308 protein-coding genes, 3 tRNA genes and 5 pseudogenes (1 of these 316 running past the window's edge) are annotated in these 385645 nt (G+C 61.0%); 184 read left to right on the top strand and 132 right to left on the bottom strand.

The window, feature by feature from the left end; translation table 11 throughout:
- The 5 genes from LCU97_RS06480 to mqo all read left to right on the top strand — a co-directional run.
- Positions 1-12388 (top strand): non-ribosomal peptide synthetase (locus LCU97_RS06480; RefSeq protein ID WP_232775919.1); only part of this gene is annotated, 12388 nt, incomplete at its 5' end.
- Between the two features lie 80 nt (positions 12389-12468).
- Entirely contained in the window at positions 12469-13620 is a 1152-nt protein-coding gene (gene macA, locus LCU97_RS06475) for a macrolide transporter subunit MacA (RefSeq protein WP_232775918.1), read from the top strand.
- 2 nt (positions 13621-13622) lie between these two features.
- Positions 13623-15584 carry a MacB family efflux pump subunit gene (locus tag LCU97_RS06470; protein WP_053156850.1) on the top strand — a complete coding sequence of 654 codons (1962 nt, stop codon included), beginning with the start codon at positions 13623-13625 and terminating at the stop codon, positions 15582-15584.
- Between the two features lie 140 nt (positions 15585-15724).
- On the top strand, positions 15725-16930 hold the full coding sequence (locus LCU97_RS06465; protein ID WP_232775917.1) for a DUF1624 domain-containing protein: 1206 nt from the start codon (positions 15725-15727) through the stop codon (positions 16928-16930).
- Between the two features lie 387 nt (positions 16931-17317).
- Positions 17318-18961 (top strand): malate dehydrogenase (quinone), encoded by a 1644-nt coding sequence (mqo, locus tag LCU97_RS06460; RefSeq protein ID WP_053156846.1) that lies wholly within the window; start codon positions 17318-17320, stop codon positions 18959-18961.
- 247 nt (positions 18962-19208) lie between these two features.
- On the opposite strand, the gene LCU97_RS06455 is transcribed toward mqo, so the two are convergent.
- Both LCU97_RS06455 and LCU97_RS06450 read right to left on the bottom strand, forming a co-directional pair.
- Positions 19209-19427: a hypothetical protein gene (locus LCU97_RS06455; RefSeq protein WP_156315976.1), complete on the bottom strand. Its 219-nt coding sequence runs from the start codon at positions 19425-19427 to the stop codon at positions 19209-19211.
- Between the two features lie 276 nt (positions 19428-19703).
- Positions 19704-20555 (bottom strand): CAP domain-containing protein, encoded by an 852-nt coding sequence (locus LCU97_RS06450; RefSeq protein WP_053156844.1) that lies wholly within the window; start codon positions 20553-20555, stop codon positions 19704-19706.
- A gap of 254 nt (positions 20556-20809) precedes the next feature.
- Here LCU97_RS06450 and LCU97_RS06445 point away from each other — a divergent pair, with 254 nt between their 5' ends.
- Both LCU97_RS06445 and LCU97_RS06440 read left to right on the top strand, forming a co-directional pair.
- On the top strand, positions 20810-22036 hold the full coding sequence (locus LCU97_RS06445) for an RtcB family protein (protein WP_053156840.1): 1227 nt from the start codon (positions 20810-20812) through the stop codon (positions 22034-22036).
- A gap of 11 nt (positions 22037-22047) precedes the next feature.
- Positions 22048-22677 carry a hypothetical protein gene (locus LCU97_RS06440; protein ID WP_053156837.1) on the top strand — a complete coding sequence of 210 codons (630 nt, stop codon included), beginning with the start codon at positions 22048-22050 and terminating at the stop codon, positions 22675-22677.
- Between the two features lie 22 nt (positions 22678-22699).
- Here LCU97_RS06440 and mhpT read toward each other — a convergent pair whose 3' ends face one another.
- A complete protein-coding gene (gene mhpT, locus LCU97_RS06435; protein WP_232775916.1) occupies positions 22700-23911 on the bottom strand; it encodes a 3-(3-hydroxy-phenyl)propionate transporter MhpT in 1212 nt (403 codons plus the stop codon).
- Positions 23912-24219: 308 nt separating this feature from the next.
- Here mhpT and LCU97_RS06430 point away from each other — a divergent pair, with 308 nt between their 5' ends.
- On the top strand, positions 24220-25527 hold the full coding sequence (locus LCU97_RS06430; protein WP_232775915.1) for an OprD family porin: 1308 nt from the start codon (positions 24220-24222) through the stop codon (positions 25525-25527).
- Between the two features lie 59 nt (positions 25528-25586).
- Here the strand turns inward: LCU97_RS06430 and LCU97_RS06425 are convergent, their stop codons facing one another.
- Complete coding sequence (locus LCU97_RS06425) at positions 25587-26075, bottom strand: MarR family winged helix-turn-helix transcriptional regulator (RefSeq protein WP_053156829.1); 489 nt, start codon at positions 26073-26075, stop codon at positions 25587-25589.
- Positions 26076-26288: 213 nt separating this feature from the next.
- Here LCU97_RS06425 and LCU97_RS06420 point away from each other — a divergent pair, with 213 nt between their 5' ends.
- The 4 genes from LCU97_RS06420 (at position 26289) to LCU97_RS06405 (ending at position 31689) form a co-directional block, all read left to right on the top strand.
- Positions 26289-27119, top strand: a complete 831-nt coding sequence (locus tag LCU97_RS06420) for a p-hydroxycinnamoyl CoA hydratase/lyase (protein ID WP_232775914.1) — start codon at positions 26289-26291, stop codon at positions 27117-27119.
- Between the two features lie 84 nt (positions 27120-27203).
- Complete coding sequence (locus tag LCU97_RS06415; protein ID WP_232775913.1) at positions 27204-28652, top strand: aldehyde dehydrogenase; 1449 nt, start codon at positions 27204-27206, stop codon at positions 28650-28652.
- 111 nt (positions 28653-28763) lie between these two features.
- Positions 28764-30641 carry a feruloyl-CoA synthase gene (locus LCU97_RS06410; RefSeq protein WP_232775912.1) on the top strand — a complete coding sequence of 626 codons (1878 nt, stop codon included), beginning with the start codon at positions 28764-28766 and terminating at the stop codon, positions 30639-30641.
- Positions 30642-30975: 334 nt separating this feature from the next.
- Positions 30976-31689, top strand: coding sequence for a GntR family transcriptional regulator (locus LCU97_RS06405; RefSeq protein WP_053156821.1), 714 nt, complete (start codon positions 30976-30978; stop codon positions 31687-31689).
- Between the two features lie 123 nt (positions 31690-31812).
- Here LCU97_RS06405 and LCU97_RS06400 read toward each other — a convergent pair whose 3' ends face one another.
- On the bottom strand, positions 31813-32763 hold the full coding sequence (locus tag LCU97_RS06400) for a PDR/VanB family oxidoreductase (protein WP_232775911.1): 951 nt from the start codon (positions 32761-32763) through the stop codon (positions 31813-31815).
- Entirely contained in the window at positions 32760-33845 is a 1086-nt protein-coding gene (locus tag LCU97_RS06395; protein WP_232775910.1) for an aromatic ring-hydroxylating dioxygenase subunit alpha, read from the bottom strand. The genes LCU97_RS06400 and LCU97_RS06395 overlap by 4 nt, the downstream gene beginning before the upstream one ends.
- 212 nt (positions 33846-34057) lie before the next feature.
- Here LCU97_RS06395 and LCU97_RS06390 point away from each other — a divergent pair, with 212 nt between their 5' ends.
- The 4 genes from LCU97_RS06390 to LCU97_RS06375 all read left to right on the top strand — a co-directional run bounded on the left by LCU97_RS06390 (position 34058) and on the right by LCU97_RS06375 (position 41351).
- Entirely contained in the window at positions 34058-34483 is a 426-nt protein-coding gene (locus LCU97_RS06390; RefSeq protein ID WP_053156813.1) for a GlcG/HbpS family heme-binding protein, read from the top strand.
- A gap of 111 nt (positions 34484-34594) precedes the next feature.
- Positions 34595-35431, top strand: coding sequence for an AraC family transcriptional regulator (locus LCU97_RS06385; protein ID WP_232775909.1), 837 nt, complete (start codon positions 34595-34597; stop codon positions 35429-35431).
- Positions 35432-35484: 53 nt separating this feature from the next.
- Entirely contained in the window at positions 35485-36087 is a 603-nt protein-coding gene (locus LCU97_RS06380) for a LysE family translocator (RefSeq protein ID WP_053156808.1), read from the top strand.
- A 137-nt stretch (positions 36088-36224) separates the two neighbouring features.
- Positions 36225-41351, top strand: a complete 5127-nt coding sequence (locus tag LCU97_RS06375; RefSeq protein ID WP_232775908.1) for a leucine-rich repeat domain-containing protein — start codon at positions 36225-36227, stop codon at positions 41349-41351.
- A gap of 29 nt (positions 41352-41380) precedes the next feature.
- On the opposite strand, the gene LCU97_RS06370 is transcribed toward LCU97_RS06375, so the two are convergent.
- Positions 41381-42319, bottom strand: coding sequence for a class I SAM-dependent methyltransferase (locus LCU97_RS06370; protein ID WP_232775907.1), 939 nt, complete (start codon positions 42317-42319; stop codon positions 41381-41383).
- 58 nt (positions 42320-42377) lie between these two features.
- Positions 42378-43058 carry a murein L,D-transpeptidase catalytic domain family protein gene (locus tag LCU97_RS06365; RefSeq protein ID WP_053158805.1) on the bottom strand — a complete coding sequence of 227 codons (681 nt, stop codon included), beginning with the start codon at positions 43056-43058 and terminating at the stop codon, positions 42378-42380.
- Positions 43059-43223: 165 nt separating this feature from the next.
- On the opposite strand from LCU97_RS06365, the gene LCU97_RS06360 reads away from it, so the two are divergent.
- Positions 43224-44795 carry a L,D-transpeptidase family protein gene (locus LCU97_RS06360; RefSeq protein ID WP_232775906.1) on the top strand — a complete coding sequence of 524 codons (1572 nt, stop codon included), beginning with the start codon at positions 43224-43226 and terminating at the stop codon, positions 44793-44795.
- On the opposite strand, the gene LCU97_RS06355 is transcribed toward LCU97_RS06360, so the two are convergent.
- Entirely contained in the window at positions 44792-45433 is a 642-nt protein-coding gene (locus LCU97_RS06355; RefSeq protein WP_232775905.1) for an NAD(P)H-dependent oxidoreductase, read from the bottom strand. The two genes, LCU97_RS06360 and LCU97_RS06355, sit on opposite strands and share 4 nt — an antisense overlap.
- Before the next feature lie 99 nt (positions 45434-45532).
- On the opposite strand from LCU97_RS06355, the gene LCU97_RS06350 reads away from it, so the two are divergent.
- The 3 genes from LCU97_RS06350 (at position 45533) to LCU97_RS06340 (ending at position 49520) form a co-directional block, all read left to right on the top strand.
- Positions 45533-46159, top strand: a complete 627-nt coding sequence (locus tag LCU97_RS06350; RefSeq protein ID WP_053156795.1) for a TetR/AcrR family transcriptional regulator — start codon at positions 45533-45535, stop codon at positions 46157-46159.
- Positions 46160-46345: 186 nt separating this feature from the next.
- Positions 46346-47869, top strand: coding sequence for an alpha-amylase family glycosyl hydrolase (locus LCU97_RS06345; protein WP_232775904.1), 1524 nt, complete (start codon positions 46346-46348; stop codon positions 47867-47869).
- A 10-nt stretch (positions 47870-47879) separates the two neighbouring features.
- Positions 47880-49520: an alpha-amylase family protein gene (locus LCU97_RS06340; protein ID WP_232775903.1), complete on the top strand. Its 1641-nt coding sequence runs from the start codon at positions 47880-47882 to the stop codon at positions 49518-49520.
- Here LCU97_RS06340 and LCU97_RS06335 read toward each other — a convergent pair.
- Complete coding sequence (locus LCU97_RS06335) at positions 49473-50456, bottom strand: SDR family oxidoreductase (protein WP_053156785.1); 984 nt, start codon at positions 50454-50456, stop codon at positions 49473-49475. The genes LCU97_RS06340 and LCU97_RS06335 overlap by 48 nt on opposite strands.
- A gap of 50 nt (positions 50457-50506) precedes the next feature.
- Positions 50507-50920 carry a CBS domain-containing protein gene (locus LCU97_RS06330; RefSeq protein ID WP_053156782.1) on the bottom strand — a complete coding sequence of 138 codons (414 nt, stop codon included), beginning with the start codon at positions 50918-50920 and terminating at the stop codon, positions 50507-50509.
- A 544-nt stretch (positions 50921-51464) separates the two neighbouring features.
- On the opposite strand from LCU97_RS06330, the gene nirB reads away from it, so the two are divergent.
- From nirB to LCU97_RS06315, 3 genes are read left to right on the top strand one after another with little or no spacing between them, the layout of a single operon-like run.
- On the top strand, positions 51465-54026 hold the full coding sequence (gene nirB / locus LCU97_RS06325; RefSeq protein WP_232775902.1) for a nitrite reductase large subunit NirB: 2562 nt from the start codon (positions 51465-51467) through the stop codon (positions 54024-54026).
- On the top strand, positions 54026-54403 hold the full coding sequence (gene nirD / locus LCU97_RS06320) for a nitrite reductase small subunit NirD (protein WP_232775901.1): 378 nt from the start codon (positions 54026-54028) through the stop codon (positions 54401-54403). Before nirB ends, nirD begins: the two co-directional genes overlap by 1 nt.
- A gap of 39 nt (positions 54404-54442) precedes the next feature.
- Positions 54443-54883, top strand: a complete 441-nt coding sequence (locus tag LCU97_RS06315) for a CBS domain-containing protein (protein ID WP_232775900.1) — start codon at positions 54443-54445, stop codon at positions 54881-54883.
- A gap of 51 nt (positions 54884-54934) precedes the next feature.
- Here LCU97_RS06315 and LCU97_RS06310 read toward each other — a convergent pair whose 3' ends face one another.
- The 4 genes from LCU97_RS06310 to LCU97_RS06295 are packed head-to-tail and all read right to left on the bottom strand — an operon-like array spanning position 54935 to position 59542.
- Entirely contained in the window at positions 54935-55387 is a 453-nt protein-coding gene (locus LCU97_RS06310; protein WP_232775899.1) for a response regulator, read from the bottom strand.
- Positions 55384-57696: an ATP-binding protein gene (locus tag LCU97_RS06305; protein WP_053158801.1), complete on the bottom strand. Its 2313-nt coding sequence runs from the start codon at positions 57694-57696 to the stop codon at positions 55384-55386. The genes LCU97_RS06310 and LCU97_RS06305 overlap by 4 nt, the downstream gene beginning before the upstream one ends.
- Positions 57693-58361: a response regulator gene (locus LCU97_RS06300; protein ID WP_232775898.1), complete on the bottom strand. Its 669-nt coding sequence runs from the start codon at positions 58359-58361 to the stop codon at positions 57693-57695. The genes LCU97_RS06305 and LCU97_RS06300 overlap by 4 nt, the downstream gene beginning before the upstream one ends.
- Positions 58358-59542, bottom strand: a complete 1185-nt coding sequence (locus tag LCU97_RS06295; protein WP_232775897.1) for a GAF domain-containing sensor histidine kinase — start codon at positions 59540-59542, stop codon at positions 58358-58360. Before LCU97_RS06295 ends, LCU97_RS06300 begins: the two co-directional genes overlap by 4 nt.
- Before the next feature lie 215 nt (positions 59543-59757).
- On the opposite strand from LCU97_RS06295, the gene LCU97_RS06290 reads away from it, so the two are divergent.
- From LCU97_RS06290 to LCU97_RS06275, 4 genes are all read left to right on the top strand, one after another.
- Entirely contained in the window at positions 59758-60279 is a 522-nt protein-coding gene (locus LCU97_RS06290) for an SgcJ/EcaC family oxidoreductase (protein WP_053156762.1), read from the top strand.
- A gap of 168 nt (positions 60280-60447) precedes the next feature.
- On the top strand, positions 60448-60957 hold the full coding sequence (locus LCU97_RS06285) for a sigma-70 family RNA polymerase sigma factor (protein ID WP_232775896.1): 510 nt from the start codon (positions 60448-60450) through the stop codon (positions 60955-60957).
- Positions 60957-61901, top strand: coding sequence for a FecR domain-containing protein (locus tag LCU97_RS06280; RefSeq protein ID WP_232775895.1), 945 nt, complete (start codon positions 60957-60959; stop codon positions 61899-61901). Before LCU97_RS06285 ends, LCU97_RS06280 begins: the two co-directional genes overlap by 1 nt.
- Before the next feature lie 67 nt (positions 61902-61968).
- Positions 61969-64392, top strand: coding sequence for a TonB-dependent receptor (locus LCU97_RS06275; RefSeq protein WP_232775894.1), 2424 nt, complete (start codon positions 61969-61971; stop codon positions 64390-64392).
- Between the two features lie 178 nt (positions 64393-64570).
- Here the strand turns inward: LCU97_RS06275 and LCU97_RS06270 are convergent, their stop codons facing one another.
- Entirely contained in the window at positions 64571-64972 is a 402-nt protein-coding gene (locus LCU97_RS06270) for a hypothetical protein (RefSeq protein WP_232775893.1), read from the bottom strand.
- 259 nt (positions 64973-65231) lie between these two features.
- Between LCU97_RS06270 and LCU97_RS06265 the strand changes: the two genes are divergently transcribed.
- Complete coding sequence (locus tag LCU97_RS06265; RefSeq protein WP_232775892.1) at positions 65232-66293, top strand: zinc-binding metallopeptidase family protein; 1062 nt, start codon at positions 65232-65234, stop codon at positions 66291-66293.
- Between the two features lie 138 nt (positions 66294-66431).
- Here LCU97_RS06265 and LCU97_RS06260 read toward each other — a convergent pair whose 3' ends face one another.
- The gene (locus tag LCU97_RS06260) at positions 66432-66911 is read right to left on the bottom strand and encodes a nuclear transport factor 2 family protein (RefSeq protein WP_232775891.1); all 480 of its coding nucleotides are present in this window, start codon (positions 66909-66911) and stop codon (positions 66432-66434) included.
- Between the two features lie 41 nt (positions 66912-66952).
- Entirely contained in the window at positions 66953-67540 is a 588-nt protein-coding gene (locus LCU97_RS06255) for a TetR/AcrR family transcriptional regulator (RefSeq protein WP_232775890.1), read from the bottom strand.
- A 137-nt stretch (positions 67541-67677) separates the two neighbouring features.
- Here LCU97_RS06255 and pssA point away from each other — a divergent pair, with 137 nt between their 5' ends.
- From pssA to LCU97_RS06200, 11 genes are all read left to right on the top strand, one after another.
- Positions 67678-69021 carry a CDP-diacylglycerol--serine O-phosphatidyltransferase gene (gene pssA, locus LCU97_RS06250; RefSeq protein WP_053156744.1) on the top strand — a complete coding sequence of 448 codons (1344 nt, stop codon included), beginning with the start codon at positions 67678-67680 and terminating at the stop codon, positions 69019-69021.
- Positions 69022-69032: 11 nt separating this feature from the next.
- Positions 69033-70049, top strand: a complete 1017-nt coding sequence (locus tag LCU97_RS06245) for an AraC family transcriptional regulator (protein WP_053156741.1) — start codon at positions 69033-69035, stop codon at positions 70047-70049.
- A 211-nt stretch (positions 70050-70260) separates the two neighbouring features.
- Entirely contained in the window at positions 70261-71232 is a 972-nt protein-coding gene (locus LCU97_RS06240) for an NAD-dependent epimerase/dehydratase family protein (protein WP_053156738.1), read from the top strand.
- Between the two features lie 23 nt (positions 71233-71255).
- On the top strand, positions 71256-71999 hold the full coding sequence (locus tag LCU97_RS06235; RefSeq protein ID WP_053156736.1) for a glycosyltransferase family 2 protein: 744 nt from the start codon (positions 71256-71258) through the stop codon (positions 71997-71999).
- A gap of 1 nt (position 72000) precedes the next feature.
- Positions 72001-72294: a lipid-A-disaccharide synthase N-terminal domain-containing protein gene (locus LCU97_RS06230; RefSeq protein ID WP_232775889.1), complete on the top strand. Its 294-nt coding sequence runs from the start codon at positions 72001-72003 to the stop codon at positions 72292-72294.
- A gap of 67 nt (positions 72295-72361) precedes the next feature.
- Positions 72362-73822 (top strand): ArnT family glycosyltransferase, encoded by a 1461-nt coding sequence (locus LCU97_RS06225; protein WP_232775936.1) that lies wholly within the window; start codon positions 72362-72364, stop codon positions 73820-73822.
- 263 nt (positions 73823-74085) lie between these two features.
- Positions 74086-75750, top strand: coding sequence for an AMP-binding protein (locus LCU97_RS06220; protein WP_232775888.1), 1665 nt, complete (start codon positions 74086-74088; stop codon positions 75748-75750).
- A gap of 16 nt (positions 75751-75766) precedes the next feature.
- Positions 75767-76528, top strand: a complete 762-nt coding sequence (locus LCU97_RS06215) for an SDR family NAD(P)-dependent oxidoreductase (RefSeq protein ID WP_232775935.1) — start codon at positions 75767-75769, stop codon at positions 76526-76528.
- A 14-nt stretch (positions 76529-76542) separates the two neighbouring features.
- On the top strand, positions 76543-77730 hold the full coding sequence (locus tag LCU97_RS06210; RefSeq protein ID WP_232775887.1) for an acetyl-CoA C-acyltransferase: 1188 nt from the start codon (positions 76543-76545) through the stop codon (positions 77728-77730).
- A gap of 9 nt (positions 77731-77739) precedes the next feature.
- Positions 77740-78867: an acyl-CoA dehydrogenase gene (locus LCU97_RS06205; protein WP_232775886.1), complete on the top strand. Its 1128-nt coding sequence runs from the start codon at positions 77740-77742 to the stop codon at positions 78865-78867.
- A 13-nt stretch (positions 78868-78880) separates the two neighbouring features.
- Positions 78881-79654, top strand: coding sequence for an enoyl-CoA hydratase (locus tag LCU97_RS06200; protein WP_232775885.1), 774 nt, complete (start codon positions 78881-78883; stop codon positions 79652-79654).
- Positions 79655-79779: 125 nt separating this feature from the next.
- Here LCU97_RS06200 and LCU97_RS06195 read toward each other — a convergent pair whose 3' ends face one another.
- From LCU97_RS06195 to LCU97_RS06165, 7 genes are all read right to left on the bottom strand, one after another.
- Positions 79780-80931, bottom strand: a complete 1152-nt coding sequence (locus LCU97_RS06195; protein WP_232775884.1) for an acyl-CoA dehydrogenase family protein — start codon at positions 80929-80931, stop codon at positions 79780-79782.
- Positions 80932-80935: 4 nt separating this feature from the next.
- Positions 80936-82042 (bottom strand): enoyl-CoA hydratase/isomerase family protein, encoded by a 1107-nt coding sequence (locus LCU97_RS06190; protein WP_232775883.1) that lies wholly within the window; start codon positions 82040-82042, stop codon positions 80936-80938.
- A 135-nt stretch (positions 82043-82177) separates the two neighbouring features.
- On the bottom strand, positions 82178-82885 hold the full coding sequence (locus LCU97_RS06185) for an HPP family protein (protein ID WP_232775882.1): 708 nt from the start codon (positions 82883-82885) through the stop codon (positions 82178-82180).
- Between the two features lie 176 nt (positions 82886-83061).
- The gene (locus LCU97_RS06180; RefSeq protein ID WP_053156705.1) at positions 83062-84441 is read right to left on the bottom strand and encodes a UDP-glucose dehydrogenase family protein; all 1380 of its coding nucleotides are present in this window, start codon (positions 84439-84441) and stop codon (positions 83062-83064) included.
- Positions 84442-84600: 159 nt separating this feature from the next.
- Positions 84601-85521 carry a LysR family transcriptional regulator gene (locus tag LCU97_RS06175; protein ID WP_232775881.1) on the bottom strand — a complete coding sequence of 307 codons (921 nt, stop codon included), beginning with the start codon at positions 85519-85521 and terminating at the stop codon, positions 84601-84603.
- A 38-nt stretch (positions 85522-85559) separates the two neighbouring features.
- Positions 85560-86099: a hypothetical protein gene (locus tag LCU97_RS06170; RefSeq protein ID WP_232775880.1), complete on the bottom strand. Its 540-nt coding sequence runs from the start codon at positions 86097-86099 to the stop codon at positions 85560-85562.
- 30 nt (positions 86100-86129) lie between these two features.
- Positions 86130-86933: a putative hydro-lyase gene (locus tag LCU97_RS06165; RefSeq protein ID WP_232775879.1), complete on the bottom strand. Its 804-nt coding sequence runs from the start codon at positions 86931-86933 to the stop codon at positions 86130-86132.
- A 336-nt stretch (positions 86934-87269) separates the two neighbouring features.
- On the opposite strand from LCU97_RS06165, the gene LCU97_RS06160 reads away from it, so the two are divergent.
- Positions 87270-88511 (top strand): OprD family porin, encoded by a 1242-nt coding sequence (locus LCU97_RS06160; protein ID WP_232775878.1) that lies wholly within the window; start codon positions 87270-87272, stop codon positions 88509-88511.
- Positions 88512-88699: 188 nt separating this feature from the next.
- Positions 88700-90754 (top strand): FAD-binding oxidoreductase, encoded by a 2055-nt coding sequence (locus LCU97_RS06155; RefSeq protein WP_232775877.1) that lies wholly within the window; start codon positions 88700-88702, stop codon positions 90752-90754.
- Positions 90755-90778: 24 nt separating this feature from the next.
- On the opposite strand, the gene LCU97_RS06150 is transcribed toward LCU97_RS06155, so the two are convergent.
- A complete protein-coding gene (locus tag LCU97_RS06150) occupies positions 90779-91684 on the bottom strand; it encodes an AraC family transcriptional regulator (protein ID WP_232775876.1) in 906 nt (301 codons plus the stop codon).
- A gap of 109 nt (positions 91685-91793) precedes the next feature.
- On the opposite strand from LCU97_RS06150, the gene LCU97_RS06145 reads away from it, so the two are divergent.
- From LCU97_RS06145 to LCU97_RS06135, 3 genes are all read left to right on the top strand, one after another.
- Positions 91794-92135, top strand: a complete 342-nt coding sequence (locus LCU97_RS06145; protein WP_232775875.1) for a carboxymuconolactone decarboxylase family protein — start codon at positions 91794-91796, stop codon at positions 92133-92135.
- A gap of 141 nt (positions 92136-92276) precedes the next feature.
- The gene (locus tag LCU97_RS06140; protein WP_232775874.1) at positions 92277-93155 is read left to right on the top strand and encodes a hypothetical protein; all 879 of its coding nucleotides are present in this window, start codon (positions 92277-92279) and stop codon (positions 93153-93155) included.
- A gap of 73 nt (positions 93156-93228) precedes the next feature.
- The gene (locus tag LCU97_RS06135; protein ID WP_232775873.1) at positions 93229-93393 is read left to right on the top strand and encodes a DUF2986 domain-containing protein; all 165 of its coding nucleotides are present in this window, start codon (positions 93229-93231) and stop codon (positions 93391-93393) included.
- Here the strand turns inward: LCU97_RS06135 and LCU97_RS06130 are convergent.
- From LCU97_RS06130 to LCU97_RS06120, 3 genes are read right to left on the bottom strand one after another with little or no spacing between them, the layout of a single operon-like run.
- Complete coding sequence (locus tag LCU97_RS06130) at positions 93354-93728, bottom strand: hypothetical protein (protein ID WP_232775872.1); 375 nt, start codon at positions 93726-93728, stop codon at positions 93354-93356. The two genes, LCU97_RS06135 and LCU97_RS06130, sit on opposite strands and share 40 nt — an antisense overlap.
- Entirely contained in the window at positions 93728-94282 is a 555-nt protein-coding gene (locus LCU97_RS06125; protein ID WP_232775871.1) for a tetratricopeptide repeat protein, read from the bottom strand. Before LCU97_RS06125 ends, LCU97_RS06130 begins: the two co-directional genes overlap by 1 nt.
- Before the next feature lie 10 nt (positions 94283-94292).
- Positions 94293-95477, bottom strand: coding sequence for a tetratricopeptide repeat protein (locus LCU97_RS06120; RefSeq protein ID WP_232775870.1), 1185 nt, complete (start codon positions 95475-95477; stop codon positions 94293-94295).
- 247 nt (positions 95478-95724) lie between these two features.
- Between LCU97_RS06120 and LCU97_RS06115 the strand changes: the two genes are divergently transcribed.
- The 30 genes from LCU97_RS06115 to LCU97_RS05975 all read left to right on the top strand — a co-directional run bounded on the left by LCU97_RS06115 (position 95725) and on the right by LCU97_RS05975 (position 129021).
- On the top strand, positions 95725-107973 hold the full coding sequence (locus LCU97_RS06115) for a scabin-related ADP-ribosyltransferase (RefSeq protein ID WP_232775869.1): 12249 nt from the start codon (positions 95725-95727) through the stop codon (positions 107971-107973).
- A complete protein-coding gene (locus LCU97_RS06110) occupies positions 107970-108380 on the top strand; it encodes a hypothetical protein (protein ID WP_232775868.1) in 411 nt (136 codons plus the stop codon). The genes LCU97_RS06115 and LCU97_RS06110 overlap by 4 nt, the downstream gene beginning before the upstream one ends.
- Positions 108373-108591: a hypothetical protein gene (locus LCU97_RS06105; protein ID WP_232775867.1), complete on the top strand. Its 219-nt coding sequence runs from the start codon at positions 108373-108375 to the stop codon at positions 108589-108591. The genes LCU97_RS06110 and LCU97_RS06105 overlap by 8 nt, the downstream gene beginning before the upstream one ends.
- Positions 108592-108634: 43 nt before the next feature.
- Positions 108635-109222, top strand: a complete 588-nt coding sequence (locus tag LCU97_RS26755; RefSeq protein ID WP_408636350.1) for a transposase — start codon at positions 108635-108637, stop codon at positions 109220-109222.
- Positions 109223-109735: 513 nt separating this feature from the next.
- On the top strand, positions 109736-110041 hold the full coding sequence (locus LCU97_RS06100) for a hypothetical protein (protein WP_232775866.1): 306 nt from the start codon (positions 109736-109738) through the stop codon (positions 110039-110041).
- Between the two features lie 237 nt (positions 110042-110278).
- Positions 110279-110569, top strand: a complete 291-nt coding sequence (locus tag LCU97_RS06095) for a flagellar biosynthetic protein FliQ (protein ID WP_408636349.1) — start codon at positions 110279-110281, stop codon at positions 110567-110569.
- Positions 110570-110588: 19 nt separating this feature from the next.
- Complete coding sequence (locus tag LCU97_RS06090; RefSeq protein WP_232775865.1) at positions 110589-111332, top strand: flagellar biosynthetic protein FliR; 744 nt, start codon at positions 110589-110591, stop codon at positions 111330-111332.
- Complete coding sequence (locus LCU97_RS06085) at positions 111329-112402, top strand: EscU/YscU/HrcU family type III secretion system export apparatus switch protein (RefSeq protein ID WP_232775864.1); 1074 nt, start codon at positions 111329-111331, stop codon at positions 112400-112402. The genes LCU97_RS06090 and LCU97_RS06085 overlap by 4 nt, the downstream gene beginning before the upstream one ends.
- The gene (locus LCU97_RS06080) at positions 112399-114486 is read left to right on the top strand and encodes a flagellar biosynthesis protein FlhA (RefSeq protein WP_232775863.1); all 2088 of its coding nucleotides are present in this window, start codon (positions 112399-112401) and stop codon (positions 114484-114486) included. The genes LCU97_RS06085 and LCU97_RS06080 overlap by 4 nt, the downstream gene beginning before the upstream one ends.
- Positions 114483-115208, top strand: a complete 726-nt coding sequence (locus LCU97_RS06075; protein ID WP_232775862.1) for a flagellar hook-basal body protein — start codon at positions 114483-114485, stop codon at positions 115206-115208. The genes LCU97_RS06080 and LCU97_RS06075 overlap by 4 nt, the downstream gene beginning before the upstream one ends.
- A 15-nt stretch (positions 115209-115223) precedes the next feature.
- Positions 115224-115997 carry a flagellar hook-basal body protein gene (locus LCU97_RS06070; RefSeq protein ID WP_232775861.1) on the top strand — a complete coding sequence of 258 codons (774 nt, stop codon included), beginning with the start codon at positions 115224-115226 and terminating at the stop codon, positions 115995-115997.
- A 2-nt stretch (positions 115998-115999) separates the two neighbouring features.
- A complete protein-coding gene (gene flgA / locus LCU97_RS06065) occupies positions 116000-116692 on the top strand; it encodes a flagellar basal body P-ring formation chaperone FlgA (RefSeq protein WP_232775860.1) in 693 nt (230 codons plus the stop codon).
- Positions 116679-117257 (top strand): flagellar basal body L-ring protein FlgH, encoded by a 579-nt coding sequence (locus LCU97_RS06060; protein WP_232775859.1) that lies wholly within the window; start codon positions 116679-116681, stop codon positions 117255-117257. Before flgA ends, LCU97_RS06060 begins: the two co-directional genes overlap by 14 nt.
- Before the next feature lie 2 nt (positions 117258-117259).
- Positions 117260-118363, top strand: a complete 1104-nt coding sequence (locus LCU97_RS06055) for a flagellar basal body P-ring protein FlgI (protein WP_232775858.1) — start codon at positions 117260-117262, stop codon at positions 118361-118363.
- Positions 118364-118384: 21 nt separating this feature from the next.
- A complete protein-coding gene (locus LCU97_RS06050) occupies positions 118385-118750 on the top strand; it encodes a hypothetical protein (RefSeq protein WP_232775857.1) in 366 nt (121 codons plus the stop codon).
- Positions 118751-118752: 2 nt separating this feature from the next.
- On the top strand, positions 118753-119148 hold the full coding sequence (locus tag LCU97_RS06045; protein ID WP_232775856.1) for a flagellar basal body rod protein FlgC: 396 nt from the start codon (positions 118753-118755) through the stop codon (positions 119146-119148).
- A gap of 1 nt (position 119149) precedes the next feature.
- Positions 119150-119455 (top strand): flagellar hook-basal body complex protein FliE, encoded by a 306-nt coding sequence (gene fliE, locus LCU97_RS06040; RefSeq protein ID WP_232775855.1) that lies wholly within the window; start codon positions 119150-119152, stop codon positions 119453-119455.
- Positions 119456-119521: 66 nt separating this feature from the next.
- Positions 119522-120835, top strand: coding sequence for a flagellar basal-body MS-ring/collar protein FliF (gene fliF, locus LCU97_RS06035; RefSeq protein ID WP_232775854.1), 1314 nt, complete (start codon positions 119522-119524; stop codon positions 120833-120835).
- Between the two features lie 4 nt (positions 120836-120839).
- A complete protein-coding gene (locus tag LCU97_RS06030; protein ID WP_232775853.1) occupies positions 120840-121295 on the top strand; it encodes a hypothetical protein in 456 nt (151 codons plus the stop codon).
- Positions 121279-122022 carry a FliH/SctL family protein gene (locus tag LCU97_RS06025; RefSeq protein WP_232775852.1) on the top strand — a complete coding sequence of 248 codons (744 nt, stop codon included), beginning with the start codon at positions 121279-121281 and terminating at the stop codon, positions 122020-122022. The genes LCU97_RS06030 and LCU97_RS06025 overlap by 17 nt, the downstream gene beginning before the upstream one ends.
- Positions 122006-123352, top strand: a complete 1347-nt coding sequence (locus LCU97_RS06020; RefSeq protein WP_332875337.1) for a FliI/YscN family ATPase — start codon at positions 122006-122008, stop codon at positions 123350-123352. Before LCU97_RS06025 ends, LCU97_RS06020 begins: the two co-directional genes overlap by 17 nt.
- Positions 123342-123803 (top strand): hypothetical protein, encoded by a 462-nt coding sequence (locus tag LCU97_RS06015; RefSeq protein ID WP_232775851.1) that lies wholly within the window; start codon positions 123342-123344, stop codon positions 123801-123803. Before LCU97_RS06020 ends, LCU97_RS06015 begins: the two co-directional genes overlap by 11 nt.
- Positions 123793-124566: a hypothetical protein gene (locus tag LCU97_RS06010; RefSeq protein WP_232775850.1), complete on the top strand. Its 774-nt coding sequence runs from the start codon at positions 123793-123795 to the stop codon at positions 124564-124566. Before LCU97_RS06015 ends, LCU97_RS06010 begins: the two co-directional genes overlap by 11 nt.
- A complete protein-coding gene (locus LCU97_RS06005; protein WP_232775849.1) occupies positions 124556-124969 on the top strand; it encodes a flagellar hook assembly protein FlgD in 414 nt (137 codons plus the stop codon). Before LCU97_RS06010 ends, LCU97_RS06005 begins: the two co-directional genes overlap by 11 nt.
- A 9-nt stretch (positions 124970-124978) precedes the next feature.
- Entirely contained in the window at positions 124979-126157 is a 1179-nt protein-coding gene (gene flgF, locus LCU97_RS06000) for a flagellar basal-body rod protein FlgF (protein WP_232775848.1), read from the top strand.
- Positions 126158-126160: 3 nt separating this feature from the next.
- On the top strand, positions 126161-126916 hold the full coding sequence (locus tag LCU97_RS05995) for a FliM/FliN family flagellar motor switch protein (RefSeq protein WP_232775847.1): 756 nt from the start codon (positions 126161-126163) through the stop codon (positions 126914-126916).
- Positions 126913-127218, top strand: a complete 306-nt coding sequence (locus LCU97_RS05990; protein ID WP_232775846.1) for a FliM/FliN family flagellar motor switch protein — start codon at positions 126913-126915, stop codon at positions 127216-127218. Before LCU97_RS05995 ends, LCU97_RS05990 begins: the two co-directional genes overlap by 4 nt.
- Positions 127215-127562 carry a hypothetical protein gene (locus tag LCU97_RS05985; protein ID WP_232775845.1) on the top strand — a complete coding sequence of 116 codons (348 nt, stop codon included), beginning with the start codon at positions 127215-127217 and terminating at the stop codon, positions 127560-127562. Before LCU97_RS05990 ends, LCU97_RS05985 begins: the two co-directional genes overlap by 4 nt.
- A gap of 8 nt (positions 127563-127570) precedes the next feature.
- Positions 127571-128293: a flagellar type III secretion system pore protein FliP gene (gene fliP / locus LCU97_RS05980; protein ID WP_232775844.1), complete on the top strand. Its 723-nt coding sequence runs from the start codon at positions 127571-127573 to the stop codon at positions 128291-128293.
- A 17-nt stretch (positions 128294-128310) separates the two neighbouring features.
- A complete protein-coding gene (locus tag LCU97_RS05975; protein WP_232775843.1) occupies positions 128311-129021 on the top strand; it encodes a sigma-70 family RNA polymerase sigma factor in 711 nt (236 codons plus the stop codon).
- A gap of 48 nt (positions 129022-129069) precedes the next feature.
- On the opposite strand, the gene LCU97_RS05970 is transcribed toward LCU97_RS05975, so the two are convergent.
- Together LCU97_RS05970 and LCU97_RS05965 are read right to left on the bottom strand one after the other, a co-directional pair.
- On the bottom strand, positions 129070-129525 hold the full coding sequence (locus tag LCU97_RS05970) for a type VI secretion system amidase immunity protein Tai4 (RefSeq protein ID WP_232775842.1): 456 nt from the start codon (positions 129523-129525) through the stop codon (positions 129070-129072).
- Positions 129525-130025, bottom strand: coding sequence for a type VI secretion system amidase effector protein Tae4 (locus LCU97_RS05965; RefSeq protein WP_053156667.1), 501 nt, complete (start codon positions 130023-130025; stop codon positions 129525-129527). The genes LCU97_RS05970 and LCU97_RS05965 overlap by 1 nt, the downstream gene beginning before the upstream one ends.
- A 481-nt stretch (positions 130026-130506) precedes the next feature.
- Between LCU97_RS05965 and LCU97_RS05960 the strand changes: the two genes are divergently transcribed.
- The 8 genes from LCU97_RS05960 to LCU97_RS05925 all read left to right on the top strand — a co-directional run bounded on the left by LCU97_RS05960 (position 130507) and on the right by LCU97_RS05925 (position 142079).
- Positions 130507-131553, top strand: coding sequence for a class I SAM-dependent methyltransferase (locus LCU97_RS05960; RefSeq protein WP_053156664.1), 1047 nt, complete (start codon positions 130507-130509; stop codon positions 131551-131553).
- A 133-nt stretch (positions 131554-131686) separates the two neighbouring features.
- Entirely contained in the window at positions 131687-133093 is a 1407-nt protein-coding gene (potE, locus tag LCU97_RS05955) for a putrescine-ornithine antiporter (protein WP_053156661.1), read from the top strand.
- Positions 133090-135375: an Orn/Lys/Arg family decarboxylase gene (locus LCU97_RS05950; RefSeq protein WP_232775840.1), complete on the top strand. Its 2286-nt coding sequence runs from the start codon at positions 133090-133092 to the stop codon at positions 135373-135375. Before potE ends, LCU97_RS05950 begins: the two co-directional genes overlap by 4 nt.
- A gap of 320 nt (positions 135376-135695) precedes the next feature.
- Complete coding sequence (locus LCU97_RS05945; RefSeq protein WP_371259628.1) at positions 135696-137234, top strand: ABC transporter substrate-binding protein; 1539 nt, start codon at positions 135696-135698, stop codon at positions 137232-137234.
- A 14-nt stretch (positions 137235-137248) separates the two neighbouring features.
- Complete coding sequence (locus tag LCU97_RS05940; RefSeq protein WP_053156656.1) at positions 137249-138190, top strand: ABC transporter permease; 942 nt, start codon at positions 137249-137251, stop codon at positions 138188-138190.
- On the top strand, positions 138187-139053 hold the full coding sequence (locus tag LCU97_RS05935) for an ABC transporter permease (protein ID WP_053156654.1): 867 nt from the start codon (positions 138187-138189) through the stop codon (positions 139051-139053). Before LCU97_RS05940 ends, LCU97_RS05935 begins: the two co-directional genes overlap by 4 nt.
- Positions 139054-139055: 2 nt before the next feature.
- A complete protein-coding gene (locus tag LCU97_RS05930) occupies positions 139056-140684 on the top strand; it encodes an ABC transporter ATP-binding protein (RefSeq protein ID WP_232775839.1) in 1629 nt (542 codons plus the stop codon).
- Between the two features lie 111 nt (positions 140685-140795).
- Positions 140796-142079, top strand: a complete 1284-nt coding sequence (locus LCU97_RS05925) for an OprD family porin (protein ID WP_232775838.1) — start codon at positions 140796-140798, stop codon at positions 142077-142079.
- An 89-nt stretch (positions 142080-142168) separates the two neighbouring features.
- Here LCU97_RS05925 and LCU97_RS05920 read toward each other — a convergent pair whose 3' ends face one another.
- On the bottom strand, positions 142169-143047 hold the full coding sequence (locus LCU97_RS05920; RefSeq protein WP_053156645.1) for a GntR family transcriptional regulator: 879 nt from the start codon (positions 143045-143047) through the stop codon (positions 142169-142171).
- A 139-nt stretch (positions 143048-143186) separates the two neighbouring features.
- Here LCU97_RS05920 and LCU97_RS05915 point away from each other — a divergent pair, with 139 nt between their 5' ends.
- From LCU97_RS05915 to LCU97_RS05905, 3 genes are read left to right on the top strand one after another with little or no spacing between them, the layout of a single operon-like run.
- Positions 143187-144710, top strand: coding sequence for a serine hydrolase domain-containing protein (locus tag LCU97_RS05915; protein ID WP_232775837.1), 1524 nt, complete (start codon positions 143187-143189; stop codon positions 144708-144710).
- Positions 144707-146002 carry an aminotransferase class III-fold pyridoxal phosphate-dependent enzyme gene (locus LCU97_RS05910; RefSeq protein WP_053156638.1) on the top strand — a complete coding sequence of 432 codons (1296 nt, stop codon included), beginning with the start codon at positions 144707-144709 and terminating at the stop codon, positions 146000-146002. The genes LCU97_RS05915 and LCU97_RS05910 overlap by 4 nt, the downstream gene beginning before the upstream one ends.
- On the top strand, positions 145999-147462 hold the full coding sequence (locus LCU97_RS05905) for an aldehyde dehydrogenase family protein (RefSeq protein ID WP_232775836.1): 1464 nt from the start codon (positions 145999-146001) through the stop codon (positions 147460-147462). The genes LCU97_RS05910 and LCU97_RS05905 overlap by 4 nt, the downstream gene beginning before the upstream one ends.
- 34 nt (positions 147463-147496) lie before the next feature.
- Here LCU97_RS05905 and LCU97_RS05900 read toward each other — a convergent pair whose 3' ends face one another.
- Positions 147497-148429, bottom strand: a complete 933-nt coding sequence (locus LCU97_RS05900; protein ID WP_053158790.1) for a LysR family transcriptional regulator — start codon at positions 148427-148429, stop codon at positions 147497-147499.
- A gap of 210 nt (positions 148430-148639) precedes the next feature.
- Here LCU97_RS05900 and LCU97_RS05895 point away from each other — a divergent pair, with 210 nt between their 5' ends.
- Positions 148640-149389, top strand: coding sequence for a creatininase family protein (locus tag LCU97_RS05895; protein ID WP_232775835.1), 750 nt, complete (start codon positions 148640-148642; stop codon positions 149387-149389).
- A 95-nt stretch (positions 149390-149484) separates the two neighbouring features.
- Positions 149485-150921, top strand: coding sequence for an aldehyde dehydrogenase family protein (locus LCU97_RS05890; protein ID WP_232775834.1), 1437 nt, complete (start codon positions 149485-149487; stop codon positions 150919-150921).
- Between the two features lie 75 nt (positions 150922-150996).
- Here the strand turns inward: LCU97_RS05890 and LCU97_RS05885 are convergent, their stop codons facing one another.
- Positions 150997-151887 carry a LysR family transcriptional regulator gene (locus LCU97_RS05885; protein ID WP_024777250.1) on the bottom strand — a complete coding sequence of 297 codons (891 nt, stop codon included), beginning with the start codon at positions 151885-151887 and terminating at the stop codon, positions 150997-150999.
- A 167-nt stretch (positions 151888-152054) separates the two neighbouring features.
- Between LCU97_RS05885 and LCU97_RS05880 the strand changes: the two genes are divergently transcribed.
- The 5 genes from LCU97_RS05880 to LCU97_RS05860 all read left to right on the top strand — a co-directional run bounded on the left by LCU97_RS05880 (position 152055) and on the right by LCU97_RS05860 (position 157835).
- Positions 152055-153137, top strand: coding sequence for a 4-oxalomesaconate tautomerase (locus tag LCU97_RS05880; protein ID WP_053156625.1), 1083 nt, complete (start codon positions 152055-152057; stop codon positions 153135-153137).
- A gap of 143 nt (positions 153138-153280) precedes the next feature.
- The gene (locus LCU97_RS05875; protein WP_232775833.1) at positions 153281-154585 is read left to right on the top strand and encodes a CitMHS family transporter; all 1305 of its coding nucleotides are present in this window, start codon (positions 153281-153283) and stop codon (positions 154583-154585) included.
- Between the two features lie 92 nt (positions 154586-154677).
- On the top strand, positions 154678-155931 hold the full coding sequence (locus tag LCU97_RS05870; protein ID WP_053156618.1) for an OprD family porin: 1254 nt from the start codon (positions 154678-154680) through the stop codon (positions 155929-155931).
- A 134-nt stretch (positions 155932-156065) separates the two neighbouring features.
- Positions 156066-156758, top strand: a complete 693-nt coding sequence (locus LCU97_RS05865) for a type 1 glutamine amidotransferase domain-containing protein (protein WP_232775832.1) — start codon at positions 156066-156068, stop codon at positions 156756-156758.
- Positions 156759-156836: 78 nt separating this feature from the next.
- A complete protein-coding gene (locus tag LCU97_RS05860; protein ID WP_232775831.1) occupies positions 156837-157835 on the top strand; it encodes a Rossmann-fold NAD(P)-binding domain-containing protein in 999 nt (332 codons plus the stop codon).
- Between the two features lie 73 nt (positions 157836-157908).
- Here LCU97_RS05860 and LCU97_RS05855 read toward each other — a convergent pair whose 3' ends face one another.
- The 7 genes from LCU97_RS05855 to argH all read right to left on the bottom strand — a co-directional run bounded on the left by LCU97_RS05855 (position 157909) and on the right by argH (position 165030).
- Positions 157909-159096: an MFS transporter gene (locus LCU97_RS05855; RefSeq protein ID WP_053156611.1), complete on the bottom strand. Its 1188-nt coding sequence runs from the start codon at positions 159094-159096 to the stop codon at positions 157909-157911.
- 61 nt (positions 159097-159157) lie between these two features.
- Positions 159158-160045 (bottom strand): polysaccharide deacetylase family protein, encoded by an 888-nt coding sequence (locus LCU97_RS05850; protein ID WP_232775830.1) that lies wholly within the window; start codon positions 160043-160045, stop codon positions 159158-159160.
- Positions 160038-160877, bottom strand: a complete 840-nt coding sequence (locus LCU97_RS05845) for a polysaccharide deacetylase family protein (RefSeq protein WP_232775829.1) — start codon at positions 160875-160877, stop codon at positions 160038-160040. Before LCU97_RS05845 ends, LCU97_RS05850 begins: the two co-directional genes overlap by 8 nt.
- 150 nt (positions 160878-161027) lie before the next feature.
- Positions 161028-161852 carry an ABC transporter substrate-binding protein gene (locus LCU97_RS05840; RefSeq protein WP_053156605.1) on the bottom strand — a complete coding sequence of 275 codons (825 nt, stop codon included), beginning with the start codon at positions 161850-161852 and terminating at the stop codon, positions 161028-161030.
- Positions 161853-161890: 38 nt separating this feature from the next.
- Positions 161891-162655 (bottom strand): amino acid ABC transporter ATP-binding protein, encoded by a 765-nt coding sequence (locus LCU97_RS05835; protein WP_053156602.1) that lies wholly within the window; start codon positions 162653-162655, stop codon positions 161891-161893.
- Positions 162656-162665: 10 nt separating this feature from the next.
- Complete coding sequence (locus LCU97_RS05830) at positions 162666-163544, bottom strand: amino acid ABC transporter permease (RefSeq protein ID WP_232775828.1); 879 nt, start codon at positions 163542-163544, stop codon at positions 162666-162668.
- Positions 163545-163602: 58 nt separating this feature from the next.
- Positions 163603-165030: an argininosuccinate lyase gene (gene argH / locus LCU97_RS05825; protein ID WP_232775827.1), complete on the bottom strand. Its 1428-nt coding sequence runs from the start codon at positions 165028-165030 to the stop codon at positions 163603-163605.
- 316 nt (positions 165031-165346) lie between these two features.
- On the opposite strand from argH, the gene LCU97_RS05820 reads away from it, so the two are divergent.
- A complete protein-coding gene (locus LCU97_RS05820; RefSeq protein ID WP_232775826.1) occupies positions 165347-166312 on the top strand; it encodes a LysR family transcriptional regulator in 966 nt (321 codons plus the stop codon).
- 13 nt (positions 166313-166325) lie between these two features.
- On the opposite strand, the gene LCU97_RS05815 is transcribed toward LCU97_RS05820, so the two are convergent.
- Positions 166326-166733, bottom strand: coding sequence for a hypothetical protein (locus tag LCU97_RS05815; RefSeq protein WP_053156591.1), 408 nt, complete (start codon positions 166731-166733; stop codon positions 166326-166328).
- A gap of 112 nt (positions 166734-166845) precedes the next feature.
- On the opposite strand from LCU97_RS05815, the gene LCU97_RS05810 reads away from it, so the two are divergent.
- On the top strand, positions 166846-167274 hold the full coding sequence (locus LCU97_RS05810; protein ID WP_232775825.1) for a DUF1810 domain-containing protein: 429 nt from the start codon (positions 166846-166848) through the stop codon (positions 167272-167274).
- 38 nt (positions 167275-167312) lie between these two features.
- Here the strand turns inward: LCU97_RS05810 and LCU97_RS05805 are convergent, their stop codons facing one another.
- Together LCU97_RS05805 and LCU97_RS05800 are read right to left on the bottom strand one after the other, a co-directional pair.
- Positions 167313-167555, bottom strand: a complete 243-nt coding sequence (locus LCU97_RS05805) for a hypothetical protein (protein WP_053156588.1) — start codon at positions 167553-167555, stop codon at positions 167313-167315.
- Between the two features lie 329 nt (positions 167556-167884).
- Positions 167885-168586 carry a glutathione S-transferase gene (locus tag LCU97_RS05800; RefSeq protein WP_053156585.1) on the bottom strand — a complete coding sequence of 234 codons (702 nt, stop codon included), beginning with the start codon at positions 168584-168586 and terminating at the stop codon, positions 167885-167887.
- Positions 168587-168723: 137 nt separating this feature from the next.
- On the opposite strand from LCU97_RS05800, the gene LCU97_RS05795 reads away from it, so the two are divergent.
- Together LCU97_RS05795 and LCU97_RS05790 are read left to right on the top strand one after the other, a co-directional pair.
- Complete coding sequence (locus tag LCU97_RS05795) at positions 168724-169287, top strand: TetR/AcrR family transcriptional regulator (RefSeq protein ID WP_232775824.1); 564 nt, start codon at positions 168724-168726, stop codon at positions 169285-169287.
- 71 nt (positions 169288-169358) lie between these two features.
- Complete coding sequence (locus tag LCU97_RS05790) at positions 169359-169808, top strand: HIT family protein (RefSeq protein WP_232775823.1); 450 nt, start codon at positions 169359-169361, stop codon at positions 169806-169808.
- A 43-nt stretch (positions 169809-169851) separates the two neighbouring features.
- Here LCU97_RS05790 and LCU97_RS05785 read toward each other — a convergent pair whose 3' ends face one another.
- Positions 169852-172092 (bottom strand): xanthine dehydrogenase family protein molybdopterin-binding subunit, encoded by a 2241-nt coding sequence (locus tag LCU97_RS05785; protein ID WP_232775822.1) that lies wholly within the window; start codon positions 172090-172092, stop codon positions 169852-169854.
- Positions 172093-172103: 11 nt separating this feature from the next.
- Positions 172104-172577, bottom strand: a complete 474-nt coding sequence (locus tag LCU97_RS05780) for a (2Fe-2S)-binding protein (RefSeq protein WP_232775821.1) — start codon at positions 172575-172577, stop codon at positions 172104-172106.
- Between the two features lie 267 nt (positions 172578-172844).
- On the opposite strand from LCU97_RS05780, the gene LCU97_RS05775 reads away from it, so the two are divergent.
- From LCU97_RS05775 to LCU97_RS05760, 4 genes are all read left to right on the top strand, one after another.
- The gene (locus LCU97_RS05775; protein WP_232775820.1) at positions 172845-173987 is read left to right on the top strand and encodes a sensor histidine kinase; all 1143 of its coding nucleotides are present in this window, start codon (positions 172845-172847) and stop codon (positions 173985-173987) included.
- 67 nt (positions 173988-174054) lie between these two features.
- The gene (locus tag LCU97_RS05770) at positions 174055-175227 is read left to right on the top strand and encodes a hypothetical protein (RefSeq protein ID WP_232775819.1); all 1173 of its coding nucleotides are present in this window, start codon (positions 174055-174057) and stop codon (positions 175225-175227) included.
- 159 nt (positions 175228-175386) lie between these two features.
- Entirely contained in the window at positions 175387-176022 is a 636-nt protein-coding gene (locus LCU97_RS05765; RefSeq protein WP_053156554.1) for a hypothetical protein, read from the top strand.
- Between the two features lie 178 nt (positions 176023-176200).
- Complete coding sequence (locus LCU97_RS05760; RefSeq protein WP_232775818.1) at positions 176201-176626, top strand: VOC family protein; 426 nt, start codon at positions 176201-176203, stop codon at positions 176624-176626.
- Between the two features lie 74 nt (positions 176627-176700).
- Here the strand turns inward: LCU97_RS05760 and LCU97_RS05755 are convergent, their stop codons facing one another.
- The 3 genes from LCU97_RS05755 to LCU97_RS05745 form a co-directional block, all read right to left on the bottom strand.
- On the bottom strand, positions 176701-177246 hold the full coding sequence (locus LCU97_RS05755) for a hypothetical protein (protein WP_053156548.1): 546 nt from the start codon (positions 177244-177246) through the stop codon (positions 176701-176703).
- Between the two features lie 128 nt (positions 177247-177374).
- Positions 177375-178145, bottom strand: coding sequence for an alpha/beta fold hydrolase (locus LCU97_RS05750; RefSeq protein ID WP_232775817.1), 771 nt, complete (start codon positions 178143-178145; stop codon positions 177375-177377).
- Between the two features lie 64 nt (positions 178146-178209).
- The gene (locus LCU97_RS05745) at positions 178210-178629 is read right to left on the bottom strand and encodes an organic hydroperoxide resistance protein (protein WP_232775816.1); all 420 of its coding nucleotides are present in this window, start codon (positions 178627-178629) and stop codon (positions 178210-178212) included.
- Positions 178630-179092: 463 nt separating this feature from the next.
- Here LCU97_RS05745 and LCU97_RS05740 point away from each other — a divergent pair, with 463 nt between their 5' ends.
- The 4 genes and pseudogenes from LCU97_RS05740 (at position 179093) to LCU97_RS26740 (ending at position 183962) form a co-directional block, all read left to right on the top strand.
- A complete protein-coding gene (locus LCU97_RS05740) occupies positions 179093-180205 on the top strand; it encodes an ABC transporter substrate-binding protein (RefSeq protein ID WP_232775815.1) in 1113 nt (370 codons plus the stop codon).
- Between the two features lie 16 nt (positions 180206-180221).
- A pseudogene (locus LCU97_RS26750) lies at positions 180222-182534 on the top strand (ATP-binding protein); the annotation flags it as partial.
- Positions 182535-182585: 51 nt separating this feature from the next.
- Positions 182586-183071 (top strand): annotated as a pseudogene (locus LCU97_RS26745) (response regulator transcription factor); the annotation flags it as partial.
- The gene (locus LCU97_RS26740; protein ID WP_408636355.1) at positions 183072-183962 is read left to right on the top strand and encodes a sensor histidine kinase; all 891 of its coding nucleotides are present in this window, start codon (positions 183072-183074) and stop codon (positions 183960-183962) included.
- A gap of 32 nt (positions 183963-183994) precedes the next feature.
- Here the strand turns inward: LCU97_RS26740 and dmeF are convergent, their stop codons facing one another.
- Genes dmeF through LCU97_RS05710 form a run of 5 tightly spaced genes read right to left on the bottom strand, consistent with a single transcriptional unit; the run spans position 183995 to position 189226 of the window.
- Complete coding sequence (dmeF, locus tag LCU97_RS05730) at positions 183995-184918, bottom strand: CDF family Co(II)/Ni(II) efflux transporter DmeF (RefSeq protein ID WP_232775813.1); 924 nt, start codon at positions 184916-184918, stop codon at positions 183995-183997.
- Positions 184919-184937: 19 nt separating this feature from the next.
- The gene (locus LCU97_RS05725) at positions 184938-185213 is read right to left on the bottom strand and encodes a metal/formaldehyde-sensitive transcriptional repressor (RefSeq protein ID WP_053156531.1); all 276 of its coding nucleotides are present in this window, start codon (positions 185211-185213) and stop codon (positions 184938-184940) included.
- Between the two features lie 50 nt (positions 185214-185263).
- Entirely contained in the window at positions 185264-186526 is a 1263-nt protein-coding gene (locus LCU97_RS05720; protein WP_232775812.1) for a TIGR02270 family protein, read from the bottom strand.
- A gap of 23 nt (positions 186527-186549) precedes the next feature.
- Positions 186550-187008 carry a DUF6484 domain-containing protein gene (locus LCU97_RS05715; RefSeq protein WP_232775811.1) on the bottom strand — a complete coding sequence of 153 codons (459 nt, stop codon included), beginning with the start codon at positions 187006-187008 and terminating at the stop codon, positions 186550-186552.
- Between the two features lie 16 nt (positions 187009-187024).
- A complete protein-coding gene (locus LCU97_RS05710; RefSeq protein WP_232775810.1) occupies positions 187025-189226 on the bottom strand; it encodes a type VI secretion system Vgr family protein in 2202 nt (733 codons plus the stop codon).
- Between the two features lie 324 nt (positions 189227-189550).
- Here LCU97_RS05710 and LCU97_RS05705 point away from each other — a divergent pair, with 324 nt between their 5' ends.
- From LCU97_RS05705 to LCU97_RS05690, 4 genes are read left to right on the top strand one after another with little or no spacing between them, the layout of a single operon-like run.
- The gene (locus tag LCU97_RS05705) at positions 189551-190645 is read left to right on the top strand and encodes a DUF2169 family type VI secretion system accessory protein (protein ID WP_232775809.1); all 1095 of its coding nucleotides are present in this window, start codon (positions 189551-189553) and stop codon (positions 190643-190645) included.
- Positions 190642-191673, top strand: coding sequence for a hypothetical protein (locus LCU97_RS05700; RefSeq protein ID WP_232775808.1), 1032 nt, complete (start codon positions 190642-190644; stop codon positions 191671-191673). The genes LCU97_RS05705 and LCU97_RS05700 overlap by 4 nt, the downstream gene beginning before the upstream one ends.
- 1 nt (position 191674) lies before the next feature.
- Entirely contained in the window at positions 191675-192664 is a 990-nt protein-coding gene (locus LCU97_RS05695; RefSeq protein ID WP_053156509.1) for a PAAR-like domain-containing protein, read from the top strand.
- Positions 192665-192696: 32 nt separating this feature from the next.
- The gene (locus LCU97_RS05690; protein ID WP_232775807.1) at positions 192697-193530 is read left to right on the top strand and encodes a hypothetical protein; all 834 of its coding nucleotides are present in this window, start codon (positions 192697-192699) and stop codon (positions 193528-193530) included.
- A gap of 11 nt (positions 193531-193541) precedes the next feature.
- On the opposite strand, the gene LCU97_RS05685 is transcribed toward LCU97_RS05690, so the two are convergent.
- A complete protein-coding gene (locus LCU97_RS05685) occupies positions 193542-193787 on the bottom strand; it encodes a hypothetical protein (RefSeq protein ID WP_053156502.1) in 246 nt (81 codons plus the stop codon).
- A gap of 143 nt (positions 193788-193930) precedes the next feature.
- On the bottom strand, positions 193931-195034 hold the full coding sequence (locus LCU97_RS05680; protein ID WP_232775806.1) for a polyamine ABC transporter substrate-binding protein: 1104 nt from the start codon (positions 195032-195034) through the stop codon (positions 193931-193933).
- A 136-nt stretch (positions 195035-195170) separates the two neighbouring features.
- Between LCU97_RS05680 and LCU97_RS05675 the strand changes: the two genes are divergently transcribed.
- Positions 195171-195962: a helix-turn-helix transcriptional regulator gene (locus LCU97_RS05675; RefSeq protein ID WP_053156495.1), complete on the top strand. Its 792-nt coding sequence runs from the start codon at positions 195171-195173 to the stop codon at positions 195960-195962.
- A gap of 54 nt (positions 195963-196016) precedes the next feature.
- Here the strand turns inward: LCU97_RS05675 and LCU97_RS05670 are convergent, their stop codons facing one another.
- The 5 genes and pseudogenes from LCU97_RS05670 to LCU97_RS05660 form a co-directional block, all read right to left on the bottom strand.
- Positions 196017-197360 (bottom strand): MFS transporter, encoded by a 1344-nt coding sequence (locus tag LCU97_RS05670; protein WP_232775805.1) that lies wholly within the window; start codon positions 197358-197360, stop codon positions 196017-196019.
- Positions 197361-197430: 70 nt separating this feature from the next.
- A pseudogene (locus tag LCU97_RS26735) lies at positions 197431-199038 on the bottom strand (thioesterase domain-containing protein); the annotation flags it as partial.
- Between the two features lie 96 nt (positions 199039-199134).
- Positions 199135-208617, bottom strand: a pseudogene (locus tag LCU97_RS26730) (amino acid adenylation domain-containing protein); the annotation flags it as partial.
- A gap of 63 nt (positions 208618-208680) precedes the next feature.
- A pseudogene (locus LCU97_RS26725) lies at positions 208681-215229 on the bottom strand (amino acid adenylation domain-containing protein); the annotation flags it as partial.
- Positions 215226-224780, bottom strand: coding sequence for a non-ribosomal peptide synthetase (locus tag LCU97_RS05660; protein ID WP_232775803.1), 9555 nt, complete (start codon positions 224778-224780; stop codon positions 215226-215228). The pseudogene LCU97_RS26725 and the gene LCU97_RS05660, both read right to left, overlap by 4 nt.
- 472 nt (positions 224781-225252) lie before the next feature.
- Here LCU97_RS05660 and LCU97_RS05655 point away from each other — a divergent pair, with 472 nt between their 5' ends.
- From LCU97_RS05655 to LCU97_RS05645, 3 genes are all read left to right on the top strand, one after another.
- Positions 225253-225618: a YfeK family protein gene (locus LCU97_RS05655; protein ID WP_053151245.1), complete on the top strand. Its 366-nt coding sequence runs from the start codon at positions 225253-225255 to the stop codon at positions 225616-225618.
- A gap of 457 nt (positions 225619-226075) precedes the next feature.
- The gene (locus LCU97_RS05650; protein WP_232775802.1) at positions 226076-227146 is read left to right on the top strand and encodes a DNA-binding protein; all 1071 of its coding nucleotides are present in this window, start codon (positions 226076-226078) and stop codon (positions 227144-227146) included.
- 3 nt (positions 227147-227149) lie between these two features.
- Positions 227150-227344: a hypothetical protein gene (locus LCU97_RS05645; RefSeq protein WP_232775801.1), complete on the top strand. Its 195-nt coding sequence runs from the start codon at positions 227150-227152 to the stop codon at positions 227342-227344.
- Here LCU97_RS05645 and LCU97_RS05640 read toward each other — a convergent pair.
- Positions 227341-228624, bottom strand: a complete 1284-nt coding sequence (locus LCU97_RS05640; protein WP_232775800.1) for an OprD family porin — start codon at positions 228622-228624, stop codon at positions 227341-227343. The two genes, LCU97_RS05645 and LCU97_RS05640, sit on opposite strands and share 4 nt — an antisense overlap.
- A gap of 277 nt (positions 228625-228901) precedes the next feature.
- On the opposite strand from LCU97_RS05640, the gene LCU97_RS05635 reads away from it, so the two are divergent.
- The 6 genes from LCU97_RS05635 (at position 228902) to LCU97_RS05610 (ending at position 231671) form a co-directional block, all read left to right on the top strand.
- Complete coding sequence (locus LCU97_RS05635) at positions 228902-229060, top strand: hypothetical protein (RefSeq protein WP_232775799.1); 159 nt, start codon at positions 228902-228904, stop codon at positions 229058-229060.
- Positions 229061-229077: 17 nt separating this feature from the next.
- Positions 229078-229302: a DUF2188 domain-containing protein gene (locus LCU97_RS05630; RefSeq protein ID WP_232775798.1), complete on the top strand. Its 225-nt coding sequence runs from the start codon at positions 229078-229080 to the stop codon at positions 229300-229302.
- Positions 229299-229727 (top strand): HhH-GDP family DNA glycosylase, encoded by a 429-nt coding sequence (locus tag LCU97_RS05625; RefSeq protein WP_232775797.1) that lies wholly within the window; start codon positions 229299-229301, stop codon positions 229725-229727. The genes LCU97_RS05630 and LCU97_RS05625 overlap by 4 nt, the downstream gene beginning before the upstream one ends.
- Positions 229728-230065: 338 nt before the next feature.
- Entirely contained in the window at positions 230066-230608 is a 543-nt protein-coding gene (locus LCU97_RS05620; protein WP_232775796.1) for a hypothetical protein, read from the top strand.
- Positions 230609-230738: 130 nt separating this feature from the next.
- A complete protein-coding gene (locus LCU97_RS05615; protein WP_053151306.1) occupies positions 230739-231029 on the top strand; it encodes a DUF3144 domain-containing protein in 291 nt (96 codons plus the stop codon).
- 123 nt (positions 231030-231152) lie between these two features.
- Positions 231153-231671, top strand: a complete 519-nt coding sequence (locus tag LCU97_RS05610; RefSeq protein WP_053151224.1) for a hypothetical protein — start codon at positions 231153-231155, stop codon at positions 231669-231671.
- An 80-nt stretch (positions 231672-231751) separates the two neighbouring features.
- Here the strand turns inward: LCU97_RS05610 and LCU97_RS05605 are convergent, their stop codons facing one another.
- Positions 231752-232960, bottom strand: coding sequence for a methionine gamma-lyase (locus LCU97_RS05605; protein ID WP_232775795.1), 1209 nt, complete (start codon positions 232958-232960; stop codon positions 231752-231754).
- Positions 232961-233084: 124 nt separating this feature from the next.
- Here LCU97_RS05605 and LCU97_RS05600 point away from each other — a divergent pair, with 124 nt between their 5' ends.
- Positions 233085-233555, top strand: coding sequence for an Lrp/AsnC family transcriptional regulator (locus LCU97_RS05600; RefSeq protein ID WP_232775794.1), 471 nt, complete (start codon positions 233085-233087; stop codon positions 233553-233555).
- Positions 233556-233831: 276 nt separating this feature from the next.
- Here LCU97_RS05600 and LCU97_RS05595 read toward each other — a convergent pair whose 3' ends face one another.
- On the bottom strand, positions 233832-234728 hold the full coding sequence (locus LCU97_RS05595; RefSeq protein WP_053151217.1) for a LysR family transcriptional regulator: 897 nt from the start codon (positions 234726-234728) through the stop codon (positions 233832-233834).
- A 197-nt stretch (positions 234729-234925) separates the two neighbouring features.
- Here LCU97_RS05595 and LCU97_RS05590 point away from each other — a divergent pair, with 197 nt between their 5' ends.
- The 3 genes from LCU97_RS05590 to LCU97_RS05580 all read left to right on the top strand — a co-directional run bounded on the left by LCU97_RS05590 (position 234926) and on the right by LCU97_RS05580 (position 237974).
- Positions 234926-236137 carry an MFS transporter gene (locus tag LCU97_RS05590; protein ID WP_232775793.1) on the top strand — a complete coding sequence of 404 codons (1212 nt, stop codon included), beginning with the start codon at positions 234926-234928 and terminating at the stop codon, positions 236135-236137.
- 25 nt (positions 236138-236162) lie between these two features.
- Positions 236163-236708: a cyclophilin-like fold protein gene (locus LCU97_RS05585; protein ID WP_269802828.1), complete on the top strand. Its 546-nt coding sequence runs from the start codon at positions 236163-236165 to the stop codon at positions 236706-236708.
- 246 nt (positions 236709-236954) lie between these two features.
- The gene (locus LCU97_RS05580) at positions 236955-237974 is read left to right on the top strand and encodes an alpha/beta hydrolase (protein WP_232775931.1); all 1020 of its coding nucleotides are present in this window, start codon (positions 236955-236957) and stop codon (positions 237972-237974) included.
- A 12-nt stretch (positions 237975-237986) separates the two neighbouring features.
- Here LCU97_RS05580 and LCU97_RS05575 read toward each other — a convergent pair whose 3' ends face one another.
- A complete protein-coding gene (locus LCU97_RS05575; protein ID WP_053151208.1) occupies positions 237987-238940 on the bottom strand; it encodes a LysR substrate-binding domain-containing protein in 954 nt (317 codons plus the stop codon).
- A gap of 433 nt (positions 238941-239373) precedes the next feature.
- Here LCU97_RS05575 and LCU97_RS05570 point away from each other — a divergent pair, with 433 nt between their 5' ends.
- The 3 genes from LCU97_RS05570 to LCU97_RS05560 all read left to right on the top strand — a co-directional run bounded on the left by LCU97_RS05570 (position 239374) and on the right by LCU97_RS05560 (position 242785).
- Positions 239374-240297 carry an MBL fold metallo-hydrolase gene (locus tag LCU97_RS05570; protein ID WP_232775792.1) on the top strand — a complete coding sequence of 308 codons (924 nt, stop codon included), beginning with the start codon at positions 239374-239376 and terminating at the stop codon, positions 240295-240297.
- Positions 240298-240467: 170 nt separating this feature from the next.
- A complete protein-coding gene (locus tag LCU97_RS05565) occupies positions 240468-242291 on the top strand; it encodes a PAS domain-containing sensor histidine kinase (protein WP_232775791.1) in 1824 nt (607 codons plus the stop codon).
- Positions 242292-242392: 101 nt separating this feature from the next.
- Complete coding sequence (locus LCU97_RS05560) at positions 242393-242785, top strand: response regulator transcription factor (RefSeq protein WP_232775790.1); 393 nt, start codon at positions 242393-242395, stop codon at positions 242783-242785.
- Here the strand turns inward: LCU97_RS05560 and LCU97_RS05555 are convergent.
- Entirely contained in the window at positions 242762-243541 is a 780-nt protein-coding gene (locus LCU97_RS05555; RefSeq protein WP_232775789.1) for an EAL domain-containing protein, read from the bottom strand. The genes LCU97_RS05560 and LCU97_RS05555 overlap by 24 nt on opposite strands.
- A gap of 184 nt (positions 243542-243725) precedes the next feature.
- Between LCU97_RS05555 and LCU97_RS05550 the strand changes: the two genes are divergently transcribed.
- Positions 243726-244172 carry a YqaA family protein gene (locus LCU97_RS05550; RefSeq protein WP_232775930.1) on the top strand — a complete coding sequence of 149 codons (447 nt, stop codon included), beginning with the start codon at positions 243726-243728 and terminating at the stop codon, positions 244170-244172.
- Between the two features lie 71 nt (positions 244173-244243).
- On the opposite strand, the gene LCU97_RS05545 is transcribed toward LCU97_RS05550, so the two are convergent.
- The 5 genes from LCU97_RS05545 to LCU97_RS05525 form a co-directional block, all read right to left on the bottom strand.
- Positions 244244-246679, bottom strand: a complete 2436-nt coding sequence (locus LCU97_RS05545; RefSeq protein ID WP_232775788.1) for an efflux RND transporter permease subunit — start codon at positions 246677-246679, stop codon at positions 244244-244246.
- 43 nt (positions 246680-246722) lie between these two features.
- Entirely contained in the window at positions 246723-247802 is a 1080-nt protein-coding gene (locus LCU97_RS05540; protein WP_408636348.1) for a WD40/YVTN/BNR-like repeat-containing protein, read from the bottom strand.
- A 74-nt stretch (positions 247803-247876) separates the two neighbouring features.
- On the bottom strand, positions 247877-249238 hold the full coding sequence (locus LCU97_RS05535) for a DUF1329 domain-containing protein (protein WP_232775787.1): 1362 nt from the start codon (positions 249236-249238) through the stop codon (positions 247877-247879).
- A gap of 18 nt (positions 249239-249256) precedes the next feature.
- Positions 249257-250903 carry a DUF1302 domain-containing protein gene (locus tag LCU97_RS05530; RefSeq protein ID WP_232775786.1) on the bottom strand — a complete coding sequence of 549 codons (1647 nt, stop codon included), beginning with the start codon at positions 250901-250903 and terminating at the stop codon, positions 249257-249259.
- Positions 250904-250996: 93 nt separating this feature from the next.
- The gene (locus tag LCU97_RS05525; protein WP_053151186.1) at positions 250997-251764 is read right to left on the bottom strand and encodes a coniferyl-alcohol dehydrogenase; all 768 of its coding nucleotides are present in this window, start codon (positions 251762-251764) and stop codon (positions 250997-250999) included.
- A gap of 273 nt (positions 251765-252037) precedes the next feature.
- Here LCU97_RS05525 and LCU97_RS05520 point away from each other — a divergent pair, with 273 nt between their 5' ends.
- Complete coding sequence (locus LCU97_RS05520) at positions 252038-253867, top strand: sigma-54-dependent Fis family transcriptional regulator (protein WP_232775785.1); 1830 nt, start codon at positions 252038-252040, stop codon at positions 253865-253867.
- A gap of 53 nt (positions 253868-253920) precedes the next feature.
- Here the strand turns inward: LCU97_RS05520 and LCU97_RS05515 are convergent, their stop codons facing one another.
- From LCU97_RS05515 to LCU97_RS05500, 4 genes are all read right to left on the bottom strand, one after another.
- Positions 253921-254586, bottom strand: a complete 666-nt coding sequence (locus tag LCU97_RS05515) for a TetR/AcrR family transcriptional regulator (RefSeq protein WP_053151180.1) — start codon at positions 254584-254586, stop codon at positions 253921-253923.
- Entirely contained in the window at positions 254579-255514 is a 936-nt protein-coding gene (locus tag LCU97_RS05510) for an alpha/beta hydrolase (protein WP_232775784.1), read from the bottom strand. Before LCU97_RS05510 ends, LCU97_RS05515 begins: the two co-directional genes overlap by 8 nt.
- Before the next feature lie 19 nt (positions 255515-255533).
- Entirely contained in the window at positions 255534-256976 is a 1443-nt protein-coding gene (locus LCU97_RS05505) for a coniferyl aldehyde dehydrogenase (protein ID WP_232775783.1), read from the bottom strand.
- A gap of 397 nt (positions 256977-257373) precedes the next feature.
- Positions 257374-257715, bottom strand: coding sequence for a hypothetical protein (locus LCU97_RS05500; RefSeq protein WP_232775782.1), 342 nt, complete (start codon positions 257713-257715; stop codon positions 257374-257376).
- A gap of 257 nt (positions 257716-257972) precedes the next feature.
- On the opposite strand from LCU97_RS05500, the gene yghU reads away from it, so the two are divergent.
- The 3 genes from yghU (at position 257973) to LCU97_RS05485 (ending at position 259794) form a co-directional block, all read left to right on the top strand.
- Positions 257973-258812 (top strand): glutathione-dependent disulfide-bond oxidoreductase, encoded by an 840-nt coding sequence (gene yghU, locus LCU97_RS05495; RefSeq protein ID WP_053151168.1) that lies wholly within the window; start codon positions 257973-257975, stop codon positions 258810-258812.
- A gap of 132 nt (positions 258813-258944) precedes the next feature.
- The gene (locus LCU97_RS05490) at positions 258945-259478 is read left to right on the top strand and encodes a cupin domain-containing protein (protein ID WP_053151165.1); all 534 of its coding nucleotides are present in this window, start codon (positions 258945-258947) and stop codon (positions 259476-259478) included.
- 22 nt (positions 259479-259500) lie between these two features.
- The gene (locus LCU97_RS05485; RefSeq protein WP_053151162.1) at positions 259501-259794 is read left to right on the top strand and encodes a putative quinol monooxygenase; all 294 of its coding nucleotides are present in this window, start codon (positions 259501-259503) and stop codon (positions 259792-259794) included.
- A 49-nt stretch (positions 259795-259843) separates the two neighbouring features.
- Here the strand turns inward: LCU97_RS05485 and LCU97_RS05480 are convergent, their stop codons facing one another.
- On the bottom strand, positions 259844-260761 hold the full coding sequence (locus tag LCU97_RS05480; RefSeq protein WP_232775781.1) for a LysR family transcriptional regulator: 918 nt from the start codon (positions 260759-260761) through the stop codon (positions 259844-259846).
- A 131-nt stretch (positions 260762-260892) separates the two neighbouring features.
- Here LCU97_RS05480 and LCU97_RS05475 point away from each other — a divergent pair, with 131 nt between their 5' ends.
- The gene (locus LCU97_RS05475; protein ID WP_232775780.1) at positions 260893-261681 is read left to right on the top strand and encodes an SDR family NAD(P)-dependent oxidoreductase; all 789 of its coding nucleotides are present in this window, start codon (positions 260893-260895) and stop codon (positions 261679-261681) included.
- Between the two features lie 66 nt (positions 261682-261747).
- On the opposite strand, the gene LCU97_RS05470 is transcribed toward LCU97_RS05475, so the two are convergent.
- Complete coding sequence (locus LCU97_RS05470) at positions 261748-262155, bottom strand: VOC family protein (RefSeq protein ID WP_053151154.1); 408 nt, start codon at positions 262153-262155, stop codon at positions 261748-261750.
- Positions 262156-262341: 186 nt separating this feature from the next.
- Complete coding sequence (locus LCU97_RS05465; RefSeq protein ID WP_232775779.1) at positions 262342-263268, bottom strand: Gfo/Idh/MocA family protein; 927 nt, start codon at positions 263266-263268, stop codon at positions 262342-262344.
- Positions 263269-263530: 262 nt separating this feature from the next.
- Between LCU97_RS05465 and LCU97_RS05460 the strand changes: the two genes are divergently transcribed.
- Positions 263531-263959 (top strand): DUF2628 domain-containing protein, encoded by a 429-nt coding sequence (locus LCU97_RS05460; RefSeq protein ID WP_053151147.1) that lies wholly within the window; start codon positions 263531-263533, stop codon positions 263957-263959.
- Positions 263960-264136: 177 nt separating this feature from the next.
- On the opposite strand, the gene LCU97_RS05455 is transcribed toward LCU97_RS05460, so the two are convergent.
- A complete protein-coding gene (locus tag LCU97_RS05455) occupies positions 264137-264919 on the bottom strand; it encodes a DeoR/GlpR family DNA-binding transcription regulator (RefSeq protein ID WP_053151146.1) in 783 nt (260 codons plus the stop codon).
- A gap of 209 nt (positions 264920-265128) precedes the next feature.
- Here LCU97_RS05455 and LCU97_RS05450 point away from each other — a divergent pair, with 209 nt between their 5' ends.
- A complete protein-coding gene (locus LCU97_RS05450; protein ID WP_053151143.1) occupies positions 265129-266142 on the top strand; it encodes a response regulator in 1014 nt (337 codons plus the stop codon).
- Positions 266143-266145: 3 nt separating this feature from the next.
- A complete protein-coding gene (locus tag LCU97_RS05445) occupies positions 266146-267099 on the top strand; it encodes a GGDEF domain-containing protein (RefSeq protein WP_053151139.1) in 954 nt (317 codons plus the stop codon).
- Positions 267100-267139: 40 nt separating this feature from the next.
- On the opposite strand, the gene LCU97_RS05440 is transcribed toward LCU97_RS05445, so the two are convergent.
- Positions 267140-268300, bottom strand: coding sequence for a hypothetical protein (locus LCU97_RS05440; RefSeq protein ID WP_053151135.1), 1161 nt, complete (start codon positions 268298-268300; stop codon positions 267140-267142).
- 160 nt (positions 268301-268460) lie between these two features.
- Between LCU97_RS05440 and LCU97_RS05435 the strand changes: the two genes are divergently transcribed.
- Complete coding sequence (locus tag LCU97_RS05435; protein ID WP_232775777.1) at positions 268461-269609, top strand: MalY/PatB family protein; 1149 nt, start codon at positions 268461-268463, stop codon at positions 269607-269609.
- 41 nt (positions 269610-269650) lie between these two features.
- On the opposite strand, the gene LCU97_RS05430 is transcribed toward LCU97_RS05435, so the two are convergent.
- Positions 269651-270055, bottom strand: a complete 405-nt coding sequence (locus tag LCU97_RS05430; RefSeq protein ID WP_053151295.1) for a VOC family protein — start codon at positions 270053-270055, stop codon at positions 269651-269653.
- Positions 270056-270245: 190 nt separating this feature from the next.
- Between LCU97_RS05430 and LCU97_RS05425 the strand changes: the two genes are divergently transcribed.
- On the top strand, positions 270246-271103 hold the full coding sequence (locus tag LCU97_RS05425) for an SDR family oxidoreductase (RefSeq protein WP_053151129.1): 858 nt from the start codon (positions 270246-270248) through the stop codon (positions 271101-271103).
- A 42-nt stretch (positions 271104-271145) separates the two neighbouring features.
- Here the strand turns inward: LCU97_RS05425 and LCU97_RS05420 are convergent, their stop codons facing one another.
- The 3 genes from LCU97_RS05420 to LCU97_RS05410 are packed head-to-tail and all read right to left on the bottom strand — an operon-like array spanning position 271146 to position 272638.
- On the bottom strand, positions 271146-271595 hold the full coding sequence (locus LCU97_RS05420) for a DUF421 domain-containing protein (RefSeq protein ID WP_053151126.1): 450 nt from the start codon (positions 271593-271595) through the stop codon (positions 271146-271148).
- Positions 271596-271602: 7 nt separating this feature from the next.
- Positions 271603-272121: a hypothetical protein gene (locus LCU97_RS05415; protein ID WP_232775776.1), complete on the bottom strand. Its 519-nt coding sequence runs from the start codon at positions 272119-272121 to the stop codon at positions 271603-271605.
- Positions 272122-272137: 16 nt separating this feature from the next.
- Complete coding sequence (locus LCU97_RS05410; RefSeq protein WP_232775775.1) at positions 272138-272638, bottom strand: CinA family protein; 501 nt, start codon at positions 272636-272638, stop codon at positions 272138-272140.
- 169 nt (positions 272639-272807) lie between these two features.
- Between LCU97_RS05410 and LCU97_RS05405 the strand changes: the two genes are divergently transcribed.
- The gene (locus LCU97_RS05405; protein WP_232775774.1) at positions 272808-273419 is read left to right on the top strand and encodes a Yip1 family protein; all 612 of its coding nucleotides are present in this window, start codon (positions 272808-272810) and stop codon (positions 273417-273419) included.
- Positions 273420-273422: 3 nt separating this feature from the next.
- Here the strand turns inward: LCU97_RS05405 and ligD are convergent, their stop codons facing one another.
- The 4 genes from ligD to LCU97_RS05385 are packed head-to-tail and all read right to left on the bottom strand — an operon-like array spanning position 273423 to position 279590.
- Positions 273423-276050, bottom strand: a complete 2628-nt coding sequence (gene ligD / locus LCU97_RS05400; protein ID WP_232775928.1) for a DNA ligase D — start codon at positions 276048-276050, stop codon at positions 273423-273425.
- The gene (locus LCU97_RS05395) at positions 276050-277210 is read right to left on the bottom strand and encodes a carboxylate-amine ligase (protein WP_053151114.1); all 1161 of its coding nucleotides are present in this window, start codon (positions 277208-277210) and stop codon (positions 276050-276052) included. The genes ligD and LCU97_RS05395 overlap by 1 nt, the downstream gene beginning before the upstream one ends.
- Positions 277182-278183 carry a methyltransferase gene (locus tag LCU97_RS05390; RefSeq protein WP_232775773.1) on the bottom strand — a complete coding sequence of 334 codons (1002 nt, stop codon included), beginning with the start codon at positions 278181-278183 and terminating at the stop codon, positions 277182-277184. Before LCU97_RS05390 ends, LCU97_RS05395 begins: the two co-directional genes overlap by 29 nt.
- A gap of 9 nt (positions 278184-278192) precedes the next feature.
- Positions 278193-279590: an iron-containing redox enzyme family protein gene (locus LCU97_RS05385; protein WP_232775772.1), complete on the bottom strand. Its 1398-nt coding sequence runs from the start codon at positions 279588-279590 to the stop codon at positions 278193-278195.
- A 185-nt stretch (positions 279591-279775) separates the two neighbouring features.
- On the opposite strand from LCU97_RS05385, the gene LCU97_RS05380 reads away from it, so the two are divergent.
- Positions 279776-281143, top strand: a complete 1368-nt coding sequence (locus LCU97_RS05380; RefSeq protein ID WP_232775771.1) for a cation:proton antiporter — start codon at positions 279776-279778, stop codon at positions 281141-281143.
- Here the strand turns inward: LCU97_RS05380 and LCU97_RS05375 are convergent.
- Positions 281115-281651 (bottom strand): hypothetical protein, encoded by a 537-nt coding sequence (locus LCU97_RS05375; protein WP_053151103.1) that lies wholly within the window; start codon positions 281649-281651, stop codon positions 281115-281117. The two genes, LCU97_RS05380 and LCU97_RS05375, sit on opposite strands and share 29 nt — an antisense overlap.
- A gap of 144 nt (positions 281652-281795) precedes the next feature.
- Here LCU97_RS05375 and LCU97_RS05370 point away from each other — a divergent pair, with 144 nt between their 5' ends.
- Positions 281796-282026 carry a hypothetical protein gene (locus tag LCU97_RS05370; RefSeq protein WP_053151292.1) on the top strand — a complete coding sequence of 77 codons (231 nt, stop codon included), beginning with the start codon at positions 281796-281798 and terminating at the stop codon, positions 282024-282026.
- A gap of 24 nt (positions 282027-282050) precedes the next feature.
- Here LCU97_RS05370 and LCU97_RS05365 read toward each other — a convergent pair whose 3' ends face one another.
- The 3 genes from LCU97_RS05365 to LCU97_RS05355 are packed head-to-tail and all read right to left on the bottom strand — an operon-like array spanning position 282051 to position 287625.
- Positions 282051-283595, bottom strand: coding sequence for a response regulator (locus LCU97_RS05365; protein ID WP_053151289.1), 1545 nt, complete (start codon positions 283593-283595; stop codon positions 282051-282053).
- A 53-nt stretch (positions 283596-283648) separates the two neighbouring features.
- Positions 283649-285976: an ATP-dependent DNA helicase gene (locus tag LCU97_RS05360; RefSeq protein WP_232775770.1), complete on the bottom strand. Its 2328-nt coding sequence runs from the start codon at positions 285974-285976 to the stop codon at positions 283649-283651.
- Positions 285973-287625: a VRR-NUC domain-containing protein gene (locus LCU97_RS05355; RefSeq protein WP_232775769.1), complete on the bottom strand. Its 1653-nt coding sequence runs from the start codon at positions 287623-287625 to the stop codon at positions 285973-285975. Before LCU97_RS05355 ends, LCU97_RS05360 begins: the two co-directional genes overlap by 4 nt.
- A gap of 213 nt (positions 287626-287838) precedes the next feature.
- On the opposite strand from LCU97_RS05355, the gene LCU97_RS05350 reads away from it, so the two are divergent.
- A complete protein-coding gene (locus tag LCU97_RS05350) occupies positions 287839-288063 on the top strand; it encodes a YgdI/YgdR family lipoprotein (RefSeq protein WP_053151286.1) in 225 nt (74 codons plus the stop codon).
- 39 nt (positions 288064-288102) lie between these two features.
- On the opposite strand, the gene LCU97_RS05345 is transcribed toward LCU97_RS05350, so the two are convergent.
- The 9 genes from LCU97_RS05345 to LCU97_RS05305 all read right to left on the bottom strand — a co-directional run bounded on the left by LCU97_RS05345 (position 288103) and on the right by LCU97_RS05305 (position 301670).
- Positions 288103-288489, bottom strand: a complete 387-nt coding sequence (locus LCU97_RS05345; RefSeq protein ID WP_232775768.1) for a hypothetical protein — start codon at positions 288487-288489, stop codon at positions 288103-288105.
- A 119-nt stretch (positions 288490-288608) separates the two neighbouring features.
- Positions 288609-290462, bottom strand: coding sequence for a polyurethane esterase (locus tag LCU97_RS05340; protein ID WP_232775767.1), 1854 nt, complete (start codon positions 290460-290462; stop codon positions 288609-288611).
- A gap of 81 nt (positions 290463-290543) precedes the next feature.
- Positions 290544-293606 (bottom strand): autotransporter serine protease, encoded by a 3063-nt coding sequence (locus LCU97_RS05335; protein ID WP_232775927.1) that lies wholly within the window; start codon positions 293604-293606, stop codon positions 290544-290546.
- A gap of 78 nt (positions 293607-293684) precedes the next feature.
- Positions 293685-295028 (bottom strand): TolC family outer membrane protein, encoded by a 1344-nt coding sequence (locus tag LCU97_RS05330; protein WP_232775766.1) that lies wholly within the window; start codon positions 295026-295028, stop codon positions 293685-293687.
- A gap of 14 nt (positions 295029-295042) precedes the next feature.
- Positions 295043-296371, bottom strand: coding sequence for an HlyD family type I secretion periplasmic adaptor subunit (locus LCU97_RS05325; RefSeq protein WP_232775765.1), 1329 nt, complete (start codon positions 296369-296371; stop codon positions 295043-295045).
- 14 nt (positions 296372-296385) lie between these two features.
- A complete protein-coding gene (locus tag LCU97_RS05320; protein WP_232775764.1) occupies positions 296386-298161 on the bottom strand; it encodes a type I secretion system permease/ATPase in 1776 nt (591 codons plus the stop codon).
- Positions 298162-298439: 278 nt separating this feature from the next.
- Positions 298440-298877 (bottom strand): AprI/Inh family metalloprotease inhibitor, encoded by a 438-nt coding sequence (locus tag LCU97_RS05315; RefSeq protein ID WP_172679611.1) that lies wholly within the window; start codon positions 298875-298877, stop codon positions 298440-298442.
- Positions 298878-298964: 87 nt separating this feature from the next.
- On the bottom strand, positions 298965-300422 hold the full coding sequence (locus LCU97_RS05310) for a serralysin family metalloprotease (RefSeq protein WP_053151078.1): 1458 nt from the start codon (positions 300420-300422) through the stop codon (positions 298965-298967).
- Positions 300423-300755: 333 nt separating this feature from the next.
- Positions 300756-301670 (bottom strand): LysR family transcriptional regulator, encoded by a 915-nt coding sequence (locus LCU97_RS05305; RefSeq protein WP_232775763.1) that lies wholly within the window; start codon positions 301668-301670, stop codon positions 300756-300758.
- Between the two features lie 131 nt (positions 301671-301801).
- Between LCU97_RS05305 and LCU97_RS05300 the strand changes: the two genes are divergently transcribed.
- On the top strand, positions 301802-303265 hold the full coding sequence (locus LCU97_RS05300) for an MFS transporter (protein ID WP_408636347.1): 1464 nt from the start codon (positions 301802-301804) through the stop codon (positions 303263-303265).
- A 192-nt stretch (positions 303266-303457) separates the two neighbouring features.
- The gene (locus tag LCU97_RS05295) at positions 303458-303736 is read left to right on the top strand and encodes a DUF1652 domain-containing protein (protein ID WP_053151069.1); all 279 of its coding nucleotides are present in this window, start codon (positions 303458-303460) and stop codon (positions 303734-303736) included.
- 58 nt (positions 303737-303794) lie between these two features.
- Here LCU97_RS05295 and LCU97_RS05290 read toward each other — a convergent pair whose 3' ends face one another.
- Complete coding sequence (locus LCU97_RS05290; protein WP_232775761.1) at positions 303795-306266, bottom strand: UvrD-helicase domain-containing protein; 2472 nt, start codon at positions 306264-306266, stop codon at positions 303795-303797.
- A gap of 270 nt (positions 306267-306536) precedes the next feature.
- Between LCU97_RS05290 and LCU97_RS05285 the strand changes: the two genes are divergently transcribed.
- From LCU97_RS05285 to LCU97_RS05195, 19 genes are all read left to right on the top strand, one after another.
- On the top strand, positions 306537-307553 hold the full coding sequence (locus LCU97_RS05285) for a GlxA family transcriptional regulator (RefSeq protein ID WP_053151275.1): 1017 nt from the start codon (positions 306537-306539) through the stop codon (positions 307551-307553).
- 223 nt (positions 307554-307776) lie between these two features.
- Positions 307777-309201 (top strand): sensor histidine kinase, encoded by a 1425-nt coding sequence (locus tag LCU97_RS05280; protein WP_408636354.1) that lies wholly within the window; start codon positions 307777-307779, stop codon positions 309199-309201.
- A gap of 22 nt (positions 309202-309223) precedes the next feature.
- Positions 309224-309874, top strand: coding sequence for a response regulator transcription factor (locus LCU97_RS05275; RefSeq protein ID WP_232775759.1), 651 nt, complete (start codon positions 309224-309226; stop codon positions 309872-309874).
- Positions 309875-309974: 100 nt separating this feature from the next.
- Complete coding sequence (locus tag LCU97_RS05270; protein WP_232775758.1) at positions 309975-310349, top strand: response regulator transcription factor; 375 nt, start codon at positions 309975-309977, stop codon at positions 310347-310349.
- Positions 310350-310734: 385 nt separating this feature from the next.
- Entirely contained in the window at positions 310735-311937 is a 1203-nt protein-coding gene (locus LCU97_RS05265) for an NAD(P)/FAD-dependent oxidoreductase (protein WP_053151054.1), read from the top strand.
- Positions 311938-312160: 223 nt separating this feature from the next.
- On the top strand, positions 312161-312607 hold the full coding sequence (locus LCU97_RS05260) for a DUF411 domain-containing protein (RefSeq protein ID WP_232775757.1): 447 nt from the start codon (positions 312161-312163) through the stop codon (positions 312605-312607).
- Between the two features lie 102 nt (positions 312608-312709).
- Entirely contained in the window at positions 312710-313741 is a 1032-nt protein-coding gene (locus LCU97_RS05255) for an alpha/beta fold hydrolase (protein WP_232775756.1), read from the top strand.
- 11 nt (positions 313742-313752) lie between these two features.
- A complete protein-coding gene (locus LCU97_RS05250) occupies positions 313753-314715 on the top strand; it encodes a D-2-hydroxyacid dehydrogenase family protein (RefSeq protein WP_053151046.1) in 963 nt (320 codons plus the stop codon).
- 613 nt (positions 314716-315328) lie between these two features.
- On the top strand, positions 315329-316900 hold the full coding sequence (glgA, locus tag LCU97_RS05245) for a glycogen synthase GlgA (protein ID WP_053151043.1): 1572 nt from the start codon (positions 315329-315331) through the stop codon (positions 316898-316900).
- An 8-nt stretch (positions 316901-316908) separates the two neighbouring features.
- Positions 316909-318711, top strand: coding sequence for a malto-oligosyltrehalose trehalohydrolase (gene treZ / locus LCU97_RS05240; RefSeq protein ID WP_053151040.1), 1803 nt, complete (start codon positions 316909-316911; stop codon positions 318709-318711).
- A complete protein-coding gene (gene malQ / locus LCU97_RS05235; protein ID WP_232775755.1) occupies positions 318708-320786 on the top strand; it encodes a 4-alpha-glucanotransferase in 2079 nt (692 codons plus the stop codon). The genes treZ and malQ overlap by 4 nt, the downstream gene beginning before the upstream one ends.
- On the top strand, positions 320783-323578 hold the full coding sequence (locus LCU97_RS05230; RefSeq protein WP_232775754.1) for a malto-oligosyltrehalose synthase: 2796 nt from the start codon (positions 320783-320785) through the stop codon (positions 323576-323578). The genes malQ and LCU97_RS05230 overlap by 4 nt, the downstream gene beginning before the upstream one ends.
- Complete coding sequence (locus LCU97_RS05225) at positions 323578-323925, top strand: DUF2934 domain-containing protein (protein WP_232775926.1); 348 nt, start codon at positions 323578-323580, stop codon at positions 323923-323925. The genes LCU97_RS05230 and LCU97_RS05225 overlap by 1 nt, the downstream gene beginning before the upstream one ends.
- 214 nt (positions 323926-324139) lie before the next feature.
- A complete protein-coding gene (glgX, locus tag LCU97_RS05220; protein WP_053151026.1) occupies positions 324140-326296 on the top strand; it encodes a glycogen debranching protein GlgX in 2157 nt (718 codons plus the stop codon).
- 260 nt (positions 326297-326556) lie between these two features.
- Positions 326557-327321, top strand: a complete 765-nt coding sequence (locus LCU97_RS05215; RefSeq protein WP_232775753.1) for a PIG-L deacetylase family protein — start codon at positions 326557-326559, stop codon at positions 327319-327321.
- Between the two features lie 76 nt (positions 327322-327397).
- Positions 327398-328198, top strand: coding sequence for an endonuclease/exonuclease/phosphatase family protein (locus LCU97_RS05210; RefSeq protein ID WP_053151020.1), 801 nt, complete (start codon positions 327398-327400; stop codon positions 328196-328198).
- 179 nt (positions 328199-328377) lie between these two features.
- Complete coding sequence (locus LCU97_RS05205) at positions 328378-330801, top strand: autotransporter family protein (protein ID WP_232775752.1); 2424 nt, start codon at positions 328378-328380, stop codon at positions 330799-330801.
- Positions 330802-331187: 386 nt separating this feature from the next.
- Complete coding sequence (locus tag LCU97_RS05200; protein WP_232775751.1) at positions 331188-332102, top strand: autotransporter domain-containing protein; 915 nt, start codon at positions 331188-331190, stop codon at positions 332100-332102.
- A 156-nt stretch (positions 332103-332258) separates the two neighbouring features.
- A complete protein-coding gene (locus LCU97_RS05195) occupies positions 332259-333884 on the top strand; it encodes an NADP-dependent glyceraldehyde-3-phosphate dehydrogenase (RefSeq protein WP_232775750.1) in 1626 nt (541 codons plus the stop codon).
- Here the strand turns inward: LCU97_RS05195 and LCU97_RS05190 are convergent.
- Positions 333872-334795 carry a DMT family transporter gene (locus LCU97_RS05190; RefSeq protein WP_232775749.1) on the bottom strand — a complete coding sequence of 308 codons (924 nt, stop codon included), beginning with the start codon at positions 334793-334795 and terminating at the stop codon, positions 333872-333874. The two genes, LCU97_RS05195 and LCU97_RS05190, sit on opposite strands and share 13 nt — an antisense overlap.
- Positions 334796-334929: 134 nt before the next feature.
- Here LCU97_RS05190 and LCU97_RS05185 point away from each other — a divergent pair, with 134 nt between their 5' ends.
- Positions 334930-335367: an Lrp/AsnC family transcriptional regulator gene (locus tag LCU97_RS05185; protein ID WP_232775748.1), complete on the top strand. Its 438-nt coding sequence runs from the start codon at positions 334930-334932 to the stop codon at positions 335365-335367.
- Between the two features lie 68 nt (positions 335368-335435).
- On the opposite strand, the gene LCU97_RS05180 is transcribed toward LCU97_RS05185, so the two are convergent.
- Positions 335436-336107, bottom strand: coding sequence for a Bax inhibitor-1/YccA family protein (locus LCU97_RS05180; protein WP_232775747.1), 672 nt, complete (start codon positions 336105-336107; stop codon positions 335436-335438).
- 124 nt (positions 336108-336231) lie between these two features.
- Here LCU97_RS05180 and LCU97_RS05175 point away from each other — a divergent pair.
- The 3 genes from LCU97_RS05175 (at position 336232) to LCU97_RS05165 (ending at position 339350) form a co-directional block, all read left to right on the top strand.
- Positions 336232-336319 (top strand) — tRNA-Ser (locus tag LCU97_RS05175).
- A 96-nt stretch (positions 336320-336415) separates the two neighbouring features.
- Entirely contained in the window at positions 336416-337282 is an 867-nt protein-coding gene (locus tag LCU97_RS05170) for an SPFH domain-containing protein (protein WP_082339728.1), read from the top strand.
- A 271-nt stretch (positions 337283-337553) separates the two neighbouring features.
- Positions 337554-339350 carry a DAHL domain-containing protein gene (locus LCU97_RS05165; RefSeq protein ID WP_232775746.1) on the top strand — a complete coding sequence of 599 codons (1797 nt, stop codon included), beginning with the start codon at positions 337554-337556 and terminating at the stop codon, positions 339348-339350.
- Between the two features lie 62 nt (positions 339351-339412).
- Here LCU97_RS05165 and LCU97_RS05160 read toward each other — a convergent pair whose 3' ends face one another.
- Both LCU97_RS05160 and LCU97_RS05155 read right to left on the bottom strand, forming a co-directional pair.
- Positions 339413-339604: a hypothetical protein gene (locus LCU97_RS05160; protein ID WP_053151000.1), complete on the bottom strand. Its 192-nt coding sequence runs from the start codon at positions 339602-339604 to the stop codon at positions 339413-339415.
- Positions 339605-339724: 120 nt separating this feature from the next.
- On the bottom strand, positions 339725-340624 hold the full coding sequence (locus LCU97_RS05155; RefSeq protein ID WP_232775745.1) for a polysaccharide deacetylase family protein: 900 nt from the start codon (positions 340622-340624) through the stop codon (positions 339725-339727).
- Positions 340625-340852: 228 nt separating this feature from the next.
- Between LCU97_RS05155 and LCU97_RS05150 the strand changes: the two genes are divergently transcribed.
- The 3 genes from LCU97_RS05150 (at position 340853) to LCU97_RS05140 (ending at position 342036) form a co-directional block, all read left to right on the top strand.
- Positions 340853-341107, top strand: coding sequence for a DUF6555 family protein (locus tag LCU97_RS05150; protein ID WP_041022040.1), 255 nt, complete (start codon positions 340853-340855; stop codon positions 341105-341107).
- A 151-nt stretch (positions 341108-341258) separates the two neighbouring features.
- Positions 341259-341489 carry a hypothetical protein gene (locus tag LCU97_RS05145; protein ID WP_053150995.1) on the top strand — a complete coding sequence of 77 codons (231 nt, stop codon included), beginning with the start codon at positions 341259-341261 and terminating at the stop codon, positions 341487-341489.
- Positions 341490-341607: 118 nt separating this feature from the next.
- On the top strand, positions 341608-342036 hold the full coding sequence (locus LCU97_RS05140) for a hypothetical protein (RefSeq protein WP_053150992.1): 429 nt from the start codon (positions 341608-341610) through the stop codon (positions 342034-342036).
- A gap of 10 nt (positions 342037-342046) precedes the next feature.
- Here the strand turns inward: LCU97_RS05140 and LCU97_RS05135 are convergent, their stop codons facing one another.
- The gene (locus tag LCU97_RS05135; protein WP_053150989.1) at positions 342047-342274 is read right to left on the bottom strand and encodes a PLD nuclease N-terminal domain-containing protein; all 228 of its coding nucleotides are present in this window, start codon (positions 342272-342274) and stop codon (positions 342047-342049) included.
- A gap of 84 nt (positions 342275-342358) precedes the next feature.
- Complete coding sequence (locus tag LCU97_RS05130; protein ID WP_053150987.1) at positions 342359-342547, bottom strand: hypothetical protein; 189 nt, start codon at positions 342545-342547, stop codon at positions 342359-342361.
- 284 nt (positions 342548-342831) lie between these two features.
- Here LCU97_RS05130 and LCU97_RS05125 point away from each other — a divergent pair, with 284 nt between their 5' ends.
- Entirely contained in the window at positions 342832-343194 is a 363-nt protein-coding gene (locus tag LCU97_RS05125; protein WP_053150983.1) for an NUDIX hydrolase, read from the top strand.
- Positions 343195-343261: 67 nt separating this feature from the next.
- Here the strand turns inward: LCU97_RS05125 and LCU97_RS05120 are convergent.
- Positions 343262-343348 (bottom strand) — tRNA-Leu (locus LCU97_RS05120).
- A 196-nt stretch (positions 343349-343544) separates the two neighbouring features.
- Positions 343545-343618, bottom strand: a tRNA-Cys gene (locus LCU97_RS05115).
- A gap of 351 nt (positions 343619-343969) precedes the next feature.
- Here LCU97_RS05115 and LCU97_RS05110 point away from each other — a divergent pair.
- The 10 genes from LCU97_RS05110 to LCU97_RS05065 all read left to right on the top strand — a co-directional run bounded on the left by LCU97_RS05110 (position 343970) and on the right by LCU97_RS05065 (position 355340).
- Positions 343970-344779 carry an SRPBCC family protein gene (locus LCU97_RS05110; protein ID WP_053150980.1) on the top strand — a complete coding sequence of 270 codons (810 nt, stop codon included), beginning with the start codon at positions 343970-343972 and terminating at the stop codon, positions 344777-344779.
- The gene (locus tag LCU97_RS05105; RefSeq protein WP_053150977.1) at positions 344779-345951 is read left to right on the top strand and encodes a zinc-dependent alcohol dehydrogenase; all 1173 of its coding nucleotides are present in this window, start codon (positions 344779-344781) and stop codon (positions 345949-345951) included. The genes LCU97_RS05110 and LCU97_RS05105 overlap by 1 nt, the downstream gene beginning before the upstream one ends.
- A gap of 153 nt (positions 345952-346104) precedes the next feature.
- Positions 346105-347340, top strand: coding sequence for an MFS transporter (locus LCU97_RS05100; RefSeq protein ID WP_232775744.1), 1236 nt, complete (start codon positions 346105-346107; stop codon positions 347338-347340).
- Positions 347341-347449: 109 nt separating this feature from the next.
- Entirely contained in the window at positions 347450-347965 is a 516-nt protein-coding gene (locus LCU97_RS05095; RefSeq protein ID WP_053150972.1) for a sigma-70 family RNA polymerase sigma factor, read from the top strand.
- On the top strand, positions 347966-348931 hold the full coding sequence (locus LCU97_RS05090; protein ID WP_232775743.1) for a FecR domain-containing protein: 966 nt from the start codon (positions 347966-347968) through the stop codon (positions 348929-348931).
- An 87-nt stretch (positions 348932-349018) separates the two neighbouring features.
- Complete coding sequence (locus LCU97_RS05085) at positions 349019-351448, top strand: TonB-dependent receptor (protein WP_232775742.1); 2430 nt, start codon at positions 349019-349021, stop codon at positions 351446-351448.
- A 30-nt stretch (positions 351449-351478) separates the two neighbouring features.
- Complete coding sequence (locus tag LCU97_RS05080) at positions 351479-352657, top strand: ABC transporter substrate-binding protein (protein ID WP_232775741.1); 1179 nt, start codon at positions 351479-351481, stop codon at positions 352655-352657.
- Positions 352654-353709 (top strand): FecCD family ABC transporter permease, encoded by a 1056-nt coding sequence (locus LCU97_RS05075; protein WP_053150964.1) that lies wholly within the window; start codon positions 352654-352656, stop codon positions 353707-353709. Before LCU97_RS05080 ends, LCU97_RS05075 begins: the two co-directional genes overlap by 4 nt.
- Positions 353703-354458, top strand: a complete 756-nt coding sequence (locus tag LCU97_RS05070) for an ABC transporter ATP-binding protein (RefSeq protein ID WP_232775740.1) — start codon at positions 353703-353705, stop codon at positions 354456-354458. The genes LCU97_RS05075 and LCU97_RS05070 overlap by 7 nt, the downstream gene beginning before the upstream one ends.
- Positions 354459-354560: 102 nt before the next feature.
- On the top strand, positions 354561-355340 hold the full coding sequence (locus tag LCU97_RS05065; RefSeq protein WP_232775739.1) for a TSUP family transporter: 780 nt from the start codon (positions 354561-354563) through the stop codon (positions 355338-355340).
- Here LCU97_RS05065 and nudC read toward each other — a convergent pair.
- From nudC to LCU97_RS05025, 8 genes are all read right to left on the bottom strand, one after another.
- On the bottom strand, positions 355308-356138 hold the full coding sequence (gene nudC / locus LCU97_RS05060) for an NAD(+) diphosphatase (protein WP_232775738.1): 831 nt from the start codon (positions 356136-356138) through the stop codon (positions 355308-355310). The two genes, LCU97_RS05065 and nudC, sit on opposite strands and share 33 nt — an antisense overlap.
- A 5-nt stretch (positions 356139-356143) precedes the next feature.
- Positions 356144-356956, bottom strand: a complete 813-nt coding sequence (locus LCU97_RS05055; protein ID WP_053150953.1) for a crotonase/enoyl-CoA hydratase family protein — start codon at positions 356954-356956, stop codon at positions 356144-356146.
- Between the two features lie 163 nt (positions 356957-357119).
- A complete protein-coding gene (locus LCU97_RS05050) occupies positions 357120-358601 on the bottom strand; it encodes an efflux transporter outer membrane subunit (protein WP_232775737.1) in 1482 nt (493 codons plus the stop codon).
- Positions 358598-361702: an efflux RND transporter permease subunit gene (locus LCU97_RS05045; protein ID WP_232775736.1), complete on the bottom strand. Its 3105-nt coding sequence runs from the start codon at positions 361700-361702 to the stop codon at positions 358598-358600. Before LCU97_RS05045 ends, LCU97_RS05050 begins: the two co-directional genes overlap by 4 nt.
- Positions 361703-361811: 109 nt before the next feature.
- Positions 361812-364907, bottom strand: a complete 3096-nt coding sequence (locus LCU97_RS05040) for an MdtB/MuxB family multidrug efflux RND transporter permease subunit (protein ID WP_232775735.1) — start codon at positions 364905-364907, stop codon at positions 361812-361814.
- A complete protein-coding gene (locus LCU97_RS05035) occupies positions 364904-366220 on the bottom strand; it encodes an MdtA/MuxA family multidrug efflux RND transporter periplasmic adaptor subunit (protein WP_232775734.1) in 1317 nt (438 codons plus the stop codon). Before LCU97_RS05035 ends, LCU97_RS05040 begins: the two co-directional genes overlap by 4 nt.
- Before the next feature lie 178 nt (positions 366221-366398).
- A complete protein-coding gene (gene tpx, locus LCU97_RS05030) occupies positions 366399-366899 on the bottom strand; it encodes a thiol peroxidase (protein WP_024779993.1) in 501 nt (166 codons plus the stop codon).
- A 137-nt stretch (positions 366900-367036) separates the two neighbouring features.
- Positions 367037-367708, bottom strand: a complete 672-nt coding sequence (locus LCU97_RS05025; RefSeq protein ID WP_053150940.1) for a DUF3313 domain-containing protein — start codon at positions 367706-367708, stop codon at positions 367037-367039.
- Positions 367709-367971: 263 nt separating this feature from the next.
- On the opposite strand from LCU97_RS05025, the gene LCU97_RS05020 reads away from it, so the two are divergent.
- From LCU97_RS05020 to LCU97_RS05005, 4 genes are all read left to right on the top strand, one after another.
- A complete protein-coding gene (locus tag LCU97_RS05020; protein WP_232775733.1) occupies positions 367972-369357 on the top strand; it encodes a hypothetical protein in 1386 nt (461 codons plus the stop codon).
- A gap of 72 nt (positions 369358-369429) precedes the next feature.
- Positions 369430-370353 (top strand): halovibrin HvnC, encoded by a 924-nt coding sequence (locus LCU97_RS05015; protein WP_156315929.1) that lies wholly within the window; start codon positions 369430-369432, stop codon positions 370351-370353.
- Positions 370354-370373: 20 nt separating this feature from the next.
- Complete coding sequence (locus LCU97_RS05010; protein ID WP_156315934.1) at positions 370374-371345, top strand: halovibrin HvnC; 972 nt, start codon at positions 370374-370376, stop codon at positions 371343-371345.
- A 180-nt stretch (positions 371346-371525) separates the two neighbouring features.
- Positions 371526-372218, top strand: a complete 693-nt coding sequence (locus LCU97_RS05005; protein ID WP_232775732.1) for an aspartate/glutamate racemase family protein — start codon at positions 371526-371528, stop codon at positions 372216-372218.
- Positions 372219-372700: 482 nt separating this feature from the next.
- Here the strand turns inward: LCU97_RS05005 and LCU97_RS05000 are convergent, their stop codons facing one another.
- From LCU97_RS05000 to LCU97_RS04955, 10 genes are all read right to left on the bottom strand, one after another.
- The gene (locus tag LCU97_RS05000) at positions 372701-373681 is read right to left on the bottom strand and encodes a LysR family transcriptional regulator (RefSeq protein WP_232775731.1); all 981 of its coding nucleotides are present in this window, start codon (positions 373679-373681) and stop codon (positions 372701-372703) included.
- Between the two features lie 86 nt (positions 373682-373767).
- Positions 373768-374712, bottom strand: a complete 945-nt coding sequence (locus tag LCU97_RS04995; RefSeq protein WP_232775730.1) for a peptidylprolyl isomerase — start codon at positions 374710-374712, stop codon at positions 373768-373770.
- Entirely contained in the window at positions 374709-375179 is a 471-nt protein-coding gene (locus tag LCU97_RS04990; protein WP_232775729.1) for a YbjN domain-containing protein, read from the bottom strand. Before LCU97_RS04990 ends, LCU97_RS04995 begins: the two co-directional genes overlap by 4 nt.
- Before the next feature lie 19 nt (positions 375180-375198).
- The gene (locus LCU97_RS04985; RefSeq protein WP_232775728.1) at positions 375199-375846 is read right to left on the bottom strand and encodes a DNA repair protein; all 648 of its coding nucleotides are present in this window, start codon (positions 375844-375846) and stop codon (positions 375199-375201) included.
- A gap of 15 nt (positions 375847-375861) precedes the next feature.
- Positions 375862-377553, bottom strand: a complete 1692-nt coding sequence (locus LCU97_RS04980) for a putative porin (protein ID WP_053150919.1) — start codon at positions 377551-377553, stop codon at positions 375862-375864.
- 39 nt (positions 377554-377592) lie between these two features.
- Entirely contained in the window at positions 377593-378297 is a 705-nt protein-coding gene (locus LCU97_RS04975; RefSeq protein WP_053150917.1) for a TonB C-terminal domain-containing protein, read from the bottom strand.
- Between the two features lie 2 nt (positions 378298-378299).
- Complete coding sequence (locus LCU97_RS04970; protein WP_053150914.1) at positions 378300-378725, bottom strand: ExbD/TolR family protein; 426 nt, start codon at positions 378723-378725, stop codon at positions 378300-378302.
- Between the two features lie 10 nt (positions 378726-378735).
- Positions 378736-380535, bottom strand: coding sequence for a DUF2341 domain-containing protein (locus LCU97_RS04965; protein ID WP_232775727.1), 1800 nt, complete (start codon positions 380533-380535; stop codon positions 378736-378738).
- A 16-nt stretch (positions 380536-380551) separates the two neighbouring features.
- Positions 380552-382150: a ShlB/FhaC/HecB family hemolysin secretion/activation protein gene (locus LCU97_RS04960; protein WP_232775925.1), complete on the bottom strand. Its 1599-nt coding sequence runs from the start codon at positions 382148-382150 to the stop codon at positions 380552-380554.
- A gap of 26 nt (positions 382151-382176) precedes the next feature.
- Positions 382177-382779: a transposase gene (locus tag LCU97_RS04955; protein WP_053151263.1), complete on the bottom strand. Its 603-nt coding sequence runs from the start codon at positions 382777-382779 to the stop codon at positions 382177-382179.
- A 229-nt stretch (positions 382780-383008) separates the two neighbouring features.
- Between LCU97_RS04955 and LCU97_RS04950 the strand changes: the two genes are divergently transcribed.
- Positions 383009-383686: a Crp/Fnr family transcriptional regulator gene (locus LCU97_RS04950; RefSeq protein WP_053150903.1), complete on the top strand. Its 678-nt coding sequence runs from the start codon at positions 383009-383011 to the stop codon at positions 383684-383686.
- A 34-nt stretch (positions 383687-383720) separates the two neighbouring features.
- Here the strand turns inward: LCU97_RS04950 and LCU97_RS04945 are convergent, their stop codons facing one another.
- The 4 genes in view from LCU97_RS04945 to ubiU are tightly spaced (at most 10 nt apart) and all read right to left on the bottom strand, a layout consistent with a single transcriptional unit that may run on beyond the window.
- On the bottom strand, positions 383721-384086 hold the full coding sequence (locus LCU97_RS04945; RefSeq protein ID WP_232775924.1) for a putative zinc-binding protein: 366 nt from the start codon (positions 384084-384086) through the stop codon (positions 383721-383723).
- Positions 384086-384556, bottom strand: coding sequence for a ubiquinone anaerobic biosynthesis accessory factor UbiT (ubiT, locus tag LCU97_RS04940; RefSeq protein WP_232775726.1), 471 nt, complete (start codon positions 384554-384556; stop codon positions 384086-384088). The genes LCU97_RS04945 and ubiT overlap by 1 nt, the downstream gene beginning before the upstream one ends.
- Positions 384550-385440 (bottom strand): U32 family peptidase, encoded by an 891-nt coding sequence (locus LCU97_RS04935; protein WP_053150887.1) that lies wholly within the window; start codon positions 385438-385440, stop codon positions 384550-384552. Before LCU97_RS04935 ends, ubiT begins: the two co-directional genes overlap by 7 nt.
- Positions 385441-385450: 10 nt before the next feature.
- Positions 385451-385645, bottom strand: the 3' end of a protein-coding gene (ubiU, locus tag LCU97_RS04930) for a ubiquinone anaerobic biosynthesis protein UbiU (RefSeq protein ID WP_232775725.1). It continues 801 nt past the right edge of the window; only the last 195 of its 996 coding nucleotides appear in the window; the start codon falls outside the window, past its right edge; its stop codon occupies positions 385451-385453.

The following is a 385645-nucleotide window of genomic DNA, read 5'->3' as shown; positions in this document are numbered from 1 at the left end:
CTCGGCGCTCAAGGCGTTGTTGGAGTCCGGTGGCTTGGGTGAGGGCGTGGATACCGTCAACGTGGCGGGTGAAGCGCTCAAGCGCAGTCTGGTTGAGGCGCTGTTCGAGCAGACTTCCGTCAAGCGCCTGTGCAACCTCTACGGTCCTTCGGAAACCACGACCTATTCGAGTTGGGTGTCGATGGCCCGCGAGGATGGGTTTGTTCCGCACATTGGCAAGCCGGTGGCGAACACCCAGTTCTACCTGTTGGATGAACACAAGCAACCGGTGCCCCTGGGTGTGCCGGGCGAAATCTATATCGGTGGCGCTGGGGTGGCTCGGGGTTATTTGAACCGCGACGATCTGACCGCCGAACGCTTCCTCAACGATCCGTTCAGCCATGTTCCGAACGCCCGGATGTACAAGACTGGCGACCTGGGGCGTTACCTGCCGGACGGCAATATCGAGTACCTGGGCCGAAACGACGATCAGGTGAAGATCCGCGGTTTCCGGATCGAACTGGGCGAGATCGAGGCGCGGTTGGCTCAACACAATGCCGTGAAGGAAGCCGTGGTGCTGGCCCGTGAAGATGTACCGGGCGACAAGCGTCTGGTCGCCTATTTCACCGAATCGGCAACGGCGGACATCGAAAGTCTGCGCAGCCATTTGCAAGCGCAACTGCCGGAATACATGGTGCCTTTGGCCTACGTGCGCCTGGATGCGCTGCCGCTGACCCCCAACGGCAAACTCGACCGCAAGGCGTTGCCGGCGCCGGATCAGGATTCGGTCATCAGCCGTGGATACGAAGCCCCTCAAGGCGAGATCGAAACCACCCTGGCGCAGATCTGGCAAGAGCTGCTGGGTCTGCCGCAGGTTGGTCGCCACGACCATTTCTTCGAACTGGGCGGCCATTCGCTGCTGGCGATGCAGTTGATTTCCCAGGTGCGCCTGCGCCTGGGCGTGGAGCTGGGGCTGGCGCAGCTGTTCGCTCATCCACCACTCAAGGAACTGGCGCAGGCGGTGGCCCAGGCCGGGCGCAGCACCTTGCCGGAGATCGTCCGGGTAGCCCGTCATGAAGCGCTGCCCCTGTCGTTCGCCCAGCAGCGTTTGTGGTTCCTCGCGCAGATGGAAGGCGCCAGTTCGGCCTATCACATGCCCGCCGGGTTGCGTTTGCGTGGCGTCCTGGACGGTGTCGCCTTGCAACGGGCGCTGGATTGCATCGTCGCCCGTCACGAGGCGTTGCGTACCACTTTCGTGCGCGACCAGGGCGAAGAAGCCTTGCAACGTATTGCAGCGGCCGACACAGGATTTGCTCTGTTACGGCAGGATCTTTGTGCTCATACCGATGCTGAAGCCGAGCTGCACGCCGTGGCGGCGCGGGAGGCCAGCGACGCTTTCGATCTCGAGAACGGCCCGCTGATCCGGGGACGATTGATCCGCCTGGGTGACGAAGACCATGTATTGCTGGTGACCATGCATCACATCGTTTCGGACGCCTGGTCCATCGGTGTCCTGATCAAGGAGCTGGCGGGGCTCTACGAAGCGTACCGCCATGGCCTGGACGATCCGCTGCCGGCCCTGACGGTGCAGTACGCCGACTACGCGGCGTGGCAACGCCGCTGGCTGAGCGGCGAGGTGTTGCAGGCCCAGTGCAATTACTGGCAGCAAACCCTGGCCGATGCGCCGGCGCTGCTGATGCTGCCGACGGATCGACCACGCCCGGCGCAGCAGGACTACGCTGGCGCGGCGCTGCCGGTGGCATTCGACGCGAACCTGACCGCAGAGCTCAAAGCCTTGAGCCAACGCCACGGCGTTACTCTGTACATGACGTTGATGGCCGCCTGGGCGGCGCTGTTGAGCCGCCTTTCAGGGCAGGACGACGTGGTGATCGGTTCGCCGGCGGCCAACCGCACGCGTTCGGAAATCGAAGGGCTGATCGGCTTCTTCGTCAATACACTGGCCGTGCGCGTCGACGTGTCCGGCGCGCCGACCGTCGAAACCCTGCTGGCTAGGGTCAAGGCCCAGGCGCTTGGGGCTCAGGCGCACCAGGACCTGCCGTTCGAACAGGTGGTGGAGCTGCTCAAGCCGGTGCGTAGCCTGTCCCACAGTCCGCTGTTCCAGGTCATGCTGTCGTGGCAGACCCTGGACAGCACCGAGCTGGTATTGGGGGACTTGAAGCTCGAAGGGCTGGGCGTGGCGAATACGGTCGCCAAGTTCGACTTGTCGTTGGAGCTGGGCGAGCTACAGGGACAAGTCTTCGGCACCCTTGAATACGCCACGGCGTTGTTCGACGCGAGCACGGTGCAGCGATACATCGGCTACTTCGAGCGTCTGCTGCGGGCCATGGTGGCGAACGAACAGATGCCGGTCGACCGGATCGAGCTGCTGGACGATGCCGAGCGCGAGCATCTGCTGGTGGGACTGAACGCCAACCAGGCGCCATATCCTCACACACAGACGATCCATCAGTTGTTCGAAGCCCAGGTCGCGGCCCGGCCGGAGGCTATCGCGGTGGTCTTCGAGGGCGAGCGCCTGAGCTACGCCGAACTGAATCGCCAGGCCAACCAGTTGGCTCATCACCTGATCGGCCTGGGCATCCGTCCGGACGATCGGGTGGCGATCTGCGTCGAGCGTAGCGCCGAAATGCTGGTGGGCCTGCTGGCGATCCTCAAGGCCGGTGGCGGCTACGTGCCGCTTGACCCGGCGTATCCGGCCGAACGGCTGGCCTACATGCTGGCCGACAGCGCCCCGGTGGCCGTGCTGACCCAACGCGGGCTGCAGGACCGCCTACCGCCGCTGTCGGCGCCGGTGGTGTTGCTCGATCATGCCGAACGCAGGCAACAGGGCATTACCGCCGGCCGTGATGACAACCCGGTCGTTGCATCACTGGGCGTGCGTCACCTGGCCTACGTGATCTATACCTCGGGTTCGACCGGCGCCCCGAAAGGGGTGATGATCGAGCACCGAGGCCTGGTCAACTATTGCGTCGACGCGGTCAGGCTGTTCGGCCTGACACCGGCCGATACCGTGCTGCAACAGAACACGTTGAACTTCGACCTGTCGGTGGAGGAGATTTTCCCGGCGCTGGTCGCCGGGGCCACCCTGGCGCCGACCCGCACGCTGTTTGGCAGCGCCGAACTGCAGCAGGACAGTGACGTCCGGCCGACCTTCCTGCACCTGACCGCGGCGCACTGGCATACCCTGGCGGCCGAATGGCACAACACGCCGGCCCAGGCCCGGGATCATTTGCGCGATGTGCGGCTGGTCAACGTCACCGGCGATGCCCTGTCCGTGCAGAAACTGCAGATGTGGGACGCGGTACGTCCGGCTCATACGCAATTGATCAACACTTATGGACCGACCGAGGCCACGGTATCCTGCACCGCGGCCTACATGCAGTATGACGCCAGCGCCATGACCGCAAACGCCACCATCGGTACGCCGATGGCCAATACCCGCATCTACCTGCTCGACGGGCACCGCCAACCGGTGCCGTTCGGGGTGGCGGGGGAGATCTTCATTGGCGGCGAGGGTGTGGCACGGGGCTATTTGAACCTCGACACCATCAATGCCGAGCGTTTCCTGGTCGATCCATTCAGCGACCAGCCCGACGCCCGGATGTACAAGACCGGCGACCTGGCTCGTTACCGTCCTGACGGACGTATCGAGTACCTGGGCCGCAACGATTTCCAGGTCAAGGTGCGGGGGTTCCGGATCGAGCTGGGCGAGATCGAAACCCGGCTGGGCGAATGTGCCGGGGTCAAGGAAGCCGCGGTGATCGTGCGCGAAGACCTGCCGGGCGACAAGCGCCTGGTGGCCTACGTCGTGCCCCAGGCCGGCGTGACCTTGAGTGCCGCTGTCCTGCGTGCCGAACTGTCGGCGCGGCTGGCCGACTATATGATGCCGGGGGCGTTCGTCAGCCTGCCCGCGCTGCCGCTCACACCGAACCGTAAGCTCGACCGCCAGGCGTTGCCGGCCCCGCATGCCGAGGCCTATGCCAACCGGACCCATGAAACGCCTCAAGGCGCCACGGAAGTCGCGTTGGCGCAGATCTGGCAGGACTTGCTCAACGTCGAGGCGGTGGGGCGTCACGATCATTTCTTCGAACTGGGCGGTCATTCGTTGCTGGTGATGCGTCTGATCGCCAAGGTGCGTGAACAACTGGGTGTCGAGCTGAACCTGAGTGACGTCTTTGCCCAACCGCAATTGAGCGCGCTGGCCCAGGTGTTGTCCGAGACTGCGCGCAGCACACGACCGGGCATCGTGCCGGTGCCCCGCGAGCAGGTTCTGCCGCTGTCCTTTGCCCAGCAGCGCCTGTGGTTCCTGGCCCAGCTGGATGCTGGCAGCGCGGCGTATCACATCCCCACCGGCCTGCGCCTGCGGGGCGCACTGGATGTTCACGCGCTGGTACGTGCCCTGAATCGCATCGTGGCCCGCCACGAAGCCTTGCGCACGACCTTCGTGCAGGCGCAGGGCCAGGAGGTTGAACAACGCATCGCTGCGGTCGACATTGGTTTTGCGCTGTCGCTACACGATCTGACGGAGTCTCCGGACGCCGAGGCCGCGTTGTCGAGCATGGCCGAGGAAGAGGCACGGGAGGCCTTCGACCTGGCGCAAGGCCCTCTGGCGCGCGGTCGATTGTTGCGCATGGCCGAGGAGGACCACGTGCTGCTGGTCACCCTGCACCATATCGTCTCCGACGGCTGGTCCGCTGACCTGCTGACCCGTGAGCTGGGCTTGCTGTATGCGGCGTTCAGTCAGGGCCACGACGACCCGCTGCCGGCCTTGCCGGTGCAATACGCCGACTACGCCGTCTGGCAACGGCGTTGGCTCACGGGCGAGGTCCTGGAGGCGCAGGAACACTACTGGCGGCAAACCCTGGCTGGCGCACCTGCGTTGCTGACGTTGCCCACCGACCGGCCACGGCCGGCACAGCAGGACCACGCCGGCCATGCGGTGGGCATCGCCTTCGACGAGGAGCTGACCGCCGGCCTCAAGGCGCTGAGCCAGCGACATGGCACCACGCTGTTCATGACGGTATTGGCCGCCTGGTCGGCGGTGCTGGGGCGTCTGTCCGGACAGGACGATGTCGTCATCGGTACGCCGACGGCCAACCGCATGCAGGCGGAGGTCCAGGACGTGATCGGCCTGTTCGTCAATACGCTGGCCGTGCGTATCGAGGTGTCGGCCAAGCTGACGGTCGACAGCTTGTTGCAACAGGTGAAGGCCCGGACCCTGGACGCCCAGGCCCATCAGGACCTGCCGTTCGAGCAAGTAGTAGAGGTGGTCCGGCCACTGCGCAGCCTGTCCCATAGCCCGGTGTTCCAGGCCATGCTGTCGTGGCAGAACAGCGAAACCAGCGGCTTGGAGCTGCACGACATGTCGCTGCAAGGGCTGGGCGTGACCAGCCGCACCGCCAAGTTCGATGTGCTGCTGGACATGGCACTGATCGACGGTCGCCTGTTCGGCTCGCTGGAGTACGCCACGGCGTTGTTCGACCAGGCCACGATGGAGCGTTACCTCGGCTATCTCGAGCGCATGTTGCGCGCCATGGTTGCCGACGAACGAGCTGTCGTAGCGCAGATCCCGTTGCTGGGTGAGCAGGAGCGTCAGCACCTGCTGGATACCTTCAACGCCACGCAAGTCGACTACCCGACAGGGCTGACCCTGCACGGTTTGTTCGAGACACAGGTGAAGGCGTCCCCGGATGCCGTCGCCGTGGTCTTCGACGAACAGACTCTGAGTTATGGGCAGTTGAACCAGCGCGCCAACCGCATCGCGCACCGCCTGCTCGCCCTGGGCCTGCGCCCCGACGATCGCGTGGCGATCTGCGCGGACCGCAGCCTGGACATGGTGGCCGGCCTGCTGGGCATCCTCAAGTCCGGTGCCGCGTATGTGCCGCTGGACCCGGACTATCCGCTCGACCGACTGGCCTACATGCTGGAAAACAGCGCGCCGACGGTGGTGCTGACCCAACGTGCGTTGCAGGCCAGCCTGCCTGCGACGCCCGCCACGGTATTGCTGCTGGACGACGAGGCATTCTCCACCTGGCCGACCGACAATCCGCCGTTGCCGGACCTGCGGGCCGACCATCTGGCCTACGTCATCTACACCTCCGGGTCCACGGGCCTGCCCAAGGGCGTGATGAACGAGCACGGCGCGGTCGTCAACCGGCTGTTGTGGATGCAGGAGGCCTATCGCCTGACGGCTGACGACGCGGTACTGCAAAAGACCCCGTTCAGCTTCGACGTTTCGGTGTGGGAATTCTTCTGGCCGCTGTTCACCGGTGCTCGACTGGTGATGGCACGGCCGGGTGGGCATCGTGATCCCGGTTACCTGCGCGAGGTGATCCAGGCCCAGGGCATCACCACGATGCACTTCGTGCCGTCGATGCTCGATGTGTTCCTGGCCCATGGCGATGCCCAGGGCTGCGCTGGATTGCGCCATGTCATGTGCAGCGGCGAGGCCTTGCCGGGGCACCTGGTGCGACGCTTCAAGGCGCAACTGCCGCACGTGGCGTTGCACAACCTGTACGGCCCGACCGAAGCGGCCGTGGACGTGACGGCCTGGGACTGCTCAGGCGCCGACACACCGGACAGCACGCCGATCGGCAAGCCGATTGCCAATACCCGCATCTATCTGCTCGATACTCATGGGCAACCGGTGCCCATGGGTGTGGCTGGCGAAATCCATATCGGCGGGGTGCAGGTGGCGCGCGGTTATCTGCACCGCCCGGAACTGACCGCCGAGCGCTTCCTCGACGACCCGTTCAGCGCCGTGCCGGGTGCGCGGATGTACAGGACCGGTGACTTGGGGCGTTACCTGGCGGACGGCAATATCGACTACCTGGGGCGCAACGACGATCAGGTGAAGATTCGTGGCTTCCGCATTGAATTGGGTGAGATCGAAGCCCGGTTGGCGCTGCATCGCGGCGTGAAGGAGACCGTGGTGCTGGCCCGTGAAGATGGGGCGGGAGCCAGGCAACTGGTTGCCTATTTCACCACCCATGATGGCGCTCAAGCGCCAGGGATCGAAGCACTGCGCACCGGGTTGCAGGCACAGTTGCCCGAATACATGGTCCCGGCGGCCTATGTCCGACTCGATGTCCTGCCGCTGACGCCCAACGGCAAGCTTGATCGCAAGGCGCTGCCGGCACCGGACCTGGCCGCGGTGATCAGCCGTGAATACGAAGCGCCCCGGGGGGCGGTGGAAACATTACTGGCGCAGCTTTGGGCCGATCTGCTCAAGGTCGAGCGAGTAGGGCGCCACGACCACTTCTTCGAACTGGGCGGCCACTCTCTGCTGGCCGTCACGCTGGTGGAGCGTATGCGCCAGGCCGGCCTGGCAGCGGATGTGCGGGTGTTGTTCGGCCAACCGACCCTGGCGGCGTTGGCGGCTGCCGTGGGCCGGACGACGGAATTGGCGGTACCGGCCAATGGCATCCTGCCGGGCTGTACCCGGATCACGCCGAACATGTTGCCGCTGGCCGACCTGACCCAGGCGCATATCGAGCAGATCGTCGCCGGGGTGCCGGGAGGCGCTGCCAACGTCCAGGATATCTACGCCCTGGCACCGTTGCAGGAAGGCATCCTTTATCACCACATGGCCTCGCAACAGGGCGACCTCTATCTGCAACAGGCCTTGTTCAATCTGGCCGACCGCAATCGGCTGGACGCCTTCGTCGACGCCTTGCAAGGTGTGATCGATCGCCACGATATCCTGCGCACGGCCGTGCTCTGGGAGGGCCTGGGTGAGCCCGTGCAAGTGGTCCTGCGCAACGCTTGTCTGGTGGTCGAGAAGTGTGTGGTCGAGCCTGGGCATGACGTCGCCGCACAGTTGCGCGAGCGTTTCGACCCGCGGCACTACCGACTGGACGTGCGCCAGGCGCCGCTGATGCGACTGGCCTGTGCCTATGACGACCAACAGCAGCGTTGGGTGGCGCTGCTGCTGTTCCATCACATTGCCCTCGACCACACCGCGCTGGAGGTGATCCAGCACGACATGCAAGCGTTCCTGCTGGGACAACACGCCCAACTGGGCGAGGCCATGCCGTACCGCAACTATGTGGCCCAGGCACGGCTGGGTGTCAGCCAAAGCGAGCATGAAGCGTTCTTCAGCGACATGCTCAAGGATGTGCAGGAACCGACCCTGCCGTTCGGCCTGCAGGACGTGCGCGGCGACAGCCATGACGTCGAGCAGGCACAGTGGCCCGTGGACGAGGCCTTGAGCCGACGTCTGCGGACCCAGGCCCGGCAGCTGGGGGTGAGCGCGGCGAGCCTGCATCACCTGGCCTGGGCGCGGGTGCTGGCGGGTGTTTGCGGCCGTGACGACGTGGTATTCGGTACGGTGTTGATGGGCCGGATGCAGGGGGGTGAAGGGGCTGACCGCGCACTGGGTTTGTTCATCAACACCTTGCCGCTGCGGGTTGATGTCGGCACCCTCGGTGCTCGCGCCGGGGTGCAGGCGACCCACGGGCGTCTTACCGCCCTGTTGGGACACGAGCATGCGTCGCTGGCACTGGCCCAGCGTTGCAGCGGTGTCGCCACGCCGGCACCGTTGTTCAGCGCCTTGCTGAACTACCGGCACAGTGCGACCCAGGTCAGCCAGGAATCTCAGTCGGCCTGGAACGGGATCGAAGGGCTCGGCGGCGAGGAATGGAGCAACTACCCGCTGTCACTCAACGTCGACGACCTGGGCGAAGCCTTCCTGCTGGGCGCCACGGTGTCGGCCCGAATCGGGGCAGAGCGCGTGTGCGGCTACATGCACACGGCACTCGAAAGCCTGGTCGATGCGCTGGAGCACGCCCCAGATACACCGCTGCGCGAGCTGGGGATCGTGCCGCAGGACGAGCGTCGACAATTGCTGGTGGCGTTCAATGCCACTGACACGGTCTATCCTCGCGAGCAGACGGTACAGGCCTTGTTCGAAGCCCAGGCCAATGTCCGGCCCGAGGCGATTGCCCTCCAGCATGGCGAGCAACAGTTGACCTACCGAGAGCTGGACGAACGCGCCAGTCGCCTGGCGCGCTACCTCTTGGAGCTCGGGGTGAAACCTCAGGCACGGGTTGCGATCTTGTTGGACCGCTCGTTCGACCTGGTTATCAGCGAACTGGCCATCCTCAAGTGCGCGGCGGTCTATGTGCCGCTGGACCATCATGCACCCGAGGAGCGTCAGCGCTTCATCCTGCAGGACAGTGCGGCGGTGCTGATGCTGACCACCAGCGACAGGACCGTGCCCCAGGCGTTGCCACGGGTGGACCTGGATACGTTGCACCTGGCCCGGGACGAGCGAGCTTGCCCATGTCCTGTCCAGGCGAGCGATACGCCGGCCTATATCATGTACACCTCGGGTTCCACCGGCCATCCCAAAGGGGTGATCGTTCCGCACCTGGCCATCGGTCGCCTGGCGATCAACAACGGTTATGCGGATTTCAGCCCCGGTGATCGGCTGGCCTTCGCCTCGAACCCGGCGTTCGACGCCAGCACCATGGAAGTCTGGGGGGCCTTGCTCAACGGCGGTCGTGTGGTGATCGTCGATCACGATACGTTGCTCGATCCGCCCCGGCTTGCCCAGGTACTGGCGAACGCGAGGGTCTCGGCGCTGTTCCTGACCACCGCCATGTTCAACCAATACGTAATGCTGATCCCGGATGCGCTGGCGCGCCTGCGGATCCTGATGTGCGGTGGCGAGCGGGCCGACCCGGCGTCCTTCCGGCGCCTGCTGGCCCTGGCGCCGTCGCTGCAGCTGTTGCATTGTTACGGTCCCACCGAGACCACCACATTCGCGACGACCCACACGGTCACCGACGTGCCCCAGGGTGCGACGAGCATTCCAATCGGCCGGCCTATCGCCAACACCCGGGTCTATATCCTGGATGCCGCGGGCCAGCCAGTGCCCATCGGCGTAGCGGGGGAGATCCATATTGGTGGCGCCGGTGTAGCGCTCGGCTATCTGAATCGCAAGGACCTGACCGACGAGCGCTTCATCGCCGATCCGTTCAGCGACCGGGCCGACGCGCGGCTGTACCGCAGCGGTGACCTGGGCTGCTGGCTGCCCGACGGGACGATCGAGTACCTGGATCGCAACGACGGACAGGTGAAGATCCGTGGTTTCCGCATCGAACTCGGTGAGATCGAGGCCCGTTTGCATGAGTATCAGGGAGTGCGCGAGGCGCTGGTGGTGGCCCGTGAGGACAACCCCGGCGACAAGCGCCTGATCGCCTACTACACCGAACAGACGGACGAAGCCGTGCTCGATGCGCAAGCGTTGCGCGAGCACCTGCGCGCCTGCCTGCCGGAGTTCATGGTTCCGGCGGCCTATGTGCGCCTGACGGCGCTACCGCTGACGCTGAACGGCAAGATCAATGTCGGCGCGTTGCCCGTGCCGGAGGCCCATGCTTACGGCGACCGGGGCTACGAGCCGCCACAGGGCGAGTTGGAAATGACGCTGGCCGGTCTGTGGGCCGAGGTGCTGAAGCTGGAGCAGGTCGGGCGTCGGGACAATTTCTTTGAGCTGGGCGGCCATTCACTGCTGGCGATCCGGCTGGTGGGGCTGTTGGCCCAGTCCGGCCTGACGGTCACGCTGGCCGAGTTGTTCCAGCACGACAGTGTCGCAGCGTTGGCGACGCTGCTTCAGTCCCGCACCGCGAACGTCCAAGTGCAGGAAACGGTCGTGCCGGTGCGCACCAGTGGCCTTCAGAACCCGTTGTTCCTGGTGCATGAGTTCAGCGGTCTGGATCTCTATTTCCCAGCGTTGGGCAAATACATCGACGAGGACATCCCGGTCTATGGCTTGCCCGCCGTGGAGTGGGGCGAGCCGCAGCTGCAGACGATGGAGTGCATGGCTTCGCGGCTGGTGGGCATCATCCGTTCGGTACAACCGCAGGGGCCTTACCGCCTGGCCGGTTGGTCCTTCGGCGGGGCCCTGGCCTACGAGACTGCCATCCAGCTCATTGGCCTGGACGAAGAGGTCGAGTTCGTCGGCCTGATCGATAGCTACCTGCCGCGACTGGTGGACCAGGGGCGCGAACGCTGGGCCCTGGATGAAGCCCACAAGCTCCATCTGCTGGACCGCTGCGACGTATTCTGGAAGGCCTCGTCTCCGGGCGAGGAAGTGCTTGAGTCGATCCTGGGCAAACTGGCCGACCTGCAAGGACAACTGGACGATTTCGAGTTCGAAGCCCTGGTGCAGCATTGCCGCGAGCAGGGTGTACTGCCGTCCGAGCTGGCCGTTTATAGCGCCGCCCAGCTCTGGCAGTACCTGGACCGCGAGGTCGCCCACGGTCACGCGCTGGCCCATTACATGGTGTACCCGATTTCGATACCGGTGCACCTGTTCGTGGCCGAGGAGCGCAAGGACGATGCGCCTGAACACACCGGCTACCTGGGTTGGGACGCTGTCCTGCCGAAAACGCAGATGCATTGCGCCAAGGTGCCCGGCAATCACCAGACGATGATGCAGGCGCCACACGTGCAGGCGCTGGGCCAGGCCATCAGCGATGCCCTTCACGCCGTGACGTCACGTCCCATTTCGTCGACGAAGCGTGCGTTCCAACCCTTGCTGACGATCCAGGGCGGGCGCGCCGACCGGGCTCCGATCTTCTGTGTACCGGGCGCGGGAGACAGCGTGACCGGTTTCATTGGTCTGACCGACGCCTTTGGCCCGGACTGGCCGATCCATGGGCTCCAGCACCGTGGGCTGGACGGCAGCACAGAGCCTTTCAGCCTGGTGGAGACCGCCGCCCAGGCGTACCTCGAAGCCATCGACAAGGTGCAACCGGAGGGGCCAGTGCATCTGCTGGGGCATTCCTTCGGTGGTTGGATTGTCTTCGAGATGGCGGCCCGTCTGCACGCTCGTGGTCGCAAGGTGGCCTCGTTGACGCTGATCGACAGCGAGTCGCCGGGCGGCAATGGCGTGGTGGGCAGGCCTTATACCGGGACGGGGGTGCTGAACCGACTGATCGAGGCGATGCAACTGGCCTCGGGCAAGTCGCTCGGTATCGATGCCACGGTGTTTGGTGCTCAGGACGATGCGGCACAGATGCGCCTGCTGCACGCCGGCATGGTCCGTGCCGGAATGTTGCACCAGCGTTCGGCGGTGGACGCGATGCGAGGGCCGGCGCGGGCCTTCGGTACGGCCCTGCGCACGGTCTATCAACCGCAACACCAGTACACCGGGCCGGTGCGGCTGGTGCTGGCGAACGATCCGACCCTGGATACGGCCGGCAACCAACGTGAACAACAACAAATGATCGAAGGATGGCGCAAGCATGTGCCCGACCTGGATGTCTGGTACGGGCCGGGCAACCATTTCACGATTCTCAAGGCGCCCCATGTCCACAACCTGGCTGCCTGGTGGCACGACAGCCTGCCCGTACCCGATGAGGAGGAGACCAGTGATCTTGTCTAGCCGTGCTCCCCAGGGGCACTTACCTGGAACCCGGTGCCGTACTGGCCGGGTCTGAACTCAACACGCACATAGAGTCATTTATGGAAAAGTCGAAGTTTCGAAAAATCGCTATCGTGCTTGTCCTGGTCGTGGTGACCGGCCTGGTTTTCTACAGCGCTCAGTCGCCGGGGAAACCGCCGGAGTACCTGACCGCCACGGTCGAGCGCACTGACATCGAGAATGCGGTGCTGGCCACCGGGACGCTGCAGGGCGTCAAGCAGGTGGATGTCGGTGCCCAGGTGTCGGGCCAGTTGAAGTCACTCAAGGTCAAACTGGGTGACAAGGTCAAGAAAGGCCAGTGGCTGGCGGAAATCGACCCGCTGATTGCGCAGAATGCGCTTCGCCAGGCCCAGGTCAATGAAGAGAACCTGATGGCGCGCCGGCAAGCCACCGCGGCCCAGCTCAAGGACGCCAAAGCCACTTACGAGCGCTATAAGGTGCTGCAACCGGACGACGCGATTTCCAAGCAGGAGTACGAGACCGCCGAGTCCAACTACCGGGTGGAAGCCGCCAACCTGCTGTCCCTCGATGCCCAGATAAAGGACGCCCGGATCCAGGTGGAAACGGCACGGGTCAACCTGGCCTATACCCATATCGTGGCCCCCATCGACGGTTATGTCGTAGGCATTGTGACCCAGGAAGGCCAGACCGTGATTGCCGAGCAACTGGCGCCGGTGCTGCTCAAGCTGGCCGACCTGGACACCATGACCGTCAAGGCCCAGGTCTCCGAAGCCGATGTGATCCATATCGTGCCCGGGCAGGAGGTGTACTTCACCATCCTCGGTGAAGCGGAGAAACGCTACTACGCCACCCTGCGAGGCACCGAGCCGGCGCCGCAGAATTTCCTCGAAACCCAGACCGCCGGCACGCCCAAGCAGAACACCGCGGTGTTCTACAACAGCCTGTTCGACGTACCGAACCCTGACCATCGCTTGCGCATCTCGATGACCGCCCAGGTCCGTATCGTCCTGGACAAGGCCAAATCGGTGCTGACGGTTCCGGTTGCGGCCCTGGGCGCGAAGAACCAGGACGGCAGCTACGTAGTTCGGGTGCTGGACGCCGAAGGCAAGGCGCAGCCACGTAACGTGCGAACCGGTATCAACAACAATGTCCGGGCCGAAATCAAGGACGGCCTGGCCGAGGGCGACAAAGTCGTCATTGGCGAGCCGGCCCCGGCCGTGGCGGGGGCCTGACCATGACGCGACCACTGTTGGAACTCAAGGGGATCACCCGCAGCTTTCTCGCAGGAGAAAAGGCGTTCATAGCGCTCAAGGACATCAACCTGACGATCAACGCCGGAGAAATCGTGGCGATCACCGGGGCCTCCGGTTCCGGTAAATCCACCCTGATGAATGTGCTCGGCTGCCTCGATCATCCGAGTTCCGGCAGTTACAAGGTGGATGGACGCGAGACCGGTTCGATGGATGACCATGAGCTGGCGGTCCTGCGCCGCGATCACTTCGGGTTCATCTTCCAGCGTTATCACCTGCTGCCTCACCTCAGTGCCTTGCACAATGTCGAGATGCCGGCCATCTACGCGGGCGCCGCCGAGTCGCAACGCCACAGCCGGGCCGGGGAACTGCTGGGCCGCCTGGGACTGGAGGGACACTTGGCCAATCGACCGAGCCAGCTTTCCGGCGGGCAGCAGCAGCGGGTGAGTATTGCCCGGGCGCTGATGAATGGCGGCGAGATCATCCTGGCCGACGAGCCCACCGGTGCACTGGATACCGCCAGCGGCCGGGAAGTGATGAAAATTCTGTTGGAGCTCAACGCGGCGGGGCACACGGTCATCATCGTAACCCACGACGAAAAGGTGGCCGCCCATGCCCAGCGCATCATCGAGATCCGCGACGGCGAGATTGTCAGTGACCGACCCAACCCCCAGCGTCCGCTGGAAGAACTGGCGCAACCGCAGGCACGTCCGGCCAGGGTCAAGCCGACGAACCGCCTGCTTGCCAGCTTCGGGCTGTTCAGCGAGGCGTTCAACATGGCGTGGGTGGCGCTGGTGTCTCATCGGATGCGCACCTTGTTGACCATGCTGGGGATCATCATCGGCATCACTTCGGTGGTTTCGATCGTGGCCATTGGTGAAGGGGTCAAGCAGTATGTTCTGAAGGACATCGAAGCGATCGGCAGCAATACGATCGAGATCATGCCCGGCGCCGACTGGGGAGACAGTCGCTCGACCGCTATCGAAACCCTGGTGCTGTCCGATGTCACGGCCCTGAGCGACCAGTACTACATCGACAGCGCGACCCCCAACCTGGGGCGCAACCTGTTGTTGCGCTATGAAAACATCGACGTCAATGCCACCGTCAATGGTGTGAGTTCGAGCTATTTCCAGGTGCGTGGAATCAAGATCGGCTCGGGGGTAAAGTTCAGCGAAGACGATGCCCGGCGCCAGTCGCAAGTGGTAGTGATCGACCATAACACCCGGCAGCGGCTGTTTGGCCCGAACACGGATCCGCTGGGCAAGGTGATCCTCATCGACAATCTGCCTTGCACGGTCATCGGTGTGACCGAAGATCGCAAGAGTGTCTTCAACACGAACAAGAATCTGAATGTCTGGATGCCCTATGAAACCGCGGCCGGGCGATTGCTGGGCCAGCGTTTCCTGGACAGCATTACCGTACGAATCAAGGACGGGCAGCCGAGCAAGGCCGTGGAGGATAACGTCGTCAAGCTCCTTGAACAGCGCCATGGCATCAAGGATTTCTTCACCTACAACCTCGACAGCGTGTTGCAGACGGTGCAGAAGACCAGCCAGTCCCTGGCATTGCTGCTCTCGCTGATCGCCGTCATTTCGCTGGTGGTGGGCGGTATCGGGGTGATGAACATCATGCTGGTCTCGGTGACCGAACGCACCCGTGAGATCGGCATCCGCATGGCCGTCGGGGCCCGTCAGTCCGATATACGCCAGCAGTTCCTGGTGGAGGCGGTGATGGTGTGCCTGCTGGGAGGGACGATCGGCATCGCCTTGTCGTTCGGCATCGGCTATGTGTTTTCGATTTTCGTCAAGGAATGGCAAATGGTGTTTTCGATGGGGTCGATCATCACTGCGGTCGTCTGTTCGACGGTCATCGGCATCGTGTTCGGCTTCGTGCCTGCGCGCAATGCGGCGCGCCTTGACCCGATCAATGCCCTGGCGCGGGATTGACAACGATCGGCGGGACACAGTTCAAGTGCAGGGGGAGTCTGCTCGCGACAGGTATTTCGTGTTATGTTATCCGCTTTCGTTTGGCAGGCATTCTCATTCCTGCCTTGCGCGGACCAACGACTTTCACCCCGAGTACTGCCATGAGCCTACCTTCAAGCGTGACGAGCCCGTCCGGCGTCCGTGCGCCTGCGCTTGCAACCCCCGCTGTAACGACCAATGTCCGCATGCTCGCCATCGACGCCCTGCGCGGTTTCGTCATGCTGCTGATGCTGGTGGATCACGTCCGCGAGACCTTCTTGCTGCACCGTCAGGTCACGGACCCCATCGATGCGCTGAGCGTTTCGCCGGACCTGTATTTCACGCGTCTGCTCAGCACGCTTTGCGCCCCCGTGTTCATTTTTCTGACCGGTTTGTCGGCCTGGCTCTACAGCCAGAAGCACACCGCCGGCGAGACCTCGCTGTTTCTGCTCAAACGTGGCCTGTTCCTGGTGTTCCTGGAAGTCACCTTCGTGTGTTTCGCCTGGAACGCCGAATTCCCGCCCAAGACACTGTGGTTGCAGGTGATCTGGTGCATTGGCATCTGCATGATCGTCCTGGCCGCCTTGCTGCATCTCAAGCGCAGCTGGTTGATCGTCCTCGGCGTGGCCATCGTCGCCGGCCACAACCTCCTCGATGGCGTGGTGCTGGGCCCGGATTCACCGTTCTTCGTCCCCTGGTCGATTCTTCACCAGCGCGCATTCATCGACATCACCGAGTTCACTCGGGCGCGTACCACGTATCCGGTATTGCCGTGGATCGGCGTAATCCTGCTGGGCTGGGCCATCGGGCCATGGTTCGGCAAAGAGGCGGCGCCGGCCGTGCGTTTGCGTCGCTTGCTACAGGTTGGCCTCGGACTGTTGCTGGCCTTCGTCTGCATCCGCTACCTGAACGTCTATGGCGACAAGCCCTGGGTCCAGACCGGCGATGCGCTGCGCACCGTCATGAGCTTCATGAGCGCGACGAAATATCCGCCCTCGCTGATGTTCCTGCTGCCGACCCTGGGCGTGGGCCTGATTCTGCTGGCGCTTTTCGAGAAAGCCCAGCAACGGGGCGTCATTGCGCTGTTGGCGATTTATGGCGGCGCGCCGATGTTTTTCTATCTGCTGCACCTTTACGTGCTCAAGGCGCTGTACCTGATGGCGGTCGCGATCTGGGGTACCAACCAGGGCGCCTACTACGGCTTCGACCATCTGCCGATGGTATGGCTGTGGAGCGTGCTGCTGGGTGTCGTGCTGTTTTTCCCGACGCGCTGGTTCGCAGAGCTCAAACAACGACGTCGTGATATCACGGTTCTGAAATACTTCTGAATGGCAAGATTCCCGTGGCTCCCGCGTCGAGGGGAGCCCATCGGGGCCATCAAATTGCCTCAATTTACCCAGTGCTTTTGTCAGGAATATGAAAAAGAGGCTTCGGTCTGCTTGTTTCATTATGTAAACTCCCCCCGCTGCGACAATCGGGCACGGCCAGGCCAGACCCGATCAAGACCGTTTTGCAGTGTCCCTCACCCAGCTGAAGCCAAGACCTACAAGAAGTCAGTGCCGGAGAGACATAAACCGAGGCCGCTGTAGCGCGGCCCTGTAGGTCCATCCTCCAGTCCATTCGAACCAGACACGCTGGCGTTGCCGGCCATGGGCGTGGTCTATCATTGAACAGGACCGGGGGGCGGAATGGCGTTCCATCCTAGGGATACACACATGTTGAAGAAAACACACACGGCGCTGCTGGGCCTGGCGATGGCGATGGGTCTTGCGACCACGCACGCCGCCGAGCCAAAAAAAGTAGATGTCCTGCTCATTGGTGGGGGCATCATGAGCTCGACACTCGGCGTTTGGCTCAATGAGCTGGAGCCGGGCTGGACCATGGAAATGGTCGAGCGCCTGGACGGTGTTGCGGAAGAAAGCTCCAACGGCTGGAACAACGCCGGTACGGGTCACTCCGCGCTTGCCGAGCTGAACTACACGCCGGAAGACAAGAACGGCAAGGTCGACATCTCCAAGGCCATCGAAATCAACGAAGCCTTCCAGATCTCCCGTCAGTTCTGGTCCTGGCAGGTCAAGCAGGGTGTGCTGAAGAACCCGCGCTCGTTCATCAATTCCACACCGCACATGAGCTTCCTGTGGGGCGACGAGAACATCGCCTTCCTGAAGAAACGCTATGAAGCGCTCCAGGCCAGCCCTTTGTTCGCCGGCATGCAGTACTCCGAAGACCCTGCGCAGATCAGCAAGTGGGTTCCACTGATGATGCAAGGGCGCGATCCGAGCCAGAAGGTGGCAGCCACCTGGAGTCCCCTGGGTACCGACGTGAACTTCGGCGAAATCACCCGTCAGTTCGCCGCTTACCTGCAAACCAAGCCGAACTTCTCGCTGAAACTGTCCAGCGAAGTGGAAGAGATCACCCGCAACGAAGACGGTACCTGGCGCGTTTCGTACAAGAACCTGAAAGACGGCACCGAAACCGAGACCGACGCCAAGTTCGTCTTCATCGGCGCTGGCGGCGGTGCCCTGCACCTGCTGCAGAAGTCCGACATTCCGGAAGCCCGTGAATACGCAGGTTTCCCAGTGGGCGGTTCGTTCCTGGTGACCGAAAACCCCACTGTCGCCCAGCTGCACCTGGCCAAGGCCTATGGCAAGGCTTCGGTTGGCGCGCCGCCGATGTCGGTTCCGCACCTCGATACCCGCGTGCTCGATGGCAAGCGTGTCATCCTGTTTGGCCCGTTCGCGACGTTCTCCACCAAGTTTCTCAAGAACGGCTCGTACTTCGACCTGCTGACCAGCACCACCACCCACAACGTGTGGCCAATGACCAAGGTCGGTATCGAACAGTACCCGCTGGTCGAGTACCTGGCCGGTCAACTGATGCTGTCGGACGAAGACCGTTTCAACGCCCTGAAGGAATACTTCCCCGAGGCCAAGCAGGAAGACTGGCGCCTGTGGCAAGCCGGCCAGCGTGTGCAGATCATCAAGCGTGACGAAGAGAAGGGCGGCGTCCTGAAACTCGGCACCGAAGTGGTCGCTTCCCAGGATGGCAGTATCGCCGGCCTGCTGGGTGCCTCGCCAGGCGCCTCGACTGCCGCGCCGATCATGCTGACCGTGCTCGAAAAGGTCTTCAAGGACAAGGTTGCCACCCCGGCCTGGCAGGAAAAACTGCGTCAGATCGTGCCGAGCTACGGCACCAAGCTCAACGACAGCCCCGAGCGTGTGGCTCAGGAATGGGCTTACACCAGCGAAGTCCTGCAACTGGACCCGCCGCCGGCCATCGGCAAGCCAGGCGCTGCCGTGGTTCCGGCCAAGCCCGCTGCTGCCCGCGAAAGCAACCCGGCGGCCGATATGGCGCTGTAAACCTCGCTCTGTGAGGTAAAGTAACAGCGCTCTATGTGCAATGCTGTTCACTTCAGGATTCATCAATCCTGAAGTTCCAAAAATCCGGAATCCATAAGGATTCCGGATTTTTACTGCTCAGTATTGAGTCAATGTTCTGAGCTATTTCAGAAGTTGGCTTCTATGCTTTTCTCCGTAATGTTCCATCGATGCGATATATGTGAAATCAAAAAGACCCATGCCCGATCCTCATTGAGGATGCTTTTTGTCACGCTCTTTCAACTACCTTTACAATTTGTGGCATCTCACCCTCTGCTACAAATTTAAGTAGGGTTAACGTAACCTTTACTTCCACTCCGTGGCTTTCCATATATTTATCTTTTACGGCCTGTACCGCCTCTTCTATAGAGTTTGCGGTAATGTGTCCATGGCCAGAGTTATGTGTGCCGCCCACTGCATGGGCTGTATAGCCATATTCCGTGCTCATTTTATTTTCCTCGGTTTGCGAGTTGACGCAGGAAAATAATGATTGAACTAAAGCGCTGTTCCTACTGTCAAGATTTACAGTTCTTGATATCTAATCGGAATATTATTTTTGAAGTATAAATATATATAGGAGCCAGCAGAACTGTGGCGCTTGGGTCGGTCGTGCTCTCCGATGGGTGTAGCCTTCTGTCCCCGGTGATTATTCGCATCTCCGCCTGTAACGTCCGGGCCGCAACGCGGCCCGACAAATCGATTCCTCTCGCTACAAATTTTTCGCCTACTGGGTACCAAACATCGCCGTCCAGTAAATCCCCGCATCACTTTTCGGGTCCATGGCATAACCGGCGCCCAGCTCGCGGTACTGCGGGTTCATCAGGTTGGCGCAGTGCCCTGGGCTTGCCAGCCAGCCGTCCACCACCTTGAGGGCGGTGTCCTGGCCGGCGGCGATGTTTTCGCCGATCAGTTGGCCAAGGTAGCCAGCCAGTTCGGCTCGGTCCCCGGGCGTGCGACCGTCGCGGTCCTTGTGGTCGAAGAAGTTGTTGTTGGCCATGGCGCGGGCATGGGTCACGCCAGCGAGGGCCAGAGTGGCGTTCCACGACAGCGGTGTCGTGGCCGCGAAGGCTTCGGTGCCGCAGCGGCGCGGTTGTGCGCGGGCGCTGTTGATCAACTTCAGCAGTTTCTGGCCCTCGGCCTGCCAATCACCTAAACGCGCCGACAACAGCGGGCGCGCCAGCACGATGCGCCATTCGCGGTCCATGCGACTGACCCCGATGTCGACGAACTGCGGGTCGAGCACTACCTGACAGAAACTCTCCTGCACGGCTTTCATCGCCGCTTGGGCATCCCGCGGCCCCGACAGGCTGATGGCCTGCACATTGACCATCGGATAGGCTGCCCGCGCCAGTGCTTGCTGCAGGTCGCCGATGCCGTTGGCCGACAGGATCAACCGCGAATCCATGGCCAAGGGTGGCAGCTCCAGCGAGGCCTGGCCGGCGCAGCTCTGGGACTGGCTGCGGTAGAGATTGATGGACTCGACCAGTTGCGTCTCTTCGGTGGCGGTGGCCCCGACGGCGAATGCCAGGCCGAGCGACAGCACGACCAGACGCATGGCGGATGGAATGGCACGCATGTAAATCTCCCTTGAGCGGACGGCGCCTATGATGCGCAATTTCTGCCCTCTTGGGGCAACGGTTTCACGCTCTATTGAAATCCCTGGAGTGACGCCGTCTGGCACCGCTCGGGACACTCCTCAAATCATGGGATCAATTTTGCGCCGAATAAGTCCGTTACCGTGGCTGCAATTTCATCTGGACAACAATTGCCCTGAATCTGCCTTCATGACCCGTGTCAAACTCGTGGAAGGCCAACGACAGAATCCGAATCATGCAAAAGAGCACCTACGAACTGCTGGAAGTCGCCAACGGCAAGCCCGTCAAGCTTTGGACCCAGGGGGTGCCAGTGGAAGCCGAAGCCCGCCAGCAACTCATGAACACAGCGAAGATGCCATTCATCTTCAAACACTTGGCGGTAATGCCCGATGTGCATCTGGGTAAAGGCTCGACCATTGGCAGTGTGATCCCCACCGTGGGCGCAATCATCCCCGCTGCCGTCGGGGTGGATATCGGCTGCGGCATGATCGCCGCCAGAACCTCGCTTACGGCTGCCGATCTCCCGGATAACCTCCACGGTTTGCGCAGCGCCATTGAAAAAGCCGTGCCCCATGGGCGTACCGTCAGTCAGGGTGGGCGGGACAAAGGTGCATGGAACAGCGTTCCACAACAGACCGACAGAGCGTGGGCCGCGCTGGCCGAGCGGTTCAAGGCGATCACCGACAAGTACCCGAAGCTGACCAAGACCAATCATCGTCAGCACCTTGGCACCCTGGGTTCCGGTAACCATTTCATCGAGGTCTGCCTGGATGAGGCCAACCGGGTCTGGTTCATGTTGCACAGCGGCTCGCGCGGCGTGGGTAATGCCATTGGCAACTTGTTCATTCAATTGGCCCAAGCCGATATGCGCCAGCACCTTGCCAATCTGCCGGACCGCGACCTGGCGTATTTCGAAGAGGGAAGCCGACATTTCGACGATTATGTCCAGGCGGTGGGGTGGGCCCAGGATTTCGCCCGTCAGAATCGCGCACTGATGATGGACGCGGTGATACACGCCACCCGCCAGGTCATCCGCAAGCCGTTCGACGTGGCGCTGGAAGCCGTCAATTGCCATCACAATTATGTGCAGAAGGAACGGCATTTCGGGCGCGACGTCCTGGTGACCCGCAAGGGCGCGGTGTCAGCGCACAAAGGCGAGCTGGGGATCATTCCCGGCTCGATGGGCGCCAAGAGTTTTATCGTTCGGGGCCTGGGCAACGAGGAGTCGTTCTGCTCCTGCAGCCATGGCGCAGGGCGGGTCATGAGTCGTACCCAGGCGAAAAAACGCTTCACCGTTGAAGATCAGGTTCGCGCCACCGCTCATGTAGAGTGCCGCAAGGACGAGGCCGTGATCGACGAAATACCCATGGCCTACAAGGATATCGACCAGGTCATGCATGCCCAGCGTGAGCTGGTCGAGGTGCTGCACACGTTGCGCCAGGTGGTCTGTGTCAAAGGTTAGCGGAGCCCGACATGTTGAACGTGGTTGAAAGACATGCCAGCGCAGTCTTGCGCCAGCGGATGGAGAAGGCCGGCTGCGCCTTCGATTTTCTCGTGCTCGCCCCCGAGGCCGGCGAGGCGATCACCCCGGTGCTTCATCGGCGGGCGGTGGATCAGTTGTTCCAGTCCATCAGGAGCCTGTGGCTGGAGCGGCATCGCGAGTTGGTGCGCGATCCCCGTTTTGCCGGCGCCGCGCCCCCCAATATGAGCTGGGATCTGGACAAGGCCATGCCCAGGCCTCTGGATTCGCAAGAAGTCGCCCAACTTCTGCACGCCGACAAGGACGATCACAATCGGCCACCTTTCGCCCTGTACCAGGCCTTTTGCGAGCCGCCTTACGGCACCCGTTTCGTCGATGACAGCCCACAAGCGCTGTTCAAGGACTGGCTCGATCTGCTCGGGCTCGAAGCCGGCGTCGAGGTGCAGACCTGGGTCGATAACTTCAACGTCGACTGGCTGGCCAGCGACGAACCCGATCCGGCGCGTGATCCATGGAGCAATTACTTCGAGGACGGGCTGGAGTGGTGGGGCGTGTGGTGCCTCAGCATCTGGAATGCCCGTCGCCGCGTGTTGAGCGTGCTGGCGGCCAGCACCACGGATTGAATCAGGAAAGGCCTGGCATCCGTCAGCGCACCGCATGCACCTCACCCGCCGGCACGGCGCGAGTCATCACGCTGATGGCCGCCAGGGCGGCGATCACCAATCCTGGCGACGTCGCCAACAGCACACCCGTCATGCCTGCCCCGGCCGCCAGGATCTGCCCGGCGGCCAAGGGACCTGCCACCGAACCCAGGCGTCCAATGGCAACCGCCGCACCGACGCCAGTCGCCCGTACGGCAGTGGGATAGGAGGGGGGCGCCAAGGCATAAAGCACTAGCTGCGCGGCCATGACGAACAGTCCGGCAGCGAAACCGGCCATGCTCATCGGCACGATACCGACCGAAAAACCCACTCCCGCCAGGGCGCTCAACAAACCGGCGTAGACGAACAGTACCACCTTGATGCCATTGCAACGGTCCAGCAACAGGCCTCCGATCAGCGAACCGAGGGCTCCACCCATATTGAACAGCATTTGTACCAGGCCAGCCTGGGGCTTGCTGAAGCCTTGTTCCACCAGCAACGTCGGCAGCCAGTTGAGTAGCATGTACATCACCGTCAGGGTGAAGAAGTAACTCATCCAGAGGGCAAGGGTGGTCCGGCTGCGGCCCTCGCCGAACAGCGCCTTGCCAGTAGAACCACGGGCTTCTGAGTCAGTCGCTCGCGCCTGGCGAAAAGCGCTGGACTCCGGCAGCCACAACAGCATCAACGGCACCGCCAGCAACGGCGCCAGGCCGCCAATGAAAAACGTCATCTGCCAGTGTTCGCCCGACAGCATGGCGACCACCGCCGCCAACGCTCCCCCTAGCGGAACCCCCGCGTACATCACGCTGATCGCCGTGCCACGTCGTTGTTCGCCCACGGCCTCGGCGCACAGAGCAATGAGGTTGGGCAGGGCGGCGCCAAGGCCCAGGCCGGTCATGAAGCGCACCAGTAGCAGGCTGGAAACGTCTTCTACGTGAGCGGTGCCGAGGGAAAAGATTCCGAACAGCAATACAGCACTGATCAGGATTTTCTTGCGACCGATGCGATCAGCGATCCAGCCGCCGAAGAAAGCGCCCGGTAGCAGACCGATAATGCCGGCACTGAATACCCAGCCCATCATCTTCGGGTCCAGGGCAAAGGTCTGTCGCAGACCGGCGGCAGCGGTGCCGGCCGATTGCAGGTCGAAACCCTCGATCAATGCGACGATAAAACACAAGGCAATGGTCAGCGTTGCGCGACGCGCCGAATGGTTCATGACAAGTCCTCTTATTGTTTTTGTCGGGCCGCCGGTTATCGATCCGGCTTGCAGCGAAATTTAGATTAACAAAGATAACTAAAGCTCGATGGATTTTTATCGGCGTCTTGTCGCTGAGAATTAATTGTTGAAAATCAAGCTCTTAATTTTGTAAACCAATAAGTCGTTAAAATAAGTTAATTATATTAATGTTCGATTATCGGTCATTTCTGGTTGACGGGAACCGCGACGGATTTCCATTCTTGCGTCGGTATCCCTGCCCGCCGGTAGGGTTTCGATCAAAAAAACAACAATAACGGACTTCGAACATGGCCAATCTTTCCCGGGGCGCTTGTGCATCGGCCCCAGTCACTCGCCTCGCTCCATTGCTGGCCAGCCTCGGGCTGAGCCTGTATTCGGTCACGGCCTCGGCTCAAGGATTTCTCGACGACAGCCACGGCACTCTGACGCTGCGTAATTACTACATGGACCGCGACTACAAGGACAATGGCGCCAAGACAGCCGCCCGGGAGTGGGCTCAGGGTGTGATCATGAACGTGGAGTCGGGTTATACGACCGGCACTGTCGGTTTCGGCCTGGATGCCCGCGGGTTGATGGGGATCAAGCTTGATTCTTCGCCGGATCGCAGCGGCACCGAACTGCTGCCGGTGTCCAGCCGCGACAGGCGTGCTCCGGATGAGTATTCGCGCCTGGCCCTGACGGGCAAGCTGCGCGTCGGCCAGACCACCGTGAAAACAGGCGACGTGTCTATCTTCCTGCCGTTTGCGTTCGCCAGTCCCTCACGACTGCTGCCACAGACCTTCCGCGGCACCACGCTCAGCTCAAAGGATTTCGACGGATTGACGTTCAATACCGGGTACATCGACCGCATCAACCGGCGCGATTCCACCGACTATCAACCGATGAGCATTGCGTCCCCCAACCGGCGTTTCAACGGTGCGGCCACTTCGTCCCACCTGGTTTATGCCGGCGGCGATTACCAGGTCGACAAGGCACTCAGCCTGCGGGCCTATCATGCCGAAGTGAAGGACTTGTACCGGCAGGACACCCTGGCGTTGTTGCATGACCTGCCGCTTGGAAGCGGGGTGCTGACCACTGATCTGCGCAGCTTTTTCAGTGCTGAAGACGGTGCTGCCAAGGCTGGAAAGGTGGACAACCGCAACGTCTCGGCCTTGTTCGGCTACCGCTGGGGCGGACATCGCGTCAGCCTTGGCTACATGCATGCCAGTGGCGACACCGCCACGCCTTATGTGTCCGGCACCGAGCTGATGGGCTTGAGCGAAATGACCATGAGCTCGGATTTTCTCAATGCACGGGAACGTACCTGGCAGGCGATTCATGACTACGACTTCGCCGCGGTGGGCGTACCGGGCCTGAGAACTCGATTGCGTTATGTGCGTGGCGATCACATCGAACTGGCGGCCTTCGAGGCCGAGGATCGCAAAGAGCGGGAGTTCCAGATGGAGCTGGGGTATGTGATCCAGAGTGGCCCGCTGAAAAACGTCGGGCTGCTGGCGCGTAAGTCGATCTACCGCAACGACTTTCCAGCGGCTGCGGCGTTTCGTGACGAGAACCAGACCCGGTTCCTGGTGACCTACAGCATGCCGATCTGGTAGGGCTCGATGCGACGGTGGCGAGGAGGTTTATACCCTCGCCACCGTGTGTATCGGGGCGTTTATGACTGATAGACCTTCTTCAGCAAACGCAGCAGTTCCTCCCGCTCCGCGCCCGAAAGGGCGGCCGTGGACTCCAGATCACTCTGGGAGGCGATCTGCTTGAGTTCCTTGAGCAGGGTCTCGCCGGTTTTGCTCAGGAATATCCCATAGGAGCGCTTGTCCGGCTTGCAGCGCACCCGTACGGCCAGTGCCCGGCTTTCCAGTTTGTTCAACAGCGGTACCACCTGTGGCGGTTCGATTGCCAGGGCCTTGGCCAGGTCGGCCTGCATCAGGCCGGGATTCTGGTCGATGATCGCCAGGGCCGAGAACTGGGCGGGTCGCAGGTCGTGGACGGCGAGCCGGCCGATCAGGTTCTGGAACAGTTTCAACTGAGCGCGGCGCAAGGCGTAACCGATCAGGTCGTCCAGTGCGGAGTCCAGTGGCGCCTGCGCGCTGGCGACATCAGCCATGGCCTCGGCGGCTTCGGCAAGTTTTGCAGACTTGGCCATTGAAAAAAGCATCCTCAAGGTGAGTGGTTAACAAGGCTATCCAGTTTGCCGGGGTTGTGGGGCGCTGGCTACGGTCGATTGAATATTTGTCTCTCCGACGTGCAACGATTCGGACGTCCTGATTCAGATAAATTGATTAATAGTTAATTGACATAACTAGTTTTGCGGTTTAGCTTCTGCTCATCTTCAGCCCAGAACAAGAGAGCATGCGTCATGAGCAATTACGAAGGTCGCTGGACAACCGTCAAGGTGGACATCGAGGAGGGCATTGCCTGGGTTACCCTCAATCGTCCGGAAAAACGCAACGCCATGAGCCCGACCCTCAACCGTGAAATGGTCGACGTGCTCGAAACCCTCGAACAGGATCCAGCCGCCGGCGTGCTCGTGCTCACCGGCGCGGGGGACTCCTGGACCGCTGGCATGGACCTCAAGGAGTACTTCCGCGAGGTGGATGCCGGGCCGGAAATCCTTCAGGAAAAGATCCGCCGCGACGCTTCGCAATGGCAATGGCGACTGCTGCGCATGTACGCCAAGCCCACCATTGCCATGGTCAATGGCTGGTGCTTCGGCGGCGGCTTCAGTCCACTGGTGGCGTGCGATCTGGCGATCTGCGCCGACGAGGCCACGTTCGGCCTTTCGGAAATCAACTGGGGCATCCCGCCCGGCAACCTCGTCAGCAAGGCCATGGCCGATACCGTCGGCCATCGCCAATCGCTGTACTACATCATGACCGGCAAGACGTTCGACGGGCGCAAGGCGGCCGAGATGGGTCTGGTCAATGAGAGCGTGCCCTTGGCGCAACTGCGCGAAGTCACCGTGGCGCTGGCGCGCAACCTGCTGGAGAAAAATCCGGTGGTGCTGCGGGCGGCCAAGCACGGGTTCAAGCGCTGCCGCGAGCTGACCTGGGAGCAGAACGAAGACTACCTGTACGCCAAGCTCGACCAGTCGCGCCTGCTGGACAAGGAGGGAGGCCGTGAGCAGGGCATGAAGCAGTTCCTGGACGACAAGAGCATCAAGCCGGGGCTGCAAGCCTATAAGCGCTGAGCTGCGTGGGCTGGCGACTGTTCGTCGAGGGCCCTCGACGCTACTGTGAACGTATTCCGATAAAGACAATAAAGAGGAATCATCATGCTGGACGTGCCCCTGTTGATCGGCGGCCAGTCGTGCCCCGCCCGTGACGGTCGGACTTTCGAACGTTGCAACCCGGTGACCGGCGAAGTCGTCTCGCGCGTGGCTGCGGCCACCCTGGAAGACGCCGACGCGGCAGTCGCTGCCGCGCAAGCCGCGTTTCCCGCCTGGTCCGCGCTGGCCCCCAATGAACGCCGTACCCGGCTGTTGCGAGCGGCCGAGCAGTTGCAGGCCCGCAGCGATGAATTCGTCGCCGCGGCTGGCGAGACCGGTGCGATGGCCAACTGGTACGGTTTCAATGTGCATCTGGCGGCGAATATGCTGCGTGAAGCCGCGTCCATGACGACCCGGATCAATGGCGAAATCATTCCCTCGGACGTCCCTGGGAGTTTCGCCATGGCCCTGCGGCAGCCCTGTGGCGTGGTGCTGGGCATTGCGCCATGGAACGCTCCGGTGATCCTCGCCACCCGTGCCATCGCCATGCCGCTGGCCTGCGGTAATACCGTGGTGCTCAAGGCTTCGGAAATCAGCCCGGCGGTGCACAGGCTCATCGGTCAGGTGTTGCAGGACGCCGGCCTGGGCGATGGCGTGGTCAATGTGATCTGCAACGCGCCAAAGGACGCTCCAGCGATTGTCGAACGCCTGATTGCCAATCCCGCGGTGCGCCGCGTCAATTTCACCGGCTCGACCCATGTCGGGCGCATTGTCGGTGAGCTGTCGGCCCGTCATCTCAAACCGGCCCTGTTGGAGCTGGGTGGCAAGGCGCCGTTTCTGGTATTGGCCGACGCCGACCTGGACGCTGCGGTGGACGCGGCGGCCTTCGGGGCGTATTTCAACCAAGGGCAGATCTGCATGTCCACCGAGCGGTTGATCGTTGACGCGAGCGTAGCCGATGCGTTTGTCGCCCGGTTGACGGCCAAGATCGCCACGTTACGCGCCGGCGATCCGGCAGCCAGCGATTCGGCGCTGGGGTCGCTGGTGGACGTGAGCGCCGGCCTTCGCATCAAAGGCCTGATCGACGATGCCCTGGACAAAGGTGCGACGCTGCTGGCAGGCGGTCAGTTGGACGGCAGCATCCTGCAGCCGACCTTGCTCGATGGCGTAACTCCGCAGATGCGGCTTTATCACGAAGAGTCCTTCGGCCCCGTGGCGGTGGTGTTGCGCGGTGAGGGGGATGAGGAACTGCTGCGCCTGGCGAATGACTCCGAGTTCGGTTTGTCGGCAGCCATCTTCAGCCGCGACACCGCTCGAGCACTGGCCCTGGCCCAACGGGTCGAGTCGGGCATTTGCCACATCAACGGTCCGACGGTGCACGACGAGGCGCAAATGCCCTTCGGCGGCGTCAAGTCCAGCGGTTACGGCAGTTTTGGCGGCACGGCGTCCATCGAGCATTTCACCCAGTTGCGTTGGGTGACGCTGCAGAACGGACCCCGGCATTACCCGATCTGAAATCCGCCGCATCGCCGGCCATCCATAATAACGACAAGATCGCAGCCAGACGCTGCCGCGCTCCGCTCGTGTGAAATACGACCCGAGCGCGCCTTGGTGGAGGAAATGTACGTGAGTTCCGAGTTCAGATCGTCCTCCCGACCCGGCCCGGGGCGTTATCGCCAGGTGTCGATTGGTCACCCCGCCGTTGAGGTCAGCGAGGAACAGGGTGTCCTCCACATGCGATCCCTGGAAACCCTGGCCCCGTTGCCGGCGCGTTTGCTCGATCGGCTGGTGCATTGGGCCCAGAGGCGCCCGCAACAGACCTTCATCGCTGCCCGCGTGGCCGGCGGTGATTGGCGCCGGGTCAGTTATGCCCAGATGCTCGACAGTGTCCGGGCGATTGCCCAACGTCTGCTGGGCTACGGCTTGTCCGCCGACAAGCCGCTGGTCCTGCTTTCAGGCAATGACATCGAACACCTGCAGATGGCCCTTGGCGCGATGTACGCCGGGATTCCTTATTGCCCGGTGTCGCCGGCCTATTCATTGTTGTCTCAGGATTTCGCCAAGCTGCGGCATGTCTGCGACCTGCTGCAACCGGGGCTGGTATTCGTCAGCCACGCTGCGCCTTTCGAGCGGGCGATCAACGCGGTGTTGCCGGCGAACATTCCGTTGATCACGGTAAACGGCGAGATACCCGGACGAGCCCGGACAAGCTTCGCCAGCCTGCTGGCGCAACCCGGCGGTGCCGAAGCCGAACAGGCCTTTGCCGCGACCGGCCCCGACAGCATCGCCAAGTTTCTCTTTACCTCGGGCTCCACCAAGTTGCCCAAGGCCGTGATCACCACCCAGCGCATGCTCTGCGCCAACCAGCAAATGTTGTTGCAGACCTTTCCGGTGTTCGGCGAAGCCCCGCCTGTGCTGGTGGACTGGTTGCCGTGGAATCACACGTTCGGCGGCAGTCACAACGTCGGTATCGTGCTGTACAACGGCGGCACCTTTTACCTGGACGACGGCAAACCCACCGCCCAGGGGTTCGCCGAGACCCTGCGCAATCTCAAGGAAATCTCCCCCACGGCTTACTTGACCGTGCCCAAAGGCTGGGAGGAGTTGGTCAGCGCCCTGGAGCAGGACGGCGAACTGCGCGAACGCTTTTTCGCGCGCATCAGTCTGTTCTTCTTCGCGGCGGCAGGGTTGTCCCAGAGCACCTGGGACCGGCTCGACAAAGTGGCCGAGCAGCACTGTGGCGAACGGATCCGCATGATGGCGGGGCTGGGCATGACCGAGGCGTCACCGTCCTGCACCTTCACCACCGGGCCGCTGTCCATGGCCGGCTACATCGGCCTGCCGGCGCCGGGTTGCGAGGTGCGCCTGGTGCCGGTGGACGGCAAGTTCGAGGGGCGCTTTCGCGGGCCGCACATCATGCCCGGCTATTGGCGCTCGCCTCAGCAGACCGCCGAGGTGTTCGACGCGGACGGCTTCTACTGTTCGGGCGATGCAATCAAGCTGGCCGATCCCGGCAATCCACAGTTGGGGCTGATGTTTGACGGGCGAATCGCCGAGGACTTCAAACTGTCTTCCGGGGTCTTCGTCAGCGTGGGACCGTTGCGCAATCGGGCAGTGCTGGAAGGCACGCCGTACGTGCTGGATCTGGTGGTGACCGCGCCGGATCGCGAGTGCCTGGGGGCGTTGGTGTTCCCGAGATTGCCCGAATGTAGACGTCTGTCGGGTCTGCCGCCGGACGCCAGCGACGCCCAGGTGCTCGCCAGCGAGCCGGTGCGCCAGTGGTTCGCCGATTGGCTGCAACGCCTGAACCGCGAAGCCAGCGGCAATGCCAGTCGTGTGGAGTGGATAGCACTGCTCGACGAACCGCCGTCCATCGACCGGGGGGAAATCACCGACAAGGGCTCGCTCAACCAGCGTGCGGTGTTGCAGTGGCGAGCGGCGAAAGTCGAGGCGCTGTATCGCGGAGAAGATGCCTCGATCCTCAGGGCAGGGCACAGCGGCTGAACATCAGGGGCTGACGCAGTAGGAGCAAGGCTTGCCCGCGATGGCGGTGGGTCAGCCTTATTGATGTTGGCTGATGTTCTGCTATCGCGAGCAGGCTCGCTCCCACAGGGGGGTGTGGCAAAGAAGATGTTTGAGTATCGACCGAAACGCTGTGGGAGCGAGCCTGCTCGCGATAGCGGCCTGCCGGACAAATCGATCTAGCTGACCCACCGCCATCGCGGGCAAGCCTTGCTCCCACAACAACTATTCCCTCCACCTGTATTGCACCCCCGCCGTGACACCCAGTCCCAGGCCTTCTACTATGGCGGCTGTCTTTCTCCCTGGAAGTCTGTGGATGAGTAAGCCCGGCCAAACGGTGCTGGTTGCATTGCGCAAAATGATCGCCTCCGGTGAGCTGGCGGCTGGTGAGCGGCTGATGGAGATTCCTACCGCGCAGTTGTTCGGTGTTTCGCGGATGCCGGTGCGCATGGCGTTCCGGACCCTGGAGCAGGAAGGGCTGCTGGTGCGCTTTGGCGGTCGGGGATTTCAGGTGCGTTCGGTCAGCGCCGAGGACATTGCCGGTGCCGTCGAGGTGCGCGGCGTGCTCGAAGGCCTGGCGGCCCGGCAGACGGCCGAGCGTGGCCTGTCCGAAGAAGCTCGTGCCACGCTCGAACGATGCCTGGTGCAGGGTGATGAGTTGTTCGCCAAGGGTTATGTGACCGAGGAAGACCTGGAGGTCTATCACGACCTCAACATGCGCTTTCACCAAGTGATCGTCGAAGGCAGCCACAACCCGGCGATTGCCGACGCGCTTGCCCGCAACGACCATCTGCCATTCGCTTCGGTGACCGCACTGGCGGTAGACCGGCAGAACATGGCCGCCGAGTATCGTCGCTTCAACTATGCCCACATGCAGCATCACTCGGTGTTCGACGCCTTGATCCATCGCCAGGGCGCCCGGGCCGAGGCGATCATGCGCGAGCATGCTAACGCGACTTTGCGCTACGCGCAGGTGTTCGGCTCGACCCTGGCCGATGAGCGGATGAAGGTGATTCTTCGTCCGCAGTGAACATGAGTGCCTTTGTGGGAGCGGGCTTGCTCGCGAATGCGGTGCATCAGTCGACTGCGATATGACTGATCGACCGCATTCGCGAGCAAGCCCGCTCCCACAAGATGGGAGGTGTTCGGAGTGTTATAGGTCCAACACCAGCACCGCTGTCTTCGACCGCGAACAGCAAGGCGTGAACTGATCGTTGCACGCCTGTTCGGCCTCGGTGAGGAACAGGTCGCGATGGTCCGGCACGCCTTCCAGCACCCGGGTCAGGCAAGTGCCGCAGACACCTTGTTCGCAGGAAATCGGAATGTCGATGCCGTGGCTTTCCAGCACCTGCACCACGCTGCGGTCCGCCGGGATCTCGAACACCTGACCACTGCTGGCAAGCTTCACCGAAAAGCGCCCATCGTCGCGTGTGTCGGTGGGGGTGGCGGCGAAGTATTCGCGGTGCAGGCAGGTGTCGTTCCATCCCTGGGCTCTGGCGGTGTCCAGTACATGTTGCATGAAGCCGCCGGGGCCGCACACATAGAGATGTACCTCGTTATCGGGTGCCGACAGTACTCGGGCGGCATCCAGCGCCGTTTCAGGCGCTTCGTCGAAATGCAGAAACACCCGGTCGGCATACGGCGACTGGCGCAGGCGCTCCAGGAAGGCTGCCCGCTCCCGGGATCGGGCGCAGTAATGCAACTCGAACGATGCGCCACTCTGGGCCAGATGCTCGGCCATGCACAGGATCGGCGTGATGCCGATGCCTCCGGCAAACAGCAGGTGGTGTCGGGCCTGGATTGCGAGGGGAAACAGGTTGCGCGGTTCGCTGATGTGCAATCGTGCGCCCGGCAGGATCTGTTCATGCAAGCTGCGGGAACCGCCTCGTGACGTCGGGTCCTTGAGTACGCCGATGAGGTAGCGATGCCGTTCCTCCGGGTGGTTGCACAGCGAGTACTGGCGAATCAGGCCGCCGGGCAGGTGCACATCGATATGGGCGCCGGCGGTGAACGTCGGCAGCGGCCTCCCATCGACAGGTGCCAGCTCATAGCTGCAGATGTCCAGGGCTTCGTCGCGCCGGGCAGTGACCTGGACCTCGATCATGGCCGCAGCTCCCCGAGTTGAGGTTGGCGGGTGTTGGCGATCAATCCGGCCTGGGTTTCCCGTTCACGAGCGATCCAGCGCTCCAGCACCCGCCGCGATTGCACGCCGCCGGCATCGATGTTGAGCTTGAGCAGGTTACGTTGCGGGTGATCCAGCAGATTGCGCTGTTGACGCTCCAGCATTTCCAGGTCCTCGCTGAAAATCTTGCCCTGACCTTCACGAATGGTGGCAGTGAGGGCTTCGTCCTGGGGCTGGAAATTCCGGGCCATGCCCCAGAAGTACCAGATGGACGTCTCGGTTTCCGGCGTAATGAAATCCACCACGATGCTCGACGCCTTGAACTGTGGCGCCGCGTGGTAGCCACCGTTACCGGCGTGGGCGACGCCGACTTCGATCATGACATGGCTGGGTGGGGTGAAGCGGCAGATCTGCCAGCGATCCACGGGCACGTCGTCGGCCAGGTTGTTGCCACGCAGGGCCATGCGCCAGAAGGGCGGGGCCATGATGTTTTCCATGTGCCGGGCAGTAATCACTTCGTCGCCTTCCACCGTGGTAATCGGTGGCGCTTCATCGATTTCCTTCTGGCCGATGCTCGACGCGTGCACGTAGGTTTCGTGGGTCAGGTCCATCAGGTTGTCGATCATCAGACGGTAATCGCAATTGATATGAAACAGCCCCCCGCCATAGGCCCATTCGTCGCTCTCCGCCCATTCCAGCGGATGGATCAGCGCCGGATCGGCCTGTGCCTGGTCACCGGGCCAGACCCAGATAAACCCATGACGCTCCTGCACCGCAAAGGTCTTGTTGCAAGGGAAACCACGTACGCGCTGTCCCGGCATCTCGACGGTCTTGCCGTCGCACCCCATCACCAGGCCGTGATAACCGCACACCAGATTGCCGTTCTCGACATACCCCAGGGACAGCGGGGCGCCACGGTGAGGGCAGAAGTCCTCCACGGCTGCGACCTTGCCTCCGTGTCCACGGTAGAACACCATTTTTTCACCGCAGATCTGCCGGCCCAGTGGTTTGCCGGCGATTTCATCGGGGGTGCACGCAACGTACCAGGCGTTCTTGGGATACATGAGGGATCTCCAGGGCGATTTGTTTTTGTGGATCCATTAAGTCTCTTAACTAGTTTTTCTGTCAATGTTTTCCTGATGAATTCGTCGATATTGAGTTTTAATGGATCCATTGGCTCCGTGGTGGTCTGGTTGAACCAATCCGCGCGGGGTTGGCTCGAAAGATTGCGAAGCCATACTTTCACGCACCCTTGCGTTGCACTGCGGAGTGATTGATGAAGAATCAAGCGGTACTGACAGAACAAGATGTCGCGCAATTGCTGGTGGCTGCCAAGGAGCTGGCGCACCAGCGTCAATGGGCGGTGTCGGTCTGTGTCGTGGACGAAGGAGGCCATCCGTTGGGGCTGTTGCGCTTGGATGATGCTTCACCGTTATCGACCTACATTGCCCTGGAAAAAGCCCGTACCGCTGCCATGGGCCGGCGTGACAGCAAGTTTTACGAAGACATGATCAATGGTGGTCGCCATGCTTTCCTCAGCGCACCGCATCTGCATGGGATGCTCGAAGGTGGCGTGGTCATCCGGCATGACGGACGGTGCATCGGCGCCATTGGGGTATCCGGGGTCAAGGCCGAACAGGACGCCGAACTGGCGCGGCTGGCGGTGGGAACCGTGCTGCCGATGCTTTCGCCCGATGCGTGATGAGCGTCGACTGACATCAATCTCCCACGGCGCGTTTGCACAAATGTTCCAGACGCCGTCCCCCGCAGCGGTTAATCTGCTGCGAGCCAATGACTCAAGACAGGGCGACTCATGACTTCGCGTAACTGGATCGATCTCAAGCAGGACGCCACGTCCGGTATCGAGACCGTGCGTGCGCATTTCGAAGGGCATGCGTACGACCCCCATTGGCACGATGCCTACCTGGTGGGCGTGACCGAGCAGGGCGTGCAGCAGTTCCATTGCCGTCGCCAGCAGCACAACAGCACGCCGGGCCAGGTGTTCCTGCTCGAGCCGGGCGAGATTCACGACGGCAATGCCCCTCACGCCAGCGGTTTTACTTACCGAACGTTGTATCTGCAGCCCCACTGGTTGGAGCGGGAGCTGCGCTCGCTGTTCGACGTGGCGCCGGATAACGCGCAGCTCGGCTTCGCTGCCACGCTCGCACAGGACGCGCAACTGGCCCACGCCACGGCCGTTGCGTTCCAGAGCCTGCACCAGCAGGAAATCCGCATCGTACGCCAGACCGCCCTCGACACCTTGCTGGCTGACCTGACCCGGCATCTGCACTGGCGGGCCCGGATCAATCCCGATCCACGGCTACCACTGGTAGCGCAGCAGGCGCGTGATTATTTGCACAGCCACCTGGGCGATGACATCGGCCTGGATGACCTGGCACAGGCCACCGGCGTGGATCGCTTTCGCCTGACCCGTGCCTTCAAGGCCGCGTTCGGACTGGCGCCCCATGCCTATCTGATCCAATTGCGACTGGCCCGCGCCAGGCGTTTGCTGGCACGGGGCGAGAGCGTCGTGACGGTGGCCGCCTTGCTCGGGTTTGCCGATCAGAGTCACTTGGGCCGCTGGTTCCAGCGGGCCTATCGCATGACTCCTGCGCACTACCGCAAGCGCTGCTCAAACGTTCCAGACTGAACGACGCCTCATCGGGATGATCGAGCCACGATCATTCACCGAGACGTTGTTCCATGGATCAGTTACTGCCGTTTGCCTTGTTCGCGTTTGTCGCCTCCATCACCCCGGGCCCCACCAATATCCTGGTCTTGAGCCACAGCTCGCGTTTCGGCCTGCCGACTACCTTGCCGATCATCCTGGGGGCCTGCGCGGCAGCGGCGTTGCTGGTGCTGTTGGTCGGCACCGGGCTGGGGGACGTGCTGGCGCGCCATGGGACGATCCAGACAGGGCTGTCCTGGGCCGGCATCGCCTGGTTGAGTTGGATGGCCTGGCAGATTTTCAGCGCACCGGCCCAGGCCATCGACCCTGAACATCCCGTCGAAGGCCCTCGACTCGGGCTGGCTGGGGCGGCGGCGTTGCAGTTGGTCAACCCGAAAACCTGGATGATGGCCCTGGCGGTGGTCAGCGTTTTTGCCGGCAGCGAGATCGATCGCACGGCGCGGGTGCTCTGGTTGTCCCTGGCGTTCTTTGCGATTTCGATTCCTTGCATGACCGTCTGGGCCTACCTGGGGCTCGGCGCGGCGCGATTCTGCCGTTCCGCCGAGGCGATGGGCCGGTTCAACCGGGTCATGGCGGTACTGTTGCTGTTGTCGGCGTGGCTGACGCTGGTGGTGTGAGGGGCAGGGTGGTCTGCAACCCCTTGCAACGGTTGTAAGGTTCCCAAGGACAGGCGTTTCCGAGAGCATCATCCGCGCCTCGGCTCAGGTGTGTGACCTGACCGATTTCCAATCGCCCCCAAGGATGGAGGTTCACTATGTCTACCCTCGATACCCATGTCGAGTTTATCCAGGCCAGGCTGCCCGCCTGGCTGAAAAAAGCCTCACGACCCCGGCAGGAACGCTTCAGGACGCTCACCCGGCAATTACAGCGCGACAGCGACGCGCTCAACGCCTTGTTGATCGGCCTGACACCCCCGGAAATTTTTGCCGCGAACCTGTTGCAGGCCCAGCCGGAGGTGCAGGCCTGGCGTCCGGTCAACGGCAGCCGGAGCGCGGCGGAGGCGGTCCGCCGGGCGCGGGTCAAGCGTGGTCCCTACGTCACCGATCCCTCGTTGTCGGTGATCCAGGCCGCCATGCGCAATTATCCGCCGGCCGATGCGCTCACCGGCGGCGATTTCGATAAAAACGGCAAACTCTATATCCAGGGCCGACGTGGCGAGTTCACCCGCTGGGGGGCCTCCTCCGATATCCCGACACTGCCGATCACCCCTGCCAGCTTTGCGGCGCTCTGCCGGCGCGTGGACGTGGGCGGCGCGTACCAGCGCCTTCTGGAAAACCACTTGCCACGTATCGGCACCGAGGTTCCCGCCGTTGCCAAGGCCTACATCACCTATGCGCGCAGCCTGCTGGCCTATGACGCTTATGAGGCGAAACTGGACGGTCGCCTGGACGAAACCGGAGAGCGCCTGCTGGCCCATGCCGGGGTCAGGCTGCACGATAACGTCGTCGCCCTCGGCTGTGAGATCAAGTCGCTTCAGGTGCTGACGGTGCCGCTCTTCGGTGCGCGCGTGTACTGGGGGCTGGAGGGGGACGCCAAGGGCAATCGCCCGGTGGTCCTGCACTTGCCCCATGATGTGGTGGCGCCCGTCAAGCAGTTCCACAGCATCCAGGCCATGGCGGCGCATTTGACCGAACGGCTGCGCAAGCGCAGCTACCGCGAGAGCTTGATGCGTTATTTCCCGGAGCGCCTGCGGGCGCGCATCGGCGCGACCCTGCACGATCAGGTGGAGTGGGAGATCAAGGATAACCCCAATCTCTTCCAGGAGATCCATGCCCGTATCGAAGGGTGGCGCGAGGGCGAGCCGGGGGAGGGGGGAGACAGTCGTCGCGTTCGCGTTCCAACTCCCCATGTAGCCTGGGATGTAGGCGATGTGCGCGGGGATCACTGGCACGACCGCTACCGTGAATGGCGCGCCCACACGCTGGCCAACGCTTCGGCGCTGATGGTGCCGACCCGTGACCAGGATTGGCAAGCCTGGATGGCCCGGCTCGAGTATTGGGAAAGCCTGGCCGAGCGCTCGCTGATGCTCGCCGCCAGCTTCATCCCGTTTTGTGCCCCGGTGGGGATGGCGGCGGCAGCGGTGGGCGGCGTCCGCCTGATCTATGAAGTATTCGAGGGGATCCAGGCTTTCAACGAGCGGCATGCTCAGGAAGGGATCGATCACATCTTCAACGTGTTGTTCGGTATCGCCCAAGGCGCTTACCTGGGGTTCGTCGGCGGCGCAGTGGAGCCCATGCCGATGCGTGACGGTAGCACGCGACTCTGGAATGGCGATCTCACCCCGTACCGGGCGCGACGCTTGCCGCCTGTGGAAGCCGAGCAGGATGCCTGGGGTGTCTGGCGTACCGAGGACGAAGCTTGGGTACAAATCGAGGGGCATTATTACGAAGTGCAGGGCAGGCGCGATGCAATGGCTCTGCGCCTGCCCGCCGACCATCGGGGCGTGACGCCGCTTCTGGAATGGAGCCGTGGCCGCGGCTGGCAGTGGGCGCACCGCAACCCGCTGCAGCGGAACAGTCTGGAGCTGCTACGAAATTTTTCCGAGACGCCCGACGAACTGAACGACGACAGGATTCTGATCGTGCAACGGCAGGCCGGTGCCAGCGAAGATCACCTGCGGTACTTGCAAATGAACGGGCAGCCGATGCCGGCGCTGCTCGCCGATGCCCTGGATGAAGCCCGTAACTGGCAGTGGGTGCAGCAGGCCATCGGGCATTTGCGCCGTGGCGAATCGCCTGGGGCCTTGCATTATCAGATAGCCCATACACTCGCGGACTTGCCCGGCTGGCCAGGAAAACTGGCGCTGCGCTACCGGGATGGCCTGGGGGTTCATCTCCGGGGGGAAGCAGCCGCTACGCGAATCTTGGACCTGAGCAGTATGGATCTGGAGCAGGGCGCCTGGGCGGATCATATCCTCGCCGGCTTGAGCGTGGATGAGCGGGACAGGTTACTGGGGCAAAGCACCATTGGCCCGCGCCCGGCCGAGCTCAGCGACCTGTTGGCGGGGCACTGGGCCGATCATCTGGAGCGCCACGCCGGGCAGTTGAGTTCGGCCATGGTCCGACCCGATGAACTCGATCCGCTGGCGGCCCCCGTGGCTCTGGCTTTCAAGAGCCTGTCGCGCTCCATGGCCAACGAACTTGCCCGGCAATCCCATGGCCAGGAGCGGTTGCGCCTGCGGGAGGGCCGGGTGACGGGAAGCCTGGGCAAACTGTGCGCGCAGGCTCAGGATGAACTGCGCCTGACCCGGGTCCTGCGTAACCTGGAGCGTGGCGAAAGCAGTGCCGATCGGGACCGGATCGTCATGGGGCTGTTGGGTGATCTACCGGAGTTGCGGGGCAAGCTGCACCTTCGCCTGTTCTCGCGGGAGCTGGAGCAGCCGCTGGAAATGGGCGCGGACGGGCCGTTGAAAGTCATTCGTCAGGACGGTGAAGAATACCTTTCTTTCGACCAGGAAGGCGTTGAGCTGGCTGCGGTTCGGAGCCTGGAGGAAGCCTTGCTCAGGGCGATGTCGGACGAGGCTCGCAATGCATTGGGCTTGAATATCTGGGACGCGGCCCGGTTCCGCAAGAAACTGCTCGACCTGGCCCTCGATGATCGGCAGGGCCTGCGGCCGTACCTGTCGCTCAAGCGCCTCGACGGCGGTGCATATTCCCCGCAATGGCTGAACGGGAGCCTGGGTTATCCGCTCAGTGGCCGCGGGCGGCTGCCATTGCTGCGTTGGCGTGCGAGCCTCGCGGCGCGTCTGGAACAGTTATTTCCCTACTACGCCGGTGATGCCCTGGAAAGGCTCCAGTGGAGCTTGACCGAGCAGGCCGAGCGCGAAGGTATCAGTCTGGATGATCTGGTCGCCCGGTTGGGCAATGAGTGGGCCACCCTGGATACCGCGTTGCAACAATGGGAGCTTTTCGAGGGCGTCCATCATCCCGTCGAGAATGAGTACGCACGTGCGGATGTGCTCTTCAGTCGCCAGAGCGTGGCGAAGGAAATCCGTCGTGCATGGCGGCGAGAACCCGAGCCGGGCAGGGACGACAGTGAACTGATACTGCGCCTGTCCGGATGGGATATCGGCCGGCTTCCTCCCGTCAGCGTACGTTTCGACCATATCGAGGAATTGACCCTGGCCCATATGAACCTGGACCAGGACCCCTCGGATTTCCTGAGGTTGTTCCCCAATCTCGATACGTTGCGCCTGCATGGCAATAAACTCACCGCGGTGCCCGTGGCGGTGGGAGAGTTTCCGTCGTTGATAGAGCTTGCGCTGGGGGCGAATCCGCTCAACATAGATGCCAATGTCTTTGCTCCGCTCCTGGGCGAAGATCGGGCAATCAACCTGCGGGAGCTGCACTTGTCGCAGATCAGCAGCGCAGGGGATGCAGTTGTCAGTGCCCGTATGGTCGCGGCCATCGGCCGTCTGGCCGAGCTGCCCGCGCTGCGTGAGCTGGTATGGTCGGACAACCTGAACTTCACCCTCGAGGAGCTGCAGGCCATCACCGCCTTGCCCGGACTACAGGGTTTGGATCTGGTGCGCTGCGGTCTGCGCCTGGATGAAGAGGGCAGCGCGTTCCTGCGTGCCGCCACGGACCTGCAGGATTTGCGCTTGAGTGGCAATAATTGCCGCGAACTGCCTGATCTGCCGGAACTCACATCCCTCACTGAGCTGGAGCTGGCCAACGCCGGGCTCGATCGGGTACCGCCCCTGGCGTTGAGAGTGCTCTCGAGGCCCTCGAGCGATCCGATTTTCGTTGACCTGAAAGGGAACCGCATCACCCACATCCAGGATGATCTGATCCCCGCCCTCGAGGCCATGCCAAGGGAGAATGTCCTCGGGTTGTGGTTGGAGGATAACCCGTTGCCCAGCGCTCAGATTCAGCTCCTTCGTGCCCTGGACGCCGAAGCTTTCCGTTATACCGTCGATGACTGGCTCAACATCTTTCCCGACCTTCAGCGAGCCCTGGAAGCCGCTCGCGACGACGCGGGGGGACGCCGTTTCATCGATTGGTTCAGCGGCGCCATCCGCGATGCCGATGCCGAAGCGCCCGGCGGACTGTCACTTGGCGAGCGCCAGAGGGCCGCGGCCATCCTGCAGTTCTATATCGGCTCTCCGGCGCTTTACCCGGAACTGGCCACACGGTTGGCGGATTTCGATCTGCAATTGGGCCAACTGCGTACGCGCCTGCAAGCGCGCGTCCTGGACAGGCAACCACCGGATATCGCCGAACTGGAGCTGCACTTTCTATCGTTCGAGTCGATCCAGCGCTCGCGCCTTGAACCCCAGAGCGTGCCTTTCGCGAGATTCCTGGGGGACCACTACAGCTATTGGAACCAGGTCCTGACGACCCGTTATCCCAATGCCGCGCAGCGTTACGCCGCGATTACCCGTGACGCGTACATCGACTGGCTAAGCGACGCCCAGGATACGTTCAACAGCAACGACCATGCGCCGCGGGTAGGGGAAATGACCTGGCGTCCGTACCTGGGATTGATGTCCCATGAGTGGCCCGAAGGACTGGCGATCTGGGACCGTGTTGAGGAGGACCTGGTGGATGCTTTCAGCGAGCCCGTGGACCCGTCCCGTTGGCCTCGGGTACTGCTGGATAATCTCGCCCGGCCGGAAGCAGGCCTGCCCAGTGCCCTGGAGGAAGTACCGCAAGCCAACGGAACGGTGTGGCGCCGCGTCGGCCTCGAAGGCGTGGCGGATGTGAACTGGGCCGCCGGGGAGCCGGTGATGCTCACCGAAGACCAGTTGCGGCGAACCATGGCGATCTATCGTTCGGTCAAGAGCCGGGAGATCGAAGCGTTGGTGCGTCGCCTGACGACCGAACTGGTGGATCCCTGGTGGCCATTGCGACCGGCATCGCCGGCAGCTCCAACCGCCTGATGAAGCTGCCTGCTACCGCCCAGCGGCCGTCAGGTAGCCTGGAACACCAGGGCTTTCAGGCCACAAGCGATATCGGCGTCGGGAAACTCCGGCGGATTGTCCAGGCGCCGCACGAAGGCCAGCCCCGGTGCTTCCCGGGTAACGCCTTCGATGAGGAAGTCCGGACCTGTGGCTGGATCGTTGCTGCAGGCCAGGACCGTACCCTGGGGCGCCAGCAGTTCCGGTAGCCGACGCAGCACGCGTTGGTAGTCCTTGGTCAGCAGGAAACTGCCTTTCTGGAACGTAGGCGGGTCGATAATGACCAGGTCGTAGGGGCCGTTGTTGATCACCTTACCCCAGGACTTGAACAGGTCATGCCCCAGGAAGCTGACCTGGTTCAGGTCATGGCCGTTCAGGCGATGGTTGTCGCGGCCACGACTCAGGGCCGCACGGGACATGTCCAGGTTCACCACATGCCGGGCGCCCCCTGCGATGGCCGCCACCGAGAAGCCGCAGGTGTAAGCGAACAGATTGAGCACCCGCTTGCCGTCAGCATTGGCCCTCACCCAGTCGCGACCGTAGCGCATGTCCAGGAACAGTCCATTGTTCTGCTTCTTGCCCAGGTCAATCCGATAGCGCAGGCCACCTTCGGTGAGGGTCCATTCGTCGATCGGCTCGCCCACAAGCCATTGGGTGAGGCTTTGAGGGAGGTAGCGGTGTTGCACGGCCAGGGTATGGGCGGTGCTGTGCTGCCAGGTGGGCGAGGCGGCGAGGCATCTCAGCATCGAGAGCAGGTCTTCCAACTGCGCTGGTTCGGGTTCCTTGAACAGCGAAACCAGCACAATCCCTTGCAGCCAGTCGACGGTAATCTGCTCCAGCCCAGACCAGCAACGACCACGACCATGGAACAGACGCCGGGTTTCTTCGGGTACGGACGCCAGAGCGGTCAGCAAATGCGATTGCAGGGTTTGAAGGGCTTGAGGGTTCATCAGGCAACACCAGCGATTCGAAAGGCCGGCATTTTAACCACCGGCCGTTCGGGTGCAATCACCCCCCGCTGGTGGCGAGGATACTGGCGACCTGCTGTGGTTGGCAGTTGAGATAGGCCGAGCGCTTGAGCCAGCCCGGATCCGGGTACCAGGAAAACATGAATTGCCCGCCCTTGAGCTTGTCGATGACCTGGCGCGCCACCTGGGGCCGCACGGCGGGGCAGCCCTGGCTGCGTCCGATGCGTCCCTGGCGCAGGCTCCACAGGGGATTCACGTAATCGGCGGCATGGATCACGATGGCCCGATCCCGGGCCTGGTCATTGAAGCCCGGTTCAAGGCCATCCATGCGCAGCGAATAGCCATGGGTGCCTTGATAGCTTTCCTGGGTGCGAAACAACCCGAGGCTGGACTGGTAACTGCCCAGGCGATTGGAAAATTGCGTGGCGAAGTTTTCCCCGGACTTCTGCCCATGGGCCACCAGGTCGCGCAGGACCAGCTTCTTCTGGCGCAGGTCAAAGATCCACAGACGCCGGGCCGTGGACGGTTGGGAGTAGTCGATCACCGCGAGGTGGCGAGCCTGGCGCGCACCGTTTGCAACCGCGCACTGCATCGCGCTCAAGGCACTTTTGAGCGCCTGGGGATTGAGTTCCGGCGCGGCGTGGGCGAGGCTGTTGTAAAGCGTTTGAGAATTTGCCTTGTCGGCCAGTGCCGGACTGCACAAGACACCGAGGCCTGTCACGACCAGGCAGAGTCGGCGAATGAAGGTCAGCGCGGATGAAAGGTTTCCAGGCAGAGAGAGAGTCGCGGCATCCCGTCCGTATTCGTTGGTTTGCATCATGATGGCGGGTCTTACCTGTCGCAAAGTTCACCGTCAACGAGACGGCCATGGATTGGAGTAAAGCAGTTGTTCAAAAAGTCCGTATGTTACTTGAGCCTTTTATGGCTCGCTTCGCCATTGGTCGCGACGGCCGGTGACGTTTCGTTTGGCGAACCGGTCCCGGTGAGCACTACTCTGGCGCAATTGTCGGTTAACTGTCCGACGCTGGCGGCGGGTGTCGACTTTCCGACGATGCTGAGTTTGCAGGCGTTCTATGAGCAAAACGCAGGCCAGGCCGTCTGGTCGGGCGACGAACGACTCGCGGCGCTGCGAACCCAGTTGGAGCAGCTGGCCGATGATGGGCTGGAACCGTCCCGCTACAGCTGGCCGGCCACAGACGCCTCCGGGAATGCGGCCTGTATGGACATCGCCATCAGCCAACGTTACCTGCAAGCCTTGCATGACCTGCGTTTCGGCTACTTGCCCCAGGACCGGCTGGAACCGGTGTGGAAAGCCAATCCACAGCCACAGGACCGTCAGGCCACGGTGCTGGCAATCGCCGGGGCAGGGCTGCAAGACCTGGCCGGCGCTTTCGAACAGGCCCGGCCGAGCTTGGCGTTGTATCGCAACTTGCGTCAGGTTTATGCCCGGCAACGGCAGCAGCCTATTGGCGATTGGCAGCCAGTACCCAGTGGCGCGCTGCTACAGCCGGACAAGCACGATGCTCGCGTCCCGGTCCTGGCCCAGCGGTTGTTCAACGAGGGTTATCTGAGTGAACTGCCGCCGGACCTTGACGAGCACTACGGCCCGACGCTGGTCGAAGCAATGAAAAGCTTTCAGCTCCAGCACTCGCTGCAAGCCGATGGGGTGGTCGGGCCATGGACCGTGACCGAGTTGAACATCAGCCCGGCCATGCGACGCGAACAGCTGCGCATCAACCTGGAGCGTATGCGTTGGATGGCCCAGGACCTGGAGCCGGACAGCGTCCTGGTCAACGTCGCTGCAGCCCAGTTGACGGTCTACCAGGGCGGGTTGCCGGTCTGGCAGACCCGTACCCAGGTCGGGCGAGCGGAGCGGGAAACGCCCTTGCTCAAATCCCGGGTCACGCGCCTGACGCTCAACCCCACCTGGACCATTCCCCCGACGATCCTGCGTGAAGACAAACTGCCCGAGATCCGCCGCGATCCGGAATTCCTCGGGCGGCAGAACCTGAGGATCATCGACAGGGACGGTCTGCCGCTGACGGCCGCCGATATCGACTGGGACCATCCCGGCGACCTCATGCTGCGCCAGGATCCCGGGCCGAAGAATCCGCTGGGCAAAATGGCAATCCGTTTTCCCAATCCGTTTTCGGTGTACCTGCATGACACCCCCAGCCAGGCGTTGTTCAACAAAGGGCCACGGGCGTTCAGTTCGGGCTGCGTGCGAATCGAACAAGTGATGCACCTGCGAGACCTGCTGCTCAGTCCCGCCGAACGCGCCCGCACCGACACGCTGTTGGCCAGCGAACAGACCCATGAGTTCAGGCTGGCCAGGCCCGTGTCGATCCTGATGAGCTATTGGACCGCGCAGGCCGACAGTCAGGGGCAGCCGGTGTATATCCCGGATATCTACAAGCGTGACGCTGCCCTGTCTGCTGCCGGGAGCCGTGCGCTTTAAACGGGCTGGACGCATTCGGCATCGGCGTGGGCCCATGCCGCTTCGCTCGAGCGAATAAACAACCGTTGGCCGAGGGCAAAGGCTGTTTCCAGGTGAATCGAGGGATCCAGCGTTTCCGATTCGAGCAAACGCTGAGAGCTCATCACTTGGGCACCGCAATAATCGAAGATGCCATGGTCGATCTGCGTGGTCATCGCCTCGTCATAGCCATGGCGTTGGAACGAATCGGCATCGGCACCACCGACGCCCACCAGGTGCACCCGCAAGCGTTGCAGTTGTTTGATGAACGGCTTGTCCAGACTGAAATCGAACGCCCAGCCGTTGGAGAAGACTCGGTCGATCCAGCCCTTGAGCAACGCGGGCATCGACCACCAATAAATCGGATACACCAGAACCAGCGCATCGGCACGGTCGATCCTGGCCTGTTCGGCCAGTACATCCGCGGGCGGCGAGGCTTCGCGGTGGTGTACCGCGTGGTCGGCGAACCCGAACCGTGGATCGAAGCCTTCGGCGGCCAGATCAGCGATTTCGAAGGTATCGGCGGGGTTGGCGTGGGCAATGCCCTCGGCGATTCTGGTAGCAATACTATGAGTCAGGGAGCGAGGGTTGTGATGGGCTACCACAATGAGTGCATGCATGGCGAAACTCCTGCTGTCACGCAAACCGCAAAGCGGTATGCTGGGGTTAAGTTACGTTTGGTAAGTTACTATTAGTAAGTTACGGTTGGTAAAGTAAGCATGTCAAGTCATGAGCAAAATCCATCTTCCGTTCCCCCTCGTCGTCGTCTCTCCAGGGAGGACCGGCAAAGGCAACTGCTGGACGTCGCCTGGCGATTGGTACGGGAGGAGGGCAGCGAAGCCTTGACCCTGGCGCGGCTCGCTGAACAGGCGGGGGTGACCAAGCCCATCGTGTATGACCATTTCCTTACCCGACCGGGGCTGCTGGCGGCGCTTTACCAGGATTACGATGCGCGCCAGACGGCGCTCATGGACGTCGCCCTGGAGGCGAGCGAAGCCACCCTGCAGGGGCGGGCCGCGGTCATTGCTTCGTCCTATGTCGATTGCGTGCAGCAACAGGGGCGGGAGATTCCGGGGGTCATCGCTGCGCTGGACAGTTCACCGGAGCTAGAGCGCATCAAGCGCGAATATGAGGCGATTTTCCTGGATAAATGCCGTGCCGTACTGGAGCCGTTCGCTGGCCCCAGGGGCATCGGCCAAGCGGGATTGCGGGCGATGCTCGGCGCCGCCGAAGCATTGTCCGACGCAGCAGCCAGTGGGGACATCAGCACGGACGAGGCCAAGGAAGAGCTGTTGCTGAATATTGTCGCGATGGTTGAACGAACCATCGACATTCCGGTCGCCTGACCCACCGCTATCGCGGGCAAGCCTTGCTCCCACAGGCTTGCTTCCGGATCCACCGCGCAAAGACTTGGGCGCGAGCCAGAAAAAACGAACCCCGAGCGCGTTTCCCGGTTCTTAATTATGTCCAACACGGGACACCTGGCGGGGCTGCGGTCTTGCCCATCCGACACCGCGACCAGAGGAGGCGACATGCCCAACTCCTTCCCTTCGCCCTGGTGGAAGAGCGCCGTGATCTATCAGGTATATCCCCGCTCGTTTGCCGATGCCAACGGCGATGGCATGGGAGACCTACCGGGCCTGACAGCGCGGCTGGACCATCTGCAACACCTGGGTGTGGACGCCTTGTGGCTGTCGCCGGTCTTTCGTTCGCCCATGTGCGATGCCGGCTATGACATCTGCGACTACACCGACGTCGACCCGCTGTTCGGTACTCTCGCGGATCTGGACGAGTTGATTGCCCAGGCTCACGAGCGCGGCCTGAAGGTGCTGCTCGATTTCGTGCCCAACCACACCTCCGACCAGCACCCATGGTTCATCGAGTCCCGGTCCAGCCGCGACAACCCCAAGCGCGACTGGTACATCTGGCGTGACCAGCCCAACAACTGGCGCGCCTCCATCGATGGTGGCAGTGCCTGGACCTGGGACGAAACCAGCCAGCAGTATTACCTGCATTTTTTCCTGCCCCAGCAACCCGATCTCAACTGGCATAACCCAGAGGTTGTGGCCGCCATGCACCAGGTGCTGCATTTCTGGTTGAAGCGCGGGGTGGACGGGTTTCGCATCGATGTGGTGCATTGCGTGGGCAAGGACCCGAGTTTCGCCGACGATCCGCGTTGCCTGGCGGGTGAATCCATGGTCAAGATCAACGACCAGCCCTACAGCCATGAAGTATTGCGCGGCCTGCGCCGGCTGGTGGATAGCTACCCTGGCGACCGGGTGCTGATCGGTGAGGTGAATATTCGTTCCACCGCCCAGGTAGCTGCCTATTACGGCGCCAGCGACGAATTGCACATGTCCTTCAATTTTCCGCCTTTGGACGCCCCCTGGGATCCGGTGGTGTTGCGCATGTGCATACGCGAGGTGGAAGCCGACCTCGGACCGTTGCAGGCTTGGCCGACCTGGGTGCTGTCCAATCACGACAACAGCCGTCATCGCAGCCGCTATGGCGGCTCCCTGCGCCGTGCCCGTGCGGCCGCCGTGATGTTGTTGACCTTGCGCGGCACGCCCTTCATCTACCAGGGCGAGGAACTGGGCCTGGAGGATACCGTCGTTACCGCCCGGACGCGCGTCGACCCTGGCGGGAGGGACGGCAGCCGGGCGCCATTGCCATGGACCGTCCAGGCACCCCATGGCTGGGGACCGACGCCTTGGCTGCCCTTTGCCGCGGATGCCGACGTGCTGTCAGTACAGGCCCAGGAGAGCGCCGCCGATTCCACCCTGGCGCTGTACCGACGGCTCCTGGCTTGTCGCAGGCGCAGCACGGCCTTGTGCCTGGGGGACTGGGAAGAGCTGCCGTCGCATCCACAGGTCCTGGCCTACCGGCGCCATCACGAGGCTGATGAAAGGTTGGTGTGCATCAATTTCGCCGACAGTGAACACGCCTTTCCCCTGGCCACCCCCTGGCGAGTGGAAATCGCCAGCGACGGGCAGGGCGAAGGCCAGCCGTTCAGCGGTCGATTGAACCCTGAGCAGGCGCTGATCCTGTGCCGTTGAGGAGTCTGCAATGAAAGCCAATTGGCACCGCAACACCTTGATCTACCAGATCGATCCTTCCTTGTTCTACGACAGCAATGGTGATGGCCGGGGCGACCTCAAGGGCATCATCCGCCAGCTCGATTATCTGCAGGCACTGGGGGTAGGCGCGCTCTGGCTGATGCCGCTGTACCGCTCGCCATTCAAGGATGCAGGCTACGATGTCAGCGACTTCCTGGCGCTGGACCCTCGTTTCGGCAGCGAAGAGGACTTGCGCCAGTTGATCGTCAAGGCCGGGGAGCGCGGCATACGGGTGATCCTCGAGTTGGTGGTGCAGCACACTTCCGACCAGCATCCCTGGTTCCAGCGCGCGCGGCGCGATAGAAACAGTGTCTATCGCGATTATTACCTGTGGTCCGATACCCCCGTGGACGATGGCAACCAGCCGATCTTTCCCTCGGTGGAGGACAGCATCTGGCAGTGGGACGAAGAGGCCGGACAGTATTATCGCCACCTGTTCTATCGGCATGAGCCGGACCTCAACCTTGCCAACCCGCGAGTTGTCGAGGCCATCGAACGGATCATGGTCCACTGGCTGGAGCTGGGGATCGCCGGTTTTCGCCTGGATGCCGCTTCGCACCTGGTGGAACAGGCCGGCGGCGGTGATGAGGAGCAGGGGGTCTGGCTGCTCGAAAGGCTTTACAGATGCATGACCCGTATCAACCCCGAAGGGATCTTGATGGGGGAGGTGGATGTCGAGCCAGAACGTTACAGCCACTACTTCGGAGCGGGGGATCGTCTGGGGCTGGTGCTGGATTTCTGGGTCAACAACCATATTTTCCTGGCGCTTGCCCGGGGCGAGGCGCAACCGTTGCAACGCGCCATTGCCCGCCGCCCCGCCCCGCCGGACGGCGCCCATTACGCGGTGTGGTTGCGCAATCACGACGAGCTGGACCTGGAGCGTCTGAGCGAAGAGGAGCGTGAGGAAGTGATGCAGGCCTTCGCGCCGGAGCCGGACATGCGCGTGTATGGGCGCGGGATTCGCCGGCGCCTGGCCCCCATGCTCGAAGGTGACGTGCGCCGCCAGGCACTGGCCCAGTCGCTATTGTTGTCGCTTCCCGGTACGCCAATCGTGCGCTATGGCGAGGAGATCGGCATGGGCGATGACTTGTCGCGCCCAGAGCGGCTTTCGGTGCGCACTCCCATGCAATGGAACGCCGAAGCCAACGCGGGATTTTCCTCGGCCCATCATTTGGCTGCTGCTTTGATCGAACACGGGCCGTTCGCCTATACGCACCTGAACGTCGCACGGCAGCAGGAGGACCCCGAGTCGCTGCTGGCTCGCACACGTCGCCTGCTATGGGCTCGCTCAGGGCTGTCGGAAGTGGGGAACGGCGAGGCGCAGTTGTTGACGGCAGACCATCGCGCCGTGTTCGCCATTGCCCATGTCGGCCAGGCCACTTCGGTGATGCTGGCCAATCTCGGCCCAGAGACTGTCGAGGTACGGTTGCAGACGGACCTGGAGGGCTTCGAGGAAATCGTTTCAGACAGCCCATATCCCGCGCCCGAGGGTGCCAGCATGAATCTTTATGGCTATGGTTATCGCTGGTTTCGCTACGCAGGTTCAGAACAGCAGCAGGGTGACCGCCAGGAGACCGACGACCGCCAGTAGCAATGCGGACACCTGGGTGGAGCTCAAGGCCAGTGCGTCTGCCCGTGATTGCCCGCTGAACCGGCCCTGGATCCGGTGCAGCGATTGCTGCGACTCGAACAGATTGTCCGGCCGTTGCCCGTCGTCGTCTTCCCGGGTCATCTGGCCGGACCAGGCGCTGCGGGCAAGCAGGCGGTCGAGCAGGCCGGGCATCAGGCAAGTGCCGACAATGGCCTTCACCGACGCCGCGCCCAACCACAGTTCCCTGGGCGTGCGTCGTACCACGCTGAGGATCGCCCGGGCGGCGACGTCGGGATCGTGGATGGGCGGAACCGGTTGCGGGCGCTTGTCGAGTTTATTGCGTGCCCAATCGAACTGCGGGGTATTGATGGCGGGTAGCTGGACCATGCAGACGCGGATACCGCTGCGGGCATGAAGCAGTTCGCAGCGCAGTGAGTCGGTAAACCCGCGGACGGCGAACTTGGCCCCGCAATAGGCCGCCTGCAACGGAATGGCGCGGTAGGCCAGTGCCGAGCCGACCTGGATGATCACCCCGCGATCACGCGGCTCCATGAGCGCCAGTGCCGCCATCGTACCGTGGACGGTGCCCAGGTAGGTCACCGACGTCACCCGCTGGATTTCCTCGGCGCTGAGTTGACGGACAGGGGAAAACACCGTGGTCATGGCGCAGTTGATCCAGACCTGCACCGGGCCCAGCTCGTGCTCGATGCGTCGCGCCGCTTCGAGCACGGCCGCGGCGTCGGCCACGTCGACGCCGATGCCCAGGGTCCGCGTGCCGCGCTGCTGCAGTTCATCTTCGGTGTCGGCCAGGGCTTGGGCGCCCCGGGCCAGCAGGCCGACCCGATAACCGGCGGCGGCGAACCGGTGGGCCGTCGCGCGACCGACACCGGCGCTGCCGCCGCAGATCACCACCACCGGCGGGTTTCGCTCATCCATTGCGTTTCTTCCAATTCAATGATCTCTACCCGATGGCCGGTGCGGTAGCATCAGTGAGGCCGCGCCACGCCCCGCAGCAGGTTGGCACTGAGCTTGTCGGCGTTGCAGCTGGCGACGTTGGCCAGCGACACCATGCCCACCAGCCGCTTGTCGCGGTTTACTACCGGCAGGCGACGTTTTTCCAGCTGGGCCATGTTCTTGGCGACATGGTCGACTTCTTCGTCTTCGAAGCAGTAGCGCACCTCGTCGCTCATGATCCGGCTGACCGGGGTGTTCAGGTCCATGCCGTCGGCCATGGCGCGAATCACCAGGTCGCGGTCGGTGATCATCCCGGCCATGCGGTCGTCCTGGTTGATGATCAGCGCGCCGATGTCGGCCTGGCGCATGATCAGCGCGATCTCGCGCAGCGGTGTATCAGGTGAAACCGTGCGAATTTCCCGACTCATGATTTCATTGACTTTCATCGTTGATCTCCTCTTTCGGGTTGGACAGTAACCTGGCCTGGCGGCTGCGCTGGGTCTGGGCAGTGCCGTGGCCGGCTCCTGTCTATTGTGAAAATCCGTGTTGGCGATGGTTCAGCATTTTTTGCCCAGGCAGGGATAGCTGCACTTTTATGAAGCCGCAGGTGAGGATTCGCACCATGGGAAGGCAGGCGTCGGCGGTGGCGGCGCAGGTCCTGGCCATGGCTCACCAAGGCGACAGGTACGCTGCAGGACCCGATTCCACAAGGGGCGGCTGGGCACTCTGGGCATGACCGAGGCGTTGCACGTAAGGTTTGGCACGCTCGCTGCAAGAGGGTGACCAGGCCCACCGCGAACGCAATCGAGTGGGCAGCCCCGTCGGTCAACGAAGATCGAATGCCAGCAGGTCGGGGAAATAACGGTAGGTCGAGGCGCAGTCGCCGGGCCGATACCGCACAGAACAGGCAAAGACGCCTGGAACCGCAAGGTTTCAGGCGTCTTTTTTTTGCTTCCAAAAACCGTGATGGGCTTTTGTCGGGTGCTTTATATGAATTCCAACGTCGCTTCCCTGAACAAGCTGCAAACGCTGATCGTGATCGGCAATGGCATGGTCGGCCATCACTGCGTCGAACAACTGATCGAACGCGGTGCCCTCAACCAGTACCGCTTGCATGTGTTCAGCGAAGAGCCGATGCGCGCCTATGACCGCGTGCACCTGTCCGAGTATTTCTCCGGCCGTGATGCGGAGTCCCTGGCCCTCGGCGAAGCTTCGTTGTATCAGACCCCCGGCGTTACGCTGCACCTGGGCGTACCGGTGCTGGAAATCGACCGCCAGGCACGCCAGGTGGTCACCGCCGGCGAGCGCATCGGTTACGACAAACTGGTGCTCGCCACCGGTTCCTATCCGTTCGTGCCACCGATCCAGGGCGCCGAAGGCGATGCTTGCCTGGTCTACCGCACCCTCGAAGACCTCGACGCCATCCGTGCCGCCGCCAGCAATGCCCGCCGTGGCGTGGTGGTCGGGGGTGGCCTGCTGGGCCTGGAAGCGGCCAACGCCCTCAAGACCCTGGGCCTGGAAGCCCATGTGGTGGAATTCGCGCCACGGCTGATGCCGGTGCAACTGGACGAGCAGGGCGGCCTGGCCCTCAAGGCCCGCATCGAGTCGCTGGGCGTCGGCGTGCACCTGTCCAAGGGCACGCAGTCCATCAGCCCCGGTGAGCAGTACCGCTACCGGATGAACTTCGGGGACGATGATTTCCTGGAAACCGACCTGATCGTGTTCTCTGCCGGTATCCGCGCCCAGGATGCCCTGGCTCGCCAGAGTGAATTGCAAATCGGTCCCCGGGGTGGCGTGGTGATCGATGACCATTGCCTGAGCAGTGACCAGGACATCTACGCCATCGGCGAATGCGCGGCGTGGAATGGCAGCATCTTCGGTCTGGTTGCGCCGGGTTACCAGATGGCCCGCAGTGTCGCCGCTCGGTTGTGTGGCGAAAACAGCGAGCCGTTCACCGGCGCCGACATGTCCACCAAACTCAAGCTGCTGGGCGTGGACGTCGGCTCGATCGGCGATGCCCACGGCAATACCCCCGGCTCGCGCAGCTTCCAGTTCATCGACGAAACCAGTGCCAGTTATCGGCGACTGGTGGTGGACGCCGATGGCAAGCGGGTGATCGGCGCGGTGTTGGTGGGCGACAACAGCTACTACGACACCTTGTTGCAATACATGCAGAACGGCATCGCCTTGCCCAAGGACGCCGCGAGCCTGATCCTGCCGTCGTCCGCAGGCGCACCGACACTGGGCCCGGCCGCGTTGCCCGAATCCGCCACTATCTGCTCGTGCCACAACGTCACCAAGGGTTCGATCTGTTCGGCCATCGACGGCGGCTGCACGGACCTTGGTCAATTGAAGTGCGACACCAAGGCCGGCACCGGTTGCGGGGGCTGCGCTGCCTTGGTCAAACAGGTCTTCGAACACGAACTGACCGCCCGGGGCGTCAGCGTCGACAAGAGCCTGTGCGAACACTTCGCCTACACCCGCCAGGAGCTGTACGCGCTGGTGCGGGTGGAGGGCATCATCAGTTTCGAAGAATTGCTGGCCAAGCACGGTCGCGGGCATACCGGTTGCGACCTGTGCAAGCCGGCAGTGGGCTCGATCCTGGCGTCGTGCTGGAACCAGCCCATCATGGATCCTTCGTTGGTGCCGTTGCAGGACACCAACGACACCTTCATGGCGAACATGCAGAAAAACGGCACCTATTCGGTGGTGCCGCGCATTGCCGGAGGGGAAATTACCGCCGACAAGCTGATCGCTATCGGCGTGGTTGCCAAGAAATACGACCTCTACACCAAGATCACCGGTGGCCAGCGCATCGACCTGTTCGGCGCCCAGTTGCACCAGCTGCCGGACATCTGGGCCGAGCTGATCGAGGCCGGTTTCGAAACCGGTCATGCCTACGGCAAATCCACTCGGACGGTGAAATCCTGCGTGGGCAGCACCTGGTGCCGCTACGGTGTGCAAGACAGTGTGCAGATGGCCCTGACGATCGAAGATCGCTACAAAGGCCTGCGTTCGCCTCACAAGCTCAAGTTCGCCGTATCCGGTTGCACCCGCGAGTGCGCCGAGGCCCAGAGCAAGGACGTCGGCGTGATCGCCACCGAGAAGGGCTGGAACCTTTACGTGGCCGGTAACGGCGGCATGCGTCCCCGCCACGCGGAGCTGTTCGCCACCGACCTGGATGACGCCACCCTGATCCGCTACATCGACCGTTTCCTGATGTTCTACATCCGCACCGCCGACAAGCTGCAACGTACATCGGTCTGGCGCGAAAGCCTGGAGGGCGGCCTGGACTACCTCAAGGACGTGATCATCCATGACAGCCTGGGCCTGGGCACCGAGCTCGAAGCCCAGATGCAACTGGTGGTCGACCGCTATGAATGCGAATGGGCCAACGCCCTCAAGGACCCGGAAAAACTCAAGCGTTTCCGCACCTTCGTCAACGACGGTCGCGGCGACCCGGATGTTCATTTCGTCAGGGAACGCGGCCAGCGCCGGCCGGCTCATGCTGGCGAACTTCACCTGATTCCCGTTACCGAGGAGGTGCTCTGATGAGCCAGTCAAACGTCGTTCGTATTCCCGTTGCCGAAGCCCAGGTGCAGTGGCGTGCCCTGTGCAGCCGCCAGGACCTGGTGCCCAACTCCGGCGTGGTCGCCTGGCACGACGGCAGCCAGGTCGCGCTGCTGTACCTGCCGGAACAGGCCGACAAGCCACTCTACGCGATCGATAACCGCGACCCCAAGTCCGGCGCGAACGTTATCGGCCGCGGCCTGTTGGGCAGCATCAAGGGTGAGCTGGTGATTGCGTCGCCGATGTACAAGCAGCATTTCCGCCTGGAAGACGGCCATTGCCTGGAGTATCCCGAGCAACGTTTGCGGGTGTGGCCGGTGCGGCTCAATGGTGATGTGGTGGAGATCGGCGAAGACTGATCTATGCCCGGAACATGTAACTGAAGTTGGGGATTAGCAATGAAAACCGCCGCTCAACTGGTGAAACTCAAAAGTGTGCAGAACCAGCAGGTCCACAGCATTGCGCCGGAGCAGACAGTGCTCGAAGCACTGCAGATCATGGCCGAGAAAAATGTCGGCGCGCTGCCGGTGATCGAAGACGGTCAGGTGATCGGGGTGTTCAGTGAGCGGGACTATGCGCGCAAGATGGTGTTGCAAGGGCGCTCCTCGGTGGGCACATCGGTACGCACCATCATGAGCGCGCCGGTGGTGACTGCCGACAGCCAGCAAAGCATCGACCGCTGCATGGAAGTCATGACCGACAGCCATCTGCGGCATCTGCCGGTGCTGGATAACGGGCAGTTGATTGGCCTGCTGTCGATTGGCGATCTGGTCAAGGAAGCAATTGTCGAGCAGGCGGATCTGATCCGGCAGTTGGAACACTACATTCGCGGGCATTGATCGCAATTTTCCCACACCAGGGGACAGCTGACTTGCCCGCGATGCTTTTCGTCATTTGCGGTGCTGTCGCAACAGTTCGATCTGCTGGGGGGGCACTCGTGCGCGCAACGCCTTGTAGAGTGCACGGGTTTCCAACAGGTTCCAGATGCGCAGCATGGTTTCCAGCGCATCCAGAGGCTTGCTGATGAAATCCCGGGCGCCCAGGGCCAGGGCTCGCAGGCGGGTGTCGCGGGTTGCGTCGGCGGTCAGGACCAGGATCGGCAGGTAGTCGTTGGCCGGAATGCGTCGGTTGAGTTGTTCCAGCACGGCGAAGCCGTCGAATGCCGGCATATGCAGATCGAGGATGACCAGGTCCGGCTCGAAGCTGTTGAACAGATCGAGGGTGCGCAGGGGCTCGGTGCTGCTCAGCACGTTATGCAACCCTTCACGGGCCAGCAGTTGCTCCATCAAGTCAAGGTTGGGGCGCTGGTCATCGATGATCAGAATGCGCAAGTCGCGGTTCATGCGGGCTCCGGCAAATAGCGTTCAAGGTGACCCAGGAAAGCCTGGATATGAATGGGTTTGGTCAGAATGGCCGTGGCACCGGCGTCCTGCAGGGTTCGATGGGTCAGGTCGCTGGCATCGGCGGTGATCATCAAGATCGGCGTCGCCGCGGTGGCGGGGGATTGCCGCAGGCGACGCAGTACTTCCAGGCCTTCGAGGTCCGGCAGGGTCACGTCCAGCAAAATCAGTTGCGGTGCGTGCTGGCGCGCCAGATCCAGGCCCATCTGGCCTTGCATGCTCGACAGCAACTGGATGCCCGGGCGGCGCTGCATCAGCGTTTCGATCAGGGCCAGGCTCGACAGGTTGTCTTCGATGCACAAGACCCGCCCGTGGTATTCGACGGGTGGGCGTGTCACCGTCAGCGTCGCGACGGGAACCGATGGTGTATTGGCTACCGTGGCACCCGGCAACTGCAAAGTAAAACAACTGCCTTGTCCCGGCACGCTGTGCACCTGGAGGCTGCCCTGCATCATTTCCAGCAGGCTCTTGCTCAGGGACAATCCAAGGCCCGTACCCTCGACCTGGGGATCGGCGTCCAGGCGCTCGAAGGGCTTGAACAGCCGGGCCAGTTGTTCCGGTGCGATGCCATGGCCCGTGTCGCTGACGGCGATGCTGATCCGTTGGAGCCGTGTCGTCACTTCGATGCGAACTTCACCGCCGGGCCGGTTGTACTTGATGGCGTTGGACAGCAGGTTGAGCAGCACCTGGACCAGGCGCTGTCGGTCGGCCAGCACACCGCTGCCGTCGGGCAGCGGCGACAGCTCGACCAGGCGGATACCGGCGTCGGCGGCCATGGGGGAAACCAGCGTCAGCGCTTCGTGGAGCACCGCCGACAGGGCGAGGGGCTCGATGTTCAGTGGCAGGCGACCGGCCTCGATCCGGGCGATATCCAGCACTTCGTTGATCAATGCGAGCAGATGCTGACCGGCACGCAGGATGTGGCTGACCTGGGGGCGTTGGCCGGCCGTGGAGTCCATGTCCAGCAATTGCGCGAAGCCGAGGATGGCGTTGAGTGGCGTACGCAATTCGTGGCTCATGCGTGAAAGAAACTCGCTCTTGGCCCGACTGGCACTTTCCGCCTCCTCGCGGGCGGTGCCCAGGGCGATCTCGGCGGCACGCCGGTCGGTGATGTCGCGAGTGATCTTGGAGAAACCACGCAGGGCGCCGGTGCTGTCGTATTGGGCGGTGATGACGACACTGGCCCAGAACCGACTGCCGTCCTTGCGACAGCGCCACGCTTCTTCCATGTAATGACCGTCGCGAGTGGCTTCGCGCAGGGCCATGTCCGGGTGCGCCGGGCATTCTTCGGGCAGGTAGAACAGCGAAAAATGCCGGCCGAGGATTTCCTGCTCGGTGTAGCCCTTGATCCGTTCGGCACCGGCGTTCCAGGTAATCACGTGGCCCTGGGCATCCAGCGCGAAGATTCCGTAGTCCTTCACACCGTCGATGATCAGCCGCAAGCGCTCCTCGTTGTCGCGCAAGGCTCGCTCGCGCTCGGCAAGCAATTGCCCGGCTTCCACCAGTCGCGTGCCCAACTGGCCGATTTCATCCTGTTCCGGCGGTTGCGGCAACAGGGGCTGCCCCAGGGCCAGGCGCTGGGCATTGCCTTGCACCTGTTGCACCCGGGCGACGATGCCCTTGGACAGGAACAGCACCGCGACAATCGCGCCGAACAGCCCGCACAAGGCTGCCAGCAACGTGGCAAACAACAGGCGCATGCGCGTGGCCGAGGCTGCGGCGCTGCGCTCGTCGAGCAGGGCGTCCTCGCGGATGCGCATGGCATTGATCTGCTCGCGCAGTACGTCCAGCACTTGCTTGTTTTCGATCAGAATCGCAGTGATGGCTTCGGTGTCGTCGCCCTTGCCGTTGCGCAATGCGATCAGGCCATGGAGTTTTTCGTCGATCAGCGGGGTGATGTTCTGCAGGTGTTCGCGCACCTTGGCGTCGCGGATGTTGTGGTCCAGGCGTTGCAACGCGGCCTGGATCAGGGGCGTGGCCTGTTCATAGCCGGGCAGGAAGTCTTCGCGGCGGGTCAGCAGATAGCCGCGTACACTCGCCGCGGCTTCGGCCAGCAGCGTATGGACCGCCTGGATATCGCCCTGGACCCGCAGCACCCGGCGTACGTCTTCCTCGGCCCGGGCGGTCTGGCGTTCGGTGATGTAGATCAGCACCAGCGATAGCAGCAGCACCACCAGCGGCAGGGAAATCACCACCAGCGCCTTGCCCCGCAAGGGCAGGTTGGCCCATCGACGGGCAGCGACGAACCTCATGGCCATTGCCCGGCGGGTTGCGCCACCAGGCCCAGGGCAACACCACGCACTGCAGCCTGAGTCCGGTCGGCGGCGCCCAGCTTGCCGATGACCCGCTCGACATGGGCTTTGGCGGTGCCAGGAGCGATGCCGAGTTTTTCACCGATTTCCCGATTGCTGAAACCACCGGCCACCAGTCCCAGCACCTGGCGCTCGCGTGCGGTCAGAGCCTGGAGCTGTGACGCGCCACTGGCGCCGCGCTCGGCCATGCGTCGCAACAGTCGTGCACTGACCGAACTGTTCAGTGCTTCTTCGCCACGGGCCACCCGTTCAAGGGCATCCAGTACTTCGTCACGGCTGGCATCCTTGAGCAGATAGCCGACCGCGCCGGCACCAATGGCGGCTTCCAGGTGATCGGGGCTGTCGTCCATGGTGAAGATCATCACTTTGATCCCGGGTTGGCGCTGCCTCAGGATGCGTGCCGCACCCAGCCCATTGAGCACGGGCATGCGGATATCGAGGATGGCAATGTCCGGTTGCAGCCGTTCGCACAGATCCAGGGCTTCCTGGCCATCGCGGGCCTGGCCGACGACCTCGAACCCCGGTATGCCGGCCAGCATGGTGATGAAGCCGGTGCGGGTGACTTCGTGATCGTCGGCCAACAGCAGGCGTAATGGAGCAATCATGGGTGTACTCCATGGGGCGGCAAAGGTACTTGGGTCAACAAGCGGGTTCCACCCTCCGGCTGGCTGACACAGGTCAACTGGCCGCCCAGAAGGCTGGCGCGTTCCTGCATGGCGGCCAACCCGAGATGGCAGCCGCCCTGGGTTTCGATCGGTTGTTCGAGGGCAAAGCCACGGCCGTCGTCCTCGACCCGCAGGGAGGCCTGATCGTCGCTTACGCAAAGCCCCAGGCAGACATGACTGGCCCGAGCATGCTTGAGGACGTTGTTGATCCCTTCCTGAGCAATGCGGAACAGGGCGATCTCCACCTGCCCGGGCAGGCGAGCCGTGCTGTGTTCGATCCAATTCACCGTCAGGCCTGCCTCCCGCAGGCGGTCGGCTTCCTTGTCGACCGCCTTGTACAGGCCAAAATCGTCCAGCACATGGGGGCGCAGCCCGCTGATCAATTGTCGACCTTCACCGACGCAGCCCTTGGCGAGGGCCAGGATGGTGTGCAGCTCGTTGGCAAGGTCCGACGGCAGGGCCGGGCAGCGACCGGCAAATCCCTGCAAGCGTTGATGCAGGCCGGCCAGATTCTGCGCCAGCCCGTCGTGCAAGTCGTAGGCCACGCGCTTGCGCTCGTCTTCCTGGGCGCTGAACAGACGATGGACCAGCTCGGACATGGTGCGCTCGCGGGCCTGGAGGGCTTCGAGCAGCCGATGGTTTTCCAGATGCGCCGCCAACAAGGTCGAGAGCAATTGCAGTGAGTCGATGTCTTCACTGTCCGGCGCACTGATGTTCACGCTATTGCCCAGCAGCAGAACGCCGAACACCGTCCCGTCGGACGCACGCAGCGGCACCCGCAGCACTTGGGGCAGGACGCTGCCGGGATATTCCAGCCATTGTGGGTCGGGCCAGGGTGCATGGCCCAGGCTGGCGAGCCAGGCAAGCCGTTCGCCGCTGCCGTGGCTGGCCAGGGTCTGCACGGGTTTGTCAGGCGTCCACGCCAGCAGCAGGCCATGGTCCATCGCCATGAACGCGCATGCCCGCAATACGACACGCTGGCGCATCTGGGCCAATGGCAGGCGGGTCAGCTCATGACCGGTTCCCAATAACAGACCCAGGCGTGCGGCTCGGCTTTGCGACTGGCGATATTGGGTACGGATGGCCAGGGCGCTGCCGGGCTCATGGGGTGGGCTTTGCATGAGGGGCTCCAGCGTGAAAGGGGACCGGAACGGTCGCGGTGCCGATATTAGAACGTGTCATCGATGCCGGGCGTATCTGCCGAACGGCATAGGCGATCGACACCGGATGGCCGATGGCGGCGGCACGGGCGGGCGGCAAAGTTGGGCCATCGAAACCCATGCGTTTTGAACCCCTGCATTTGAACCCCTGCATTTAAACTCAGAGAAACGCCACGATGAAAATGAAAACCCTCGCCCTGGCCACTTTTTTCGTACTGACCACACCCTTCGCCCACGCCGTCGATGCCACGCCTTACGTGTATCGCACCGTCGCCGAACAGCCGAAGAACGAGAAAGACCGTGAGATCGCCGGTCTGTTCGACAAGTGGAACGCTACCCTCAAGACCGGCAGCGCCAGCGCGATGACGAGCCTTTATGCGCCGGACGCCATGCTCCAGCCGACGCTGTCCAACAAAGTGCGCACCACGCCTGCCGAAATCCAGGATTATTTTGACCACTTCCTGATGGGCAAGCCGGTCGGCACGATCAATTTCCGGGAAATCCATCGCCTGGGCCCCGACGCGGCCATGGATAGCGGGGTGTACACCTTTACCTTGACCAATGCCGACGGCAGCAAGAAGGACGTCCAGGCGCGCTACACCTTCCTCTATGAACGCCTGGACGGGCAGTGGAAGATCATCAACCATCACTCTTCGGCCATGCCGGAAGTGCCGAAAGTGCTGCACGCCAGCCACTGATTGCCGCGTTGCACAAGCGCCCCTGACGTCAGGGGCGCTTGTCTATGCCGGAAAAAAACTCTGCAACGCGTACCTGCACCTTTGCCAGCACAAAGGACTTGGAATAGCACATGAATATTAATTAGAATCAGTCTCATTTAAGTCATTCCAAGTGCAGGGCTTCTTGACATGTCTGACGCAGTTACGCCGACGGAGCACTCCCTGCATGCGTTGTACCGTGATCACGGAAGCTGGCTGGAAGGCTGGTTGAGACGACGCATGGGCAACGCCTGGGATGCGGCGGACCTGCGCCAGGATACCTTTTTGCGCGTGATGGCCAGCGCTCAGCCCTTGGTTGACCTGCACGAACCGCGCGCTTACCTGCTGACGGTCGGCAAACGGTTACTGAGTAATTTCTACACCCGGCGCAACCTGGAGCAGGCTTATCTCGATGCCTTGGCGAGCCTGCCCGAAGAATGCGTACCGTCGCCCGAACAACGCTGGTTGCTCCTGGAAACCCTGCACGCCCTGGACGAATTGCTCGATGGCCTGCCGCCCCTGGTGCGGCGGGCCTTTTTGTGGAGCCAGCTCGAAGGTTTGGGTTACCGCGAGATCGCCGAGCGCATGCAAGTATCCGAGCGCACCATCAAGCGTTACATGGCCCAGGCTTACGAGCATTGCCTGTTGGTGGACTTCTGATGAAGCCGGCTCCTTCGCTCGAAGCCCGGGAAGTGGCCCGGGCGGCGGCTCGCTGGCTGGCCATGATGGAGTTTGGTGATGGCGAGTTCGATTCCGCCGGTCTGCAACGCTGGCGTGACAGCAGTGTTCAGCATGAGGCGGCGTGGCAAAAAGCCCTGCGATTGCGCCAGCGATTTGCCGGGGTGCCGCCCGCGTTGGGCATGGCGACCCTGGATCGTCCAGCCCTGCCTCGTCGCGACGTACTCAAGCGGGCCCTGGGCGTTGCTGCGTTGGTCCCGGCCGTCTGGATGCTGGGGCGAGAACTGCCGCTGGAAGCCTGGCGGGCCGATTTGCACACTGGCACCGGAGAACAGCGGCGCTGGTCGCTGGTGGACGGTAGCCTGTTGCGGTTGAATACCGACAGCGCTGTGGATCTGGATCTCAAGGCACGGCGACTGACGCTGGTGCAAGGTGAAATCGCCCTGACGGTCGCGGGCAATACGCCGCTGACCATCGAGGCACCCTATGGAGCGATCACGCTCAATCGTGGCGAAGTCTGCGTCCGGTTGAGCTCGCACGGCTGTCAGGTGTCGGTGCTCGGCGGTTCAGTGCAATTGCAGCCGCTACAGGGGCTTTCACTGACGTTGGAGAAGGGCCTGCAAGTCAGTTTGCAGACCGCCGGCGCGGGCCCGCTGAGTGCCTTCGATGTGGCTCAGTTGGGCTGGCGAGACGGTGTGCTGGTGGCGCAGAACCAGCCGCTGGGGGATTTTCTCCGTGAGCTGGATCGCTATCGTCCGGGCGTCTTGCGCTGGGACGAAACCCTGGAGTCGCTGAGGGTGACCGGCAGCTTCCGCCTGGAGAACACCGATCGAATCCTTGGGCTGCTCGCGGCCAGCCTGCCGTTGGAAGTTCGAATGCGCACCCGGTACTGGGTCACGCTGGTGCCTCGTAAAAATATTGCCTGAAGCCTGTCCCCTTTTTTTGTCTCGCTTGTCATTCAAGGCAAGTGAACAAAAACGAGAGCTCTCCCCCATGTCCGTAGCAGTACCTTTGCGCTTTCGCCCGGCCTTCGCCGGCTGGCGTCCGCTGTTGAGCCTGAGTCTCATGCTGAGCCTGAGTGCCAGTCCCCTCTTGATTTCCTCCAGCCAGGCTGAAGAAGCCGCCGGGCGCAGCTATCAGGTGCCGGCCGGCAGTCTCAGCGCCGCGCTGACCCGGTTCGCCGGCCTTGCGGGGGTCAATCTTTCGGTGGACCCGTCCCTGGTCGGTGGCCGCAACAGCCCTGGCCTTTCAGGGGAATATGGCGTGGAGGAGGGCTTCGCCCGGCTGTTACAGGGCTCCGGTCTGCAATTGCAGCCAGTGGGTGAGCAGGCCTATATCCTGATGCCCGCGCCGCAGGGCAGTAGCCTGCAACTGGCGCCCACCTCGATTGTCGGAGTCGGCGCTTCCTCGGGTGGCGACGTATACGCCGGCGGCCAGGTGGCGCGCCGTGGCTCACAAGGTTTGCTGGGATCGCGGGATTTCATGGAAACCCCCTTCAGCATGACCACTTACACCAGCGAAGCGGTCAAGAACCAGCAGGCGCGGACCCTGGGCGACCTGATCGCCAGCGACCCTTCGGTTCGTGCAACCAACCCGGCGGGCGGCCGCTATGAACAATTCACCATCCGCGGTTTCAGCCTGTTCAACAGTGATGTGGCCTATAACGGTCTCTACGGCGTCCTGCCGACTTACACCATCGACATGGAAATGGCCGACCGGGTGGACATCCTCAAGGGCCCGACCCAACTGATCAATGGGATATCGCCGCGGGGCAGCGTGGGCGGCGGCATCAACGTGGTGCCCAAGCGTGCGAGCGACAAGCCCATTACCTCGTTCACCGGCAGCTACGCGTCCAACAACCAGCTGGGCGGTGCCGTGGATGTTGGCCGGCGTTTTGGTGAAGACAACCAGTTCGGTATCCGCTTCAACGGCGTGAAACAGTCTGGCGACACCGAGTGGGATCACCAGAGCGTGGACCGCGAGATGGCTGTGCTGGGCCTGGATTACCGTGGCGAACGCCTGCGTCTGTCCACTGATATCGGGCACACCGAACGCGACACCGACGCGCCGCAGGAACGCGTGCAGGTTGCCGCCGCAGCACCGATCCCCCATGCCAGCGACGTACGCAGCAATTATGCGCAACCCTGGAGCAAGGCGCGCACCGAGGACACCTTCGGTACCGTAAATGCCGAATACGACGTCAGCGATTCCGTGATGCTGTATGGCGGTGTCGGCGCGCGCGAAAGTCGCCATGACTTCTTGCGGCACAATGTTCTGGTCACCAACGCCGCCGGCGATTTCACCGTGTCTCCCCGCGACTTCACCCGTGACGAGAGTGTCCAGACGGCTAACATCGGGGTACGCAACTGGTTCCATACGGGTCCGGTGAGTCACGAGGTCAACCTGGCCGCCAGCTATTTCTACATGGATTTCACCAATGGCGGCGCTCGCTATGCCAACGGTCGCAGCAACCTCTATGACCCGGTGGAAACACCGACCCCGAACGTCCCTACGCGTCCGGATCCAAAGGTCTACACCGAGAACCACTTCAGTGGCGTGGCATTGTCCGACACGCTGGGTTTCTTCGATGATCGGTTGCTGCTGACCCTCGGTGCCCGCTGGCAACGGGTCGAGGTCGACGACTGGTCGGATGGCGTCAAGGGGCCTACGGCTTACGATGAAGAAAAGGTTTCGCCATCGGGCGGTATTCTGTTCAAGGCCACCGACAAACTGTCGCTGTATGCCAATTACATGGAAGGCCTGAGCCAGGGCAAGATCGCGCCTTCGACGTCGGTCAACGAAGATCAGATCTTCCCGCCGTTCATCAGCCGTCAGGTCGAGGTCGGTGCCAAGTACGATGCTGGCCCGTTCGCGTTGACCGCCGCGTTGTTCCGAATCAAGCAGCCGGCCTACGCGACCGATGCAACGACACGTGTCTTCGGCCCGAACGGCAAGCGCGAAAACACGGGCGTGGAGCTGAGCGTCTTCGGTGAGCCACTCAAGGGCACCCGTTTGCTCGGCGGCGTGATGTACATCGACAGCGAACTGACCGATACCACCGGTGGAGCTTTCGACGGCAACCGCGCACCGGCCACGCCGAAATACAACGTCAACCTGGGCGCAGAGTGGGACGTGCCGACCCTGCAAGGCTTGACGCTGACCAGTCGCGGCATCTACTCCAGCTCGCAGTACCTGGATCAATCCAACGATAAGGAAATCGATTCCTGGTTCCGTTTCGATGTCGGCGCCCGCTACGGATTCAAGGTCGACGAAAAGAACATCACCCTGCGCGCCAACATCGAGAACGTCGCGGACAAACGCTATTGGAGTTCGGCCGGGGCCTCGGATGACAGTGAGCCGGGCTTGACCCTGTCGACACCGCGTACGTACCTGCTGTCAGCGACTATCGATTTCTAAGCGTCGTACGGCTCCAGGGATGGAGCACGCCTAGGCTCTGTACGAAAAGCCTTGATACTCGTTCATGCTGCGTTGAAAACAGCCTCGCAATGCTCATGTACTCCAGTACACTGCGCTTGCTCGGCTGTTTTCGCCTTGCCTGACCTTCGTCTCAAGACTTTTCATACAGAGCCTAGGGTCAGGCATCGCGGAACAGATCGTGGGCGTCCAGCAATCGCCAGGCGATTTCCGGGCGTTTTTCCAGGCCACGGCGAATGGCGGCCGGGATCGACTGGCGGATCTTGCGGCACAGGCCGGGTTGCGGCTGGAACTCGATGGCGATGCCGCGCATGGTCCGCACTTCGTTGTAGCCGGGTTCGATGGTCAGGCGCACCCCGAGATTCTCGTAAAGACGCTGTTGAAGCCGCTCCAGTTCGGCCAGGTCCTGGATGTTTTCCAGGCGTTCGAGCAGGCGTTTTTCTTCCTGGCGGTTCAAGCAAAGAATACGCAAATCGCCGCCGGGGGTATCCAGCAACGCATCGCGCCCGCAATCGCAGACGCCGGGCGGGCAGGGGGGGCGGATCGGGATCGACGCGGTCATGGGCTCCACAAGATCGACGACATAACGAAACCGCCCAAGCCATGGGCGGCCCAGGCAATGTGATGCCTGGCGCTACTGTGGTCAACCCCTCCCACGAGGCCACTTGTCCGCTAGCCGGCGTGGCCCGCTCGTCCGGTTTTCCTCGATCCGATCAAATTATTCAACCGCTGGAGGCCTCAAGAAGGACAGGCACGTTGCGGTTCGCTCCGGCATCGGCACGGCGACGGGCCTCGTGGCAAGCACAAGGAGATTCCCGTCGATGCAAACGAACCTGTCTACATTATCTTTGCTGGAAACGTTGTTGATGGCCCGCGGTCCGGGCGGGCAGGAACATGAAGTACGAGCCATTTGCCTGCAGGCACTCAAGCCCCATTGCGACAAGACCTGGGTCGATCCGGCCGGCAATGTGATCGGCTTGATCAACGGGACCGCCAAGGCAAGCGAAACCCGGACGCCCGTCAGAATCATGGCTCATCTGGATGAAATCGCCATGCTGGTCAAACGCATCGAACCGGATGGCACGTTGCGGGTGGTGGCGTTGGGGGGCGCCAATCCGGTCAACTTCGGCGTCTGCCCAGTGGACATCCTGGGCGACCGGGACTTCATTCCTGGCGTATTGTCGTTCGGCTCCATGCACAGCACGGGTGAAACTCACCAGGGCGCGGATGTCCTGTCCGGGAATGTGCATTGGGGGGATGTGCATGTCATCACCCGGTGTTCGCCCGAGCAATTGCGCGAGCATGGCGTGCGTCCCGGTACGCGGGTGGTGTTGAGCCAGCATTGGCGCCGGCCGTTTCGTGTGGGAGATGCCATTGCCGCGCACTTCCTCGATGACCGCGCACCCATGGCCGCCACGCTCCAGGCGGCTGCGTTGCTGGCGGGACGCCGTGAAGCGCTGGCCGGCGAAGTGTATTTTGTCTTTACCACCCAAGAGGAAGAGTCCAACGCCGGGGCTCTGTACGCCGCCAGTCATCTGCCGGGGGAAGTGACCGTGGCCGTGGAGGTCGGGCCGGTGGCGCAAGAGTACGGGACTCGACTGAGCGTCGATCCGATCATCAGCACGGGGGACCAGAACGGCTGCTACAGCCGTGAGATCGCCGACCGACTGTACCGTGCCGGCGAACGCTGCGGATTGAGCCCGCAATTTGCGTTATTGGTGGATTTTGCCAGTGACGCCAGTGCGGTCATGGGCGGCGGGATCTCGGCGCTGGGCGGTTGCATCGCGATTCCCACCGAGAATACCCATGGGTATGAACTGATCCTGGAGGGCAGCATCGAGGCTTGCGCGGCTACGCTGCTGGAGTTCCTGATCAGTCATTGAGGTTCGCGGCACATCTGACAGGAACATGGCGCCTGTGGGAACAAGGCTTGCCCGCGATAGCGGTCTTTCTATGCCGCCGATGTTGGACGGGCTGGCCTCATCGCGAGCAAGCAGAACTCCCACAGATTTGAATGGGGGCTACAGCCCAAGCTCGGACAATCCAGGATGATCATCCGGGCGGCGGCCCAGGGGCCAATGGAATTTGCGCTCGCTGGCCTGGATCGGCAGGTCGTTGATGCAGGCATAGCGGTTGCGCATCAGGCCGTTCTCGTCGAATTCCCAGTTCTCATTGCCGTAGGAGCGGAACCAGTTGCCCGAGTCGTCGTGCCATTCGTAGGCGTAGCGCACGGCGATGCGGTTGTCGGTGAAGGCCCAGAGTTCCTTGATCAGGCGATAGTCCAACTCCTTGGCCCATTTGCGCGTCAGGAACGCCTTGGCTTCCTCCCGGCCATGAACGAACTCGGCGCGGTTGCGCCATTGGGTGTCGAGGGTATAGGCCAGGGACACCCGCTGTGGATCGCGGGAGTTCCAGCCGTCTTCGGCCAGGCGGACTTTCTCGATGGCTGACTCACGGGTGAAAGGCGGCAACGGTGGGCGTACTTCGGCGGTGGACGACATGGCTAATCTCCAGTGGGTGTTGAATTGAGTTTTACAGCGGTTCAACGGGGTGCGTTTTCAGACTTCTTTTCGATCAACAACGTGTCTACCATGGCCCGGGCGTTATCGGCGGCACGGGGGTCACCCATCACCAGCGCGACAGTAATAGCGCCGTCGATCAAGATCAGTAATTGTCGGGCCAGGGCATCCGGATCTTCTGCGCCTTGTTCGACACAAAGTCGGGTGACATAGTCGAGTAACTTCTGTTTGTGCAACTTGGCCACTTGGCGTACCGGATCGCTCGGGTCGCCGGTCTCGCCGCTGGTGTTGATAAATGCGCAGCCACGAAAACCTTCACTGTCAAACCAGCCCCTGAGCACGGTGAACAGGTTCAACAGCCGTGCCCTCGGGTTCGGGGCCTTGTCGACTTCCGTGCTGAACCAGCGCATCCAACGCTCGTCCCGTCGCTTGAGGGCGGCCACGATCAGGTCGTCCTTGTTGGCGAAATAGCGATAGATGCTCTTCCTGGAGACGCCGGCGGTCTTGACCAGAAGGTCCATGCCAGTGGCGGCGATGCCACTTTTATAGATCAACTTTTCGGCGACATCGAGGATGATGTCTCGTGTTTCATTACTGATGATTTCGTTCATGGCGAAACAGTAGAACGATCGTTCTCCTTGGTCAAGTTTTATTTTTGTGGGCACTCTGTTTGCCGACGGTGGCTCCAAAACCCGCTCATCATGGTGTAAGCTCATCGGCTCTTCGGACCGACCTTTTGCGAGTCTTAATGCCGTCGCTCTTCAAACGCACCCTGCTGCCAAAATTGCGCAGCTTCGCACTGACCGCCGATGCCGTGACCATCCTCGATGGCGCCGCCGAGTTCCGCCGTTGCCTGCTGGAGAAAATCGCCCAGGCCACGCAGCGTATCTACATCGTCGCCCTGTACTTGCAACAGGACGAGGCGGGCCAGGAAATCCTCGATGCCTTGCATGCTGCCAAAGCCGCTCGACCGGAACTGGACGTGGTCGTGGTGGTGGACTGGTTGCGGGCCCAGCGTGGGCTGATTGGTGCCAAGAAACAGCCGGGCAACTCGGCGTGGTACCAGGAGCAGACGCGTCTGCACGCCAGCGAAGTGCCGATCTACGGCGTACCGGTGCAAACCCGCGAGCTGTTCGGCGTGTTGCATTTGAAAGGCTTCGTGATCGACGACTGTGTGCTCTATAGCGGCGCCAGCCTCAATAACGTCTATCTGCACAAGTTCGAGAAATACCGCTACGACCGCTATCACTTGCTGCAGAACGCTGCGTTGGCCGACTCCATGCATCATCTGGTGGAGCATGGCCTGGTGGCCTCCAAGGCTGTCCATCGCCTGGACCTGCCGAACCCGCCCAGCACCCGCAGCTTGCGCAAGGACATCGGCGACTTGCGCAGCCGCCTCAAGTACGCGGCCTATGACACCACGGCCGGTAGCCTCGACAAGAGTGGGTTATCGGTGAGCCCGCTGCTGGGCGTCGGCAAGAACAACCCGTTGAGCCGTGTCATCATTGAATTGATCGCCAGCAGTCGCCAGCAACTGACGATCTGCACCCCGTATTTCAACCTGCCGCTGGCCGTGACCCGCGAGCTCAACCGTGCCCTGGCGCGCGGGGTGAAAATCGACATCATCGTGGGCGACAAGACCGCCAACGACTTTTTCATCCCACCGAGCGAGCCGTTCAAGATCATCGCGGCGCTGCCATATCTCTACGAAATCAGCTTGCGGCGCTTCGCCAAGCGGCATCAGCGCTACATCGACAGCGGCCAGTTGAACCTGCACCTGTGGCGTGACGGCGACAACAGCTATCACCTCAAGGGCATGTGGGTCGACGAGCGCTACACCTTGCTGACCGGCAACAACCTCAACCCGCGTGCCTTTCGTCTCGACCTGGAAAACGCCTTGCTGCTGGACGATCCCAAGGGTGAGTTGCTGGCGCCACGCCGGGCCGAGCTTGAGCAGATCTACCGACACACCCATCGGATAGAACGCTACCTGGACCTGGAAACCCTGCCGGACTACCCGGCAGCTGTGGCCAAGTTCCTGAAACGGGTCAGCCGGGTACGGATAGAACGGCTGCTTTACCGGATCCTGTGAATACTGGCGCCATGTCCGAGAAAGACACCATCTCTGTCCAGTTGGTGCGCGAAGCGCTGCTGCAGAGCTGCGCCCCCGGTCCGGCGACGGATGAGGTCTTGAGCAAGGTCGGCATCGCTCCGGCGCTGCTCGCCGATCCCCAGGCGCGTGTCCCGGCCCATGCCTACGCACGGCTCTGGCGTTCGCTGGCCCGACGCACCGACGACGAGTTTTTTGGCATGGACCCGCGCAAGCTCAAGTCCGGAAGCCTGGCGTTTTTCTGCCAGTGCGCCATGGCCCAGCCGACGCTGGCGGCCGGATTGACGGTAGGGCTGGGTTTTCTGTCGTTGATGCTCGAACACTTGCCGGCGCAGTGGGTCCGCCAGCAGAGCCTGGCGGAAATCGTTCTGCTGGAAGACAACCGGGAACCCCGTCGGGCTTTCACGTATTTCACCTATTGGATGATCGTCCATGGGGTGGCCTGCTGGTTGGCCGGACGGCGCATTCCTATTCTGTCTATCGAGTTGCGCTGTAGCGAACCGGATTTTTGTGACGACTACCGGGTGATGTTTTCCCAGAACCTGCGCTTTGGCCGGCCCCGTACGCGAATGATCCTCGCGGCCGATTGCCTGGACCTTCCCATCCGGCGCAACGCCGATGAACTCAAGCGTTTCCTCGCCCAGGCCCCGGCCAATATCCTGGTCAAATACCGCAACCCGCAAAGCCTGGCCAGCCGCATCCGCCACGATCTGCGGCAACTGCCCGCCCAACAATGGCCGGAGACCGAGGCCCTGGCCCAGCAGCTGTGCGTTTCCGCTTCGACCCTGCGCCGACGCCTGGCGGACGAGGGGCAGACGTACCAGGGGCTCAAGGACAGTGTGCGCAAGGAACTGGCGATTGCCTGGCTGGCCGAGCCTGCCGTCAGTTTCGTCGAAATTGCCTCGCGACTCGGGTTCGCCGATGCAAGCTCGTTCTACAAGGCCTTTCGCAAGTGGTCGGGCTCCAATCCGGGACATTATCGGAGCCTGATTCTCAACGAACCTGATTGACCCGCTCGCCGCGCTTTTTTCATCCGTCCCCCTTGTCTCTTTTCCCTCATAAAACCGTCATTTTTGTTTGATATAAGCCTCTGCAGGCGCTGGAAAAGCCAGATCATCAGGCAGAGTAGTGTATGCGAGCGACCGTTTCAGGTAGCGGCGATGTCGGTTTGAAAACCGTTTCCAATCCTGCTGTTGGTCAAGGTCCACAAGGACCGGACCTATGAAAATACTGGTCACCGGCGTGGCAGGTTTCATTGGTTTCCATACGGCCAGGCGGCTGTGTCATGACGGTCATCAGGTCATCGGCCTCGATAACCTCAACGGCTACTACAGCGTTGAGTTGAAACAGGCCCGACTGTCGGAGTTGGCTGTCCATGACCATTTTCGTTTTCGATTACTGGATGTGGCCGACAAACAAGCGCTGCTGGATCTGTTTGCCGAAGACGCCTTCGACTGTGTCGTGCATCTGGCCGCCCAGGCCGGGGTGCGCCATTCCCTCGACAACCCCGATATTTATGCGCAAAGCAATCTGGTGGGGTTTCTCAATGTGCTGGAAGCCTGCCGCGCCCACAGGCCTGAGCATCTGATTTTCGCTTCGAGCAGCTCCGTGTACGGGTTGAATGAACGTATGCCGTATGCGACGACTGACTCCGTCGACCAACCGGTTTCCTTCTATGCCGCCACCAAGCGCGCCAATGAGCTGATGGCCCACGCTTATTCCCATCTTTATGGGATTCCCACCACCGGCCTGCGTTTTTTCACGGTGTATGGACCTTGGGGGCGGCCTGACATGGCCCCGTTCAAGTTCACAGAGGCGATTCTTGGTGGCCGTGCCATTGATCTCTATAACGAGGGCGCGATGTCTCGCGATTTCACCTACATCGATGACATCGTCGAGGGGCTGGTGCGCTTGATACCGCTGCCGCCCACCAATGGCGCCGGGGTACCGAACAAGGTCTACAACATCGGCTTCGGTTCTCCGGTGAAGCTTCTGCAATTTGTCGAATGCCTCGAAGAGGCGTTGGGCATGCGTGCGATTAAAAATTTCCTGCCGTTGCAATCGGGCGATGTGGTTGACACCTGGGCGGACACACGCGAACTGGAAGAGCGGGTGGGGTTTCGCCCGCAGGTCGCGGTGCCCGTCGGTGTGCAGTCATTTGTCGATTGGTACCGCAGTTATTACGGCGTCTAGCCTCCGATTCTTACTGGAATGTCATGCACGAAACCCCTTATGTGTCGGTCCTGATTCCGGCCAAAAACGAAGCAGGCAACCTTGTTCCACTGTTGGAGGAAGTTCGTACGGCGCTGGCCGACGAGGCCTTCGAAGTCATCGTGGTCGACGATGGCAGCACCGACGCCACCGCCGCTGAACTGCGCGCGCTGCAGGGCAATGGTTACCGCCAGTTGCGGGTGCTCAGTCATGCCCGCTCCCTGGGTCAAAGCACATCGGTTTTCCATGCCGCCGAAGTGGCGCGCGGACATTGGTTGGCGACCCTCGATGGCGACGGCCAGAACGATCCGGCGGATCTTCCGAAAATGCTCGAACGGGTGCGCGGTTCCGAGGGCAAGCCTGGTGGCGTCAAGCTGGTGGCGGGACATCGGGTCAACCGTCGTGACCCGGCGAGCAAACGTTGGGCCTCGCGATGGGCCAACAAACTGCGCGCCAGCCTGCTGAAAGACCAGACGCCTGACACCGGCTGCGGGATCAAACTGATCGAGCGCGAGGCGTTCCTGCGTCTGCCGTACTTCGATCACATGCATCGCTTCATTCCCGCGCTGATCCGTCGCCACAACGGGCGGATGCTGGTCCAACCGGTGAACCATCGTGAGCGCGGGGCAGGGGTATCCAAATATGGGAACCTCGACCGGGCGCTGGTGGGCATTCTCGATCTGTTCGGGGTGTGGTGGTTGATCAAACGCACCCGTCTTGACGTCAACGCACAGGAAACCGAGGTCTGACATGGGCAGAGAATCGTTATGGCTGGTGGTCGGCTTCGGCGGGCAATTGGCGTTCACCGGGCGTTTCGCCTTGCAGTGGCTGTACAGCGAATACAAGAAACGCAGCCTGATTCCCGTTGGGTTCTGGTACTTGAGCATCGTTGGCAGCGCACTGCTGCTGGCGTACGCGATTTACCGTCAGGACCCGGTATTCATTGTCGGCCAGTCTTTCGGTTTCATCGTCTACCTGCGCAACCTGCAATTGATTGCCAGGCATCAAGAGCGCGACAGCGGCGAACTGGGTAACAAGGGCTGACCGGGTGCGAATACGACTGTCTTCCTCGCGGCGGGAGCTGCTTGCGCTGGTGCTGTTGGCGTTGGTCATGGTGGGAGCCGGCCTGGGCTGGCGCCAGCCGATGAACGTCGATGAAGAGCGTTTCCTCGGCGTTGCCCTGGAAATGCTGCAGAACGGTTCATGGTTCATTCCCCATCGTGCCGGCGAAATCTATGCGGACAAGCCGCCGCTGTTCATGTGGGCCGTCGCGCTGTTCGTGCAACTGACCCACTGGCCGAAAGTGGCCCTGTACTTGCCGGCCTTGCTGGCCGGGGCCGTGACGACGGCCTGCCTGTATGACCTGAGCCGACGGTTATGGGGACGGCGGATCGGGGTGATCGCCGCGCTGCTGTTCCTGGCGACCTACCAGACCTACAGCATCCTGCGAACCGGGCAGATCGACGGGTTCCTGGCCCTTTGGACGGTACTCGGGATCTATGGCTTATGCCGCCATCTGTTGCTCGGTCCCGCCTGGCGTTGGTATTACCTGGCGTGCGCGGCGATGGGCTTCGGGATCATCAGCAAGGGGGTGGGCTTTCTGCCGGCGCTGATGTTGATTCCCTACGCCTATGCGGTACGCAAAGGCTGGAGGGGCGTGGTGCCGATGCCCGGCAAGGCAGTCGCCTGGTGGCTGGGACTGCTGGTGGCATTGGCCGCCATCGCGGTATGGCTCGGGCCGTTGCTGGTGGTCGTCTGGCAAGGCGGCACCGACAGCCTGGCCTACATCCAGGAAATCCTGTTCAAACAAACCGCCGGCCGTTATGCCAGCGCCTGGGAGCACCGCGAACCGTTCTGGTATTTCTTCGCCCAGGTGATCCCCAAGTACTGGTTACCGATCTTTTTGTGGCTGCCCTGGTTGGTACCGGCCTGGCGCAAGCAATTGCTCAAGCACGACGGGCGGGTACTGGTGCTGCTTGGCTGGGTGGTACTGGTGCTGCTGTTTTTCAGCCTCAGCAGTGGCAAGCGCAAGTTGTACATCTTTCCCGCAGTGCCGGCCTTGGTCCTGCTGGTGGCGCCGCTCATTCCCTGGTTGCTGCGCCGTTGGTTCAGCCAGCGCCCGAGGGGGCGAACGGTGGTCACTGTCCTGACGGCGCTGTGGCTGGGTGCCTGGTGCGCACGCGGCTTCATCGAGCCCCACAAAGAAGGCATCAACCCCCACGAAACGATCATGGGCGAGGTGGCGCGACTGACCGGCAATGCCGATCTGGTGCTGGTGAGCTGGCGCGAAGGACACTGGTTGTTCGCTCGGCAACCCATTGTGCATTTTGGCTTCCATAGCAATCAGTCCCTGGAACAATCGGCTCTGTGGCTGCGCAGCCATCCCCAGGCCCATGCTCTGGTACCGGCGCGGGAGCTGGCGCGTTGTTACGACCCGCAAAAGGCGCGCCGCGTCGGCGAAACCTCAAGGGCCGAGTGGTTCCTGGTCGGGGCCGATGCGGATAACCGGCAGTGCCAGCCTTCAGCACCGGACAAGGTCTATACCTTCGCCTGGCGGCAGCCTTTGCCGTAGCCGGCACCGGCACCTCGCTGTGGGAGCAAGGCTTGCCCGCGATAACTGCGGTACATTCGACATGAATGCAAGCCGGTCCACCGCTATCGCGAGCAAGCTCAGCTCCCACAAGCTGCCTCACTGACAACGCAACACTCCAACCATGGCCAAACCAGTCAAGCAACTTGATGGCTTTGACCATTGCCGCCCAAGCCCTTCGGCGCGAGTATTTCCCTGCTGTTTACGGTTCCCCCACCAATAAAAAGTACAGAGGGATTCTGGTCATGCGCGATTACTCGTCCGCCACGTCGCAGTTCGATTACCAGCACACTGTCAACGCCGCGCTGTACGGCTCGCTCGAGGCGATGAACGCCTGTGTCGAGTGTTGCGACCGGCACGCCCTGCCTGGCCGTATCGCCCTGTTCTGGGAGGGCCGCGATGGCAGCGATGCGACCTGGACCTACCGTGACTTGCAGGACAACGCGGCACGTTTCGCCAATTTTCTCCTGGCCCAGGGCGTAGGGAAGGGCGACAAGGTCGCCGGGCTGCTGCCGCGCACCGCTGAATTGCTGATCGTGGTGCTCGCCACCTGGCGTATCGGGGCGGTGTACCAGCCGCTGTTCACTGCCTTCGGCCCCAAGGCTATCGAGCATCGTCTTGGCAGCTCCGGGGCACGTATCGTCGTCACTGACGCGGTCAACCGCCCCAAGCTCGACGAAGTCGCCGGTTGCCCGACCATTGTCACGGTGGGCGGCGCCAAAGGGCAGGGGATCGTGCGAGGCGACTTCAGCTTCTGGGCGGAAGTGGCTAACCACCCCCGCCTCTGTGAACCGGTCATGCTCACCGGTGAAGACCCCTTCCTGCTGATGTTCACTTCCGGCACCACCGGGCCGGCCAAGGCGCTGTCGGTGCCGCTCAAGGCCATCGTCGCGTTCCAGAGCTACACCCGCGACGCCGTTGACCTGCGTCCGGAAGACGCCTTCTGGAACGTCGCCGACCCGGGCTGGGCCTATGGCATCTATTTCGGCGTGACCGGCCCCCTGGCCATGGGGCATCCGATTACCTTCTACGACGGCCCGTTCACCCTGGAAAGCACTTGCCGGGTGATCAATAAATACGGCATTACCAACCTGACGGGCTCACCCACGGCCTACCGCCTGTTGATTGCCGGAGGCGAACAATTCGCCCGGTCGATCAAAGGCAAGTTGCGCATCGTCAGCAGCGCCGGCGAGCCGTTGAACCCAGAGGTGATCCGCTGGTTCGCCGACAATCTCGACGTAGTGATTCACGACCATTACGGCCAGACCGAATTGGGCATGGTGCTGTGCAACCACCACGGGCTCGATCATCCGGTTCATCTCGGCGCGGCCGGTTTCGCCTCGCCGGGCCACAGGATCGTGGTGTTGGATGAAAACCAACGGGAATTGGGCGTGGGGCAACCGGGCATTCTCGCCATCGACCGCCGCCAGTCCCCCATGTGCTGGTTCGCCGGCTACGAGGGCGGCCCCACCAAGGCGTTCGTCGGTGATTACTATCTGAGCGGTGATACCGTCGAGCTCAACCCTGACGGCAGCATCAGCTTCGTCGGTCGAAGTGATGACGTGATCACCACTTCCGGCTATCGCGTCGGCCCGTTCGACGTGGAAAGCGCCCTGATCGAGCACCCGGCGGTGGTCGAAGCGGCGGTGGTCGGCAAGCCTGACCCGGAGCGTACCGAGCTGGTGAAAGCCTTTGTGGTGCTCAGCGCCCAATACCGCGCCGCGCCGGAACTGGCCGAAGAGCTGCGCCAGCATGTGCGCAAGCGCCTGGCAGCCCATGCCTATCCCCGTGAAATCGAATTTGTCAGCGACTTGCCCAAAACCCCCAGCGGCAAATTGCAGCGCTTTATCTTGCGCAACCAGGAAATCGCCAAGGCTCAAGAGGCCGCGGCGCAGAACGTTTCAGCGTGAACCCAAGGAATCCATGATGCAGATCGACAACAAGATTTTCCTCGTCAGCGGCGGCGCGTCCGGCCTGGGCGCGGCCACCGGCGAGATGCTGGTCAAGGCTGGCGCCAAGGTAATGCTGGTGGACCTCAACGCCGAAGCCGTGGCCGCCCAGGCGCAAAAACTGGGCTGCCGGAGCGTGGTGGCGGACATCAGTAACGAGGCGGCGGCCGAAGCGGCGGTCAAGGCCACCGTCGACGCCTTTGGCGGCTTGAACGGACTGGTGAACTGCGCGGGCATTGTGCGCGGCGAGAAGATCCTTGGCAAAAACGGTCCGCATGCCTTGGCAAGTTTCAGCCAAGTGATCAACGTCAACCTGATCGGCAGCTTCAACCTGATGCGCCTCGCGGCGGCGGCCATTGCCGAGACCGAAGCCAATGACGACGGTGAGCGTGGGGTGATTATCAACACCGCTTCGGTCGCCGCGTTCGATGGTCAGATCGGCCAGGCGGCCTATTCGGCCTCCAAGGGGGCCATTGCCAGCCTGACCTTGCCGGCGGCTCGGGAACTGGCCCGCTTCGGTATCCGTGTGATGACCATCGCCCCGGGAATTTTCGAAACCCCGATGATGGCCGGCATGACGCCCGAGGTGCGCGATTCCCTGGCCGCCGGCGTGCCGTTCCCGCCGCGTCTGGGCAAGCCTGCCGAGTATGCGGCGTTGGCCCGGCATATCATTGAAAACAGCATGCTCAACGGCGAGGTGATCCGTCTCGACGGTGCCTTGCGCATGGCCGCCAAATGAAGGAGGACTTAGCCATGTCCAACGATCCGATTGTCATCGTCAGCGCCGTCCGCACCCCCATGGGTGGCTTTCAGGGCGAACTCAAGAGTCTTACGGCCCCACAATTGGGGGCTGCCGCCATCAAGGCTGCGGTAGAGCGCGCCGGCATCGGCGCCGATGCCGTTGAAGAAGTCCTGTTCGGTTGCGTGCTCGCGGCCGGCCAGGGCCAGGCCCCGGCGCGTCAGGCTGCGCTGGGCGCCGGGCTCGACAAGTCGACCCGTTGCACCACGCTCAACAAGATGTGCGGCTCGGGCATGGAAGCGGCGATCCTGGCCCATGACATGCTCGTCGCCGGCAGCGCTGACGTGGTGGTGGCCGGCGGCATGGAGAGCATGTCCAACGCGCCGTACCTGCTCGATCGCGCCCGCAGCGGCCTGCGCATGGGCCACGGCAAGGTGCTCGATCATATGTTCCTCGATGGCCTGGAGGATGCCTATGACAAGGGGCGCCTGATGGGGACCTTCGCCGAGGACTGCGCCGAAGCCAACGGCTTCAGTCGCGAGGCCCAAGACGCGTTCGCCATCGCCTCCACCACCCGTGCCCAGCAAGCGATCAAGGACGGCAGCTTCGATGCCGAGATCGTGCCGTTGCAGGTCATGGTCGGCAAGGAACAGGTGACCATACGCCACGACGAACAGCCGCCCAAGGCGCGGATCGACAAGATCGCCACCCTCAAACCGGCATTTCGTGAGGGCGGTACGGTGACGGCGGCCAATGCCAGTTCCATTTCCGACGGCGCCGCCGCGCTGGTGCTGATGCGCCAGAGCCAGGCCGTACAACGCGGTTTGAAGCCCTTGGCGGTGATTCACGGCCATGCGGCATTTGCCGACACACCAAGCCTGTTTCCTACGGCGCCTGTCGGCGCAGTGAAAAAATTGATGCAGAAAACCGGTTGGTCGCTGGATCAGGTGGACCTGTTCGAAGTCAACGAAGCCTTTGCCGTGGTCGGATTGGTGACCATGGGCAAGCTTGAGATTCCCCACGACAAGGTCAACATCCACGGCGGCGCGTGCGCCTTGGGCCACCCGATTGGCGCATCCGGTGCACGGATCCTGGTGACGCTGCTCTCGGCCCTGCGCCAAAAAGGCCTCAAGCGTGGTGTCGCGGCGATTTGCATCGGCGGCGGCGAAGCCACGGCCATGGCTGTCGAATGCCTGTATTAAGGAATCACCATGCTCCCGACTGAAGAACAAACCCAAATCCGTGACATGGCCCGGGACTTTGCCCAGGAACGCCTGAAACCGTTCGCCGCTGAGTGGGATCGCGAGCATCGTTTCCCCAGGGAGGCCATTGCCGAAATGGGTGAGCTGGGCTTTTTCGGCATGCTCGTGCCGGAGCAGTGGGGCGGTTGCGACACCGGTTACCTGGCCTATGCCATGACCCTGGAAGAAATCGCCGCCGGCGATGGTGCGTGCTCGACCATCATGAGCGTGCACAACTCGGTGGGCTGCGTGCCGATCCTGAAGTTTGGCAACGATGAGCAAAAGGAACGGTTCCTCACCCCCCTGGCCAGTGGGGCGATGCTCGGTGCGTTCGCCCTCACTGAGCCCCAGGCCGGCTCGGACGCCAGCAGCCTCAAGACACGGGCGCGCCTGGAAGGTGATCATTACGTGCTCAACGGCAGCAAGCAGTTCATCACCTCGGGGCAGAATGCCGGGGTGGTGATCGTGTTCGCGGTGACCGATCCGAGCGCCGGCAAGCGCGGTATCAGCGCGTTCATCGTGCCTACCGATTCGCCGGGCTACAGCGTGGCGCGGGTCGAGGACAAACTTGGGCAGCACGCCTCCGATACGTGCCAGATCCTTTTCGAGGACGTGAAGGTGCCGGTGGCCAATCGGTTGGGCGAGGAGGGCGAAGGTTACCGGATCGCCCTGGCCAACCTGGAAGGAGGACGTGTCGGCATCGCGGCGCAATCGGTGGGCATGGCCCGTGCTGCGTTCGAGGCCGCTCGGGACTATGCCCGCGAACGGCAGAGTTTCGGCAAACCGATCATCGAACATCAGGCCGTGGCGTTCCGGTTGGCGGACATGGCGACCCAGATCGCCGTGGCGCGGCAGATGGTCCATCACGCCGCCATCCTGCGGGACAACGACCAACCGGCGCTGGTGGAGGCGTCCATGGCCAAGCTGTTCGCCTCGGAAATGGCCGAGAAAGTCTGCTCCATGGCGTTGCAAACCCTGGGCGGATACGGTTATCTCAACGACTTCCCGCTGGAACGCATCTACCGCGATGTGCGGGTCTGCCAGATCTATGAAGGCACCAGCGACATTCAGCGCATGGTCATTTCGCGCAATCTTTGAACAGGAGTGCTGCATGAATTACGAAACGATTTTGTTGGAGATCAAAGACCGTGTCGGCCTGATCACCCTCAACCGTCCCCAGGCACTGAATGCCTTGAACGCGCAGATCGTCAGCGAACTGAACCATGCGCTGGACAGCCTGGAAGCCGACCCGAAAATCGGCTGCATTGTATTGACGGGTTCGAAGAAAGCCTTCGCCGCCGGTGCGGATATCAAGGAAATGGCTGAGCTGACCTATCCGCAGATTTATCTGGATGACCTGTTCAGCGACAGCGATCGGGTGGCGAATCGCCGCAAGCCCATTATTGCGGCCGTGAACGGCTTCGCCCTGGGCGGCGGCTGCGAACTGGCGCTGATGTGCGACTTCATTCTGGCCGGTGACAACGCCAGGTTCGGTCAGCCGGAAGTCAACCTGGGCGTGCTGCCCGGCATGGGTGGTACCCAGCGGCTGACCCGTGCGGTGGGCAAGGCCAAGGCCATGGAAATGTGCCTGACCGGGCGTTTCATCGACGCGGTGGAGGCCGAACGTTGCGGCATCGTGGCGCGGATCGTACCGACGGATGAACTGCTGGACGACGCCTTGAAAACCGCCGCGCTGATCGCCTCCAAGTCGGTGCCGATCGGCATGATGGTCAAGGAAAGCGTCAACCGGGCGTTTGAAGTGAGCCTGTCCGAAGGTGTTCGTTTCGAACGTCGAGTATTCCACGCGGCGTTCGCCACGCAGGATCAGAAGGAAGGCATGGCAGCGTTCGTCGCCAAGCGTTCACCGGAGTTCCAGGACAAGTAACGCGTCGACCTGGCTGACGCTATCGCGAGCAAGCCCGCTCCCACACAGCCGGATGTCGTATGCAATGGTTGCGTACAACCCGGATCCCTGTGGGAGCGAGCCTGCTCGCGATGCTTTTCAAGCCCTCACACCAGGTAGTGTTTGAGTTCCCGGGCGATGACCATCCGCTGTATCTCGCTCGACCCTTCGTAGATCTGGGTGATCCGTGCATCGCGGTAGTAGCGCTCCACCGGGTAATCCTCCAGGTAGCCGTACCCGCCGTGAATCTGGATGGCGGAGGAGCAAACTTTCTCGGCCATTTCCGAGGCGAACAGCTTGGCCTGGGACGCTTCCGACAGGCAGGGCTTGCCGGCGCTGCGTAACCGGGCGGCGTGAAGGACCAGCAGGCGGGTCGCGTTCAGGCGGGTGTGCATGTCGGCCAGCAGATTGGCAATGCTCTGATGTTCGATGATGGCCTTGTCGAACTGCACCCGATCCCGCGCATAGCCCAGGGCCGCTTCGAACGCCGCTCGGGCGATACCCAGGGCCTGGGCTGCGATGCCGATGCGACCGCCTTCGAGGTTGGAGAGGGCGATTGCGAGGCCTTTGCCTCGGGCGCCCAGCAGATTGGCTTCAGGCACCGTGCAATTGTTCAGGGTCACCGCGCAGGTGTCCGAGGCCCGAATGCCCATCTTGTGCTCGGTGCGATCCACGATGAAGCCCGGCGTATCGGTTGGTACCAGGAACGCCGAGATGCCTTTTTTGCCCAGGTCAGGGTCTGTCACGGCAAACACGATCGCCAGTTTCGCCCGCTTGCCGTTGCTGACGAACTGCTTGGCGCCGTTGATGACCCATTGGCCGTCCCGCAGTTCGGCGCGGGTGCGCAAGTTGTGGGCCTCGGAGCCCGCCTGGGGCTCGGTCAGGCAGAAGCAGCCAATGGCCTGGCCGCTCGCCAGCTCGGCGAGCCAGGTCTGCTTCTGCTCATCGGTCCCGTAGTTGAGCACCGGTCCGCAACCCACCGAGTTATGGATGCTCATCAGTGCCCCAAGCGCGCCATCGCCCGCGGAAATTTCTTCCACCGCCAGCGCATAGGCTACGTAGTCCACGTAGGTGCCGCCCCATTCTTCGGGCACCACCATGCCCAGCAGGCCCAATTCGCCCATCTTCGTCACGACACCGTCGTCGATCCAGCCGGCCTTTTCCCACGCCTGTGCGTGGGGCGCGATTTCGCCGCAGGCAAAATCCCTGGCCATGTCGCGGATCATCACTTGTTCGTCAGTCAGTTCGAGATCGTGCATGGAGTCAGTTCCCAAGGTCGTCGAAACCGTCGAAGAAACTCGCTACGTGCCCAGCGTCCAGCGCTTCCAAGGTCGGCGGGTTCCAGCGCGGTTTTTTGTCTTTATCGATCAGCAGCGCGCGCACGCCCTCGATCAGGTCGCCACGCTCGAACCATTGGCGGTCCAGGTGCAACTCCAGAGCAAAGCAGTTTTCCAGGCTCAAATTCCGGCCGCGCCGCAACATCTCCAGGGTCACGGCCATGGCCAAGGGGGAGCGGGACTCCAGCAGGTCCGCGGTTTCCAGGGCCCATTCATGGCTGTCGGCGACTGTCACCTGACGCAGTTGCTCGACCATGCTCGGTACGTCGGGCAAGGCAAAAAAATGATCGATGGCCGGGCGCAGTGCGTCGAGGGGAGGGGCCGGCAGTTGCTGCACGGCAAGCTTGGCCAACAGGCTTTGCAGGTCCTTGAGCGGCGTATCGCTCCACTCCAGTCGGTCCAGGCGTTCATCGAGTTGCAGGCGCTTGTGGCTTTCCAGGTACCAGTCGGCCAGTCCACAGTACAACGCATCGGCAGCGCGTATCTGGACTCCGCAGACGCCCAGATAGGTGCCCAGCTCGCCGGGAATGCGCGGCAGGAAATAACTGCCGCCCACGTCCGGGAAATAGCCGATGCCGGTTTCCGGCATGCCCAGACGGCTGCGTTCGGTAACGATCCGCAAGTCTGCGCCCTGCACCAGCCCCATGCCGCCGCCCAGGACGAAACCGTCCATCAGAGCGACGATGGGTTTACGGTAGTGATGGATCGTCAGGTCGAGGGCGTATTCCTCGACGAAAAAGTCTTCATGCAGGGTCTCGCCCTGTTTGAAGCTGTCGTAGAGCGAACGTATATCGCCACCGGCGCAGAACGCCTTCTCGCCGGCGCCGCGCAAGACCACCGCATGGATGCGCGGATCGAGAGCCCAAGTGTCGAGCTGTCGCTGCAAGCAGCGCACCATGTCCAGGGTCAGGGCATTAAGGCCGGCGGGGCGGTTCAGGGTCAGATGGCCGATGTGGTTTCGAACCTCGACCAACACATCGCAGGTCGCGATCTGGACGCTTCCTACGGGTTGTGATGAAACCTGAGCAGTCATCGCTAACTCCCTGCTTTTATTCTTCTTTATGAATTGTGTTCGCGCGTACCCGGTCTGGATCGTAACAGTGCAAATTTGCATTGCACAACTGGCATACGTGCAGGTCCTTTCTGCATATTTATAGCAGTCACAGGATCATCTGCGACCTGACAGCACCTCTGCGATGCTGCGACGCTTGGCATGTCGTTCACTGGCATGGATCAATTGTTCGAGATCTTCGGGGGTTACGTCGAAAAATGCTTCCATTTCCTCAAGAGCGCGTTTCAAGTCTTCGGCGGTGATGGCCTGGCTGTCGACAGGAGGGTGATCGGCTGGAATGACGGCGACCGGCTCGGCGGCTCGCTTCGGATAGCGCACCCGCGTCAGATTGTTGTAGGCCAAGGCACTGGCGAGCAGGGCCGAACCGGCCAGCATGGCGGCTGCGACACCCTGCCAGTCCAAGGCAATGATGGACGGGTCGGCCAACACCATGGTCGCGGCCAAGGCGCCTGCTGGCGGATGTACGCAGCGCAACCAGCACATCAGCACCAGCGCCATACCCGCTGCCAGACAGGCACTGCCCAGCGTACGGCCCAGCACATGAGCGACCAAAAGCGCCACGACCGATGCGCAGAGGTAACCGCCAAAAATCGACCAGGGCTGGGCCAGGGCGCCCGAAGACACGGCAAACAACAGCACCGCCGAGGCACCCAGGGGGCCAATCAAATGTTGAGCCACTTCCAGACCGTAGACCTGGCTGCAGAGCCAGACACTGAACATCGTTCCGAGCGCCATGCCGATGGCGGCGCGGCTCCATTCGGTGGGACGGGTATTGATAGCAGCGGGGATCCAGCGAGCAAGCATTCAGCAAAATCCAAAAAACGAACAAAAAAAGGGGCTTACGGGAAGATCCCAGAAAGCCCTTTAAGTGTTCCAACAGTTGGGGGTGAGGAACGATGTACAGTCTGCCGTTCAGCCCCCTCACTTACAAATTCATATTAATGCTGTTCTAGTGCATTTATTTTGAGCTAAAGAGACGTTCATGCACTGCGAGGCATTTGAAAATGTACGGGGGGTGCGACAGGCAAGTCGCAGGATTGGCCGCGCCCCATTGGGAAGTAGGTAAAACCTTTGCTGTTCATACGCTCCGGGTCGTACAGGTTGCGACCATCAAAGATGACCGGGACTTTGAGCCGCTGGTGGATCAAATCAAAGTCCGGCGCCTTGAAGGGTTGCCACTCGGTGCAGATGATCAGCGCATCGGCGCCTGGCAAGACCGATTCCGGGGTACCCATCAGCATGAGTTTCGCCTCGTTGGGGTACAACTGCTGGGTCTGCTGCATCGCCTCGGGGTCAAAAGCGCGAACACTGGCGCCAGCCGCCCACAGCGCTTCAAGGAGTGCGCGGCTGGGCGCATCGCGCATATCGTCGGTATTGGGTTTGAAGGCCAGGCCCCACAGTGCGAAGGTCTTGCCGCGCAAATCGCCCTTGTAGTAAGCCTTGATGCGCTCGAACAGCTTGTGTTTCTGCCGCCCGTTGATGGCTTCCACAGCTTGCAGCAGGTCGCTGGCGCAGTGGGCTTGCTCGGCACTGTGGATCAGGGCGCGCATGTCCTTGGGAAAACACGAGCCGCCGTAACCGCAGCCGGGGTAGATGAAGTGGTAGCCAATGCGCGAATCGGCACCGATGCCCAGGCGTACGGACTCGATATCGGCGCCCAGGTGTTCGGCCAGCTCGGCGATCTGGTTGATGAAGCTGATCTTGGTCGCCAACATGGCGTTGGCGGCGTATTTGGTCAGTTCGGCGCTGCGCAGGTCCATGAACAGCACACGCTCGTGGTTACGGTTGAACGGTGCATACAGGTCACGCATGGTTTCCCGGACTTCCTCGCGCTCGCAGCCGATCACGATCCGGTCCGGGCGCCGGCAATCGGCGACGGCGGAGCCTTCCTTGAGAAACTCAGGGTTGGACACGATATCGAACTGCAACAAGCGCCCGGCCTTGATCAGGCATTTATTGATGTGTGCGTGCAAGGCGTCGCCGGTGCCCACTGGCACGGTGGATTTTTCCACCACGATGACCGGCTGCTCGCGGTAGCGTGCGACGGCTTCGCCGACTGACATGACCTGGGACAGGTCGGCCGAGCCATCCTCCCTGGAAGGCGTGCCGACCGCGATGAACAGCACTTGGCCGTGTTGTACGGCAAGCTTTTCGTCACTGGTGAAATGCAAGCGTCCGGCCTCGAGCCCCTCGCGCACAAGCGCCCCAAGGCCTGGCTCATAAATGCTGACCTGACCCTGGCGCAGGCTTTCGACCTTGCGCTCATCGATGTCCATGCAAATGACGTCGTGGCCCACTTCGGCCAATACGGCGGCCTGCACCAAGCCGACGTAACCACTTCCGAAGACACTGATTCTCATAGCGGACTCCCTGGCCATCCGAGCGGACGAAGATGCACAGCCAGCCGTCGGGCAGTGCGTTCTTCTCAGCGTATGTCCGGGATATTGCAATTCACTTACAGCGGGAAGTCGCTGTGCGGAACAGAGGGAAAAGGCAGGCGGGTGCCGTTGAGCAACAGGTCAGTTTGAATCCAATCGGTAGGCGACAGGCAATCGCGCAACGAACTCACCCACCACATCCCGGGTGAGGCTGACGATGTCTTCCACCCGTTCCATGCCCGCGCCGGTGCGCCAGCTGGCGACGATGTCCATCACCGAGGGCAGCGGCACGCCGTCGACCAGTTTCAGAGTGCCTTGGGCCAGTTCGCCCTGGACCAGCGCCGCGGGCATGGCGCCGATGCCGAATCCGTCGCGAACCAGGCGCGTGATGGCCGATGCCGAGTTCACGCAGTTGATGCGTGGCGAAACGATGTTCGCCGAATGCAACAGGTTGAGGATGTCCTGATGCGGCCGCGAATTGCGCGAGAAGGTGACGATGCGTTCCTGGGACAGCTCATCCAGCGATGCGTAAGGGCGATCATAGACAGAGCCGGTGCGCACCACCCAATGCATCGGGTATCGGGTCAGCAGGGCATTGCGCACGCTGTCCAGGCGCAGGATGTCGGTCTGGAAAATGATGTCCTGGTAGCCTTTCTCCAATTGTGAGCACAGGTTGCTCGCCGTGTCGGCCGACAATTCGATTTCCAGGGCCGGATAGCACTCCATCAGGCGTGTCACCAGGGGGCTGATCCAGGTATGGATCACCGTATCCATGGCGCCGATACGGATCCGGCCGCGGACCTGGCGCGGATCCTTGATCACGGCTTTCATGCTTTGCATGGTGTCCATGATGCGCTCGGCGTATTCCAGCACCCGCTGCCCTTCGGACGTCAGCGACACACCTTTGGAGTCGCGCACGAACAGGCGCACGCCCATTTCGTCTTCCAGGGCCGCGATGCGGCTGGAAATGGAGGCCTGGGTGGTGAACAGTTTTTCCGCCGTGAGCCGGAAACTTTTCAGGCGAGCGACCCAGACGAAGGTTTCCAGAAACTTGATGTTCATTGGGGACGCTCCCGAGGGACAGATGGGCCATGAGCCGGTTAAAGCATGCCGGCCCTCACATAGTGGATCACGGGTTGAAGCTCGGTGACATCCGGTACATTGCTCAGCGCCGCCTGAGGATCGCACCATGGATAGTCCAGCCCGGAAACCCAGGCCATTATCACAGGCAGATCGGCCGTTGGCAGGATTTCCATGTGCTCGATCGTGATCGTCAGGCCCTCGACCCGCTTCGATTCAGGTTCGAACTGCCAGTCGTACAGGCCACAACCGACACGGACCTCGCCGCTGTTTTTGTCCGACATCGCCACCAGCCATTTGCACTGGAACGCCTTGGCATCCGCGGGCGGCGGAGCTCCCAGGCAAAACGTATAGACGTTTTCGAAGGTCTGGCCAAAGCGCCTGACCAGGACCTCGCCGATGGCCTCGCGACCTTCCACATGCCCCGGAAACGAAATGGCGCCGGTGCGCACCACCATGTCCAGGGTAGCCTCGGTCGTGAAAGCCTGGTCGAGCAGGTGAGGGCGGTTGCCGTCCTTGGCGTCGATGTAGCGTTGGATCGATAGCCGGGCTGTGTTCATTGCCAGTCCACATCAGGTTGTTCGTCGTGCTTACAACGCACTGTTCCACAAGTCCGTCACCAGCATGCACCCCGGTGCATGGGTGATGCACAGCGGTGGACGAGACGCCTGGACCACCGATTGCGGTGTCACGCCACAGGCCCAGAATACCGGGATCTCGTCCGCTTCGACCGGCACGGCGTCGCCATAGTCCGGCCGGTCCAGAGATTCGATGCCGATCAGCGTCGGGTCGCCGATATGCACCGGGGCACCATGGACGTTGGGCATGCGACCAGTGATCTGGATGGCCTGGATGGCGGCAGCGGCCTTCATCGGACGCATGCTCACGACCATTTTGCCGGCCAGCCGGGCGGTGGGGCGCGTGTCGATGTTGGTGCGGAACATGGCGACATTGCGGCCCAGCTCGATATGCCGCAGATGAATGCCGGCTTCCAGCAACGGTTGTTCGAAGGAGAACGAGCAACCGAGGGCGAAGGCGACCATGTCGTCCTGCCACAAGTGTTCGATATCCAGGGGTTCCTCGCTCAGTTCACCGTGACGGAAGACCCGGTAGCGGGGCACGTCATGGCGGATATCGATGGCGCTGCCCAGGTTACGGAAATACGGGTCCCCGGGTTCGGTCACGTCCAATATCGGGCAGGCCTGGCGGTTGAGGGTGCAGTAGCGCAGGAATTCGTCGGCCCAATCGCCGGGCAGAATCACGATGTTGGCTTGCACCCGGCCCGGACCCAGTCCGCTGGTATGCCCCTGGTAATGGCCGGCGGCGATGCTCTGGCGAAGGGCTGGTGGTTCGTATTGCTGCAGTTGCTCGAAGGTGGGGGCTGGCTGAGTCATCGAAGTGGCTCCTGTTCTTGTTGGATTTTTACCCTAAAAGTCCGCGATGGTGGCGTCCAACAAGGAATGTTGGTGCGTGCGACAAGTAAAAGTTATCGCCACGGCGTGGTCGCCAGCGACTGCACTCCGGATCAGAGTCCACGGCGCATCAGATTTTCTTATGGCCGATCCGGTTTTTTTCCCGTTTGACGCTTCCGGATCGCGAAATCAAGAATTCGCACCACGACGTCGCTGATGGCGTCCGTGTCCCCACGACAACGTCTTCACACAACAATAAACGAGGCGCACGCAAAGCCCCCCCGAAAGGGTTCGCTCGCGTCGATAAAAGGAGCACGCATGCGATATTTCAACCCCATCCAACCGGTCTATACCCCACTTGGCGCGGCATTGGGCTTGAGCTTGATTGGATTACCCAGCGCCCATGCCGATTTCATCGCCGACAGCAAAGGCAGCCTGGAAGCACGCAACTTCTATTTCAATCGCGACTTTCGCCAGACGGGCGCGCGGGACAAGGCCGAAGAGTGGGCGCAGGGTTTCCTGTTGCGGATGGAGTCGGGATACACCGCCGGCACCATCGGCTTCGGCCTGGACGCCCTGGCCATGGCCGGCTTCAAGCTGGACTCCGGGGGCGGCACGTCGGGCACCAATCTGCTGCCGGCGGATTTGTCCGGGGGGGCTCAAGACCGCTACGGGGAGGTGGGTCTGACCGCCAAGATGCGCCTGTCCAACAGCACCCTCAAGCTGGGCACGCTGCAAATCAAGGACCCGGTGGTCAACTCCAACGACACCCGCCTGTTACCGGGAACGTTCAAGGGCGGCCAGGTGAACGTGCAGGAAATCGACCGGCTGAAACTGACCGGCGGGCAGCTCACCCAGATCAATTTCGTCGACTCCACCGATTACCAGGACATGACCGCCAACCGCATTGGCGGTACCAGCGACAAGTTCCAGTTCGCCGGAGCGGACTATCAATTCCTGCCGAATTTCACGGCGCAATACCGTTACGGGAAGCTGGAAGATATCTACCAGCAGAACTACCTCGGGTTCGTGCATACCCTGGACCTGGGCGACGGCCAGACCCTCAAGAGTGACGTGCGCTACTCGCGCAGCACAGAGGACGGCAATTTCCGCGACCTCGACAACCAGGCGTTCGGTGCCTTGTTCACCTACAGCCTCGGTGGACACGCCCTGGGCCTGGGCTATCAGCGCATGAGCGGTGACGATCCGTTCCCGTATATCAGCCGCAGTGACCCGTACCTGGTGAACTTTGTGCAGATCGGCGACTTCGCTAATGTCGATGAACGCTCCTGGCAAGCCCGTTATGACTACAACTTTGCTGCGCTCGGCATACCGGGACTGACGTTCATGACGCGCTACATTTCAGGCGACAACGTGCAACGTGCCGCGCCTGGCGAAGGCAAGGAATGGGAGCGCAACACGGACATTGCCTATGTCGTACAGGACGGCACGTTCAAGGGGCTGGGCCTGAAATGGCGCAACGCCTCGGTCCGCTCGAATTTTGGTAATGATCTGGATGAGAACCGCTTGATCGTCAGCTATACGATGTCGCTTTGGTAACCCTCGATGCCCTGATGGCGCTGCTGCGTGAGCGGCGCTATTGCATTTTATGAAAGGGTGGATTGCGGTTCATGGGTATTCCGGCTCGTCGGCAAACGACAGAAGATGAGCCCACGACAACGCACCCCTGTATCGGTGCGAACCCACTCACACCGTAGTGCCATCCCTGCGGGCAGGAGGACAGACCCATGGACAACGCCTCGACATCAACCGGCTCCCCCTGGCATGAAGGCGAACTGACCCTGCAACGCTCCGTCGGCGCGGTGGAGATGATGGTCGGTGTTGGTCAACGGCAGATGTCCCGGACATGGATGCCGGACCAGCATCGGGAGTTCTACGCCCAGCTGCCTTTCGTCGTGCTGGGGGCGGTGGATCCTCAAGGTGACGTGTGGGCCACGCTCCGCACGGGACAACCCGGTTTCATGAATTCGCCCGATCCACAGACACTGCACATCGATTTCGCGCCGCAGCCGGACGATCCGGCCCAGGCGGGCATGAACGAGGGTGACGCCATCGGCCTGCTGGGTATCGAATTGCACACCCGTCGGCGCAACCGTATGAACGGCACCATCGTCCGTCGCCTCGACCATGGGGTAGACATTACGGTCCGCCAGGCGTACGGCAATTGCCCGCGCTATATCAACCTGCGTCAGTACCGCTTTGTCGATGTGCAGAAGTCCGAAGCGCTTGAGCTGACAGCGGCGGATCCGCTCGTACATCGCCTGGTCACTGCGGCGGACTCGTTTCACGTCGCCACTTACGTAGAACGTAACGGCGAACGGCAGATCGATGCGTCCCACCGGGGTGGCAAGCCTGGATTCGTGCGCATGGACGAGACCGGGACGCTGACCATTCCGGATTTTTCCGGAAACCTGTTTTTCAACACCCTGGGCAACATCCTGCTCAATCCGCGTGCCGGGCTGCTTTTCATCGATTTCGCCACCGGCGATCTCGTGCAGATGACCGGCTCGGCAGAGGTCTTGCTGGACTCTCCGGAAATCGCCGCGTTCCAGGGTGCCGAACGGTTATGGCGTTTCACGCCGCAGCGCATTGTCTTGCGCCGGGCCGCGATCCCGTTGCGTTGGGACGACCAGGTCGAAGGCGATTCACCTAATTCGTCGATGACTGGCAGTTGGGAACAGGCGGCCGAGCGGTTGCAGGCCGAGGCCATGCGCACACGCTGGCGTGCGTTGCGGGTTGCTCGCATCGTGGACGAGAGCCCCAACATCCGTTCCTTCTATCTGGAGGCCACTGACGGTGTCGGTTTGCCCGGCTTCGACGCCGGGCAGCATTTGCCCGTACGGGTAGCGGTGCAGGGCCAGGCGGCCGCGGTGATTCGAACCTACAGCGTCTCCAGCGCCCCGTCGGATGATTTCCTGCGCATCAGCGTCAAGCGCGATGGCTCGGTATCCTCCCATTTGCATGACCGGGTGCAGGTAGGGGATGAAATCGAAGTGCGGGCACCCCAAGGGCATTTCATCGTGCAAGCCACTGAGCGACGCCCCCTGGTGCTGCTGGCGGCGGGCGTCGGTGTAACGCCGCTGTTGTCGATGCTGCGCGAGGTGGTTTACCAAGGGCTGCGTATCAACCGCATGCGTCCGGTCTGGGTGGTGCAAAGTGCCCGGACGGTGGCTGACCTGGCCTTTCGTGAGGAGATCGATGCGTTGGTTGCCCGCTCGGGCGGCAAGGTCCGGGTGTTGCGGATGGTCAGCCAGCCGCCCGTCGGGGCAGACGCCGGCAAAGGCTACGAGGCCGAAGGCCGGATCGACATCGACTTGCTCAAGCAACTGCTGCCCCTCAACGACTACGATTACTACCTGTGCGGGCCGGGCAGTTTCACCCAGGCTTTGTATGACGGCCTGCGCGCGTTGCGCATTCCGGACGACCGCATCCATGCCGAAACCTTCGGTCCCTCCACCCTGGTGCGGGACGTTGAAATCAGCCTGCCAGCGGCACAGCAAGTGCCTGCGGCGAGCGAACCGGTCAAGGTTCTGTTCGCCACTTCGGCCAAGGAAGGGCGTTGGGAGCCCGGCAACGGGACATTGCTGGAACTGGCTGAAGCCCGGGGATTGAACCCCGAGTTCAGCTGCCGTGGCGGTTCGTGCGGCACGTGTAAAACCCGCATGACCCGCGGCCAGGTGCATTACCTGAACACGCCGGCCATGCCGTTGGCGCAAGACGAGGTGCTGATTTGCTGTGCGGTGCCGGCCCAGGGCAGCGAGACGCTGGTGCTGGAGGTGTGAAGGGCGCCCCTGGATGCCTTCGGCTCAAATGGTCCGGCGAATTCGCCCAGGCGCTTCGCCGTAGATTTCCTTGAACTTCTTGCTGAATGCCGCCTGCGACTGATACCCCACCTGCTGCGCAATGTCGCTCAGGCCAAGGTGCGAGTGGCTCAAAAGGCTGAACGCCTGTTCCATCCGCACTTGCGTCAGTAACACCCACGGCGATACCCCGGCCACCCGTACGAATGCCCGCATGAAGGACGCCCGCGACATGTTCGCCAGGTCGGCCAGGCCCTGGATAGTCCATTCATGGGCGGGATCGGCCAGCATCGCCTGCCAGGTTTTTCCAAGACGTTTGTCGCCCAGCAGGGCCAGCGTGCCGCTGTCCTGCCCATGACAGGCCAGATGAGCCCGCAGGATCAAGGTGAACAGCGCCTGGGATAGTGCATCGAGCAGAAAACGGGCGCCGGTCCTGTTTTCATCCGCTTCCCCTCGAATAATTTCCACCAGTGCCGGTAGCGGTCCGTTGGCCGGCACTGCACCGCTGGGAATCACCAGGTATTCAGGCAAGGATGCAAACAACAGCGAAGCACGGTTGAAGTGAAAGGCACCGCACAGCATGTCCAGGTCGGGGCTGGCGCGACCGATGCGGTGGATTGGTAACACGCCACCCAGAATCTGTTCGGGAGAAGAGGGTGCAACGGTATTGCCGGGGCTGTGCATCACATGCCGGGCGCCACGGGGCAGCAGCAGGATGTCCCCGGCGCGCATGGGTACCCGCTGGCCGTCGGGAAACTCCACCCGGCACTCCCCCGCGAGCACGATGTGATAAGGCGCCTTGCCGAGCGCTTCCTGCCCATGATCGAGCGCCCAGTCGCCTTGAAATTGGCAACGCAGGTCCAGGCTGCCGCGAACGTTGGCCAGGCTGATCAGCTTGTCGAGTGCATTCATTTGAGCGTTTCGCGAAAAAAGCTGAGCGCATCGAACAAAACCGCCCAGCACAGGGGTGGAAAACTGAGCACGTCGAAACAGTACACCAACCTGCTCAGGAGTTAACACGATGTTCAATAACTGGTCCCAACTGTTGCCCACCCTCCAGAAATCCTTTGGCGCGCTGGGCAAAAGCAATCCCAAGATGGTCAAGGCCTACATGGCCCTGGGCGAAGCCTCCGCCGAGAATAACGTGCTCGACGCCAGGACGCGCGAGTTGATCTCGATTGCGGTAGCCGTCACCACCCGCTGCGACGGTTGCATTGCCGCGCACACGGACGCTGCGATCAAGGCCGGCGCAAGCCGGGAGGAAGTGGCCGCCGCACTCGCGACCGCGATTTCCCTGAATGCCGGTGCTGCGTATATCTACTCCTTGCATTCCCTTGAAGCCTATGACGCCTTGAAGCACTAGTTGCCACATGACCGTCAAAGCCCCGGATACCCCAAGGTACCGGGGCTTTTTTCATCGGGCAGGGGTTAGACAACGTCCAGAGGATGAGGCTACCGTTATGGCCCCTTCGAAGCGAACCAAACCCAGGACCGCCATCTCGATATGCCCGCCAATGACTACGACCTGTACGTGGACTTCCACTCGCCCGACGCCGACATCGCTGCCCGTGAAAGCGCGCCGATGCTGGATCAGGAAAGGGCCTGGGCGAGTTATCGAGCGAGTGCTCACACCAGCGGCTGGCTGCAATGGACAGTGATGCCGCTCGCTATCGGACCTGTATTGCCGGCATTGGTCCTGTTCCTGGGCATCTGGGTCTATGAGGGGCTGTTCGACCCTGACTTCGATATGGATCGCTACGGGGCACACACGCTGGGGTGGCTCGCGGCGGGTACGGGGCTGTTCGTTGCAGGCTGGGTAGCCTGGAACAGGCACCGCGCTCGACACGACCCAAGGCTGCGTTACTGGCGAGACATGCCCGAGGCCGGCGAGGTGGAACTGGAGCGGCACACCCTGATTCGTGGCGTCGGCCTGTGGTCGCTCGATTATGACCCTGACCGATGCCATATCCCGCAATGGCTCGACGAGCGCATCCAGGAGTTGCCCGACAGCGGCATCTCGCAATGGATCCTGGTGCAAACCGCCGAAGGGCAATGGTTGGTGCTGCGTCACTGCATTGCAGGCAGCTTCGCGGGTTACGGCAAGACCGTGCAGCCCCCAGCCAGCAAGCACCTGCAGGTCAATCGTGACCTGGCCATTGCCTTTGCCCCGCGCACCAACATTTCGCTGGGGCTGCGCTTCTCCGGGATGCCGGTTGGACTGGCCTGCACCGATTACTGGCTCAGCGCGCCCGAACTCGAACGCCTGGACGACGCGGCCCATCACTGGAAGTTTTTCGCGCCGGACCGCTATGGGGTGGTCAATCCGATAGAGGTCCCGTGGATCGAGGCATTGGTTGCGAAAGCCCAGGCAAAGGCCGCGTGACGCGGTGAAGCGGGCAAGGGGCCCAATGCGTTAAGCTGTCAGCATTCAAAAACGCACCGGCCGGGCAAAGAAGATGAATCGTCGCAAGAAAATCAAGCAGCTCCTGGAAGCCCACGCCAAGAAGGCCAGCGCCAAACTGGCCCCGCGAAACAAGCCCAAGTACATCAGCAAGGCCGATCGTTTGAAGCTGGAGCAAAATCAGCTGCCAGTCGAAATCATCCGATCAACGATGCTGTAAATGGCTTTTTCTAACTGCTGATTTTCCAGCATGGTCTGAGCCACCTTTTTTGAAACAAGGTCAAAGTCCGAATGCTCCAATATGCCGTCGCCAAATTCCCAGCGAAGGATTTCCTGGACTGTGATGATGGGCGCGGTCTCACGGAAATCCTCGGTGTTTTGTTTGAGGTCCCGGAGTCGGCTTTGCAAATGTGTCCGTAGCACCTCAAGGTCTTTGGCACCTTTCCTGGCTTTGGCGGCGCCCGAGCTGTTTGCTGTGCTCGATGTCACTCGCTCCTTGGGCTTGGCCAGCGCTGCCAGAACTTGGGACAGGCGAGTCGAATCGATCTTGCTCATCAGGAAGTCTCAAGGGTATCGCGGTAAGCGCCGAGGAACACGGAAGGTTCCGCCACAGGGGCGCTTTGCAGCGAAGGGGTTTCTGAAAGGCTTGTCAGTACCCGCTCCATGTCCGTTTTCAATGCCAGGTTAGGACAATCGGCCAGTCCTTGGGTCAGGCGGGTAATCGCGCTCTGTGTGTTTTCATTGAGCAGCTCCAGATAAGCCCCTGAAAATTCCCGTAGGCTCATGTCCGGCGATGCTCCGAGGGTTGAGAATGCATCGCGGGCCTCATCCGTTTTGGATAGCTGAAGGCTGAGCAAGCCAAATTGAAAGCGGGCGATGTCCATAGCGGGGTTTAGTTTCAATGCCGTAATCATCTCGCTATGCGCACGCTCCAAAAGGCCAAGCTCGGCATGTTCGGCAGCGCGAAAATAATGTACAGCTGCATTTTCGGGCTCAGACTCAAGGGCCGAATTCAAATAATTCAGGGCTGCGTGATGATCGCCGTTCTGACTGGCATTGATCGCCAAGTGCAAGTATTCCGATGCGTCCAGCATGTTGGGCTTTCCCATGTTCGATGACTCAGTGTTGGTCTGGATGACGGTCCGGGAGTTTGTTTTGGTGCGCTCTCAGCCAGTTCTCCATCAAGATACGGCCGGTATCGCTGCTGCCGGGACGGGTTCGGTCAAGAACCTGGTCAATGAGTTGGAGCGCTTTTTCCGGTTGGCCTGCGTCTTTAAGCAGGAGAGCTTCGGCGTACTGGGCTGACAAACCGTTGGGATTGAGTTTGAGGGCCCGACGGATACCCTGTCGGGCGCGCTCCTTCATCCCATCCATGATGTCGACAATCGCCAGTCCGCCATGGGTTTCGCCAAACGTGCGATCCAGAGCATATGAGCGGTCAAGGGCCTGGCGTGCTTGAGTGCTGTCGTTGCGAAGAATGTAGACCCAGGCCAGAAGGTGCCAAGTGCCGATATGATCCGGCATGAACTGGACTGCTGTGTTGAGGTGCTCTTCAGCTGCGTCGAATTCCAGCTCATTGAATTCCAGCCGAGCCAGCCCGGACCACGCGCGACCGCATTCTGGATGCACGGTGACGGTGTGGAGCCAGGCGTTGCGTGATGCAGTGATGTTGTTCTGTTCGAAGTGGACCGAAGCGCAGGCGATCAGCGCATCCAGTTGGTCCGGATCCTCGGCCAGCGTCTCATGGGCGGTGATCAATGCTGGAGAGAAGTTGTCGTTCTCGTACTGCAGCAGGGAGAGCAATCCTCGTATGTCGGCGTTTCCGGGTTCTTGCTGTTGCGCTCGGGCCACCAGTGTCTCGGCTTGTTCGGTTTCTTCCAACTGATGCAGTGCCCGGGCATGCATCATCAGCACAGAAACGGGGCTTTGCGGGTCGTTGTTGAGGCGTGACAGCAGCGTATGGACCGAAGCGTAATCGCCGCTGTAAAAATGTCCCTGGGCAGCATTGAAGATAACGGCCGGATGCAGAATCCCGCCCTCGATTGCCTTGTCGCCGAAGGCGCCGGCTTCCTCAAAGTGACCTGCCTGTAATGACAAGTGGGCCGCCAACGCATTCACCTTCGGTTCGTCGATTGCTTTCGCTTTCATGTGGTCAATCAATTGTTTGCCACAGGCGGTGTCGCCTAAATCGATAGCCAGGGACATGGCATCGGTCAGAAGCGCAAGGTTGGCGGGATCGTGTCCCAGGAAAGCGAGCAGACGCCCCAAGCGATGATGTTCAGCGGACGAGTTGTCATTGGCCATGGATGGGTTCTTTGTCGGCAATTGGAAAGGATCGAGGCGGTTCTGCCGAGGGATTATTGCCTTGGAGGGCGCCGCCTGTCATGCCTAAACCGCTGATTTCAATCCCTCAAAAAATATTTTTCATTCCCCCTAAACTTTTCCCGAAATCCAAGCATAAGCACTGACAGTAGTGCTGCTTGGACATTGATCGAGCAGCCGATTTTTTGAGCCGCTCGGTCGGCTCGACTTCGTCGGGGAGTTGAGGAATATGGTCGCCATCGTCGCCGGTAATGGATTAGGGCTGTTCAACACGTCGTTGAATTCGCTGGGGGGCGTGGGTGGCCAGGGCAACCTGGGGCAGGCCGGGGGGCAGGCGCTGGTCAATGTCAGCAATGGCAACCTGGTACTGCGTTTTACCGATGAGCAGTTGTCCGGCCTGGGGCAGGACCTACTGCACACCCGCACCTATAACACCCAAGGTGGTTTGAGCGACGGCGATGCCGATGGCTGGCGTTGGGATGGCGAGCGCAGCCTTGTCCTGACTGGCACCGTAAATACGGCGGGTAGCCAAATAACCCGCACCACAGGCGATGGCCACCAGACGATCTATCAGTGGAACGGTAGCCAGTATCAATCGACCGAAGGCGATGGGGCGCATGACTCTGTCAGCTGGGATGCCGGCGCGGCACAGATGGTCTGGACCGATGGCTCGCGCCGCGTCGTCGAGCGATATGACGGCAGTGGTCGGCTGCTATCAGTCACCGACGCCCACGGCACGCAAATCAGCTACGGTTACGACGCCGATGGGCGCCTGAGTAGCGTCAAGGACGGTTCCGGGCAGGAGTTGGTGCTCAACTACAATGCCGCCGGCAAACTGGAGCGTGTCGATACGCGCAGTGTGGCGGGTGGCGCGCTCACTCAACAGGTCTATTACGGCTATGACGCCCAGGGCCGACTGATCAATGTCAGCACCGACCTGAGCCCGGAGGACAACAGCATTGCCGATGGCAACGTCTACCGCACTGATTACACCTATGACGGGGCCAGTTTCCGTATCGCCAGTGTCGTGCAAAGCGACGGCACCTCGGCCAGCTTTACGTATCAATTGATCGATGGCGAGTACCGGGTCCAGACGGTGACCGATGGCTCCGGCACTACGACATTCAGCTACGACCTCGCCAACAACCGGACAGATGTTGTCAATGGTTTGGGTCAGCAGTGGAGCTATTTCTACGACGCCGACGACCGACTGATTGAAGTGCAAACCCCGGCGGTCGACGGCCAACGGTTGTCCACGCGCTACGTCTATGATGTGGACGGCAACCTGATCAGCGTCACGGATGGACGCGGTAACGCGATCACCTATCAGTACGATGCGAACGGCAATGCGGTGCTGGAGCGCGATGCGACGGGTGTCACCGTGGCGCGTACCTACAGTGCCGATAATCAGCTGCTCAACGAGATCCGCTACAGCACAACAGCAATTTTCAACAGCGCTACCGGACTCTGGACAGAACCGCCAGCCAGCAGCGCTCAAGTCACTCGATTGATCTATGACAGTAATAATCGGGTGCGCTTTATGGTCGACGGGCGCGGTCAGGTCACGGAGTACCGCTATAACGCCCAGGGACTAAAAGTCCAGGAAATCAGTTATGGGGACTCGCTGTACGCGGTGGCCGGGCTGACACCTCAGGCGGAACTGACAGAGGCGCAATTGGCATCATGGGTTGGCTCCAGGGACAAGACTCGCTCGACCCTGACCGAGCTGAGTTATGACTACCGGGGCAACCTGAGCCGTAAAACCACCTACGGCGTGGTCAATGCGGCCGGCGCGGGTTCGTTGGAGAGCAGCGCCAGCGTCACCGAATACATCTACAGCCAGTATGGTCAGCTGTTGCAGACGTTGGTAGCGCGTGGGGCGGATCGAAGCCAGAAAACCACCCTGAGCTCGACCGTCTACGATGGCCTGGGGCGTGTGATCAGCCAGACCGACTCTACCGGCACGCGGACGACAGCCTACAACGGGAACAACCGTACCGTGGCCGTCAGCAACACCGCTGGCATGACCGTGACACAAACCTACAACGATCACGGGCAGTTGATCGGCCTGACGCAAACCGCAGCAGGAGAAACATCGCGCTCCACTTCGTACCTTTATGACGCTGCTGGTCGGCAAGTCATGGTCCAGGACGCGACGGGCGCACGCCGCTATACGTTCTACGATGAAACCGGGCGAATCAGTGCGTTGGTTGACGGCGTTGGGGCGGTAACCGAATACAGCTACAACACCGCGGGACAGCGGATTCAGGAAAAACGCTACGCCACACTGGTCGACACATCGGCCTGGTACAACGGCTCAGCGGTGGTCAAAACGCCGCTGGATGAAATCCGTCCGGCGGGCAGTTCCGCTGATCGCCTGACGAGTCTGTCCTACGACAATGCCGGACGCGTGAGCACTCGCACCGATGCCAGCGGTACGGTGACAAGCTACATTTATGACGGCAAGGGCCAGCTGGTTCAGCAACAAACGGGTGACCGCACGACGCGATTTTTCTACGACGCCAGTGGACACCAGAGTGGCCAGCTGGACGCCGAAGGTTACCTGCGCGAAAACCGTTACGATGCCGCCGGCCGCCTGACCCAAAGTATCCGCTACGCCACCCAGACCCTGGCAGCCAATCGGGCCAGCGGCACCCTCGACCAGCTACGCCAAGCCTCGGCCAATGATCTGTCGAGCCGGTATTTCTACGACACGGCTGGCCGGCAGATCGGCAGCATTGATGAAAAGCAATTCGTCACCGAAACGGTGTACGACGAAGCGAGCAATACCCAGAAAACCTTGCGTTATGCCACCGCCTATACCGCCGTGATTTCAGATGCGACGGCGTTTGCATCGATCAAGGCTGCCGTGGCGGCTGGTACCGCTCAAACATCGACCATGGTGTTTGACGATCAAGGGCGCGTGGCTCGACGTATCGCCACTGATGGTACGGTTACGGCGTACGAATACGACGCGTCTGGTCGCCTGGTGCGTGAAACACAAGCCCAGGGAACCACCGAAGAGCGCAGCACCCGCACCCTTTACGATGCGTTTGGACAAACCATTGGCAAGTTGCTCGGTGAGGCATCGGCTCGTGTGACGGCGGGCATGAGCGATGCCGAGGTCGCTGCGATCTATGCGCAATACGGCCTGACTTATCAGTATGATGCCGCTGGCCGGGTAGCCAGTGCCAGCGACGCACTGGGTAACCGAACCTTATCCTACTACGATGCCGAAGGGCGTCTGACTCACGTGGTCAATGCGCTGGGCGAGGTCAGCGAGACGGTTTATAGCGCCTTTGGCGATGTACGCGAACGCACCGATTTCACCGGACGGTTGGCGACAGCGGACACTGCCGCGCTGTCCGGTGGCGTGTTGAACGCTCAACTGAAGACCCTGGTGCAGGCGATCCGCAACGCGACCAGTGATAACCGGCGCCTGTATGACTACGACAACCGTGGACTGCTGACGTCCTCGACTGATGCCCTGGGTTACGTGACCAGCTACGGTTACAACGCCTTTGGCAACCAGACCTCCATTACCCGTACCATCTCCGCCGGTAATACCGTGGTCAGCAGTGCCACTTACAACAAGCGGGGCGAGCAGATCGGTCGCATCGAGGACGTCGGCGGTTTGGCCCGCAGTAGCGCTACTGTCTACGATGCATTCGGTCGAGTGATCACCCAGACCGACGGTCTGGGCCTCAACACCACCACGACCTACGCCAGCAATGGCCGGGTGATCACGCTCAAGAACCCCCTAAGCCAAGGCGCCACCAGCGAATACGATGCCTTCGGTCGGCTGCTCAAGCAAACGGATGCACTGGGCAAGAGCACGACCTACGCCTACAACGACAGCGCGCGCAGCTTGACCGTAACAACGCCCGACGGGGTGAGCATGGTGACGGTCAAGAACCGCCACGGCCAGACCCTGACGGTTACCGACGGCACTGGTGCGGTGACGCGCTACAGCTATAACAAGGACGGCCAACTGCTCACCAGCCAGGATGGCTTGAATCGCGTCACCACTAACGCCTATGACGCAGCCGGACGACTGCTGACGGTGACCGATGCCCTGGGGCGGATTACACGCTACAGCTATGACGCCGACAATAGGGTACTGACCCGTACTGATGCCAATAACAGCGTGACCCACTACAGCTTTGACGGCCAGGGTCGACAAGTACGTGTTGTGGATGCCGAAGGCAAGGCCGAGCAGCGTGTCACAGACTATGCCTACGACCGCAACGGCCAGTTACTGAGGGTCACTCAGGATCCCGACGGCCTTAAGATCACTTCCAGCTACAGTTATGACGGCCTTGGCCGGCAAGTGCAGGTAATGCGCGGTACCGTGACCAGCCCCAGCCAGCAGGTGACCCTGTACGCTTTCGACAAGCTGGGCCGACGCATCAGTGAGCGCCAGGACCCGAGCGGGTTGAACCTGACGACCCAGTACCGCTACAACGACAACGACCAGGTCACGCGCAAGATCGATGCGGCAGGCAACAGCACCTGGTATGTCTACGACAAAGCCGGACGCGTGACCTCCACCGTCGATGCCCTGGGCTATGTCAGTGAGAACCGGTATGACGCCAATGGTCGGGTGATCGAGACGGTGCGTTATGCCAAACCCGTTCAGTTACCAACGAACGGCAGTAGCGACGGTCGGACGTTCCTGCTGGGCGGTAACAGTGGCAGGTTGAACGCCGTGGAAAAAATCCCCATCGATCCGACCAAAACTTATACCGTACGGGTGAGGCTGCGGCAGGTCACGGGTGAAGGGCTTGTGTATGCCGGTGTGTTGACCCATGACAGCGCTGGCAAATGGCTTTCGAACCCATACGGGGGCAGCTACGCCTATAGCGCGGTGGCTGGGGTGAAGCTCACGCCGGAGATGGGCTGGAGGACTTTCGAGGGCACCATCAGCGGCACGAACCCGATCAATGCGAGTGCCAGCCCTGACAAGTTCTTCGAGGGCAGTGTGGGCGCGCTGCCGTTGTTGCTGTACAACTACGACGCCGATAACACTGGCGATCCCAGTCGTCTCGTTGAAGTGGACTCGCTGGAACTGATCGACACCGCGACCGGCCAGGTACTCAATGTCAATGCAAATACCAGTGCCGGGCAGGCGAACTGGTACTCGGCCGGTCTTGTCGGTACCAACAGTGCAAGCGACAGCGTCAATGCTGAACGTTTGCAGACACTGCTGCGCCCGGACAGCGATGACCGGCACACCCAGTTCGTCTACGACGCAGTAGGCCGTCAGCGTTTTGTGATCGACGCCCAGGGCGCGGTCACCGAGAATAGATACGATGCCAATGGGCGGCTTACCCAGACCGTTCAATACGCCACCCGCATTCAACGACCCACGTATGGCAGCAGTGACGGTTCGACGCTTTCCCTTAGCGGTGACTCAGGTATTTTCAACGCGCTGGGAAAGATTGCCATCGACCCGGCCAAGACCTATACCGTGCGTGTCAAGCTACGCCAAGTCACGGGTGAAGGACTCGTCTATGCCGGTGTGGTGACGTATGACAGTGCTGGCAACAGGCTCGCCAACACGTCTGGAGGAACATATTCCTATAACGCAGCTTCGTCGGTGAAGTTGACGCCGGAAATGGGTTGGCAGACCTTCGAAGGCACCATCAGCGGCACCAGTCCGAATAGTGGGGGAGACAACCGCAACAAGTTCATCGAGGGCAGTGCCAGCGCGGTGCCTCTGTTGTTGTACAACTATGGTGCCGACAGCAGCGGTGATCCCAGTCGCCTGATTGAAGTCGATTCGCTGGAACTGATCGACACCGCGACCGGCCAAGTGCTGAACGTGAATGCCAATATCGCTGCCGGCCGGACGAATTGGTATGTGGCCGGTCTCAATGGTGTCCATAGCGCAAGCGATGCCTTGAGCGTCGAACAACTACAAATGTTGCTGCGCCCTGAAAGCACCAGTGACCGCACTACCACTTACACCTACGACGCCGCCGGTCAACAAAAAACCGTGACCGATGCCGCAGGCAAAGTCGAGTCCTATACCTACGATGCGGTGGGCAACCGCAAGACCCTGACCAATAAGAACGGTCACGTCTGGACCTACAACTACGACGCGCTCAACCGTCTGGTGGAAGAAATCACCCCAGCGGTCGCGGTCGCCAGTATCACCGAAGCTGGCGTGGTGTCGACTGTCAACCGTTACCTGGTGACCCGCAACACCTATGACGCCCTGGGCAATGTGACCAGCCGTACCGAGGGCCGTCTGCGGGCCAGTGTTGCCGCCGATCCGACCCTGGACGAACTGACCGAGGCGCGCACCACTGCCTACGCCTACGACGCCGTCGGTCGGCAGATCCGCATCACCAGCCCCGGCTGGTACAACAAGCTCAGCGGCCGCTATCAACAGACTTCGGACGGCACTGCCAATACCTTCCAGGTCAGCACCGAAGTCACCTACGACGCGCTTGGCAATGCTGTGCGCAACCGCGTGCGAGTCAACAACAGTGGTGCAGTCGCCACTGATTTCGTCGACAGTTACAAGGTCTACGACGTACTGGGGCGGGTCAGTTATGACATCGACGGGCTCAAGGGGGTAACCGCCTATTCGTATGACAGCATGGGCCAGACCATTCGCACCGTCCGTTACGCCAATGCCTTGACCCAGGCCGTGCCAGCCAGGGGTTATTACCTCGCGACCGACGTCACCGCCACCACCCTGGTTCCCGACGCCACCCAGGACCGTACGCTGATCACCAGCTATGACGCCCTTGGGCGCAAAACCTCGGTGCAGAAGAATATCGTCAGTCTGTTCACCTTCACCGGTAACGTGGCGACCTCAACCCTGACCAACCTGGCGCCTACGACGCTCTACAGCTACGACGCCTTCGGACAACTGGTACGTGAGACTCAGGTGGCGCGCAACGCCAGCGGCGCCACCGTGCAGACCGGTGCCAGCACCGTCTACTACTACGACATGGCCGGCAAGCGCATCGGCAGTGTGGATGCTCTTGGTTATTACACCCGCACGGAGTACGACGCTCTCGGTCAATTGACCCGGCAGACCGACTACGCCACCAAGCTTGCCAGCTGGAACGAGAATGCATTACCGGCGACCCCGACGGTGAGCGTTAACGATCGCCGTGTTCGCTTCAGCTACGACGCCATGGGCCGCCAGATCCAGACCACGGTGGAAGGCGCTCGCTTCTGGCAGCAGAGCATCAACGCCACCACGGGCGCGGTCAGCGCCACATTGGTGACCGCCGATCTGTTGCTCAGCCGTAGCACCTATGATGGCGTAGGTAACGTCAAGACGGTCACTGACGCTCAAGGCAACGTCGTCAGCACGGACTACAACGCCCTCGGTCAAGTGATCAAAGTCGTCGAGCCCGCACGGGCCACCGCCAAGAACGGCGCCGTGGATCCTTTTGCCAGTGCCGAGGTCATTGCATCACCGACCACTACGCTCCTGCTCAACGCTTTCGGGCAGCAGATCCGCGAGGTTCGGGCGGTAGGCACCGACAGCGCTGGCAACGTACAGGCCGGCCTGGGCCAGATCACCCGCACCCGTTACGACGCTGCCGGGTATGAGATTCAGGAGATTGATGCGGCGGGTTCGGCGCAGAACTATAAGGTTGATGTGGCTGGTCGGCGCATCGAGGAAAGTCGCGCAGTCAACGCCACGTTGAGTGCTTGGACTGTTAACGGTGTTGCAGTCAGCTACAACCAGACCTTGAAACGTACCTTCCAATACGATGCTCTTGGTCAGCAAACGGCGGCCATCGACTGGTACATCGCCGCCAACGGTACTGCGCAAAATACCAGCGATAGCGTGATCTTCAACCGCTTCGGTGAAGTGACCCGTAAGCTTCTGAATGGCAATACCATAGAAATTTTCAACTATGATCAGGCTGGACGGCTCGAGTCTCACGCCAGCACGACCGATCTCTCCGCGTTCCAGTACGATCTTTCCGAAAAGGTCAGCAAAAGCACGGCGCTGGGGGAATGGAGCACGACTGCCGATGATCGCATCAACTACATGCGTAACGATTTACTCGGCCGCACCTATGAGCAACACCTGCCGGCCTTCGAGGCCAACCTAAACGCCGACACTTTGAATAATGTCACCCTGACGCTAAGCACGCCGATCATCCGGCAGACCCTTGATCGCTGGGGCAATGTACTCAGTCGTACCGATGCCCGGGGCTACATCACCACTTACACCTACGATCACAACAACAAGCAGCTGACCGAAACCCTGCCGGTCACTGACATATTGCGCGAAAACGGTACCAGCTACCGCGCCAATCTAATCCATGAGAAGCGCTATGACGCTCTCGGCCAGTTGATACAAGAGGTCGACCTGGTCGGACCTTATACTGGTGTGGCCACCAACACATTGCTGCGCACGCGTCAGCACGTCTACAACCAAACTGGCCAGTTGATTCGCGACATTGATGCCTTGGGTTACTCGCGAGACTACCGCGTCGACGCCAATGGCAATCGCATCGGTACCCGCGACGCCCTTGGCATCGTGACGGTAGACGGTTACGACGTGATGGACCGGCATATCAACCACGGTATTATCCGCAGCGGCGCGAAGCTAACCCTGCTGACAAACCAATACGATCAGGCCGGGCGACTGTATGGCGAAATTAGTGGGGCAGGTGCCGTCGAGGAGACGCTTCAAAGCGTCGCCAACACCAGCAACTGGACCAGCACCACTACCGGTGTGGCGGGCAACACCAAGTACAGCTTGTTCGACGAGCGCGGCAATATCGTCAAGACCCGCAACGAGTCGAAAGTAGAAAGGACCCTCGAATACGACATCAATAACCGCAAAGTCAAGGAAACAGATGGGTTAAACGGAACATTGACTTGGACCTATGATATTGCGAGCTTTGGGCGCCTTAGCAGCCGCAAGGACTTGGCTGGAAGAGTATATAGCTTTACCTACAACGGTTTCGGGCAACTCATCAAGGAAACTTTGACTACCGCAAGCGGTGCCGGGCCGGACAAAACCTATAGTTATTACGCCAATGGTTTGGCCAGAGCCATTGTGGAGGGCTCCGACACCAAGGATGCAGCAGGTGCGGTGACGGCCGAAGATTCGCGCACTTCGGCCTATGCTTATGATCTGAGCGGAAATCGCATTAGAGAAATCAACAGTGGACGTTACTTGAGCGGCACGGTTTCCCAGGCGAGCAGCAACGAAGTTCGGAGCAAATTTGACGAGCAGGGACGTCTTAAAGAAGTCAAGGCGCCTGCGGGTAATCAGCTAATGGGGGGACTCGGTACCCAGTACGCCCTCGCTAATACCGCACGACTGGATTCGTTGAAATATGACTACGATGAAGTGGGTAATCGTCGCAGGGTGTATATGGATACGACGAATCAATCGGGAGGTCGAACAATAAAGGATGACTGGTACAAGTATGATTTAGAAGGGCGGGCGTTAATTGCAGAAGGCTTTATTAATGCCAAGGGGCAAATAGTTGCGGGGGCGCTAGGGCCGGGGCTCACCGTCGCTACTGCTAATGCCAAGGGGTACGCTCTAACATATAACGCTATTGGTCAGCGCGTTTCGTCAGAAAGCTGGAAGGAGTTTATATATCAGACGATTTACAACCCTCAAATTCCTTCAGGTCAGTTTGTTGTTCCTGCTGCTCATCGTTATGAGGTTGAAACCTATAGTTATAATAGTTTTGGTCAGTTGGAATCGGCAGTTGGGCGTGCTGTGGCGCGGCAGTACGCCAACGGTAAATCAGATGTCTCCGAAGCCGTTGTTGATCTGACAAAAGTAGCGTCGTTTCCCGCGGCGGAGCTTTTACAAACCAAGTACTCGAAAGTTTATGACGAAAAAGGGAATTTGGTGTCTCAAAAAACTCATAAGTTCAACTTGAATTGGGTGGCGATTACAAATCAATCTACAATAAATTATGCTTATCGTGGTGATGGTCAATTGATCTCCCAGTTCACTTATGACAGTGCGCAACGCCTTACGCAGGCAAACTACTTTAATGAAAGCGGTATGCTGGATGCCGCAGGCAATCAACGAGTCTATCGCTATGTTTCTTTTAATGCTAACGGCACTATAAACCACCGGGGGAACTTCAGTGCCGGGCAGGTTTTGTTCGATGGCTATAAGGAAAGCCAATCCACAGTCACCCGTACCAATGGGGGCTCGCCAGGCACCACCACGTACACTTACTCTGCTCGCGGTGAACTGCTACAGGCTGTGGGCACAGGTGGCAATGTCTTTACCCGTCGGCTCGCAACCAATGATGAGGGCCGGTTGATCACTCGCCAGGAGGCGTCCGGGAAGGCCCAGACGTACCTGTATTATCAAGGCGCCGCACTGGCAAACTTCGGCAATGCCTCCGCTCCGGAAATCAGCGACACCTTCACCCCGATCTCTACGGACTACCCTGAGCGCACCCCAAGCAACTACGTCGTCAACCAGGGCGACACCCTGGAAAGCGTCGCCCAGAGCGTCTGGGGCGATTCGAAGATGTGGTATCTGATCGCCGACGCCAACGGCCTCGACCCGAGCAAGGCCCTCAATCCCGGCGATAACTTGAAGATCCCCAACGTCGTCAGCAGCACGCATAACGACTCAGACACCTTCAAGCCCTATAACGCAACCGATGTCATCGGCAACACCACCCCTAGCCCGAAGGCACCACCGCCGCCCAAGCCTAAGAAAAAGAAGAGTGGTGGTCTGGCCAGTGTCGTCATGGTGGTGGTGGCTGTGGTAGCAACGGTGTTCACAGCAGGGGCCGCTGCACCTCTTGCCGGTATTGCTGCTGGGTCGGGCGGGATAATGGCGACAGGTGCCGCGGTGCTGACTGGAGCAATAACCGGTGCGGGATTGGGAACGCTAGGTGTGGCTGCCCTAGCGGGCGTAGTTGGTAGCGCCGCATCGCAATTGGTGGGTAAGGCGATGGGCGTCGTCGATGGTTTCTCCTGGGGGCAAGTTGCCGTGGGAGGGCTTACCGCAGGCGTTACTTCTGGTTTTGGAACGCTCGCCCAAACCGGTGCCATCGGTTCATGGGCAGGGACAACTGCTAAATTCATGAGCGACGGAGGAGGTTATGGAGCCGGCTATGCGGCGCTGGGTACGTTCAACTACGCCAATAGCCAGCTCGCCAGCCGAATCGTGGGGCTTGAAACGTCGTTCAGTTGGCGCAATGTCGCTGCATCGGCCGTAGGGGCAACCATTGCTGGGTACGCTGGAGGCGGCAGCAGTGGCTTGGTGAGCTCGACTATACGAGGTCAGGTGAGTGCCTACGCGTCAGCGACTATCAAGGACAAGTGGTTTGGAGGTGGGCGACCTGATTATGGTCAGGTTGCTGCGGATGCGTTTGGTAACACGCTGGGTAATTTTGCCGTAGATCGTTTTCGTCAGCCTTCGGCAGAGGCTCTTCAGCGTGCCATGGATCTGGCTGGCGTTAAGGATGAAGTAATTGTTCCAGCTGTCAGGCACCTGCTGACTAATGGTGCTACTCCTGAACAAGTGGGGAAAATCTTCAGCGATCCTATGGTCGGGCCGCAACTGCTCCATCCAACTACGGCTGGAGAAAATGGAGCTTACCTGAGGTATGAGAGCGATGGAGTATGGGTGGGTGTGCCACCTCCGCAGGAGCCGCTTACTTATTCTGTCGATAATCTCGAAGGTGTTGTTCAACTCAACGGTAATAGCACTTTGGTGGACTGGGCGAACACCATTACGCCCCCGATTCATGAGGGCCTGACCAGCATTGCTAGCTTCGCCGATGCGCACCCGAACGCAACGCTTCTGGTCGGCTATGCGGCCCAAGCGGTCAGCTACACTCTGATGGGACCAATGGCGGTCATGCGTGACATCGCGACCCAGGCAACTCTAGGGCCTGTGCTGGATCAGGCTCGTGATTACGCGATAGAGCGAGTTAGCGGCTACTACCAGACCAAGGGGGTTGTAGCTGATAATGCTGATGTGCTTGCGAGTGGCACGTTGTTTGGTGTAGAAGCTGCTGCAGGACGCGCTTCTTCGGCTGTGGTTGGAGCCCAACAGTATGTGATGCGGATGAATGCCAAAGGTGTTCCAGGCAGTGTGACTGGGGCTGCGGCAAGCGGTGCTGGCGTAGCAAGTGAAATTCCACAGTACACTTTCAGGGGGGACTCGCGGGGGCCTGATGTAATATTTAATGAGGGTTTTCAGCCTCGGGGGAATAGTAAAGATCTGATGTTGCACGCACTGGATAATAAATCTCCACCAAGTATGTATGTTCCGACATCCAGGTCGTTTGATGTTGCAAATGACTTTGATAGTAACGTGTATGTTGTAAGGCAGAGGGACGGAATAGATGTAAATGCGGTTCTTGGTTCGAAAAGTCCATTCCCTGAAGAGTTAGAGATAGCTATGCCGGGCGGCGTTCGCCCAAGTGATATTCGAGCCTTGACTCTTCCGGATCAAGGTGTTTCTATTCTTAATCCGAATTTCAGAAAATGAATGAAGTCAAGGAGCTATTGGTTCTTTTTAAAGATGGGTCGCTGCGGAAGTGTCTTGTAAAATTTACGGTGTCGGAACCATGGATGGTTTCGCTCACTCAATCGGATTTAGGGGAAATTTGCTATGAATCTGATGACTTGTTCAAAGCTTTGCTTCTCTTGAGGGCTGCGCTTGAGAAACAAGGGCACAGGTTGCTATGCAATGGCTCTCGTAAAAATGTAGTTGTATCAGGGATGTCGCGGCAAATGAGTGGTGGTCGTAAAGTTTATTTAGCAACGCTTGGTAAGCAGGCGCGGCGGGATGATCTGGTGGATATGTTTGATGGTATAGATTCCTCCTTGGTTGCAACTGTTGGGCAGCAGACCGAATTTTATAATGAATGGCTGAGGTCATTGTGTGATGAGTGATGTAAAAATACTGCCTGAGCCGCGCGAGGTTGAAGAGGCGATGCGCAATCCAAATGGCTGGGTATATCGAATATACGGTCACTATGGTGCAAACGATGCGGTACCTCCGGAAGCTGTAATCGGTGCTTGGAAAGTTAATGAGAAAGGTCTTATTGTAGGTGATTTTATTTTGAATCCAAAATTTTCTCTTGATGATAAAGGCCCTAAGTAAATAGGAAAATAAGGTCGGGATCTAAAAAGCCACATCTATTTTTTTGTATGGAGTTGCTCGCAGAGCAAGCTATAAAAAGTGGTGTGAAGTTTACGCGTGGTACTTGATTAGTAATCATGTTCATTTGTTGGTTGGCCCTCAAGAGCAAAGTAGTGCGGGCTCGCTTATGAAGGGGATAGGACAGAGATATGTTCAATTCGTGAATCGTACATATGGGCGCAGTGGAACTCTATGGGAGGGGCGCTTTCGTTCATACTTTGTCCAAAGTGAAATTTATGTTTTGGCCTGCTGCTATATAGAAATGAATCCTGTTTGGGCAAAAATAGTAGCGCATCCGGCGGAATATCGTTGGCCGAGTTATCGTGTTGACGCACAATCAGAATTTTCATATTTTATTACCTCGCACTCTCAGTATCTGTCGCTTGGAGGGCTAAATACATCGAACGCAGAAGCTTGCAGAGAGCTTTGTAGAGGCGAGTTGGGTGTGGGGATGGTTGACCAAATTCGGGCCGCCACCAATGGTAACTATGTGCTTGGTGGCTCGCGATTTGCTGCTGAAATTGAAGCGATGATCGGACGCCGAGCTCAACGTGGCCACCCGGGACGTCCGGGAAAACGATCACTGTCTTAGTTGGAAAACGTAGTCTGCCCCCCCCGTTACACTCCACAAGCATTGCGATTTTCGTTGGGGCAGCGAAAGACTGGGTCAGGCCACGATTATGGAATGGACCGATTATAGGTGAATTCAAATCGTGGTCTGTTTCCCGGTTTCCGACCCGAGGGAACCCAAAATCTTCTCCCAATGCCTGCGCCTCTTGGCGCACCTCCGCTCGCAACGCATGCTCAACTTTCGCCAGGGTTTTTCGAGAGGTTGCGCCACATCCGCTGCGTTAGTTCCAGACCTAGCCGCCACAGCGACAACACCATCGCCAATCTATGCATCTATTCCGTAACATTTTGTTGCGTGCCATAAACAAGTTTCGTTACCATAGTCTGGGTGATGGCGATCTGCTATGCAGTCTGGGCACACTGAGGGTGAGCTGTTGTAAAACGCAATGAGTAAGTAATGCTAGGTAGATTAAACATTCGAGAGCGTTTTATATATTTTGATCCTCTGGGTCATTGAAGGATGCGGAGTGCGTAGATGATCGCTGGTGATGTTGCTGTGGCAGATTTCGTGCAGTTGCTTGATGTCGCTATTTCCATTGCGGAAAATAATAAATTCGACACTAAAGATCCCTTTATTATTCAGGCTGCTGAAATGACGATAAAAAGCCTCAAGGGCTTTAGAAAGTTGGCGCTTTCTGGCGGCCTCCCAAGGCCATCCAAATGTGATTTTTCTCAGGCGATGGACCTCGGGTTGAATCGGGAAGTTGGCCAGTGGGCGGTGAGTGGTACTTTGTGTGAAGCAGTTTTTAAAGTTGAAGATTACTATAAAAATTCAATGTAAGTATGTTTGGGTAACTTGCGCCCGGTGCAGCATTGAGTCCTCTCGGGTGCTTCATCGTAGGGTGACGCACGGGGCGCCTGAGCTTTCCTGATTGGTACGGAGCCTCCGTTAAGCCAAGCAACCACCACCATTCGTCCTCATCGCGTAACATCCTGTTGCATCCCATGACACTATATCGCTACCATGGCAAAATCATGGCGATCTGCCATTTAGGCTGAGGCGCGCCCAGAGTGCACCTTGAATCAAGTTCAGTTGGGGTTATGGATGACGCAGGATTTCATGCTCTACGCGCTCAAAGAAGCGCTCCTGACCGCCGCAATGGTGGCTGCTCCCTTGCTGCTCGCCATCCTGATCGTCGGCCTTTTGATCAGCATTCTCCAAGTCGCGACCCAGATTCAGGAAATGACCCTGACCTTCATCCCCAAGCTGATCGTGACGGTAGTCATGCTGCTGGTTTTTGGCAGTTGGATGCTAACGGTCCTCAAACAATTCGCACTCAGTGCATTAACTCAGGCCGCTGGCTTCTAGCATTGTTTGTGTGTGATTTGTGCTGACTTCTTTTTTTCTCAATGCGCTTCTCGTGTCGGTCAGGTTGATTCCGCTCGTGGTGGTGTCGCCTGTGCTGTTCTTTTCGCGTATTCCGTTGACTGTGCGATTGCTTCTGGCACTCGCGTTGGCCGCCGTGTTGACCAGTAGCATGACAGTCACGACTACGCCCATCTTCACATTGCCCGTGTTGCTGGGGGAGTTGTCGCTGGGTGTGCTGATGGCGTTCGGTTTTCATGCGGCTCACGCCGGGGTTGATATGGCCGGTAAGTTGGTGGATACCCAGATTGGCCTGAATGCGGTGGGGGTCTTCGATCCGGGCACTTCCAATATGACTGGTTTGGTGGCTGAGTTGCTGGCGTGGTCATTAGGTGCTCTGTTTATCGTGCTCAACCTGCATCACGATCTGCTCAGGGTGTTTGCTCAGCTTCTGGTTGCGGTGCCGCCCGGCAGTGTTTCGCTTTCCACGCTGTCCCTGTCGTTGGCAACGATCATGACTCAGCAGTTTCTGTTGGCGTTCATGATCGTTGTGCCCGTCATACTTGGGTTATGGCTGATCGATATCGCGTTTGCGTTTCTGTCTCGCTCCATGCCCCAGGCCAATGTCTATTTTTTGTCCTTGCCCCTCAAGCTGGGCGTGGGCGTGTTCATTTTTATCCTGACCCTGCCGATGATCGTGCAGCGCCTGCCGCTACTGATCGAACACGCCTTGCAATTCGCCCTTGCGCCGGCAGGTGTTCAATGAGCGATCAGCAGGACAAGAGCGAAGAGGCCACGCCCTATAAGCTCGAAGAGGCACGCAAGAAAGGGCAAGTCCCTCGCAGCCCCGATCTTTTGTCCTTCGTCATGCTGTTGACATTCCTGATGGCTTTCTCGGCCATTGCCTATCCGTTGGCCAGCGTCATCGCCTCTCATACCCATTGGTGGCTGGGTAATGCCGGGCAGTTGGGGCAGGGCTTCGGTTTTCTGGGCGAGCAGGGTGGGTACAGCGTGCGGCAGGTGGTCTACGGTTTATTGCCGTTGATCGGTGCGCTGATTCTGGTGGCGATCCTGACCAACCTGCTCTTCAGCGGCCCGGTCTTTTCGATGACGGCGTTGAAGCCTGACTTCAAGCGACTCCACCCGATCCAGGGGCTGAAGAAGATTTTTTCTCGTCGCATGTTCGTCGAGCTGATCAAAGTGTTAGTCAAGGGTGGGTTGTTCGCGCTGGTCCTGTATTACCTGTTTCAGAGTCTGCTGCCGCAGCTGTTGGGCATGGCGACGATATCGCCGCTGGAGTTGCCTCAGGCCAGCAAGCAGCTGTTGATGCAGTTGGGTTTCACGGTATTGGCAGTGATGGCTGCGGCTGCGCTGTTCGACATCTGGTATTCGCGACGCGAATTCGGCCGACAGATGCGGATGAGTCGACGGGAAACGAAAGACGAGCATCGGCGGCGCGAGGGTGATCCCGAGGTTCGTTCCAAGCGCAGGAGTATCCAGCAGGCGCTTCTGAAGAAGGTTGCCGCACTCGGCCAGGTGAAGGACGCCGACGTCATCATCACCAACCCGACCCACTACGCCGTGGCGCTGCAGTACCGGCCCGCGAGTATGCTCGCGCCGAAGGTGTTGGCCATGGGGCGAGGGCTTCATGCACGACGCATTTGTCATATCGCCAGGAAGCACCGGATTCCTGTTTTGCGTCGCCCGCCCTTGGCGCGCACGCTGCATGCCTTGGCGCGGGTTGACTCAGCCATTCCGGACTCGACTCAGACCGACGTGGCGCGGGTTTACCGCTGGGTGATCGCATTGCCTGGCAACAAGGTGCTCGCGCCATGAAACCACTGATGTCGCGGATTTTTTCCGAAGGCAGCGATTTGCTGTTGGCGGTGGCAGTCATCGGAATCCTGCTGGTGCTGTTCACGCCCATTCCGACGTGGCTGCTGGATCTGTTGCTGCTGACCAACTTCGCCGTCGCACTGATGGTGCTGCTGGTGACCTTCGACATCGACAAGCCTTTGAGCTTCTCGACCTTTCCCTCGCTGCTGCTGATGACCACCCTGTTTCGCCTGGCACTGAATATTTCCGCGACGCGGTTGATCCTGACGGATGGGGATGCCGGACTGGTCATCGCAGCAGTAGGGACTCATGTCGTAGGCGGCAATTATGTGATCGGATTCGTGGTCTTCCTGATCCTGGTGGTCGTGCAATACGTGGTGGTCACCAGCGGTGCCCAGCGCGTGGCCGAGGTCGCCGCTCGGTTCACCCTGGACTCCTTGCCGGGTAAACAGATGAGCATCGATGCCGATTTGAACATGGGCATCATCGACCAGGACGAGGCCAAGCGCCGTCGTAGCCAGCTGGAACGTGAATCGAATTTCTACGGCGCCATGGATGGGGCGTCCAAGTTTGTCAAAGGCGACGCGATTGCCGGCATCGTGATCATCGCGATCAACATCATCGGCGGCTTGTCGGTCGGCATTCTGCAAAAAGGTCAGAGCTGGGGCGATGCCCTGCATCACTACACATTACTGACGGTAGGCGACGGCATCGTGACGCAGATCCCGTCGCTGATCATCGCGGTGGCTGCCGGGATCATCATCACCCGGGCTGCGACGGATGCACGCCTGGGTCCCGAGTTGGGACGACAGGTCTCGGCCTATCCGAAGACCCTGGTCGTCGTCGCGCTGGTGACTCTCTTCCTGGCGATGATGCCTGGGTTGCCTTTGATTCCGCTGATGATGCTGTTCATGGGGTTTGCTTCGGCAGCCTGGCTTTCCTACCGTCGATTGCGGCGCAAGGTCAATGAAGGCGACAGCCCGGACAGCAGCGAATCGTCACCAGGACAAGAAGGTGAATCAGGTGATGTCTATGCGCTGATGAACACCGATGCGTTCGAGCTACGCTTGAGCACTGATCTGGCTACCCATGTTCTGGCGGCTACCAGTACGTTGAGTTTGCGCATCGACAACCTGCGCAAGCAGTTCGCCAAGGATTACGGTTTTGCCTTGCCGCAGCTCAATGTGCATGCCGACAAGAAGCTCGCCAACGGCACCTATCAGGTCTGTGTGCAAGGGGCGACGATTGCGGCGGGTGAGCTGGAGTTCGATAAGTTGCTGGCGATCAATCCCGGTGGCGTGACGCTGGCGCTCGAAGGGCGGGAGACCAAGGAGCCTACCTATGGCCTCAAGGCCCTTTGGATCGATGTGGCGCAACGCACCCAGGCGCGCACTGCCGGGTATACCCTGGTTGAACCCGATACCGTCCTGTTAACGCATTTATCCGAACTGGCGCGTCGGTATGCGCCTGAGTTTCTCACTCGTGCGGAAACCGAGCGACTGATCGAAAAGAAACGTGCAGGCCTGGGCAGTCTGGTGGATGAACTGGTGCCCCAGGTGCTCAGTTATTCGGACATCCAACGCGTACTGCAATTGCTGCTGCGTGAGCAGGTGTCGATCCGTAACCTTGAAACCATTCTCGAGGTGTTGGTGGACGCCGGACGAAGCCTCAAGAATGCCGAGGATCTCGTCGAGCGGGTTCGCGAACGCCTGGGCGCGGCGCTGTATGAGCGTCTGGTCGACAAGAACGGGGAATTGAACGTATTCACGATCGCGCCGCAGTTGGAGGGTTACATGCTCGCCGCGGCGCGTCCTCGCGAGGGGCTGCAATCGGCGTTGCTGCCAGCCCAGGAGCTGGAACGGTTTGTCACCACCGTCGCACGCGAGGCAGAGCGGCAACTAAGCAGCAACAAACAACCGGTGCTGTTGTGCGCGGCGCCGTTACGGCGGGTCTTACGGGCTTTCATGTCGCGGGCTGTTCCGCACATGGCGGTGCTGTCGGTGAACGAAGTCGGACAGCACGCACGCGTCACCTCGGCGGGCATGATTGATCTGCCCGGCTTCCCCAGTCTGGAGTCCCCATGAGCGACTTGATCATGCAACTGGCTGGGGTCATCCAGCGTGATATCGACAATCTCAAAGCCGTGTCGCAGAACGTCGCCAACGCCAACACGTATGGCTACAAGGCTGAACGCACGTTCAATGTCACGGGGGCCAACGTCATGGGTGCCGATGCGGGCGTCATCGGCGTCAACGCGGGGCTCAATGACATTCAGGCGCAGACCTGGATCAGCACAGACGGAGGCGCACTGCAACATACAGGGCGCGTTACGGACCTGGCTTTGTCGGGGGAGGGCTGGTTTGCGCTGAAGACGCCTGGCGGCGTGTTGTTGAGTCGCGACGGGCGTTTTCAGGTCGACAACAACGGTTATCTGGTGAGCAAGGCGGGCTATCCCGTATTGGCAGACGAAGGCCCGCTGCAAGTCGCGGGTGGCGTATTGAAGGTCGATGCGGGCGGTCAGGTCAGTGTCGATGACCGACCAGTGGGCCGACTGAGTGTGGTGCGCGTTGAGAATCCCCAGCAGCTGCTCGCCGTTGGGGATGGATTGTATGCGACCAGTACGGCGGCCACCCCCGCGAAAAGTTTCGTTGTCCACCAGGGGCTGCTGGAACGCTCGAATGCGGCCATGGGCGCCGACATGGTGAAGATGATGGAAGTGTCACGGCATGTGGAAACGATGCAGCGTGCGCTGTCGGCTTACGACGGCATGCTCAACAGCGGTATCAACCAAATCGGCAAGAACTGATCAGGAAGTGGGATTGTGATTGATTCATTGAGTATTGCCAGCTCCGGGCTGACCGCTAACCAGGCATGGATCGACAGCATCTCGAACAACGTCGCGAACATGCAGACCATTGGGTACAAGCGCAGTCAGGTGGATTTCCACGACATGGTTCGTGAGGTGGGGACGCGTGACGACGGTGGCGGCATGACCGAAAGTTTGCTGACCGGCGCCGGTATCCAGGCTTCTCAGCCAAGCCAGGTATTCAGTCCGGGGACTGTCCGTGAAAGCGGCAATGCGTTGGACCTGGCAATCCAGGGCGATGGTTTCTTTGAAGTCGCGTTGCCTACCGGTGAGTTGGCCTACACACGTGCAGGCCGTTTTCACCTCGACGGCGAAGGTCAGCTGGCAATGCCGGACGGGCAAACGCTGACGGCCGATCTTCGTATTCCGCCGGATGCACGCAACCTGGTGATCAAACAGAATGGCGAGGTCCAGGCGACCATCACAGAGACGGGAGAAATCATTAACGTCGGGCAGGTGCAACTGGCCAATTTCGCCAGTGCCGAGGCCTTGACGAAACTCAGCGACGGTCTCTATCGACCGACGCAGGCCAGTGGAGAGGCCATCTATGCCGAGCCTGGTCGAGATGGCCAGGGCGTCCTGTTGCAAGGGTATGTCGAGATGTCGAACGTCAATCTGATCGATGAGATGAGCGGATTGGTACTGGCTCAGCGGGCGTACCAGATGAATGCGCGATTGCTGCAAGCCAGCGATCAGATTCTCGAAACCATCAATAACCTGCGCCGTTGATCATGCATAGCCATTGGATGGCCGGGATTGGCCTGTGGATCGTCGTCAGTGGCGGCCATGCCGTGGCAGCGACCGGCGTCGATTGCGATGCCGTAGGGCTGACCGGGGCGGTGCAAAGCGTCCAGACACAGCTGGCGACGCAAGAGGTCGAGTTTCAGCTCACGCCTATCGGTGAGCTCCCGTCCATGATCAGGCCGCAGATCAAGGTGTTGAGCCAGGGCATTCGCAGTCGTGTGCCGGTCGCTTTCAGTGGCACGGTGTGCGGCCATGATCGACCCAGTGTGATCACGGTGTGGTTCAAGGTCCACGCCTGGAAACAGGCTTGGGTCTATGGCCGCAACGGTCGGGCGGATCAAGCTGTGGGCGATGCCCAGCCGCGTCTTGAACGGGTCGACCTGGCGACGGCGCAACTGTCGCCCATCGATCTACCCAGCGACATCACCGGCCAGTGGCTGAACCAGTCGGTCAATGCCGGCATGCCAGTGCTCAAGCGTCATCTCAAGGCTGAGCCGCTGGTGTATCGCGATGCTCCGGTGACCGTGGTGGTTTATGGCCCCGGCCTGATGTTGCGCACCGAAGGCAAAGCGTTGCGTCCGGGTGTCTTGGGGGAGCGCGTACCGATCATGCTCGAAGGTGCGGAGTCGAGCCTGTTGGCGGTGGTGGCCGGCAAAGGAGAAGTCCATGTGGAGAGGTGAGGCCCGTATCGCATTGCTCGGCCTGCTGTTGCTGCCAGCACTGGCCTGTGCCCAGAGTCTGATCGATCCCGATGGCTATCGGTCCTTGACGGGCGACCGTCGTGGTTTCCATCTGGGCGACACCCTGACGGTTCTGGTAGTGGAGTCCACCACGGCCCAGAGCGCGGCCGGCACCGGTGCCGACAGCAACACCGATATTTCTGCGCGCACAGGCTTGGACAGCAATACCCATCAAGCGAGCCTGGGCTTGCGGGGCGACACCAATGGCGCTGGACAGACCAACCGCAGTGGACAGATTCGTACAAACGTCTCGGTGCGGATCATCGAGCAGTTGCCCGAGGGGTTGCTGCGCGTCAGTGGCGAGCAACGGGTGACGGTCAATGATGAGAAGCAGCAGGTAAGGATTACCGGCCTGGTTCGGCCGGACGACATCGCCTACAACAACACGGTGCTGTCCTATCGTCTGGCAGACGCACAGATCGACATCGTCGGTGACGGTGTCGTGACCGATGCACAGAAACAGAACATCGTCTTCCGAGTGCTCAAGTGGTTGCGGATCCTATGAAAATGCTTGCCCGAATGCTGCCAGGCGTGTTGCTCGCCCTTTGGCTGCAACCTGTGTCCGCCGATGTAAGGATCAAGGAACTGACGCGTATTCAAGGCGTACGGGACTACTCCATCATCGGCTACGGCCTGGTGGTGGGGCTGGCCGGAACGGGCGATACCGACCGCAACCGCGCCACGCGCCAGTCGCTGGTCAATACCCTGAAGAACTTCAACGTGAATGTTGCCGACGGCGACCTCAATACCCGCAACACGGCGGCGGTAATGGTGACCGGCAATTTGCGTTCCTTCAGTGAGTCGGGAGACAAGCTGGACGTCGAGGTTTCGTCCCTGGGCGATGCGCGCAGCCTGCTGGGGGGCACGCTGCTAATGACCCCGCTGTACGGCCCCGACGAAAGACTCTATGCCCTGGCACAAGGGCCGATGTCGGTCGGCGGCTACGTCTTTGAAGCCAATTCCAACTCCGTCCAGAAGAATCATCCGACGGTCGGGCGTATCCCGCGGGGTGCCAGCGTCGAGCGTTCGGCCTTCTCCGAAAGTGACGAGGTTTCGAGGCGTCTGGTGCTGATTCTGAATGAGCCCGATTACACCACTGCGCAACGTATCGCCGACGCCTTGAGTCGGGAACTGGGAATTCCCGGCGTGCGTGTCGTGCATGCTGCAAAAGTCGAAGTGCCCGTCACGCCTGGTATGACCGTTCCCCGATTGATATCGCGAGTTCAGGACGTTTCGGTGGCGCCGGATTATGCCGCCCGGGTCGTCGTCAATGAGCGAACCGGCACGGTCGTGGCAGGTGCCAATGTCCGTTTGGGCGAGGTGAGCATTTCCCAGGGGGCGTTGAGCGTCGTGATCAGTACAAAATTCCAGGTATCACAGCCTTCCTGGGTTGCACGGACCGGGCCGAGCGTTGGGACGGTGGTCGTGCCGGACACCGAGTTGACCGTGAACGAAGAAGAACATGGCCCGGTGAAACTGGCCGAGGGCGCGACGGTGGGAGATCTGGTCAAGGCCCTCAATCAGGTTCGATTGAGTACGCGGGAAGTGATCACTGTGCTGCAAGCCATCAAACAGGCGGGCGCTTTGCACGCCGAACTCATTGTGCAATAGGGGCGAATGATGTCAGCCGATATGAATCTTGCGATTGAGACTGTTCGCTTCTCCATGAGCCTGGAGCAATTGAGGGCTAAGGTCGCGGCACACAATATTGCCATGGCCAACGTTCCTGGAGGCAAGGCCATGCGCCTTAACGGCTTCGAGCCGATGGCGGCCCTGCGTGGCCTGTATAACGATCCCGAACTGTTCGGCCAGGCGTTGCGCTCGCTTCAGGACAGTGAGTTGACGCCCTATCTGCAAAGCTACACACCGGCGTCGCCTCTGGCACTGGATGGTGAAGTCGCGCAGATGTCCGCCGCCAGTGGTCGCTATCAGGCTCTGGCTGATGGCGTGTCACGCCAGTTCGCATTGATGCAACTGGCTGTGCGGGGAGGTCGCTGAGGATGCCTTTGGACAATATCAGCGAGGTCGTTCGCGGGAGCATGGCCTATGAACGTTCAAGGGCAGAGGTTGCCAGCTACAACCTGGCAATTGCCAATGTGGCGATAGGTCCCGGCGAGCGTTCGCCGCTGCTCAGTGTTTCGCCCCCAACCAGTTTTGCCGGGCAGCTGGGATTGAAGCAGCCGCTCGTCCATGCCCAGGCGCTTAGCGATTCGCGTTTGGTTCATGATCCGGCTCATCCCATGGCCGACCAGAACGGCATGGTGCATTACCCGAACATCGAAGCCGCCAGGGAGATGGCGACCCTGGTTTCGGCAACCCGTGCCTATGAAGCCAACATCCGCTCTTACAACAGCTTGCGCGAAATGACGCTCAAAGCCTTTGAAATTGGAAAGTGACATGACCGCCGCCATCGCGCCTATTGCATTAACCACCGACCTGTCAGCGCCTTCTGCCTTGGTGGACGGGCCGACGGGGGCCCAAGGTACCGATTTCGTCGGTCTGTTGAAATCGGGTGCCACTCAATTGAGCGCACAAACCGGACAGGCCAGCGAACTGCTGTCGGCTTATGCGTTGGGTGAAAATATTGCGCCTCACGACCTGGTCATGGCCATGGAACAGGCGAAGCTGTCGTTGCAATTGGCCGTAGAAGTGCGAAATCGCCTGGTGGATGCCTACCAGGAACTCACACGGCTGCAGATATAAACCATGGAGAATCGACCGGTGTCCTCGTTTCTTGCGGGCCGTACCCGCGTATTCCTGATAGGCGCCTTGCTGATCGTCTGCCTGTTGGCCGCATCGGTATGGTGGGTGATCCGCCCGCAATATGTTGCGCTGTACCGAAATGCCGACGAAGCATCTCAAGCGCAGATTCTCGCCACGCTGAGCCAGCGCCACGTGCCTTACCGGATCAACACGCAGCAGGGGGCGATCGAGGTCCTGGCTGATCATGCCGCATCCGCGCGTATGTACCTGGCCGAGGCGGGTATCCCGACACGCGGCGGTACGGGTTTTGAGCTGTTCGACAAAGCCGACTACGGCATGTCTGAGTTCAGTCAGAAAATCAACTACCAACGCGCCATGGAGGGGGAGCTGGCTCGCTCCATCATGAGCATTTCCGAGGTGGAATATGCTCGGGTGCATCTGACCTTCAAGAAAGCCAGCCTCTACCAACAGGCGGAAGAAGCCCCCAAGGCGTCTGTGATTGTTCGGCTGCGCGCTGCTGGGACATTGCTCCCGCAACGGGTCAGGGGCATTCAGCAACTGGTGTCGTCCGCGGTGGAAGGCATGACAATGGAACGCGTATCGGTGCTCAACGAGGACGGCCAGGTACTCAGCGCTTCCGATGGTGCAGCTGCCGCACCGGAACATTTGCAACTGACTGCGCAAGTGGAGCAGGCGTTGAAGCTCAAGGCTGAAGAGCTGTTGGCCCGTCCGCTCGGTCATCGGGGTGTCGACGTATCTGTACGCGTGTTGATGAATTTTGATCGGGTCAAGTCCATCAGCGAGCAACCACTCGTCAACAAAATGCGCCGAGAGAAACGCACGGAGTCCTCTGAGAACTCCAGCGGCGAGTCGACGAGCAGACGTTCCCAGAACAATCGAGAGATCGACTATGAGGTGGGTAAGGCCCGTGCCGAAACGGAGCATGCGACGGGCAAGATCGAACGCATCACAGTTGGCGTGGTGCTGAGTACACCGGTGTCCGATACGCAGATGAAAGACATCCAGGCCTTGCTTGAGGCGGCTTTGGGGCTTGATTCCAAGCGGGGAGATCGGTTGGTGATGGTGTATATCCCCGACATGCCGGTGCCACAAACCCCAGCGGCCGAGCAAACGCCTGCGGAGCCAGTGCCGGCGAGCCATGCCGACGGGCCTGCGACTATCAACGAAGATGCTTCACCAGCCTGGACCCGGTGGCTTGTGATCGGCTTGATGGTCTCCCTGGCGGCTATCTTGCTGGTGTTTTTGGCGAAAGGCCGTAGCAAGAGCGTTTCTGTTCCGGTAAAGGCGCCGCGACTGACTTCGGTCGAGCGCGAGCAACTGCTGGTCGACTTGCGCCGCTGGCTACTGGAGGGGCGTTAACCTCATGGAGTTCTCTGCGCTTCGTAAAGCGGCCATCCGTCTTGCCTGCTCTCACCCTGAAGACCGCGACTGGATTCTTGCACGGCTGGAGACCGACGAGCGTCGCCAGGTCGAGGTACTGCTGGAGGAAATCAATCTGCTGGGGTTGGCGAGCGATCCCTCCGTGGTTGCTGCCGTGATGAGCGAAGGCGCGGCAGTACCTTCGGCCAGCCGCGCTACACCTGAGAATGTGAGGGTCAAGTCCCTGCTGTCGAACGCATCGCATGCCTTTTGGGGGGCACTGGTACTTCAAATGGAAACGCCTGCGATCCGTCGCGAGGTGTTGGGCGGACTGGCCAACAGCACTGACATCCGTCGTTGGGACAACAGGCTTTCCAGGCAGGTCTTGCCGCCAGCGCTGATGCACTGTCTGAAAAACAGGATGGAAGCGCAGGAGGGTGGCGATGAGCAGCAGCCCTAAGTCACCAACCTCTTCCACGGTACTGCGCCAGCCTTCCCGGAACCAGGGTGCTCGACGGCTGCCTGGGCTCGATGCCAATGTCGGGACGAAGAGCTTGCCGGATGAAGGTCACTCTACAGATATCAAGGCGACCTTACGGGAAGCATTCGCGTTGGAGTTTGCGGAAATCGAGCGGGAGAGTCGAGATAAAGGCTTGGCGCAAGGCTTGTCTGAAGGCAGCAAGCAAGCCCGCGAGCAACTGGCTGAAGCCTTGTCCGAGCAGGAGCAACAGTGGCAAAAAAAGGAAGCCACCCTGCGTACCGCGCTCGAAACGGATCGCCTTCAGCTCACGCGACTGCTTGAAGCCCTGGAATCGCAACACCAGCAATTGATGCCGGCAATGGAACCCCTGGTGGGCCGAATCGCGCTGACGGTGGTGACGCGCATGCTGGGTCAGCATGTCGATACGCGTTCGCTGGTCCTCGACCTGGCGAGGCAGGCCATCGAAGAGTACCAGTTGACCGGTCCGCTACGTATTCGTGTTGCCCGGGCGGATTATGAGACGTTGCTTCGATTGGCTTCGGATGACCCCCTATCGGCCTCGTTCCAGATAGACCCGCAGGCCGTCGTTGGCAGTTGCCTGATCGATTTCGAGGGAGGTCAATTGGATGTGGGTGTGCAAACCCAATTGACCAACGTCTCACTGGTGTTGACGGGGCAGGGGGACAGCCGTGTGGCGGAGGCTTGAGACTCGGCTGCTGACGCGGCTCTCCCAGACCCGCCTTTGCCGGCGGGTGGGTCGTTTGAGCTCGATCCAAGGCATGGTGCTTCACGCGACCGGCCTGGATGTCCGGCTGGGTGAGTTGGTGGACATTCATCCGGCCCGAGGGGGGGATGTTATTGCGGCTGAAGTGGTCGGCTTGCGCAGCGAATTTACCCTGTTGATGCCTTACAGCACGGTAGACGGCTTGTGCCTGGCCAGTGAAGTTCATGCACGCGGAACCCCGTACACGGTTCCCGTGGGGGAGAGTCTGTTGGGGCGTGTCCTGGATGCGACATGTTTACCGTTGGATGACTTGCCTGCGCCCGAAGGGTTGAAGCGAATGCCGCGCTTCGTTGCGCCGATCAACCCGCTGCATCGTTCTCCGATTGACGCCACGCTGGTCACGGGCGTTAAAGCCGTGGATGTTTTCACGCCGCTTGGACGTGGCCAGCGAGTCGGTATCTTTGCCGGCAGTGGCGTGGGGAAAAGTACCTTGCTGGGGATGATGAGCAAGTACGCGCAAGCCGATGTCATCGTGATCGCCTTGATCGGTGAACGCGGTCGCGAAGTCGGGGATTTCATTCGCGACAGCTTGGGCGTGGACGGTTTGAAAAAAGCTGTGGTGATTGCCGCGGCCGCCGAGCAGCCGGCGGTGCTGAGGCGTCAGGCAGCGTACACCGCAACGACCATCGCCGAGTGGTTTCGTGCGCAAGGTAAACATGTGTTGTTGATCATGGACTCGATTACCCGTTTTGCCCTGGCCCAGCGGGAGATCGGGCTTTCAACGGGCGAACCTATGGGCAGCCGGGGCTATACGCCGTCGGTATTCGCCTTGTTGCCGCCTTTGATGGAGCGCGCCGGCGCGCTTAATAGGCAGGGCTCCATCACTGGAGTGTATACCGTACTGGTCGAGGGCGACGACATGAATGAGCCAGTGGCTGACCATATGCGTGCCATCCTCGACGGTCATATTGTCTTGAGTCGCACTGTCGCGGCGCGAGGGCATTGGCCGGCCATTGACGTGCTGCACAGCATCAGTCGATTGGCCGGAACCTTGTACACCCAGGAACAGAAGGACCAGGTCGCCCGTCTTCGCTCCGCGCTCGGCAGCTATCAGAACAGCGTGGACCTCATCGAGCTTGGCGCTTATGAGCGAGGCTCACAGCCACTGCTGGACACCATGATCGATTTGAAACCTGAGTTCGATGCATTGTTGCAGCAGGCGTCAAGAGAGCATTGCCCGGCATTGGATGCGTGGGGAATCGTTCTGCAACTGGTCCAGCGACTGGAGAAGGGAGTGAGCCATGCACGATGAATGGCGCAAGTCCCGCCAGTTGGACGCTGCGTCCCGCTTGCGCGCGATGCAGCGGGAAAAAGCAGAGGTTGCCTACAACCGGAGTCTAAGTCAGGCGGCGCAAGCTGAGCGTCTGTTAGGCGAGGAGCAGGTTCGTTATGACGGCATTCGGACTGGTTTCGAAGCGTTGGGGCGAATAGGCGCCACGCTTGATCCTTCCCAACATGAGCAGCGGTTACTGGCGCAGAACGCGGCTTTCCGGCGACTTGAAGCAGCGCATCAAGCGGCTGTCGAAGCACGACAGCTGTCGCACGCAGCCATGACACAACTGCTCAAGTGCAAGGTGAACGAGGATCTGATCGGTAAGGCGAAGGGACGCTTACAGGTCCTGCTTGATAAGGCAGTGCAGGAACAAGAGGCCATCGATATTTTTGATGCCCAGCAAAGCCAGGGAGCCAGACATGGCCGTTAAGGTAGGCGCATCGCTATGGGCCGTGGCGGCGGATCAGCACCGTGCTCCGGTTCGCGAAACACAGGCCAGGAATTTCGAGCAGAAAATCGGGTTGGGTGAGCATCCCAAGACAGCGAACGAAGGCACGGGATCGCAGCGAAACGATCATCTCGTTCCGGAATCTGGACGTCTCCACGTACAAGATTCCGAGCTTGAACCTGGGAGGGTAGTGCGACCGGGTTCAGGCGATGTCTCAAGCTCCGCGGCCGTTGGAACCCTTGAGCTTTACGCGCTGGGTGCGCATGCCGGACATCATCTGTCCTACCTTCCCGATATCTTCCTCATGGGGCAGGGTGCCCTGTGCGTTGCTCCAGTGCAGGTGGAGGAGCGTTATTCAGGGGTATCGACCCCGACGCTGATGACTTCGTCGGGTTCTCCCATACCGGGTGAAATCTTGAACATCTGCGGAAACGGGCAAATCGGCGAACCCGCTGGGCTCGAGTTACAGGAGGCAGAGAGTTCCGCCAGCCAACCACTGTTGAGCTACCTCACTTGGAAATGGCCGGATCGGCAGTTTCATTTCCTGCCACGGGGTAAAGGGCTCGAGTTGTTTGTCCGGGATTATCAATTGACCGCGCAAGAGCGCGATGAACTGATCGAAGAGTTATCCCGGCGGGCTTCATCGATGCCTGAACGTCCCCAGCAGATCTGGCTCAATGGTCAGGAAATCTGGCGGGCCTCGGCTGTTTCGAATGATTACGAAGGTGAACACAATGGCCGTTGAAGCGATTGGCAATGAGCTGAGCTCCACCACCTCGGAGTTGGCCCAAAGCCGCTTGGGGCAGGAAGATTTCATCAAGCTTTTCTTGACTGAGCTGACCTTTCAGGATCCGCTTGAACCCATTAACAACCGTGAATTCCTGGCGCAAATGGCGCAGTTCGCGAATCTGGAACAGACCCGCATTACCAACGAAAACACCAACAACCTGGTGTCCATGAACGCGACTTCGCAATCCCTGGGCCTGTTGGGTCGCCAGGTTGAGGTCAACGTCACCAGCGGTGGGACGGTGATTGGCTCGGTGTCGGCGATTGCATTCTCGTCGACAGGGCCGGTGCTGTCCGTTAAACAGTCCGACGGCTCGGTGCTGACGGATGTGCGCTTGTCACAAATCAAACTGGTCAGGTAGGGGGGCGAGATGCTGCAAGCTTTCTTTAATGGAATGAGTGGCCTGTTTTCCTTCGCCAAGGGGTTGGACAACGTCTCCAACAACGTGTCGAACATGAATACGCCGGGCTACAGGGGGAGCGATACGTTTTATCGTGCCGTCAACGGGCAGGATGGCCAGAGCTTCGGTTCTGGCATTGCCGGCACGGAGGTTCGTATCAAACCGGGTGAGAACCGCCAGACCGGAAACAACACTAACGTGGCGATCAACGGCGCCGGTTATTTCGTGCTCCGCGATGAGCAAGGGGCATTGTCCTATACCCGTGCGGGACAGTTTGAAGTCGATAAGGACGGGTTTCTAGTCGATACCGTCAGCCAGCGCCGGGTAGCAAGTATCGATTCTGCCGGAAACCTTCGAGATATAAACATCAAGGGACAGCGAACCCTTCCCCCAAAAGCAACCACCCGAATCGAGATGGTCGGCGCATTGGCACGTAGTGGCCCTACGGACTCTACCCATCAGATCAGTTCGATTCAGGTTTTCGACGCTTCCGGCGGCAGCCATACCTTGAGTATCAAGTTCGCACCGCAAGCAACGCCTATCAACAGTTGGAACGTCACTGTATCGGATCAGAGCGGTGCCCAGCTGAAAACCGGCACGATAACGTTCGGTGCGGACGGCACCCCCGTTACGGGTTTCAATACCTTGTCCGTTCCCCTGACTGCCAATGGCTCGGTCCAGGATATTTTGCTGGATTTCGGTACGCCCGGGAGCTTTAACCTGGCCTCGCAAGTCGCCAGCGGACCAAGCCATACATTGGGTGCACGGGTGGTCGACGGTAGTGCCATTACCGGCCTGAACAGTTTCTCCTTTGACGAGAAGGGCGTTCTCAAATTTGTCTACGCCAACGGTGAGAAACGTGATGGAAGTCAGTTGGCGCTGGCGGATTTTTCCGATGAAAGTGCGTTGATCGCCGGTGCCAACTCGCTTTATCACCCGCCAGCCTCCATGGACGCGCAGTTCGGGCGAGCAGGGGAGAAGCAGTTTGGTCGAGTTCAAGGGGGCTATCTGGAATTATCGAACGTCGATCTGGCGCAGGAGTTTGGCGACATTCTGATCATTCAGCGCGGATACCAGGCCAGTTCAAGGGTCATGACAGTGTCCAACGAGATGCTGGAGCAGTTGTACAACGGAACGAAAGGCGGCTGATCAATGAGAATGTTGGGATTTGTCGGCGCGATTCGTCTGCGCACAGCGTGTGACCGTTTGCCGCCGGTGGCGCTGCGTTGGTATGAGCGATGGTGTTTCAGTGACGGCCACCAAACGTGTAACGCAAGCTGTTCGGCGTTGAACGATAACAGTGAACTCGCCTCCACACGGGGCTGGTTGAGTGCTGATTCAGTCCATGGTTCGGTCAGCCTGACGGGTGATTGGCAGTCGCTGATATTTGGTTCTTTCTCCCATGACGTGCCGGATGACGAAGTTTCCAGGCACCTCTTGCAGGAAGCTCAGCTCGCATTGATCAACGATTTACTCGAGGCGCTTGGGCACAGTCATGTTTCCCTTTTGGCTGCGGCCCCTCAAAAACCTTACTCGAATGTACTCAGCGCCCAGGTACTGCTTCAACTGTGCGTAGGGCAACTGACGCTACACGTGCTACTGGATGCGGCGCTGCTTAATGCCGGGCTCAAGCCCTTCGTGGCGCGAAATTCTTTGGTCGAGCGCAAGCAGGCGTTAGGCAACGCTCGCGTGAAGTTGTCTGTGTGTTTGCCGATGGCCAGCCTTTCAATTGGCGAAATGCAGGATCTACACCCAGGAGACACTTTGCGCTCCAGTGCGCTGTTATTCGATCCGGTTTCTCTGCAACTGGCCGAGGGCACCGTCGTAGCGGACGGATACCTGGCCAGACAAGACGACCATTTGGCGGTTCAGTTAATTCCCAATACAACATCAGGAGCTCAAGCGTGACTGCAACAGTAGATGCAATTGAACTGGAAGAGGCCACAGCCGTGGCCAGTAGCGGATTGTCACCACTGATAAAGCGGGACATGAATTTGATCAAGCACGTGGTCGTGGAACTGGTGGTCCAGATCGGCAACGCATCCATGAGTGTGGATGAGCTGTTCGCGCTCAAGTCTGGCGACGTGGTCAAGTTACTGGAGCAAGTCCACGAGCCGGCGTCGTTGTGCCTGGATGGCAAGCCGGTTGCCCGAGGCAATCTGGTGGCAGTCGACGATAACTTCGGCATACAACTGACGGAAATACTGTGACGCCTGAAACCGTAACCCAGCCCCTGGCATTACCGCTGAGGCAGGACGATCCGCTGTCGTTCATCCTTGTGATCAAAATTATGCTGATCACGGTTTTATTATTGGCGATTGTCTATGTCGGACTGCGCTGGTACGCACGACGTCACGGGGAAATAGCAGGCACCTCGTCAAGCGCACCGGTCGGGTTGCAATGCCTACGTGCGTTGCGCCTGTCGACCAAGACCAAGGTTTATCTCGTCAAGACAGAAACATCGCAGGTGCTGGTCACGGAATCTTCTAATGGAGCCACAGTGACCGTCCTGTCCGGACACTCCTCATCTTCAGCATTGGATGCTCACTCTTGAAGTCTTCGATGACTTACCGTTTGTGGTTTCCAGTTTTGAGTGGCTTTGCACCGTTCGCGACGGCCGCAGATGACTTCTCGGAATGGGGAAGCTTGCACGTCAACCAGATCCAGTCGCCGATCAGTATCGTTGCCTTACTGACGACGCTGTCTTTCCTGCCGTTCCTGGTCATTGCCCTGACTACGTTCACTCGCAACATTGTAGTGTTGTCGTTGACCAGGCAAGCCCTGGGCTTGCAACAGACGCCACCGAATATTGTGTTGATCGTACTGTCGATGTTCCTGACTCTATTTGCCATGGCCCCCACACTGGAAAAGGCCTATGACGCCGGTATCAGGCCGTTTCTGGCAAACAAGGTGGGACTTGAGGGGGCCGCTGCGCAGGGATGGGGGCCGATTCGTGATTTCATGATCAGGCAGACCCATGAAGAGGATCTGCGACTGCTCTATGACTTGGCCAAGGATCCATTACCGCAAGGGCCGGAAGGATTATCACCGGTAAAACTGGTGCCGGCTTTCATGTTGAGTGAGTTGAAACTGGCCTTCCAGATTGGCTTCATGATCTTTCTTCCATTCTTGATCATCGATCTGGTGGTGGCGTCCATTCTGATGTCCCTAGGGATGATCATGGTACCGCCCATTACCATTTCCCTCCCGCTCAAGATCATGTTGTTCTTGTTGATCGATGGATGGGGGCTGATCGCCCAGACGCTGATGCGTAATCTGGGTTAGGTCAGGGTGAGCCTTACATGACGGCGAATGCCCCATTCAACGAGAGCGATGATGAGCACGCGTTGTGGCGCAACTGGCTGAGCAGCAAAACGGAGGCTGCCAGGAGTGCGTTGTTCTTTTTTTATGGGCAGTGGCTGCGAATGATCGTGGGGCTGTTATACGCTCGCTATCCGCATCCGTTGGCGGAGTGGGGCGATTACGTGAACCTGGCTTCGATTGGCCTGTTGCAAGCCATTGATAGGTTCAACCCCGAATTGGGCACTCGTTTTCAATCCTATGCCGAACCCTATGTAAAAGGTAACGTCCTCAAAGGACTATCCTGTTATGTGAGCGATCAGCGTCGTTATTACCAGGAGCGACTGGAGAGCATTACCGATCTTGAGGATAAGTGGGCGGAAATTGATCTTGAGCAGGTCGCGAATGTTGCGATTGGCCTGGCGTTCGGCTTGTTTCTGGAGTCTGGTATTGTCGACCAGGAGCCCAAAGACAGTAACCCGCTGACCCTTTACGAAGTCGAGCGTGAAAGCGACACGCTGAATGAGTGCGTAAAACTACTCTCGGCGAATGAGCGACAAGTGATCCAGGGCCATTATCACCAGCATTTGAGCTTTACAGAGATAAGTGAGCTTATGGGCGTCTCGAAATCCCGGGTTTCGCAGCTGCATGCCCAGGCACTTAAAAACATTCGAGCCAGCCATGAACGATTGATGGCAGGGGACAGTTGGTAGCCTCTCTGCGTGGTATTTTTTGCGTCTGTCCCCTCCTCCATGTGAAAGTCAGTCCTTGCTGACTCGCGGCGGGTTGTCCTGGCGATAGGTATGGTCGGGTTTGATCACCCATTGTCTGGCCTGCTCGTCCAATTCCTTGCTGTGATACAGATCCAGGCATTTGAGCAGGTCAAAGCGAACTCCTTTACGCTCCGACTCAACCAAAGGGCTGCTGTAATCGCGCGCCAGGAACCGCTCAACCAGAGGGCGACTGGCTTGCGGCGCCTGTTCGAGGTCGAAATAGGTCCAGTCCATCAGCGCGCTGGCGCTGCTGCCGGCGTCCGCGGCCGCTTTGGGTTCACTCTTGTAGGCGGTCGCGATGCAGTCTGCCAGTGCCATGTCTTTGTAGTTCTGTGCGTAGCTGCGCCCGGCGGCCTGTGGCGAGTGGCTCGGGTCGTCCTTGGACCAACTGCTGGAGGGTAGGGATGCCCAAGCCAGGATCAGGGCGGTGGTGAGATATTTCATCAAGGCAAACTCCAGAAATTTGCCCGGTCGGTTTGGTAGTTCACGCCTGGCTCATTGAAATAGCAATGGTCGTAGCACATTTTGCCATCAAACAAAGTGGCATGGCCCTGGGCGTCGTACCAGCCAGAGACCTCAAACAGGATCAGTCCTTTCTTGCCTGCCAGGGGGCCACCGTTCGAGGCCGGATACTTGACCGTCTCGGCGCTTCCCCATTGCTGTTCGAGGTAGTTGATCAGGTTCTTGACGCGAAAGAAGTACCAACGCTTGTCAGCGCCAGACACGGTTTCGCCGCGTATGTGCGGTATCAATGAACCGGAATAATTAAGGATGTAACTCATGCGCACTGCGCAAGTGTTGACCCACCTGAGGGCAGGGTCACGGCTGTTGATATTCGCTGCGACGTTGCCGCCAATGACCGTGGCAACTTTCTGGGAGGGATTGACGGTGTCGTAGATGCGTTGAGAAGCGGCCCATGCACTGGAAAATGACGGTCTGATCATGTGTCGTCCTTGATGTCGAGCTGTAAACGATATGGCGGGGTTTGATCCTTGATGCCGAGTCGATGATGTTTGCATGGGTTTATCGGTGCCGCAAGTGGGACCGACGTTATGTGTAGCCGTCGCGTATCGCATTCCAGAAGGGAGCTAGGCTTGAATGCTGGACAAATTTTCCAGCGCTTACAAACGTACAAACCGGACAGAGCCATAGGAATCGTCGCGAGAAGTAAAACGGCAACCATGGACAACGCCGGGCCCACCGGATGTCGCCTCATCCCACGCAGGTTCCGGCCAAGGCATAGACTGGATATTCCCGCGGTGCCACCAGCACCGCGGGTAGTCAGGCGCGTGTTTGGTTTATCGGGTGCTGTCGGACCCGATGAACGTGACGCCTGCCCGCGCCGTTATCCATCCGACCACCGCAAACAGTTTTCAGGTTCTTTACGCCCGTGTCGACGGTGGCCTTCTTGCAGGAGGGTACGTAATGGACGAGGCAAAACTGAACGAGTTCATGGGTAAGCTGGTGTCCGACATGGGCGCCTCGGCCATGCTCGCCAATGTGATACTGGGTGATGAACTCGGGCTGTACAAGGCCATGGCCGATAGCCAACCGGTGACTCCCGAGGCGCTTGCCTCCAGGACCGGTTGCAACCCGCGGTTGGTTCGGGAGTGGCTGAGCGCTCACGTGGCGTCCGGCTATATGGCGCATCGAGAAGGACAGTTCGTGCTGCCCGAGGAGCAGGCGATGGCATTGGCCATCGAGGACTCGCCGGTGTACGCGGCGGGCGGCGTTATGGTGGTTGCCTCCATGTTCCACGACAAGGACAAACTGGTGGCGGCCATGCGTGGCGATGGCGGGCTGGCCTGGGGCGATCATCACCCCTGTATGTTCAGCGGTACCGAGCGTTTTTTCCGGCCCGGTTACAAAACCTATCTGGTGTCGCAGTGGTTGCCGGCATTGGAAGGGGTCGTGGAAAAGCTCACGGCCGGTGCACGGGTCGCGGACGTTGGCTGTGGGCACGGGGCTTCGACCATCGTCATGGCGCAGGCCTTCCCGGCGTCGCGCTTCGTGGGTTTCGATTATCACGGTCCTTCCATCGTGACCGCCATGCAGCGGGCCAAGGAGGGCGGCGTCGATGAGCGCGTCAGTTTTGCCCAAAACACCGCCAAGGATTTTCCCGGAGAGGATTACGACCTGATCTGCTATTTCGATTGCCTGCACGACATGGGCGACCCGGTCGGTGCGGCGCAACATGCGTATCGGTCGCTGAAGGCAGACGGAACAGTGCTGCTGGTCGAACCCTATGCCAACGACACGCTCGACGAAAACATCAACCCTGTCGGACGACTGTTCTACGCCGCGTCCACCTTTATCTGCACGCCGAACTCGTTGTCCCAGGAGGTTGGGTTGGGGCTCGGTGCGCAGGCTGGGGAGGCGAGGTTGCGGGAAGTTTTCGAGGCGGCGGGTTTCAGACACCTGCGTCGTGCGGCAGAAACGCCTTTCAACTTGATTCTGGAGGCTCGTAAGTAATCGCGTTGGACTCCGCCGTGCATGGCTTTGAAGACCATGCACGGCCTGATCGGGTTTGTTCTGCAGCTTTGTTCCACTGCGCCTAAGCTTCCACACGGACGATCGTGAAGAAGGGACCCCCGTGGCGAAAAAAATGACTGTAGGACAGCTCACGATGTTGACGGCCGTCAACATGCTGGGCTCGGGTATTGTGCTGTTGCCCACCAAACTCGCCGAAGTCGGCGGTATTTCGATTCTTTCCTGGCTGATCACGGCCACGGGCTCGCTGGCGCTGGCCTATGCTTTTGCGCGATGCGGCATGCTCAGTCGCAAGACCGGAGGCATGGGTGGCTATGCCGAATACACCTTCGGCAAGTCCGGTAACTACATCACCAACTACACCTATGGCCTGTCCCTGCTGATCGCCAACGTGGCGATCAGCATCACGGCGGTCGGCTACATACAGACCCTCTTCGATATAAGGCTCGACGCGCTGCAAGTCTGCCTCGCTACCATCGCGCTGCTCTGGATCACCACATTCGCGAATTTCGGCGGCGCGAGCATCACCGGCAGGATCGGCTCGGTTACCGTGTGGGGCGTTATCGCGCCGGTGGTACTGGTGTCGACGATCGGCTGGTTCTGGTTCGATGGCAGCGTGTACGCCGCTGGTTGGAATCCTCACGATAAGACCTGGTACGACGCCGCGGGCGCGTCGGTGGCGATCACGTTGTGGGCATTCCTGGGGCTGGAGTCTGCCTGCGCCAACGGCGATGCGGTGGACAATCCCGAGAAGAACGTACCGATCGCCGTACTGGGGGGAACATTGGGCGCCGCGGTGATTTATATCGCGTCGACCAACGTCATCTCCGGCATCGTCGGCAACGCCGAACTCGTCAGTTCCACCGCGCCATTCGGCCTGGTTTTCGCCAGAATGTTCACGCCCATGATCGGCGATATCGTCATGGGCCTGATGGTGCTGGCCTGCATCGGCTCCTTGCTCGGTTGGCAGTTCACCGTGGCCCAGGTCTTCAAGAGTTCGGCCGATACGGGGTATTTCCTGCCGATTTTCGCCAAGGCCAACCAGCATGACGTTCCGATCATCGGCATGCTGATCCTGCTCGCGCTGCAAACCGCCATGGCGTTGCTCACCATCAGCCCTGACCTGGCCAAGCAGTTCGACACCCTGGTCAATCTGGCGGTGGTCACCAACCTGGTGCCGTACATCCTGTCGATGGCCACCTTGATGACGCTGCAAAACGTCTCGGGCGTCCCGGCCAGAAAGGCACTGATCACCAATATCGTCGCCGGCATCGCGGCGGCCTACAGCTACCTGGCGCTCTACAGCGCCGGGGCCCAGGCGCTGATGCTCGGCGGCGTGGCGACCATCGTCGGCTACACGCTCTTTGGTTTCGTCAACACCCGGTTGATTCGTCTCGAAGCGCTGAATAACAGCGCTCCGACCCAGACCGTCGCGGCGCAACACATCGTGGGTGAGGTTGTCCCAGTCAATGACCTGCCGGCAAAACGCCTGAAAACGACCAGAATGGAGCCTCAATCATGACGGAAAACAGACAGCTGCTTGGCATGCTCGCGTTGCTGGTCTGCAACCAGCCGGACAAGCGTACCGTCTTCGGCCGGGCGTTGATCCAACTGATCACGGACGTTGAGGAGCGCTCCATCAGCGTACTGACATCCGAAAGCCTGAGCGATGCGAAGTCGATCCTCAGCAGCGATCCGGCTATCCAGTGTGTATTGCTCAGTTGGGAAATGGACAGCAGCGACGACCATCAGGAGTGCATCGACCTGCTGGCGGCCTTGCGCGAGCGCAACACTCGCGTGCCGGTGTTCCTGATCAGTGACCGCAGCACCGCATCGAGCGTGCCGCTGATCGTGATGCAATACGCCGACGATTTCATCTGGTTGCCGGAGGACACCAGTCGCTTCCTCAGCGGCCGCATCATGGCCGCCATCGAGCGTTATCGCCAGGCTGTGTTGCCGCCCATGTTCGGCGCGTTGCTGAAGTTCGCCCGCGGCTACGAATACTCCTGGCACACTCCCGGCCACGCCGGCGGCACGGCTTTTCTGAAAAGCACCGCAGGCCGCGCATTCTATGAGTTCTTCGGCGAAAACCTGTTGCGCTCCGACTTGTCGATTTCGGTCGGCGAACTGGGCTCGCTGCTCGACCACAGCGGCCCCATCGGCCAGGGCGAGCGCTACGCGGCAAAGGTGTTCGGTGCCCACCGCACCTATTACGTGACCAACGGCTCGTCGATGTCCAATCGGGTGATCCTCATGGCCAGTGTCACACGCGATCAGATCGCCCTGTGCGACCGTAACTGTCATAAGTCCGCCGAACATGCGATGACGCTGTCCGGTGCGATTCCCACGTACCTGGTGCCCACGCGCAACCGCTACGGCATCATCGGCCCGATCCTGCCGCAGACCTTGAGCGCCGAGGGCGTGAAATCCGCCATCGCCAATAATCCATTGGTCCTGGACCACATTGATCCGACGCCGGTACACGCGATCATTACCAATTCCACCTACGATGGCCTGACCTACAATGTTCGGCGCGTCGAAGAGTTGCTCGGGCAGAGTGTCGATCGCCTGCATTTCGATGAAGCCTGGTACGGTTATGCGCGCTTCAACCCGTTGTACAAGGACCGCTTCGCGATGCACGGCAACCCCGACGATCACGACCCGTCCAAGCCTACCGTGTTCGCCACGCAATCGACACACAAGCTACTGGCGGCACTGTCCCAGGCGTCGATGATCCACGTGCGTAACGGCCGCAACCCGATTCCTCATGGACGGTTCAATGAGTCCTTCATGATGCACGCCTCGACCTCGCCCAATTACGCGATCATGGCCTCGTGCGACGTGAGCTCGGCAATGATGGAGGCCCCCAGCGGACAGATTCTGACCAATGAATCCATCGAGGAGGCTATTGCGTTCCGCCAGGTTATCTCGCGCATGCAGTGTGAGATGTCGACCCATGACGATTGGTTCTTCTCATGCTGGCAGCCGCCTTCGGTTCAAGTGGATGCGGTGCAGCTTCCTTTCCATGAAGTCGATCCTCTGCGGCTTAAGACCGATCCGAACTGCTGGGTGCTGCACCCACATGAGGTCTGGCATGGCTTCGGTGACATCGAGGACAGCTATTGCATGCTCGACCCGATCAAGGTGTCGATCCTGAGTCCGGGCATGGGCGATGACGGCAATCTGCTCGACTTTGGCATCCCTGCCTGTGTATTGAGCGCCTACCTGGGGCATCAAGGCATCGTGGTCGAGAAAACCACGGATTTCACGATTCTGTTTCTGTTCTCCATCGGTATCACCAAGGGCAAATGGGGCACGTTGGTTAACGCACTGCTGGACTTCAAGCGCGACTTCGACACTAACCTGGAACTTGAGCTGTGCCTGCCCGACTTGCTGAACGCGAACCAGCAGCGCTACGCCGGCATGGGGTTGAAGGACCTGGCGCAAGACATCTTCGCGGCGATGAAAAAGACCCGGATCACCGCCGCCATGTCCCGGGCCTTCGGCACCTTGCCCAAAGCCGAACTCAGCCCGGTGGAGACCTACGAGCACCTGGTCAAGGGCGAGGTCGAACAAGTCACGCTCGACGAAGCCGCCGGCCGCATCGCCGCCACGGGCATCGTGCCTTATCCGCCGGGCATTCCGCTGCTGATGCCGGGGGAGAATGCAGGGGCCTCTGACGGCCCGCTGCTGGCGTATCTCAAGGCACTCGAGAGCTTTGACCGATCGTTCCCTGGCTTCGCTCACGATACCCATGGGATTGAAAGTGAGGCGGGGGTCTATCGGATGCTGATGCTCAAGTGAGCTGAGTTTTTTACACGGCGGATACCTGTCGTCGAGCCACGAACCTGCGAGCGCAACGCTTGCTCGCGATCAGGTCAGGTTCCCACAGCTCAAATCATGTATGTATTTTAATTGTTAAAAAAACATTTACAGCCGTGATTTATGTTGTGATTATGTCGCTGCGAATTTAAAAAAACAAAAAAACGCGGCGCTGATTCCGATCAGGCCACTACAACAACGACTGACAAAGGCCTGAAACCGGCTCCCTGCCCAAGCCGGTCCTTCAGCGAAGGAGAACCTCTCCCGTGAAGCGCTTACTTACCAGAACGCTGTGCGTGACCCTGCACACCCTTAGCCTGGCCGCCCTCGGTACCGGCCTGGCGCAGGCGCAGACCACCTTGCGCGTTGGCTTGAACGCCGACATTCGCAGTACCGAACCGGGCGTCAACCGTGACGAAAACACCGACACGGTCATGCTGCACATCGTCGAAGGGCTGGTTGCCCACCGCGAGGACGCTTCGGTCGGCCCCTTGCTGGCCCGTCAGGTGCAGCTCTCCGATGACGGGATGTCCTATACCTTCAAGCTTCGCGAAGGCGTGCGTTTCCAGAACGGCGCGACACTGACCGCCAATGACGTAAAGTGGACGTGGGACCGTTATCTGAATCCGAAAACCCAATGGCGTTGTCTGGCAGAGTTCGATGGTCGTGGCGGGGCAAAGATCATCGGCATCGAGACGCCGGACCCGTTGACCGTGGTGTTCCGCCTGGACCAGCCGAACGGGTTGTTTCTTGCGTCCATGGCCCGTCCCGATTGCGGCGGCAGCGGCATTCTGCACCCGGACTCGCTGGCGGCGGACGGCAGTTGGAAGGCGCCTGTTGGAACGGGGCCGTTCAGTCTTGCCAAATGGACACCCGGACAATCGGTGCTGTTGTCGCGATTCAAGGACTACAGCCCGCGTGACGAAGCAGGTCCGGACGGTTTCACCGGCAAGAAGCAGGCCTTGGTGGACGACGTGAGCTTCATGGTGATCCCCGACCCGTCTTCGGCCAAGGCGGCCCTGATGTCCAGCAACGTCGACCTGCTGCCCAATGTCAGCGCCAGCGATGCCGAGGAGTTGAAAGCGACGCGGGGCGTGCAGATCTCTTTCAGTCCGATCATGGCGATCTGTGGCTTGTTGTTCCAGACCAACGACCCGTTGCTAAAGGACGTGCGTATCCGCCAGGCCATTGCCCATTCCCTTGACTATGGGCAGATGGTCACGGCATTGACCAACGGCACGTCCGAGCCCAACAACTCGGCGATTCCCCAAACCAGCCCCTTCTACAGTGCTACGGCCAGGCAGGGCTATCGCTACGATCCGCAAGAAGCCCAGCGATTGCTCAAAGAGGCCGGTTATCAAGGCCAGCCGATCAAAATGATCGTCAACAAGCGCTATACGCAAATGTTCGACATGGGGCTGCTGAGCCAGGCCATGGCCCAGGCCAGCGGTTTGAACATCCAGATGGAAACCCTGGAGTGGGGCACCCAGTTGGAGCGTTACCAGAGCGGTAATTACCAGATGATGGCGTTCTCGTACTCCTCACGTCTGGACCCGGCCCTGAGCTTCGATTCGCTGATGGGTGACAAGGCCAAGGAACCCCGCAAGGTCTGGGACAATCCCCAGGCGCAAGGCCTGCTACGGGAAGCGGTGCGTCAGAGCGACCCGGCCAGGCGCCAGGAACTCTTCGATCAACTGCATCGGATGATGATCCACGATACGCCGATGGTCATCATTTATAACGGCACGGTCGCCGCCGCGCTGCGTGACAGCGTCAAGGGCTTCCGCTCCTGGCCAGTCTCATCGCCACGGTTGTGGGGCGTCAGCCTCGCAGCCCAGTAAAGCGGAGTCTGAACATGTTGCGTCTTATCCTGCAAAAGCTCGGGATGGCGATACCGACGCTGTTACTGATTTCGGTGATGGTGTTCGCGCTGATCCGCCTCATCCCGGGCGATCCGGCATTGTTGATGCTTGGTGACATGGCCGACCCCCAGAGCCTGGCCGAAATGCGCCGTGCGCTGGGGCTGGATCACTCGCTGGTCCCGCAGTTCCTGATCTGGTTCAAGGCGGTGCTGAGTTTCGACCTGGGCACCTCCATCAGTACCAAGCAGGCGGTGCTGCCATTGATACTCGACCGCTTCGCCGTCAGCGCGACCATCGTACTGGTGGCGGTGCTACTGGCCACGGTGATTGCCGTGCCGGTTGGCCTGATCGCGGCGTGGAAGCAGAACAGCCCGATCGATCTGGGGCTGGTCACTGTGGCGACCTTGTTATTGTCGATTCCCAGTTTCTGGCTCGGTTTGCTGTTGCTGAACACTTTTGGCATCCAACTGGGCTGGTTGCCGGTGGTGGGCTACGTTAGCTTTTCCCAGGCGCCCTGGCAGGCCATGAGCTACATGGTGCTGCCGGTGGTGACCTTGACCCTGGTGGAAGTCGGCGCGATCACCCGTATGGCCCGGGCCAGTACCATCGAGGTGTTGCGCCTGGAGTATATCGCCCATGCACGGGCCAAGGGTTTGTCGGAGCGTGCGGTGTTGTGCAGGCATGCCTTGCCGAATGCGTTTGCCCCGACCTGGACCCTGGTCGGCCTGATCCTGGGCAATCTGCTGGGCGGTATCGCGGTGCTGGAAACCGTGTTCACGCTGCCAGGCATCGGCCGGTTGATGGTGGACGCGATTTTTGCCCGTGACTACCCGGTGCTCCAGGGCTGCCTGCTGCTGATCACCTTTATCTACGTGCTGGTCAATCTGTGCGTGGATCTGCTCTATCCGCTGTTCGATCCAAGGGTGAAATTATGAGTTCCGATATCCCGGCGGCACTGGTCGCTCCACCCCCGGCCAGGCGAGCACGCGCCTGGGCCCCGGCCAATGCGTTGATCGGCGGCGGATTGTTGCTGGCCTTGATCGTCCTGGCCCTGATGGGCTTGGTGTGGTCGCCGTTCGATCCGTTGAAGATCGATCTGCTGTCGCGCTTCCAGGCACCGTCGACGGCTCACTGGCTGGGGACCGACGAGTTCGGGCGCGATGTGTTCAGTCGTTTGTTGGTCGGTGCGCGTACCAGTCTGTGGATCAGCCTGCTGACTGTGAGCGTCGCGGTGCTGGCCGGCACGCTGATCGGTATGGTGGCCGGTTATCTGCGCGGCTGGACCGACCGCCTCCTGATGATGTTCAACGACGCCTTGCTGGCCTTCCCCGGCATCCTCATGGCCTTGGGCATCATGGCGATCATCGGTGCCAGCAAGTACGGCATCGTTCTGGCCCTGGGCATCGCCTACACGCCTTCGGTGGTGCGCGTGGTGCGCGGGACCGTGTTGTCACTGCGGGAGCTGGAGTACATCGAAGCCTCGCGGGTGATCGGTAACTCAGAGCTGTACACCATGCTGCGGCATATTGCGCCCAACTGCCTGGCACCGTTGTGCGTGCTCGCCACCAGCATGTTCGGCTGGGCATTGTTGTCGGAGAGCGCCTTGAGCTTTCTCGGCCTGGGTGTACCACCGCCTGCGGCGACCTGGGGAAACATGCTGGCGAGCAGCCGGCCCTACATTGCGTCGGCGCCCTGGCTGGGCGTGTTCCCCGGGCTGTTTATCTGCGTGACCCTGTTGGCGATCAACCTGTTTGGCGATGCGTTGCGTGATCGTCTCGACCCCCGGATGAGGAAGTGAGCATGTCCGCTGAACCTGTTCTGTTGAGTGTTGAAAGCCTCAAGATTCGCGTTGGCGACCATGGTCACCTGGCGGTTGACGATCTCAGTTTCAATATCGCGCCTGGCGAGATCGTTGCACTGGTGGGCGAGTCCGGCAGCGGAAAAACCATGGCTGCCCGGGCTGCCATCGGCTTATTGCCATTGCCGATGCAGGTATGCGGCGGCCGCCTGGATTTCATGGGGCGTGACCTGGCCAGCATCAGCGCCCAGGAGCTGCGGTCTATCCGGGGAGCGAGCATCGGCATGGTGTTCCAGGAACCCATGGTTTCGCTCAACCCGGCGCTCAGGATCGGCCAGCAAATGAGCGAAGCCCTCCAGCTGCACACCGACCTGGATGCTGCGCAGATCCGTGAGCGCTGCCTCACCATGTTGCAGCGCATCGGCATCAAGGATGCCGCGGGTTGCCTGGAGTCCTATCCGCACCAGTTCTCGGGAGGGATGCGGCAACGGATCATGCTCGCCTCGGTGATGCTGTTGCGTCCGGCCTTGTTGATCGCGGATGAGCCAACCACCGCGCTCGATTGCCTGGCACAACTGGACGTGATCGAACTGATGCTCGAGCTGACGCGGGAGCAGGGCACGGCCATTCTGTTCATCAGCCATGACCTATCGCTGGTGGCCCGTTATGCCCACAAGGTGGTGGTCATGCGGCATGGACAGGCGGTGGAGCAAGGCAGCATCGACGAGGTGCTGCTGGCGCCCAAGGCCGAGTACACCCGCCAACTGTTGGAGGCTTTGCCGCGCCGTGGCGTGTTGGCGCCGCTGCCAGCCAATGACGGGCCATTGGTGGAGGTCGAGCAGGTGAGTATCGAGCACCCCGGACTCGCCTCATTCTGGGGTAGACGCAAGCACAACCGCGTGGTGCACAGCGCCAGCCTGATGATCGCGCCGGGCGAAACCCTGGCCCTGGTCGGCGGAAGTGGGTCGGGCAAGACCACCCTCGGCCGCTCGCTGGTGGGCTTGATCAAACCATGCGCCGGTGCAATACGATTCAAGGGCGTGGATATCCTCAAGGCCGCCAACCGTACGCATCGCCTGCAATGCCAGATGATCTTCCAGGACCCTTATTCGTCCCTCAATCCACGGATGAAAATCGGTGAGATTCTCGCCGAACCCCTGCGCCACGAGCCCGGCCTGAACGCGGCGCAGCGCCGTGAGCGGGTGCGCCAGACCCTTGAAGACATCGGCCTGGGCGAACCATTCATCGAGCGCTTTCCCCACCAACTGTCCGGTGGCCAACGCCAGCGTGTGGCCATCGGCCGTGCACTGGTACGTCATCCGCAATTGGTCATTGCCGATGAGCCGATCTCTGCATTGGACATGACGATCCAGAAGCAGATTCTCGAGCTGTTCGAGCGTCTCCAGGCGCAGTACGGGTTCGCCTGCCTGTTCATTTCCCATGACCTGGCGGCAGTGGAGCGCATCGCCCATCGCGTGGCGGTGATGCATCAGGGCCATGTGGTGGAAATAGGGCCACGCGAGCAGATTTTCGATCATCCGCAACACCCGTATACCCGGCAACTGCTGGCTGCTGCCAGCCCGCTGGAGAAGCTTGAGAGCGGCGGCTACCGAATACGACCCGCCGTTTAACCCACCTCGGTTTCATCGAGCGCGCAGGTTTTAAAGCCGGCGCGAGGGGGAATGTCGTGCCCAGAAAAACAATAAGACCACTCATTACAACGACTGCCAGGAGCCGAAGAGATGTACCACAACAACCTTAACTTGATCTTGAAGAGCGTCGGCCTGATGGGCGGGGGGCTGTGCTGTGCCACGGCCCAGGCTGATTTCCTGAAGGACAGCAAGGCTGATCTGGAACTGAAGAATTACTACTTCAACCGCGATTACCGCGAGGATGCCGGGCAATCCAAACGCGAGGAATGGGCCCAGGGTTTCATCCTCAATCTGAAATCGGGCTTTACCGAGGGCACGGTGGGCTTCGGTGTCGACGCGGTGGGCATGCTGGGCCTGAAACTCGACTCCAGTCCTGATCGTTCGGGCACCGGCCTGTTGTCCCGGGACAACGATGCGACGCCGGGTAAGCCGAGCTATTCCAGGCGTGCCCATGACGAATACTCCAAGCTCGGCGTGACCGCGAAGATGCGCATGGCCAAGAGTGAACTGCGCAGTGGCTACCTGTTGCCGGACTTGCCAACGCTGCAGCCCAACACCAGCCGCCTGTTCCCACAGACGTTCCGTGGCACCCAGGTGACATCGGCGGACGTCGCCGGGTTGACCTTGATCGGTGGGCAGATCGACCAGACCCGGCAACGCGAGTCCACCGAATACCAAGACATGGGTTTGACCAGCCAGAACGGTGCCTACAAGAGCAGCGCCAAAAGTGATCAGTTTCGCTTTGCGGGAGGCGATTACAAACTCACGCCAAACATGACCGTGACGTATCACTTCGCTCAGTTGGAAGACATCTACCAGCAGCACTACGTGGGCCTGAAAAACAGCTTCGCGCTAGGGGGCGGTACGCTCAAGACCGACATCCGTTACTTCGACGCGGACAAGGCCGGCGCCGGTCTGGCGGGAAAGGTGGATAACCGGGCGTTGAGCACGCGGGCGGCGTACAGCTTCAAGGGGCACAGCATCGGTGGTGGCTATCAGGCGCAGTATGGAGAAACGCCGTTCACCTACGTCGATGGGACCAATACGTATCTGTTCTCCGAATACCAACTGAGCAACTTTTCTCAGACTAACGAGCGAGTCTGGCACGCACGGTATGACTTCGATTTTGCCACCCTGGGAGTTCCTGGCCTGACGTTCTCGACCCGCTGGGCCAAGGGCGACGACGCTGAGGTGAAAGGGTTTACGGGGGAGGGGCGTGAATGGGAGCGGGATATCGACCTGGGGTATGTGGTCCAGTCGGGCACGTTGAAAGGCGTTTCATTACGCTGGAGAAACGGGTTCAGCAAGGCGAACTACCTGCGTGACATGAATGAAAACCGACTGATCGTCGGTTACACCGTGGCGCTCTGGTAATGAACGTTTGCAAGTGGTGCTTGGCGGCAGTCGTCCCTCAAGGAGAGACGCTTTCACGGAGAAGGGCGTTGCGGCAGCGAAGTACTGCGCTACCCCTTGTTGCGCGCCACTCGCAACTTGCTGGCCACATCCAGGTGTCGATGCAGCAGCGTCGACGCCCATTCATTGTCGCCTTGTTCCAGGGCGTCGAGAATTGCCAGGTGTTCCCGACAGGAAACCCTGACCCGCTCCATGTTACTGACCGTATGGAACTCGGTCAGGCGCCGCAGGTGATTCTGTTGCTGGATCGCTTGCAGGATGTAGCCGTTGCCGGACGCCGCCGCCAGCAGTTCGTGAAACTCGGCGTTGTATTCGATGAAGCGTTGGCCGTCCACCTTGCCTTCCAGCAGTTCCATCTGCCGCTCGCGGCAACGACGGAACTGCTCTGGATTGATCTTGAATGTAGGTTCCAGCAGTCCCGCGGGTTCGAGCAGCATGCGAAAACGATAGCTTTCGAAGCGGGTCTGCGGACTGTTCAAGGTCGGCAGGAATTGCCAGCCATGGCCATGCTTGCGCTGCATCACACCTTCGTCGGACAGCCGCAACAGGCAGCGACGCAGCACGCTTTTACCAACACCGTAGCGGCGCAGCAGATCGCTCTCGGAAATGTGATCGGGCAGCGCCTGGTTCAAGCGGTCGTCAATCAGCCTCGTGTACAGCTGGTCCTCTTCGTTCTGCAACTTGCCGACCTGCTGCGCCAAGCCATCGTTGGCTTGCAGCGGTACGCGAAAGCCTTGCTGAGGCAATGGCTCGATGGCCTGTTGTTCGGCCAGGTACGACAACGCGCTGCGTATCGGCGAGCGCGACACCCCCAGGCGCTGAGCCAGCTCCACTTCCTTGAGGTGCATACCGGGCTGCAGGTCGCCGCTGGCGATAGCGGAAAGAATCTGGCCGGCGACTTTGGTCTGCAGCGAGGTCAGTGGGGGCATGGCGTGCGGTCGCTCCTTTGGCAGGGGAGGCAAGGATAACCGGAAACTGAATTATAGGGGGATCAAATACACCAGCGCCGAAGAAAACAAATCGTTATCTGCATTATTTGAAATACAAAAACATTATCGAGGATCCATCATGACGTACATTCCGCTGCCCAGAGCCTTGCCCCATGAGCGGGGCGTAGATCCGGCCGGGGTTATCGACTTCCTGCAAGCAGTCGCCGAAGCAGGTCTGGAGCTGCACAGCTTCATGCTCTATCGCCAGGGCGCGGTGGTGGTCGAGGCGTTCTGGAACCCTTATTCGGCGCGGCGCATGCATGTGCAACACTCAGCCACCAAGAGCTGGACGGCGACAGCCGTCGGCCTGTTGATCGATGATGGCCGCCTTGCGCTCGATGACAAGGTGGTCAGCTTTTTCCCCGAATCCTGTCCGCAGCCGATCAGTGCCAATCTTGCCGCCATGACCGTGGAGGACCTGCTGACCATGCGCACCGGCCACAAGCGCGGGATCTCTGGCGGCGACTGGCGCAACCTGCAAAGCAGCTGGGTCGAGGCCTTTCTCAACGAGCCCGTGGACGAGCCACCGGGCAATTCCTTCATCTACAGCAGTGCTTCCAGCTTCATGCTGTCGGCCATTGTCACTCAGGTCAGCGGGCAGACGGTGCATGCGCTTCTTCAGGAGCGCGTGCTGGACCACCTGGGGGTTGATCAGTTGACTTGGGACCTGGCACCGGGGGGCTTCAATTCAGGCGGCAATGGCTTGAGCTGCACCAGCGAGGATTCGTTGAAGTTCGGTGTGCTGCACTTGAACCAGGGGCAGTGGTACGGCCGGCAACTGCTGTCCGAACAATGGGTCGCCGAGGCCACGCGCAATCAGGTCGAGGACGTCTGGATGGGCGAGTTTGACGGCAAGCAGTACCTGCCACGGGACAAAAACAGCCCCAATAGCGCCCAGCGTGAAGGCTATGGATACCAATGGTGGATGACCGAGCGTGGTGGTTATTACGCTTCCGGGGTGTTCGGCCAGCAATGCATGGTCTTGCCGGACAAGGACACGGTGATTGTTTTTACGTGCGGTCTTCGCCTGGGAGAGAAGCGTCTGCACTCGGCCCTGTGGCAGCACCTGTATCCGGCGCTGGGACGCCATGCGGCCGATCCGCTGGCCGATCAGGCAAAACTTGACGCCCTCGTCGAAGGCCTGCATCTACCGACACTGCAAGACCTGAAAAGCCCCCCCCCCAACAGTGCCCTGCAAGGTCGTTTTGCCATGCAGCCAAACGAGGATGGCGTGCTGGAGATAGGGTTCGATTTTCAGAACGGGTACTGCGATTTCACCCTGGTGGATCACCGTGGCACGCATCACGTGCGCGCTGGCTTCGAGCGGCCGATCGAGACGCTCACCAGCGTAACGGGCAATTACTTGCACCACCAATATCAGCCAGAACAGGCCCCGGTGGTCGCCCAGGCTTGCTGGGGCCCCGAAGGCGAGCTGCTGATGGACTGGCGCTTCGTTGAAACCGCGTTCGGCGACCATGTCAGGTGCCAGGTGCACAACGGCAGCTTGTGCTTTGACCGGGGCGTGAACACCAACGCCGGCGCTTTGCATCGTCCAACCCTGTCTGGCGCGCGAATCCAGCCCTCCAAGGAGCACAACCAATGACATCGTCCTTCTGGGCACCCTTTACCGCGATGCGCCCATTCAACCGTCAGCCGATGCTGTTCGAGCGCGCCGCCGGCATGCATTACTTCACGACCGATGGCCGCGAGGTGCTCGATGCCATGGCTGGATTGTGGTGTGTCAACGCAGGCCACGGTCAGCCCCGGATCGTCGAAGCGATCCGCGAAGCGGCGGGGCGCCTGGACTTCGTCTCTTCGTTCAAGATGAGCCATCCGGCGGCGCTGACCCTGGCGGACCGCCTTGTCGGGATCGCTCCGTCCGGACTGGACAAGGTGTTCTTCACCAACTCTGGCTCCGAAGCCGTGGATACCGCGTTGAAGATCGCCCGAGCCTATCACCAGGCGCGTGGCGATTGTCGGCGCACCAAGCTGATCGGTCGAGCCAAGGGCTACCATGGCATGGGGTTCGGCGGGCTGTCGGTATCGGGCCTCGGTCGGCAGAAGCGCGATTTCGGCCCGTTGCTCGGTGATGTGGCTCACCTGCCGTTACCTTACGATGCGGGCTTGCGCTTCAGCCGCGGCCAGCCTGAGCAAGGCGCACATTACGCGGACGCTTTGTTGCAACTGCTGGAAGTCCATGACCCGGCCACGGTGGCAGCAGTGATCGTCGAGCCGGTAACCGGCTCCGGCGGCGTGTACGCGCCACCCCTGGGCTACCTGCAAAGGTTGCGGGAGATCTGTACCCGTCATGGTGTGCTGCTGATTTTCGACGAGGTTATCACCGGCTTTGGCCGTGTCGGCCAATCGTTCGCGGCGCAGACCTTTGGCGTGACACCGGACTTGATGACCCTGGCCAAGGGCCTGACCAACGGTGCAGTGCCCATGGGCGGTGTGCTCGTCAGTGGCGCAGTGTACGAAGCATTCATGCAAGGGCCGGAGCAGGCTATCGAGCTGATGCATGGTTATACCTATTCCGCCCACCCGCTGGCATGTGCCGCGGGCCTGGCAACACTGGATGTGCACGAAGATCAGGGCATCAATGCCCACGTCCAGCAGATCGCACCGGTCTGGCAGAGCGCGGCATTGGCTCTGCGTGACCACCCGCTGGTGCTGGATGTACGCGCTATCGGCCTGCTCTGCGCCGTGGAGCTCGATCCTCGTAGCGAGGCGTCTGGCGCACGAGCGGCGGAGGTGGCCCAGCGCTGTTTCGAGGCCGGTGTGCTGGTACGTGCTTCTGGAGAAAACATCGTGCTGTCGCCACCGCTCATCATTGACGAGGAGCAGATCAACCGGGTGTTCGACACCTTGTCCAAGGCGTTGGAGGCGACCCGATGAATCATCTGGATTTTTACATCGAGGGTGCTTGGGTCAGGCCCCAGGGTAACGACACCTTGCCGGTGATCGACCCGTCCACCGAGCGCACCATCGCCACCATCAGCCTCGGCACCGCGGCTGATCTTGACCGCGCCGTGGCGGCGGCTCGCCGCGCATTCGAGAGTTATGGGCAATGGTCTCGCGAACAGCGACTGGAACTGCTCAGGGCGATCATAGATGGGTATCGCCAGAACAGCGAAGCGTTGGCGCAGTGCGTGCATCAGGAGATGGGCGCGCCGCTGTCTCTGGCCCGAAGCGCCCACGTGCCGGCGGGCCTGGGCCACCTGCAGCTGGCTTATGAAGTTCTTGCGACCTATGAGTTCGACCGGTTCCATGGCAGCACCTTGATCACCCGTGAGCCCATCGGTGTATGCGGCTTGATCACGCCCTGGAACTGGCCGTTGAACCAGCTCACCTGCAAATTGGGGCCGGCGCTGGCAGCGGGGTGTTCCGTGGTTCTCAAGCCCAGTGAAAAGGCACCGCTGTCGGCCATGCTCCTGGCCGATATTCTTCATCGGGCCGGCGTGCCGAAGGGGGTATTTAACTTGGTCAACGGCGACGGACCGACCCTGGGGGATGGTATTGCGCGGCATGCTGGTATCGACATGGTTTCGTTCACCGGTTCCACCGGCGCAGGGATCGCCGTGGCGAAGGCTGCGGCAGATACCGTCAAGCGTGTGTGCCAGGAGCTGGGAGGCAAGTCGGCGAACCTGATTCTTGCCGATGCCGATATTGAAGCGGCAGTCCGTCATGGGGTCAGCAGTTGTTTTCGCAACAGTGGCCAGTCGTGCAATGCGCCGACGCGGATGCTCGTGCCTCGTACCATCCAGGCGCGGGCGATAGAGATTGCCCGGGAGGTGGCGGCCAACGTCTGCTTTGACGACAGCGATCCGACCACCGCCATGGGACCTCTGGCCAATCAGGCGCAGTTCGATCGGGTCCAAACGCTCCTGGCCGAGGTGCGAGGCCTACAGCCCGTGTGCGGTGGCCTGGGGCGCCCGGAGGGCATAACGACCGGGTTCTACGCCAGGCCGACGGTATTTGCGGACGTCCAACCCGACTTGCCCATCGCCAGGGAGGAAATATTCGGCCCTGTGTTGGTGATCATTCCTTACGACAGTGAAGAGCAAGCCCTCGCTATTGCCAATGACAGTCCCTACGGACTTTCGGGTTACGTGAGCGCCGGGACGCTGGAGCGTGCTCGCGCCGTGGCTCGACACCTGCGTACGGGCATGGTCCATCTCAACGGCAGCAAGGCTGACAATGGCGCACCGTTCGGCGGATACAAGCGGTCCGGTAATGGCCGGGAGTGGGGTGTGTGCGGGTTAGAAGAATACCTGGAGCACAAATCCATCTTTGGGCACCGAAACGGTGAAGCAGGCATGCAATTGGCGCAGGAGCGCCAGCCGGGTAAAGACTGACTGGTTTATGCCCTCGTCAAGATACAAGCGATGTTCAAGCGTCTGGCTGGCCTGTATCGCCGGCGAACATCGGCAAACGCTGCAACATCCAGTTCAGCAATTCCTGGGCAGGGGCCGCCAGCGGGCGTCCGGACTTGACCAGCAGCTTCGCTTCGACGCCTTGGAAAAGAGGGTGATCGACGGCCACGGCCGCGAGGCTGCCTTGGGCGATCTCCCGATAGGCCGCCACCTCGCCCAACAGCGAAGCAAACTGACCGCAAGCGACCAGGCGCTTGAGGGCGGCCAATGAATTGCTGACCAGCGCCGGACGGATCTGGATCTTCTCGGCATACTCGAGCATCTTCAACGCGTGACCGATACCGAAGGTCGTCGGCGTCAGCACCAGTTGGCAGTCGAGCAAGTCTGCGACGGTGGCCTTCGCTCCTGTCAATGCCAGCGGGTGGTCCGGGCGGACCAGCAGCATGACGGGCTGCCGGGATGTTGCCCGATCATCGATGTGAGCGTGAGCAGGAGGGTTGTAGGCCAAGCCGATATGCGCCCGATTTTCCGCGATCTCGTTGAGGACATCGTCCACGGGCAGTATGTCCAGCCGGATATCGAGCCTGGGGTACTGTTTGCAGAACGGTGCGAGTACATGGTCGACCAACGTGTCGACATAACCTTCGCTGATGACTACCCGCACGTGCCCCAGCTGCAGCCCCTTGATGGCCTGAAGCTGGTCTTCGAGCTTTTCCTGATGTGATCGATAGCCCCGCCAGAACTCCAGCAGGTGCGCGGCAGCCTCGGTGGGCTGGACGCCGCGGGCCTGACGTTCGAACAGGCGGGCGCCCAGTTCCTCTTCCAGCAATTTAATCTGACGGGTAATCACCGAAGGGGACGTGTTGATGCTGTCCGCCGCGCCACGGATCGATCCGTGGGTCAACACTTCATGAAAATACCGCAAGCGTTGCTGGTTGATTTCTCGCATCGGGCGTTTCTCCAGGGGCTTGGCGTTGCTCATAAAGCAACAGTACATGAACATAGTTGCTCTTGCTGCTGTTCATAGGATCGGCGCAACATCTTTGACAAAGCCGCTGGCTCGTTGCGAACCGGCCTTGAGTGCACCGAAGGTTGAACAGGTGCTTTGGTCTTCATACCCATCGTTCCGCAAGGAACCTTTTGCAGAGAGAGAACGCAGATGCTTCTACATCTATCGACCTGGGCTGAAATCGAAAAATTTCTCGAACGCAGCCGTACCGTCGTCATCCCGATCGGCTCCAACGAGCAACATGGGCCGACCGGGCTACTGGGTACGGACTGGATGTGTCCCGAGATCATCGCCCACCAGGCGCAGCAGACAGCGGACATCCTGGTGGCCCCGACTTTCAACACCGGCATGGCGCAGCATCACCTCGGTTTTGCGGGAACGATCTCGCTCAGGCCCTCGACCTTCATCGCTGCTATCGGTGACTGGACACGTTCCTTGGCTGCCCACGGGTTCGAGAAAATATTTTTTCTCAATGGCCATGGCGGCAACATTGCCTCGATTGAAGCGGCTTTCTCGGAGCTCTACGCCGAGGCGAGCTTCGCCCGTCGCCCGGCAGGTTTCGCCTTGAAACTGTGTAATTGGTGGGACCTGGAAGGCGTCAATGAGCTGGCCCGCGACCAGTTCCCGGAAGGTCATGGCATTCATGCAACGCCTTCGGAAATTGCCGTGACCCAGTGGGCCTATCCCCACGCCATCAAGTCGGCTGAGTACTCGCCAAAAATCGCCAATTGGGGCCCTATCCGCGAGGCTGCCGATTTCCGCGCTCGTCATCCGGACGGCCGAATGGGCTCGGATCCGGCGCAAGCGTCTGCGGAAAAAGGTCGGCAACTGGTGATGATGGCCGCACAAGGATTGGTGCAGGAGGTGCACGCTTTCAGCCGTGAGTCCATGCCGGGCTGAATCACGGCAAAGCCATCGAGCCGGGGCGACGCCTGGGCCTGCCAGGCGTTGGTGCTTCATTTCGGGGAATCCCGCAATCGGTCAGGTACGCCACGATGTGGAAGATCAATCACAGTTACATTGATGGAGCCTTCGTTCCCGTTCACGGGGATGAAACGGTGGAGTGCATCAACCCGGCGACCGAAGCGGTTATCGGTACGGTCACGCTGGCTGATCGTGATGACGCCAGACGTGCCATCGCGGCTGCCTCGCGTGCTCAAGCCTCGATGAGCCGCACCTCCAAAGCCGAGCGTATCGAGATGCTCAAACAGTTGCAGGCCGCCGTGCTGGCGAGCACGAATGAAATTCGCGATACCGCCATCGAGGAGTACGGCGCGCCGCTTGCCCGCGCCCAATGGGTCAGCCGTTACGCTTCGCAATCCTTTGCCAATACGGCGCAGGTGCTGGAGCATTACGAGCTCCTTCGCTCGGTCGGTGACGCGACCGTGGTAATGGAGCCAGTGGGGGTATCGGCGCTGTTTGCTCCCTGGAACAGCACCGCCGGCACTATATGCAGCAAGCTGGCCTCGGCCATCGCCGCCGGTTGTGCCTCGGTGATCAAACCGAGCGAGTTGAGTCCCTTGCAAACCGGGGTGCTCGCCCAGGCGTTGCACCGCGCAGGTTTGCCTGAAGGCGTTTTCAACATTCTGTTGGGACGCGGCAGCGATGTCGGTGACGAAATCAGCACCCATCCTCAGGTCACGAAGATTTCATTCACCGGCTCCACCGCCACCGGGAAACTGATTGCCCGCGCCGGTATCGAGACCATGAAGCGAGTGAGTCTGTCGCTGACGGGGAAGTCGGCGTCCATCGTGCTCGACGACGCCGATCTCGATACGGCTATTGCGCAGGCATTGAATGCGGCGTTCATGAACAACGGCCAGGCCTGCGTCGCCGGCACGCGGTTGCTGGTGCCGCGCACGCAGGCCAAGCACATCATCGACCGTGTGAAGAACCTGGTCGGGGCAATGGTCGTGGGCAATCCACGGAACCCGGCCACCGTCATCGGGCCGCTGGTCAACAAGGCCCAATTCGACCGTGTCCAACACTATATCCGCCGCGGACTGGCGCAAGGCGCCACGCTGATCGCCGGCGGGGAAGGCCGGCCGATAGGCCTGGACACGGGCTATTTCGTCAGGCCCACGGTCTTTGCCGACGTCAACAATGACATGGACATCGCGCAGGAGGAAATTTTTGGCCCGGTGCTATCGATCATCCCGTATGACTCGCAAGAACAGGCTATCGAAATCGCCAACGCCAGCCCCTATGGGCTGCAGGCCTACGTCTTTTCCCGACAACCGCAGCGCGCCCGGCACCTGGCGACGAGGCTGCAGGCCGGCTCGGTATTGATTAACAGAATCACGCCGGAGCTGCTTGCCCCATTTGGCGGGGTCAAGCAGTCCGGCGTCGGACGGGAGTTCGGGGTTCATGGCCTGGAGGCCTTTCTTGAGGCGAAGAGTATTGTGGTGGATCAGGACGAGCCGGGTGAATAACGTGAGCGCGCTTGGCCATATCTGGCCGGGTAGGTGCGTGGACTCGATCTGCACACGAAAGCCGCGACCGAGGCTTCATTGCGGCCACTGCTCCAGCAGAATCGAAACGAATTTCTCGGCGGCAGGAGACAAAGACGCGCCGCGTCGATAGACCAGCCCCAGTGATCGGTTTACCACCGGCTCGATCAGCGGCACGCTGACCAGCGTCGGATGGTCACCGGCGGGCATCGCCAGGCTGGGCATTGCCGAGACGCCGAGACCGGCCTCGACTAACCCCAGTGACGTAGACAGGTGTTGTACCTCGTAGAACCACTGGGGACGCCAGCTCAAGCCCGACAAGGCATGATCGAGCAGCATGCGGTTGCCGCTCAGGCGACCCACCCCGATCAGCCGATAATCGCTCAACTCCGACCAGGTAACGGCGCTGCGTCCAGCCAATTCATGGTCGCGTCGGCAGGCCAGGACAAAGGGTTCATTGACCAGCGGCACGAATTCAATGTCCGGATGCTGTCCGCTCATCATATTGATGCCGAAGTCGGCTTCGCCTCGCAGTACCGCTTCCAGTCCTTCGTTGGCGCTGAGGTCGAGCAGGCGTATGCGGATTTTCGGATAGCGCTCGTTGTAGAGGCGGATCACCGAAGGCAGGAAGTAGAAGGCGGCCGTGGGAATGCAAGCCAGTGTCACTCGACCGATCTGCCGCTCCGCCAACTCGCGGATGTTGAGAATCGAATCGTCGAAATCATCCAGCAAGCGCCGCGCCTTGGGCAGGAAATCGCGTCCGACGCTGGTCAAGCTGACCTTGCGAGTCGTGCGGTCGAGCAGTGCCGTGCCCAGACCCTCTTCGAGTTTTTTCATCCGCCGGCTCAACGCCGGCTGCGACAGGTGCAGTGCATCGGCGGCTTCGTGAAAACTGCCCAGTTCGGCGATTTTAACGAAAGACCGTATGTCTTGAAGCTCATATTCCATATTGAATTCCACAAGAAAGGCGATGTGTGGTGTGCGTCATCCTACGGAAATTCATTCGTCAAACGCAATAAACTCGCTGATTTTTGCATTGGAAACACTTTTGAAACCCTGCCACTCTTGCCTCCAGAACATCAATTATCCAGATTGATCAACAAGAGTTAGTGTTCATGCAACGAATTCCTTGTGTATTGATGCGCGGTGGCACCTCCAAAGGGCCGGTGTTTCTCGCTTGGGATCTGCCGACTTCCGTCGTCGCCCGTGATGAGTTGTTGCTCGATCTGATGGGGTCCGGCCATGAGCTGGAAATCGACGGTATCGGGGGTGGCAGCCCCCAAACCAGCAAGGTGGCGATCGTCAGCCCTTCACTGCACCCTGAGGCGGATGTGGATTACTTGTTCGTCCAGGTGATGGTTTCTCAACGTCGGGTCGATACGGCTCCCAACTGCGGGAATATGCTCTGCGCAGTAGGTCCATTCGCCATCGAGCAGGGCCTGGTCAAGGCTGGTGGCGACCTGACGCAGGTGCGTATTCGCAACCTCAATACCGGTACCTTTGTCATTTCCGAGGTGCAAACCCCCGGGGGCAAGGTCAGCTATGAAGGCGACACGGCCATCGATGGCGTGCCGGGCACTGCCGCGCCGGTGCAATTGACCTTCCTGGATGCCGCCGGCAGCAAGACGGGGAAACTGTTCCCTACCGGGCAAGCGCTGGACTTGATCGACGGTGTCGCAGTGACCTGCATCGATATGGCGATGCCCATGGTGATCGTCGAAGCCGGCCAGCTGGGCAAGCGCGGCGACGAAAGCCCCGCGGAACTGGATGCCGATCAAGCCTTTCTGCAGCGCCTGGAATCCCTGCGGCTCAAGGCCGGCCTGGCGATGGGCCTGGGGGACGTCAGCGACAAGGTGATTCCCAAGCCGGTGCTGGTAGCCCCGGCCAAATCGGGCGGCACGCTCCAGGTGCGCTATTTCATGCCCCACAACTGTCATCGCGCGTTGGCAATTACGGGCTCCATCGGAATCGCCACGGCCTGTGTGACTGAAGGCAGCGTGGCCGCTCAACTGCTCGGCGGAGTCCGCGAGCCACGCTTGCAGCGGGTTCGCATCGAGCACCCCAGCGGAGGGATCGATGTGGTTTTGTCCTACGTCGGCGACAAAGGAGAGACTATCCGTGCCTCGGTGGTGCGCACCGCACGTCGGCTCTTTTCAGGTTTCGTCTACGCCAAGGCTTCCCACCGACTGGCCGGCTAGCCGGGCAATTGGCAAAACTCGACATCACGACGTCACGACATCAATCATTCTGCCAGGCACATATGGATCGTGTTGCCTGGCGGGTTGGGAGTCGTACGCCTGGGTGTTGGCAACACTACTGATAACAACAAGAGATCCGACCTATGCTCGCTTTACTTGGCTTGTCCATGGTGGTGGCCTTTACCTTCCTGATCATGACTAAACGGCTGTCGCCGATCGTGGCCTTGACGCTCGTGCCCATCGTTTTTGCGGTCATCGGTGGGTTCGGCGGGACCACCGGCAAAATGATGCTGGACGGCTTGAAAATGGTAGCGCCCTCGGCCGCGTTGCTATTGTTCGCGATCTTGTTTTTCGGGCTGATGATCGATGCCGGGCTATTCGATCCGTTGATCCGCAAGATCCTCAAGCGAGTCAATGGCGACCCGATGAAAATCGCCGTAGGCACCGCCTTGTTGTCGCTGCTGGTGGCACTGGACGGTGACGGCACCACGACTTACATGATCACCTGCGCCGCCATGTTGCCGCTGTACAAGCGTATCGGCATGAACCCCATGATCCTGGCGACGGTCGCCATGCTGTCCCTGAGCATCATGAGCGGCATGACGCCCTGGGGCGGCCCGGCAACCCGCGCGATCGCCGCGCTGGGCCTGGATGCCGGCGAATATTTCGTGCCCTTGCTGCCCACCATGATCGGTGGAGCGATGTGGGTCGTTTTCACGGCGTTTCTGCTGGGCCGTGCCGAGCGCAAGCGCATTGGCAATGTTCAGCTGCAGAGCGGGGGTGGGGATTGCTATATCAAGGCAATTATCGAGGACACCCCGTACAAGCGCCCGAAATTGGCCTACGTCAATCTGCTGCTGGTGATCGCAGTCATGGTTGCGTTGGTCATGGGGGTCATGCACTCGGCCATTCTGTTCCTGATCGGTTTCGTCCTGGCGCTGATGATCAACTATCCCCAACTGGACCTTCAGAAGGAGCGCATTCTGGCCCATTCGGGCAACGCAATGACCGTCGTTCTGCTGGTCTTTGCGGCCGGTATTTTCGCTGGCATCTTCTCCGGAACGAAAATGGTCGATGCGCTGGCGCAGACCCTGGTGGACTGGATTCCGCCTTCATGGGGGCACCTGTTCCCGTTGGTGGTTGCCATTACCAGCATGCCGCTGACTTTCGTGCTGTCCAACGATGCCTACTACTTTGGCGTGGTGCCTATCCTGGCGAATGCCGCGGCGGCCTATGGGATTGATCCGGTGGAAATCGCACGGGCCTCGATTCTCGGCCAGCCCGTGCATCTGATGAGCCCGCTGGTGGCCTCGACCTTGTTGCTGGTGGGCATGGTCGATCGCGACCTTGGCGACTTCCAGAAGGCCACCGTCAAGTGGGCCGTGCTCACGTCCCTGGTGATTACCGCGCTGGCCTTGCTGACCGGAGCGTTGACGCTCTTTTCCTGAAAAATCAGTTGGTTGAATTTTCTGCCTGACACGCCTCGCAACCGAGGGGTGCGCCGGCCTGCGCGCCGAATAACAACAACGAGAATCTTGATATGAATACCGTCCTGACCCGTGGGGCTTTATTTCCAATGCTAGGCCTGTTGCCGCTGGCCATGGCCAATGCAGAAGGCTTCATCGACGACAGCAAGCTCAAGCTGCAACTGCGCAATGTCTACTTCAATGAAAACTTTCGCGACGAGCACGGAATGAGCGCACGAGCGGCAAGATCCGCAAAGAGCGAGCGCACCGAGTGGGCCCAAGGGTTCCTGTTGGATTACCAATCGGGCTTTACGCCAGGCACGGTTGGCTTTGGCGTCGATGCCCTGGGCCTGCTCGGTGTCAGGCTCGATTCCGGCCGCGGCCGCAGTGGCACAGGCCTGCTGCCGGTACATGACGATGGCCGGGCTGCCGATGAGTTTGCCAGCGCGGGCATGACCGCCAAGGCCAGGGTGGCCAAGACCACGGTCAAATATGGCACCTTGCTGCCCAAGAACCCGCTATTGATCTACAACGATGCGCGGCTGATGCCCCAGACCTATCAGGGCATGCAAGTCAGCAGCACCGATATCGACAATCTCGCGCTCACCGGTGGGCATCTAGAGCGGTTCAAACTCAGGGATTCCAGCGACAGCATGCCAATCGTGCCCGACGGTTACAGTGGCGATCAGTCCGGCAACTTCAGCTACGCCGGCGCCGATTACAAGCTGACGAAGAACATTCGCTTGAGCTATTTCTACGGTGAGCTTGAGAATTTCTATCGGCAGAATTTCGCTGGCATCCAGCACGAGCTGCCGCTGGGCGCCGGGCTGTTGACCAGTGACCTGCGCTATTTCAACAGTGTCGATTCAGGGTCGGCCTATGCCGGCAGGATCGATAACGACATGTTCAGCGGCCTGCTGTCCTACGCCGTTGTCGGCCATACGTTCAGCGCGGGTTATCAGAAGCTCAGCGGCGAGGCCGGCTTGCCGTATATCAGCGGCGCCACGGTCTATTCCTTCAGCAACGTGGGTATCGGCAAGTTTATCGAGGAAGACGAGAAGACCTGGATGCTCGGCTATGGTTACGATTTTTCGCGTCTCGGTGTGCCGGGCCTGACATTTTCCACCCGCTACCTCAGTGGTGACGATGGCAAGTCCCAGAGCACCGTGAAGGAATGGGAACGTGATGCCGAAGTCGCTTATGTCGTGCAGCAAGGTACGTTGAAGGGACTGGGCGTGAAGCTGCGTAACTATGTCTACCGCTCGGATTTTTCACGGGGACGTGACAGCAATCGCATCTACCTGACGTATGACGTTGCGCTTTGGTAGAACACCGATCCGGCCATGATGAGGCGCAATCCATCCGGCAAGGGTCACGACGCGGGAACGTCTACCTCGACACAGCCTCTGAGAGTAATGCAGGGCGAACCTCTCGCCCGTTCACGCTCGGAGGCTGGGTTCACATGAAAATCCTGATGGTCCTTACATCTCACGATCAGTTGGGCGACACCGGCAAGAAAACCGGTTTCTGGCTGGAAGAATTTGCCGCGCCTTACTATGTGTTCGTCGACGCCAACGCTGCGGTCACCATTGCCTCCCCCAAGGGCGGGCAACCGCCGCTGGACCCCAAGAGCAGCGAGGAGGACGCCCAGACCGATGCAACCCGTCGTTTTGTCGCGGACACTCGGGCCCAGGCAGCATTGGCCAACACAGTGCCGCTGGGGGAAATCGACCCCTATGACTTCGATGCGGTGTTCTATCCCGGCGGACACGGCCCGCTATGGGACCTGGCCGAGGACACCGACTCCAAGACCCTCATCGAAGCCTTCTATGCCGCGAACAAACCCATCGCGGCGGTCTGCCATGCGCCGGGGGTGTTCAAGAACGTCAACGCGCCGGATGGCCAGCCCGTGGTGAAGGGCAAGAAAGTGACCGGGTTCACTAACTCCGAGGAGGAGGCGGTGGGACTGACGCAGGTGGTGCCGTTCCTGGTGGAAGACATGCTCAAGGCCAAGGGAGGCGAGTATTCCAAGGCCGGGGACTGGGCGAGTTATGTGGTCGAGGATGGGCACCTGATCACCGGGCAGAATCCCGCATCGTCGCAAGCCGCCGCCGAAGCGTTGCTCAAGCGGCTGAGGCAGGAACAGAAGGCCTGAGTCATGAGCGTCCCGATTATCGTCGGGCTGGCGCTCCATGCCTCGGACGACTGAACCTGAATACAAGGAGAACACGTCATGTCACTTGATCCTGTCTTGTTCATGGGCGGTTCCGGCGCCATTGGTCACCAAACCGCCCGGGCATTGCGTGCCGCCTGTCCGGACGTACCTCTGTTGATTGGCGGCCGTGACCTGGCCAAGGCCCAGCAGGCCGCTGAGCGAATGGGTAAGGCGCAAGGCGTGGTGATTGATCCCCACGCAGACGACCTGGGTCTCGGCGCGCGCCCGGTCAGCGCCGTCGCGATTTTCTATATGGACCACGCCCTGGCCGGATTGCGTTATGCGCAAAAGCGCGGGGTACCGTACCTCAGCATTTCATCCGGCATCTTTGAGATCGCGCCGGAGATCGCGACGTACATGCATACGCCTGACGCCTCGCCCATTGTCCTGGGCTACGAATGGATGGCCGGCGCGACGACGGTGTCGACACTGAGCATTGCCGCAACATTCAGCCGGGTACACGCGATCAGCATCAACGCTCTGGTCGATGAACAGGACACCGGTGGGCCAACGGTTGCCGCCGATTTCGAACACTTGAACAAGATGCTGCCCGCTGCGCTGACACGACGCGACGGTGCGTATATCTGGCGCGAAGGCGAGGATTCGAAGGTCCGATTCAACGCAGTGGATGGCACGCAAATCCAGGCCTCCGGCTTCTCGTCCATCGATGTCGTCGGCCTGGCTGCGGCCACCGGCGCGCCCAACGTCCAGTTCAACATGGCCACCGGGGTGAGCTCGACTCGACGCCAGGGCAAACCCATGTCGACCGAGATCATCATCGAACTCGATGGTGAAGGCCTGAAGGGGGGACCGCTGCACACGCGCCATGCCATCATTCACCCGGCCGGCGCCGCGCCACTGACTGGCCTCAGCGTGGCAATGACTCTCGAACGCCTGCTCGGCTTGGATGGTCAGCCGCCGACGCCGCCGGGACTCTACTTCCCTTACCAGATACTGGACGCCACGGGGTTTTTGAAACGTCTGGAAGAAGAGGGCGGTGAGTTACGCAGGCTTTAGGTGTCAGCCTGAATTCGCGGGACTGTGGGATGGCTGAATGACCTGGCGATACGCCCGAGGGTCGGATGGCAGACTACCCGCTGTTATCAGCGCGGTTTGCAATCCGTCGACCCGCCATGAAACACAGCGTCCCGCCCAGCGCTGTCAGTAGGCTGAGGGCATAAAACATCGTTGGCGCCGGGGTGTGCAAGAGCAGGAAGCCGCAGATGACCGGGCTCAACGCACCGCCGAGGGCCGCGAGGTTCTGCGCGCCGTAGTAGCTGCCACGCAGGTCCTCCGGGGCCAGGGTGTCGACGAACAGGAATTCCGCCGGGTAGATGATCATTTCGCCCAGGGTGAAGATGAACATCGCCACGCACCAGCCCACCCAGCCATCGGCCAGGCTGAAACCGATCAGACCGAGGATGAACAGGCTGGTGCCACCGGCGATCCAGTAGCGCAGCTGTTCGCGCTTGAGGAAACGGCCGATCTGGTATTGCAGCAGGATCACGCTGACGGCGTTGCAGGCAAGCAGGGCGGCCATGGTTTGCAGGGCGCGCTGGGATTCATTCGTCACCAGCAGGTATTGCGACAGGTACAGGGTGAATCGACCGTGGACCACCGTGCTGAACAGGCAACCGCAGGTGAACATGATCAGGGTGCGGTCGTTCTTGAGGGTGCGGAGGGTTCTCATGAAACTCGGCGGTTGCCCGATGACGGGCACCGGGGCGGCGTCTTTCGGGATGGCGCTCATCAGGAAAATACTGAGGAACGCGATGCCTCCCGCGATCAGAAACGGGGCTGTGGGATAGACCCCGGCGATCACCACTCCGATCATCGGGCCGGTGGCGTAGCCGATGTTGGTCAACGTGTAGCGCAGGGAAAATGCCTTGGCCCGCTGGCCCACCGGCAGTTGCTCGCTGAGAATCGCCTTGGAGCCAATCAGGAACAGCGCCGAAGCGGTTTCGGTGACGACCAGGATTGCAGTGGTCAGGTAAAGGTTCTCGGCGAACGTCAGTAACACGAAACCGACGGCACTGGAGAGCATGGCCACGATCAGCAACTGGCGTTTTTCAAGGCGGTCGATGACGTAGCCGCCGTACAGCGCCAGCAGGGTGGCGATGAACACCGCAATACCCAACAGTAGCCCCACGTCCTGTTGGTTGAGGCCGAGTTTGGTGCTCAGAAACAGCGTGAGCAAGGGACTGGTGATAGCGCGGCTGACGACGATGGTCAGCGAGCAGATCATCAAGCGACGGATGACAAGGGAATAGCTGCGCACGTGGGTCAAATGTCCTTATTTCGATACTGTTGGGTTCGAGGGGGCACAGTCACCGTGGGGGTTACACGCCCCGGGTCCGATAATGGCGCTCGTACACGGCCGCCGGATGGTCGTCCGTCACCGCGGCCGCCGTGGTCGCCCACCATCGTGCAACGTCATCCGCCGTGGCGATCCACACATCGGGATGCTGCCGGATGCCATGAAGCAAATCACGCAGTACGCCGATGCGCCCCGGCGTGGCAATGATTTCCGGGTGCAGCCGCAGCACATAGCAGAGGCCGAATCGGCGGAACCCGGCGAAGTCCATCTGCAGGTTGCCCAGGGTATGACTGTATGAAGCGATCCGAGATTGTCCGGGCGGCACCGCGGGGCTGAGGTTGAAGGCGAAGTAGGGTTCGTCTTCGAGTTCGTAGTGCAAGGGCAACTCGATGACCTCGGGTGCGGTCGGATGCGCGAAGGGGAGGTCGTCGCCACGCCACGACGAAGACCAGCGGATACTCTGTCCGTGCAACGCCTGGACCAAACCCGGCGCGCCATTCCCCGCGGGAATCCTGAAACCTGTCGGGCGCGTGCCGGTCAGTCGGGTCAACGCTTCGCAGCCCTTGGCGATGTCGGCCACCTGCTCGGCAAGTGTCAGATTGTCGTAGTTTTGGTGGCGATAACCGGCGCAGGCAATCTCATGTCCACCGGCCTGGATCGCCTGGATGTGCCCGGGGTTTTCTTCGCCGACGATGCCGGGAATGCACCAGGTGCCGGGAACTCCCAGTTCGGCAAGCAGGCCGAGCAGACGTTCCACGCCTCGTTGACTGCCGTAGCGCCAGACCGACAGGGTCTTGTCCCGTCCGGCCACTTCCGGGGCTTGGGTGAGGATGCCGTGGATGTCGTTGTAATCGACGGTCACCACCACCGCGCAACGGTAGCCGTCGGGCCAGACACTGGAATCAGCCATGGTGATGTTCCTTGAGCCACCAATGGGCGACATCTCGGCAGGTGGCGAACCACACGTCATCGCGCTGACGCATGTGTTCGAAGAGTTTTTCCAGCAGCAGGATGCGTCCCGGTTTGCCGGTGATCTTGGGGTGGAAAAGGGTTGTCAGGCACAGGCCTTCGTCCATGGCACCGTCATACTCGCGACACCAGTTGTCCAGCGTCAGCTCGTAACTGGCGGTGCGGTCCAGCCCCGAAGGAAAGTCCGGGCCTCGGGTGTAAGCGAGGGAGGCGTAGTCGTCCATTTCCCAGCGGCCGGGGATTTCCACCAAGGGGACGTCAAGTCCCGGGACATCGACCAGATAGGGACGGTCATCGCCGCGCATGCTGCTGGAATAGATCACGCCGGCCTCGGCCAACATCGCCGGGGTTTCGGCGCGCCAGTCACCGGACGGTGTGCGAAAACCTTCCGCGCGGATGTTCAGGTACTTGTCAAACACCTCGCGGGATTTGTTCATCACCGCCTTCTGTTGGTCCAGTGTCAGGGCGTAGAAGGACTCGTGCCGGTAGCCGTGGTAAGCCACTTCATGCCCGCGCTCGATGATCGCCTGGCACTGCCTGGGCCAGTTTTCCACGACCCAGGCCGGGACAAAGAAAGTCGTCGGGATCTGGAAGTCGTCGAGCAGGTCGAGCAGCCGTGGCAGCGCACGATAAGGGCCGTAGCCACCGAAGCCGAAGTATTCGGGTTTGTGCCAGATAGAGCCGTTGAGCATCGCATCGCCGGTCGGGCCGTCGAGGTCGAAAGCCAGGGCGAGGCAGGCTTTGTGTTCATCGGGCCAAGTGGGGGAAGACATCTTTGTGCTCCAGCAATCAATAAGTCATCGCCACACGTTCCAATTGTGGGAGCGAGCCTGCTCGCGATAGCGGTGGGCTAGGCAATCCAGTAGCGACTGATCGGACGCCATCGCGAGCAGGCTGCTCCCACAGGGGGGGACGGACCCTGGTCATTTACCGGCGTTGATGGTCACGGTCTTGATCGCGCCCAATTCAAGGTCCCACTTCTTCAGGATCGCCTGGTAGCTGCCGTCATCGACCATCCCTTGCAGGGCGACCTTGACCGCCTCGCTCAGCTCGGGCTTTTTCTTGCTTACGCCCAGGCCGGTGAACTGTACGGAAATCGGCTGGCCGACGGTCTTGTACATGTCCTTTTCCTGGGTCTTGAGGTAGGACAGGGTCTCGCTGCCCTGCATCGCCGCGTCGATCCGGCTCTGGCGCAGTTGCGCACGGGCGTCAGCCGAGCCTTCGGTGCCGATCACGACGATGGCCGGTTTGCCGGCCGCTTCACAATTGGCCTTGCTGAACTCGGCGATTTCCGCCGGGAAGGTGGTTCGGCGACTGGTGCCGACTTTCTTGCCGCACAGGTCGGTGGCTTCATTGGTGTCCTTGTTTTTCTGCAAGGTGTAGAACTGCGGGCCGCTGGTGAAGTAGTCGACGAAGGTCACGCTGGCCTGACGCTCGGCGGTATCGGTCATGCCCGACAGCACCATGTCCACCCGGTCGGTGGTCAAGGCATTGATCATCTGTTCGAAGCCGGTTTCCTGCCATTTGACCTTGACCCCCAGACGTTCGCCCAGGGCATTGCCCAGGTCATAGTCAAAGCCGGTCAGGGTGTTGGTGGCCGGGTCCTTGAAATCCATCGGCGGGTAGTTCGGCATGATCGCCACGACGATCTCGCCCTTGTCCTTGATGCTTGCTGGTAAATCGGCGGCGAAGCTGACGCTGGAAGCCATCAGGCCGGCGAGTACTGCTGGGATAACGAAGTTCTTCATGGTCGTTCTCTTATGTGTGTTGTGACGCCAGATGGCGTTCAGGTTCGAACGGCAGATATGAAGCTTTGGGTGCGCGGGTTTTGTGGACTTATCAGTATTTCTTCGGGGCTTCCAGCCTCCACGATCTGCCCGCCGTCCATGAACACCATGCGGTTGGAAACTTCGCGAGCGAAGCCCAGTTCATGGGTGACGACGATCATGGTCATGCCGGTCTGCGCCAGATCGCGCATGACCGACAGCACCTCACCGACCAGTTCCGGGTCGAGTGCCGAAGTGGGTTCATCGAACAGCATCAGCTTGGGTCGCATGGCCAGGGCACGAGCGATGGCTACTCGTTGTTGCTGGCCGCCCGACAGTTCGATCGGGTAGCTGTTGCGTTTGTCGGCCAGACCAACGCGGGCCAGCAGTTCCAATGCTTCATCGTGCGCTTCCTTGGGCGAACGCTTGAGCACCTGGCAGGGGCCTTCGATGATGTTTTGCAGCACGGTCATGTGCGGGAACAGGTTGAAGCGCTGGAACACCATGCCGGTGGCCAGGCGTTGCCGGGCGATCTGCGTCTCGTTGAGCTCATGGAGTTTGTTGCCGACAATGCGGTAACCCACCAGTTCGCCGTCGACCCACAGGCCACCCTTGTCGATTTTTTCCAGTTGGTTGATGCAGCGCAGCAACGTGCTCTTGCCCGAGCCCGACGGACCGATGATGCACAGTACTTCGCCTTGTTCGACTTCTATGTTGATGTCGTTGAGGGCGTGGTACTGGTCATAGAATTTGTTCAGGCTCACGGCCTTGACGATGCTTCTCATGTCGCTTTCCTCACGAACGCTTGCCGGCGCCGCGAGCGAAGCGGCGCTCCAGGCGGCTTTGACCAAAGGACAGCACCGTGACCGCGGCCAGGTACCAGATACCCGCGACGATCAGCAACTCCATGACCCGGGCGTTGGCGTAGTAGATGTTCTGGGCGTTGTAGAGCAGTTCCGAATAATGGATGACGCTTGCCAGGGAGGTCATTTTCACCATGCCGATGAATTCGTTACCGACCGGTGGGATGATGATTCGCATGGCCTGGGGCAGGATGATCCGGCGCAGGGCCTGCAAGCGCGGCATGCCGATGGACTTGGCGGCTTCGTACTGGCCGGTGTCCACGGACAACAGGCCGGCGCGCACCACCTCGGCGGTGTAGGCGCCCTGGTTGATGCTCAGTCCGAGCAGCGCGGCCACGAACGGCGTCATCAGGTTCACGGTGTCCATTTCGAACACACCGGGGATGCCGATGGTGGGGAAGATCAACGCCAGGTTGAACCACAACAGCAATTGCAGGATCAGCGGCGTACCGCGGAACAGCCAGGTGTAGGTCAACGCCACGTAGCGCAGGATCGGGTTGGCCGACATGCGCATGATCGCCGTGATCACCCCGAACACAATCCCCAGCGCCATTGCCAGCACGGCCATGACGATGGTGTTGAACAAGCCCCACAGAATGGCCTGGGAGGTGAGGAACTGGCCGATGTACGACCATTCAATCTTGCCCTCGGCGAAGGCCCGCGCCAGGCCCAGCAGGGCTATGACGATGACTGTGGCAAAGAAAATCCGCCCGTAGTAGCGCCGTGGCACATGCTGGTACTGGGTGATGTCGAACTGGTTTTCCGCCAGTTTGCGCTCCGCCTGGAGTTGTTCTGCCTGGGTCTGGCCCATGTGGGTTCTCCGTACTCTTTATTTCGGGTCAAACACTTGGCCCGCAGGGGTGTTTGATTCAGAGGCGAAAACCCTGGTAGTCCTCGGTCCATGCCTGCTGTGCGACGAGGGCGGTTTTCAAGCGAGCGATCTGCTCGCGCACCCGCTGCGGCGCGGTGCCACCCGGGCCACTGCGAGCCGCAATGGCCGCTTCCAGAGTCAGGCTTTCGCGCACTTCCGGGGTCAGTCGCGGATCGATCTCGGCCAACAGTGTCGGGGACGCCTCCCACAATTCAATGTCATGTTTCTCACAGGCCTGGACCAGGGCACCGGTGATTTCGTGGGCCTGCTTGAAGGGCACGCCGCGCATGGCCAGCCAGTCGGCGACTTCGGTGGCCAATGTGAAGCCCAGCGGCGCCTGACGCCGTAGCTCGTCGACATTGACCTGCAGGGTGGCAACCATTCCGGCCATGGCGGGCAATACCAGCAACAGGGTGTCGACGCTGTCGAGCACACCGTTTTTGTCTTCGCTCAAGTCGCGGTTGTAAGACAGCGGCAGGGATTTGAGGGTGGACAGCAAACCCGTCAGGTTGCCGATCAAGCGACCTGCCTTGCCTCGGGCCAGTTCGGCAATGTCCGGATTCTTTTTCTGCGGCATGATCGAACTGCCGGTGGCGTAGGCATCGTCCAGCGTGACCCAGCGAAACTGCCGCGAGGACCACAGGCAAAACTCCTCAGCGAGGCGGGAAATGTTGATCCCGAGCATGCTGGCGATAAACAGGAATTCGGCGACATGGTCGCGGCTGGCTACGGCGTCGATGGAGTTTTCGCACACGCCGCTGTAGCCCATTTCCCTGGCCGAGTGCTCGGGCTGGCGAGCGATGGCGGAACCGGCCATGGCGGCGGCGCCCAGTGGCGAAAGCGAGGTGCGCGCATCCCAATCCATCAGGCGCTGCACGTCGCGCAGCATCGCTTGGGCGTGGGCCAGCAGGTGATGGGCGAATACGATTGGTTGCGCCTGCTGCAGGTGGGTGAAACCGGGGCAGATGCTCTCGACGTGCTGTTCGGCCTGGCTCACAAGAGCCTGTTGCAAAGCCAGTACTTCGGCAGCCAGGGTGCGGACGTGATCGCGCAGGAACAGGCGCAGGTCGTTGGCAGTCTGGTCGTTGCGCGAGCGTCCGGCACGCAGCTTGCCGCCCAAGGCGCCGAGACGCTCGGTCAGCAGGCGTTCGATGAAGGTATGGACGTCTTCGTCATCCAGGGTCGGAGCGATGCGGCCGGCGCGAAAGTCGGCGCCGATCCGGTCCAGGGCGTCGAGCATCGTCCGGGTTTCTTCTTCGCTCAGCAGACCGGCACGCTGCAGCTCTCCGGCGTGGGCCCTGGACCCGGCAAGGTCGTAAGGGGTCAGGCGGAAATAACGTTCTGGGCAACGGGACAGGGCCGCCAAGGCTTCGGACGGGCCGCTCTTGAAACGCGCTCCCCAGAGACGATCAGTGGTTTGGGACATCGGTTTTTCCTCATCGGTAAAGCGAACCTGAAGCGTTCTGCCAGGCCCCGAACATCCGCCGTGGACGGTGTAAATCCATCCGGCGTGGCTCGGCTTATTTGTTCATCGGGGGCAGGGGGACAAGCGCAGTTTCGAAGTGGAAAGGGCTGATCGAAGTGTCAGCTTTTAACAGCGGAAAATCAGCGAGTTGGCACTCGGGTGCGAAATGTCTTAGCGGTTGCCAAGCCTGGTTTTCTGTGATCATTATTATTAGCCAGCGTTGTTTTTGTTGTTGGACACAGAGTGTTGAATAGGGCGCCAGAGGTAAATAAGCATTATGGAAACCCCACTTTCCAATTCCGGAAACCCGCCGCCCAAACCGCCGCACCGAGCGCCGTTGGCGCTCAGCGGCCTGGACTTCAAACTGCTGAAAGTGTTCAAGGCGGTGGTCGAGGCAGGTGGTTTCAGCGCCGCCCAGAATGAGCTCAACGTGGGGCTGGCAGCGATCAGCAAACAGATATCGGACCTTGAGATTCGCATTGGCATGCGCCTGTGTACCCGCGGCCGCGAGGGCTTTCACCTGACCGAAGAGGGCAAGTTGGTCTATCAGGCGTCGATTGATCTTTTTGCTTCCGTCGACAACTTTCGAGATCGGCTTAGTTCAGCGAAAAATGAACTTGTCGGCGATCTTGGTGTGGGCGTGATTGACAATACAATTACCGATCAGAATTCGCCGTTAGTTGCAGCGCTTAAACGCATAAACGAGGAGTCACCGAAAGTAAGATTGCAACTTCAGGCGTCTCAGTTGGATGAAGTGGAACGTGGCGTTGTAGAAGGACGACTGGTCGCCGGAATCGTGCCGGTCTACCAACAACGCGAAGAGTTTGATTACTTTGCCTTGTACGAAGAGCGCTCGCTGATTTATTGCGCGCAGGGCCATCCGTTATTTGACGTGCCCGAGGCCCGAATCGATAGCCAGATGCTCAAGGAACATGAATGCGTCAACCACCGCTACGCCATTCACCGTGACAAGTTGAATTTCGCCCGCTATGACAGCTATTCCGCCTCGGCGACCCAGGTGGAGGCGGTTGCACTGTTGGTCAAGACCGGGCGCTTCGTGGGCTTCCTGCCTGAACATTATGCCGCCAGCCTGGTGGAACAAAGGTTGTTGCGCGCCCTACGCCCAGACCTGATCAGTATCGTCACGCCTTTCAATCTGATCTTGCGGCACAACACCGTGCGCAGTCCGTTGGTGAAGGCGTTTGCCCAGGCGCTGGGGGTGGATTTGAAAGTGGTACGGTGATGCTTGCCAGCCGTCAGGGCACGTCAAAGTTTTCATACGCCAGGGAGATCGAGTCGCTCTGCGGATAACTGACGTACACCATCTCTCCGTAGTTACTGGCGACCAATACGTAGGGCCACTTGCCGTTGGCCTTTCGTAATTGCTCGTACAACGGCAGGAAGAAGTCTTTGGTCTGACCCTGGGGATCGTAGGGCACTTCTCCCTGAAAAATCGGATAACGCCCACCATTACACAGCTGCACCCGCTCGAGTTTGATACCGTTCTTTTCCAGCACGGTACGGGTCGGATGTTTCCAGGTGGCGAGGTCGACGTCCTGGCAGTCAGTGGTTTTCTGAGTGTAGAGCTCAGTGTCCTGGAGGGCCGGGTAAGCCATGGCCTGTGTAGCCAGGACCGATAATGCCAAGGGAAGCAGACGCAGCATGATTGTGGTCCAGATAAAGGGGAGGAGATTGTAAGTACTTTTTTTGAGGATCCAAGGCCCCTGACGACGTCTGTCGCGTCACCCAATGTTCACTGTCCGAGGAAAACGGATCATGCACGACACATTCAATCTGTCTCGTTTCGTCGAGGCTCAAGGCCCTGTGTTCAGTCGCGTCATGAGCGAACTGCGCGAAGGCCGCAAGATGAGTCACTGGATGTGGTTCATCTTCCCGCAGTTGCAGGGGTTGGGGCGTTCCGAGATGGCCAGTCGCTTCGCTATTTCCGGTATTGCCGAAGCCCGCGCCTATCTGCGGCACGACTTGCTCGGCCCCCGGTTGGAAGAGTGCGTGAAAACTGTTTTGCAACACCGCGACATGAGTGCCGGGCAGATATTCGGCTCGCCCGACGACCTGAAGTTTCGCTCATGTCTCACGCTGTTCATGAACGCCGGGCCAGGATCCTTACTGTATGAACAAGCGCTCGAACAGTTTTATTCGGGTGAGCCGGATCGCAGGACGCTTCTGCTGCTGGGTCATCAGTAAACCCGAATTCAACGTCCTGAAAAACGTTCTGCGTCGAACTAAGGAAGTCCTTTGGCGCCGGTAGAAACCACACTGTCGAGGCTGTTGGCGGTTGGCGCCTTTACAGGGATCAACAATCGCTCACTGCGGCATTTGTATTTCACGCCTTTGCGCGGCGTGATATCCCTGGCCATCGCCATGCACATCTCCTTGGTGGCATAGGTAGGCTCCGTCTTGCGTACCTCCACACAGCCTTCGAAGCCACTGCAGATAGTCATTACCATTACGTAGACGGTCATCATCCTGGTGTTGCTCCCATCGAAGCGATGCGATTGATGCATGCTGCGTTTAACCCTGTCGGGCTTAAGCGAGTAGCAATGACAGGTGGATGATGTGCCCTTCTTCAAATGGCCAGCAATGGCCAATCAATGCCTTCTGTCGGAAAAACGTCACTATTTTAAAAGATATCGATTTTGTCAAAGTCGACGCCAATATGTTGGCGAATCCGGGGTTTTGAGCAGATGAAATCTATGAGCGGCGGCATGTTTTTCATAGAGACGGTGCCCATGGGAATGAGCCTTGCCGCGTAAGCGCATCCACCCTCGCTCCAGGAGGGCGGATGTACCCTGTCTCACTCCTGAGGGGCGCCTGCTTCAACCATCGCACGCCACGTCTGGACGCTGGGACGCGCTTGCATCCTGGCATGCCAGGCGTGCAACGATGCGCATGCTTCAGGTACAGGAAGCTCCACCAGCGCCGCGAAAATCATGCCGCCGAGCAGCGCAATGTCCGCCATCGAAAAGCGCTCCCCGGCGACGAAGGGTTGGTTACGCAAGACACTGTCGAAGTAGTGCATGCCTCTGATGGCCTTGTCGCGCATCCGGTTGCCCCATTCCGGGTTCTGATAAAGCTCGACCCGTGGTCCCAGGCCCGGCGTAGCGTGGTGGAAATACACGCTGACCGCATCGAGAAACTCGATCTCGGCGCGCTTGGTCATCATATGGATGCGACCTTGCTCGACAGGCGTCTGGCCGGTGAGCGTCGGGTTGCCATCGAGCGTGTCGAGGTACTGCGTGATGGCCGTGCATTCGGCGATCAGTGTGCCGTCGTTCAGCTCCAGTACGGGAAGGGTTCCTGAGTAGTTGATGGCGAGGAATTCCGGTTTCTTGTGCTCGCCTTTCCACAGGTTGACCGGCACGAACTCGGTTCGCGAAAGCAGCCCCTTTTCCGCCAGGGCGATGCGCACACGGGCAGGGTATGGGCCGTTGAACCAGTCATGGAGTTTCATCATCGGAAGCGTTGAAGCATCGGATTGCGATTGGAGCGGGGTCATGGAGGTCACCTGCCTGTCAATTGGTAGGTAAAGATTGAGCGCGTGCTTTCGGGCTGTCAAGCCCTACCTGTCAATTGGCAGGTAGCTGACGTTTGGTTAGAATCCTTCGGCAAGCAAAGCGGGTAAAGGGCCTGAAGATGAGCGCAAACGCACGTGAAGCCATCCTGGCGGCAGCGAAAGCGGCGGCACAAATGCACGGCTACAACGGCATCAATTTTCGTAGCATCGGTGAAGTGGTGGGGATCAAGAACGCAAGTATCTATTACCACTTCCCGAGCAAGGCTGATCTGGGCGCCGCTGTGGCGCAGCGGTATCGGCAGGACGTGGTTCGCGTGCTGGCGGATATCCGTGAGTCGAATCCGGATCCGAAACGCTGTCTTGAGGTCTATCCCTCGATCTTTCGTACCTCGTTGGAAAACGGCAACCGCCTCTGCATGTCCAGCTTCATGGCGGCCGAATACCAGGACTTGCCCGAAGTCGTACAGCAGGAGGTCAAGGCGTTCGCCGATGCCAATGTGACCTGGTTGACGCAGGTACTGGCTGACGCCGGCCTGGGCGATGCCGATCGCTGTGAGCGGCGGGCCCGAGCCATCTACACTGCCGTGGCCGGCGCGCAATTGATCGCACGTACACGACTCGATATCAGCCTGTTCGACGAGTTGGTGCTGAGTTATCAGGAAGCGGGACTGCTGGTGGCATGACGTTTATCCTTGTCAGGTCTATTTTGTAGCATCGAGAACACCCCGCACTCATACCCACAGAAGGAGCGAGCATGAGCCTCCATGGTCAATATGATCCACGAAACATCTTTGCATTGATCCTGAACGGCGATGCGCCGTGCTACAAAATCTACGAAGATGAACAGGTATTGGCTTTCCTGGACGTCTTCCCCCAATCGTATGGCCATGCCCTGGTCATCCCGAAATCATCCCAGGCCCGGAATATCCTCGAAGTCGAGCCCGCCGCACTGAGCGCGATGATGGCGGCAGTGCAACGCCTGACGCGAATCATCGTAGACGAGTTGCAGCCGGACGGCGTCCAGATCGCGCAGTTCAACGGCGCAGCGGCAGGACAGACGGTTTATCACATTCATATGCACATCGTTCCTCGCTGGGAAGGCAAGGAGGCTAGCGAACATGGCAGAGGCAAGGCCGAGGCCCAGGAGCTCCAGGCCTTGCAGGCGCGTCTGGTGGAGCGGATTTCGGCGCAGGGCGGGGTCTGAGCAAGACAACCGGAAAGGGACCCAGACCTCCGTTTCTTTCCTGTCACGCCAGCCTGAAAGGCAACTGCCGCAGCGGCTTGCCCGTGAGACTTGCAATGGCATTCGCGAAAGCGGGCGCCAGGGCTGGCAGGCCGGGCTCGCCCATTCCTGTCGGGGGTTCGGCGCTGGGCACGATATGGATGGAAAACTCCGGCATATCGGTAATGCGTGGCACGCTGAAATCCGCGAAATTGCTTTGCTGCACGACGCCGTCCTTCAAGGTGATGGCGCCGCCCGGCAGGCACATGGACAAGCCCATCAATGCCGCGCCCTGCACCTGGGCTTCCACGCTGCGCGGGTTGACGACCAGGTTACAGTGCACGCCTGCGGTGACGCGGTGCAACACCGGCCGACCATCCTGTACGGAAGCCTCCACGACGTAAGCCACGACTGAACTGAACGACTCGTGTACCGCCACGCCCCAAGCGCGGCCGTCCGCGAGCTGGCGCTTGCCATATTCGCTCTTGTCCACGGCCAGCTGCAGGGCTGCTCGATGGCGAGGGTTTTGGTCGCCAAACAATTTCATCCTGTAGGCCACAGGATCCTGCCGTGTGGTCCGGGCGATTTCGTCGATCAACGTTTCCATGACGAAGGCCGTGTGTGTGGAGCCCACGCTGCGCCACCAGAGCACCGGCACGTTGAGTTTGGGATGATGCACTGTCAGGCGCATCGGCAAGGGATACGGATTGCGCATGCCCTCAGTCGCGGTCGGGTCGATACCGTTCTTTACCCGCCCACCGAACAGGGTGCCGCTGAGGATCGATTGCCCGACGAGGGCGTGGTCCCAGGCCAGGACCTTGCCTTCGTCATCGAAACCTATTCGCGCGCGGTGCAAGTGCATGGGACGGTAATAGCCGCCCTTGATGTCATCTTCGCGACTCCAGAGCGTACGTATCGGGGCGTTCAGCCCACCCGTGCGAGCGGCCTTGGCCACCTCGCAAGCCAGCACGACGAAATCGCTGGTGGCGACGCCACGGCGGCCGAAGCCACCGCCGGCCGTCTGCACGTGGACCTGGACCTGCTCTGGCTTGAGGTTGAGGACTTTCGCGGCCGCGGCGCCATCGCCGCCTGGGAACTGCGTACCGACCCACAGGTGCGCGCCATCCTGGTCAAGCTGTACCGTGCAGTTCAACGGCTCCATGGGAGCATGGGCCAGGTAGGGAAAGACGAACTCGGCTTCCAGGCGATGAGGTGCGGTGGCAAGGGCCGTCATGTCGGCATCGAAATGCAGTGGGCCGGGCTGGTTAGCAAGCTCCCGGTACTGAATCAATTGTTTGTCGGTGTCCACCTTCTCCACGGCGGCCAGGTTCCACTCCAGTTTCAATGCATCTCGGGCGACCTTGGCCTGCCAGTAGCCATCCGCGACCACCGCCACGCCTTCGCCACCACCGTCCAGCGGCACACGCAACACCGCTTTCACGCCTTGGGTGGCACGCGCCGCGCTGTCATCCAGGGCGCTGATCCTGGCGCCAAATACCGGTGGCCGAGCGACGACCGCCGTGAGCTGCCCGGGCAGGTGCGTGTCGATACCAAAGTCCTGTTGGCCGCTGCTCTTGGCCTTGGCGTCAATGCGCGTGGTGGCCTGACCAATGATGCGAAAGTCCTTGGGGTCCTTGAGTGTGACGTTCTCGGGCACCGGCATCGCCATTGCAGACTCGGCCAGCTCGCCATAAGTGGCTCGCCGTCCCGCTGGGCCGAGCACCGTACCCGCCTGGGTGCTCAGGCTCGCCACGTCCACGTTCCAGCGCGCGGCAGCGGCGGCAAGCAGCATGGCGCGAGCGCGGGCGCCGAGTTCGCGGTATTGGGTGAAACTGTTCTTGATCGAATTGGAACCACCGGTGAGGTGAATGCCGAAAATAGGGTCCTGATAGGCCGCATCGTTGTTGCCGTGGCGACTGCGTACCAGACTCCAGTCGGCATCGAGTTCTTCGGCGAGGATCATCGGCAGGCTGGTCTGCACACCCTGGCCAAATTCCAGACGGTTGATCGTCACCGTGACTTCGCCGTTGGGGGCAATTTGCACGAATGCGGACGGTTGCTGGGCCGGTTTGAGCGGTGCGCCGGCAGCGTCGCTGGTCTGTTGCGCCGTAGCCAGGTGAGGAAACGCCCCCAGTGCCAGCCCGCCGATGCCGACGATTTTCAGGAAGCTGCGACGGGGCAGGGTAGCGGGCCCATCGGCAAGATCGCGCTCAAACAAGTGTTCCAGCGCACGCGGCGTCTCTGGATGAAAGAGGTCGTTCAACATGGCAGGCTCCGTCAGGCAAGGGCTTTGGCGGCATCCGCCACTGCGGCGCGGATACGGGCGTAAGTGCCGCAACGGCAGATATTGCCGGCCATGGCTGAGTCGATTTCCGCCATGGTGGGCTGCTTGCCCTTGGGTTGCGTCTTGAGGAAAGCGGTGGCGCTCATGATCTGGCCACTCTGGCAGTAGCCACATTGCGCCACGTCGTGCTTGACCCAGGCCTCATGGACGGCGGTGCCGACCGGGTCGCTGCCATTGGTGGCAGCCTCGATGGTGGTGATGTGCTTGCCCTCGGCGGCGGCAATGGGGGTCACGCAGGAACGGATGGCCTGGCCATCGAGGTGAACCGTGCAAGCGCCGCACAGCGCCGCGCCGCAGCCGAATTTGGTGCCGGTCAGGCCCAGCGTATCGCGCAGGGTCCAGAGGATGGGCGTTGCAGGGTCTACGTCGACCGTGTACTCACGGCCATTGATAGTGAGGGCACTCATAATGACTGGTTCTCCATACGGGTTAAGTCAGTCCTTGCAAACCACTATAGGACCCATTGCCCTGGCTGGATTGCACGATCCTCTCGAATCATTGCCTATTCTTGGCGTGATGCTGGTCGTCCGAGCGCAGGTTGCGCCAGGGCGCTCATCGCGTCACCGACTGGCGTTGCGACTCCCCTTGTCCGGTGCAATTTGAAATCCCTACATGCCCCCCTACAATTCACAGGCCGCCCGTCGTTGCATTCCACCCACGACCAGGATACTGACATGCGCTTGCCCGATTTTATCAGCGAGAACACCGAGTCTATCCTTCAAGCGTGGGAGGACTTCGCCGCGTCGATCGATGCGCCTGGTGCGCCTCTGGGCCGCAGCGCGTTGCGAGACCATGCCGAACAGATGTTGCAAGCAGTTGTTGCCGATCTTCGAAAAAAGCAGACCGTACGAGAACAGATCGCCAAGTCTCAGGGCCATGGTCCGGTGAACGAGCCTCAGACAGCTGCTGAAACTCATGCCGTGACGCGCTTGCTGGAGGGCTTCAGCATCAAACAGATGGTGTCGGAATACCGAGCGCTCAGAACCAGCGTGCTGTTCCAATGGATGAAAGCGATCAAGTCCAGCCTGTCGCCTGATGAAGTCGTCGATATGATCCGCTTCCATGAAGCCATCGATCAGGCGCTGACGGAGTCGATCGCCAGTTATTCGCATGCCCAGGAAGTTTCGCACAACCTGTTCATCGGCATCCTCGGCCATGACTTGCGGACCCCGTTAGGCGCAATTTTGCTTGGCTCGGACCGCCTGCGCCGCTCACCCGAGAGCAGCCAACAGGTTACGAAGCTGGCGACACAGATCCATGACAGCGTCGGCCGTGCCAGCAAAATCGTCGACGATCTTCTGGACCTGAGCCGTTGTCAGATGGGCCCGGGAATCCCTATCAAACCAGAGACTCTTGATTTACTGCCGCTTTGTAAACGAGTACTGGCGGAAGTCCGGACGGTCCATCCTGCGTCTACTTTGCACCTTGAAGCATGCGGATCCGTTGTTGGGGAGTTTGACGGAGCCAGGATGGAACAAGTCTTTTCCAATATTGTCAGCAACGCCGTTCTGCACGGTGATCCCACTATGCCAGTCACTGTCGAACTGGCTGTTTCAGGGAACCAAGCCAGCTTTTCCGTCCATAATCGCGGAGAGCCAATACCCAAAGAGGTGTTGCCTTTTATCTTCAATCCAATGGGACGTTTTTCTCAACGCTCAACTGCCGAGCATCCATCGATGGAAGGGTTGGGGCTCGGCCTCTTTATCGCGTCTGAAATTGTTGCATCCCATGGCGGATCGATAGAGGTTCAATCCGACGAAACCCGAGGTACGACGTTTTACGTGAAAGTGCCTTTGTCACGAGATAAGGCTGCTTGAAAGACATCCGGTTTTTTATGATTTTTCCAGTGGTGGCGGATGTCGCATTCCAGGGAAGGAAAATGAATTGAACAAACTGAACAGCTATGACCGAATGGATACGCTCAACACCAAGATACTGGAGAACTGTAACCCTATCGCGACGATAGAAGGCACGGAAATACTGCAGTTCGATTCACGCGGGGGAGATCAGATCGCCCTGTCTTCCCAAGCGTATCCTTATACAACCGTGGGTGCGATTTCCATCGTCAAGTCCAACGACCAAATCAATGATCAGGTCGTCAATCAGTACCAAAACAGATACGGAGCTAATATCGGCTCTACACATCTTGCAAGCCAACTGATCCTGCTGGATTCGACCGATGAAGAACTGATCAAACAGGCCATCAGAAGAGATGCCAGGCACACGGGGCCCAAAAATATCAATAAAGCGGCCTCGGCCGCTGTAGTGTTCGGTCTGAATGATCAACCTCTCGCCGAAAAAATCCAATGGTTCATGGAGAACAAAGAGGAAGCTCTCGCGGGTTTTGATGCGATGACTTGTCGCGTGAGCCCGCAACCTGAGTTTCTTCGACGGTTCAGCGAAATCGTCTCCCAGAACAGCACTAATTACGATTTGATGCGAAACGTCAAGTCTTGGCTTTATGGTTCATTTGGCGCGAGCCAGCCAGGGTGGGAAAGATTTGTTCACCACGACTTGTATTCAGCCAGACGGGTCAGGAGACACTTCAAGAACCTGGACAGTGCAGGTCAGGCAGAGGCACGCGGTGAATACGCTGCAGCCAAATACCTGCTGACCATTCAAGGTCAGAATTACCAGATGAAAATTGGCAAAGCTGCATCGGGAAGAACCAATGGCATAGACCAGATCTGGATACGCAGGAATATGCTGAGTGGGGCCGTCGAGGAATATCTGATCATCGAATCGAAAGGCAGCCTGGGCGCAAAACTGACCAATACCGAATATGGCCAGCAGATGTCTCCCAAGTGGGTATTTTTCTGCCTGGTTGGATTATTCAGCGACGATCACAGGCTCGCCAGCTCCGCCGCTTCTGATCGTTATGCGAAGAGGGGACTGGTCGAGAAGATTCTGGATGCGATGATCAACAATACGATTCCCGTGACAGGCTACATCTTTCAGGCAATGACAGGGCTGAAGGTCGGAGCTGAATCCCTTTCCATCATGAAACTGGGTAGATACAACCTGATTAACGCCTACCAGAAAGCGAAATCCACCTGAGGCCCCGGTAATTGGCCCATAGCAGGTGTGCCTCGGCAACGTTCCGAGTGATGCCGGAACAAGGTTGTTCGAGTGATGGCCTTTTGATTTCAGTCGCATCCGGCTAGAATTCGTGCCCCTGCTCAGTGAGCGGCACGAAAACTACGCAAGGAAGTTGATATGCAATGTGTAAAAGCCATCGGCCTCGCCTTGGCCTTGAGCCTCAGTGGATGCGCCAGTTTCACTAAAGATGAAGTCGCGCCCGTGAACCTGCCTTCGATGGCCAGTTACGCGAACAAGCCGAATGTCTATGTCGACTTTGATTTCTATCAGGGCGATCCCGACAATGCCAAGGCCACCGAGGTGCCGCAGGCTCGGGACATGCTCAAGCCCGAGCTGAAGCGAGCTTTCGATGAGTCAGGGCTCTTCGGGCGCGTGGTCTTCGACGAATTCCAGAAGCAACCTGGCGACTATAACCTTCGGTTGAAGGTCTACAACCACGCGCCAGGCGGTGGGCAACTGGTCCTGGCGTTCATCAGTGGGCTCACGCTGACGGTGATTCCTTCGTTGGCTACCGATCAGTACACCATGAGCCTGGAGACTCTGGACGAGCAGGGGCAACCGCTGGGCAAGAGCAGCAACCATGATGCGATCAACACGTGGATGGGCATCTGGTTCCTGCCGCTGGCAGGCAATACGCCCAAGGCTGCCGTCACCGACACTTTCAACCGGCAGGTCAATGCGCTGTTGAAGAATTGGGTCGACAACAACCGCACGAGATACTCCGCTGTCGAGACCCGTATTCCAAGGGGCTGAGACGGATAGAAAAGAGCCGCCATCGCGGCTCTTTTCAGTTGTGGGGTTGCATTCCCGCAACGCCAGGGGCACAAACGTTTTACGATACTTCAACGTCCCCCAGTCAGCCGATGCCGGTGCGATGCCTGGCCTGAAGCGTCGGGTGAAACCCAACGAAAATCCAACCATTGGAGTTCTGATGAGCCTTTCACCTTTCCATCTCGCAATCCCTGTTTATGACCTTGCTGCAGCACGTACCTTTTACGGTGAGGTGTTTGGTCTGGAGGAGGGACGCTCCAGTACTCAATGGGTCGACTTCAACTTTTATGGCCATCAACTCGTTATCCACGAACAACCAAAAACCGCGTCACAGGAAAATGCCCATCACAATCCGGTGGATGGTCACGACGTACCGGTTCCTCATTTCGGCATCGTCCTGGGCTGGGAAGAGTGGGAAGCGCTGGCCGAGCGATTGAAGTCCTTTGGCATTGAATTCGTGATCGAACCCTACATTCGTTTCAAAGGGCAGGTAGGCGAACAAGCCACCATGTTCTTGTTCGATCCGTGCGGTAATGCCCTGGAGTTCAAGGCATTCAAGGATATGAGCCAGCTTTTCGCCAAATGACCAACGCTATGGCAGGCCCTGGCGTGGGGCTTGGACCGATGGAAAAAGAGCCGCAATCGCGGCTCTTTTTTTGATCATTTCAACGCTTGAGTGAACTGCGGGTCGCTGTACAAGCTCTTGAGCAGGTCCAGCACCATCGGGTTGTAGTTGTTTGCAGCGGCCGGGATGGCAACCGGGCCAAAGAAACTGCTGTCCCATGCACGCTGCACGTCCTTGGTGGTTTCGTACAAAACCTGGTCACCTTTACGCAGGGTGAAGCGTGCAGCCAGCTCGCCATGACCTTCGCTCATGCCGGCGGTGAGTTGACTCTTGATCAATTGAACCTGCAATTGTCGGTCAGCGCGAGGGTCCAGCAGACCTGCCTGACGGAGCTCATCGTTGATCGCTGCCTGGATGTGCAGTGGCACGCTGCCAACAGGCGAAGAAATCGGATTCAGGCGAACCATCAGCGACCCTTGACCGGAATCGGCGTTCACCTGCGCTTCCCGCAGGGGCTGCAAGGGCGCGTTTTGCTTGAGCTGCTGGACGTTCTGATAATTGGGTTCGTAGCGGGTCATGGTCACACCACAGCCTTGTAGCAGCAGCGCGCAGAACGGCAGAGCCAGGTAGAGCTTCTTCACAGCAAATCCTTATGTGTTTTTTTGAGGGCGCGATTATCGACTGATAGCTTTGCGCCATCAAGCATGAAAGCGCTGGGGCCTACGGCAAAAAGGCCCGCGTGCGCGGGCCTCGGGTTGCCAAGTGGCATTTACTGCGCAGCTTTCTCGATCAGGTTGGCTACTACCTTCGGATTGGAAACCATCACCACATGGGAGGCGCCTTTCACGACGACGGTTTGCCTGGAGTGCGCACGCTCGGCCATGAACGCCATGGCTTGCGGCGGGATGTTCTTATCCTTGTCGCCGTACACGAACCAGGACGGAATGGTTTTCCAGGCCGGGTCGGTGGCGGCTTCGTTCAGAGCGGCGACGGTGATGGGGCGCTGACCGGCGGCCATCAGACGTGCTTCGGCCTCGGGAATATCGGCTGCGAACTGATCGTGGAACTTGTCCTGCTGGATGTAGAGGTCCTTGCCACCGTCAGCCAGTTCGACAGGGGCCGAAAGGGCCGAGGCGAGGGTGCCTCCCGGGAATCGCCCGGACAGTTCTGCCGCGGTTTCGCCCGCTTCCGGAGTGAACGCCGCCACATACACCAGACCCTTCACGTTCTGGTTGCCGTAGGCCGCTTCGCTGATCACCGAACCGCCATAGGAATGGCCGACCAGGACCACCGGCGTCTTGACGCTCTTGACGATACTCGCCACGGCTTGTGCATCGCTGCTCACGCCGCGCAGCGGGTTCGCCGCTGCAATGACCGGGTAGCCGTCCTTCTCCAGAATCTTCACCACGCCGTTCCAGCTCGACGAGTCGGCGAAAGCACCGTGCACCAGAATCACTGTGGGTTTGACGTCAGCAGCGTTTGCAAGACCGGCGACGGCGAAAGCGGTGGCGAAGGCCAAGCCAGACAGAATCTTTTTCATGGGTCACTACCTGTAATAGAAATGAAGAAGGCGGTTGCTATCGGGTTCTACACGGCCGCTGGCGTCAGACAGTGACGTGCAGGCGCACATCGACATTGCCGCGGGTGGCGTTGGAGTAAGGGCAAACCTGGTGGGCCGTGTCGACCAGCGCCTGGGCATCGACTTGATCCAGGCCAGGCAGACTGATGTTCAAATCAATGTCCAGACCGAAGCCACCGGGGATCTGGCCGATACCCACATGGGCGGTGATCGAGGTATTCGCCGGGATGCTGCGTTTGCTTTGGCTGGCGACGAATTTCAGCGCGCCGATAAAACAGGCCGAATAGCCGGCGGCGAACAGCTGCTCAGGGTTGGTCGCTTCGCCGCCGGCGCCGCCGAGTTCTTTTGGCGTGGTCAGCTTCACGTCCAGGATGTTGTCGTTCGAAACAGCGCGGCCATCGCGGCCACCGGTGGCGGTTGCTACTGCTGTGTAGAGTGCTTTCATGATGTTTCTCCTTGGGATCGATGAGACGGTGCGTGGTTGAATTGAAGCGCGCTCAATGTTTGCGCGCTAAGAAGTTGAGGTGAATTTAGCGAAGTAAAAGTTAGTGCGCAATATAAATTTTCAGAAAATTCCTGAATTTCTGTTAACCCATTGTTTTTGATGGGAATGTTTTTTACGGACGGCACCGTGGCGAGACGGCCAGCGAAGCGATGCTTGAACGTAGCAATCCTTCGAGCCGTGAACGGAGGGGCCAAGCTCAGCTTCCGACCACGCTGTGACGCAAAATCAATGGAGGATGGCCCCGGCATAAACAACGCGATCAAGCGCCGCGTATATGAAGCGACCCACGAAAGCCGGCAAGCTTTTCAGCCAGGTGAAATCGGAATTGAGACTATGCTCATCCCTACTGCAGCCAATGTGTTGGTTTCATTTCGATGGTCGACCGCTCTGGAAAGGAGTCCGTATGAATTCGGTTTTTCATGCCCGGTTCAATTGCAAAATCCTGTGGCGTTTCGCCGGTTGTCTGATCGGACTGGCGACGGTTGCCAGTCCTACAGTCCAGGCTGCGGACGACGCTATCGCCCGCGGTCCTACCGCCAGCTATAGCATTGCTTTTAGCAACTCTTACGCAGGCAGCGATTTTCGCAAGGTCATGGTGCGCAACTGGCAGGAAATTGCGGCCCAGGCGCAAAAGGATGGCTTGATCCGCGAGGCTCCGGTGGTCAGTGCCAATAACTCCGCGCCGGAACAAGCCGCCCATATCCAGGACATGATCGTCAAGGGCGTCAATGCCATCGTCATCCTGGCCGCGTCGGACACGGCCCTCAACGGCGTGATTCGGGATGCCTGCAATGCCGGTATCGTGGTGGTCGTCATGGCCAGTCTGGTCACCGAGCGCTGTGTCTATACCGTGGATTACGACTGGTCGGCCATGGGCCGGGTCGAGATCGATTACATCGCCAAGCGCCTCAAGGGCAAGGGAACGCTGCTGGAGATCCGCGGTATTGCCGGCGATGCCACCGATCAGAACATCAGTGACGGAATCCATAAGGCCGCCAGCGACTATCCGGGTCTGAAGTTCGCCAAGACCGTGTACGGGAACTGGACGGCGTCCGTCGCACGCAAGGAGGTGGCGCTGGCACTGCCATCGCTGCCCGGCATCGATGCCGTCGCGACTCAAGGCGGCGACGGTTATGGCGCGGCCATGGCATTCAAGGCGGCGGGGCGCCCTCTGCCGATCATTGTGATGGGTAACCGCCAGGACGAGCTTGCCCTATGGAAACAGGAACGCGATGCCAATGGTTATGAAACCGTCTCGGTCTCTGCCTCCCCGAGCGTTTCCCAAGTGGGCTTCTGGGTGGCACAGCAGATCCTGGCGGGTAAACAGGTGCCAAAGTTCGTCGAGGTGCCGCTGGTACGCATCGATGCGAAAGACCTGGACGCCTGGCTCGCTACTATGCCGGTGGGCGGGGCCGCCAATCCTTCCTACAACCAGGCATCCGTTGCGGCGATGATCGACGCGGCCATCAACAATACGGTGGCGCCAACACCTTTGCCGGAGATGACGAAACAGTAGCGGCGGGGGAGGCGCCATGTTGACATTCAAACCAGCCAAGGACCGGCCCATTGCCGTCAAGATCGGCCTGGCCGTTGCCGCGCTGGTGTTCCTGATGCTGACGGTATCGCTGGTGAACCTCTACGGCCTGCGAGGCATGGTCCGTGCCGTGGATTCCACCAGCCACTCCGCGGAAATCCTGGCCTCGGTCAACGGAGCCACCGGACGGGTGGAAAACTTCATCGCCACCCGCGATCAGCAAAGCCTGTCCCAGGCCGAAGGGATGGTGGCAACGGCCATCGCCGGTCTCTCCGCCATTCCGGCGGCAGAAGCGCAGTCGCTCAAGGGCAGCCTGGAGCGGCTCGCCTCGGCAATCTCGGCCTTGCGGGCGGCGAGCCTGACCATGGATGGCGAAACGGAGAACATGACGGCCCACTACGGCCGGATGCGAGAGGCGACTATTGTTGTCGAACAGGGCATTGCCGATGGGATGAAGGGACTTGAATCTCGCGCCGGAGACCACCGAGCGCGGGTGAACGCCCTCGAAAGCGCCCATCGAATCCTGGATACCCTGAGCAACGGCCAGCGGATCATCACCTCCAATGTGGCCAAGATGCTGGTGACCGGTGATCAGGCGACCGTCACCACGGCGCGGAACGCCTGCGCGGCGCTTGTTCCCGTTGTCGAGCAGTTGCGCGAGGTGATGACGGCCCCACCGGAAGTCGAGACGCTTGACCGGTTGGCGACGGCGCTCGCCGCTGCCAGCCTGGCGATCGCGCACCTCGGCGAGGCGCCCAAGCTCCGGGGAGCCGAGGCTCTGCGATCTCTTGCCATCACCGAGGATAGCGTCGAGCGCCTCGAGGCAATGACGGGGACAGCGCAAGAGCGCGTCGCCCATGATGCAGGCGACATCCAGGCGGCCACCGGTTTGCTGCAAAATGCAGCTGCGTTGTCCAAGCGTTTCGCCGAGCGTGTTGCCACTCTGGAAGCGCAGACCTTGTCGTTTCGCCTGACACCCTCGGCAGAAATTGCCGGCTCCGTCGGCGCCATCCTGGACGAGCTTTCGCGTCTGGCTCGCGTTCTTCCTTCGTCAGTGGCGTTGCAAGCCAAGGCCACCTCACTGACGGTCAGCGATCAGATTGCCGGCTACCGGGCGGCATTCGCCAGGTTTCAACAGGCGAGCAACGCCTTGAGCGATGCACGCGACCAGGTTCGAGACGAGGCACGAAGCGCCGGCCTGCTGGTCGCCAGTTTTGCGGGCCAGGCGCGCTCCGACGCCCTGATCCATAACGATCGCGGCATGCTGGCGACGTTGGTCGCGGGTACCATTGCCATTCTGCTGGCCGGCGCCATCGCCTGGAGCACGTCACGATTTGTTGCCCAGCCCATCGTGGCCCTGGCCTCGGCCATGCGCCGGCTTGCGGCCGGCGACCTGAACGCCGAGATCGCCAGTGTCAGTCGCGGCGACGAGATCGGAATCATGACCCGTGCTGTAAGGGTGTTCCAGGAGAATGCCCTGCGCATCCGGGTGCTGGAGACCGAGGCCGAAGCTGAACGACAACAAGTCCAGGCGTCATTGGAAAGAATGGTGGCCGAGCGAACCGAGACGTTGCACCAGCAAACCGCAATGCTGGAAGCACAGGCTGTCGAGCTCATCGAGGCGCGCAATCAGGCCGAGGCGGTCAACCAGGCCAAGAGCGATTTTGTTGCCACGGTCAGTCACGAACTGCGCACCCCCCTGACCCTGATCCTCGCACCTCTGGAGCAGCTTTCAGCGGCGACCACCCCGCCAGAGGACTGGCATGCGCAAATCGATCGCGCCCAACGCAACGCGTTGCGCTTGATGAACCGGGTGAATGACATTCTCGATTTTTCCAAGGCCGAAGCGGGCAAGTTCGACTTGTGCCCGGCGCCCATCGATTTGAACAAGGTGGTGGGCACACTGGCCGAGGATGCGGCGCTGGTGGCCAAGGGCAAAGGTTGCACCTTGACCTGCAGCATCGATCCGACGCTCGCCACGGTGTTTCTCGACCCCCGCCACTTCGAGAAGATTGTTCTTAACCTGGTGAGCAATGCCATCAAGTTCACGCCAGCCGGCGGCACTGTGCACCTGGCAGTCACAGCGCTTGGCGACGAGCGGTTTGAGTTCGCGGTACAAGACTCGGGCATCGGCATTGCGGCCGACAAGCTGCCACTGTTGTTCCAGCGTTTTTCCCAGATCGACAACTCCGCCACGCGCCACTACAGCGGTACAGGCATTGGGCTGGCCCTGGTCAAGGATCTGGTCGAACTGATGGGCGGCGAAGTGGGCGTCAACAGCGAGCCCGGACGAGGTTCGTGCTTCTTTGTCCGGCTGCCGCTCGGGGTCGAGCCGAACACCGTGTCGACCGAAGCCAGTGACATGCATGAGCGATCGTCACCGAGCACAACCGAACAGCGCCACTTGCGTTTCGATGATGGGCACCAAGGTGTTGGCAAAGGCCGTGCTTCGCCAGAAGGCATAGATGAGACGCACCCGGTCCGCGCCTCGCAATCCAGAGTGCTCGTGGTAGATGACAGCCCGGAGATGCTCAGCTACCTCAGCGAACTTCTGCACGATGACTACATCGTCGCCACCGCATCGGATGGCGAGCAGGCCTGGGCACTGTTGCAACGCCAGCCTATCGATGTCGTCGTCTCGGATGTGATGATGCCCAAGCTCGACGGCTTTGGGTTGACTGCCAGGATCAAAGCCAGCGCCAGCTTCGTCCATCTGCCCGTGATTCTGTTGACCGCTCGCGGCGGCAGCGAAGCTTGCGTCTCCGGGCTGGAGAGTGGCGCCGATGACTATATCGCCAAACCCTTCTCGCCGCTGGAGCTCAAGGCACGCGTACGAGCAGCGCTACGCATGAGCCAGGTGCAAGCCGAACTGCAAGCAAAAGCGCGTCAAGCAGGCATGGCCGAGATCGCCACGGCGGTTCTGCACAACGTCGGCAACGTGCTCAACAGTGTGAACGTATCGGCCGAAACAGTCAGCAGCCAAATGCGCACTTCCAAAGCCCAGGGACTGGGCAAGGTGGCTCAGTTGATCAACGAACACGTCGACAACCTGAGCGAATTTCTCACCAGCGACCATAAAGGGAAAATGCTGCCCGGCTACCTGCTCAAGCTGGCGGAGGTGGTAACGGCGGAGCAGCAGGGCATCATCGAAGAGCTCGGGCAACTCACCAAGGGCGTCGATCACATCAAGAACATTGTCGCGGCCCAACAGTCCTACGCGGTTGCCGTCAGTGTCGTCGAGACAGTACTGCTCCCGGAGCTGATCGACGACGCCCTGCGCTTGAGTGCCGGTTCACCGGCGCGCCAGGAGGTGACGGTGGTCAAGCACATCACCGACTTGCCCCTGTTGTCACTGGACCGGCACCGGGTGCTGCTGATTCTGGTGAACCTGATCCGTAATGCCAAGCAGGCGTTGCAAGGCGTGAGCGATCGCAGCCCGTGCATCACCTTCGGCGCCTCCCTCAGCGACGAGTCGGTATTGCGTATCACGGTGACCGACAACGGCAGTGGAATTGCACCAGAGCACTTGAAGCGAGTCTTTACCCACGGCTTCACCACCCGCAAGGAGGGTCACGGATTTGGCCTGCACAGCTGCGCGCTGGCCGCACAGGAAATGGGCGGCAGCTTGACCGTGCACAGCGATGGTGTTGGACAGGGGGCGACCTTTATTCTCGAAATACCGATTGGTGCTTCTCAGGCCAAGGTGAACACCGGATCGGCGCAGGCTACTGATCGATGACAAGCCTCTGACCCATCGATATTTTGCGAACATCACATCGATGCTCGAAACTCAACGGTAAGGTGACTGATCTCGTGAACGGGCTTGAGCCGTTCACGGATGCCGTCCGCGTCCGTCGTAGCGCTGCCCAGAACGCTGACAATGGCGGCATGCGCTTGCGGGCCGACGCGCCACACATGCAGGTCGATGATCCTGGCATCACCCGGTTGTTCAACCAACTCGCGAATTTCCTGTGCAACAGGATCATCGGTTTGATCGAGCAGAACACCCGCAGTATCACCCATCAGGCTCCAGGCCCATCGTGCGATGACCATCGCGCCAACGATACCCATGACCGGATCAAGCCAGATCCATCCGAGGTAGCGGCCGGCGAGGAGGGCGGCGATGGCGAGAACAGACGTCAGCGCATCGGCAACCACATGCAGGTAGGCAGACCGGAGGTTGTTATCGCCCCCGTGCGGGGGATGGTGATGATCGTGATCGTGATCGTGATGGCTGTGAGTGTGGCCGTGGCCGAGTAGCAGGGCGCTCACGATGTTGACGGCCAGGCCGACGACGGCAATCAGCGTTGCCGTCCCGAACTGGACGTCGGTGGGCTGGAACAGCCGGATGAGCGATTCGGCGACAATTGCCAGGGATACCAATCCCAGGATGAGCGCTGACGCGAAGCCACCCAGGTCGCCGACTTTGCCGGTGCCGAAACTGAAGCGGGTGCTGGATGCATGGCGCTTGGCATACCAATAAGCCGCCGCGGCGATCCCCAGTGCACCCGCATGAGTAGCCATGTGAAATCCATCGGCCAGCAGCGCCATGGAACCTGTGATGTACCCGGCGGCAATCTCGCCGACCATCATCACAAGGGTCAGGATCACCACCCAGAGGGTACGCTTTGCATTTTCATCATGTGCCGAGCCGAGATAGACGTGCTCGTGGGTGAAACGTGTGGTGCTGCTCATTGATTTCAGCCTGCGTTTATCACTTGGAGTAACGTCGAATGGCTTCGAGAAGCTCTTCTACGCCCTTGGCGCGTTGTTCATCGCTCAGTGCAGGGTTGGCCACATGCTCCCGGGCATGGTCTTTGATGATTTCCTCCATCAAGCCATTGATGGCTCCGCGGGTGGCGGCCACCAGATGGAGCGTCCGCGCACAGTCGTGATCTGACTCAAGGGCGCGTTCCACCGCCTGGATCTGGCCGGCAATGCGCTTCACGCGCTTTTGCAGGTTGTCTTTGTTGGATGCGAGATGACTCATAGGATACCCCCCTTACCTATGTGGGAGCGTCGCATATCTGTACCGCCGGATCAACGGCCGAATGACGCCGCCATGTCCAGCAACCGCTTTTGCCGCCGGGTCGGCGCACTGGTGGGAAAAAGCACGTCGTTCGGCCGAAAACGAGCAAGGCCGCAAGCGGCGGCGATGCGCTGGCGTTGCTGACCGCGTACCAGGACCCGCTCGAACGTGTGTTCATTGTGGGCCGATCCGAGCAGGTAGCGAGTGCCCATGTGCAACTGTCCACCGTTGGCGTGCCACCAGGCTTCGACTGATCGTGGATCGGGCCAGGGCAGGCTTTCATCGGGGTCCATGGCAACGTTCGGGTCGGCGGGATTGTCGTTCGGGCCTGCATCGAAATCCGGCAGGTCCTGCAATTCGAGGTCGAGGAGCGTCAGGTCAGCCCCCGTGATCAGGTTGAAGGCTTCGCCGGCGACGCGGGCGTAAGGCAAGTCGCTCATGTGCTGGATCAACCAGGGCACGCAGACCGGGTCTCCCAGTAAACCAAGGGCCTGGATGCCGATGCGTCGATGCCTGGGATCCTGTACCCATTGGCGTATCCAGGCGATGCTGGGCTCGCGCTCCTGCCACGCCAGTAACACGCCAAGGGCGCGGTATTGAAACTCGCCCGGCTGTTCGGCGAATTGGCGCAAGGGTTCCAAAGCCTGCTGGTCGCCCAACTGGGCCGAGGCCCAGTTGGCCCAGAAACGGGTGGCGGTATCCGTGTGCTGGCAGTGGCCGCGGATGTTCGGTAGCACGTCGTGCCGGCGCAACTCGCCGGCGGTACGGGCAGCACGGGCCAGCACGCTTGGGTCCGTGTCGCAAAGTCCACCGATCAGGGCAGGGCCGGGATCGTGCCGATGCATGCCGCAGGCGGCCAGGCCGAGGCGCCGAAACATCGGCTCAGGCGCGGCGAGCATCCGGTAGATCCAGGGCGACAGTCGTTCCCAGTCGAGCCATCCCAAGGCCATTCGATAACCGCGTTCAGTTTCTGCGGCGCTTCGCAGGTGTTCGCTCAGCCGGGACAACACTTTCCCATTGGCCGACTCGAAGGCCAGCACCGCACAGGCAAACATCTCGCCGACCCCATGGGGTCCTAGCTGGCTCAGGAGCGTTTCCAGGCCATCATCGGCGGCGATGCGCAACCCGTCGAGGTGAGCGTCAAGACGGTTGTCGAGTGCACTGAGGTGTTCGATATCGTAGTGCGGTGCGCGCAGGGCGTAGTCGCGCAGGTTGGCCAGGAAGCTGGCTTCTTCGGCGTGCTGCTCGATGATCGGGAACAGCGAGTTGTTCATGAGGCAGGCTTCTCGTACAGCGTCTAGTTGATCTGCACCGAACCGCCCTTGATGCGGTTGACCCCGCTGGAGCGGCTGGAAAGGTAGGCGCCTTGGATAATCACTTTACCCTCGCGGGTCAGGGTGATGCTGGCCTTGCCGCACCGCAGGATGATTTCCCGTTTGGCGCTGAACTCCAGGCGCTCGCCGTCCAGGTGGGCGAACGCAGGTGCCGTGGGTTCTTCCAGACGCTGGATGCGGCCGATCACCAGCGGCCGTGCCGGGTCGCCTGCCTCGAACATCAACGCGACCTGGACGCCGATGTCTTCGCGGGTCAGGGGGGTGGTGGTGCGTGCGGCGAGGCCCATTTCACCGGGGCAGCCGGGAAACGCCACCACTGGCGCGTCCACTTGTGGCACGTCCAGCAAGACACCAATCACAACGCCGTCCACGCGCACCGGCGCCGAGGTAGGGGTGGCGCAAAGATGATATTCAACGGTCATAGCGGCCACTCCATGGCTAGTTCTGCAGGATCTTCTGGCCTTTTACGACAACGTTCCTGTTGGCCTTGATGTTGATGGTCCCGGAGCCGTCGAGGGTGATGTTCTTGCCGCTGATCATGATGGTGCCGTCCTTCTTCATGGTGATGCTGGCAGCCCCCGTGGTCAGCGTGATCGAGTCGCCGGCGGTGAGGGAGAAATGCTTGCCGACGTCCAGGCTGTCGTTCTGCTTGATGTCGGTGCTGCGGTTCTGGGCAACGTCACGGGATTCGTTCTGGCCGATGCGGGTGCTGTGGTTAGCGTTGATATCGGTGCTCTGGTTGCCGCTGATCTCGATGCCTTCGTTGCCTTTGACCGTTTCATTGCGGTTACCGGAAATATCGATCGTCTCGTTTCCACCCACGTCCTCGCTGCGGTTACCGCCGATGCTGATGGTTTCGTTGGCAACGACCTTTTCCGTGCGGTCTGCACCGATGGTGATGGTCTCGTTGCTGCCGACCTTCTCGGTGCGATTGACGCCGATGGTGATTTTTTCGTTGTTGCCCACCTCCTCGGTACGGTTCACGCCGATGGTGATGGTTTCGTTGTTGTCCACGGTTTCCGTGCGGTCATGTTTGACATGGACCGTTTCGTCGTTGTCGATGGTCTTGCTGCGGTCATGGCCTACCCAGTGGGTTTCATCGTTCTCGACTTCGATGTCCTGATTCTTCTCGGCATGGATGAACAGTTGCTCCGCGCCTTTCTTGTCCTCCATGCGGATCTCGTTGAAGTTGGCCGGTGAACCACCCTTGCTTGAGCGGCTTTTCACGCCACTCTGGGTGGCATTGGCTGGCAGCCCGTAGGGCACGGTCTGCTCGGCGTTATAGACACGACCCGTGATGATCGGCCGGTCCGGATCGCCTTCCAGGAAACTCACGATCACTTCCTGGCCGATCCGTGGAATCTGCACCGAACCCCAGTTCTTGCCGGCCCAGGCTTGGGACACGCGAATCCAGCAGGAGCTGTTCTCGTTGGATTGGTCATGGCGATCCCAGTGGAAATGCACTTTGACCCGGCCATATTGGTCGGTCCAGATTTCTTCGCCACTGGGCCCCACCACCACGGCCGTCTGCGGCCCGCGGACGATGGGCATGGGCGTCAGCGGGAGAGGGCGGTAGACCTGATGAGCGTCCATGCAGTCCAACTCGCTGACGAACTGTTCGGCCAGGTCCGACTGCCCGCTCTCATAGGGATCCTGGCGGATCTGATAGCGGGCGATTACCACCAGGTATTCGCGATTCTGGTCTGCCCGCTCGTAACCCGTCAGCGCGAACAAGTGACCGGAGCCCAGCCCGCGAGCGAGACCGCGCAACTGAACCCGTTCAAATTGACTGTGGATGGCTTCGATGCGGGTACGGGCGTAATACTCGCCGTCATGGCTCTGCAGGTATTCACCGGGATAGTCATAGAGCGGATAGTCGCCGTTGCTGTGGCTGCGCATGACACTGGAGCGGACCTCGAGGCTGGCGCGAGGACGCTGGAAGTCATAGTCATTCAACGCCAGCGAACCGGGTTGTACTTCTCGTGCCAGTTGCCAGTCGTAGAAATGATCCCGTTCGCGCATTTGCCGGTCGGGCGGATAGAAGGGCACGCTGTCGTAGTCCGGCACCGTGGTATGTGCTCCATAGGCATCGGCCAGCACCAGTACATGGCGCTCCTTTTCATGTCGGAAGAAATAATAGATGCCTTCCTGTTCCATCAACCGGCTGACGAAATCGAAGCTGGTTTCGCGGTATTGCACGCAGTATTCCCACTCGCGATAACTGCTGCTCAGGCTGTCTTCGAAATCCGAGAAACCGAGGTCGCGGAATACTTGCTTGATGATGTCCGGCACCGTCTTGTTCTGGAAAATCCGGCAATCCGACGTACGCGTGAGCAACCACAGCCAGGGCCGTAGAACAACACGGTAACCGGCGAACTGACCGCGTCCGGTCAACTGGCGACAACTGCAGACAATCCCGTGGAAATAGCGTTTACCGCCCTCATACAGCTCCAGGGTCAAGCCCATGGGCTTGCCCAGCAACTGATCGAACGTGATCGCCCGGTCTTCGGAGGTCAGATCCAGTTCGTAGTGAAAACACCGGCCTAATTCTTCACTGCCTTCCATGGTTTGCAGCAACAAGACATCGCCACCGAGTGGGCTGTCGATCTGCACCAGGCGGTTGTTTTGCGTGATTGGCATCAACGGCGTCCTCTGGCTCGGGTTCGGACGTCAGTGGGCCGTCTTGACTGCATAGCGCTGTCTATCCATCACAGATTGATCTCCCTATCGGTCTATTCGGCGCTCTAGCCTCATTCAGCAAGCGTAGACGGGAATGGCGAGGTTGTTGCTGGCCTCATGTTCAAAGAGTCGAGCCAAGCGCCAAGCCAGCAGCATGCTATCGTTGCAATAAAACAACGCAGGTGTGCCAAGGACAGGGAGGTGCGGCTCGCAGCGCCACGGCAGGGTGTGCATGTCCCTCGGGATTGTTGCCAGGCTATGTGCACGAGTCGCCAGACACGCACTATGCAGATCACCAGCAATACCACCCCGTTTCTCGCCGAACGCTTTGTTTCAACAGATAAAAGCGGACAGAAGCACTGCGTTGTGGTTGTCAGGGCGACCTTTGATGTCGACGATCAGGGCGGCTGCGTGCCGGCGTCGGAGCAGGTCCCCTTTGTCTATTGCGACCAGCACCACGGCGATCCCGGTACGACATCGGTCCGTTTCGAGACGGACTTCGCGCCGGTGAAGCCACGCGTCGATGTGTTGGTTCACGCTTCGGCCGTTTCCCCGAAGGGTGAACCCGTGACCCGGCTACAGGTCGGCTTCGCGGGTGCGGGTATCCATAAGCATGCAGTGGTGAGTGGCGATCGCGTTTGGACGCTCGGTGTGACGGGTATCATCGCGTCGCCGCCGTCGCCTTTCACCTCGATACCGCTTTCCTGGGATCGTGCGTTTGGTGGCAGCGATCTCTCCCATGACGATGAGAAAAAACGTGGCAGCGATCTGCGTAATCCCACCGGTGTTGGTTTCCATCTGAATGACCGGGACGACAGCATCCTCAATACGCGGTTGCCAAACGTAGAGCGTCACGATGATCTGACGGGTGCCTGGACGGATAAGCCGCAACCCATTGGTTTTGCGCCCGTCGGCCGGGGCTGGCTGCCGCGTATCGGCTTCGCCGGGACGTACGACCGGCACTGGTTCGAGACACGACGCCCCTTTTTGCCGGAAAACTTCGACATTCGTTATTTCCAGGCGGCGCCGCTCGACCAGCAATTGGATCGTCTGGAGGCTGGCACACGCTTCACCTGTGCCAATATGAGTCCGGGCGGGGCATTCGTGGCTCAGACGCCGGCCTTCGATATCCCGATCACGTTCTTCTTCGAGAATCGCCAGGTACAGGCGGTCATCAACGCCGACACCGTTATCCTCGAACCTGGTTGTACCCGGCTTACGCTACTCGGCAGGACATCGGTAGCGCTGCCTCGCAAACTGGCGCAACTGCGAGAAATACAGGTCGGCAAGCGCCGTTATACAGACCTGCACGGTAAACCGCATTTCGCCAGTCTGTCAGACCTGGTCACCTCATTGGGACATGGGGAGGCGAAGACATGACGCAGCCCGTCTACGTGTCTTGCCTGGGATTGGTCTGCGCGGTTGGCCTGACACCCGCGGCGGCCGCTGCAGCAATGCGTGCGGGGATCAGCGGCTTCGATGAATTGCCGTGGGTCGAAGATGGCTTGGAACCGATCATTGGCGCGAGAGTGCCAACGGTGGCGGAGGATCTGCACGGGCGTGCACGGCTTGTCGAAATGCTGGTTCAGGTGTTGGGGCAAAGCCGTGCCGCATTGGCGGGCCGCGCGGATATGGGCGAACTGCCGCTGCTTCTGTGCACGTCCGAACCGCAAAGGCCTGGCTCGCGTATCGACGGCATCGTGACGCAAGTCGAGGCGCGATTGGGAAGGCTGCTGCAACGGAAAGGCGCGGCCCACGTGGCCCTTGGGCATGTCGCAAGCATCGAAGCGTTGAGTCTGGTGGGGCGGGCCATGGACCAGGCCGACCGTGACGCCTGCCTGATCGTGGCGGTCGACTCTCTCGCGGATCCTCGCTGCTTGCTCTGGTTGGAGCAGAGCGGTCGGCTCAAGACCACGCTACGCTCAGATGGCGTGATACCGGGTGAAGCCGCTGCGGTGCTACTCGTCAGTCGAAAGCCGATGAGCGCGGCGCCCTTGGTCGTTCTTGGCGTGGGTACCGGCAACGATACCGCCACGGTGCTCAATGACGATCCGCAACTGGGCCTGGGGATGACGACAGCTGTCGCCGCGGCTCTCGCACAAGCCGGCGTTGCCATGCACGACATCGCTTGGCGTTTGAGCGATGTGTCGGGCGAAGCCTATGGGTTCGAGGACCTGGCCCTGGCCCAGTCTCGCCTGATGCACCAAACCCGCCCGAGCCAGGATCTGTGGCACCCGGCGAGCTATGTTGGCGACTGCGGAGCAGCGCTGGGAGCGATCCAAATCGCTTGGCTTGAACAAGCGTTCGTGCGTGGCTATGCGCCTGGTCCGATTGCGCTGGTACACAGCTCATCAGCGAACGGTGCACGCGCAGCAGCCGTTATCAGTGGCACAGTGAGGGAGCGCTGACATGTCGCACGAGGTTTATGCCAACAGCAATGAGATCGCCGGAAAAGCCGGCATGGGCAAAGTGATCGCCTCGTTTCCCGATGTCTGCCTTTCGCCGCCAGGGCCACCTGCCGGGCCGATTCCGATTCCTTATCCGGACACCTCCTTCTCATCGACGCTCAAACAGGGCTCCAGGACGGTGATGCTGAAACGCAAGCCGGCAGCGTTGTCACAACAGTCCTATTACCAGCCTTCCATGCTCGGCGACGAAGCGGCAACCCGGGCGTGGGGAATGTCGGTGATCACGCACCAGATTACGGGCAAGACCTATTTCCAGGCCTGGTCGATGGACGTTCAGATTGAGGGCAAGTACGTCTGCCGACACTGCGACATCACCACCAGCAATCATGCCAGCGCGCCTGGCGTGGGGGCGCCTAATCCTAATCTTGAAGCGGTGGGGTGGGGCGAACTGGAAGATGAAAGGCCTTACACATGCGCGTGTTGCAACGGGCCTCGTCATTCAGCCGGCAAACCGATGACGATGGATGATTGGTACATGAAAGATTCTGCCGGCAATGTGGCCCCTCATGCGGCTACCTACACCGCCTTGATGAACGACGTGAACAATCGCAAGACGGCAACGCCTCCTTGCACCTGCAGCAGCCGGCTCGTTCCGTCTGCGCCTTGCAACGTCTTCAGGCGACCCGTGACACCAGCGGAGCGGCAGGCGAACAAAAGTGCCTGGAACAGCCTGCGTGACACGTACCAAGGGGTTTTCAATGTACCGAGCGAAGCGCAAGTGATTGCGAATCTGACGCCAAAACTGGGTCGCGCACCGGTGCAGGCCGAGATTCAGGACGAGCGGCAAGTCAATCACCTGGTTCCCAAGGCTGCGGCCGGCGGCTGCCCCGTCGGTGAAGGTAATCTTGAGAAAAACGGCGACTTGTGTCCTGTATGTCGAAGTCTGGACAAGCGTTTTGGTACGCTGCAGTCATTGGCCTCAAAAGCCTGAACCGGCGCAAGCGACGACTATGAGGAATGACAATGGACTGGAGTCGTTACGGAAATCCCGAAATGGTCGACTGGGAGGGGCGGGGGTATTTTGCTTACCCTGACGTCGTGACCATGCCTCCCGGAAGGGAAGTCGGGCGGTTGCCGCAGGAGGGTGACTACTTTCAGTGGCTGGAAGCCCTGAGGCGGGCAAAGCTTGGCGATTTCAGCCCACTGCCGGGGCTCGTCGAGTTGGGAAGCGGCGACACCCATCCGGTCAACCGACGCCTGTGCGCGGAGCTGCTGGGCGATGCCGGACCGACGTCTACCGTCGACACTCTCGCAACACGACTGGCATCCGAAGAAGTGGGGCTTGAGCTCACACTTGCCTGGGGCGCAGTGCTCACGCGGCGCGGAAAGCTGGCCGATATGCCCATTGTTCTCGCTGCATTCGAACGGGTCGCGACCATCAACGATGCCGAGATCCTGCCAGTGCATCTCTCGGAATGCCTGGAGACGGGGTACGAACTCTGCGACCATCAGGACTATGACTCACTGGAAAGCTATCGCAACGCGGTGCTCACCAGATGCGCCGAACTGGCCGGTCGATTCGGTACGGACCAGGTCTGTGTGGACGGCGGTGAACCGCTGAGTGTGATTGGCTTGGCCCAGCGGATTTTAAGGCGCTTGCGAGAACCTTGTTTTCCATTCGAACTGCGACGGCGCTTCGAGTGTACGACCGGCATCGACTGCTCTTCTTTTTATCATGATCGGGTGTTCAGACCGATGCAGGCGTCAGCCCTTCTGGAAGCGTTTCTCGAAGACCCCCATGCCAGTGGGTTTGAAAGTGGCGTCCGTTATTTCTTCGGGCATCGTATTCCGGATTAGGAAAATCCACACTAATTTGCCTGGTGATCTGCCTTTCCGACCGGGGCAAATTCTGGAAACTCCTCCAGCAATGCCTTGTTCCCGCCGATGATGAGTTTTTTCACTGCCTGGGAGATGTTCAATCGCACCACCCCGGTCGAGATGGAATACATCGCCCACGCTTGTTCGGGCGTGCAATGAATAATTTGTTCTTCAATCTCGTTGTAGGCTTTGCTTTCGTCCGAGTTCAGGCTGGCTTGATAATCGCCTTGGCACATGATTTTGTCCCTTCCTAAGACCTCTAGAACAGTCCTGTTTAGTGAGGACTGTCCTTCCCTATGCAGTTTTAATTACGTCAAAACAGCCCCCTCAGGCCGGGGGCGACTCGCCTGTCCAATTGAGCGCCAGGCAAGCCAGCGGTTTAAATGCCGCTCTTCACTTTGGTCCAGACGCGGGTGCGAATTCGTTCCAAGGCCAGGGGCAACGGCTCTAGAGGGACAAGTGAAGCAACTGTTTTCTTGTCTGGATAAATCCAGGGGTTGTCACGTAACTGCTGCTCGACAAACTCAGTGGCGTCTTTGTTGGCGTTGGGATACAGCGTGTGATTTGAAGTCTTTGCGATGATTTCAGGGCGCAGCATGTAATTGATAAACGTCATGCCTTCCTTAGGGTGGGGCGCGTCTTTCAATAACACCAGATTTTCCGACCAGACCAGTGCGCCCTCGCGAGGGAGGCTGTAGGCAATCTTGCGCCCGGTTTGGTTTTTCTCGTTGATGGCCTGCGCAGCCAGAGCACCATTGGCCCATCCCACTACCGCACAGATATTGCCGTCGGCGAGGTCAGCGTCAATTCGGGATGAGTCGAAATAGAGCACGTAAGGACGGATTTTCAACAGCAGCGCCTGGGCCTTCTTGTAGTCATCCGGATTCTTGCTGTTGCTTGGCAGCCCCAGATAATGCAAGGCAATGGAAATGATTTCGCTGGGTGAATCGAGCATCGCCACGCCGCAGGACTTCAGTTTACTGATGTTCTCTTCTTTGAATATCAGGTCCCAGCTGTCGACCGGAGCATCGTCGCCCAGTGCGGCTTTGACTTTATCGATGTCATAGCCGATGCCCGTGGTGCCCCAGAGATAGGGTACGGCGTAACGATTACCGGGATCGTTGACGGCAAGTTGGGACAAGATGTCCGGATCGACATGGGATAAATTGCTTAGCTGATTCCGATCCAGCGGCTGGAGCACCCCCGCCTGGATCAGACTTGGCAAGACATTGGATGTGGCGACAACCACGTCGTATCCCGTGCGGCCAGCCATCACCTTGCTCTGCATGATTTCGGCACTGTCGAATGCATCCATGTGGAAGCGGGTGCCGGTTTCCTGCTCGAACTCCTTCGGGGTCTGCGGGGCGATAAACCCAAACCAGTTGTACAGATGCATGCCGGGTTCCACAGCTCCCACCGAGCTGCTTATCCCGATACAAAGAAGCGAGGCTGAAAATATGCTGCGCAGGCGCGACTTGCTCATACAACTATCCTTGTCAAGACGAGGGCCCTCATGGTCCTCGTAACCCGGTAGCGAATATACCGGGCATTGACGGAGAGTAAATACCTACGAATACTTATCCGCGCCCGACGAATCCCTAACCCAAAAGGGGTAGAAAATGCCTCTCGACCTCCATAGCCTGGCTTGGCATCGATCGATTGGACAATTGATCATGCGATTGAACCGTCCAGAATTCTGGAGCTCACTTGTTCGTTTGTTGAATGAATACGTGCAGGTCGACAACTGGGTTGTACTGATCTTCAGCAATCATCAAGTGCAAGTTGTCAGCCTTCCTGAAGTAGCCGACACAGAAGAAGTCGATGCGTTTATCCATCGCTATGTGAAGGGACTTTACATGCTGGATCCGTTCTACATAGCTGATCGAGAGGACCCTCAAAGCGGCTTCTTTCATATGCTCGATGTCGCACCTGAGCACTTTCTCGAGACGGAGTATTACCATCAGTATTTTGAACAGTATATTTCGGTGGATGAGGCGCAATACAACGTCAGGCTCGATGCGGAAAGAACCTTGTGCGTTTCTTTTGGAAGTCATATCCGCTTCAGTCAGGAGCAGATAACCACGCTTGATCTTATCAAGCCCTGGGTGACGGCACTCATGCATCAGCGCATGAATTTCGAGGTTGACGTCGCGAAGGATTTTACCGCGCCAGCCCCATGGCCGGAGACAATGTCCTCACTCGGCACGCCGTTGACTACGCGGGAGAATGATGTGCTCAAATTATTGCTGAGTGGTTTTTCCAATAAGGAAGTCGCGGGTAAACTTTCCCTGTCAGCCGAAACGATAAAAGTGCACCGTCGCAATATCTACTCGAAATTGAACATCAAGTCACAGTCCGAGTTGTTTGCTCGTTTCTTTACGTCGAAGCAGGATGCGCTTACGTCGAGTTGAACCTGCGGACTGTTCCTGACCTTCGTCTCAAGACTTTTCAAACAGAGCCTGGATTCAACAAGGTTCCACGTCTGGCACAAACGGCGCAGGTGCTCCCGCCCATCCCGGTGCCAGCCGTCGTAGCGGCTTGATCAGCAGACCGAGACAAGCCAGCAGCACATACAAAAAACCAGCGATGGCAAACAGCAAGCTCAGACCGCCGATCTTGCCGCTACCCAGTACCGGGGCGAGTGTAGCTTTCCAGTCGCCAGGGGCACTCAACAGCGGGATCGCCCAAGTGTCCGCCAGGGTGCCGGCGCCCAATGCTCCGATTGGCATCGCCAAAAGGCAAACCATCTGCCGCGTCGACAGGACGCGTCCCAGCACTTCGGCAGGCAGGCTGCGCTGCCAGAAGCTCTGGTCGCTGCTGGTGCTCAGCGAGAAGCAGCCAAACGCAACGAAAGCCGCTGCGTACAGCAGCACTGGGGAGTCGCTGATGCCGATGCCTAGCACGCTGGCGCCCAGCAACAGATCCGCGAGCAATACGGTGCGGATCAGCCGGGCGGGTGGCCTGGCCACCACCCACAACGAGCCGGCGAGCATGCCCAGGCCGCCGCAGGTCATCACAGTGCCCAGCATCAGCACCGAATGGCGCTCCATCACCAACGGTGACAACAGCGCCGAGGCCAGGCCGAGCATCAGGTGTTCCAACGCCAGGTAGCCTAACAGTGCCCACAAAGCCGGACGGCCGCGCAGCACGGCCAGTGCGCTCGGCGGGCCAACGGTGGGCGCTGCGCGGCCGGTGCCACTGACGCGCAGCGCCGAAGCGACCACCGCCAGCCAAGTCAGGATGCCAGCGGAAAACAGTACCGCGCCCACATCCAGCAACAGCACCCCGGGAACGCCAATGCCATCCAGCAGCAGTGCCGCCAGGGTCGGCGCGAGCAGCTGCGGCAAGCCAACCATCAATTGCATCAGGCCATTGGCCCGTCCGATGGCGCGAGGGCTGTGCAGCAAGCGCGGGATCGCCGCCTGGCAGACCAGCATGCGCACCACCAGCGCACTGGAGTTGATCGCGGCAAAGGCATACACCTGGCCGCGATCCAATGCCCCTTGGTCGAACAACCACCACAGCACCAGCGCGGCGAGGCCACTGCAGCCTTCGACACCGAGCAGAATCGCCCGCGCCTCGCAACGGTCCACCAGCCAGCCGGTCAGCGGTGCCAGGAGCAGGCCGGGCAAAGCCGACAAGGCGATGACCCAGGCGTAGTCGGTGACACTGGCCTGTTGCTGCAACAACCAGATGCCCAGGCTGAAAGCCGCGAGGGCCGATCCCAGGGTCGAAGCGACCTGGCCGAGCCAGGCCCACAGCCAGAGCCGGATCGCCCGGGCCCCTTGTGGGAGCGAGCCTGACCGCAATAGCGGCTGAGTACCCGCTCCGTGAGCAAGGTCGCGCCCAGTTCGGGGAGCGGATGTGCGTGAGCCTGCGTCAATCTTCACGGGATAACGGCGCCTCCAGCGCGGGCCAGTGGTGGCGCAGGTGCGCGGCCAGGGTGGGTGCTGCTCGTGCCTTGAGGATCGACAAGTGGTCGCAGTCGGCGATCACGCATTGCTGGCAGTCCAGGGCGAAGGCATCCCAGTGCTGTTCGACCGAAGAGGGTGGTTCACGGCCGTGCTCGGCCTGCAGCAGTACCACGGGGCCCGGGTAGGCCGGCGTCGGCTGGTAGTCGGTCGCCAGGTTGGCCTGGAACACCCGCAGCGGGCCGAGCAGTGACGCGGGCCTGGCCTGTGTCGGCATCAGACCGACAACCTGCATGCGTTCCAGCAACGTGGCGCATTGTTCTTCCGGCTCCTGATTCGCCAGGGTGTCCAGGTCAAGCTCCAGGCTGCATCCGGCGTCGAGTTCCAGCAACGCCACGTAGCGCCCCAAGGCCTCGCGGGTGTCGCGGGTCATGCGCTTGCCCGGTACACGGCTGTCGATCAGCAGCACCGGTGCCACCTGCGCACCGCTCGCCTGCAACTGACGGGCGATTTCAAGGGCCAGCCAGCCACCGAACGAATGTCCCAGCAGGTAGTAGGGACCCTGTGGCACTTGGGCACGGATTTCCCGCACATAGGCGCGGGCCGCCGCCTGCACCGACCCATGGGGTTCGCTGCGGCCATCGAGGCCACGGGCTTGCAGCCCGATCACCGTCAACCGCCCATCCAACTGGCGCACCAAAGGCACGAAACTGCTCACGTTGGCGCCCGCGCCCGGCACCATGAACAGGCAGGGCGCAGTGGGCGAGCCGGTTTGTAACGTCAGGCTGGCACGGCTGGCGACAGGTTGAAGCGGATGCGCCTCGCTCTGTGCCAGTGCCCGCTCCAGGGCGGCCGCCAGCCCCTGCAGATGCGTCGGATCGCGCATGATCGACCAGTGATCGCCTGCGACCCGCTGTTCCACCACATCCGCCCCCGGCAGCGCTCGCCAGTCGGCGCCCAGATCCCGGGCACCGATCAACTCTGGACGCGCCGAAACCGCGCTGAACAGATACACAGGCAAGCCCAGTGGCGCCGGCCGGTAGCGGACCATCGCGTTGCGCAGAGTCAGGTTCAGGCGCGCCCGGCGGATCAGTGCCAAACGATCAAAGGCCGGCGGCAACCAACCTCGGGTGCGCGCCGTGGCGAGCACGGCGTCGAGGTCCAGGCCGCGGTGCCAGGTTGCCTCCCGGTCGTCATCGGCCTGTTGGGTGGCCAGGTAGCCAAGCAATTGCTGACGCAGATCGCTTTCGTCGAGACTGAAGGGCAACACCGGTGCCCGCAATGCCCCTGGCTGACTGCTGTCGATCAGCCCGAGGAACGCCACTTTTTCATCCTCGCCCAGCAGTTGGCGCGCCATTTCATAGGCCAGCACACCGCCGGCCGACCAGCCCGCCAGCCGATAAGGACCGTCGGGCTGAACAGTGCGCAACAGCGTGATGTAGCGTTTGGCGAGGGTTGGGTTGTCGATGTCGTCTTCCAACTCGGCCGCGGCCTGCACGGCGTAGACACCGAGTTCCGGATCCAGGTGGCGGGCTAACCGTTCATACGGTAGCGCCTCGCCTGTGCCCTCGTGGATGAAAAACAAGGGCGGCTGGCGACCGCTGCCCGGACGAATACACAGCAGGCCCTGAGAGTCAGCGGTATCCCGCGCCACCACCTGACGGGCCAGTGCAGCCAGGTCCTCGGCGTTGAACAGCGCACCCACGGTAACGTCCATGCCTTGCGCGCGCAGGCCGTCGAGCAGTTGCACCAGCAGCAACGAGTGTCCGCCGAGGGCAAAGAAGTTATCTTCACGGCCGACCTGCTCAACCCCCAGCAACTGCGACCACAGCTGCGCCAGACAGGTTTCCGTGGCACCGCGCGGCGGAGTGTAGGGGCGTTGCTGCAGAGCCTGGTGGTCCGGCGCCGGCAAGGCACGCCGATCCAGTTTGCCGTTGGCCGTCAGCGGCCATTCTTGCACCTGGACATAGGCGCCGGGCAGCATGTGCGCTGGCAGCTGTTCGGCCAGAGCAGCGCGCAGCGTCCCCGGTGCCAGATCGCCACCCGACTCGGCCAGCAGGTAAGCGACCAGGCGCGGATCCCCTGGCTCGTCCTGACGCGCCACTACCACGGCCGAGCGTATACCGTCCAGCGCCACGAGGCGCGCTTCGATTTCTCCCAGTTCTATGCGAAAGCCGCGCACTTTGACCTGCTGGTCGTTACGACCCAGGTACTGCAACCGGCCGTCGGCGGTCCAGCGGGCCAGGTCGCCGGTCTTGTAGAGCCGCTCGCCGCGACTCCCGGCAAACCGCGCAGGCCGGAAGCGTTCGGCATCCAGGGCCGGTCGGTTCAGGTAACCCCGGGCAAGGCCAGGCCCGGCAACATGGATCTCACCGACCACACCCTGGGGTACCAACTCGCCATGTTCATCGAGCAAGTAGATGCGCAGATCCGGGATCGGCCGGCCGATGGGCACCAGTCCGGCGTCGGAGGTGCAGTCGGCGGCTTCGATCGCTTGATAGGTGACGTGCACCGTGGTCTCGGTAATGCCGTACATGTTCACCAGTTGTGTACGGTGGCTGTCCGGCCGTGCGAACCAGGGCCGTAGTGCGGCGCCGTCGAGGGCTTCACCACCGAACACAATGCAGCGCAGGCGATGGGGGGCGGCGCGGGTCTGCTTCATCCAGGCATAGAAGGCGCTGGGGGTTTGGTTGAGGACTGTGACGCCGGTGTCTACCAGCAGGTCGTAGAAGTCTTGCGGGCTGCGTGAGGTCAAATACGGCACCACCACCAGCCGGCCGCCATGCAGCAGCGCGCCCCAGATTTCCCAGACCGAGAAGTCGAACGCGAAGGAATGAAACAGCGTCCAGACGTCCCGCTCGTTGAACCCGAACCAGCCTTCGGTAGCGCTGAACAGCCTTAGCACCGCGCGGTGTTCGACCATGACGCCCTTGGGCACGCCGGTGGAGCCGGAGGTGTAAATGATGTACGCCAGGTCGGTATCACTGGCCTGAGGATCGGCCGGCAGATCTGTCCCAGGCTGTTCGCTCCAGTTGCCGCGATGTGGGTCCAGGGACAGGATCGTGCAGGCGGCGGGCACCTGCAGCGCTGGCGGTAGTGTCCCGAGGGTCAGTACCACTCGGGGGCTACTGTCGCCGAGGATGAAGTTCAAGCGTTGCGCGGGATAGACCGGGTCCAGCGGCACATAGGCGCCGCCGGCCTTGAAGCTCGCCAGGATGCCCACGAGCATGTCCAAGCCGCGCTCGGCGTGGATCGCCACGCGGCTTTCCGGGCCGACACCCAGCTCCCGAAGACGATGAGCCAGGCGGTTGGCGCGTTGGTTGAGGGCCCGATAAGTGAGGGTCTGCGTGCCGTACTGGAGTGCAATGGCGTCGCCTCGGTGCGCAGCCTGGGCCTCGAAACGCTGGTGCAGGCGTTCGCCCGATGCCGGCGCCAGGGGGGCGACGGGGTTGAAACCGTCGAGCAACTGCTGGCGTTCAGCCGGGCTGAGCAAGTCGATGGTGGCCACGGTCTGCTGATCGTCGGCGACCATGGCCCGCAGCACCGACAGCAGAGCATGCCAATGACGCGCCACGGTGGCGGCATCGAATAGCGCGGTGGCGTAGTTGAAGCCGCCCTGGATCACGCCGCCGGCCTCATGGACGTCCAGCGCCAGGTCGAACTTGGCCGTGGTCACGGGCGCGCCAACGCTTTCCAACTGCAAGCCGTTGCCCAGGTCAAGCTCCCCACGGGGCGCGTTCTGCCAGGCCAGCATCAATTGGAAAACCGCGTTATGGGCCTGTGACCGCGGCGGGTTGAGTGCTTCGATGACCTGCTCGAAGGGCAAGTCCTGATGGTCCTGGGCGGCGAGGGCGAGCGCCCTGACCTGGGTCAGCAGCGCGTCGACCCGCGGCCCTTCGTCCAGGTCGATGCACAGGGCCTGGAAGTTGACGAAGAAGCCGATCAGCGGTTCCAGCTCGACCCGGGCGCGGTTGGCGATGGGGGAGCCAATGACCACCTGGGCTTGGCCCGAGAAACGACTGACCACCACGGACCAGGCGGCCAGCAAGGTCATGTACAAGGTCACTCCATGGCGCTGGCTCAAGGTCTTGAGACCCTGGGTCAGCTCTGCGTCGATGTGCACCGGCAAGCTGGCACCCGCGTAATCCAGGCGCGGTGGGCGTGGCCGGTCAGTGGGCAAGGTGACGCAGGTCGGTGCGGCGCCCAGGTGTGCGGTCCAGTAGGAACGCTGGCGCTGCAATTCATCGCCTTGCAGCCATTGGCGTTGCCACAGGGTGTAGTCGCCGTACTGGTGCGTCAGTGCCGGCAACGGATCGTCCCGGCCCTGGCTGAAGGCCCGGTAGAGCTGGGAGAACTCGTCGGTGAGCACCCCCATGGACCAGCCGTCCGAGACCAGGTGGTGCACGGTTACCAGCAGGATGTGGTCGTCGGCCTCCAGACGCAGCAGGCGGGCACGGACCGGCCATTGGACGGTGAGATCGAAGGGGCGACCGGCTTCTTCGGCGCAATGGGCTTGCCACTCCGTCGCGCCGCCTGTGCTCAGGTCCAGGCTGACCAGCGGCAACGCGGCGGGCGGGTCGATGACTTGTCGCGCTTGTCCGGACAGGCTGACAAAGCGCGTGCGCAGGCTTTCATGGCGCGCCACGATGCGGTCAAGGGCCCGGCGCAGGGCGTTTTCATCCAACTGACCGCGCAAGCGCAAACCGGCGGGCATGTTGAAGGCCGCTGTCGAATCCGGATTGAGCTGCTGGATCAGCCAAAGGTTCTGCTGGGCGAACGACAGTGGCAGCGGTTGACTGCGATCAGCCTCCGGCAACGGGGCCTGGCGGTTGTGGACGGAACTGCCAAGCAGTGTGGCCATGGCGTGCAGGCGCGGCTGGGCGAAGACCGCCGAGAGCGGCACCTCCAGGCCCAACCGATGGCGGACCTGGGCGAGCAAGCGCAACGCCAGCAGCGAATGCCCACCGAGGGCGAAAAAGTCATCCTCCCGGCCAATCGGCTCGACGCCAAGCAGTTCACTCCAGATCGCCGCCAGGCCGATTTCCAGTTCGCCCCGCGGCGCGCTGTAGGGCGTCTGGGCGAACGATTCAGGCGTTGGGGCCGGCAGGCGCAGGCGATCGACCTTGCCATTGGCGGTGAGCGGCAGGCTCGCCAGTTGCACGAAGGCGGCTGGCACCATGTATTCCGGCAGGCGTTCGCTCAACTGACTACGCAGCGCCAGTGGCGACAACGCATGGGCCGCGTTGAAGTAAGCCACCAGGCGGGGTTCCCCACGCTCGTCCCGCTGCACGACGACCACCGATTCGCGAATGCCGGGCACTTGATCGAGGCGACTCTCCACCTCGGCGAGCTCGACCCGATAACCGCGGATCTTGACCTGCGAGTCGTTGCGTCCCAGGTATTGCAAGGTGCCTTCAGCGGTCCAGCGCGCCAGGTCACCGGTTTTGTAGAGGCGGGCTCCGCAGCGTTGGTCGAGAGGGTGGTCAATGAAGCGTTCAGCGGTCAGGTCCGGTCGATTCAGGTAGCCTTGGGCCAGGGCCAGGCCCGCCACATGCAACTCACCCACCGCGCCCTGGGGCACCCATTGGCCATGCGGGTCCAGCAGGCACACCTGGGTATTGGCGATCGGCCGGCCGATCACCGGTACGTCGGCCCATTGCTCGGGGTCATCGCCCAGGGTATGGGCACAGACCACATGGGTTTCGGTCGGACCGTAGTGATTGTGCAGGCGGGCCTGGGGGTGCTGGCGGAAAAACGCGCGCAGTGCTGCGGTGATGCGCAGGGCTTCGCCGGCAACGATCACATCGCGTAGCGCCGGCAACGCCAGCGGTGCTTCGCTCCAGCGCTCGGCCAGTGCCGCCAGGGCAATGTACGGCAGGAACAATCGCTCGATGCGGTTATCGCAGAGCCACTGCGGCAGGGCGTCGAGGTCCAGGCGCCGGGCTTCGTCCAGCAGCACCAAAGTCCCGCCGCTGCCCAGGGTGGAGAACATCTCCTGGAAGGCCACGTCGAAGCCCAGCGCGGCGAATTGCAGGGTGCGCGCGGCGCCAGGCAGCGCGTGACCAGCCTGCCAGGTCAACAGGTTGCTCAGGGCCAGATGCCCCATGGCGACACCCTTGGGCAGGCCGGTAGAACCGGAGGTGTACATGACGTACGCCAGATCGTCCGGGCTCGGTTGCGCCAACGGTGGTGCGGCGGGGGCGGGTGTCGCGGTGGCCGAGAGGCGGACGGACAACGTGCGGCAGCCCTCGCCAGTCTGCAAGGCCTCGACGTGCTCGATATCCCACAGCAGCAGGCAGGGTTGGCAATCGTCGATGATGCCTTGCCGACGGGCAATCGGCTGGCTGGGGTCGAGCGGCACGTAGGCCGCCCCGGTCTTGAGCGTGGCGACCAGGGCCAGCACCATTTCCAGGCTACGGGGCAGGTGGATGGCCACTCGTTGGCCGGGCCCTGCGCCCTGGTCGATCATTGCCCAGGCCAAGTGGTTGGCCTGGCGGTCCAGTTCCCCATAGCTCAAGCCGCGCCCATGCAGTTCAACGGCAATGGCGTCAGGCCGCAGCAGCGCTTGACGCTCGAAGGGGCGGTGCACCCAGCTCGCCTCGGGAAATGGGGTCGGCGCCGGGTTGAGCTGGTGCAGCAGGCGCTGGCGTTCGTCGGCGTCGACCAGTGCCAGGTGCGTGACCGCCTGACGATCGTCGGCGATGAACTGACGCAGCACTTGGATCAGGTAAGACCAATGCCGGCTGACGCTGGCGCAGTCGTACAGGGCAGTGGCGTAGTTGAGCCCGCCGATGATCCGTCCCTCGGCTTCGTAGAGTTCCAGGGAAAGATCGAACGGCGCGGTGGTCTGCTCTCCGGACAGGGGCGTGAGGCTCAGACCATCGAGGTCCAGGCTGCTGCGGGGCGCGTTCTGCCAGGCGAACATCAGCTGGAACACCGGCGTATGGGCCAACGAACGCGGCGGGTTGAGCGCCTCGACCACGTGCTCGAACGGAACGTCCTGATGGGCTTGAGCCTGCAAGGCATGCTCACGAACCTGGGCCAGCAACTGGCCGACTTCCGGCGCGCCGCTCAGGTCCACACACAGTGCCTGGGTGTTGACGAAAAAGCCGATCAGCGGCTCCACTTCACTGCGGGTGCGATTGGCGACCGGGGTGCCGATGACCACCCGTGCCTGGCCGGACAGGCGCGCCACCACCACGGCCCAGGCGGCCAACAGCGTCATGTACAGCGACGTACCGTGGCGCCGGCCCAGTGCCTTGAGCGCCGAAGCGGTAGGCTCATCCAGGGCCACCTCCAACCGCGCGCCGGCGAAATCCTGGCGCGGCGGCCGCGGGCGGTCGGTGGGCAGATCGACCCGTTCCGGGGCCTCGCGCAGGTGCTCGAGCCAGTAGGCCAATTGCCTGGCACCACGCTCACCGGCCAACCAGTCACGTTGCCAGGCGGCGTAGTCGGCGTATTGAATGGCCAGGGGCGCGAGCGAGTCCGGTGCGTTGCCATGGAAAGCTTTGTACAGCACCGAGAGTTCGTCGATCAGCACGCCGATGGACCAGCCGTCGGCGATGATGTGGTGCAAGGTCACGTGCAGCACGTGGCGTTGCGCACCCAGGCGCGCCAACCACACCCGCAGCAGTGGGCCCTCGCTCAGATCGAAGGGACGGGCCGCTTCGTGGGCCATGGCGGGCTGCAAGTCGGCGGCTTCGGCCAGCTCCACCCGTTCGAAATCCCAGCGCGGGGTGGGGTCGATGACTTGCCGGACCTCGCCGTCCTGTTCGATGAATCGCGCGCGCAGCACCGCGTGGCGCTCGACGATACGTGCCAGGGCATTGCGCAGGGCGTTTTCGTCCAGCTCGCCGTCCAAGCGCAGGGCACCGCTGATGTGATAGGCGGCGCTGGCCTGGGCGTCCAGGCGTGCGATGAACCAGAGACGCTGTTGGGCGAATGACAAGGGCCGCGCCGCTGTCTGCGGCAATACGGGAATGCCCGTCAGGGTGCTGTGTGCCGCGTTGACCAGCAGCGGTGCCAGCCCGGCCACGCTCGGGTGCGCGTACAGGGTGGCCAGGGGCAGTTCAAGGCCCAGGCGTTGGCGCACCCGCGAAACCCATTGCACGGCCAGCAGCGAATGCCCGCCCAGCTCGAAGAAATCATCGTGCCGGCCAACCCGGGCCACGCCCAAGAGGTCGCACCAGATTTCGGCCATGAGGCATTCCTGTTCTCCGCGCGGTGCCTCGTAGGCCTGAGTGCTCCAAGCGTCTTCGCCGGGGCGCGGCAAGGCCGCGCGGTCGAGTTTGCCGTTGGGCGTCAACGGCAGGGTGTCCAGCGCAACGATCAGGGCCGGCACCATGTGACCCGGCAAAACCTCGGCCAGGGCATCACGAAGGGCCGTTGCGACCAGCGGTCCATGATCTTCGGCCGCCACAGCGTAGGCCACCAACGCCGGCTCGCGACCCTCGCGCGCAAGCGCCAGTACCGCGGCGGCGCTGACCTGGGGCAGGGCCAGCAAGGCCGCTTCGACTTCCCCCAATTCGATGCGGAAACCGCGGATCTTGACCTGGAAGTCGTTGCGTCCCAGGTAATGGAGCTGCCCCTCGGCATCCCAAAAGCCCAGGTCGCCCGTGCGGTACAGCCGCGCCGTCGGGTCGCTGCTGAACGGGTCGGCCAGGAAACGCTCCCGGGTCAGCTCCGGACGGCGATGGTAACCGCGCCCGACGCCGGCACCGCCGATGTACAGCTCGCCCGGCACGCCCACCGGCAATGGTTGCAGGGCCTCGTCGAGGACATGCACCTGAGTATTGTCGATGGGTCGGCCGATGTGCGGCTGGAACCCCCGGTCACGGTCCATCGACACCCAGGTCGAATAGACGGTGGTTTCGGTCGGGCCGTAGAGGTTGTTGACCTGGCGCACGGCGCTGTCGGCGAACAGTCGTTCCACCAATGCCCGGGGCAACGCCTCGCCGGCCAGGTTGACGCACTCCAGCGAAGCCGCCAGAGCATCGGCGCGCAGCAGCGCGTCGAGCGCCGACGGCACCGTGTTGAGCAGGCTCAGGTCCGGGCGTTGGTCGAGCAAGGCGAGGGCGTCGTCCACCAGTTCCAGGGTGCCGCCACAGGACAGCGGCGCAAAGCATTCGAACACCGACAGGTCGAAGTTGATCGAGGTGCTGAACAGGCTGCGCTCGAGGGTTTGTGCACTGAAGCTACGCAGCGCCCAGTCAAGGAAGTTGCGTGCGTTGCGGTGCTCGATCATCACGCCCTTGGGCTGCCCGGTGGAACCGGACGTGTAGATCATGTAGGCCAGGTGATGGGGCTCAAGCGCCGTGTCCAACGGCGCGTCACCCTGTGGTGCATCGCCGCCGCGCAACACCTCGTCGACGTTCAGGCGCTGGCAATCGCTGGCGAGGATCAGCGTCAGCGGCGCATCGCTCATCGCCAGGATTGCCAGCGGGGCGCTGTCCTCAAGCATGTAGGCCAAGCGCTGGGCCGGGTACGCCGGGTCCAGCGGAACATAGGCACCGCCGGCCTTGAGCACAGCGAACAGCGCGACGACCAGTTCGGGGCTGCGGCGCAAATGGATGCCGACTCGCTGGTCGGGGCCGACGCCGAGTGCCTGCAGGTGCCGGGCCAGGAGACGGGCTTGGCGGTCCAGTTGGGCATAGGTCAGCTCGCGGTTCTTGCAACGCACCGCTACCGCCCCTGGCGTAAGGCGCGCCTGGGCTTCGAAGCGCTCGTGCAGCAGGGCGCGCTCGGGTAGAGCGCGCTGGGTGGCGTTGAACCGCGCCAGTTGCTGGCGTTCTTGCACCGGCAGTACATCGAGGCTACGGGCAAGCCGCTGCGGATCGGTATTCAAGGCTTCGACAAGGCTCTCCAGTGCACAGTGCATGAAGCTCCAGGCCCGTTGCGCGCCCACTTTACCGGCAATCTGCGCAGTCAGGCTGAAGCCTTGGCCCAGGTCGTCCACCGAAAAGGTGAAGGGATAGTTGGTGCGCTCGGCGTTGCTCAGCACGCGCATGCCCTCCACCTGCTGGTGCGGGGTGTCTTCCAGGCTGTAACGGAAATTGAGCAAGGCGCAGAACAACGGCGTACCGGACGGCACGCTGCTGCAACGTTGGGCCAGGGCCAATGGCGTGTGCTCGTGTTCGAGCAGTGCCGACAACGCCTGATGGGTGTGTTGCAGGCTGTCGACCACCGAACGCTGTGCAAAACCGATGCGCAGCGGCAGGGTATTGATGAATACGCCCAATGCCTGGTCGGCACCTTGCACCCCTTGCAGCCGCCCCAGCAACACCGTGCCGAACACGACGTCGGCGCGGCCTGTGGCCTTGCCCAACACCAGCGCCATGGCCAAGTGAAAGAGGCTCGCCACACCCACCCGATGCTGACGCGCCGCCTGGCGCAGGGTTGTCGCCAGCGCCGGTTCGAGGGGCGCGCGTACTTCGTCAAGGACGCCGGTGTTCTGCACATCGAGCAGCCCGAACGGGGCCGTGGGTTCGCTGACGTCGGACAGCATCGATTGGAAAAATGCCTGCTGTCGGGCGCTGTCCTGGTTACGCCGGGCGTGGGCGACGAAGCGGCGGAACGGCACGGGCTCCCTCAGTGCACTGTTCCGGCCCTGTTGAATCAGGACGATTTCTTCGACCATGCGCTCCAGGGTGGTGTGGTCCAGTACCAGGTGATGGTGCAAGACCTGCAACAGCCAGCGCTGCTGCGCGGCGTCGAATGCCTTCACCACCCGCAGCAGCGGCGCCTGGCGGATGTCCAGGCGTAGCTGGCGGGGATCGGTGTGGGCTTGCAACTGCGCCAACGCATCGTCCTGGGTGATACGCAGGACCTCGACCGGCAGCGGCGCGGTGCGCCAGACCACCTGCACCGGTTGGTCCAGGTCTACCCAGGCCAGGGCGGTGCGCAGGATGTCGTGACGGTCGATGACCCGTTGCAAGGCTTCGCAGAATGCGTCCAGGCCGGTCTCCTGGTCAAACGCAAGGGTGGTGTGCAGCAGGTAGGTATCGCCCTGGTCCTGCAAGAGATAATGAAAAAACAGGCCTTCCTGCAACGGGGCCAAGGGGTAGATGTCCTGGACGTTGGTCGCGCCCCCTTCAACGCCGGCAACGATCCGATCGACCTGTGCCTGGGTCAGGTCCACCAGAGGCAGCAGGTCTGGGGTGATCCGGGTGCAGCCCGGCGGTAGGGGACCGCCTGCTGCATCAGGGGCGTCGGTCGACGTCTCGCCGGGTTTGGCCAGGATCGCCGCGAGTGCGCTGACCGTGGGGGCGCCGAACAGGGTGCGCACATCGATGGCCCAACCGTCTACCCGCAGTTGCTCGACCAACTGCACCGCCAGCAGCGAATGCCCGCCCAGGGCAAAGAAATTGTCCTGGCGTCCCACCCGCGGCACGCCGAGGGTGTGTGCCCAGAGCTCGGCGAGACGAGTTTCCACCGGTCCTTGCGGGGCTTCGTAGTGCTGCAAGGCGAAGTGCTCTTCACCGGGCTCGGGCAGGGCGCGACGGTCGAGTTTGCCGTTGGCGGTCAGGCTGAAAGCCTCAACTTGCACAAAGGCCGCCGGCAGCATGTAGTCGGGCAAAACCGCGGCCAAGCGGCCTCGCAGCTCATTGGGCTGTTGAGCCTGGGTCGCGCTGAAATAGGCGAGCAGGCGCTGCTGGGCGTCGACCCGCACCACCGCTTCGCTGATACCGGGCAGCGCCTTGAGTTGCGCTTCGATTTCCCCCAGTTCGATGCGAAAGCCGCGGACCTTGACCTGCAGGTCGTTGCGTCCGAGGAACATCAGCACGCCGTCCGCGCGCCAGCGCACCAGGTCACCGGTGCGGTATAAGCGCGTGCCGGGGCTGAAGGGGTTGGTGACGAAGCGTTCTTCGCTCAACTGCGCCTGGTTCAGGTAACCGAGGGCCAGCCCGTCGCCACCGATGTACAGCTCGCCAGCGACGCCGATGGGCAGGGCCTGGCGCTGCTCATCGAGGACGTAGACCTGGGTATTGCCGATGGGCCGGCCGATGGGAATGTCGCCCGCCAGCGCATCCTCGAGGGTGATGCGGTGGGTGGTGGCGAAGGTGGTGCTTTCGGTGGGGCCGTAGCCGTTGAGCAACTCGCCCGGAGGTGACCGCCGTAGCACCCGCTCGATGCATCGTGGGTCCAGCACATCGCCGCCGACCATCAGCAAACGCAGGGCGGCAAAGGCCGGGGCCAGGGCGTCGGCAAACCGATGGAACAACCCGGCGGTGAGCCACAGCACGCTGACTTCGTGGCGCAGCAGGTGTTCATTCAAGCGTCCGGCGTCGAGCACCGTCTGGCGCGGGCAGACCACCAGGCAGCCACCGTTGAGCAAGGCGCCCCAGATTTCCAGAGTACTGGCGTCGAAGGCTGGGTTGGCGGCCAGGGCGATGCGGTCCTGGGCGGTGAAGTCGGCAAAGCCATTGTTGATCACCAGCCGGGCGACCGCCCGATGCGGCACCTGCACGCCTTTGGGCACGCCGGTGGAGCCGGAGGTGTACATGATATAGGCAGGGGCATTCGCTGGCGCTGCGTTGACCAGGCGTCGGGGCGCGTCATCGTCCAGGAACAGGTCCGATTCCCACGGGACCAGCACCCGGCACGCCGTGGGCGCCTCGAGCGGCGCGGCCGGCCATTCGTCAACGAGTAACCAGGCGCTGGCGCAATCGTCGAGCAGAGCGCGCTGGCGCTGCGTCGGGGTGGCGGTGTCGATGGGCACGTAGGTCGCACCATTTTTCAGGATTGCCAGAATTGCCATGATCAGGCGCGGGCCACGCTCCAGGCACAGCGCCACCCGGGCGCCTTCGCCAATGCCCTGGGCCGCCAGCCAGTGAGCCAGCTGCTCGGCACGTTGGTCGAGCTGGCGGTAACTCATGGAGCCGGTGACGTCCTGGATCGCCGTGGCTTCGGGCCGGCGGCGGGCCTGGGCCTCGAAGAGGCTGTGCAAGGGTTCGTCGGCGGGGTAGTCGTGGGCCGTGTCATTGAAGCCGTGCAATACCTGGTGGCGTTCGTCGTCACCGAGGATCGACAGTCCGTCGAGCGTTTGTCGGTCATCGTCGATCATCGCTTGCAGGGTGGTGCACAACGCCTGCCAATGACGTTGCATGGTGGCAGCGTCGAACAGGGCGGTGGCGTAGGTCAGGCGTCCGGCGATCATGCCGTCGCGCTCGTGCAGGTTCAGGGTCAGGTCGAACTTGGCGCTGTCTTCGGTGGTGGTCAGCGGCGTGAGCTCCAGGGTGCCCAGTTCCAGGCTCGGCTGCGGCGCGTTCTGCCAGGCGAACATGACTTGGAAGATCGGGCTGTGGGCCAGCGAGCGCGGTGGATTCAGAGCTTCCACCACCTGCTCGAAGGCGACGTCCTGATGCGCCTGGGCCTCCAGGGCGGTGCGCCGCACCTGGGCCAGCAGTTGATCCACCCGCAGGGCATCGGCAAACCGCACCCGCAGGGCCTGGGTGTTGATGAAAAAGCCGATCAGCGGCTCGATTTCGACGCGGGTACGGTTGGCCAGTACCGAGCCGATCACCAGGTCGTCCTGCCCGGACAGGCGTGCCAGGACCACCGACCAGGCGGCCAGTACGGTCATGAACAGCGTGTTGCCATGGCGCTCGCTCAGTTGCCTGAGGGCCTGGACCAATGCCGCCTCCATGCTCACGTCGAGACTGGCCCCGGTGAAATCCTGCTGCGCCGGGCGCGGCCGGTCCAGCGTCAACTGCAGCAACGCCGGCGCGTCAGCGAGTTGCGCACGCCAGTAATCCAACTGTTCGTTGACCCGTTGGACCTGACGGGGAGAGCGTTGCCACATCGCATAATCGGCGTATTGGATGGCCAGTGGCGGCAGCGGATCGGCGCGGTCCTGGATGAACGCTCGATAGAGTTCACTCAGCTCGCGGGTGAGTACGCCCAGCGACCAGGCGTCGCCGACGATATGGTGCAAGGTCACCAGCAGCACATGCTCCTGGTCCGCCAGGCGCAACAGACAACCGCGGATCAGCGGGCCTCGTGTCAGATCGAAAGGTGCCTCGGCGGCTTCGACGCAATGAGCCTGGAACGCCGTGGCGGGCTGGCCCCGCAGGTCGACGCTGCGCAGAGAGAAATCCGCTGGCGGATCGATGACTTGGCAGGGTTCGCCGCCTTCGGCGACGAACCGTGTACGCAGGGCCTCATGCCGCTCGACGATGCGCGACAGCGCGGCGCGCAATGCCGGTTCGTGCAGTTCGCCGCGCAAGCGCAAACCGCCGGCCATGTGGTAGGCAGCACTGGCCTGAGCATCCAGGTGGGCGATGAACCACAGGCGTCGCTGGGCGAACGACAGCGGCAGCGGCGCCTGCCGGGCAGCGACCGGTATCGGCGCAGCGCCAAGCTGGCCGGCCGCGGCCAAGGCTTCGATGGCTCGCGCCTGCTGTTGCAGGATCGGGTGCTCGAACACGCGGGCCAGGGGCAGCTCGATCCGCAGCTGTTGACGCAGTTGGGAAACCAGTTGCACGGCCAGCAGCGAATGCCCCCCGGATTGGAAGAAATGCGCCTGGCGGCCGACCTGCGCCAATCCCAGCAGGCGGCCCCAGATCGTCGCCAGTTGGGTTTCCAACGGGCCTTGGGGTGCCTCGAAGGGGCCGTCGACAGCCTGATCCGGGACCGGCAAGGCGCTGCGGTCGAGTTTGCCATTGGGGGTCAGGGGCAGCGCCGGCAAGGCCACATAGGCACTGGGCTGCATGTATTCGGGCAGCGTCGCGGCCAGGGCATCGTGCAATTGTGCCTCGCTCACCGGAGCTTCGGGCTGCATCACCCAATACGCCACCAAGCGTGGGTCGCCCGGCACGTCCTGGCGGGCGACGACCACCGCGTGCTGCACGCCCGGCACCCGACTGATGGCACTTTCGATTTCGCCCAATTCGATGCGATAGCCGCGCACCTTGACCTGGAAATCGTTGCGGCCCTGGTACAACAACTGCCCATCGGACGTCCATCGACCGAGGTCGCCGGTGCGGTACATTCGCGCGCCGGCTTCGCTGGCGAACGGGTCCTGGACGAAACGCTCCTCGGTCAGCGCCGGCCGATTCAAGTAGCCCCGCGCCACCCCGGCGCCTCCGATGTAGATTTCGCCCGTGACCCCCAAGGGCACCAATTGGCGATGGACGTCGAGCAGGTACACCTGGGTATTGTCCAGCGGCCGGCCGATGCCCGGCACGAAACCCTGGTCACGGTCCATCGACACCCATGTCGAATAGGTGGTGGTTTCCGAAGGGCCATACAGGTTGCACAACCGCCGTACCGCGCTGTTGGCGAAAATTTGCTCCACCAGGCCCTGTTTGAGGGGTTCGCCCGCCAGGTTGAGCACCTGTGTCGACGTGGGAATCGCCTGGGCGCCAACCAGCGCATCGAGCGCCGAAGGCACGCTGTTGATCAGCGTCACTGGCACGGGGTGGTCGAGCAGCGCCAGGGCGTTGCTGGCCACGTGCAGGGTCGCGCCCGCGGCCAGCGGCACGAAGTATTCGAAGACCGCCAGGTCGAAGTTGATCGACGTGGCGAACAGACTGTCGCGCAGGCTGGCGGCATCGAAGGCATGCAACGCCCAGTGCAACAGGTTGCAGGCGTTACGGTGCTCGATCATCACGCCCTTGGGGGTACCGGTGGAGCCGGAGGTGTAGATCACATAAGCCAGGTGATGCGCGCCCAGGCCCAGCTGGACGGGGTCCGGGTTGTCGGCTGGTTGTTCGGCGAGGCGCGCCTGGGTCTGTGGATCGTCCAGGCACACCAGCATGCAGCCATCGCTGACGGCCACGTTCGATTGCAGTGCAGCGACCGTCAGCAACGCCCGCGGGGTGCTGTCGTCAAGCATGTGCATCAGGCGCTCGCGGGGGTAGGCCGGGTCCAGCGGGACGTAGGCCGCTCCGGCCTTGAGAATGCCCAGCAGGGCCACCAGCAGGTGCGGACCCCGCTCCAGACAAATCGCCACGCGACTGTCGGGGCGAACCCCGGTTTGCAACAACAGGTGGGCCAGGCGATTGGCCTGGCGATTGAGTTGCCCGTAGGTCAACGGCGCGGCACCGCCAGCGGCTTCAAAACGTGCGGCGATGGCCTCGGGTTGACGCGCGGCCTGCTGTTCCAGGGCTCTATGCAGCAAGTCCTCGGCGGGCCGTTCGCGGGCCGTTGCGTTGAAGGTCTGCAGCAGTCGCTCGCGTTCCGCCTCGGGCAATACCGAAAGGTGGCAGGCCAACATGTCGGGCTGCCGTTCGAGGGCGTCCAGCAGATTTTCCAGCGCACTTCCAAGCCAGCCGAACACCGGCGCGGCGCCGACCTGGGGGTCGATCTGCAGGCTTAACGAGAAACCCTCGCCGAGGTCGTCCACCGAGAGGTTGAACGGGTAATTCGTGCGTTCCTCGCCGCCGAGCACGCGCATGCCCGCGAGTGCAGGCGCCTGGTCGTTGCCTGCGCTGTGGCGGTAATTGAGCAGCGCCGAGAACAACGCGGTGCCATTGGGCAGGGCGCTGCAGCGTTGGGCCAGGGCCAGGGGCGCGTGTTCGTGGGCAATCAATCGGCTGAGCAGGGTGTGGGTCTGCTGCAGCGCCTGTTCCACGGGGACTGCCAGGCGCACCCGCAGCGGCAAGGTATTGATGAACAGGCCCATGGCCGTGGCGGCCTCGGCAGCGCCCGACAATCGCCCGAACATCACCGTGCCGAACACCACGTCGTCGCGACCGCTGGCTTTGCCCAGTACCATCGCCCAGGCCAGGTGGAACAGGCTTGCGCTGCTGACTTGCAGGCGCCGCGACAGCTCGCGGATGCGCCGACTCAACGTCACCGGCAGTGGCGCCTCCAACGTCTGCACCTGGCTACCATCGCCGCGTACATCGAGCAGGCCGCAAGGTGCGGTAGGCTCGTCGATATCACCCAGCAGTTCGCTGAAAAAAGCCGTGTGTTGCGCTTCGCTCAAGCCCTGGCGGGCGCGCATGACGAAATCGCGAAACGGCTGTGGTGGCTGCAATTGGTCCACACGACCTTGCTGGATCGCCGCGACTTCCCCCACCAGCCGCTCCAGGGAGGTGTGGTCCATGACCGCGTGATGATGCAGCAGTTGCAACAGCCACCGCCCGCCGGCCGGGTCCTCGGCGGCGACTGCGCGCATCAGTGGCGCCTGGCGCAGGTCCAGACGTTGCCGACGCGGATCGGTATGGGCTCGCAGCGCGACCTCGACATCGGCCTGGTCGGTGGTGAATCGTTCCATGATCAGCGGAGCCTGACGCCAGACCACCTGCACGGGTTCGTCGAGGCCTTCCCAGGCCAGCGCGGTACGCAGGATGTCGTGACGGGCGATGGCCTGGTTCAGGGCTTCCATGAAGCGTTGCAGGCAGGCCTCATCGTCGAAGGCCAGCAACACGTGGAGCAAATATGTGTCGCCATGCGCCTGCAGCAGATGGTGAAACAGAATGCCGGCCTGCAACGGCACCAGCGGATAGATATCCTGGATATTCGCCGCGCCACCGGGCACGCCGGCAACGATGCTTTCGATCTGCGCCTGATCGAGCTGGCACAGGTCGAACATCGCCGGGGTGATCTGGGTGGTCCCCACGGGCAGTCCGCTGGTCCGGGCCGCCGGGGTCGCGGGCTGGCGCAGTGCTTCGATCAGCGCCGGTTTGTGGCTGCGCAGCAGTGCGATCAGTGCCTGATCGGCCAGGACTTCGTCGTCGGCCACCACCGACAGTTGATCGCCGCGCAGGGACAGGGTGACGCCACGGTGTTTGAGCAAGGCCAGCAATTGATCCGCAGTCACAGGAGCAGTTCCTTCAATGGAGTGGTGACCGCCGCCAGACCGGCGAGGGTCGGCGCGGTGAACAGTTGGCTGATGTCGGCCCGCAGGTTGTGTTGGCGCAGGCGCTCGACCAACCCCATGGCAATCAGCGAATGGCCACCCAGGGCGAAGAAATTGTCGTGGCGGCTGACCCGCTCGACATTCAGCAGCTCGCACCAGAGGGCGGCCAGGACGACCTCGATTTCGCCCTGGGGCGCCTCATAGGGCGTCTGCACGAACGCCTGGGCATCCGGCTCGGGCAGCGCGTTGCGGTCGAGCTTGCCGTTGGCGGTCAGCGGCAGCCGGTCCAGGCGCACATAGGCACTGGGCAACATGTAATCGGGCAAATGTTCGCTCAGGGTGGTGCGGGCCTGACCTGGAGTCGGCGGTGTGTCGCCCTGCAAGTAAGCGATCAACCGGTCCACGCCGTGGCGATCGGGACGGCCTATCACCACGGCTTGGCGCACTCCGGGCAGTGCCAGCAGGTGGCTTTCGATTTCGCCCAGTTCGATGCGATGCCCGTGGATCTTCACCTGGAAGTCGGTGCGTCCCAGGTAACTGAGGCTGCCATCCGACTCCCAGCGGCCCAGGTCGCCGGTGCGATACAAGCGCGCATCAGATTCGCGGGAAAACGGGTCGACGAGGAAGCGCTCACCGGTGAGCGCCTCACGCCGCCAGTAGCCACGCGCCACGCCCTGGCCGCCGATATGAATCTCTCCGACTACCCCCAGCGGGACGCGCCGACCGTGGGCGTCGAGCACTTGCACCCGGGTATTGGGCAGCGGCTGTCCGAGGCTCGGCAGCGCATGCTGATCGAGCCAGGCGCTGGTGGTGTCGACGGTGCACTCGGTGGGTCCGTAGACATTCAGGACACGCAGGTGGGATTCATGGGCCAGTTGTGTCCACAGTTCAGCGGGCACCGCTTCGCCCCCCAGCAGGATGCGCGGCGGCAATGGCTGTGGCTGGGCTTGGGCCTGCCGGTGCTTGAGCAGGGCTTGCAACTGGCTCGGCGTGCAATCGAACAGTGTGACTTGCTGGTGGTGCAGGTAATCCAGCAGCGCCCCGGCATCCAGCCGTACGCGTTTGGGAATCAGCACCAGGCAGTGACCACTGAGCCATTGGCAAAGCTGCTGCACCGAGGCATCGAAGGCCATCGACGCATTGAGCGAGCAGCGGCTGTTGGGGGGCAGGTCGTCCAATCGCTGGCGCAAGCCAGCCCACAGATTGAGCACCGAGCGGTGCTCGACCATGACCCCTTTTGGCTGCCCGGTGGAGCCGGAGGTGTAGATCATGTATGCCAGGTCAGTCGGCTGCGGGCCTGGTACGGTTTCTGTCGTTGCCGGGACTTGCAAGCGGCCATGTTGTACAGGCGCGTCGAGGCTGATCAACGGTCCGCCCGTGAAGGCGGGCAGCCGGTCGCGCACCTGCTCCTGGGTGATCAGCGCCGCGGGGGCACTGTCATCCAGCAGATAGGCGAGGCGGCTGGCCGGGTAGTCGGGATCCATCGGCACGTAGGCACAGCCGGCTCTCCACACCGCCAGCAAGGCGACCGCCGCATGCGCCTGGCGCTCCAGGCAGACAGCGACGAACTGACCGCGCCGCACCCCTTGGCCCAGCAGGTGATGGGCCAGGCGGTCAGCTTGCCGGTCGAGCTCACGGAACGTCAGGGACTGATGCTCGTCGATCACCGCCAAGGCGTCCGGCGTAGCCGCGACCTGTTCGGCAAACCGCTGCGCCAGCGTGCCCTCGGGCGCAACCGTGGGCGGCGGGTTGAGGCGGTCCAGGTGCGCCTCTTCTTGCGGGGGTAGCACGCGCAATTGCTGCACCGGCATGTCGCCTGTCTGTGCCAGGGCCTCTACCAGCGAGTCGAGGGCTTGCAGCATGAACTCGACGAGCCGCTCGGGCGCGTGTTCGGGGTGGGTCTGGGCCGTGAGCTGGAAACCTTCGCCCAGGTCATCCATCGCCAGATTGAAGGGGTAGTGGGTGCGTTCTTCGCTGTGCAGCAAGGTCATTCCCGGCATTGCCCGGGGGATGTTCGCTTGCCCGGCATGGCTGTACCGGTAGTTGAACAGCGCACTGAACAGGGCCGTGCCCGCCGGTACCGCGCTGCATCGCTGGGCCAAAGCCAGCGGGGTCTGTTCGTGGCAGAGCAGACCGTTCAAGGCCTCCTGAACCCTCTGCAGCACGGCGTGGGTGCTGTCTTGCAGGCGCACGCGCAATGGCAGCGTATTGATGAACAAGCCCAGGGTCCGGTCCGCATGGGCGCCAGCCTGCAGGCGTCCGAACAGCACCGTGCCGAACACCACATCGTCGCGGCCGCTGAGGCGTCCCAGCACCAATGCCCACGCCAGATGGCAGATACCCGCCACACTCACGCCGTGGGCATGGGCCTGCTGGCGCAGCCGGCGCGCCAAGTCCGGGGATAACGCTTGCCGGTGCTCCAGGGCTTGCCAGCGCGGGTCGGCGTGCAAGTCGACGTCGAAAGGCAGGGTCGGCTCGTCCAGGTCGCCCAACTGCTCGCTGAAGAACTTGCACGCGGCGTCCACCACCTCCGGGCGCCGTGCCTGGGCCACCAGGCCACGGGGGCTGGTGGGCGCGGGCAGTTCTGCCCGACGACCGCCTTCGATCAGGGCAATTTCCTCCACCATCAACTCCAGGGAGGTGTGATCCACCACCACGTGGTGATGAAGCAACAACAGCAGCCAACGGTCATGGACCGCGTCAAAGGCTACGCGGGCTTCGATCAGCGGCGCCTGGCGCAGGTCGAGACGGAAATGGCGCGGGTCGGCGCTGGCGTGCAAGCGGGCGGCGATATCCTCGCCGTCGAGCACCAGGCGTCGGGGCGTGAACGCGACGTGCCGCAGGACCACCTGCAATGGCTCGTCCAGATCCTCCCAGAGCACCAGGGTACGCAGCGCGTCATGCCGGGCAATGACCTGTTCCAGCGCGGCGCAGAACCGTTGCAGGCAGGCCTCGTCGGTAAACGCCAGCAAACTGCGTAGCACGTAGCGATCACCGTCGCGCTGGGCCCGGTGGTGATAGAGCATGCCTTCCTGCAACGGGCCCAGCGGGTAGATGTCCTGGATGTTGGCGGCACCGCCGGGCACCTGTGCGGCGATCTGGTCGATACGCGTCTGGGACAGCATCACCAGGTCGAGCATCTCGGGGGTGATGCGCGAGCAGGAGGGCGCGATGGTGCTGACGCTGGCCACGGGCGCGGCGCTGCGGTCGAGTGCTTCCAGGCGCCGGGCCTGGGCGGCGAGGGTAGAGCGCTCGAAGACGCTGCGGATGTCCAGGTTCCAACCGTTGCGGCGCAGTTGTTCGAGCAGTTGCACCGCGAGCAGCGAATGCCCGCCAAGGCTGAAGAAGTCATCCTCGCGGTCGATGTCCGGTTGGCCAAGCACTTGTGCCCAAATCGCCGCCAGACGTTGTTCAGTGTCGCCGCGGGGCGGCTGCCTGATGCCGTCGGCGGTGGTAGTGCCGGGCATCGGCAGGGCCTGGCGGTCGATTTTGCCGTTGGGGGTCAGCGGCAGGCGCTCCAGGACGATGCAGGCGCTGGGCAGCATGTAGTCCGGCAAGCGCTGTTCCAGATAGGCGCGTACAGCCGCCGTGCCGAGGACTGGCGCGTGGGTATTCTCGGCCACCAGATAAGCGACGAGTCGCGGGTCGCCGGACGGGGCGGATTGCGCCACCACTACGGCTTCGCGTACGCCCGCCAGCCCCAGCAACTGAGCTTCGATTTCCCCCAGTTCGATGCGAAAACCGCGCACCTTGACCTGGAAGTCGTTGCGCCCCAGGTACTCCAGGTGACCGTCGGCCCGCCAGCGCCCCAGGTCGCCGGTGCGGTACATGCGCGCCGCGGGATCGTCGACGAATGGATCGGACAGGAAGCGTTCGGTGGTCAGCACGCTGCGGTTCAAATAGCCTCGCGCGACACCGGCGCCACCGATGTAGATCTCCCCGGGCACGCCCAGCGGCACTGGCTGGCGATGCGGGTCCAACACGTAAATCCGGGTGTTGTCCAGGGGGCGACCAATGCCGGCCAGGTAACCGTCTTCACGGCGCATTGACAGCCAGGTGGAGTAGGTGGTGGTTTCGGTCGGGCCGTAGAGGTTGCACACCCGGCGCACCGCGCTGCGGCTGAACAATTGCGCCACCAGCGGAGCCTTGAGGGGTTCGCCGGCCAGGTTGATAACGCGAACGGTGTCGGGGATGGCATCGATCCGCGCCAGTTGCTCCACCGCCGAGGGCACGCTGTTGACCAGCGTCACGGCCCGTGGCTGCGTCACCAGGGAGAGAGCGTTGTCCACCAGTTGCAGGGTTGCGCCGGCGGCCAGTGGCACGAAGCATTCGAACACCGCCAGGTCGAAGTTGATCGAGGTGGCGAACAGGCTCAGTTGCATCTCCTCGGTCTGGAAATTATCCAACGCCCAATGCAGCAGATTACAGGCGTTGCGGTGTTCGATCATCACGCCCTTGGGCAGGCCTGTGGAGCCAGAGGTGTAGATCACGTAGGCCAAGTGTGCCGGGGCCAGGTCCGGGATCTTCGGGTTGTCCAGCGACAGGGCGCCCACGCGGTCCGCCAAAGGTGGCGAATCCAACTGCCAATGAGCGGCGCCTGGCGAGGCCGGCAAACTCCCGTGCGCGGCCTGGCTGGTGAGCACCAGGCGCGGCGCACTGTCCTCAAGCATGTGCACCAGGCGCGCCGCCGGATAGGCCGGGTCCAGCGGCACGTAGGCTGCACCGGCCTTCAGGGTGGCGAGCATGGCCACCAGCAGGTGAGGGCCGCGTTCAAGGCAGATCGCTACCCGGTCATCGGGGCGCACGCCGGCGGCCAGCAAGGCATGGGCCAGTTGGTTCGCACGACCATTGAGTTGCGCATAGGTGAGCGATGTCTCACCGGCGCTGTCGATATGCGCCGCCACCCGGTCGGGATGCAGGGCTGCCTGCTGCTCGAAGGGTTCATGCAGCAGGGTGTCCCGTGGGTGCGCCCGGTGGGTGGCATTGAACCCGTTCAGCACTTGCTCACGCTGGGCGGCGGGCAATGTGCCCAAGGTGCAAGCTCGTATCGCCGGTGTCGACTCCAGGCTCTGTGCCAACACTTCAAGGGCCTGCACCATATGGGCTAACACGGCCTCGGCGTTCACCGAATGATGGATTTGCCCGGTGAGGGCGAAGCCGTCGCCGAGGTCGTCCACAGACAGACTGAACGGATAGTTGCTGCGCTCCTCGCTGCCCAGCCACTGCACACCCGGCAGCGCAAACGCCGGTTGTGCGCTGCGCTGAGCCTGACTGTGGCGAAAATTCAGCAGCGCCGAAAACAGCGGCGTCTGGCTGGGCAGGGCGCTGCACCGTTGCGCCAGTGCCAGAGGCGCATGTTCGTGGGCGAGCAATTCGATCAGCCGGCCGTGAGTCTGCCGCAGGGCTGCGTGCAGTGGTGCATCAAGGTCGATGCGCAGCGGTAAGGTATTGATGAACATGCCCAGCGCCCGCTCGGCTTGTTCGCCGGCGCTGAAACGACCGAACAGCACGGTGCCGAACACCACCTCGTCGCGGCCGCTGGCCTTGCCGATCAACAGGGCCCAGGCCAGGTGAAACAGGCTGGCGACACCGACCTCCCAGGTCTTGGCCAACTGTCGCAAGCGCAGGGCCAGGGCCGGTTCCAGCGCACGTTGGGCCTCGCGGTTATCGCGGCCCGAACCTTTTACGTCGTGCAGGCCGTAGGGCAGGGCCGGCTCGGTGAGGTCGCCGAGCAGTCGCTGGAAATAAGCTTCGGCGCTGGCCTGGCGATGGGGCTGGCGCGCCTGGGCGACGAACTGGCGAAACGGCACGCTCGGGGGCAGATGGCGATGGGGGTCGAGCATCAGTGCACGAACTTCGGCGAACAGTGACCCCAAGGTGGCGTGGTCGATGGCCAGGTGATGATGGACCAGTTGCAGTTGCCAGTGTTGTGTCGCGCTGTCGAAACGCACGAAGGCTCGCGCCAGAGGCGCGCGTCGGATGTCCAGCGGTTGGTCGCTGAACCGTTCAGCGTCGGCGAGCTCTTGCACTGGCAGGTTCGCGCTACGCCAGACCACTTGCACCGGCTCGTCCAGGCCTTCCCAGAGTACCGCGCTACGCAACACGTCGTGGCGGGCGATCACTTGGTCGAACGCCGCGACGAAGCCTTGCAGTCGCTCATGGCTGTCAAAGGCCAGGGTAGCGCGCAGCAAGTAGGCGTCGTCATCCGGTTGTAACAGGTGCTGGAACAGCAAGCCTTCCTGCAGAGGCGCCAGCGGGTAGATGTCCTGGATGTTGGCCGTGCCACCCCCGACAGCCGCGACGACCAAGTCGATCTGCGCTTGCGCAAGGCTGAGCAGGGGCAGCATGTCCGGGGTGATGCGCGGGCAGTCCGGGGCGATGCCCGAGGTAACGGTAGGCGCATGGGGGGCGGCTGGGCTCACCGGGTGTTCGAGTAGCAGGGCCAGATGGTGAAGGTTCGCCGCAGTGAACAAGGTCCCGATGTCAAGATGCCAACCTTCGGCCCGCAATTGCTCGACCAACTGCACCGCCAGCAGCGAGTGGCCGCCCAGGGCAAAGAAATTGTCCTGGCGTCCCACCCGCGGCACGCCGAGGGTGTGTGCCCAGAGCTCGGCGAGACGAGTTTCCACCGGTCCCTGCGGTGCTTCGTAGCGCTGCAAGGCGAAGTGCTCTTCACTGGGCTCGGGCAGGGCGCGGCGGTCGAGTTTGCCGTTGGCGGTCAGGCTGAAAGCCTCAACTTGCACGAAGGCCGCCGGCAGCATGTAGTCGGGCAAAACCGCGGCCAAGCGGCCTCGCAGCTCATTGGGCTGTTGAGCCTGGGTCGCGCTGAAATAGGCCAACAAGCGCTGCTGGGCGTCGACTTGCACTACCGCTTCGGTGATGCCGGGCAGCGCCTTGAGCTGCGCTTCGATTTCCCCCAGTTCGATGCGAAAGCCGCGGACCTTGACCTGCAGGTCGTTGCGTCCGAGAAACATCAGCACGCCGTCGGCGCGCCAGCGCACCAGGTCACCGGTGCGGTACAAGCGCGTGCCGGGGCTGAAGGGGTTGGTGACGAAGCGTTCTTCGTTCAACTGCGCCTGGTTCAGGTAACCGAGGGCCAGCCCGTCGCCACCGATGTACAGCTCGCCAGCGACGCCGATGGGCAGCGGCTGGCGCTGCTCGTCGAGGACGTAGACCTGGGTATTGCCGATGGGCCGGCCGATGGGAATGTCGCCCGCCAGCGCATCCTCAAGGGTAATGCGGTGGGTGGTGGCGAAGGTGGTGCTTTCGGTGGGACCGTAGCCGTTGAGCAACTCGCCCGGAGGTGACCGCCGTAGTACTCGCTCGATGCACCGCGGGTCCAGCACGTCGCCGCCGACCATCAGCAAACGCAGGGTGGTGAAGGCCGGGGCCAGGGCGTCGGCAAACCGATGGAACAACCCGGCGGTGAGCCACAGCACGCTGACTTCGTGGCGCAGCAGGTGTTCATTCAAGCGTCCGGCGTCGAGCACCGTCTGGCGCGGGCAGACCACCAGGCAGCCACCGTTGAGCAAGGCGCCCCAGATTTCCAGGGTACTGGCGTCGAAGGCCGGGTTGGCGGCCAGGGCGATGCGGTCCTGGGCGGTGAAGTCGGCAAAGCCGTTGTTGATCACCAGCCGGGCGACCGCCCGATGCGGCACCTGTACGCCTTTGGGCATACCGGTGGAACCGGAGGTGTACATGATGTAGGCGACAGCCCCGGCACGTTGCGGCGGCGGGTTAGGCGCGTCCTCGAATGATCCGGCAACATCGATCAGTTGCACGTCTTGCACCGCAGGCCCGTCGTTGCCTTCGACCAGCAGCCAGCCACTGCCACAATCGGCCAGTACCCGTGTCTGATGGGCCAAGGGGGCATCCCGATCGATGGGCACATAGGCGGCGCCGCGCTTGAGGATGGCCAGCACCGACACGATCAACGCCGTGCCGCGCGGCAAAGCCAGCGCCACTGAGTCACCGGCCTTGATACCACACGCCGCCAGATGCGCGGACAGGCGCTCGGCGCGGCGGTCGAGCTGACGGTAGCTCAACGACTGATCGCCATCGAGCAGTGCCGTAGCATCGGGCCGCCGCCGCACTTGCGCTTCGAACAGGCTGTGCAGGGACTCGTCGGCCGGGTAGTCACGCAGGCTGGTATTGAACCCATGGAGTACTTGCTGCTGTTCGGCGGCATCCAGCAGCGAGGCATCGCCCAGCGGCCGGTCAGGGTCAGCCAGCAGCTGTTCGGTCAGATGGTGAAGGCGCCGCAGATGCGCGGCCATGTCGTCGGCGCTGAACAGCTGCGGGTCGTAGTTGAACTCCAGGAGCGGCTCGGTTTTCTCCTCGTAATGACGCAGGTAGATGGCCAGCGGATAGCGCTCATGGCCGTTGTGCCAGGTGCGCAGCGCACATCGTGCCGGCCCCAGGTGCACGTCCCCCGGATATTGTTCGACTGACAGCATCACCTCGAACAAATGGCCGGGATGACCGGCGCGGGCGCGCAACTCGCGATGCAGGGTCTGCAGTGGGTAGCGTTGGTGCCGGTAGCTGCGCAGCGTCTGGCTGGCCACCTGCTGCACGGCGCGGGCAAAGTTCTGCGTCGGATCGACCTGCACCGTCAATGGCAAGACCGAGGAAAACATCCCGGCCGTACGTTTTTGCAGCGGGTTGCCGCGGTTGTGCACGGGCAGGCCGATGACCAGCTGTTCGCGTTGATCGGTCATTCGGCTGAAATAATAGGCCAACAGGGCGCTGAGGCCGTGGCTCAGCGTGGCGCCCTGGGTTTTCGCCCATTGGCTCAAGCGCTCAAGGCGCTCGCTGCCCAGCCTCCAGATCGCCTGGGCACTGGGCACCGGCTCGCCGACGTTGGCTCGGGGGGCCTGCTGGAACAACGGCGCCGGCAGCGCCGGAAATTGTTCGAGCCAGTAATCACGAGCCTTGGCGTAGCGCACCGAATCGAGGAACGTTTGGTCCCGGGCCAGGAAATCGCGATAGCCCTGGGCCAACTCGGCGTCGAGGATGGGCGGTTGGCCTTGCAGCAACTGGTTATAGGCCGCGCTCACAGCCTGGCCGATCAAGCCCACCGAGGTGCCGTCGCAGATCAGGTGGTGATAACGGCTGTTCCATAGCGCATGGGTGTCCGACAGCTGGAACCATTCCATGCTCCACAATAGCTGGTCGTAAAGGGCGAACGGGGTACGATTGAGCTGCGTGATGCGGGCCAGGGCAGCGTCGCGGGCCTGGGGTTCGGCGCGCCAGTCGTGGTAGGCCAGCGTGCCCTGCACGGTGTCGTCAACCCGTTGCGTCACATGTCCGGCGTGCTCGCTGAAGATCAACCGCAAGGCGTCATGCTGGGCCACCACGGCCCGCAGCGCGGCGGCGAACAAGGCGAGATCCACCGCACCGTGGATCTCCACGGTGACACCGATGTTGTAGGAAGGGGTATCGGGCGACAGCTGTTGATCGAGCCAGACGGACTGCTGGGTAGAACTCAATAAATAGCGTTGCGCTTCGACCATGACACTTCCCTGTGAATGGTTGCGATCCTGGTCGATACGCAGCGGTGGCGCCGACTTTCTCGAACCGGTTGTCCTTGAAAACGAACGGCGCATGGCCTTGTCGACGGGCCTGCCGCCCATAGAGGGGAGCGAGGCGAGCCGCTGGCGGCGCTCGGACGTTTATTCCGAGCGCGTAACATAGCAGCGCTTTCGAGGATGGGAAGCTAATTTTTACGAGTTGTACGATGTCATAACGCAATCAAATGATCGCCACTCCGCAACCTAGAGCGGTCGCGAAATAATTTGCCCGAGGGGCATTTGATTCCCTGCGGGAGGCGGGCTTATTTTCTATACCTTGCTGACGGGATCGCCAGGCGCTTCCCGGATCACTCGCTATACGTCATGCTCAAGGGAACCATTTCTACCAAAACCGGGCTTCTTGCCCTCTGCTGTCGAAGAGCGAATCGCAACAGCGTCAATACGAGGATCAAACATGCGAAAGTGGATGGGAGCGGCAGGCGTTTGTCTTATCGCAATCGTAACCAATGCGCAGGCTCAAGCCACACCTCAAACCACTCAAGAAATAAGGGGGCTGCTGGACTTTGTCGAGCACAGTAAATGCCAATTCGTGCGTAACGGAGAGGCGTTCCCAGGTCCCGAGGCTCGTGCGCATCTGGAGCAAAAGCTGAATTACCTGGAGGACAAGCACAAGGTGAACAGTGCAGAGGACTTCATCGATCTTGCTGCCACGAAAAGCAGCATGAGCGGCCGCGACTATGAGGTGCGATGTCCAGAAGGCGCACAGCCTGCGAGTGCCTGGCTCAAGCGGGAACTACAGAGACAGCGGCAGCTTCATTGATGTTGTCTCAAGACGAATAAAACTTGGGTGGCGTTGGGCTTTTTACTTCCCGCTTTTCACTGCCTGCTAAAGAGTGCCGGATAGGATTACCGGCATTCTTTTTGCCTTTTCGGCAAGCGCTTGTTGGGCGGCGCGCAAGGCAAATTCCGCCGAAGGACACGCTGGGATCTACACAGCGCAACGCCGATTTCATCTCCTCCCAGCCCACATCTCCCATCAATCCCTTGATGTCCCCCCCTTCGCAGACGCTCAGGTCGCAAGTCCGCGCCCCGTCGAGTGACGGCTGTACAACTCCAGGTGCTAGAGCAGCAGCGGGGCGGCCTGTCTGACTGTGTGCAGGGCGCACGACCCCTGATGCCTTGATCATTTGGCGGACTCAGTCAAACGGTGTAGGGTTGAATTAATTCATTATGTAGTTACATAATACGTAACACGGTATGAAATCGTAGGAGGCGCCATGGCCAGAAGCGGGATCAACAAAGCTGTAGTGCAAAAGGCACGTCAGGCACTGCTGGCCAGGGGAGCCAACCCCAGTATCGACGCCGTGCGCGTAGAGCTCGGGAATACGGGGTCCAAGACGACGATTTCCCGCTACCTGAAGGAGCTTGAACCGTCCAATTCAGAGCCTGTGAGTTCACGTGAGCGCATGGGCGAAACGCTCAACGGTATGGTGCAAACGTTGCTGGATCAGTTGATGGAGGAGGGGCAGGACGTCATCTCCCAGGCGACGGCGGCTTTTGAGCAGCAGCGGATCGTGCTGGAAAACCAGATCATCGAGCTCAGGTCGGAACTGGCCAGTGCTCAACGGCAATTGGCCACCCAACAGGCCGCGATAGAGATGCAGAGCGCTGAACTCGCAACCACCCAGTCCTCGCTCCAGGCTGAGTTGACGCGCAATGCACGCATCAGTCAGCGCTGTACCGACCTGGAATCCCTGGTCGCTGAAAAGGACAAACACCTCCAATCGCTGGAGGAAAAGCACGTTCAGGCTCTCGGAGCGCTAGAGCACTATCGAGAAGCGGTGAAGGAGCAACGCAATCAAGATCAACGCCGGCACGAGTCTCAACTGCATGAGATGCAGGTTGAGCAGCGCAAGTTGCGAGAAACCATCGTCGTAAAACAGGACGATCTGACGCGACTGAATCGCGACAATGAACGCCTCCTCGGTGAGACCAGGCAGCAAACCAAAGCCCTGCACACGCAGGAAGCCTTGGTTCAGTCGCTGAATACTCAAATTGAGGCGCTGCGCCAGGCTGAGGCGAAGACCGTTGGGGTGACTGAACACCTCATGAAGCAGATCTCGGCTCTGCATGAAGAGATAAAGGCGCTCCACAAGGCCGCCGCCGTAGCCGATCTGCGTGAGCAAGAAACACTGGCGCTGGTCGCGTCGCTTCAGAGAGAGAATGAACAACTTCGCCAGGCTGAGAAAGAAAAGTCAGTCTTGGAGGAGGGCGGCGATGCTGCCTCAGGGGCAGAGAAGAAACAACTCGCCGGGCACACCAAACCTTCGAAACGACCAAGGAGATAAAACATGGATCAGCTCATAGGAAATCCGCAGGGCCATGAAAGCTCATCAGCTTGGCAATTCGCTCATCAGCGTCTCTCCCAGATGCTGATGGACAGGGTTGAGCCATTTGGCTCTTTGGTTCCGATCATGAAGCTGGATGCCGCCGACAACAGGGAACACCGGTCGACATTCAACGTCACCGGGCGGCGAACCGGTTAAAAGCGTCCCAGCTTGAGGGGGTATTCGACCACGATGTAAACCCGGTCGATGTCATCGCCGCCCTGAGCGCTGTTGGCCCGATGGGTCACCTGGGACACCTGCACGGACAGATCCTTGGCCGGTCCCGATTGCACGGTGTAGTGCAGATCGATATCCCGCTCCCAATGACGTCCGCCGTTTCCCTGTTGCGGGACGAACTGACCGGTATCCGGGTCAAATGGGTTGTACGCCCCACCTTGAGGGGCATGGGTGCCGTCGATGCCGCGGCCGGTGACGTAGCGAGTCATGAATTTCAAGCCGGGGACGCCGAAAGCGCCCAGGTCGAGGTCGTAGCGGGCCTGCCAGGAGCGCTCGCCGGCGCCGTTGAAATCTGCGTACTTGATGGAGTTGGCCAGATAGATCGAGTCGCCGCCCACAAAGTCGAATGGCGTGTCGCCGTGGATTTTCTGATAGGCCAGCGTGAATCCCTGGGCGCCGAGGGTGTACTTGCCGGACAGGCTGTACGCCGTGTTATCAATCCCGCCGGCCACGGCGTTGCCGTAATCCTGGGTGTGGTAAACGTTGCTGTCCAGGAATAACCCGGATCGCTTCAGATGCAGGTTGGCGTAGTACTGACGCCAGGTGTCGGACAGCTCGGACGCGTACAGAGCACCGCCCAACGGCTGGTCTTCGAACAGTTGAGCTCCGAGAAAACTGATGTCGCCAGTGGCGGTGCTCACCCCATAGCCGCTGAAGTCCCCTTTGCTGGTCGAGGTATCTTGGTTCTTGAACGCAGTGAAGTGCCCGGCCTGCAAATGCACGTCGTCGAACTCCTGGCTGTCGAGCAGAAGGCCCGTGGCATATTCCGGTTGCAGCCGCTTGTCAGCGGTGTCGAACACCGGGGTTTCCACGGTCATCTCACCGTAGACCAAGGTGGTTCTGGACGTGCGCAGTTTCAGCGCGCCACCGGCGCTGGAGAAGTCGCTTTCACCGCGGCCATCCGCATCCAACGGCAGCAATCCAGTGCCGGAACGGCCCTTGCCGCCATCCAGTTTCAAACCGAAAAAACCATGGGCATCGACACCGAATCCGACATTGCCGGGGGTAAAGCCGGAGACAAATGTGGCGATGAAGCCTTGAGCCCATTCCTGCTTGTAGCTTTTGTTCGCCGGGGAGGGGGATCGGTAGTCATTCTGAAGGAAGAAATTGCGGCTCAGCACGTCAAGGGTTGAGCCGTCCATGAAGCCTAGCGCCGATGGCTCAGCAGCCTGGGCTGTGCTGCAGGTTCCGATTAGCAACATGGATAACCAGAGCTTGGAGCGTGGCCATGGTTGCGCGCGGGCTTTATTGCTGCAAAGGCTGCAGGGGTTCAGTGCTTGGGTTGCGGTGCGCATGCTGTAGCCAGTTCGGTGACGAGGGCCCGATTATTGGCCGCAGGGCTCTGGCTGGTGAGTTAAACGTTGTTAATTCTGAGTGGGTACGACTCATCAGGCTAAAGCTAGCGCAAGCTCGTATGGCATTGAACGCCTCGCAGCGCCTGTCCTCCAATCACTATCAGAAAGAAGAAGGAGAACCAGCATGCAGCCTAAGACTGAAGGACTTGAAGAGCAGGGCCCTAGCAGCGTGCCCTACATAAACGATCCAGAAAAGCCGACTTCGCCGCCCTTGAACGATGCCGACGCCACTAATGGAGCTGAGGCGGAGGAAGATATTCAGGACGATGCTGAATCCATTTGAATGTGAGGAGCAAGGCAATGGACAACTATCACCTGAGCCCTTCTGCGGATGGCTGGGAACTTAAGAAAGTCGGCGCAGAGCGCGCTTCCAAAAAAGCGGCCACTAAGCAGGAGTTGGTGAGTTCTCTGACAGATTTCTTTGATGGCAAAACCGCCTCGGTAAAGATTCACAAAGCCGACGGCACCATCGAGGAAGAACGCACCTATCCGCGTTCCGCTGACCCCAGGCGATCGAAGGGGTGACCCCAGTTTCTGCTGCCGACCTTGGTATTGAGATCGATGCTCGGAGCGGTCACGGAGTGTATCGGTGGCTGCTCGCCAGCTTTCTGATCGGTAAAAGGATTCGTTCCTCTGTCGCCGTCGAGGCGTACCGGAACCTGGTTGATCGATATGGCTTGGATACGCCTGCAAAGCTCGCCCGATGCTCACATCGGGATCTTGTCAGGTTCCTCGGGCAAGCGGGCTACGCACGATACGATGAATCCACGGCGCGGCGACTGCACGAGCTTGGTGTGGGGCTGGATGCCGGACTGGAATCTCGGATGAATGCTTTGCAGAGTGGGTCAATGAAATCAGCTGAGTTTGAGCGATGGTTGCTCAGCTTCAATGGCATCGGGCCGAAGACGTTAGAGATCTTCAAGCGCGGAGTTGCCCTGGGAGACAAATGACGCGTGGTGTCGCACGTCTTCCCTACAACGATTGCTTACAGTGCGAGGTCAAGCCCGATTTAGGGTACTGTCGATGTTCCCCGCAAACCGTTGGTGAAGTCCAAAGCATAGAGGCGGGTGCTCAAATTTAGTTTAATGCCGTGCACCTGCACACAACCGGCTGCTAGATAGGATTGAACATGTTGGTAAGGACGCTTTTGACCGTTGCGTTTTTGATAATGGCTACTGCAATCACTGGCTGCATCCCTTGGACGAGAGAACGCCCTGCTTACGCCGACCTCTGTGAAACAAAGTTTCAATTCAAGGTGCCCGGTCCGGATTCTGAAAGGACTATCGTTTTGCGCACCTATTTGTACGACTACGACGCGCAATGGTCCGATGAGCCGTTTGAGCAGCTGTACTCGGTGAAGGATCCCGGCGAGAAGTACCCCCAGCCTGAGTTTTATGTACAACTGATTGCATTCGAGAAAGGCAGCCAGGGGCTGTTCAGTTCCGAAACCTTGGAGACCCCGATCCTCTACGACAGCCGACAGGCTTATATAACGTTTGAGGATGGATCCCGGCTTGGCGCAAGGCCCGAAATCCACCTGGGTTCGTTGACGTACGATTACCCACTCGAAGATGAAAAGTACTCCCGCCAGTCGCCCTATAACATCAATAGCGATGAAGTACGACGCCGCATCCCCAAGATCACTAACGACAATCATCACGGGTCTGTCTATGTGATTTTCAAGACCAGCGCCTTCAATGCGAACTCCAGGTGGAAGATCAACCTGGGAACGTTGGAGATCGAGAACCATAAGGTGGAAATTCCGCAGCTTGAGTTGTGTTATCACCCGGTCAAGAAGTGGATCGGTATCGAGCCGCTGATGCGTCCGTGACAAGCGCATCTGGAACCACTGCGCAAGCTCGACGAGCTAGTGGTCTCGCAGGGGCAAGGCTGCAAGCAACTGCAATCCTCCCGCAGGATATGCTCCAATGGCATCCTTCATTGATTACCGAGACCTCATCATGGCTGACGCCCCCGACCAAGCCTTCTACGACCGTGCAGACGCCCATATCGAGCTGTCAAACGAACAGCTCAAAACCTATGGAAATCTCGGTGGGGTCAGCGCATCCATGATGTTCGGCACCACGCGCTTCAACGCGTGGGCGAGCGCGCAAAACTTCAAGTCTGGTGCCGAAATGGCCGATGCGCGGGAAGCACTGTTGAAGTATTTCTGCGATCAGTACCGGATGATGCTTGAGGATAATCTGGATGATCACATCAACAATTTCAGTCAGTACATGCAGGTGAAATAGGTTCGGGTGCCGAGACATCCAAACCTGCTCGGCAGCGCACAGAATCCACTACCATCAGACCGCTTTCGATAGTCCAAGTCTCCGAAACGGCTAGGGCACCCCAATGGAACCAGGGAGAAATGGATGTACGTCAATCAAAAATCTGGTCGGTTTATCTTGCTGGCCGGCGCATTGCTGATCAGCGGTTGCACTTCGTTTTTACAGGGTAAGCAATATGTCGTTCCCGGACCCGGCGATCCCGCTGCAACCGTTCGCCTCAAGGCTGGAGGAGGGGCGAGGCTGGATGCCATGACCTTCGGCGACAACGGATGTTATGCCGGTTATACGGTTCTGCCCTCTAACGGGGAATATATTGAATCCCGGGTTGCCGTGGACAAGGAGCTGATACTGACTTACTGGCAAGTCGCAGGCAGCAGCGCTTGCAAGATCCCGTTCTCATTCAAACCGCAGAATGGAGCCACCTATACCTTGACCTCGGGCTCTTGGACCGAGCCTAAGACAGGCATTCTTCCGATCTTCAACCGAGACGAGTCTTACTGCGGGGTGGCGGTCATCAAGAAAATCGGCGAGCAGGAGAGTGTCGAGCCCATCCAACAATTGCAGATCAAGACTGGGTTCGGGTGCCTTAGGTTCGTTAAATAAGGACATTTTCCGGGTTTCCTGGAGATCCTGGTCTTGCGCACTGAGCTCGCCATCGTTGAGGGTATAAGCGGTGGACGTGGTCAACCTCCTTGAGCACAGGCATCCAGCGCTTGGGTGATGTCGGCCAGCAGGTCCGCGATGTCTTCAAGGCCCACCGACAAACGCACCAACCCCTCGGAAATCCCGTGGTGCGCACGCTCTTCAGGCGTGTAGGTGGAATGGGTCATACTGGCTGGATGCTGGGCCAGGGACTCGGCGTCTCCCAGGCTGACCGCGCGGGCGAACAACTCCAGTGCGTTCATGAAACGCCGGCCGGTGGTCAGGCCGCCTTTGAGTTCGAAGGCGATCATGCCCCCGGGCAACTTCATCTGCCTCGACGCCAGGTCGTACTGAGCAAAGGAGGGCAGGCCGGGGTAGGTGACCCATTCGACGGCCGGGTGCGCTTGTAAATACTCGGCGATCACCTGGGCGTTGCTGCAATGGCGCTCCATGCGCAGTGACAGGGTCTTGAGCCCGCGCATCAGCAGAAAAGCGTCCTGAGGCGACATGACCGCACCGGTCAGGTCCTTGAGGCCGTGCAGGCGAATGCGGTTTGCCAGTGGATGACTGGCAATCACGATGCCGGCCGTGATATCGCCATGGCCACTGAGGTACTTGGTGGCCGAATGCACGACTACATCCGCACCCATTTCCAAGGGGCGTTGCAGGTATGGAGTGCAGTAGGTGTTATCGACCACCAAGGTGACATTCCGATGATGGTGGGCAATCTTGGCCACCGCGCAGATGTCGACCAGCTGCATGTTCGGATTGGCCGGGGATTCGAAGTAGATCATGCGCGTCGAAGGACTGATGGCATCGCGCAGTTCGGCCAGGTTGGACATGTCAACATGGCGCACCTTGACGCCAAACTCGCCAATACCGTGGTGCAGCAGGGCGAAGGTGCAACCGTACAACGTACGGCTGAGGATGATCTCGTCACCGGGGCGCAGCAAGGTCCAAAAGGTCGCGGCAATGGCTCCCATGCCGGAGCTGAAGGCCACCGCCGCCTCGCCGTTTTCCAAAGCCGCCATGCGTGACTCCAACAGAGCCAATGTGGGGTTGGAGATCCGCGTGTAAAAATGCCCGGATTCTTCGCCGGCGAAACAACCGGCGCCGTATTCGGCGGTAGGGAAGGCGAACGTAGAGGTCAGGTAGATCGGCGGGATCAGTGCGCCGTTGTTGTCCAGCGGGTTATAGCCGTGATGGATGGCGCGGGTGGAAAAGCCCAGTTCATTGTTTTTATTGTTCATGTTGAGCACTCCTGTATTTCCTACAATGCTATGCTCAATTTCAACAAGAAAAATTCCAAATTGACCCAGGAATAACCCATCAATTGGAATAAACGCTCCGGAAAACACAGTTTGGAGGCAAGACATGCCCAGTGATCTGGATCGTACAGACAAAGCCTTACTCGCGGCCCTGCAAGGCAACGCCCGGCTGACCATCGCCGAACTGGCCGAACATGTGGCCCTGACCACTTCGCCGTGTTGGCGACGGGTGAAAATTCTCGAAGAGAACGCAGTGATTACCGGCTACCAGGCGATTCTTTCGCCCAAGGCGCTCGGCTACGGCGTCACTGCATTTGTCAGCGTGATGATGGAGTCCCACAGTCAGGAAATGGCCCGATCCTTCGAACAGCGCCTATTGGAAATCCCGGAGATCGTCGCCTGTCACAACGTTTCCGGACGCTATGATTTTCTGCTGGAAGTGGTGGCCAAGGACCTGGAGTCTTTCGGCGAGTTTGCGCGAGAGGTGCTGCAAACCTTGCCCGCGGTCAAAGAGATCTATTCAAGTTTTTCGTTCAAATCGGTCAAGCCCTCGCGAGTGATCCCGGTGCTGGGCTGAGCGCGGTATTACCTGGGGCAGAGGACTCAGACAAGTGAATAAACAGTGATACACACATTGTTTAACATAATATACATTATGCGTACCTTTGTATGGAGCTACCGGGCTTCCCCTGAGCTGGATCGTAATCAGCGTTGGTGATTTCAAGGGATTCAGCTCAAGAGCCTGAGCTATGGTGATTTTAATCCTGCATCGATCACGCAATTTTCATCCGTGCACGAAGCGCGACTATTTGTTCTCTACAGGTAAGGTCTAACGCACGACAGCTGCTGCAAACTATGGCCTGCTATAACGCAGCGCATCTACGACTAGACTAAATGCCGGCGATGGCTGTCGGCGGCTTGGGTAGTACAGGTAGTAACCGGGAAAGAATGGGCACCAATCCTCCAGCACGCGTACCAACCTGCCTTCCTCTATATGGGGGGCGAATTCATCTTCAGGTAGCCAGGCGATTCCCAATCCGGCCAGCGCTGCCTCCACAATATTGGGCGAAGTGTTCAAGATCAGCTGTCCACCCACACGGACATTCAACTGTTTGCCCTTGCGTTGAAAATCCCAGACGTAAAGCCCTCCTCCAGACTGCATGCGCATATTGATGCAGTTGTGGCCGATCAGCTCACGAGGGTTCCTGGGTTTCGGGCGATTCGCAAAGTACGCCGGGGATGCCACCACCGCCATGCGCAACTGAGGCCCGATGGGAATGGCGATCATGTCCTTGTCGATGGTGTCACCCATGCGCACCCCGACATCGAAGCGATCAGCCACGATGTCGCGAAAGCCGTAGTTGATGTCGAACTCGACCTTGATGTCTGAATATTCCAGCAGCAAGGGCGTGAGCTTGGGCAGCAGCAAGGTGCGCTGGATGTGATCCCCACAGGTAATGCGTACCGTGCCGCTTGGCTTGTCGCGCAGGGCCGACAACTCGTCCAGTTCCGCCTCGATCTCGTCGAAGCGATTGCCAATGGCGTTCAGCAGGCGTTCTCCCGCCGCAGTGGGCGAGACGCTACGCGTCGTTCGGGTGAGCAAGCGGATCTGCAGTCGTGCCTCCAAGCCGCTTATCGCCTGACTCAATGCCGACTGCGTCACGCCCAGTTGGGCGGCGGCGCGAGTGAAGGTGCCCTCGCGCGCGACGGTTACGAAGGACAGCAGGTCGTTGAGGTTACGTTTGATCATGGCCGAAGTTTCCCACGAATCATTGATTAGAAGAGCTTATAGCTCCTTTAAGTATTGATTAGCTAGTAACAACAAGTCGCATGCCCGAACATTCACTCCGAATAATCAGCTTTGTTCTCCTTGGGAGTAGCAATCCCTGACCTCTCCTCGCCGCCCTCGCCGCATCGGTGGTTTAAATCTCAGAAACCCAGGTTTGCATGACAGCCAACACAATCAATACCGTCAACGAAGTCCCCGAGCAGTCGGACTCCTGGAGTGGCGTCCTGGCCATTTCGGTTTGTGCCTTCGCGCTGGTCGCATCGGAGTTCCTGCCGGTCAGCCTACTGACGCCCATCGCCGATGACCTGGATGTTACCGAGGGTATGGCAGGCCAAGGCATTGCCATCTCGGGCGCCTTCGCCGTGCTCACCAGCCTGTTCATTTCCGCACTTGCCGGCAGCCTGAATCGCAAGACACTGTTGCTGGGACTGACTGCGACCATGGGCATATCCGGTGGCATCGTCGCCCTGGCGCCAAACTATGTAACCTACATGCTCGGTCGGGCACTGATCGGCGTGGTGGTAGGCGGTTTCTGGTCGATGTCGGCAGCCACGACGATACGCCTGGTGCCAAGCCGTGATGTGCCGCGGGCACTGGCACTGGTCAATGGGGGGAACGCATTGGCCACAGTGGTTGCCGCACCGCTGGGCGCTTGGCTCGGGGCTTTCATCGGTTGGCGCGGTGCCTTTCTCTGCCTGGTGCCAATCGCCCTGCTCGCACTGGTCTGGCAATGGAAAGCGCTGCCATCCATGCAGGTCGCCGCGCGCAGTCCCGAGTTGGGCAGTGCGTTCAAGGTATTCACCCTGCTCAAGCGCCCCACCGTCTTGATCGGCATGCTTGCCAGCAGCCTGTTCTTCATGGGCCAGTTCTCCTTGTTCACCTATGTGCGACCGTTCCTGGAGACGGTCACCGATGTGCATGGCACCAACATTTCACTCGTACTGCTAGTGATCGGTGCGGCGGGCTTCATCGGCACGCTGCTAATCGGGCGGGTGCTGCAGCGGCGCTTCTTTCAGACGCTGATAGTCATGCCATTGCTGATGGCTTTGATTGCCGTGGCCCTGACAGCCTTCGGTCATTGGGCTGCCATCGTTGTCGTCCTGCTGGGTCTGTGGGGGCTGATCGGTACCTCGGCCCCTGTCGGCTGGTGGTCCTGGATTGCCATGGTGTTTCCCAAGGATGCCGAAGCAGGTGGCGGCCTGTTCGTTGCTGTGGTGCAACTCTCCATCGCCCTGGGGTCGATCCTTGGCGGCCTGCTGTTCGACCATAGCGGCTATCAAGCCACCTTCTTTAGCAGTGCGGCCATGCTGTTGTTAGCAGCCTTTCTCTCTCTCCTCACCTCGCGCTCGCCGATGCGGCAAGCGAACTGAGCTCACTGCCACGTCCGGAGGGTCTATGACCACGAGCCTCGTTATCTCCCATAGCAGCCACAGCCAAACGCAGATTGAAGGTCGCTCCGCACGAGGCGTGCGTGCCCTGCGCATGCTGGGCCTGCTGTCCAGCCTGTTCACCCTCGGCGGGAACGGAGAGGCGTTGGCCGGTCCCCGCGTCATCTCGACTCATACAACAACGGCGACTGTTCAATCGGAGGAGTCTCGTATGTGGATGACCGTCGGCGAACGTCGCTTCGCCATTACCTTGGCCGACACCGAAGCTGCTCGCGCCTTTGTCGCCGTGCTGCCGCTCACGATCGACATGCCCGATCTGAACAGCAACGAGAAGCACGCCAAACTGCCGAAGGCGTTACCTACGAGCACCATTCGGCCCGGCACGGTCCACAACGGCGATCTCATGCTCTACGGGGCGCAGACGCTGGTTGTCTTTTACCTGACATTCGATTCGAGCTACTCGTACACGCGCCTGGGTCGTATAGACGACCCTACAGATCTGGCTCAGGTGCTTGGCAGGGGAACCGCGCGAATCACCTTCTCAAGGGATTAACTTTCCTGCAGCGACACAGTTTTTCATAAGCACCCGACACCCAATGCGACAGACCGGCAGCCAAGCGTTGACCTACGAAATGAAAGCGAACAGTTCTGCGCATTTGCACCAATCATCAACTACGCGAAGGAAAACACGATGAACGAAGCAACCCTGAATCTGACGAGCATCAAATCGCGCAGGACTCTCCGGGATTTTTTCCATGGCTCCCTCCTTGTTGGCCTGGCTGCGGCCTTCGGAGGTGAGATGGCGCAGGCGCAAGCGTCCCCGACAATGGTCGAGATGGGCGGTCTGCAACTGACCCAAGAATGGGACAAGGTATTTGCCAAGAGCGAGAAGGTCGATCATCAGAAGGTAACCTTCAAGAACCGCTACGGTATTACCCTCGCAGGCGACCTGTATCTACCGAAAAATCGAGGCAACCAACGGTTGGCAGCGCTTGTCGTCGGCGGCCCCTTCGGTGCGGTGAAGGAGCAATCCTCGGGCCTTTACGCGCAAACCATGGCCGAGCGCGGCTTCGTCACGTTGGCTTTCGACGGTTCCTATACCGGAGAAAGCGGCGGTGAGCCGCGTAACGTCGCTTCGCCTGATATCAACACAGAAGACTTCATGGCCGCGGTAGATTTCATCGGCCTGCAATCCTACGTTGATCGTGAGCGCATAGGCGTCATCGGCATTTGCGGCTGGGGCGGTATGGCCTTGAACGCCGTGGCGGCCGACAAGCGTGTCAAGGCTGTCGTCGCCAGCACCATGTACGACATGACTCGCGTTATGTCCAAGGGGTACAACGACACTGTGACCGCCGAGCAGCGCGCTCAGACCCTGGAACAACTGAGTCGGCAACGCTGGGACGATGCGCAGAACGGCAAGCCAGCCTACCAGCCGGACTACAACAAGCTGAAGGGCGGCGAGCCGCAGTTCCTGGTCGACTATGCCGACTACTACATGACACCGCGGGGCTACCATCCGCGTGCGGTCAACTCGGGCAACGCCTGGACGATGACTACGCCACTGTCGTTCATGAACATGCCGATCCTGACCTACATCAAAGAGATTTCGCCGCGCCCCATCCTGTTCGTTCACGGTGGGAACGCTCATTCGCGTTATTTCGCCGAGACCGCCTATACAGCTGCTGCAGAGCCCAAGGAACTGGTGATTGTTCCGGGGGCCAACCACGTCGACTTGTACGACCGCGTGGACAAGATTCCTTTCGAGAAGATGACAGCCTTCTTCAGCGAGCACCTGAAATCAGACGCAGGCAAGTAAATAGTCATCCATTCAAGCCACGGCCAGCGACGAGCAGTAAACCGGTTGCGGTGCAGGACTCTCCGTCTGTTCAAGATGACGGGCGAAGTACGAGCGCAACCAACGCTCGCGAGGATCTGCATGGCTGGTGCCACGCCATGCCATGGCGAGGTCAGGGCTCAAGAGCTGCAGTGGCGGATACTCGGCACGCAGGCCGTGGAGCCGTGCCATTGCCCGGGCGGCATAGTCGGGTACAACAGCGAGCATGTCGCTACCGGCCAGCAATGCCGGTAAGACGCTGAACTGAGGTACCGCCAGCACTACGCGGCGCTGCCGGTCGTGACGGGCCAGAACGCGGTCGACCTCGTCGCTGACTTTTCCCTGCGAGGACACTGCCACATGTGGTCTCCGGCAGAATTCATCGAGACTCATGGGGCCCGCAGCCGAGTCGGCGTACAGCAACATCGGCCGCACCGCGCGCAAACTTCGGCAATGGGCTCTGGCCGGCAGTTCCCGGACCTGAGCGACACCCAGGGAGATGTCCCCTGCAATGAGCAGCTGCGGCAGTTGCAGCGCATCCACGCGGTGTACTACCAGAGTGATATTTGGCGCCTCGCTTCTCAAATCCTGAATCAGCCCAGGCAGCAGCGCGTATTCCACTTCGTCGCAAAGCCCAACGTGAAAAGTCTCCTCGCTGGTGTACGGGTCGAACTCCTGTGCGCAACTGAGCGCCAGGGCAACCCCCTCCAGCGCGGGTCCAAGAAGGACGTGGATTTCTTCCGCGCGCGCGGTGGGCTCCATCACTCGACCGGTGCGAATGAACAGCGGGTCGTCGAACATTGTCCGTAGCCGGCTCAGCGCGCTGCTCACGGTGGCTTGGCCGAGGAACAAGCGTTCGCCCGTCCGAGTGACATTGCGCTCGCGCATCATGGTTTCAAAGATAACCAGTAAGTTGATATCGGCATGTCGCAGGTCATTTCTGTTCATTTTTTATCAGCCCGATGAAGTTATTTTCCAATACCTCGTTGTGCCCGGTTACTTGTGGTTTCGGTACGACTTGAAATTATTCACATCCCAAGCTGAGTGTCAGTTGTACATGGGTTCAATAGGATCGTCCGTTGGATATCCAGATTAATACTTATGTATTGCTTTACAGGCTCCGCCCCCCTGGATGAGGGCGCGCTACCCTCTTCCACTGAGCCCCATAAAGGCATGAAGCGGAACCGATCGACTAGATGCCAAAGTTGGCTGATCTATACATTTGTATAGTTTTCTACAACGGACGCGTAATTGTCATACACCCATGTAGAGATGTGCCTGGAAGCTTTTCTCCCTAGGATTGAGTTCACAACCGATGACAGTAAGACAAACTAACTCATTCATCTGATGAACCCGCACCTCAACGTAACAGGAGAAGACCATGGCCATGTACCTGAATAGCTTCGCCCAGCCCGATGGCGCCACGCCGGCTCAGGAGTTGGTGCCATCGCGCTACGCTCTGCGCTTGGGCGAGGTCGATATATTGGTGGTCAGCGACGGCGTGCTGCCGCTTCCGACCGAAACCATGTCAACCAACGCCGACCCCGCTGAGCGAGCGGCCTGGTTCAAGGACATGTACCTGGGGCCGGACATGTTCGACTGGGCGCTTAACGTGTTGGTAGTGCGCAGCGGAGAGCAAACCATTCTGGTCGATGCTGGCCTGGGCAACCAGTTCCCCGGCTTCCCTCGCGCCGGGCTGTTCCCCAAACGCCTGAAGGATGCAGGTATCGATCTGTCATCCATCACCGATATCGTGATCACCCATATGCACATGGACCATATTGGCGGGCTGTTGGTCGATTCGGTCAGAAAAAGCCTGAGGTCGGACGTGCGCATCCACGTCACCGCTACTGAAGTCGACTTCTGGAAAATTCCCGACTTCAGCCTGACCGAAATGCCGCAACCGGTGCCAGACGTACTGCGTCGAACCGCCAACGAATTCATCGCGCACTATGAGGACTGTCTGCAGATCTTCGAGGACGAACATGAAGTAGCACCCGGCGTGGTTGCAAAGCTTACCGGCGGCCACACTCCTGGTCACTGCATCGTCTACGTGAACTCAGGTGGCGAACGCCTGACCTTCGCCGGAGACGCCCTGTTCCCGGTAGCCTTCGACCATCCGGAATGGCACAACGGCTTCGAGCACGATCCGCAAAAGTCAGTCGATGTGCGGGTACGGCTGTTACGGGAGGCAGCGGCAAGTGGTGAGTTGTTCGTCGCCACTCACCTGCCCTTCCCCTCGCTCGGACATGTAGCCGTAGACGGCGATGCATTCCGCTGGATTGCGGCCCACTGGGACTATTGAGTCGATGCTGTTGGCCTCTGCCTCTGTCGGTCACCTTGTGGGCGTCAGGACAGAGGCCTTTTTGGAAATATTGCCTGATACATCTTCTTCTATCTCTTTCGGGCATTACTGAAAGCCGCAAATCTGCCTGCCCATCACTTCAAACTCATCATCCTTTATGCGAGGGACAGATGAAACATGCACAATCGACTTCAAACACGATGGTTCTGAGAATTGGAGCTATTGCTCTTGCGGCGCTGTTTTTTGTCGTAGACACGTTGACCTCACTTGACGTCGCCATTGCGGTGCTCTACGTGGTGGTCATACTGATTTGTCTGCGACTGTTCTCCAAATGCGGCGTACGTATCATTTGTCTTTCCTGCATTTTCCTGACTGTGGCGGCGTTTTTTGTCTCACATGGCCTGAAGTTGGATTCAACAGCGTTCGTCCGTTGCCTGGTGAGCTTATCGGCTATCGTCATCACCTCCCTGCTTGCCTTGCAAATCAAGACCACCGATGACGAACTCAGGGAACAGGTTCGACTACTTGCGCAGACCCATGACGCTATTGTCGTGAGAGACATGGATGGACGAATTTCAACATGGAGCCCCGGAGCGGAAGCCTTGTATGGGTGGTCCCGTGAAGAGGCATTAGGGCGCGATTGCCAAGCCTTGCTTCATACTCAGCTTCCCATTACCCAGGAAGAGTTGATGTCAGTATTGTTAGCCAAGGGTAGTTGGGAAGGTGAGCTGACTGAACAGTGCCGCGATGGCAGGACAGTCATCGTGACCAGTCGATGTACGCTGGCTGTATCCAATGACGGCACTCCCATCTCGATTCTCGCTACCCATAATGACATTACCGCACGCAAACACGCCGCCGACGCACTGAGGCGCAGCGAGGCGTTTCTGGCTGGGGCTCAACGCGTCAGTCGAACCGGCAGTATTGGCTTGACGGTGCCCGGTGGTGAAATGTATTGGTCAGCGGAAGCCCTGAGAATCTTCGAATTTGAAGAAGGCACCCACCCTGCCCTCCAATGCATCCTGAATAGAACTCACCCGGACGACATCGAGCCCATCAAGGCGATCATCTCGAAAGCCTTTGAGCAAGTTCCCTATCTGAAAATTGAACACCGCCTGGTCATGCCGGATGGCCGAATCAAACACATTCATATGAATGCCGACTTAATGAAGGGGCATGCAGGCGAATGCGAGTATGTCGGGGCTGTCATGGACGTGACAGCAGCCAAGATGGCTGAAGAAGCCTTGCACCGCGCACAAACAGAATTGGCCTATGCGACTCGCCTGAGTGCGCTGGGAGAACTGGCCGCATCCATTGCCCATGAGGTCAACCAGCCATTGGCGGCAGTCACCACCTACGCTGAAGCCGGTTTGCGCTGGCTGGATAGGGATGTACCCCATATTTCGGAAACCCGTAGCGCCATGGAGCAGATACTGGGACAAGCTCGAAGAGCCAGCGAAGTGATCCGGCGAATTCGGAGAATGTCCAGGAATGTCGATCACTATCGAACGACACTCGATCTACGGGAGGTGCTGCTTGAGTCGCTCGAGCTGGTCAGACACGAAACCCGACGAAGCAAGGTTCGACTCGAGTATCACTTCGACGACGCGCTTCCGGCCATTCATGCCGACAGGGTTCAACTGCAGCAGGTGATCATTAATCTGATGACAAACAGTGTCCAAGCCATGAGAGCAAATCGGACCAGAAACAGATTCATAAGAATGGAAGCAAGTCTCCAGGCCGCGGATACGATAAAAATTCTGATACAGGATTCAGGCCCGGGTATCTGCAAAAGTGCCATGTCGAAGTTATTCCTGCCATTATTCACCACCAAGATTGATGGAATGGGCATGGGGCTTTCCATATGCCGATCAATTGTCGAGGCTCATGGTGGAAGTATCTGGGCCGATAACACACCAGATTCCGGCGCTGTGATTTATTTCACCCTGCCTGTAGCCAGGGTCATCGATAAACAAACCCTCCACAACGTTTGACTCAGGGCCATTGATATACCTGTGTATCATTTCCGTGAAAGAGTTTTGCATCTAGTCTATTGATATAGCTTGAGTTCCCTTGCTCACCGAGGTGCATTTGCGTGCCCATATCTATACCCCTGATCGCCGTCGTCGACGACGATGATGCACTTTTGGCCTCTATTGATAGTTTATTGCGATCCGTAGGCTACAAAGCACAACTATTTGCCTGTGCAGAGGATTTTCTGGCATCCGAGGACGTCGACAAAACCGACTGCCTGATGACTGATATCCATATGCCGGGCATCGGCGGCTTGGAACTACAGAATAAACTCACCAATCTTGGCTATACATTTCCAGTCATTTTCATGACGGCCCACGCTGAAGTATCAGTTCGCAATCAGGCTATTGATCGAGGGGCCATCGGCTTTCTCGTGAAGCCTTTCAACGGCCAGGCGATTCTCGACTGCGTCGAAGATGCGTTGGCCCGCTCAATCAAAAACGCCGATGGGTAGGCGGCCAACTTCCGGTCGCGCATAGAGATAGCCTTGCATCAACTCGACACCCAGGTTCAGAAGCGCAGCACTTTCCTCGCGGGTCTCGACACCTTCGGCTATCACAGTGATTCCCAGGCGCTTCGCAACCAGGATGATACCCTCGACGATGGCTTGCTTGACCTGATCCTGGTCGATGGTACGGGTCAGCGCCATGTCGATCTTCATGACGTGGGGTTGGAACATGGCCAACAGATTGAGGCCCGAATAGCCTGAACCGAAATCATCGATCGCAGTGGTGAAACCCTGGCGTGCGTATTCCGTGAAGATGGACTTGAGGTGTTCGGGATCGTCCACCCTCTCCCCCTCGGTCACTTCGAACATGAGCCTTTGCGGAGGGAAGTTGGTCAGCCGCGCAGCTTCCAGGGTGGCGCGAATACAGGTTTCGGCGCGATACACAGCGTTTGGCAGGAAGTTGATACTCAACAGGCAATCCGGAATATCCAGCATACCCAACCTGGCCGCCTCTTCGATGGCCTTGACGCGACACGCCTGGTCGAACCGGTACCGATTGCCGTCATTCACCCTGCTCAGAATATAGCCGGCCGATTCGCCATTAACCCCTCTCACCAGGGCTTCGTAGGCAAACGTTGCGCCGGTCCTGACATTGAAAATGGGCTGGAACGCCATGGTGAATTCAAACCCGAGCGCCCCATGGTCGCGGCATTCGGCGCAGCTGATGGATTTGAACGTTTGACTTGAGAAGTGCTCGGTCATGATTGAATTCCGTCGCGGTCGCGGGTCGTCCTTGCCGTTGCAAAGAACACTAGCCAACGCTTAGCGAATAGGCAAAGACCGGGTACTCTGAAATTTTGCCAGGATGTGTGCTCAGTGTTCCAAGAATGGTACCCATGCCCCTTTAACAGCGTCCGTGGCTGGATCGGACTCAATGCCTGACCTGATGTGGGCCGTATCCGGCTATTTCGGCCTGTTCTTCGCCGCCATGGGAGCCGCCACGCTGTTGCCCATGCAGTCCGAAGCGGTACTGGTCGGGTTGCTACTGACCGGCCAGTACGCGACCTGGGCCCTGCTGGCGGTGGCTGTCACCGGCAACGTGCTAGGTTCGGTGCTCAATTGGCTGTTGGGCCGCTCTATCGAGCATTATCGGCACAAACGCTGGTTCCCGGTCAGCGAAGCCAAGCTGGAGAAAGCCCAGCGTGCCTATCAGCGCTATGGTCGCTGGTCACTGTTGCTCAGTTGGGTACCGATCATCGGCGATCCAATCACCATGATCGCCGGAGTCCTGCGCGAACCCTTCTGGCGCTTCGTATTGATCGTTACGCTGGCCAAGGCCAGTCGCTATCTCCTGCTCGCTGCGTTGACGCTTGGCTGGTTGGGTCAAGAATAATGGCTGTCGTTTCACGGATGTCCGGACCTCTTGGTCGAATCCCGAGTCCCACAACGACGGCGGCCCCATGTTCAACCCTCCCCGACCGGACGCATCACCCTGCAGCCCTCAGGCTTTTTTGCGAAGAGCCGCTCGGGCAGCAGGAAGTACGCCAGCGCAGGCAACAGGATCAGGGCGCCGAGCATGTTCACCAGGAACATGAACGCCAGCAGGATGCCCATGTCGGCCTGGAATTTGATCGGCGACCAGGCCCAGGTCGCCACTGCAATGGCCAGGGTGATGCCCGTCAATAGCACCACCTTGCCAGTGAACAGCAAGGCGCGGTAATAAGCCTCGGACAGCGAGGCGCCAGCGCGCATGTGGGCCAGGATGATGCTCAGCACGTAGAGTGCGTAGTCGACGCCGATTCCAACGCCGAGGGCGATCACCGGCAAGGTGGCGACCTTGACGCCCATACCCAGGCCAACCATCAGTGCCTCACAGAGAATCGACGTGAGCACCAGCGGCAGCACCGCCGCCAGTACAGCCCGCCATGAACGGAAGGTCACCCAGCACAGCAGGATCACCGCGCCATAGACCCAGAACAGCATTTCGCGCATGGCCTTTTTCACCACGATGTTGGTGGCCGCCTCGATCCCGGCGCTGCCGGCCGCGAGCATGAACTTCACCTGCGGCAAATGCTGTCTGGCGATGAAGGCTTCGCTGGCCTCGACCACCCGTTGCAACGTGTCGGCCTTGTGGTCGGCCAGGTACACGTAGAGCGAGAGCAGTGAGCATCCCTGGTTGAACAGCTCCCGTGGCGCACGGGTCTGCACCGCACCCAGGGCGCCATCGTTGGGAATCAGCTCGTACCACTTGAAGTTACCCTCGTTATAACCGGCGGCGGCTATCTTGCTCAGGGCCGCCATAGAGTTGGTGGATTCCACCCCGGGCAGTTGCTCCAGTTGCCAGGCCAGGGCGTCCACAGCGGCCAGGGTCGGATAACGGGTACACTGGTCCTCCGGGGTTTTCACCATGACCACGAAAATGTCCGAACTGGCCGCATAGTTTTGCGTCATGAAGGCGGCATCGCGGTTGTATCGCGAGTCAGGGCGCAACTCCGGGGCACCGGGATCGAGATCACCGACCTTCAGGTGCAGGCTGATGGCGAATCCGCCCGCCGCCAGCGCCAACGCCACCAGACAGGCGCCACAGGCCCAGGGGCGTCGGGTGAACAGATCCAGAAAACGCCACAGCGGATGCTTGACGCTGGCGGTCAACTCGGCGGTTTCCGCCCGCAGGCTGCGTGCTGCGGCCTTGGCTCCTACGCCGATGTGGCTAAGCAGGATCGGTAACAGGATCAGGTTGGTGAAAATCAGCACCGCCACGCCGATGCTGGCAGTGATCGCCAGATCCTGGATGACCTGAATCTTGATCACGATCAGCACGGCAAACCCCACCGCATCGCAGAGCAGCGCGGTCATGCCAGCGGCGAACAGGCGGCGGAAGGTATAACGGGCAGCGACCACCCGGTGCGTGCCGCGACCGATGTCCTGCATGATACCGTTCATCTTCTGCGCGCCATGGCTCATGCCGATGGCGAACACCAGAAAAGGCACCAGCGCCGAGTATGGGTCCAGGTCATAACCGAGGGTCGCCAGCAAACCGATCTGCCAGAGCACCGCCACCAGCGAACACAGCACTACCAATGCCGTGCTGCGGGCGCAACGGGTGTACCAGTAAAGCACCGCCACGGTGACCACCACTGCGATGACGAAGAACAGCATGACCTGCGCCAACCCGGCGATCAGGTCGCCAATGATTTTGGTGAAGCCGGTGATGTGGATCTGGATCCGCTCGTTCTGGTATTTGTCGCGCAGGGCCTCCAGTTGCCGGGAGAACTCGCCGGCGTCCAACGCCTTGCCGGTGGCCGGGTTGATCTCCAGCAGTGGCACGAAGATCACGCTGGACTGGAAGTTGCCAGCCACCAGCTGCCCGATCTCACCGGAACGCGCCACGTTGGTGCGCACCTCCTCCAGGCTGGCCGGCGAACCGTCGTAGGTATCCGGAATCACCGTGCCGCCATCGAGCCCCTCTTCGGTCACGGCTGTCCAGCGCGTGGTCGGCGTCCACAGGGACTTCATGTAGGGTTTGTCGACCCCCGGCAGCAGATAGATTTCATCGTTGAGCCTGGCCAGGACATCCAGGTAGTCCTTGTCGAAAATGCTGCCGTCCTTGACGGCCACGGCAATACGAATCGAGTTGCCGAGGCCGCTCAGGTCACTGCGCTGCTCCAGGAAATTGGCAACGTAGGGATGGGAGGTCGGGATCGTCTTTTCGAAACTGGCATTGAGGCCGATCTTGCTGGCTTGGTAGCCCAACACCAGGGTGACCAGCAGGCACAACAGAATGACCCACGGTCTGTGATTGAAGATGGCGCGTTCACCCAGGTTGCCGGAGCGCGGATCGAAGTCTTCCAGGCGGGCGATCACGACTTGCTGTTCGAGGGAGAGATTAGGGATATTCACGTCATGCTCCGCATACGGCCCGCTAGGGCACAGGCAAGTGATTTCAGCGTTGCGCCGAGAAAAGATCGGGATTGAGGCGGATCACACCGCCCAGTCCGACGCAGATCAAGCTGCCGTCGGGGGCCGCCACCAGGCCGGCAATGGAGGTGCCGACCGGCGCGGACAGGGATCGAAAACGGCCTCCCCTGCCCGCGCTGAGCAACAGGTCTCCTGCCTGACTGGCCAGCACCAGCGCTCCGTCCGGCAAGGGCGTCGCGGCCGATAAAGCCACTTCCAGGCCGGTTTGCAGGGGGCGCCAACTGGCGCCCTGATCACCCGACCAGAAAACGTTGCCACGCAGACCGAACGCCACCAGCTCGCCGCGAGCATTGCCTTGCACGCCGAAGAAGCTGCCCGCATAGGGAGACTCGAGCGCCTGGAAACTGTGCCCGTTATCGTTGGAGCGCAGCAGCAAGCCCCGCTCGCCCACCATGAACAGCGCATTGCCGGCTGCGCGAATGCCATACAGGTTCAGGTCCTCGGGGTTGTCCACCTGTTGCATCCAGGGCTGCCAGCTTTGGCCACCGTCCTCGGTGCGCAGGATCAGCCCATAGGCCCCCACGACGTAACCGTTACGAGGGTCGCTGAAATACAGGTCGAGAAATGGCTTGTCAGGGCCGTCGGCCACCAGCCGCTCGGCATCGCTCAGGCGCTTGGCGTCGCCGTCTTGTCGAGCCGACACCAGCGCCAGCTGCGCAGCGGCGTTGCCATCGAGTTGCTTGCTCCAGGTTTCGCCGCCGTCCGTACTGCGCAGCACCACGCCCATATGACCGACTGCCCAGCCCTGTTGGGCCGAGACGAATTGCACAGCCGTCAGGCTGACGCTGACCGGCACCTGCGCCTGACGCCACGTCGTCCCGGAGTCGTCGGAGAGCAGAACGATGCCACGCTCGCCCACCGCCACCAGCCGTTCACCTGCGCGGGCCACCGCCAGCAACACGGCATGGCTGGCCTTGGCGCTCTGCATGGCTGGCTGGTCGAGCAACGCAATCCGTGGATTGGCCGCGGCCCAGCCGGGCGCCAGCGAAAACATCAGCAACAGGGCCGCCGACAGTGCCCGTCTGAATGAAAAATTACCGATCATGCCCGCTCCAACCGCCCATGAATTGATCCATACCCAACGCGCCGATGCTCGTGCCCGGCGCGTGGTTCAACGTCTTAGCGCAGACTGTCGTTGGCCATCGCATCCGGCGTGAAGAACGACGCCGGCGGCCGCGGATAACTCTGGTATTGCACGTCCAGATCGTTGGCCGACGAGTTCAGGAAGTAGGCGCCGGTCTCCAGGTTGTAGCTGCCCCACTGCATTTGGGCGGTCAGCACCGGCATCTCGGGGGCCAGCAGTGTCAGCGAGTAGTTATGCCGTCCCAGCTTGCCTTGGGCGTCATAGCCATCGACCAGCAGCACTTGCCAGGAATCCTCATCCAGGTAATAGGTGCGCTTGGGCACCACGTGACGCTTGCCTTCGCGCAGAGTGGCATTCACCACCCAGACCCGGTGTTTTTCCCAGCGCACCAGATCGGGGTTCAGGAAGCCCGGCTTGACCAGGTCGTCGCTCTTGGCCGCCGCCGAACGGTTGTTGTTATAAGGCACCAGCAACTCTTTCTTGCCTTCCAGCTTCAGGTCGTAGCGGTCGGTCGGGCCGAAGATCATGAACGCCTCGTCGAAGAAACCGACGCCGGAGGTGACGAAGTCCGGGGTGTCGTAGGCGATATTTGGCGCGCGCCGTACCCGACGCTGGCCCACCAGGTACTGCCAGGCTGCACGTTTGCCTGGGTCCATATCCCAATGGGTCATCAGGCCTTCGCCGGCCTTGGAGGACGGCAGTTCGGTGGCCAGTTTGCCGATCAGGAATTTACCGTTGAACGTTTCCAGGCTCCCCTCTTTGAAATAGTAAGGATCCTGGTACCAGAACCGTGCCCGTGTAGCCTGGATTTTCTTGCCGCCAGCGGTCATCAGCCAAGTATCGAACGGCGCATAGAAGGTGTCGGCGCCCTGCCAGGACAAGCGATAGTTCCACAGCGCCTCGGTGCCGTTCTGCGGCAACGGGAACGGAATCCCGCCATAGGCGCCGCTGACTTTCTCGGTTTCCACCTCGACGGTGGCGCGGGTCGCGTTCTTCAGCGTGTTGTCATACACCCACTGCGGGGCAGCGGCACTGCGGTGGGTCGGGTAGACGTCCAGGCGATAGCCCGGATATTTCTGCATCAAGGCCTTGGTGCCATCGGCCAACAGGTCGGCATATTGCGCCATGTTCGCGGCGCTGACGGTGTACAGCGGCTTTTCGGCGGCGAACGGATCGGCGCGTTTGTCGCCGTTCTTGTAACCGGCGGGTACTTGGGTGTAGCCGCCCGTCCACGCCGGGATACTGCCGTCCTTGTTGGCCGCCCGCTCGGCGCCCAGGGGGGTTAGGTCTTTGTTCAGCCGTGCGGCCTGCTCGGGGGAAACCGCCGCGTGCACGAGGCCGGCGCTCAACAAGGCAATGGCCAGGGCCGGGATACGCAAGGAAAATGGGTTTTGCATAGAGAATGAAACCTCTTATTAGAATGTGGTTTTCACGTACATGGAGACGAAATCGCGGTCGGCCAGGGATTGCGCATAGCTGAAATTGCCGTCCTCGCGCAGCCCCGCCCCGGTCTTGCCAAAGAAATTCACGTAGTTGATGCCGAAGTCCCAGCGCTGCAGGTAGGTGGCCTTGACGCCGATGCTCCAGTCACCGGCATGGGTATTGCCAAAGCCTGACTTGCTGACCGCCGATGAACGCCCGTCGAGAACCACGCCAAACCCCACCGGCACGCTGATGTCTAGCGCGTCAGCCACCTGGAAATAGGCCGGTTCGGCCAGCACTCGCAGTGCGGTGGCGTCGCGGGTGGTGTTGGAGTCCAGCGCAGCACGGTTCTCAGTGACGCTGAGGGTGCGGTTCCAGGCCAGCTCAGCGAGTACCGAGCCACCGTCCCACAAGGCGTTGGGCGGCAGCAGGTAAATGGTCGAAAGGTTGACGTGGGCGGTCTTGCCCTTGGCGTACAAGGCGTCCCCGCTGTTGTCCGCCGCCGTGCCGGGCGCGACCACTTGCAGGTTGCTGACCAGGGGCGCGTCCCACCGCACCGAGGTTTCGCCGGCGAAGTTGAACGGGCCGTAGGCGGTGGAGAAGCTGGCCCCGACGGTCTTGATGTCTTCGGCATAGACCTGGCGGTAGGCCCCCAGGATCGGCAGTCCCGTGGCAGCCGCCGCAGGCCCGTCCAGGTAGGCATACAGCGCACTCGGTGCCTTGTCGTGGTATTTGGCGGCGTAGAAGCCCAGCTCCAGCTCGGTGCCTTCCGGTTTGTAGCGCAATTGCATGCCGCCCTGCCCCGAGTTCCTGGCCTCGATATCGGAGGCATGCACGGTGGTGTTGCCGAACACCTCGGTCCAGTCGCCTGAACCCTTGCCGATACCGTCGTTGTCACTCAGGTAGCTGCCGGCGCCCGGAAGATTGGAACGCTCCCACTCGAACTGATAGTAGGCCCCCACCGATAACTGGGGGGTAACCTGCAGCTGCCCGGATACCTGATTGACCGGACGCAGGATCTCCTTGAACTGGGTGCCCGGTACGCTGAGCAACTTGACCACATCGGTGGGCCCCTGGGCGGCGGCGATGCCGTTGCCCCCGTAGAACAGGCTTTCGCCATAGATCAGGCTGTGCCGACCGAGACGCACGGTCCCCTGGCTCGCATCGCCGACGTTACCGCGCAGGAACACGAAGGCATCCAGTATCTCGGCGTCACGCCCATGCAGCTCGCGGGTATCGTCGAGAAAGTGCGGGTTGGCGCTGTCGTCGGTGTCCTGGTTATAGACATCGTCATACCACGCTGCGCCGCTGAGACGCAGGCCATAGTTTTCCTTGCTCAGGTCCATCTCACTGAACAGGTCCAGCCGGTTGGAAACCAGCCCGCGACTGAAATTCCTGTCGCCCTGGCTCTGGATCGAGGGGTACAGGCCGCCCGCCGTCGGCGCATTGGTCAGACGGTCGTCGGCCCCTTTCAACCGCCAGGCCTGGCTGTACTTGAGGGTGTTGTCCCAGCGCAGGCGCCAGTCACTGTCGCCCAGGTCGATCTGAGCGGCCTGGGCTTGGGAAGCCAGGCCGGCGAGGCAAGCCGAGAGAGCCAGGGCCGAACGTTTGAAGCCCGGATAGCATCGAGAGTTGTGCATGGAGTTCCTCATTGTTCTTGTTGTCTGGAAACATGTTTTCTTGGAAAAAACGGCAATGAGCTGCACGCAAATGCGCAGTCGGTGAACCCTCGTTCAGATGTAGGTGGAGGCCAGTCCCCCATCGACGGGCAGGTTGATACCATTGATCCAGCGCGATTCGTCCGCGCACAGGAACGCAATGGCGACAGCCACCTCATCGGCGTAGGCCGGGCGTTTCATGCGATGGGCGTCGGCCTCGACGCGCGACTGACCGAGCATGCTGACGAATTCGCCGAGGATGGGCGTGAACACCGGGCCCGGCGCCACGCTGTTCATACGCACCGAGTGTTCCATGAACCAGGGTTGCGCCTGCAGGTAGGTCCAGACGATCAGGGCTTCTTTGAAATACTGGTAGCAACTCTCCTTGGGCACCGGGTGCTGGGCCAGCCACGCTTGTCCCTGGAAGAAACCCTCGATACGCGCCAGTTCCTTGTGTAGATCCAGGCGTTGCGGCCACTGGGCCCCGAGGATCGACGCCACATTGACGATGCTGCCCCCCTCGGCGATGCGCGGCAGTACCGTCGTGCAGAGATGGCGCAGGCCCAGGTAATTGACGTAGGCAACCCGTTGCGGATCGGCAGTGCCCGGCACCCCGGCGATGTTGCAAAGCCCATCGATACGCTCTGGCAACCGACGCACGGCGTCGTCGATCGCGTCGGGATGGCTGAGATCGGCCAGGACGAACCCATCCAGGCTTATGCTTGGCTCGTTGCGGTCCATGCCGATGACGAGGGCGCCACGGGCACGCAGGGCCCTTGCTGTCTCGGCGCCAATACCCGAGGAAACCCCGGTCACGACGATCTTCTTGTTGGTCAGCTTCATACGGGTCTTCCCGGTTGATGCTTGTGCAACCCCGCGCACAAGGGTCGCCAAGCCATATTGTTATTGCCGAATAGTTAATATCGGTAACTAGTTGTAGCAAGCGATATGCCATCTCACGGAAAGGACAACCGGACCGCTCAAACACGGGGTATACAGGGATTATTGGGTATTCAAGCTTTCACGCGGCGCGCTACCACCTGAGAAAAAAGTGATGATTTCAGCAAATTCATGCTGCACTATGCGGAATATGATTACTCACATTAAGGGTTTCTCATGGCAGACAAGCTGATTTCCCTGGCCGAGCTTTCCGGCGAAGCCAAAAAGAAACCCGCCCGCGGTGCCAGTGAGCAATTGCCGCCAGGCGCCTCTCCCACGCTGCAAGACCTGACCGAATGCCTGATGTTCAGCCCCGGCGACGGTCGCATCTGGTTGAACGGCGCCCGCATGCTACTGATGCACAGCAGCGGAATCGGCGCATTACGGCGTGAGTTGATTGAAAGCATGGGACTGTCGCGCGCCCGAGGCATCATGTTGCGCACCGGCTACCATTGCGGCGCCCGCGACGCGGCGCTGATCAAGGAACGTTTCCCCGAGGCCGACTTCCTCGCCCTGTTCGCCGCCGGCCCGATCATCCATGCCATCGAAGGCGCGGTGAAGGTCGAGCCGGTGCACTTCGAATTCGATATGAACCTGGGCACCTATTACGGCGAATTTCTCTGGCACCATTCCAGCGAAGACGACGAACACATCGCCCAGTTCGGCATCGGCACCGAACCGGCCTGCTGGATGCAGACCGGCTATGCCACCGGATACACTTCTGCGATGGTCGGCCGGCTGATCCTCTATCGCGAAGTCGAATGCCGTTCCACCGGATCGAACATCTGCCGGCTGATCGGCAAGCCCGCCGAAGAATGGGACGATGCCGAAGGCGATCTGGCGGACCTCAACGCCGAACCCTTTGTCAGCACCAGCGGACGTAGCCCGACCTCCCACGGCCGTGACGACAAAGGTGCACTGCCGGCCGAGCTGCAAGCCGCTCACCAGCCCACCCAGGACAGTGACATGGTGGGTATTTCTTCGGCCTTCAACGCGGCGTGCCACATGCTGCGTCGGGTGGCTCCGACCCAGGCGACAGTGCTGTTCACCGGTGAGTCCGGGGTCGGCAAGGAAATGTTTGCGCGGATGCTGCACCGCATCAGTCCGCGCCATGACGCCCCCTTCATCGCCATCAATTGCGCCGCCATCCCGGAGAACCTGATGGAGTCGGAGCTGTTTGGCGTCGAGCGCGGCGCTTTTACCGGCGCAACCCAGTCACGCGCCGGACGTTTCGAACGCGCCAACGGAGGCACCCTGTTTCTCGATGAGATCGGCACTCTCAGCCTGGTGGCTCAAGGCAAGCTGCTGCGCGTGCTGCAGGAAGGCGAAGTCGAACGGGTGGGCGGCAGCCGGACCCTCAAAGTCGACGTGCGAGTGGTAGCCGCCACCAACGTCGACCTGCGTGCCGCCGCGCAACGAGGGGAGTTTCGCGAAGATCTGTTCTTCCGCCTGAACGTGTTCCCGATCCATTTGCCGCCGTTGCGTGAGCGCAAGGAAGACATCCCGCTGCTGATGACGCACTTCCTGCATCGCTTCACACGGCTGCATGGTCGCCAGATCAGCGGCTTCACTCCGCGCACCGCCGACACGCTGCTGGCCTACGACTTCCCAGGCAATATCCGCGAACTGCAGAACCTGGTGGAACGTGGCGTGATCAGCGCGCCGGATGGCGGTGCAATCGACCTGGCACACCTGTTCACCAGTGGCGAGCGACTGGCGCAGCCGATGTTCTCCATTGGAAATCGAGGGCAACTGGCAGCGTCGCCCCATGACCAGGCCCCGGCCTCCCGTACGGTGTCCGCGCACAAGGACACAAGCCACGAGGCGATCCAGGCGCTATTTGGTGATAAAGACCTGAGTCGATTGTCGTTACAGGAGGTCGAGGACACCTTGATCGATCATCGCCTGCTCGAGGTCAAAGGCAATGTCTCGGAAGCAGCCCGTCGCCTGGGCCTGACCCGTGCCCAGTTGTCCTATCGGCTGTCACGGCGTGACAGCGGCGAATAACCGATAGCGATGGGCATCCCCTGCGGGAGCAAGCAGGCCCGCTCCCGCAAGGGTCATGAGTGATGTTGCGGATGGATAAAGCAGCGCCCGAACATCTCGAGGACGACATCGACTCGCTGGCCGATCTGTTCATCCGACCAGCACTGCTGGACGCCCAGGGTGAAGAGCTTGAGCGGCTGGCAGATCAACAGCGCGTCAATCAGCTCGACCGCCGGCTCGACATCCTCCTGGACAAGCAACCCCTTGCCGGCGGCCTTGCCCAACCAACCGCGCAACAGGCTCAGGCAGCGCTCGGCTCCTTCCTGATACCAGATCCTGGCAATGCCCGGCGCGCTCTCGCGTCCTTGCGCGGCCATCAGATAGAGGCCCAACGCCAATGGAGACAGTGTCAGGCGCGCCCACAGCGTCAGGTACATGCGCAATTCGCTGAGCAGGTCCCGCGCACAGTCGATGCCGCTTTCCAATAGCAACTCAAGCGTCGACAAGTCCCGGGCGACCAATTGCGACAGCAACGCTTCCTTGCTCCCCACCAGCAGGTAGACGGTTTTTTTCGAGATCCCCGCGGTTCGGGCGATGGCGTCCATGGTGACATTGGCAAAGTTGCCGCTGCCGACCGCCTCAGCCGCCGCGTCCAGCAACAGGCTCATCTGCTCCTGACGACTGCGCATCGGTGGACGGCCGCGACCGCGCCTGACAGGTTGCTCGGTGGTTTCAGGCATAAGCGCTCTCGCTATCGTTCTCCTCCCCCGCCCCGCTGCGGAATGCCTCGCGCAGGGCATCCTCAACGAATTGCCAGGCCTGCTGCGCCGAAGCATCCGGCCCCAGATGGGTGAACATATGGTCACAGCCAGGGAACATCTTCGCGTTCACCGAGACCCCGGCCTCGCGCAGTTTGTGCCCATAGGCTTCACCTTCGGCTCGAAGGATATCGTACTCGGCGGTGATGAGGGTCGCAGGCGGCATGCCCCGCAATGCCTCGACCGTCGCCAGCAGTGGCGAAACCAGCGGGTCCCGGGCCTGGGCCGGATCACTCAGATAGCAACTGTTGAAGAAACGCACCAGGCCCGAGCCGAGTAGCGGCTTATCGAGGGACGAGCGCTTGAGCGCCGGGTCCTGAAGCAGATCCAGAACCGGATAGTCGATGACTTGATGCACCACCCTGAGCCCCTGATGCCCCCGTGCCAGGTTGGCCACGCCAGTGGCCAGGTTGCCGCCGGCGCTGTGGCCGCCGACGGCGATGCGTTGGGGATCGATTCCCAGAGTCATCGCCTGCTCGGCCAGCCATTCGAGCACCCTGAAACTTTGGCGCAAACCGGCGGGAAACGGATGTTCGGGCGCCAGGACGTAGTCCAGGTTGACGACCAGGCACCCGAGGTTGTGCGCCAGCCGACGGCAATAGCTGTCGTCATGTTCGGGCACACCCGCCACGAAACCGCCGCCATGCAGGTTCAGGTACACCGGCAAAGGGCTTTTGGAAGTTGCAGCGGGCCAATAGAACAATGCCCGCGCTGGCCCCCAGGCCGTCGGGATGTCGATTTCGTCCACCGTGCGCAACGGGTACTGCGCCGCGTCGTACGTAAACTTGGCTTTCATGCGTTTGGCCAGGGCGCGCAACAGCTTGGCCTTGACAGTCTTCAATACGCTCATGGTCAGGCTCCCGGGCGGCTCACTCGGCCGTCAACAATTGATCCAGCAAACCGTGAATCATCGCGCCGTAGGGCGCGCGCATCGCCAGGTTGGACTCCCCCGCCGGGCTCTGCACCACCACCGCCTTGGCATGGCTGAAGGTACGGAAGCCATAAACGCCATGATAGGCACCCATGCCAGAGTGACCGACACCGCCGAATGGCAACGCCTCGAACAGCACATGGCTCATGACATCATTGATCACCACCGCGCCTGAGGTCGTGCGCTTGAGCACCTGCTGGCGCTCGTCGGCGTCCTCGCCGAAGTAGTAGGCTGCCAACGGCCTTGGCTGAGCATTGACGTAATCGATGGCGCTGTTGAAGTCGCGGTAGGTCTTGACCGGCAGTAACGGGCCGAAAATTTCTTCACGCAGTACCTGCATTTGCTCGCGGGTTTCAAGCACCAGGGTTGGGGCGACCTTGCGGACTTCGCGATCGCTCAGGTCTTCCTGAGCCGGATTGATCTCGATCAGCCGCGCGCCCTTGGCACGGGCATCGGCGAGGTAACCTTGCAGACGGTCGAAATGGCGCGAGTCGATGATGGAGGTGTAATCCGGGTTGTCCCGCAGCGTCGGGTACAGCGTGCCGACAAAGCGCACCGCCTCTTCGACGAAGTCCGGGAGCCATTCTTCCGGCAACAGCACATAGTCCGGCGCCAGGCAGATCTGACCGGCGTTGAAGGTTTTCACGGTCAGCACCCGCTGAACCGCTGTGGTGAGATCGGCGCTGCGCGAGACCAGCACGGGCGACTTGCCGCCCAGTTCCAGCGTCACCGGTACCAGGTTCTCCGAGGCGGCCCGCATGATATGGCTAGCCACTGCCGTGCCGCCGGTGAAGATCAGGTGATCGAAGGGTTGCGCGCTGAACAGCGCCCCGACCTCGGCGTCGCCCAGTACCGTGCTCAACTCGTTTTCATGGAAGTAACGACCCACCAGCTCAGCGATCAGCGTCGAGGTGCGCGGAGTCAACTCCGAAGGCTTGAGCATGGCCCGGTTACCGGCGGCGAAAATACTCGCCAACGGTCCGAAGGCCAGCACGATAGGGAAATTCCACGGACTGATCACCCCTACCACGCCCAATGGCTGGTACTCGACCCTGGCCTGGCACCCGGGAAACGGGGCGGGATGGGACTGCGGCTGCATCCATTGGGCCAGGTACTCACGACAATGCTTGAGACTCGCCACCGAACCGGCGATATCGGACAGCAGCGTCTGCTCGCGACTGCGATGGCCGAAATCCGCGGACACCGCTGTGACGATCGCTTCACGGTTGTCCAGCAACAAGGCAATTGCCCGATCGAGGCGATCACGCCGCAGTTCCAGGCTCGCAGGCCCTTCGTCCAGGTGAGCCTGCTTCATGCGTGCGAGTGCTGCAGGGAGTTGTTCGGCGTGAGTCGCCAGGACTGAGTGACCGGGAATGCTCATGGTGTGGGTACCTGGTAATTGTTATTAGACAGTACTATTTATCGGCAAAGCAGCGACCTTCTGCCGCCCCGCAGGCTGAGTATGGCAAAAAAAACGGCAAAGAAAACCCCATGGTTTCCTAATTTTCAATGTTGGAAAGGCAGAGAGATGCCCGAAAACAGGCGAAAAAGGTGAAGAAATATGGAACGCAGCCGTCAGGAACAAGCCTGGCGGTCCGGGATTGAAATTTTTAAAACAGGCGCCCTAAGCTGGCAATAAATTAATCAATATAACTATGCGAAAGCGACCGACTGGCACCGCGTCGATAAAAAAAGCCCCGTGACCAGGGCGGTACGGGGCAAAGGGATTTGGTTGGTTGCGGCCAACCAAAGGAGCACAGACAAAACGTTCGAACCGGTCAGATGCAATCCTGCGCGGCACGCTCAAAACTCGACGGCAAGAGGCTCGAAGCCAACAGCCGTCGTTCATAGATAAAAACCTTGCCGCCGTTTCCGGCCTTGTAGGCCTCCAGCACGTTGTCCGCCGCGACTTTGCTCGGCACGACGATCCGGTAGCTGCGTTGCGTCTGCGAGACGGTCGGGTTGAGTGTACTGCCCTGTAATTTCGGCACGACGCAATCGGCGTATTCGGCAGGGGTCTTGTCGGTCACCAAGGTCAGGGACGGATCGTTTGGCGCGGACGCACAACCGGCGAGCAGTACAGAGGCCATCGCCAGGACCGGAATGAATAAAAGGCGCATCGGGCTTTCCTGAAAATAAAGAGGGTTCGTTATGCGATGGTGGCGATTGTCCAATGCTCGGCAGCGAAGCAGAACTTGCTTTGCTTGATGATCACTATCACTTCAAGCAATAGTTATGGCATAGACCTTCCCAGCCGACTCCTATTCAATCGTGACGTTGGCCATGCACGGTCATTGACCGTGCAGGGGCCGTTCACTTTTGCGGCTGCAGTGATTGCCGCAAGCAAACGCCGCAAGCAAACGAAAAGGTACGTCCCATGAATGAAACGTCCTACACGCCTCCAAAAGTCTGGAAACACGAAGCGCCCTCCGGCGGTGAATTCGCCAATATCAATCGCCCCGTCGCAGGTCCAACCCACGAAAAAAACCTGCCTGTCGGCAAGCATCCACTGCAGCTCTATTCCCTGGCCACACCCAACGGTGTGAAGGTGACCATCCTGCTCGAGGAACTGCTGGCACTCGGGCACACCGGCGCGGAATACGATGCCTGGCTGATTCGCATCAACGACGGGGACCAGTTCTCCAGCGGTTTCGTCCAGATCAACCCGAACTCAAAAATCCCGGCCCTGGTGGACCGCAGTGTCGAACCGTCGATCCGTGTCTTCGAGTCCGGCTCGATCCTTTTGTACCTGGCAGAGAAATTCTCGGCGTTCCTGCCCTCCGATCTGGCCGGTCGCACCGAAACCCTGAACTGGCTGTTCTGGCAGATGGGTTCGGCCCCTTACCTGGGGGGAGGCTTCGGACATTTCTACGCGTACGCACCGGAAAAGTTCGAGTACCCGATCAATCGCTTCACCATGGAAGCCAAGCGCCAACTGGATGTCCTGGATCGTCGGCTTGCCGAAAGCCGATACCTGGCTGGCAACGATTACACCATCGCCGATATCGCGGTCTGGCCGTGGTATGGCCAGCTGGTTCGCAACAACGTGTATTCGGCTGCCGAGTTTCTCAGCGCGCACGAATACACCCATGTGCAGCGCTGGGCGGAAGAAATCGCCAAGCGGCCGGCGGTCATCCGCGGACAGCGCGTCAACCGGACGTGGGGGGATGAGGCCAACCAGGTGCCAGAGCGACATGCGGCGCAGGATCTGGAATGATCGTGGAGACGGGCCTGCCTGGCTGACTGTCCGGCCTTGAATTCAATTCAACAATCATGTGCCGCCCTTGCCGCTTATCCAGCTCAGGATGTCGATTGATACTGGCCCCATCAATCGACGCAAGAGGCTCCCATGAAACACCCATCCCTGCTCAAAAAAACCGTGTCCCTCGGCATCCTGTTGACTGCGCTGCAAGGTATACCCCAAGGCGCGATGGCGGCGAATGCCGGGCAATCCGCAGCCACGCCTGCGGTACCGGAGTTGATCAACCCAGGCCAATTCAAATGGCAGAAAACCATTCCCCAACTGGGGGATAGATCCCCTGAATACGCCATCCTGCACGCAGACACCGAAACCGGCCTGACAACGTTGATGTTCCGCACACCCGTGGCGGTGCACATCAAGCCACACACCCATGCCCGCGCAGAAACCCATGTGGTACTGGTGGGCGGCACTCATGTCTTTGCGTCTGAAGGCGTGCGCTATGACATCGAGAACGGTGGTTTCTTCCGTGCGCCCGGCGGAGTCGTACATGAAGCCTGGCTACCGGCCGGGTCACAGACGTTCAACATCCTGGAGAGTGGTTGGGTCGTGGACTGGATCAACGGCGGTCCGTCTGCCGAGGACGTTGACCAATACCCCCCGAAATCCACTGGTAAGCGTTGATCGGATCACGAGGAAATCACACATGTCTGAACCATTGATCATCATTGCCCGCGCACGGGCGCGACAGGGCCTGGAAGCGCAGATGGTTACCGCCCAGAAGGCACTGGTCGCCGCTACCCGTGGCGCTCCCGGCTGCATCAATTACGAACTGCACGTGTCCAACCATGAGCCCGGCCTGGTGACATTCTTCGAACGCTGGGCGTCCGTGCAAGCCTGGCAGCAACACATGCAAAGCGAGGCCGTACGGACATTCCGGGAAACAGCCGGACATTGCATCGGGGATTTCGAACTGGAAGAAATGCACCAGGTGGCATGACCCATCACTTCTGGCAAAGCCGCAGTCCGAACACTGCGGCTTTCGTCGTTCAGCCCATCCGCCCGATAGAACTGAGGAAGGGCCCGATCCGCTCCACCATGAAGTCAATGAACACCCGCACCCGCTGCGGCATGTAGCGCTGGTTGCTGAAGATCGCATGGATCTCTTCGGTGTCTCCGGGATTGTAGTCCCCGAGCAGCTCGACCAGGCGCCCCGCCGCCAGATCATGAGCGACGTGAAACAGGCCCAGGCGGCTGATGCCCAGCCCGTTGATTGTCAATTGGCGCATGGTTTCGCCATTGTTGGTCAGGATGTCACCGCGGACTGCCAAGTAGTGAGTGTGGCCTTCCATCCTGAACGGCCATTCATCCCGCGAGCGCCGGAAATTGAAATTGAAACAGCGATGGTTCACCAGATCTCCAGGGACCCGTGGTACGCCGTGACGCTCCAGATAAGCCGGTGAAGCGACCACGGCGCGGCGACTTTGGCCCAGGTTTCGCGCCCGGAAGCTGGCATCGTCCAGCGGGCCCATGCGGATCGCGACGTCGATACGTTCGCGCTTGAGGTCCACCAGCGCATCGGTCAGTGACAGATCGAGTGTGATGTCGGGATAGCGCTGGTTGAAATCACTGATGATCGGTAGCAACTGATGGGTGCCGAAGGGGACGGAGACGTTGATTCGCAACAATCCGCCGGGCATCACCGCTGTCCCCACGGCGTCCTGTTCCGCCTCCTCGATGTCATTGAGGATGCGTATGCAACTGTCGTAAAAACGTCCTCCCTCATTGCTGATGGTCAACTGCCGCGTGGAGCGCTCGAAGAGGACAACGCCCAAGCGCTCTTCCAGCCGCGTGATGAGCTTGCTCACGGCAGATGGCGTGATGTCCAGCAGCTTGCCGGCTGCTGAGAAGCTGCCGGTTTCGACCACTTTACTGAATACCAGCATTTCGCCGCTTCGGTTATCCATGCGTACTCTATCTATGAATTGATTTCCGCAATCATATTCCATTACACGGTCTTATCAACATAACAGCCGCTCCCCATACTTTCTCGCAAGCGAAACGATTCGCTCAACGACCTCGATCGCAGGAGAACAGAATGAACCTTGAGTTAAACGGCAAGACAGCGCTGGTCAGTGCTTCGACTTCAGGCATCGGCCTGGCTATCGCCACGCAGTTGCTGGAAGATGGCGCCCACGTCATCATCAACGGCCGCAACGGCGATACGGTCGCCCGGCAGGTCAGTGAACTGAATCAGCGCTTCGGCGGCGAACGCGCCCTGCCCCTGGTGGCGGACCTCAGCCAGCCTGGCGGTGAAAAACTGGCCGCCGCGGCCTACCCGCAGATCGATATTCTGGTCAACAATCTGGGCACCTACGAACTGAGCGACTTCTTCAGCACTCGCGACGAGGACTGGCAACGCATGTTCGAAACCAACGTCTGGAGCGGCGTACGGCTGGCGCGCACCTACATGCAGGGCATGCTGGAACGGGGCCGGGGCCGGGTCGTCTTCATTTCCAGTGAAGTGGCACTGACGCCAATGGCGTCCATGGCTCACTACAGTGCGAGCAAAGCCACCCAACTGTCGATTTCCCGTAGCCTGGCGGAGCTGACCAAGGGCACCGCCGTGACGGTCAATGCCGTGCTGCCAGGGCCGACCGAGACGGACAGTCTCAAAGGCTTCATCGAGTCGGTGAACCCGGACCTGTCCTACGCCGAGGCCGAAAGGAAGTTCATGGCAGAAAATCGTCCTTCATCGTTGATCTACCGTCTGGCGAAACCGGCCGAAGTCGCCAACGTGGTGGCCTTCCTGGCCAGCGACCGCGCCGCGGTCATCAATGGCGCGGCGATTCGTGCAGAAGGAGGCACGGTCCAGACCATCGCCTGATCGCGCGCAATACCGCCACAGCGCCAGGGCGGCATGTCCCGCCCTGGTCCGACAGTAGCCAATACTCTATTGGCGCCCCTCGCAGTTGACCATCCAGGCAACGCCGAAACGGTCTTCGAACATGGCGAAACGTTCCGCCCAAAAGGTTTTTGCCAATGGCATATGCACCCGGCCGCCTGCGCTCAAGCCCTGGAACAATCGCTCGGCCTCGTCCACGCTGTCGACGTTCAGGGATACCGATACGCCCTGCGGCTTCTGGAACGGCTGGCCCGGCGGGCAATCGGAGGCCATCAGGCTGAAGGCACCCACGGTCAGGCAGGTGTGCAGGATCAGGTTCGGATCCTTGGGCATGCCGGTCTCTTCAGGCGCCTCGGCAAACGACATGGAAAACAATTCGCCGCCCAGCACCTCCTTGTACAGGGTAAACGCTTGCTTACAGTTACCATTGAAAGTCAGGTAGGGAATGATTTTCATGGTGGAACCTCCTGTGATCGGTTTTCACGGTTGATGGGAGCTGCACGGGCCTTTGCTTTCTGCTCGCATGCCCATAATCGAATGGCCATGGACGAAATCGACAACCGTTCGAATTATCTTCGACAGATGGAACCGAACAGGGTCGGGCTTCGAATCCGGGCCCTGCTCTTGCGGCGCGTCTGATCCTCAGTCGTAGAACGGTTCAACCAGCGTGCGGCTGCCCACGAAGAAGCTGTCCGCCACCAATCGCAACGGCTGCAGGTCCAGGTCGCTGGTTCTGTCGGCGATCAATTGCTGGAAATGCCGATAAACCGCCGCATACTCGCCCTCCTCCGAAACCGCCTGGCGCACGCCGTCGATGCTCATCTGCGCTCCGCCATTGTCCAGCCGCAGGATGCCTTCGGCGCAGCGAATCTCGATGCTCCAGAGCTCCTCATGACCATGGTCGAAATCGAATTCGGCGCGGATGTCCATATGGCGGGCATCCGACATGCGGATGCTGGCGGCAATGGGCGACTGGCAATTGTCGGGGACACGCAACTCGGCCGACTCGACGAACAGCGGCAAGGGCAACAAATGGGTGGCAATAGACAACGCGTTGATACCCGGATCGAAGACACCCAGGCCTCCGGGTTGCCAGATCCACGCCTGACCGGGATGCCATTTGCGCACATCTTCCTTCCAGTCGATCCGCACGCTTTGCACGGTCCGGGTGGCCAACCAGTCCCGAGCGGCCTCGATACCCGGCGCATAGCGCGAATGCCAGGCAAACAGCGCGCTGACGCCGTATCTGTCGGCCTGAACCACCAGCTCCATGGCTTCCCCCAGAGTGGCACACGGCGGTTTCTCCACCAGGACATGCTTGCCCGCGGCCAACGCCTGTTGCACCAACGCGAATCGACCCTGTGGCGGTGTACAGAACGCAATGGCGTCAACCTGCGGGCCGTTGTCGAGCAATTGGCCCAGGGACTGGAAGTTCTCCACGCCGGCGCAGGGTTTCCCCTGGGTGGCGACGGCCACCAGCTGGAACGCCGGGTTGGCGTGGATGGCGGGAACGTGTTGGTCCTGGGCAATCTTGCCATAGCCCACCAGACCGAGACGAATCGGTTGCATCTGGGACTCCTGATTTTTATACGCTGGTTTTTATGTAAGGGTCGGGCAGCAAACTAGACGTAATTGCCGTGGCAGACAATGGGCACGTTCGGGATGGGGATGGCCCGGTGTCCACAGGAAAGTGATACGTGTCACAGATCGGAGGGCCGCCGAGGCTGGCGATGCGGTATTTTGCCGCTTGAACGCTTATAAAGCGTGCAGTGCGAGCACAGGAAATCCGGAAGAACGACTCACCCCTCATGGACCCCAAAGGAGCTACAGAATGAGCAGCAGCGAGCAATTGCAAGCTACCGGTAAATACAGCGCCAAATGGCAGGAGCGTTTCAACTTCTTTGAAACCTACGGAGCGCCCAGCGATCCGCGCTACAAGGAAGCCATGAAGAAACTGCCTGACTTCAAGAAGAAGATCCTTATCAACGCCAACATCATCGCCTTCTTCTTCGGCCCCATCTATCTGTTCGTCCTGGGCCTGTGGAAGAAGAACCTGGCCATGATCGGCCTGATCATCGCGATCAACATCGCCTTGAGTGTCATTTTCGCGATCATGGGCATGGAGGTTCCAAGGCCCCTGAACACCGGCCTGAGCGTCGCGTTTTCCATGACCTACGCGATGATGACCAACTACGCCTACTACCTCAAGGAAGTGAAAGGCGAGCAAGGCTGGAACCCGTTCCAGGGTATGCGCTTCTGATTACTCGCCCGGCTACTCAAGAGCCCGCGCCCCGTTACAGGGAGCGCGGGCTCTGCATTTTCGCATTCCGTATGGGCTCAGCCGATTTCCCCCGCCCATGTCCAATTGCACGATCATCCGGGCATCGGTGATGAAGCTGTAGCGCTTGTCCTGCCGGTACCGCCCAGCGGTCCTGCATCACTCGCGAGCGGCGGCCACAACATTGGAGATTCTGCTGAAAAAAGGCTCCAACCGTTCACGCGGTGCATCATGCTCCACCACCAGGGCCGTGACCTCTTCGCAGGAGGCTACCTGGTAGTGGGCAATGCTGGACAATTTCTGATTGGTCACCGCCACCACCACCTGACCACTCGCCGCAACCACTGCACGTTTGAATTCCGCGTCATCGAGACCGAATGCCGTGATGCCGTTGTCCGGATCGATGGCACAGGCGCCGAGAAAACACAGGTCGAAACTGAACTGCTGCAATTGCCGTACGGCGGTCAGCCCGATGACGCCGCCGGCCACGGGGTCCAATTGGCCGCCCAGCAAAATGACCTTGGCCCGAGGCAGCTTCATCAATTGCACCGCGATCAACGGCGAGTTGGTGCCTACGGTCAATGACAGTTTCGGGTCGATGGCGCTGGCGATGGCCAGGTTGGTCGAGCCGGCATCCATAAAGACATGTTGGCCTGCGCTCAACAGCGAAGCCGCTGCCTGGGCAAGGCGCCCCTTGCGCGCAGTGTCCTGACGTATCCGCACGTCCATCGGCCCTTCGGCCGCGGGCAACAGGATGGCGCCGCCGTAAACGCGCTTGCACAACCCCGCCGCCGCCAAGGCACTCAGGTCACGCCGTATCGAATGTTCGGACACCTTGAATTCGCTGGCCAGATCGGCTGCGATCACTCGGCCGTACAAGGCCAGGCGATCTCTGATCAGTTGCTGGCGTTCGCCGGGAAACGCTTCTGAGAATGTATTCATGAATAAACAAACCCGCATAAACAAGCGCAAACAATCATAAGCGAGCAATATGCCGATTATTCGGCAGGGCGTCAAAGCTGTTCATTTATCGAACTTCCGGGGACAACGACGCTTCAAAATAAAACCACCTGAGGGATTTGACGGTCGATAACCCTGCTCGTTAGGTGGTTTTACCGGGCCTATGGCATGATGCCCTAGTACTTACCCTGATGAGAGCCGTGTCTGTGTCAGTGATTCCCCTAGTGGTATGTGACGACTCCAATATGGCCCGTAAGCAAGTATTACGGGCGCTACCGGCGGACTGGCCAGTCTCCATCACCGAGGCCAGCCATGGTCGCGAGGCCATGGACGCCATACGCAAGGGGTTGGGCCAAGTGGTATTGCTCGACCTGACCATGCCCGAGATGGACGGCTATCAGGTGCTGAGCGCCTTGCGCACCGAAGGATTGAAGGCGCAAGTCATCGTGATCTCCGGCGACGTACAGGAAGAAGCGGTACGCCGTGTCCATGAACTGGGTGCCCTCGCCTTCCTGAAAAAACCCTTCGACGAAAACGAACTGCGCCAGACCCTAGGCCGCCTGGGGTTGCTGAACGGGCCGGGCCTGACCACGTCGCAAAATCGCTCGACCGCCAGCACCGCCATCAACTTCCACGATGCCTTCCGCGAAACGGTCAACGTGGCCATCGGCCGTGCAGCCGCGCTGATCGCCAAGGTACTGGGGGTCTTCGTGCAGTTGCCGGTGCCGAACGTGAATATCCTCGAAGTGGGCGAACTGCACATGGCGCTCGCCGATGCCGGCAGTTCCCGGCAACTGACCGCCATCTGCCAGGGATTCATCGGCAGTGGCATTGCCGGCGAAGCATTGCTGATATTCCACGATTCGGAGATCGCCGATATCGGCCAGTTGATGCAGCGCCAAAGCGACGACTATTCGGACCTGGAAATGCTCCTGGATCTTTCCAGCGTGCTGATCGGTGCGTGTCTGAGCAGCATCGCCGAACAGATCGATGTGGTGTTTTCCCAAGGCCATCCGCAAGTGCTCGGTCAGCACGCCGCCATCGAAGAGTTGATCCGGGCCAATCGCACCCACTGGAAAAAGACCCTGGCGGTGGAAATCAGCTATGGCCTCGAAGGCCAGGATATTCGCTTCGATCTGTTATTGCTGTTCACGGAAGATTCCATCGAGCGGTTGACCCACAAACTCGCCTACTTGATGAGTTGAGCCATGAACAATCCTGTCGATCTGAATGAATTTCACTGGTTGCTGGCGATTGTCCAGAGCATCGATGTCGGCGTGGTGGTGCTCGACCGCGAGTACCGGGTGCAAGTCTGGAACACCTTCATGGAGAACCGTTCCGGGATACAGCCCAAGGATGCCCACAACCAGCACTTCTTCAGCCTGTTCCCTGAAGTCGACCGTCAATGGTTCATTCGCAAGGTTGAAAGCGTTGCCACACTGGGCACGCCGGCGTTTACGGTCTGGGAGCAGCGCCCGTACCTGGTGCGGTTCAAGAGTTACCAGCCGATCACCGGCCAGGAAGAATTCATGTTTCAGAACACCACGCTGCTGCCGCTACGATCCCCCGACAGCCACATCAACCATATCTGCCTGGTGATCTACGACGTCACGGACGTTGCCACCAACCGGCATCAGCTCCAGGCCGCCAATGCACAGCTGCAGTTGCTCTCCAGCACCGACCGACTGACCGGCCTCTACAACCGGGGGCATTGGGAAGAAAACCTGAAGGCCGCCTATGCGCGCTACCAGCGCTATGGCAACACGTCCAGCCTGGTGATGTTCGACATCGATCATTTCAAGCGGATCAACGACACCTACGGGCACCAGGCCGGTGACAAAGTGCTCGAACAGATCGCTGCGATGGTTCGCGAGCACGTGCGCGAATCCGATGTGGCCGGGCGCTATGGCGGTGAAGAGTTCGGTGTGGTGCTCTCGGACACCGACAAGGTCGGTGCCGGGATGTTCGCCGAACGCCTGCGCAAGGCTGTTGAGGAAATGGACGTGCCTTACGGTGAGCAGGTCATCCGTTTCACCATCAGCCTCGGGGTGGCCGAGATGAACCAGCCACTGAACAACCACGCCGACCTGATCTCCCGGGCCGACCAGGCCTTGTATACCTCCAAGAAGACCGGGCGCAACCGAGTGACGGTGTACGAGTGATGCATGGAGGGACACCCCGGATCAGGGTGTCCGCCGCTCCTCAGGGCAACTGCAGCGCTACTCCACCGGGATGCTTGCTGACCAGGCTATAGGGCAGGACGCTCCATTCGACGCCACCACACGCCGCGGCGACATGGGGGAAGGAAGGCTCGATCATCAGACCTTTGTCCGTAAAGTACCAAGTTGGGAAGCGCCATGGATCCTCCTCGCTGTACGCGCACTCTGCGTCGCTGCTCATCGGGTTCGGATAAAGCTTGAGGAACTGCGCCACCAGCCAGGGCGCGAACTCGTTGGAACGGTAGGCGGAGAAGGCCTCGAATCCGTCGGCGGACGCGTCGCTCTGGCTGTCGAGTTCGTCGTAATGCAACGGCTTGCCTTCGCCGACCCAGAGCACGTCCTCGAGCACCAGGGACTGGCCGGTCTTCGCATCGAGATTGAGCGCAACGTTGTTGTGATCCGGATAAGGACCGCCACAACTGTACGCCGTGCCGATATTCACGCTGATGACCGAGGGCGTCATCAGCAGCGGCTTGATCGTTTGTTCGTAGGTGCTTGCCTCACCACCGGCCAGGCACCCGTAGTACCCCACCACCTCCTGCCACAGGCGCCCCAACAATTGCTGGTTGATCCGCTGCCGCTCTTCGACGCTGTAGCCCGACACCACTTCGAATAATGTCAACTTCGTCTGCGGCTCGATCCACCATTGCAACGAGTAGCCATTGAACGTCTCGGTCTTGCCCGGCTTGAGCGTCATGCCCTGCAGACGCAGGTATTCGTAGGGCGCGCTGTCGCGGAGTCGGGCGATATAGGGCAACGTTCCGCCCGGCACATCGGCCAGCCTGGCCGGCTCGAGTTCGACCTTCAGGACCTTGCCTTTGCCACTGCGCCATTCGCCGTCAAGACCGTTGGCCGTGGCCACCAGATGCAGCTGCGGCCCCGGCGCATCGCCGTCATGCCGACGTTGGCCTTCGTCCAGTACCAGCGTCTGGCCCTGTTTCTTGCCGCTGAGCAGCAGGTCCTTGCGGTACTTGCGATAGAAATAGCGGCCCTCGCCAGAGCTGGAATCGAGCTCCAGCACGATCGGTATGTCCCCCAGCGTACCGGTGTAGACACGGGCCTCCTTATCAGCCAACGGTGCGGTGGAAAAGCTTGAGCAGACCGCCATGACCAGGCCAGCCAGATAAACAGATCCTTTGGACATCGTGTCATCCTTGAAAATTTGCGCGTCGACTTGCTAGAAATTAGCACGGTTGCGAACAAACGGACGCCCGAATATCAGCGTGCACGCGACGCGGACGCGAAGTGTCCGGCCGATTGCTTTATCATGTGCGCCATTTCCTTTGCGACCCGATGGAACGATCATGACTTTCGATTTCGACCCCGTATTTGACCGCCACGGCACCGGCAGTACCAAGTGGAGTCGCTATCCGGCCGACGTGCTGCCGATGTGGGTGGCCGATATGGACTTCCCCGCCCCGCCGGTGGTCATCGATGCGCTGCGCAAACGCCTGGAACATCCGATGCTGGGTTACAGCGTGGCCCAGGACGACCTGCGGGCAGCCATCGTGGCGGATCTGTGGAATAAATATGCCTGGCGCGTGGAACCCCAGCAGATCGTTTTCCTGCCGGGAGTCGAGCCGGGCTTCAACATGGCGCTGCACGCCCTGGTGGAGGCGGACCAGAACGTGGTGGTGCAGGTGCCCAACTATCCGCCGCTGCGCAATGCCCCAGGCCACTGGAAGCTGAACAAGGTGGAGCTGCCGTTCAACGCGCTCAACGGTGAGTTCCACACGCCGCTGGCGGCGTTGCGCGAGGCACTGAACGGCGGCGGCGCGCTGTTGTTGAGCAATCCTCATAATCCGTTGGGCAAGGTATTTGCGCGAGAAGAGCTCAAGGCCGTGGCGGACATCTGCCTGGAACAGAATGCCTGGATCATCTCCGATGAAATTCATGCCGAACTCTGTTTCGATGGTCGCGTGCACATCCCCACTGCATCCCTGAGCCCGGAAATCGCCGAGCGCACCATCACCCTGATGTCCGCCAGCAAGGCTTTCAACATTGCCGGCCTGAAAACCTCATTCGCCATCATCCAGAACGCCAAGGTTCGCGAGCGGGTCAACAACGCCCGGGCCGGCATGGTCGACAGTGTCAACGCCCTGGGCCTGGAGGCGACGCGAGCGGCCTACAGCGAAGCCGGCCCCTGGCTTGACGCCTTGAAGGGGTATTTGCAAGCCAACCGCGATTACCTGGTCGAGGCCGTCAAGACCCGCCTGCCTGGCATCATCATGACCGTACCGCAGGGCACCTACCTGGCGTGGCTGGACTGCTCGGGACTGGGGCTGGAGGACCCACAGGCGTTCTTCCTCGACAAGGCCAGGGTGGGACTCAGCGCCGGCCTGGATTTTGGAGACGATGCCAGGCAATTCGTGCGCCTGAACTTTGGCTGTCCGCGGGCGCTGCTGGAGGAAGGCATCGCACGGATGGAACGCAGTCTGAAAGCCAGAGGCTGAGCGGTGGCAGTTGCGAGCGCCTTCGCTCACAACTGCCTGCTTCACTCATGCATGTCCGGCGTGTACACGAAACACAGCTTGTTTCCCTCCGGATCCCGGCAGTACGCCCCAAAATACCCTTCTGAATAACGCGGACGCAGCCCTGGAGGGCCTTCGTCGTGCCCCCCCATGGCGATCGCCAGCTCCCAGGCGGCGCGCACCGTTTGCGGTGAGTCGGCGGCGAAGCTGACTTGCATGCCGTTGCCCCAGGTCGCGGGCAGGCCATTGAACGGCAGTTGCACGAACACCTGAGGCCAGTGCTTTCCGGGTTGATGCCAGCCTTCTCCCGGCGGGCCCGAATCGTCTTCACTTTCCATGCGCACCAACCCCAGGCAGCCGAGGACTGCATCGTAGAACGCGATCATTTTCGGCAGGTCGCGCGCGCCGATCTGTATGTGGCTGAACACGTCCATCTCCCGGTTGAACACGCATGGCTGTTGGATGACGCCTGTTCCAAGGCGTTCCTTGTCGTAGATGAGCGGTCGCCGAAACGCTCCGCGCCACGCTCATCGACCGATGCGGTGATCCAACCGAACTCTGGCCGAAGGCAGGCAGTCCACCCTGCAACGCAACTTCAACCTGCCCTGGAGAACGACGATGGCCGACTACCCTTTCCCACCTTTTCCGAAACAGAGCCAACCGGTACCCGGCACTCAGTACAAGATGGACCCGTATCCGGACTGCGGCGAACAGAGCTACACCGGTTCCGGGCGCTTGGCGGACAAGATCGCTCTGATCACCGGGGCCGATAGCGGCATCGGTCGCGCCGTGGCGATTGCCTTTGCCCGCGAAGGCGCCGACGTGGCCATCGCCTATCTGGACGAACACGAAGACGCCAGGGAGACCGCCCGCTGGGTCGAGCAGGCCGGCCGCCAATGCCTGTTGTTGCCAGGGGACCTCGCGGACAAGGCGCAATGTCGCAAGACGGTTGACGAGACCGTGGCCCGCTTCGGGCATATCGACATCCTGGTGAACAACGCCGCCTTCCAGATGACCCACGAGAACCTGGAAGACATTCCAGATGAAGAATGGGTTCGCACCTTCGATATCAACATCACCGCGATGTTCAGGATCTGCCAGGCAGCCGTACCGCACATGAAGGCCGGTGGCTCGATCATCAACACCAGTTCGGTCAACTCCGACATGCCCAAGCCGACATTGCTGGCCTACGCCACGACCAAGGGCGCCATCGCCAACTTCACCGGTGGCCTGGCACAAATGCTCGGCCCCAAGGGCATCCGTGTGAACAGCGTGGCGCCAGGGCCGATCTGGACGCCGCTGATCGTCGCGACCATGCCCGAGGAAGAGGTGCAGAATTTCGGTTCCCAGACCCCCCTGGGCCGTCCGGGCCAGCCGGTGGAAGTGGCGCCGATCTATGTGCTGCTGGCATCGGATGAGTCCAGCTACATTTCCGGGTCACGCTATGGCATTACCGGCGGCAAGCCGATGCTCTGAAGCTGCGGCGGCACGGGCGAGGGAGAGCTTATCCCTCGCCCGTCAGGACGACTCCTTGGGGATCACCGATATTTTCCCGTTGCGCTCGATGATCGCGAACTTGATCTGCGCCAGGGTCTCGATGCCCTGGCTCGAACGCGCCGCTTCCATGATGTCTTCCTCTATCAACCGCGCATGCCGCATGCGCCCCCGCAGGAGCCGGCCATCCTCGACGATCACGGTCGGCCCGCCATCGATCAGCCGTGACACCCAACTTGAACGCTGCTTGAGCAGCGACAGCCCCACGTCGATGGCAATCAGCGTCACGATCACCATCAACGCATTGGTCAACGAGAAGTCATCCCCCAGCAGAGCCTGCTGAGTCGCCTCGCCGATGATCATCAGCAGCACGAAGTCGAAAGTGGTGATGTCCGCCAGGGAACGACGGCCGGCGATCTTGAACAGCACCATCAATGCCAGGTACATCACGGCGGCCCGCAGCACCGAATCCATACGTCACCTACGGAAAAATGAATTGATCGAAACTCACCGCCACGCCACCGGGCATGGCGATACGGCTGTGGTACATGCCCAGCCCTTCGCTGAGCAGGGACAGGTGAAGACTCGCCTCGCCCCGGGCATCGGCCTGGACCCAGAGTTTCATACCCTGCCCCGCGCTTGCCGAACGTACAGGCTGGGGCTGCAGCGTCTGCACGTCGAACCCATCCATCCAGTCACCGCCCAGCTCCACCTCCAGCAGAGCATCCGGCTGGCCCTTGAGCTGCAGGACCATGGGATGGGTGGAGCCGTTGCGATGAAACAACTCGTAGCTGACCCTCAGCCGGCCATCACTGCTTTGTGCGTCACGGCTACTCAGGGGGCCACGGGAGAACAGCCCCGCCAGTGTCAGAATCACCAACAGCACCAGCACGTACCAACCCACTCGCTCGAAGCGCCAGACCTTGAGCTGGTAGGCCATGTCTTCGCGTACCGGAAATACCCGATTGTGGAAATCGTCGGAATCGGTGTTTTCGTTCATGCACGCCTCCTGCCTGCTACCTGCGCTCTCCCGCCAAGGCGCGCTGGTGGAAGTGTCGCAGCTGCAGGAGCGCATGCTCGGCAGCCCATAGCTGGACCTGGCTGCGCGTACCGAAAAAGCGCTCCTGGCGACTGAACAGCGCCCGTTGGCCCTGGATATCGAAGGCCCAGGCAAAACATACGGTGCCGGCGGGAATCCCGTCCATGTCGTCGGGGCCGAGAATGCCGGTGGTGGCGACCGAAACATTGGCATTGGCGTCATGCAAGGCGCCCAAGGCCATTTCCTCGGCCACTTCACGACTGGTGAGGTTGAAGGTATCGATGGTGCGAGGGTTGACCCCCAGCAGCCGTTGTTTCGCCTCGGGGGAATAGACCACGTAGCCACTTTCGATCAGCGAACCGCTGCCCGGCACCTCGGCCAGCAGCGTGACGATCTGGCCGGCGGTACAGGACTCGGCAGTGGTCAGGCGCAGGTTATGGTCATGCAGATAAGCAACCAGTGAATGAGCGACAGTCATGACACATGGATCCTTCAACAGATTCTGATGGGTTGACCGCCGTCGCCGTCATTCATTCCCTTTGATCGCATCGCCTCCTTGAAGCTGCAAATAAATGAAACCCCAGGGAAATCCCGCACCTCAAAACCACATGGGCCTCACGCAGAGGCTGTCTCGATAGGAGGTCGTCATGTCAGCACCCCTCGTCAAGCTGTTCACCCATCCGGAGTTCGCCTGGAAAGACATCCGCGAACAGGAACAGGCTCATCCGAGCCATTACCTCGCCCATTTGCTGTTGCTGGCCCTGATCCCGACGGTGTGTCTGTTCATCGGGACCACCTGGACCGGCTGGAGCCTGGCCGAGAATGAAACGGTACGCCTCAACAGTGCCAGCGCCTTGCAGCTGTGCGTGCTGCTGTACCTGACCATCGTGGCGGGCGTGGTGCTCATGGGCGCGTTCATCCGCTGGATGTCGCGTACCTTCGAGGCTCGTCCCACGCTTAACCAGTGCATCGGTTTTGCGGCCTATACCGCCACGCCCTACTTTCTCGCCGGTTTTCTGGGCCTCTACCCCAACCGTTGGCTGGCGGCCATTGTGCTGTTGGCGGCGTCGGCCTACGCAACCTTCCTTCTGTTCGTTGGCCTGCCCAAGTTCATGAACCTGAAGAAGGAACAAGGCTTGCTGTATTCGGCCAGTGTCTGGGGCGTGGGGCTGCTGGTCCTGGTGACCATCCTGGTGGAGATGATCCTGTTCTGGTTCAACGTGCTGCAGCCTGAGTACCTGCGCTTCCCGGCGGGATGAGGGTCATTTACCCGCTTTCTTCATGCCGATCCGCCGACGCATGTCGGCGGTGATGCTTTGGCGGGTTTTCTTGAGCTCGGCCCAGGGTTCATGACCCACCTCGGCGAGGCGTTCATGAACGTTGTGGATGTTCCACAGGTTTGCCCCCTTGAGTTCGGCCACCTCTTCGCGATAGATCGGCACGGACACCGGCAACCCTTCCCGGGTGCGGGCAGCGTAGGCACAGATGGTGGTAGCCCCCAGGCCGTTGCGCAGGTAATCGATGAAGATCCGCCCTACCCGGTTCTTCGGCCCGGACACCGCGGAGAAACGGTCCGGCAGCAACTTCGCCATGTGGCTGACGATGGCGTGGCTGAAGCCCTTCACCTCGTCCCAACCCGCTTTGCGCGTCAATGGCACCACCACATGGATGCCTTTGCCGCCGCTGGTCTTGAGGAATGCCTTCAGGCCCAGCTCATCAAGCACCGACAAGGTCAGCTGCGTGGCCTCCACCATGCTTTTCCAGGGCAGCGCCGGATCCGGGTCGAGGTCCAGGACGAAGCGATCAGGCTTGTCCAGGTCCACCGTCGTTGCGTTCCACGTGTGCAGTTCCACCGTGCTCATCTGCACCGCGCCGATCAGCGCCTCGGGATTGTTGATGATCATCACCGGGTGTCCGGTGACTGACTTGTCCAGGCTGGTGATGCCCGGAATGGCCAGGCGCTCGGCGTTCTTCTGGAAAAACAGTTCGCCGGCGATGCCATCCGGCGCCCGCACCAGTGCCACGGGACGCTCGGCCAATTCCGGCAGGATGAATTCGGCGACGCTGGCGTAATACTCGGCCAACTGCAGCTTGGTGGTGCCGCTGGTGGCATCGATGATCCGGTCCGGGTGGGTGATGCGCACCTTGCCATCCATGCCTTGGGCCACAGACGCCTTGGCCTTGCCTTTCGCCTTGGGTTTGTCTGGCGCACGGGCGGTCTCGGCGGTCTTGGCCTTCTTCGTATCGGCTGAATCTTTCACCGGCTTGGGCTTCTCCTGGGTGATGTCCTTGGCCGGCTTGTCGTTGCGCAAACCATGGAACACCGCGTGCCGCACCGAACCTTCCTTGGTCATCTCGGCGAATGCCACTTCGGCCAGCAAGCTGGGTTCGAGCCAATGCACGCCCTTGGCCTCGTAGCCGGTGGGCGGATTCACCACCGCGGCTTTTTTCTTCTCGAGGGGCAACAGCTGCTGATAGATGCTCTTGAGGGTGGTTTCGTTAAAGCCCGTGCCCACTTTGCCGGCGTAGCGCAACTCGCCGCTGTCGGCGTCATGCAGCCCCAGCAGCAGCGCACCGAAGGCGCTGCGTGCACCCTTGGGTTCGCTGAAGCCCACCACCACGAACTCTTGGCGATTCTTGCACTTGAGCTTGATCCAGTCGTTGCTGCGCCGGGACACGTAGGCGCTGCCCATTCGCTTGCCGATCAACCCTTCCATGCGCATCTGGCAGGCGCTGTTGAGCAGGGCTTCGGGTGTTTCCTCAAAGGCATCGGAAAAGTGCAGCAGCGGGTCCTCATTGCGTTCGAGCACCGCCGCCAGCGCCGCGCGCCGCTCTTGCACCGGCACTTTGCGCAAGTCCATGCCATTGAGATAAGGCAGGTCGAACAGGTAGTAGGCGATCTTGCCGCTGCTGCCCGCATCGAAGGCGTTCTGCAGGGCCTGGAAGTCCGGTACTCCATCCTCGTTGGCCACCACCATTTCCCCATCGAGCCAGGCCGACTCCAGCCCCAGCCCGGCCAGGGCTTCTGCCTGGCGTGGCAATTTATGGGTCCAGTCATGGCCGTTGCGGGTGATCAGGCGAACGTCACCGTCTTCGATACGGGCCATGACCCGGTAGCCGTCGAACTTGATCTCGTAGAGCCATTCGCCGTCGGGAGCGCTTTCCACCAACGTCGCCAGTTCCGGCTTGAGCATCTCCGGGATCGGCCCCGGTACCGCACCGCTGAGGGTGGTCCTGGAAGCTTTTTTCGACGGCTTTGGCGGGCAAGCTTTTTCCGGCTGTTTCACGGCCTTGGCTGCGGCGGCCTTGCCACGGCGCTTGGGTACGATGGTACGGTCGCTGAGCACGCTGTCGGGCTCGGCCTGGACCACGTCATATTCGCTTTCCGGGCGGGCCGCTTCGTCCTGATGCTTGATCAAGAACCACTGCTCCTGCTTGCCGGGCATGTGGGTGCGCACCAGGTTCCACAGCCCGGCGAGCTTCTCGCCTTGCAATTCGAACTTGAGCCGGCCCTTTTCGTAGGCCTCGTGGGGATCGCCCTGGGGAATCCAGACGCCCCGGTCCCAGACAATGACATCGCCAGCACCGTAGTGCCCTTCCGGAATGCTGCCCTCGAACGTCGCATAGTCCAGCGGGTGGTCTTCGACATGCACCGCCAGGCGCTTGGCCTTGGGGTCCAGGGACGGGCCCTTGGGTACCGCCCAGCTCTTGAGCGCACCGTCCAGTTCAAGCCGGAAGTCGTAATGCAGGCGCGTGGCGTCGTGCTTCTGGATACAGAACTGCAGGGCATGGGCCGCCTTTTTCGCTCGACGCGAGCGCTTCGCCGCCGGCTCCGGGGTGGCGGCGAAATCGCGCATGCGGTTGTAGTCGTCGAGGGTCTTGCTTGCCATCATGCACCTGCGGCCTGGGGCAATTGCGGGCTGGCAACAGGCAGCCCGGCGGTTTCGGAGAGCAGTTGATCGACAACCCGGCCCAAGGCCTGCTCGATGGAGTCTCCCAGCAACAGCCCCTGTTCGTAGAGCACCAACTGACGGTCGGCGCTGGTGCCTTCCTGGACGATCCGTCGAGCCTGCTTGAAAACGTCCTGGACCCCGAGTGCTGCTGCGGCGTCACCAAAGGTCTGCTCGGCCATGGTCAACCATTCACCGATGAGCACCGGTTGCTCCTGCCCTTCGATGATGAACTCCGCCAGGGTGCCGTGGCGCTTGGCCCGCAAGCGGTTTTCCTTGAGGATCCATTGGGACATCTGGCTGTACCGGGCACCTGGCTTGGGTTGGGCGACGGCATGGGCCACCATCAGGCGAAACAGCGAGACCAGGCAGAGCACATCCTCGACCCGGGGACAGGCATCGCAGATCCGCAGTTCCAGGGTCGGATAGCGGGACGAAGGCCGTATCACCCACCAGCAATCGCTGGCCTGACGAATCGAGCCGGTGCGCATGAGCAGGTCGACGTAGCTGGCGAAAGCCGATTCGTTCTCGAAATATTCCGGCACCCCCATCCGTGGCCACTCATCGCAGGCGACCTGACGATAGCTGCTGAAGCCACTGTAGGCCCCATTCCAGAACGGTGACGATGCGCTCAAGGCCAGGAACATCGGCAGCCAGGGCAGGACCTCGTTCATCACCTTGACCCGGTCCCGGTCGGCCGGCACCTCCACGTGCACATGCAAGCCCGACAGCACGCTGCGCCGCGCCACCCGCTGGTAGTCGTCGAACAATTGCTGGAAATGCAGCTCATCGGTGGGCTGCAAATCCTGGGTCGCCATGGGGTGCGAACCGGCGCTGAGCAGCCCCAGCCCATAAGGTGCCAGGCGTTGGGTCAACCCGGCACGCACCTGTATCAGAAAATCGGCGGCCTCGGGCAGGCTGCGAAAGATGGGCGACGCCATCTCGATCTGGCTCTGGAACATCTCATGGGCGAAATGCTTGCCCAACTCGGTCCGGCAAGCCGCGACGGCGGCCGCCGACGGTTGTCCGGGCATGCTGCGGGTTTGCAGGTCGGTGAGGAAATATTCCTCTTCAATGCCGAACTTCAGACGCCTGTTCATCGATGATCCCTCCGGTTCCCGCGCCAATGCGGGTTACAACCAACGCCACCACGGCGATCCTTTCCACGTCCTGATAACCCGGTGTCAGCAACTCCTCGCCAAAGACATCCGGGTCCAATTCCTTGTAGGTCCAGCCAAACTCAGGTGAATCGCGCCATGCGCCCAACGCCTCCAGGAAAGGGTCACGACCGTCGACCATTGCCACGCCGGTGTAGAGCACCAGCGAGCCGCCGGGCGTAAGCCGGGGCAAGGCCTGCTCGACGATGCGCAGCGACAGCCCGGCACCCAGGGTTCCGCCACCGTGGCGATAGGCACGCTCGGCCGGATCAGCCATGTACGGCGGGTTGGCGACGATCAGGTCGAACTGGCCTTCCACGTTCTGGAACAGATCGCTGTGGGCGATCTCGACATTGCTCACCTCCGCTAACGCGGCGTTGACCGCGCTCAGGCGCAAGGCCAATGGGTTGATATCCAGGGCCAGCACCTGGGCCTCGCGTCGGGCACGGGCAATCACGATTGCCCCGACACCGGCGCCGCAGCCGATGTCTACGGCCCTATGCACGGCGGTGAAATTCTCTTGCAGATGGGCATGGATCAGTTGGGCGAAGCGGTAGGTGTCCGGTCCGAAAAACACCGCGTCGGCGGCTTGGGTGGGAAACCGTGAATGAGCGAACAGCAGGCCGTCCAGGCTCGACCAGCGTACCCGGCTGCTGAGCAGGCCATCGCGCTCCTCCAACACCTCGGCCTCTTGCAACTGGCGTTGCTCGTCGGCGGAGATCAGTCCTGGCGCAAACGGACGCGACCAGCCGAACACGTCCCGCAACGTCCTGGACCGTTCGTTGCCAGGGCGTGCGTTGACCCGCTCATGGGTCAAGGGCGTCGGGGTGACGAAGCGATAACCGTCGGCTTGCAGACGACGGCCCAGCTGCAACAGCGCCAGGTCGGGTTCGGACAGGCGTTCTTCCTGATTCATGCAGGGCTCCTAGCGAAGTACGGATTTGAGTTCGATGAACCGACGGGTGGCCAGCAACCCGGCCGGATGGCTGTGGCAGCGGGCCGAGAGCCAGGGGATGAGAATCCGCATCTGTTCATCAGGGACCTTTCCGCGCAGGCCCTGTTGCAGATTGCGGACATCGGGATCCTCCATCGGCATCCGAGGCTCGCAGGCGGCCCCTTGATTGCGCCGCGGCGCGCTGCGGCTGCGCTCGTTCAGCCAATCCCCGGCGATCCAGTCGTGCAGCAACTGCTTTTCGTAAGGGCTGAACACCCCGAACATGGCAGCGCCCGCTCCTTCGATCAGGGTCCAGAAGCGACTGTTCTGCGGGTCTTCGTGGCGCTTGATCCAACCCTTGTCCTGCAGCGCCTGGAGGAAACCTTCCAGTTGACCGGGCTCGGCCAGCCACTGGTTGACGGTCTTGCCCTGGAACTTGCAGTAGTCTGAATGCATGTGCTGGCCGAACGGACGTTTGCGTTCGAGCATGTCGAGCACTTCGCGATCCAGGTCGAATGCCTCGATGATCGTCCGGCTGCCCTGCCCCAGGTCATTGAGGCGATAACCCAGGGTGACCCGCCGCCAGAAGGCCTCGCGGTCGGCTTCCATCGGCATCAATTGCAGCAGCGACTGCACGGCCTTGTGAGCGTGGCCGGTGCTGGCGTTGTCAATGGTGACGTGCAAGGTGAAGTAGTACGGGTCGATGGCCAGTTCGCTCAACTCATAGGCGCTGATCAGCAGGTGCAAGGGCAGTTGTTCATAGCCCAGGTTGTAACCGATCACCTCGGGCAAGTATTCATCGCCAGCATACCCCAGGGCCAGTTGCACCGCGCCTTGCAGATAACGCTCGTCATCGATGTCCGGAGCGTCCGGCAGGCCATGCTCGGCGAGCAACTTGCGATAGATCACCACATGGTTCTGCGCCGGATTACCGTCCCCCAGCTCTTCCAGGTAGGTGCACAGCAGCCCTTCGAAGCGATGGTCGTGCCAGTGCTTGAGCACGCCGTACAACCAGGCACCGTCGACCAGTTTGGTCGGTGCGACGGCTTGCAGGAAGTACAGCGCATGGGCTTTGCTGCTGAAAAACTCTCGGGGCCCGCCGCTTTTGCGACGTTCCAGATACTCGGCATACTGCCGGGCCACACCGGCGCTGTGCTCTTCGACCCAGGCTTGCAGCGTTGCCGGGTCATCGGGGATTTCCTGGGGCAAGGCAGCGGCTTTTTCCAGACACGACTGGAGAAACGCCTGGGCCATGGCTTGTTTGTCGGTATCGTCAGGGCCCTGGAGCAGTCGCTCGTAGCATTGGCGCACGGTACCGGCCTCGGTGAACGGTGCATCTGTAAACGGTCCCGCGGTGGCAGGCTGGTGCAGGGATGTCAGCGCAGTCATAAGGGCCTCTTCAGTTCTCGGCAGGACGCTGAACAACACGTCTCTTCCATTGCAGAGCCCTGCGCGGGAAGAAAAATTCCCTCGAATCGAATGGCAGCCGGATAAACGGAACCGTATCGACTCGCCATGCCTCGAACGAATAACCAGATGCAAAATCCCCTCGCCATCTGGATCAAGGAGCACCGATGACTTTTTCAGTGTGGGTAGCCGTGCTCGGTGCCGTGTTATTGACCCTGGCTCTGACCTCGTCTTACCTGCGCTGGATGCCGGTAACCACATCGGCCGTGTGCCTGGTGCTGGGTGTCGCCATCGGCCCGTTGGGGCTCGACTTGCTGAGACTGGACATCGGCGATTCTTCGGTATGGATGGAGCACCTCACCGAAATCGCGGTGGTGTTTTCGTTGTTCGTCAGCGGCCTCAAGTTGCGTCTGCCTTTCAAGAATCGCACCTGGCGCGTGGCCTATGGGTTGGCCGGTCCCGTGATGATTCTGACCATCGCCGGCCTGTGCCTGACACTGCATTATCTGTTCGGCCTCGGATGGGGTGTTTCGCTACTGATCGGCGCGATGCTGGCGCCCACTGATCCAGTGCTGGCGGCGCTGGTGCAAGTCAACGATGCCCGTGATGACGACCGGGTGCGCTTTGGCCTGTCCGGCGAGGCAGGGTTGAACGACGGTACGGCATTTCCGTTCGTGATCCTGGGTTTGCTGATGCTGCGCGAGGACGGCAGCGGTTTCCTCCTGCAGTGGACTTTGCTCAATGTCTTGTGGGCTGTTCCGGCCGGCTTGCTGGTGGGCTATTGGATGGGACGCGGGATCGGCAAGCTCACCTTGTCGATGCGCATCAGAAATGCCGATAGCACCCTCTCCCCCAACGATTACCTGGCCCTGGCGCTGATCGCGCTGGCCTATGTCGCCGCCGAGTCGATCCAGGGCTATGGCTTTCTCTCGGTGTTCGCCGCCGGGCTGGGCCTGCGGCAGGCCGAGGTCGCCTCCACCGACAAGGATGCACCGCCCGCCGAGCACCTGGTACAACCGGTGGTGGGCCATGAGACCGTCGCGCCGCCCGAGGCGCTGGTGGGCGACACGCAATCCCTGGATGAAGGACAGGTGGCCGCTGGCGTCATGATGGGCGACATGCTGGCCTTCGGCAGTCTGGTGGAGCGCGCCATGGAGGTGTTTTTGGTGACCCTGCTGGGGGTGGTGCTGGTCAACCATTGGGATTGGCGCGCCGTCGTCATCAGTGCCCTGCTGTTTGCCGTGATTCGCCCCCTGAGCGTCCTGGCGATCCCTTGGGGGCCATTGTTGGACGGACATCAGCGACTGCTGATTGGCTGGTTCGGCATACGGGGCATCGGCAGCCTGTTCTATCTGTTTTTTGCCTTGAACCATCAGTTACAACCACACGTGGCGCAACTGGGTATCGACCTCACGTTGTCGGTGGTGGCCCTGAGCATCCTGGTTCACGGCCTGAGCACCCAACCCATCCTGGCCTGGTATGAGCGTCACCAACAGCGAGAACAGGCTAGCCCCCGGGATCGGTCACTTGGATAAAGATCGAATAGCCTCCCAGCAGTACCCAGAACGTAGCGAAGATCCAGGGCGTGCGCAGGGAAAACAGCAGCGACTTGCGGTAGCCCTTGTGGGTCGATTCCCGCTCGCTGAACAGCGGCGACTCGTCATAGACCAGTCCCATCATCGGCTCGGCGCGCAGCAGCTCGCTTTGCTTGAAATGCCAGTGATCGATGATCTCGTAGGCCGCGCGGATGCCCGGCCACGCATTGAGGGAGCTCAAGAACCCCAGCAGCGCCAGGAACGGTGGAACCACCAGGGTGAACAACTTGCCCCACTCCGGGTTCAGGTTGGCCATGCATGAGGCGAAGGCGATCACCAGGAAGGATTGAGCGGCCAGGTAGGCATCGGTTCGATTGGCCAGGATGCTGGTTTCGTACTGGATCTCCCGTCGATAGAAATCCAGCCGCTCCTTGGGAGAGCCGAACAGCTTGGCCTTGTGTTCCGTCAGTTCTTCTTCCTGGGTCTGGCTGGTCAGAATACGGGGCATTACGCAGGTCATTCCTCGATGATGATTCAGCTTCGTTGGAGGAACGCGCCATCGGGCAAGTTCAAGTCGATGGACCGCCGGTCCAACGAAACGCCGGGCCGCCGCCTGCGGTCTGTAGATCATCGGAAGCACGAGGAGCAAGCGGTGGATTATGTAGGATGGGTGCAATGGCCCGCGATGGTGGTGACGGTACTGGCGGCCTGGCTGATCGGCTCGCGCCAGCCACGCCGGCGCGTGGCTGGGTTCAGTTGTTTCATCGCGAGCAATATCCTGTGGGTGATCTGGGGTCTGCACACGGATGCCTACGCACTGATCGTGTTGCAGTTCTGTCTGTGTGCCATGAACCTGCGGGGGTTCAGGAAGAACACCACATAGCGCTACGAACCGGGCCCCCTGCGTTCATTTCATCGTCTGCCCGATGGCCTTCACCAGATCGATCTGCTTGAACGGCTTGGTCAGGCGCGGCAATTGCGTGGCGAAACCTTCCAGGCGTTCGGCATAACCAGTGGCCAGGACGATGGGCAAGGTGGGCTGCCGGTCACGAAGCAGCTTCGCCAACTGCGCGCCATCCATCTGCGGCATGGCCATGTCGGTGATCACCAAGTCGATGTCCTGGTTGGATTCGTACAACTCCAGGGCCTGGGCCCCGGAAGAAGCGCAAAGGACCCGGTGTCCCAGGTCTTCGATCAGCAGCCGGGTACTGGTCAGCACCAGGCTGTCATCGTCCACCACCAGCACCAGCAACTCCTGGGTCATCAGTGAAGCCGACTCCTGCACCTGGGTCTTCTCCGATACCTGGGCTTGCGCCACCGGCAGCCACAGCTCAGCGGTGGTGCCCACGCCCTTTTCGCTGAGCAGCAGCAGGCGGCCGCCCAGCTGTTCCGCCAGGCCATGGACCATGGACAGTCCCAGGCCCGTACCCTTGCCCACCCCCTTGGTGGTGAAAAACGGCTCGACGGCCGAGGCCAGGGTCGCTTCATCCATGCCCTCGCCCTCGTCGATGATCGACAGGCATACATAGCGCCCGGGCTTCATGGCGGCCTGTGGCAAGGCCGGGGTATCCCGTCGCTCATCGGCCGCGATCAGGATGCGCCCGCCGTTGGGCATGGCATCACGGGCGTTGGTCGCCAGGTTGAGGATCGCCAGTTCCAGTTGGTTGACGTCCGCCAGCACGGGGGAAAGGCCAGGGGCAAAGGAGGTCTGGATGTGGAACGATGGGCCCAGGGAGCTTTGCAGCAAACCGCTGATGCCCTGTACCAGGGCCGGCAGTTGGACCGATTCGGACGTCAGTTTCTGCCGACGGGCGAACGCCAGCATCCGCTGGGTCAGCGAAACGCCACGCAACGCGCCCTGGGTCGCGTTGTCCAGCAGTTGGGCAAGCTTGGGGTCGCCAGGCATGCGCTTGCGAACGATCTCCAGGTTGCCGAGGATCACCGTCAGCAAGTTATTGAAATCATGGGCGATACCGCCAGTCAGTTGACCGATGGCTTGCAGTTTCTGGGACTGGAACAATGCTTCTCGGGCTTGTTCCAAGGCCAACTGCGCCTGGGTGACATCCGTGATGTCGCGGGTGATCTTGGCAAAGCCCAGCAGTACGCCGGTGTCGCTGCGGATCGCGTCGATGACCACATGGGCCATGAACTGCGTGCCGTCCTTGCGCACCCGCCAGCCTTCGCCTTCGAAGCGACCTTCCCGGGCGGCGGTACTCAGCGCCCGCTGCGGCAGGCCGGCAGCACGGTCCTTTTCGGTGTAGAAGCGGGAAAAGTGCTGGCCGATGATTTCCGCTTCCTCATAGCCCTTGAAGCGTCGGGCTCCAGAATTCCAGCTGATGATGATGCCCGTGGGATCGGTCATGTAGATGGCGTAGTCGACCACGGCATCGATGAGCAGGCGAAAACGCTGTTCTTCGTTGATGAGGATGGGCTTGTTGTCGTTATCGGGCATGTTGGCCAAGGCATCCGTGGAGGCGTTTCGCGAAATATGGGGCAAGTCTGCTCTCAGGAAAAAGCACCAGGCAAGCCCGACGGAACATTCGGGTGGGCAATCTGCTGGTATTCCTCCGTCACTGACCACCAACGCGGCAACAAGTGCCGCACCCTGGCCTCGCCGAAACGGTCGTCGATCAGCATGACCACGCCACGGTCCTGCTGGGTGCGAATGACCCTTCCCGCGGCCTGAACGACTTTCTGCAAGCCCGGATACAGGTAGGTGTAGTCATAACCGTCGCCGAAGATGGCGGTCATGCGCTGCTTGATCTGCTCGTTGACCGGGTTGAATTGCGCCAGGCCCAGGGTGGCGATGAACGCTCCGATCAGGCGCGAGCCCGGCAAGTCGATGCCCTCACCGAACGCCCCGCCCAGTACCGCAAACCCGATGCCCTGGCTGTGCGCCTGGAAGCGCTCGATAAACGCTTGCCGGGGCACTTCCCCCATGCCTCGCGATTGTGCCCAGGTGGCAATGTCCGGGTGTCGCTCGGCAAACAGTCCGGCCACCTGCTGCAAGTAATCGAAACTGCTGAAGAACGCCAGGTAGTTGCCCGGCCGTTCGCGGAACTGACGGGCCATCAAGGTGACGATCGGTTCCAGGGAGGCCTGGCGATGGGCAAAACGGGTGGAGATCCGACTGATCACATGAACGTCCAGCTGTTCGGCCTGGAACGGCGACTCGACATCGATCCATACCGTGTCCGTCGGGGTGCCCAGCAGATCGGCGTAATAGTGCCGGGGGCTCAGGGTCGCAGAGAACAGCACGCTGCTACGAGACGCGGTGAACCTTGGCCGCAGGAAGTCGGCCGGTACCACGTTGCGCAGGCACAGGGTGGACCGGCTGCGCGTGCTTTGCGGCTCACGCTTGTGAATGTCGAACAGGAAATGCTCATCGAACGACTCCGCTACCCGGCCAAACTGCAACGCATCGAAGTAGAACGCCTGCAATCCGCTGTCCAGGCCCTGGGGATGGTCGTTGAGGTAGTCGCCGATAGCGCCGGTGCATTGCGCCAACGCCTGGAGGAGCTTGTCCGGCGCCTGGTCATAAGCCTGGTAGACCGCCACTTGCGGCCCATGCAAGGCGTTCCATTGCCGATTGACCCGCTGCAGGGCTTTCTTCAAGGGCTCAGGAGCGGTTTTGCGCACGGCGGCCAGGGTCGACTGGTCGAGGATCGCGCTGTACATCTGCCGGCCCCGCTCCACCAGGTTATGGGCTTCGTCCACCAGGGTCGCGACGGTCCAGCCATTGGCCTGGGCCAGGCCGAACAGCAAGGCACTGAAATCGAAGTAATAATTATAGTCGGCCACCACCACATCGGCCCAACGGGCCATTTCCTGGCTGAGGTAGTACGGGCACACCTGGTGGGCCAGCGCAATCTCTCGCAACGCGGCCTGGTCCAGCAGCGTGACCTGGCTCGCGGCCTGGCGGGCAGCCGGCAGGCGATCATAGAACCCACGGGCCAGCGGGCAAGACTCGCCGTGGCAGGCTTTATCCGGATGCTCGCAAGCCTTGTCCCGGGCGATCATCTCCAATACCCGCAACGGCATCGACGGCGCGCTGCGGGTCAGCACCCGTGCCGCATCCAGGGCCAGTTTGCGGCCCGGGGTCTTCGCCGTGAGAAAGAACACCTTGTCCAGCTTCTGCGGCGCCAGGGCCTTGAGCATCGGAAACAGGGTACCGACGGTCTTGCCAATGCCGGTGGGTGCCTGCGCCATCAGACATCGACCGGTGCTGACGGCCTTGAACACCGACTCGGCCAGGTGCCGCTGGCCCGGCCTGAAATCGGCATGCGGAAAGGCCAGGGCCTGTGCGCCGTCATTACGCGCCTGCCGATGGGCAACCTCCTGCCCGGCCCAGGCCAGGAACAACGTGCATTGTTCCTCGAAAAAGGTCTGGAGTTGTGGCGCCTCGAAGCTTTGCGTCAGGCGGGTTTCCTTTTCGCTGACGATGTCGAAATACACCAACGCCACGTCGATGCGCGGCAGTTGCAACCTGTCGCACATCAGCCAGCCATAGATTTTCGCCTGGGCCCAATGCAACTGACGGTGATTGGCCGGTTGCCGCGACAGGTCGCCCCGGTAGGTCTTCACTTCCTCGATGCAATTGCGCTGCGGGTCATAACCGTCGGCCCGGCCCCTGACCTTCACCCCACGGTAGCTACCTTCCAGGCTGACTTCGACCTGATACCCCTCACTGCGCCGTGACGCCACGGTGCGGTGGCCGACGATGCCCTCCAGGGCCGTGGGCGATGGGGTGAACCGCAGGTCCAGATCGCCTGTCTTGGCGGTGAACTCGCAGAGTGCCCGCACGGCGATGCTGTACACCGGCTCCTGGCTCATGCGCCCTGCTCCATCCATTGCACGTAGCACACGGCGACCGGCATCCGGTGCTCATGGCAGAACTCCAGCCAGCGCAACTGATTGTCTTGCAGGCGATCGCCGGGGCCTTTGACTTCGATCATCCGGTAGGTCTTGTGCTGCGGCCAGAACTGGATCAGGTCCGGCATGCCGGCGCGATTGGCCTTGATGTCCAGCAGCAGGCGGTTGAACCAGTGTTTGAGGTGCTCGGCCGGCAGGCAGTCCAGCGCCTGGTTCAACAATTCTTCGGACAAGGCGCCCCAGAACACGAACGGCGACTGGATGCCCCGCTTTTCCACGTAGCGCCGGATGATGGTGTGGCGATAGCGGCCGTCGTCCAGCTCGGCGAAGCAGGCCGCGAACAACTCGGCGCGACGGGCATGGAAATCTTCGTTGAGCAGGTCCACCGGACCACGCTGGAACGGGTGGAAAAACGCCCCGGGCAACGGCGCGAATATCGCCGGCCAGCACAGCAGCCCGAACAGCGAGTTGATCAGGCTGTTCTCGACGTAATGCACCGGGGCGGCTTCGTCGTGCAGATGGACCTGGACGTGATACTCCACCGACAGGGTCGGGTCGATGCGCGGCAGTTGCAAGTCCAGTCGCTCCACTTCCCGGGCCAGCAGGCGCGGCACCGGCGGCCCGCCGAGCTTGCGCCGCAGGCGGGGCACGATCCTGAGCAGGGCCTGGGCCTCGGCCGCATCCTGGGGCGCCCGTGCAGCCTCTTCGCTCAATGCCAGGGCCAGGTCGTACTCGCCGATGCGCTCCAGCACACGGATCATCCGCAAACGGGCGCCAGGGTAGGTGCAATGGCGATAGATACCCAGTGCCAGGGCAAAATCGGCGATGCGCTCGCCGTACTGGCCGATCTGGAACAACAGTTTGCCCCGACGCCGCTCCAGCCACGGATTGTCCAGTTCCAGGGCATTGACCTGGGCGACGACGTCTTGCGGCGGCTCACCGGCCTCCAGGCGTTGCTGGCATTCGTACAGGAAAACGCAGGCATCCACGTCCCGACGGCTGCGTAAGCCTCGTGATTCGGCGCTGAACGCCACGGTTTCATAGGTAAAAATGCCCAGGTCCGCCAGCACGAATTCCGACCAGTCCTGATAGAGGTTGCCGAAGAACATCAGCCGCAGACGGTCGCAGATGCCCATGATGGTCAAGCTGTACAGCCGATCCTCAAGTTGCGGGCACCAGGCGTGGAACGGCTGCGGCTCGTTGAACTGCTCGCCCAAGGCCTGGAGCCACTCGGTCTTCTTCGCCTTGGGCCGCTCGATCAGGTGCCCCAGGCACAGGAGGATTTCCGGTTTGAGCAGTACGTCGAACAAGTCGGTGAGGCTTACGGGAGCCTGTTCGGCGACCCAACCCAGGGCCAGCAGCGGTTCCACGGCGGTGGCAATGTCACCGATTTCCGAGTAGTTCAACTTGCTGTGCCGAAAGCGCAGCCCCTTGCGCATCACCATCCGCACCAGCAGCCCCTGGGACGGACGAGGAACCGCTGCGAACTCATCGATGAAGCGCTGTTCCTCGGGGCTGAGCACATCGGCATAACGCTGCGTCAACCAGGTGAGTACCTGCTGGAAGTTGTTCAGGTAGTAGAACGGGTCGTCGAGGGGGTTGGCGGTCACGGAAAGATGCGTCACGAATACTGGTTATGCGTACAGATATCAGCAACGAAGGGCACAGGCAACTGCAAAAGATGAGCGGTCTCCTATATTTAAAGGTGAAATCCTGCGGCCAGCGATGAACTTTCCTACAACAAGCGAGACCAATGGCGGTTAACTACAGTAGTGGCGCGGTCGAATCAGCCTGACCGCGCCTTTGATCGAGAGGTTATGGATATGAACATCAGATTTCTGGGCCTGCCGTTGGCCGCTGCCGCGTTCCTGGCGTTGGCCGGTTGCTCGACGCCGACCGTGGTGACCCTGCAGAACGGCACCCAGTATTTGACCCAGGACACCCCCAACACCCGAACCTCCGATGGCTTCTATGAATTCGAAGACATCTCGGGCAAAAAAGTCCGGGTTCGCGCCGATGAAGTGGCGACGATCCGCAAGGAAGACTGATCCTCTCCAGGCCCTCTGCCCCCTGGGGGCCGCTCTAGCTCAGCGGAACTGATCGACATCCATTTCCAGGGCCAGGCCGCCCTCGTCGCAACTGATGGTAGCCCCCGTCCTTCGTAAGGACTGTTCCTGCATGCGCAGGCAATGCTCGTATTCCTGCCGGTTGGAACGATCGATGCTGATGTTTCCGGTGATGCCCGGCCTCTTCGCCGCCTCGATGTCCACCCCGATCCAGGGCCTGGGCATCTGCAGCTCAAAACGCGGCAGGTGCGAAGGCGCATCTGCGCGGTGGTCATCCTCGGCCGTGGGCAACTGGTCGGCAGAGATGCCATACCGGGTCAGGATCGATTGATCCGGTAGATCCGCCAGCACACCAACCGAAACCATTGCCCCCATCAGACCGATGAACAACCCTTGTCTACCCTTCACTGCAGTACTTCTCCTCATACGTGACAAGGGGACATGACCTCATACGGTGCCGAGGCCATGACGGCCCGGTTTCCCTCCTGGTCAGTGCCCCCTCTCTCGTCTTCCTCGAATCAAATCAATCAGGCGAACACAAGGCTGTCGCCTCCTACCTGGGCCAGTCCGACACCCACCAGGGTCACGGAGCTGTCGCCTACCTTGAGCAAGGTATCGTTGCCCACCTGCGACAGGTGCTGGCTATAGTCGTAACCCGCGCCGGCGCCTTGGACGCCCAGGAACACCAGTGTGTCGCCGGCATCATACCCGCTGATGCGGTCCTGGCCGAACGCGCCATTGAAGACAAACGTGTCCTGGCCGCCACCGGACTGCATCACGTCGTTGCCCGAGCCGCCCACGAAGGTGTCGCTCCCCGCCCCGCCTACCAGCACATCGTGACCGTCCAGGCCGAACAGCCAGTCGCCTGTCGCCCGCGCCACCAGGGTATCGTTGGCCGCACCGCCCTTGACCGCTGAGGCATATGCTGTGACATGCCCCTCGCTGACCAGGCCGTTCGCGGTGACGCTGTGGCTCACCTCGTCCTTGAGCAGCCCCCAGAACGCGCCGGACTCCCTGCTCACCAGCGTACCGATATCGCGGGTCACGCTGATCCCGCCATGAGCGTCACGCACGTACAGCGTTCCCGCCCCGTCATGGGCGAAGCTGAAATCCTTCACCGACTGTTGCAACTGCAGGGTGTTGCTGCCCTGCCCACCCAGAATCACGTTGTAGCCACCACTGTCGCGAAAGGTGTCGTTGCCGGCGCGTCCTTCCAGGTAATCGCTGCCCTGGCCGCCCTGGATCAGGTCATCCTTGTCGCTGCCGATGATAAAGGTGCTGCCCGTGTGAGGCTCGGCGTTGCGATTGAGATCCTGCACCCATGTGTTGCTGCGTGCCGGGTCCGACAGGTTGGCGACCACGATGGTGGAGTCTTTGCCGGTGAGGTCATAGAACGCGGAGTCCATTATCCGCCCCATGCCGTCGCCGTACCCCGTGGGCAGGTGGGAAATCCAGGTGGGGATGTTGAGGATGGAAAACGGCAGCACGTTCCATGCCGCCGAGGCGTAATGGTCGTTGAAGCTGACGATGTTGTTGGTCGCCGAGTCCTGGTGCGCGTCGTGCACGCCCACCGACGACAGGTTGAACGTCGAGCCGTCCAGTGCCCGGAACACCGGGTCGTTCTCGTAACCGATGTTCAAGACTTTGTCGCTGGCGCTTTGGGTCGGCGAAGCGTAGGCGATGTAGTTGGCATCGCTGTAGAAGCCTCCCCACTTGTCACCGCTCAGGTCCGCCAGGCTGTTGACCGCCAGCCCGCCCAGGCTGTGGCCGCTGACCAGTACGTCTTCGCCTGTCAGGCCATGGGCCCGGGCAAATGCCGCGACATCGCCGAGCAGGTTGCCGAAGGCTTCGCCGACGTAGTTCCTGGCGAAGTCCTTGGGGCCCAACGCGGCCATCACATCATGGATCACATCGCCGATGGAGTCGCTGATCAGGTTTTCACGAGGGCCGCTGGTGCCGCGAAAGGAAATTCCGATTTCCTTGAGCTGCCCGTCGGCATCGTACTTGCCGAGGATTTCCACCTGGGCGGTGGTATAGCCGGCTTTCTCGCCGAAGAATGTTCCCCGGCCGTCCACCTTGCCGGCATAACCCAGTTGCGCCGCGCTGATGGGCGTCCAGCCGGCCTTTTGCACCGCCTCCAGGGCCAGCCTTTCCGAATCGGGATTCCACGGCACGCCGGGAATCACGCCTTGAGAGTCCGTGCCACCCAGCAAGGCTGTCACCAGGGTCGCCGGCAGCCCGGTACCGAAGCCGTTCTGTTGGTACCCGGCGGCAAAACCGTGATCGAGGTTGTGATAGGAATAGAGCATGATCGCCATCGCATCGCTGACCAGCGCCTTGGATTCCGTGGTGCCGAAGTGCTTGTAGTCGTAGATTCCCATGGTTGTTGCACTCTTTTTGTTGTTGGAATGAGTGGATATGCCTTGCCCGGCGCGCTCGCACAGCAGCGGCCGGGCAACGTTTCAGAAACGCCAGTCCAGCGTCAGGCCGACGCCATGGTTTTTGTCCCGGGAACCGAGCAGGCCGTTGTAATCCAGGTTGAGCTGGACATCCCTGGCCACCGCCAGCCCGGCACGGGCCCCCACCACCGCCGCGTTGCGGTCCATGGACACGCTCTGCACCGCGAAGGTGCTGCCACCGCCGACGAACGCCAGGTCCTGCTCGGAACGGGTGTCACTCAGGTTGTGCTGCCAGCCGAGGGTGCCGGACAGCTGCAACTGCTGCGTCTTGGACAACGCCAGGGTATGTCCGGCACGCACGCCCAGTGTCGACAGCACCGCGTCGCGACGGTCGTCACCGGCACGCAAGGCTGCGGAGTCGCCCTTCTCATGGAAGCTGTCGCTGTCCAGGTGCACATAGGCCAGGTTGGCGAACGGCTCCAGTGCCACGGGTTCAAGGTCAAGGCGATACGCCGCCTCTGTGAAGAGCTGGGCGGTCCGGGCATCACGCTTGGTTTTCTCCCGGCCGTTCACATCGTCGAATTGCAGGTCGCGCTGGACATCGATGCGATGCCAGGCGTAGGCACCACCCACCGTCAGGCGCAGGGCATCGATCTCATGCCCCAGATACGCCCCCAGGTGATAGCTGTCTGCCTTGGCTGACGAGTGGGTGCCATCTCCCATGCTCAATGAACTGTCGCTGTACCCGGTGACGAAGCCCAGCCGCGTCCCCTCGGCGATCAGACCGTCCACACCGGCCAGCAGCCCGCCGATGGAGCTGGTGGAACTGGCGTTTTCGTTACCGCCGTCGCTTTTGCCCCAGGCTCCCAGGACCTTGACCCAGGCATTGCTATTGGCATCGGTTGGAGCGGCAGCGTCGTACAGCGCGTCCTGGCGCAGCCGATCAACCACGGCGTCGCGCAGGTAACGGCTGTCATTGATCAGCAGCGTGCCGATGGCGGGATGGATCTCGCCGGACAGTTGTTGGAATGCCTGTTGCGCCACCGCGGCGCTGGGGGACAGTAACAACGCTTCATACAAGGCGTTGCCAGCGCCCAATTGCTCGGCGGCGCTCGCCACGGCGCGCTGGTTCGGCGTCAGGCCAAGGCTGCTGAAGGAGGTCGCGTTGCGCGCCACCGCCAACTGGATGCCACTGGCGGAGTACGCCAGGTCACCGCCCAGGAACGCATAGTCGGGTAACACCTGACCGAAGCGCCCTTCAATGCCGCCGGTCGCCTGCAGGATGTTGAATTGCCGGCCCAGCAGGCTTTTCACTTCACCGGCGGTGAGCAGTGTCGGGCTGTTTTCCAGGGACAGGGATACCGTCGCCCCGTCGATGATGGCCTTGCCACCGGCCACGATCAGATCGCTGGAGGTGGGAGAGACTTCGACCGCGTAGTTGGAGCCGGGTTGGAACGTCACGTCCCCTGCTACCTGCAGGGTTCCGATGGAATTGCCCGGTGCCACACTGGCGCCGCGGTTCGCCGTCAGGCTGGAGATGCGACCGTTGCCGCCGAGAATACCGCCGTCGTTCACGGTCACGGCCGAGGCCAGGGAGCCGGTGACCGCCAGCCGCCCTTCGTTGACCAGGGTCGGTCCGCTGTAAGTGTTGTTACCGGTGAGCACCAGGGTGCCGATGCCCTCCTTGGTCAGGCCGCCATGCCCGGAAATATCGTTGCGCCAGACATCCAGGCCGCACTGGATCCCACTGCACAGCCGCTGCGTGGGCTTGCCTGCGTCGATGACCGCGCCGATACCCGGCAGGTCCGCGACGAACTGACCGGAGCCATAAGCGCCATCGACACGAAAGGCTTGCGGTATATCTTCTGCGGTGACCAGCATCGACGGCCCGTCGATGGCCTTGCCCAGGTTGATCATGCCCCAGCCGTACAACGAGTCGACACCTGGCGCGCCCATGTCCGTGGCCGTGGTGCGCAAGACGCTGGCCACCTGGGCACCGGTCATGTAGGGGAAACGCTCCATCAACACCGCCACGCTGCCGGCCACATGAGGCGCGGCCATGGACGTACCGCTCTTGTTGGCGTAGCCGACGGTCAGGTCGTCGAGGCTGGTGCCGCCGATCACGGCGCTGTAGACCCGGGTGCCCGGCGCCGAGACGCAGAAACTGGCGGTGTAGCCACAGCGCGAAGAGAAGGTGCTGATGGTGTATGGGTCGGCACTGCTGGTGTCAGGGTTGATCTGCAAGGCCGCCACGGTCAGCCAGTTCGGTGCGATGTCCGGCACGAAGTACGCCAGGCCCGCGATAGCATCGGGGTTGTTGAGGTTGTAATCGTTGCCGGCGGCGAAGATCGTGACGATTCCGCTGCGGGCGGCGGCGATGGCCCCTTCGTAGGCTCCGCCGGCCCGGGTGCCCAGCAGCGGTTCGATCTGGTCGAACTGCACCTGCGCATCCTGCACCGTGAAGTGCGGGAACGCCGGGTCGCGACCGCCCTGGTCGAAGCGATCGGTTATGCCAATGCCCCAACTGTTGTTGATGATCCGAGCCCCGCTGGCGATCAACGCATCCCAACCGGCCTTGTACACCGCGCCATCGTTGCCCCGGATGATGCCGTCCTCGGGACCGGGGTCACCGTTGTCGGCGCTGATGATCTGCGCATCGAACGCCACGCCGTGCATCGGCCCGCCGTCGCGACTGCCGGCGGCAATCCCGCCGACGTGGGTACCATGGGAACCGAGCTTGCCATCGGAGCCCACCGTGGGGGAGCCGTCATAGCGGAACGGGTCTCCTGCCTTCACCGGAATGTAGGGGTCGGTATACTCGCGGATCCCGCTGGTGACCAGGGTCACGACCTTGTCGGTGCCGGAGAATTCCGGATGGGCCGCGTAGACTGGCTGATCGAAAATGCCCAACTTGACGCCCTTACCGGTGTAGCCCGCCGCGTAGGCTTGCTGGGCATTGATCGCCCCCAGCCCCCACTCAGCGTCGAATTCGGCGCTGCGCCAACTGCCCGGATCGCCGGGCTTGCCGCTCTCGACGTAAGGCGCGGCCTGGGCCGTCCCCAGGGTCGCCAGGGCGCAGAGCACGGCGCGGTTGAGCATCGTGGGCAGGTAGCGGTGCCCCGTCATCGAGGGGTGTTTCTTGTTATCGCTCTTCATCACGAACCATCCTTAGTTGCTACGGAAATCCTTGATTGCCCAGGCTGGCTATTGCCCCTGCATCACGAAGGCCTCGTCCACCTTCGCCAGGTCCTGTTCCCCCAGGGTACCGGCGTAGTAGTGCAATTTGGTCCAGGCCATGAGGTAGTCATAGCGGGCCTTGGCCAGGTCGCGGCGCGTGGTGTAAAGCTGTTGTTCGGCATTGAGGGCATCGAGGTTGACCCGTTCGCCACCCAGGATGCTCTGCCGGGTGGAGACCACTAGTGCTTCGGCGGAGCTCAGGGCTTTCTGATAGGCCCGCAGCTTGTTCATCCCCGATACGCAAGCGCTGAACTGGCGACGCAGTTCGATCAGGGTTTCGCGGGTCTTGGCATCCAGCTCGTATTCGGCCTGTTCCATGTTGCGGCTGGCCTGGCGGGTTGCAGCCGACACGCCGCCTCCGGCGTACAACGGCACGCTGACTTCCAGGCCGACGGTGTTGGTGTCGTAGCGCTGGTTATAGGTGTTGCCGCTTTCCGACTCGTTCTGGCGCATCGTTGCGTAGGCGCTGACCTTGGGCAGGTGCCCGGCGCGGTTGCGCTCCACTTCGTAGCGGGCCACCTCCACGGCCTGGCGCTGGGAGGCCAGGTTCGGGTTGTTGCTCACGGCCAGCCCGTGCCAACTGTCGAAATTGGCCGGTTGCAGCGTGAACGCCTGGAAGGTCGCGCTCAGTGGCGCCAGGTCGCCAATGTCCAGCGCCGGAACGCCGATCAGTGCGCCGAGCTCTCGCAAGGCAGCGTCCTGCTCGTCACGGGCTTCGATTTCTTCGGCAACCGCCAGTTCGTAACGCGACTCGGCTTCCAGAATGTCGGTACGCGTGCCTTCGCCCTGGCGAAACAGGTGTTCGTTCTGCCGGAACTGTTGTTCGAACGCGCGTTTCTTGGCCTGGGCGATGTCGATCTGATCCTGGGCAAACCGCGCCTGAGTGTAATGGCTCAGCACCCGCACCAGGAGCTCCTGGCTCTTGCTGCGGAAACTTTCATCGGCAAACAACGCCTGCGCCACGCCCTTGCGATACGCCGCATAGGCCTCGTAGTCCAGCAGCGGCTGTTGCAACGTCAGACTTGAGCCGTAGCTGCTGTAATTGCGATCGTCATGCTGGCTGGCGCCGTGGTCATTGAGGTACGTGACCTTGGATTTGTTACGGCCTTTGTTGTAGCTGTAGCCCAGGTGAGGCAGCAGACCTGCCCGGCCGATGGCGCGGTTCTCCAAGCCCGCGTCGCGCTCCTTGATCGCCCCGAGATAGACCGGGTCGTTGCGCAGGGCCTGTTCATAGATCTCGAAGGGCCCCATGGCCCAAACGTTATTGCAGACGGAAACGGCCAGCACCATCAACCAACGGAAAGACTTCATGCCACCGGACATCCTTATTCTTCGGTCAACGCAGAGCCGGCTCGGTCGAGCAGCGGTTTGAACAGGTAATTGAGCAGCGAGCGCTCACCCGTGCGCACGAACATCTGCGCCGGCATGCCGGGCTTGATCACCAGGCCGTTGAGCTTCTCCAGCGCCTCGTCGCCCACATTGCTGCGCAGCACGTAATACGGCTCAGCGGTTTTCTCGTCGATCATCTGGTCGGCCGAGACCAGGCTGACTTCGCCTGAAACCCGAGGTGTGCGGTTCTGGTTGAACGCCGTGAAGAGGATGTCCACCGGCAAGTGAGGAGCGACCTTGTCGACCAGGTTGACCGGTAAACGCCCTTCCACTTCCAGCCGCGTGCCCTGGGGCACGATTTCCAGCAAGGTATCGCCCTGGCGCACCACCGCTCCTTCAGTGTGCACGCCCAGATTGACGGCAATGCCGTCCGCGGTGGCGACGATCTCGCTGTGCTGCAGCTCGAACCCGGCGGATTTCAGCTGTTGTTGCAGGGTTTCGCTTTTGAGCTGGGCGTCGGCCAATTGGCTGCGCACTTCCTTCTGGTACTCCTCGCCATGCTGCTGCAGCTTCAGCCGCGATTCGAGAATACCCTGCTCGACCCGGCCGCTTTCGCCACTGTTCTGGGCCAGTTCCTGCTGAACCTGTGACAGCTGCCGCTGGTATTCCAGCAAGCGATTGCGCGGGATATAACCGTTGTCCGCGAGCGGTTGCAGGTTGCTCAGCTGCGCCCTCAACGAGTCAGCCTGGGCACCCAGGTCACTGCGGGCCCGGCGCATGCCCGCCAGTTGCGCCATGGCGCCATCGATGCTGGCGCGCAAGGCAGCCTGCTCCCGGGCAAAGGCTTCGCGGCGGCTGCTGAATAGCTGGCGCTGGCCTTCAAGCACCAACGCCAGGCCAGGGTCGAGGTCGTCGTTCAGCTCTTTCGGAAAACTCAGCTGCGCCAGGTTGTCCCGCTCGCTTTGCCAGCGCGCCAGACTGGCCCGGGCCATGCGGTACTGGGCTTGCAGCGACTGCACATCGGCGGCGGCCTGGGTCTGGTCGAGCCGAAACAGCGCCTGGCCCTGAGTGACCGCCTCGCCTTCACGCACCAGGATCCGGCTGACCACGCCGCTGCTCATCGACTGCACGGCCTTGCGTTTGCCCGAGACGACTACGGTGCCCTGCACCGCGATACCCTGGTCCAGCGGCGCAAGGCTGGCCCAGGCGAAGAAACTGCCCGCACCGATGAGCGCCAGTGCCCAGCCCATGCGCGTGAAGAAACGGGCATCGCGTTCGGGGCGTTCGAGAGGCTGCCCCACGGATGGAGAATATTCGGGGTTCATATCGCGATCCTTGCTTATACGCCGCCGGGCTGTCGGGTGGCGTGATACTGGCGACTCATGCTCAGTCCATTGGGCGCTGACTGGTTTTTTTCCCGCGGGCCCTGGGGCTGTCCGGATAATTCCCGCAGCACGTCCTGGCTCGGACCGAACGCCTGGAGGCGGCCTTCGTTGAGCACCAACAACTTATCGGCCTGGGCCAGCGCCGAAGAACGATGGGTCACCAGAATGACGGTGGTGCCCTGCCCCTTCATGAGCGCGATGGCGCTGGCCAGAGCGGCCTCGCCAACCGTATCGAGGTTGGAGTTGGGCTCGTCGAGCACCACCAGGTTCGGCCGGTCGTACATCGCCCGGGCCAGGGCCACCCGTTGTTTCTGGCCGCCCGACAAACCGCCACCGTCTTCTCCAAGCAGGGTGTCGTAGCCTTGGGGCATGCGCAGGATCAGCTCATGCACGCCGGCCTGCTGCGCGGCGGCGACGACCTTCTGCGGATCGGCCTCGCGAAACCGCGCGATATTTTCGGCGATGGTGCCGCTGAACAGCTCGATGTCCTGGGGCAGGTAACCGATGTACGGGCCGAGCTGGTCGCGGTTCCAGCGATGGACATCGGCCCCGTCCAGCCGCACCGTGCCCCCCAGGAGCGGCCATACCCCCACCAGCGCCCGGGCCAGGGTGGATTTGCCGGAACCCGAAGCCCCCAGCACCCCGAGCACTTCTCCGGCGCCGAGGTTGAAGCTGACGTGATGCAGCGTCGCCTGGCGCTGTCCGGGAGGCCCTGCGCTGACCTGTTCGAAGCTCACCTGGCCCTTGGGGGGTGGCAATGGCATCGTGTCGTCCTGTGGCGGGTAGGCGCGCAGCAGCGCATCGAGACGACGATAAGCCAGCTTGGCAGCGCTCCACTGCTTCCACACCGCGATCAACTGATCGATGGGGCTCAGCACCCGGCCCATCAGGATCGAGCCGGCGATCATCATGCCGGCCGTCATGTCGCCCTTGATCACCAGCACCGCGCCCAACCCCAGCGCCAACGATTGCAGGCACAGGCGCAAGGTCTTGCTGAGGGCGCCGATCACCGCGCCGGTATCGCTGGCCTGGTTCTGCAAGCCAAGGAAACGCGAGTGCAGCGCAAACCAACGGTTGCGTAGCGCGTCGAGCATGCCCATGGCCTGGATGGACTCGGCATTGTGCAGGTGGCTGGTCGCCAGTTGGCTGGACCGTTGCGAGTAACCGCTGGCCTGCCCCAAGGGCTCCCGGGTCATGGCCTCGTTCAGGCAGGCCAGGCCGATGAGCAGCAACGTGCCAACGGTGGCGAAGACGCCGAGCCAGACGTTGAACAGGTAGATCACCAACAGATAGATCGGGAACCACGGCGCATCGAAGAAGGCGAACAACGCCGGGCCGGTGACGAACTGACGCACATGGGTCAGATCGCCCAGGGATTGGCCGGCATTGCCTTCGCCCCTGAACAGGTTGCGCTCGAACGCAGCCTTGTAAACCTGGAGATTAAAGCGTCGCTCCAGTTGGCTGCCAATGCGGATGACGATGAAACTGCGGACCATTTCCAACAGGCCGATGAAAACGAAGAATCCCACTACCATCAGCGACAGCATGGCCAACGTGGTTTCGTTTTGCGACGACAGTCCGCGGTCATATACCTGGAGCATATAGATGGAAGGCGCCAGCATCAGAACGTTTATCAACGCGGTAAAACAACCGACACTCAACAGAATATTCTTATAATCGCCCAGCGCTTTAATCAGCGGCACCGTGGAAGCGTTCCTTGCCATGCTCATCGACTTTCCTTGCTGTTGGCCGGGCCAGTTAGTTAGGCTCTGTACGAAAAGCCTTGATACTCGTTCATGCTGCGTTGAAAACAGCCTCGCAATGCTCATGTACTCCAGTACACTGCGCTTGCTCGGCTGTTTTCGCCTTGCCTGACCTTCGTCTCAAGACTTTTCATACAGAGCCTAGCGACCCTGCAACTTGTCCATCTTTCAACTTCAATCGGCGCACACCGAAGCACGCACCTGTTTAAACAAGTGCGTGCCTGTAGCAAATGTTGAGTAAATGCTTAACGCGCGTTTTCCTGGATGTCCCGTTCAAGCAGAAGCCTCAATCCGGATTCCAGCGTCATCTGATAGCGGTCCGTCTCATGTCGCCCCAAATGTGTCCTGGCATTTTGTTTGCCGATCAATGAAAGACCGTCGGGCTCGGGAAACCAGTGGACCGGTTCATCACCGAGCCAGCGGCCCAGGCAATCGGTTTGTCCGCCCAGGCTCTGGTCGGCCTTGAGCTCGATGACGCAGATGTTGGACGGCTTGTCCTGCAGCGCCTGGGTGTGTGCATTTTCCTGCGGGCCTGCCAAAACGGCTCGCCAGACACCTGCCAGCTGTGAGGGTTCTGCTAACAATAGGCTGCGCGCCATGGCGGCTTCTCCAAAAGAACACATCGATGTAGCGAGTAACCAGGCGATTGCCGGGGTGCTACGGTGCATGAACGCTTTAATCATTTTCCTTCATTCCAGCGCCCTCTCCGGGCCCTGGCACCCGTCGTGATCTTTCGAACACGACGGGTGCCAGAACTCAGGGTGGCGATATCAGGCCACGATGTCCGAGACCGCTGCCTGGCCGACAGTGCTCACCAGGAAATCAGCCACGCCATGGCCCGAGAAGTCCACCGACAGCACGCTGTTACCGCCAGACGTCGACAGCACCGCATCGCCCGCCGTACCGGTGAAGGCATTGACGAAATGCAGCCCCGCGCCTTTGGTAATCCCTGTCAGGTCGATCTTGTCCAGGCCGCTGACGAAATCGAGGATCTGGTCGGTCGCACCCGGACGCGAGTCGGAACTGGCCGCGAACACGAAGGTGTCCGAGCCGGAACCTCCCCACAGTTTGTCTGCCCCGCCCGCGCCCCACAGGATGTCGTTACCCGCACCGCCCTTGAGATCATTGGCCACTTCGTTGCCGATCAGCAGATCGCTGCCCGAGCCGCCAATGGCATTTTCAATGGTCGCACCCTGGGCGATGGAGACGTTGCCCACCATCCCGCCAACATCGGAAAACGAAGCGTCATTGAGGTTTATTTTCTGATTCTGGGTGAAACCGGAGAAGTCCAGCGTATCCCGCCCGCCCGCGTCCCATACCGAGAACACCACTTTGTCTGAGGAGGAAGAGGCGCTGAGGAAGTCGCGGCCGGCGTTGGAGTTGAAACCGTAGGTCGTGTCACCGGTGCGGGTGCTGGTGTTGGCGCCATAGAGTTTCTGGATGGCGGCGATGTCGTCCATCAGCGGACCCGAGGCATAGGCCTCGACCCCGCCCTTGCTGAAGTTCTGATCGGTATTGCTTTCGCTCCAGTAGCTCATGAGGCTGTAGCCGCGGGTGTCTTCCGCGTACGTGGCGTCATTGTAGGTCGGACTGCCTTCGCCGGCGTTGTAGTCGCCAGGATGAGCCAGGCCAAGGGTGTGGCCGATCTCGTGGGTCAGGGTCTGGCGACCGTAATTGTTCAGGTCCGGGTTCTTGTTCTGGGTGTAGCTGCTGTTGATCAGGTACCAGGACGTGCCGTCATAACCCGCGCCGGTCCCTGGCAGGTAAGCGAAGGCCGCCGCCCCGTCCTGACCGCTGCTGTAGTTGCCAAAGGTCATGTGACCGTCACCGCCACTGGCCTTCTCGGTGAACGTGACATTGGCGACGTCCGCCCAGGATTGCATGGCCAGGACCGCTTGGCCTTTCTGTTGTGCGCTGAACTGACTGAAGCCACTGATCCCATGTTTGTTCATGGTGCTTGTGGAGGCGGAGGTCAGGAAGGTATAGGTCAGTTCGATCTTGCCGCTACCGTCTCGATCCTGATACGCCGCGCCGTCACGCAGCAATTGAGTGGCCGCCTCGTCCACCGAGTAAGAGGGCTTGCCATTGATGGTCAGGTCCCCGCCCCGGTCGTACTGATGGCTGAAATTATTGATCTGGTTAAAGGCATTGCTGGGAGCGGCCAGGGCTTGTGGTGCCCACAGCAGTTGATCGGCAGCATCAATAACACCGGATTTGATTTTCGACATAAACACACTTCCTTGTTTGCAATGGAACAGTTTTTGTCAGACAGACAATCTCTGGCGAGATCGTCCAATCACTCGCCCAATTGAGGACGCAAGAAAACTGACACAATTCGAAATCAAACGTCTAGCGAATTTTTTCAAGGCCGAAAGACGCGCTATCCACTAACTAAGCCGAGTCGCTGGCTTCACCCCGCTAATACGGGAGTTTGTCGAAATCCGTTTAAGATTGTCGGACAAAACTCTATTTAAATATTAAATAACGTTAAACAGCCCGCTGCGAATCAGGTCGCACTTTCGCCAACTAAGTGCCAGCGAAACGCTATTAATTAATATCTACTAACCCTGAATGTAAGGGGAGACATTCGCTGCGCAGACTTCCCGCAGGCAACCTCGGAGCCAGCGATGCGCGGGGTCTGCGTCCATGCGTGGATGCCAGAGCATGGCGATCGTGAACGACGGCACGGCAAACGGCAGTACAAAGCTGTGCAAGCCAGCGCGAAGCCGCTCGGTGTAGCGTTCGGGGACGGTGGCGATCAGGTCACTGGCGCGTGCCAGTCCCAGGGCCGTGGAAAAGCCCGGAACGGTGATGGCGATGCTGCGCGACAGATTCAACGGCGCCAACGCCCGATCAATGGGGCCGTGATCGAGGTCACGCAAGGAAACCCCGAGATGGCTTCCCGCCGCGTAGCCGGCTGTGGTGACCTCGCCCTGGCTCAGCGGATGCCCCAGGCGCACGACGCCGACGAACCGGTCAGTGAACAACGCCTGGGTCCGCAGCTCGGGGCCGGTGTCCTGGTCGACGACGGCAGTTTCCAGGTCCACGGTGCCTTCACGCAATGCCGTGCTGTCCTTGTTTGCCTTATCCACGAAGCGCAGCCGGACGCCGGGCGCCTCCTCGGCGATGCGGGCCATCAGGTCAATTGCGAAGTTTTCCACGAATCCTTCTCGGGTGCGCAGTGTAAAGACCCGACTCAAACGGCGCAGATCCGGAACCTGCACGGGACGCAGCACCGCCTGGGCTTCCTGAACCAATTGACCCACCTGCTCACGGAGCTGCAGTGCGCGTGGAGTGGGAACCAGCCCGCGCCCGGCCCGGACCAGCAGCGGATCGCCCAGCGTGTCCCGTAATCGTGCCAATGCGCGGCTCATCGCCGAAGGGCTGAGCCGAAGCCGTTGGGCGGCACGGGCCACGCTGCCCTCCGACAGCAATACGTCAAGGGTGATCAGCAGATTGAGGTCAGGCTGTGACATGGACAATCCTGCGGTGAGAGATGGCGTTACATGCAGCTATAAAGTGCAAATGCTGCGTCTTCCGCCATGTTAAGACCAAGCGTAGCGTTGGGACAGCTCCGTTTCCAGGAGCCGCAGACGGAGCCAACGCCATGCAACCAGCCAATACGGAACCATGCCCGCCCATGAACATCCCTCCACGAACACCCAGTACCACTCGCTGGGCGCTGACCAGTCTCTCACTCGCAACACTCCTGGCCTCGTTGGGCGCCAGCGTCGCCACGGTCGGCCTGCCGGCACTGGCCCAGGGGCTCAATGCCTCGTTCCAGGCGGTGCAATGGGTGGTGCTGGCCTATCTGCTCGCGATCACCACTTTGATCGTCAGCGTCGGACGTCTGGGGGACCTGCTGGGGCGACGTCCCCTGTTGCTGGCCGGCATTCTGCTGTTCACCCTGGCATCGGGCATGTGCGGCTTGGCACCTTCGCTTGGGTGGTTGATCGCAGGACGCGCCCTGCAAGGCCTTGGGGCCGCCATCATGATGACGCTGACCCTCGCGCTGGTGGGCGAAACGGTGGTCAAGGAAAAGACCGGCAGCGCTATGGGTCTGTTGGGCACGCTTTCGGCGGTAGGCACGGCCCTGGGCCCTTCACTGGGGGGCACGCTGCTGGGCGCGTTCGGCTGGCAGGCGATCTTTCTGGTGAACGTCCCTTTTGGATTGCTGACGCTGATACTGGCCTGGCGTTCCCTGCCTGTGCGCCTGGCTACGATGAAAGCCGGGAAAATCCGATTCGACGGGCCAGGCACGCTCTTGCTGGCGGCGGCCCTCGGAGCTTATGCGCTGGCCATGACCCAAGGCCACGGCAGCTTCGGAGGGTCCAACTTCGCCTTGTTGGCATTGGCTGCCCTCTGCACAGGCCTGTTTGTCCTGGTCCAGACCCGTGCCGTTTCACCGTTGATCCCCTTGGGGCTGTTCCGGGATCGGCTGTTGGTTGCGGGCCTGACCACCCATGCGTTGGTCGCCACGGTGATGATGGCGACTCTGCTGGTGGGCCCCTTCTACCTGTCCATCGCCCTCGGGCTGCCGGCGCCCCTGGTGGGCTTGACCCTGGCCGTGGGTCCCGTCACGGCGGCGTTGACCGGTGTGCCTGCCGGACGCCTCGCGGACCGCTTTGGCGCGCTACCCCTGCGGCGCGTCGGGCTGGCGGTCATGCTGCTCGGCTGCACGACGCTGGCGATCCTGTCACCCGCATTCGGGACGCTTGGCTATGTCGCGGCGATCATGGTGACGACTCTGGGTTATGCCCTGTTCCAGACCGCCAACAACACAGCGGTATTGGCGGACATCCCCTCCGGCAGTCGCGGCGTCATCTCCGGACTGCTCAACCTGTCGCGCAATCTGGGGTTCTTTACCGGTGCTTCAGTGCTCGGCGCAGTTTTCGCCGCCGCATTACCGACGAGCGGTATCAATGCCGCCGCCCCGGAAACGGTGGCGAACGGCTTGAATATCACCTTCATCGCGGCATCATTGCTCATCTTTATGGCGCTGCTTATCGTCCAGCTAAATCCCGTGCCAGAGCCATCGGACGAGTGCCAGGCGCCCCCTCGCCAAGGATGATGGCACTGTGGGCCCTGCCGTTTAAGTCGTGATCCAAATCAAAAAAAATGAACCAATCGCCAAACGGACTGAAAAAAGCCACGTGAGATTCATTTCCAGGTGCTATTTTTAGTTCTCACTGGTAGAGCCATGATGGCTCTTCCTTCCTGATATGAGCAAAAGGAAGCGCTTGATGAAGAGGGCGGGCAACAGATGAATAGAGGATCTTCCAGCAAGGTAACGTTTCCCAACGCCTGCCAATTGATGCGCTGGCATTTTCATCCCATGGGTTTCGAGGCCAGTATGGATGCCCCGGGCAGCATGGTCGCCCGACTGTTCGATCGCGCCAGTGGCGAAACCATGATTGCGATCGCGGGCATTCCCTGTGCGACCGTGATGAATGCCCCCGACGTGGAGCGAATCATCGAGGCGGTGGAAGCCGAGCTGGAGGCCTTTGTCCCCCCCACGGGTTTGACGCGATTTGCTTGCTGACTAAAAAAGCCCACTCAGTGGGCTTTTTTGTGGGCGCTTACTCGCCGAAGCAGTCCCCTCAGTTGATCCGAGCGCGGCGCAGGTCGGCAAAAAATGGCTTGCCCGTTGCGATGCGATCCGAGGCCTTGGGCGCGTTGGCGGCCTGGCCCTCCTGACTGTCGACGTACCAATAGCAATGCTGCACCGCACGAGTGATTCCCACATAGGCTAGACGCAGGATCTCGTCTTTCTGCGCCGTGTCGTACGGCTCGGCATCCCCATCCTGCCCCAGTCCGGCCATTCGGTAGACCTGATTCTTGTAAGGCGAGCGGGTCAGGTGCTGACAGTCGCCGAGCAGGAATACCGCGTCGGCCTGGAGCCCCTTGGCGCTGTGGTAGGTCATCAATCTCAGACGTCGGGCTTCATAGGGCAAGCTAGAATCCACATTAAGTATTGGCTGAATATACTTTTCTATCAGTGACTTATCGCTGCTTTTTCGATACAACATCAAGATCGTATCACCCTGGCGATAATGCTCATCCAACCGGCGAGCCAGTTCCTCCTCGTCGCGATCCAGTACGGTGACCGGGCTTGGCGTCACCGGCTTGCCGCTGGCCTTGGCTTTCTTGCCGGGGATCGCGGCTGTTGCCCGGACGATGTGCTCAGCCGCATCGATGATGTGCTGATGACTACGGTAGTTATCGGTAAGCATCACCCGGGTATTCGCCGGCGACGGGAAGTGCTTGGCGAATGCCATGAAGTAGCTGGGTGAACTGCCACGCCAGCCATAGATGGATTGCCAATCATCGCCCACGCACAATAAGGACGAGCGTTGCGCGGCGCACCCCACATGCAGCGCGGGACCACGACTGCGCACCTCTCGAAGGCAGGCGCGGAGCCAGGAAACGATCTGCGGCGAAACGTCCTGGAACTCGTCGATCATCACGTGGGACAAAGGCCGCAGAAGCTCATCCCCAAGTAGCTTGAAGTTCTCAGGGGAATGCTCGCTGAACAGCGCGAACATCCGATTGTAGGTCATGACGGGCGGCGACTGGTCCAGCAGATGGTCTTCAAAGGCTCGCCAATAGCGGCTCAGCGCTTCAAAGAAATACCGATCCGGATCGTCCTGGGCGAAACACATCCGCCCCACCGCATCCGGCACATCCAGCCCGAGGTTTTCGATGAACCCGGCGGCGGCCACGAAGCAATCCAGCAACGGCGCCGCCGCCAATTCGCCCTTGACCTTGTAGTCGAACCCGGGTCCGGCACTGGCATCTCCGGCCAGCGTGCTCAGCAGGCGTTTGGACGACTCGTAGTTTTCCAGCCATATCAATGGCTTATTGCAGAAAGCTTGAAAAAGGGTTCGCTTGACCGCCCACTCCGCCCGGATACTCAGCCGCGCGCCCGGACGGCTGAGCCGGGCATCCTCCTGCGGATCGAAGCCGAGCATTACCCAGCTATCCAGCGAGGCGATGTAGCCATGGCAATGGAATGTCGAGCCGTTGATCTCGAAGGCTTGGCGCCTGGGCTCGATACCTTTGATGGGCCAGGCACCGGCGCCAAACCAAAGGTCTTCGACGGCATCGCATAATTCTTCATCGCGCTGTGCGGCAAGTTCGGTCACGGCGACGCGTTTTTGTACATCGGGGTGGTCACGCTCCAACGCTTTCAGTTGCAAGGCGTGCCGGGACAACTGGCCGACCAGTTCCCGGAATCGGTCATCGCGCTGATAAAGGTGGTGATAACAGGCATTGAGTTGCTGGCGTTGCGCCTCATTGATGCGCAGGTCGAAGGGATTGCCCGGCTCCTGCTCATCACCGGCTGCGGCGCGATGGCTCAGGGTTTCGAAAGCCTGGAGCCGCTCGAAGCCGGGCAGGCTGCGAACCATCGGCAGGATGCGCGAATGGAAGGTCCGCACCAGGTCACGGGCTTCCTTGAGGCTGACCGTACGCCCCCACAAGGCAAGGACGTCGATCAGTTTGCGGATGAAATCCTTGCGCGACTCACGGGTGAACGTCACTACGGTCATTGAATCCAGCTCGAACCCCAGGTATTGGGACAGCACCACGATACGCAATACCAGGGTCGTGGACTTGCCCGCGCCAGCGCCGGCAACTACCGATGTCGAGGGTGTATCGCTGAATATCATTTTCCATTGGGCGGCACTGGGTTGTGCGTGGGCAGGCAGCAACCGGGCGACATCCGCCTTGACGCGCTTCTTCAACTCGGCCGTCAAAGGCAGGCGCCAGTCATCGAATAACAGATCATCGACTTTCGGTGCCGGGTGCTCCGTGCTGCGCGAGTCACGTATCAACAGGACCTGACGTCCCGCCTCCAGTCCCTCGGCCTTGCCTTCCCGATAGCCGTAATCGAAGCCGGCGGTATGCCCGCTACGAAAGCCATCCGCCTGACCGTGCAGCCAGGACGCCCGATGCTGGGCTCGCAGCCGCGTCAGGCCCTGCCCCAGTAGACGCACCGCCAGACGCTTGAGCAGCGACATCCGGGCCAGGGGTAGAAGTTCGGGAGGAAGGTCGGGAGAGTGTTGCGCCACGCTAAAGACTCCGGTGTTCTGAACCAGGGGCGTCTATGGTGGCTGTATTTACCGCCGAGTGCCACTCAAAAGCTTTCAAGTCATGGGGTTAGGCGATGAAGTGAAAGTGCCTTCGTAGCGCCACTATTGCGGGCTGGCCTGCGAGTCAGTTGTGCCGGATTCGAAAAATCGGCCGCTCGCCACACCCAGGGTTCGACCAGTCGACGGACATCGAGACGATCCGTTATTGTGCCGTTTCGCTACCTCGTCCCCCTGCCCTGGGCAATCATCATGAACCAGATGAACCATGACCTCGCTGTCGCCAGCGATATGACCTGCCAGCCACGCAACCTGGTGTTCCTGGCATACCCCAGGATGGGATTGCTGGACCTGACCGGCGCCCAGACGGTTTTCTGGGCAGCCACCAAGGCCATGACCGAGCGCGGCCTGCCCGGCTACGCGATGCACACGGCTAGCCTGGACGGCGGCCTGATGCCGACCGCCGAAGGCCTCGCCGTGGAGACCAGCCCCCTGCAGCGGTTGGACGGGGTGGCTATCGATACGCTGATCGTGCCCGGCGCCCCCGATATCCGCCAGGCGATGATCGACTGCGTCGACCTGGTGGCCTGGCTGCGCGCTGCGGCGACCAAGGCCAGGCGCACGGCATCGGTGTGCAGCGGAACGTTTCTGATGGCCCAGGCCGGGTTGCTCGACGGACGGCGAGCCGCTACCCATTGGGCCATGTGCGACATGCTCAAGAACGGTTTCCCGGCGATTGAAGTCGATCTGGATGCGATTTTCATCCAACAGGACCGCATATGGACCTCGGCGGGCGTGAGTGCCGGCATCGACATGGCCCTGGCGCTGGTCGAAGCCGACTGCGGTCGCGAGGTGGCGCTGCAGGTGGCCCGGGAACTGGTTGTGTTTCTCAAGCGGCCCGGTGGACAAGCGCAGTTCAGCCAGCTTTTGCAATTGCAGACACAAGACAGCGCCGGATTCGACGAATTGCACGTGTGGATTGCCGAGCACCTGAGCGACGACTTGACCATTGAACGATTGGCCCGTCAGGCCCGCATGAGCCCCCGCAATTTTGCGAGGGTCTACAAGCGCCGCACCGGACACACCCCGGCCAAGGCCGTCGAGATGTTCCGTCTGGAGGCCGCGCGGCGGTTGCTGGAAGACTCCCTGCGCAACATCGACCAGATCGCCCGGTCATGTGGCTTCGGCGATGAGGAGCGGATGCGCCATACCTTCCAGCGCCACCTCGCCATTTCTCCCCGGGATTACCGTCAGCGGTTTTCCCGCTGACGCCCGCCAACAGGACCCTGTGGCAGGATTTCAGGGTTTTCTGTCCTACCTGCAAAAACGCGGCACTTTTAAGATACGAAACCGATGCCCTGTCTTTCCCGACTATCCGGAACCGGTCTCCAATAACAAAAGGTCTGCCAGCGTGCCCACACCCGCCACGATGTTCAGGAACATCTATGACAGCCTCCGGTATAACCCTTGCCAGATCGCGTCGCGACCGTCGATGGGGATCAGTCCCAACCCGATGGTCAACACGTTGGGCTGGGCGGTCGGTTTGTTGGTGGCCTGCGGCATCGTCATCATCAACTCCGAGACCCGGTCCGATCTGGCCCCCACGCTGCTGTACATCACATTACTGTTGATGGCGGCCAATCTGTTCTCCATCAACCTGGTCATCACCGTCGCACTGATGTGCATGTTCCTGCTCACGGCGATGTTCCTGTACAACGGCGGCTATCACCGCTGGGATTCCACCACCGGTTTTTTCAGGTGCCTGACAGCCTTGTCGGCCATCGCCTTCCTGGCATTGCGCAGCAAGCAGGCATCCGACAGCCTGCGCCACAACGAGGCGTACCTGGTCGGCGCCCAGCGTCTGAGCCAGACCGGCAGTTTCGGTTTTCGGGGCGACCGCTCGGACCTGTCCTGGTCGGAGGAGTCGGCACGGATCTTCGAATATCCCTGCGGCAAGCCCCCCACGGTTTCAATGGTGCTGGAGCGCACTCATCCCGAAGACCTGGAACGGCTACTGGACATGTTCGGGCAGGCGGCACGTCGCGAACCTCAGATCGAGGTGGAGCTGCGCCTGCTGATGCCAGACGGTCGCGTCAAACACATCCATATGATTGCCAGCCTCCTGCCTGCCTCCCAGGGTCGTTGCCAGTATCTGGGGGCGTTGATGGACATGACCGCCAGCAAGGAGGCCGAAGCAGCACTGTTTCGTGCCCAGGCCCAACTGGCCCACGTCACCCGCCTGACCTCCCTGGGGGAAATGGCCGCTTCCATTGCCCACGAAGTCAACCAGCCGCTCACCGCCATTACCAGCAGCGCGCAGGCCTGTCGGCGCTGGCTGGAGCGTCCGGAACCCAATATGAAGGAAGCCCTCGACTCCCTCGAGCGGATCGTCGCCAGCTCGCGTCGCGCCAGCGAGGTCATCGACCGCATCCGAGCGCTGTCGCGAAAATGCGATCCACGGCGCCAGGCCGAGTCCCTGGATGAAGTGGTCCACGAGACATTGAACCTGGTCCAGCAGCAACTGGTGCTTCATAAGGTCACTGTGAAAGTCGATCTGGCCAACCCCGCGGCCCGGGTCAGTGCCGATCGGGTGCAATTGCAGCAGGTGATCATCAATCTGGTTATCAATGCCTGTCATGCCATGGACGGTGTTGCGGTGAGTGAGCGGGTTCTGCAGATACGCACCTGGATCGCGGATAACGAGGCCATCCTGGACGTGACCGACCAAGGCACAGGCATCGCTGAAGACATCCTGCCGTCGCTGTTCACCCCGTTTTTCACCACGAGGCAAAACGGCCTCGGAATGGGGCTCGCCATCTGCCGTTCCATCATCGAGTTCCATGACGGCAGGATCTGGGCCACCAGCGAAGCCGGTCGAGGGACTTCGTTCAGATTCGCGCTACCGCTTCTTCCCTAAACCCCGATTGTCGGACACACCAATGACTTCCGATCACGCCACTCGCCAAGTCACTCTCCAGGAACCGATCGTCTACATCGTCGACGACGATGAGCCACTGCGCGAAGCCCTGGGCAGTCTGTTGCGGTCCATCGACCTGCACGTCGAAACCTTCGGCTCGGTGGCGCAGTTCATGCAACATCCCCGTCCCGCCGTACCCAGTTGTCTGGTGTTGGATGTCCGTTTGCGGGGCACCAGCGGCCTGGATTTCCAGCAGGAGTTGGCAGCGGCCAACATCCACCTGCCGATCGTGTTCATGACCGGGTATGGCGACATCCCCATGACCGTCCGGGCCATGAAGGCCGGCGCGGTGGACTTTTTGAGCAAGCCTTTCCGGGAGCAGGATCTGATCGACGCGGTCTCCGCCGCTCATCAGCGGGACCGGGTGCGCCGCGAGTCCGACCATGCCCGCCAGGCGCTGGAAGAACGCTACGCCGTCCTGACGCCACGGGAGAAGCAGGTCATGGCGCTGGCCGTCTCGGGTTTGATGAACAAGCAGATCGCCGGAGAAATCGGCCTGAGCGAAATCACGGTCAAGATCCACCGCGGCCAAGCCATGCGCAAAATGTGCGCGCGCTCGTTCGCCGACCTGGTCCGCATGGGCCAGGCATTGGATATCCGCCGCCCCGGCTGAATCTTCATACCCACGTATACTAGGCGCGGACCATGGACAGCGTATCTTGCAGTGACAACGGCGCCGTTATGGCGACCTGATATCGCTGCCGGGTATCGCAATGTCCAACACCGCAATCATTTCAGTTGTCGATGACGATGAATCCGTTCGAAAAGCACTGGACGGCCTGTTACGTTCCATCGGGTACACGGTACGTACTTACGCCAGTGCCCTGGACTTCCTTTCCGGCAGCGGCCCCGAACACACCGATTGCGTGATATCGGACATCAAGATGCCTGGCATGAGCGGCATCGAAATGTGCAACGAACTGGCCGCCCGGAACATCTACATACCGATCATTATCATCAGCGGCCATCCCGGCACCCCGCCCCGGGTCAAGGCCGGCGTGACCGAGCCGGTGGCATTCTTCCCCAAGCCGTTCGGCTGCGCGGAACTGATCACCTGCATCGAATCCGTGCTCAAGCGCACCATTTGATAAGCCAGCCGCGCCAGGCTCTGTTTGAAAAGTCTTGAGACGAAGGTCAGGCAAGGCGAAAATCGGCGAGGAACGGCCGGGGTCGCGCTCGACTTTACTGGAATAAATGAGCATTCCGATCGGACTCGCGCACGAGCCGGTTTTCAACGCAGCCTGAACGAGTATCAAGGCTTTTCAGACAGGGCCTAAACCTTCGTATAGGTCCTTCATACCCAGACATATCCCCGCTGACCTTATGTAGAAGTGTTGGACGCCCCGCCGACGCATAACATTTCCCTGGCGGACCGAAGCTGGAGGCGTAAGCCAGGCACCTTCGGAGTACTCGCGGCGCGGTCACAATGAAATGGGCTGAGCCCTTCAACGATTTTGTCTTCGGGAGCAAATCATGAAACAGCATATTCTGGTGGTGGGCGCAGGGTTCGGCGGGCTCTGGAGCGCGTTGAGCGCCGCCCGGCTTGTAGACATGCACAAGCGCAACGATGTGCAGATCACGGTCCTGGCGCCCCAGGCCGAGCTGCGGATCCGGCCTCGTTTCTACGAGCCCGATGTGCATACCATGGCGGCACCGCTTCATGGATTGTTCGATGCGGTCGGTGTGAATTTCGTCCAGGGCTCGGCCCACCGCATCGACCCCGTCAACAAAGAGGTCGGCTACCACGACGCCTCCGGCACCCAGGCCACGCTGAACTATGACCGCCTGGTCCTCGCCACGGGCAGCAAACTGGTCCGTCCGGACCTTGAAGGCATGCTCGAGCATGCCTTCGACGTCGATGAAATCGAACAGGCGACGCGCCTCGAAGCCCACCTCAAATCCCTCAAGCGCCTGCCAGACAGTCCGGCTCGCAACACCGTGGTGGTTGCCGGCGGAGGCTTTACCGGTATCGAGACCGCAACCGAAATGCCCGCCCGCCTTCGAGCGATCCTCGGCGACGACGCGAAAATCCGGGTGATCGTGGTGGATCGCGGCCCGCGGATCGGCGCCTCCCTGGGCGAAGGCATTAGTCCGTCGATCATAGAAGCCTCCGGGCACCTGGGTGTCGAATGGATCCTCAACGCCTCGGTCGAGTCAGTGGATGCCGGCGGCGTCACTCTGTCGGACGGCCAGCGCATCGAGTCCAACACTGTCATCTGGACCGTGGGGTTCCACGCCAGTCCGCTGACCCAACAAGTGCCCGGCACTCGGGACCGTCAGGGTCGCCTGCATGTCGACGGCAACCTGAAAGTGCTGGGCCAGAACGACATCTTCGCCGCCGGTGACGTGGCCTATGCCGCTACCGACACCTTGGGCAACTACGCAGCCATGTCCTGCCAGCACGCCATCGCCCTGGGTCGCTATGCCGGCAACAACGTGGCGGCCGATCTGCTGGGCGTGGCACCGATCGCCTACAGCCAGCCCAAGTACGTCACGTGCCTGGACCTGGGGGCCTGGGGCGCAGTATTCACGGAAGGCTGGGATCGCCAGCTCAAACTGGTGGGACAGGAAGCCAAAGAGCTCAAGACCCAGATCAACACAGTTTGGATCTACCCACCTGCTGCCGATCGTGCGGCAGCCCTGGCGGCAGCCGATCCGATGATTCCGGTGGCGTGACGCCCATTCCCTGCTCCGGCCAGTGCTCTCCTTTCTGAGCCGGCTTTTCCCGGACGCCCGCCAATGCCATTTGGGCGGGCGTTTTTTTTTTGCTGGTAACACAGGTGTAGCCTTCAAGAGCTCCAACCTTACAATTGTGTCATCTGCCCCTCAGCGCCCTGTCAGCTCCTATCCCCTACTCTGTTATCCTTTCTTCCAAATCGCACTCCACGAGGCAGCCTCCATGTCCAAACCCTTGCATCTGCTCGCCCTGAGCGCCCTGTTCATCACCACCCTGGCCCAGGCTGCCGAGCCGCTCACCATCGACGTGCACCGCGACGCCAACTGCGGCTGCTGCAAGAAATGGATCTCGCACCTGCAGGAGAATGGCTTCAAGGTCAACGACCATGTCGAAGCCGACATGGGCGCGGTGAAGCAGCGCCTGGGCGTGGCACCGAACCTGCGTTCTTGCCACACCGCTGAAATCAACGGCAAGTTTGTCGAAGGTCACGTACCGGTGGACCAGGTGGTGGTTTTGAGCAAACGCGATGATCTGCTCGGCGTGGCTGCGCCTGGCATGCCCATGGGTTCGCCCGGTATGGAAATGGAGGGCATGAGCGATGCCTATCAGGTGATCGGCCAGAAAAAAGACGGGGCTCAAACCGTCGTAGCGGACTATCCGGCCCATTGATAAGCACTGCGTGGAACGTTCGGGCCGTTCGATTGCCTGTGGTTAATGTCGCCATAATCGGGTCGCCCCAGGATCGGTCGGCTGCCCCAAAGGAGATTGACCATGTCGCGTTCCACTGCCCGCTGGTTGCCCAGCCTCTTGCTGACTGCCGCCCTGCCTCTGCTGGCCCACGCCGCGAGCCCGCCTGAAGGCCCGGCCTACGGGCCGCAGCTCGAGGGGTTCGAATACCCCTACACGCTCAAGCATTTCGCCTTTCAGTCTCAGGGCCAGTCATTGCAGATGGGCTACATGGACGTCCCGGCCCAGGGCAAAGTCAATGGCCGCAGCGTGGTGTTGATGCACGGCAAGAACTTCTGCGCCGCCACCTGGGGCGATTCGATCAAGACCCTCAGCGAAGCCGGGTATCGAGTGATCGCGCCGGACCAGATCGGCTTTTGCACTTCCAGCAAACCTGATCGCTACCAATACAGCTTCCACCAACTGGCCATCAACACCCAGGCCCTGCTCAAGGCCCTTGGTGTGCAGAAATCCATCATCTTGGGCCATTCCACCGGCGGCATGCTCGCCACCCGCTACGCCTTGCAGTTTCCCGATCAGGTCGAGCGACTGGCGATGGTCAACCCTATCGGCCTGGAAGACTGGAAAGCCCTCGGTGTGCCTTACCGCACCGTGGACCAATGGTACGAACGCGAGCTGAAACTCAACGCCGACGGAATTCGTAATTACGAGCGCACCACTTACTATGGCGGTCGCTGGAAGCCCGAATTCGAGCGCTGGGTAGGCATGCTCGCGGGCTTGAACAAAGGCCCCGGGCACACCCAGGTCGCATGGAACTCGGCGTTGATCTACGACATGATCTTCACCCAGCCGGTCTACTACGAATTCAAGGACCTGAAGATGCCGACGCTGCTGCTGATCGGCACGTCCGATACCACCGCCATTGGCAGCGACATCGCGCCGCCGGCGGTGAAGGCCAGGTTGGGTCGCTATGACGTACTGGGCAAACAGGTCGCCCAGCTCATCCCGCGCTCGACTCTGGTGGAATTCGACCATCTGGGACACGCGCCGCAGATGGAGGAGCCGGAACGGTTCCATGAAGCATTGCTGAGCTGGCTGAACAAACCCATTCCCTGACGAGGTGTTCCATGGCGGTGCAGATAGCAGTCATCGACGATTGGCAAAACGTGGCGCGGGACGTCGTGGACTGGTCGGTGCTGCATGGCATCGGTCAGGTGACATTCCTGCATGACTTCCCCGCCGACCGCGATACCCTCGCCAAACGCCTCGAGCCTTTCGAAGTGATCTGCGTGATGCGCGAACGGACCTCATTCGACGAAGGCCTTCTGCGTCGCCTGCCCAGGCTCAAGCTGTTGCTCACCGGAGGCATGCGCAATGCCGCTCTGGATCTCAAGGCCGCTGCCGAGCTGGGCATCCAGATTTGCGGTACCGAAAGCTACAAGCACGCCGCCCCTGAACTGACCTGGGCGTTGATCATGGCCCTGAGCCGAAACCTGCTCCAGGAAGCCAACGCCCTGCGTGCAGGACTGTGGCAGCAAGGCTTGGGAGGCGACCTCCACGGCAAGACCCTGGCGATCCTGGGGTTGGGCAGCATCGGCAAGCGAGTGGCGCAGTTCGGCCAGGTGTTTGGCATGCGCGTGATTGCCTGGAGCCAGAACCTCACCGCCGAGCAGGCCGCCGAAGCGGGAGTGACCTATGTAGGTAAGCAGCAACTGTTCGAGCAGGCTGACATCCTCTCGATCCACCTGGTGCTTGGGGAGCGTTCCCGTGGGCTGGTCGATGCCCAGGCGCTGGGCTGGATGAAGCCCGAAGCGCTGCTGGTCAACACCGCCCGTGGTCCGATTGTCGACGAAGGCGCCCTGATCGACGCCCTGCAAAACAGACGCCTGGCCGGCGCCGCCCTGGACGTTTTCGCCGAGGAACCCCTACCCCCCGATCATCCGTTCCGCACGCTCGACAATGTACTGGCCACGCCGCACGTGGGTTACGTCAGCCGACAGAATTACCGGCAGTTCTATTCCCAGATGATCGAAGACCTGCAAGCCTGGGCGACCGGCAAGCCGATCCGCCTGTTGACGCCGACTACCTGATTACCTGTTGGGAGCGAAGGGAGCGAAGCGGCGAATCAGCCGCCCCAAAGTTGGCCGTACTGACGCATTCGCGAGTAAGCCCGCTCCCACAGGTCCGCTGTTGATCAACGTTTAGCAGGCTTCAAAAGCCATCAAAACGCCTCCCTTTTTCCCCTGCCCCCTAATGGTGCATCACGCCATTTCAGCGCGCACATCGATGAAACGCGATGTTCCCGCTACACCAAACACATGACAGAAACCTGCACTTCGTCGGTGCGTATTTCTCGTTGTCGTGTAAGACATTGCCGACAAAAGACGTGATTGTCCGACAATTCGACGAAGCGCACCGTACCGCTCTAGGTTCCGGCCTAGACTGCAAATCCGGGGAAAAACCGACCGGTCATCTCGACGAAAAAAAGTCGAAACTTTTCGCAACGGCGACAGGTCAGGTTAGAGGTAGGGCAATAGCGGCTGGTGCAGTCCTTGCAACAGCCCTCTCACCTGATTCGCTTCGCCGCATTGGGCAGCGCTTTGCTCTCCTTGCGTAGCGCTTGTGCGCCTGGCCGCAGGATTCGGCCAATGAAACAACAGCTCTGGCGCTAGCCGGAAACAGATCGAGAAACAGGAGAAATTTATGATCAGTGCTGCCTTGGAACCACAACACGTTCGCTCACAACTACCGCCGGCGAGTGAATCGCCGACGGCACCGGTGCTGTCCACCGGAGGCAAGGCACTGCTCCCCGTCGTTCGACAAAACCCCAACCGCAAGAAGATCCTGTTCGTGACCTCGGAAATCGCCGACCTGGTCAAGACTGGCGGCCTGGGCGACGTCTCGTCCGCCCTGCCCCGGGCCATGGCCGGCGTGCATGATGTCCGGGTGCTGATCCCCGGATACCCGCAGGTGATGAACAGTGGCAATCCGATCCACATTATCGGCGAACTGGGCGGCCATGCGGCGCTGCCGCCTTGCAAGATCGGACGCATGGACATGGCCGATGGCCTGGTGATCTATGTGCTGATCTGTCCCGAGCTGTATGCGCGCGATGGCTCGCCCTATGGCGCCAACAACGGCCGCGACTGGCCCGATAACCACATTCGTTTCGCTCGCCTGGGCCTCGCGGCGGCGGACATCGCGGCCAACCTCGCACAGATCCACTGGTGCCCCGATCTGGTCCACGCCCACGACTGGCCTGCCGGACTGGCACCGGCCTATATGCATTGGCGCGGCCAGCGCACCCCGACGTTGTTCACCATTCACAACCTGGCGTACCAGGGCGTAGTCAGCCTGGCGTCCTGCCCTGAACTGGGCATTCCTGAACATGCGCTGCAACAGGAAGGCATGGAGTTTTACGGCAAGTTGTCGTTCCTCAAGGCCGGCATGGCCTATTCCAGCCACATCACCACCGTCAGCGCCACCTATGCCCAGGAAATCACCACGCCTGCGTTCGGTTGCGGGCTCGACGGCTTCCTCGCGGCCAAGACGCAACAGGGCCTGCTCAGCGGCATTCCCAACGGCATCGATGAAAGCTGGGATTCGGCCACCGACACCCACCTGTACCGCCAGTTCGCCATCGGCGAATGGGAGGGCAAGGCGGCGAATGCTGCCCATGTACGCGAACTCTTCGGCCTGGACGACTCCAAGGGCCCACTGTTCGCCGTGGTGTCCCGCCTGGTGTATCAGAAAGGCCTGGACCTGACCGAAGCCGTGGCTGAGTTCATCGTCGAATCCGGAGGTCAGATCGCCATAATCGGTCGTGGTGAACCGGAGGAAGAACAAGCCATGCGCGAACTGGCCCTGCGCTTCCCGGGACGGATCGGCGTACGCATCGGCTTCAACGAAACCGACGCACGGCGCATGTTCGCGGGCAGCGATTTCCTGCTGATGCCGTCCCGCTACGAGCCCTGCGGCCTGAGCCAGATGTATGCCCAACGCTTCGGCTCGCTGCCGGTGGCACGCAATACCGGTGGGCTGGCCGACACCATCGAGGATGGCATCACCGGCTTCCTGTTCAATGAATCCACCGTGGACAGCTATAAACAGGCATTGAGCCGGGCCTTCAAGGTCTTCTCGTTCCCCGAGCTGCTCAATGCCATGCGGTGCCGGGCGATGTCGGCGCCTTTCAACTGGTGCAAGGCGGTCGAACCCTACGCCGAACTCTATGAACAACTGGTGGCGAAATCGCTGGGCAAATCGACCAGACAATGAGGTGATCGATGCCGTCAAGGACGCCTGAAACCTGGACTCACGGCGCGATCATGCTTGATACCGAGCACACTCGTTTCGCCCTGTGGGCCCCGGATGCGTTTTACGTCAGTGTCGAACTCGACACTGGAGAATCAATACCCCTGCTGCCCCAGGCCAACGGCTGGTTCATGATCCAGACCCGTTGCCCCGCCGGCACCCGTTATCGCTTCAACATCGACGGCGAACTGGAGGTGCCCGACCCCGCCTCCCGTGCCCAGGCCGGCGACATCGATCGCCAGAGCGTGGTGGTCGATCCCCACGCGTACCAGTGGCGGCACACCAATTGGTCCGGTCGTCCCTGGTACGAAGCGGTGATTTACGAACTGCATGTCGGCGCCCTCGGAGGGTTCGAAGGCGTCGAACAGCAACTGGCACGCCTGGCCGGGCTGGGCGTGACCGCCATCGAACTGATGCCGCTTGCGCAGTTTCCAGGCGACCGCAACTGGGGCTATGACGGTGTCCTGCCGTACGCGCCCCAGGCTTCCTATGGCACGCCGGAACAACTCAAGCACCTGATCGACAGCGCCCATGGACACGGACTCGCCGTCATCCTGGATGTGGTCTACAACCACTTCGGGCCCGATGGCAATTATCTGCACCGCTATGCCAAGGGTTTCTTCCGCGAAGACAAGCACACCCCCTGGGGTGCGGCCATTGATTTCAGGCGCCGCGAAGTGCGGGATTTCTTCATCGACAATGCGCTCATGTGGGTACTGGAATACCGTTTCGACGGCCTGCGCCTGGATGCCGTGCACGCCATCGAAGACCCGGACTTTCTTCAGGAGCTGGCCGCCAGGGTCCGCCAGCAGGTCGATCCGACGCGGCATGTCTGGCTGACCGTCGAGAACGAACACAACCAGGCCAGCCTGCTGGAACAAGGCTACGACGCCCAATGGAACGACGATGGCCATAACGCGTTGCATGTCTTGCTGACCGGCGAGACCGACGCCTATTACGCCGACTATGCCGAACAACCCACGGAGAAGCTGGCGCGCTGTCTCAGCCAGGGTTTCGTCTTCCAGGGGCATATCAACCGCCATGGGGAACCCCGGGGAGAACCCAGCGGCCATTTACCGGCCAATGCCTTCGTGCTGTTCCTGCAGAACCACGACCAGATCGGTAACCGGGCCCTGGGCGAGCGCCTGCATCAACTGGCGCATCCCCAGGCGTTGCAGGCGGCAACGGTCCTGTTGCTGCTGTCGCCGATGATCCCGTTGCTGTTTATGGGCGACGAAGTGAAAGCCGGACAGCCGTTCCTGTTCTTTACCAGCCATCACGGCGAGCTGGCGGAACTGGTACGCGAAGGTCGGCGCAACGAATTCAAGGCCTTCAGCGCCTTCGCCGATCCGCAAAAGCGCGAGCGGATTCCAGATCCCAACGCAGTCGAGACTTTCGAAGCCTCACGCCCTGACCTGGAGAGCCTTCAGCCGGAGCAACTGGCCAACGAGACCCTGTATCGCCAGTTGCTGAAAATCCGCCGTGAAGAAATCGTGCCGCGCCTGCCCGCCATCCAGGCCCTCGGAGCCGATGTGCTGGGCCAGGGCGCGATCAGCGCCCGCTGGCGAATGGAAGATGGCAGCGTGTTGCGCATCGACCTCAACCTCAGTGAGCAATCGGTCGAACATACCGCCGCGGAGGATGGACGCATTCTTTTCGAACATCCGCCGCAAGCCATGGGTCTGTTGCAAAAGGGCGTTCTTGCGCCCTATTGCGCGCTGGTCACCCTGACTCAAGCGGTTAAGTTACCTGACATCACTGGAGAGCGCCTATGAGCGATGCGCAACTGGAGATCCTCGCCGGGCGAGCGGGCCTGGCTGTGGACTGGATCGACGCCAACGGCCGGCCCCAGAAAGTTTCTCCCGCCGTCTTGCGTTCGGTCCTGACCGGCCTCGGCCATCCAGCCGGCAGTGCTCAGGAAATCGACGCCAGTCTGTTGCAATTGCAAGAAGACCAGCAAAACCATCGCCTGCCACCGCTGATTACCGCCGACGCCGGAGTCAGCGTAGACCTGAGCCGCTATTTCGAAGGATCGACTCCGTGCGAAATCCGACTCGAGGATGGCGCGATTCTGCACCTGAAACTCGACGCCGATGCCAGGCTACCGGGCATGGTCCCGGTGGGGTATCAGCACGTCAGCATCCAGGACCAGCACTTTACCCTCGCCGTGGCGCCGGCTCGTTGCTACAGCGTTGCCGATGCGGTGGACGACCCGACGCCCAGGGCCTGGGGCTTGAGTGCACAGTTGTATGCATTGCGTCGCCCTGGCGATGGCGGTTTCGGCGATACACAGGCACTGGAAGAACTGGCCCGCATGGCGGGCGAACGCGGCGCCGACGCCCTGGCGATCAGCCCGATCCATGCGATGTTCAGCAGCGACACCGGTCGCTACAGCCCGTACTCGCCCTCCAGTCGACTGTTTCTCAACAGCCTGTACGCCGCACCCGGCACGATCCTCGGCGAACGGGCGTTACGCACGGCCATCGATGCCACGGGCCTGACCAATCAACTGCGCCATCTGGAGGAACAGCCGCTGGTCGACTGGCCTGTGGCGGCCGAAGCCAAGCAGAAGGTCCTGCGCGCCCTGTATGACGGTTTCAACCAGGGGCAACATCCGCTGCACGAAGATTTCGGCAGCTTCCGCCACAGCGGTGGCGAAGCCCTGGAGAACCACTGTCGCTTCGAAGCCTTGCAAGCCGAACGCGCCGCCCGGGGCGAGAGCCTCGACTGGCGCCAATGGCCCGAGGAGTGGCGTAACCCACGCAGCCCGACGCTGGCGCGTTTCGCTGAAGAAAATGCCGATGAAATCGGCTTCCATGCTTTTTGCCAGTGGTTGATCGCCCGATGCCTGGAGCGCGCCCAGAGCGCTGCCAGATCCAGCGGTATGGGCATCGGCCTGATCGCCGACCTGGCCGTGGGGGCCGATGGCGCCGGCAGCCAGGCCTGGAGCCGGCAGGACGAATTGCTGGCGTCGCTGACCGTGGGAGCGCCACCGGACATCCTCAACCGTTCCGGCCAGGGCTGGGGAATCTCCGCATTTTCACCGGAAGGCCTGGTGCGCAACGGTTTTCGCGCCTTCATCGAAATGCTGCGAGCCAACTTCGCCCACGCCGGCGGCTTGCGCATCGATCACGTCATGGGTCTGCAACGCCTGTGGGTGATCCCCAACGGCGCACCGCCCACCGATGGTGCCTACCTTTATTACCCGTTGGACGATTTACTACGCCTGCTGGCCCTGGAATCCCACCGCCACCAGGCCATCGTACTGGGCGAGGACCTCGGCACCGTGCCCGACGGCCTGCGGGAAAAACTCAGCGCACGGTCGATCCTCGGCATGCGCGTGCTGTTGTTCGAACAGGACAACACCCGTTTCAAGCCTATCCTCGATTGGCCGGACAACGCGCTGGCGACCACCAGCACCCATGACCTGCCGACGCTGAACGGTTGGTGGCATGGCCACGACATCGACTGGAATGCCCGATTGGACCTGATCGACTCTCACACGGAAATGGATTGGCGCAGACACCGTGAGCGTGAACGCGAAGGCCTGCGCCAGGTATTGAATCAGGATCCGCAGAATTTCCGCGAGGAACATCGCGAAACCGACCAGGTGCTGGATGCCAGCGTTCGCTTCCTGGGCCACACCCGTGCGCCGCTGGTGCTGTTACCGCTCGAAGATGCCCTGGGCATCGAAGAGCAGGCCAACCTGCCGGGCACTATCGATACTCACCCCAATTGGCGCAGGCGCCTGCCTTGCGAGAGCCAGGCGCTCCTGGATGGCCCGGACGCCGCCCGGCGTCTGGAAATTCTCGCCTGCGCGAGGCTTCAGGCGAACGAGCGTGACCGATGAAACAGACGCCGATCCTACCGTTGCAGGCCACCTTGCGCCTGCAGTTCCACAAAGGTTTTACCCTGGACGACGCGATCCCCCAGGTGCCGTACTTCGCCTCGCTGGGCATCAGCCATGTCTATGCATCGCCGTTGCTCAAGGCGCGAGCCGGATCGATGCACGGCTATGACGTGGTCGATCCGACTCAGGTCAACCCCGAGCTGGGCGGTGAAGCGGCGCTCAAGCGTCTCGTCGCGAAGCTGCGCGAGCATCGGATGGGCCTGATCCTCGACATTGTCTCCAATCACATGGCCGTTGGCGGCAACGACAACCCCTGGTGGCTGGACTTGCTGGAATGGGGGCGCCTGAGTCCCTATGGTCAGTTCTTCGATATCCAGTGGCATTCCCCTGACCCGTTGATGGAAGGCCAGTTGCTGCTGCCGTTCCTGGGCAGCGACTACGGCGTGGCGTTGCAGGAAGGTACGCTGCAACTGCGCTTCGATCCGAGTCGCGGCAGCTTTTACGCTGAACATTACGAGCACCACTTTCCCATCTGCCCGATGCAGTATGGCGAACTGCTCAAGCCCGCGGAAAACCTGCCAGCCGAACAGGCCGAACCGCTCAAGACCCTCGCCGAGCGATTCACTACCCTGAACTACCAGACCGATGCCCATACCCTCGCCCGCCCACTGCAGGCCGAATTGAGCGAGCTGGCAACGCGCCCCGACATCCTGGCCGCTATCGAAGATAATTTGCAGGGCTATGACGCCACACAGCCCCAGGGCTTCGAAAAGCTGCATGAACTGCTCGAACGCCAAAGCTATCGACTGGCCAGTTGGCGCACAGCGGCGGATGACATCAACTGGCGGCGTTTTTTCGATGTCAATGAACTGGGTGGGCTGCGGGTCGAACGCCCCGCCGTGTTCGAAGCGACCCATGCGAAAATTTTCGAACTGATCGCCGAGGGCCTGGTGGATGGACTGCGTATCGATCACATCGATGGCCTGGCCGATCCTCGCGGCTACTGCCGCAAGCTGCGCAGGCGCGTCGATGCCTTGTCGCCCTCGCGACACTTGCCCATCTTTGTCGAGAAAATCCTTGGCGATGGCGAAACCCTGCGCCAGGACTGGAAGGTCGACGGCAGCACCGGCTATGAGTTCATGAACCAGGTTTCACTGTTGCAGCATGATCCGAGCGGTGCCGATGCCCTCGCCGAGTTCTGGAGCCGAAACAGCGAGCGGCCGGCGCACTTTATCGAAGAGGCCCGCCTGGCCCGCCAGCAGATTCTCAATGGCTCTCTGGCCAGTGATTTCGAAAGCGTCGCCCAAGCCCTGCTCCAGGTGGCCCGGGACGATGTCATGACCCGGGACCTGACCCTGGGCGCGATCAGGCGGGCCTTGCAAGAGCTGATCGTGCATTTCCCGGTATACCGCACCTACATCAGCGCCCTCGGTCGCAGCGCCGAAGATGATGTGTTTTTCCAGAAAGCGCTGGAGGGCGCCCGGCAAAACCTCAGCGAAGCCGACTGGCCCGTGCTCGACTGCCTGGCCACTTGGCTCGGCGGCATGGCGTGGCGACAGCGTCCACGTGGCAGCCAGCGCAAACGCCTGCGTCATGCCTGCGTACGTTTCCAGCAACTGACCTCACCCGCCGCCGCCAAAGCCGTGGAAGATACGGCCCTCTACCGCTCGGCGGTGCTGCTGTCGCGTAACGACGTGGGCTACAACACCGAGCGCTTCAACGCCCCGCCACAGGAGTTCCATGATGCCTGCCTGGCGCGACTCGAACATTTCCCCGGCAACCTGATCACCACTGCTACCCACGACCACAAGCGTGGCGAAGATACGCGGGCCCGGCTGGCGGTACTCAGCGAACGTGCCGACTGGTACACCTCGTGCGTGGAGCAATGGCGCATCCTTGCTCCGTCGCTGCACAGCGACCCTTCGGCGCCTTCGACCGGCGATGAACTGATCCTGTATCAGGCGCTGCTCGGCAGTTGGCCGCTGGACCTCGATCTCCAGGACCAGCAGGCGCTCGCCGGCTACAACGAGCGTTTATGGCAATGGCAGCGCAAGGCCCTGCGCGAAGCCAAGTTGCAGAGCAGTTGGGCGTCCGTCAATGACGCCTATGAGCAGGCGACCCAGATGTTCCTCGAACGGTTGCTGCTCGGTGATGAAGGGCTGCCGCTACGCAGCGCCATCGCCGATGCGGTGCAGGCCATCGCCCCGGCGGGCGCCCTCAACGGTTTGGCGCAAACCTTGCTGCGCATGACGGTACCCGGCGTACCCGATCTGTATCAGGGCAATGAATTCTGGGATTTCAGTCTGGTAGACCCGGACAACCGTCGGCCCGTGGACTTCGATGCACGCCGCAACGCGCTGCAGGCCGACAGTGCGCCAGCCACGCTCGTGCGCGACTGGCGCGATGGCCGGATCAAGCAGGCCCTGATCGCCAGGACATTGGCCTTGCGGGGGATGTACCCACAAGTGTTCCACCAGGGGCGCTACCAACCGCTGCAGGTACTCGGTGAGCATGCCGACCGGATCCTGGCCTTCATGCGCGAGTACGAGCAGCAGCGAGCGATCGTGGTGGTACCGGTCCATGCGGCCCGGCTGCTGGAAAACAGTGCCGAGCCACAGGTGGCTGCGTCGGTTTGGAGCGATACCCGCGTGTCGTTACCGTTCGCCGCCGAGGATGGAAAACTGAAGGGACTTTTTGCAAGCGCAGCAGTCACACCCCAAGGGGGGCTGATGGTCAGCGCCGCGCTGGGGGATTTCCCGGTCAACATCTTTATCCAATCAGGAGCATCGTGATGAGCACCGACGATAAACGCATCCGTGAGTTTGCCTATCAGATCTGGGAATCCGAGGGTAAACCCACAGGACAGGAAAAACGCCACTGGGAGATGGCCCGCAAGCTCGCCGAGGCCGAAGCATTGGCCCCAAGCAAGCCACCCAAAGCCGACAAGCCCGCGGCGACGAAAGCAGATGGCGCCAAATCTGCGGCGGCCAAGAGCGCTACCGCCAAGGCCGTTGTGAAAAGCACCGCGCCCAAGGCCAAGCCGGCAGCCAAACCCTCTGCAAGCGCAGCCGTGGTGCCCTCGGCAGCCAAGTCGGCAGAAAAAAAACCACGAGCGGCGCGCAAGCCTCCAGCGGTCTGATCATCGGTCTGTAGCCACGCATCTACGGGCGTTGTACGTCGCGCTTGTGGCGAGAGGAGCCGTCCCCGCCTGGTGCGCAGCAGTCGTCGCATGAAAGGACAGCTGTGCGCCTTCAGGGCGCCTCCCCTGCCAGGACCGGGCATCGGGATCCACATGAAATCATCGCATTCAGAGTCGACAGCCTTGTATCCGGCTGTCTTTTGCAGGAGCAAACATGACCCGTCCAAAAAAAAACACGCCGCCGCCCGTCATTGAGGCTTCGCGGATTCGTGAAGGGCTGCCTTTTCCCCTCGGCGCGACCTGGGACGGCCTGGGGGTCAACTTCGCGCTGTTTTCAGCCAATGCCACCAAGGTCGAACTGTGTATCTTCGATGACACCGGCGAGGTCGAGCTCGAGCGCATCGAGCTGCCTGAGTACACCGATGAGATCTACCACGGTTACCTGCCAGACGCTCATCCGGGATTGATCTATGGGTATCGGGTCTACGGTCCGTACGATCCTGAAAACGGCCATCGCTTCAACCCCAACAAGTTGCTGATCGATCCCTACGCCAAGCAACTGGTGGGCGAACTCAAGTGGTCCGAAGCCCTGTTCGGCTACACCATCGGCCACCCCGACGGCGACCTGAGCTTCGATGAACGCGACAGCGCCCCGTTCGTGCCCAAATGCAAGGTCATCGACCCGGCCCACACCTGGGGGCACGACCATCGCGTCAGCGTGCCGTGGGAAAAGACCATCCTGTACGAAACCCACGTGCGCGGCTTCAGCATGCGTCATCCCTCGGTACCCGAGCACCTGCGCGGCACATTCGCCGGGCTGATGGTGGACGATGTGATCGATCACATCCGCAAACTGGGTGTCTCGTCGGTGGAACTGTTGCCCATCCACGCATTCGTCAACGACCAACACCTGCTGCACAAAGGCATGACCAATTACTGGGGCTACAACAGCATCGCGTTCTTCGCCCCGGACCCGCGCTACCTGGCCAGCGGCAAGATCGCCGAGTTCAAGGAAATGGTCGCCCACCTGCATGAGGCCAACCTCGAGGTCATCCTCGACGTGGTCTACAACCACACCGCGGAAGGCAACGAGCAAGGCCCGACCCTGTCCATGCGAGGCATCGACAACGCCTCCTATTATCGGCTGATGCCCGACGACAAGCGCTATTACATTAACGACTCGGGCACCGGCAACACCCTGGACTTGAGCCATCCCTGCGTGTTGCAAATGGTCACCGACTCCCTGCGCTACTGGGCCACGGAAATGCACGTGGATGGCTTCCGTTTCGATCTTGCGACCATTCTGGGGCGCTATCACGACGGCTTCGACGAGCGTCACAGCTTCCTCGTCGCCTGCCGCCAGGACCCGGTGCTGCGCCAGGTGAAGCTGATCGCCGAGCCCTGGGACTGTGGCCCCGGCGGGTATCAGGTGGGCCGTTTTCCGCCGGGCTGGGTCGAGTGGAACGACAAGTTCCGCGACACGGTTCGAGCCTTCTGGAAAGGTGACGATGGCCAACTCGCCGATTTCGCCAGCCGCATGACGGCCTCGGGGGAGATGTTCAATCAGCGCGGGCGGCGCCCCTACGCTTCGGTGAACTTCGTCACCGCCCATGATGGGTTTACGCTGCACGACCTGGTGTCGTACAACGACAAGCACAACGAGGCCAACGACGAAAACAACCAGGACGGAAGCAACAATAACCTGTCCTGGAACCATGGCGTCGAAGGCCCGACGGATGATCCGCAGATCAATGCACTGCGCCATCGCCAGATGCGCAACTTCTTCGCGACCCTGCTGTTGGCCCAGGGCACGCCGATGATCGTCGCCGGTGACGAATTCGCCCGGACCCAGCATGGCAACAATAACGCCTATTGCCAGGACAGCGAGATCGGTTGGGTCAATTGGGACCTGAGCGAGGACGGCGCCGCGCTGTTGCAGTTCGTCAAGCGCCTGATCAAGCTGCGCCTGGCCTATCCGATCCTGCGGCGTGGACGCTTCCTGGTGGGTAATTACAACGAGGATATCGGCGTCAAGGACGTCACCTGGCTGGCACCGGATGGCAGTGAAATGACCGTCGAGCAGTGGCAGGACAGCCATGGTCGCTGCCTGGGCATGCTGATGGACGGCCGTGCCCAGGAAACCGGTATCCGACGCAAGGGCGGTGACGCGACGTTGCTTTTGGTGGTCAACGCACACCATGACATTGTCAACTTCCGTCTGCCGGAGGTGCCCGAAGGCAGCTTCTGGACCTGTATGGTGGACACTAACCAGCCAACCATCCGAGGCCAGGAGCGTTTCGACTTCGATACCGAGTACTCCGTGACAGGACGCTCGCTGCTGCTGTTCGAACTGCAACGGGAGGAGGAATAGCAGCGCTGACGATAAGAAAAGTTACAGAGGCCAAGCACACCGCAAGGACGCGGTGTTGTGGGCTCCTGCAGTCCAGGTCCGACGAAAAACTGCAGTTCAGATACACAAGTGACGCGACGAATCGACCGTCATGGTCAATACTTCATATGCGGTCGATTCCAGGATCGGAGTTCCGCGGATCGCAGCCTGGCCGTTAGCGGCATCATCGCGCAGTGAGTTCGATGCATGGCTGAAAGATTGAACATAACAAGGATGTCCTCATGAAACTTGCCTCTCGCTTGCAAGGCCGGCAACACCCGCAGATTTGGAACAGCGCGCCCCAACTGGCCGACATTCCCATCATCAGCACCCAGACACTGGTCCCCGCAGGTGCCCGCGCCGTCATCCTCGCACCCCATCCCGGCGATGAGATCGGAGCCTGCGGCGGATTGCTCCAGCTTCTGAGCAATCTGGACCAGCCCCTACTGCTGATTTCGGTCACCGACGGTGAGTTCAGCCATCCAGGATCCTCTTTGTGGACCGATGAACGTCTGCGCATCTACCGCCCCCATCCCCAGGAAAGCGTGGACGCCCTGCATCGTCTGGGCATCTCGGTCCAGGGCCTGCAGTGGGTACGCGGCGGCTTCACGGAAAAGACCCTTTGCGAACATGAGGCGCAGTTGACTGCCTTCATCGGTCATTACCTGAGGCCGGGCGACGTGGTGTTCAGCACCTGGCGCCAGGACGGCGACAGCGACCACGACACCGTTGGCCGCGCCGGGGCGCTGGCGGCTGAAAGCGTCGGGGCGACGTTCAACGAGCTGCCTGTATGGGCCTGGCACTGGCCCGTTCGCGAACAGGGCAGGATTCCCTGGCACCGGGCACGCAAGCTGCGACTGGACGTCTGGACCACCGCCCGCAAGCGCCACGCCATGCATGCCTACGCCAGCCAGCTCAACGGCGAACCGGCCACCGGTATTTCTCCGCTGGTACCCCGGGTCATTCTGGATCGCATGGGGTTGCCCTATGAAATTGTCTTTATCTGAAGCCATCACCTGAAAATCGGAACTGCCGCAGCCACCATCAGTCGCATGAACAGGCACCTCTGATTCAGGAGTGAACGTGACTCGAGATCCCGACTGGCGGGCTGTCGAATCGGTGCCGTTGGACACGCCCGTGGCGGTCCATCGGCTACGGGTTCTTACCGTCAATACCCACAAGGGTTTCACCGCCCTCAACCGTCGCTTCATCCTGCCTGAGCTGCGCGAAGCAGTGCGCAGCACTGGCGCAGACCTGGTGTTCCTGCAGGAGGTGCTTGGCGAGCATGACCGCCATGCGTCGCGCTATGACAACTGGCCCCAGACCTCCCAGTACGAGTTCCTCGCCGACAGCATGTGGAACGACTTCGCCTATGGCCGCAATGCGGTGTACCCCGATGGTCATCATGGCAATGCACTGCTGTCGAAATACCCGATCCGCCAATTCCGTAACCTGGACGTCTCCATCACCGGCCCGGAACGACGCGGGCTGCTGCATTGTGTGCTGGACGTGCCAGGCCATGCCGAGGTCCACGGAATCTGCGTGCACCTGAGCCTGCTGGAAAGCCACCGGCAACTTCAGCTCAAGCTCCTCTGTCAATTGCTTGAATCGTTGCCCGAGCATGCGCCGGTGATTATCGCGGGGGATTTCAATGACTGGCAGCTTCGCGGCAATACCGCCCTTGCCCGTCGTCAGTACCTGCATGAAGCCTTCGAGCACCACCATGGCCGTCCGGCCAGGACCTATCCGGCCCGTTTTCCCCTGCTGCGCCTGGACCGCATCTACTTGCGCAACGCTACCAGCCACGCCCCACAGATCCTGGGCAACAAGCCCTGGACGCATTTGAGCGATCACCTGCCGCTTTCAGTGGAAGTGCATCTGTAGTTTCGGACGTTATTCGGATTCATCGCGCTTGACCTGTAAGTTCTGACAGTAGCGGCGGCAATTGATCGTTGCTAGGGTGCCAGTCCATACAGCGCGCGTTGCCAGGCCATGAGTGCCAGCTGTTGTGCAGCCAATGCTGATACCGGCATTCCAGGAATGCCGATGCAGAGGGATAGCACATGAGCCTGCGCGATCATGGATTCAATCGGCTGTTCTACATCCTGGGGATCTCGACACCGTTCCTGTTCCCCGTTCCGAGTGCCCTGGCTGCCTGCACATTGGCGCCAACGGCAGGCGACGACACCTACGTCTGCGACAGTGGGACCAGCCCCGGCCTGACCGATCTTTCCGGCAACAACCGCCTGACGATGCCCGCCAGCGGCAGTGGCCTGATCCAGGGCGACGTGACCTTTGACGACGGCGAGGATCACATCGAAATCCACGCCAACGGTGTGATCGACGGCGACGTGAGCCAAGGCTCGGGAACCGACGACTTTCTCATGACAGGCGGTCGGATCCTGTCCCTGTCCCAGGGCGATGGCCTCGACACGTTCTCGATGACTGGCGGCACCATCGTCGATGCCTTCGAAGACGGCGACATTGCCCGCATGAGTGGCGGCACCATAGGCCGGGTCGACATGAAACTCGACGATAACCTTTTCGATATGTCGGGCGGCCAGATCATCGGCAATCTGGTGACCGGCTTCGGCCATGACACCATCATCCTCTCTGCGGGACGCATTGGCGGCAATGTCAGCGTCAGCGGTGGCAACGACAGCATCACCGTGAGCGGCGGCGAAATCATCGGCCAGGTTCGGGCCAGTGCCGGCGATGACCGGCTGGAGTGGAGTGGCGGGCTGATCCACTCGGCCATCCTGATGGGTGATGGCAGCGATACGGCGCTGCTGCGTCGGCTTGATGAAACAGGACTCGCGGTCACGCCCAATCTTGACGGCGGCCTGGGGCAGGATGCGCTGACGTTTGAGAACACGACCTCCGCCACTGGCGCGCGCTACCTCAATTGGGAAGATGTCAATCTCACCCAGGGCTCACGCCTGGACCTGGGGGACACCCTGGTATTGGGCGACAGCACCACGGGCCTGGGGACACTCAACATCGATGCCAGCAGTGTGCTGACTTCCACCGAGGGCAGTCTCGCGCCGTTTACCGCCGGCCAGCGGGTGACCCTCAACAACGCCGGGACGGTGGATCTCACCCAGGGCAATACCCGTACCGGCGATACGCTGACCGTCCAAGGCAACTATGTGGGCAATAACGGACAATTGCGCCTGCAGACAAGGGTCGGCGCGGACGACTCACCCAGCGACAAACTGGTGGTCAATGGCGGGACGCTCACTGGCAATACCGCTATCGCCGTTGTGAACCTCGAAGGCGCAGGCGCATTGACCACCCTGAACGGCATCGAACTGGTACAGGCCCAAGGCGGGGCAGTCAGCGACAGCGGTGCGTTTTCGCTGGCGAACTCGGTGTCGGCCGGTGCGTTTGACTACCGCCTGTTCAAGGGTGGCGTGACCGGCGAGGGAAATAGCTGGTATCTGCGCTCGACCGTGGTAGCAGGACCGGTGCCCGCACCCAGCCCCGGCCTGCCAGCCTTGCCCATACCCGCGCCTGGGGCCGCGCCGATTCCTTTGTATCGCCCAGAGGTCCCCACTTGGTCAGTCTTGCCGCCGGCGGCAGCGCAACTGACCCTGATGGCCCTGGGTACTTTCCATGACCGCCAGGGAGACCAGCGCCTGCTCACCGAGACCGGCGCGTTCGGCGCGGGTTGGGGACGTGTCTATGGCAAGGATCTGGATCAGACCTGGGCCGGTACGGTCACCCCTCGGTTCGATGGGTCGATCAAAGGCTTCCAGGTGGGCAACGACCTCTACAGCGCTCCGCTGTCCGGTGGACAGACCCATCGCATCGGCTTCTTCGTTGGCCATACCGAACTGAACGGTAACGTCGATGGCTTCAATCAAGGGTTCAAGGGGCGGCGTGCCGGCAAGATCGAACTCGACGGCGACAGCTATGGGCTTTACTGGACCCTCACCGCCCCCACCGGTGGCTACGTCGATGCAGTCGTGATGGGCACGCGCCTCAACGGCGATAACCGCTCCGAACGCGGCCTGAAGATCGACAATCGCGGACATGCGCTGGCCCTGTCGGCAGAGGCCGGCTATCCCTTCGCCGTAGCCGCCGACTGGGTGCTCGAACCCCAGGTCCAGCTCATTCACCAGAAGGTGTCCCTCGACAATCAGGATGACGGAATATCCAGGGTGGAGTTCGATTCGGACAGCGCCTGGACGGGCCGTCTCGGGGCTCGGCTCAAGGGTCGCTATCAAGTCAGCGGCCTGCCAGTGGAACCGTATCTGCGTGCCAACCTGTGGCATACGTTCTCTGGCTCCGACTCGGTCACATTCGACAACGCCGAACGGATCGAGACCCAGCAGCGCGCCTCCACCGGCGACCTGGGCGTGGGCGTCATCGTCGGCCTCGCGCCCTCGGTCAGCGTCTACGCCAGCGCAAACTACAGCAATAACTTCGATAGCAATCAGCAGCGCAGTATGGCGGGAAACCTCGGTCTGCGGGTCAGCTGGTGAGGAGAAGAATGCGTTCGCACGGTAATTTTTTGACGCCTGACTAATGTCTGTTATCACGATGTAAATCAGCTAGTTACAAAGCTTGATTTCATATTGCCACTCGTCGTTCAGTTTCTTGACGCGACGGCTTAGGTCTTCTTGACTACACCGTACTACCCCCGGAAACACAGTCAGGGGCAGGCCTCTGGAACCCGCTAGGCTCTGTACGAAATATCTTGAGACGAAGGTCAGGCTGTTTTCAACGCAGCATGAACGAGTAACAAGGCTTTTCGTACAGAGCCTAGGACGGGACGCCCGAGCCTTGCCTCACTCCATTCGGTCGCCCCTCATTCGGGGTAGGAGAGACGCCAGGCGAGAAATGCATGCAATTGCAAGGCAGACCCCCCATGAAAACCTCCCACCGCCCACAAGAGATCGCCACCACCTTCTACACCGTATCGACGTCGCTGCTGCTGTGTTCATCCATGGAAGTACTGGCCTGGCCTGACGAGCAATCAGCACCAACCTGGTATGACCGAACAAGCCCCGGCAGCCCGAATGCCGCGCTCATCAACACCGATCCCGCCTCCCACAAGAGCCCTCCGCTGTTCACTCTGCGTAACGACAGCGGCCATACCCAACGCATGGGACTGATCAGCGAACAGCACTCGATCATAGGCAATGCCACAGGTACATGGGTGACACCCGCCATGGCCAGACAGGGCAAAGACACCTTGCACCTGCAAGGGACGAACCTGGGTGCCTATTGGAGCCTGACCGGCCCCGCCGGCTGGCACGTCGACCTGAGCGCCAGCGGCGGCCGGGTCAGCGGTTACAGCCGCAACGAACAAGGCTTGCGACAGGCGGCCGAAGGCGACGCCGTCACGTTGTCGGTCGAAGGCGGCTTTCCCATCGGCATCGGCGAGAACTGGGTGGTCGAACCCCAGGCGCAACTGATCAATCGACGCATCACCCTCGACACCGTGCACGCCGCAGACAATAGCAGCAATGAGCTGAGCACCTGGAGCGGTCGCGTCGGCGCGCGCCTCAAGGGTCGTTATCAAGTCAACGGCCTGGGCGTGGAGCCCTACGTGCGGACCAACCTGTGGCATACCGTCCAGAGCGCAGACACCTTGACCCTGGATAAAGTCGACAAGATCAGCAGCAGCCGCAAATCCTCGACCGTCGAAGTCGGCCTCGGCCTGGTCGCCCGGGTCACCCCCGTGGTGAGCCTGTATGTCAGCGCCGACTACAGCAGCGACGTCGATGACAACGACCTCAATGGCGTCATCACCAGCCTGGGTGTGCGGATGCGTTGGTAAAACGACGTGCCGAGGGCCGGTGGGACGAACAGCGCCGCCAGCCCTCTGCGCCACAATTGCATCTTGCCCCCTTAAAAACTCCCTCCAATAAGGCGTATAACCCTGTATTGATCATTGCCATCAGCCCATGGCTCATTTCAATCAGGGAGTAACGACATGGACACAGCCAACCTTCTCGCCAACCTGTTTCCCGGTGCCGTAGACATTCCCCAGGCCTACCGCCTCGAAGGGCGGATCGAGCAACGCGAATACCTGGTCGATGGCATCCTGAAAACCTGGCAAGGGCCGCTGGCCGTGGTGCGCAGCCCCGTGTATCTGGCCGGCGAACAAGGTGACGAGCAGGTGATACTCGGCAGCACTCCGCTGCTGGATGCCGAAACCGCTCTCACGGCTCTGGACGCGGCTGTCCGCGCTTATGATCGTGGCCAGGGACAGTGGCCGACAATGCGCGTTGCCGAACGAATCCGTCACGTGGAAAGTTTCCTGGCACGCATGCGCGAACAACGCGAAACAGTGGTGAAGTTGTTGATGTGGGAGATCGGCAAAAACCTCAAGGACTCCCAGAAGGAATTCGATCGCACCTGTGACTACATCGTCGACACCATAAACGCCCTCAAGGAACTGGACCGTCGCTCCAGCCGCTTCGAACTGGAACAGGACACCCTCGGCCAGATCCGCCGCGTCCCCCTGGGCGTGGCGTTGTGCATGGGCCCCTACAATTACCCGCTGAACGAGACCTTCACCACGTTGATCCCTGCCCTGATCATGGGCAACACAGTGGTGTTCAAGCCGGCCAAGCTCGGTGTATTGCTCGTGCGCCCGCTGCTGGAAGCTTTCCGCGACAGTTTCCCGGCGGGGGTGATCAACGTGATCTACGGCAGCGGCCGGGAAACCGTCAGTGCATTGATGGCCAGCGGCAAGATCGACATCTTTGCTTTCATCGGGACCAACAAGGCGGCCAGCGACCTGAAAAAACTGCACCCGCGTCCGCACCGTTTGCGTGCCGCGCTGGGCCTGGATGCGAAGAACCCCGGTCTGGTCCTACCGGAAGTCGACCTGGACAACGCTGTCAGCGAGGCGCTGACCGGCTCGCTGTCGTTCAACGGCCAGCGCTGCACTGCATTGAAGATCCTGTTCGTCCACGAAGACATCGCACCGGCTTTCATCGAAAAATTCAACGCCAGGCTCGCCGCCTTGAAACCGGGCATGCCGTGGGAAGAGGGTGTGGCGTTGACGCCGCTGCCGGAGACAGGCAAGGTCGATTACCTGCACTCGCTCGTGGCTGACGCCGTGGCCAAAGGCGCCGCCGTAATGAACCCCCACGGCGGCGAGTCCCGCAGCTCATTCTTCTACCCGGCGGTGCTCTACCCGGTGAATACCGCGATGCGGGTCTACCACGAGGAGCAATTCGGCCCGGTCGTCCCCATCGTGCCGTACCGCGACCTCGATACCGTGGTCGACTATGTGCTTGAGTCCGACTTCGGCCAGCAACTGAGCATCTTCGGCACCAACCCAGCCCAAGTCGGCAGGCTGGTGGACACCTTCGCCAATCAGGTCGGGCGCATCAACATCAACGCCCAGTGTCAGCGTGGCCCGGACACCTTCCCGTTCAACGGTCGGAAAAACTCGGCCGAAGGCACGCTGTCCGTTCACGACGCGCTGCGCACCTTCTCGATCCGTACCCTGGTGGCGACCAAATTCCAGGAGAGCAACAAGGCGCTGATCAGCGACATCATTCGGGAGCGGGATTCGAACTTCCTCACCACCGACTACATCTTCTGATCCACGCCAACGGTGCGTGACTGCAGGGCCGGGCGGCGAGTCTTGAAGCCCCAGCCCTGCTGCATGCCGGCAGCCGCCAGCAGGATCGCTGCCACACCCAGCCATTGCAAAGGTTCAAGGCGATGGCCGAAGGCGAACCAATCCACGAAGATCGCCGCAATGGGATAAATGAAAGACAGCGCGCCGGTGATGGCGGTCGGCAGTCGCTGGATCGCGCTGTACAACAACACATACATCACACCGGTGTGAACCATGCCAAGTGTCACCAGGCTGGCCCAAGCCTCGAGCTGTTGCGGCATGGCCGAGAAGTTAGCCCAGGGTGCCAGCAGCAATACACCGGTACTGACCTGTATCAGCGCGATCAGATGCGGTGGCGTACCGCTCAGGCGCTTGATGATCAGCGCGGCGATGGCATACAGCAACGCCGCACCGAGCGCCAGGGCGATACCTGCCAGATAATCGTCACCGCCCTGCCCTTGCTCACCATGGGCGCTGACGATTGCCAGCATTCCAAGAAACGACACTGCCAGCCAGAACAGCTTTTGCGCAGTAATCTTTTCTCCCAAAAACAGGGCGGCCAGGCCCACCAGCATGAACGGTTGTACGTTATACACCGCCGTGCCGATGGCAATCGAAGCGCGGGAATAGGACGCGAACAACAGCACCCAGTTGCCAACGATTGCCACGCCGCTGAGCACCGCCAGCAGGAAAGCCGTGCGGCTCAGGATGTCCCGACGCAGGAATCCAAAACCGGCGCAAATCATCAACAAGGTTGCGGCGCCGAACACGCAACGCCAGAACACCACATCCAGCACCGGCAGGCCGGAAACCAGCACGAACCAGCCGATGGTTCCGGAAATCAACATGGCGGCGGTCATTTCCAGCGAACCGCGACGTAAGGTCTTGTCCATCTTCAGGCTCCTTCAGCAAGTGAGGCACAGTATGCCGGGCCATCCGCAGGCTTCTCCATAGCGTGAAAAAGGCTAAACTGCCTTTTGACCTTTTTTTTCAAGGCAGGAACAAGCATTCGCCTAACGGAGCCTGTATGACCGACGACATCGACCAGATCCTAATCGCTGCCTTGATGGAAGACTCCCGCCTCTCCCTCAAGGCCCTGGCGAACCTGAGCGGCCTGTCTTCCCCCAGCGTCGCCGAGCGCCTTCGCCGACTCGAAGAGCGTGGTGTACTCAGGGGATACACCGTTGAGGTTGACCCGAAAAGCTTCGGCTACCAGCTCCAGGCGATTGTGCGCATACGCCCGCTGCCGGGGCAGTTGCAGGAGGTGGAACGGCAAATCCAGGCCATCGCTGAACTCACCGAGTGCGACAAGGTGACCGGCGATGATTGCTTCATCGCCCGGCTCCACGTCCGTTCCATGGAGCAACTCGATACCCTCCTGGATAAGCTCAATGTGCTGGCCGAAACCAACACTGCCATCGTCAAGAAGACACCGGTCAAGCGACGCTTGCCACCGATGAACTGAGCGCAATCGCAGGTTCCGTGGGCAAAAAAAAGCCCGCCGAAAGGCGGGCTTCCAATGTGACAGAGCGATCAGTCGTCGCGGCCCATCAGACCAAACAACTGCAGCAGGCTGACGAACAGGTTGTAGATCGATACATACAGGCTGACGGTGGCCATGATGTAGTTGCGCTCGCCGCCGTGGATGATGGCACTGGTCTGGTACAGGATGCAGACCGACGAGAACAGGACGAAACCGGCGCTGATCGCCAGCTGCAGGCCGCTGATCTGGAAGAAGAAGCTGGCCAGCATCGCGCCCAGCAATACAAAGAAGCCAGCGGTGATGAAACCGCTCAGGAAACTCATGTCCTTGCGGGAAACCAGCACGTAGGCCGACAGCCCACCGAACACCAGTGCGGTCATGGCAAACGCCGCGCTGACCAGCTCGGCCCCACCCTGCATCTGCAGGTAGCGGTTGAGGATCGGGCCAAGCAGAAAGCCCATGAAACCGGTCAGCGCAAACGCCGACACCAGGCCCCAACCCGAATCACGGAGCTTGTTGGTCAGGAAGAAAAGGCCGTAGAAGCCGATCAGCACCACGAAGATGTTCGGGTAGCCGACACGCATCTGTTGGGCGACATAGGCCATCACACCGCTGAAAGCCAGCGTCAGTGCCAGCAGGCCATAAGTGTTGCGCAGGACACGGCTAACCTCTAGCTGCTCGGCCTGCACGCTGTTGTTCACTGCGTAATCCTGTTCGCGCATGGCGACACTCCTCCGGTTTTGAAACATTCAGTGGCAAGGATCATAACAGACGCTCTGTAACAAGCTACGTAGAGAGTTTGACAGTGTGTTTCATTCGGGTATTATGGCGCCCGCAATGCAATACGGAGGTGTGGCCGAGTGGTTTAAGGCAACGGTCTTGAAAACCGTCGACTGTAACAGGTCCATGAGTTCGAATCCCATCGCCTCCGCCATATTCATACGTTAGAGCCCTGATTATTCAGGGCTTTTTCGTGTCTGACGCTCGGAAAAAGATCGCAGTCTTCGGCAACCCTACAAGGAAAGAAAAAGTGACCAGCAAGACCATCAGCTCCCTCGTTGCGGCCATCATGGGTTTCATCCTGTTATTCGTAGTCTTCGGTAGTTGGTACACGGTCGACGAAACCGAGCGCGGTGTATTGCTGCGCAACGGTGCGCTGGTCGGGGTGGTGGAACCCGGACTGTCGTTCAAGATGCCCATGATCGAATCCGTCCGTCTGATCAGCATCCAGAGCCAGGTCACCTCCTATGACGACCTCCAGGCCTATAGCAAGGATCAGCAATCCGCCGAGCTCAAGGTCTCGGTGTCCTGGCATATCGCGCCTTCCGATGTCGCGAAGGTCTACACCCAATTCAAGGATCTCGAAGGCATCCGGGACCGGATGATCAGCCGGCAGGTGCCTACGCAGGTGGAAAACGTCTTCGGCAAGTTCAACGCCGTCGCCGCCGTGCAGAACCGCGTCCAGCTCGTCAATGACATTTCCACCGCCATCAAATCGACCATTACCGGGCCCGTGATCATCGACAGCGTACAGGTGGAAAACATCGACTTCAGCGACGCCTACGAAAAGGCCATCGAAGCGCGCATGGCGGCTGAAGTCCAGGTCAAGACCCGCGAGCAACAACTCGCCACCGAACAGGTCCAGGCCCAGATCCGCGTCACCCAGGCCCAGGCGGAAGCCGATTCGCAAGTTGCCCAGGCCAAGGCCGACGCCCTGGCTACCGAGCTTCGCGGCAAGGCCGAAGCCGAAGCGATCAAGGCCCGGGCCCAGGCTCTGGCCAGCAACCAGAACCTGGTGGAGCTGACCAAGGCCGAACGCTGGAATGGGGTGCTGCCGACCACCGTCCTGCCCAGCGGTGCCCTGCCCTTCATCGACACCCGGGCCGACAACCGATGACCCCGGCGGCGCGGCCTGCCCTGGCCGCGCCCCTCGTTTCGACCTGCTCCCGGCCAACACGGCCGTCCGCTTCGTTAGCGCTACACTGGCTTGAGTGACGATCCGAATCCAGCGTCAGCAGGGAGCTCAACGTGTACCCAGGCCAAGACCGACCAACGCGACAATTACCCCATCTATACCGCCTCATCCCATCGCATCAAGCCCCCCGAGAACCTGCCCGCCCCAGGTACCTGCCGCCTTTTCCGACCACAGCCCTGAACAGGAGCCCCCTGTGACGATACTGATTCAGAAATACAAGTGGCCTGCCCTTCTGGCTGTCGCGCTGCTGATTTTTTCGGCGTTGATGTTTTTCCTGATCAAGTCCTACACCTACGACACAACGACTTACTTCGAGTCCCGTGATTTCGTCCGGCAGCTCAAACAATCCGACGCCAACTGGAACGTCAAGATCCTGAAAAAGAAAATCGGGGTCAACAACGATCTGTCGTTGAGCCCCCCACCTGACCTGGACCATAGATGGCAGCAGTTGGAGCAACTCAACAGCACCGGTCCGCTGGCAACGCTCTGGGCATCCAGGCGCCAGGGTTATGTCGACGCGGTGAAGAACAAGACCGTGCTGGTAGATGAGTTCGAGCAGCACAACACAAGCTTGCGCGCAGCCCTGGACGCGCTGCCGACCGCGGAAGACGAGATTCAGAACCTGCTGGGCGAAATGAACAGCCCAGCCGCCTCGGAGCGCTTGGCTGCAGCCAACATCGTCCTCGATCTAACGCTGACGACCTTGGAATATGCGCTTTATGTCTCGGCGGACAAAGCCCGGGAATTACAAGGGCAGCTAACCGAACTGGACAACTACATCCATCAGTTGCCCGCCGCACAGCAGTCGCCATTCATCACACTTACGCGGCATGTCAGGACCATCCTCCAGGAACAGCCCATCGTCAACGATCTGCTCGAGCGTATCAGTGTCATTCCCGTCGCCCAGGGACTGGATAACATCAATGAGCTATTGAACGAGACACAACGCAGGACCGCCGCAACGGACCGGCAATATCATATTTACCTTGCCGTATGCGCCAGCCTGATGGCGTTGCTGATGATCTACCTCGCCGTGCGACTGGTTCGCAGCTACGCCGTCATCAACCAGATCAACCATCAGTTACAATTGTCCAACGACCGGCTGGAGGAGCGCGTGGCAGAGCGCACCCGCGAGCTCATGGAAGCCGAACGTGAACTGGTGGAGGCTGCTCGAATGGCCGGCATGGCGGAGATCGCCACGAATGTCTTGCACAACGTCGGGAACGTCCTCAACAGCGTGAATATTTCAGCGGAGCTGGTGACGCGCAAGCTTAAGAACAGCAGGACGCAGGGACTGGGAAAAGCGGTCAGGATGATGAATGAACATGCCGAGGATCTTGGCCAATTCATGACGCACGACGAAAAAGGCAAGTTGCTGCCCCGCTACTTCAACGAGTTGGTCGAATCCATAGCCGCCGAGCAGTCACTGCTCATCGAGGAACTGGCGCAACTGACCAAAAGCGTCGATCACATCAAGGAAATCGTCACCACTCAGCAGACCTATGCCGGAGCTGCGCGACTGATCGAACCGGTTAACATCGGTGATCTGTTCGAAGACGCGTTGCGTATGAACGCTGGAGCGCTGAGCCGGCACCATGTGGCCGTCATCAAGGATTACCAGGACGCCCCGACGATCATGGGCGACAAACACCGTTTGCTGCTGATCCTGATCAACCTGATCAGCAACGCCAAGTTCGCCATGTCCAAGGTCAGCGACCATCCACGGGAGATAACCCTGGGGATACGAATCGTCGATGACACCACGCTATGTCTGAGCGTCAAGGATCGCGGTGAAGGCATTGCGCCTGAAAACCTGGCCCGCATTTTCAACCACGGCTTCACCACCCGCAAGGATGGTCATGGGTTCGGTCTGCACAGTTGCGCGCTGGCAGCCGTTGAAATGAACGGCCGTCTCCTTGTCCATAGCGATGGACCAGGGCAAGGTGCCTTGTTCACATTGGAGATTCCGCTGGAGTTGGTGGAAGCCTGAGCCTCGGGGGCGGATGACAATGGTCATCGCGGACAAGCCAGGCTCCCACGGGGACCAGCGGGCTATTTATCGTTCACTGTCCGAACGCGGCGGCTTTTCCTGGCCGGCAACGCGGCGGCATATGCCAGCGCCTCTTCACGCGAAGCGAATGAACCCAACCGATCAGCCTGAGTACACACTCTCCAGGGTCCACTGTTCACGCTGAGAACGTCATAGCCGTTGATGTGCATTTTCGTCAGCATCGCGGTACTCATCGTCACCTCCTCGGATAAACCAGGGTTACGTCCAACGTAGAGTTACGTCGCCTACCTTACACTCAGTTCGCACCGGGATGCCAACCGGGCGTCGTAACATCTCTTGATGCCGAAGCCTGGTCAGTGAGCGTTCGAGTCCCATATCCAGTTCCACAGGCCCGGCAGGCGCACAGGCTGGCCCGCTTCCCGTACCGTACGGGCCATGGCCGCTCGTTCAAGCGCTTGGCGATCGTCATAAAAGGGCTTGGCATCGGTTCTCACGCCAGTGGCGCGGGCGCTGTCGAGGAGGATTTGCAGGTACTCACGAGCATGTCGAGCGGTATAGCGATTCAGGTCATGGAACGTCACCACCACCGGAATCACCCCGTCCACCACCGGCATCTGGCCGGCGGCGATGCGCTCACGTACTTCAGAAAGCTGGCGCACCATGTTAATTCGCCGCCGTGGACTGGCGGTGAATCCCCAGACCTTGCCGTCGTTGGCACTCAAGTCAGTCAGCAGCACGTGCATGCCATGTCGCTGATAGGCCGCGAAGGTTCGCCTGTCGTAACTCCAGAATGGCGGTCGTACCAGCGTCGGAGCGGAGCCGGTAATCGCAGCGATATCGGCCCCACCGTTGACAAGGGATTGCTCCAGCTCGTCGGGATCCAGGAACCGGTGATTGGTATGCCAATGGGTGGCCGTATGGAAGCCCAGTACGTGGCCTTCACGCTGTTCGCGGTGCATGACCGAGCGCCCGATGTCGCTGTCGCCGGCACGTGGGGCACGGGTCTGTACGAAAAACACTGCCTTGATTCCAGGCTGCACCGGGTTATGTGCCAGAGCGTCCAACACATCCAGGCTCGGGTTCCAGAAGGACGATGCACTGGGTCCGTCATCGAACGTCAGCAGGAAACGGATCGGGGGTTGCGCACGCAGGCGTTGTTCGGTTTGGGGCGTCAACTCGATGGGCGCCCCGATGCACCCCGACAAACCGCAAGCAAGCACCATAATGACCAGCACCCAGGCGATATTCCTCATGTTTTACCTTCTTATTAACACTGCATAGCCTCGCCTTCGATCCCTGGCCCGGGGTGCCGAAGCCCACCTTGGAGAAGGTTAACCGTGTTTGGTTCCACACAGCGAACGCTATCGGTGCGCTCCGCTTGCCGCCGCTCAATCCCGCCCTTTTCCGACCGCCTGGAAATCCGATGGAATTTTCCGGACGCCTCCGCATCCATCCGTATAGGACTAAATTAGGGAGGATTTATGGGCGGGCCATCGCTTTACATCATCGACTACATGCTCCATGGCGAACCGAAGTCATTCATCATTCGCGCCGAAGTGATGAATAACTCCGAGGCTTGGCATTGGGCCAGTTGCGACGCGGGTGTCGGGCGCATCCCCAAATTCGGGAGAGAAAAGGTCAAACGGGTCACCAAACCCCTTGCAGAGAAATATGGCATCACGGACGTGCGCTGGCGTGCGAGCGTCGCGCCGAGCTGGATCAAGGAATCCGGCTGACCCCACGAACCGGTCTGCGGCGCCCGGCTGTCCAGTCGGGCGCCGGAACCTGCGGCACAACGCCAATAACTCAACTACGCTTAATCGACAGTACGACCCGCCTGCAGCGGGCTTCGTACTGCCTGAACAATTCTGAAAACGGAGGTGCGACATGTCAGAGAAAGAGTCCATCACCACCCTGCTCACCTTGCTGGACTCGCGCCAGGCCCGATTGACGGCAGCTTGCAAGGAAATCGCCGACTGGGTCGACCATCACGGTGGCCATCCTACCGCCGTGCGCATCCGGGACCGGCTCAACGACATCGAAAAGGATGCTCCGTCGATCCAGCATGCCCTGTCATCGCTCAAGCCTGTCGAACGACCCTTGCCCAAATTTCGCTAGCGTTACGCGTCAGACACGCGTTCTCCTGAGTTCTATCCATTGAAAGCCGATGGAACGCAGCGGGTTTTTGCCCCTCGATATTGAAACAAGGGCAAAAAAACGCCAAAGGAGATTCATCATGAACGCCAAAGTCCTGCTGCTGTGGGTGGCCTGCTCGAGTCCCACCGTCGTGATGGCGCAAGGTTGCGATGTCATCACCCGATCACAGAGCCAATCGGTGTCGGAAATCGAAACCCGTAGCTGTTATGAATACAAAGGCGTCCCCGCCGAGGCCATCGGCTGGTCGTGCAGCAACGAAAGCAAGGGAACCCTGAGCACCAGGAAAACGCCCGTCGAACGCTGCGCTGAAGGCTATGTGGCGACATGCGAGGCCAGGCTCACCCAGGAAGCCCTGGCTAACCCGCGTTCGACCAGCAAAGACACCACGGGCGGCTCGGCCAACATCCCCGACAACGCCCGAGTCACTTGGTACCACTACGGTGCCGAGCACTTGCAGCAAGCGCAAAAAGACTGCGAAACCAATGGTGGCCGCTGGCAGAACCGCTGACGCGCCTGCACTAGCCTTTACTGTGCTCCGGCGACGACGGTCCTTCCTTGACACCTCGCGGCCCGGCCACACCCCAGATGATCAAGCCCAATACCGGCAGAATGATCAGCAAAAGGGCCCAACCGGCCTTGGTGCCGGCCGACTTGTCGCTGCGAAAGACACTGACGATCGCCCACAGATCCACGAGCAGCAAAAGCACCGCAACGGCAATCCAGAAATAGCTGGCTAACTCAGACATGGCCTAATCCTCGTGTGAAGTCTATGGATTAGGCATGGGCACTGCGGCACCGTTCAAAGAATCTGCCCTTGCTGGCACGGGCCACTAGGTAGAGCGCTCGTTTAGATAACCGACCCATTGCTCATAGGCTTCATGCTGACGCCTGACAGCCTCTTCCCAGGCCGTTCCGGTCATCTGGTGCGCGCAAATGAGGGACATCATTTCCGATGTCGCCGTCTCGAGCTCCACTAAAAGCTCATGGGACTTGATTTTGAAGTCTTCAACAGTGGTCATCTGGCCTCTCCCCACTGCCCGGGGTAACTATCCACACAACATGGATGCCGTTTTTCCCATCTGATTCATTTTAGGCGATGGCCGGTCAGCCGATGCATGTGGCCTCACAGACTCAGACGAAATGCGCCGCCGCAGCCTCATGGATCGAAATCAATGTCAGTCTTTCCCGCTTGGCCGCGGTCGTACCGCTAAGGAGCCGGAAAATCGTTGGGCATGCGAACGAGACCCGCGCCTTATATTTCAGTTATATTTCATTTTTATGACAGCCATTGCCGGACGAGCCCATGAAAATTCGAGCGACCGTCATCTGCCAGGAAAACCGCCAGATCCTGTTGGTCCGCAAACCCAACAGCCGCTGGGCGCTACCGGGCGGAGCCGTCGAGCGTGGCGAAACCCACGCCGACGCAGCGATCAGAGAGCTTGAGGAAGAAACCGGGCTCGGGGCCGAAAACCTGCTTTACCTGATGCGTATCAATGATGGCGACACTGAACATCATGTCTTCGAGGTTTCGGTCAGCGATGTCAGTGCGGCCAGACCGCAAAATGAAATCAGCGATTGTTTCTGGTGCCCGCTGGATACCCTTGCACAGGTGCAGATGAAAAAAGGCACACGTGAGATTCTGGAAGCGTTTCGGCGACGGTTGTAACGTTTTCCACCAGCAAATCGGCAAACAAAAAGGGTTGCATGAAAAACATGCAACCCTTTGTTCTAAATGGTGCCCGAAGCCGGAATCGAACCGGCACGCCCTTACGAGCGGGGGATTTTAAGTCCCATGCGTCTACCAGTTTCGCCATTCGGGCGGTAGCGCGGCCAGGCTTCGTGGCGTTGTCGGATAGCGGATCTGACAGGATCGAAGCCGGTGCAACAGAAGGGACGAAATATATACATCCCTCCCCGACGAAGCAAGGTCGCTCATGCTCTTTCGAGGCAAAAACCTTCATTGCTGCGTAAATAAAAAAGCTCTGTAAATCAAAGATCTACAGAGCTTTTTGAAAGTGGAGGCCGAAGTCGGAATCGAACCGGCGTAGGTGGATTTGCAATCCACTGCATAACCATTTTGCTATTCGGCCTCAGTACGCTTGATGTAAATGAAACCATCAACCGTGTACAAACCTGATCAGGAGAGATTCAGCTTGATTAAAGCGCTATCTCCTTGAAAACATTGAGTTTTTTTACCTCTCAATGCGTTCGATGGGCGCAATTATGTACTCATTTCCCAAAGCTGACAACCCCTTGATTTCAAAAAAAAATCGCTCGGCGCGTCGACCTCCTTTCCCCCGGTTCACTCGCACGGCAGGCGCTTCCATCACCGCCAGAACCGGGCGACACCGCCTCATCGGAAACCGTGAACGTCGATGGAACGACCGCCGTCCCACTGGTTCATTCCTTATGTCGCCTCCGGTTCTATAAGGAAAATCATCATGACCGAACGTCCACCACTGGTTGCGAGCCGGGCTGCGGTACCGAGTCCGTCGCGACCCAATCTCGACACACCTGAACGTGCAGTGTCACTGCTGGCCGGTACGTTGCTGATTGCCAACGGCCTGCGCCAAGGCGGACTCAAGGGTTGGCCGCAAGTATTGTTGGGGGCTTGTGCGGCCTGGCGTGCTTATTCGGGCACCTGCCGGGTGAAGCAGGCGCTGACCCATACGCCGTTCGAACAGGCCTTCGAGCAGGATCGAGGCTGGGACGGGAGTAAGGTGATCTCGCGCAGCGTCACCATAGGCAAGCCCAGGGAGGAAGTCTTCGCGTTCTGCCGCAACCCCGCCAACCTGGGCGCGCTGGTGCCCTGGGTCGATGAGATCGAGCAGACCGGCGAACGCACCTACCGCTGGACGGCTCATGGCCCGAAGGACAGAACCCTGCATTGCGTGCTCGAACAGCAAGAACCCAAGGAGGGTCGCAAACTGCACTGGATTGCCGGACCTGATACGCGCTTCAAACACGATATCCAGATGCATTTCAGCGACGCGCCAAGCGGCCGGGGCACGCAGATCAAAGTCATCGTTGCCTGCAAGACATCTTTCGGGGCAGCCGGGTATGCCTTGGCCGCCGCCATCTCCAAGTTCTCGGACAAGGCCCTGCTGAACCTGCTTCGCGGCATCAAGCAGCAATTGGAAACGGGTGAAGTCACCACCAACAGGATGCGTCCCCAGGGCACGGAAGATTTCCTGTTCATCCACCCGGCAACCGCCCCGTCCACTGCCCCGTCCACAGGAGGAACTGTCTGATGCGCGCATTGACCTGGCAAGGCCCCAACAAACTGCAAGTCGACACAGTCGACGATCCGACCATTCTCAATCCCCGCGACGCCATCGTGCGCGTGATGCTGTCCTCGGTCTGCGGTTCCGACCTGCATCTGCTGGGCGGTTACGTGCCGACCATGCAAGCCGGCGACATTATCGGCCACGAATTCATGGGCGAAGTGGTGGAAACCGGAGCGGCCGTCACGCAGTTCAAGAAAGGTGACCGCGTCGTCACGGTGTCGATTCTCGGTTGCGGCCAGTGCGAGCACTGCCAGCGCTCGGACTTCTCCTGCTGCGACAACTCCAACCCCAACCCCACAGCCACGGACATCGCCTACGGCCAGCCGGCGTGCGGCATCATCGGCTACAGCCACGCCTTCGGTGGTTTCGCGGGCAGCCATGCGACGTACATCCGCGTGCCGTATGCCGACGTGAACCTGTTCACGATTCCCGACGGTGTGAGCGACGAACAGGCGGTGTTTGTCTCCGACGCAGTGCCCACCGGCTACTTCGCCGCCGATAACGCCAATATTCAGCGCGGCGACACGGTGGCAGTCTGGGGCTGTGGCGGGGTCGGTCTGATGGCGATTTCCAGTGCCTACCTACTGGGAGCGGAACGGGTGATCGCCATCGACCGCTTCCCTGATCGCTTGCGCCTGGCGGAAGAAAAAGCGGCTGCCATCACACTCAACTACGAAACCACTGACGTGCATGCTGCCCTGCTGGAACTGACCGGTGGCCGTGGTCCGGATCGCTGCATCGATTGCGTCGGCATGGAAGCCCATGGCACCGAGGTCGATTACTACTACGACAAGACCAAGCAGATGATGCGCCTGCACACCGAGCGCGGAACCGTGCTGCGTCAGTCGATCCGCGCTTGCCGCAAGGGCGGCACGGTGTCGGTGGTCGGGGTGTATGGCGGCCTGCTGGACAAGTTTCCGATGGGAGCGATCGTCAATAAGTCCTTGACCCTGCGCTCGGGCCAGCAGCCTGGGCAACGCTACGTGCCGAGGCTGTTCGAACATATCCGCAAAGGCGAACTCGACCCTTCCTATTTGCTGACACACCCCATGGGGCTGGAGCAATCGGTGCAGGGTTACGAAATGTTCAAGGACAAGCGCGAGAACTGTTTGCGGGCCGTATTCCGGCCCGAGTGATGCGCTACGGCATGGGCCCAGGGGTTGCCGGGCTATCGGTCAGCAGCAAGACATCCGATGCCCGGCAGGGAATATCCCGAGGTATTTTTTCCTTGCCAGGATCGACACTCTGTCGGATAAGACACAGCCTCATCCGCCTTCAAGAGTCAGTCCATGCCCCGCTCCGGTATTTCCCAGGGTTCGAGCGTCCGATTACTGGTTTACCTGTTATTCGCGATCCAGCTGGTGTCCATGGGCGCCATGGAGATGAGCGGGCCGTTCTGGCCCGTTCATCTGCGCCAGTTGACCGCTGATGACGCTGTGTTCAGCTTCGCCAGTACTGCGGTGTATGTCGGCCCGATGCTGGGCATCATTCTGACCAGTGCCTTCTGGGGCCGTATCGGCGATCGCTATGGTCATAAACTGATGATGATCCGGGCATTGGCCGGGTTGTCTCTGACCCAACTGGGTCTGGCGCTGAGCAACGACGTCTGGGTGATCCTGATACTGCGTTTCCTGCAAGGTGCGTTCGCCGGCTATATCGCCCCAGCCCAGGCCTATGGCGTCAGCATCGAAGCGCCGTCGAGACGGGCCAGGCTGTTTGCCATCCTGCAGATATCCACCAACGTCGGCTCATTGATGGGCGCAGTGATCGGTGGACTGATTCTGGACCATGCCTCTTTTTTCTGGATCAACATCGTTGCGTCCGCCCTGTGCGCGCTGTGCACGCTGGTGGCGGCACTGACCTTGCCGAATGTACCGCCGATCAAGAAGGCCCCCGATACCGACCGGCCATCCAGCTCCCTGCCCGTAAAACGGTCCAACCCGGCGATCATTTCGTTGCTGGGTATCATGGGACTTCTGTTGTTGGCGCGGATGCTGCCGCAGACGTCGTTTTCGCTGTACGTAAGCTCGACCTTCGAGGTGAGCAACGCGATGGTCGGGCTCTGCTACGGCTTGCTCGCCCTGGGGTTCATTCTTTGCGCCACGTCTTGGTCGCGTTACTTCGAACACCGCAACGCGACACAAACGCTGCATGCCATCACCCTGATCGTCATGGGGTGCATGGTATTGACGGCCACGGCCGGCCTGACGCGTCAGCCGCTGGTCTTTGCCCTCGCTTATTTCGTCTGGGGCCTGCTGCTGGGCGCCACCACGCCGGTGTTGACGGCGCTCGTGTCCAAGAGCACCGACAACAGCCGCCAGGGCCAGGTGCTGGGGTTGGTGCAGGGTGTGTCGCAGACGGCCTCCATCCTTGGCATTTCCCTGGGCGCGTTGCTCAGCCAGGTCTACGGCCTGCAGTACACCTATCTTTATGTTTGCGTGGCCTATGGTGCTGTCCTGATCCCCCTGGCCCTGCTGCGCCATCGACCGGCCGGGCTGGCTGCGTGCGAAGCACGAACGGATTAGAGTCCGTCCCCCAGCCCGTCCCCCTCTTCGCAAGAGGACCTTGCATGAAGCCGAGCGCCTCCACTACTATTGGGAATAATTCTCACTATCAAAAAAAATATAACCAGTCATGAGCGATCAAGGGTCAGCGGTCAACGATTGTCATCTGCGCACCGTCGCAGACCTCTACAGCGGTCACCATGGCTGGTTGTACAACCGCCTCTATCGAAAACTGGGTAACGCGCTGGACGCTGCGGACCTGGCGCATGACACCTTTATCCGCATTCTCGCCTCGAAGGTGGCGGTCATTGAAGAACCGCGGGCGTACCTGAGCTGCGTAGCGGGCGGCATCCTGGTCAACTGGTTCCAGCGCAAGGCACTGGAGCGCGCTTACCTCAAGGCGCTGGCGTTGCTGCCCGAGCCTGAAGCACCCTCGCCGGAACGACGCCTGCTGGTGCTGGAAACCCTGCATGAAATCGATGCCATGCTCGACAGCCTTCCAGGGCCGGTCAAGCGGGCATTTCTGCTGTCACAGATCAGCGGCCTGAAATACGACGACATCGCCAGTCAACTGGGGGTCTCGCTGATTACGGTCAAGCGCTACATGAAACAGGCCTTCCTGCACTGCCTGATGCTGGTGGATTGAATGCTGCGACGCGATAGCCATACCCTCGATTCACACATCCTCAACGAAGCGGCCGACTGGCTGATGCGCCTGAGCGAAGGCAACGTCAACGATGCCGAACGCCATGCCTGGGAGCGTTGGCGCGCCAGCAGCCCGGCGCACAGCGAGGCCTGGGCACGGGCCGAGTTGTTGCTGAGCAAATTGCAAAGCCTGCCCCCAGCCCTCGCGATGCCTGCGCTGGATCGTCCCGGCAATCCCGAGCGACGGGCCGCCATGGGCAAACTGGCCGCCCTGCTCGCCCTGGCGCCGCTGGCCTGGGGTAGCTGGAAGCTGAACGAGTGGCAACAATGGACTGCCGATTACCGTGCACCGGTGGGTGAGCGCCGCGACCTGACACTCAACGACGGCACCCTTGTCACGTTGAACACCGACACAGCAATCGACGTGTACTTCGATTCACACCAGCGCCTGCTGTTGTTGCGCCGCGGCGAGATACTGATTCAGACCGCGGCGGATCCTTCTCCGGTGCCCCGCCCGTTCAAAGTGCAGACCGAGCAAGGCCGGATGCAGGCCCTCGGCACCCGGTTCAGTGTGCGTGAAGAAACCGGACATACTCGCCTCGCCGTCATGGAAGGCGCGGTGCGCATCGAATTGAAGGGCCTCGAGGAAAAAGTCGTCAGCGCGGGCCAGAGCAGCGGCTTCACCGCGTTTGCCATCGACGCCGTCAAGCCCGTCGATAAATCGGCACTGGCCTGGACCCGTGGCATGTTGATGGCGGACAACATGCGCCTGGCCGACTTCATCGACGAACTGGCCCGCTATCGCAACGGCGTGCTGCGTTGCGATCCGGCCATCGCCAACCTGCGAATCTCCGGCGCCTTCCCCATCAACGACACCCGACGCACCTTGAACATGCTCACCCAGACCTATCCCATCAACGTCACCTCCCGCCTCGGTGACTACTGGCTCATGTTGGCTCCGGCGTGACCCTGAAAAAATAATCACGCGCAGGTGATACTTTTTTCGATCCTGGCTGGCTAGAGAACAAAACCCTCTGAACAGGATCATCGCACCATGCCCGTTGCCCGCCTCCTGCGCTCGGATCGCAAGCTGAATCTGGCGATTCGCAGCGCAATGCTCAGCATTGCCATTTCGACCTCAAGCCCGGTTGTCTGGGCCGCGACGGGCAACACGCTGGACAACGTCGCCAGTCAGTCCTACAGCATTCAACCCGGTCCATTGGGGCCGACGCTGTCGGCATTCGCCGTGCAGGCGGGTATCGCCTTGTCGTTCGAACCTTCGCTGACCCAAGGGCTGACGAGCCCTGGCCTGTCCGGCCAGTTCACTGCGCGCGAAGCGTTTACCCGGCTGCTGGCCGGCAGCGGCCTCGACCTGGTGGCGCGTGAGGATGGCAGCTACACCTTGCAGAAGCGCGGCGCCAACGGCGAGTTGACCCTGTCGGAAACCACCATCAACGCCAGCGAGACCCGCCCGGGGGACCTGCAGCCAGTCTACAGCGGCGGCCAGGTTGCCCGTGGCGGTCGGGTCGGCTTGCTGGGCAACAAGGATCTGATGGACACCCCGTTCAGTGTCAGCAACTACACCTCGACCTTGATGCGGGATCAGCAGGCGGTGACCGCCGCCGATGTACTGGAACGTGACTCTTCGGTGCGCTCCACCGGACAGACCGGGGGCATCGTCGACTCATTCTTCATCCGTGGCTTCCCGGTGGGCGAAGGCAACCTCGGCGAGTTGGCGTTCGACGGTGTGTATGGCGTGGCACCCAACTACCGGATATTCACCGAATATGCCGAGCGCATCGAAGTGATCAAGGGCCCGGCGGCGCTGCTGTATGGCATGTCGCCCAACAGCGGCGTCGGTGGCGTGATCAACATCGTGCCCAAACGTTCGCTGGACGAAGACCTGACCCGCGTCACCGCCAGCTACGCCATGGATACTCAGGCTGGCGGCCACGTCGATGTCAGCCGTCGCTTCGGCGAGGAGCGACGCTTCGGTGTGCGGGTCAACGGCAGTCTCCAGGGCGGCGACACAGCGATCGACAAGCAGTCCCGGGACGTCGGGATCGGTTCGATTTCCCTGGATTACCAGGGGGACAGATTCAGAACCAGCCTGGATCTGATCAGCCAGGAAGAAGAATGGGACGCGCCTTCCCGACCGTTCCAGATCGCCAGTGGCGTCGAGATACCGTCCGCCGCCAATGGACGCAGCAACGTCACCCAGGAATGGGCCAGGTCAAAGACTCGCGACAAATCCGCGCTGCTCAGCGGCGAGTACGATCTGAACGATAACCTGACGGTCTTCGGGCACGCCGGTGGCGGCAAGTCCGATGTGGCCCGGTTGTCGGACCAGACGCCCATGATCCTCAACGACGCGGGGGACACTCGCTCGACACCCGGCTATTACAAATTCGAGGTGGAGCGCTACACCGTGGACGCCGGCGCCCGGGCTCGCTTTGACACCGGTCCGGTCAGCCATAGCGCGACGGTGCAGGTCAGCCGCTATCGCGATGAACTGCGCCGAGGCATTAACTCCGGGGCCCCGGTGTTCTCGAACATCTACCACCCGGTAGAACGCGATAAGCCGTCCATTGCATCGCCGGATGTGGCGAAAGTCTCTGACACCGAACTGTCCGGCGCAGCGTTGGCCGATACGATGTCGATTCTGGATGAACGAGTGCAGGTAACCCTTGGCCTGCGCAAGCAACGCGTCGAATCGCATAACTACAACACCACCACCGGAGCCCGCACCACGCCTTCCTACGATGAAGAAGCCACCACGCCATTGTTCGGCGCAGTGATCAAGCCTTGGGAGCATGTGTCGTTTTACTACAACTACATAGAAGGTCTGAGCAAGGGCGACATCGCGCCAAGCACGGCAAACAACGGCGATCAAATTTTCAAACCCTACATCTCCCGCCAACAGGAAGTCGGGGTCAAGGTCGATTACGGTACCTTCACCTCAACCCTGGCGCTGTTCCAGGTCAAGAAACCCAGTGGTGAACTCATCAACAATACCTTTTCGGTCGAGGGTGAACAGCGCAACCGCGGTATCGAGCTGAACCTGTTCGGCGAAGTCCGCGAAGGCACCCGCCTGTTGGGCGGTGTCACCCTGCTGGACGCTGAGCTGACCAAAAGCGGCACCGCGGCTAATCGTGGCAACAAACCGGTGGGCGTACCGGAAGTGCAGGCCAACCTCTGGGCCGAATGGGACACCCCCTGGGTCCAGGGTGTGACCCTCACGGGCGGCGCGATCTACACCGGCAGCCAATATGTCGACCAGGCCAACAGCCGGGAGCTCGACCCCTGGACCCGTTTCGATGCCGGCGCCCGCTACAGCACCGTGCTCGACGGTCGACCCACGACGTTCCGCGCCACGGTGCAGAATGTCTTCGACCGCGAATACTGGTCCGGCGTCGCTTCCTACGGAGCCTTCTCCCAAGGCGCGCCCCGTACCTTATTGCTCTCGGCCACGGTCGACTTCTGAGTGTTCCCGGTCGCCAACAAGGTTTCGTACATGCTATCCAGTACTCGAACACGCCCGTCGTTCATCGCAGGATGCCTGGGGTCCGTTGCTCTGCTGCTGAGCGGCTTTGCCTATTCCGATACGGCCCCGGACACCGTGCAAAAAACCAACGTGACCGACCTTCAAGGCCGACAGGTCCAGGTCCGCATTCCTGTCCGGCGGGTCATCCTCGGCGAAGGCCGCCAACTGTATCTGGTGGCGGCCCTGGACACCGACAATCCGCTCCGGCGCATCGTCGGTTGGCGCAAGGACATGATCCAGTCCGATCCGGACACCTACGGTGCCTATCTGCGTCACTATCCGGCCATTGCCCAAATCCCGACCTTCGGTGGTTTCGAGGACGGCACGTTCGACATCGAGCAAGCGATCAGCCAGCAACCGGACGTGATCATCCTCAACGTAGAAGCCCAGCACGCGACCGAGGATGCGCGCTACATCGAGAAGCTCGACGCCCTCGGCATCCCCGTGGTGTATGTGGACTTTCGCAACAACCCGATGCAGAACACCGAACCGACCATGCGCCTGTTCGGCCAGTTGTTCGGTGAAGAAGCCCGAGCCGAAGCGTTCATCGCCTTTCGCAATCAGCAGATTCGCCGGGTCACCGATGTGCTGGAGGCCAGGCAGCCGCCCAGGCCCAAGGTGTTCATCGAGCGCATCGGCGGCTATACCGAAGACTGCTGTCTGAGCTTTGGCAATGAGAATTTCGGTCGTTTCGTCGAACTGGCCGGCGGCCGCAACATCGCCAGCGCCATTATTCCCAACACCTTCGGCCAGTTGAACCCGGAACAGGTGATCGTTGCCGACCCGGAGCAAGTCGTGATCACCAGTGCCAACTGGGAAGCCTTCGCCCCCGGTGGACATTGGGTGGGAGTCGGTCCCGGAGCCGATCTGGCCGAGGCCCGGCGCAAACTCCAGTGGTATACCCGACGCCCCGCCTACGCAGGTATCAAGGCCCAGCAGACCCAGGGCTTTCACGCGATCTGGCATCAGTTCTATAACAGCCCCTACCAGTTCATCGCCATCCAACAGTTGGCCAAGTGGCTGCATCCGGATCTGTTCGCCGACCTGGACCCCGATGCGACGTTTCGTGAATTCCATGAACGCTTCCTGCCGTTGCCCTACGAGCCCGGTTACTTCGTCAGCCTCAAACCCGCGCAGGCCCAGCCATGAATGGTCGTGTCGAGGTCTCCCTGGGTACGATCTATCGACAGCAAGTCTGGCGAAAGCGGCTGATGCTGGCGGCGCTGACGGTGTTGCTGCTGTTCAGCGTGTTGCTGGACCTGGCCCTTGGCCCAGCCAGCTACGGCCTGGAAGAAGTACTCACAGCGCTCTTTACACCCGACGCTGCCGCGCCTCAGGTACGCGTGGTGATGTGGGACATCCGCCTGCCGGTGGCCCTGATGGCCGTTGCGGTAGGCGCCGCCCTTTCCCTGGCCGGCGCGCAGATGCAGACGATCCTCAACAACCCGCTGGCGAGTCCCTTCACCCTGGGACTCTCCGCCGCGGCCAGTTTCGGCGCTGCCCTTGGGCTTGCGTTCGGCGTGGCGCTGGTGCCCGTGATCGCTCAATACATGGTGCCGCTCAACGCGTTCTTGATGGCGATGCTCTCGGCTCTGTTGATTCATGTACTGAGCCTTCGCAGAGGCATGACCAGTGAAACCATCGTGCTGCTGGGCATTGCCCTGGTTTTCACCTTCAATGCATTGCTGGCGCTGGTTCAATTCTTCGCGACCGAGCAAGCCGTGGCTGCCGTGGTGTTCTGGACAATGGGCAGCCTGACCAAGGCCACCTGGCCGAAACTGGGTGTGACCTGCCTGGTCATTCTGGTCACGCTTCCCCTGTTCGCTCGCCGTGCCTGGGCCATGACCGCCCTGCGACTGGGGGATGATAAGGCCGCGAGCTTCGGTATCAACGTGCGCAGGCTGCGCTGGCAGACGCTGGTCATGGTCAGCCTGCTGGCGTCCTTTCCCGTGGCCTTTGTCGGCACCATCGGCTTCATCGGCCTGGTGGGCCCCCACATCGCCCGGATGCTGATCGGTGAAGACCAACGGTTTTTCCTGCCGGCCTCGCTGCTGACCGGCGCCCTGATCCTGTCGGCCAGTTCGGTGGTGAGCAAGACCCTGATACCTGGGGCGATCTTTCCCATCGGCGTGGTCACCTCCCTGATCGGCGTGCCGTTTTTCATCTCACTCATCCTTGGCGGGAAGAAGCAGTCATGGTGACCCTTCAATTGGAGCATCTGGGCGCCGGGTATGGCGGCCGATCGATCCTCGACAATGTCAACACGCCCTTGTTTTGCGCCGGAGAAGTGGTCGCCGTCATCGGGCCCAACGCCGCCGGCAAATCCACGCTGTTCAAACGCATCGCCGGTCTTGTCCCGGGACCCGGCCGGGTTCGCCTGGAAGGTTCCATCAAAGGCCAGGCGGGCATCTGCTACATGCCCCAGAACCTCAACGCCAACGCTCGGTTGACGGTCTACGAATCAGTGCTGCTGGCCCGCAAGCAACAGGCTCCCGGCTGGGTCGTGCAAGCGAACGAACTGCAGGTGGTGGATCGCATCCTCGAATCCCTGGGTATCAGCGACCTGTCGTTCCGTAACCTCGGCGAACTCAGCGGCGGTCAGCAACAACTGGTGTCCATTGCCCAGACGCTGGTGCGCGAGCCCGAGGTCCTGCTGATGGACGAGCCCACCAGTGCCCTGGACATGCACCGCCAGGTCCAGGTCCTGACGTTCATGCGCAGCCTCGCCCGTCAGCACGGGATGATCGTGTTCATCGCCCTTCATGACCTGAACCAGGCGCTGCGCTTCGCCGACCAGGTATTGGTCATCGCCCGAGGCACCTTGCAAGGCAGCGGCCCGAGCGAAGAGGTGATTACCGAGCAGATGTTGCGCAACATCTACCGGGTCGAGGCAAGGATCGAACAGTGTTCCAGAGGGGAGCGGCACGTGATTGTCGACAGCGTGGTCTGAGCCACCGGGCCCGAGCGCTCCGGCAGTCGCGGCCCACCGCCATTGCAGGTAACATATCGGCCTTCCCCGCAGCCTCTGCGACCTGCCCAATAAGCTCATTCCATGCCTTTTGAACTCAGCGTCGACCTCACAACCCTCGCCATCCTTGCCATTGTCGCGTTCATTGCCGGCTTCATCGACGCCATCGCCGGGGGCGGTGGCCTGTTGACCACGCCCGCCCTGCTGACCGCCGGACTGCCGCCGCATCTGGTGCTGGGGACCAACAAACTCAGCTCGACGTTCGGCTCGGCCACGGCCAGCTTCACGTTCTACCGACGCAAGCTGTTCCATCCAAGGCAATGGACCCATGCGCTCGTCGGCACATTGGTCGGCGCCCTGACCGGCGCCATCGTCGCCCATTACCTGCCTGCCGAATGGCTGAACAAGATGTTGCCGGTGATCGTCTTCGCCTGCGGCCTGTACCTGTTGTTCGGCGGCACGCCCAAGGCACCGCTGGACAGCGACGCGCCGATCAAGAAAACCTGGCAATCATCCCAAGGCTTCAGCCTGGGCTTCTACGATGGCGTCGCGGGGCCCGGCACTGGCGCGTTCTGGACCGTCAGCAGCCTGCTGCTCTACCCCATCGACCTGGTCAAGGCCAGCGGCGTGGCTCGCAGCATGAACTTCGTCAGCAACATCGCGGCGCTGGCGGTGTTCATCTTTTCCGGGCAAGTGGACTGGATCATTGGCCTGAGCATGGGCCTGTCGGTCATGGTTGGCGCATTCTTCGGGGCTCGCACCGCCATCAGCGGCGGCGCGAAGTTCATCCGGCCGGTGTTCATCACCGTAGTGCTGAGCCTGACCGTGCGCCTAGCCTGGCAGCACTGGTTCAGCGTGGCCTAGACGCCACGCCACGTAAAGGTCGATCAGGTAACGGGCGATCGAACGCGAGGCCGGCAACGGCGGCAGGTCGTGGATGCTGAACCATCGGGCATCCTCGATTTCTTCTTCCTGGCACACGATTTCACCGCCGGCATATTCGGCATGGAAACCCAGCATCATCGAATGAGGGAACGGCCAGCATTGGCTGCCCACGTACTGGATGTTCTTCACCTCGATGCTGACTTCCTCCCGCACCTCCCGGATCAGGCAATCCTCGGCCGACTCGCCCGGCTCGGCAAACCCCGCCAGGGTGCTGTAGATACCGGTGACGAAGCGCGGCGAACGGGCCAGCAGGACCTCATCGCCCCGGGTGATCAGCACGATCATGCTCGGCGACAATCGCGGGTAATGCCGCAGGTCGCAGACGTCGCAATACATTGCCCGCTCCAAGGGAATCTGGACCATGCGCTTGCCGCAACTGCCGCAGAAACGGTGTTCTCTGGCCCAGGTGCCGATCTGCGCCGCATAGCCCAGCACCTTGTAGAGCGTGTGGTCATCCTCCAGCATAAAGGCCCGCAGGCCCTTCCAGTTGCAACCGGGAATATCCAGGGGGCTGTGTAGCTCCAGCAGGTAGACCGGCTCGCCGTCCAGGTGGCCGATGCCGTGCTCGGCGAGCACCGACAGGTCCTGGCGCTTGAGCCATTCGCGCGGAAACAGCGGGCCGTTGTCGTCGAACAAAAAGCCTTCCGGGCTGCGGGCCACGGCCCAGCCGCCCGCCAGATCGGTATCGAGTACTGCGGTGCTCCAGCGTGGAATCATGATGGTCAATCCAGAAATTCGGGTTTCTGTTTGCTCATATGGGCGGCCATGGCCACGCGCAGGTCGGTCGATTGCAACATGGCGGCGTTCCAGGTGGCGACGTATTCCAACCCGTCGTCGATGCGGTGATCGCGCATGTAGCTGATCATTTCCTTGGTGCCGGTCACGGCAATCGGCGACTTGGCGGCGATGTCCCGGGCGATACCCATGACGCCGTCGAGCAGGCTGGCGGTGTCGGCATAGACGCGATTGACCAGGCCGATGCTGCGTGCTTCGTCGGCACCGAACGTACGCCCCGTATAAGCGAGTTCACGCAGCATGCCGTCCCCGATGATCCGGGGCAAGCGTTGCAATGTGCCAACATCGGCCGCCATGCCGATATCGATCTCCTTGATGGAGAACTGGGCATCCTCGGCGGCATAGCGCATGTCGCAGGCGGAGATTAGGTCGATGGCCCCGCCCAGGCAGTAACCCTGGACCGCGGCGAGCACCGGTTTGCGGCAATTGTCCACCGCATTGAACGAGGCTTGCAGTTGCAGGATCTTGCGCCGCAGCACGCGCGCGTTGCGTCCCACATCCTTGCCCAGTTCATTGGCCACGCCGGCCAACATCATCAGGTCGATGCCCGAGGAAAAATGTTTGCCGGCCCCGCTCAATACCACCACCCGCACTTCATCGGTGTCGTCGACCCATTGGAAAATCTCGATGATCTCGCTCCAGAACGCCGCGTTCATCGCATTGATCTTGTCCGGGCGATTGATCTGCACATGGGCGATGTTGTCCGCGAGTTCGACGTTGAACGCTTGGTATTGCGACATGGCAGTGATCCTTTACCGGCTGGGAAGAGGCCTGAACTATAGCAAGGCATTACGACAGGTCGTAGACAGTGCATCGGCCAAAAACGGGACCTGGCCGCCAGGCAACCCAAGGAGAATCTTGTGGCGAGGGGATAAATCACCTCGCCACAAGACCCTGTTCAGATCAGGGTTGTTCCTGTGCCTGTAACTGCCCATCCCAACCCCCACCCAACGCGGCGATCAGTTGCACGCTGGCGATCAGCCGGCTCTGTTGCAGGCTCAGCACACTGCGCTCGTTGCTCAAGGCAGTGGCCTGGACCGTGACCACGTCCAGGTAGGCAATGAGCCCGGCCTTGTACTGGTTCTGGGTCAGGCGCAAGGATTCGCGGGCGGCGTCGAGTGCTTCCTGGCGCACGCGGGCTTCGTCTTCCAGCACCTTGAGTTGGATCATGTAGTTTTCCACCTCGCGGAACCCGTCGAGCACGGTCTGGCGATAGGTGGCGACGGTCTGGTCATAGGCCGCGACGGTGCGGTCGACCTCCGCCGAGCGCTGTCCGCCGTCGAACAGGGTCATCGCCAGTTGCGGGCCCACTGACCAGAAGCGATTCGGCACACTGATCCAGTTATCGTAGGTACTGCTGCTATAGCCCCCGCTCAGGCTCAGCGTCAGGTCCGGGTAATACGCCGCCTTGGCCACGCCGATGTTGGCGTTCGCGGCCATGACCGAGCGCTCGGCCGAGGCAATGTCCGGGCGGCGCTCGAGCAATTGCGACGGCAGCGCCACCGGAATCTGCGGCAACGCCGGGATGTCCCGGGTTTCGGCCAGGTTAAATTCAGCCGGCGGCAAGCCCATCAGCACAGCAATGGCGTTTTCGAATTGGGCACGCTGCCAGATCAAGTCGATCAGGTCGCCCTGGGTGGTTTTGAGCTGATTCTGGGCCTGGGCCACCGCATCCTTGCCCGATACACCGGCACGGTACTGGTTCTCGGTCATTTTCAGCGAACGCTGGTAGTTTTCCAGCGTGGCTTGCAGCAAGCGCTTTTGCTCATCGATCACCCGCAATTGCAGGTAGTTCTGCACCAGTTCCGACTGTTGGCTCAGGCGCATCGCGGCCAGATCAGCGTAACTGGCCTGGGCACTGGCTTCGTTGGCCTCCAGGGTACGGCGCAGCTTGCCCCAGACGTCTGCTTCCCAACTCACCCCGGCCTGGGCGCTGTAGGTATCGCGGATACCGCTGGCCGAGCTGCTCAGGCTCGAACTGCTGCTGCCGGTGCCCTGGCTGGAGCGGTTCTTGCCGACGGTCAGGTCCACCGTCGGGAAGAAGGCACCACGGGCACTGCGCGCCAGGGCCTGGGCCTGGCGGTACTGGGCTTCGGCCTGGGCCACGGTCTGGTTGGAAGTGTTGAGCTTTTCCACCAACTCATTGAGTTGCTTGTCACCGTACAGCTCCCACCAGGCACCACGGGTCAGTGCGTCGCTGGGGTTGGCCTGGCGCCAGCCCTGGGCCTCTTTGTATTGCGCCGGCTCCGCAGCAGCTGGGCGCTGGTAGTCCGGGCCGATGGCGCAGGCGCTGAGCATCGCCACGCACAGCGCCAGGCTCAACGCCCGGGAGCCCCGGGCGGTCGCCAGCGGTGCGACAAGGTTGAAAAGCGAACGGTCGGTCATAGCGGAGTTTCCAGGGCAGCATCGGTACGCACGCCACGCCAGCGGTTGAAACGATGGCGCAGCTTGTCGAGATAGAGGTAAACCACCGGCGTGGTGTAGAGGGTCAGGACTTGGCTGAACACCAGCCCGCCAATAATGGTCAGGCCCAACGGCTGGCGCATTTCCGAGCCCTCGGCGCCGCCGATCAGCAAGGGCAAGGCACCGAGAATCGCCGCCAGGGTGGTCATCAGGATCGGCCGCAAGCGCAGCAGGCAGGCACTGCGAATCGACTCCTGCGGCGCCAGCCCGCCACGCTCCAGTTGCAGCGCCAGGTCGATCATCAGGATCGCGTTCTTCTTCACCACGCCAATCAACAGGAACAACCCCAACAGGGAAATCAGGCTGAACTCCTCGCCCAGCACATAGATCGAGAGCAGTGCACCGACACCGGCCGACGGCAAGGTGGACAGGATCGTCAGCGGATGAATGTAGCTCTCGTACAGCACCCCCAGCACCAGGTACACCGCCAGCAGCGCTCCAAGGATCATGAGCGGCTGGCCCTTCTGGGTGGCCGCGAACGCATCGGCGGTACCGGCCATCTTCGCGATGACGTCTTCCGGCATGCCGAGCCTGGCGATGGCCCGTTCGATGGCCGCCGTGCCCTGCTCCACCGTCACGCCTTCGGCCATGTCGAAGGAAATCCCCTCGGACGCGAACTGGCCCTCATGGCTGACCCGATCGTCTTCCAGACTGTTCTCATAATGGGCAATGGTCGACAGGGGCACCCGTGCGCCATCGGCGGTGATCACCTGGACCTGCTCGAGAGTGTTCGGGTCCTGGGCATACTTGGGATTGACCTCCATCACCACCTGATACTGGTTCAGGCTGTCGTAGATGGTGGAAATCTGCCGCTGGCTGTAGGCGTTGTTCAGCACGGTGGTAACCATTGCCATGTCGATGCCCAGGCGCTTGGCCTGGTCACGATCCACCACCAGCGTCACCTGCTGGGCACCGCCGCCGTCCCGGGCATCGATGGCGGTCAGTTCCGGCAAGGCCCTGAACGCCGCCACGACCTTGGGATACCACTCGCGCAGAGACGCCAGGTCGGCGCTTTGCAGGATGTAGGAATATTGCGAAGTCGTCTGTTCGCGGCCGCCACCGAACTGCAAATCCTGATCGGCCATCAGCATCAACTGGGCACCAGGGACCTTGGGCATTTCCTTGCGCAGGCGCTCGATGACTTTCTGGGCAGAAATAGACCGCTCCTTGATCGGTTTCAGACGCACCAGCATGAAGGCGTTGTTAGTGCCGTTGTTGCCGCCGATGAAGCCGGCCACGCTCTGCACCGCGTCGTCCTTGAGCACAGCGCGCCGGAAGACTTCCATCTTCGGCTGCATCACGCTGAACGACAGCCCGTCGTCACCACGCACGAAACCGATCAATTGGCCAGTGTCCTGCTGCGGCATGAAGGTCTTCGGTACCACCACGTACAGTGCGATGTTCACGCCGACGGTCACCAACAGACTCAGCAACGTCAGGCGACGATGGCGCAGTACCCAGTCCAGGCTGGTGGCATAGCCGCTGACCATCCAGTCGTTGAGACGCCGGCTGGTGCGTTGCAAGCGGTTTTCCTGCCCTGGCTCATGGGGCTTGAGCCAGCGGGCACAAAGCATCGGCGTAAGAGTCAGGGAGACCACCAGCGAGACTACGATGGCCGCCGCCAGGGTGATGGAAAACTCCCGGAACAGGCTCTCGACGATACCGCCCATGAACAGGATCGACAGGAACACCGCCACCAGCGAGGCATTCATCGACAACAGGGTGAAACCCACTTCTTTCGCGCCGAGGTACGCCGCCAGCATGGGCGGCACCCCTTCGTCGATGTGCCGGGAGATGTTCTCCAGTACGACGATGGCGTCGTCCACCACCAGGCCGGTGGCAAGTATCAGCGCCATCAACGACAGGTTGTTCAGCGAGAAGCCGTAGAGGTACATCACCGCGAAGGTGCCCACCAGCGACACCGGCACCGCCAGGGTCGGGATCAGCGAGGCGCGAAAGTTGCCGAGAAACAGGAACACCACCAGCACCACCAGGGCCACGGCGATCAGCAGGGTCATCTCCGCTTCGTGCAAGGTGGCCTTGATCACTGGAGAACGATCCATGGCCAGGTTCAGCTTGACGCTGGCCGGCAATACGGCCTGCAACGCCGGCAGTTGCGCCTTGATCTCGTTGACCGTCTCGATGATGTTGGCCCCCGCCTGGCGGTTGATCACCAACAGCACGGCGGCATCGTTATTGAAGAAGCCGCTGTTGTAGCGGTCCTCGACACCGTCAGTGACTTTCGCCACGTCCTTGAGCCTCAACACCGAGCCGTCCTGGTAACGGATGACCAGGGTTTCGTAGTCCTTGGCCTTTTCCAGCTGGTCGTTGGCCTGGATCTGCCACATGCGCTGATCATCTTCGACCGACCCTTTGGGCCTGCGCACATTGCTGTCGGCGATGGCCTTGCGCACGTCGTCCAGTGCCACGCCGTACTGGTTGAGCAACTGCGGCTCCAGTTCGATCCGCACCGCCGGCAGGGAACTGCCACCGATCTGCACCTCTCCGACCCCCGACACCTGGGACAGGCTCTGGGACAGGATGGTGGACGCCAGGTCGTAGAGTTGGCCCTTCTCCAGGACATCGGATGTCAGCGACAGCACCATGACCGGCGCCTGGGACGGGTTGACCTTCTTGTAGGTCGGCATACTGCGCATGCCGCTGGGCAGCAGGTTGCGCGAGGCATTGATCGCCGCTTGAACTTCCCTGGCCGCACCGTTGATATCGCGGTCCAGGTCGAATTGCAGGATCACCCGGGTGGAACCCTGGCTGGAGCGGCTGCTCATGGTATTGACCCCGGCGATGGCGCCGAAGGATCGTTCAAGCGGCGTTGCCACTGTCGAAGCCATCACCTCCGGACTGGCACCCGGCAAGTTGGCCTGGACCACAATCACCGGGAAATCCATCTGCGGCAATGGCGAAACCGGTAGCAGGCCGAAACTCATGCCGCCGAGCAGCATGATCGCCAGACTCAGGAGCATGGTCGCCACCGGACGGCGGATGAAGGGCCCGGAGAGGTTCATGGGCGATAGCTCCAAGCGGCATGCGGCAAGCGGCAAGCTAAAAGCGAGCGCTGTACCTGCTCTTCTCTTGAAGTTTGTAGCTCACCGCTTGAAGCTGCGCTCGCCGCCGTCATACCGCCACCTCTTTTACGTCAGGCTTGGCGAATCTGCGTCCCAACCGATCAAAGGCCAGGTAGATAACAGGCGTCGTGAAGAGCGTCAGCACCTGGCTGACCAACAGCCCCCCCACCATCACCAGGCCCAGGGGCTGGCGCAACTCCGCGCCGGAGCCGGTGGCGAGCATCAGCGGCACCGCGCCGAACAGGGCCGCCAGGGTCGTCATCAGGATCGGCCGGAAGCGCAGCAACGCGGCCTGGTAGATGGCTGTCTGCGGGTCCACGCCCTGGTTGCGCTCCGCGTCGAGGGCAAAGTCGATCATCATGATCGCGTTCTTCTTGACGATGCCAATCAGCAGGATGATGCCGATGATCGCGATCATGCCCAGGTCATTACCGCTGAGGATCAACGCCAGCAAGGCACCGATGGCCGCCGACGGCAAGGTGGAAAGAATCGTGATCGGGTGGATGTAGCTCTCATAGAGCACGCCCAGCACAATGTACATGGTCACCACCGCCGCCAGGATCAGCAGCAAGGTGCTCGACAGCGACGCCTGGAACGCCTGGGCCGCGCCCTGGAACTGGGTCTGTACGCCCACCGGCATGCCGATGTCCTGCTGGACCTTTTCGATCACGTCCACGGCATGCCCCAGGGCCACGCCCGGGGCGAGGTTGAACGACATCATCACCGCCGGAAACTGGCCGATGTGGGCAATCGCCAACTGCGCCTGACGCTCCTCGACCCGTGCCAGGCTCGACAGGCGCACCTGTCCACCCTCCGTGGTCTTGACGTGGATCTGGTCCAGCGCCTGTGGCCCGATCCGCTCCCCTGCCTGGGCCTGCAAGACCACGCGGTACTGGCTGGCCTGGGTGTAGATGGTGGAAATCTGCCGCTGGCCGAATGCGTCATACAGGGCATCGGTGATATTCGACACCGACACCCCCAGGCGCGAGGCGGCGTCGCGGTCGATCACCAGATAGACCTGCAAACCCTTGTCCTGCAAATCGCTGGTGACATCGGTCAGCTCCGGCTGGCCGGCCAGGGCCTCTGCGAGCCGACCGCTCCAGAGGGTGAGCAGTTCGGCGTCCGGCGACGACAGGCTGAACTGGTACTGGGTACGACTGACCCGGTCTTCGATGGTCAGGTCCTGCACCGGTTGCATGAACAGGCGAATACCCACCAGGTGATCCAGTTGCGGCTGCAGGCGGGCAATGATCTGGCTGGCGCTGTCGTCCCGTTCGCTGTGGGGCTTGAGGTTGATCAGCATGCGACCGCTGTTGAGCGTGGCGTTGTCACCGTCCACGCCAATGTACGAGGACAGGCTCTGCACTGCCGGATCGGCGAGGATGACTTTTGCCAGTTGCTGCTGGCGCTCGCTCATGGCAGCAAAGGAAATCGACTGCGGCGCCTCGGAAATGCCCTGGATCACGCCGGTATCCTGCACCGGGAAGAAACCCTTGGGCACGACCAGGTACAGCACCACCGTCAAGACGAGACTGCCCACCGCCACCAGCAGGGTCAGGGGCTGATGCTTGAGGACCCACTGCAACTTGCGGCCATAGGCGGCGATCAGCCAGTCGATCCAGGCACCACTGGCTCGATAGAAACGGCCCTGTTGTTGCTCCTTGGGCTCACGCTTGAGCAAGCGTGCACACATCATCGGCGTGAGGGTCAGGGACACCACCAGGGAAATCAGGATCGCCACCGCCAGGGTGATGGCGAACTCCCGGAACAACCGCCCCACCACGTCGGCCATGAACAGCAGCGGGATCAGCACCGCGATCAGCGACAGCGTCAGGGACACCAGGGTGAAACCGATTTGCTTCGCGCCCTTGAGCGCAGCCTGCAAGGGACTGTCGCCCTCTTCGATGTAGCGGGCGATGTTCTCCAGCATGACGATGGCATCGTCCACCACGAAACCGGTGGCGATGGTCAGGGCCATCAGCGTCAGGTTGTTGATGGAGAATCCGGCCAGGTACATCACCCCGAAAGTACCGATCAGCGACAGCGGCACGGCCACGGATGGGATGATGGTCGCGCTGAAACGGCGCAGGAACAGGAACGTCACCATGACCACCAGGGCGATGGCAATCAGCAACTCATGCTGTACGTCGGTGACCGAGGCGCGGATGGTCTGGGTGCGGTCGGTCAGCACGGTGACGTCCAGCCCGGCCGGCAGGTTGTCGGTGATGCTGGGCAACAGGGCCTTGATCCGGTCCACCACTTCGATGACGTTGGCCCCCGGCTGGCGCTGGATGTTCAGCAACACCGCCTGGTTTTCGTTGGCCCAGGCGGCAAGGCGCTCGTTTTCGGCACCGTCGACGATCTGTGCCACGTCCTTGAGCCGCAACGGCGCCCCGTTGGCGTAGGCCAGGATCAGTTCGGCGTAGTCCTTGGGCGAGGTCAACTGGTCATTGGCATCGAGCATCGAAACCCGCGTCGGCCCGTCGAAGTTGCCCTTGGGCTGATTGACGTTGGAGGCACCGATCAGGGTGCGCACATCCGCCAGGTTCAGGCCGTTGGCCGCCAGGGCTTCGGGATTGACCTTGATCCGCACGGCCTGGCGCTGGCCACCGGCGATGGTGACCATGCCCACGCCGTTGATCTGGGCGATCTTCTGCGCCATGCGCGTGTCCACCAGGTCATTGAGCTTGGGCAGCAGCATGGTCTTGGAGGTAATCGCCAGGGTCAGCACCGGGGTATCCGCCGGGTTGACCTTGTTGTACACCGGCGGTGCCGGCAGATCGTCGGGCAGCAGGTTGGTTGCCGCGTTGATCGCCGCCTGGACCTGCTGCTCGGCGACGTCCATGTTGGTCTCGAGGTTGAAGCGCAGGGTAATCACCGATGCACCACCGGAGCTGGTGGAAGCCATCTGCGTCAGGCCCGGCATCTGCCCGAACTGACGCTCCAGAGGCGCGGTCACGGCGCTGGTCATCACGTCGGGGCTGGCGCCCGGGTACAGGGTCATCACCCGGATGGTCGGATAATCGACCTGGGGCAATGCCGACACCGGCAGCAGTCGATAGGCGATCAGGCCGGCCAGGACGATGGCCAGCATGCTCAGGGTAGTGGCGACAGGACGAAGGATGAACAGCCGCGAAAGGTTCATGCGGCGCCCTTTTTCGCCTTGTCGGCGGCCGCCGGCTCAGCCGGGGCTGCGGCAGGCTTGCCCTGCAGGTGCTCGGTCGGCGTGGTCGGCACGTCCTGGCTGTCGTTGACCACCTCCACTTCGCTGCCCTCCTTCAGACGGTCAGTGCCTTCGAGCACCACCCGGTCGCCGGCGGCCAGCCCCTCGGTCACCACAGTGTTCTCACCGTCGCTGGGGCCGGTCTTCAACGGTTTGATGGTGACTTTCCTATCGCCATCCAAGGCATAGACGAAGGTGCCATTGGTGCCGAATTGAATGGCCGCGGTCGGCGCCAGGACCACGCCCTTGAGGGTGTCGGCCAACAGGCGGACGTTGACGAACTGGTTGGGAAACAGCGATTGCTCGCGGTTATCGTAGCGGGCCTTGAATTTCAGGGTGCCGGTAGTGATGTCGATCTGGTTGTCCAGGCTCTGCAGCACGCCGCTGGCCTGGAGCTTCGTATCGCCACGGTCCCAGGCCTCGACAGGCAGCTTCGCCCCGCCGCGGTAACGGGCGAGCACGGTATCGAGACTGTTTTCCGGCAGGGTGAAGACAACGCTGATGGGTTGAGTCTGGGTAATGACCGCCAGGGCTGTGGTGTCGTTGGCCGCCACCAGGTTGCCGACGTCCAGCTGCCGCAGGCCGACGCGGCCGGAAATCGGTGCGCGGATCCTGGTGAATTCAAGGTTGAGCCTGGCGTCGTTGACCGCGGCCTGATTGGTCTTGACAGTGCCCTGGTATTGGCCCACCAACGCGGCGGCGGTATCCAGCGTCTGCTTGGCGATGCTGTCTTCGGCATACAGCCCGCGATAGCGTTCGAGATCGACCAGGGCGTTCTTCAACTGTGCCTGGTTCTGCAACAGCGTGCCTTCGGCCTGGAGCAAGGCATTCTGGTACGGACGCGGATCGATTTCGGCCAGCAGGTCCCCGGCTTTGACCATCTGCCCTTCTTCAAAGGCGATCCTGACCAGTTCACCGCCCACCCGGCTGCGCACGTTGATGGTATTGAGGGCCGTGACCGTGCCCAGCGCCTTGTAGTACAGCGGGAAGTCACCCGTGACTGCCGGCGCCACCCGGACCGGCACCGGCCCCGTGGCCCCTCCGAAGCCAGGACGCATGCTGCCTGAACGCCCCGCGTTCCCCTGCGCGGCTTTCTGCCCCGCCCCTTGTTTGGGATCCGTGCCGGCGGGCCAGAATTTCCAGGCCAGCACCGCCACGACCAATACGATGAACAGGCTGAGCAGCCAGCGGCGGGAATTGCGGGGAGCAGAGGATTGCATGGAATGATCGACCATTGGACGCGTGGGCTTCTTTTACAGGAGGCTGAACGATAAGCACTGGCAGGGATTTAGCAAAGCGCCTTTACCGGCAATTTACCTTGGGTTTACGTATCGCTTTGTGACGCCAAACTCTTGAAGTACAAATGAAAACGGCCTGGACATGGCCAGGCCGTCAACAATTGTAATAAATACCTTACTTCAGGACAGCCAGCGCAGCGTCGTAGTTGGGCTCTTCGGCGATTTCCTTGACCAGTTCGCTGTGCAGCACCGTGTCATTTTCGTCCAGCACCACCACGGCGCGGGCCGTCAGGCCTTTCAGCGGGCCGTCGGCAATGGCCACACCGTAGTTCTGGATGAATTCAGCACCGCGCAGGGTGGACAGGTTCTGAACGTTCTCCAGGCCTTCGGCGCCGCAGAAACGCGCCTGGGCGAACGGCAGGTCGGCGGAGATGCACAGCACGACGGTGTTGTTCAGCTCGTTGGCCTGGGCATTGAACTTGCGCACGGAGGTGGCGCAGGTCGGCGTGTCGACACTCGGAAAGATGTTCAGCACTTTGCGCTTGCCGGCGAAATCCTTGAGGGAGACGTCGGACAGATTGCCGGCAACCAGGGAAAAGGCTGGCGCCTTGGAACCGGCTTGTGGCAGTTGGCCGTTGACCTGGACCGGGTTGCCTTTGAGGGTGACTTGAGCCATGAACGGTTTCCTTCTGACGGGTTTGAAAATGGTGAGGCCGGAGTTAACCACGAATCGGGCGCCGGACCTATGGCTGGACATGAAAAGTCATGATCCGCCTGCCCTCGTGGGAGCAAGGCTTCACTCCTCCAAGGAAATTATTTCGCCTTGAGCTTGAGGAATGACTGGTGCAAATCCGAAGCCCATCCGTCAATGACCCCTTTGACATCATCGGGTTTCATCACCTGGGATTCGTTGGACAACGGCTTGCCCGTCCCCTTGCGCACCACTTGGGCCACCACCGCATTGTTGCCTCCGTCAAGAAACACCGCTTCGGTACCCAGGGTGGTTTCCTGATCGCGAATGCCGCTGGCGGTACTGACCGCAGCCGCCACCAACGCAATCGGCACCACCTCGTACGGTTTCAGACCTTCAGTCTTGCTGCTGACTGCGGTGATGGCCGCACGCATCACCAGCACGCCAGGACCCGGACTGGTTGCCAACGGCAGGGATTTTGCTGCTTCGCGCATGAGCGCCTGATCGTAATAACCCGTGATGCCGGACAAGGTTGCCTGGGGGATCTTCACGGTGGGCTGCGGCTTGGGATACAGCTGCGTCGGTTCGATGTAGATCCGGGTGTACTTGTCAGGGTCGATCTTCGGATCGATCCACCGCATCACCACGGCGCCCGACGGTGATTTCTCCTCCTTGAGTCGGCTGTAGTCGCCCAGGAATCCGGAGTATTCCTCAGGCTGGGTGACTTTGCTCGAACACCCCGCCAAAGCGAGCGTGGCGATGCAAACAGAGCCAATCATTGACGCGAACTTCATGTCTTCACTCCTGTAAGCCACACGAGACGGGGCCGGAACTACAGGTATAGCCAAAGGGCAGGTTTTTGCCTGTTTGCCAAATCGGAAAACCTTTCTGGCATGGCGGGGCCGCTACCGGCAAATCCGATGAATGGAAGCTCTTATGCCTGGGTTTTCCATCCCACCTGTCAGGAATGACAGTAGTCAAAGTCGCACGTGGAAGGTTTCATGAAATGACCGCCGGGACGGTAGACCGCCGATGCCTGACAACCGGAGAACGCGACATGACCAGTCAGCCCCTAGACAGTGAAATAGTGCAGATCGACCCCGTCATCATCCTGGGCATGGTGTCGGTTGAACACCCTGCGGCCCCCCACGGCGGTGTCCCGCTTCGTTTGCTCATCAATGGATCGTTACCCCTTCTGGTGGAGCCCTGGACCCCGCAGGCGCCCTTTGATGACGCCCGCATATTGTTGGGCACTTCCGATATCCCCGTCTTGAACAAGACCATCCTGCCGGGCGAAGAAAATAAGTCGTTCACCCTGAACCTGCCGGGTGCCCTGCTGAGCAACGGCATCAACCAGATTCGCCTGAGCGTGCTGCGTGTGGGTCAGTCAATTCCCGAGACTTCACAGCCATTGAACATACTCTTCCACCGGCCACAACCGGGAGGCGAAGTCTCTACCCCAGGCGACAATCCCAACCTCACCCTCGGCCTGCCTGCCGATGTCATTGCCAACGGCGTGGATGCGGCGGCGGCCAACCAAGGGGTGATACTGACCGTTCGCTATCCGTACATGAGGGACAAAGATGTCATCACACTGGATCGTGACAGCCAGGAAATGCCGCGCCCCGTAAGCGCTGCCGAAGCCGCGGCCGGTAGTGTGGACATCATTCTGAGGACGGCCGACTTCTGGCAAGACAATCCCAGATTCGCCTTGCGGTACAGGGTCGCTGACTTGTTGGGCAACTCCAGCGGCCCACAGGCGATATGGTCGAGAACCACCTACATCGATGTACATATCCGCCAACCGACACTCGACCTCACCAAACCCCGGGTACTGGAGGCCAGGGAACTCAATGGCCAGCGTCTGAACTTCGAAAACGATTTCTACGAGGCTCAATTCGCCAACGTCGAGGTGAATTACATCGGGTCGGCGCCGGGGCAAACCGTAAAACTGTATTGGCTGGGACGCAGCTCGACGTGGGGCAGTGAGCCCCAGACCGTTTCGGTCGCAGGACAAACCTTGAGATTCCAGGTGCCCCGAAACGAGGTGGTGGACTGCATCGGCACCGGGGCGGAGGTCAGCTACACCGTCCGCCTGCCCGGCACCAGCACGGACATTCCGTCGAAGGATCTGGACCTGACCGTTACACCACAAAAATACACGCTACGGGAACCGACCCTGGACAGCAGCAAGACCAATCTAAGGGCTTACCATCCTGCCCTGTTCACTGCGCACAAGGCCCGGATAGCCCTGTTTGGGGTGACGACCCGCTACGGCGAGGAAATCCCAATGACCGCCGGGACCACCCAGACCGACTTGGCCGTCCCCCCCGCCTGGATAGCGGAAAACCGGGGCAAACCCATCATGATCAACTGGACACTCAGGGAAACCGGCACCAACGCGCCGATTATCTTTTCCTGGTTTCTGAGACTGATTGCCTGACCCGTCTTTTCCACCGGGCCACAGCTCTGATCCACACCTGGCGCGGCTTTTCTAAAAGTAGGAGGATGTATCGTGCGTGATTTAATGGGCGCTCTGTTAATGACGTTGATGGTCGGTTGCGCCCAGGTCACGACAGCGCCGCCTTCTCCCATCACGATCAATGGGGTTCAGGTACTCGACGGTCCGGCCACCGCCGAATCCCTGACGACGCTTTATCACCGGAAATTTCCCAACTGCAACACCTCCGACTCGCAACCCGCATTCCTTTGTTCGGGCGTCACCTTGAGGGTGACGATCAAGGACCCCGCAGAGCAATACAAAGTCTGGGATCCCAGCCCGACCTCAATAGCCAACGGCGGAGTGTCATTCTCCTATCTACGCGCCGACGCCAATTTCGGTAGGCTGGCATGGGGGCATGGCAACGGCTATATCCTCTATCCCATTTTCGGAGCACCACAGGACAAGATTGACTTGGACTATCTGTGCTCATTTCCGATGGATGCCTGGTCCTGGAATCGAACGACGCCTTGCGGACACTCCGTCGACTACCCCGCGCTAAGCCGCCCCTGCCACCTGGCCGGCGTGACCACCGCGCAACAATGGTTGGGCGTGTGGACGATGCCAGGGGGCAACGAATACCTGCGGCAATGCGGATTCGATGTCCAAGATGACCGTAATCACCTGGCTGGCCCTGCGTTCTACCAATCGGTACTGGGCAAGGTTCTGGTAGGGGCGCGTGGATTCGCGGAGCATAACGAAATCATTATCAAGACCTGGACGCCAGGACGGCCGAACACGTTTCCCCTCATGGCGTTTTTCTTTATTGCGGGCGGCACCAACGAGGGGTTGGCCGATGCTCGATACAACCAGCGCGATTTCTATAACTCCACCAATCCGAAAATCATAGTACCGATCATTCGTTTGACACCCGCTAACACTGCCGCCGGAAGCGCCACGTTTACCTATGTGGCGGCCGATCAAGCGGTGGCGCAATGACGTGCTTGTTGTTTCAACCTATGGGCAAAGCGTTGCGACGGTTGATATTGGGATCAGCGGGCCCGCTGTTGATCGGTTTGATGATCGGTTGCACGCAGCTTACGACTAAACCGCCTGAGATCATGCATATCAACGGTACTGACATACTGGATGGACCGGGGACCGCTGCTTACTTGACGACGCTTTACAATCGCAAATTCCCCAACTGCAATCGAGTCGACTCTCAACCTGCATTCCTTTGTTCGGGCATTACCCACAGGCTCACGGTAAAAGACCCCGCTAACCTTTACAAAGTCTGGGATCCCAGCCCTATCTCAGAATCCAATGGTGGGGTGTCTTTTTCCTATATGCGGGCGGATACCAACTTCAGTGCTTTTGGCGGCAATTACCAGAACGGCTATATCATCTATCCATTTCTCGAGGCGCCTGCGGGCAAGATTCAGTTGTTTTATATGTGCTCCTATCCGATGGACGGATGGACCCAAAGCCGGATTCAGGTTTGTGGTCCTCATGCCGATTACCCCAACCATAGTCATCTGTGCCAATACCATAACGTGACCATAGCCGAGCAATGGGTCTATGTTTGGACATACCCAAATCCGAGTGCCGAACTTCATCGCCAGCAATGCGGGTTCGACGTCTCCGACGACCGCAATACTTTAGCCGCGCCGGCATTCCATGAATCCTTGCGAGCCAGGGCCCTGTTGGCTGCGGTCCATCCAAGCTATGCGGCCCAGGTTTTCAGCGAGCATAACGAAATCATCATCAAGACGTGGGCGCGAGGACAGCCCAACAATCTTCCAATCCTGGCGTTCTTTTATGTCGCGGGATATCCCCTTGGTTTGGCCGAGGCCCAATATAACCAACGTGACTTCTACAACTCGACCAACCCAAAAATCCTGCTACCGATCATTCGCCTGACACCCGCAGCCAGCCTCAGCCAGAGCGCCTCTTTCGCCTATGTCACGACCGATCAAGCGGTGAGGCCCTGAATACCGCCCCTTAGCATCGACTCCGGGAGCCAGTACCAACCACAGCCGATCCAGGCACCATTACACCTGCCACCAAGATGAGCGCAACAGTTGATCTTGCGCTGGCATCCGTTCATCGACGAATAGAGACTCCAGGCAGGCCTGCCTTGTCGGTACAGGCCATTGTCTGAGGATTGACGAATGCGCACCATTGGCTTGATTGGCGGCATGAGCTGGGAATCCAGCGCCGAATACTATCGCCTGATCAACCAAGAGGTTCGAGACCGACTCGGGCCGTTGCGCTCGGCGCAGTTATTGATGCACAGCGTTGATTTCGGCCCGGTGGAACAGGCCCAGCATGCCGGGCGCTGGGACGACGCCGCCGCGATTCTTGTGGATGCCGCCCGCCGCCTGGAGGCTGGCGGCGCCGAGTGCGTGGTGCTGTGTACCAACACCATGCACAAGGTGGCGGCGCAGATCGAAGCAGCCATTTCGATTCCGTTCCTGCACATTGCCGAACCCACGGGCCAGGCTGCCCTTGAGGCGGGCACCGTGACGGTCGGACTGTTGGGCACCGCCTTCACCATGGAACAGGACTTTCTCAAGGACCGACTGGGCGCACAGGGTTTGAACGTCCTGATACCCGACACCCAGGAGCGCCAGGCGGTGCATCGCATCATCTATGACGAGCTCTGCGTGGGCGTGATCAGTCCGGCATCGCGCCAGGTCTACCAACGCGTCATCGACTCCCTGGCCGAACGCGGCGCACAGGCAATCATCCTGGGTTGCACGGAAATCGGCCTGCTGATCAAACCCGAACACAGCCCCCTGCCCCTGCTGGATACCACCCACCTGCATGCCCGTGCGGCGGTGGCGTTTGCGCTGGGGGATTGACCGACGCTTTTTACTCCAGGGCTCGCACATAACAACCGCGCTCCGCCAGCAGCGCCGCGAACCATTGTGTAGGCTTGTTCGCGATAGCGGCGGCTCATCCAGCATCACCGGCTCAGGCAGACCGCTATCGCGAGCAGGGCTCGCTCCCACAGGGAACTGCGGTCCGTCAGGTGCACCGTGAACCACTGTGGGAGCCCAGCTTGCTGACGATGACTGCGGCTCATCCAGCATCACCGGCTCAGGCAGACCGCTATCGCGAGCAGGCTCGCTCCCACAGGGAACTGCGGTCCGTCAGGTGTACCCCGAACCACTGTGGGAGCCCAGCTTGCTGGCGATGACTGCGGCTCATCCAGCATCACCGGCTCAGGCAGGCCGCTATCGCGAGCAGGCTCGGTCCCACAGGGAACTGCGGTCCGTCAGGTGCACCGTGAACCACTGTGGGAGCGAGCCTGCTCGCGATGACGGCGGCACATTCAACATCGCTATGCCTGGAACCAGTCCCCACGCTCGTCCAGTGTGTGGCGGATCAGCTCGACGAGCATCTGCACCTGTGGGACATGCCTGGGCTGGGTGTCGACGGCCATCCACAAGTGGCGTTGCATCGGCACGTCGAATAGCCCCGGCAAAGCGATCAAGCCACGGTCGAAGTGGCTCATGTATTGGGGTAGCAAGCCGATGCAGGCGCTGCAACGGATCATCTCCAGCATCAGTTCGTAGGACTGCACTTGCACCACGCCAGCACGGCGTTGCTCGATCAGGGCGTTCCAGGGGGTGAAGCTGTCCACCTGCCGGTCCGCCTGCCATTGCACCAGCATATAGTCGTTCAGGTCGCCCAGGCAGCCAGGCCGGGTGATGGGCCTTGAATAGCGTTTGGCGATATGGGGCAGATAGTCCAGGCGCGCCAGCCGTTTCGCTGGTTGCGTGGGGAAACTTGGCCCTGCCACCGAACCGAGCGGATCACTCAACCACAGCACAAGGTCGGCACTGACGGATTGCAGCGCCATTTCGCTGTCCAGCGTGATGATCTGCAGGCGCACACTGGCATTGCGGCGTAATAACGCGATCAGGTCACGCCCCAGGATGTCATGCAGGATCGACTCGGCCACGGCCAGGCGGATCAGTGGCTGGTCGAGCATGGGTTGCGGGCCGCCGTCGGCCAGTGCGATCAGCCGCGACTGCAACTGGCGCCCCTCACGACTGAGGGTCAAGGCGCTCCCCTGGAAACTGAACAACGAACGTTCCAGCCGTGCTTCCAGCTGCGCCAGTTGCTTGCGCAGCCAGGTCGTCTTGACGTTGAGGCTGCGGGCTGCCTGCATGAAGCAGCCGCAACGGGCACTGACCAGAAAGCACTGCGCCACTTGGGGTTCGATGTCCACGGCCAGCGCCAGCCAGGGTTCGGGGGCACGCAACGGTGCACGGTATGGAATGGCGGCCTGGCGTCCTGCGGGCTCGATGAAGGTCATGGGTGACTCCCTGTCGGTTGTACAGATAAGCGGGGAACGCGTGAGACTCCAGCCAGCACATTCCCTCGCCACGGGCAGAAGCTGGCCTAATGAGTCTCCTCCAATACCTTGCTCAACTGCGCCCCATCGATGCTCAGGGTCGCCGTATCGAGCATGCCATCCAGGTAGGCCTTGGCAATCTGCTCCTGACGCTGGGCACGCAGGGCCTGGGTCAGTTGAGCGCGCACTTCGTCCAGGGTGGCTTCCCGGGCCGGTTGCTGCTCGGTGAGTTTGATCACATGGAACCCCGCCGCGCTCTGCACCGGTTCCGAAACGGCGCCTGGTTTCAAACGCGCCACCGTCTCACGCACTTGCGGCACGAATTGCTGCAGCGGTTGCATGCCGCTGTCCCCGCCCCGCTCGGCACTGGCACGATCCTGGGAAAAACGACTCGCCAACGCCGCGAATTCTCCCGGTGATGCCTGGGCTTTGCGGCTCAGTTCGACCGCTTGCCGGCGCACCGCTTCCACCGTTTGCGGCTCAGTGGCCGCCAGGAATATCTGGCTGACCCGATACAACGTCGGCGTCGTCCAGTTGGCTTTCCCGGCCTCGTAGGCCTGCTTCAGTTCCTCTTCGCTGGGATACCCAGCCGGCACCTGACTGACCGACTGCAAGTAATCCCGGAACACAATCTGCTCGGTCGCCGCCCGGGTCTGGCGCTCCACGTCCGGTCGCTGTCGCCAGCCTTGGGCATCGGCCTGCTCCAGCACAGCTTTCTCCGCCAGTCGCGCCCGGATCCAGCCTTCCAGTGCCGCCCGGTTGCCACGCAGCTGTTGCCGCACGTCTGGCGTCATCGCCTTGAACAACGCCTTCAACTCATCAGGACTGACAGTTTGACTGCCCAATCGCGCCAGGCTTGGCGATTCGACCGAGACCCCATTGGCGGTCTGCACGGCAGCCACCGGATCGTTTCCTGGTCGCAGGCCCAGGACCACTGCCACGACCAGCAGACCTGCCGCCGCTGCGCTAAAGACAACCGTCGGCTTTTTCACGATGCAGCAACCTCCTCCACCGTGGCCTCGGCCTGGGCCTGCATACGCAAGGCGTTCTGGCTGTATTCGCGCAGATAAACAATAAATTCCTGCAACAGACGGTCCCACAGTTCAAGGTTGCTGCGCAGATGGTCGGCGCTGACACCCGCGGCCACCACCACATCCATCTCCATCACCAGGAATTCACCCTGCACCGACAACCGGGCGAAGCGCCGGGAGGCATTCCACAATTCGGCCAACCCGACCGGCAACTCACCTTGCACCCGCAGGGCGCAGCTGAACGTGAAGTCCAGATAGTCGCCAGCCGTTGGCGTCGGATTGCCGAAGCGCACCGCGAAACCGATGCCCTGGCTGGCGCTGAGCAATTGCACGATACCGTTTTGATCGGTTTGGTTGACCCGGTAGCCAGCAGCCTGTAACAGCTCGGTCAGGGATTTTGGGGAGACGTGTTCGATCAATGAAGTCATGCTCGGTTCATCCTTGCTATCAATGGGTAATCGAGGCCTGGGGCGCATCGAAACGGTTCTTGTAGAGCTCGTCGCCAATGCCCTGGGCCAGCTCTTCGAAACGCACCCGGGCCTTGGCGGCGAACGGTTGGCGGATCTTCATGACATCAGCCACATCGATGGTTTCGTAGGCGTGCAGCAGAGATTGGGCCACTTCGTACATCTGCTGATTCTTGACCGAACATTGCTGCACTTGTGTGTCACGCTCGGTCAATTTCGCTTCCAGGCGGGCCCGTTCGGCCTCCTTTCCGCGGGCCAGGACCAGTAGTTCGTCGTAGGCTTTCTTGAATTTGCCGATCTGCTCATTGCTGGCCGCCACCTGGGCCTGGGCCTGGTTCTGCAGGCTTTCCTGGCGCCCGGCCAGTTGCTCAGCCTGGGCCTGGGCCTTGGCCAACTGCGCGGTCAATAGCTTGATCTGCGCCTGGGCCTCCCTGGCCTGGCTTTCGGCGGCCTGTCGGGCGGCACTGGCCTGGGCCTGTTCACTTTGCAGGGCCTGCAACTGCGCGGTGGTGCTGCGCAGTTGCGCCCGCAGGCGCTCCTCCAGGCCTTCACCGTGGGCACTGGCATTCAAGAACAGACCCAGCATCAGCAACGCAACGGGATAAGGAATATTGGCTCGCCTTTTCATGAGGCCTCCCTGCGCTTAGAAGCGCGTGTTGATTTCAAGCTGCATCACGTCGATGTCGTACGGCGCGCCGTACACCGCTTCGGAACTCAGCCAGCGACCGGTGGCGAAAACGTTGCTCGCCAGGCCATAGTTGCCGCCCAGGAAATAACCCTTGGCGTTGGTGCCGCCCAGGTGGAACGACGAGTCGTTGAAGCCGTCAGGCAAGGCATCCGGCTGGATGTACTTGTAGCCGGCGAACAAGTTCCAATCGCCCTCTCGCTTGAGCTCCAGTGCGTTGCCCAGGGTGAACTGGAACATCCAGGCGTTGGCGCCGCTTTCCAGCTCGCCGTTCTCGTCGAGGTTGTTGGCGAACTGGCCTTCGGAGCGCTTGCGCATCTCGCCTTCGTCGTAGCCCAGGTTGTGCACGTAGTGCGCCTGGCTGCGCAACTTCAAGTCCGAGGGCAGGTCGGTATCCAGCGCCAGATTCAGGTCCAGCAAGTTGAACTCCGAAGCCAGGCCAACGTACTGCGGCTGTGGCGTGGTGGACGGATTGAGGGGATTGGGCGTGATGTCGCGCAGCAGGAATACCGTGTTGCCCTTCTGCATGAAGGCCACGCGAGAGCCGTCGCTGTCGCAGCCCGGGTCACCGGCCCAAGGCTGGCACGGCGAGGACCGCTTGCCCTCGATGTCATCGAAGCGGTAATAGGCCAGCGCCCCCTTGACCCGGTTACTGTCGTTGATCGCCCAGTTCGCCCCCAATTGCGCACCGTAGAGCCACTTGTTGTCGCTCTCCTCCTTGTCGGTCCCGTTGCTGGTACTGGTGTCGTTGGTGTACTCCACCGGAAACGCACCGACGGTACCGAACAGCCCCCAATCCTGGTTGAGCTTGTGATTGAAAATCGCCGCCACGCCGTCGAAGTTCAGGTCGCCGGAATACAACAGGTCGGTGGAGAAAAACGGGTTGGCGAAACGCCCACCGGTCAGGGTCAGTTCATCCGACGGTTTCCAGGTCAGGTAACCCTGGTCGAGCCAGATGTCTTTCTTGCCGAAACCGCCGCCCAGGGTCTGGGTGGTGGACACCGGGTTGTTGTCCGAGCCGGTACCGATCCGGATACCGGCGGTCCATTGCGGCGCGATCACGGCTTTCATGCCCAGGCGCGCTCGCAGGCGGAACAGATTCTCCCGGTCTTCGCGGGTGTTGAGCAACGGCGGCAGGCTGGAACTGCTGTTGGGGTTGACGTCGTACGGTCCCTTGTCATTGAGCCGGGCGAAGTCGACGATCTCGTTGCTGTTGTTGCCCGAGTAGTAGCGCGACTCATCCCGCAGGCGAATGTCGCCATCGAAACTGATGCGCGACACCCAATCCGGAAAGGTGTTGGGCTGGGCCCAGTTTTCCTGTTTGGCGGTGGCCATGACTTCCGCCTTGACCTGGTCGCGGATCTGCTCACGCACGATGTTCGGCACGTATTGCACCCGTACGTCTCCCGGCGCCCCAGCGGGTGCTGCGGCAACCGCTGCCGAGGCCTGGCGGGCCTGCACGGCTTCACGTTCGGCCTGGGCGATCAAGCCATCGGCCTGATCCTGTTTCAGCACGCCCTGCTGCACCAGCAGTCGGATCAGATTGATCGTGGCGTTTTCCGAAGGTGCCGGGGCGGCGGCCGCATGCCCGGCCAGGCTCAGGACCACCAGGCCGACCGTCCACGACAATCGATTCACATTGGAAATCATCTGCACACAACTCCTGTTGGCAAACTTTCAAGCATTCGGTTAACCCGGACGTCGTCCCTGCAAGGACAGGCGCACGGGCAAAGTCAGGGAAGCCGGCGGTCGCTCACTCAAATGGGGTGAGGCGCGCAGGGCCGAGATCACTTGTTCATCCACTTGCGGGTTGCCGCTGGACTTGACCAGCTCGACCCGAGTGATCTCGCCCACGGCGCTCAACCAGACGTCGGCCTGCAGCGAAAACGCCAGGCTGCGCAGGTCAGGGTTTTCCCGCAGCAGGCGCTGGAAGGTGAACGCCAGAAACTGGCTGTAAGTCCCATTGCCCAGGCGCCCGCCCCCGGCACCGGCCATGCCACCGCCCTTGCCAGCGCCGATGTTGAAGGCGTCGTTGCCAGCCTGGGCCTCGCCGTCCATTTGCATCGGATTCGCCAGGTCATCCACTGGTGAAGGCGGTGCTTCTTCTTCGGGCTTGACCTCTTCGGGTTCCGGGGTCGGCTCGGGCTCGACCACTTTCTCCTCGACTTGGGGTTCCGGCTCCTTGGGTTTCTCCGGCGGCGGTGGTGGCGGAGGCGGCAATGGAATGATGGTGGGCACCTTGGGCGCTTCACGCCGCACACCGCTCATGTCGTTGGCCCACTGCCACAGCAGCCAGGCCGCCACGGCGCCCAGCACAAGGCCGGCGGCCCACTTGAGCAGGCGCAGCGGCGAAGGCTTCACCGGGGGTGGGTTAATGGGAAGTCTGGCGGTCATGGTCAGCCCTGGCTCGGTTTGCCGGTCACCAGACCGACCTGGGACAGTTCCAGGCGCCGCAGAAGGTCCAGCACTTCGATGACCTTCTGGTACTGCACCGTGGCATCGCCGCGCACGATCACCGGAAAATCAGGGTTCTGGGCCTTCTCGATGCGCAGGCGTTCTTCCAGTTCCGCCAGGGTCACCGGATAGGCATCGAGAAACACCTGGCCGCCGTCGTTGACCGAAATCGCCTTGGTCTTGGCTTCGGACAGCGACACCGAGGCACTGGCCTTGGGCAGGTTGATCTGGATACCCGACACCTGCGCCGTGGCGGTAAGGATGAACATCACCAACACCACCATGAGCACGTCCACCAGCGGCGTGATGTTGATGCTGTCCACCGCGGCGTCATCGTCGTCATCGTGCGAAGCATTTACGCTAGCCATCGCGATTTCCTCAGGCCGGTACGGAGGTTGGGTGGTGATGATCGCGGCGGTGAGTCGCTTCGCCGGATTGCCCTTCACCGTGCATCTCCGCCAGACGCGTGATGAACTCATCGACGAACACCCGCATGTCGGCACTGACTTCCTTGTTTCGAGTGATCAGGCGGTTGTAGCCAAACAGCGCGGGAATCGCGACGAACAGCCCCATGGCAGTGGCGAGCAATGCCGCGGCCATGCCGGGAGCGATGGCGTTGATGTTCACGTCGCCAGCCATGGCGGTGCCCAGAAACACCACCATGATCCCCAGCACGGTGCCGAGCAGGCCAATGTAGGGCCCGCCGGCGATGGCGTTGGACAAGGTCGAGAGTTTCGAACTGAGCTGCTGGTTTTCCCGGGTGCGCACGCCGTCCATGGAGCAGCGGATCGCTTCGATGGTCGCGGCCGACACCGATGAGGTATCGGCGCCCTGCTCGCGACGGGTACGGATTTCCTTGACCGCCACCAGGTACAAGCGCCACAGGGAGGAATGTTGCAGGCGCTGGGCCAGGTCCTGATCGTCGGCAAACATCTCCAGGCGTGTGCCGACCCGGGCGAACTGTTCGCGAAAAGCTTCGTTGGCCGAGCTGACCCGGCTGACCATACGGCTCTTGCGGATCATGATGACCCACGACTGGACCATCATCAGCACCAGTATCGCGATGATCACCCAAGCGTCCATCGGTACGGCGTTAAGTAAAAAGCCCAAGCTGCCGAAGCCGAAGCCGGACTGTTCTTCATCGACCCCGTAGGCTACCAGTTTCGATTCGGCGCCCTGGGCGTTGGCGTCGGCCAACAGCAGCGGTGCCGGGCGGGCAACCTTGGACAGGCGGGCCTCGTCCAGGGCACCACTGAACGGTGCGAAGGACCCGGCGGCGACATCGCCCCCCAAGGCGATGGGTGAATTGAACGCCGGCATGGCCATCGCGAGGCTCGCGGTTTCACGGCCGTTGACGTACAGCACCACCCGGTCTCCCGAAGCGGTCACCGCCAGATGTTGCCATTGGCCGGGATTCAGCGGCTGGGTGGAGACGGCGCGCTGATCGTTGACCGCCAGGAACGGCACGCCCTGGTTTACGCCGACCAACAGGCTGGTCGTGGATTCGCGGCGAGCCAGGATGACCTGCTCACCGCTGGCCTGGTCCTGGCGCAACCAGGCGCTGAAGGTGAATGCCGCGCCGGCGTTGTGTTGCAGCGACGGGCTGGCGGGCAGCAGCAGCGGCTGGCCGCTGAACTGCAAGGCGCGGCCGATCACGCCATCGATGCTGGTGCCGGCGGCGCCTTGGGCATTGTTGCCGTAGGCCGTGGTGTCCCGGGGCGGCACACCGGTTGCGCCGTCAAAGTGATACAGCGCGGTGTAATCCGGGTCGAAGGTCAATTGACCACTGGCGGTGGCCGGTGCCTTCTGGTTGCCGTAATACATCCAGAAATCCTGGCGCTGCCCGCCCTCCACGCTCGGCACATCGACCCAGATCAGTGCCATGCCCATCAGCGGGTCGAAGCTTTCGATCTGGTGGTTGAACACGGTCTTGTCGTCGGCACTGACGAAACGCAGGTCCGAGCCGTCCTCCTTGACCCCGTCGAAGGTGAAATTGCCGGTGTGCAGGCGCACCAGCAACGCGGTGCGACCAAGCGCCTGGGCGATGGCCGCGCCTTGGGGCGTGGTGTCCACCGATATCTGTTTGCGGTAGTGCCAGTCGTCCTGCCACCAGGCGTTGGCGGTCGCCGGAAGGACCAGCCCCAGGCAGATCAACAGGGGTAACAATAAACGTGGCATGGCATGACTCCTGGGTTCAAAACGTCGCTTGCAGGTTGAAGTGCAGGCGTGATTCCTGTTTCGTGGTGTTAGGGCCGTCGAGCAGCGGATAGCCCCAATCGAGGCTGCCCGACAACCATTTGCTCAGGCTTGCGCGAGTGCCGAGGCCAACGCTGGCCAGGCTGTAATCGGCTTCCTGATCGGGCAATTCGTCACGCAGGTACAGCTGCGCGCCTTCTGCAAACGCATAGAAACGCCATTCCTGGACGTAGCTGCCGACGAACCTGGCGAGAGAGGGTGTGCGCAACTCTTGGGACAGCAGGTAGCCATCGTCCCCGGTGCGTTCGGCGGCCAGGTACCCGCGTATGGAGGTGGCACCGCCGGCGGAAAACTGTTCGTTGGACACCAGCGGCCCGGACGCCAGTTGGAACGCGGCCTTGGATGCGGTCTGCCAATCGTTGCCGAAGGTAAAGGTGTAGTTGCCGTCGCCCTTGAGCACGGCAAAGCTGGGGCTGGCGCGGTAGCGCTTGTAGTCGAACTCTTCGTCCGAACTTCCGTAGCCCAGCAAGCTTCGTGTCCCCGCCACCAGACTCAGGCCAAGGCCCAGCTGGCTCTTTTCGGTGTAGCGATACCCGTTATAGGCAAAGGTGAAGGGTGCGTACTTGAGCGGGGCCTTGTCGCTGGAACCGCCCAGGCTCAACTCTTCATCGAAATCCTTGAAATCCACGCCGGCGGATAAGGTATTAGACCAGGCGCCACTGGAGGGCAGGCTGTAGATCGCCGAGACCCCGTAGGAATGCCCCTTGCCCAGCACGTTGCTGCCACCGACGGTCGCCACGTTGCTGTCGGATTGGTAGCCGGAGAACTGCACGCTCCAGCGTTCATTCAACGGCGCGGTGTAGGACCCCGACCAGACCTTGGCGTTGTCAGTGTCCTGGGGCGCGGTAAAGAAGGTCAGCGAAACGCTATGCCCCAGTTGCCAGAGGTTGTTGTAGCCCAGGCTGGCAACGGTGCGCAGCTTCTCGGTGTCGGCACTGTAATCGTTGTTCAGGCCAAGGCTGGCCTGCCAGGGGTTCTGGTCCTCGACCTGCAGATCCACATCCATGGTCCCGGGCCGCTGGCCTTCGCGGACCAAGGGCATCACCTGGCGCCCCGGGGTCTTGTTCAACTGCGCCAGTTCGGCCTGGACTTGGGCAAAATCAGGCACTTCGCCTTCCTTGAGCGCCGGGACGTCCTCGCGGATCTCCAGCGGCGAATAATGCCTGGCGCCCACGACCCTGACCCGGCCGACCTTGGTTTCGCTGACTTGCAGATAAACGATGCCGTCTTCGACCTTTTGCTCCGGCAGTTCGACGAACACCGATTGATAGCCCCGAGCCTGATAAGCCTTCTGCAGCGCATCGCGGGCCCCTTCGATATCGCTCATCGCTTTCTGCGGACCGAGGAACGGGTACACCGCCTCCTCGATGGCACGGGCGTCGAGCACGGTGTTGCCGCGCACGAAATACTCGTTCACGTCCACCAGACGGGCCGCCTGGGCCTCGGTCCCTTCCTGCGCGGCAAGGGCCGACGGACCGCCGACTGTCAGCAACAGCCAGCCCCACAGCGCCGGCCGTGACTTGAAGAAATGCTCCACACCACCCCCTGAATTCAAAGTACCGCTCAATTGCTGGTCGTCGATGTCGTGGCATGCCGGGCCAGCCAGGTGTGCAGCAGCGCGAAGTTCAAGGAGAACTCCGGCATTTGCAGCAAGGCGCCACAGAACACTTCGCCGATGATTTTCTGGATGAGTCGCACGGCACGCACATCGCCCAGCAACGTGGCGAGGTCCCTGCTCAAGACGTCGTAGCTCCAGACCTTCTGGTTCAGCTCCAGGCCGACGAACCAGCGAAACAGCAGGTTGTAATTGAGCTGCTCGTAGAGTTGCTGCTCGCTGGGCACCGAATAGAGCAGTTGCAGCAAGAGGATGTGCATGGCGGTCTGCGGCGCAATCCGCATTCCGGCGGCGGTATCGAGGGCTTGCAGTACGTTGCGATGCTCGTCCAGGAGGTCGTCGATCTGCGGACGCAGCAAGACCAGCGAGTGGCCCTGCGGGATGTAACTGGACACTTCCTTGAGCGCGCCCTGCCAGTCATCCTGGGAAACGATCCAGACCCAGGGTGCGCCATAGCGATACACCGAGACCGGCTGTTTGCGCGCCGCCTCGACGATCTTCGACAGCCGCTGATCGAGCTCCTGCATGCCCACTTTCGAATAACGTTCCATAGTCCCCATTGCCTCACTCCCGGCTTTGCGCCCCCGTTTCGAAAGACCTTGAAGGTCTCCTCGAACGCGTCACACAGGCATGACGGGAATGGCGATGTGCTACCGAACTTTTGTCATGAAAGCTTCATGTGGGCTTTCCGGAACATGGCTCCCTCTTCCGAGGTAGGCCTGCCGAGGCATATGCCGGCGAGGGCTGGAGCCCTACCATGGCGGTACGCGGAGGTACGCCATGTTGACCCACCCTTCTATCGTTCTACTGTTGCGCCGTCATCATCTGTTCAGCCAGTTGCCGGAGCGTGTCTTCGAAGAGGTGTGCGGACTCGCTGTGCTCAAGCGCCTGGCTTGCAATGGCACGCTCATGCACCAGGGCGACCCGGCCAAGCGCTTTTTTCTGCTGATCAGCGGCCAGATCAAATTGTTCCGGGTCACCGGCGAAGGCCAGGAAAACCTGGTGGAAATCATCCAGCCGGGGCAGACCTTCGCCGAAGCCCTGCTGTTCAGCCAGGCCCGCTGCTATCCGGTGAGTGCGTCGGCGCTCAAGGACAGCGTATTGGTGAGTATCGAGGGCGCCCATTATCGCAAGGCCCTGGAAGACCAGCCCAAGGTCTGCCTGGCGATCCTGGCGAGCATGAGCGTGCACTTGCACCAACGCCTCAGGGACATCGACAACCTGACCCTGGCCAGCGCCAGCCGGCGCGTGATCAATTTCCTGCTGCAAGAACGTGATCCACGGGACGGCCAGGTGGTATTGCAGGTATCCAAGCGTCTGGTGGCCTCCAAGCTGGGCATCCAGCCGGAAACCTTCTCGCGGATTCTTCATCGCCTGGTGGACGGCGGACTGATCACCATGGAGCGACGCAACATCCGCATCCTCGCCGAAGAGGAGCTGGCGGATTACCAGCAGTAAACCGCGCTCCCCTGTGGCGAGGGTGTCGTTGCAATCAGTCGGCGCCTATCAGAGGCACCAACCGCTCGAACAACGCCTCTGCTTCCTCCTCCGTGCAGTCGACACCGAAGCGCTTGCGCAAGCCCAACTGGTTCAGGATCACATGCACGTCCGCTACCAGGTCATGTTGTTGCAGGCAGGCCTGGACGCACTGCAACGCGCAGCCGTCCAGTGCAATGATCCGTCGCCCCGAGCGCGCCTTGTTGACCAGGGGCGTCACGTGCCCGCCCACCCCGACGATGCACGACATCTCGGCCAGGCCGGCCCGGTCCAGGCGTAAGGCAACCGAGTTGGCCAGTTGCGCGACGTTGGAGCAGCCGGAACAGGAATACACCAGGGGCAGTTCGTTCGAGGCTTTCATCACGCTGAAGCCAACCCCTTCCCCGCCCGTTCCAGATTGCGCCATAACCATGGCGGCAGTACGTCCGGGTCAAGACTGTCGATCAGGTTCTTCACCGCCAGCCCCAGTTCGGTGTCGCCCTCGATGACCAGCCGGCGCCGGAAGAACAAGGTATCGGGGTCTTCCTGACGGCTGGCCAGCAACAGGAATTCACGCCAGTTGCCGCTTATGGTGACCTGGGCCTCGGCCCGTTCGGCAATGCGCAGTCCGTCGCGCGCCAGCGTCAGATACCAGCACAATTTCAGGTCGAGCACCCGCAGGCACAACCAGCGACCGCGCAGCACATCGAACCCGCCTTCGCGCAGCGGTTCGGCCAGGCAGCGATTGAGCGCCTGCTGCAATGCCAGGCGCTGCACCACAAAAGGCACCTTGCCCACCAGTGGCAGCAGGCGATCGGCGCCCTTGAGCACCCACTTTTTCGGATTCAGCACAGGCCAGCCTCCTCGACTTTCAGCATGCCGGCCTGACCGTGCCAATAGCCGTTGCAACCCTCGACGAACAGCGGCGGTGCCTCGCCCCGGCGGACCTTGTCGAACGCAGCGACCACTTCGGCCATGCCTTGAGCCCGTGGACTGAGGCGCAGCACATCCGCACCGCAGGCCATCAGTGCGTTGTAATCGGCCAGCAGATTGGTCGGTTCACCGGACATCGTCTGGATGCCATTGAGGGTGAACAATGACTGGCCCTCCTGGCTGCTCAGCGCCAGGCCATCGGGGTAGTTGATGCAGCAGAACTGACAATCATCCTTGGGTCGGTTTTCCGCACGCGCGGTAAAGCAACGTGCCGAATAGGCCAAGGGCAGATGCCCGTAGGAAAAGATTTCCACCTCCGGCACCTCGCGGTCCATGCCCCGCACCTGCTCCAGCACATCGGCGATCAGCGCGGCCGAGCACTCCACCGGAGGCACCCAGCGGATCATCCCGCTGTCGAGCAGTTGCGCCAGGGCGTGGCCGTTATAGAGGTTCAGCGCCGGACCGCCCACGAATGGCAGCTTGCGCTCGGCAAGGAAGTGCACCGCGCCCATGTCGTTGGCTTCCACCAGCAACTGACCGTTGTCACATAGCCGACGCAACGTGGACAGCTCCGATGCGGCCTCGATCAACGTCAGACTCGACAATACGATTTGCGCCTGGCTGCTGGCCTGAAGCTCACGCCCCAGGCCCAGCCATTGATCCAGTGAGAAGGCCCGGCGTTTCGAGCACACGGTTTCCCCCAGGTAGATCACGTCCAGCGGCAATGCCGACATGTCGGCGTAGAAATTCCCCAGTTGTGTTTTGTCCCAATAGAACAGGACCGGTCCCAGGCTGAGTTTCATCAGGCTTCCCTCATTGCCACGATCGATGGTAGGCACCCAGGGTGGTCTGGCTGCCTTCCGACAGACCGGCCAGCACCTGGCGCCATTCTTCCCGCACCCGGAACTGTTGCGGCGCGGACCGGTGTGCATCCAGCGCCGCACGCCAGACCCGGGTCACCTGCTCGACATAAGCCGGGCTGCGTTGGCGACCTTCGATTTTCACCGC

Source organism: Pseudomonas uvaldensis (assembly GCF_021271205.1).
Lineage (GTDB): Bacteria > Pseudomonadota > Gammaproteobacteria > Pseudomonadales > Pseudomonadaceae > Aquipseudomonas > Aquipseudomonas uvaldensis.
This window is presented reverse-complemented; position numbering and strand designations above follow the sequence as displayed.

Bases quoted from the DNA above. Each gene is read 5' to 3' on its own strand.
- LCU97_RS06045 (WP_232775856.1), top strand. From the start codon at position 118,753: ATGCCTTTGGACAATATCAGCGAGGTCGTTCGCGGGAGCATGGCCTAT.
- LCU97_RS05685 (WP_053156502.1), bottom strand. From the start codon at position 193,787: ATGTGCCAAGGCGATTATCAAGCCAGCCTGAACTCGGACGAAAGCAAA.
- LCU97_RS06385 (WP_232775909.1), top strand. From the start codon at position 34,595: ATGACTTCGCGTAACTGGATCGATCTCAAGCAGGACGCCACGTCCGGT.
- LCU97_RS05480 (WP_232775781.1), bottom strand. From the start codon at position 260,761: ATGGATAACCGAAGCGGCGAAATGCTGGTATTCAGTAAAGTGGTCGAA.
- LCU97_RS05415 (WP_232775776.1), bottom strand. From the start codon at position 272,121: ATGAACGAAAACACCGATTCCGACGATTTCCACAATCGGGTATTTCCG.
- LCU97_RS06235 (WP_053156736.1), top strand. From the start codon at position 71,256: ATGCACGAAACCCCTTATGTGTCGGTCCTGATTCCGGCCAAAAACGAA.
- LCU97_RS05320 (WP_232775764.1), bottom strand. From the start codon at position 298,161: ATGAGCATGGCAAGGAACGCTTCCACGGTGCCGCTGATTAAAGCGCTG.
- LCU97_RS06115 (WP_232775869.1), top strand. From the start codon at position 95,725: ATGGTCGCCATCGTCGCCGGTAATGGATTAGGGCTGTTCAACACGTCG.
- LCU97_RS05705 (WP_232775809.1), top strand. From the start codon at position 189,551: ATGCAGATCACCAGCAATACCACCCCGTTTCTCGCCGAACGCTTTGTT.
- LCU97_RS06200 (WP_232775885.1), top strand. From the start codon at position 78,881: ATGAATTACGAAACGATTTTGTTGGAGATCAAAGACCGTGTCGGCCTG.
- LCU97_RS05690 (WP_232775807.1), top strand. From the start codon at position 192,697: ATGGACTGGAGTCGTTACGGAAATCCCGAAATGGTCGACTGGGAGGGG.
- LCU97_RS06080 (WP_232775863.1), top strand. From the start codon at position 112,399: ATGAAACCACTGATGTCGCGGATTTTTTCCGAAGGCAGCGATTTGCTG.
- LCU97_RS05090 (WP_232775743.1), top strand. From the start codon at position 347,966: ATGCTGCGACGCGATAGCCATACCCTCGATTCACACATCCTCAACGAA.
- potE (WP_053156661.1), top strand. From the start codon at position 131,687: ATGACTGTAGGACAGCTCACGATGTTGACGGCCGTCAACATGCTGGGC.
- LCU97_RS05005 (WP_232775732.1), top strand. From the start codon at position 371,526: ATGCGCACCATTGGCTTGATTGGCGGCATGAGCTGGGAATCCAGCGCC.
- LCU97_RS06225 (WP_232775936.1), top strand. From the start codon at position 72,362: ATGGTGGGAGCCGGCCTGGGCTGGCGCCAGCCGATGAACGTCGATGAA.
- LCU97_RS06085 (WP_232775864.1), top strand. From the start codon at position 111,329: ATGAGCGATCAGCAGGACAAGAGCGAAGAGGCCACGCCCTATAAGCTC.
- LCU97_RS05205 (WP_232775752.1), top strand. From the start codon at position 328,378: ATGAGCCTGCGCGATCATGGATTCAATCGGCTGTTCTACATCCTGGGG.
- LCU97_RS05200 (WP_232775751.1), top strand. From the start codon at position 331,188: ATGAAAACCTCCCACCGCCCACAAGAGATCGCCACCACCTTCTACACC.
- LCU97_RS05680 (WP_232775806.1), bottom strand. From the start codon at position 195,034: ATGAGCAAGTCGCGCCTGCGCAGCATATTTTCAGCCTCGCTTCTTTGT.
- LCU97_RS05000 (WP_232775731.1), bottom strand. From the start codon at position 373,681: ATGACCTTCATCGAGCCCGCAGGACGCCAGGCCGCCATTCCATACCGT.
- LCU97_RS05585 (WP_269802828.1), top strand. From the start codon at position 236,163: ATGACCACGAGCCTCGTTATCTCCCATAGCAGCCACAGCCAAACGCAG.
- LCU97_RS05155 (WP_232775745.1), bottom strand. From the start codon at position 340,624: ATGAGGAATATCGCCTGGGTGCTGGTCATTATGGTGCTTGCTTGCGGT.
- LCU97_RS06400 (WP_232775911.1), bottom strand. From the start codon at position 32,763: ATGATCGAGGTCCAGGTCACTGCCCGGCGCGACGAAGCCCTGGACATC.
- LCU97_RS06075 (WP_232775862.1), top strand. From the start codon at position 114,483: ATGAGCGACTTGATCATGCAACTGGCTGGGGTCATCCAGCGTGATATC.
- LCU97_RS06120 (WP_232775870.1), bottom strand. From the start codon at position 95,477: ATGGCCAATGACAACTCGTCCGCTGAACATCATCGCTTGGGGCGTCTG.
- LCU97_RS05160 (WP_053151000.1), bottom strand. From the start codon at position 339,604: ATGAGTACCGCGATGCTGACGAAAATGCACATCAACGGCTATGACGTT.
- LCU97_RS05750 (WP_232775817.1), bottom strand. From the start codon at position 178,145: ATGAAAAAGATTCTGTCTGGCTTGGCCTTCGCCACCGCTTTCGCCGTC.
- LCU97_RS05260 (WP_232775757.1), top strand. From the start codon at position 312,161: ATGTCCAAACCCTTGCATCTGCTCGCCCTGAGCGCCCTGTTCATCACC.
- LCU97_RS05335 (WP_232775927.1), bottom strand. From the start codon at position 293,606: ATGACGGGGCACCGCTACCTGCCCACGATGCTCAACCGCGCCGTGCTC.
- yghU (WP_053151168.1), top strand. From the start codon at position 257,973: ATGAATGAAACGTCCTACACGCCTCCAAAAGTCTGGAAACACGAAGCG.
- LCU97_RS05575 (WP_053151208.1), bottom strand. From the start codon at position 238,940: ATGAACAGAAATGACCTGCGACATGCCGATATCAACTTACTGGTTATC.
- LCU97_RS06340 (WP_232775903.1), top strand. From the start codon at position 47,880: ATGAAAGCCAATTGGCACCGCAACACCTTGATCTACCAGATCGATCCT.
- LCU97_RS05095 (WP_053150972.1), top strand. From the start codon at position 347,450: ATGAGCGATCAAGGGTCAGCGGTCAACGATTGTCATCTGCGCACCGTC.
- LCU97_RS05485 (WP_053151162.1), top strand. From the start codon at position 259,501: ATGTCTGAACCATTGATCATCATTGCCCGCGCACGGGCGCGACAGGGC.
- LCU97_RS06390 (WP_053156813.1), top strand. From the start codon at position 34,058: ATGAAGAATCAAGCGGTACTGACAGAACAAGATGTCGCGCAATTGCTG.
- LCU97_RS05230 (WP_232775754.1), top strand. From the start codon at position 320,783: ATGAAACAGACGCCGATCCTACCGTTGCAGGCCACCTTGCGCCTGCAG.
- LCU97_RS05075 (WP_053150964.1), top strand. From the start codon at position 352,654: ATGAATGGTCGTGTCGAGGTCTCCCTGGGTACGATCTATCGACAGCAA.
- LCU97_RS06290 (WP_053156762.1), top strand. From the start codon at position 59,758: ATGAAAATGAAAACCCTCGCCCTGGCCACTTTTTTCGTACTGACCACA.
- LCU97_RS05250 (WP_053151046.1), top strand. From the start codon at position 313,753: ATGGCGGTGCAGATAGCAGTCATCGACGATTGGCAAAACGTGGCGCGG.
- LCU97_RS05640 (WP_232775800.1), bottom strand. From the start codon at position 228,624: ATGTTGCTAATCGGAACCTGCAGCACAGCCCAGGCTGCTGAGCCATCG.
- LCU97_RS05340 (WP_232775767.1), bottom strand. From the start codon at position 290,462: ATGGGAATCTACGACTACAAGCACTTCGGCACCACGGAATCCAAGGCG.
- flgF (WP_232775848.1), top strand. From the start codon at position 124,979: ATGCTGCAAGCTTTCTTTAATGGAATGAGTGGCCTGTTTTCCTTCGCC.
- LCU97_RS05910 (WP_053156638.1), top strand. From the start codon at position 144,707: ATGACATCGTCCTTCTGGGCACCCTTTACCGCGATGCGCCCATTCAAC.
- LCU97_RS05765 (WP_053156554.1), top strand. From the start codon at position 175,387: ATGCAATGTGTAAAAGCCATCGGCCTCGCCTTGGCCTTGAGCCTCAGT.
- LCU97_RS06315 (WP_232775900.1), top strand. From the start codon at position 54,443: ATGAAAACCGCCGCTCAACTGGTGAAACTCAAAAGTGTGCAGAACCAG.
- LCU97_RS05425 (WP_053151129.1), top strand. From the start codon at position 270,246: ATGGCCGACTACCCTTTCCCACCTTTTCCGAAACAGAGCCAACCGGTA.
- LCU97_RS05715 (WP_232775811.1), bottom strand. From the start codon at position 187,008: ATGACCGTTGAATATCATCTTTGCGCCACCCCTACCTCGGCGCCGGTG.
- LCU97_RS06180 (WP_053156705.1), bottom strand. From the start codon at position 84,441: ATGAGAATCAGTGTCTTCGGAAGTGGTTACGTCGGCTTGGTGCAGGCC.
- LCU97_RS06420 (WP_232775914.1), top strand. From the start codon at position 26,289: ATGAGCAATTACGAAGGTCGCTGGACAACCGTCAAGGTGGACATCGAG.
- LCU97_RS04985 (WP_232775728.1), bottom strand. From the start codon at position 375,846: ATGAAAAGGCGAGCCAATATTCCTTATCCCGTTGCGTTGCTGATGCTG.
- LCU97_RS06330 (WP_053156782.1), bottom strand. From the start codon at position 50,920: ATGAAAGTCAATGAAATCATGAGTCGGGAAATTCGCACGGTTTCACCT.
- LCU97_RS05305 (WP_232775763.1), bottom strand. From the start codon at position 301,670: ATGTCACAGCCTGACCTCAATCTGCTGATCACCCTTGACGTATTGCTG.
- LCU97_RS05010 (WP_156315934.1), top strand. From the start codon at position 370,374: ATGGGCAAAGCGTTGCGACGGTTGATATTGGGATCAGCGGGCCCGCTG.
- LCU97_RS05995 (WP_232775847.1), top strand. From the start codon at position 126,161: ATGAGAATGTTGGGATTTGTCGGCGCGATTCGTCTGCGCACAGCGTGT.
- LCU97_RS06110 (WP_232775868.1), top strand. From the start codon at position 107,970: ATGAATGAAGTCAAGGAGCTATTGGTTCTTTTTAAAGATGGGTCGCTG.
- LCU97_RS05510 (WP_232775784.1), bottom strand. From the start codon at position 255,514: ATGAGCGTATTGAAGACTGTCAAGGCCAAGCTGTTGCGCGCCCTGGCC.
- LCU97_RS05840 (WP_053156605.1), bottom strand. From the start codon at position 161,852: ATGAAGAACTTCGTTATCCCAGCAGTACTCGCCGGCCTGATGGCTTCC.
- LCU97_RS05745 (WP_232775816.1), bottom strand. From the start codon at position 178,629: ATGAAAGCACTCTACACAGCAGTAGCAACCGCCACCGGTGGCCGCGAT.
- LCU97_RS05270 (WP_232775758.1), top strand. From the start codon at position 309,975: ATGTCCAACACCGCAATCATTTCAGTTGTCGATGACGATGAATCCGTT.
- LCU97_RS05445 (WP_053151139.1), top strand. From the start codon at position 266,146: ATGAACAATCCTGTCGATCTGAATGAATTTCACTGGTTGCTGGCGATT.
- LCU97_RS05465 (WP_232775779.1), bottom strand. From the start codon at position 263,268: ATGCAACCGATTCGTCTCGGTCTGGTGGGCTATGGCAAGATTGCCCAG.
- LCU97_RS05375 (WP_053151103.1), bottom strand. From the start codon at position 281,651: ATGCCCCGTATTCTGACCAGCCAGACCCAGGAAGAAGAACTGACGGAA.
- LCU97_RS05740 (WP_232775815.1), top strand. From the start codon at position 179,093: ATGAATTCGGTTTTTCATGCCCGGTTCAATTGCAAAATCCTGTGGCGT.
- LCU97_RS05265 (WP_053151054.1), top strand. From the start codon at position 310,735: ATGAAACAGCATATTCTGGTGGTGGGCGCAGGGTTCGGCGGGCTCTGG.
- LCU97_RS06450 (WP_053156844.1), bottom strand. From the start codon at position 20,555: ATGCGTGCCATTCCATCCGCCATGCGTCTGGTCGTGCTGTCGCTCGGC.
- LCU97_RS06445 (WP_053156840.1), top strand. From the start codon at position 20,810: ATGCAAAAGAGCACCTACGAACTGCTGGAAGTCGCCAACGGCAAGCCC.
- LCU97_RS05865 (WP_232775832.1), top strand. From the start codon at position 156,066: ATGAAAATCCTGATGGTCCTTACATCTCACGATCAGTTGGGCGACACC.
- LCU97_RS05915 (WP_232775837.1), top strand. From the start codon at position 143,187: ATGACGTACATTCCGCTGCCCAGAGCCTTGCCCCATGAGCGGGGCGTA.
- LCU97_RS06145 (WP_232775875.1), top strand. From the start codon at position 91,794: ATGTTCAATAACTGGTCCCAACTGTTGCCCACCCTCCAGAAATCCTTT.
- LCU97_RS05300 (WP_408636347.1), top strand. From the start codon at position 301,802: ATGCAACCAGCCAATACGGAACCATGCCCGCCCATGAACATCCCTCCA.
- LCU97_RS05140 (WP_053150992.1), top strand. From the start codon at position 341,608: ATGAACGCCAAAGTCCTGCTGCTGTGGGTGGCCTGCTCGAGTCCCACC.
- LCU97_RS05130 (WP_053150987.1), bottom strand. From the start codon at position 342,547: ATGACCACTGTTGAAGACTTCAAAATCAAGTCCCATGAGCTTTTAGTG.
- LCU97_RS05360 (WP_232775770.1), bottom strand. From the start codon at position 285,976: ATGAGCCAGGAGCCGGTGTACAGCATCGCCGTGCGGGCACTCTGCGAG.
- LCU97_RS05845 (WP_232775829.1), bottom strand. From the start codon at position 160,877: ATGTCTTCCCCCACTTGGCCCGATGAACACAAAGCCTGCCTCGCCCTG.
- LCU97_RS05045 (WP_232775736.1), bottom strand. From the start codon at position 361,702: ATGAACCTCTCCGGGCCCTTCATCCGCCGTCCGGTGGCGACCATGCTC.
- LCU97_RS06370 (WP_232775907.1), bottom strand. From the start codon at position 42,319: ATGAACCCTCAAGCCCTTCAAACCCTGCAATCGCATTTGCTGACCGCT.
- LCU97_RS05310 (WP_053151078.1), bottom strand. From the start codon at position 300,422: ATGTCGAAAATCAAATCCGGTGTTATTGATGCTGCCGATCAACTGCTG.
- LCU97_RS05050 (WP_232775737.1), bottom strand. From the start codon at position 358,601: ATGACCGACCGTTCGCTTTTCAACCTTGTCGCACCGCTGGCGACCGCC.
- LCU97_RS06130 (WP_232775872.1), bottom strand. From the start codon at position 93,728: ATGAGCAAGATCGATTCGACTCGCCTGTCCCAAGTTCTGGCAGCGCTG.
- LCU97_RS05655 (WP_053151245.1), top strand. From the start codon at position 225,253: ATGCGAAAGTGGATGGGAGCGGCAGGCGTTTGTCTTATCGCAATCGTA.
- LCU97_RS05435 (WP_232775777.1), top strand. From the start codon at position 268,461: ATGACTTTCGATTTCGACCCCGTATTTGACCGCCACGGCACCGGCAGT.
- macA (WP_232775918.1), top strand. From the start codon at position 12,469: ATGGAAAAGTCGAAGTTTCGAAAAATCGCTATCGTGCTTGTCCTGGTC.
- LCU97_RS05225 (WP_232775926.1), top strand. From the start codon at position 323,578: ATGAGCACCGACGATAAACGCATCCGTGAGTTTGCCTATCAGATCTGG.
- LCU97_RS06160 (WP_232775878.1), top strand. From the start codon at position 87,270: ATGCGATATTTCAACCCCATCCAACCGGTCTATACCCCACTTGGCGCG.
- LCU97_RS05605 (WP_232775795.1), bottom strand. From the start codon at position 232,960: ATGAACAATAAAAACAATGAACTGGGCTTTTCCACCCGCGCCATCCAT.
- LCU97_RS05315 (WP_172679611.1), bottom strand. From the start codon at position 298,877: ATGATTAAAGCGTTCATGCACCGTAGCACCCCGGCAATCGCCTGGTTA.
- nirD (WP_232775901.1), top strand. From the start codon at position 54,026: ATGAGCCAGTCAAACGTCGTTCGTATTCCCGTTGCCGAAGCCCAGGTG.
- LCU97_RS05040 (WP_232775735.1), bottom strand. From the start codon at position 364,907: ATGAACCTTTCGCGGCTGTTCATCCTTCGTCCTGTCGCCACTACCCTG.
- LCU97_RS05385 (WP_232775772.1), bottom strand. From the start codon at position 279,590: ATGACTGCGCTGACATCCCTGCACCAGCCTGCCACCGCGGGACCGTTT.
- LCU97_RS05895 (WP_232775835.1), top strand. From the start codon at position 148,640: ATGCTTCTACATCTATCGACCTGGGCTGAAATCGAAAAATTTCTCGAA.
- LCU97_RS05720 (WP_232775812.1), bottom strand. From the start codon at position 186,526: ATGAACAACTCGCTGTTCCCGATCATCGAGCAGCACGCCGAAGAAGCC.
- LCU97_RS04965 (WP_232775727.1), bottom strand. From the start codon at position 380,535: ATGCCACGTTTATTGTTACCCCTGTTGATCTGCCTGGGGCTGGTCCTT.
- LCU97_RS05660 (WP_232775803.1), bottom strand. From the start codon at position 224,780: ATGGTCGAAGCGCAACGCTATTTATTGAGTTCTACCCAGCAGTCCGTC.
- LCU97_RS06425 (WP_053156829.1), bottom strand. From the start codon at position 26,075: ATGGCCAAGTCTGCAAAACTTGCCGAAGCCGCCGAGGCCATGGCTGAT.
- LCU97_RS05420 (WP_053151126.1), bottom strand. From the start codon at position 271,595: ATGGATTCGGTGCTGCGGGCCGCCGTGATGTACCTGGCATTGATGGTG.
- LCU97_RS05635 (WP_232775799.1), top strand. From the start codon at position 228,902: ATGCAGCCTAAGACTGAAGGACTTGAAGAGCAGGGCCCTAGCAGCGTG.
- LCU97_RS05675 (WP_053156495.1), top strand. From the start codon at position 195,171: ATGCCTCTCGACCTCCATAGCCTGGCTTGGCATCGATCGATTGGACAA.
- LCU97_RS04975 (WP_053150917.1), bottom strand. From the start codon at position 378,297: ATGACCGCCAGACTTCCCATTAACCCACCCCCGGTGAAGCCTTCGCCG.
- LCU97_RS05960 (WP_053156664.1), top strand. From the start codon at position 130,507: ATGGACGAGGCAAAACTGAACGAGTTCATGGGTAAGCTGGTGTCCGAC.
- glgA (WP_053151043.1), top strand. From the start codon at position 315,329: ATGATCAGTGCTGCCTTGGAACCACAACACGTTCGCTCACAACTACCG.
- LCU97_RS06100 (WP_232775866.1), top strand. From the start codon at position 109,736: ATGATCGCTGGTGATGTTGCTGTGGCAGATTTCGTGCAGTTGCTTGAT.
- LCU97_RS06175 (WP_232775881.1), bottom strand. From the start codon at position 85,521: ATGAACATCAAGTTTCTGGAAACCTTCGTCTGGGTCGCTCGCCTGAAA.
- LCU97_RS05065 (WP_232775739.1), top strand. From the start codon at position 354,561: ATGCCTTTTGAACTCAGCGTCGACCTCACAACCCTCGCCATCCTTGCC.
- LCU97_RS05535 (WP_232775787.1), bottom strand. From the start codon at position 249,238: ATGCAAAACCCATTTTCCTTGCGTATCCCGGCCCTGGCCATTGCCTTG.
- LCU97_RS05405 (WP_232775774.1), top strand. From the start codon at position 272,808: ATGTCAGCACCCCTCGTCAAGCTGTTCACCCATCCGGAGTTCGCCTGG.
- LCU97_RS06190 (WP_232775883.1), bottom strand. From the start codon at position 82,042: ATGACTGCTCAGGTTTCATCACAACCCGTAGGAAGCGTCCAGATCGCG.
- LCU97_RS06310 (WP_232775899.1), bottom strand. From the start codon at position 55,387: ATGAACCGCGACTTGCGCATTCTGATCATCGATGACCAGCGCCCCAAC.
- LCU97_RS05795 (WP_232775824.1), top strand. From the start codon at position 168,724: ATGAGCGCAAACGCACGTGAAGCCATCCTGGCGGCAGCGAAAGCGGCG.
- LCU97_RS05500 (WP_232775782.1), bottom strand. From the start codon at position 257,715: ATGCGCCTTTTATTCATTCCGGTCCTGGCGATGGCCTCTGTACTGCTC.
- pssA (WP_053156744.1), top strand. From the start codon at position 67,678: ATGCCGTCGCTCTTCAAACGCACCCTGCTGCCAAAATTGCGCAGCTTC.
- LCU97_RS06405 (WP_053156821.1), top strand. From the start codon at position 30,976: ATGAGTAAGCCCGGCCAAACGGTGCTGGTTGCATTGCGCAAAATGATC.
- LCU97_RS05645 (WP_232775801.1), top strand. From the start codon at position 227,150: ATGGATCAGCTCATAGGAAATCCGCAGGGCCATGAAAGCTCATCAGCT.
- LCU97_RS06215 (WP_232775935.1), top strand. From the start codon at position 75,767: ATGCAGATCGACAACAAGATTTTCCTCGTCAGCGGCGGCGCGTCCGGC.
- mqo (WP_053156846.1), top strand. From the start codon at position 17,318: ATGTTGAAGAAAACACACACGGCGCTGCTGGGCCTGGCGATGGCGATG.
- LCU97_RS06265 (WP_232775892.1), top strand. From the start codon at position 65,232: ATGCAAACGAACCTGTCTACATTATCTTTGCTGGAAACGTTGTTGATG.
- LCU97_RS06280 (WP_232775895.1), top strand. From the start codon at position 60,957: ATGAAGCCGGCTCCTTCGCTCGAAGCCCGGGAAGTGGCCCGGGCGGCG.
- LCU97_RS06060 (WP_232775859.1), top strand. From the start codon at position 116,679: ATGTGGAGAGGTGAGGCCCGTATCGCATTGCTCGGCCTGCTGTTGCTG.
- LCU97_RS05930 (WP_232775839.1), top strand. From the start codon at position 139,056: ATGTCCGCTGAACCTGTTCTGTTGAGTGTTGAAAGCCTCAAGATTCGC.
- LCU97_RS06470 (WP_053156850.1), top strand. From the start codon at position 13,623: ATGACGCGACCACTGTTGGAACTCAAGGGGATCACCCGCAGCTTTCTC.
- LCU97_RS06395 (WP_232775910.1), bottom strand. From the start codon at position 33,845: ATGTATCCCAAGAACGCCTGGTACGTTGCGTGCACCCCCGATGAAATC.
- LCU97_RS05555 (WP_232775789.1), bottom strand. From the start codon at position 243,541: ATGACCGAGCACTTCTCAAGTCAAACGTTCAAATCCATCAGCTGCGCC.
- LCU97_RS06155 (WP_232775877.1), top strand. From the start codon at position 88,700: ATGGACAACGCCTCGACATCAACCGGCTCCCCCTGGCATGAAGGCGAA.
- LCU97_RS05255 (WP_232775756.1), top strand. From the start codon at position 312,710: ATGTCGCGTTCCACTGCCCGCTGGTTGCCCAGCCTCTTGCTGACTGCC.
- LCU97_RS05185 (WP_232775748.1), top strand. From the start codon at position 334,930: ATGACCGACGACATCGACCAGATCCTAATCGCTGCCTTGATGGAAGAC.
- LCU97_RS05285 (WP_053151275.1), top strand. From the start codon at position 306,537: ATGAACCAGATGAACCATGACCTCGCTGTCGCCAGCGATATGACCTGC.
- LCU97_RS05780 (WP_232775821.1), bottom strand. From the start codon at position 172,577: ATGAGTGCCCTCACTATCAATGGCCGTGAGTACACGGTCGACGTAGAC.
- LCU97_RS06165 (WP_232775879.1), bottom strand. From the start codon at position 86,933: ATGACTCAGCCAGCCCCCACCTTCGAGCAACTGCAGCAATACGAACCA.
- LCU97_RS06260 (WP_232775891.1), bottom strand. From the start codon at position 66,911: ATGTCGTCCACCGCCGAAGTACGCCCACCGTTGCCGCCTTTCACCCGT.
- LCU97_RS05195 (WP_232775750.1), top strand. From the start codon at position 332,259: ATGGACACAGCCAACCTTCTCGCCAACCTGTTTCCCGGTGCCGTAGAC.
- tpx (WP_024779993.1), bottom strand. From the start codon at position 366,899: ATGGCTCAAGTCACCCTCAAAGGCAACCCGGTCCAGGTCAACGGCCAA.
- LCU97_RS05870 (WP_053156618.1), top strand. From the start codon at position 154,678: ATGAATACCGTCCTGACCCGTGGGGCTTTATTTCCAATGCTAGGCCTG.
- LCU97_RS05470 (WP_053151154.1), bottom strand. From the start codon at position 262,155: ATGAAAATCATTCCCTACCTGACTTTCAATGGTAACTGTAAGCAAGCG.
- LCU97_RS05600 (WP_232775794.1), top strand. From the start codon at position 233,085: ATGCCCAGTGATCTGGATCGTACAGACAAAGCCTTACTCGCGGCCCTG.
- LCU97_RS06170 (WP_232775880.1), bottom strand. From the start codon at position 86,099: ATGAACACAGCCCGGCTATCGATCCAACGCTACATCGACGCCAAGGAC.
- LCU97_RS05080 (WP_232775741.1), top strand. From the start codon at position 351,479: ATGCTATCCAGTACTCGAACACGCCCGTCGTTCATCGCAGGATGCCTG.
- LCU97_RS05440 (WP_053151135.1), bottom strand. From the start codon at position 268,300: ATGTCCAAAGGATCTGTTTATCTGGCTGGCCTGGTCATGGCGGTCTGC.
- LCU97_RS05880 (WP_053156625.1), top strand. From the start codon at position 152,055: ATGCAACGAATTCCTTGTGTATTGATGCGCGGTGGCACCTCCAAAGGG.
- LCU97_RS06270 (WP_232775893.1), bottom strand. From the start codon at position 64,972: ATGACCGCGTCGATCCCGATCCGCCCCCCCTGCCCGCCCGGCGTCTGC.
- LCU97_RS05700 (WP_232775808.1), top strand. From the start codon at position 190,642: ATGACGCAGCCCGTCTACGTGTCTTGCCTGGGATTGGTCTGCGCGGTT.
- LCU97_RS06305 (WP_053158801.1), bottom strand. From the start codon at position 57,696: ATGAGGTTCGTCGCTGCCCGTCGATGGGCCAACCTGCCCTTGCGGGGC.
- LCU97_RS05950 (WP_232775840.1), top strand. From the start codon at position 133,090: ATGACGGAAAACAGACAGCTGCTTGGCATGCTCGCGTTGCTGGTCTGC.
- LCU97_RS06210 (WP_232775887.1), top strand. From the start codon at position 76,543: ATGTCCAACGATCCGATTGTCATCGTCAGCGCCGTCCGCACCCCCATG.
- LCU97_RS05975 (WP_232775843.1), top strand. From the start codon at position 128,311: ATGACGGCGAATGCCCCATTCAACGAGAGCGATGATGAGCACGCGTTG.
- LCU97_RS06375 (WP_232775908.1), top strand. From the start codon at position 36,225: ATGTCTACCCTCGATACCCATGTCGAGTTTATCCAGGCCAGGCTGCCC.
- fliE (WP_232775855.1), top strand. From the start codon at position 119,150: ATGACCGCCGCCATCGCGCCTATTGCATTAACCACCGACCTGTCAGCG.
- LCU97_RS06030 (WP_232775853.1), top strand. From the start codon at position 120,840: ATGGAGTTCTCTGCGCTTCGTAAAGCGGCCATCCGTCTTGCCTGCTCT.
- LCU97_RS05055 (WP_053150953.1), bottom strand. From the start codon at position 356,956: ATGTCGCAATACCAAGCGTTCAACGTCGAACTCGCGGACAACATCGCC.
- LCU97_RS05590 (WP_232775793.1), top strand. From the start codon at position 234,926: ATGACAGCCAACACAATCAATACCGTCAACGAAGTCCCCGAGCAGTCG.
- LCU97_RS05525 (WP_053151186.1), bottom strand. From the start codon at position 251,764: ATGAAGCTGACCAACAAGAAGATCGTCGTGACCGGGGTTTCCTCGGGT.
- LCU97_RS05150 (WP_041022040.1), top strand. From the start codon at position 340,853: ATGGGCGGGCCATCGCTTTACATCATCGACTACATGCTCCATGGCGAA.
- LCU97_RS05105 (WP_053150977.1), top strand. From the start codon at position 344,779: ATGCGCGCATTGACCTGGCAAGGCCCCAACAAACTGCAAGTCGACACA.
- nudC (WP_232775738.1), bottom strand. From the start codon at position 356,138: ATGATTCCACGCTGGAGCACCGCAGTACTCGATACCGATCTGGCGGGC.
- treZ (WP_053151040.1), top strand. From the start codon at position 316,909: ATGCCGTCAAGGACGCCTGAAACCTGGACTCACGGCGCGATCATGCTT.
- LCU97_RS06465 (WP_232775917.1), top strand. From the start codon at position 15,725: ATGAGCCTACCTTCAAGCGTGACGAGCCCGTCCGGCGTCCGTGCGCCT.
- LCU97_RS05135 (WP_053150989.1), bottom strand. From the start codon at position 342,274: ATGTCTGAGTTAGCCAGCTATTTCTGGATTGCCGTTGCGGTGCTTTTG.
- LCU97_RS06335 (WP_053156785.1), bottom strand. From the start codon at position 50,456: ATGGATGAGCGAAACCCGCCGGTGGTGGTGATCTGCGGCGGCAGCGCC.
- LCU97_RS06125 (WP_232775871.1), bottom strand. From the start codon at position 94,282: ATGGGAAAGCCCAACATGCTGGACGCATCGGAATACTTGCACTTGGCG.
- LCU97_RS05565 (WP_232775791.1), top strand. From the start codon at position 240,468: ATGAAACATGCACAATCGACTTCAAACACGATGGTTCTGAGAATTGGA.
- argH (WP_232775827.1), bottom strand. From the start codon at position 165,030: ATGTCCCAAACCACTGATCGTCTCTGGGGAGCGCGTTTCAAGAGCGGC.
- LCU97_RS05215 (WP_232775753.1), top strand. From the start codon at position 326,557: ATGAAACTTGCCTCTCGCTTGCAAGGCCGGCAACACCCGCAGATTTGG.
- LCU97_RS05570 (WP_232775792.1), top strand. From the start codon at position 239,374: ATGGCCATGTACCTGAATAGCTTCGCCCAGCCCGATGGCGCCACGCCG.
- LCU97_RS05935 (WP_053156654.1), top strand. From the start codon at position 138,187: ATGAGTTCCGATATCCCGGCGGCACTGGTCGCTCCACCCCCGGCCAGG.
- LCU97_RS04935 (WP_053150887.1), bottom strand. From the start codon at position 385,440: ATGAAACTCAGCCTGGGACCGGTCCTGTTCTATTGGGACAAAACACAA.
- LCU97_RS05695 (WP_053156509.1), top strand. From the start codon at position 191,675: ATGTCGCACGAGGTTTATGCCAACAGCAATGAGATCGCCGGAAAAGCC.
- LCU97_RS06255 (WP_232775890.1), bottom strand. From the start codon at position 67,540: ATGAACGAAATCATCAGTAATGAAACACGAGACATCATCCTCGATGTC.
- LCU97_RS05035 (WP_232775734.1), bottom strand. From the start codon at position 366,220: ATGGTCGATCATTCCATGCAATCCTCTGCTCCCCGCAATTCCCGCCGC.
- LCU97_RS05085 (WP_232775742.1), top strand. From the start codon at position 349,019: ATGCCCGTTGCCCGCCTCCTGCGCTCGGATCGCAAGCTGAATCTGGCG.
- LCU97_RS05025 (WP_053150940.1), bottom strand. From the start codon at position 367,708: ATGAAGTTCGCGTCAATGATTGGCTCTGTTTGCATCGCCACGCTCGCT.
- LCU97_RS05180 (WP_232775747.1), bottom strand. From the start codon at position 336,107: ATGCGCGAACAGGATTACGCAGTGAACAACAGCGTGCAGGCCGAGCAG.
- LCU97_RS06415 (WP_232775913.1), top strand. From the start codon at position 27,204: ATGCTGGACGTGCCCCTGTTGATCGGCGGCCAGTCGTGCCCCGCCCGT.
- LCU97_RS05885 (WP_024777250.1), bottom strand. From the start codon at position 151,887: ATGGAATATGAGCTTCAAGACATACGGTCTTTCGTTAAAATCGCCGAA.
- mhpT (WP_232775916.1), bottom strand. From the start codon at position 23,911: ATGAACCATTCGGCGCGTCGCGCAACGCTGACCATTGCCTTGTGTTTT.
- LCU97_RS05875 (WP_232775833.1), top strand. From the start codon at position 153,281: ATGCTCGCTTTACTTGGCTTGTCCATGGTGGTGGCCTTTACCTTCCTG.
- fliP (WP_232775844.1), top strand. From the start codon at position 127,571: ATGACTTACCGTTTGTGGTTTCCAGTTTTGAGTGGCTTTGCACCGTTC.
- LCU97_RS05490 (WP_053151165.1), top strand. From the start codon at position 258,945: ATGAAACACCCATCCCTGCTCAAAAAAACCGTGTCCCTCGGCATCCTG.
- LCU97_RS05725 (WP_053156531.1), bottom strand. From the start codon at position 185,213: ATGAGTCATCTCGCATCCAACAAAGACAACCTGCAAAAGCGCGTGAAG.
- LCU97_RS05380 (WP_232775771.1), top strand. From the start codon at position 279,776: ATGACTTTTTCAGTGTGGGTAGCCGTGCTCGGTGCCGTGTTATTGACC.
- LCU97_RS05145 (WP_053150995.1), top strand. From the start codon at position 341,259: ATGTCAGAGAAAGAGTCCATCACCACCCTGCTCACCTTGCTGGACTCG.
- LCU97_RS06240 (WP_053156738.1), top strand. From the start codon at position 70,261: ATGAAAATACTGGTCACCGGCGTGGCAGGTTTCATTGGTTTCCATACG.
- LCU97_RS06025 (WP_232775852.1), top strand. From the start codon at position 121,279: ATGAGCAGCAGCCCTAAGTCACCAACCTCTTCCACGGTACTGCGCCAG.
- flgA (WP_232775860.1), top strand. From the start codon at position 116,000: ATGCATAGCCATTGGATGGCCGGGATTGGCCTGTGGATCGTCGTCAGT.
- LCU97_RS06300 (WP_232775898.1), bottom strand. From the start codon at position 58,361: ATGATTGCTCCATTACGCCTGCTGTTGGCCGACGATCACGAAGTCACC.
- LCU97_RS05650 (WP_232775802.1), top strand. From the start codon at position 226,076: ATGGCCAGAAGCGGGATCAACAAAGCTGTAGTGCAAAAGGCACGTCAG.
- LCU97_RS06455 (WP_156315976.1), bottom strand. From the start codon at position 19,427: ATGAGCACGGAATATGGCTATACAGCCCATGCAGTGGGCGGCACACAT.
- LCU97_RS05850 (WP_232775830.1), bottom strand. From the start codon at position 160,045: ATGGCTGATTCCAGTGTCTGGCCCGACGGCTACCGTTGCGCGGTGGTG.
- LCU97_RS04945 (WP_232775924.1), bottom strand. From the start codon at position 384,086: ATGAAAGCCTCGAACGAACTGCCCCTGGTGTATTCCTGTTCCGGCTGC.
- LCU97_RS05070 (WP_232775740.1), top strand. From the start codon at position 353,703: ATGGTGACCCTTCAATTGGAGCATCTGGGCGCCGGGTATGGCGGCCGA.
- LCU97_RS05610 (WP_053151224.1), top strand. From the start codon at position 231,153: ATGTACGTCAATCAAAAATCTGGTCGGTTTATCTTGCTGGCCGGCGCA.
- LCU97_RS05020 (WP_232775733.1), top strand. From the start codon at position 367,972: ATGACCAGTCAGCCCCTAGACAGTGAAATAGTGCAGATCGACCCCGTC.
- LCU97_RS05815 (WP_053156591.1), bottom strand. From the start codon at position 166,733: ATGCTGCGTCTGCTTCCCTTGGCATTATCGGTCCTGGCTACACAGGCC.
- LCU97_RS06295 (WP_232775897.1), bottom strand. From the start codon at position 59,542: ATGCAAAGCCCACCCCATGAGCCCGGCAGCGCCCTGGCCATCCGTACC.
- LCU97_RS06010 (WP_232775850.1), top strand. From the start codon at position 123,793: ATGGCCGTTAAGGTAGGCGCATCGCTATGGGCCGTGGCGGCGGATCAG.
- LCU97_RS05905 (WP_232775836.1), top strand. From the start codon at position 145,999: ATGAATCATCTGGATTTTTACATCGAGGGTGCTTGGGTCAGGCCCCAG.
- dmeF (WP_232775813.1), bottom strand. From the start codon at position 184,918: ATGAGCAGCACCACACGTTTCACCCACGAGCACGTCTATCTCGGCTCG.
- LCU97_RS05295 (WP_053151069.1), top strand. From the start codon at position 303,458: ATGAATAGAGGATCTTCCAGCAAGGTAACGTTTCCCAACGCCTGCCAA.
- LCU97_RS05890 (WP_232775834.1), top strand. From the start codon at position 149,485: ATGTGGAAGATCAATCACAGTTACATTGATGGAGCCTTCGTTCCCGTT.
- LCU97_RS05350 (WP_053151286.1), top strand. From the start codon at position 287,839: ATGAACATCAGATTTCTGGGCCTGCCGTTGGCCGCTGCCGCGTTCCTG.
- LCU97_RS06355 (WP_232775905.1), bottom strand. From the start codon at position 45,433: ATGCATGCACTCATTGTGGTAGCCCATCACAACCCTCGCTCCCTGACT.
- LCU97_RS06205 (WP_232775886.1), top strand. From the start codon at position 77,740: ATGCTCCCGACTGAAGAACAAACCCAAATCCGTGACATGGCCCGGGAC.
- LCU97_RS06275 (WP_232775894.1), top strand. From the start codon at position 61,969: ATGTCCGTAGCAGTACCTTTGCGCTTTCGCCCGGCCTTCGCCGGCTGG.
- LCU97_RS05800 (WP_053156585.1), bottom strand. From the start codon at position 168,586: ATGACCCCGCTCCAATCGCAATCCGATGCTTCAACGCTTCCGATGATG.
- LCU97_RS05630 (WP_232775798.1), top strand. From the start codon at position 229,078: ATGGACAACTATCACCTGAGCCCTTCTGCGGATGGCTGGGAACTTAAG.
- LCU97_RS06005 (WP_232775849.1), top strand. From the start codon at position 124,556: ATGGCCGTTGAAGCGATTGGCAATGAGCTGAGCTCCACCACCTCGGAG.
- LCU97_RS05940 (WP_053156656.1), top strand. From the start codon at position 137,249: ATGTTGCGTCTTATCCTGCAAAAGCTCGGGATGGCGATACCGACGCTG.
- LCU97_RS05710 (WP_232775810.1), bottom strand. From the start codon at position 189,226: ATGCCAATCACGCAAAACAACCGCCTGGTGCAGATCGACAGCCCACTC.
- LCU97_RS04955 (WP_053151263.1), bottom strand. From the start codon at position 382,779: ATGGAACGTTATTCGAAAGTGGGCATGCAGGAGCTCGATCAGCGGCTG.
- LCU97_RS05275 (WP_232775759.1), top strand. From the start codon at position 309,224: ATGACTTCCGATCACGCCACTCGCCAAGTCACTCTCCAGGAACCGATC.
- LCU97_RS05900 (WP_053158790.1), bottom strand. From the start codon at position 148,429: ATGCGAGAAATCAACCAGCAACGCTTGCGGTATTTTCATGAAGTGTTG.
- LCU97_RS05970 (WP_232775842.1), bottom strand. From the start codon at position 129,525: ATGAAATATCTCACCACCGCCCTGATCCTGGCTTGGGCATCCCTACCC.
- LCU97_RS05395 (WP_053151114.1), bottom strand. From the start codon at position 277,210: ATGAACAGGCGTCTGAAGTTCGGCATTGAAGAGGAATATTTCCTCACC.
- LCU97_RS05530 (WP_232775786.1), bottom strand. From the start codon at position 250,903: ATGCACAACTCTCGATGCTATCCGGGCTTCAAACGTTCGGCCCTGGCT.
- LCU97_RS05460 (WP_053151147.1), top strand. From the start codon at position 263,531: ATGAGCAGCAGCGAGCAATTGCAAGCTACCGGTAAATACAGCGCCAAA.
- LCU97_RS05965 (WP_053156667.1), bottom strand. From the start codon at position 130,025: ATGATCAGACCGTCATTTTCCAGTGCATGGGCCGCTTCTCAACGCATC.
- LCU97_RS04970 (WP_053150914.1), bottom strand. From the start codon at position 378,725: ATGGCTAGCGTAAATGCTTCGCACGATGACGACGATGACGCCGCGGTG.
- LCU97_RS06220 (WP_232775888.1), top strand. From the start codon at position 74,086: ATGCGCGATTACTCGTCCGCCACGTCGCAGTTCGATTACCAGCACACT.
- LCU97_RS06150 (WP_232775876.1), bottom strand. From the start codon at position 91,684: ATGAATGCACTCGACAAGCTGATCAGCCTGGCCAACGTTCGCGGCAGC.
- LCU97_RS05455 (WP_053151146.1), bottom strand. From the start codon at position 264,919: ATGAATACATTCTCAGAAGCGTTTCCCGGCGAACGCCAGCAACTGATC.
- LCU97_RS06140 (WP_232775874.1), top strand. From the start codon at position 92,277: ATGCCCGCCAATGACTACGACCTGTACGTGGACTTCCACTCGCCCGAC.
- malQ (WP_232775755.1), top strand. From the start codon at position 318,708: ATGAGCGATGCGCAACTGGAGATCCTCGCCGGGCGAGCGGGCCTGGCT.
- LCU97_RS05505 (WP_232775783.1), bottom strand. From the start codon at position 256,976: ATGAGCATTCCCGGTCACTCAGTCCTGGCGACTCACGCCGAACAACTC.
- LCU97_RS06185 (WP_232775882.1), bottom strand. From the start codon at position 82,885: ATGCTTGCTCGCTGGATCCCCGCTGCTATCAATACCCGTCCCACCGAA.
- LCU97_RS05450 (WP_053151143.1), top strand. From the start codon at position 265,129: ATGAGAGCCGTGTCTGTGTCAGTGATTCCCCTAGTGGTATGTGACGAC.
- LCU97_RS05580 (WP_232775931.1), top strand. From the start codon at position 236,955: ATGGCGCAGGCGCAAGCGTCCCCGACAATGGTCGAGATGGGCGGTCTG.
- LCU97_RS06345 (WP_232775904.1), top strand. From the start codon at position 46,346: ATGCCCAACTCCTTCCCTTCGCCCTGGTGGAAGAGCGCCGTGATCTAT.
- ligD (WP_232775928.1), bottom strand. From the start codon at position 276,050: ATGGCAAGCAAGACCCTCGACGACTACAACCGCATGCGCGATTTCGCC.
- LCU97_RS05190 (WP_232775749.1), bottom strand. From the start codon at position 334,795: ATGGACAAGACCTTACGTCGCGGTTCGCTGGAAATGACCGCCGCCATG.
- LCU97_RS04990 (WP_232775729.1), bottom strand. From the start codon at position 375,179: ATGACTTCATTGATCGAACACGTCTCCCCAAAATCCCTGACCGAGCTG.
- LCU97_RS05805 (WP_053156588.1), bottom strand. From the start codon at position 167,555: ATGATGACCGTCTACGTAATGGTAATGACTATCTGCAGTGGCTTCGAA.
- LCU97_RS04980 (WP_053150919.1), bottom strand. From the start codon at position 377,553: ATGATTTCCAATGTGAATCGATTGTCGTGGACGGTCGGCCTGGTGGTC.
- LCU97_RS05330 (WP_232775766.1), bottom strand. From the start codon at position 295,028: ATGAAGTCTTTCCGTTGGTTGATGGTGCTGGCCGTTTCCGTCTGCAAT.
- LCU97_RS05515 (WP_053151180.1), bottom strand. From the start codon at position 254,586: ATGCCTGAAACCACCGAGCAACCTGTCAGGCGCGGTCGCGGCCGTCCA.
- LCU97_RS05785 (WP_232775822.1), bottom strand. From the start codon at position 172,092: ATGTTGAACGACCTCTTTCATCCAGAGACGCCGCGTGCGCTGGAACAC.
- LCU97_RS06430 (WP_232775915.1), top strand. From the start codon at position 24,220: ATGGCCAATCTTTCCCGGGGCGCTTGTGCATCGGCCCCAGTCACTCGC.
- LCU97_RS05595 (WP_053151217.1), bottom strand. From the start codon at position 234,728: ATGATCAAACGTAACCTCAACGACCTGCTGTCCTTCGTAACCGTCGCG.
- LCU97_RS05280 (WP_408636354.1), top strand. From the start codon at position 307,777: ATGGGGATCAGTCCCAACCCGATGGTCAACACGTTGGGCTGGGCGGTC.
- LCU97_RS05125 (WP_053150983.1), top strand. From the start codon at position 342,832: ATGAAAATTCGAGCGACCGTCATCTGCCAGGAAAACCGCCAGATCCTG.
- LCU97_RS06055 (WP_232775858.1), top strand. From the start codon at position 117,260: ATGCTTGCCCGAATGCTGCCAGGCGTGTTGCTCGCCCTTTGGCTGCAA.
- LCU97_RS06285 (WP_232775896.1), top strand. From the start codon at position 60,448: ATGTCTGACGCAGTTACGCCGACGGAGCACTCCCTGCATGCGTTGTAC.
- LCU97_RS05920 (WP_053156645.1), bottom strand. From the start codon at position 143,047: ATGCCCCCACTGACCTCGCTGCAGACCAAAGTCGCCGGCCAGATTCTT.
- LCU97_RS05810 (WP_232775825.1), top strand. From the start codon at position 166,846: ATGCACGACACATTCAATCTGTCTCGTTTCGTCGAGGCTCAAGGCCCT.
- LCU97_RS05475 (WP_232775780.1), top strand. From the start codon at position 260,893: ATGAACCTTGAGTTAAACGGCAAGACAGCGCTGGTCAGTGCTTCGACT.
- LCU97_RS05390 (WP_232775773.1), bottom strand. From the start codon at position 278,183: ATGAATCAGGAAGAACGCCTGTCCGAACCCGACCTGGCGCTGTTGCAG.
- LCU97_RS05820 (WP_232775826.1), top strand. From the start codon at position 165,347: ATGGAAACCCCACTTTCCAATTCCGGAAACCCGCCGCCCAAACCGCCG.
- LCU97_RS05830 (WP_232775828.1), bottom strand. From the start codon at position 163,544: ATGGGCCAGACCCAGGCAGAACAACTCCAGGCGGAGCGCAAACTGGCG.
- LCU97_RS05365 (WP_053151289.1), bottom strand. From the start codon at position 283,595: ATGCCCGATAACGACAACAAGCCCATCCTCATCAACGAAGAACAGCGT.
- LCU97_RS05615 (WP_053151306.1), top strand. From the start codon at position 230,739: ATGGCTGACGCCCCCGACCAAGCCTTCTACGACCGTGCAGACGCCCAT.
- LCU97_RS05790 (WP_232775823.1), top strand. From the start codon at position 169,359: ATGAGCCTCCATGGTCAATATGATCCACGAAACATCTTTGCATTGATC.
- LCU97_RS05100 (WP_232775744.1), top strand. From the start codon at position 346,105: ATGCCCCGCTCCGGTATTTCCCAGGGTTCGAGCGTCCGATTACTGGTT.
- LCU97_RS06135 (WP_232775873.1), top strand. From the start codon at position 93,229: ATGAATCGTCGCAAGAAAATCAAGCAGCTCCTGGAAGCCCACGCCAAG.
- LCU97_RS05925 (WP_232775838.1), top strand. From the start codon at position 140,796: ATGTACCACAACAACCTTAACTTGATCTTGAAGAGCGTCGGCCTGATG.
- LCU97_RS06015 (WP_232775851.1), top strand. From the start codon at position 123,342: ATGCACGATGAATGGCGCAAGTCCCGCCAGTTGGACGCTGCGTCCCGC.
- LCU97_RS05835 (WP_053156602.1), bottom strand. From the start codon at position 162,655: ATGAGAAGCATCGTCAAGGCCGTGAGCCTGAACAAATTCTATGACCAG.
- LCU97_RS26740 (WP_408636355.1), top strand. From the start codon at position 183,072: ATGAGCCAGGTGCAAGCCGAACTGCAAGCAAAAGCGCGTCAAGCAGGC.
- LCU97_RS06380 (WP_053156808.1), top strand. From the start codon at position 35,485: ATGGATCAGTTACTGCCGTTTGCCTTGTTCGCGTTTGTCGCCTCCATC.
- nirB (WP_232775902.1), top strand. From the start codon at position 51,465: ATGAATTCCAACGTCGCTTCCCTGAACAAGCTGCAAACGCTGATCGTG.
- LCU97_RS05550 (WP_232775930.1), top strand. From the start codon at position 243,726: ATGTGGGCCGTATCCGGCTATTTCGGCCTGTTCTTCGCCGCCATGGGA.
- LCU97_RS05760 (WP_232775818.1), top strand. From the start codon at position 176,201: ATGAGCCTTTCACCTTTCCATCTCGCAATCCCTGTTTATGACCTTGCT.
- LCU97_RS04950 (WP_053150903.1), top strand. From the start codon at position 383,009: ATGTTGACCCACCCTTCTATCGTTCTACTGTTGCGCCGTCATCATCTG.
- LCU97_RS05410 (WP_232775775.1), bottom strand. From the start codon at position 272,638: ATGACTGTCGCTCATTCACTGGTTGCTTATCTGCATGACCATAACCTG.
- LCU97_RS06195 (WP_232775884.1), bottom strand. From the start codon at position 80,931: ATGCACGATCTCGAACTGACTGACGAACAAGTGATGATCCGCGACATG.
- LCU97_RS05540 (WP_408636348.1), bottom strand. From the start codon at position 247,802: ATGATCGGTAATTTTTCATTCAGACGGGCACTGTCGGCGGCCCTGTTG.
- LCU97_RS05110 (WP_053150980.1), top strand. From the start codon at position 343,970: ATGACCGAACGTCCACCACTGGTTGCGAGCCGGGCTGCGGTACCGAGT.
- glgX (WP_053151026.1), top strand. From the start codon at position 324,140: ATGACCCGTCCAAAAAAAAACACGCCGCCGCCCGTCATTGAGGCTTCG.
- LCU97_RS06440 (WP_053156837.1), top strand. From the start codon at position 22,048: ATGTTGAACGTGGTTGAAAGACATGCCAGCGCAGTCTTGCGCCAGCGG.
- LCU97_RS06245 (WP_053156741.1), top strand. From the start codon at position 69,033: ATGTCCGAGAAAGACACCATCTCTGTCCAGTTGGTGCGCGAAGCGCTG.
- LCU97_RS05860 (WP_232775831.1), top strand. From the start codon at position 156,837: ATGTCACTTGATCCTGTCTTGTTCATGGGCGGTTCCGGCGCCATTGGT.
- LCU97_RS06050 (WP_232775857.1), top strand. From the start codon at position 118,385: ATGAATCTTGCGATTGAGACTGTTCGCTTCTCCATGAGCCTGGAGCAA.
- LCU97_RS06350 (WP_053156795.1), top strand. From the start codon at position 45,533: ATGTCAAGTCATGAGCAAAATCCATCTTCCGTTCCCCCTCGTCGTCGT.
- LCU97_RS06105 (WP_232775867.1), top strand. From the start codon at position 108,373: ATGAGTGATGTAAAAATACTGCCTGAGCCGCGCGAGGTTGAAGAGGCG.
- LCU97_RS05775 (WP_232775820.1), top strand. From the start codon at position 172,845: ATGCGCTTGCCCGATTTTATCAGCGAGAACACCGAGTCTATCCTTCAA.
- LCU97_RS05325 (WP_232775765.1), bottom strand. From the start codon at position 296,371: ATGAACCCCGAATATTCTCCATCCGTGGGGCAGCCTCTCGAACGCCCC.
- LCU97_RS06230 (WP_232775889.1), top strand. From the start codon at position 72,001: ATGGGCAGAGAATCGTTATGGCTGGTGGTCGGCTTCGGCGGGCAATTG.
- LCU97_RS05520 (WP_232775785.1), top strand. From the start codon at position 252,038: ATGGCAGACAAGCTGATTTCCCTGGCCGAGCTTTCCGGCGAAGCCAAA.